General features: G+C 72.0%; 396 protein-coding genes and 14 pseudogenes (2 of these 410 cut by a window edge). 176 read left to right on the top strand and 234 right to left on the bottom strand.

Annotated elements, in window-relative coordinates; translation table 11 throughout:
- Positions 1-155, bottom strand: the beginning of a protein-coding gene (locus ACQP0N_RS18230; protein ID WP_433111967.1) for a hypothetical protein. Its footprint begins 373 nt before the window's first position; 155 of the gene's 528 nt are visible here — the first part of the coding sequence; the start codon lies at positions 153-155; its stop codon lies off the left edge, out of view.
- Positions 156-266: 111 nt separating this feature from the next.
- Here ACQP0N_RS18230 and ACQP0N_RS18235 point away from each other — a divergent pair, with 111 nt between their 5' ends.
- Together ACQP0N_RS18235 and ACQP0N_RS18240 are read left to right on the top strand one after the other, a co-directional pair.
- Positions 267-1,826, top strand: a complete 1,560-nt coding sequence (locus ACQP0N_RS18235; protein WP_433111970.1) for an acetolactate synthase large subunit — start codon at positions 267-269, stop codon at positions 1,824-1,826.
- 109 nt (positions 1,827-1,935) lie between these two features.
- Positions 1,936-2,697, top strand: coding sequence for a hypothetical protein (locus tag ACQP0N_RS18240; RefSeq protein ID WP_433111973.1), 762 nt, complete (start codon positions 1,936-1,938; stop codon positions 2,695-2,697).
- Positions 2,698-2,748: 51 nt separating this feature from the next.
- Here ACQP0N_RS18240 and ACQP0N_RS18245 read toward each other — a convergent pair whose 3' ends face one another.
- From ACQP0N_RS18245 to ACQP0N_RS18290, 10 genes are all read right to left on the bottom strand, one after another.
- A complete protein-coding gene (locus ACQP0N_RS18245; RefSeq protein ID WP_433111976.1) occupies positions 2,749-5,760 on the bottom strand; it encodes a S8 family serine peptidase in 3,012 nt (1,003 codons plus the stop codon).
- A gap of 257 nt (positions 5,761-6,017) precedes the next feature.
- Positions 6,018-6,662, bottom strand: coding sequence for a hypothetical protein (locus tag ACQP0N_RS18250; protein ID WP_433111979.1), 645 nt, complete (start codon positions 6,660-6,662; stop codon positions 6,018-6,020).
- Between the two features lie 4 nt (positions 6,663-6,666).
- Positions 6,667-7,638 carry an acyltransferase domain-containing protein gene (locus ACQP0N_RS18255; protein ID WP_433111982.1) on the bottom strand — a complete coding sequence of 324 codons (972 nt, stop codon included), beginning with the start codon at positions 7,636-7,638 and terminating at the stop codon, positions 6,667-6,669.
- A 47-nt stretch (positions 7,639-7,685) separates the two neighbouring features.
- Positions 7,686-8,525 (bottom strand): sugar phosphate isomerase/epimerase family protein, encoded by an 840-nt coding sequence (locus ACQP0N_RS18260; RefSeq protein WP_433111985.1) that lies wholly within the window; start codon positions 8,523-8,525, stop codon positions 7,686-7,688.
- A 20-nt stretch (positions 8,526-8,545) separates the two neighbouring features.
- The gene (locus tag ACQP0N_RS18265) at positions 8,546-9,700 is read right to left on the bottom strand and encodes a dihydrodipicolinate synthase family protein (RefSeq protein WP_433111988.1); all 1,155 of its coding nucleotides are present in this window, start codon (positions 9,698-9,700) and stop codon (positions 8,546-8,548) included.
- Complete coding sequence (locus ACQP0N_RS18270; protein WP_433111991.1) at positions 9,697-10,848, bottom strand: Gfo/Idh/MocA family protein; 1,152 nt, start codon at positions 10,846-10,848, stop codon at positions 9,697-9,699. The genes ACQP0N_RS18265 and ACQP0N_RS18270 overlap by 4 nt, the downstream gene beginning before the upstream one ends.
- Positions 10,849-10,875: 27 nt before the next feature.
- A complete protein-coding gene (locus tag ACQP0N_RS18275) occupies positions 10,876-11,631 on the bottom strand; it encodes an ABC transporter ATP-binding protein (protein WP_433121694.1) in 756 nt (251 codons plus the stop codon).
- A gap of 43 nt (positions 11,632-11,674) precedes the next feature.
- The gene (locus ACQP0N_RS18280) at positions 11,675-12,679 is read right to left on the bottom strand and encodes an ABC transporter substrate-binding protein (RefSeq protein ID WP_433111994.1); all 1,005 of its coding nucleotides are present in this window, start codon (positions 12,677-12,679) and stop codon (positions 11,675-11,677) included.
- Between the two features lie 23 nt (positions 12,680-12,702).
- Positions 12,703-13,695: an ABC transporter permease gene (locus ACQP0N_RS18285; RefSeq protein ID WP_433111997.1), complete on the bottom strand. Its 993-nt coding sequence runs from the start codon at positions 13,693-13,695 to the stop codon at positions 12,703-12,705.
- Between the two features lie 244 nt (positions 13,696-13,939).
- Entirely contained in the window at positions 13,940-14,656 is a 717-nt protein-coding gene (locus tag ACQP0N_RS18290) for a cupin domain-containing protein (RefSeq protein WP_433112001.1), read from the bottom strand.
- Positions 14,657-14,749: 93 nt separating this feature from the next.
- On the opposite strand from ACQP0N_RS18290, the gene ACQP0N_RS18295 reads away from it, so the two are divergent.
- Together ACQP0N_RS18295 and ACQP0N_RS18300 are read left to right on the top strand one after the other, a co-directional pair.
- A complete protein-coding gene (locus tag ACQP0N_RS18295) occupies positions 14,750-15,817 on the top strand; it encodes a LacI family DNA-binding transcriptional regulator (protein WP_433112004.1) in 1,068 nt (355 codons plus the stop codon).
- 52 nt (positions 15,818-15,869) lie between these two features.
- On the top strand, positions 15,870-16,355 hold the full coding sequence (locus ACQP0N_RS18300) for an N-acetyltransferase family protein (protein WP_433112007.1): 486 nt from the start codon (positions 15,870-15,872) through the stop codon (positions 16,353-16,355).
- Between the two features lie 20 nt (positions 16,356-16,375).
- Here ACQP0N_RS18300 and ACQP0N_RS18305 read toward each other — a convergent pair whose 3' ends face one another.
- Together ACQP0N_RS18305 and ACQP0N_RS18310 are read right to left on the bottom strand one after the other, a co-directional pair.
- Positions 16,376-17,665, bottom strand: a complete 1,290-nt coding sequence (locus ACQP0N_RS18305) for an MFS transporter (protein WP_433112010.1) — start codon at positions 17,663-17,665, stop codon at positions 16,376-16,378.
- A gap of 92 nt (positions 17,666-17,757) precedes the next feature.
- Positions 17,758-18,318: an NADPH-dependent FMN reductase gene (locus tag ACQP0N_RS18310; RefSeq protein ID WP_355049726.1), complete on the bottom strand. Its 561-nt coding sequence runs from the start codon at positions 18,316-18,318 to the stop codon at positions 17,758-17,760.
- Positions 18,319-18,454: 136 nt separating this feature from the next.
- Between ACQP0N_RS18310 and ACQP0N_RS18315 the strand changes: the two genes are divergently transcribed.
- Positions 18,455-18,919, top strand: a complete 465-nt coding sequence (locus ACQP0N_RS18315; protein WP_433112013.1) for a MarR family winged helix-turn-helix transcriptional regulator — start codon at positions 18,455-18,457, stop codon at positions 18,917-18,919.
- Between the two features lie 4 nt (positions 18,920-18,923).
- On the opposite strand, the gene ACQP0N_RS18320 is transcribed toward ACQP0N_RS18315, so the two are convergent.
- The 3 genes from ACQP0N_RS18320 to ACQP0N_RS18330 all read right to left on the bottom strand — a co-directional run bounded on the left by ACQP0N_RS18320 (position 18,924) and on the right by ACQP0N_RS18330 (position 22,462).
- A complete protein-coding gene (locus tag ACQP0N_RS18320) occupies positions 18,924-19,256 on the bottom strand; it encodes a transcriptional regulator (protein ID WP_433112016.1) in 333 nt (110 codons plus the stop codon).
- On the bottom strand, positions 19,253-19,987 hold the full coding sequence (locus tag ACQP0N_RS18325; protein ID WP_433112019.1) for a hypothetical protein: 735 nt from the start codon (positions 19,985-19,987) through the stop codon (positions 19,253-19,255). The genes ACQP0N_RS18320 and ACQP0N_RS18325 overlap by 4 nt, the downstream gene beginning before the upstream one ends.
- Positions 19,988-20,128: 141 nt before the next feature.
- On the bottom strand, positions 20,129-22,462 hold the full coding sequence (locus ACQP0N_RS18330) for a beta-L-arabinofuranosidase domain-containing protein (RefSeq protein ID WP_433112022.1): 2,334 nt from the start codon (positions 22,460-22,462) through the stop codon (positions 20,129-20,131).
- A gap of 321 nt (positions 22,463-22,783) precedes the next feature.
- On the opposite strand from ACQP0N_RS18330, the gene ACQP0N_RS18335 reads away from it, so the two are divergent.
- Positions 22,784-23,833 (top strand): S66 family peptidase, encoded by a 1,050-nt coding sequence (locus ACQP0N_RS18335; RefSeq protein WP_433112025.1) that lies wholly within the window; start codon positions 22,784-22,786, stop codon positions 23,831-23,833.
- A gap of 150 nt (positions 23,834-23,983) precedes the next feature.
- Here the strand turns inward: ACQP0N_RS18335 and ACQP0N_RS18340 are convergent, their stop codons facing one another.
- The 6 genes from ACQP0N_RS18340 to ACQP0N_RS18365 form a co-directional block, all read right to left on the bottom strand.
- Positions 23,984-25,723 carry an IucA/IucC family protein gene (locus ACQP0N_RS18340; RefSeq protein ID WP_433121696.1) on the bottom strand — a complete coding sequence of 580 codons (1,740 nt, stop codon included), beginning with the start codon at positions 25,721-25,723 and terminating at the stop codon, positions 23,984-23,986.
- Between the two features lie 101 nt (positions 25,724-25,824).
- Positions 25,825-26,418 carry a GNAT family N-acetyltransferase gene (locus ACQP0N_RS18345; protein WP_433112028.1) on the bottom strand — a complete coding sequence of 198 codons (594 nt, stop codon included), beginning with the start codon at positions 26,416-26,418 and terminating at the stop codon, positions 25,825-25,827.
- Positions 26,415-27,692: a lysine N(6)-hydroxylase/L-ornithine N(5)-oxygenase family protein gene (locus tag ACQP0N_RS18350; protein ID WP_433112031.1), complete on the bottom strand. Its 1,278-nt coding sequence runs from the start codon at positions 27,690-27,692 to the stop codon at positions 26,415-26,417. Before ACQP0N_RS18350 ends, ACQP0N_RS18345 begins: the two co-directional genes overlap by 4 nt.
- 26 nt (positions 27,693-27,718) lie before the next feature.
- Positions 27,719-29,281 carry a pyridoxal phosphate-dependent decarboxylase family protein gene (locus ACQP0N_RS18355; RefSeq protein WP_433112034.1) on the bottom strand — a complete coding sequence of 521 codons (1,563 nt, stop codon included), beginning with the start codon at positions 29,279-29,281 and terminating at the stop codon, positions 27,719-27,721.
- A gap of 95 nt (positions 29,282-29,376) precedes the next feature.
- Positions 29,377-30,234: a siderophore-interacting protein gene (locus ACQP0N_RS18360; RefSeq protein ID WP_433112037.1), complete on the bottom strand. Its 858-nt coding sequence runs from the start codon at positions 30,232-30,234 to the stop codon at positions 29,377-29,379.
- A 4-nt stretch (positions 30,235-30,238) separates the two neighbouring features.
- Positions 30,239-31,273, bottom strand: coding sequence for an ABC transporter substrate-binding protein (locus ACQP0N_RS18365; RefSeq protein ID WP_433112040.1), 1,035 nt, complete (start codon positions 31,271-31,273; stop codon positions 30,239-30,241).
- 117 nt (positions 31,274-31,390) lie between these two features.
- On the opposite strand from ACQP0N_RS18365, the gene ACQP0N_RS18370 reads away from it, so the two are divergent.
- Genes ACQP0N_RS18370 through ACQP0N_RS18390 form a run of 5 tightly spaced genes read left to right on the top strand, consistent with a single transcriptional unit; the run spans position 31,391 to position 36,938 of the window.
- Positions 31,391-32,452, top strand: coding sequence for a FecCD family ABC transporter permease (locus ACQP0N_RS18370; protein ID WP_433121698.1), 1,062 nt, complete (start codon positions 31,391-31,393; stop codon positions 32,450-32,452).
- Positions 32,449-33,480, top strand: coding sequence for a FecCD family ABC transporter permease (locus tag ACQP0N_RS18375; RefSeq protein ID WP_433112043.1), 1,032 nt, complete (start codon positions 32,449-32,451; stop codon positions 33,478-33,480). The genes ACQP0N_RS18370 and ACQP0N_RS18375 overlap by 4 nt, the downstream gene beginning before the upstream one ends.
- Before the next feature lie 23 nt (positions 33,481-33,503).
- Entirely contained in the window at positions 33,504-34,307 is an 804-nt protein-coding gene (locus tag ACQP0N_RS18380; protein WP_357117854.1) for an ABC transporter ATP-binding protein, read from the top strand.
- On the top strand, positions 34,304-36,358 hold the full coding sequence (locus tag ACQP0N_RS18385; protein WP_433112046.1) for a penicillin acylase family protein: 2,055 nt from the start codon (positions 34,304-34,306) through the stop codon (positions 36,356-36,358). The genes ACQP0N_RS18380 and ACQP0N_RS18385 overlap by 4 nt, the downstream gene beginning before the upstream one ends.
- On the top strand, positions 36,348-36,938 hold the full coding sequence (locus ACQP0N_RS18390) for a GNAT family N-acetyltransferase (protein ID WP_433112049.1): 591 nt from the start codon (positions 36,348-36,350) through the stop codon (positions 36,936-36,938). The genes ACQP0N_RS18385 and ACQP0N_RS18390 overlap by 11 nt, the downstream gene beginning before the upstream one ends.
- 64 nt (positions 36,939-37,002) lie before the next feature.
- On the opposite strand, the gene ACQP0N_RS18395 is transcribed toward ACQP0N_RS18390, so the two are convergent.
- The 5 genes from ACQP0N_RS18395 to ACQP0N_RS18415 all read right to left on the bottom strand — a co-directional run bounded on the left by ACQP0N_RS18395 (position 37,003) and on the right by ACQP0N_RS18415 (position 44,296).
- Positions 37,003-40,719: a S8 family serine peptidase gene (locus ACQP0N_RS18395; RefSeq protein ID WP_433112052.1), complete on the bottom strand. Its 3,717-nt coding sequence runs from the start codon at positions 40,717-40,719 to the stop codon at positions 37,003-37,005.
- Between the two features lie 265 nt (positions 40,720-40,984).
- Positions 40,985-41,590 carry a bifunctional 4-hydroxy-2-oxoglutarate aldolase/2-dehydro-3-deoxy-phosphogluconate aldolase gene (locus ACQP0N_RS18400; RefSeq protein ID WP_433112055.1) on the bottom strand — a complete coding sequence of 202 codons (606 nt, stop codon included), beginning with the start codon at positions 41,588-41,590 and terminating at the stop codon, positions 40,985-40,987.
- A complete protein-coding gene (locus ACQP0N_RS18405; protein ID WP_433112058.1) occupies positions 41,587-42,330 on the bottom strand; it encodes an IclR family transcriptional regulator in 744 nt (247 codons plus the stop codon). Before ACQP0N_RS18405 ends, ACQP0N_RS18400 begins: the two co-directional genes overlap by 4 nt.
- 3 nt (positions 42,331-42,333) lie before the next feature.
- Positions 42,334-43,350 (bottom strand): sugar kinase, encoded by a 1,017-nt coding sequence (locus ACQP0N_RS18410; protein ID WP_433112061.1) that lies wholly within the window; start codon positions 43,348-43,350, stop codon positions 42,334-42,336.
- Between the two features lie 94 nt (positions 43,351-43,444).
- Positions 43,445-44,296 (bottom strand): S1 family peptidase, encoded by an 852-nt coding sequence (locus tag ACQP0N_RS18415; RefSeq protein WP_433112064.1) that lies wholly within the window; start codon positions 44,294-44,296, stop codon positions 43,445-43,447.
- Positions 44,297-44,466: 170 nt separating this feature from the next.
- Here ACQP0N_RS18415 and ACQP0N_RS18420 point away from each other — a divergent pair, with 170 nt between their 5' ends.
- Positions 44,467-45,654: a low temperature requirement protein A gene (locus ACQP0N_RS18420; protein ID WP_433112067.1), complete on the top strand. Its 1,188-nt coding sequence runs from the start codon at positions 44,467-44,469 to the stop codon at positions 45,652-45,654.
- Between the two features lie 80 nt (positions 45,655-45,734).
- On the opposite strand, the pseudogene ACQP0N_RS18425 reads toward ACQP0N_RS18420, so the two are convergent.
- Positions 45,735-46,376, bottom strand: a pseudogene (locus tag ACQP0N_RS18425) (nucleosidase); the annotation flags it as partial.
- Positions 46,307-49,057, bottom strand: a complete 2,751-nt coding sequence (locus ACQP0N_RS18430) for an Hsp70 family protein (protein WP_433112070.1) — start codon at positions 49,055-49,057, stop codon at positions 46,307-46,309. The pseudogene ACQP0N_RS18425 and the gene ACQP0N_RS18430, both read right to left, overlap by 70 nt.
- A 203-nt stretch (positions 49,058-49,260) precedes the next feature.
- On the opposite strand from ACQP0N_RS18430, the gene ACQP0N_RS18435 reads away from it, so the two are divergent.
- Entirely contained in the window at positions 49,261-49,953 is a 693-nt protein-coding gene (locus tag ACQP0N_RS18435) for a response regulator transcription factor (protein ID WP_355049748.1), read from the top strand.
- Positions 49,946-50,959, top strand: a complete 1,014-nt coding sequence (locus ACQP0N_RS18440) for a sensor histidine kinase (protein WP_355049749.1) — start codon at positions 49,946-49,948, stop codon at positions 50,957-50,959. The genes ACQP0N_RS18435 and ACQP0N_RS18440 overlap by 8 nt, the downstream gene beginning before the upstream one ends.
- Before the next feature lie 11 nt (positions 50,960-50,970).
- Here the strand turns inward: ACQP0N_RS18440 and ACQP0N_RS18445 are convergent, their stop codons facing one another.
- From ACQP0N_RS18445 to ACQP0N_RS18455, 3 genes are read right to left on the bottom strand one after another with little or no spacing between them, the layout of a single operon-like run.
- A complete protein-coding gene (locus ACQP0N_RS18445) occupies positions 50,971-51,705 on the bottom strand; it encodes a class I SAM-dependent methyltransferase (RefSeq protein WP_433112075.1) in 735 nt (244 codons plus the stop codon).
- Positions 51,702-52,382, bottom strand: a complete 681-nt coding sequence (locus ACQP0N_RS18450) for a TIGR04282 family arsenosugar biosynthesis glycosyltransferase (protein ID WP_433112078.1) — start codon at positions 52,380-52,382, stop codon at positions 51,702-51,704. The genes ACQP0N_RS18445 and ACQP0N_RS18450 overlap by 4 nt, the downstream gene beginning before the upstream one ends.
- Positions 52,379-53,053, bottom strand: coding sequence for a glycosyltransferase family 2 protein (locus tag ACQP0N_RS18455; protein WP_355049751.1), 675 nt, complete (start codon positions 53,051-53,053; stop codon positions 52,379-52,381). Before ACQP0N_RS18455 ends, ACQP0N_RS18450 begins: the two co-directional genes overlap by 4 nt.
- Positions 53,054-53,198: 145 nt before the next feature.
- Here ACQP0N_RS18455 and ACQP0N_RS18460 point away from each other — a divergent pair, with 145 nt between their 5' ends.
- Positions 53,199-54,587 carry a hypothetical protein gene (locus ACQP0N_RS18460; RefSeq protein WP_433112081.1) on the top strand — a complete coding sequence of 463 codons (1,389 nt, stop codon included), beginning with the start codon at positions 53,199-53,201 and terminating at the stop codon, positions 54,585-54,587.
- A gap of 142 nt (positions 54,588-54,729) precedes the next feature.
- Here ACQP0N_RS18460 and ACQP0N_RS18465 read toward each other — a convergent pair whose 3' ends face one another.
- Positions 54,730-55,794, bottom strand: a complete 1,065-nt coding sequence (locus ACQP0N_RS18465; protein WP_433112084.1) for an NAD-dependent epimerase/dehydratase family protein — start codon at positions 55,792-55,794, stop codon at positions 54,730-54,732.
- A 226-nt stretch (positions 55,795-56,020) separates the two neighbouring features.
- Between ACQP0N_RS18465 and ACQP0N_RS18470 the strand changes: the two genes are divergently transcribed.
- Together ACQP0N_RS18470 and ACQP0N_RS18475 are read left to right on the top strand one after the other, a co-directional pair.
- Positions 56,021-57,388: a molybdopterin-dependent oxidoreductase gene (locus ACQP0N_RS18470; protein WP_433112087.1), complete on the top strand. Its 1,368-nt coding sequence runs from the start codon at positions 56,021-56,023 to the stop codon at positions 57,386-57,388.
- On the top strand, positions 57,381-57,884 hold the full coding sequence (locus ACQP0N_RS18475; RefSeq protein ID WP_433112090.1) for a hypothetical protein: 504 nt from the start codon (positions 57,381-57,383) through the stop codon (positions 57,882-57,884). The genes ACQP0N_RS18470 and ACQP0N_RS18475 overlap by 8 nt, the downstream gene beginning before the upstream one ends.
- On the opposite strand, the gene ACQP0N_RS18480 is transcribed toward ACQP0N_RS18475, so the two are convergent.
- From ACQP0N_RS18480 to ACQP0N_RS18510, 7 genes and pseudogenes are all read right to left on the bottom strand, one after another.
- Positions 57,851-58,558 (bottom strand): RibD family protein, encoded by a 708-nt coding sequence (locus ACQP0N_RS18480; protein ID WP_433112093.1) that lies wholly within the window; start codon positions 58,556-58,558, stop codon positions 57,851-57,853. The two genes, ACQP0N_RS18475 and ACQP0N_RS18480, sit on opposite strands and share 34 nt — an antisense overlap.
- On the bottom strand, positions 58,555-59,280 hold the full coding sequence (locus ACQP0N_RS18485; protein ID WP_433112096.1) for a GTP cyclohydrolase II: 726 nt from the start codon (positions 59,278-59,280) through the stop codon (positions 58,555-58,557). Before ACQP0N_RS18485 ends, ACQP0N_RS18480 begins: the two co-directional genes overlap by 4 nt.
- Positions 59,281-59,338: 58 nt before the next feature.
- On the bottom strand, positions 59,339-60,277 hold the full coding sequence (locus ACQP0N_RS18490) for a lysylphosphatidylglycerol synthase transmembrane domain-containing protein (RefSeq protein WP_433121700.1): 939 nt from the start codon (positions 60,275-60,277) through the stop codon (positions 59,339-59,341).
- Positions 60,278-60,340: 63 nt separating this feature from the next.
- A complete protein-coding gene (locus ACQP0N_RS18495; RefSeq protein ID WP_433112099.1) occupies positions 60,341-61,165 on the bottom strand; it encodes a class I SAM-dependent methyltransferase in 825 nt (274 codons plus the stop codon).
- A pseudogene (locus ACQP0N_RS18500) lies at positions 61,162-62,249 on the bottom strand (glycosyltransferase family 4 protein). The gene ACQP0N_RS18495 and the pseudogene ACQP0N_RS18500 overlap by 4 nt, the downstream one beginning before the upstream one ends.
- Positions 62,246-62,644 carry a 6-pyruvoyl trahydropterin synthase family protein gene (locus tag ACQP0N_RS18505; RefSeq protein WP_355049759.1) on the bottom strand — a complete coding sequence of 133 codons (399 nt, stop codon included), beginning with the start codon at positions 62,642-62,644 and terminating at the stop codon, positions 62,246-62,248. The pseudogene ACQP0N_RS18500 and the gene ACQP0N_RS18505 overlap by 4 nt, the downstream one beginning before the upstream one ends.
- 2 nt (positions 62,645-62,646) lie before the next feature.
- Positions 62,647-63,630, bottom strand: a complete 984-nt coding sequence (locus ACQP0N_RS18510) for a zinc-dependent alcohol dehydrogenase (protein ID WP_433112102.1) — start codon at positions 63,628-63,630, stop codon at positions 62,647-62,649.
- Positions 63,631-63,723: 93 nt separating this feature from the next.
- On the opposite strand from ACQP0N_RS18510, the pseudogene ACQP0N_RS18515 reads away from it, so the two are divergent.
- A pseudogene (locus ACQP0N_RS18515) lies at positions 63,724-66,264 on the top strand (CDP-alcohol phosphatidyltransferase family protein).
- A 92-nt stretch (positions 66,265-66,356) separates the two neighbouring features.
- Here the strand turns inward: ACQP0N_RS18515 and ACQP0N_RS18520 are convergent.
- Positions 66,357-66,950 (bottom strand): helix-turn-helix domain-containing protein, encoded by a 594-nt coding sequence (locus ACQP0N_RS18520; RefSeq protein WP_433112105.1) that lies wholly within the window; start codon positions 66,948-66,950, stop codon positions 66,357-66,359.
- A 74-nt stretch (positions 66,951-67,024) separates the two neighbouring features.
- Between ACQP0N_RS18520 and ACQP0N_RS18525 the strand changes: the two genes are divergently transcribed.
- From ACQP0N_RS18525 to ACQP0N_RS18540, 4 genes are all read left to right on the top strand, one after another.
- Complete coding sequence (locus tag ACQP0N_RS18525; protein ID WP_433112108.1) at positions 67,025-68,587, top strand: FAD-dependent oxidoreductase; 1,563 nt, start codon at positions 67,025-67,027, stop codon at positions 68,585-68,587.
- 207 nt (positions 68,588-68,794) lie between these two features.
- Positions 68,795-70,492 (top strand): hypothetical protein, encoded by a 1,698-nt coding sequence (locus ACQP0N_RS18530; protein WP_433112111.1) that lies wholly within the window; start codon positions 68,795-68,797, stop codon positions 70,490-70,492.
- 123 nt (positions 70,493-70,615) lie between these two features.
- Complete coding sequence (locus ACQP0N_RS18535; RefSeq protein WP_433112114.1) at positions 70,616-71,377, top strand: methyltransferase domain-containing protein; 762 nt, start codon at positions 70,616-70,618, stop codon at positions 71,375-71,377.
- Between the two features lie 162 nt (positions 71,378-71,539).
- Positions 71,540-72,934 (top strand): dihydrolipoyl dehydrogenase family protein, encoded by a 1,395-nt coding sequence (locus tag ACQP0N_RS18540; RefSeq protein WP_433112117.1) that lies wholly within the window; start codon positions 71,540-71,542, stop codon positions 72,932-72,934.
- 8 nt (positions 72,935-72,942) lie between these two features.
- On the opposite strand, the gene ACQP0N_RS18545 is transcribed toward ACQP0N_RS18540, so the two are convergent.
- The 3 genes from ACQP0N_RS18545 to ACQP0N_RS18555 form a co-directional block, all read right to left on the bottom strand.
- On the bottom strand, positions 72,943-73,710 hold the full coding sequence (locus tag ACQP0N_RS18545) for a nucleotidyltransferase domain-containing protein (RefSeq protein ID WP_433112120.1): 768 nt from the start codon (positions 73,708-73,710) through the stop codon (positions 72,943-72,945).
- Between the two features lie 301 nt (positions 73,711-74,011).
- Positions 74,012-75,367 (bottom strand): hypothetical protein, encoded by a 1,356-nt coding sequence (locus ACQP0N_RS18550; protein WP_433112123.1) that lies wholly within the window; start codon positions 75,365-75,367, stop codon positions 74,012-74,014.
- Positions 75,368-75,373: 6 nt separating this feature from the next.
- Positions 75,374-75,868 carry a hypothetical protein gene (locus ACQP0N_RS18555; protein ID WP_433112126.1) on the bottom strand — a complete coding sequence of 165 codons (495 nt, stop codon included), beginning with the start codon at positions 75,866-75,868 and terminating at the stop codon, positions 75,374-75,376.
- A gap of 103 nt (positions 75,869-75,971) precedes the next feature.
- Here ACQP0N_RS18555 and ACQP0N_RS18560 point away from each other — a divergent pair, with 103 nt between their 5' ends.
- Together ACQP0N_RS18560 and ACQP0N_RS18565 are read left to right on the top strand one after the other, a co-directional pair.
- Positions 75,972-76,808 carry a copper resistance protein CopC gene (locus tag ACQP0N_RS18560; protein WP_433112129.1) on the top strand — a complete coding sequence of 279 codons (837 nt, stop codon included), beginning with the start codon at positions 75,972-75,974 and terminating at the stop codon, positions 76,806-76,808.
- Between the two features lie 261 nt (positions 76,809-77,069).
- The gene (locus ACQP0N_RS18565; RefSeq protein ID WP_433112132.1) at positions 77,070-79,475 is read left to right on the top strand and encodes an RICIN domain-containing protein; all 2,406 of its coding nucleotides are present in this window, start codon (positions 77,070-77,072) and stop codon (positions 79,473-79,475) included.
- 75 nt (positions 79,476-79,550) lie between these two features.
- On the opposite strand, the gene ACQP0N_RS18570 is transcribed toward ACQP0N_RS18565, so the two are convergent.
- On the bottom strand, positions 79,551-80,516 hold the full coding sequence (locus tag ACQP0N_RS18570; protein WP_433121702.1) for a hypothetical protein: 966 nt from the start codon (positions 80,514-80,516) through the stop codon (positions 79,551-79,553).
- A gap of 160 nt (positions 80,517-80,676) precedes the next feature.
- Positions 80,677-81,063, bottom strand: a complete 387-nt coding sequence (locus ACQP0N_RS18575; RefSeq protein ID WP_433112135.1) for a DUF2267 domain-containing protein — start codon at positions 81,061-81,063, stop codon at positions 80,677-80,679.
- A gap of 185 nt (positions 81,064-81,248) precedes the next feature.
- Between ACQP0N_RS18575 and ACQP0N_RS18580 the strand changes: the two genes are divergently transcribed.
- The 3 genes from ACQP0N_RS18580 (at position 81,249) to ACQP0N_RS18590 (ending at position 82,519) form a co-directional block, all read left to right on the top strand.
- Positions 81,249-81,581: a nuclear transport factor 2 family protein gene (locus ACQP0N_RS18580; RefSeq protein WP_433112138.1), complete on the top strand. Its 333-nt coding sequence runs from the start codon at positions 81,249-81,251 to the stop codon at positions 81,579-81,581.
- 180 nt (positions 81,582-81,761) lie between these two features.
- A complete protein-coding gene (locus ACQP0N_RS18585) occupies positions 81,762-82,094 on the top strand; it encodes an STAS domain-containing protein (RefSeq protein WP_355049776.1) in 333 nt (110 codons plus the stop codon).
- Positions 82,094-82,519, top strand: a complete 426-nt coding sequence (locus ACQP0N_RS18590) for an ATP-binding protein (protein ID WP_433112142.1) — start codon at positions 82,094-82,096, stop codon at positions 82,517-82,519. Before ACQP0N_RS18585 ends, ACQP0N_RS18590 begins: the two co-directional genes overlap by 1 nt.
- Before the next feature lie 12 nt (positions 82,520-82,531).
- Here the strand turns inward: ACQP0N_RS18590 and ACQP0N_RS18595 are convergent, their stop codons facing one another.
- Together ACQP0N_RS18595 and ACQP0N_RS18600 are read right to left on the bottom strand one after the other, a co-directional pair.
- Complete coding sequence (locus ACQP0N_RS18595; RefSeq protein WP_433112145.1) at positions 82,532-84,076, bottom strand: PP2C family protein-serine/threonine phosphatase; 1,545 nt, start codon at positions 84,074-84,076, stop codon at positions 82,532-82,534.
- 32 nt (positions 84,077-84,108) lie between these two features.
- Positions 84,109-84,855: an alpha/beta hydrolase gene (locus tag ACQP0N_RS18600; RefSeq protein ID WP_433112148.1), complete on the bottom strand. Its 747-nt coding sequence runs from the start codon at positions 84,853-84,855 to the stop codon at positions 84,109-84,111.
- 181 nt (positions 84,856-85,036) lie between these two features.
- Here ACQP0N_RS18600 and ACQP0N_RS18605 point away from each other — a divergent pair, with 181 nt between their 5' ends.
- Positions 85,037-85,414: a nuclear transport factor 2 family protein gene (locus tag ACQP0N_RS18605; protein ID WP_433112151.1), complete on the top strand. Its 378-nt coding sequence runs from the start codon at positions 85,037-85,039 to the stop codon at positions 85,412-85,414.
- A 7-nt stretch (positions 85,415-85,421) separates the two neighbouring features.
- Here ACQP0N_RS18605 and ACQP0N_RS18610 read toward each other — a convergent pair whose 3' ends face one another.
- The 7 genes from ACQP0N_RS18610 to ACQP0N_RS18640 all read right to left on the bottom strand — a co-directional run bounded on the left by ACQP0N_RS18610 (position 85,422) and on the right by ACQP0N_RS18640 (position 92,298).
- Positions 85,422-85,892 (bottom strand): molybdenum cofactor biosysynthesis protein, encoded by a 471-nt coding sequence (locus ACQP0N_RS18610; protein ID WP_433112154.1) that lies wholly within the window; start codon positions 85,890-85,892, stop codon positions 85,422-85,424.
- 57 nt (positions 85,893-85,949) lie between these two features.
- Positions 85,950-86,645 (bottom strand): urea ABC transporter ATP-binding subunit UrtE, encoded by a 696-nt coding sequence (gene urtE / locus ACQP0N_RS18615; protein ID WP_433112157.1) that lies wholly within the window; start codon positions 86,643-86,645, stop codon positions 85,950-85,952.
- Positions 86,642-87,418: an urea ABC transporter ATP-binding protein UrtD gene (gene urtD, locus ACQP0N_RS18620; protein WP_433112160.1), complete on the bottom strand. Its 777-nt coding sequence runs from the start codon at positions 87,416-87,418 to the stop codon at positions 86,642-86,644. The genes urtE and urtD overlap by 4 nt, the downstream gene beginning before the upstream one ends.
- On the bottom strand, positions 87,415-88,602 hold the full coding sequence (gene urtC, locus ACQP0N_RS18625) for an urea ABC transporter permease subunit UrtC (RefSeq protein ID WP_433112163.1): 1,188 nt from the start codon (positions 88,600-88,602) through the stop codon (positions 87,415-87,417). The genes urtD and urtC overlap by 4 nt, the downstream gene beginning before the upstream one ends.
- Positions 88,599-89,486 carry an urea ABC transporter permease subunit UrtB gene (gene urtB / locus ACQP0N_RS18630; RefSeq protein WP_433112166.1) on the bottom strand — a complete coding sequence of 296 codons (888 nt, stop codon included), beginning with the start codon at positions 89,484-89,486 and terminating at the stop codon, positions 88,599-88,601. The genes urtC and urtB overlap by 4 nt, the downstream gene beginning before the upstream one ends.
- A gap of 76 nt (positions 89,487-89,562) precedes the next feature.
- Positions 89,563-90,807, bottom strand: a complete 1,245-nt coding sequence (gene urtA / locus ACQP0N_RS18635) for an urea ABC transporter substrate-binding protein (protein WP_355049786.1) — start codon at positions 90,805-90,807, stop codon at positions 89,563-89,565.
- A 408-nt stretch (positions 90,808-91,215) separates the two neighbouring features.
- The gene (locus tag ACQP0N_RS18640) at positions 91,216-92,298 is read right to left on the bottom strand and encodes a substrate-binding domain-containing protein (RefSeq protein ID WP_355049787.1); all 1,083 of its coding nucleotides are present in this window, start codon (positions 92,296-92,298) and stop codon (positions 91,216-91,218) included.
- Between the two features lie 96 nt (positions 92,299-92,394).
- On the opposite strand from ACQP0N_RS18640, the gene ACQP0N_RS18645 reads away from it, so the two are divergent.
- Complete coding sequence (locus ACQP0N_RS18645; RefSeq protein WP_355049788.1) at positions 92,395-92,859, top strand: MarR family winged helix-turn-helix transcriptional regulator; 465 nt, start codon at positions 92,395-92,397, stop codon at positions 92,857-92,859.
- A gap of 8 nt (positions 92,860-92,867) precedes the next feature.
- Here the strand turns inward: ACQP0N_RS18645 and ACQP0N_RS18650 are convergent, their stop codons facing one another.
- The 3 genes from ACQP0N_RS18650 to ureG all read right to left on the bottom strand — a co-directional run bounded on the left by ACQP0N_RS18650 (position 92,868) and on the right by ureG (position 94,758).
- The gene (locus ACQP0N_RS18650; protein WP_425731264.1) at positions 92,868-93,242 is read right to left on the bottom strand and encodes a cupin domain-containing protein; all 375 of its coding nucleotides are present in this window, start codon (positions 93,240-93,242) and stop codon (positions 92,868-92,870) included.
- A 104-nt stretch (positions 93,243-93,346) separates the two neighbouring features.
- Positions 93,347-94,087: an urease accessory protein UreD gene (locus tag ACQP0N_RS18655; RefSeq protein ID WP_433112172.1), complete on the bottom strand. Its 741-nt coding sequence runs from the start codon at positions 94,085-94,087 to the stop codon at positions 93,347-93,349.
- Positions 94,087-94,758, bottom strand: a complete 672-nt coding sequence (gene ureG, locus ACQP0N_RS18660; RefSeq protein WP_433112175.1) for an urease accessory protein UreG — start codon at positions 94,756-94,758, stop codon at positions 94,087-94,089. The genes ACQP0N_RS18655 and ureG overlap by 1 nt, the downstream gene beginning before the upstream one ends.
- 108 nt (positions 94,759-94,866) lie before the next feature.
- Between ureG and ACQP0N_RS18665 the strand changes: the two genes are divergently transcribed.
- The gene (locus ACQP0N_RS18665) at positions 94,867-95,064 is read left to right on the top strand and encodes a hypothetical protein (protein ID WP_433112178.1); all 198 of its coding nucleotides are present in this window, start codon (positions 94,867-94,869) and stop codon (positions 95,062-95,064) included.
- Here ACQP0N_RS18665 and ACQP0N_RS18670 read toward each other — a convergent pair.
- The 4 genes and pseudogenes from ACQP0N_RS18670 to ACQP0N_RS18685 form a co-directional block, all read right to left on the bottom strand.
- A pseudogene (locus tag ACQP0N_RS18670) lies at positions 95,037-95,210 on the bottom strand (urease accessory UreF family protein); the annotation flags it as partial. The gene ACQP0N_RS18665 and the pseudogene ACQP0N_RS18670 sit on opposite strands and share 28 nt — an antisense overlap.
- A 439-nt stretch (positions 95,211-95,649) precedes the next feature.
- Positions 95,650-97,353 (bottom strand): urease subunit alpha, encoded by a 1,704-nt coding sequence (locus tag ACQP0N_RS18675; RefSeq protein WP_433112181.1) that lies wholly within the window; start codon positions 97,351-97,353, stop codon positions 95,650-95,652.
- Complete coding sequence (locus tag ACQP0N_RS18680; protein ID WP_433112184.1) at positions 97,350-97,715, bottom strand: urease subunit beta; 366 nt, start codon at positions 97,713-97,715, stop codon at positions 97,350-97,352. The genes ACQP0N_RS18675 and ACQP0N_RS18680 overlap by 4 nt, the downstream gene beginning before the upstream one ends.
- Entirely contained in the window at positions 97,712-98,014 is a 303-nt protein-coding gene (locus ACQP0N_RS18685; protein WP_222957358.1) for an urease subunit gamma, read from the bottom strand. Before ACQP0N_RS18685 ends, ACQP0N_RS18680 begins: the two co-directional genes overlap by 4 nt.
- A 390-nt stretch (positions 98,015-98,404) precedes the next feature.
- Here ACQP0N_RS18685 and ACQP0N_RS18690 point away from each other — a divergent pair, with 390 nt between their 5' ends.
- Both ACQP0N_RS18690 and ACQP0N_RS18695 read left to right on the top strand, forming a co-directional pair.
- The gene (locus ACQP0N_RS18690) at positions 98,405-99,223 is read left to right on the top strand and encodes a hypothetical protein (RefSeq protein ID WP_433112187.1); all 819 of its coding nucleotides are present in this window, start codon (positions 98,405-98,407) and stop codon (positions 99,221-99,223) included.
- A gap of 36 nt (positions 99,224-99,259) precedes the next feature.
- On the top strand, positions 99,260-99,673 hold the full coding sequence (locus ACQP0N_RS18695; RefSeq protein WP_433112190.1) for a VOC family protein: 414 nt from the start codon (positions 99,260-99,262) through the stop codon (positions 99,671-99,673).
- A 48-nt stretch (positions 99,674-99,721) separates the two neighbouring features.
- Here ACQP0N_RS18695 and ACQP0N_RS18700 read toward each other — a convergent pair whose 3' ends face one another.
- Positions 99,722-100,441, bottom strand: a complete 720-nt coding sequence (locus ACQP0N_RS18700) for a VOC family protein (RefSeq protein WP_433112192.1) — start codon at positions 100,439-100,441, stop codon at positions 99,722-99,724.
- A 237-nt stretch (positions 100,442-100,678) separates the two neighbouring features.
- On the opposite strand from ACQP0N_RS18700, the gene ACQP0N_RS18705 reads away from it, so the two are divergent.
- On the top strand, positions 100,679-101,956 hold the full coding sequence (locus tag ACQP0N_RS18705) for a barstar family protein (protein WP_433112194.1): 1,278 nt from the start codon (positions 100,679-100,681) through the stop codon (positions 101,954-101,956).
- 77 nt (positions 101,957-102,033) lie between these two features.
- Here the strand turns inward: ACQP0N_RS18705 and ACQP0N_RS18710 are convergent, their stop codons facing one another.
- Together ACQP0N_RS18710 and ACQP0N_RS18715 are read right to left on the bottom strand one after the other, a co-directional pair.
- Positions 102,034-102,681 carry a hypothetical protein gene (locus tag ACQP0N_RS18710; protein ID WP_433112197.1) on the bottom strand — a complete coding sequence of 216 codons (648 nt, stop codon included), beginning with the start codon at positions 102,679-102,681 and terminating at the stop codon, positions 102,034-102,036.
- 169 nt (positions 102,682-102,850) lie between these two features.
- Positions 102,851-104,035, bottom strand: coding sequence for an LLM class flavin-dependent oxidoreductase (locus tag ACQP0N_RS18715; protein ID WP_433112199.1), 1,185 nt, complete (start codon positions 104,033-104,035; stop codon positions 102,851-102,853).
- A gap of 156 nt (positions 104,036-104,191) precedes the next feature.
- Between ACQP0N_RS18715 and ACQP0N_RS18720 the strand changes: the two genes are divergently transcribed.
- Genes ACQP0N_RS18720 through ACQP0N_RS18740 form a run of 5 tightly spaced genes read left to right on the top strand, consistent with a single transcriptional unit; the run spans position 104,192 to position 108,764 of the window.
- The gene (locus ACQP0N_RS18720; protein ID WP_433112202.1) at positions 104,192-105,160 is read left to right on the top strand and encodes an aliphatic sulfonate ABC transporter substrate-binding protein; all 969 of its coding nucleotides are present in this window, start codon (positions 104,192-104,194) and stop codon (positions 105,158-105,160) included.
- Entirely contained in the window at positions 105,157-105,987 is an 831-nt protein-coding gene (locus ACQP0N_RS18725) for an ABC transporter permease (protein WP_433112205.1), read from the top strand. Before ACQP0N_RS18720 ends, ACQP0N_RS18725 begins: the two co-directional genes overlap by 4 nt.
- Positions 105,960-106,691, top strand: a complete 732-nt coding sequence (locus ACQP0N_RS18730; protein ID WP_433112208.1) for an ABC transporter ATP-binding protein — start codon at positions 105,960-105,962, stop codon at positions 106,689-106,691. The genes ACQP0N_RS18725 and ACQP0N_RS18730 overlap by 28 nt, the downstream gene beginning before the upstream one ends.
- Positions 106,692-106,731: 40 nt before the next feature.
- Complete coding sequence (locus ACQP0N_RS18735) at positions 106,732-108,138, top strand: selenium-binding family protein (protein ID WP_433112211.1); 1,407 nt, start codon at positions 106,732-106,734, stop codon at positions 108,136-108,138.
- Positions 108,135-108,764 (top strand): hypothetical protein, encoded by a 630-nt coding sequence (locus ACQP0N_RS18740; RefSeq protein ID WP_433112214.1) that lies wholly within the window; start codon positions 108,135-108,137, stop codon positions 108,762-108,764. Before ACQP0N_RS18735 ends, ACQP0N_RS18740 begins: the two co-directional genes overlap by 4 nt.
- 92 nt (positions 108,765-108,856) lie before the next feature.
- On the opposite strand, the gene ACQP0N_RS18745 is transcribed toward ACQP0N_RS18740, so the two are convergent.
- A complete protein-coding gene (locus ACQP0N_RS18745; RefSeq protein WP_433112217.1) occupies positions 108,857-109,708 on the bottom strand; it encodes an alpha/beta fold hydrolase in 852 nt (283 codons plus the stop codon).
- Positions 109,709-109,877: 169 nt separating this feature from the next.
- Here ACQP0N_RS18745 and ACQP0N_RS18750 point away from each other — a divergent pair, with 169 nt between their 5' ends.
- The 3 genes from ACQP0N_RS18750 to ACQP0N_RS18760 all read left to right on the top strand — a co-directional run bounded on the left by ACQP0N_RS18750 (position 109,878) and on the right by ACQP0N_RS18760 (position 111,398).
- The gene (locus tag ACQP0N_RS18750) at positions 109,878-110,189 is read left to right on the top strand and encodes a hypothetical protein (protein ID WP_433112220.1); all 312 of its coding nucleotides are present in this window, start codon (positions 109,878-109,880) and stop codon (positions 110,187-110,189) included.
- Positions 110,183-110,461, top strand: a complete 279-nt coding sequence (locus ACQP0N_RS18755) for a hypothetical protein (RefSeq protein ID WP_433112223.1) — start codon at positions 110,183-110,185, stop codon at positions 110,459-110,461. The genes ACQP0N_RS18750 and ACQP0N_RS18755 overlap by 7 nt, the downstream gene beginning before the upstream one ends.
- A 70-nt stretch (positions 110,462-110,531) precedes the next feature.
- Positions 110,532-111,398: a metallophosphoesterase family protein gene (locus ACQP0N_RS18760; protein ID WP_433112226.1), complete on the top strand. Its 867-nt coding sequence runs from the start codon at positions 110,532-110,534 to the stop codon at positions 111,396-111,398.
- Between the two features lie 147 nt (positions 111,399-111,545).
- Here the strand turns inward: ACQP0N_RS18760 and ACQP0N_RS18765 are convergent, their stop codons facing one another.
- A complete protein-coding gene (locus ACQP0N_RS18765) occupies positions 111,546-112,034 on the bottom strand; it encodes a MarR family transcriptional regulator (protein WP_433112229.1) in 489 nt (162 codons plus the stop codon).
- A gap of 63 nt (positions 112,035-112,097) precedes the next feature.
- Between ACQP0N_RS18765 and ACQP0N_RS18770 the strand changes: the two genes are divergently transcribed.
- A complete protein-coding gene (locus ACQP0N_RS18770; RefSeq protein ID WP_433112232.1) occupies positions 112,098-112,484 on the top strand; it encodes a MerR family transcriptional regulator in 387 nt (128 codons plus the stop codon).
- Positions 112,485-112,569: 85 nt separating this feature from the next.
- On the opposite strand, the gene ACQP0N_RS18775 is transcribed toward ACQP0N_RS18770, so the two are convergent.
- Entirely contained in the window at positions 112,570-113,199 is a 630-nt protein-coding gene (locus ACQP0N_RS18775) for a hypothetical protein (RefSeq protein ID WP_433112235.1), read from the bottom strand.
- Positions 113,200-113,431: 232 nt separating this feature from the next.
- Entirely contained in the window at positions 113,432-114,040 is a 609-nt protein-coding gene (locus tag ACQP0N_RS18780) for a hypothetical protein (RefSeq protein WP_433112238.1), read from the bottom strand.
- A 127-nt stretch (positions 114,041-114,167) separates the two neighbouring features.
- On the opposite strand from ACQP0N_RS18780, the gene ACQP0N_RS18785 reads away from it, so the two are divergent.
- Positions 114,168-114,557, top strand: a complete 390-nt coding sequence (locus tag ACQP0N_RS18785; protein WP_433112241.1) for a hypothetical protein — start codon at positions 114,168-114,170, stop codon at positions 114,555-114,557.
- Between the two features lie 37 nt (positions 114,558-114,594).
- On the opposite strand, the gene ACQP0N_RS18790 is transcribed toward ACQP0N_RS18785, so the two are convergent.
- Positions 114,595-115,839, bottom strand: coding sequence for a helix-turn-helix domain-containing protein (locus ACQP0N_RS18790; protein ID WP_433112244.1), 1,245 nt, complete (start codon positions 115,837-115,839; stop codon positions 114,595-114,597).
- Positions 115,826-115,987: a hypothetical protein gene (locus tag ACQP0N_RS18795; RefSeq protein WP_433112247.1), complete on the bottom strand. Its 162-nt coding sequence runs from the start codon at positions 115,985-115,987 to the stop codon at positions 115,826-115,828. Before ACQP0N_RS18795 ends, ACQP0N_RS18790 begins: the two co-directional genes overlap by 14 nt.
- A gap of 194 nt (positions 115,988-116,181) precedes the next feature.
- On the opposite strand from ACQP0N_RS18795, the gene ACQP0N_RS18800 reads away from it, so the two are divergent.
- Positions 116,182-116,931 (top strand): helix-turn-helix domain-containing protein, encoded by a 750-nt coding sequence (locus ACQP0N_RS18800; RefSeq protein ID WP_433112250.1) that lies wholly within the window; start codon positions 116,182-116,184, stop codon positions 116,929-116,931.
- A 12-nt stretch (positions 116,932-116,943) separates the two neighbouring features.
- Complete coding sequence (locus ACQP0N_RS18805) at positions 116,944-117,414, top strand: NUDIX domain-containing protein (RefSeq protein ID WP_433112253.1); 471 nt, start codon at positions 116,944-116,946, stop codon at positions 117,412-117,414.
- Here the strand turns inward: ACQP0N_RS18805 and ACQP0N_RS18810 are convergent.
- Both ACQP0N_RS18810 and ACQP0N_RS18815 read right to left on the bottom strand, forming a co-directional pair.
- Complete coding sequence (locus ACQP0N_RS18810) at positions 117,402-117,959, bottom strand: HD domain-containing protein (RefSeq protein WP_433112255.1); 558 nt, start codon at positions 117,957-117,959, stop codon at positions 117,402-117,404. The two genes, ACQP0N_RS18805 and ACQP0N_RS18810, sit on opposite strands and share 13 nt — an antisense overlap.
- Before the next feature lie 223 nt (positions 117,960-118,182).
- The gene (locus ACQP0N_RS18815) at positions 118,183-119,268 is read right to left on the bottom strand and encodes a GTP pyrophosphokinase (RefSeq protein WP_433112258.1); all 1,086 of its coding nucleotides are present in this window, start codon (positions 119,266-119,268) and stop codon (positions 118,183-118,185) included.
- A gap of 155 nt (positions 119,269-119,423) precedes the next feature.
- Between ACQP0N_RS18815 and ACQP0N_RS18820 the strand changes: the two genes are divergently transcribed.
- Positions 119,424-120,206: a GIY-YIG nuclease family protein gene (locus tag ACQP0N_RS18820; RefSeq protein WP_433112261.1), complete on the top strand. Its 783-nt coding sequence runs from the start codon at positions 119,424-119,426 to the stop codon at positions 120,204-120,206.
- Between the two features lie 249 nt (positions 120,207-120,455).
- Here ACQP0N_RS18820 and ACQP0N_RS18825 read toward each other — a convergent pair whose 3' ends face one another.
- A complete protein-coding gene (locus ACQP0N_RS18825; RefSeq protein ID WP_433112264.1) occupies positions 120,456-122,834 on the bottom strand; it encodes a galactose-binding domain-containing protein in 2,379 nt (792 codons plus the stop codon).
- Between the two features lie 151 nt (positions 122,835-122,985).
- Positions 122,986-123,573, bottom strand: a complete 588-nt coding sequence (locus ACQP0N_RS18830) for a TetR/AcrR family transcriptional regulator (RefSeq protein ID WP_433112267.1) — start codon at positions 123,571-123,573, stop codon at positions 122,986-122,988.
- 117 nt (positions 123,574-123,690) lie between these two features.
- Between ACQP0N_RS18830 and ACQP0N_RS18835 the strand changes: the two genes are divergently transcribed.
- Positions 123,691-124,890 (top strand): FAD-dependent monooxygenase, encoded by a 1,200-nt coding sequence (locus ACQP0N_RS18835; RefSeq protein ID WP_433112270.1) that lies wholly within the window; start codon positions 123,691-123,693, stop codon positions 124,888-124,890.
- 72 nt (positions 124,891-124,962) lie between these two features.
- On the opposite strand, the gene ACQP0N_RS18840 is transcribed toward ACQP0N_RS18835, so the two are convergent.
- From ACQP0N_RS18840 to ACQP0N_RS18850, 3 genes are all read right to left on the bottom strand, one after another.
- Positions 124,963-126,816 carry an adenylyl cyclase gene (locus tag ACQP0N_RS18840; RefSeq protein ID WP_433112273.1) on the bottom strand — a complete coding sequence of 618 codons (1,854 nt, stop codon included), beginning with the start codon at positions 126,814-126,816 and terminating at the stop codon, positions 124,963-124,965.
- 216 nt (positions 126,817-127,032) lie between these two features.
- The gene (locus ACQP0N_RS18845) at positions 127,033-127,719 is read right to left on the bottom strand and encodes a maleylpyruvate isomerase N-terminal domain-containing protein (RefSeq protein WP_433112276.1); all 687 of its coding nucleotides are present in this window, start codon (positions 127,717-127,719) and stop codon (positions 127,033-127,035) included.
- Between the two features lie 74 nt (positions 127,720-127,793).
- Positions 127,794-128,597, bottom strand: coding sequence for an alpha/beta fold hydrolase (locus ACQP0N_RS18850; RefSeq protein WP_433112279.1), 804 nt, complete (start codon positions 128,595-128,597; stop codon positions 127,794-127,796).
- 110 nt (positions 128,598-128,707) lie between these two features.
- On the opposite strand from ACQP0N_RS18850, the gene ACQP0N_RS18855 reads away from it, so the two are divergent.
- Entirely contained in the window at positions 128,708-131,749 is a 3,042-nt protein-coding gene (locus ACQP0N_RS18855; RefSeq protein WP_433112282.1) for a BTAD domain-containing putative transcriptional regulator, read from the top strand.
- A 19-nt stretch (positions 131,750-131,768) separates the two neighbouring features.
- Here the strand turns inward: ACQP0N_RS18855 and ACQP0N_RS18860 are convergent, their stop codons facing one another.
- The 11 genes and pseudogenes from ACQP0N_RS18860 to ACQP0N_RS18910 all read right to left on the bottom strand — a co-directional run bounded on the left by ACQP0N_RS18860 (position 131,769) and on the right by ACQP0N_RS18910 (position 145,929).
- Positions 131,769-132,323, bottom strand: coding sequence for a dihydrofolate reductase family protein (locus ACQP0N_RS18860; protein WP_433112285.1), 555 nt, complete (start codon positions 132,321-132,323; stop codon positions 131,769-131,771).
- 73 nt (positions 132,324-132,396) lie between these two features.
- A complete protein-coding gene (locus ACQP0N_RS18865) occupies positions 132,397-132,975 on the bottom strand; it encodes a hypothetical protein (RefSeq protein ID WP_433112288.1) in 579 nt (192 codons plus the stop codon).
- Between the two features lie 17 nt (positions 132,976-132,992).
- On the bottom strand, positions 132,993-134,828 hold the full coding sequence (locus ACQP0N_RS18870) for a S9 family peptidase (protein ID WP_433112291.1): 1,836 nt from the start codon (positions 134,826-134,828) through the stop codon (positions 132,993-132,995).
- Positions 134,829-136,607, bottom strand: a complete 1,779-nt coding sequence (locus ACQP0N_RS18875) for an N-acetylglutaminylglutamine amidotransferase (RefSeq protein WP_433112294.1) — start codon at positions 136,605-136,607, stop codon at positions 134,829-134,831. It abuts the gene before it with no gap.
- A 98-nt stretch (positions 136,608-136,705) separates the two neighbouring features.
- A complete protein-coding gene (locus ACQP0N_RS18880) occupies positions 136,706-137,974 on the bottom strand; it encodes a circularly permuted type 2 ATP-grasp protein (RefSeq protein WP_433112297.1) in 1,269 nt (422 codons plus the stop codon).
- Positions 137,971-139,371, bottom strand: a complete 1,401-nt coding sequence (locus ACQP0N_RS18885) for a carboxylate-amine ligase (protein ID WP_433121704.1) — start codon at positions 139,369-139,371, stop codon at positions 137,971-137,973. The genes ACQP0N_RS18880 and ACQP0N_RS18885 overlap by 4 nt, the downstream gene beginning before the upstream one ends.
- Before the next feature lie 225 nt (positions 139,372-139,596).
- Positions 139,597-140,982, bottom strand: a complete 1,386-nt coding sequence (locus tag ACQP0N_RS18890; RefSeq protein WP_433112299.1) for a cellulase family glycosylhydrolase — start codon at positions 140,980-140,982, stop codon at positions 139,597-139,599.
- A 102-nt stretch (positions 140,983-141,084) separates the two neighbouring features.
- The gene (locus tag ACQP0N_RS18895; RefSeq protein WP_433112302.1) at positions 141,085-141,948 is read right to left on the bottom strand and encodes a hypothetical protein; all 864 of its coding nucleotides are present in this window, start codon (positions 141,946-141,948) and stop codon (positions 141,085-141,087) included.
- A gap of 65 nt (positions 141,949-142,013) precedes the next feature.
- On the bottom strand, positions 142,014-143,270 hold the full coding sequence (locus ACQP0N_RS18900; protein ID WP_433112305.1) for a vWA domain-containing protein: 1,257 nt from the start codon (positions 143,268-143,270) through the stop codon (positions 142,014-142,016).
- Positions 143,267-144,484 carry an AAA family ATPase gene (locus ACQP0N_RS18905; protein WP_433112308.1) on the bottom strand — a complete coding sequence of 406 codons (1,218 nt, stop codon included), beginning with the start codon at positions 144,482-144,484 and terminating at the stop codon, positions 143,267-143,269. Before ACQP0N_RS18905 ends, ACQP0N_RS18900 begins: the two co-directional genes overlap by 4 nt.
- A 69-nt stretch (positions 144,485-144,553) precedes the next feature.
- Positions 144,554-145,929, bottom strand: a pseudogene (locus ACQP0N_RS18910) (hypothetical protein).
- 158 nt (positions 145,930-146,087) lie between these two features.
- Here ACQP0N_RS18910 and ACQP0N_RS18915 point away from each other — a divergent pair.
- A complete protein-coding gene (locus tag ACQP0N_RS18915) occupies positions 146,088-147,065 on the top strand; it encodes an aldo/keto reductase (RefSeq protein ID WP_433112311.1) in 978 nt (325 codons plus the stop codon).
- Positions 147,066-147,092: 27 nt separating this feature from the next.
- Here the strand turns inward: ACQP0N_RS18915 and ACQP0N_RS18920 are convergent, their stop codons facing one another.
- The gene (locus ACQP0N_RS18920) at positions 147,093-147,836 is read right to left on the bottom strand and encodes a YqjF family protein (RefSeq protein WP_433112314.1); all 744 of its coding nucleotides are present in this window, start codon (positions 147,834-147,836) and stop codon (positions 147,093-147,095) included.
- A gap of 177 nt (positions 147,837-148,013) precedes the next feature.
- Here ACQP0N_RS18920 and ACQP0N_RS18925 point away from each other — a divergent pair, with 177 nt between their 5' ends.
- The 3 genes from ACQP0N_RS18925 (at position 148,014) to ACQP0N_RS18935 (ending at position 150,499) form a co-directional block, all read left to right on the top strand.
- On the top strand, positions 148,014-148,937 hold the full coding sequence (locus tag ACQP0N_RS18925; protein ID WP_433112317.1) for an RNA polymerase sigma factor: 924 nt from the start codon (positions 148,014-148,016) through the stop codon (positions 148,935-148,937).
- Between the two features lie 112 nt (positions 148,938-149,049).
- The gene (locus ACQP0N_RS18930) at positions 149,050-149,934 is read left to right on the top strand and encodes an alpha/beta fold hydrolase (RefSeq protein ID WP_433112320.1); all 885 of its coding nucleotides are present in this window, start codon (positions 149,050-149,052) and stop codon (positions 149,932-149,934) included.
- 112 nt (positions 149,935-150,046) lie between these two features.
- Entirely contained in the window at positions 150,047-150,499 is a 453-nt protein-coding gene (locus ACQP0N_RS18935; protein ID WP_433112323.1) for a DUF5709 domain-containing protein, read from the top strand.
- 60 nt (positions 150,500-150,559) lie between these two features.
- On the opposite strand, the gene ACQP0N_RS18940 is transcribed toward ACQP0N_RS18935, so the two are convergent.
- Entirely contained in the window at positions 150,560-152,152 is a 1,593-nt protein-coding gene (locus ACQP0N_RS18940) for a DHA2 family efflux MFS transporter permease subunit (protein ID WP_433112326.1), read from the bottom strand.
- 313 nt (positions 152,153-152,465) lie between these two features.
- On the opposite strand from ACQP0N_RS18940, the gene ACQP0N_RS18945 reads away from it, so the two are divergent.
- Together ACQP0N_RS18945 and ACQP0N_RS18950 are read left to right on the top strand one after the other, a co-directional pair.
- A complete protein-coding gene (locus tag ACQP0N_RS18945) occupies positions 152,466-153,299 on the top strand; it encodes a helix-turn-helix transcriptional regulator (RefSeq protein ID WP_357117528.1) in 834 nt (277 codons plus the stop codon).
- A 114-nt stretch (positions 153,300-153,413) separates the two neighbouring features.
- Positions 153,414-155,018, top strand: a complete 1,605-nt coding sequence (locus tag ACQP0N_RS18950; RefSeq protein ID WP_433112330.1) for a ricin-type beta-trefoil lectin domain protein — start codon at positions 153,414-153,416, stop codon at positions 155,016-155,018.
- A gap of 48 nt (positions 155,019-155,066) precedes the next feature.
- Here ACQP0N_RS18950 and ACQP0N_RS18955 read toward each other — a convergent pair whose 3' ends face one another.
- Entirely contained in the window at positions 155,067-157,598 is a 2,532-nt protein-coding gene (locus ACQP0N_RS18955) for an FtsX-like permease family protein (protein ID WP_433112333.1), read from the bottom strand.
- Positions 157,595-158,353 (bottom strand): ABC transporter ATP-binding protein, encoded by a 759-nt coding sequence (locus ACQP0N_RS18960; protein WP_433112336.1) that lies wholly within the window; start codon positions 158,351-158,353, stop codon positions 157,595-157,597. Before ACQP0N_RS18960 ends, ACQP0N_RS18955 begins: the two co-directional genes overlap by 4 nt.
- A 148-nt stretch (positions 158,354-158,501) precedes the next feature.
- On the opposite strand from ACQP0N_RS18960, the gene ACQP0N_RS18965 reads away from it, so the two are divergent.
- The 4 genes from ACQP0N_RS18965 (at position 158,502) to sthA (ending at position 162,974) form a co-directional block, all read left to right on the top strand.
- Positions 158,502-159,704: a sensor histidine kinase gene (locus tag ACQP0N_RS18965; RefSeq protein ID WP_433112339.1), complete on the top strand. Its 1,203-nt coding sequence runs from the start codon at positions 158,502-158,504 to the stop codon at positions 159,702-159,704.
- Positions 159,701-160,339 carry a response regulator transcription factor gene (locus tag ACQP0N_RS18970; protein ID WP_355049864.1) on the top strand — a complete coding sequence of 213 codons (639 nt, stop codon included), beginning with the start codon at positions 159,701-159,703 and terminating at the stop codon, positions 160,337-160,339. The genes ACQP0N_RS18965 and ACQP0N_RS18970 overlap by 4 nt, the downstream gene beginning before the upstream one ends.
- A gap of 155 nt (positions 160,340-160,494) precedes the next feature.
- Positions 160,495-161,517 carry a fibronectin type III domain-containing protein gene (locus ACQP0N_RS18975; protein WP_433112342.1) on the top strand — a complete coding sequence of 341 codons (1,023 nt, stop codon included), beginning with the start codon at positions 160,495-160,497 and terminating at the stop codon, positions 161,515-161,517.
- Between the two features lie 53 nt (positions 161,518-161,570).
- Entirely contained in the window at positions 161,571-162,974 is a 1,404-nt protein-coding gene (sthA, locus tag ACQP0N_RS18980) for a Si-specific NAD(P)(+) transhydrogenase (protein WP_433112345.1), read from the top strand.
- 159 nt (positions 162,975-163,133) lie between these two features.
- Here the strand turns inward: sthA and ACQP0N_RS18985 are convergent, their stop codons facing one another.
- Both ACQP0N_RS18985 and ACQP0N_RS18990 read right to left on the bottom strand, forming a co-directional pair.
- Positions 163,134-164,528: an endo-1,4-beta-xylanase gene (locus ACQP0N_RS18985; RefSeq protein ID WP_433112348.1), complete on the bottom strand. Its 1,395-nt coding sequence runs from the start codon at positions 164,526-164,528 to the stop codon at positions 163,134-163,136.
- 28 nt (positions 164,529-164,556) lie between these two features.
- A complete protein-coding gene (locus ACQP0N_RS18990) occupies positions 164,557-165,945 on the bottom strand; it encodes an extracellular catalytic domain type 1 short-chain-length polyhydroxyalkanoate depolymerase (RefSeq protein ID WP_433112351.1) in 1,389 nt (462 codons plus the stop codon).
- 308 nt (positions 165,946-166,253) lie between these two features.
- Between ACQP0N_RS18990 and manD the strand changes: the two genes are divergently transcribed.
- Positions 166,254-167,462 carry a D-mannonate dehydratase ManD gene (gene manD, locus ACQP0N_RS18995; RefSeq protein WP_433112354.1) on the top strand — a complete coding sequence of 403 codons (1,209 nt, stop codon included), beginning with the start codon at positions 166,254-166,256 and terminating at the stop codon, positions 167,460-167,462.
- A 46-nt stretch (positions 167,463-167,508) separates the two neighbouring features.
- Here manD and ACQP0N_RS19000 read toward each other — a convergent pair whose 3' ends face one another.
- The 6 genes from ACQP0N_RS19000 to ACQP0N_RS19025 form a co-directional block, all read right to left on the bottom strand.
- On the bottom strand, positions 167,509-169,629 hold the full coding sequence (locus ACQP0N_RS19000) for an alpha-glucuronidase (RefSeq protein WP_433112357.1): 2,121 nt from the start codon (positions 169,627-169,629) through the stop codon (positions 167,509-167,511).
- Between the two features lie 43 nt (positions 169,630-169,672).
- Entirely contained in the window at positions 169,673-170,362 is a 690-nt protein-coding gene (locus ACQP0N_RS19005) for a hypothetical protein (RefSeq protein ID WP_355049870.1), read from the bottom strand.
- 90 nt (positions 170,363-170,452) lie between these two features.
- A complete protein-coding gene (locus ACQP0N_RS19010; protein WP_433112360.1) occupies positions 170,453-172,093 on the bottom strand; it encodes an ABC transporter substrate-binding protein in 1,641 nt (546 codons plus the stop codon).
- 44 nt (positions 172,094-172,137) lie between these two features.
- Positions 172,138-173,076, bottom strand: coding sequence for a carbohydrate ABC transporter permease (locus ACQP0N_RS19015; RefSeq protein WP_357134647.1), 939 nt, complete (start codon positions 173,074-173,076; stop codon positions 172,138-172,140).
- Positions 173,073-174,065, bottom strand: a complete 993-nt coding sequence (locus ACQP0N_RS19020; protein ID WP_396798741.1) for an ABC transporter permease — start codon at positions 174,063-174,065, stop codon at positions 173,073-173,075. The genes ACQP0N_RS19015 and ACQP0N_RS19020 overlap by 4 nt, the downstream gene beginning before the upstream one ends.
- A 9-nt stretch (positions 174,066-174,074) precedes the next feature.
- Positions 174,075-176,456, bottom strand: a complete 2,382-nt coding sequence (locus ACQP0N_RS19025) for a glycoside hydrolase family 3 N-terminal domain-containing protein (RefSeq protein WP_433112365.1) — start codon at positions 176,454-176,456, stop codon at positions 174,075-174,077.
- Positions 176,457-176,704: 248 nt separating this feature from the next.
- On the opposite strand from ACQP0N_RS19025, the gene ACQP0N_RS19030 reads away from it, so the two are divergent.
- From ACQP0N_RS19030 to ACQP0N_RS19045, 4 genes are all read left to right on the top strand, one after another.
- A complete protein-coding gene (locus ACQP0N_RS19030; protein WP_433112368.1) occupies positions 176,705-177,745 on the top strand; it encodes a LacI family DNA-binding transcriptional regulator in 1,041 nt (346 codons plus the stop codon).
- 14 nt (positions 177,746-177,759) lie between these two features.
- Positions 177,760-178,749 (top strand): acetylxylan esterase, encoded by a 990-nt coding sequence (locus ACQP0N_RS19035; RefSeq protein ID WP_433112371.1) that lies wholly within the window; start codon positions 177,760-177,762, stop codon positions 178,747-178,749.
- Positions 178,750-178,880: 131 nt separating this feature from the next.
- The gene (locus ACQP0N_RS19040; protein WP_433112374.1) at positions 178,881-180,077 is read left to right on the top strand and encodes a cellulose binding domain-containing protein; all 1,197 of its coding nucleotides are present in this window, start codon (positions 178,881-178,883) and stop codon (positions 180,075-180,077) included.
- Positions 180,078-180,223: 146 nt separating this feature from the next.
- Complete coding sequence (locus tag ACQP0N_RS19045) at positions 180,224-180,760, top strand: hypothetical protein (protein ID WP_433112377.1); 537 nt, start codon at positions 180,224-180,226, stop codon at positions 180,758-180,760.
- Between the two features lie 295 nt (positions 180,761-181,055).
- Here ACQP0N_RS19045 and ACQP0N_RS19050 read toward each other — a convergent pair whose 3' ends face one another.
- The 9 genes from ACQP0N_RS19050 to ACQP0N_RS19090 form a co-directional block, all read right to left on the bottom strand.
- Positions 181,056-181,520 (bottom strand): MaoC family dehydratase, encoded by a 465-nt coding sequence (locus tag ACQP0N_RS19050; protein ID WP_433112380.1) that lies wholly within the window; start codon positions 181,518-181,520, stop codon positions 181,056-181,058.
- A gap of 81 nt (positions 181,521-181,601) precedes the next feature.
- Positions 181,602-184,370, bottom strand: a complete 2,769-nt coding sequence (locus ACQP0N_RS19055; protein ID WP_433112383.1) for an AAA family ATPase — start codon at positions 184,368-184,370, stop codon at positions 181,602-181,604.
- Between the two features lie 69 nt (positions 184,371-184,439).
- Complete coding sequence (locus tag ACQP0N_RS19060) at positions 184,440-185,051, bottom strand: TetR/AcrR family transcriptional regulator (protein WP_355049880.1); 612 nt, start codon at positions 185,049-185,051, stop codon at positions 184,440-184,442.
- 250 nt (positions 185,052-185,301) lie between these two features.
- Entirely contained in the window at positions 185,302-186,585 is a 1,284-nt protein-coding gene (locus ACQP0N_RS19065) for an ABC transporter substrate-binding protein (RefSeq protein ID WP_355049881.1), read from the bottom strand.
- A gap of 85 nt (positions 186,586-186,670) precedes the next feature.
- On the bottom strand, positions 186,671-187,783 hold the full coding sequence (locus ACQP0N_RS19070; RefSeq protein WP_433112388.1) for a branched-chain amino acid ABC transporter permease: 1,113 nt from the start codon (positions 187,781-187,783) through the stop codon (positions 186,671-186,673).
- Positions 187,780-188,658 carry a branched-chain amino acid ABC transporter permease gene (locus tag ACQP0N_RS19075; RefSeq protein WP_357392894.1) on the bottom strand — a complete coding sequence of 293 codons (879 nt, stop codon included), beginning with the start codon at positions 188,656-188,658 and terminating at the stop codon, positions 187,780-187,782. Before ACQP0N_RS19075 ends, ACQP0N_RS19070 begins: the two co-directional genes overlap by 4 nt.
- A 31-nt stretch (positions 188,659-188,689) precedes the next feature.
- Complete coding sequence (locus ACQP0N_RS19080; RefSeq protein ID WP_357134663.1) at positions 188,690-189,412, bottom strand: ABC transporter ATP-binding protein; 723 nt, start codon at positions 189,410-189,412, stop codon at positions 188,690-188,692.
- A complete protein-coding gene (locus tag ACQP0N_RS19085) occupies positions 189,409-190,194 on the bottom strand; it encodes an ABC transporter ATP-binding protein (RefSeq protein ID WP_433112392.1) in 786 nt (261 codons plus the stop codon). The genes ACQP0N_RS19080 and ACQP0N_RS19085 overlap by 4 nt, the downstream gene beginning before the upstream one ends.
- 134 nt (positions 190,195-190,328) lie before the next feature.
- Positions 190,329-191,228 carry an alpha/beta hydrolase family protein gene (locus ACQP0N_RS19090; protein ID WP_396832931.1) on the bottom strand — a complete coding sequence of 300 codons (900 nt, stop codon included), beginning with the start codon at positions 191,226-191,228 and terminating at the stop codon, positions 190,329-190,331.
- Positions 191,229-191,399: 171 nt separating this feature from the next.
- Between ACQP0N_RS19090 and ACQP0N_RS19095 the strand changes: the two genes are divergently transcribed.
- Positions 191,400-193,661, top strand: a complete 2,262-nt coding sequence (locus ACQP0N_RS19095; RefSeq protein ID WP_433112395.1) for a catalase — start codon at positions 191,400-191,402, stop codon at positions 193,659-193,661.
- Positions 193,662-193,804: 143 nt separating this feature from the next.
- On the opposite strand, the gene ACQP0N_RS19100 is transcribed toward ACQP0N_RS19095, so the two are convergent.
- On the bottom strand, positions 193,805-194,674 hold the full coding sequence (locus ACQP0N_RS19100) for an LLM class F420-dependent oxidoreductase (RefSeq protein WP_433112397.1): 870 nt from the start codon (positions 194,672-194,674) through the stop codon (positions 193,805-193,807).
- A gap of 160 nt (positions 194,675-194,834) precedes the next feature.
- Between ACQP0N_RS19100 and ACQP0N_RS19105 the strand changes: the two genes are divergently transcribed.
- The 3 genes from ACQP0N_RS19105 to ACQP0N_RS19115 are packed head-to-tail and all read left to right on the top strand — an operon-like array spanning position 194,835 to position 198,120.
- Positions 194,835-195,968 carry an acyltransferase family protein gene (locus ACQP0N_RS19105; RefSeq protein WP_433112400.1) on the top strand — a complete coding sequence of 378 codons (1,134 nt, stop codon included), beginning with the start codon at positions 194,835-194,837 and terminating at the stop codon, positions 195,966-195,968.
- Positions 195,965-197,107 carry an alanine racemase gene (alr, locus tag ACQP0N_RS19110; RefSeq protein WP_433112403.1) on the top strand — a complete coding sequence of 381 codons (1,143 nt, stop codon included), beginning with the start codon at positions 195,965-195,967 and terminating at the stop codon, positions 197,105-197,107. Before ACQP0N_RS19105 ends, alr begins: the two co-directional genes overlap by 4 nt.
- Positions 197,101-198,120 carry a D-alanine--D-alanine ligase family protein gene (locus ACQP0N_RS19115; RefSeq protein WP_433112406.1) on the top strand — a complete coding sequence of 340 codons (1,020 nt, stop codon included), beginning with the start codon at positions 197,101-197,103 and terminating at the stop codon, positions 198,118-198,120. Before alr ends, ACQP0N_RS19115 begins: the two co-directional genes overlap by 7 nt.
- A 15-nt stretch (positions 198,121-198,135) precedes the next feature.
- Here ACQP0N_RS19115 and ACQP0N_RS19120 read toward each other — a convergent pair whose 3' ends face one another.
- From ACQP0N_RS19120 to ACQP0N_RS19135, 4 genes are read right to left on the bottom strand one after another with little or no spacing between them, the layout of a single operon-like run.
- Positions 198,136-198,627: a hypothetical protein gene (locus ACQP0N_RS19120; RefSeq protein WP_433112409.1), complete on the bottom strand. Its 492-nt coding sequence runs from the start codon at positions 198,625-198,627 to the stop codon at positions 198,136-198,138.
- On the bottom strand, positions 198,624-200,117 hold the full coding sequence (locus ACQP0N_RS19125) for an ATP-binding protein (protein ID WP_433112412.1): 1,494 nt from the start codon (positions 200,115-200,117) through the stop codon (positions 198,624-198,626). Before ACQP0N_RS19125 ends, ACQP0N_RS19120 begins: the two co-directional genes overlap by 4 nt.
- Positions 200,114-200,809, bottom strand: coding sequence for a response regulator transcription factor (locus ACQP0N_RS19130; RefSeq protein ID WP_355049892.1), 696 nt, complete (start codon positions 200,807-200,809; stop codon positions 200,114-200,116). The genes ACQP0N_RS19125 and ACQP0N_RS19130 overlap by 4 nt, the downstream gene beginning before the upstream one ends.
- A 16-nt stretch (positions 200,810-200,825) precedes the next feature.
- Complete coding sequence (locus ACQP0N_RS19135; protein WP_433112415.1) at positions 200,826-201,809, bottom strand: phosphatase PAP2 family protein; 984 nt, start codon at positions 201,807-201,809, stop codon at positions 200,826-200,828.
- A 275-nt stretch (positions 201,810-202,084) separates the two neighbouring features.
- On the opposite strand from ACQP0N_RS19135, the gene ACQP0N_RS19140 reads away from it, so the two are divergent.
- Positions 202,085-202,588 (top strand): winged helix-turn-helix domain-containing protein, encoded by a 504-nt coding sequence (locus ACQP0N_RS19140; RefSeq protein WP_433112418.1) that lies wholly within the window; start codon positions 202,085-202,087, stop codon positions 202,586-202,588.
- Between the two features lie 265 nt (positions 202,589-202,853).
- On the opposite strand, the gene ACQP0N_RS19145 is transcribed toward ACQP0N_RS19140, so the two are convergent.
- Complete coding sequence (locus ACQP0N_RS19145; RefSeq protein WP_433112421.1) at positions 202,854-207,218, bottom strand: S8 family serine peptidase; 4,365 nt, start codon at positions 207,216-207,218, stop codon at positions 202,854-202,856.
- A 332-nt stretch (positions 207,219-207,550) separates the two neighbouring features.
- On the opposite strand from ACQP0N_RS19145, the gene ACQP0N_RS19150 reads away from it, so the two are divergent.
- Positions 207,551-208,105: a winged helix-turn-helix domain-containing protein gene (locus ACQP0N_RS19150; protein WP_433112423.1), complete on the top strand. Its 555-nt coding sequence runs from the start codon at positions 207,551-207,553 to the stop codon at positions 208,103-208,105.
- Between the two features lie 177 nt (positions 208,106-208,282).
- Positions 208,283-209,839 (top strand): OFA family MFS transporter, encoded by a 1,557-nt coding sequence (locus ACQP0N_RS19155; RefSeq protein ID WP_433112426.1) that lies wholly within the window; start codon positions 208,283-208,285, stop codon positions 209,837-209,839.
- Positions 209,840-209,851: 12 nt separating this feature from the next.
- Here the strand turns inward: ACQP0N_RS19155 and ACQP0N_RS19160 are convergent, their stop codons facing one another.
- The 5 genes from ACQP0N_RS19160 to ACQP0N_RS19180 all read right to left on the bottom strand — a co-directional run bounded on the left by ACQP0N_RS19160 (position 209,852) and on the right by ACQP0N_RS19180 (position 216,086).
- Complete coding sequence (locus ACQP0N_RS19160) at positions 209,852-210,076, bottom strand: hypothetical protein (RefSeq protein WP_433112429.1); 225 nt, start codon at positions 210,074-210,076, stop codon at positions 209,852-209,854.
- Positions 210,073-210,828 carry an NrfD/PsrC family molybdoenzyme membrane anchor subunit gene (nrfD, locus tag ACQP0N_RS19165; protein ID WP_433112432.1) on the bottom strand — a complete coding sequence of 252 codons (756 nt, stop codon included), beginning with the start codon at positions 210,826-210,828 and terminating at the stop codon, positions 210,073-210,075. Before nrfD ends, ACQP0N_RS19160 begins: the two co-directional genes overlap by 4 nt.
- On the bottom strand, positions 210,825-211,868 hold the full coding sequence (locus tag ACQP0N_RS19170; protein WP_433112435.1) for a 4Fe-4S dicluster domain-containing protein: 1,044 nt from the start codon (positions 211,866-211,868) through the stop codon (positions 210,825-210,827). The genes nrfD and ACQP0N_RS19170 overlap by 4 nt, the downstream gene beginning before the upstream one ends.
- Positions 211,869-211,871: 3 nt before the next feature.
- On the bottom strand, positions 211,872-215,147 hold the full coding sequence (fdh, locus tag ACQP0N_RS19175) for a formate dehydrogenase (RefSeq protein ID WP_433112438.1): 3,276 nt from the start codon (positions 215,145-215,147) through the stop codon (positions 211,872-211,874).
- Positions 215,148-215,294: 147 nt separating this feature from the next.
- Complete coding sequence (locus ACQP0N_RS19180) at positions 215,295-216,086, bottom strand: PrsW family intramembrane metalloprotease (protein ID WP_433112441.1); 792 nt, start codon at positions 216,084-216,086, stop codon at positions 215,295-215,297.
- A gap of 59 nt (positions 216,087-216,145) precedes the next feature.
- Here ACQP0N_RS19180 and ACQP0N_RS19185 point away from each other — a divergent pair, with 59 nt between their 5' ends.
- Together ACQP0N_RS19185 and ACQP0N_RS19190 are read left to right on the top strand one after the other, a co-directional pair.
- Positions 216,146-217,342: a low temperature requirement protein A gene (locus ACQP0N_RS19185; protein ID WP_433112444.1), complete on the top strand. Its 1,197-nt coding sequence runs from the start codon at positions 216,146-216,148 to the stop codon at positions 217,340-217,342.
- A 76-nt stretch (positions 217,343-217,418) separates the two neighbouring features.
- Positions 217,419-218,015, top strand: coding sequence for a phosphoribosyltransferase family protein (locus tag ACQP0N_RS19190; RefSeq protein ID WP_433112447.1), 597 nt, complete (start codon positions 217,419-217,421; stop codon positions 218,013-218,015).
- Positions 218,016-218,216: 201 nt separating this feature from the next.
- Here ACQP0N_RS19190 and ACQP0N_RS19195 read toward each other — a convergent pair whose 3' ends face one another.
- Positions 218,217-218,777, bottom strand: coding sequence for a dihydrofolate reductase family protein (locus ACQP0N_RS19195; RefSeq protein WP_433112450.1), 561 nt, complete (start codon positions 218,775-218,777; stop codon positions 218,217-218,219).
- 125 nt (positions 218,778-218,902) lie between these two features.
- Here ACQP0N_RS19195 and ACQP0N_RS19200 point away from each other — a divergent pair, with 125 nt between their 5' ends.
- From ACQP0N_RS19200 to ACQP0N_RS19210, 3 genes are all read left to right on the top strand, one after another.
- On the top strand, positions 218,903-219,922 hold the full coding sequence (locus ACQP0N_RS19200) for an RNA polymerase subunit sigma-70 (RefSeq protein ID WP_433112453.1): 1,020 nt from the start codon (positions 218,903-218,905) through the stop codon (positions 219,920-219,922).
- 18 nt (positions 219,923-219,940) lie between these two features.
- Complete coding sequence (locus ACQP0N_RS19205; RefSeq protein ID WP_433112456.1) at positions 219,941-220,654, top strand: permease-like cell division protein FtsX; 714 nt, start codon at positions 219,941-219,943, stop codon at positions 220,652-220,654.
- 686 nt (positions 220,655-221,340) lie between these two features.
- On the top strand, positions 221,341-222,870 hold the full coding sequence (locus ACQP0N_RS19210) for a TROVE domain-containing protein (protein WP_433112459.1): 1,530 nt from the start codon (positions 221,341-221,343) through the stop codon (positions 222,868-222,870).
- Positions 222,871-222,906: 36 nt separating this feature from the next.
- On the opposite strand, the gene ACQP0N_RS19215 is transcribed toward ACQP0N_RS19210, so the two are convergent.
- Positions 222,907-223,791 carry a LysR family transcriptional regulator gene (locus ACQP0N_RS19215; RefSeq protein ID WP_433112462.1) on the bottom strand — a complete coding sequence of 295 codons (885 nt, stop codon included), beginning with the start codon at positions 223,789-223,791 and terminating at the stop codon, positions 222,907-222,909.
- Between the two features lie 82 nt (positions 223,792-223,873).
- Between ACQP0N_RS19215 and ACQP0N_RS19220 the strand changes: the two genes are divergently transcribed.
- Positions 223,874-225,121, top strand: a complete 1,248-nt coding sequence (locus ACQP0N_RS19220) for an MFS transporter (RefSeq protein WP_433112465.1) — start codon at positions 223,874-223,876, stop codon at positions 225,119-225,121.
- Positions 225,122-225,162: 41 nt separating this feature from the next.
- Here the strand turns inward: ACQP0N_RS19220 and ACQP0N_RS19225 are convergent, their stop codons facing one another.
- The gene (locus ACQP0N_RS19225; RefSeq protein WP_433112468.1) at positions 225,163-225,912 is read right to left on the bottom strand and encodes a glyoxalase; all 750 of its coding nucleotides are present in this window, start codon (positions 225,910-225,912) and stop codon (positions 225,163-225,165) included.
- A 163-nt stretch (positions 225,913-226,075) separates the two neighbouring features.
- Here ACQP0N_RS19225 and ACQP0N_RS19230 point away from each other — a divergent pair, with 163 nt between their 5' ends.
- The 4 genes and pseudogenes from ACQP0N_RS19230 (at position 226,076) to ACQP0N_RS19245 (ending at position 229,317) form a co-directional block, all read left to right on the top strand.
- Positions 226,076-226,999, top strand: coding sequence for a hypothetical protein (locus ACQP0N_RS19230; RefSeq protein ID WP_433112471.1), 924 nt, complete (start codon positions 226,076-226,078; stop codon positions 226,997-226,999).
- Entirely contained in the window at positions 226,996-227,448 is a 453-nt protein-coding gene (locus tag ACQP0N_RS19235; protein ID WP_433112474.1) for an ABA4-like family protein, read from the top strand. Before ACQP0N_RS19230 ends, ACQP0N_RS19235 begins: the two co-directional genes overlap by 4 nt.
- Positions 227,449-227,501: 53 nt before the next feature.
- A pseudogene (locus tag ACQP0N_RS19240) lies at positions 227,502-228,694 on the top strand (sensor histidine kinase).
- Positions 228,691-229,317, top strand: a complete 627-nt coding sequence (locus tag ACQP0N_RS19245) for a response regulator transcription factor (RefSeq protein ID WP_355048217.1) — start codon at positions 228,691-228,693, stop codon at positions 229,315-229,317. The pseudogene ACQP0N_RS19240 and the gene ACQP0N_RS19245 overlap by 4 nt, the downstream one beginning before the upstream one ends.
- On the opposite strand, the pseudogene ACQP0N_RS19250 reads toward ACQP0N_RS19245, so the two are convergent.
- The 5 genes and pseudogenes from ACQP0N_RS19250 to nhaA all read right to left on the bottom strand — a co-directional run bounded on the left by ACQP0N_RS19250 (position 229,318) and on the right by nhaA (position 240,243).
- A pseudogene (locus tag ACQP0N_RS19250) lies at positions 229,318-231,107 on the bottom strand (gamma-glutamyltransferase family protein).
- A gap of 71 nt (positions 231,108-231,178) precedes the next feature.
- On the bottom strand, positions 231,179-235,216 hold the full coding sequence (locus tag ACQP0N_RS19255; protein ID WP_433112478.1) for a discoidin domain-containing protein: 4,038 nt from the start codon (positions 235,214-235,216) through the stop codon (positions 231,179-231,181).
- A 148-nt stretch (positions 235,217-235,364) separates the two neighbouring features.
- On the bottom strand, positions 235,365-237,149 hold the full coding sequence (locus ACQP0N_RS19260; RefSeq protein ID WP_433112481.1) for an alpha/beta hydrolase: 1,785 nt from the start codon (positions 237,147-237,149) through the stop codon (positions 235,365-235,367).
- 112 nt (positions 237,150-237,261) lie between these two features.
- Positions 237,262-238,248, bottom strand: coding sequence for a LuxR C-terminal-related transcriptional regulator (locus ACQP0N_RS19265; RefSeq protein ID WP_433112484.1), 987 nt, complete (start codon positions 238,246-238,248; stop codon positions 237,262-237,264).
- Positions 238,249-238,311: 63 nt separating this feature from the next.
- Complete coding sequence (nhaA, locus tag ACQP0N_RS19270) at positions 238,312-240,243, bottom strand: Na+/H+ antiporter NhaA (protein ID WP_433112487.1); 1,932 nt, start codon at positions 240,241-240,243, stop codon at positions 238,312-238,314.
- Between the two features lie 58 nt (positions 240,244-240,301).
- Here nhaA and ACQP0N_RS19275 point away from each other — a divergent pair, with 58 nt between their 5' ends.
- From ACQP0N_RS19275 to ACQP0N_RS19290, 4 genes are read left to right on the top strand one after another with little or no spacing between them, the layout of a single operon-like run.
- Positions 240,302-240,781 (top strand): YbaB/EbfC family DNA-binding protein, encoded by a 480-nt coding sequence (locus tag ACQP0N_RS19275; protein ID WP_433112490.1) that lies wholly within the window; start codon positions 240,302-240,304, stop codon positions 240,779-240,781.
- Positions 240,768-241,088, top strand: a complete 321-nt coding sequence (locus ACQP0N_RS19280; protein WP_433112493.1) for a type VII secretion target — start codon at positions 240,768-240,770, stop codon at positions 241,086-241,088. The genes ACQP0N_RS19275 and ACQP0N_RS19280 overlap by 14 nt, the downstream gene beginning before the upstream one ends.
- Entirely contained in the window at positions 241,085-242,245 is a 1,161-nt protein-coding gene (locus ACQP0N_RS19285) for a WXG100 family type VII secretion target (protein ID WP_433112496.1), read from the top strand. Before ACQP0N_RS19280 ends, ACQP0N_RS19285 begins: the two co-directional genes overlap by 4 nt.
- Before the next feature lies 1 nt (position 242,246).
- Positions 242,247-242,444: a DUF4926 domain-containing protein gene (locus ACQP0N_RS19290; protein WP_433112498.1), complete on the top strand. Its 198-nt coding sequence runs from the start codon at positions 242,247-242,249 to the stop codon at positions 242,442-242,444.
- A 70-nt stretch (positions 242,445-242,514) separates the two neighbouring features.
- Here the strand turns inward: ACQP0N_RS19290 and ACQP0N_RS19295 are convergent, their stop codons facing one another.
- Together ACQP0N_RS19295 and ACQP0N_RS19300 are read right to left on the bottom strand one after the other, a co-directional pair.
- Complete coding sequence (locus ACQP0N_RS19295) at positions 242,515-242,907, bottom strand: DUF2267 domain-containing protein (protein WP_433112501.1); 393 nt, start codon at positions 242,905-242,907, stop codon at positions 242,515-242,517.
- Between the two features lie 49 nt (positions 242,908-242,956).
- Positions 242,957-243,373, bottom strand: coding sequence for a DUF2267 domain-containing protein (locus ACQP0N_RS19300; protein ID WP_433112504.1), 417 nt, complete (start codon positions 243,371-243,373; stop codon positions 242,957-242,959).
- A gap of 426 nt (positions 243,374-243,799) precedes the next feature.
- Here ACQP0N_RS19300 and ACQP0N_RS19305 point away from each other — a divergent pair, with 426 nt between their 5' ends.
- On the top strand, positions 243,800-244,057 hold the full coding sequence (locus ACQP0N_RS19305; protein ID WP_433112507.1) for a hypothetical protein: 258 nt from the start codon (positions 243,800-243,802) through the stop codon (positions 244,055-244,057).
- Between the two features lie 45 nt (positions 244,058-244,102).
- On the opposite strand, the gene ACQP0N_RS19310 is transcribed toward ACQP0N_RS19305, so the two are convergent.
- Complete coding sequence (locus tag ACQP0N_RS19310; protein ID WP_433112510.1) at positions 244,103-244,354, bottom strand: hypothetical protein; 252 nt, start codon at positions 244,352-244,354, stop codon at positions 244,103-244,105.
- Entirely contained in the window at positions 244,351-244,653 is a 303-nt protein-coding gene (locus ACQP0N_RS19315) for a DivIVA domain-containing protein (protein ID WP_433112513.1), read from the bottom strand. Before ACQP0N_RS19315 ends, ACQP0N_RS19310 begins: the two co-directional genes overlap by 4 nt.
- Positions 244,654-244,883: 230 nt before the next feature.
- Between ACQP0N_RS19315 and ACQP0N_RS19320 the strand changes: the two genes are divergently transcribed.
- From ACQP0N_RS19320 to ACQP0N_RS19350, 7 genes are all read left to right on the top strand, one after another.
- Positions 244,884-245,771 carry a helix-turn-helix domain-containing protein gene (locus ACQP0N_RS19320; protein ID WP_433112516.1) on the top strand — a complete coding sequence of 296 codons (888 nt, stop codon included), beginning with the start codon at positions 244,884-244,886 and terminating at the stop codon, positions 245,769-245,771.
- Positions 245,764-245,967, top strand: a complete 204-nt coding sequence (locus tag ACQP0N_RS19325) for a DUF397 domain-containing protein (RefSeq protein WP_433112519.1) — start codon at positions 245,764-245,766, stop codon at positions 245,965-245,967. The genes ACQP0N_RS19320 and ACQP0N_RS19325 overlap by 8 nt, the downstream gene beginning before the upstream one ends.
- Before the next feature lie 107 nt (positions 245,968-246,074).
- Positions 246,075-246,506 (top strand): hypothetical protein, encoded by a 432-nt coding sequence (locus ACQP0N_RS19330; RefSeq protein ID WP_433112522.1) that lies wholly within the window; start codon positions 246,075-246,077, stop codon positions 246,504-246,506.
- Between the two features lie 468 nt (positions 246,507-246,974).
- Positions 246,975-247,478 (top strand): hypothetical protein, encoded by a 504-nt coding sequence (locus ACQP0N_RS19335; RefSeq protein WP_433112525.1) that lies wholly within the window; start codon positions 246,975-246,977, stop codon positions 247,476-247,478.
- A gap of 68 nt (positions 247,479-247,546) precedes the next feature.
- Positions 247,547-247,882: a nucleotide pyrophosphohydrolase gene (locus tag ACQP0N_RS19340; RefSeq protein ID WP_433112528.1), complete on the top strand. Its 336-nt coding sequence runs from the start codon at positions 247,547-247,549 to the stop codon at positions 247,880-247,882.
- Between the two features lie 140 nt (positions 247,883-248,022).
- Positions 248,023-249,930, top strand: a complete 1,908-nt coding sequence (locus tag ACQP0N_RS19345) for a DNA/RNA helicase domain-containing protein (RefSeq protein ID WP_433112531.1) — start codon at positions 248,023-248,025, stop codon at positions 249,928-249,930.
- A gap of 254 nt (positions 249,931-250,184) precedes the next feature.
- Positions 250,185-250,358 carry a hypothetical protein gene (locus tag ACQP0N_RS19350; protein WP_433112534.1) on the top strand — a complete coding sequence of 58 codons (174 nt, stop codon included), beginning with the start codon at positions 250,185-250,187 and terminating at the stop codon, positions 250,356-250,358.
- 27 nt (positions 250,359-250,385) lie between these two features.
- On the opposite strand, the gene ACQP0N_RS19355 is transcribed toward ACQP0N_RS19350, so the two are convergent.
- On the bottom strand, positions 250,386-251,111 hold the full coding sequence (locus tag ACQP0N_RS19355; protein ID WP_433112537.1) for a hypothetical protein: 726 nt from the start codon (positions 251,109-251,111) through the stop codon (positions 250,386-250,388).
- Positions 251,112-251,139: 28 nt separating this feature from the next.
- A complete protein-coding gene (locus ACQP0N_RS19360) occupies positions 251,140-251,658 on the bottom strand; it encodes an RNA polymerase sigma factor (protein WP_433112540.1) in 519 nt (172 codons plus the stop codon).
- Positions 251,659-251,917: 259 nt separating this feature from the next.
- Between ACQP0N_RS19360 and ACQP0N_RS19365 the strand changes: the two genes are divergently transcribed.
- The 8 genes from ACQP0N_RS19365 (at position 251,918) to ACQP0N_RS19400 (ending at position 258,435) form a co-directional block, all read left to right on the top strand.
- A complete protein-coding gene (locus ACQP0N_RS19365) occupies positions 251,918-252,394 on the top strand; it encodes a hypothetical protein (RefSeq protein ID WP_396804440.1) in 477 nt (158 codons plus the stop codon).
- 27 nt (positions 252,395-252,421) lie between these two features.
- Positions 252,422-254,224 (top strand): glycoside hydrolase family 15 protein, encoded by a 1,803-nt coding sequence (locus ACQP0N_RS19370; RefSeq protein WP_433112543.1) that lies wholly within the window; start codon positions 252,422-252,424, stop codon positions 254,222-254,224.
- Positions 254,225-254,270: 46 nt separating this feature from the next.
- Entirely contained in the window at positions 254,271-255,008 is a 738-nt protein-coding gene (locus ACQP0N_RS19375) for a response regulator transcription factor (RefSeq protein ID WP_433112546.1), read from the top strand.
- Complete coding sequence (locus ACQP0N_RS19380; protein WP_433112549.1) at positions 254,989-255,393, top strand: hypothetical protein; 405 nt, start codon at positions 254,989-254,991, stop codon at positions 255,391-255,393. Before ACQP0N_RS19375 ends, ACQP0N_RS19380 begins: the two co-directional genes overlap by 20 nt.
- An 18-nt stretch (positions 255,394-255,411) precedes the next feature.
- Positions 255,412-256,020 carry a sensor histidine kinase gene (locus ACQP0N_RS19385; protein ID WP_433112552.1) on the top strand — a complete coding sequence of 203 codons (609 nt, stop codon included), beginning with the start codon at positions 255,412-255,414 and terminating at the stop codon, positions 256,018-256,020.
- Positions 256,021-256,112: 92 nt separating this feature from the next.
- Positions 256,113-256,250 carry a DUF2231 domain-containing protein gene (locus ACQP0N_RS19390; protein WP_433112554.1) on the top strand — a complete coding sequence of 46 codons (138 nt, stop codon included), beginning with the start codon at positions 256,113-256,115 and terminating at the stop codon, positions 256,248-256,250.
- Between the two features lie 66 nt (positions 256,251-256,316).
- Positions 256,317-257,153, top strand: a complete 837-nt coding sequence (locus ACQP0N_RS19395; RefSeq protein ID WP_433112556.1) for an aldo/keto reductase — start codon at positions 256,317-256,319, stop codon at positions 257,151-257,153.
- A gap of 46 nt (positions 257,154-257,199) precedes the next feature.
- Positions 257,200-258,435, top strand: a complete 1,236-nt coding sequence (locus tag ACQP0N_RS19400) for a hypothetical protein (RefSeq protein ID WP_433112559.1) — start codon at positions 257,200-257,202, stop codon at positions 258,433-258,435.
- Positions 258,436-258,791: 356 nt separating this feature from the next.
- Here the strand turns inward: ACQP0N_RS19400 and ACQP0N_RS19405 are convergent, their stop codons facing one another.
- Entirely contained in the window at positions 258,792-260,861 is a 2,070-nt protein-coding gene (locus ACQP0N_RS19405; protein ID WP_433112562.1) for a phosphocholine-specific phospholipase C, read from the bottom strand.
- Between the two features lie 117 nt (positions 260,862-260,978).
- Between ACQP0N_RS19405 and ACQP0N_RS19410 the strand changes: the two genes are divergently transcribed.
- From ACQP0N_RS19410 to ACQP0N_RS19420, 3 genes are all read left to right on the top strand, one after another.
- On the top strand, positions 260,979-261,266 hold the full coding sequence (locus ACQP0N_RS19410) for a hypothetical protein (protein ID WP_433112565.1): 288 nt from the start codon (positions 260,979-260,981) through the stop codon (positions 261,264-261,266).
- Positions 261,239-261,991, top strand: coding sequence for an SEC-C domain-containing protein (locus ACQP0N_RS19415; protein WP_433112568.1), 753 nt, complete (start codon positions 261,239-261,241; stop codon positions 261,989-261,991). Before ACQP0N_RS19410 ends, ACQP0N_RS19415 begins: the two co-directional genes overlap by 28 nt.
- Before the next feature lie 100 nt (positions 261,992-262,091).
- Complete coding sequence (locus ACQP0N_RS19420) at positions 262,092-262,577, top strand: DUF2231 domain-containing protein (RefSeq protein ID WP_433112571.1); 486 nt, start codon at positions 262,092-262,094, stop codon at positions 262,575-262,577.
- Positions 262,578-262,626: 49 nt separating this feature from the next.
- Here ACQP0N_RS19420 and ACQP0N_RS19425 read toward each other — a convergent pair whose 3' ends face one another.
- Positions 262,627-265,971, bottom strand: coding sequence for a S8 family peptidase (locus tag ACQP0N_RS19425; protein ID WP_433112574.1), 3,345 nt, complete (start codon positions 265,969-265,971; stop codon positions 262,627-262,629).
- A gap of 321 nt (positions 265,972-266,292) precedes the next feature.
- Between ACQP0N_RS19425 and ACQP0N_RS19430 the strand changes: the two genes are divergently transcribed.
- Positions 266,293-268,176: a Xaa-Pro dipeptidyl-peptidase gene (locus ACQP0N_RS19430; protein WP_433112577.1), complete on the top strand. Its 1,884-nt coding sequence runs from the start codon at positions 266,293-266,295 to the stop codon at positions 268,174-268,176.
- Positions 268,177-268,185: 9 nt separating this feature from the next.
- Here the strand turns inward: ACQP0N_RS19430 and ACQP0N_RS19435 are convergent, their stop codons facing one another.
- Positions 268,186-269,070 (bottom strand): helix-turn-helix transcriptional regulator, encoded by an 885-nt coding sequence (locus ACQP0N_RS19435; protein ID WP_433112579.1) that lies wholly within the window; start codon positions 269,068-269,070, stop codon positions 268,186-268,188.
- Between the two features lie 144 nt (positions 269,071-269,214).
- On the opposite strand from ACQP0N_RS19435, the gene ACQP0N_RS19440 reads away from it, so the two are divergent.
- The 3 genes from ACQP0N_RS19440 (at position 269,215) to ACQP0N_RS19450 (ending at position 271,823) form a co-directional block, all read left to right on the top strand.
- Positions 269,215-269,976: an SDR family oxidoreductase gene (locus ACQP0N_RS19440; protein ID WP_433112582.1), complete on the top strand. Its 762-nt coding sequence runs from the start codon at positions 269,215-269,217 to the stop codon at positions 269,974-269,976.
- A gap of 291 nt (positions 269,977-270,267) precedes the next feature.
- Positions 270,268-271,155, top strand: coding sequence for a DUF1996 domain-containing protein (locus tag ACQP0N_RS19445; RefSeq protein WP_433112585.1), 888 nt, complete (start codon positions 270,268-270,270; stop codon positions 271,153-271,155).
- 74 nt (positions 271,156-271,229) lie between these two features.
- Positions 271,230-271,823, top strand: coding sequence for a DUF305 domain-containing protein (locus tag ACQP0N_RS19450; RefSeq protein WP_433112588.1), 594 nt, complete (start codon positions 271,230-271,232; stop codon positions 271,821-271,823).
- A 22-nt stretch (positions 271,824-271,845) separates the two neighbouring features.
- Here the strand turns inward: ACQP0N_RS19450 and ACQP0N_RS19455 are convergent, their stop codons facing one another.
- Complete coding sequence (locus tag ACQP0N_RS19455; RefSeq protein WP_433112591.1) at positions 271,846-272,580, bottom strand: alpha/beta fold hydrolase; 735 nt, start codon at positions 272,578-272,580, stop codon at positions 271,846-271,848.
- Positions 272,577-273,206 (bottom strand): TetR/AcrR family transcriptional regulator, encoded by a 630-nt coding sequence (locus ACQP0N_RS19460; RefSeq protein ID WP_433112594.1) that lies wholly within the window; start codon positions 273,204-273,206, stop codon positions 272,577-272,579. The genes ACQP0N_RS19455 and ACQP0N_RS19460 overlap by 4 nt, the downstream gene beginning before the upstream one ends.
- A 109-nt stretch (positions 273,207-273,315) precedes the next feature.
- Here ACQP0N_RS19460 and ACQP0N_RS19465 point away from each other — a divergent pair, with 109 nt between their 5' ends.
- Positions 273,316-274,419 carry an aldo/keto reductase gene (locus tag ACQP0N_RS19465; protein WP_433112597.1) on the top strand — a complete coding sequence of 368 codons (1,104 nt, stop codon included), beginning with the start codon at positions 273,316-273,318 and terminating at the stop codon, positions 274,417-274,419.
- 61 nt (positions 274,420-274,480) lie between these two features.
- On the opposite strand, the gene ACQP0N_RS19470 is transcribed toward ACQP0N_RS19465, so the two are convergent.
- From ACQP0N_RS19470 to ACQP0N_RS19485, 4 genes are all read right to left on the bottom strand, one after another.
- On the bottom strand, positions 274,481-275,470 hold the full coding sequence (locus tag ACQP0N_RS19470; protein ID WP_433112600.1) for an alpha/beta hydrolase: 990 nt from the start codon (positions 275,468-275,470) through the stop codon (positions 274,481-274,483).
- Positions 275,471-275,547: 77 nt separating this feature from the next.
- On the bottom strand, positions 275,548-276,204 hold the full coding sequence (locus ACQP0N_RS19475; protein ID WP_433112603.1) for an acetyltransferase: 657 nt from the start codon (positions 276,202-276,204) through the stop codon (positions 275,548-275,550).
- 404 nt (positions 276,205-276,608) lie between these two features.
- A complete protein-coding gene (locus ACQP0N_RS19480) occupies positions 276,609-277,808 on the bottom strand; it encodes a low temperature requirement protein A (RefSeq protein ID WP_433112605.1) in 1,200 nt (399 codons plus the stop codon).
- A gap of 53 nt (positions 277,809-277,861) precedes the next feature.
- Positions 277,862-278,770, bottom strand: coding sequence for an NAD-dependent epimerase/dehydratase family protein (locus ACQP0N_RS19485; RefSeq protein ID WP_433112608.1), 909 nt, complete (start codon positions 278,768-278,770; stop codon positions 277,862-277,864).
- 119 nt (positions 278,771-278,889) lie between these two features.
- On the opposite strand from ACQP0N_RS19485, the gene ACQP0N_RS19490 reads away from it, so the two are divergent.
- The 3 genes from ACQP0N_RS19490 (at position 278,890) to ACQP0N_RS19500 (ending at position 281,268) form a co-directional block, all read left to right on the top strand.
- Positions 278,890-279,300, top strand: coding sequence for a VOC family protein (locus tag ACQP0N_RS19490; RefSeq protein WP_355048144.1), 411 nt, complete (start codon positions 278,890-278,892; stop codon positions 279,298-279,300).
- A 104-nt stretch (positions 279,301-279,404) separates the two neighbouring features.
- Positions 279,405-279,824: a PPOX class F420-dependent oxidoreductase gene (locus tag ACQP0N_RS19495; RefSeq protein ID WP_433112611.1), complete on the top strand. Its 420-nt coding sequence runs from the start codon at positions 279,405-279,407 to the stop codon at positions 279,822-279,824.
- Between the two features lie 118 nt (positions 279,825-279,942).
- Complete coding sequence (locus ACQP0N_RS19500; RefSeq protein WP_433112614.1) at positions 279,943-281,268, top strand: glycoside hydrolase family 18 protein; 1,326 nt, start codon at positions 279,943-279,945, stop codon at positions 281,266-281,268.
- A 95-nt stretch (positions 281,269-281,363) separates the two neighbouring features.
- On the opposite strand, the gene ACQP0N_RS19505 is transcribed toward ACQP0N_RS19500, so the two are convergent.
- Positions 281,364-281,726: an effector-associated constant component EACC1 gene (locus ACQP0N_RS19505; RefSeq protein WP_433112617.1), complete on the bottom strand. Its 363-nt coding sequence runs from the start codon at positions 281,724-281,726 to the stop codon at positions 281,364-281,366.
- Between the two features lie 168 nt (positions 281,727-281,894).
- On the opposite strand from ACQP0N_RS19505, the gene ACQP0N_RS19510 reads away from it, so the two are divergent.
- Both ACQP0N_RS19510 and ACQP0N_RS19515 read left to right on the top strand, forming a co-directional pair.
- Complete coding sequence (locus ACQP0N_RS19510; protein WP_433112620.1) at positions 281,895-284,696, top strand: M14 family zinc carboxypeptidase; 2,802 nt, start codon at positions 281,895-281,897, stop codon at positions 284,694-284,696.
- Between the two features lie 536 nt (positions 284,697-285,232).
- A complete protein-coding gene (locus ACQP0N_RS19515) occupies positions 285,233-286,243 on the top strand; it encodes an endonuclease domain-containing protein (RefSeq protein WP_433112623.1) in 1,011 nt (336 codons plus the stop codon).
- Here ACQP0N_RS19515 and ACQP0N_RS19520 read toward each other — a convergent pair.
- Entirely contained in the window at positions 286,216-287,016 is an 801-nt protein-coding gene (locus ACQP0N_RS19520; RefSeq protein WP_433112626.1) for an SAM-dependent methyltransferase, read from the bottom strand. The genes ACQP0N_RS19515 and ACQP0N_RS19520 overlap by 28 nt on opposite strands.
- Before the next feature lie 90 nt (positions 287,017-287,106).
- Positions 287,107-287,538: a MarR family winged helix-turn-helix transcriptional regulator gene (locus ACQP0N_RS19525; RefSeq protein WP_433112629.1), complete on the bottom strand. Its 432-nt coding sequence runs from the start codon at positions 287,536-287,538 to the stop codon at positions 287,107-287,109.
- A 55-nt stretch (positions 287,539-287,593) separates the two neighbouring features.
- Here ACQP0N_RS19525 and ACQP0N_RS19530 point away from each other — a divergent pair, with 55 nt between their 5' ends.
- The 6 genes and pseudogenes from ACQP0N_RS19530 to ACQP0N_RS19555 all read left to right on the top strand — a co-directional run bounded on the left by ACQP0N_RS19530 (position 287,594) and on the right by ACQP0N_RS19555 (position 291,877).
- Entirely contained in the window at positions 287,594-288,325 is a 732-nt protein-coding gene (locus ACQP0N_RS19530) for an SDR family NAD(P)-dependent oxidoreductase (protein ID WP_433112632.1), read from the top strand.
- Positions 288,326-288,421: 96 nt separating this feature from the next.
- Positions 288,422-288,836, top strand: a pseudogene (locus ACQP0N_RS19535) (ATP-binding cassette domain-containing protein); the annotation flags it as partial.
- A gap of 207 nt (positions 288,837-289,043) precedes the next feature.
- Positions 289,044-289,379: a hypothetical protein gene (locus ACQP0N_RS19540; RefSeq protein WP_433121908.1), complete on the top strand. Its 336-nt coding sequence runs from the start codon at positions 289,044-289,046 to the stop codon at positions 289,377-289,379.
- Position 289,380: 1 nt separating this feature from the next.
- Positions 289,381-290,112 carry an ABC transporter permease gene (locus ACQP0N_RS19545; RefSeq protein WP_433112635.1) on the top strand — a complete coding sequence of 244 codons (732 nt, stop codon included), beginning with the start codon at positions 289,381-289,383 and terminating at the stop codon, positions 290,110-290,112.
- Positions 290,109-291,275, top strand: coding sequence for a histidine kinase (locus ACQP0N_RS19550; protein WP_433112638.1), 1,167 nt, complete (start codon positions 290,109-290,111; stop codon positions 291,273-291,275). The genes ACQP0N_RS19545 and ACQP0N_RS19550 overlap by 4 nt, the downstream gene beginning before the upstream one ends.
- The gene (locus ACQP0N_RS19555; RefSeq protein ID WP_433112641.1) at positions 291,272-291,877 is read left to right on the top strand and encodes a response regulator transcription factor; all 606 of its coding nucleotides are present in this window, start codon (positions 291,272-291,274) and stop codon (positions 291,875-291,877) included. Before ACQP0N_RS19550 ends, ACQP0N_RS19555 begins: the two co-directional genes overlap by 4 nt.
- 19 nt (positions 291,878-291,896) lie before the next feature.
- Here ACQP0N_RS19555 and ACQP0N_RS19560 read toward each other — a convergent pair whose 3' ends face one another.
- The 4 genes from ACQP0N_RS19560 to ACQP0N_RS19575 all read right to left on the bottom strand — a co-directional run bounded on the left by ACQP0N_RS19560 (position 291,897) and on the right by ACQP0N_RS19575 (position 296,150).
- On the bottom strand, positions 291,897-292,877 hold the full coding sequence (locus ACQP0N_RS19560) for a LacI family DNA-binding transcriptional regulator (RefSeq protein ID WP_433121706.1): 981 nt from the start codon (positions 292,875-292,877) through the stop codon (positions 291,897-291,899).
- Between the two features lie 90 nt (positions 292,878-292,967).
- Positions 292,968-293,807 carry a carbohydrate ABC transporter permease gene (locus ACQP0N_RS19565; protein ID WP_355048125.1) on the bottom strand — a complete coding sequence of 280 codons (840 nt, stop codon included), beginning with the start codon at positions 293,805-293,807 and terminating at the stop codon, positions 292,968-292,970.
- Positions 293,804-294,802, bottom strand: coding sequence for a carbohydrate ABC transporter permease (locus ACQP0N_RS19570; protein ID WP_355048124.1), 999 nt, complete (start codon positions 294,800-294,802; stop codon positions 293,804-293,806). Before ACQP0N_RS19570 ends, ACQP0N_RS19565 begins: the two co-directional genes overlap by 4 nt.
- Before the next feature lie 52 nt (positions 294,803-294,854).
- On the bottom strand, positions 294,855-296,150 hold the full coding sequence (locus tag ACQP0N_RS19575) for an extracellular solute-binding protein (RefSeq protein WP_433112646.1): 1,296 nt from the start codon (positions 296,148-296,150) through the stop codon (positions 294,855-294,857).
- Positions 296,151-296,404: 254 nt separating this feature from the next.
- Here ACQP0N_RS19575 and ACQP0N_RS19580 point away from each other — a divergent pair, with 254 nt between their 5' ends.
- On the top strand, positions 296,405-298,030 hold the full coding sequence (locus ACQP0N_RS19580) for a glycoside hydrolase family 43 protein (protein ID WP_433112649.1): 1,626 nt from the start codon (positions 296,405-296,407) through the stop codon (positions 298,028-298,030).
- Positions 298,031-298,043: 13 nt separating this feature from the next.
- Here ACQP0N_RS19580 and ACQP0N_RS19585 read toward each other — a convergent pair whose 3' ends face one another.
- Both ACQP0N_RS19585 and ACQP0N_RS19590 read right to left on the bottom strand, forming a co-directional pair.
- On the bottom strand, positions 298,044-298,658 hold the full coding sequence (locus ACQP0N_RS19585; RefSeq protein WP_433112652.1) for a hypothetical protein: 615 nt from the start codon (positions 298,656-298,658) through the stop codon (positions 298,044-298,046).
- A gap of 184 nt (positions 298,659-298,842) precedes the next feature.
- On the bottom strand, positions 298,843-299,721 hold the full coding sequence (locus ACQP0N_RS19590; RefSeq protein WP_433112655.1) for a dihydrodipicolinate synthase family protein: 879 nt from the start codon (positions 299,719-299,721) through the stop codon (positions 298,843-298,845).
- Between the two features lie 71 nt (positions 299,722-299,792).
- Here ACQP0N_RS19590 and ACQP0N_RS19595 point away from each other — a divergent pair, with 71 nt between their 5' ends.
- The 4 genes from ACQP0N_RS19595 to ACQP0N_RS19610 all read left to right on the top strand — a co-directional run bounded on the left by ACQP0N_RS19595 (position 299,793) and on the right by ACQP0N_RS19610 (position 303,787).
- Positions 299,793-300,710, top strand: a complete 918-nt coding sequence (locus ACQP0N_RS19595) for a LysR family transcriptional regulator (protein WP_433112658.1) — start codon at positions 299,793-299,795, stop codon at positions 300,708-300,710.
- A 118-nt stretch (positions 300,711-300,828) separates the two neighbouring features.
- Positions 300,829-302,046 (top strand): chitosanase, encoded by a 1,218-nt coding sequence (locus ACQP0N_RS19600; RefSeq protein WP_433112661.1) that lies wholly within the window; start codon positions 300,829-300,831, stop codon positions 302,044-302,046.
- Between the two features lie 101 nt (positions 302,047-302,147).
- The gene (locus tag ACQP0N_RS19605; protein ID WP_433112664.1) at positions 302,148-302,402 is read left to right on the top strand and encodes a hypothetical protein; all 255 of its coding nucleotides are present in this window, start codon (positions 302,148-302,150) and stop codon (positions 302,400-302,402) included.
- Between the two features lie 131 nt (positions 302,403-302,533).
- Entirely contained in the window at positions 302,534-303,787 is a 1,254-nt protein-coding gene (locus ACQP0N_RS19610; protein ID WP_433112667.1) for a DUF222 domain-containing protein, read from the top strand.
- Between the two features lie 273 nt (positions 303,788-304,060).
- On the opposite strand, the gene ACQP0N_RS19615 is transcribed toward ACQP0N_RS19610, so the two are convergent.
- The gene (locus ACQP0N_RS19615) at positions 304,061-304,939 is read right to left on the bottom strand and encodes an aldo/keto reductase (protein ID WP_433112670.1); all 879 of its coding nucleotides are present in this window, start codon (positions 304,937-304,939) and stop codon (positions 304,061-304,063) included.
- A gap of 86 nt (positions 304,940-305,025) precedes the next feature.
- Here ACQP0N_RS19615 and ACQP0N_RS19620 point away from each other — a divergent pair, with 86 nt between their 5' ends.
- Complete coding sequence (locus ACQP0N_RS19620) at positions 305,026-305,727, top strand: TetR/AcrR family transcriptional regulator (protein WP_433112673.1); 702 nt, start codon at positions 305,026-305,028, stop codon at positions 305,725-305,727.
- 189 nt (positions 305,728-305,916) lie between these two features.
- Here the strand turns inward: ACQP0N_RS19620 and ACQP0N_RS19625 are convergent, their stop codons facing one another.
- Positions 305,917-306,453: a pyridoxamine 5'-phosphate oxidase family protein gene (locus ACQP0N_RS19625; protein ID WP_433112676.1), complete on the bottom strand. Its 537-nt coding sequence runs from the start codon at positions 306,451-306,453 to the stop codon at positions 305,917-305,919.
- Between the two features lie 101 nt (positions 306,454-306,554).
- Complete coding sequence (locus ACQP0N_RS19630) at positions 306,555-307,118, bottom strand: hypothetical protein (protein ID WP_433112679.1); 564 nt, start codon at positions 307,116-307,118, stop codon at positions 306,555-306,557.
- A gap of 131 nt (positions 307,119-307,249) precedes the next feature.
- Between ACQP0N_RS19630 and ACQP0N_RS19635 the strand changes: the two genes are divergently transcribed.
- A complete protein-coding gene (locus ACQP0N_RS19635; RefSeq protein ID WP_433112682.1) occupies positions 307,250-309,142 on the top strand; it encodes an ABC transporter ATP-binding protein in 1,893 nt (630 codons plus the stop codon).
- A gap of 125 nt (positions 309,143-309,267) precedes the next feature.
- On the opposite strand, the gene ACQP0N_RS19640 is transcribed toward ACQP0N_RS19635, so the two are convergent.
- Together ACQP0N_RS19640 and ACQP0N_RS19645 are read right to left on the bottom strand one after the other, a co-directional pair.
- Positions 309,268-309,792, bottom strand: coding sequence for a PepSY domain-containing protein (locus ACQP0N_RS19640; protein ID WP_433112685.1), 525 nt, complete (start codon positions 309,790-309,792; stop codon positions 309,268-309,270).
- A 94-nt stretch (positions 309,793-309,886) separates the two neighbouring features.
- Positions 309,887-310,366, bottom strand: a complete 480-nt coding sequence (locus tag ACQP0N_RS19645; RefSeq protein ID WP_433112688.1) for a GNAT family N-acetyltransferase — start codon at positions 310,364-310,366, stop codon at positions 309,887-309,889.
- A 71-nt stretch (positions 310,367-310,437) separates the two neighbouring features.
- Between ACQP0N_RS19645 and ACQP0N_RS19650 the strand changes: the two genes are divergently transcribed.
- Positions 310,438-311,346 (top strand): LysR substrate-binding domain-containing protein, encoded by a 909-nt coding sequence (locus ACQP0N_RS19650; protein WP_433112691.1) that lies wholly within the window; start codon positions 310,438-310,440, stop codon positions 311,344-311,346.
- On the opposite strand, the gene ACQP0N_RS19655 is transcribed toward ACQP0N_RS19650, so the two are convergent.
- Genes ACQP0N_RS19655 through ACQP0N_RS19670 form a run of 4 tightly spaced genes read right to left on the bottom strand, consistent with a single transcriptional unit; the run spans position 311,330 to position 313,891 of the window.
- Positions 311,330-311,884, bottom strand: coding sequence for a DUF5872 domain-containing protein (locus ACQP0N_RS19655; RefSeq protein ID WP_433112694.1), 555 nt, complete (start codon positions 311,882-311,884; stop codon positions 311,330-311,332). The genes ACQP0N_RS19650 and ACQP0N_RS19655 overlap by 17 nt on opposite strands.
- A 9-nt stretch (positions 311,885-311,893) precedes the next feature.
- Complete coding sequence (locus tag ACQP0N_RS19660; RefSeq protein WP_433112697.1) at positions 311,894-312,979, bottom strand: HAMP domain-containing sensor histidine kinase; 1,086 nt, start codon at positions 312,977-312,979, stop codon at positions 311,894-311,896.
- Positions 312,882-313,199, bottom strand: coding sequence for a hypothetical protein (locus ACQP0N_RS19665; protein WP_433112700.1), 318 nt, complete (start codon positions 313,197-313,199; stop codon positions 312,882-312,884). The genes ACQP0N_RS19660 and ACQP0N_RS19665 overlap by 98 nt, the downstream gene beginning before the upstream one ends.
- Positions 313,196-313,891, bottom strand: coding sequence for a response regulator transcription factor (locus ACQP0N_RS19670; protein WP_433112703.1), 696 nt, complete (start codon positions 313,889-313,891; stop codon positions 313,196-313,198). The genes ACQP0N_RS19665 and ACQP0N_RS19670 overlap by 4 nt, the downstream gene beginning before the upstream one ends.
- A gap of 103 nt (positions 313,892-313,994) precedes the next feature.
- On the opposite strand from ACQP0N_RS19670, the gene ACQP0N_RS19675 reads away from it, so the two are divergent.
- Both ACQP0N_RS19675 and ACQP0N_RS19680 read left to right on the top strand, forming a co-directional pair.
- Positions 313,995-314,453, top strand: a complete 459-nt coding sequence (locus ACQP0N_RS19675) for a septum formation initiator (protein ID WP_433112706.1) — start codon at positions 313,995-313,997, stop codon at positions 314,451-314,453.
- Between the two features lie 40 nt (positions 314,454-314,493).
- Positions 314,494-314,901 carry a hypothetical protein gene (locus tag ACQP0N_RS19680; protein WP_433112709.1) on the top strand — a complete coding sequence of 136 codons (408 nt, stop codon included), beginning with the start codon at positions 314,494-314,496 and terminating at the stop codon, positions 314,899-314,901.
- 61 nt (positions 314,902-314,962) lie between these two features.
- Here the strand turns inward: ACQP0N_RS19680 and ACQP0N_RS19685 are convergent, their stop codons facing one another.
- Complete coding sequence (locus ACQP0N_RS19685) at positions 314,963-318,898, bottom strand: ThuA domain-containing protein (RefSeq protein WP_433112712.1); 3,936 nt, start codon at positions 318,896-318,898, stop codon at positions 314,963-314,965.
- 150 nt (positions 318,899-319,048) lie between these two features.
- Positions 319,049-319,642 (bottom strand): hypothetical protein, encoded by a 594-nt coding sequence (locus ACQP0N_RS19690; RefSeq protein ID WP_433112715.1) that lies wholly within the window; start codon positions 319,640-319,642, stop codon positions 319,049-319,051.
- Between the two features lie 249 nt (positions 319,643-319,891).
- Between ACQP0N_RS19690 and ACQP0N_RS19695 the strand changes: the two genes are divergently transcribed.
- Entirely contained in the window at positions 319,892-320,500 is a 609-nt protein-coding gene (locus ACQP0N_RS19695) for a class I SAM-dependent DNA methyltransferase (protein WP_433112718.1), read from the top strand.
- Positions 320,501-320,612: 112 nt separating this feature from the next.
- Here the strand turns inward: ACQP0N_RS19695 and ACQP0N_RS19700 are convergent, their stop codons facing one another.
- Positions 320,613-321,224: a TetR/AcrR family transcriptional regulator gene (locus tag ACQP0N_RS19700; protein ID WP_433121708.1), complete on the bottom strand. Its 612-nt coding sequence runs from the start codon at positions 321,222-321,224 to the stop codon at positions 320,613-320,615.
- A 66-nt stretch (positions 321,225-321,290) separates the two neighbouring features.
- Between ACQP0N_RS19700 and ACQP0N_RS19705 the strand changes: the two genes are divergently transcribed.
- The 13 genes from ACQP0N_RS19705 to ACQP0N_RS19765 all read left to right on the top strand — a co-directional run bounded on the left by ACQP0N_RS19705 (position 321,291) and on the right by ACQP0N_RS19765 (position 339,842).
- The gene (locus ACQP0N_RS19705; RefSeq protein WP_433112721.1) at positions 321,291-322,232 is read left to right on the top strand and encodes an NmrA family NAD(P)-binding protein; all 942 of its coding nucleotides are present in this window, start codon (positions 321,291-321,293) and stop codon (positions 322,230-322,232) included.
- 419 nt (positions 322,233-322,651) lie between these two features.
- Positions 322,652-323,455: a thioesterase II family protein gene (locus tag ACQP0N_RS19710; protein ID WP_433112723.1), complete on the top strand. Its 804-nt coding sequence runs from the start codon at positions 322,652-322,654 to the stop codon at positions 323,453-323,455.
- Entirely contained in the window at positions 323,452-325,656 is a 2,205-nt protein-coding gene (locus ACQP0N_RS19715; RefSeq protein ID WP_433112726.1) for a condensation domain-containing protein, read from the top strand. Before ACQP0N_RS19710 ends, ACQP0N_RS19715 begins: the two co-directional genes overlap by 4 nt.
- Positions 325,569-330,053 (top strand): condensation domain-containing protein, encoded by a 4,485-nt coding sequence (locus ACQP0N_RS19720; RefSeq protein WP_433121710.1) that lies wholly within the window; start codon positions 325,569-325,571, stop codon positions 330,051-330,053. The genes ACQP0N_RS19715 and ACQP0N_RS19720 overlap by 88 nt, the downstream gene beginning before the upstream one ends.
- A gap of 11 nt (positions 330,054-330,064) precedes the next feature.
- A complete protein-coding gene (locus ACQP0N_RS19725; RefSeq protein WP_433112729.1) occupies positions 330,065-331,453 on the top strand; it encodes an MFS transporter in 1,389 nt (462 codons plus the stop codon).
- Positions 331,450-331,680 carry an acyl carrier protein gene (locus tag ACQP0N_RS19730; protein WP_355048096.1) on the top strand — a complete coding sequence of 77 codons (231 nt, stop codon included), beginning with the start codon at positions 331,450-331,452 and terminating at the stop codon, positions 331,678-331,680. Before ACQP0N_RS19725 ends, ACQP0N_RS19730 begins: the two co-directional genes overlap by 4 nt.
- Positions 331,677-333,524, top strand: coding sequence for a hypothetical protein (locus ACQP0N_RS19735; protein WP_433112732.1), 1,848 nt, complete (start codon positions 331,677-331,679; stop codon positions 333,522-333,524). Before ACQP0N_RS19730 ends, ACQP0N_RS19735 begins: the two co-directional genes overlap by 4 nt.
- Positions 333,521-334,549: a 3-oxoacyl-ACP synthase III family protein gene (locus tag ACQP0N_RS19740; protein WP_433112735.1), complete on the top strand. Its 1,029-nt coding sequence runs from the start codon at positions 333,521-333,523 to the stop codon at positions 334,547-334,549. Before ACQP0N_RS19735 ends, ACQP0N_RS19740 begins: the two co-directional genes overlap by 4 nt.
- Before the next feature lie 38 nt (positions 334,550-334,587).
- Positions 334,588-336,471: an HAD-IIIC family phosphatase gene (locus ACQP0N_RS19745; RefSeq protein ID WP_433112738.1), complete on the top strand. Its 1,884-nt coding sequence runs from the start codon at positions 334,588-334,590 to the stop codon at positions 336,469-336,471.
- Positions 336,464-336,712, top strand: coding sequence for an acyl carrier protein (locus ACQP0N_RS19750; RefSeq protein ID WP_433112741.1), 249 nt, complete (start codon positions 336,464-336,466; stop codon positions 336,710-336,712). The genes ACQP0N_RS19745 and ACQP0N_RS19750 overlap by 8 nt, the downstream gene beginning before the upstream one ends.
- Positions 336,709-337,647 (top strand): thiamine pyrophosphate-dependent dehydrogenase E1 component subunit alpha, encoded by a 939-nt coding sequence (locus tag ACQP0N_RS19755; protein WP_433112744.1) that lies wholly within the window; start codon positions 336,709-336,711, stop codon positions 337,645-337,647. The genes ACQP0N_RS19750 and ACQP0N_RS19755 overlap by 4 nt, the downstream gene beginning before the upstream one ends.
- A complete protein-coding gene (locus ACQP0N_RS19760) occupies positions 337,640-338,653 on the top strand; it encodes an alpha-ketoacid dehydrogenase subunit beta (RefSeq protein WP_433112747.1) in 1,014 nt (337 codons plus the stop codon). Before ACQP0N_RS19755 ends, ACQP0N_RS19760 begins: the two co-directional genes overlap by 8 nt.
- Positions 338,646-339,842, top strand: coding sequence for a 2-oxo acid dehydrogenase subunit E2 (locus tag ACQP0N_RS19765; protein ID WP_433112750.1), 1,197 nt, complete (start codon positions 338,646-338,648; stop codon positions 339,840-339,842). The genes ACQP0N_RS19760 and ACQP0N_RS19765 overlap by 8 nt, the downstream gene beginning before the upstream one ends.
- Before the next feature lie 8 nt (positions 339,843-339,850).
- On the opposite strand, the gene ACQP0N_RS19770 is transcribed toward ACQP0N_RS19765, so the two are convergent.
- The 8 genes and pseudogenes from ACQP0N_RS19770 to ACQP0N_RS19805 form a co-directional block, all read right to left on the bottom strand.
- Positions 339,851-340,321: an Rv0361 family membrane protein gene (locus ACQP0N_RS19770; RefSeq protein ID WP_433112753.1), complete on the bottom strand. Its 471-nt coding sequence runs from the start codon at positions 340,319-340,321 to the stop codon at positions 339,851-339,853.
- Between the two features lie 82 nt (positions 340,322-340,403).
- Positions 340,404-341,630, bottom strand: a complete 1,227-nt coding sequence (locus tag ACQP0N_RS19775; RefSeq protein ID WP_433112756.1) for an MFS transporter — start codon at positions 341,628-341,630, stop codon at positions 340,404-340,406.
- 76 nt (positions 341,631-341,706) lie between these two features.
- Positions 341,707-342,186 (bottom strand): hypothetical protein, encoded by a 480-nt coding sequence (locus tag ACQP0N_RS19780; protein WP_433112759.1) that lies wholly within the window; start codon positions 342,184-342,186, stop codon positions 341,707-341,709.
- A gap of 320 nt (positions 342,187-342,506) precedes the next feature.
- Positions 342,507-342,701: an MbtH family protein gene (locus tag ACQP0N_RS19785; RefSeq protein ID WP_433112762.1), complete on the bottom strand. Its 195-nt coding sequence runs from the start codon at positions 342,699-342,701 to the stop codon at positions 342,507-342,509.
- Complete coding sequence (locus ACQP0N_RS19790) at positions 342,698-343,024, bottom strand: phosphopantetheine-binding protein (RefSeq protein ID WP_433121712.1); 327 nt, start codon at positions 343,022-343,024, stop codon at positions 342,698-342,700. Before ACQP0N_RS19790 ends, ACQP0N_RS19785 begins: the two co-directional genes overlap by 4 nt.
- 353 nt (positions 343,025-343,377) lie before the next feature.
- Positions 343,378-345,723, bottom strand: a pseudogene (locus ACQP0N_RS19795) (type I polyketide synthase); the annotation flags it as partial.
- Between the two features lie 38 nt (positions 345,724-345,761).
- Positions 345,762-348,938, bottom strand: coding sequence for a non-ribosomal peptide synthetase (locus ACQP0N_RS19800; RefSeq protein WP_433121714.1), 3,177 nt, complete (start codon positions 348,936-348,938; stop codon positions 345,762-345,764).
- On the bottom strand, positions 348,865-351,567 hold the full coding sequence (locus ACQP0N_RS19805; protein WP_433112765.1) for a non-ribosomal peptide synthetase: 2,703 nt from the start codon (positions 351,565-351,567) through the stop codon (positions 348,865-348,867). The genes ACQP0N_RS19800 and ACQP0N_RS19805 overlap by 74 nt, the downstream gene beginning before the upstream one ends.
- Positions 351,568-351,865: 298 nt before the next feature.
- Between ACQP0N_RS19805 and ACQP0N_RS19810 the strand changes: the two genes are divergently transcribed.
- The gene (locus ACQP0N_RS19810; protein ID WP_433112768.1) at positions 351,866-354,163 is read left to right on the top strand and encodes a BTAD domain-containing putative transcriptional regulator; all 2,298 of its coding nucleotides are present in this window, start codon (positions 351,866-351,868) and stop codon (positions 354,161-354,163) included.
- A gap of 27 nt (positions 354,164-354,190) precedes the next feature.
- Here the strand turns inward: ACQP0N_RS19810 and ACQP0N_RS19815 are convergent, their stop codons facing one another.
- Positions 354,191-354,736 carry an RNA polymerase sigma factor gene (locus ACQP0N_RS19815; protein WP_433112771.1) on the bottom strand — a complete coding sequence of 182 codons (546 nt, stop codon included), beginning with the start codon at positions 354,734-354,736 and terminating at the stop codon, positions 354,191-354,193.
- A 46-nt stretch (positions 354,737-354,782) separates the two neighbouring features.
- Here ACQP0N_RS19815 and ACQP0N_RS19820 point away from each other — a divergent pair, with 46 nt between their 5' ends.
- Positions 354,783-356,147 (top strand): serine/threonine-protein kinase, encoded by a 1,365-nt coding sequence (locus ACQP0N_RS19820; protein ID WP_433112774.1) that lies wholly within the window; start codon positions 354,783-354,785, stop codon positions 356,145-356,147.
- Positions 356,148-356,222: 75 nt separating this feature from the next.
- On the opposite strand, the gene ACQP0N_RS19825 is transcribed toward ACQP0N_RS19820, so the two are convergent.
- Positions 356,223-356,582 carry a hypothetical protein gene (locus ACQP0N_RS19825; protein WP_433112777.1) on the bottom strand — a complete coding sequence of 120 codons (360 nt, stop codon included), beginning with the start codon at positions 356,580-356,582 and terminating at the stop codon, positions 356,223-356,225.
- A gap of 70 nt (positions 356,583-356,652) precedes the next feature.
- Between ACQP0N_RS19825 and ACQP0N_RS19830 the strand changes: the two genes are divergently transcribed.
- Entirely contained in the window at positions 356,653-356,931 is a 279-nt protein-coding gene (locus tag ACQP0N_RS19830) for a hypothetical protein (protein ID WP_433112780.1), read from the top strand.
- Between the two features lie 90 nt (positions 356,932-357,021).
- Here the strand turns inward: ACQP0N_RS19830 and ACQP0N_RS19835 are convergent, their stop codons facing one another.
- Complete coding sequence (locus ACQP0N_RS19835) at positions 357,022-358,095, bottom strand: glycerophosphodiester phosphodiesterase family protein (protein WP_433112783.1); 1,074 nt, start codon at positions 358,093-358,095, stop codon at positions 357,022-357,024.
- A 174-nt stretch (positions 358,096-358,269) separates the two neighbouring features.
- Complete coding sequence (locus tag ACQP0N_RS19840) at positions 358,270-360,336, bottom strand: PQQ-dependent sugar dehydrogenase (protein WP_433112786.1); 2,067 nt, start codon at positions 360,334-360,336, stop codon at positions 358,270-358,272.
- 983 nt (positions 360,337-361,319) lie between these two features.
- Between ACQP0N_RS19840 and ACQP0N_RS19845 the strand changes: the two genes are divergently transcribed.
- Both ACQP0N_RS19845 and ACQP0N_RS19850 read left to right on the top strand, forming a co-directional pair.
- Positions 361,320-362,366 (top strand): polysaccharide deacetylase family protein, encoded by a 1,047-nt coding sequence (locus tag ACQP0N_RS19845; RefSeq protein WP_433112789.1) that lies wholly within the window; start codon positions 361,320-361,322, stop codon positions 362,364-362,366.
- A gap of 141 nt (positions 362,367-362,507) precedes the next feature.
- Positions 362,508-363,971 carry a PepSY-associated TM helix domain-containing protein gene (locus ACQP0N_RS19850; RefSeq protein WP_433112792.1) on the top strand — a complete coding sequence of 488 codons (1,464 nt, stop codon included), beginning with the start codon at positions 362,508-362,510 and terminating at the stop codon, positions 363,969-363,971.
- Between the two features lie 47 nt (positions 363,972-364,018).
- Here the strand turns inward: ACQP0N_RS19850 and ACQP0N_RS19855 are convergent, their stop codons facing one another.
- Positions 364,019-364,486 carry a MarR family winged helix-turn-helix transcriptional regulator gene (locus ACQP0N_RS19855; RefSeq protein ID WP_433112795.1) on the bottom strand — a complete coding sequence of 156 codons (468 nt, stop codon included), beginning with the start codon at positions 364,484-364,486 and terminating at the stop codon, positions 364,019-364,021.
- 98 nt (positions 364,487-364,584) lie between these two features.
- Between ACQP0N_RS19855 and ACQP0N_RS19860 the strand changes: the two genes are divergently transcribed.
- On the top strand, positions 364,585-365,430 hold the full coding sequence (locus ACQP0N_RS19860) for an SDR family oxidoreductase (RefSeq protein ID WP_433112798.1): 846 nt from the start codon (positions 364,585-364,587) through the stop codon (positions 365,428-365,430).
- Between the two features lie 189 nt (positions 365,431-365,619).
- Positions 365,620-365,991: an ArsR/SmtB family transcription factor gene (locus tag ACQP0N_RS19865; protein WP_396803249.1), complete on the top strand. Its 372-nt coding sequence runs from the start codon at positions 365,620-365,622 to the stop codon at positions 365,989-365,991.
- 34 nt (positions 365,992-366,025) lie between these two features.
- On the opposite strand, the gene ACQP0N_RS19870 is transcribed toward ACQP0N_RS19865, so the two are convergent.
- Both ACQP0N_RS19870 and ACQP0N_RS19875 read right to left on the bottom strand, forming a co-directional pair.
- On the bottom strand, positions 366,026-366,844 hold the full coding sequence (locus tag ACQP0N_RS19870; RefSeq protein ID WP_433112802.1) for an SAM-dependent methyltransferase: 819 nt from the start codon (positions 366,842-366,844) through the stop codon (positions 366,026-366,028).
- A 76-nt stretch (positions 366,845-366,920) separates the two neighbouring features.
- Positions 366,921-367,913, bottom strand: a complete 993-nt coding sequence (locus ACQP0N_RS19875) for a PaaX family transcriptional regulator (RefSeq protein WP_433112805.1) — start codon at positions 367,911-367,913, stop codon at positions 366,921-366,923.
- 276 nt (positions 367,914-368,189) lie between these two features.
- On the opposite strand from ACQP0N_RS19875, the gene ACQP0N_RS19880 reads away from it, so the two are divergent.
- A complete protein-coding gene (locus tag ACQP0N_RS19880) occupies positions 368,190-369,578 on the top strand; it encodes an extracellular catalytic domain type 1 short-chain-length polyhydroxyalkanoate depolymerase (protein WP_433112808.1) in 1,389 nt (462 codons plus the stop codon).
- A gap of 67 nt (positions 369,579-369,645) precedes the next feature.
- Here ACQP0N_RS19880 and ACQP0N_RS19885 read toward each other — a convergent pair whose 3' ends face one another.
- From ACQP0N_RS19885 to ACQP0N_RS19895, 3 genes are all read right to left on the bottom strand, one after another.
- Positions 369,646-370,260: a dihydrofolate reductase family protein gene (locus ACQP0N_RS19885; protein WP_433112811.1), complete on the bottom strand. Its 615-nt coding sequence runs from the start codon at positions 370,258-370,260 to the stop codon at positions 369,646-369,648.
- Between the two features lie 139 nt (positions 370,261-370,399).
- Positions 370,400-372,676 (bottom strand): catalase/peroxidase HPI, encoded by a 2,277-nt coding sequence (gene katG / locus ACQP0N_RS19890; RefSeq protein WP_433112814.1) that lies wholly within the window; start codon positions 372,674-372,676, stop codon positions 370,400-370,402.
- Positions 372,673-373,125: a Fur family transcriptional regulator gene (locus ACQP0N_RS19895; protein ID WP_433112817.1), complete on the bottom strand. Its 453-nt coding sequence runs from the start codon at positions 373,123-373,125 to the stop codon at positions 372,673-372,675. Before ACQP0N_RS19895 ends, katG begins: the two co-directional genes overlap by 4 nt.
- A 518-nt stretch (positions 373,126-373,643) precedes the next feature.
- On the opposite strand from ACQP0N_RS19895, the gene ACQP0N_RS19900 reads away from it, so the two are divergent.
- A complete protein-coding gene (locus ACQP0N_RS19900; RefSeq protein ID WP_433112820.1) occupies positions 373,644-374,690 on the top strand; it encodes a glycoside hydrolase family 11 protein in 1,047 nt (348 codons plus the stop codon).
- 66 nt (positions 374,691-374,756) lie between these two features.
- On the opposite strand, the gene ACQP0N_RS19905 is transcribed toward ACQP0N_RS19900, so the two are convergent.
- Complete coding sequence (locus ACQP0N_RS19905; protein WP_433112823.1) at positions 374,757-376,484, bottom strand: multicopper oxidase family protein; 1,728 nt, start codon at positions 376,482-376,484, stop codon at positions 374,757-374,759.
- Between ACQP0N_RS19905 and ACQP0N_RS19910 the strand changes: the two genes are divergently transcribed.
- A complete protein-coding gene (locus tag ACQP0N_RS19910) occupies positions 376,483-376,692 on the top strand; it encodes a hypothetical protein (protein WP_433112826.1) in 210 nt (69 codons plus the stop codon). The two genes, ACQP0N_RS19905 and ACQP0N_RS19910, sit on opposite strands and share 2 nt — an antisense overlap.
- Positions 376,693-376,734: 42 nt before the next feature.
- Here ACQP0N_RS19910 and ACQP0N_RS19915 read toward each other — a convergent pair.
- Positions 376,735-376,932 (bottom strand): annotated as a pseudogene (locus ACQP0N_RS19915) (DUF6220 domain-containing protein); the annotation flags it as partial.
- Positions 376,933-376,941: 9 nt separating this feature from the next.
- On the bottom strand, positions 376,942-377,931 hold the full coding sequence (locus ACQP0N_RS19920) for a carboxymuconolactone decarboxylase family protein (protein ID WP_433112829.1): 990 nt from the start codon (positions 377,929-377,931) through the stop codon (positions 376,942-376,944).
- A gap of 144 nt (positions 377,932-378,075) precedes the next feature.
- On the opposite strand from ACQP0N_RS19920, the gene ACQP0N_RS19925 reads away from it, so the two are divergent.
- On the top strand, positions 378,076-379,203 hold the full coding sequence (locus ACQP0N_RS19925) for a sensor histidine kinase (RefSeq protein ID WP_433112832.1): 1,128 nt from the start codon (positions 378,076-378,078) through the stop codon (positions 379,201-379,203).
- Between the two features lie 16 nt (positions 379,204-379,219).
- On the top strand, positions 379,220-379,882 hold the full coding sequence (locus ACQP0N_RS19930; protein ID WP_433112835.1) for a response regulator: 663 nt from the start codon (positions 379,220-379,222) through the stop codon (positions 379,880-379,882).
- Between the two features lie 36 nt (positions 379,883-379,918).
- Here ACQP0N_RS19930 and ACQP0N_RS19935 read toward each other — a convergent pair whose 3' ends face one another.
- The 4 genes from ACQP0N_RS19935 to ACQP0N_RS19950 form a co-directional block, all read right to left on the bottom strand.
- Positions 379,919-382,918 carry a glycoside hydrolase family 95 protein gene (locus ACQP0N_RS19935; RefSeq protein ID WP_433112838.1) on the bottom strand — a complete coding sequence of 1,000 codons (3,000 nt, stop codon included), beginning with the start codon at positions 382,916-382,918 and terminating at the stop codon, positions 379,919-379,921.
- 426 nt (positions 382,919-383,344) lie between these two features.
- Positions 383,345-383,536 (bottom strand): hypothetical protein, encoded by a 192-nt coding sequence (locus ACQP0N_RS19940; RefSeq protein ID WP_433112841.1) that lies wholly within the window; start codon positions 383,534-383,536, stop codon positions 383,345-383,347.
- An 80-nt stretch (positions 383,537-383,616) separates the two neighbouring features.
- Positions 383,617-384,807: an MFS transporter gene (locus ACQP0N_RS19945; RefSeq protein ID WP_433112844.1), complete on the bottom strand. Its 1,191-nt coding sequence runs from the start codon at positions 384,805-384,807 to the stop codon at positions 383,617-383,619.
- Between the two features lie 83 nt (positions 384,808-384,890).
- On the bottom strand, positions 384,891-385,382 hold the full coding sequence (locus tag ACQP0N_RS19950; protein WP_433112847.1) for a MarR family winged helix-turn-helix transcriptional regulator: 492 nt from the start codon (positions 385,380-385,382) through the stop codon (positions 384,891-384,893).
- 109 nt (positions 385,383-385,491) lie between these two features.
- Between ACQP0N_RS19950 and ACQP0N_RS19955 the strand changes: the two genes are divergently transcribed.
- The 3 genes from ACQP0N_RS19955 to ACQP0N_RS19965 are packed head-to-tail and all read left to right on the top strand — an operon-like array spanning position 385,492 to position 388,292.
- A complete protein-coding gene (locus ACQP0N_RS19955) occupies positions 385,492-386,541 on the top strand; it encodes an LLM class flavin-dependent oxidoreductase (RefSeq protein WP_433112850.1) in 1,050 nt (349 codons plus the stop codon).
- Positions 386,534-387,565 carry an LLM class flavin-dependent oxidoreductase gene (locus ACQP0N_RS19960; RefSeq protein ID WP_433112853.1) on the top strand — a complete coding sequence of 344 codons (1,032 nt, stop codon included), beginning with the start codon at positions 386,534-386,536 and terminating at the stop codon, positions 387,563-387,565. The genes ACQP0N_RS19955 and ACQP0N_RS19960 overlap by 8 nt, the downstream gene beginning before the upstream one ends.
- Positions 387,566-387,593: 28 nt before the next feature.
- The gene (locus ACQP0N_RS19965) at positions 387,594-388,292 is read left to right on the top strand and encodes an NADPH-dependent F420 reductase (protein ID WP_355048056.1); all 699 of its coding nucleotides are present in this window, start codon (positions 387,594-387,596) and stop codon (positions 388,290-388,292) included.
- 10 nt (positions 388,293-388,302) lie between these two features.
- Here the strand turns inward: ACQP0N_RS19965 and ACQP0N_RS19970 are convergent, their stop codons facing one another.
- From ACQP0N_RS19970 to ACQP0N_RS19985, 4 genes are all read right to left on the bottom strand, one after another.
- Entirely contained in the window at positions 388,303-389,028 is a 726-nt protein-coding gene (locus ACQP0N_RS19970) for a tetratricopeptide repeat protein (protein WP_433112856.1), read from the bottom strand.
- 48 nt (positions 389,029-389,076) lie between these two features.
- Positions 389,077-389,835: a GNAT family N-acetyltransferase gene (locus tag ACQP0N_RS19975; RefSeq protein ID WP_433112859.1), complete on the bottom strand. Its 759-nt coding sequence runs from the start codon at positions 389,833-389,835 to the stop codon at positions 389,077-389,079.
- Positions 389,836-389,919: 84 nt separating this feature from the next.
- Positions 389,920-390,609, bottom strand: coding sequence for a TMEM175 family protein (locus tag ACQP0N_RS19980; protein WP_433112862.1), 690 nt, complete (start codon positions 390,607-390,609; stop codon positions 389,920-389,922).
- Positions 390,610-390,820: 211 nt separating this feature from the next.
- The gene (locus tag ACQP0N_RS19985; protein ID WP_433112865.1) at positions 390,821-392,356 is read right to left on the bottom strand and encodes a pectate lyase family protein; all 1,536 of its coding nucleotides are present in this window, start codon (positions 392,354-392,356) and stop codon (positions 390,821-390,823) included.
- An 856-nt stretch (positions 392,357-393,212) separates the two neighbouring features.
- Between ACQP0N_RS19985 and ACQP0N_RS19990 the strand changes: the two genes are divergently transcribed.
- Together ACQP0N_RS19990 and ACQP0N_RS19995 are read left to right on the top strand one after the other, a co-directional pair.
- Complete coding sequence (locus ACQP0N_RS19990) at positions 393,213-394,961, top strand: cellulose binding domain-containing protein (RefSeq protein ID WP_433112868.1); 1,749 nt, start codon at positions 393,213-393,215, stop codon at positions 394,959-394,961.
- A gap of 102 nt (positions 394,962-395,063) precedes the next feature.
- Positions 395,064-395,999, top strand: a complete 936-nt coding sequence (locus ACQP0N_RS19995; RefSeq protein ID WP_433112871.1) for a hypothetical protein — start codon at positions 395,064-395,066, stop codon at positions 395,997-395,999.
- Positions 396,000-396,015: 16 nt separating this feature from the next.
- Here the strand turns inward: ACQP0N_RS19995 and ACQP0N_RS20000 are convergent, their stop codons facing one another.
- From ACQP0N_RS20000 to ACQP0N_RS20010, 3 genes are all read right to left on the bottom strand, one after another.
- The gene (locus tag ACQP0N_RS20000) at positions 396,016-397,089 is read right to left on the bottom strand and encodes a glycosyltransferase family 2 protein (RefSeq protein WP_433112874.1); all 1,074 of its coding nucleotides are present in this window, start codon (positions 397,087-397,089) and stop codon (positions 396,016-396,018) included.
- A gap of 39 nt (positions 397,090-397,128) precedes the next feature.
- Positions 397,129-398,913 (bottom strand): hypothetical protein, encoded by a 1,785-nt coding sequence (locus ACQP0N_RS20005; RefSeq protein ID WP_433112877.1) that lies wholly within the window; start codon positions 398,911-398,913, stop codon positions 397,129-397,131.
- Positions 398,914-399,084: 171 nt separating this feature from the next.
- Positions 399,085-400,548 carry an endo-1,4-beta-xylanase gene (locus tag ACQP0N_RS20010; protein WP_355048046.1) on the bottom strand — a complete coding sequence of 488 codons (1,464 nt, stop codon included), beginning with the start codon at positions 400,546-400,548 and terminating at the stop codon, positions 399,085-399,087.
- Positions 400,549-401,031: 483 nt separating this feature from the next.
- Between ACQP0N_RS20010 and ACQP0N_RS20015 the strand changes: the two genes are divergently transcribed.
- On the top strand, positions 401,032-401,940 hold the full coding sequence (locus ACQP0N_RS20015; protein WP_433112880.1) for a hypothetical protein: 909 nt from the start codon (positions 401,032-401,034) through the stop codon (positions 401,938-401,940).
- A 12-nt stretch (positions 401,941-401,952) separates the two neighbouring features.
- A complete protein-coding gene (locus ACQP0N_RS20020; protein WP_433112883.1) occupies positions 401,953-402,234 on the top strand; it encodes a hypothetical protein in 282 nt (93 codons plus the stop codon).
- A 109-nt stretch (positions 402,235-402,343) separates the two neighbouring features.
- Here the strand turns inward: ACQP0N_RS20020 and ACQP0N_RS20025 are convergent, their stop codons facing one another.
- The 15 genes from ACQP0N_RS20025 to ACQP0N_RS20095 all read right to left on the bottom strand — a co-directional run bounded on the left by ACQP0N_RS20025 (position 402,344) and on the right by ACQP0N_RS20095 (position 415,981).
- Complete coding sequence (locus ACQP0N_RS20025) at positions 402,344-402,730, bottom strand: AtzH-like domain-containing protein (RefSeq protein ID WP_433112886.1); 387 nt, start codon at positions 402,728-402,730, stop codon at positions 402,344-402,346.
- A gap of 40 nt (positions 402,731-402,770) precedes the next feature.
- Positions 402,771-404,390, bottom strand: coding sequence for a regulator (locus ACQP0N_RS20030; RefSeq protein ID WP_433112889.1), 1,620 nt, complete (start codon positions 404,388-404,390; stop codon positions 402,771-402,773).
- Positions 404,391-404,402: 12 nt separating this feature from the next.
- Complete coding sequence (locus ACQP0N_RS20035; RefSeq protein WP_355048041.1) at positions 404,403-405,095, bottom strand: cysteine hydrolase family protein; 693 nt, start codon at positions 405,093-405,095, stop codon at positions 404,403-404,405.
- Positions 405,096-405,103: 8 nt separating this feature from the next.
- Positions 405,104-405,793: a biuret amidohydrolase gene (gene biuH, locus ACQP0N_RS20040; RefSeq protein ID WP_355048040.1), complete on the bottom strand. Its 690-nt coding sequence runs from the start codon at positions 405,791-405,793 to the stop codon at positions 405,104-405,106.
- Between the two features lie 38 nt (positions 405,794-405,831).
- Entirely contained in the window at positions 405,832-407,637 is a 1,806-nt protein-coding gene (gene atzF / locus ACQP0N_RS20045; RefSeq protein ID WP_433112894.1) for an allophanate hydrolase, read from the bottom strand.
- Between the two features lie 222 nt (positions 407,638-407,859).
- Positions 407,860-408,648 carry an Ig domain-containing protein gene (locus ACQP0N_RS20050; RefSeq protein WP_433112897.1) on the bottom strand — a complete coding sequence of 263 codons (789 nt, stop codon included), beginning with the start codon at positions 408,646-408,648 and terminating at the stop codon, positions 407,860-407,862.
- 48 nt (positions 408,649-408,696) lie between these two features.
- Complete coding sequence (locus tag ACQP0N_RS20055; protein ID WP_433121716.1) at positions 408,697-409,353, bottom strand: GntR family transcriptional regulator; 657 nt, start codon at positions 409,351-409,353, stop codon at positions 408,697-408,699.
- Between the two features lie 145 nt (positions 409,354-409,498).
- Positions 409,499-410,422: a peptidase inhibitor family I36 protein gene (locus tag ACQP0N_RS20060; RefSeq protein WP_433112900.1), complete on the bottom strand. Its 924-nt coding sequence runs from the start codon at positions 410,420-410,422 to the stop codon at positions 409,499-409,501.
- Between the two features lie 6 nt (positions 410,423-410,428).
- Entirely contained in the window at positions 410,429-411,313 is an 885-nt protein-coding gene (locus ACQP0N_RS20065) for a peptidase inhibitor family I36 protein (protein WP_433112903.1), read from the bottom strand.
- Between the two features lie 34 nt (positions 411,314-411,347).
- The gene (locus ACQP0N_RS20070) at positions 411,348-412,205 is read right to left on the bottom strand and encodes a peptidoglycan-binding domain-containing protein (RefSeq protein WP_433112906.1); all 858 of its coding nucleotides are present in this window, start codon (positions 412,203-412,205) and stop codon (positions 411,348-411,350) included.
- Positions 412,206-412,380: 175 nt separating this feature from the next.
- Positions 412,381-413,304: an NBR1-Ig-like domain-containing protein gene (locus ACQP0N_RS20075; protein ID WP_433112909.1), complete on the bottom strand. Its 924-nt coding sequence runs from the start codon at positions 413,302-413,304 to the stop codon at positions 412,381-412,383.
- 77 nt (positions 413,305-413,381) lie between these two features.
- A complete protein-coding gene (locus tag ACQP0N_RS20080; RefSeq protein WP_433112912.1) occupies positions 413,382-413,960 on the bottom strand; it encodes a dihydrofolate reductase family protein in 579 nt (192 codons plus the stop codon).
- Positions 413,957-415,156 carry an RNA polymerase sigma factor gene (locus tag ACQP0N_RS20085; RefSeq protein WP_433112915.1) on the bottom strand — a complete coding sequence of 400 codons (1,200 nt, stop codon included), beginning with the start codon at positions 415,154-415,156 and terminating at the stop codon, positions 413,957-413,959. The genes ACQP0N_RS20080 and ACQP0N_RS20085 overlap by 4 nt, the downstream gene beginning before the upstream one ends.
- Positions 415,157-415,176: 20 nt before the next feature.
- Positions 415,177-415,530, bottom strand: a complete 354-nt coding sequence (locus ACQP0N_RS20090) for a YciI family protein (RefSeq protein WP_433112918.1) — start codon at positions 415,528-415,530, stop codon at positions 415,177-415,179.
- Positions 415,531-415,570: 40 nt separating this feature from the next.
- On the bottom strand, positions 415,571-415,981 hold the full coding sequence (locus ACQP0N_RS20095; RefSeq protein WP_433112921.1) for a DUF6069 family protein: 411 nt from the start codon (positions 415,979-415,981) through the stop codon (positions 415,571-415,573).
- A gap of 313 nt (positions 415,982-416,294) precedes the next feature.
- On the opposite strand from ACQP0N_RS20095, the gene ACQP0N_RS20100 reads away from it, so the two are divergent.
- A complete protein-coding gene (locus ACQP0N_RS20100) occupies positions 416,295-417,809 on the top strand; it encodes a DUF1996 domain-containing protein (RefSeq protein ID WP_433112924.1) in 1,515 nt (504 codons plus the stop codon).
- Between the two features lie 155 nt (positions 417,810-417,964).
- A complete protein-coding gene (locus tag ACQP0N_RS20105) occupies positions 417,965-419,050 on the top strand; it encodes a hypothetical protein (protein WP_433112927.1) in 1,086 nt (361 codons plus the stop codon).
- 72 nt (positions 419,051-419,122) lie between these two features.
- On the opposite strand, the gene ACQP0N_RS20110 is transcribed toward ACQP0N_RS20105, so the two are convergent.
- The 3 genes from ACQP0N_RS20110 to ACQP0N_RS20120 all read right to left on the bottom strand — a co-directional run bounded on the left by ACQP0N_RS20110 (position 419,123) and on the right by ACQP0N_RS20120 (position 423,312).
- Positions 419,123-420,730, bottom strand: coding sequence for a hypothetical protein (locus ACQP0N_RS20110; protein ID WP_433112930.1), 1,608 nt, complete (start codon positions 420,728-420,730; stop codon positions 419,123-419,125).
- A 497-nt stretch (positions 420,731-421,227) separates the two neighbouring features.
- A complete protein-coding gene (locus tag ACQP0N_RS20115) occupies positions 421,228-422,625 on the bottom strand; it encodes an acyl-CoA synthetase (RefSeq protein ID WP_433112933.1) in 1,398 nt (465 codons plus the stop codon).
- Positions 422,626-422,760: 135 nt separating this feature from the next.
- Complete coding sequence (locus ACQP0N_RS20120; protein ID WP_433112936.1) at positions 422,761-423,312, bottom strand: glutaredoxin domain-containing protein; 552 nt, start codon at positions 423,310-423,312, stop codon at positions 422,761-422,763.
- A 68-nt stretch (positions 423,313-423,380) separates the two neighbouring features.
- On the opposite strand from ACQP0N_RS20120, the gene ACQP0N_RS20125 reads away from it, so the two are divergent.
- The 3 genes from ACQP0N_RS20125 to ACQP0N_RS20135 all read left to right on the top strand — a co-directional run bounded on the left by ACQP0N_RS20125 (position 423,381) and on the right by ACQP0N_RS20135 (position 426,054).
- Positions 423,381-424,445, top strand: a complete 1,065-nt coding sequence (locus tag ACQP0N_RS20125; protein ID WP_433112939.1) for a hypothetical protein — start codon at positions 423,381-423,383, stop codon at positions 424,443-424,445.
- Positions 424,446-424,753: 308 nt separating this feature from the next.
- Positions 424,754-425,359, top strand: coding sequence for a response regulator transcription factor (locus ACQP0N_RS20130; protein WP_433112942.1), 606 nt, complete (start codon positions 424,754-424,756; stop codon positions 425,357-425,359).
- 110 nt (positions 425,360-425,469) lie between these two features.
- Positions 425,470-426,054, top strand: coding sequence for a response regulator transcription factor (locus tag ACQP0N_RS20135; protein ID WP_433112945.1), 585 nt, complete (start codon positions 425,470-425,472; stop codon positions 426,052-426,054).
- An 11-nt stretch (positions 426,055-426,065) separates the two neighbouring features.
- On the opposite strand, the gene ACQP0N_RS20140 is transcribed toward ACQP0N_RS20135, so the two are convergent.
- From ACQP0N_RS20140 to ACQP0N_RS20170, 7 genes are all read right to left on the bottom strand, one after another.
- Entirely contained in the window at positions 426,066-426,293 is a 228-nt protein-coding gene (locus tag ACQP0N_RS20140; protein WP_433112948.1) for a hypothetical protein, read from the bottom strand.
- Between the two features lie 88 nt (positions 426,294-426,381).
- Positions 426,382-427,821: an ATP-binding cassette domain-containing protein gene (locus ACQP0N_RS20145; protein ID WP_433112951.1), complete on the bottom strand. Its 1,440-nt coding sequence runs from the start codon at positions 427,819-427,821 to the stop codon at positions 426,382-426,384.
- On the bottom strand, positions 427,818-429,545 hold the full coding sequence (locus ACQP0N_RS20150; protein WP_433112954.1) for an ATP-binding cassette domain-containing protein: 1,728 nt from the start codon (positions 429,543-429,545) through the stop codon (positions 427,818-427,820). Before ACQP0N_RS20150 ends, ACQP0N_RS20145 begins: the two co-directional genes overlap by 4 nt.
- A 76-nt stretch (positions 429,546-429,621) precedes the next feature.
- Positions 429,622-429,741 carry a SapB/AmfS family lanthipeptide gene (locus tag ACQP0N_RS20155; protein ID WP_013734295.1) on the bottom strand — a complete coding sequence of 40 codons (120 nt, stop codon included), beginning with the start codon at positions 429,739-429,741 and terminating at the stop codon, positions 429,622-429,624.
- Positions 429,742-429,746: 5 nt separating this feature from the next.
- The gene (gene lanKC, locus ACQP0N_RS20160; RefSeq protein WP_433112956.1) at positions 429,747-432,323 is read right to left on the bottom strand and encodes a class III lanthionine synthetase LanKC; all 2,577 of its coding nucleotides are present in this window, start codon (positions 432,321-432,323) and stop codon (positions 429,747-429,749) included.
- 215 nt (positions 432,324-432,538) lie between these two features.
- Complete coding sequence (locus ACQP0N_RS20165; RefSeq protein WP_433112958.1) at positions 432,539-433,993, bottom strand: alkaline phosphatase PhoX; 1,455 nt, start codon at positions 433,991-433,993, stop codon at positions 432,539-432,541.
- Positions 433,994-434,105: 112 nt separating this feature from the next.
- Positions 434,106-434,822 carry a TetR/AcrR family transcriptional regulator gene (locus ACQP0N_RS20170; RefSeq protein ID WP_433112961.1) on the bottom strand — a complete coding sequence of 239 codons (717 nt, stop codon included), beginning with the start codon at positions 434,820-434,822 and terminating at the stop codon, positions 434,106-434,108.
- A gap of 103 nt (positions 434,823-434,925) precedes the next feature.
- Here ACQP0N_RS20170 and ACQP0N_RS20175 point away from each other — a divergent pair.
- Positions 434,926-435,908 (top strand): annotated as a pseudogene (locus tag ACQP0N_RS20175) (NAD(P)-dependent alcohol dehydrogenase).
- A 111-nt stretch (positions 435,909-436,019) separates the two neighbouring features.
- Here the strand turns inward: ACQP0N_RS20175 and ACQP0N_RS20180 are convergent.
- The 3 genes and pseudogenes from ACQP0N_RS20180 to ACQP0N_RS20190 all read right to left on the bottom strand — a co-directional run.
- Positions 436,020-436,478, bottom strand: a pseudogene (locus tag ACQP0N_RS20180) (VanZ family protein); the annotation flags it as partial.
- Between the two features lie 2 nt (positions 436,479-436,480).
- A complete protein-coding gene (locus ACQP0N_RS20185) occupies positions 436,481-437,587 on the bottom strand; it encodes a Gfo/Idh/MocA family protein (RefSeq protein ID WP_433112964.1) in 1,107 nt (368 codons plus the stop codon).
- Positions 437,557-438,267, bottom strand: a complete 711-nt coding sequence (locus ACQP0N_RS20190) for a ThuA domain-containing protein (protein ID WP_433112967.1) — start codon at positions 438,265-438,267, stop codon at positions 437,557-437,559. The genes ACQP0N_RS20185 and ACQP0N_RS20190 overlap by 31 nt, the downstream gene beginning before the upstream one ends.
- 170 nt (positions 438,268-438,437) lie before the next feature.
- Between ACQP0N_RS20190 and ACQP0N_RS20195 the strand changes: the two genes are divergently transcribed.
- Positions 438,438-440,675, top strand: a complete 2,238-nt coding sequence (locus ACQP0N_RS20195) for an ATP-binding protein (protein ID WP_433112970.1) — start codon at positions 438,438-438,440, stop codon at positions 440,673-440,675.
- Positions 440,676-440,716: 41 nt separating this feature from the next.
- On the opposite strand, the gene ACQP0N_RS20200 is transcribed toward ACQP0N_RS20195, so the two are convergent.
- Together ACQP0N_RS20200 and ACQP0N_RS20205 are read right to left on the bottom strand one after the other, a co-directional pair.
- The gene (locus tag ACQP0N_RS20200; protein WP_433112973.1) at positions 440,717-441,670 is read right to left on the bottom strand and encodes a cyclase family protein; all 954 of its coding nucleotides are present in this window, start codon (positions 441,668-441,670) and stop codon (positions 440,717-440,719) included.
- A 55-nt stretch (positions 441,671-441,725) separates the two neighbouring features.
- On the bottom strand, positions 441,726-442,601 hold the full coding sequence (locus ACQP0N_RS20205; protein ID WP_433112976.1) for an endonuclease/exonuclease/phosphatase family protein: 876 nt from the start codon (positions 442,599-442,601) through the stop codon (positions 441,726-441,728).
- Between the two features lie 172 nt (positions 442,602-442,773).
- Here ACQP0N_RS20205 and ACQP0N_RS20210 point away from each other — a divergent pair.
- The 3 genes and pseudogenes from ACQP0N_RS20210 to ACQP0N_RS20220 all read left to right on the top strand — a co-directional run.
- Positions 442,774-442,890 (top strand): annotated as a pseudogene (locus tag ACQP0N_RS20210) (TetR family transcriptional regulator); the annotation flags it as partial.
- Between the two features lie 218 nt (positions 442,891-443,108).
- Entirely contained in the window at positions 443,109-443,393 is a 285-nt protein-coding gene (locus ACQP0N_RS20215; protein WP_433112978.1) for a hypothetical protein, read from the top strand.
- A gap of 122 nt (positions 443,394-443,515) precedes the next feature.
- Positions 443,516-445,015, top strand: coding sequence for an FAD-dependent monooxygenase (locus ACQP0N_RS20220; protein ID WP_433112981.1), 1,500 nt, complete (start codon positions 443,516-443,518; stop codon positions 445,013-445,015).
- Between the two features lie 58 nt (positions 445,016-445,073).
- Here ACQP0N_RS20220 and ACQP0N_RS20225 read toward each other — a convergent pair whose 3' ends face one another.
- The 5 genes from ACQP0N_RS20225 to ACQP0N_RS20245 form a co-directional block, all read right to left on the bottom strand.
- Positions 445,074-445,220 carry a hypothetical protein gene (locus ACQP0N_RS20225; protein ID WP_355048005.1) on the bottom strand — a complete coding sequence of 49 codons (147 nt, stop codon included), beginning with the start codon at positions 445,218-445,220 and terminating at the stop codon, positions 445,074-445,076.
- A gap of 35 nt (positions 445,221-445,255) precedes the next feature.
- Positions 445,256-445,639, bottom strand: coding sequence for a hypothetical protein (locus tag ACQP0N_RS20230; RefSeq protein WP_433112984.1), 384 nt, complete (start codon positions 445,637-445,639; stop codon positions 445,256-445,258).
- Between the two features lie 103 nt (positions 445,640-445,742).
- Positions 445,743-446,312, bottom strand: a complete 570-nt coding sequence (locus ACQP0N_RS20235) for a GerMN domain-containing protein (RefSeq protein ID WP_433112987.1) — start codon at positions 446,310-446,312, stop codon at positions 445,743-445,745.
- A complete protein-coding gene (locus tag ACQP0N_RS20240) occupies positions 446,309-447,664 on the bottom strand; it encodes a sensor histidine kinase (RefSeq protein WP_433112990.1) in 1,356 nt (451 codons plus the stop codon). The genes ACQP0N_RS20235 and ACQP0N_RS20240 overlap by 4 nt, the downstream gene beginning before the upstream one ends.
- The gene (locus tag ACQP0N_RS20245; RefSeq protein ID WP_433112993.1) at positions 447,661-448,338 is read right to left on the bottom strand and encodes a response regulator transcription factor; all 678 of its coding nucleotides are present in this window, start codon (positions 448,336-448,338) and stop codon (positions 447,661-447,663) included. The genes ACQP0N_RS20240 and ACQP0N_RS20245 overlap by 4 nt, the downstream gene beginning before the upstream one ends.
- Positions 448,339-448,488: 150 nt before the next feature.
- Here ACQP0N_RS20245 and ACQP0N_RS20250 point away from each other — a divergent pair, with 150 nt between their 5' ends.
- On the top strand, positions 448,489-448,902 hold the full coding sequence (locus ACQP0N_RS20250) for an STAS domain-containing protein (protein ID WP_433112995.1): 414 nt from the start codon (positions 448,489-448,491) through the stop codon (positions 448,900-448,902).
- Complete coding sequence (locus ACQP0N_RS20255; protein ID WP_433112998.1) at positions 448,899-449,501, top strand: STAS domain-containing protein; 603 nt, start codon at positions 448,899-448,901, stop codon at positions 449,499-449,501. Before ACQP0N_RS20250 ends, ACQP0N_RS20255 begins: the two co-directional genes overlap by 4 nt.
- Before the next feature lie 72 nt (positions 449,502-449,573).
- Here ACQP0N_RS20255 and ACQP0N_RS20260 read toward each other — a convergent pair whose 3' ends face one another.
- Complete coding sequence (locus ACQP0N_RS20260) at positions 449,574-450,890, bottom strand: ricin-type beta-trefoil lectin domain protein (RefSeq protein WP_433113001.1); 1,317 nt, start codon at positions 450,888-450,890, stop codon at positions 449,574-449,576.
- Between the two features lie 182 nt (positions 450,891-451,072).
- Here ACQP0N_RS20260 and ACQP0N_RS20265 point away from each other — a divergent pair, with 182 nt between their 5' ends.
- Both ACQP0N_RS20265 and mycP read left to right on the top strand, forming a co-directional pair.
- Complete coding sequence (locus ACQP0N_RS20265) at positions 451,073-453,469, top strand: hypothetical protein (RefSeq protein ID WP_433113004.1); 2,397 nt, start codon at positions 451,073-451,075, stop codon at positions 453,467-453,469.
- Between the two features lie 157 nt (positions 453,470-453,626).
- Positions 453,627-454,714 (top strand): annotated as a pseudogene (gene mycP / locus ACQP0N_RS20270) (type VII secretion-associated serine protease mycosin).
- A 34-nt stretch (positions 454,715-454,748) separates the two neighbouring features.
- On the opposite strand, the gene eccCa reads toward mycP, so the two are convergent.
- Positions 454,749-457,881 carry the 3' portion of a type VII secretion protein EccCa gene (gene eccCa / locus ACQP0N_RS20275; protein WP_433113007.1) on the bottom strand. It continues 809 nt past the right edge of the window, so 3,133 of the gene's 3,942 nt are visible here — the last part of the coding sequence; the start codon falls outside the window, past its right edge; it ends in the stop codon at positions 454,749-454,751.

The following is a 457,881-nucleotide window of genomic DNA, read 5'->3' on the forward strand; positions in this document are numbered from 1 at the left end:
CAGGGGGCGTCGCGGGCAACCAGGGCGTCGAACGCCGCGGCGTCGTAGGGCGGGACGGCCTGCTCGTACTGCCGCCGGAACTCCTCGAACGGTCGATCGACACCGATGTCCAGGCGTCGGGCCTGGTAGGCGCGTTCGGCGCACCCCTGCTTCATCCCGCGGTCCCCGATCCCCGTCGAGCTATTTCACGAGCGTCACCACTTTAGTCCGAAATGCGCCCTTAGGATCGGATCATCGTTGGTCCAGCCGTCGGTGAGGTGATGTGTGTGAACGGCGCGGAAGCACTGCTGCGGACGCTGGCCGACGGCGGGGTGGAGGTGCTCTTCACGAACCCCGGAACCACCGAGCTGCACCTGGTCGGGGCGCTGGAGTCGGTTCCCGAACTGCGCGGAGTGCTCGCACTCTTCGAGGGCGTCGTCACCGGCGCGGCCGACGGCTACGCCCGTATCGCGGGCAAGCCGGCGGCGACCCTGCTGCATCTCGGGCCCGGGTTCGCGTACGGGCTCACGAATCTGCACAACAGCCGACGCGCCAACTCGCCGGTGGTCAACATCGTCGGGGACCACGCGACGTTCCACACCGCCTTCGATCCCCCGTTGAACTCGGACATCGCCGCGCTGGGCGGATGGCTGCGTGGCCCGGTCCGTCGACCCGAGGACGCGGCCGGGGCCGGGACCGACGGCGCGGCCACGCTCGCCGCCGTACTGGAGCCGCCCGGTCAGATCGCCACCGTCATCATGCCGGCGGACGTGTCGTGGTCGGACGGCGGCGCGGCCGCACCGCCGATCGGACCCCGCTCGGCGCCAACCGTCAGCGAGGAGGTGCTCGCGCAGATCGCGGAGGTCCTTCGTGCCGGGGAGGCCACCGCCCTGATCATCGGCGGGACCGCGCTGCGCGAGTCGGGTCTGTTGGCCGCCGGCCGTATCGCGGCGTCGACGGGCGCGCGGGTGCTCCAGGAGCTGTACTCCAACCGGGTCGAGCGTGGCGCCGGCCTGCCCATGTTCCCCCGGCTCGGCTTCTATCCGGATCAGGTGCTCGACCAACTGCACGGGATACGGCACGTCATCGTCGCGGGCACCAAGGCGCCCGTCTCCTTCTTCGCCTACTCCGATCAACCGAGCCTGCTCGTACCCGAGGGAGCGCAGACGCACGTCCTGGCCGAGGTTGGCCAGGACGCCGTCGCCGCGCTCGACCGACTCGCCGACCTGGTGGCACCGGGAACGACCGCCCCGGTGACCGAACCGCGTCGGCCGGCGCTGCCGAAGGGGAACCTCACCCTCCAGAACTGGACGGACGTCGTCGCGGCGTTGCTGCCGGAACGCGCCATCGTCATCGACGAGAGTGTCAGCTCCGGCACCGCCCTGGCTGCCGCCACCGCCGGCGCGCCGCGCCACGACGTGCTCATGCAGACCGGCGGAGCGATGGGTGACGGTCTGCCCCTCGCCGTCGGTGCCGCCGTCGCGGCACCCGACCGGCCGGTACTGGCGCTGGTGGCCGACGGCTGCGTCATGTACACCGTCACCGCGCTGTGGACCCAGGTCCGCGAACAGTTGAACATCACCAACGTGATCCTCAACAACCGCGCGTACGCGATTCTGCGCCAGGAGTGGGAGTACTTCAGTAACCGTCCGGGTCACACCGACCCGGACGGAAACCCGCTGTTCGACCTGGCCAACCCTCAGATCGACTTCGTGGGTCTGGCGAACGCCTTCGGCATGCCGGCCAGTCGTGCCACCACCGCCGAGCAACTCGCGGAACAGCTCTCCCGAGCGCTGGCCCACGACGGCCCGCACCTCATCGAGGCCGTCCTCCCGGCGGCCGCGTAGACGCATCCGGTCCCGCGACACGACCACCCGACCCCGGTCGGCACGGCGACATTGATCGTTTCCGGTCGCCGCTGGCGGGGAACTTCCCAGGTCGAGGTGAGGGGGAACCATGAGCCGATACGCACTGCCGCCGACCGTCCGAGCGCCTCGGATGCTCGGGCTGATCCTGCCGTTGGTGGGCACCGTCGCACTGAGCACCGCCTGCACGGCTGCCGAGGAAGGATCCGACGCGACACCGTCGAGCGCGGCGACGACGTCGGCCCCGGCGAGTCCGACCGACCAGCCGTCCGGGAGCGCCAGCGCCCCGACGACCATCCCGACGTCCGCCTTCGTGGAGCTGCCGTCCGAGCTGCGCAGGTCTCCCCGCCGTCCGACGGATGTCAGCGAGGCCCTGCCGAAGCTCTGCGCCAACGAGTTCGGCACCGGGGGCCGACAGGTCACCGCGAGCGCGGCCATGACGGTGACGTACAAGAAGGCCGGCGAGCCCGACACCAACACGCCGCAGGGCATGATCCACCAGACCATCTTCACCTTCGACGGGGACGGCGCTGCGGACTACCTGCGCCGCCTCGGCGACGCGGTCCGGGCGTGCCCGTCCTTCGACCAGGACGGCAACAAGGTCACGGTCGAGAGCAAGGCGGTGACCGGTGTCGGTGACGGGGCGTTGCTCGTGACCCATACGCGGCCCGCCACCAGTCTGGGCGGCGAGCGCACCGGCGGCGAGACCTCCAGCCAGATCGCCGTGGCTCGGGTCGACAACGTGGTGACGGTGTTCAACGACCAGGGCTGGGAGGGCAGCAGCGGCAATCCCGCCATCCTGGACCGGACCATGCGCGACGGTGTGCGCGCCATCGACGCCTGGCAGCGCTAGAAAGGGCAGTGGGGCGGCGCACGACGGCGCCGCCCCACTGTTTTCGTACGGCTACTCCTCCCAGGAACTCTGCTGGGTGTTCACGAGGTTGCCGGGAACCACCGTGCCGTTGGTGCGGTACTCGGTGTACGCCCAGAAGTCGCCCTGGGGCAGCGGCCGGTTGGGCTTCAACGTGAAGTTGAGGCTCATGCCGCGCTCGGTCGTCGACGGCAACGTCAGCGTCGCCGGCGAGTAGGTGGCGTTGCGGCCGATGATGGCGTGGCTCAACTGGAAGTCCACGACCGGGCCACCGGGCACCTGCGCGAACACGTAGGCCGTGTAGCGCCCCGGCTCGGGCAGGAACTTGTACGCCTGCTCCGCGCTGGTCCAGTACCTGTCACTGCTGTAGACCAGCTTGTCGCCCTTGTACAGGTACAGGTCGAGGTTCGTGTTCGGATCCTCGGTGTTGGCCTCGACGATGATGCCGGCGGTGTTCGCCGGCACCGTGAAGTCGACCTTCTTCACGCCGGACGCGCTCGGGTCGAACACGCCGCCGTACACGCCGGCCGGCATCGAGTACGACTCCCGGAGCATCGGCGTGTAGCCGGTGCTGCGACCGGTGAGCGGCCCGGTGAAGCCCGGCTGGGCGTAGCCGAACGAGCCGCTGGTCATCCGGCCGAACTCCTCGCCGTCGTCGGCGTACGGCCGGGGGGTGATGCCCCACGGGCGGGCGGCGACGGGGATGCGGGCACTGTGGACCTTGCCCCGCCAGGTGATCGACCCGGTGACGTACCGGTCCCAGGGGGCGCTGCCGCGACGCAGCGTGATGGTCACCGTCGCGGACTTGCCGGGCGCGAGCGTCACCGACGCGGGCGACACCGTGACCGTCATGCCGGGCAGGCCGGACACCGACGACCGGTAGGTCTCGCGCGTCGTACCCACGTTGGTCAGGGTGCGCTTGATGGTCACCGGGTGGGTGCCGTCGTACTCGCGCAGCGAGATGGCCGGCAGGTTGAGTTCCTTGCCGTCGGGCTGGGCCGTCTCGCTGAACTCGACCAGGTCGGCCGCGGTCGGCTCGATGACCAGGCCCGGGTCCTTGGCGCCGGTCAGGTTGATGAAACCGCTGCCCTGGTCCAGCGGGTTGCTGGTGCCCCGGGTGTCGGTGGCGGTGGTCCGCAGGGCCGACGCGACGGTCCCCGGCGACCAGGTGGGGTGCGTGGCGCGCAGGATCGCCGCCGCGCCGGCGACGTACGGCGAGGCCATCGAGGTTCCGGAGTACGCGTCGTAGCTCCGCCCGAAGTTACCCGCCGGTGAGACTGCGGCGATGATGTCCGTCCCCGGTGCTACCAGGTCCGGCTTGAAGACGCCGAGGGTCACTTTGTCCGGGCCGGTGGAGGAGAAGTCCGCCACGCTCGGGATCCCCGGGACGCTGGAGCCGTCGCCACCGGTGCGCAGCGACACCTTGGCGTCGGTGGGGTGGCGCATCAGGTAGTTGAACAGCGTGCCGGCCTGCTTCTCGGTGTTCAGGTAGACCACCGGAAAGTTGTAGACGGAGTTGACCCGGTAGTTGCCTTCCGGGACGAACACGACCATCGCCGCCCCGCCCTTCTCCTTCACCTCGATGGCGGAGTCGAAGGGGGTCGACAGCGCGCAGGCGACCACCTTGCCCTTGATCTTGGCCGGGTCCAGGCTGCCCGGTTCGCAGTACGCCGAACCCTGCTCCAGCGAGCCGGCCTGGTCGCCGAAGACCATCGGCCGCGCGGCGTCGCCGGGCAGCGCGTCCAGCGAGCCGCCGACCAGCTTGGTGCCGTCACCCAGCTTGACCGTCGCCTCGTTGGCGTTGGTCACCGCCGCGCCCACCGTGGTGACCCAGGGTGCCGCGTTGCTGATGGCCCCGCTCACGATGCCGGTGTTGCCCGCCGACGCCGCGACGAAGACGCCGGACAGCGTGGCGTTGAGGAAGGCGACGCCGATGGGGGTGTTGGCCTCCCAGTCGCCGAGGTCGCTGCCGATGGAGAAGTTCAGCACCTGCACGCCGTCGGAGACGGCCGCGTCGATGCCGGCGATGATGTCGGCGTCGTAGCCCATCCCGCCCCACAGCACCTTGTAGACGGCGATCTGGGCGTCCGGCGCGACGCCGGAGACGGCACCGAAGGAGCGGCCGTCGATGGTGACGTCCCGCACCGGCAGACCGGCTGCCGTGGACGCGGTGTGGGTGCCGTGCCCGGCCGCGTCGCGGGGCGACAGGAACTCACCCTCGGGTACGGACCCGCCGCCGGCGAGCCACGTGTCGGCGAAGTACCGGGCACCGACGATCTTGCCGTTGCAGTGCTCGGCCACGAAGGCCACACCGGTCTGGCAGGTGCCGTGCCACGTCTTAGGCGCCGGCATCTTCTTGGCGAACGACGCGCTCTCCGGCCAGATGCCGGTGTCCAGGACGCCGACGACCATGCCGGCTCCGGTGGCGGGGCCGGGCTTGACCGGCTTGACCGGCTTCGCGGCGGCGTCCGTCGTGGACGCGGCGGCCGCGGAGGAGGTCGGCGTACCGGCGGCGGGGGCGCTCGGGGCGGCCGCGAGTGGCATCGCCGATCGGGTGCCCAGCGCCCGCGCGGCGGTGACGGCGCGGACGCGCTTGTCGGCCCGCAGCGCGGTCGCCTGCTTGGCGGTCAGCGTCGCCGAGAACCCGTTGAAGGCGGCGGTGTAAGCGGCCTTGACCTGGACGCCGGCCGCGCCCGCGACGGCGGATCGCTGCGCGTCGAGGTGCCGGCGGTACGCCTGCGACGGCGCCGACGTCACGTCCAGGCGGGCGCCCGGCGTGGGGCGGGTCCGCGCGAGCCCGGACGTCCCGCCGACGTACGTGGTCAGCGGCGCCTCGGCCAGCTCGACGACGTAGACGCCCGAGCCGTTGGCGTCCACGGCGGTCTTCGGGCTGGTCCCGTCGGCGTCGGCGCGACGATCGGCGCCGTCGGTCAGGGTGGTGCGTCGGTCCGATCCCTTGGTGAAGTAGCCGGCGCCGCCGCTGGCCGACCGGTCGCCCGGCGCTGCCGACGCTGATCCCGCGACGCCGGTTGTGCCGGCGAGCATCGCTGCGACCAGCGTCGGTATCGCCAGTCTTCGCAGATTTCTTCCGCTCGTGCGTGTGGACACGAGACTCCCTTCGATTGCTCCTGTGTGGAGCTTCTTCAGTGACCGCGACCCGCATGGGAGCGCTCCCCCACCTAAGCCCCCGACGGTTAATCGAGGATTCGAGCGGTGTTACGGATCATGATGCAGATAAGATCATGATGTTTCACCCGTGCCTAGATCATGTTTTTTCGCCGCAGCTGAGGGACAATCACCGGCTACGGCCAGAGCCGCACCACGGCGAAGACGGCGGCGATGACGATCGCGGGAAGCACCACGTAGATCACCAGGAGCACCCATGGCAACAGCCGGAACGCCCTGCCCAGAGTGCTCTCCGGCGGGGTGTAGCGGACCGGCGACCCCAGACCCGTCCGCTGCCACACCAGCCCGGCCGCGTCGGTGAAGCGGATCCTCGCCTGCCCCAGGTACGCGGCAGCGCCGGTCAACTCGAAGCGCACCGCCTCGGACTTCTCCACCACGGCGAAGCGTCTGCCCCCGTTCGCGATCACGGTGCCCTGCATCTCTCGGCGACGTCCGGGCCAGCGGAACGACTCCTGCCAGGCGACGTCGACATGGACATCAAAGATGGGCGCGGCGCTGTGGTTGACGAGGGTCACCGTCGCCTCGGTCGGGTCGCGCCGGACCACGACGCCGTCGCTCTCGTCGTCATCGCGGGTCAGTACCGGGATGACCAGGCGCGCCTGCGCCGCCTCGCGGCTCTCCTGCTCCTCCCGGCGGACCTGGGTCTCGTGACGGAACAGCAGACCGGTGAAGACGACGGCGAAGGTCGACATGACCAACCCGGCCAGGCTCCCCCACGCCTGCATCCAGTCCGTGATCTTCGGGGCTTCGGCGGCTAGCACCGGATCAGGGTAGGTACGGCCGGTGGGTCGCGTCGATCGGGAAGCGGCCCTGACGCCACTGCCAGTGCCGACCGGCCGCCAGGTGGTCGACGATCGCGCGTTGCAGAGCGGTGCGGCGCGGCAACTGGTCCAGCGGCGTGCTCAGCGTACGGAACACGAACCGCAGCACCTCGACGTCCGCGTCCAGCCCCTCCGGCTCCTCGTAGGGCTCCAGCTCGAACCGTCGCTGGAACCGGATGATGTTCGAGTCCTCGGGCAGGTACTCCCGCAACTGGGGATCGAGCAGCCAGGAGCCGCAGGAGAACGCCGCGTAGCTCTCGTCGGGGAAGTGACGCGGGAAGAAGGCGCGGCCCTCGTCGAGCGACGCCGAGACCGCCTCCGGCGTCAACGGCCCCGCGTCGGGGATGTGCAGGCCGATGGCGCCGTCGCCGCGGTGGTGCTGCAACCGGCCCAACTCGTAGACGGCGCCGCGGACGTGCAGCGTCAACCAGCTCTGCATGACCGGCCAGCCCTCGCCGCGCATCCGCCGGTCGACGGCGAGGTTACGGCCCAGGTCGGCGAGCGTCGCCCAGGAGACGGCGTCGGGAACGCCGTGGTCACGGTGGTAGCCCCGGACGACCTCAACCAGCGCGAGGTACGCGTACACGTAGAGATGCCGCCAGGCGAGGCCCCGGTCGCGCGGCAGCTCCGGCCCGGGCACCAGCCAGCCGTACCCGCCGAGATCCGCGCGGACCAGCGCGATCGAACGGTCGAGCAACCAGCGCAGCTCCGGCGTCCACAGTGGTGAGTTGCGGTCCGGCCACCCCGCCATGATCTCGACGGCGTCGTCCGGCGGCACCGCGAGCCGGTCGAGGATCGCGGGTGCGTCGGCCTTGGCGGGCAGGGGGGCCGAGGGCCGGTCGCCGGCCAGCCGGTGCACCCGTTCGACGGCCTCGACGGGCACCCCGAGCAGGGCTGCGGTCTCCTCCAGATCCACGCCGACGACCCTACCGCCGTCCGGCGTACCCCTGCGCCCCGCGCCGCTCAGACGACGTGGCGCAGATAGCCGGCGATCGCCGCGTCCAGCACCTGCGCGCCCGGCCGCGCCCACACCTCGGCGGAGAAGACCTCCACCTCGATCGGGCCCCGGTAGCCGGTGGCGTCCACCGCCTCGCGCAGCCGTCGCAGCTCGATGCACCCGTCGCCGGGCAGCGCCCGGCCGAGCAGCACACCCTCCGGCAGCGGTGTCACCCAGTCGCAGACCTGGAACGCGGCGATCCGCGTGCCGGCCCGGGCGATCTGCGCATACACGGTGTCGTCCCACCACACGTGGTACGCGTCGACGACCACCCCGACCACCGCCGGATCGAACCGCTCGGCGATGTCGAGCGCCTGGCCGAGGGTGACGATCACACAGCGGTCGGCCGCGAACATCGGGTGCAGCGGTTCGATCGCCAGCCGGACGCCGGCCGCCGCCGCGTGCGGTGCCAGCTCGCCGATCGCGTCGGCGACCCGCCGCCGGGCACCGTCGACGTCGCGACTGCCCGCCGGCAGTCCGCCGGAGACGAGCACCAACTCCGGTGCGCCCAGCGCGGCGGCCTCCTCGATGGCCCGCAGGTTCTCCGCGCGCCAGTCGTCGGCGGCGAAGAAACCGCCCCGGCACAGCGACGTGACGGTGAGGCCCGCGTCGCGGACCAGCTTCGCCGAGCGGCCCAACCCGTACTCGGCCACCGGCTCCCGCCACAGCCCGATGCCCGGCACGCCGGCCGCCACACAGCCGGCGACCACGTCGGGCAGCGCCCAGCGCTGCGCGGTGGCCTGGTTGAACGAGAGCCGAGCGAGGCTCGGTGGGCTGGTCTCCGTTCGCGACTGCGGGGCTCGCAAACCCGGCTCACTCCTCGCGCTCACTGGACCACCCCCGCGACGGTGAAGAACGCCCGTGCGCGGGCGGCGGCCCGCTCCGCGTCGGGCAGCAGCCCGGCGGAGTCGGCGAGGGTGAGCAGCGTCGCCAGGTGCGCCGGGGACCGGCCGGACTGCGCGCCGCCGACCATCGTGAAGTGGTCCTGGTGCCCGGCCAGCCACGCCAGGAACACGATGCCCGTCTTGTAGTGCCAGGTCGGCGCCGCGAACAGGTGCCGGGCCAGCGGCACGGTCGGAGCGAAGATCTCGTCGTACGACGTCAGGTCGCCCCGGTCGAGAGCATCCAGCGCGGCGGCGGCGGCCGGCGCGATGGCCGCGAACACGCCGAGCAGCGCGTCGGAGTGGCCCACCTCGTCGCCCCGGATCAGCTCCGGGTAGTGGAAGTCGTCGCCGGTGTAGAGGCGTACCCCGGCCGGCAGTCGACGCCGTAACGCCACCTCCCGGTCGGCGTCGAGCAACGACACCTTGATGCCGTCCACCGTCGACTGGTGGGCCTTGACCAGCTCGACCACCGTGTCGGCGGCCAGGTCCAGGTCGACCGACCCCCAGTAGCCGGTCAGCGCCGGGTCGAACATCGGACCCAGCCAGTGCAGCACGACCGGCTCGCCGGCGGCGGTCAGCAGCTCGTCGTACACCCGTAGGTAGTCCTCGGCGTCGCGGGCGGTGGCGGCCAGGTGCCGGCTGCACATCAGCACCGGCCGCGCGCCGGCGGCGCGGACGTCGTCGAGCTGTTCGCGGTACGCGGCGGTGACCTCGGCCAGGGTGGCCGGGCCGGCCGGAAGCTGGTCGGTGCCGACACCGGCGACGATCCGCCCGCCCACGGCGCGGGCCTCGGCGGCGCTGCGCCGGACCAGCTCCCGGGTCGCCGGATAGTCCAGCCCCATCCCCCGCTGGGCGGTGTCCATCGCCTCGGCGACACCCAGCCCGTACGACCACAGGTGCCGCCGGAACGCGAGGGTGGCGTCCCAGTCCACCGTCGCCGGGGCGCCCGGTACGTTCTCCGCGCCCGGATCGGCGACCACGTGCGCGGCGGCGTACGCGATCCGGCTGGTCGCCGGCGCGGCCGGGCGGGCGAATCCGCCGGCCCCGGTGAGCCGGTGACGTCGCCCGCCCGGCAGCGCCACTTCGACGGCACTCACGGGTGCAGCTCCGGAACCTCGACGCGGACGCCCTCGCGGGCGGCGCGCAGCCCCAGCTCGGCGAGCTGCACGCCGCGCGCGCCGGCCAGGAAGTCCCATTGGAACGGCTCGCCAGCCACGACGTGCCGCAGGAACGCCTCCCACTGCACCTTGAAGCCGTTGTCGAACTCCTCGTTGTCGGGCACCTCGGTCCACTGGGCGCGGAAGTCCTCGGTGGCCGGCAGGTCCGGGTTCCACACCGGTTTCGGGGTGACCGCCCGGTGCTGCACCCGGCAGTGCCGCAGCCCGGCGACGGCGCTGCCCTCGGTGCCGTCGACCTGGAACTCCACCAGCTCGTCGCGGTACACCCGCACACCCCACGACGAGTTGATCTGCGCGATCACGCCGCCGTCGAGTTCGAAGATGGCGTACGCGGCGTCATCGGCGGTGGCCGCGTAGGCGCGGCCGTCCTCGTCGAACCGCTCGGGCACGTGGGTGGCGGTCACACAAGTGACCGCGGTGACCCGGCCGAACAGCTCCTGGAGCACGTAGTGCCAGTGCGGGAACATGTCGGAGGTGATGCCGCCGCCGGCCTCGGCGCGGTAGTTCCACGAGGGACGCTGGGCCGGCTGCCAGTCGCCCTCGAAGACCCAGTAGCCGAACTCGCCGCGCACCGAGAGGATCCGGCCGAAGAAGCCGCCGTCGACGAGCCGCTTGAGTTTGCGCAGCCCGGGCAGGAACAGCTTGTCCTGTACGACGCCGGTGCGGACACCGCCCGCGTCGGCGGCGCGGGCCAGGTCGAGTGCGGCGGCGGTGTCCTCGGCGAGCGGCTTCTCCGTGTAGATGTGCTTGCCGGCCTCGATCGCCTGGCGGATCGCCTTCTCCCGCTGCTGGGTGACCAGGGCGTCGAAGTAGATCTCGACGTCGTCGCGGGCCAGCGCGGCGGTCAGGTCGGTGGTCCAGTCAGTGAGGCCGTGCCGCCCGGCGAGTTCGCGGAGCTTGGTCTCGTTGCGCCCCACCAGGACCGGTTCCGGCCAGATGGTCGTGCCGTCGGCCAACGTCACGCCGCCGGACTCGCGGATGGCCAGCAGGGACCGGACGAGGTGCTGGCGGTAGCCCATCCGTCCGGTCACGCCGTTGACGATGATGCCGATCGACCTGCGGGTCATGGTGGTCCCCTTCGTCGTGCTGGTCGTTCAGTGGTTGGCGGCCGCGCTGCCGAGCAGTCCGCGCAGTTCGGTGGCGAGCCGGTCGAAGCGGGAGTCCGACATCACCTGCGCGTAGTCGCGGTGCGCCGGCAGCTCGACGTCGAAGGCGCGGATGATCCGGCCGGGCCGGGCGCTCATCACCACGACCCGGGTGCCGAGGAAGACCGCCTCGGCGATGGAGTGGGTGACCAGCACCACCGTGGTGCCGGTCTCCCGCCAGATGCGGTGCAGCTCGGCGTTCATCTGCTCGCGGGTCAGCGCGTCCAGGGCGCCGAACGGTTCGTCCATGAGCAGCACCGGTGGGGCGTGCAGCAACGCGCGGCAGAGCGCCACCCGCTGCTGCATCCCGCCGGACAGCTCGTGCGGCAGCGCCTTCTCGAAGCCGGTCAGCCCGGTCATCTCGATCAGCTCGTCCGCCCGGCGGGCCGCCCGCGCCCGGTCCATGCCGCGCATCTCCGCCTGGAGCAGGATGTTGGCCCGCGCGCCACGCCACTGGAGCAGCGCGGCCTTCTGGAAGACGAAGCCGATCTCCTTCTGCGGGCCGCGCACCGGCTGTCGCAGCAACGAGACCTCGCCGCTGGTGGGCTTCACCAGTCCGGCGACGATCTTCAGCAGGGTGGACTTGCCGCAGCCGGACGGGCCGACGATGGTGACGAACTCCCCCGGCTCGATGTGCAGGGACACGTCGTCGAGAGCGGTGGTCCGCGAACGTCGGGTGGTGAACCGGACGGTCACCCCGGACATCCCGATGGCGGTGCCGGTGGTCGCCGGCGCGGCGCTCACCCCGTCACCCCTTGGCCGCGTACGACGAGTCCCAGTACGCGTTCGGCGCGCCCGGGTCCTTCAGCTCCGCGTAGCGGGCCATCAGGTCGATGGTCTCGGACCACTGGGCTTCGGTGTTCACCCCGGCCGGACCGTCGCCGCCGAGCAGCGGCAGGTTGAGGGTGAGCTGCTTGGTGAGCACCTCGGGGGCGGGCTCGTTCTCGGCCAGGGCGACCATGGCGCTCACCGCGCCGGCCGGGTCGCGCGCCGCGTCGGCCCAGGACTTCTGGGTGGCCCGCACGAACCTGCGGGCCAGCTCCGGGTCCTTCTGCAGGGTCTGGGTGTTGGCGATCAGGCCGGTGCCGAGGAGGTTCATTCCGTAGTCGGCGAAGAGCAGCACGTCGACCTTCTTGCCGGTCTTGCTCTCGATGGTGGGCGCCTGGTCGTGGAAGAAGCCCATGATGGCGTCGACCTTGCCCTCGGCCAGGGCGGCGATCTTGCCGGCCGCGTCCACGTTGACCACCTTGACGTCGTCCTTCTTGAGGCCGTTCTTCTCCAACCAGGCCGGGAAGGTCGCGTAGAGGGCGTCGCCGGGCGTGCCGCCGACGGTCTTGCCCTTCAGGTCCGCCGGGGTCTTGATGTTCTTCTCGGTGAAGAACTCCACCGAGGAGGGACCCTTCTCCAGGTACGCGCCGAGGCTGCGCACCGGCATCCCGCTGGCCACCGACTTGAGCAGGACGGGACTGTCGGCCCATCCGAAGTCGGTCTGCTTCTGGGCGACCTGCTTGACCGTGTTGCCGGACCCGTTGCCGGGCAGGATCTTCAGGTCGATGCCCTCGGCGGAGTAGTAACCCTTCTGTAGGCCGTAGTAGAAGGGGGCGTGCTCGCCGTACGGCACCCAGTTGAGGGTCAGGGTGACCTGCTTCTTCCCGTCGGCGCCGGTCCTGCCGGCGGAGTCGCTGTCGCCGCAGCCGGTGGCGGCGAGCAGCAGGGCGGCGGTGGCCAGGATGGTGGTGGCGGTGCGTTTCATCGGTGCCTCCGTGATGGGGTCGGTCAGGAGGTGGTGAGGGACACGCCGGCGCGGCGGCTGGCGTGCCACGGGATGAGCAGCGCCTCGGCGATCTCGACCAGGACGAACAGGACGATGCCGATGGCGGACATCAGGATCAGGTCGGCGAACAGCAGCGGGGCGTCGAGGTTGCCGTTGGCCAGCAACAGGACGTAGCCGAGCCCTTCGCTGGCGCCGACGAACTCGCCGACCACGGCGCCGACCACCGCGAGGGTGACCGCCACCTTCAGGCCGGCCATGAGGTGCGGTAACGCATTGGGGAAGCGGATCTTGCGGAAGGTCCGCCAGGGCCCGGCGCCCATCGTGGCGGAGAGGTCGAGCAGTTCCGGGTCGGTCGAGCGCAGGCCGGCGACGCCGGAGATGACCACCGGGAAGAACGCGATGAGCACCGCCAGGATGATCTTCGGAGTGAGGCCGAGGCCGAACCAGACGACCAGCAGCGGCGCGATGGCGATCTTCGGAATGACCTGCGCGAACAGGACGATCGGGTAGAGCGCCTTGTCCAGGGTGCGCGAGTAGGCGATGGCGACCGCGGTGGCCAGTCCCAGCGCGGCGGCCAGAACGAAGCCGAGCACGGTCTCGTAGAGGGTGACCAGCGTGTGTCGGGCCAACTCGGACCACTGGTCGGTCATGGTGGTCCAGACCTGACCCGGGGCGGGCACGAGGTAGTTCGGCACGTACTCCCGGGCGGCGACGAACCACCAGGCGAGGAAGAAGGCGGCCAGCACGAGCGCCGGCCGCCAGAGCGAGTCGGCGACCGCCGCCGCGCGGCGGCCGAGCGTGGATCGGGCTGGGCGGCCTGCGCCGTCGGACGGTCGACCGACCACCGTGGATTCTGGCCCGCGGTCGGTACGAACCGGAGCTTCGGTCGAGCGGGGTGACGGCTCGGCCGTGGCGGCTGAATCCGTTTCCCGCTCACCGCTCGCCTGGTCGGCGGCGGTGTGCCGGCCTGCCGTGTCCAAAGAGTTCTCGGTCACGCGAACCTCCTCGGGGCCCGGCGCGGCACCAGGGGCCGGGCCGGTCGGCGGGTCAGGCAAACGCTTTCCTGGGAGCGTATGCGGCCTCCAGACGGCGGGCAAGGCCTTTCCTCGATCTATTCGACGCCAGCCGGGTCACCAGGTGAAGGCGGCTTACCGGGAACCGGGGCTTCCCTGCCCCTCGGACACCGCGACGTCCCTGAACCCGAGTGGATCATGAGCCTCGCGGGCCGGACTCGCGGCGTCAGCCGGCGGCCGGATAGGTGTCGAGGAGGCCGCACATCCCCAGTCGACCGCGCTCGACCGGCGCGTCCACCGCGTACACGCCGGCCCCGCCCAGATACCGCCAGTCGCCCCGCTCCAGGGCGTCCAACTGGATGCCGGTGCCGGCGGCGGCCGCACCCGCTCCGTCCGCCCACCGCCGCCGCCAGGCCGTCAGCAGCGGCCGACGCAGCGCGGCCGCCGCCGCGTGGAAGGCGGCCAGCGCCGCCGGACCGCCGGCCCGCAGCGCCGCGAAGCCGGTAACGGCAAGGTCCCGTCGACGGTACGCGCTCCGCACGTCCGCCCCCGGCGCTCCCCCGTCCGGCAGCGCCGCGGCCTCGGCGTACGCCTCGGGGTCGGCCAGCACCTCGGGCGGGAAGGTCAGGACCGCGTCGCCGGCCTCGGGCAGGCCGCTGTTCTGCATGAGCACCACGATGGACAGACCGCCGCCGTTCACCAGGCGGTGCACGGTGCCCGGCTCGAACCAGACCACCGTGCCCGCCCGCAGCGGGGTCTCCCGGAAGCCCTCGCCGCCGAGGGTCTGCACCGCGCCCTCGCCGCCGGTCACCACGTACCCCTCGGTGCAGCACAGGTGCACGTGCGGGGTGCCGCCGACCACGCCGTCCGGTGCCGCCGTGTCGTAGACGCGCAGCCGGGACACTCCGATACCGCCGGGCAGTGCCGCGAAGCGTTCCGACATGGCCGGGCCTCCCTGCGGGAAAGGGCTTTCTCTGCGGTACGGTGACGCTAGCCGGCGCGGCGAAACGCCGTCAACAGACCGAGGGGGCGGGCCATGGCGACCCTGTCCGACGTGGCCCGGCGCGCGGGCGTCTCACCCGCCACGGCCTCGCGCGTCATCAACGGCAGCAGCAAACCGGTCACCGACGAGCTGCGCGAACGGGTGCTCGCGGCCGTCGCCGAGTTACAGTACGTGCCGAACGCGCACGCCCAACTGCTGGCCCGCTCGCACCGCAGCGCGGTCGGCGTGATCGTGCACGACGTCTCCGACCCGTACTTCGCCGAGATCACCCGCGGCCTGCAACGCGTCGCCACCGATCAGGGCCGGCTGCTGATGATCTGCAACAGCTACCGGGACCCGGACCGCGAGCTGGAGTACGTGGAGCTGCTGCGCGGCCACCAGGTGGCGGCGCTGATCCTGGCCGGGTCCGGCTACCACGACGAGGCCTTCACCCGGCAGCTCAACGAGAAGCTCGCCGCGTACGAGGCGACCGGGGGGCGGGTCGCGGTCATCGGCCGCCACGAGCACTCCGGCGACGCCGTCATGCCGGACAACCGGGCCGGCGGTCACCTCGCCGGCCGTGAACTCTGCGCGCTGGGCCACCGGGCGATCGGCGTGGTCGCCGGCCCGCGCATCCTCACCACCACCACCGACCGGCTGGCGGGGCTCCGACAGGCCCTGGCCGAGCACGACCTCGACCTGCCCGAGCGGCGCATCCGGTACGCCGAGTTCGACCGGGACGGCGGCGCGGAGGCCACCGCCCGGCTGCTCGACTCCGATCCGGAGCTGACCGCCGTCGTGGCGCTCAACGACTCGATGGCCATCGGCGCACTCGCCACCCTGCGGGCCCGCTCGCTCGCCGTACCGGGACGGATCTCCGTCGTCGGCTTCGACGACATGCCGATCGCCCGCGACGTCACACCCGCGTTGACCACGGTGCGGCTCCCCCTCGTCGACATGGGGGTCCGGGCCATGTCGCTGGTGCTCGGCGCGGCGGCGCCGACCCCCCGGGTCGAGGTGCTGCCGGCCGAGCTGATCCGGCGGGACACCGCCGGGCCGGTGCCGGGTCCACCACGCGCCACGACGACACCTCGCTCCCGGCGGGCCAACGCCGCCTCGTGAGGAGCCCGCAAACCCGTTGTCCCCGCCAGCGTGTCCTGCGTAGCCTGCGCCCGTGTTGATCCGTACGTTCGCCGACCGGGACTGGTCGCAGGTGTGGCCGATCATCGAGGACGTGGTCCGGGCGCAGGAGACCTTCACCTACGACCCAGCGATGACCGCGCAGGAGGCGTACGCCCTCTGGGTGGAGGCCCCGCCCGGGCGGACCATCGTCGCGACCGACGGTGATCGGGTGCTGGGCAGCGCGAAGATGGGGGCCAACCGCCCCGGACCGGGCGCGCACGTCAGCACCGCCAGCTTCCTGGTGGCCGCCGACGCCCGCGGCCGGGGCGTCGGCACCGCGCTGTGCCGCGATGCTCTGGCCTGGGCCCGCCTCGCGGGGTACGCCGGGATGCAGTTCAACGCCGTGGTGGAGACGAACCGGACGGCCGTCGAGCTGTACCGGCGGGAGGGCTTCGAGGTGGTCGGCACCGTGCCCGGCGCGTTCCGCCACCGGACCCTCGGGCGGGTCGGCCTGCACGTCATGTACCGGGAGTTCTGACTCCCCCGCCGTACGCTGCCTCAGCCGCCGGTCGCGCCCACGGCCGGGGCCGGTCCGAGTCCCGGTGCGGTGGACGCCGGCTCGGCGCCCGCGCGGCGGATCGGGGTGAACAGCCCGCCGACCGCGACCAGCAGGCAGCCGACGCCGGCCACGAGGGCCACCGTCGGTACGCCGTACCGGCCGGCGGCCCAGGTCAGGATGGCCGCGCCGGCCGGGCCGAGGGCGTAGTGCGTGCTCCAGAACGCCGAGGTGACCCGGCCGAGCAGGTGGTCGGGGGTGATCTCCTGGCGCAGTGACATCGAGCAGATCCCGCCGACGCTGAGGCAGCACAGGTAGACGGCGGTCAGGGCGGTGACCGTCGGCACGGTCGTCGCGACGCCGACGCCCGCCACCGCGAACCCGCAGATCGCGTGCGCGCCGATCCAGGTAGCGCCGAAGCCGCGTCGCCGACGCAGCGGAGCCACCAGCAGCGCCCCGGCGACTGTGCCCAGGGCCGCCAGGCCGAGGACGGTGCCGACCGTCCCCTCGGTGCCGCCGAGGTCGTGGGTCACGTGGTAGATCAGTACGTCGGTGAAGCCGTAGGTCAGGAAGATGAACACCGACAGCAGGGCGGTCAGCGCGCGGAGCACGGGCTGGCGCCACAGGAAACGCGCGCCGGCCAGGAACTCGACCAGCGGGCGTTCCCGGGCCATCGGCGTGGTGTCGGCGGGCTGGGCGGTGCGCAAGCGGATCAGCCGCAGACCAACGGCCGAGAGGGCGAAGCTGACGGCGTTGACGGCGATGGCGACCGCCGGGCCGAAGCGGGCCGACACCACACCGGCGAGCAGCGGCCCGAGGACGGCGGTCGCCGCGAACGTCGCCTGGAGCCGGCCGTTGGCCTCGGTGATCCGGTCGGCGTCGACGAGGTTGCGGACGGCGGTCACCGCGGCGACCTGGAACAGCATGCCGGCCGCCGCGCAGATCGGCAGCACGACGAAGAGCAGCCAGACCTGTGGGCTGACGAGCCAGACGAGCGGCACGAGACCAAAGAGGACCAACCGGACCAGGTCCGCGACGATCATCAGCCGACGCCGGTCGTACCTGTCGACCAGCACCCCGCCGAAGATGCCGGCGGCCACGGACGCCGCGCCCGCGACGGCGGTGAGCAGGCCCATCTGCGCCACCGACCCGGTCGCTTCGAGGACCAGCAGCGGCACCGCCAGGTAGGCGAACGCGTTGCCGGCCGCGGAGAGCGTCTGGGCGATGCAGTACGTGCCGAAGGCGCGGTCGCGCCACAGTGGGGCCCGGCCGCCACGGGGCTCTGTGCTCATCCCGCCGAGGCTATCGTGCTGGACCACGGCGGTGGGTACGCGGACGGCCGCAGGAGCGAGTCCCGCGGCCGTCTCGAGGCGTACCGGTAAGGTCAGCCCTGGCGCAGCGGCGCGAGCGCGGTGCTCCAGGCCACGACCTGGTCGAGGGTGGTGGTCAGCGCCGACAGGTGCTGGTCGCCGGGCTTGAAGGTGCTGAAGTTCTCGAAGTCGGTGTAGAGCGAGAGCGCGACCTGCGAGCGCACGTCGGCCATCTGCAGCTCACCGGCGATCAGGCGCAGGTGCTCGACGGCGCGGGCGCCGCCGAGGGAGCCGTAGCTGACGAACCCGACGGCCTTGTTGTTCCACTCGTTGTAGAGGAAGTCGATGGCGTTCTTCAGGGCGCCGGAGGTCGAGTGGTTGTACTCGGGCGTCACCATCACGAAGCCGTCGAACGACGCGATGGTCTCGGCCCAGCGCAGCGTGTGCGGCTGGCTGTACTGGCCCATCGCCGGCGGCATCGCCTCGTCGAGGTGCGGCAGCTTGTAGTCGAGCAGGTCGATCAGCTCGAACTGCGCGTCGGTGCGCTGCTGGGCGATCTCGTGGACCCAGCGGGCGACGGCTTCGCCGTTGCGCCCCGGGCGGGTGCTTCCGAGGATGATCCCGATCCTGGTCATGGCTGCGCCTTTCAGTAGTCCGAACCTGACCGCCGGAACGCTAGCCGCTCCTTGCTTCGTCAAGCAAATGACCGTGGTATGAGCACCCTCACACCCACCGTAAGCAATTGCTCAATCAAGCAACTATGCTGGAGAGATGGCCGATCCCCGCCCGGAGGCGCAGCGACCCCTCGACCCCGACGAGGAGGCGCTGGTCCGCGCCCTGGGCCAGGTGATGTACGTGGTGCCACGCACGATCGACGCCGACATGGTCGGCGATCGGCAACTGCCGCTGACCGAGTACACCGCCCTGATGAACCTCTCCGAGGCGCCGGAGCGGCGGATGCGGATGCACGAACTCGCTAACGCCTGTTACCTCTCGTTGAGCGGCATGACCCGGACGATCATCCGGCTGGAGAGCCAGGGACTGGTCAAGCGGGAACGGTGCGAGGAGGACGCCCGCGGCTGGAACGCGGTGCTCACCGACGCGGGCTTCGCCCGCCTCCAGGAGTCCTGGCCCAGCCATCTGGCCGCCGTACGCCGGCGGTTCCTGCGCCACTTCGAGGGTCTGGACCTGGCCGAGCTGGCCCGCGCGTTCCGGCGAGCGGGAGCAGCCGACTAGCCGGTCACCGGTCCGCGGTCGGGCCGGCCTCCGTCTGTTCGACCTGCTGGATGAGTTGCTTGAGGTGGGTGATCTCCTCGCGCAGGGCGGCCTGACCGGCAGCGGTGAGAGTCACCCAGGTGCGGGGGCGCTTGCCCTCGTAGCCCTTCTCGATCCGGATCAGCTCGGCCTTCTCCAGGACGGTCAGGTGCTGCCCGAGGTTGCCCGCGGTCAACTGCAGGGTGGTGCGCAGGAAGCCGAACTCGACCTGGCGAGCCTGGTGCGCGACGGCCAGGATGCCCAGGCGGACGCGCTGGTGGACCACGTCGTCGAGGCCGTTGGTGGGATGGTCGGTCATCGCCCCGGAACCTCGGCGCGCGACTGGAACAGGGCGAAGGCGGCACTGCCGATCAGCAGCAGCGCCGCCGAGAGGAGCAGGTGCGGCAGGAAGAACCACGGCGAGGTCGAGTGGATGACCTGCCCGCCCTGCACCATCACGATCACCAGGTAGACGAGGCTGTACGCCAGCAGTGCCCAGTTGCGTTCGACCCACGCCAGCACCAGCAGCGCCAGTGCGATGACCGCGACGGGACTGGCCAATCCGTTGACGAGCCACGCCGCCGGCCCGACCTCGATCTCGACCGGGTCGGTCGAGAAGGGGTCGGCGGGGACGGGGATGAGTGGGTGGAACGTCAGCCAGATCGACACGGCGGCCATCAGCACGGCCAACGCGACGCCGACGAGGACGTAGGGGCGGATCGGGGTGCCCACGCCACGGCGTCGGGACTGCCGTACGTAGAAGCCGGCGATCGCCACGTACGCGAGCACCAGCGCGACGGTCCAGTACCCGAGCTCCGCCGGATTGGGCGTCATGCAGACCGTGTGCCCCGGGCGGGATCGGCAGGTGTCGAACAAATCGAGGTAGGGGGCGTACCGGTAGACCGGTATCGCGGCCAGCGTGACCACGGCGAAGACCAGCAGCGGAAACCAGGTGCCGCGCTGGGCGACCTGGACCTGGCGGGTCAGGTCGCGCACGGCCGCCAACAGCTCGCGGGGGCCGTCCGCCTGCGGAGCGGATTCGTGTGTCATGAAGTTAGCTTTGCATTACAGACCTATCCGCGCAAGAGAGTTCGCGGACCGCGTCCAGACAGCAACGGGGGCGCGTGTCGACATCCTCGGCTCGAGATGTCGACACGCGCCCCGGTCGGGACGAGCCCGTGCGGTGACTGCCTAGGCGTTGGCCACCAGCCGCCAGCGGTTGTCCGCGCTGCCGTTGTCCGAATCCTGTACCGCCTGCGCGCCCCGGGCGGTGGAGTTGTTCAGGATGCCGAGCAGCTTGCCGCTGTTGACGTTGCGGATCTTGTAGGTGCCGTCGCCGTTGTCGACCAGGGTCCACCGGTGGTCGGCGGTGCCGTTGTCCGACCACTGCAGGACGCGGGCGTTGTCGGCGGTGGACATGTTCTCCACACCGAGGACCTTGCCGCTGTTGACGTTGCGGAACCGGACGGCGTTGCCGTCGGTGATCATGACCCAGTTGTGGTCGGCGGTGCCGCTGTCGTCCCACTGTAGGGCCAGCCCACCGTCGGCGGTGGACATGTTCTGGATGCCGAGGACCATCCCGCTGCCCACGTTGACCAGCCGGTAACTGCCGCCGCCGCTGCTGCCGCTGGTGTTCCAGTAGACCGTGTAGTTGAAGCCGTGGGCGTCCTGGAACGGCCCGAGGTTGACCGTGGACCCGTTTGCGGTAGCCGTGAACGCGAGCGAGCTGGTGCTGGTCCGGGCGACCGACGAGACCACGAGCGACGGCAGCGAGTTGAGCGTGGTGTTGCCGTAGTTGCCGCAGAGCACGCTCGGGCCGTACGTGACGGCGGCGACGCTGGGATTGTCGTTGGCCGCCCGCATGACGACCCGCATGGGCAGTCGTACGGTGATGGTGTCGCCGGCGGCCCAGGTGCGGGTGACGGTGGCGTAGCTGCCCGGCGTCGTGGTGACCGACTCGGCCACCCCGTTGACGCTGATGGTCGCGCCGCTCGTCCACGCCGGGATGCGCACCCGGATGCTCCACGAGCCGCTCATCGTGCCGGAGAGCGTGAGGGTGCTGGTGTCGCTCACCGGGTACGTGGTGTTCTGGGTGACCGTGATCCCCCGCTGCGACCAGTTCAGCTCGGACGGCACGAAGAGGTTCACCGTGAGCGTCGTGCCACTGTAGAAGTAGACGGAGTCCATCAACTTCGTGTTGATCTCCAGGCCGGTGCCCTGGCAGCACCAGAACGAGTTGTAGTCGGTGCTCCAGGTGCCACCGCCCCACGCCGGGCCCACACCCCGTCGCCCACCGGGCTTGAGCGGGGTGAAGTAGGTGATGTGACCACGGCTGTCGGCCGGGTTCTGCCCGCCGATCAGGTGGTTGATCATGGCGCGCTCGTAGAAGTCGAAGTAGTCGGTCCGGTTCGGGTCGAGCAGCCACAGCTCCCGCGTCAGCTTGAGCATGTTGTAGGTGTTGCACTGCTCGCAGGTGTCGTTGCTCAGGTAACCGGCGATCGCGTTCGGCGCCCGGAAGTGCTCGGCCTGGCTGTTGCCGCCGATGACGTAGGAGTGCGCGCCCACGGTGATGTTCCACGCGTTGCTGGCGATGTCCCGGTAGCGGGTGGTCCCGGTGGCCTTGAACTCGCGGGCCGCGCCGATCCACTTGGGCACCTGCGTGTTGGCGTGCAGGCCGTTGAGCTGGTCCTGGTTGTTGGCCAGGGGGTTGAACACCGCAGCGTGGTCGAACCGCTGGGCGGTCGTGAGCCACCGGCTGTCGCCGGTCATCTGGTAGATGTCCGTCAGCACGTCGTTCATGCCGCCGAACTCGGTGCCCAGCATCGACTGCATCTGGCTGGAGCTGAGCCGGGACGTGCGGGTGTCGACCCAGCCGGCGAGGGCCAGCAGCACCGTACGGGCCTGGGTGTTGCCGGTGTAGCGCCAGACGTCGAGCAGGCCGGCGAGCGTCTTGTGGATGCAGTAGTACGGCACGTTGCCGTTGGACAGGGTCCGCGCCTCGAGCGCGGAGAAGTCCGACTCCGGAAAGCCGGAGAGGTAGCCCGCGCCGAACCCGGCCGCGCCGTTGTTCGCCTGGCACTTGGCCATCTCGGCGACCATGTAGTTCGCCTTGTCGCGGCAGGTGGTGTCGCCCAGCACCGCGTAGGCATGGGCCCACGCGGTCAGGAAGTGCCCCTGCATGTGCGTACGGAACGGGAAGTTCGGCGCGTCCCACCCACCGTTGGTGGCGGCGCCGTTGGTGGACAGCCGGTGGTTGGCGCGGAAGTTGTAGAGCATCCGGTCGACGTCGACGTAGCGCAGGTAGTTCAGGGTGCGGTTCTGGTTGTCCAGCCAACGGCCACTGGTCAGTCGTACCTGACCGGGGTCGAAGGCGTAGGCCGCGACGCCGATGTCCGCGCGCGCTGGCGGGACCACCGCGGCGGCGGCGGGGCCGGCGCCCAGCGTCGCGGCGCCGGTCGCGGAGACCACGGCGGTGGCGCCGGCGGCCTGCAGAACGCGGCGTCGGCTGAGGGGCAGGGACGACATGGGACCTCCAAATGAGCGCTACCGGCGATGGGACGGCAACCGGGCGGGACGGGCTCGGCAGGATGCAGGGGTCCGAACGTTAGCGTTCACATCCGTGTTCGGCATGTTACGGCCGGACTACGCACAAATTCAAGGTTCTAACTATTACGGCTCCCTGTGCACCACGCCTGAGCTGGCAGATCAGGCGTGGCGACACCGGTGCGGTAGGGGTCTTCACCTCGTGTTATCGATAACACCGGTGGATCTCCGCAGGGTGCGGCCACCGTCGGCGCGCACCGAAACGGGATGCGCGCCGACCGCCGCCACTGGTGGAATCTGGGGATGAAGCACGATCTTGTACGTCCACCGAAGGCACGCCCCGGCGACCGGATCGCGGTCCTGTCGCCGTCCTTCGCCGCCGCCGGCGCCTTTCCCGAAATCCACGAGCAGGCCATGCGCCGGCTCGCCGACGTGACCGGCCTCGTCCCGGTCGAGTACCCCACCACCCGCACGGTCGGCGCGAGCGCGCAGGCCCGCGCGGAGGACATCAACGCCGCCTTCGCCGATCCCCGGGTACGCGCGATCCTGGCCGTCGTCGGCGGCGACGACCAGATCACCGTCGTCCCCCACCTGGACGCCGACCTGGCCCGCGCCGACCCGAAGCCTTTCCTGGGCACCAGCGACAACACCAACCTGCACCAGTGGCTCTGGGGGCTCGGCATCGCGAGCTTCTACGGCGGGTCGTCCCAGGTGCACCTCGGCCCCGGTCCCGCCGTGGACGACATCCACGCCCGCTCGCTGCGCGCCGCGCTGCTCACCGGCGAGCGGTTGGAGATCACCGACCCGGGCGAGTCCGAGGACATCGGGGTCCCCTGGGACGATCCGCGGGCGTTGCAGTCGTTCGGGGAACGCGAGCCGACCGAGCCGTGGAGCTGGTACGGGCCGCGCCGCACGGTCACCGGACCCACCTGGGGTGGCTGCCTGGAGGTCCTCCAGTGGCTCCTCACGGCGGGGCGCTTCCCGTTCGGACCGGAGGTGCTGCGCGGCGGCGTGCTGATCATCGAGACGTCGGAGGAGCTCCTGCCCGCCCGGAAGGTCGGTTGGATCGTCCGCTCGCTTGGTGAACGCGGTCTCCTGGCCGCCGCCGACGCCGTCCTGGTCGCCCGTCCCCCGGTCTCCGACTTCGACCGCCGGCCCGACGCGAAGGAGCGGGCGCGGCTGCGCGAGCGGCAGCGCGACACGGTCGTGGACCAGATACACCGCTACAACCCCGAGGCGGTCGTCTGCGTCGGCGTGCCGTTCGGCCACACCAGACCGCAGTGGATCCTCCCGCACGGCGGCCCGGTCACCGTCGACGGTGCGCAACGCCGGATTTTCGCCGACTACCGGTAGGCGAAGGGTCAGCCGATCCGGAGACCGTCACGTACGGGTACGACGCGTGGTTGCCGTGCCCGGCAGGGAATGATCACTTGATGCTGACCAGTTCCAGGAGGGGCCGGACAACTGGTCAGCATCAAGTGATCGCGATGAAGACGGAGGGCGTCAGCGGGCCGGGGCGTGGGCCGCCAGCGGATTGGTGAGGGTGCCGACGAACTGCAGGGCGGCCGACGGATCGGCCAGGTCGATCATCTGCTGGTTGTCGCGCAGCTGAAGGCGGTTGAGGCAGGACAGCGCGAACTCGGGAGCGAACAGGTCGTAGTGGCGTACGCGCTCGGCCAGGTGCGGCACCCGCGCGAAGTAGTCGGCGGCACGGTCCGCGACCGTGCCCCAGAACGCGTCCTCGGTGAGCACCCCGGCCTCGACGAGGACGGCGTTGAGGTGACGCAGGAAGCAGTCGACCACGTCAGTGAAGATGGTCAGCAGCTTGGTGTCGTCGGGCACCTCGACCCGGATGCGCTCCACCTCGGCCGGCAGCTCGACGTCGGCGCTCAACACCGCGATCTCCTCGGCGATGTCCTTGAAGATCACCCGCTGGACGGTGTCGTGCTCGTCGAGGACCAGGATCACGTTCTCGCCGTGCGGCATGAAGGCCAGGTCGTGGGCGTAGAAGCTGTGCAGCAGCGGGGTCAGGTAGGCATCCAGGTAGCGGCGCAGCCACACCTCGGGCGCGAGGCCGGACCGGTCGATCAGCGCCGCCGCCAGCGAGCCGCCGTCATCGTCGACGTGCAGTAGCGCGGCCATCGTGGACAGTCGCTCCCCCGGAGCCAGACCCGGCACCGGGCTCTCCCGCCACAGGGCGGCGAGCATCTTGCGGTACGGGGAGGTCCGCTCGGTGGCCGCCTCGTACTGCCGGTGGCGGTAGCCGACCGCGGCCCGCTCCCGGATGACCGTCAGGCCCGTGCCGGTCAACACCTCGTCGTTGGCGATCAGATCGGCCAGCCAGTCGTTGATGGCCGGCGTGGCGGCCATGTACGCGGCCGACAACCCCCGCATGAAGCCCATGTTCAGCACCGACAGCGCGGTCTTGACGTAGTGCCGGCCCGGCTCGCTGACGTTGAAGAAGGTACGGATGGACTGCTGCGCCAGGTACGAGTCGGGGCCGGGGCCGAGGTGCACGAGCCGGCGTTCGGCCAGCTCCCCCGCGAACGTCACGGCCAGCTTGTTCCACCACTGCCAGGGGTGCGCCGGGATGAGGTGGTAGTCGGCGAGGTCGAGCCCGAGGTCGGCCATCGTGGCGGCGAACCGGGCCCGGGTCGAGGCGTCCAACTCGCTCTCGATGAGCGCGTCGTAGTCGAGGTCGGCGGCGCTGCTGAACGTCGAGTGGTCCCGGTGCGCGGCCAGCCACTCCAGGCGTACCGGCGTGGCGGCCTCCGGGGCGTAGCGGTGGTACTCGTCGACGCCGAAGCCGAGGCGGCCGTTGTTGGCCACGAAGCAGGGGTGGCCCTCGGTCATGGACGTCTCGATGGTCTGGAAGTCCGCGTCGGCCAGCTCGGTGGCGCTCGGCGCGGACTGGGCCAGCTTGTACGCCGTACCCGCGAGGGTGGAGGTGATCTCCTCCAGGTAGACGGGGAGCACCCGAGCGGAGAGCCCGAGAGTGCCGCGCAGCTCGACGATCAGGTCCACCGCGTCGGGCGGCAGCGCGACGCCGTCCCGGTGCCGGGTGATGCTGTCGGCGTCGACCTGCCAGTGGGCCAGGGCGAGCACCCGGGCGGCGAACCGGTAGGTGACGGATTCATCGTCGCTGCGGACCTCGTACCACTGCCGGTCGTCGGGGCCCGGCACGGGCGCCGGGGTGAGCAGCCGCTCGTGGGTGAACTCGGCGAGCGCCTTGCGGACCAGCATCCGGTTGGCCCGCGCCCAGCGCTGCGGGGTGAGGTGCGCGACCGGGTCGCCCGGGGCGGCCGGGCCGGCGACGGTCGGCGAGGTGGGGACGGCGGTGGTGGTCACGCCGGGTCTCCTTCTGCTGCGGTGGCGGCGGCCGGCTCGGTGGCGGCCTGGAACTGGGCGCGGGTGCAGACGCTGAGCAGCGCCTCCTTCTCCGGTTTGGTGATCGGACCGACGACCTCGAACCCGACGGCGGCGTTCAGCGCGTGCACGGCCGTGTTGCGCACGTCCGGCTCGACCACCACGCGCGCCGTCGCCGGGTCGGCGAAGATCCAGGCCATCACGGTACGGATCACCGCGCGGGTGAAGCCGTGCACCGGCGTGCCGGCGGGCGCGCACAGGAAGTGCATGCCCACGTCGCCGGGTTGGTGGTCGTAGAGGCCGACCAGCTCCACGTGGGCCGGGTCGTAGCGCTCGGCCAGGAACGCCGGACTCCCCCGCCACAGGCCCAGGTACGCGTCGTGGTGCGGGTGCGCGGCGATGCGCCGGTACTCCTCGACGACCTGGGCCTCGTCGGTGTCCTGCATCAACCAGAACGCCGACTTCGGGTGGGTCACCCAGCCGTGCAGCACCAGGGCGTCGCCCTCGGGATCGAGGGTCCGCAGGGCGAACTCCCCGAGCCGGTCGTCGGCGCGGGTGAAGACCACGTTCACGACACCACCCCGAACTCCTGGAAGGTGATGCTCTTCTCGATCGGGTAGTGCTCGCGGCCGAGCAGCTCGCGGATGATCCAGGAGTTGCGGTACGCGCCCATGCCCAGGTCGGGTGAGGTGATGCTGTGCGTGTGGGTGCCCGCGTTCTGTAGGAAGATGCCCCGCCCGTCGTGGTCGATGCTGTAGTTGCGGGCCACGTCGAAGCGACCGTGCGCGTCCCAGCGGATGCGCTCGCGCACCGGTTCGAGGAACGTCGGCACCCGGTAGTGGTAGCCGGTCGCCAGGACCAGACCCTCGGTCCGCAGGGTGAAGTCCCGCTCCTGCTCCACCTGCCGCAACCCGAGCGTGTACTCCCCGTCGTGGTGGGTGGCGTCGACCAGCTCGGTGTTGGTGATCAGCCGGGTGTTCACCGGACCGTCGACGCTGTGGGCGTAGAGCAGGTCGAAGATGTCGTTGATCAGATCGGCGTTGATTCCCTTGAACAGCCCCTTCTGCTCGGACTCCAGCCGGTAGCGGGTCTCCTCGGGCAGCGCGTGGAAGTAGTCCACGTAGTCCGGTGAGGTCATCTCCAACGTCAGCTTGGTGTACTCGAGGGGGAAGAACCGCGGCGAGCGGGTGACCCAGTTGAGCTGGTAGCCGTACCGGCCGATGTCGCCGAGCAGGTCGTGGTAGATCTCGGCGGCGCTCTGCCCGCTGCCCACCACGGTGATGCTGCGCCTGGTCCGCAGCGCGTCCCGGTGCTCCAGGTAGCGCGAATTGTGCACGGCGTCCCCGGCGAGCCCGGCGACGGCGGCCGGCAGGTGCGGCGGCGTGCCGGTGCCGAGCACCAGGTGCCGCGCCCGGTACTCGACGCTCTCGGACCCGCCGGTGGTCGCCCGCACCACGTACCGCCCGTCGGCGCTGTCGTACTCCACCGTGGTCACCGTCTGGCCGAAGCGCAGGTTCGGCAGCTTCGCCGCCGCCCACCGGCAGTACGCGTCGTACTCGCCGCGCAGCGGGTAGAAGCTCTCCCGGATGTAGAACGGGTAGAGCCGGCCGATCTCCTTGAGGTAGTTGAGGAACGAGTACGGCGAGGTCGGATCGGCGAGGCTGACCAGGTCGGCGATGAACGGGGTCTGCAACCGGGCCGACTCCAGCAGCATGCCGGGGTGCCAGGCGAGGCTGGGTCGAGCCTCCAGGAACACCCCGTCCAGCTCGTCGATCGGCGCGGTGAGACAGGCCAGGCCCAGGTTGTACGGGCCGAGCCCGATGGCGACGAAGTCGTGGGTGGACATCTTCTACTCCAGGCGGGGGTTCGGGGTCAGCCGACGGGGCAGGTCAGGTCGGCGGCGACGGTGTCGCGCACGTACCGCCCGGCGTGGCCGGCGATCAGTTCGAGCACGTGGCCGACGTCGTCGACGGTGGTGGCCGGATTCAGCAGCGTGAACTTGAGGAAGTGCCGGCCGTCCACCCGGGTGCCGGCGACCACGGCGAGGCCGGAGGCGGCCAGCGCCTCCCGGGCGTACAGGTTCGCGGCGTCGGCCAGCTCACGGCCCGGACCGGTGGGCAGGTAACGGAAGACCACGGTGCTCAACTGCGAGCGGGTCACCACCTCGAAGCGGGGGTCCTCGCTGACGAGCTGCCAGGCGTCGGCCGCGGCGTCGACCACCTCGTCGAAGAGTTCGCCGAGCGCGTCCGGGCCCATCACCCGCAGGGTCAGCCACAGCTTCAGCGCGTCGAAGCGGCGGGTGGTCTGCAGGCTCTTGTCGACCTGGTTCGGAATCCGCTGCTCCACCATCCGCGCCGGGTTGAGGTAGTCCGCGTGGTAGGTGGCGTGCCCCAGCGTCCGCCGGTCCTGGACCAGCAGCGCGCTGGAGCTGACCGGCTGGAAGAACGACTTGTGGTAGTCGACGGTCACCGAGTCGGCGCGTTCGATGCCGTCGAGCAGGTGCCGGCGCGTCGGCGAGACGAGCAGACCGCAGCCGTACGCGGCGTCGACGTGCAGCCAGACGCCGGTCTCCGCGCAGACCTCGGCCAGGTCCGCGAGCGGGTCGATGGAGCCGAAGTCGGTGGTGCCGGCGGTCCCGACGACGGCCATCGGGACCAGTCCGGCCGCCCGGCACCGGGCGATCTCCTCGCGGACGGCGACGGGCTGGACGCGTCGCCGCGCGTCGGTGGGCACCGCGATCACCGCGTCCGGGGCGAGGCCGAGGAGTTTGGCGGACTTCTGGACGCTGAAGTGCCCGGCGACGGAGGTGAGCACACGCAGGCGGGGCAGCAGGTCCAGGCGTGCCGCCGGGGTGGTCGCGGCGAGGCACGCCTCCTCCCGGGCCAGCAGCAGCGCCTGGAGGTTGGACTGGCTGCCTCCGCTGGTGAACACGCCGTCGGCGTCCGGACCGAGGCCGATCCGGGCGGCGGTCCAGTCGATCAACCGACGCTCGATGAGCGTCGCGCCGGCACTCTGGTCCCAGGTGTCCAGGGAGGAGTTGACCGCGCTGAGCACCGCCTCGCCGAGCAGCGCCGGGATGACCACGGGGCAGTTGAGGTGGGCCAGGTAGCGGGGGTGGTGGAACCACACGGCGTCGCGCAGGTAGACGCCCTCCAGTTCGTCCAACGCCGCGCCGGCGTCGCCCAGGGGCCGGTCCAGGTCGACACTGTCGACGAGGGGCGCCAGCTCGGCCGGAGCGATTCCGGTGGTGGGCCGGTCCACCGTGGCGACCCGCCGGGCGACCCGGTCGACGCCGTCGGCGATCGCGCGCCGGTACTGCTCGACCGACCCGTCGTGCAACAGGTGGGCGCGGGCCCCGGCGGGCGCTGTGGCCGGTGGTAGAGCGGCCGGTGCGCTGCGCGGGTCGCTCTCGTCGGGGTACGTCGGCACGCTCACGGGATGTCCTTCCACGTTCTGACGATGGGCAGCCGGAACCCTCCCCGGCGCGTGGGCGCGCCGGGGGCCGTGCTGCGTTCTGGTGGGACTGCGGGTCAGGCGGTGGCGCCGGCCAGCGCCTCGGCGCGCAGGTCCTCCTCGGAGAGGCCGCACCGCCAGTAGCCGGCGAAGGTCACCCGTCGACGGTCGAAACCGCGCTCGCCGACCAGGTGCCGGCGCAGCGCCCGTACCACGCCGGACTCGCCGGCGATCCAGGCGTACGGCGCGACGGCCGGAAGTCGGGCGGCGCGCAGCGCGCTGACCAGCAGGTTGCTCCCGGGCGCGGTGCTGCCGCGCACGATCCAGCGGATCTCGACGTCGGCGTCGGTGGGCAGCTCGGTGATGTCCGCCGCGTCCGGGACCTCGATCCAGGCGCGGACGCGAGTGCCGGCGGGCAGCCAGGCCAGGATCCCGGCGGTGGCCGGCAGCGCGGTCTCGTCGGCGGCCAGCACCACGAGGTCGGTGTCGTCCGGTGGCCGGAAACAGACGCTGCGGTTGTCGTAGACCGCCGGACCGAGCAGCAGCACCCGGTCACCGGACACCGCCAGGCTGGCCCACCGCGAGGCGGGACCGGTGCCGCCGTGGCCGACGAAGTCGATGTCCACCTCGCCGGCCGCCGGGCGGTGCTCCCGGATGGTGTACGAGCGCATGACCGCGCGGACGTCCGGCGGGAGGGCCCGCCACGCGCCGAACCAGTCCTCGCCGCGCTCGACCGGGACGACCGGGGCGTCCTGACCCGGGTGCGGCAGGAACAGCGAGACGCTCTGGTCCCGGCCGCCGCCGGCGAAGTCGACCAGCTCCGCACCGCCGAAGGTGACCCGGATCAGCGAGGCCCCCACCTGACGGGCCCGCACCACGTGCGCGGCGAAGAAGCGGTACTGCAGGGCGACGGGTTCGACGGTGCTCGTACTCATGGCGTCAGCCGACCTTCTTCGCGTTCCGGATGGCGGTGGCGAGGTTCTCCAGCAGCGGCGCGGCGCCGGCGTACGAGAAGCGGGGCACCGCGTCCCACGGCGTCACCTGGTTGGCCCGCACGGCGGGAAGCTGCGTCCAGGTCGGCTTGGCGGCGAGGTCCTTGGGCTGCAAGGCGGTGCTGCGGTTGTCGAGCAGGATCAGGTCGGCGGGGAACTTGCCGGCGTTCTCCCAGCTCAGGGCCTCGAAGTAGTCGCCGGCTTCGAGCTTGGTCGGCACCACGATGTCGACACCCAGCTCGGCGAAGTACATGAGGTCGGTGCTGACCTTGGGGTTGGAGACGTAGAACAGGTCGGGGCTGCCCGAGCAGGCCATCACCCGGATGCCCGGGTTGGCCTTGACCGCCTGCCGGACGGCGTCGGCGGCGGCGTCGAAGCGGGCCTTCGCGTCGGTGACCTTCTTGGCGGACAGGTCGGCGCCGAGCGACTGCGCGAGCGCGGCGTACCGCTCGATCGGCTTGGTCATCGGCACCCGCGCGGTGGTGATCGCCACGCTGGGCGCGAGCGGCAGGATCTTGTCCTTGCTCTCGTCCGGCACGTACCAGAGGGCGTCGGGGTCGTACATGTGCGTGACCAGCAGCTCGGGGCGCAGGGCGGCGTACTTCTCCAGGCTGAACTCGCCCCACACATTGCCGAGGATCTCGACTGCCTCGACGTTCAGGTCGCCGGCCTGCGGGTCCTTCGTGCCGTCGGCGCGCTTGGTCTCACCGAACACGCCGACGAGCTGCTTGTCGAGACCGAAATCGACCAGTGCCGCCGCCACGCCGGTGAACGCCACCACGCGCGCCGGGCGAGCCGCCGCCTCGACCTTCTTGGTGCGGTCGTCGGTGAACGACCAGGGGCCGGCGGTGTTGTCGCTGCCCGTGGGTTTGGCGGAATCGTCCTTGCCGCAGCCGGCGAGCAGCGCGGCCAGCGTGGCGGCGCCGCCAGCGGCCAGCAGGCCACGACGGGAGAGGCGACGGGCGGACAGTGCATCGGGCATGGTGTCGTCTTTCGATCAAAGGATGGCCGGGGTCGACCGGGACAGCGGGGTTAGGTTAGCCTAACCTCGCTCGTTGTCAACAGCGGTTCGCCGTGTCGCCACACCCCGGAGCCCACACTGGACGCCACACCCACCGTCACCAGTCCGACACCATCAGTGCCGGACGTGTCGACGGCCCCCGCACCCAAGCGACGCCGGGCGACCCGCGCCGCCGGCCTGCTCGCCGCCGTGGCGCTGCTCGGCGTGATCCTGGTGCTCAGCATCGCGGTCGGCGCGAAGTCGCTGCCGCTCGCCGACGTCTGGTCCGGGCTGCTGCACCGCGACGCCACCGAGTACGCCGTGGTGCACCGGATGCGCCTGCCCCGCACCCTGCTCGGGCTGCTCGCCGGTACGGCGCTCGGCGTGGCCGGCGCCGTGATGCAGGCGCTCACCCGCAATCCCCTCGCCGACCCCGGGCTCCTCGGCATCAACGCCGGAGCGTCCGCCGCCGTGGCCACCGCCGCCGCCTTCCTGGGCGTCACGGCCATCGGCGGGTACGTCTGGTTCGCGCTGCTCGGCGCGGCCCTGGTCACCGCGCTGGTCTACGCCGTCGGCGGTGGGCGCGGCGCCACCCCGGCCCGGCTCGCGCTGGCCGGCGCGGCGCTCAACGCCACCCTCTACTCGTTCGTCAGCGCGGTCATGCTGCTGGACACCGCCTCGCTGGACCGGCTGCGGTTCTGGACGGTCGGCTCGCTGGCCAGCGCGGACGCGGCGACGGTGGCCCGCGTGACGCCGTTCATCCTGGTCGGCCTGCTGGTCGCCCTCGGCGCCGCCCGTCCGCTGAACGCCCTCGCGCTCGGCGACGACGCGGCCCGGGCGCTGGGCGCCCGACCGGCCGTGATCCGGGCCGCCGTGATCGTCGCGGTCACCCTGCTCTGCGGCGCGGCGACCGCCGCCTGCGGTCCCATCGTCTTCGTCGGCCTGCTCGTGCCGCACCTGGTACGCGCGCTCACCGGGCCCGACCTGCGCTGGCTGCTGCCGTACTGCGCGGTGCTCGCGCCGGTCCTGCTGCTCGGCGCCGACGTGCTGGGCCGGGTGCTCGGCCGCCCGGGTGAACTCCAGGTCGGCATGGTCACCGCCGTGCTGGGCGGCCCGCTGTTTCTCTGGCTGGTCAGCCGCTCACGGGTGGCTGCCCCGTGAGCGCGGTCATCCGTACCCCCGGTGGGTTGTCGGTGCGGTTCCGCCCCCGGGCCCTGGCCGTCGGTCTCGGCGCGACGCTGCTCGCCGCCGGGCTCTCGCTGGTCGCGATGGGCAGCGGCGACTACCCGATGGGCCCGACCGACGTGCTGCGCGCCCTGACCGGCGGCGGCAGCGTGGCGGAGCAGTTCATCGTGACCGAGCTGCGGCTGCCCCGGTTGGTCACGGCCCTGCTGGTCGGCGCCGCGTTGGCGCTGGGTGGCACGCTGTTCCAGTCGCTGGTCCGCAACCCGCTGGGCAGCCCGGACATCCTGGGCTTCACCCAGGGCGCGTCGACCGGCGCGCTGGTGGTGGTCGTCGTGGGCGGCGGCAGCCTGGCCCTGGCCGGCGCGGCGGTCGTCGGTGGGCTCGCCACCGGCCTGCTGATCTACGCGCTCGCGTGGCGGCGGGGCGTGCACGGCTACCGCCTCGTCCTGGTCGGCATCGGCGTCGCGGCGATCCTCACCGGCGTCAACGGCTACCTGCTGACCCGCGCCCCGCTGATGGACGCCGCCCGCGCGGTGCTGTGGCTCACCGGCAGCCTGGACGGACGGGGTTGGGCCAACGCCGGGCCGCTGTTGGCCGTCACCGCCGTGCTCACGCCGCTGGTGCTCGTCGGTTGCGCGCCGGCGCTGCGGATGATGGAACTGGGCGACGACACGGCCAGCGCGCTCGGCGTGCCGGTACGCCGGATGCGCCTGACGCTGCTCACCGCGGCGGTGCTGCTCGTGTCGTTCGCGGCGGCGGCGGCCGGCCCGGTGTCGTTCGTGGCGCTCGTCGCGCCGCACGTCGCCAAGCGGCTGACCCGCGCGCCCGGGCCGAACCTGCTGCCCTCGATGGCGGTCGGCGCGGCCCTGCTGGTCGGCGCCGACCTGGTGGCCCAGCGCGCGTTCGCCGGGCATCAGCTTCCGGTCGGCGTCGTCACCGGCGTGCTCGGCGGCGGCTACCTGGTCTGGCTGCTGGCCGTCGAACGCCGGGCGGGCCGGCTGTGACCACCCCTGGACAAGGAGCACCCATGACGTCCCGCCTTGGCGGCAGCGCGCTGACCCTCGCCTACGACCGGCGCACCATCTCCGAGAACCTCACCGTGGCGGTGCCCGACGGGTCGTTCACGGTGATCATCGGACCGAACGCGTGCGGCAAGTCGACGCTGCTGCGCGCGCTGTCGCGGATGCTGCGCCCGAGCGCGGGCACGGTGCTGCTGGACGGTCGGGACATCCACGACCAGCCCGCCCGCAAGGTCGCCCGGACCCTCGGCCTGCTGCCACAGACGTCGATCGCGCCGGACGGGATCGGCGTCGCCGAGCTGGTCGCCCGGGGTCGCTACCCGCACCAGGGACTGCTGCGGCAGTGGTCGCGCGAGGACGAGCGGATCGTCGACGAGTCGATGGCCGCGACCGGGGTCGCCGACCTCGCCGACCGGCCGGTGGACGAGCTGTCCGGCGGCCAACGGCAGCGCGTGTGGATCGCGATGGCGCTGGCGCAGCAGACGCCACTGCTGCTCCTCGACGAGCCGACGACCTACCTCGACATCGCCCACCAGATCGACATCCTGGACCTGTGTGCCCGGCTGCACGAGGAGCAGGGCCGTACGCTGGTCGCGGTGCTGCACGACCTCAACCACGCCGCCCGGTACGCCACCCACCTCATCGCCATGCGCGACGGTCGGGTGGTGGCCGCCGGCGACCCGCGCGAGGTGGTGACCGCCGACCTGGTGGCCGAGGTGTTCGGGCTGCCCTGCCGGGTGATCGACGACCCGGAGACCGGCACCCCGTTGGTCGTACCGGCCGCCCGCCGACGCACGGCCGAACCGGCATGACGGCACGACTGTTCCGCGACCCGTGGGGCGTGCCGCACGTCCGCGCCGACGACCCGCTCGCCCTCGCGGCAGCGCAGGGTCGGGTGACCGCGTACGACCGGGCGTGGCAGATCGAGGTCGAGCGGCACCGGTCGCAGGGCACCAGCGCCGCCTTCCTCGGCGTCGACGCGCTCGGCTGGGACCGTTTCGCCCGGCAGGTACGACTCGACGACACCGCCCGCCGCGCTCACGCCAACCTGGACGCGTCGACCGCCGAGTGGGTGGGCGCGTACGTGACCGGGGTGAACGCCGGCCTCGCCGCCGGGGCAGCCCGCGCGCCGGAGTTCGCCGCCGTCGGGCTCGCCCCGGGCCGGTGGGAGCCGTGGACGCCGCTCGCGGTGTGGCTGGGGCATCACATCCTGTTCGCGGGGTTCCCGGGCAAGCTCTGGCGCGAGCACGTCGCGCGGTGTCTCGGCCCGGCGGCGGCCGAGGCGTTCGCCACCGACGGGCCGGCCGTCGCCGGCAGCAACGGATGGTTGCTCGCCGGTTCCCGCACGGCCAGCGGCGCGGCGCTGCTGGCCGGCGACCCGCACCGGATCCTCGAGGACCCGGGCGTCTACCAGCAGATCCGGCTGGCCTGCCCGGAGTACGACGTGGTCGGCCTGGCCGTGCCCGGCGTGCCGGGCATCGCACACTTCGGCCACGCCGGCCCGGTGGCGTGGGCGATCACCAACGCGATGGCCGACTACCAGGACGTCTACGTCGAACGGCTGCGCCGGCACGACACGGGGGTACGGGCGCTCGGCACGGACGGCTGGCGGGAGGCGTCCGTCCACGTCGAGACGATCGAGGTGGCCGGAGCCGACCCGGTCGAGGTGGAGGTGGTGGAGACCGACCGGGGCCCGGTGATCGCCGGCGGGCCGGACGACGAGACGGCGCTGAGCCTGCGCTATCCGCCCCGGGTCACCGGCGAGCTGGGCTTCGCGGCGATACCGGAGCTGCTGCGGGCCCGTAGGGTGTCCGACGTGGACAACGCCCTGCGGCACTGGGTGGAGCCCGTCAACGTCGTGCAGGCGGCCGACTCCGCCGGTGGTCTGCTGCACCGGGTCGCGGGGATGGTGCCCGTACGGCACCCGGACAACGGCCGACGGCCGGTTCCGGCGTGGGAAGCCGCGTACGCCTGGCGGGGATGGTACGCGCCGATGCCCCGGGCCGAGGTGACCGACCGGGCGGTGATGGCCAACGAACGCGGGCTGTCCGCGCCGCTCGGCGTCGAGTTCGCCCCACCGCACCGCGCGCGCCGGATCGCCGACCTGCTCGACGTCGGCCGCGACTTTACCGCCGTAGACATGACGGCGATCCACACCGACACGTACCTCGGTTCCGCCGGGGCGCTGCTGGGTGTCCTCGACGCGGTGACCGGGCTCGGTCCGGCCGCCGTCGCCCTGCGCGACCGGCTGCTGCGGTGGGACCGGCGGATGCACGCCGACAGCGTCGACGCCGCCGACTTCGCTCTCCTGCGCGCCGCCGTCGTACGCCGGATCGCCGACCACCCGGCCCTGGCCGCGCTGGCCGAGCCGCCCGCGTACCCCGAGGTGTTCGCGCCCTGGTTGGCGCTGACGCCGCGGGTCGGTTACGCGCTGGAGCACCTGCTCGGCGCGGTCCCGCTGCCCGGCCTCGACGTCGCGGCGGTGGTGCGGGCGGCGGCCGAGGAGGTCGCCGCCGCGACGGACGGCACGGTGAGCTGGGGTGACCTGCACCGGCTGACGACCTGGCGGGCGCTGCCCGACCCGGACGCCGCGCCCGGCCCCCGCCTCGACGGCGACCACGACTGCGTGCTGGCCACGTCGAGCGTGCCCGGGGTCACCCACGGATGCTTCCGGGGGCCGGCCGCACGGTACGTCTGGGACCTGGCCCGGCGGGAGGACAGCCGATGGGTGGTCCCGTCCGGCGCCAGCGGGGTGCCGGGCGACGAGCACCACGACGACCAGCGGTCCGCGTGGCTGGCCGGTGAGCTGCTGCCGGTGACGACCGACTGGGACCGCCTCACCGAGGAGCCGGATGAGTACTGACCGACAGCACTACCGACGCGACGTCCCGGGATTCGGTGTGGTCACCATCCGGCCGGTGCGCCCCGACGACGACGCCGACCTGCTGCACGGTTGGGTCACGACCGACCGGGCCCGGTTCTGGGGGATGCGCGACGCCAGCCGCGAGCGGGTGCGCGAGATCTACGCGTACCTGGATTCGCTGACCACCCACCACGCGTACCTGGTGCACCGCGACGGTGTGCCGGCGGCGCTGGCGCAGACGTACGAGCCCGGGGCCGACCCGGTCGGCGACTGCTACGAGGTACGTCCCGGCGACGTGGGCGTCCACCTGCTCATCGGGCCCCCGCTGAGCGCCGAGCCCGGTTTCACCGGCGCGCTGTTCGGGACGATCCTGAACTTCGTCTTCGCCGACCCGGGGCGGCTGCGGGTCGTCATGGAGCCCGACGTGCGCAACGACCGGATGCTCCGGCGGCTGCGGCGCAGCGGGTTCCGCGCCGGCCCGGTGATCGAGCTGCCGGAGAAGCAGGCGCGGCTGCACTTCCTCGACCGGCCCGAGCGCGTCGGCCTCGCCGACGGCCGAGCCCACGACGACGCCGGCTGAGCCCACCACGGCGACGGCCGCCGGTCGGGATGCGTGCGCACCCCAACCGGCGGCCGGTCCGGCACTACCGCAGGCCGAACGCCCTCGTGATGCTCTGGCTCACGGTGTTGCCGGCCGTGTCCCGCGCGGTCGTCCGCAGGCTCACGAAACTGGCCTTCGCCGGCGCGTCCAGCGCCGTACGCCAGCCGTCACCGTGCCGGGTGAGCCGTGGCTTCTGCCACGTCCTGCCGTCGTCGTAGGACACCTCGACGGTGACCGGACCCACCGTGGCCGAGACGCCGGCCAGGTGGGAGGCGACCACGGTGAGCGGCGCCCGCCGGGACGCCGTGCCGTCGCGGTCGATGGCCACCTCGTAGTCGAGCTGGATCATCGGCAGCACCTCGGCCGACTCCGCGCCGGTGGCCGCCGAGCTGAAGCCCCACTCGGTGCGGGTCTGCCGGGAGTACGGGTTGGTCCAGGCCGCCCGGTCGTTCTCCACCAACAGGCGGTACGGCAGCCGCTGCGCGGACAGGCCGCCCACCTGGAGGTACTCGGCGTTACCCCAGTTCAGCTCCTTGTCCCCCTGGTAGAGGGTGGTCCGGTTGACCATGTCGAAGTTGGCGTACGCCTCACCGACGTGCCCGCCGCCGTCGCCCCACCCCGGCGCGGGCAGGTAGACGGTGTCCAGGTAGCGCACGGGAACGTAGCTCCCACCCATGCGGGGGCGCTGGATGGGCCCGAACCAGGTGACCGTGCTCGGCTTGTTCGCCGCGTAGGTTTCCACCGCCATCGGGTGCTGCCCGGTCTCCCCGGGGATGAAGGCGTCGTCGAGCCAGCGCTGGTCGGCGCTCACCCAGTCGGTGCGCCGGCCCTGCGCCGGTGCGATCTCCTGGTTGCCGGACGCGAAGCCCTTCCAGATGTCGGTGCGGAACTCCAGCGCCCGGCCCTGCCGGTAGTTGCGGAACTCCACGTCCACCCGGGCCAGTTGCCGCTTCGTGAACCGGTAGGTCGGGTCGACCGGCACCGCGCCGCTCCAGTGGTGGACCACGTCGTACAGGTAGGTCGTCTCCGGGTGCGACTCGACGGTCAGCCGCACCGGGCCTCGCTCCAACGCCGCGACGAGCTGGTCACCCTCGTCGGCGCTGAGGCTCGCCACGGTCAGCGGAGGGGCCGGGCTCTCCGGGCCCCACATCGCCTCGTCCCACGGCTGGAGCCGGCCGACGCCGTCGTTGACCACCAGCAGCAGCTTCGCCCCGGCCGCCGCGGCGGCCTGCGCCTGGGTGGCGACGTCCACGGTGTCACTGCGCCGGACCACCACCGCCCGGTCCCGGACCGGCCGCTTCGCCAGCTCCTTCGCGGACGCGTCGGCGACGTAGACCGCGTCGAGCTGGCGACGACCCTCCGGCAACGCCGGGGTCGAGCGCTTCACCCGCAGATCGTCGTACGACCGGCCGCCGGCCGCCACGGTCAGCGCCGGCTGTTCCAGCCGCCACCGCGCGCCGAACTCGAACTCGCCGTCGGTGACCGCACGGCCCGTCGGCAGCGCCCACATGCTGTCGTACGAGTCGTCGGGCAGCACCTGGCTCTCGGTGAGACTGTCGCCGGTGGAGCGGTGGATGTCCATCCGCAGCGAGGTGGCGGTGGCCTCCTGCGGCACCTCGGCGCGTACCTGCCGGGCCTTGCGCGCGTCGAGGACGACGGTGCGGTCGGCGCTCAGGTCGACGTCGACGAAGCTGAGCATCGCCATGCCCTTGGAGCGCGGCCCGTGCGCACCGCGCACGTCGGCGGTGATCCAACCGGACCAGCTCGCCACCGGCAGCCGCAGCGTCGCGGTGCCGCTCTCGGGCAGGTCGACGGCGCTGAACAGGCCGTCGGTGGTGAGCAGGACCTTGCCGGCGAGCGGCTTGCCGTCCCGGTCCTTCGCGACCAGCGTCAGGTTCTGCCGCTGACCCTCCCGGCTCGCCCCGATCAGGGTGCGACCGCGGACCGTACCGGCGGCGTCGGTGGCGATGATCATGCCGCTGACCTGCTTTTCGACCGGAAGCTTGTCGTACGCGGCGGTCAGGGTGACGGTGGCCGTGCCGTTCGCGGGCACGGTCACCGTGTCGGCGGAGAGCGCGAAGAGACCGGCCGGGGCGCTCGGCGCGTCGAGGGCGAGCTTCAGGGTGACCGGCGCGCTGCCGACGTTGGTGTAGGTGACCGTCCGGTCGACCGTCGTACCCGGCTGCTGCGGCCAGCCCTGGAAGCCGGAGTAGGCGCTCGGGGTGGCGAAGACGGTGGCGTGCACGGCGGCGACCGCGTCCACCCGCCCGGCACCGGCCTGGTACGGGGTGTAGTCCGGGGTGGCCTTGACGGTGCTGACCAGCGCCTCCTTGATGCGCTGCCCGGTCCAGTCGGGGTGCGCGGCGGCGACCAGCGCGGCCGTGCCGGCCACGTGCGGAGTCGCCATCGAGGTGCCGCTCATCAGCGTGTAGTCCCCGGAGCCGCCGCGCACCAGGTGCGAACGCGCGGCCAGGATGTCCACGCCGGGTGCGGTGATCTCGGGTTTGAGGCCACCGTCGCCCGCGCGCGGGCCCTGGCTGGAGAAGTCGGCGAGGTGGTCGGTCGAGTCGACGGCGCCCACGGTGAGCGCGGAGTTCGCCGCGCCGGGGCTGCCGATGGTCGCCGGGCCGCTGTTGCCGGCGGCGACCACGAAGAGCGCGCCGGTCTCGGCGCTGAGCCGGTCGACGGCCTGGCTCAGCGGGTCGCTGCCGTCGGTGGACTCACCACCCAGGCTCATGCTGATGATCCGGGCCTTCTGCTCCCGGGCCGCCCACTCCATGCCGGCGATGATCCACGAGTCCTGCCCGCCGCCCTCGCTGTTGAGCACCTTGCCGACGTGCAGCCGCGCGCCGGGGGCGACACCCCGCTCGACGCCCCCGGACGCGGCACCGGTGCCGGCGATCGTCGAGGCGGTGTGCGTGCCGTGCCCCTGGTAGTCGAGGATGTCGGGCTCGTCCGGCACGAAGCTGCTGGACGCGGCGATCTGGTCGGCGAGGTCCGGGTGCTCGGCGTCCGCACCCGTGTCGAGGACGGCGACGTCCACACCAGCGGCGGTGTTGCCCTCGGCCCACACCTTCGGCGCGCCGATCTGCGCGGTCGACTCGGCGAGGTCTGCCCGGACCCGGCCATCCAGCCAGACCTTGGCGATACCGCTCGCGAGCGTCGGCGTGTCGCCGGTCCGGCGGGCCGTGCCGGCGGTCAGCGCGCCCCAGAACTTCTCGGCGCTCTCGCGCGGGCGGTTCAGTGCCGCGCCCCGCACGCTGTCCAGGGGCCGCACCAGCTCGGAGCCGTCCACAGTGGGGCGGGTACGGGCGCGGGCCGCGGCGTCGGTCAGGGTGACGATCAGCGGCAGCGCGTTCGTGTGCGCGTCGTCGTACCCGTCGGCGATCAGGTCGGTGACGTTGAACAGCCTCTTGTCGACCAGGTCGCTCGTGACGTACGGCAGCGCGGCGTCCGGGTAGACGTAGGTGTCGCCGTCGAGCACGGTGCGGTGGAAGGTCGGCGTGCTGCCGTCGGGCCGGCGAACGGCCGTGACGGTGCTGCCGTCGGCCGCCGTGGTGACCGTGACGAGGTCCCCGGTGATCAGGGTGACGGTGGACGCCCGGCCCGGGGCCGCGGGCGGCTGGCCGGTCGGGCGGGTGGGATTGCCGGGCGGGGCGGCGGACGCCCCCGTGCCGGGTGGGGTGAACCCGGCGGTCAGAGCGAGGGCGGTACCGAGGGCGATCAGCCCGGATCGGCGACGCCTGGGAGACAGAGCCACGATGACCTCTTTGTGTCGAGGAGCGGTACGCAGCACAGCATCAAGGCAACGCCCCGCTGTCCCACCCCGCCGACCCCCGGCGCGTTCACGCCATGGCACAAACCCGCCACCCCCGACCCGCCCCCCCGACCCGCCCCCCGTCCCCGCCCCTCCCCCGCGCCGATCTTGCACTTACTGTCGCCGATGCGCCCCGATTCACGGCTTTCGTCGGGACAGAAACTGCAAGATCGCCGCGTGGAGGGGGCGCGGGGGCGGGGGCGGGGGGTCAGGCTTGGGTGGTTAGTTTGGCTAGCTCGTCTAGTTGGGTGGGGTCGGTCAGGGCTGAGCCGACGGCTACCACGCGCACGCCGGCGTCCAGGAACGCGGCGGCGTTCGTGGCGTCCAGGCCGCCTGTCGCGACGAAGCGGAGCTGCGGAAAGGGGCCGGCGATGGCCTTGAACCAGGCCGGCCCGAGGGAGATCGCGGGAAACGCCTTGAGCCAGGTGAGGCCGTGCCGCAGCGCCGCCTGCGCCTCGGTGGGGGTGGCGACGCCGGGCAGGTGCGGCAGACCGCGCGCGGCGGCGGCGTCGGCCACCGCGAGGTCCAGGCCGGGCGCGACGGTGAACGCGGCGCCCGCGTCGGCGGCCGCCGCGACCGTCTCGTCGTCGAGCACCGTGCCGGCGCCGACGATCCGGCCCCGTGCCGCGCCCGCCTCGACGGCGGCGCGCAGGGCGGGCACCGCGTCGGCGGTGGCGACCGGCACCTCCACCACCTCGATGCCGAGGTCCCAGGCGCGCTCGGCGAGCCGGACCGTCTCGGCGACCGGCAGGCCGCGCAGGATCGCCATCACCCGGGCGCCGCCGAAGAGGTGCGCGAAGTCCGTTGTGGTCATGGTCCACTCCATCCGAGGTCGCGGGAGATCTGCTGGGTGGTGGCCAGCAGTCGGGGTAGTAGGGCGCGCAGGTCGGCGAGGGTGGCCACGACCGTCGGCGCGGTCACCGACACCGCGGCCGTGACCGCGCCGTCGGCCTGTCGGACCGGCGCGGCCACACAGTTGATCAGCGGCTCGAACTCGCCGTCGTCGGCGGCCCAGCCCCGCGCGGCGACGGCCGCCAGCTCCGTGCGCAGCGCCGCCGGGTCGCAGATGGTGACCGGGGTGTACGCCGGCAGCGTGCCGCCGTCGGCCAGCTGGGACACCCGGGACGCCGGACCGTACGCCAGCACCACCTTGCCCACCCCGCTGGCGTGCAGCGGCGCGGTGCGGCCGATCCGGGAGTACATGCGGACCTGGCCCCGGGCCTCGATCTTGTCGACGTAGACGAGGTCGTCGTCGACCACCTGCGCGAGGTGGATGGTGTGCCCGCAGTCGCGGCCCAGCGCCGCCAGGTGGGGGCGGGCCACCGCGCGGACGTCCAGCGAGTCCAGGGCCTGCTGGGCGAGGTCGATCAGCCGCAGACCCACCGTCCAGCCGCCGTTGGCGCGGCGCGCGAAGCCACCCGCCTCGAGCGTCTGCAGCAGCCGCAGCGCGGTGGACTTGTGCACGCCCAGGTGGGTGGCCACGCCGCCGAGCTGCGCCGGCTCGCGGGCCAGGAGTTCGAGCACGCGCATCGCCCGGTCGACGCCCTCGGACACCGCTCAGCCCCCTGCTCGGGCGGCGGTCAGGTCGGGTGGCGACCAGGGACCGTCGATCAGCCGCTCGAACCACGACCACGGCGGCAGCGGCGCGTCGTCACCGGTGCTTCCCAGCGCCTGCGCGGCGACGAGGTGACCGAGGCGCAGCCGTCGCGTCGGGTCGAGGTCGCGCAGCAGTCCGGCCAGGTAGCCGGCGGCGAAGGCGTCACCCGCGCCCACCGGCTCCACCACCGACACGCGGGGGGCCGGGACGACGACCGGCTCGGCGTCACGGAACAGGACGGTGGCACAGACCGCGCCGTCCTTCACGACCACCGCCTGGGGGCGGGGCAGCAGTCGGCGTACGGCGGCCGGATCGCTCGTGCCCCAGAGGGTGTACGCCTCGTCCTGCCCGACGAAGACCAGGTCGCTGCGGTCGGCGAGGTCGCGCAGCACGGGCGCGGCCCGTTCGGCGGGCCAGAGCCGGGCCCGGTGGTTGACGTCGAAGCTGACCAGCGCGCCCGGTAGTGGCCGGTCGGTCACCGCGCGCTCGACCAGCGCCCGGCAGGAGGCGGAGAGCGCCGGGGTGATCCCGGACAGGTGCAGCACCCGTGCGCCGGCCAGCCGTGGGTCGGCCAGCGTGTCGCCGTCCATTCGGGACGCGGCCGAGCCGGCCCGGTAGTAGTGCACGGAGGTGGCCGTGGGGCCGGGGTCCTTGGCGTAGAGGCCGGTGGGCGCGGCCGGGTCCACCGCCACCAGGTCGACGTCGACGCCGGTATCGGCGACGTGCCGTACGACGAGCCGGCCGAAGGGGTCGTCGCCGACCCGGCCCACCCAGGTCGCCCGGTGGCCGAGCCGGGCCAGGTAGCCGGCCACGTTGGACTCCGCGCCGCCGACCGAGACCGTGACGCGTTCGGCGTGCTCCAGCGGCTCACCCGCGGGCGGGCACAGCATCACCATGGTCTCGCCCACCGTGACCACCTCGGGCGGCGGCGGGCCGACCGAGGTGGCCGTGCGGTCGGGTCGGGGCTCGCTCGGCATGGCGGCGCACGTCCTCGGGGAGGGGTCCGGGGTCCCGCCGAGCCTAGGCGCGTTGTGCCACGTGAGCAACCCGTTGCGCTGAGCGCAACAGCGATCAGGGCAGGGTCAGTCCGTACGCCGCCAGCACCTCCGCGATGGGCTGGTAGTAGGTCGTTCCACCGGACGTGCAGTTCCCGCTGCCCCCGGACAGGATGCCGATGATGGTGCCGGTGGACGCCACGTACAGCGGCCCGCCGCTGTCCCCCGGCTCGGCGCAGATGTTGGTGCGGATCAGGCCGTAGACCACGCCGGTGGCGTAGTTGACGGTCTGGTTGAGCGCGGTGACCGTGCCGCAGCGCACGCCGGTGGTGACGCCGCTGCGGCACACCGCCTGACCCACGTACGCGGTGCCGGGTCCGTTGATGGTCAGCAGCCCGGGATAGGTGTAGACGGCGCTCGGATGCGCGATCCGGCCCGTGTAGCGGATCAGCCCGTAGTCGTTGCCCGGATAGCTGGTGCCGGTCCGGGTGCCCAGGACGGTGGTCTGCGCGCTGTCGGCGTACCAGGTGCTGACGGTCGCGGTGCAGTGCCCGGCGGTGACCACGTAGTAGGTGCTGCCGCTGCGCACGTTCGCGCCCAGCGAGCAGCGGCTGCCACCGCCGTAGATGCCCTGGCCGGCGGCGATCAGGGGGCGCAGCGTGCCGGGCTCCCGGCGCAGCAGCGCGCCGGCGCGGTCGGCCACCGCCCGCAACCTCGCCAGGTCGGCGGACGCCACGGTGTCGTCGACGGTGACGGTCATCCGGCCGCTGGCCGGGTCGAGCCCCCAGGCGGTGCCCGGCGTGCGTACCCCGGACAGGTCGCCGGCCGCGTCGGGCGCGGCACGGTCGGGCGGGGCGGCCTGTGCCGCGCCCGGCGCGGCGAGGAGCAGGGCGGTCAGGACGAGGGCGACGAACGGGGAACGGCGCATCCGAACCTCCGGCGGAGATCGAGATCGATGGATGTCGACAAGCGTCGCTCCGACCCGGCGCCGTGGCAACCTCCGGTCGCCCTCTTCCCCGCTCAGCGGGAATCGCCGATCCGGGGACGCGCCGCGCCCCCGCCGCCGATAATCCTCGAAGAAACGGCGGGAGGCCGGGCATGACCACCGGAGGCACCGCGGCGCTGGTACGCCGGCCGGACGGGTCGACCCGGGCGACGCTTCTCGAACTGCTCTTCGACGTGGTCTTCGTGGCCGCGCTCGCGCAGACCTCGAAGCTGCTCGCCGACCAGCGGTCCTGGGCCGAGAGCGCGTCGGTCGCGCTGATGTTGACCGCGATCTGGTGGACGTGGTCGGTCACCACCACCACGACCGAGTTCTACGACCCGCAGCAGCGCCCGATCCAGCTCATCCTCATGGTGGCCATGGTCGGGTCGGTCGGGATGGCGGCGTCGCTGCCGATGATCACCAGAGGGCAGGCCACGCTCTTCGCGCTCGCCTACGTCGGTACCCACGTGGTGCGCGGCATCGTCCTGGTCAGCACCTTGTACCGGCAGCGGCACCCGGCGGCCATGGCGCGCGCCACCCGGTTCCTCTTCTGGTTCCTGGTGTCCGGGGTCCTCTGGATCGTGGGGACACTCTTCGACGACGATCGATGGTGGATCTGGACCACCGCGATCGCCATCGACCTGCTCTCGGCGGGGGCGCGCTACCCGACACCGTGGCTCGGCCGGGTGCCCCTCGACCAGTACGACCGGACCACCGCGCACCTCGGCGAGCGGTACCAGCAGTTCACCATCCTGGCCCTCGGCGACATCATCCTGGTGCCCACCCTGGAACTCAGCCGCAGCGAGTTCGACCGCACCAGGATCATCGCGCTGCTCTGTGCGTTCGCCATCATGCTGCTGCTCTGGCAGGTGTACGTCTTTCGGGCCGGCGAGTTGCTCGAGACGGCGGAGTCCAGGGTGCCCGGCCGGTCCACCCGGATCGCTCCGTACACCCATGTGGTGCTGCTGGCCGGCGTGGCCGTCACGGCGGCCTCCTTCGACCTGGTCGTCGACCGCCCGACCGGAACGACCCCGACGCGGTGGCTGATGCTGATCATCGGCGGGCCGCTGGTGTTCGTACTCGGTCGGGCACTCTTCGCCTACCTGCTGTTCGCCCGCGTGCCGTGGCGACGGGTGGCGTCACAACTGCTGCCCCTACTGGTACTGCCCTGGGCCGGTGGCTGGTCGCCGGTGACGGTCACCGCGATCGTGGCCCTCGCGCTCGCCGCGCACGTCCTGGCACCCAGGGCCGGCGGCCGGGAGACCACCCGAGGGCTCCGCCCGCGAGGGCTGACCGGCTGACCCCTCCACCGGTCAGGCGAGTGTCGACCGACCCATTCGGCGAGATCCCGGGCACAGGCGTCGACCGACTCCTGCCAGGTCCGGGCCGCGCCCTCCCCCGCCTCGTCACTGACCTGCTTGACCAGCCGACACGGCACCCCGGCCTGCGCGGCGGCCCAGGCCACCGCGTACCCCTCCATGTCCACCAGGTCGGCGCGCTGCGCCAGACGGTCCCGCGCGTCGTCGTCAGCGACGAAGGTGTCGCCGGTGGCCAGCACCGCGCCCTCGGCGGCCAGCGCGAGCGGCGCGCCGTAGGTCTGACCCGTGAGGGTACGCAAGAAAGCGGTGTCCAAGTCGTGCTGGAGCACGGTGGCGACCTCGTGGATACCCGTCCAGCCGGGGCGCAGCGCGCCGGCCGTACCCAGATTGAGCAGCAGGCTGGGACGCGGCCCGGCGGCCAGCACCGCCGCGACCGCGCTGGCGGCGTTGACCTTGCCCATGCCGGTGAGCAGCACCGGCAGCTCGTCCGGCAGGTAGCGGGCCTCCTCCCCCACGGCGAGCACCACCAGCGGACGATCGGCGCGCACGACACCCCGAAGATTCACCGGAGCATCGTACGGGCCGCCGTCCACGGATCCGTCGCGCACTCCACCGGCATCTGCCCGGCCGGCGGTCAGTCGTCGGCGAACCGGTACAGCACGAAGTCCTTGTCCGCGCCGCACGCGATCACCCGCGTGTTCCACGAGCAGGACGCGCTGCGCACGTCGACGAGTTGGCCCAACTCGTCGACGTCGCCCGACTCGGCCCACACGCCGGCCACGCTCCGGTTGTCCGCCACCGTGCTGGTCGGCTCGGCGAAGACGAGCAGGTTGCCGGCGTCCAGTCGGGCCGCCACGCCGGGGCGGTCGGTCAGTACCGCCTTGCCGGCCGTGTCGAAGAGGGTGACCGTCGCCTTCGGGTACTCCCGTTGGGTGAGCACCTGCTCGCCGACCGGCACCAGGTCGGTCGTGCCCGGCGCCGACCAGGAGATCGCCGCCTTCCCCTCGGTCGCCGCCACCACCTCGGTGTGCTCGGCGTCGCTGTTACGTACCTGCACCAGACAGGCCCGCCGCTCGCCGCAGGCCACCAGCGCCTTCGGCCGGTACTCCGCGTTCGCGGCCCGGTAGACGACCACCGGCGCCGCGTCGGAACCCAGGTCGTACGCCAGCACCTGGTACCCGCCGTCGGTGGGGGCCACGAAGAGGCGGTCCTCGTGCGCCACCACCAGGTCGTCGAGGTCGGCCACGTTGCCCCACTCGCGCAGCACCGATCCGGAGGACATGTCGAGCAGTCGCGCCGAGCGGTCCGCCCCGATCTGCACGAGTCGTCGCCCCTTGCCCGTCCACGGGTCGCGGGCAGCGCCGTCGAGGTACGCCGGCCCACCCGCCGCCTCGTCGGTGCCCACCGGCCGCACGACGGTCCGTGCGCCGCCGTACTGGTCGCGCGGGTTGGGCTTGCTCCACTCGGCGGTGCCGTCGCCCAGCTTCAGGCCGACCAACCGCCCGGCGGCTCGGTCCACCAGCACTGCGGTGTCGTCGGAGAAGTAGACGTCGTCGTCGCCGCGGACCGCCCGGTGCCAGCGCTGGGCCCCGGAGCGGCCGTCCAGCACGGCCAGTTCACGCGGTGTGCTGTCGCCCGGCGCGTCGGCGAGGACCGCGACCGCCCCCGGTACGGCGACCAGGCCGGCCCAGTCGTCGGCGGTGACGCCTGTCTGTCGGCGCCACAGCTCGTCGCCGGTGCTGGTGTCGACGGCGACCACCTCCAGCCGGTCGTCCGGCAGCGGGTACCCGAGGTAGGCACGGTCGTCGAGCACCGCGGTCCACATGCCGCTCGGCCGCTCGGCACCGGCCGGCAGCCTCGACAGCTCGCGCAGCGATCCGAACTCCAGGTCCGGGTAGCGGTCCCGCAGCAGGTAGAGCGTCGCCGCGGTGGCCATCCCGGCCAGGGCGAGTACCGCCCCGAGCACCACCCACCGGGCCCGCCGCCAGGTCGTACCGCCGCTCGGGATGGGCGGGGTGGGCGTCGGGGTGGCGCCCGCCCGGCTCGGCCTGGCCGACGCCGGCCCGGGTTGCGACGGCACGGTCGGCGCGTTCTCCGCCGCAGCCGGCACTGCCGGCGGACCGGCCGGGGCCGGCACTGCCGGCGGACCGGCCGGGGCCGGCACGGGCGACGCCTCAGCCGGCGCGGACGGGCCAGCCGGCGAGGCCTGCGCTGCGGCCTGCGGTCCCGCGTACGCCGGCAGGGCCCGGCGCAGCGGCAGGTCCGTCAGCGCGCCCTCGGCCACCGGCAGCTCGGGCTGGTCCAGCACCGTCGGCGCCACTCCCAGCTCGGCGTGCAGCATTCGTGCCACGAGCGGAATCCGCGAGGAGCCGCCCACCAGGAACAGCCCGGCGAGCTGGTCGGGGCGCAGGCCGGCCGTGGCGATCACCTCCCGGGCCCGCTCCACGCCACGACGCAACAGCGGCGCCGCCACCCGCTCGACGTCGTCACGCGTCAACCGCACCGCCTCGGCCACCCCGGGCACCGCGACCGGGGCCACTGCCGAGCGCGACAGGGTCTCCTTCGCGCCGCGTACCTCGTCCCACAGTCGGACCTGGTCGCGGCGCTGCGCCGGGTCCGACGGGCGGACCAGGCGCGCCCACCGCCGGGCGTGCCGCTCGCCCAGCAGCTCGCCGACCCGCTGCACCAGCGCCGCGTCCAGGTCGAGGCCGCCCAGGTCGGGCAGACCGCCGTCAGCGACCACCCGGAAACCGGAGTCACCCCACGGGTCGGCCCCCTCGTTGCGCAACACCGCGACGTCGAGCGTCCCGCCACCGAAGTCGAACACCGCGATCGCGCCACCGACCGGCACCGGCCGGTGCAGGACCTGGGTGTAGTAGCGGGCAGCGGCCACCGGCTCACGCAGCAGACGCGTGCCCGGTGGCGTCGGCCCCGCGAGCGTGTGCTCGGCCGCCTGCGGCCATCCGGCCCGCAACAGCGCGTCGGCGAGCACCTGCCGCCGTGACTCGTCCCAGGCCGCCGGGCAGGTGAGCACGGCCGGAGGCAGGAAGCCGACCGCACCCACCGCGGCCCGGGCGACCGCCGCCAGCACCGCGGCGAGCAGTTCCGCCGGCGGGTACGACCGGTCACCGAGCAGCACGGTCGGCTCGTCCACCCGACGCTTCGGGTTCGCCTCGAACCGGGCCGGATCGGCCTGCGCCAGCCGCCGGGCGTCCCAGCCGACGTGCAGCGTGCCGTCCGGGTCGGCGTACACGGCTGACGGGCTGACCGGCTGACCGTCCATCAGCACCGGACGGGTCCGACCGTCCGGCCAGCGCAGCACGGCTACCGTGTTGGACGTGCCGAGGTCGACGCCGAGGGCGAAACCCTCGTGCTGGCCTGCCATCTGCCCGATACCTCCGCCGTGACGAGGGAACTCAGCCCCGCATCGTACGCAGCCCCCTCCGCCCCACAGGCCTCGCCGTCACCAGGCGGACCGGCCAGTCGGTGCGTCGAGGCGACTGGGGTACGGGACGTAAGGAGACCACAAGGTCTGCGAAATCGCCGGCCGCATCGGTGCTGGCTAGGCTGGCCGCGGGGAGGTGACCGGTGGCGCAGCGGGTGCTCGTGGTCGACGACGACCGGACGGTCAGCGACGTGGTCTGCCGCTACCTGGAACACGCCGGGTACGAGGTGAGCCACGTCGCGGACGGACTGGCCGCCCTGGAGGCCGTCCAGGACCGGCCGCCGCACCTGGTCGTGCTGGACCTGATGCTCCCCGGACTGGACGGGTTGCAGGTGTGCCGGCGACTGCGGGAGCGGCCGGACGGCGTACCCATCATCATGCTGACGGCGCGCGGCGACGAGGCCGACCGGGTGCTCGGGCTGCAACTCGGCGCCGACGACTACCTGAGTAAGCCCTTCTCGCCGCGCGAGCTGGTGCTGCGGGTCGGTTCGGTGCTCCGCCGTGCCGGTGAGCCGGCCGCGCCGGCGGCCGAACTGCTGTCCGACGCGGGGCTGGAGGTGGCCACCGGGCCACGGATCGCCCGCCTGCACGGCCGCGAGCTGGCCCTGACGTTGCGCGAGTTCGACCTCCTGGCGCACCTGATGCGGCACCCGACCCGGGCGTTCAAGCGCACCGAGCTGCTGGAACGCGTGTGGGGGTGGAACTTCGGCGACCAGTCCACCGTCACCGTGCACGTCCGCCGGTTGCGGGAGAAGATCGAGGACGACCCGGCCGAGCCACGACGCATCGTCACGGTCTGGGGCGTCGGCTACCGGTACGAGCCGGCCGATGCGTGACCTGGCGCTGATCTTCGGGGCGGCGCTCGCGGCCGCGCTCGGCGTGGGCCTGCTCGGCGCGCTGACCCTGCGGCTGCTTCGGCACCGGTCGATCACCGTGCACGTGTGCGTCCTGCTCACCGTCACCGTGGTCGCCGTGGTGGCCGGGGTGGTGGTGGTCGCCCAGGCGATGTTCCTGTCCCCGCACGACCTCCAGGTCGTCCTGCTCACGGTCGCCGCGGCGGCGGTGGTGAGCCTCGGCGTGGGCTGGTACTTCGGGCGTCGACTGGCCGTGGCGGCGGTCTGGGCGGCCCAGGCCCGGGAGCGGGAACGGCGGGTCGAGAAGGGTCGTCGGGACCTGGTCGCCTGGGTGTCGCACGACCTGCGGACGCCGCTGGCCGGCCTGCGGGCGATGGCCGAGGCGCTGGAGGACCGGGTGGTCGACGACCCGGCGACGGTCGCCGAGTACCACCGGCGGATCCGCGTGCAGACCGATCGGATGACCCGACTCGTCGACGACCTGTTCGAGCTGTCCCGGATCAACGCCGGCGCGCTGCGCCTGACCCTGTCGGCGGTACCGCTGGGTGAGGTCGTCTCCGACGCCCTCGCCGGCACCGCGCCCCTGGCCAAGGCCCGGCGCATCCGGCTGGAGGCCGCCGAGTCGGGCTGGCCCACCGTGCTGGCCAGCGAACCCGAGCTGGCCCGGGTGGTGGGCAACCTGCTGCTCAACGCGGTGCACTACACGCCGAGCGACGGCACGGTGCGGGTGGACGCCGGATCCGAACGCGACGCCGCCTGGCTGGCGATCGCCGACACCTGCGGCGGCATCCCCGAGGACGACCTGCCCCGACTGTTCGACGTCGCGTTCCGGGGCGAGCCGGCCCGTACGCCCCGCCCCGGTGGCGAGGGTTCCGGCGGGCTGGGGCTGGCGATCGTACGCGGACTGGTCGAGGCGCACGGCGGTCGGGTGGACGTGCAGAACGTCAGCGGTGGGTGCCGGTTCGTGGTGCGCCTGCCGGCGGCCTGACGCCTGCCCTCTCAGCGGTTCGCCCGCAGCTCACCGAACCAGCGCCGCCCCTGCCGGAACACGTCCTGGACCGCCAGGCCGGCGGCGTCGGCGACCGCGGGCACCGCACGCGCGTCAACCCGGGCCCAGCGGAACACCGGGCCGAGCAGCACCCGGCCGGCCCGCTGCTCGGCGGCCACCCGGGCCTGGCCCTGCCACGACCCCGTGCCGGGCGGCTCCAGCTCGACCAGGACGGTGCCACCCGGCGCGAGCAGGTCCCGGCAGCGGCGCAGCAGCGCCACCGGCTCGCCGCCGATGCCGATGTTCCCGTCGATCAGCACCGCGTGCGCCCACCGACCCTCGGCGGGCAGCGGCCCGAACAGGTCGCCGTGCACCGCGACCGCGCCACGGGCGCGGGTGAGCCGCACCGCCGTCGGCGAGACGTCCACGCCGACCGCGCTCAGGCCGGCCCGGGTCAGCGCCACGGTGAGCCGGCCCGGCCCGCATCCGAGGTCGAGCGTCGGGCCGCCGCAGCGGGCGACGAGGCCGGTGACCGCCGACTCGGCCGTGCCGTGCCAGCGGTCCACCGGGAGCCGGCTACGGACACCGTCGCCGTGCACCAGCCACCGCCGCAGGGCCACCCGGTCGGCGGTGAGCGCGGCGGCGAAGGGGTCGCCGGATCCGTCGTACCCCCGGCGCGACGTCGGGCCGGACGGTGACCGTACCGGTGACGCGGCCTCGACCGGGGCGGTGTCGACGGGGTTCACCGCCGGCTCTCCGGCAGCAGGGTGAGGCGGACCGCCGCGACCTGGCGGGCGAAGCGTCCACCGGGAACCTCGACGGCCACCGCGAGGGCGTCGGACCACTTGTCGACGTCCCGCAGGACCGGCAGTGGCGCGGTCCGCAGGCCACGCCCGGTCAGGGCCGCCCAGGTGTCGCGACCGGTGTCGGGCGTCGACATGGGCACGTCCCGCAACACCCGGGCGTGCCGTGGGTCGCGCAGCCCCAACGACCACCAACCGCCGTCGTGCGCCCGACCGAGCACCGCGTCGGAGGCGCGCAGCCCCGCCACCGCCGCGGCCAGCCGGCCCGGCGTCACCTGCGGGGTGTCCATCCCGATCTGCACCACCGGCCGCCCGGGGTACGCGGCAGCGACCTCGGCGTACGCGTTGGCGAGCCGCTCGCCGAGCCCGGTGCCGCGCTGCTCCAGCACCGACCAGCCGTCCAGCGCGGCGGTCAACGCGTCGGCGTCCTCCGCCTCGGCCAGCCGACCCGACCAGGCCAGCACGGGAGTGACACCGGGGGTGGCGCGGACGGCGTCGAGGGTGTCGCGCAGTGCGGCGGCGGCGATCCGGGCCGCCTGGGCCGGCGTGACCGGTGGGCAGAGCCGTGTCTTCACCGCCCCGACGACCGGTGCCTTGGCGACCACCAGCAGGACGGTCACCGGGAGCCGTCCACGGTCCGCAACACACCGGCGAAGTCGCGGGTGGCACGCAGGGTGCCCCGCACCGAACCGGAGACCTTGGACCGGGTGCCGGCGGCGCGGGGCGCGTAGGTGACGTCCGTCTCGTGGATGCGCCAGCCGGCGGCGGCGGCCCGGATCAGCAGTTCGAGGGGGTAGCCGAAGGCCCGGTCGGTGACACCGAGGTCGAGCAGCGCCTGGCGGCGGGCCACCCGGATCGGGCTGAGGTCCCGCAGCGGTACGCCCCGACGGCGCAGCAACGCGGCGACCAGCGCCGTGCCGGCACGGGCGTGCCACGGCCACACGCCCGCCCCGACCGGCCGACGCCGACCCACGCTGAGGTCGGCCGTACCGTCGGACACGGGTGCCACCAGGGCCGGCAGCTCGGCGGGGTCGAACGACCCGTCCGCGTCGAGGACGCACACCAGCTCGGCGTCGGCGGCCTCCAGGCCGGCGTGCACCGCCGCGCCGTAGCCGCGTCGGGGTTCGTGCACCACCCGGGCGCCATACCGGACGGCCACCTCGGGCGAGCCGTCCCGGGAGCCGTTGTCCACCACGATGGCCCGGTAGCCGGGCGGCAGCGCGGTGAGCACACCCGGCAGGGCGGCTGCCTCGTCCAGGCAGGGCAGCACCACGTCGATCTCAGTCGCCATACCGCCGACGCTAAGGGGACGTCCGCGTGGCGGAGGTCGGAATGTGCTTACCGAACCCTTACCGCCCGGGCATTTCTTACCGTCCGGTGACGGGCCGCCGATTGGCGAGCGCGAGGGTGGGCTGTCGCCGTACCGTCCGGTGGTCATGGCCTCGACCACCGTTCACGCCGCCGCCCCCGGGCGGACCCCGCCTCGCCGCCACGCCGGGGACCTGCTCGTGCTGGGCCTGGAAGCGGCGCTGCTCGGCGTCGCCGTGCTGGTGGGGGCCCTGCTCAACGCACGCGGCGGCGGCCTGCACGCGGACGCCGCTCCGCTGTACGCGACGTGGCGGCCACACGTCGGCTGGGGCAGCCCGGCCGCGCTGGTGGTGGCGGTCGCGGTGGTGGGCTGGGGCGCCCGGTGGGCCCGCACCGCCCGGTGGGGTCGCCTGCTGGCCGCCGCGTGGCTGACGGCGGTGGCCTGGACGATGTCGTTGGCCCTGGTCGACGGCTGGTCGGCGGGGCTGACCCGACGGCTCACCCCGCAGGCCGAGTACCTGCACGAGGTTCCCGGCGTGACCGACATCCCGGCGATGCTGGCCGGATTCACCAGCCGGATCGTGGACTTCCAACCCGACTCCTGGTCCACCCACACCGCCGGCCACCCGCCGGGCGCGCTGCTCATCTTCGTCTGGCTGGACCGCGTCGGCCTCGGCGGAGGCACGGCCGCCGCGCTGGCCTGCGTCCTGCTCGGCGCCACGATCGCGGTGTCGGTGCCGGTGACGCTGCGCGCGCTCGGCGCGCCCGACGCGGCGCGCGCGGTGGTGCCCTTCCTGGTGCTGCTGCCGGGGGCCGTCTGGGTGGGCACCTCGGCCGACGGCATCTTCGCCGCCGTGGTCGCGGCCGGTCTGGCGCTGCTGGTGGTCCGGGGACGCGTGGCCGCCCTGGCCGGTGGGGCGGTGCTCGGCTTCGCGCTGCACCTCTCGTACGGGTTCCTCCTCGTGGGTGTGCTCGCGCTGGCCGTGGTCGCGCTGCGCCGTACCCACCGACTGGGCGCGCTGCTCGCCGCCGCCGTCGGCGTCGCGGCCGTGACGGCGGTGTTCGTCGCGGCGGGTTTCCACTGGTGGGACGGTTACCACCTGGTCGTCCAGCGGTACTACCAGGGCTGGGCCGCCGACCGCCCGTACGCCTACTGGGTGTGGGCCAACCTGGCCGCGCTGCTGCTCAGCGCCGGTCCGGTCCTGGGGCCGGCCCTGCGCCGCGCGCTGACGGCCGCGCCCGGCTGGCGGGTCGCCGGGCGGTTGGCCCTGCCTACGGCAGCAGGAGTACGCGCAGCCGGCCCCACGGTGCTGCTACCGCTGGCCGCCCTGGTGGCGGTCCTCGGCGCGGACCTGTCCGGGCTGAGCAAGGCCGAGGTGGAGCGGATCTGGCTGCCGTTCGTCGGCTGGCTGCTGGTCGCGACCGCCCACCTGCCGGCGACCTCGCGGCGCTGGTGGCTGGCCGCGCAGGCGCTCACCGCCCTGGCCGTCAACCACCTGCTCTGGACGGTCTCCTGACCCTCCCCCGGCCGCGCAGCCCCCTTGACGCGTCGATCTTGCGGTTTCGGTTGTCGATATGGACTATGTGCCCACATCTGTCACAGCAGAAAGTGCAAGATCGGCGCAGGGCGGGGGCGGGGGCGGGGGGCGGGGCGGGGGGTCAGCTTGCTAGGGCGGCTGGTTCGCGTAGTGGGTCGGTGGCGAAGCCGGCGACGCCGTCGGCGAAGCCGACCCGGGCGGTGTAGCCGAGCAGTTCCGCGGCCCGGCGTGGATCGGCGACCACATGCCGCACGTCGGCCGCGCGAGCCCCGCCCACGACCTGTGGCGCCGGTCCGCCCATCGCCTCGGCCAGGGCGACCGCCAGCTCCCCGACGGTGTGCGGCTCGCCCGAGCACACGTTCACCGGCATCAGGGTGGCCGGTGGCAGGTCGCTGTCGAGCGCCAGCAGGTTGGCCCGCGCCACGTCGGTGACGTGCACGAAGTCCCGCCGTTGCCGGCCGTCCTCCAGCACGCGGGGGGCCATCCCGGCCGCCAGCGCCGACCGGAAGATGGACGCCACGCCGGCGTACGGGGTGTCGCGGGGCATCCGCGGGCCGTAGACGTTGTGGTAGCGCAGCGCCCAGACGGTCCCACCGGTCTGCCGGGCCCAGGCGGCGGCCAGGTGTTCCTGCGCGAGCTTGCTGGCGGCGTACGTGCTGCGCGGCTCCAGCGGCGCGTCCTCGGGCACGAGCACCGGGTCGAGTCCCCGACCACACTGGGGGCACGTCGGGTCGTACCGGCCGGCCGCCACGTCCTCGGGTCGCCGGGGCGCGGGGCGCACCGTGGCGTGCTCGGGGCAGGCGTAGCGCCCCTCGCCGTACACCACCATCGAGCTGGCCAGCACCAGCCGGCCGAGTCCCGCCCGGTGCAGGGCGGCCAGCAGCACGGCCGTGCCGTAGTCGTTGTGCGTGACGTAGTCGGGGCCGTCCGACGGGTCCAGGCCGTGGCCGACCATCGCCGCCTGGTGACAGACCGCGTCCACACCGGGCAGCAGGCGATCCAGCAGGGCGCCGTCCCGGACGTCGCCGCGCACCACCTGGTGCTCACGTGACCAGGCAGGCAACTCCCCGCCGTGCGCCTGCGGCAGCAGCGCGTCCAGCGCCACCACCTCGTGGCCCTGCTCGACGAGCAGGTCGACGACCTGCGACCCGATGAACCCGGCCGCGCCGGTGACCAGTACGCGCATGTCGGACACGGTAGGGCCGGTCGGGCGTCCGACGGGCCGGTTCGGCGTAGCCGTAAGGACTTCGCAACAGCTCGGCCGGCCGCGGTGGCCCGGTAAGCGTTCGGTAATGCGGTAAACCCCGTGGCGCCGTACCCCTGCGGTCTAACCTGCCGGCAGTGCCCGCCACCGGCGCTCGCGCCCGGCGGGCCGACGACGGCGGGGTGTGACGACGAGGAGGGAACAGCGAGTGCCAGGAGGCAGGCCCGACCTGGGCGACAGCGGGGCCCCGGCGTCGGATGCGGACGGCTACGGCGCACCGCGCGGGCTCTGGCGGGGGTTGGCCCGGCATCGTCCGCCGGGTGTGGACGCGACCGAACGCGCCTGGCGCAGTCCGTTGCGCGGGCCCTGGCTCACCGCCGTCTACGGGTCGGCGCTGCTGGTGGCGCTGCCACTGGTGATCATCACGGGACTGCTCGACTACGCCGCCTACGGCCCCCGTTTCGACCAGGCGTTCCCGCAGGACGTCGGCTGGCTGCGGCTGCCCGTCTTCGACTGGCCCACGCGGCCGTCCTGGCTGTTCCGGGTCACCCAGGGCCTGCACGTGACGCTCGGGATCGTGCTCGTCCCGGTGGTGCTGGGCAAGCTGTGGTCGGTGCTGCCGAAGCTGTTCACCTGGCCGCCGGCCCGCTCGGTGGCGCAGGTGCTGGAACGGCTCACGCTGCTGCTGCTGGTCGGCGGGATCCTGTTCCAGATCGCCACCGGCCTGCTCAACATCCAGTACTCGTACGTGTTCGGCTTCGACTTCTACACCGCCCACTACTTCGGCGCGTGGATCTTCACGGCGGCCTTCGTGGCCCACGTGATCATCAAGTTCCCCCGGTTGGTGACCGCGCTGCGGTCCCGCCCGCCGGGCATGGAGCTACGGACGACGCGCGCCGACACGCGGCCCGAGCCGCCCGACCCGGACGGCCTGGTCGCGACCGAACCGGGCCCGGCGACGGTCAGCCGGCGTGGGGCGGTGGCCCTGGTGGGCGGCGGCGCGCTGCTGCTGGCCGTACTGACCATCGGGGAGAGCCTGGACGGTCCGCTGCGGCGTACCGCGCTGCTGCTGCCCCGGGGGCGACAGCCCGGCACCGGACCGAACGGCTTCCCGGTCAACCGCACCGTCGCCGCCGCCGGTGTGCGTCCCGAGCAGACCGACGCGAGCTGGCGACTGACGCTGCGCGGCGGTGGGCGAACGGTGACCCTGGACCGGCCCGGCCTGCTGGCCCTGACCCAGCACACGGCCGCGCTGCCCATCGCCTGCGTCGAGGGCTGGTCGACCCGGCAGAGGTGGACCGGCGTACGACTTCGTGACCTGGCCGCGCTCGCCGGCGTCCCCGACCCGGCCTCGGCACGGGTGTCGTCGCTGGAGCAGGCCGGTCTGTTCCGCACGGCGGTGCTCGCGGCCAACCAGGTCCTCGATCCCGACTCGCTGCTGGCGTTGCGGGTCAACGACGTCGACCTCTCCCCCGACCACGGCTATCCGGCCCGGGTCATCGTGCCCGCCCTGCCCGGGGTGCACTGCACCAAGTGGGTCGCCGAGATCGACTTCCGGGAGCGGACCGATGACTGAGCGGACCGGGCCGACGCAGGGACCGGCTGGCCGGACCGCCCGGCTGCGGGCGGCCTACGGCGCGGCACCCTGGCATCTCGCCCTGGTGACGGCGGTGATCGTGCTCGCCGGCTGGGTGGCGCTACGCCTCGCCGACGAGGCGACGTTCGGCCGGATGCTGCTCTGGTTCGTCGGCGCGGTCGTCGCCCACGACCTGGTGCTGTTCCCGGTGTACGCGAGCGTCGACCGCGTGCTGCGGGCGGCGACACGTGGTCGCGTCGCGTTGCTCAACCACCTGCGGGTACCGGCGCTCGGCACGGCGCTGCTGTTCCTGGTCTACTCCCCCGGCATCCTGCGCTGGGGCGAGACGACCCACGAGGCGGCCACCGGCCAGACGCAGCGGCCGTACCTGCTGCGCTGGCTGGCGCTCAGCGGGGCGCTCTTCCTGCTCAGCGCGCTCGCGTACGTGCTACGGCGTCGCCGTCAGTCGTCGGGGCAGCGGTCCGAGAGCGCGTAGCGCAGCAACACCACGTCGCCGATCTGGCGCGTCTCGGCCAGCCGGGCCCGGCGGCCCGGATGCCAGGGGAAGCGGCCCTCGTCGACGAAGCGCGGCGCCCGACGGTCGCCGACGAAGAACGGGGCGACGACCAGGTGCAGCTCGTCGGCGAGGCCGGCGGTGAGGAACTGGGCGTGGACCGTCCCGCCACCCTCGACCATCAGACGGCGCACCCCCCGCGCCGCCAGGTCGGCCAGGACCCATCCGAGGTCGACCGGCTCTCCCCCGTCGATGATGGTGGCCAGCCCGCCGACCCGCTCCCGGGTCTTGTCCAGGACGCCGCTGGCGCAGTAGACCAGCCGGGTGGAGTCGCCCGCGGTGAAGAACCGGGCGGTCGGGTCGAGGTCCCCGCGCGCGGTCAGCGTCACCTTGACCGGCGAGGCGGGCTGGCCGCACGCCACCCGTTCGGTCCGCCGCGCCGCCGATCGCACCAGCAGGCGGGGGTCGTCACGGCGGACGGTGGCGGCACCGACCAGGATCGCGTCACAGCCGGCCCGGACCGCGTCGACGCGGTCGAGGTCGTCCTCGTTGGACAGCAACAGACGCTGGTCGGAGGCGTCGTCGATGTACCCGTCGATGGAGGTGGCGCAGCTCAGCAGCACATAGGGCCGTGGCGACGCCGGCCGGCAGCTCACCGGTAGACGGGCCGGTCAGGGGTGCGGCCCGCCCGCTCCTCGGCCGCCTCCGCGTCTGCCTCCGCCGCCTCGGCCTCGGCCACCTCCGTCTCTGCCTCGGCCGCCTTGGCGGCCTTCGCCGCCAGGTAGTCGGCGTTGGCCGGGGAGAGGAAGACGCTGGTGGGGACGCGTTCCACGACGTCGACGCCCAGCCGGGTCAACTGTTCGGCCTTGTCGGGGTTGCTGCTGAGCAGACGTACGCGCGGCACGTCGAGCGTGGCCAGCATCTGCGCGGCGGCGGTGTAGTCGCGCTCGTCCTCGCCCCGGCCCAGCGCCACGTTGGCCTGGTAGGTGTCCAGGCCGGCGTCCTGGAGGGCGTACGCGTCGAGCTTCGCGTACAGGCCGATGCCCCGGCCCTCCTGACGCAGGTAGAGCAGGAACCCGCCGCTCTCGGCGATCCGCTGCACCGCCTCACGCAGCTGGGGCCCGCAGTCGCAGCGCTGGCTGCCGAACACGTCCCCGGTCAGGCACTCGCTGTGCGGACGGACCAGCGGCGGCTCCCCACCGGCGGCGAGCCGGTCCAGCGCGCCGGCCCAGTCGCCCAGGCCGAGGGCGAGGTGTTCGCGACCGTCCACCAGACCTTTGAACGTGAACACCCGAACGGTGGTGGTGTAGCCGTCGGGGAACGCCAACGGCACCGTGACCTGCGTACGGACCGTGGCGATCGGCAGTGCTTCGGGCATGGGACTCCTTCGTCCGGCGCCGCGGGACGGCGGCGACGCGTACCGTTTCACCACTGAATCAACAGCCGCCGGGCGAGGCGGCTTCCCGAACGGTGGTGGGTTCGCGGGCCCGCCGGGCGAGTAGCACGGCCGCGCCGGGCAGGCTGGCCACCAGCACGAGCGCGCCGTAGACGGTGGCGGTGGCGACACCCTCGGAGGCGCTGAGGCCGGCCGCGCCGAACACCCAGGCGGCCACCCCCTCGCGGGGGCCGAAGCCCGCGACGTTCAACGGCAGGCCCATGGCCAGCAGGGCGAGCAGGGTCAGGGGCAGCAACCTCGTCAGCGGCGCGTCGGATCCGGCGGTCCGGGCCGCCACCAGGAAGGTGGCCAGGTGACCGGCGACCATCACGGCGGAGGCGACCAGCACGCCGAGCCAGGTCCGCCGGCCCAGCAGTCCGGTCCGCACGTCGGCGACGGCGGTGCGCACGCCACGCGCCCACCGGGACCGCCCGGTCCCGGGTGACAACCGAGCCAGGAGTACGACGGCCAGCCCGAGCGCCACGAGCAGCGCGGCGGCGGCCGGCAGGTACGGACGCACCGGGGACGGGAACGCCGCGAGCACGACCAGGGCGACGCCCACCAGAACCACCTGACCGGCGGTACGTTCCCAGACCACCGCGCGGATGCCCCGGCTGACGTCGCCGGCGTCGCGGCCGTGGCGCACCGCCCGGTGCACGTCCCCGAGCATCCCGCCGGGCAGCGTGGCGTTGAGGAACACGGCCCGGTAGCAGTGCGCCACCGCGGTCGCCAGTGGCAGCCGCACGCCCAGACCACCGGCGACGAGACTCCACCGCCACGCGGCGCAGACCGTGGTGAGCGCGCCGATGAGCAGGGCCGCGGCCAGCGCCGGGGCGTCGATCAGCCGTACGCCGGCGAGGAACGCGCCGCCGCCCACCTGCCACAGCAGGACGGCGAGCAGGCCCACCCCGCCGACCACTCGTGCCCAGGCCCACACCATCGACGCCGGTCCTCCCTGAAGATCGTCCACTCTCTTAGTGCACGTACCCAGGGTGTGGATGGTTCATCCACCGGCCAGCAGGTCCTGGTGCTCGACCACCACGCCCAGCCGGCCGGCCGCCGCCTCGGCCAGCCGACGCCGGGCGTACGCCTCGGCCGGGCCGGCCAGGTCGGGCCGCTGCTCGCAGGCTGCGCCCAGCCAGCCCCGGAACCACTCGGCGGCCAGGTCGGCCTGCTGGGGGCCGAGCCGCCACGGGCTGGGCCGCTCGGCCACGGGCACGCCCCGCCGGGCGAACGCGGCGGCGGTGACGGCGGCGGCGTCCGGGCCGAGCAACCGGCGGCCGTCGACGGTACGCCGCTGGTGCGCGTTGAACGCCTCCTCGACGACGGCGTCGAGCGGGTCCTCGGGGGTGAGCCGGACCCGTCCGGTCACCGAGACCGCGAACAGGGCGGGACGGCCGGCGTCCACACAGGCCGTGACCACCCGCTCGACCTCCTCGGCGGTCAGCATGTCCAGCAACGCGGACGCGGTGACCAGCGCGCCGTCGGACAGGTCGGCCGCGCTGAGCCGGGTCAGGTCGCCGCAGCGGGTGTGGACGGTGACCGGCGCTCCGTCGGCGGCGGTCACCCCGGCCATGCTGTCGGCGGCCCGGGCCAGCAGGTCGGCGTCCCGGTCGTGCAGCACCCACCGTTGCGGTCCGCTCAGCCGGGCGGCGAGCCAGCGGCTCATCGAGCCGGTGCCGCTGCCCAGGTCGTGGATCACGATCGGATCGTGGCCGGCCAGCCGGGGTCGGACGACGTCCACCAGGTCGTCGGCGCGGGCCGCCGCGTCGGCCGGCTCCCGCAGACGCAGCCAGTCGGCGAACGGCAGGGTCTCCTCGACGGTCACCCCGTCACCTCCTCCAGCACGGTGGCCAGGCGCGCGGTCGTCACCGGCCAGTCGGTCAGGGTGTCGCGGCGGGCGAGCGCGGCGCGCCGCAGCCGGGACCGCAGCTCCTCGTCGCCCAGCCACCGGCTCAGCGCCCCGGCCAGGGCGGCCGGGTCGTCCGGCGGGACCAGCAGACCGGGCACGACGCCGTCGAGGGCGCGACCCAGCGCCTCGGGAAGGCCCCCACGTCGGTGCCCAGCACCGGCACGCCGCGCGCGAGGGCCTCGGTGACGACCATGCCGTACGTCTCGCCCCGCGAGGGCAGGACCAGCAGGTCGGCGGCGGCGTACGCGGCGTCGAGCGCCGGGCCGGTCAGCGGGCCGGCCAGTCGGACCCGGTGCGCCAGGCCGGCACCGGCGAGCCGGTCGCGCAGCCGGCCCACCAGCTCGGGTTCCCGGGTCAGCGTGCCGGCGCAGACCAGCGTCCAGGGCGTCGCGGCCAGCACGCACAGGGCGTCGACCAGCACGTCGTGGCCCTTGTGACGGGTGACCGCGGCGACGCAGAGCAACCGGTCACCGGCGGCGTTGTCACCAGGCGTCACCGGCGCGGGCGTCACCCCGGGAGGCGCGACGTGGACGCGCTCGGCGGGCAACGCGTGGCGGGCCAGCAGCCGGCGGCGGGTCCATTCGCTGGTGGTGACGACGGCTCGGGCGGTGGCCAGCGCACGGCCCTCGGCCTCGTCGTCGAGCGGCATGTGCACCAGCGCGACGAGGCGCAGCCGGGTCGCGTGCGGGGCGAGCAGGTCCGGCACCGTCGAGGCGATCAGGCCGTCGACGAGCACCACGGCGTCGTCCGCCGTGGTGGCGAGCAGCCGGGCCAGCGCTGCCCGGTCGGCCGGATCGGGTTCCGGCCACGCGCCGGGTACCGGGTGCTCGTGCACCGCCCAGCCACGCTCGGCGAGCCCGGCGCAGACCCGCCGGTCGTACGTGTTGCCACCGCTGGGCGTGCCCGGGTCGTCGATGTCCCCCGGCAGGACGACGTGCACCGTACGTCGGCGCGGAGCGTCGGGGGCGTGGGCCGGCGGCGGCCGGCCCGCGTCGGTCACAGCGACCGCTCGTAGCTGGCCCAGGCGACGTGTGACTCGTGCAGGGTGACGGTGATGCCGGCCAGCTCCCGGGCACCGGCCCCCAGGTCGCCGGCGTGCACCCGCTCGGCCAGTCGGTCGGCGACGGTACGGGCGAGCACCTCCGTGGTGGTGTTCACGCCGGCGAACGCCGGCTCGTCGTCGAGGTTGCGGTAGGACAGCTCCCCCACCACGGCCCGGAGCTGCTCGGTGGCGAGGCCGATGTCCACGACGATGCCGTCGGCGTCCAGGTCAGGCCGGCGGAACGTCGCGTCCACCACGAACGTCGCACCGTGCAGGCGCTGGGCCGGGCCGAACACCTCGCCCCGGAAACTGTGGGCGATCATCATGTGATCCCGAACGGTCACGCTGAACACGGTCACTCCCCGTCGTCGTAGGTGATGAGGTGGCAGAGCGCGGGCAGGTCGCCCGAACTCAGTCGGGCGAGTACGTCGGGCAGCTCCGTGAACCGGGACGCGCCGGTGATCAGCGCGTCGAACGCCGGGTCGTCGAGCAGGTCCAGGGCCAGCGCCAACCGGTCGGTGTAGCTGCGGCGACCGCGCCGCGCGGGCGCGACCATGCCGACCTGGCTGCTGCGTACGGTGAGCCGTCCGGAGTGGAACGCCCCACCGAGGGACACCTGCACCTGGCGGTCGCCGTACCAGCTCAGCTCGATCACCGTGCCCTCGGGCGCGAGCAGGTCCAGCGCCTGTTGCAGGCCGGCGGACGTGGCGCTGGCGTGCACGACCAGGTCCCGGTCGCCGGTCGCGTCGGCGGGTCGGGCGAACCGGACGCCGAGCGCCCCGGCCACCCCGGCCCGGCGGGCGTCGGTGTCGACCAGCTCGACGTCCACCCCGGGGAACCGCGCCACCAGCGCCGCGACGCAGCAGCCCACCATGCCCGCGCCGATCACGCTGACCCGGTCGCCGAGCAGGGGCGCGGCGTCCCACAGGGCGTTCACGGCGGTCTCCACCGTGCCGGCGAGCACGGCGCGGGCAGGCGGCACGTCGTCCGGCACCGGCACCACGGCGGTCGCCGGGACGACGTACGCGCTCTGGTGCGGGTGCAGGCAGAACACCGTACGCCCGAGCAGTTCCGGCGGGCCCTGTTCGACCACGCCGACGCTGAGGTAGCCGTACTTGACCGGGCCCGGGAAGTCGCCCTCCTGGAAGGGGGCGCGCATCGCCGCGTACTGGTCGGTGGGCACCCGACCGGCGAACACCAGGGTCTCGGTGCCCCGGCTGACCCCGGAGTAGCGCGCGCGGACCAGCACGTCGTCGGGGCCCGGGGTGGGCAGCGACACCGGCCGGATCTCCGCCGCGCCGGGCTCGCGCACCCAGCAGGCGTACGCCTCGCGGTTCACCCTCGTACACCTCACCTTTTGTCCCGGTCGAACCGAACGGCCCTGATTTCCGTGTTCTCTGTCGGGGTCGTCGATCATAAACACGGAGGTACGGTGCCCACAGTTCGAAGCGGTCCGGTGATCGGGCTCACCGCACAACTGGTCGTGCTGGCGACGCTGGCCGCCACCGTGGGTCTGGACGCGGCGGGTTGGCTGGCCGGCGTCGGCTACGCGGCGGTCACCTGCCTCGCGTTGAGCCGGGGCCTGCACCTGTCCGGCGCGTCCCGCCTGGGCCCCGCCGACCGGGTGACGTTGGCCCGGGGCGTCCTGGTCGGCGCGGTCACGGCGCTGGTCGTGGACTCGTTCGACCGCCCGACGCCGGTGGGGCTGCTGGTCGCGTTGAGCGCGGTGGCCCTGCTCCTGGACGCCGTGGACGGCCAGGTCGCCCGGCGCACCGGCACCGCCAGCGCCCTGGGGGCCCGCTTCGACATGGAGGTCGACGCGTTCCTCATCCTGGTCCTGAGCGTCTACGTCGCCCCGACGGCCGGAAGTTGGGTGCTGGCGATCGGCGCGATGCGGTACGCCTTCGTCGCGGCGAGCGCGGTCCTGCCCTGGCTGCGGGGCACGTTGCCGCCGCGCTTCTGGCGCAAGGTGGTGGCCGCCGCCCAGGGAGTGCTGTTGACGGTGGCCGCCGCGCGGCGCTGCCGGAACCCTGGACCACGCTGGTCCTGGTGGCGGCGTTGGCGCTGCTGGTCGAGTCGTTCGGCCGGGACGTGGCCTGGCTGTGGCGTCGCCGCCCGGCACCCCGGCCGGCTCGCTCCCGGCTGCCGGTGCCCGCGTCTGCGCTGCCGGTGCCCACGCCCGCGCTGGCGGCGCGCTCGGGCGGTACGGTCCACTCCGACTGGAGGCCCCGATGACCCTCGTACCTCGGCGACGCCGGCTGGCCGACCGGCTGCGCGGGCGCTCCGCGTCGACCGGCGACGCCGCTGGTCGTACTCCCGTGGTGTCGCCCGTGTCGCGCGGCCCGGCGCGGCGGGCGCTGCGGGGGCGGGCACGGCGCTGGCGGTCCTGCTGGTGTACGCGGTCCTGGTCGGACCGGACCGCCTCGGTGAGCTGACCCCCGGCGCGTTCGTGCGGATCCCGCTGGAGGGTCTGCTGGTGGCCGCGCTGCTGCTGGCGCTGCCGGCGCGACCACGACGGACGGTGGTGGCCGTGCTCGGGCCGCTGCTCGGCCTACTGGCCATCGTGAAACTCGCCGACCTGGGGTTCCGCACGGCCCTCGACCGGCCGTTCGACCTGGTGCTCGACTGGCTGTTGCTGGACGACGCGTTCGGCTTCGTCCGGGACTCGGCGGGGCGGGCCGGCGCGCTCGGCGCGGTGGTCGGCGTCGTGCTGCTGATCGGAGCGCTGCTGGTCGTGGTGACCGTGGCACTGCGGCGGCTGGCGTCGCTGCTGGTGGACCACGAACGGACGGCGACGCGGGCGGTGGCCGCGCTGACGGTCGTCTGGGTGGTCTGCGCCGTCGCCGGGGCGCGGATCGTCCCTGGTGTGCCGGTGGCCGACGCCGGGACCACCGCGCTGGTGGGCGCGCACGCCGAGCAGGTGGACGCGCGGCTGCACGACCGGAGCCGGTTCACCGCCCAGATCGACGCCGACCCGTTCCAGGACGCCCCGGGCGAGCAGTTGCTGACCGGGCTGCGCGGCAAGGACGTCGTCCTCGCCTTCGTGGAGAGCTACGGGCGCGACGCCGTCGAGGACCCGGAGTTGGCGCCGCAGGTCAACGGGGTGCTGGACGCCGGGACCGCGAGCCTGCGCGCTGCCGGGTACGGCTCACGCAGCGGCTTTCTCACCTCCCCCACGTTCGGCGGCGGTAGTTGGTTGGCGCACGACACCCTGCTGTCGGGTCTGTGGACGGACAACGAGCAGCGGCACCGCAGTCTGCTGGCCAGCGACCGGCTCACCCTCAACGGCGCCTTCCGCCGGGCCGGCTGGCAGACCGTCGGGGTGCTGCCGGCGGCGACCCAGCCCTGGCCGGAGAAGGACTTCTTCTCGTACGACCGCTACTACGACACCGAGGCGCTCGGCTACCGGGGTCCGAAGTTCGCCTACGCGCCGATGCCCGACCAGTACACGCTGTCCTTCTTCCAGCGGCACGTGCGCGCCGACGCGGGCCGTCCGATCATGGCGGAGATCCCGCTGATCTCCAGCCACTCGCCGTGGACGGCGGTGCCCCGCATGATCGGCTGGGACACGGTGGGCGACGGCTCGGTCTACCACGGCGACGCCGGGGCGAAGGAGAGCGGTAAGGACGACCGGGACACCGGCCGGGTACGGGCCGGCTACCGGCAGGCGATCGCCTACTCGCTCCAGTCGCTGATCTCCTACGTGCAGACCTACGGCGACGACGATCTGGTGCTGGTCTTTCTGGGCGACCACCAGCCCGCACCGGTCGTGACCGGCGAGGGCGCGAGCCGCGATGTGCCGATCACGATCGTCGCCCGGGATCCGAAGGTGCTGGACCGGGTCGCGGGGTGGGGCTGGCAGGACGGCCTGCGGCCCGGTCCACAGGCGCCGGTGTGGCCGATGGACTCCTTCCGCGACCGGTTCCTGACCGCCTTCGGGCCGTCGACGCCACCGTTGGCGGCACCCCGCTGAGCTGTTCGGACCTACGGATGATCGACACGAGGTCGCCGATGTCGGGGTGACCCGGCGGCTGGGATACCGCGACATCGCCGATGTCGTGATGATCATCGTTCATCGGACGTGGCGGGGCGGGCGCGTACGTGCAGCCGCTCCCCCTGCGGCCCGAAGAGGCTGAGCGCCTCGGCCGTGCCCGGACCGGGGTTCATGATCAGGTGCGGGATGCGTGTGTCGAACTCGGCCACCTCCCCGTGCGTCAGGATCAGGTCGCGGTCACCGAGCACCAGGCGCAGTCGACCCGAGAGCACGTACAGCCACTCGTACCCCTCGTGAACCTGCGGGGTTCGTCCCCCGGCGGTCGGATCCGGCGGGAAGATCTGCTTGAACGCCTGAAGGCCGCCCGGGCGGCGGGTCAGCGGCAGGTGCGTCACGCCGTGGATCACGATCGGCTTGGGGCGTACGCGGGGGTCGCCGGTGGCCGGGGCGTCCACCAGCTCGTCCAGGGCGACCTGGTAGGCGCGGGCCAACGGAAGCAGTAGCTCCAGGGTGGGTTTGCGGCTGCCGGACTCCAGCCGGGACAGGGTGCTCACCGAGATGCCGGTCAGGTCGGCGAGCTGGGTCAGCGTGGTGCCGCGCTGGTGGCGCAGAGCCCGCAACCGGGGGCCGACGGCGGCCAGCGCGGCGTTGTCGTCGTTTGCCATAACGGCAACGATACTTGCCATCCCGGCGACGGCGACGGATGGTGGGCTCAGCCGACGAAGAAGGAGACAATCCGGTGGACGAGACGTACGACGTGGTGGTGGTGGGCGGTGGCGCGGCCGGGCTCAGCGGCGCTCTGGCGCTGAGCCGTGCACGACGGTCGGTGCTGGTGATCGACTCGGGCGAGCCGCGTAACGCGCCCGCCGACCACGTGCACAACTACCTGGGCCGGGAGGGGACGCCGCCGGCCGAGCTGATCGCCGCCGGACGCGGCGAGGTGGCCGGGTACGGCGGGCAGTTCCGCGACGGCCGGGTCCGTGCCGTGACAAGGGAGGACGACGGCTTCCGGCTCGCCCTCGACGACGGCGACGCGGTGCGGGCGCGCCGCCTCCTGGTGGCGACCGGGCTCACCGACGAGCTGCCCGACGTGCCCGGGGTGGCGCAGCGGTGGGGTCGCGACGTGCTGCACTGCCCGTACTGCCACGGCTGGGAGGTCCGGGACCGGCGGATCGGCATCCTGGCGACCGGGCCGATGGCCACGCACCAGGCCGAGATGTGGCGGCAGTGGTCATCCGACGTGCTGCTCCTGCTGCACGACGCGCCGACCCCGGACGAGGAGACGGCCGAACGGCTCGCCGCCCGGAGCATCCCGGTGGTACCCGGCCCGATCGCCGCGCTCGATGTGACCGGGGACGCGATCAGCGGTGTCCGGCTCGCCGACGGCCGCGTCGTGGCGCTCGACGTCGTCGTGGTCGCCACCCGCACGTCGCCCCGCGCCGACCTGCTCGTGGGGCTGGGTATCGCCCCGGAGGAGGTGACGATGGGCGGGCACGTCGTGGGCACCCAGATCCCCGCCGACGCCACCGGCGCGACGACCGTGCCGGGCGTCTGGGTCGCCGGCAACGTGGCCGACCTGCGTGGTCAGGTCATCACGTCCGCCGCCGCCGGGCTGATGGCCGGTGCGGCGATCAACGCCGACCTCATCGCCGAGGAGACCCGGGACGCGGTGACCGCGTACCGGCAGTTGGTCGCCACGACCTTCGAGGAGCCGGCGTGGGAGGAGCGGTACCTGTCGAAGCCGGCGGTGTGGAGTGGCCGCCCGAACCCGCAGCTGGTCGCCGAGACGGCCGACCTCAGCCCCGGGCGGGCGCTGGACGTGGGCAGCGGTGAGGGCGCCGACGCGGTGTGGCTGGCCGAGCGGGGCTGGCAGGTGACCGCGGTGGACATCTCGACCACCGCCCTGGGTCGGGCCGCCGAGCACGCCGACGCCGCCGGGGTCGGTCACCGGATCGAGTTCACCCACGCCGACCTGCGCGACAAGCCGCCCGCCGAGCAGGCCTACGACCTGGTGACGGCGCAGTACATGCACCTGCCCCCGACGCAGCGGCGGGAGTTGTTCGCCCACCTCGCCGCCGCGGTGGCCCCGGGTGGCGTGCTGCTGATCGTGGGCCACCACCCGATGGACCTGTGGACGTCGACCCACCGGATGCACATGCCGGACATGATGTACACCGCCGAGGACGTCGCCGCCGAGCTGAACCCAACCCACTGGGACGTCCAGACCACCGACACCCGCCCGAGCCCCGGCCCCCACGACGTCGTCCACCACGACGCGGTCCTGCTGGCCCGCCGCCGCTGAGCCGCCGCCGCTGAGCCGCACCGTCGATCATGGAGTCGTGGTGGGTGACAAGAGCCGCCAATCAGGGCCTTCCGGGCACCACGACTCCATGATCGGCGAATGATGGGTGCGTGCCTTCGCACGGGGGTGGGCTCGGCGGTAGCGTTGCGCCACACTCACGGCCCGCAGGGCGGTTGACCTTGCGCCCGACCGTACGGAGGATGGTGCATGTCCATCGGCGCTGAGCCGCTCGCAACACGCGACGATGCGGCCTCGCGGCCGAGCTTCGAGCTCGCCCTGCGCGGCTACGACAAACGCCAGGTGGACCGGCACCTGGAGCAGCTCGACGGGCAGATCGCCATGCTCAGCGGCGAGCACGGGCGGTCGGCGGTACGGGTGCGCGAGCTGACCGCCGAGGTGCAGCGGCTGCGAGCCGAGCTGGCCGAGATGCACGAGCAGCCGGTCCAGGTGGACCGCGCCTCGTTCCAGGACCTGGGCCCGATGGTGGGCGAGATACTGACCCTCGCCGAGAAGCAGGCCGCCCTCATCACCGAGTCGGCCGCCGACCGCGCCAACGAGCTGCGCAGCGAGGCAGAGCGGATCCTCGCCGACACCCGGGAGCGGGCCGCGCAGGCACGACAGGACCTGTCCGAGGAGGTGGCCGCGCGGCGCAGCGAGCAGGAGCAGGCGTACGAGGAGCGCCGCGCCGTGGCCGAGGCCGAGTTGACGGCGATCCGGGAACGCGCCGAGCAGTTGCGCGCCGACGGTGAGGCCGCGCACGAACGCGCCCAGCACGAGGCGAAGCGCATCACCGAGCAGAGCGCGCAGCAGCTCAACCAGACCCGGGTGGCTGCCGACGCGCTGATGAAGTCGGCGCGTACGCAGATCCAGCAGGAGGTCCAGGCCGCCCGCGCCAAGAACCAGCAGGAGATGGCGCAGTGGCAGGCCGGCGTGGAGCGCGAGGTCGCCGAGCGGCGCAGCGCCGCCGAGCAGGAGATCGCCGAGTTGCAGGCGGCCTCGCAGGAGGAGCTGGCCGAGCAGCGCAGCTCCACCGAGCAGCAGATCGCCGCGCTGCTCGCCGAGGCGCAGCAGCACGTGACCGAGCTGCGGAACCGGGCCGACGAGCAGGCCGCCAGCCACCAGGAGCAGTTGACCGCGCTCCAGCAGGAGATCGAGGAGCGCCGGGAGGAGTCGGCCCAGCTGCACGCCGAGTTGGAGACCGCCCAGCAGCAGCTCGCCGAGGTCCGCCACGAGGGTGAGACCCTGGAGAACGAGCTGTCCCGGATGCAGCAACGGCTGAGCGAGGTGCGCCGCGACCTGACCGCCGAGGCGACCCGGCTCGACGAGGCCCGGCGGGCCGGCGACTCCGCCGAGCGGCACGCCAAGGAGGTGCGCGCCCGGGTGCAGCGGGAGGCGAAGCGGGTGGCCGACCTGGCCGCCGCCGCCGTGATGGCCGCCGCTGCCGGTGGTACGGATACGGCCGAGTATCCGATGGTCGGTCCACGGTCGGCACCGTCCCGCGCCAGTGTGGAGCTGCTCTCCGTCGATCCGCCGGCGAGTGACCGCACCGATGTCGCCGAGCGTGCCGGCGGCGACGGGGACGACGCCGAGCAGTCCCGCGCCGACCGGGTCGACGCGGACCGGCTCGGTGACGACGAGGTCGGTCCCCACGAGGCGGCCGCTCACGACGGGACCCGAGCCGACGAGACCTCCGCCGATGCGGAGCACGCCGATGGTGACCGGACCGATGACGAGCGCTCGGAGGGGACGCCCGTGCGCTATCCGATAGCGCTTCCCGACCGGTCGGCCACCTCGGGGACGCCCGGTCCGCAACCCGAGCCGATCTTCGCTCGCCCCGATCCGACGCCCGTACCCTTCCTGGCCTTCGGGCAGCCGGTCAACGACAACGGCACCTCCCGGCACTGACCGCTGGACCGGGCCCGGGGCGCGTGCGCTCTCCGGGCCCGGCACGACCAGGGGTCGGCGATCTTCACCGAACCCACGCACCGGCTGCACCGCACGCCCACGAGTCGATGGTGGGATGGGCCGATGAGCCAGCTCACGAGTGCGGACCGGATCGCGTACCTGGACACGGCCGCAGCCACCCCGGTCGGGCAGGACTACAAGAGGCGTGCCCTCGACGCTCTCGATCTGCGGCCGGGGCAGACCGTGGTGGACGTCGGCTGTGGGCCGGGCACCGACCTGGGGCGGTTGGCCGATGCGGTCCGGGCCGACGGCCTGGTGGTCGGCGTCGACCGTGACCCGGGGATGCTCGCGGAGGCGGGTCGGCGACTGGCCGACCGGCCGTGGATCGACCTGCGCGTGGGCGACGCCCACGCGCTCCCGTTGGACGACATCAGCATGGACCGGGCCCGGATCGATCGCGTCCTGATGCACGTGGAGGATCCCGCGGCGGCGTTGGCGGAGGTTCGCCGGGTGCTGCGCCCCACCGGTGTGCTCGTGGTGACCGAGCCGGACTGGGACACGCTGGCCGTCGCCGACGAGGACGTGGCCACGAGCCGCCGCTTCGCCCGGTTCGTGGCGGGGCAGGTGCGCAATCCGACCATCGGTCGGGAGCTGGTCCGGTTGTCGGCGCGGGTTGGCCTGCGGGTGCGATCGGTCGAGGCGATCCCCGTCGTCTTCGAGGACTTCGGCACGGCCGATCGGATCCTGGGGCTGCGGCGCAACTCCGCCCGCGCGGTGGCGGCTGGCGAGATGATCGACCGGGAGGTCCGGCCGTGGCTTCGCCGCCTCAGCGCCGGTCCGCTGCTGGCGAGCTTCACCCTCTACCTGGTCACGGCCGAGGCCTGACGACCAACGGCCACCCCTCGCCGCCCTGGTACGCCACCTGCTTTCGCCGGGAACGGCCCCGGACGTCCCGTCGGAGCTGGCAGGCTGGGCTGGCCGACACGCACCGACGACCGTCGGCCCGGGTGGCGTCGACGAGCACCTCGTGGCCGCGAAGGAGCGCCCGTGACCGACCAAGCGGAGGACTTCGACCTGCTCGTCGTGGGCGGCGGCAAGGCCGGGAAGACGCTGAGCATGGACGTGGCCCGCTCCGGACGCCGGGTGGCGATGGTGGAGCGCGGCATGATCGGCGGGAGCTGCATCAACGTCGCGTGCATCCCCACCAAGGCGCTGGTGACGAGCGCACGGGCGGCCCACCAGCTACGGCACGCCGCCGCGCTCGGCCTCGCCGTCGAGGGTGGCCGGGTCGACGTCGACCTGCTGCGGGCGCACAAGCAGGACGTCGTCGACGGGATGGTCGCCGCCAACCGGCAGCAGTTCCTCGACTCGGGTCTGCACCTGGTGATCGGTGCGGCCCGGTTCGTCGCCGCGCGGACCGTTCGGGTGCAGCTGGCCGACGGGGGTGAACGACTGCTGCGGGGCGCCGACGTGGTCATCAACACGGGCACCCGCCCGCATCTGCCGTCCGTACCCGGGATGGCCGAGGCCGGAGTGCTGACCAGCAACGACCTTCTCCGACTGGATCGGCTGCCGGCACGGCTGGTGGTGCTCGGCGGCGGGACCGTCGGGGTCGAGTTCGCGCAGATGTTCGCCTCGTTCGGCAGCGCGGTGACGGTGATCGAGGGCGGCCCGCAACTACTCAGCCGCGAGGACCCCGACGTCGCCGACGCGCTGATGCGCGTCTTCCTCGCGGACGGCATCGACGTCCGCGTCGGCGTGGCCGTCGCCCGGGTCGACCGTGACCCCGACGGGACGCTCCGGGTCACCCTCGACGACGGCAGCGTGGTGACCGGTGACGAGGTCCTGGTGGCGGCCGGCCGGGCGCCGGTCACCGACGGGCTCGGGCTGGACGCGGCCGGTGTCCGGCTCGACGAGCGTGGCTTCGTGCTGGTCGACGAGTATCTGCGCACCAGCGCCGAGCGGACGTGGGCGGCCGGGGACGTCGCGGGCAGCCCGCAGTTCACGCACGTGTCGCTCGACGACTACCGGATCATCCGGGCGAACCTGGCCGGCGAGCGGCGCAGTACGGCCGGGCGGCTCGTCCCGTACACCGTCTTCACCACTCCGGAGCTGGCGCGGGTCGGTCTCAGCGAGAACGAGGCGCGCCGCGCCGGATACGACGTCGAGGTGGCCCACCTGCCGGTCGCCGCGATCCCCCGCGCCCGCACCCTGCGCGAGACCCGGGGAATGTGGAAGGCGGTGATCGACACCCGCACCGACCTGATCCTGGGTGCGGCGCTGTTGGGCCCGGAGTCGGGTGAGGTGATCACCTCGGTGCAGTTGGCCATGCTCGCACGGATGCCGTGGACCGCGCTGCGGGACGCGATCATCACGCATCCGACCATGGCCGAGGGCCTCAACCTCCTCTTCGCCTCGTTGCAGAGCCGACCGGTGCGCTGAGGCCCAGGTCAGCCGGCGATCTCGGCGCGTACCCGTTGCTGGAAGGCGCGGGCCTCGGCGCCGGTGGGCGGTGGACCGCCGTGCCGGGCGGCGATCGCCCGACGGATCACCTCGGCGGGCCCGACGGTGTCGACGAGTCGCCGGCCGGCGTCCACCTTGGACAGCCACACGCCGTCGCGATGCCGCACGAGCGAGCGGCAGGCGCCGAGCACGGCGTCCTCGGTGCCGGGCGCGGGTCGGTCGTCCGGCGGCGTCGGCAGGGCCAGCCACCAGCTCAACGCGTCGACCAACAGGCGACGCAGGTCGGCCGGGGCGAGGTCGGCGAAGACCTCGGCCGCCGGCGGACCGAGCAACGCCAGTCCGCTCTGGCGCAGGATGCTGCGGTCCAGCCCGTACCAGAACCGGCCGTCGGCGCTCGGGCGGTCGGCCGGGTCGAGGGTGCGGCGGAACGGCATGGCGCGCCCGGTATTCAGCTCGACCTCGAAGCCGGGTTCGGGGCTGCCGGCCGCCGCCACCGCCCGCCGGTAGACGACCAGTTCCAGCCCGCGCGCCGGACAGGGCAGGGCCTCGTGTCGCAGTCGCGCCACCAGCGTCCGCTTGACGGTGCCGGTGAGCGGGCCTTCACAGACCAGCGCCACGTCCACGTCGCTGCGGCCCGCCTGGTACGCGCCGAGCCCCACCGAACCGGCCGCGTACGCGCCCACGAGGTCGTCGCCGAGCACCTCCCGGGCGGTGGCCACGAGATCGTCGAGGTAGCGCGTCAGAGCGGAGTCCACGCGCCCATCCTCGTCTGCGGGCGCGGACGCGCCCAGGCCGGGTGGTCAAGGTCCTCGGTCGAGCCGAGGCGGAGTCCAGGCGGCAGACCGGCGGCAGACGGCGCGGACGGCCGACGGCGGACACCACATTGAGTGTGATGCCGGTGAGTCATCAAGATGACTCACCGGCATCACGCTCATTGGAGCGGGTGGCTCCGATCCGGCCGGACCACGGGCCCGCGAGCGGCGGGCCACCAGCGGCCGAAGCGGCCGGTCGCCGCCTGGGGGGTCGGCGGGCCGGCCAGGAGCTTTGACACTCGGCCTAACCGGCGTAGAGCAGCAGCAGGCCGGCGACGGTGTAGGCGACCATCAGCGCGAGCAGCGGAAGCTGACCGGCGACCGCCCGGGCCCGGGGGAACAGGTACAGGGCGCGATCGTGGGCGAGCAGTGTGCCGAGCAGGTGCCCGACGACGATGACGGTGATCTGGAGGTTGGCCACCCCGGACGGGGTCACCAGCGCGGTGTGCGGTTCCCACCCGGCGGTGCCGAAGACGTCCGCGCCGGTGTGGCGGGGGTCGGACAGCAGGGCGAGGGTGCGTTGACCCTCCAGGATCAGCAGCGAGTAGTAGTGCGCCACCACGTAACCCACCGCGATGGGCACGATCGAGTGCGCGATCTCGCCCGGCACGCGCCGCGCCCCGACCGCGCCGGCGTCCGTGTGCTCGGTGCGGCCGACGCGGGCCGCGACGCCCGTGGCGGCGAGGTACGCCACGGCCACCGCCCCGATCACCAGGACCAGTCCCGCGCTGCCGGTGACCACCGGGGGCAGCCCGTTCTCCTGGGCGAAGCGCAGCCAGACCGGCGCGTTGGAGAGGCTGTCGAACATCGTCGAGCCGAGCAGTACGACGACCATGGCGACCAGCCCGGGGCGGGGCCGCAGCCCGGCGATCCCGTCGAGCGGGTTGCGCCACACCAGCACACCGTCGGCGGCCCGGCCGATCGGAGCGAGCTGGCCGACGAGCGCGCTGTAGACCTCGAACGGGTCGGCCCGGTCGAACCAGGCCGCGCCGAACACCACGGCGCCGGCCAGCATCACCACGGCGTACCCGGCCAGCCACGCGGTGATGACCGGCAGCGTGGCCCGGTCCGGCGCGACCAGTTCGAGCCAGACGAACCCGAAGAGGGTGAGCGCGGCGGGCCAGAGGCCCAGACCGGCCGGCAGTTCACGGACGCCGCGCGCCGGGTCGCGCCGGGCCGCCAGCGCGCCGAGCAGATGCACGGTACGCAGTGGGTTGACCGCCCGCCACACCGGGCCGAACAGCAGCGAGACGGGCACCAGGCCGACCCAGAGGAGCACGTAGAGCACTCCGGCCGTCGGGTTCTCCGGGGTGTCCGGCCCGGCGAGCAGGCCCACGCAGAACCAGCCGGCGGCGAGCAGGCCCAGTGCGCGCAGCGCCCACCGGAACGCGGGGGCGTCGACGAGGCGGGCCAGCCGGTCCGGCACCGGCAGACCACCTGAGGCGTCCCGGTCCAGGCGCGGCTCGCGCCAGAGCACGCCCAGCGCGACGAACGTGACGACGAGCGTCAGGGCGGCGGCCACGACGAGCTCGGGCAGCGTGATCGGGAGGTCCTGACGGCCGCCGACGCCGTGCGCCAGCAGCGTGGGTGCGGCGGACATCGGAGATCAGCGGACGACGAGCTGGAACAGCACCAGCTCGGTCTCGTGCGTCTCGACCTCGAACAGCCCGGTCTTGTCGGCCCGGAACTCCACCGAGCCCGGTGTGCCGGCCGGGAGGCGGGCGCCCAGGTCGTAGCCGTGCACGTGCAGCTCGTCGGCGACGTCCGAGGTGACCGTGATCCGGACCGACTGGCCCTTGGTCACGGTTACCCGGCCGGTCGGCGGGGTGACCTTTCGCTTGGCGATGGTCACGGTGATCTCCCGGTCGACGGCGGCGGGGGTGCTGGCCGCGGGGGTGGGAGTGGGGCTGCCCGCCATGGTCGGCGCGGCGGAGGGGGTCGGCACGGCGGCGGAGGTCGGGGCCGTCGAGGGGGCGGCCACGGACGGGTCGTCGTCCTGCCCGCAGCCCGTGGCGAGCACGGCGGTGAGCAGACCGGTGACCAGCAGGGCGGCAGAGCGGGTGGTGGGGCGGGCGGTGGGGCGCGAACCGGGGACGGGCACGGGTGTACTCCGAACGACGCGAGGGGGACGGGGTGTCGAGGTGATCGTCGGAGGGTGAACTCTACGTCTTGTTCGGCGGCGGGGAAATGACCATGATGAACGAATGCGATCGAGGCTGGTCACTGTCGGTAATGTCGTACGTCGCGCCCTGGCGGTGCTGACCGTGCTCGTGGTCGCGTCGCTGGCGCTGCCCGCCGCCCCGGCGTCCGCGCACGGCCAGTTGGCGACCTCCACTCCGCTGACCGGGACCGTGGTGCGCCAGCCCCTCGAGAGGGTCGGGCTGTACTTCACGGAGAAGCCGGCCGCAAACGCGCACTTCACCCTCACCGGCCCGAACGGGTCACGGGTGGACAGCGGCTGGTCGTACGGCGAGCCGAAGCGGTTGGACAAGCCGGTCCAGGAGTACTTCATGGTCAACGGCACCTTCGAGCCGCGGCTGTACCACACCGGCTTTCCCGCGATGGTGACCGTCGCGCACTGGCCGGCGAAGGGCCGCTACACCGCCAGTTACCTCACGGTCGCGTCCGACGGTGAGGCCGTAAAGGGCACCGTCACCTTCGACTACCAGGGGCCGAGCACTGCGGTCCCGGCCGGTTGGACGGCGCCGACGAACGGCCCCGATCCCGCCCTGCTGGCCCAGGCCGAGGGCACCGCGTCGGCGTCCGCCGTGCCGGCCGCGACACTCGACCCGGCCGTCACCGGCGCCGCCGCGCCGCCGTCTTCCTCGAAGGAACGCGGGCTTCCGTCCTGGGTGATCCCCGTCGTCATCGTCGCCGTCGTGGGCACGCTCATCGTCGTGGCGGCCCGTCGTCGCCCGGCGGCACGGCCGGCCGGCGGAGCGGCCCGCCCGCGCGGCGGCACCGCACGTCCACACGGCGGCGGCGCCCCGCGTCAGCGCGGCGGAACCAACCGCCGGCCGGCTCGTCGCGGCCGCCGCTGAGGCCCGGATAGCCGGTCACATCCCCGGACATTCCGGGAACAGTGCCGCGAGCTTTCGCAGAGACATCGGGAACTTTTGATGTATCGATGCAAAGGCATGGACACCTCAATCGAAACCCCTTAATGTCTCGACCCATCAACCCGGTGTTTCCGGATCGTCACTCGTCGGCGTCGAGGACGTTACGGACCGGGGCCGGCGGCCACCGCCTCACCATCGCTGCACGCCGGCCGTCGGTCACTCCTCATCCTCGTTGGAGGAACGATGGGTACACGGCTGCCTCGCCGATTCCGCAGTCCCGTCCTGGGCGCGCTCGCGCTCGTCCTCACCGTCGGCTTCTGGGCCGATCCGGCCGACGCCGCCGCCGAGCAGGAACCGGGTGTCACCCTGCGCGTCTACGACGTCCAGGTGCCGCTCTCGGAGCTCTGTACGCTCAAGCCGGCACAGACCCCCAACGTGGACAAGCTCATGTCCACGATCAACTGGACGTCGGCGGCCGACTTCGGCTTCGACGACAACTTCGTCTCGCAGGTGCTCGGCAACATCACCGTCACCCAGGCCGGTAGCTACACCTTCCGGCTCAGCAGCGACGACGGGTCCAGGCTCACCATCGACAACACGGTCGTCGTCAACCACGACGGCCTGCACGGCGCCACCCCGCCCAAGGAGGGCACGGTCACCCTCGCCGCCGGGCTGCACCCGCTGCGCATCGACCACTTCGAGCGCGGTGGTGACCAGCAGATCACGCTGGAGTGGCGGACGCCCGGCTCGTCGTCCTTCGTGCTCGTACCGAACTCGGCGTTGAGCACCGACGCCGGGGTCGTCCGGGTCACCGCGCCGGGACGCAAGGAGTGCGAGGGTGTCAGCGACACCCCCGGCGACGGCCTGCCGCTGACCGGCGTGCACCCCGGTTACACGCTCACGAACCTGCGGCCCAGCGGCTTCCAGCCGAAGGTCACCGGGATGGACTGGCTGCCCGACGGGCGGCTCGTCATCAGCACCTGGGGTGGCAGCGACCAGTCCGGCACCTCCCAGGACGGCGAGGTGTACATCATGGGCGGCACCGGCGGCGCGACGAGTCCCGGGGCGGTGACCACCAAGAAGATCGCGGGCGGGCTCAAGGAGCCGATGGGGCTCAAGGTCGTCGACGGGGTGGTGTACGTGTCGGAGAAGCAGCGGTTGACCCGGCTCGTGGACACGACCGGCGACGAGGTGGCCGACCGTCTCGATACCGTCGCGACCTGGCCGTACGGCGGCAAGTTCCACGAGTTCGCCTTCGGTCTGCTCTACCAGGACGGGTTCTTCTACGTGAACCTGTCGGTGTCGATCGACTATGGCGGCGCGACCACCGTGCCGCAGCCCGCCGCCAACCGGGGCACCACCATCAAGGTCAGCAAGGACACCGGCGCGGTCAGCTACGTCGCGGGCGGCCTGCGCACCCCGCACGGCATCGGGTGGGGCCCGGAGGGCGGCATCTTCGTCACCGACAACCAGGGCGGCTGGCTGCCGTCGTCGAAGCTGGTGCACATCAAGCAGGGCCGTTTCTTCAACCACTACACGACCCCGGTCGGCCCGTTCGACGCCAAGCTGGTCACCCCGCCGGTGCTGTGGATGCCGCAGAACGAGATCGCCAACTCCCCCAGCACGCCGCTCTACCTCACCAGCGGGCGGTACGCCGGCCAGTTCGTCATCGGTGACGTCACCTACGGCGGTCTCCAGCGCGCGAACGTGGAGAAGGTCAACGGCGAGTACCAGGGTGCGCTGTTCCGGCTCACCCAGGGGCTGGAGGCGGGCGTCTCCGAGGTCAACCTCGGCCCGGACGGCGCGATCTACGTCGGTGGGCTCGGCGCGGGCGGCAACTGGGGACAGACCGGCAAGCTGACGTACGGGTTGCAGAAGCTCACCCCGAACAGCGTCAGCACCTTCGAGATGCTGGCCATGCGCGCCACCACCGCCGGTTTCGAGGTGGAGTACACCCAGCCGGTCTCGGCGGAGACCGCCGCCAACCTCGCGTCCCACTACAGGATCAAGCAGTGGCGGTACGTGGCGACGTCGGCCTACGGCGGGCCGAAGGTCGACGAGGAGACGTTGACCGTCACCTCGGCCACCCTGTCGGCGGACGGGAAGAAGGTCAGCCTCGTGGTGGCGGGTCGTAAGGCCGGTCGGGTGGTGTACCTGCGCTCGCCGCGACCGTTCACCTCCACCAGCGGCCAGTCACTGTGGAGCACCGAGGCGTGGTACACGCTCAACTCCATCCCGGGCAGCCCGCCGCCGCCGATCGGCGGCACCATCACCGGCGTCGGCGGCAAGTGCCTGGACGTCGACAACTCCGGTTTCGCCGACGGCACGAAGATCCAGCTCTGGAACTGCAACGGCACCGCCGCCCAGTCCTGGACCCGGGTCGGTGACACGTACCGGGTGCTGGGCAAGTGCCTGGACGTGGACAACGCGGGCACCGCGAACGGCACGAAGATCCAGCTCTGGACCTGCAACGGCACCGGCGCGCAGGTCTGGCAGCCGCAGAGCGACGGGTCGATCCGCAACCCGCAGTCCGGCAAGATCATGGAGGCCGCCGGCGGTAACACCGGCGACGGCACCCAGATCCAGCTCGGCACGTACGCGGGCGGCGCCCACCAGAAGTGGGTGGTCAGTAGCGGGGTAACCGGCTGACCTCGGACGAAGGGGCGTGGTCTGACCGGCGGGTCAGGCCACGCCCCGTCTCGTGAGCCGGGTGGGAACCGACGTTCAGCGGAACAGCACCGGCCGGTTCCCCCGGGCGCCGACGAGCTGGCCCCGGATGTTGATGTCCTCGATCCAGTCGGTCTCCCTCACGCCCCGGGTGGTCAGGTCGGTCATCGACCCGTTGCGCCAGAGGAACGGGCGCCACGCGGTGGTGGTGGTGGTGGCGCTCTGGCCCACCACGTCACCCCGGTCGTTGATCGCGGTGGCGCGGCTCCAGTCGCCACCGAGCGTGCCGAGGTCGGTCAGTGTCCCGTTCTGCCAGCGGAACGCCCGGCCGTTCGCCGCGCCGACCACCTGGCCCCGGTTGTTGACCCCGAGGGCCTCGCTGCCGATCTGGGTGAACACCCCGTCGCGCAGCCGGCCACCGACGCAGGTGCACGGGTAGTCCTGCGGCGGCACGTTGAACCCGCCCACCACGTCGCCCGCGTTGTTGAAGTCGGCGGTGAACTCGTAGAAGTACTCCCGACCCAGGTCGGTGAAGACGCCGTCGCGCCACAGGAAGCGGTGCGGCATGTCACCGGCCGGTTCGCTGGTGCCGAGCACCTGCCGCCGGTCGTTGACGCCGATCGCCACACTGTTCTCCCCGCCCAGGGTGCCCAGGTCACGGAGGTGGCCGTCGCGCCACAGCACGGCGCGGGTCAGGTAGTCCGAGCCGAACGAGGTGATCGCCACGTCACCGAACTCGTTGACGTCCACGGCGCTGGAATCGGTGTCACCCGGTAGCACGCCCAGGTCGGTGATGACACCGTGGCGCCACAGCACGGCGTGCCGGGCGCCGCCGGCGACCGTGCTCCAGCCGACGATGTCGCCGCGATCGTTCATCGCCGTGGCAGCGCCGTCACCCCCGCTCAGGGTGCCGAGGTCGACGACCCGATAGGTGTGCGGGGACGCCACGGCGGGAGCGGGAGCGAGGGTGATCATCGCGACGACTGTCGTCGCTGCGGTCAGCAGGGGACGCGGGGACACCATGGACGCCAAGGCGACGCTCCTCGGATCGGAGCGGCGACGACCCGGCGGACGGGCGCGGGACAACCGCCACTGCGCGTTCGATCGGTTACGCACAGTAGATCCGGTGTCGTGGCGGCACGCCAGGGACCGAACGGTCACCGACGCATCGGGCGCGCGTCGGTCAGGGGCCGTGCGGCAGCGGCTGCGCCAGTGCCCGCAGGTCCGCCGGGAGTTGGGCCAGGGCATCGGAGAACTCGCGGTGCCCGACCACCCGGTGCATCGTCTCCAGGACCGCCCGTACGCCGCGCTCGGCCCCGGCCCGGTCCGTGCCGGCACGATCGGCGACGCGGCGCAGGAACTCGTCGTACCCGAATGTCTCGGGCGGTTCGGCGGCCTTGACCAGCAGCGGACCCAGCTCGTCGGCCACGTGCGGAGCGAGGGCGGAGGCCTCTCCCCCGCTGAGACGCTCGGTGAGCGTCCGCAGCACGGCCTCGGTCAGCGGGCGTGCCTCGGCCGGCGGAATACCCGCCCGTGCCGCCACCTTGTCGACGAACGCCAGTTCGGCCATGGACCCGCCCCTTCCGTCGCCGGAACGCGTGGCTACCCGGGCCGGACGGCGACAAACCCCGGGAGGCGCCGGCCCGGCGGTTCTGCCGGTTGCGCCGCGCCCCACCTGCCGCGTCTCGTACCGTGGGGTCGGACCGGGACCACGGTGGCCGCCCCGACGGGCGGCCCGGGCCGCAGGAGGAGCAGATGGCGGTCGACCTGCCCGACGTGATCGACCGGTACTTCCGGGCCGTCGGCGAACGGGACGTGGACGCCTTCGTCGCCTGCTTCGCGGACACGGCGAGCGTGGCCGACGAGGACCGGCTGTACGACGGCCGTCCGTCCATCCGCTCCTGGCGGGAGCGCTCGATGGCGGAGTACTCGTACACCGCCGAGCCGGTGCGGGTCACGCCCCAGGCGGGCGACTCCTACCTGGTTCTCACACGGCTGACGGGCGACTTCCCGGGCAGCCCGGTCGAGCTGCGGTACCGGTTCACCCTGCGCGACGGCCTGATCGGCGCACTGGACATCCGCCCATAGCGGGACGCGCGGTGACGCGAGCGAGTCCGTCGCGGACGATTCGGGTCCTGACCCGTCCGCCGTCGCACAGTGGCCGCACCTTCTTGATCAACCGCCGAACGGAGGACACGGCGGACCGGCCATCGGATGACATGATGTCCCGACAACGGCCGACGCGACGAGAAAGGGTGCTGCTGTCCGATGGCGCACTTCGAGGCCCGCACGTCCACGGCACCCGGGCGGATCGTGGTCACGCTGACCGGCGAGTGCGACCTGGCGGCCCAGCCCGAGCTGACGACCGTGCTGTCCGCGGCGGTACGGGCCGCCGCGGTGGTGGTGGTCGACGTCGGCGGACTGCGGTTCCTCGACTCCACGGGCCTGCACGGCCTGGTGACCGCCCACCAGGCGGCGCGCGCCGACGGCCGGCACCTGTACGCGGTCAACGCCTCCGGCCCGGTCGCGACGGTCCTCGACATCACCGGCGTGGGCAACCTGCTGCGTCCGCCCACCGACGACCCGCGGCTGGGGGGCTGATGGCGGCCGACCGACCCAACGCGCACACCGTGGCCGAGGAGCCGCCGTCCGCCCCGCGCACCGACGCGATGGCGTACGAGGTGGCGGCCGACCTGCGGGCGCTGCGCACGTTCATCTGCCAGGGCGCCACGGCGCGGGGCCTGTCGGACGAGCGGGTGGAGTTGCTGGCGCTCGCGGTCAGCGAGCTGGCGACCAACACGTTGCAGCACACCAGCGGCGGCGGCCGGGTCCGGCTCTGGGCCGAGGGTGACCAGGTGTTCTGCGACGTCGTCGACCAGGGCCCGGCGCGCACGCTCGGCCGGGAGATGCCCGCCGCCAACGCGGTACGCGGTCGCGGGTTGGCCATCGTCGAGCAGATCTGCGACGAGGTACGGGTGTTCACCGCCGGTGAGGGCACGGTGGTGCGGATCCGGCTGTCGCGGTGAGCCGGGCGCGGATCAGGGCAGCACGCGGACGGCCAGGGTGCACGTGTCGTCGTCCGGGCTGGGATGGTGCAGCAGATTCCGCAGCCGGGCGAGGGTCTGCTCCCCCGGCGTCGCGCTGAGCGCGGACAGGGTGGCGCGTACCTGACCGAGCCGGTCCTGCTCGGGCTCCCGGCGCTCCACCAGGCCGTCGGTGTAGAACAGCACGAGGTCGTCGGGGCGCAGTCGCGCGGTGAGCACCGGGTACGTCGAGTCGACCATGGCGCCCAGCAGCAGTCCCGGAGGGCTTTCGAGCGGGTCGGTCCGACCGGCGCGGGACAGCAGCGGCGCCATGTGCCCGGCCCGGCCCCAGCAGAGCGACCGGGTGGCCGGGTCGTACACGGCGACCACCGCGGTGCCGGTGATCGAGAGTTGACCGCAGAGTCGGTTGAGGTGCCCGAGCAGCACCGACGGGTCCCCGATGCCGATCGACAGCCAGGACACCAGGGCGAAGCGCAGGTGCGCCATTCCGTTCGCCGCCTCCAGGCCGTGACCGGCGACGTCGCCGACGGCGAGCACGACCGTGCCGTCCGGCAGGGCCTGCGCGTGGTACCAGTCACCGCCGACCTGCGCCGTGTGCTCGGCCGGCAGGTAGTTGACCACCGCCTCGATGCCGGGCAGGGCGAACGTCTCGCGGGGCACGGGCTGGATGAGGTTCTGCAACTGCCCGGCGAGCCGGTGCTCGGCCAGCGCGGTCAGCTCCCGCGTCCGCAACTGGTCGTTGAGCCGTTCGATGGCGGTACGCGAGTCGACCCGGGCGGTCACGTCCTGCACCACGGCGTGGATCTTCAGCGGTACGCCGTCCGCGTCCCGCGACACGTCGGAGAGGATGCGCAGATGCCGCACTCCGCCGGTCGTCTGGAACCGGACCGTCACGTCGGAGGACTCCCCGCCGTCAAGCGTCTGCCACGCCGCCTCGCGCAGCAGGTAGTCGTCGGGTAGCAGGGCGGCGGCCTGCTCGGCGCGCGACAGCGGCCCGAGCGCGGGATCCCGCTCGAAGACGCGGTACATCCCGGGCGACCACTGACTGATCCCGCTGGCCAGGTCGTACTCGGCCCAGCCGAGGCTGCCCAGCAGCTCGGTGCGGTCCAGGCGACGACGGTCCTCGTCGAGCCGCTGCCAGGACACCAGCAGGCCACCGAGGACGCGGTGCACCTCGACGTCGAACAGCGAGTCGGCGACGACCCCGGTACGCCTCTCCACGTACCGGAAGTCGGCCAGGCGGCCGGACGACCCGGTGCTGAACACCCGTTCGTAGAGCTGCCAGAGCGGCCCGCCGACCATGCTGGGGTACAGCTCGCTGAGGCAGGCGCCGACGCGGTCGACGCCCCGACCGTAGATGTCCTGGCCCTGCCCACTGGTCGCAGCGATCCGCCAATCGGCGACGGCCCGGTGGTCGTCGGGCACCGGCACCAGCCAGGTACACCCGGCCGGGACCACCGCGAGGATCTCCCGGACGACCGTCTCGACCGGTCGCGCCGCTCCGGTGGCGTGCGCGCCCGGACCGTCCTGGTCCGCCATGGCACGAAGCCTAGTACGCACCGCCGTCCGAGCTACCCCATGGTGGCGCGGGCAGCGGTGTCGATGAAGTCGGCGACCGGGCCCGGTTGCGAGACCGCCACCGCGTGCGACCCCTCGACCTCGACCACGGTGGACCCGGCCCGCTGGGCCAGGAAGCGTTGCAGGTCCGGCGGGATGCCCTGGTCCTGGGTGCTGATCAGGGTCCAAGACGGGATGGTCTTCCAGGCCGCCTTGGTCACGGACCCGGTCTGCGCCATCGCGGAGGCCGGTCGCTGGGTGACCGCCATCAGCTCGGCGACCTCGGGGTCGACGTCGCCGGCGAACACCTCCCGGAACACGTCCTGCTTGATGTACTGGTCCATGGCCGTGCCACCGTCGGGCAGGGGGTAGGGAACCATCTCGATGGACGTGACGAGCTGACTGCCGGGGTACTTCATCACGAGGTCGACCACGCTCTCGCCGACGTCCGGACTGACGCTGGCGACGTACACCAGGGCCTTCACGTTGGCCGCGCCGTCCGCTGCCTCGGTCATCACCACTCCGCCGTACGAGTGCGCGACCATCACGACCGGACCGTCGACGCTGTCCACGACGGAGCGGGCGTACGCCGCGTCCCCCTGCACATCGCGCAGCGGGTTGGCGACGGCGATGGCCGGATAGCCCCGGCGCTTGAGGTTCGCGATCACCCCGTTCCAGCTCGACGAGTCGGCGAAGGCCCCGTGCACGAGCACGATGGTGGGCAGCCCCGCCTGCTGGCCGGACGTGTCAGAGGCACTCATGCGACATCACCTTCCGTGGCATAGAGCCAGTATTCGGGATCAATCAGACTCGTGCCGGCGATTTCCCGAGACGCGCGGGCGCGCCGCCGCCCCGATGCGCCCACGTCCGGGCGGTGTGGCCTGCCACAATGCGGTCAGTCCGGACGGTGACGCCGGAAGCAGAGACCGGGAGGACGGCGCCATGCCGGACAGCGCACGCGAGGCCGAGCTGCTCGACGCCGAACGCACCCTGCAGGCCGTGCAGCGGGCCGGGGACGCCGCCGCCCTCGACCAGTTGCTTGTCGACCAACTGATCGCGATCGGCCCCGACGGCCGAAAGCACACCAAGGCCGAGGACCTCGCCGCCCACCGGGACCGGACCTCGGTCGTCGAGGAGCTGACCGAGGAGGAGTTGGACCTGCTCGTCGTCGGGTCGACCGGTGTGACGTTCTGCCTGGCCCGGGTCGCCGGGATGTTCGACGGCGAGCCGTTCAGCGCGCGCCTGCGCTACACCCGCACCTGGGTGCACGACGACCTCCACGGGTGGCGGGTGCTCGCCGCGCACATCAGCCAGGTCTGAGCGCCGGTCAGCTCACGGTGGCGGTGACCGGGCCGACGCGCAGCACGCCGTCGTGCAGGGGCGTGCAGCGGACGCCGCCCGTGGTGCGCAGCGCCTTCCACGCGCCCGGGCCGACCGTGACGTCCATCCAGGCGCAGGGGCGCGCGGCGCGGTTCACCCGCAGGCCGACCGGGCCGTCGCCGGAGTCGAGGACCAGCACCCGGCCGATCAGCTCGTCCACGGCGAGGCCGGTGGTGAGGATGTTGCGGCGCACCTGCGCCAGCCCGATGCCGGCCGGCAGCGACTCCTGGGCGATCACCGTGACGCTGGCGTCGCGGTGTGCCGGTTTGCCGAAGTAGCGGTCGCCGACGATGCCGAGGCCGGCCCGGATCTGGACGGCGTCGACCAGCTCGCCGGGGGGCGCGGGCGCCGGGCCGTCGCTCGGCCGGCCCAGGAAGCGGTGCACGGGCGAGGCCAGCAACTCGACGATCTGCGCCATGGCAGGGATTCTACGAACCGGAAGGTGCCGCCGGGGCACGCTCCGGCCCGACCCGGCTCAGACCGCCAGGGCCGCGCGTACCTCCCGCTCCGCCGTGACTCCCCCGTCGCCGTGCGAGGTGACCCGGCCGGATTCGAGGACGTGGTAACGGTTCGCCACCCGCAGCGCGAAGCCGAGGTGCTGCTCGACGAGCAGCACGCTGAACCCGGACTGCCGGGTCAGCTCGACGATCCGCTCCTGGATCTCGGCGACCACCGACGGCTGGATGCCCTCGGTCGGCTCGTCGAGCATGAGCAGCCGCGGCCGGGTGATCAACGCGCGGGCGATGGCGAGCTGCTGACGCTGACCGCCGGAGAGCAGCCCGGCCCGCCGCCGCAGCAGCGGGCGCAGCGCTGGGAACAGGTCCAGCACCTCCGCCGTGGCCACCGCGCCGTCGCGCCGGCCGTCGGCCACCAGGCGCAGGTTCTCCGCCGCCGTGAGGTGCGGGAAGCACTGCTGGCCCTGCGGCACGTACGCCATCCCGCGCGCCACCCGGTCGTGCGGCGCGAGCCGGGTGACGTCCTCACCGTCCAGCTCGACCGTGCCGGCGGTCGGGCGCAGCAGGCCCGCCGCGACCCGCAGCAGGGTGCTCTTGCCGGCGCCGTTGTGCCCGAGGACCGCGGCCACCCCGTCCGGCGGGACGGCGAGGTCCACCCCGTGCAGCACCCGGGAACGTCCGTAACCGGCGTGCACCCCACGCAGGGTCAGCATCATGCCTCCGAAGGACTGGGGACCGACCCGGCGTCGACCGAGTGGCCAAGGTAGACCTCCTGCACGCGCGGGTCCGCCTGGACCTGCGCCACCGTGCCCTCACTGAGCACCTTGCCCGCGTGCAGCACGGTCACGCTGCGCGCGAAGCGCCGCAGGAAGTCCATGTCGTGCTCGATCACCACGACCGTGCGGTCGCGGCTCACCGTCTCCAACAGGGCGCCGGTGGCGTCGCGCTCCTCGTGGCTCATCCCGGCGACCGGCTCGTCGAGCAGCAGCAGCCGGGCGTCCTGCACCAGCAGCATGCCGATCTCCAACCACTGCTTCTGGCCGTGCGCGAGCGTGCCGGCGAGCTGGTCGGCCCGGCCGGTCAGCCCGATGGTGTCCAGCGCGGCGGCCACCTCGTCGGGGATGCCCCGCCGTCGCCGGGCCAGGGTGGCCCAGCTCCGGCGCGCGCCGGCCGCGATGTCGAGGTTCTGCACGACCGACAGCTCCTCGAAGATCGTCGACGTCTGGAACGTCCGTCCGATGCCGAGGCGGCTGATCCGGTGCACGGGCCGACCCAGCAGCTCCGCATCGCCGAAGCACACCGAGCCGGTGGCCCGCACCAGGCCGGTGATCGCGTCCACGAGGGTGGTCTTGCCCGCCCCGTTCGGTCCGATCAGGAACCGGATGTCCCCGGCGGGCACCTCCAGCGAGACGCCGTCGACCGCGGTGAACCCGTCGAAGCTGACCCGCACGTCACGGACGGACAACCCGTCCAATCGGTCGTCGCTCATTGGGCCGCCACCTCCGTACGGTCGGCGCGTCGCTTGGTAAGCGCCGACCATCCGCGCCGGCTCGACGCGGGGTCCGCGTCGCGGCGGCGGGCCAGCGCCCACAGCGACGCCAGGCCGCCGGGGAGGAACGCCACCACCACCACGAAGAGCAGACCCTGGAGGTACGTCCAGGTGCCCGGGAACCGTTCGGAGAGGGCGGTACGCGCCCAGGCCACCGCGACCGCGCCGAGCACCGGCCCGAGCAGCGTGGCCCGACCGCCCACCGCGACCCCGATGACGAACTCGATCGACGGGACGATGCCGATCAGGGCGGGCGAGATGATGCCCACCGCCGGCACGAACAGCGCGCCGGCGAGGCCCGCCATCCCCGCCGCCACAACGTAGGCGACGAGTTTGACCGACGCCGGGTCGTAGCCGAGGAACCGGACCCGCTCCTCGCCGTCGCGCACCGCCACCAGCAGCTCGCCGTAGCGGCTGTGCATGAGCTGGCGGGCCAGGGCGAGCAGCGCCAACAGGATGCCGGCGATGATGAAGTAGACCATCCGCTGGTTGACCGGGTCGTCCAGGTCGTAACCGAAGAAGCCCTGGATGTCGGTGAGCCCGTTGGTGCCGCCCGTGGTCCCCTGCTGACCGATCAGCAGGATCACCATGGCGGCGGCGAGGGCCTGACTGAGGATGGCGAAGTACGCGCCCCGCACGCGGCGGCGGAACACCAGCGAGCCGAGCCCGAACGCGACGGCCATCGGCAGCAGCACCGTGGCGGGCAGCGCGAACCACGGGCTGGCGAATGGCCGCCACCACACGGGCAGTTCGTCGAGCTGCCCGTACAGCTGCATGAAGTCCGGCATCCCACCGGGACCCGCGTCGGCGAGCTTGAGGTGCATGGCCATCGCGTAGCCGCCGAGGCCGAAGAAGACGCCCTGGCCGAGGGTGAGCATGCCGCCCCGACCCCAGGCGATGCCGATGCCGACGGCCATCATGGCGACGCAGAGGTACTTGGCGAGCAGGGCCAGCCGGAAGTCCGACAGCGCCAGCGGCGCGACGGCGAACAGCAGCGCCGCGCCGAACGCGAACCCGGCCAGCGTGCGCAGCCGCGACCGACCACCGGGCCGTCTCGGTGGCACGGCGTCGGCCGGGGTCGGTGTGCCGACGGTGCTCGGCGGCGCGGGTGTCACGGCGGTCATGCGAGGCTCCTGGTCCGCAGGGTGAACAGGCCCTGTGGCCGCCACTGGAGGAACGCGACGATCGCCACGAAGACGATCACCTTGGCGACGCTGAGGGTGGTGAGGTACTCCCCGGTGGCCTGGAGCACGCCGAGGGCGAAGGCGACGATCACACTGCCCTTGAGCTGGCCGATCCCGCCGACCACGACGACCAGGAAGGCGTCGATGATCAGGTTGGTGCCCATGGTCGGGCCGATCGGGCCGAGGAGGGTGAGCGCCACCCCGGCGAGCCCGGCCAGGCCGGAACCGATGAAGAACGTCGTCCGGTCGACCCGGGCGGTGGGGATACCGGACACCGCGGCGAGGTCGCGGTTCTGCACCACCGCGCGGATCCGACGCCCCAACGGGGTGAGCCGCAGCGCCAGGGTGAGCGCGGCGACGGCGGCCAGCGCCAGGGCCAGGATGAACAGCCGGTTGTTGGCGACGGTAAGGCCGCCGGGCAACGCCACGTTGCCGGTGAGCAGGTCCGGCGCGCGGGTCTGCACGTTCGGGCTGCCGAAGACGTCCCGCGCGAGCTGTTGCAGCATCAGGGACACGCCCCAGGTGACCAGCAGGGTGTCCAGCGGGCGGGCGTAGAGCCGACGGATCAGCAGGATCTCCAGCAGCACACCCATCGTGCCGGCGACCACGAACGCCACCGGCAACGCCACCAGCAGGGACACACCGGCCCCGGTGATGCTCTGTTGCAGCACGTACGTGGTGTAGGCGCCGGCCATGATGAACTCGCCGTGGGCCATGTTGATGACGTTCATCTGGCCGAAGGTCAGCGCCAGCCCGAGCGCGATGAGCAGCAGCACCGCGCCGATGCTGATGCCGGTGAAGAGTTGACCGAAGAGGACTGTCACGGTGGGTACTCCGTACTGCTGGTCGGGGGGCCCGGGCGGGGACGCGTCGTCGCGCCACCCGCCCGGGCCGGCGTCGTCAGCTCAGGCCGCTCGCCCACGGGTAGGTCTTGAGGTACGGATCCGGCGCGACCGGCTTGCCGGAGTTCCACACCTCGGTGATCAGACCGTCCGCGCCGATCTTGCCGATGCGGGCGGTCTTGGCGATGTGCTGGGTCTTGCCGTCGACGGTGACCAGGCCCTCCGGCGCGTCGAAGGTGATCCCGTCGGACGCGCCGCGGACCTTCTCGACGTCGAACGCGCCGGCCTTCTCGACCATCGCCTTCCACAGGTAGACGCTGACGTAGGCGGCTTCCATCGGGTCGCTCGTCGGCTTGTCCGCGCCGTACTTCGCCTTGTACGCGGCCACGAACTTGCTGTTCGCCGCGCCGGGCGTGGTCTGGTAGTAGTTCCAGGCGGTCAGCTGACCCTCCAGGTACTGGGTGCCGATGCCCTTGACCTCCTCCTCGGCGATGGACACCGACACCACCGGCATGGCGGCGGCGGTCAGCCCGGCCGACTTGTACTCCTTGAAGAAGGCCACGTTGCTGTCACCGTTGAGGGTGTTGAACACCGCCTTCGCGCCGGACGACTTGACCTTGTTGACGATCGTGCCGAATTCGGTGGACCCGAGCGGCGCGTAATCCTCGCCGACCACGGTCATCCCGTTCGCTGCCGCGTACGCCTTGATAATTTTGTTGGCCGTTCGGGGGAACACGTAGTCGCTGCCGACCAGGTAGACCGACTTCGTTCCCTGGGACTTGAGGTAGTCGAGCCCGGGGACGATCTGCTGGTTGGTCGTCGCGCCCGTGTAGAAGATGTAGGGCGACTGTTCCAGGCCCTCGTACTGCACCGGATAGAACAGCAGCGCCTTGTTCTTCTCGAACACCGGCTTGACCGCCTTGCGGCTGGCCGACGTCCAGCAGCCGAAGACGGCGGCGACCCGGTCCTCGGAGATGAGCTTCTCGGCCTTCTCGGCGAAGGTGGGCCAGTCCGACGCGCCGTCCTCGCCGACCGGCTGGATCTTCTTGCCGAGGACCCCACCGGCCGCGTTGATCTCCTCGACGGCGAGCATGATCGAGTCGCGGACGGTGACCTCGCTGATCGCCATGGTGCCGGAGAGTGAGTTGAGCAGGCCCACCTTGACGGTGTCGCCGGAGACGTCGGCGGTGACGCCGGCCGTGCCGCCCTCGTCATTGGTCTTGCTGCCGCACGCGGTCATGGCTGCCGCGGCGACGAGGGTCATGGCACCCGCCAGGATGCGGCGGCTCCAAAGAAGTGACATCTAATCTCCCTGCGGTGCACTCAAGTAGCGAAAGGACGGTCGGTGCGGTCCGGTGGAGCTAACGTTGGCGATGCCGAGGTCGACGGGTGGACGTCGCCGGTGGTCATCGCATCGGGTACGGGCACGCAAAGCGTCGACCGACATGATTGCGTGAGTGTTTCCCAGTCCTTAATTGACTGTTTCCCCGAAACCTGGAGAGGGCGCACGCCACAATGGCCGACATCGCGTTCGCACGACGATGCCGGCAGTGATTAATTCGGGTGAGGAAAGGGCCACCACAATGGTCGGCGGACAGATTTCCGCCGACGGTGGACACAATCGCGGTATCCGGCCCCCGAGCCAGATACTTCACGCAGGAAGTATCTTAGGGCCGAGCCGGGTGGACCTGTCAAGCGTCCGGACGGGCGGTCAGAGCTGGGCGAGCACGGTGAAGTCCAGACCGTCGGCCTCGGCGAGGTAGATCCGCTGGCGCACGTGCCGTCGACGCAGCCGCAGCCGACCGCGCGGCCCGTGGTACGCCACCGAGTCGGCAGCCGTCTCGATCGCCCGTACGTCGAGGGTGCGGGCCTGCGCGATCAGGGCGGCGAGCAGCATCACACCCTCGTAGCAGGACTCCCCCAGACTGCCCAGCGGCGGCGCCTCCACCCCGAACCGGCGGGCGAACTCGCCGTGGAAGTCCAGGTTCTCCTGCGTCACGAGACCGGCGAAGAAACCCGCCGTGCTGTAGAGCCGCCGCGTCGCGCCCACACCGCTGGCCAGCAGCATGTTCTCGTCCATCAGGGTGCTCAGCCGCAGGCAGCGCTGGTCCATCCCGGCCCGCCCGAACGCCCGGTTGAACCGCACCGCGTCCGCGCCGACGAGCAGCATCACCACCGCGTCGGCCTCGCTGCGCTCGATCTGGCGCAGCACCTCGTCGAAGTCGTGCGTCTCCAACGGCAGGAACGCCTGCCCCACCACCCGACCACCGCCGCGCAGCGCGTACCGCTGGGCCGCCCGCGCGGTGCGCCGGGGCCACACGTAGTCGTTGCCGACCACGAACCAACGGCGCACGCCCTGCTCGCCCGCGAGCAGCCGCATGGCGGGCCACAACTGGGCGTCCGGCGTCTCGCTGGTCAGATAGACCCCCTCGGTACGCTCACCGCCCTCGTACAGGGCGGTGTAGACGTACGGCACGCGGTGGGCGACCCGGGGCGCGAGCGCCTGCCGCACCGAGGAGATGTGCCACCCGGTCACGCCCTGCACGGCACCCACCGACACCAGCGCCTCGACCTCGGCGGCCACCTCGGCGGGCGGGGCGCCACCGTCGACCGGCACCAGCCGTACCTCCCGGCCCAGCACCCCGCCGCAGGCGTTGATCTCCTCGACCGCGAGCTGGGCGCAGAGTTCGCAGGTCGGGCCGAACATTCCCGCCGGACCGCGCATCGGGTACACCAGCGCGATGCTGACCACGGCCCGATCGACGGTGAGCCACGGCGGTGCCGGCGCGGACATGAGCACATGATTGCCCGGACAACGACGCAAAACCAGACCTCACCACGGACCGGGACGACTCGCTACGATGACAGGGCCACCGGCCCAGGGAGTTCCATGTCAGACGTGCCCGGGGCGCCAGCCGACCTGCTGCGCTCGCTCACCCGCGCCGAACGGCTGCTCTCCCGCCGGTTGGCCGCCGTCCTGGCCGACGACGAGCTGACCACCGAGGCGTGGCGGGTGCTCTGCCTGCTCGCCGACGGTCAGGGCCACCCGATGAGCGAGGTGTCCGCCGAGGCCTCGCTGCCGCCGGGCACCCTCACCAAGCTGGTCGATCAACTCGTCGACCGTAACCTCGTGTTCCGCCGGATCGACGTGCTGGACCGCCGACGGATCCGGGCCTACCTGACTGCCCGGGGCCGACGCGAGCACGCCCGCATCGACGAGCGGGTCCGGGCCAGCCTCGCCGAGGTGGGCGTACCGGCCGACACCGCCCTGCTCGACGACCTCGCCGAGCTGATCGCCCGCCTCGACCCGGCCGGTCGCCGCGACCACGCCGAGGCGGCCGGGCCGCGCCGCTGATGTCGGGCTCACTCCACCTTGGTGAGCAGCGGCTTGCCCTTCTCGACGACGTACGTGGCCAACTCGACGGCCACCCCGTCGCCGACGTTGCGGGCCTGGTGGTGGACCCCGTACGGCACGGTCAGGGCGTCACCCACGTTGCACACCACCGGCGGCTGACCGTCGAGGGTGTACTCCAGTGACCCCTGGAGCACGCAGATGATCTCCTCACCGGGGTGGAAGTGCTTGAACGGCGGCGAGTCCGGCGTGAACTCGACCCGACTCTGCACCACCTCCCGGCCCTCGATGCTGAGATCGTGCCGCTGAAGATCGACGCGCCACAGCCCGGGAGCGCCCTCCACGGCTGTCGGACTGATGCCCTCGGGTCGAGCCTTGCCACTCATCAAGGCCTCCTGTGAGCCCTCCGGCGACCGACGATCGCATGCTTTTCGAGGATAGGAGCGAAGCGAGCGCGGGGGGCCGAGATGCCGCACAACGGCGTACCGGATCAGGCGGTGACCTCGGCGAGGGCCGCGTCGCCGAGGTGGGCGCGCAGCGTGTGCGCGTCGGGCGCGGTGGCGCTCCACAGCGTCGCCGGACCACCGGACAGGGGTAGCCGCGCGAGCGTGCCCTCGACCAACGCGGGCTCGGCGGGGCGCGACGGGTCCACCACCAGCAGCGAGCCGGTGGCCGACGCGCCGCCGAGCACCGCCGGGCCGGCCCAGCCGGGCGCTCCCGGCCCCACCGCCAGCGACTGGCGCAGCAGCGGCCGGCCGTCGTAGTCGACCCGGGTGTGCACGACGGCGGCGCCCGGCATCTCGCCGTACCGGCCGCAGATCACCTCGTCCCGCCAGGTCAGCCGTGCGCCGGCGGCCAGCTCGAGGTGGGACTCGGCGAGGTGCGCGCAGCCGGCCGCCGCGACCAGTTGCTCGGGCAGCCAGTGCAGTGCGCCACCGTCGTGCACCACGGCGCGTACCGCCATCCTCGACACGGCACCGGGTCGGCCGGGCAGGGCGACCGAGGCGGCGACGCTGTGCACCCGCACCGCCGCCCCCGGCCCCACGTCGATCTCCAGCCGCAGGTCGTCGCCGGCGAGCGGGCCGGCCGCCCCGCCCACCACGTACACGGTCACGACGTGACCGTCCCCGGGCGTCTGCCGCAGCAGCAGCGGCGTCTCGCCGCGCAGCTCCGTCAGGGTGGTGCCGCCCCGGCCGTCGGCGCGGGCCACCACCCGGGCGAACGCGCGCATCAGGCCGGGCCGGCCGGCGCGGCGATCGGGTGCAGGGCCGCGTGGTGGGCCAGCTCGTGGCGGATCCAGTCGGCGACCCGACCCGCCGTCGGGTCCCCGACGATCGACAGGAACACGGTCGGCAGGTCGCCGCGCCGGGCCCGCGCGTCCCGGTCCATGACGGCCAGGTCCGCGCCGACCATGGGTGCCAGGTCGGTCTTGTTGATCACGAGCAGGTCGGCGGACGTGACTCCGGGGCCGCCCTTGCGGGGCACCTTGTCCCCGCCGGCCACGTCGACCACGAAGATCTGCCGGTCCACCAGGCCCCGGCTGAACGTGGCGGTCAGGTTGTCCCCGCCGCTCTCGACCAGCACCAGGTCCAACGGACCGACCGCCTCGGCCAGCTCGTCCACGGCGTCGAGATTGGCCCCGATGTCGTCGCGGATGGCGGTGTGCGGGCAGCACCCGGTCTCCACCGCGCGGATCCGGGTCGGGTCCAGCACACCGGCCCGCTTGAGGAAGTCGGCGTCCTCGGTCGTGTAGATGTCGTTGGTGACCACGCCGAGTCGCAGTTCCTCGGCGAACGCCCGGCACAGCGCCGCAACCAGGGCGGTCTTGCCGGACCCGACCGGCCCGCCGATGCCGACGCGCAGCGCCCGGCCGGCCCGCGCGAGCGGCGGATGCGGGTCCACCCCGGCTCGGGGTGGGTGTGCGGAACGGTCTCGTCGTGCGGTTCGGCAGTGGGCGCAGCGATCGGCGAAACGGTGTCAGGACGCAAAGAGACGCACCTCCCAGGTGGCATGAGCTTCGGCGTAGATGTCGGCAAGGGCGCGGCGGCCGCGGGCAGCCGCTCGGGTGGATCGTCGGCGGCCCGCGCCGCGTCGGCGGCGGTGCCGTCGCAGAGGTCGGTGAGACCGACCAGCAGGGCCTGCACCTGGTACGGGTCGAGGCCGAGCAGGCGTACGCCGGCACTGGCCGCGCCGGTCACCGTCCCGTAGGCGGCGACCGTGGCGGTCTCGGCGCGACTCAGGCCGGCGGCGGCGCAGAGCAGCCCGAGCACCAACGGCTGGTGCGCTCCCTGCGATGTCGCGGGCAGATCGTCGAACGGGCCGTCCGGCCAGATAGCCCGCCCGGCGCGCAGCAGGGCCCGACCCTGGCGGCGGGAGACCCCCGCAGCGCCGGTGACGCGGTCCGGGCGTCCAACTCCGCGTCGAGCCGCGCCAGCGCGTTCCGGCGCGGGCTGGCGTCGGCCGGCGCTTTCTCTCGTACGGCGGAATCAGCCGCCACCGCCCCGCCTAGGTGGGGATCGGTCGGCGTGGTCGCCCGCCGCGCGGGATGGCCGAGGCCGACCGGGCGCGCGCCGGGGCCGACGCCGGCCGGCGTCACCGTCCGGTGCGCCGCCGCCGCGAACGCCGCGCCGACCAGCCCGGCGGTGGCCAGCCGGCCGACGAGGAACGCCTCCAACGAGTCCAGGTCGGTGACCCGGCCGGCGGCGACGGCCGCCTCCAGGCCGCCGGAGTGCGCGTGCGCGCCGGCCGGGAAGCGACCGTCGGCGAGCAGCAGGAGCAGACTCGACGTCGCCATCAGAACAGGAAGTACCGCTGGGCCATCGGCAGGCGTTGCACCGGGTCCGGCTCCACCACGACGCCGTCGATCCGGACGGTGAAGGTGTCCGGGTCCACCTCGATCCGGGGCATCGCGTCGTTCTCCGGCAGGTCGGCCTTGCCCCGCGAGCGCACGTCGGCGACGGGCACCACCCGTCGCCGCACGTCCAGGCGCAGCCCGGCGTCGAGGGCGGCCGGCGCGACGAACGCCAGGCTGGTGGCCGCCGCCGCGACGCCGTACGCCCCGAACATCGGTCGCGGCAGCATCGGCTGCGGCGTCGGGATGGACGCGTTGGCGTCACCCATCTGGGCGTACGCGATCATGCCGCCCTTGATCACCAGGTGTGGTCGTACGCCGAAGAACGCCGGGTCCCACAGCACCAGGTCGGCGAGCTTGCCCGGCTCGACCGAGCCGATCTCGCCGTCCAGCCCGTTCGCCATCGCGGCGCAGATGGTGTACTTCGCCACGTACCGCCGGGCCCGGTGGTTGTCGGCGGCCCCGTCGCCGGGCAGCGCGCCCACCCGCTCCTTCATGACGTGCGCGCTCTGCCAGGTGCGCAGGATCACCTCGCCCACCCGGCCCATCGCCTGCGCGTCGGAGCCGATGATGGAGATCGCGCCGAGGTCGTGCAGCAGGTCCTCGGCGGCCATCGTGGACGGTCGGATGCGGCTCTCGGCGAAGGCCAGGTCCTCCGGCACGGACGGGTTGAGATGGTGGCAGACCATCAGCATGTCCAGGTGCTCGGCGAGGGTGTTGGCGGTGTACGGCCGGGTCGGGTTGGTCGACGACGGCAGCACGTTGGGCTCGCTGGCCACCGTGATGATGTCCGGTGCGTGCCCGCCTCCCGCGCCCTCGGTGTGGTACGAGTGGATGGCCCGACCGCCGATCGCCCGCAGCGTGTCGGCCACGAACCCGGCCTCGTTGAGGGTGTCGGTGTGGATCGACACCTGCACGCCGGAGGCGTCCGCCACCCGCAGGCAGGCGTCGATCGCCGCCGGGGTGGTGCCCCAGTCCTCGTGCAGCTTGAAACCGCCCGCGCCGGCGCGCAACTGCTCCCACAGCGCCTCTTGCGAGACGGTGTTGCCCTTGCCGAGCAGCAGCACGTTGACCGGCAGCGTGTCCAGCGCCTCGTGCATGCGGGCCAGGTGCCAGGCGTTCGGGGTGACGGTGGTGGCCCGGGTGCCCTCGGCGGGGCCGGTGCCGCCGCCGACGAGCGTGGTGACGCCGCTGGCGAGCGCCTCGGTGACGATCTCCGGGCAGATGAAGTGCACGTGGGTGTCGACGGCGCCGGCGGTGAGGATCCGGCCGTTGCCGGCGATCACCTCGGTGGCCGGGCCGATGACCAGGTCGGGGTGGACGCCGGGCATGGTGTCCGGGTTGCCGGCCCGACCGAGGGCGACGATCCGCCCGTCCCGCAGGCCCACATCGGCCTTGACGATCCCCCAGTGGTCGAGCACCACCGCGCCGGTGATGACGGTGTCGAGGGCGCCCTCGGCGCGGGTCGCCCGCGACTGGCCCATCGACTCGCGGATCACCTTGCCGCCGCCGAAGACCGCCTCGTCGCCGCCGACGCAGTGGTCGGTCTCGACCTCGATCAGCAGGCTCGTGTCGGCCAGCCGGATGCGGTCGCCGGTCGTGGGCCCGTACAGGTCGATGTAGCGGTCCCGCCGCACGGCGCTCACCGCGCCGGCCCGTCGGTCGTCGGCGCGTCGGTGGTCGGCGCGGGCTGGGACGAACCGTCCAGCGGCCCGGCGCACTCGCCCCGCAGGCCGGGTACGACGCGCGCGCCGCCGAGCGGGACCAGGTCGACGCTGCGGCTCACGCCCGGTTCGAACCGGACCGAGGTACCCGCCGGGACGGCGAGCCGCTGCCCCCAGGCGACGTCGCGGTCGAAGGCCAGGGCCGGGTTGGCCTCGGCGAAGTGATAGTGCGAGCCCACCTGCACCGGACGGTCGGCGGTGTTGACCACGACCAGCGTGGTGACCGGCCGACCCACGTTGATCTCCACCGGGCTGTCCGCCGGCAGGATCTCCCCGGGGATCACGGGATCGGGTGGTGCACCGTCACGAGCTTGGTGCCGTCCGGGAACGTGGCCTCCACCTGCACCTCCCTCAGCAGCTCGGGGATGCCGTCCTGGACGTCGTCGCGACCGAGGACGGTCCGGCCGGCCGACATGAGGTCGACCACCGACCGCCCGTCCCGGGCCCCTTCGAGCAGGAAGGCGGTGATGATCGCGACGGCTTCGGGATAGTTGAGTCGCAGGCCGCGCTCGCGGCGGCGGCGGGCGACATCGGCCGCGACGTGGACGAGCAGGCGGTCCTGCTCGTGCGGGCTGAGAAACACAGGATTCTCCGGTGGGGATCGGCGTGGTCGGCTCGCGGTCGGCTCCGCGCGGAACCGCTCCGGGCAGCAGCACCCGGAGGACGAGCTGGGATCACACGACCGCCGTGACGACCGTCGACGGGGTGGCCCGGGACTCCACCATCCCGGCCCGCACGACGGACACCCGGCGGTGTCGGTCGGATGCGGACCGCACCGCCCACCGCTTGAGCCGACCGTAGAGGATCGTTCCCGGCGGGGGCAACAGTGTGCCCGCGATGAGAGATCACGCGGAAACGTCGGACAGTTGACCCGACCCGCGCCGCAAGGCGGCCCGCCGACGAGCGCGCCGATGAAATCATGACGGGGGCGGTACAGTCCGCATCGCACGCGACTCCACAGTGGAGGTAACCGTTGGGTGAGTCCCCGCCCCCCGCACCGGCCGACGGCAACGGCGACGACCGCCGGATCAGGACCCTCGCCGTGATCGGCGTGGCGGCGAACGTCCTCGGCGTGGTGACCGCGGTCGAGAGCTGGCTCAAACGGGACGTGCTGTTGTTCGCGCTCACCCTGACGGCGGTCCTGGTGCTCGGTGCGTTCTGGCTCTGGCGGCGGCGGACCCGCGTCGCGATCGCCCTGCTGGCACTCGGCTGCCTGCTGCTCGGCGGTGTCCTGGCGACCCAGCTCCGCGACCCGTCGACGCCGCCACCCACGGCCGGCGCACCGTCGACGGCACCGCCCGCCGCAGGGCCGACGGAGGCCGCGACGCCGAGCGCCAGCCCGGCCGCGCCGCCCACCGGCCAGACCACCCCGACCCCCGGGGGTACGACGGACCCCGACGCGCCCCGCACCCTCGTCGAGCGGACCGTGGTGCTGCCCCGGGAGGCCGCCGTCGACGTCGACAAGCGGGATCAGCCGGTCGTGCCGCACCACTCCGACGGGGCCACGGACGGGCTCGACCTCTACCACGACTGGGGCGATCTGCGTTCGGACAACATCCAGGTCGCCAACACGCCGAGCGTGTACCAGTACTCCGGCGGCAACTCCGACCAGGCGTACGCGGGTTGCGTCGCGTCCGCCACCGGCTCGGCGCGGGCCTTGTTCACGCCCGGCGCCGACTGGTGCTTCCGTACCTCGGAGGGACGCCTCGGGTTCGCCACCATCACCAACGACAGCCGCGCGGACAAGGCGTTCGTCGTGCGCGTCGTGGTGTGGGACGCCACGGGCGGCTGACGCTGCGCCGGCTCGCCTCGCGGAGCCGCTTCCGAGATGAGTGCGCACCAGTGGAGAGGGCTGCACATCGTCGCTATGGTCGGTGTCGTGGAGACACTTGGCCGCCTTGCCGGAGTCACGGTCGACTGCCGGAATCCGCAGCGACTGGCCGACTTCTGGTCCGAGGTGCTCGGCGGACGCGTGACGGAGTCCCTTCCCGGCTGGCGGCGCGTCACTGTCGCCGGGGGCGGCCCGGTGCTGACCTTCCAGCCGGTCCCAGAGCCCAAGGCCGGCAAGACGCGACTACACCTCGACATCGCCGTTACCGACGTCGAGGAAGCGGTCGATCGGATCGGCATGTTGGGCGGGCGGTGGACAGGTGAACGCCATGACTACCAAGAGGGCGCAGTCCTCGTCATGACCGACCCGGAGGACAACGAGTTCTGCGTCGTCCAGCACTACCAGGTGTGATCTGGTCAGGCCTCTCGACCGAGCATCCGAGACGTGCTGAATGGTGAGTCACCGCAGTGCTGCTGCGAGTTCGGCGGCGTTGTCGAACGCGGGTGCCGCCCTTTCGGACTCGTCTTCCGTGAGCATGACGGACTGGGCGCGGGCCAGCGTGTCGGCCGCAGTCTTCGGATCGTGCAGCACCATCGCGAGTTCGGCGCGGTAGACCAGGACCTCTACCTGCTCGACCGGGTCGTCGTCGGCTTGCGGGCGGGCCAACGCGCTGTCGAGGATCCGAACGGCCTGTTCGACGCTTCCCCTGGAATCGGCCTGCACCACAGCATTCGCTAGGGCCTTGGCCAGCCGCCCGGCAGGCGTGGCGGCCGGCATGGGTGCGGTGGCGGCGTCCCGAAAGACGCGGATCCAGTTGCCGCCCGGGTCGATGACGCTGAACCCGCCCAACCCGTCGGCGTTCTTCCGCGCCCTGGGCCGGGTCATCCGCGGCGTTCCGGACACCAGTACCTTGCCGTACGCGGCGCGCATGCCGTCTGCGAATGCTCGGTGTAGTCCCTCGATGTCCGCGGTGAGTACGAGACAGGACCCATAGGACTGCTCCGGGTCAAATCCGGGGATCTCGAAGAACTGCAGGTGCAGGTCTTCCCGCTGAACCCCCACACACGCGTTGGGCTTGCGTTGCTTGTACGTGGTGTGGAAACCGAGAACTCGGTAGAAGGTTTCGATGTCGTCGACGGAGGCGCACGGCAGCAGGGGAACGGTCCGCTCGTTGGTCATGCCTCCTTCCTAAGCGTCGCCGGGTGCCCGTCGCACATGGAAATAGCCGACCATCGCCTTCGGTCATCCGATCGGCCGATGATCCGGAACGGAACGCTGCCCAGCCGAGGCATGAGCGGTACCTTCCTGCCTGCCATATGTCTGCCGAGATCAGACACCCGGATCTGCCGCTGGTCGCGCGTTAGGCAGCCCAACCTGCTCTCCGCCGTAGCAATTTCCGGTTGGTAGGGTCGCGGCGTGACGACGAGCGCGGGCCTTGATGCTGGCGGTCCGCCGGAGCTGCGGCGGTGGACGTGGGAGCATCCGGTCAGCCCGCGCTGGCTACTCCTCGGCGACGCCGGCTTCGAGGACTCTTACGAGATCGACATCCCGCTGGCGCTGTGCGCGGAGATCGAAGGAGTGTTCGTCGATCTGCCGCCCCGGCCGCGGGAGCGGTTCACGCTCGTCGGCTGCGCCCCGGCCGGCGCGCTCGCCGATCTGCTCGACCGGCTGCCCGCCGAGGCACTCGGAACCGAAAGAGCCTGGCTGGGGAACCTCTCCGTAACGGCACCTCCCCCACCACCAGGCACGCCGCCGTCCTGGTGGGGCGAGGACCTCGCCGACGTCGTCGTCCTCGCGCAACGGCCAAGCGCGACGATGCCGGAAACCGTGGACATCGACCTCGACGGGTTCGTCCACGTCTACGACCGCACGGACGCCGTCGAACGTCCTAGCGACGACGTCACCGAATTCGTCCTCCTGGACCCGGACGATGCACCCTACGGTACCTGTCGGGATGTCATCGGGGTGTTCCGCGAGCAAGCCGCACCGCCGGTGCCGCAGGTCCGGCTGCTCGGCTGCCGACCGGAACCACTGTTGCTGAATGCGCTGGGCGCGGTCGGGCAGTCGACCAAGGGCGGCCTGCGCCGCCGCCGGATCCGCGCCGAGGTCTACATGGTCGCCGCCGACGGTTCGATCAGCCCGGTCATCGCCGCCGTGGTGTCCGGAACCGTCCAGGCCGGCGAGCCGTCGCGCCTCGGTCCCGGACTCCTCGACGTGACCATCGACAGCGACCCGCAGGAACCGATGCCGACCGGCGTCCTCGGCGTCCTCAGGCACTGGTGGACCGGACGGCCCGTGGAGAAGAACCTGTGGGCCGGCTACGACCGGGAGCTGCGCCAACGCTGGGCAGGAGCAGCACTCGCCCACCAATCCGGTGCGCCGGACCAGCCGGCCGGCAGCACGTACGAACTCGACGGCCGGTTCGTCACCGACGTTGAAGGGTTCTACTGCGCGATCGGCGAGGCGATCAACGGCCCGGGCGGATACTTCGGTTGGAACCTCGACGCCCTCGAGGACTGCCTCGCCGGAGGGTTCGGCGCGCGTACACCATTTCGGCTGGTGTGGCACAACTCCGCCATCGCTCGCGAACACCTCGTCGCCGGCTACGACCGGCATTTGCTGCGTCCGGCGACCACGTTGGACTATCTGCTGGGCATGCTCGCGGAGCACCAGGTCGAGATCGAATTGCGCTGAGCCGTGGGCCGACGGAATCGCCGATCGCCGACCTGCTACGCCAGATGCCTCGGCGCTGATCAAGCCCCCCGCTCGTCTCAGGACGGCCCGGCGGTCCAGGGCGCGTCCGGCCCGGTGCGGTGGGCGCTCTCGCCAGGGCCGAGGTCGAGAACGTCGAGCAGCGTGAGGTCGTGTTCCACGGCGTGGTGAAGGTGGCTGAGCTTGCCCGTCGCGGGGTCGGCGTCGCTCGCGCCGATGAGTTGCCAGAGTCCGTCGTCGGCGTCGTGGCTGACGTACAGGATCGGCTCTTTCTGGTCGAAGACCTCGCGGGTCTGGATGCTGTTGGTCTCCAGCAGCCAGTGTTTCATCCACCGCGCGCGCCGGTCACGCTCCATGACGAGGTCCACCACCCACCAGATGAACGGCAGATCCTCGTGGGCGCGGGCCTCCGTCGCGGTGAGGTCCGGCCCGCCCTCGGGGACTCGCTCGAACGGCTCGTCGACGAGCGAGCAGGCATAGCTGCTCTCCCTTTCGAAGATGACCGCGTGGAAGCTGCCGCCGCCGGGGTTTCCGGCCCCGATCCCCACCGTGAGCCGAGCGACGTGGTCCTCGGAGTTTGTCGTCCAGCCGAACGCGTACGACGCGAGCTCACCGCGGGACCCGACGAACTCACCGAAAACGCGCCGTTCCACACCCGAGCCGGCCTGCGTCTGGGTCAACCGGCCCTCGATCACCTTCGGATTCACGCGGCGAGACTACCGGCACGGCCGGAACGGGCAGCTAGGCGGCGGCGCGTCGCCGGGTGCTGGTGCCGCCTACCGGATCGTCCGCGCCATGGGCCTGATCAACGGCACGGGCGGGTGACCCGATGATCGTTGGCGGCGCAGCGGCGAACCGCACGGCGTGTCGTGGCGCTCAACGACCAACGATCGCGGGCTCCGGCGTCGGGCGGGGTGTTGTCGTGCCGGCGAAGGGGATATCCGGTAGGTCCACGGGCTGGGCGTCGGGGTGTTGCCACAGGCCGCGCTCGCGCAGGATCGGTAGCACCCCCTCGCCGAACCAGTACGCCTCCTCCAGGTGGGGGTAGCCGGAGAGGATGAACTCGTCGATGCCGAGCGCGTGGTACTCGGCGATCCGGTCGGCGATCTCGCGGTGGCTGCCCACGAGGGCGGTGCCGGCGCCACCCCGTACCAGGCCGACGCCGGCCCACAGGTTGGGTGCGACCTCGAGGCTGTCGCGGGAGCCGCCGTGCAGGTCGAGCATCCGGCGCTGCCCCTCCGACTCGCTGCGACGCAGCCCCTCCTGCACCGCCTTGATGTCGGCCTCGGCGATGCCGTTGAGCAGCCGGCGAGCCTGTGCCCACGCCTCGTCGGCGGTGTCGCGGGCGATGACGTGCAGCCGGATGCCGAAGCGCAGCTTCCGGCCGGCGTCGGCGGCCAGGGCCCGTACCCGGTCAATCTTCTCGGCGACCTGGGCCGGTGGCTCGCCCCAGGTGAGGTAGACGTCGCTGTGCCGCACGGCCACGGGCAGGGCGGCTGCGGACGAGCCACCGAAGTAGACCGGCGGTGTGGGGTCGGGCAGGCGGTGCAGTCGCGCCTGCTCGACGCGCAGGTGTTCGCCCGCGTGGTCGACGGTCTCGCCCCGCCACAGCGCGCGGACGACGTGCAGGAACTCGTCCGTGCGCGCGTACCGGGCGTCCTTGTCCAGGAAGTCGCCGTACGCCCGCTGCTCGGTCGACTCGCCGCCGGTGACCACGTTGAGCAGCAGTCGGCCCCGGGACAGCCGTTGGAAGGTGGAGGCCATCTGCGCGGCGAGGGTGGGTGAGGTCAGGCCGGGCCGGAACGCCACCAGGAACTTGAGACGTTCGGTGACCTCGGTGAGCATCGCGGTGCTGAGCCAGGCGTCCTCGCACCACGCGCCGGTCGGGGTGAGCGCGCCGACGAAGCCGAGTTGCTCGGCAGTGCGGGCGATCTGACCCAGGTAGGCCACGCTCGGCGGGCGGGCGCCCCCGGCCGTACCGGTCGGTACGCCGTGTCCACCGCCGACGACGTCCCGGCTGTCGCCGTTGGTGGGCAGGAACCAGTGGAAGGTGAGGGTCATCGGGACTCTTTCCGTGTGTGCGCGCGGCGCTCCTGAGGGGTGGGACGAACCCGCCGACAGCCTACCCATAAAACCTATCGGGTTAGTAGGCTACCGCCCACGCCATCCCACGCCGGTCGACGCGGCCCGGCCCACCCGCTCGCCCAAGGAGCCGTCATGCGTCATCCCCCGCGCCGCCGCCTGTTCACGGCCGCGATCACCGCCCTCGTCCTCGTCGCCGCGGCCGGCGTGAGCGCCTGCGGCGGACCGGCCGACGCCGGCGGCGACGGTGGCAAGGGCAAGTTGCGGATCGGCTACCAGCGCTTCGGCGGGCTGAGCCTGGTCAAGGCGCGCGACGCCGCCCCGGACGTCGAGTGGTCGCTGTTCGAGAGCGGGCCGGCGCTGACCGAGGCGCTCAAGGCCGGATCGATCGACATCGGACAGGTGGGCGAGGCCCCGCCGGTCTTCGCCGCCGCCGGCAAGATCCCGTTCTCCATCATCGGCACCTCCGCGCCGATCCCGCAGGGTGAGGCCGTACTCGTCAAGGCGGACAGCGGCTACCGCAGCTTCGCCGACCTCAAGGGCAGAACGGTCGCCCTGAACAAGGGCTCCAACGTGCACTGGCTGCTGGTCCGGCTGCTGGAGGCCAACAAGATGACGCTGCGCGACATCAACGTCAAGTACCTCAAGCCGGCCGAGGGGCGGCCCGCCTTCGACAGCGGGCAGGTCGACGCGTGGGTGATCTGGGACCCGTACTTCGCCCTGGCCGAGCAGCCGGGCGTACGGGTGCTCGCCGACGCGACCGGCCTGGCCAGCAACCGCGAGTACGTGCTGGCCGCCCCCGACGCGGTCACCAAGCGCACGGACGACGTCCGGGCGTTCCTTGCGAAGTACCGCGAGGTGACCGACTGGGGCATCGCCAACCCGCAGGAGCGGGCCCGCGTCCTCGCCCCGGAGTTGAAGATTCCGGAGGACGTCACCAGCCGCGCCCTGGCCCGCAGCGCCAAGCCGCTCGCCCCGGTCAGCCCGGCCATCGGCGACGAACTCCAGGCGATCACCGACAGCTTCATCGCGCTGGACCTCATCCCGGGACCGGTCGACATCAGGAGCCGGGTGGACGATCGGTTCAGCGCGGTGTTCCAGTGAGTCGTACCCCTCTGCTCGACACGCCGCCGGAGGTGGCGGCCGAAGCGACGCCGCAAGCGGGCCCACGGCGGACCCGGCGGTGGCGGCGGATCGTCAGTCCGGTCGCGCTGGTGCTGGGCTGGGAGCTGGCGGCCCGGACCGGCGTGCTGGCGCCGGAGAAGCTGCCCGCGCCCAGCGACGTCCTCGCGACCGGCTGGCGGCTGTCCCGCGACGGCACGCTCGCCGTGCACCTGGTGGACTCGCTCACCCGGGCCGGCGCGGGGCTGCTCATCGGGGGCGTGCTGGCGCTCGTGCTGGGCACGGTGGCCGGGCTGTTGCGCCTCGGCGACGACCTGGTCGACCCTCCGGTGCAGATGGCCCGCATGTTGCCGCACCTGGGCCTGGTGCCCCTGCTGATCATCTGGGTCGGCATCGGTGAGTCGCTGAAGATCAGCCTGGTGGCGCTCGGCGCGTTCTTCCCGGTCTACTTCAACACGTACGCCGGCATTCGGGACATCGACGAGCGGCTGGTGGAGGCCGCCCGGGCCTGCGGGCTCGGGCCGGCCGCCCGGCTGCGTCACGTGGTGCTGCCCGGGGCGCTGCCGTCGCTCTTTCTCGGCCTGCGCCTCGCGATCGGCGCGGCCTGGCTCAGCCTCGTGGTCGGCGAACAGGTCAACGCCCAGACCGGCATCGGCTTCCTGATGATGGAGGCCCGCGAGTTCAGCCAGACCGACGTGGTGGTCCTCGGCCTGCTCGTCTACGCGCTGCTCGGGCTGATATCCGACCTTGCCCTACGCGTGGCGGAGAGGAGGATGTTGACATGGCGACGCGGACTGCGAGCCACCTGATCGGCGCGACCCCGGTGCTGACCGCGACTGCGATCCGCCGGTCCTTCGGGCCGACGGTCGTGCTGGCCGGGGTCGACCTGCGCATCGCCCGGGGTGAGGTCGTGGCCCTGCTCGGCGGCAGCGGTTCGGGCAAGAGCACCCTCCTGCGCATCCTCGCCGGCCTGGACGGTGAGGCGACCGGCGAGACCGTCGTGCACGGCACCGCCGCCGTGGTCTTCCAGGAGCACCGGCTCCTGCCCTGGAAGCGGGTGGCGGCCAACGTCGGGCTCGGCCTGACCGGCGCGGACACCGCCGGTCGGATCGAGCGGGCGTTGATCGAGGTCGGGTTGGCCGAGCGGCACCGGGCCTGGCCGGCCGAGCTGTCCGGTGGGCAGGCACAGCGGGTGGCCGTCGCCCGGGCGCTGGTCCGCGAACCGGACCTGCTGCTGCTCGACGAGCCGTTCGGCGCCCTCGACGCGCTCACCCGGCTGCGGATGCAGGTGCTGCTGCGCCGGTTACGCGCCGAACACGGCTTCGCCGCCCTGCTCGTCACCCACGACGTGGAGGAGGCGCTGCTGCTCGCCGATCGGATCCTGCTCCTCGACGACTGCCGCATCGCCGCGGACCTGCCCGTCGACCTGGCACCCACCCGCACGCCGGACGACCCGGGCTTCGGCGCGTTGCGCCGCCTCCTGCTCGACCGACTCGGCGTTCCCACCACCTGAGGCCCACCACCTGACCACCACCTGACGAAGCGGAGACGCGATGACCCGCTGGACGCCCGACCCCACCTTCTACCCGTCACCCCGCGAGGCGGCCACCGCGCCGGCCGAGAAGCTCGCCTACGTGGCGGCCTTCGACCGTACGGCCAGTCGCCCGGACGCCATCGTGGTGCTCGACACCGACCCGGACTCCCCCGACTACGGCCGGGTCGTCGGCTGGACCGACCTGCCGCACCTCGGCGACGAGCTGCACCACTTCGGCTGGAACGCGTGCAGCAGCGCGCTCTGCCCGACCGCCCCGCACCCGCACGTGGAGCGGCGCTACCTGATCGTGCCGGGCCTGCGCTCCTCGCGTATCCACGTGATCGACACCCAGCCCGACCCGCGCCAGCCGCAGGTGGTCAAGGTGATCGGCCCGGAGGAGCTGGCGAAACGGGCCGGCTACTCCCGGCCGCACACCGTGCACTGTGGTCCGGACGGCATCTACCTGTCCGCGCTCGGCGGCGCGGACGGCGAGGAGGGCCCGGGTGGCGTCGCGATCCTCGACCACACCACCTTCGAGGTACGCGGGGCGTGGGAGGCCGACCGGGGGCCGCAGTTCCTCGCGTACGACGTGTGGTGGCACCTCAACCAGGACGTGCTGGTCACCAGCGAGTGGGGCACCCCGTCGATGATCGAGGACGGCATCATCGGGGAGTTGCTGCTGGGCCGGCGCTACGGTCACGCCATCCACTTCTGGGATCTCGCGAAGCGCCGGCACGTGCAGCGCGTCGACCTGGGCGATCAGTACCAGATGCCGCTGGAGCTGCGGCCGGCGCACGATCCGACGAAGTCGTACGGGTTCGTCGGGGTGGTGATCAGCGTCGAGGACCTGTCCGCCTCGGTGTGGCTGTGGCACCGCGACGGGGACGCCTGGGCGGTCACCAAGGTGATCGACATCCCGGCCGAGCCGGCCGATCCGGCGGACCTGCCCGACCTGCTCAAGCCGTTCGGCGCGGTGCCGCCACTGGTGACCGACATCGACCTGTCCGTCGACGACCGCTTCCTCTACGTGTCGTGCTGGGGCACCGGCGAGCTGCGCCAGTACGACGTCAGCGACCCGCTGCACCCGGTGCAGACCGGCTCGGTGCACCTCGGCGGCATCGTCCGTCGTACCGCCCACCCGTCCGCCCCGGACGAGGCCCTCGCGGGCGGCCCGCAGATGGTGGAGGTGAGCCGGGACGGCCGGCGGGTCTACGTCAGCAACTCCCTCTACGGCGCGTGGGACGACCAGTTCTATCCCGACGGGGTGGGCGCGTGGCTCGCCAAGCTCGACGTGGACGTCGAAGCCGGCGGGCTCACCCCCGACGCGCGGTTCTTCCCGCACGGCGACGAGTTCCGGGGGCTGCGCGTGCACCAGACGCGCCTACAGGGTGGGGATGCGTCCTCCGACTCGTACTGCTTCCCGTGACCCTCGGGACCCTGGCCACGCTCGCCGCGCTCGGCGCGTTCCATGGTCTGAACCCGGCGATGGGCTGGCTGTTCGCGGTGGCCCGGGGCCTTCAGGAGCGCAGCCGGTCGGCGCTGCTGCGGGCCCTGCCACCGATCGCGGCGGGGCACCTGGCCTCGGTGGCGATCGTCGCCGCCCTGGTCACGGCGACCCGCTCGGTGACGGCGAGCACGGCCCTGGCGGTGGTCGGCGGGGTGCTGCTGGTCTGCTTCGGACTGTGGCGGCTGCTCTCCGAGCGGCACTTCCGCTGGGCCGGCATGCGCCTGTCGGCGGCACAGCTCGCCGGCTGGTCGTTCCTCATGTCGTCGGCGCACGGCGCGGGGCTGATGCTGCTGCCGGTGCTGGTGGCCGAGCCGGTCTCCGGGGGCCATTCGGGGCACCTGGCGGCAGCGCCGGTGGGTGCGCTGCCCGGGTTGGCCGCCGCGGGTGTGCACACCGTGGCGATGTTCGGCACCGCCCTGGTCGTGGCGGTGCTGGTCTACGAGGTGCTCGGGGTGGGGGTGCTCCGCAAGGCGTGGTTCAACGTCGACCGGCTCTGGGCCGGCGTGCTGGTGGCGGCGGGGCTGGTGACGCTGATCCGGGCGTGAACGACGCCGACACCCGGCCCCGGTGCGAAACCCTGGGGCCGGGTGCCGCAGCGCCGTTACGGCGCTGGCGTCCGATCGGCTACCGATACGGGTCAGGCGCGTGCCTTCGCAGGCTGCTTCATGAAGTCCATGATCGCCTTGTTGACCTCGTCGGCGTGCGTCCACGGGATACCGTGCGGCGCGCCCTTGAGCGTGACGAGCGTGCCGGTGGGCATCATCGGGCCGAGCCGCTGGCCGGTCACCGGGTACGGCAGCACCCGGTCCTGGTCACCCTGCACGATCAACACCGGAATGTCGATCTTCGGCAGGTCCTGGCGGAAGTCCTCCTGCCAGGAGTCCACGCTGTCGTGGGTGGCCTTGCCGGAGGCCATCGCACCGATCTGCCAGTGCGCCCGGTACGCCTCTTCGCTGACCCGCTTGCCCATGTTCTGGTCCGGGTTGAAGAACGCGTCGCAGAAGGACGTCAGGTAGGCGAACCGGTCCTTGATGATGGCGTCCTGGAAGCCCTTGAAGAGGTTCCGGTCGACACCCTCGGGGTTGTCGTCCGCCTTGGCCAACATCGGCTGCAACGGGCTCAGCACCACTGCCCGGCTGACCCGCTGGGAACCGTAGTTGCCCAGGTAGCGAATCACCTCGCCGGTGCCCATCGAGTGACCCACCAGGGTCACGTCGCTGAGGTCCAGCTCGGTCATCAACACGTCCAGGTCGGCCGCGAACGTGTTGTAGTCGTACCCGAACGCCGGCTGCGCCGAGTTTCCGTAGCCGCGCCGATCGTAGGTGATCGTCCGGTATCCGGCGTTCAGCAGCGCCCTGGTCTCCTTCTCCCAGGTCGCACCATTGAACGGGAAGCCGTGGATCAGCACCACCGGCTTACCGGACCCGTGGTCCTCGTAGTACAAGTCGATGGGCGCGGAGTTTTCCGTACCCACGGTGATGAAAGGCATGTTCGTCTCCTGCTCCGGTCTCGGGCTCTCGGACGCCCCGCGCTTTCCCGCCGGGTCAGCGGATATGCCGGCCGGCCGGCACGTCCCGTGGTAGCACCGGACCATCGACATTTATCGACGCTGTCGATACGCTCGCCGGTAGGAAAGTTTCGGCACACCGGAGGTGGGCATGCGTCGAGGAGTACCCGCAGCGCTGGCCGTCGGAGCGGCAGTTGCCGCCCTGGCCGGCACGCCGGCCCAGGCCGATCCGGTGGTGCCCCGGCACGCCATCGTGGTCTGCCAGAGCGCCAGCTTCTACGCCAACTACGACTCCGCCGGCGGCCCCACCGGCCTGAAGCGCACCCTCGCGTACGGCAACAAGATTGGTCACACCCCCGGCGCACACCCGGTCTACAACGGGTGGGCCGCCTCGTTCGACTTCGGCCCGAACGACTGGGGCTACCTGCGCGCCGAGTGCATCGGCGGGTACGACTCATGGTGAGACGACGAGTGATCGCCGCGCTGGTGGCCGTGGCCGCCACCGTGACCCTCGCCGCGCCGGCGCAGGCCGCCAACGGCACGATCGGCCAGCGCGAGACGGTGTGCGCGAGTGACCTGTTCGTCCGCACGCAGCCCGTCGGCGCCTGGATGGGCACCCTCTACCAGGGGCAGACGTTCCTGGTGGAGGGCCCCCGCAGCGGCGGCTACGTCTACGGCTTCGCCTACGGGTACATCAACCGGCGCGGCTGGGTGCAGGACGGCTGGTTCTGCTGACCGACCCGCCGGTACGGACACGACCGGATCGGAGTGTGCCGATCGGGCCAGCGCCGCCTAGCCTCAAGGCGTGAGCGCTTCCCCCCGGCTGCGGGCCGTCAGCGACCTGCACATCAGCTACGCGGAGAACCGTGCCTTCGTCGAAGAGCTGCGCCCGGAGCACCCCGGCGACTGGCTGCTCGTGGCCGGCGACGTGGCCGACCGGTTCACCGACATCGAGTGGGCGCTCGAGCTGCTGAGCAGCCGCTTCGCGAAGGTCGTCTGGGCACCGGGCAACCACGAGCTGTGGACGCCGCCCGGCGACCCCCAGCATCTGCGCGGCGAGACCCGCTACCGCGAGCTGGTGGCGATGTGCCAACGCCTGGGCGTCGTCACGCCCGAGGACCCGTACCCGGTCTGGGACGGCGAGGGCGGCCCGGCCACCATCGCCCCGCTCTTCGTGCTCTACGACTACACGTTCCGGGTGCCCCAGGCGAGCACCAAACAGGAGTCCCTCGACATCGCGTACGCGGCCGGCGTGGTCTGCACGGACGAGGCGATGCTGCACCCCGACCCGTACCCGAGCCGCGAGGCCTGGTGCGACGCTCGCGTCACCGAGACCGAGCGCCGCCTCGCCGAGCGCGACCCGGACCTGCCGACCGTGCTGGTCAACCACTACCCGCTGGTGCGCGAACCCACCGACATCCTGTGGTTCCCGGAGTTCGCCCAGTGGTGCGGCACCGTCCGCACCCGCGACTGGCACCTGCGCTTCGGCGCGTCCACGATGGTCTACGGCCACCTGCACATCCCCCGCACGACCTTCTACGACGGCGTCCGCTTCGAGGAGGTGTCGCTCGGCTACCCCCGCGAGTGGCGGCGACGCGGCCCGACACCGAACCCCGTCCGCACCATCAACCCCGCCGACGACGTGCGCCGCCGCGAGTCCGTCACCGGGTAAGCCCGACGAGCGTCGCCGGCCGCGCCACGCCGGCCGGCGCCGGCTTGGCCCGGGCAAGATCGGCGATGAGAGTACGCGCCAGAGGCCGCCCCCGAGCCTCACCCGGCGCGACGGCCAGGGCAGGCCCGGGCGCTTCCCACGCAAGCCTCAGGCTTCCGTCTCTGGCACCGGGGTGGTGTTGGCGATGAGCTTGTGCAGCACTGTCAGCGCCGCGACGTAGTCCGCGTCATCGATACCTCGATGGATCAGCGACCGAATCTCGGGAGCTGACTGCCCCATCTGGAGGCGAGCCGCCTCGCCGGCGTCGGTGAGTCGTAGGTTGCCGTCGTCATCCGCGTGGATCCATCCTCGGCTGAGGAGCACCTCGACCTCGCTCGCGAGGTCGTCCTCGGGGCGGATGTACTCGGTCATGGCGTGCTCAAGCTGGGGAATGGTCCTGGCTGCGCCGTCACGAGGCCCGAGGTCGTGCGGAGACAGGTGGCGCAGGATCCAGAACTGCGGCTGCGTGAAGCCGCGCTTGGCCTGCTCGTCGCGGGTGAACCGGACGATGGATTCGTACGCCAACCGCGTCCAGTACGCGGCCACCTGGTTGGCCTCGGCCTGCATCGGGGCACCACTGCTTACCGGGATCTGCATACGACTGATGCTGGGCGTTCAAGGAAGGTTGAAGTCAAGAGCGTGTTGCAGCATGTTGCGGACATGACCGTCAGCCCGCAGGCCCCGACATCTTTTGTGTTCACCGTCAAAGACGTTGCGCACGCGAGCCACGTCGCTCCGTCCGCGGTGCGCTTCTACGAAGAACAAGGTCTGATCCAAGCGCGCCGAACCACTGGGAACCAGCGCCGGTTCGACGAGAACGCGGCCTGTCGCATCCGGTTCGCCCGACTCGGTCAGCGGGTCGGGCTGACAGTTCGGGAGATCGCCACCATCTTCCAGGCCTTACCCGAGAAGCCGTCGGCGCAGGACTGGGCGCGGGTCTCCGACTCGCTGGTTGCTGAGGCCGAAGCCCGCGTGGCGCACCTGCGCCACGACCTCGACGCCCTCCAGACCGTCACCACCAGGTGCACTGCCGGAGTCCTACGGTGAGGAACGGGGCGGTCCTCCTGCTACCGGCAGCGGCACGCCGATCGATCAACAACAATCAAGCACACCCTTGGACAGAATGCCAGGCTCAACTGCCCTCGCCGCAGTCCCCGGCCGGCTGCCGGGTACCCGGCACCTCCCACGCTTCGAGGAGGCTCATCCCGTCACGAGACACCATGCGCATGTCCATCTCGTCGACCCTCAGTCGTTCCGGACCCCCGAGCACCCCCGGGGTCCAGAAGTTGCGTTGAAACTCCCACCACTGCACCGTGTCGGCGAACCGTAGGGCAGTCACGACGGGCGAGAAGTTCGGCTCGTAGTCCCGGTACCGATCAGCGTTGACCTGCATCCGAAGTCGGAACGTCAGAATTGAGCACGGTGGCGCGATCGCGTTCGCCGGGTACTCAACCCACTCGCTCCGAGGAGGTGACGCACCGGCCGCCACATCGCGGTAGTACGCGAGGATCGATATGCGGTTGACCGGCACCGGCGACCTGTTCTGCACCTTCACCACGGCGAATTCCTCGCCACCCAACTTCATCCGCTCATCCCAGTAGCTGACCCGCGCGGCGTATCGCTCCTCGTAGCGGCGCTGCTCCAACCGGGTCGACTCAAGTTGCGCACGCGTCACCCGCACCTGGTCCCGATACGTGTTGAGACCGATCCACAGTGCCGGTGCAGCGACGATCACAGCTAGCAGCGCGGCGACCGCCTGCACCCAGTCAGTCGGCTTGATGCGGTCGCCGCGCCCCGTCGGGTCGTCCCGTCGGCCCCCACCACTAGGAGAGACGCGCAGGCGCGTTGGGGTACGGACCGTCAAGCGGCCAGGCAGGCGACGAGGCATTGTTCACTCCCTCTGACGGCCGGGACCACCCATGGTGACTGGCCCCGGCAACCGGTCCGTCTGCCTCACTCGTCGAGAGTCCGCGTACCGGTGACCAAGTGTGAGTTCAGAGGTAATCGAAGAATCGGGTAGACCAGGTCGCGTCGTCCGTCGGACCGAACACCCAGCCATTTGGGCCGTCGTACGGCGCGGCGAGGATGTGCTCCGGGACGAGGAGGTAGCCGAGCCCGATGAGCGCCTCCTCCACCCGTGCGCGGTCGTCCGGGTGCAGGTGAGATTTGTGGCCCCACGGAGTCGAAGCTCCGTAGGTGGCGAGGCCCCCGAAGTTGCTCACGCTCACACCCAGCGACAGCGGGATCCGGGTACGTTTCGTGCGGCTGCGACTGGCCTCGGCGGGAATCTCGATGCTGCCGAAGCATGCGGAATCCTGCGGCCGCACCGCGACGCACTGGCAACCGAAGGCCTCGCTCAATCGTTCCGCGAGCCGGTCGAACCGACCCTGGGTCGCCGCGAGGTCGAATTGCCGTGGCATCTCCAGACCATCACCTGCGCCGGACTCCGCCCGCTCGTTCCATGCGGTCAGCACCGACTGCGGAACGGTGCCGTCCACCATGGCCCGCAGGATCGACTCCGGGCTGAGGCCGTGTTCCACCCGTGGGACCGGCTCGTCCAACTCCCGCAGCAGCGACCACCAGTCCGCGTCTGACATCGTCACGCGAGGCACGGTAGCCAGGGAGCGCCAGAGCCGACAAACAGTTTGGGCCGGCTTGGGCCGCGCACCTAGCATCGTGGCCAGTCGGGGCGGCGGATCGATGAGCCGCGCTTCGAAGCTTGGCGGGAGTGTGCGATTGAGCCTGGATATCGCGGTGTGGATACCCGACGACGACTCCTACGCGGGCCGGCAGGTCGTCGAAGACCCGCCGGACGCGAGCACGGCAGTGGGAGCTGAAGCCTTCCGTCATTCGCTGTGGGGTTCCGCGGCCACTCGTGAGCTGGGCGCGACATTCCTGCCGCAACTCGCCGACGTCACGGTCGAGAACCGGGGTCACCTCCAGGTCTCCCCCGGCCAGCTCGACGCCTTCGCGCAGGAGTGCGCCCTCCTGACGGAGAACGTCGAGCTGCTGTCCGCCGCGACCGGCTACGACACCGAACGCATCCTCCGCTACCTGACCAATGTGCGAGAGGCCGTGCAGCGCGCCAGGGCGGTACAGGGCGGCATCATCATCTGGTAGCCGGCGCACCGGTGGATGGCCCGCCGACGCTCATCGGTCACCGGGTAAGCCCGACCAGCGTCGCCAGTCGCGCCACGCCGGCCGCCGCCGGCTTGGCACGCGCAAGATCAGCGATGAGGGTACGCGCCAGAGGCCGCCCCCGAACCTCATCCGGCGCGACACTGTCCGCGTCGACCAACGCCCGCGCCGCCCCGCGCACGTCGCCGGAGTGCAGGTAGATCCGCGCGGCGTCGAGCAGGTAGGCGCCCCGATACTCGGCCGGCAGTCGCCGCCACACCTCCCGGCGAACGACGCTCACGTGCCGTGCCAGTGCGCCGTCGACGTCACCCCGCTGCGCCGCGAGGAGCACCCGCGCCATCTCGACGGTGACCGTCCCGAAGCTGGTGGAGTGCACGTCGTCGTACCCCCGGAGGTTCGCGGCGACGCCCGCGGCCCGGTCGATCAGCTCGGTGGCCCGGCGGTGCTCGCCGCACCCGGCGGCGGCCAGCGCGGCCTGCACGAGCAGCGTCCCACCCACCGCCCATCCACGACGGTCGCCCGGCCCTGCATGCTCGCCCTGTCCCCGGTGATCAAGAGGCTTGCGTCGACTTTGATCTCCAAAGGTGCCGTAAACCTCTTGATCACCTTCGTCGGCTGACGATGGGAGGACACGGCGTGCAGCGGTGAGGGTCGCCGACAGGGCCAGACGGTCACGGCCCGACGCACGTAGCGCCTGGGCCACCGCGATGGCCGCTGTCGCCGCGAGGACTGGATCGTCTTGGGCAGCGCCCATGGCCCGGTCGGCGGCCAGCCAGGCGAGGTCGGCCTCGCCGAGCTTGACCAGCAGCAGCGCGGTGACCCGGTACGCCGGCACCAGCACCTCCGGCGACCGCGCGCCCTGGGCGGCGTCGAGCAGGCTCGGCACCGCGCGCACCAACTGCGGGTAGTGCGCGTGCTGGTAGGTCAACCAGGCGTGCCCGACCTGCCGCCGCAGCTCGTGCGCGTGTGGTGGGGTCGGCGGGGTGTCGTAGCGGGCGAGGGCGGCCCGGATGTCGTCCACTCCGGGCGGGGTGCTCGTCGGGGTGCTGGGCGGTTGGCCGAGCAGCACCTCCGGGTCGACCCGCAGGACGCGGGACAGCTCCTGGATGACCGAGTACCGGTCCAGGGGGCGGACGCCGCGCTCGATCTTGTCCACCCAGCTCTTCGACCTACGCAGGCGATCGGCCAGCATCTGCTGCGTCATCGAGCGCCGTACCCGCCAGCCGGCCACGCGTCGGCCGATGGGGAGGTCATCGCTGCTCACGCCGCCACCGCCGGTCCGGGACCGCGCGGGTCGTGTCGTCCACGGGTACGCGTTCCGCCTCGGCCTGAGCCAGGATGCGCTGCTTGGCAGCCTCCTGCTCGGCCGCCTCAGCCTGTTCACCCTTGCTCGCCGTATCGTCGCCGCGCATAGCCACCTCCATCAGGCCATCGGCGCGGCGATCCCGTGTCTCGTCGCGTCCTATCTGGATGGCACCGTGTTGTGAATTCAGGCTCTGCGAATTCGTGATGACGACTTCACCGCGAGTCACGGACGAATGGGGACGTCCTTGCTAGGGTTAGTCGTCCCCGATGCCGTCCCCAAGCCCATTGAGCAGGAGACGCGATGCCGAACGATCGTCTTCGCAACGGGATGCTCAACAAGGGCCTGACCACATCGGCGCTGGCCGAGCGGGTCGGTGTCGACCCGAAGACCGTCGAGCGGTGGGTGACCCAGGCTCGCATCCCGTACCCGCGCTATCGCCACTCCATCGCCGAGCTACTGGACGAGCGAGAGTCGTACCTCTGGCCGGACGCGCTACCCACCCAGCGAGCTGTGCAGATCAGCCAATCGGAACTGGTCCACATCTTTCCGCGTCGCGGAGCCGTTCCTACCGACCTCTGGCAGCGACTCCTGGAGCAGGCAACTCGGCAGGTTGGTGTACTGGTCTACGGAGGACTGTTCTTGCCCGAGTTCAACCACCGGTGGATCGCGACCCTCCGCGAGAAGGCGTTGACAGGCGCGCAGGTGGAGCTACTGTTCGGCGACCCGGAGGGAGTGCACATCGCCGAACGTGGAGACGCCGAGGGCATCGGGGCAGCCATGTCCAACAAGATCCTGAACGCGTTGGCCTTCTACAAAGAGCTTCGGGATCTGGACAACGTCGGGATCTACTTCCACGACACCATCCTCTACAACTCGATCTACCGCTTCGATGACGAGATGCTGGTGAACACTCATCTTTACGGCACGCCGGCCGCGTACTCGCCGGTGCTACACCTGCGGCGCCTCGGCGGAGGGGACCTCTTCGACAGCTACGTAGCGAGCTTCAACCGAGTGCTCGGGCAGAAGCGGGCTGTGTGGCCTGAACACTGACAGGCTGAAGGCATGGCGCGGATCGAGCACTTCAACAACCCGAACGCTCCGAAGCCGAACAAGATCGTCGTAGCGGTGACTGTCTTTGTTCAGGACCGCCAGGGCCGAGTGCTGCTCATCCAGCGGACCGACAACGGCCTCTGGGCACTGCCGGGCGGTGCTCAGGACTTCGGCGAATCCATTGCCGAGACCGCCGTGCGGGAGACGCGCGAGGAGACCGGCATCGAGGTTGAGGTGACCGAGATCGTCGGAATCTACTCCGACCCCAGGCACGTGGTGGAGTACAGCGATGGCGAGGTACGGCAGCAGTTCTCGATCTGCTTCCGTGCCCACTACCTCTCCGGTGAGCCGATGACCAGCGATGAGTCCTCGTCTGTGGTGTGGGTGGCCCGTGGCCAACTGGACCGGCTGCCGATGCACACTTCGATGCGGCTCAGGGTCGACCACGGATTCGAGCGGCGTCCTGTCCCCTACATCGGCTGAGCTGACAGGCGACGTTGGGTCCTGTCCACGACCTCCCGAAGCATCGGCTCAGCCTTCTGCCAGAACCGCGTCACCACGTCGTCTGGCCCGTAGCGCTGTCGAATCTCCGCCAGCCGCTCGTCCACGGTGAGCTCCTGGCCGTCCGGGCCAGTCGTCATGTCCGCGTACCAGAGAGCGTCCGAGATCGCTGTCTCCTCGCGCGGGAACTCATCGGCCAGAGCCTGTCCCAGACCACGCTCGTCTGCCTCGTAGAGAGCGCACGAGTGGTGGGCGACCAGAGCAGCGACACGGTCACCAAACCCATGACGCTGGACCCAGCGTGCACCGTCGAGCGCATGGAAGCCCGTATCAACGATCCTAGGGGCGTAGCCGACATCGTGAAGCCAAGCAGCGGCGACTACCAGATCCTGATCCTCGGGGAGGGTTAGGCGCTTCAACCGACGTGCCTTCGCCGCTACAGCGCGGACGTGTCTCCACCTACGCGGCAACACGACCGCCAGTTGTCGTTCTGCTACCTCCGCCGCGTGGTAGGCCCGAGTCCGCACCTCGCGAGCCTACGTCCGTCGCTGCCCGCGGACCACACGCTGACGGCCCTGCGTGGCATCTCGAAGTGGGCTGCCCGATGCGCTCAAATTCTTCTCAGTTCGGCTGAACCATCGCAAGCGTCGGACCCGATGCACGTCAAAATGGCGATCGACCACGTAGCCGAACATCTACACAAGAACCCGCGCTGTCGCACGAGTCCTACACCTGCTAGGCACCTACTATTCAAGCCGTCTCGGCCTGGGCCGCCTCCGCCCTAGCTCGGGCCTTCTCATATGACAACGTGGACGTTATCTGACTCAGAAGCTGCCGGCCCTCCTCTTCCGGACGTAGCGCTGCCTCTAACATAAGATAGAAGAGAAGACACCCGCCCATCGGAACGGTTTCCCGCTTCTGAGACGCCTTGTACTGAGCCAAGAAAGCGACGAAGAGCGATTCGCGATCGCGCAAGGAATTTTCGATGTGCCCGATGCTCTGAAATCCAAATTCTTGCAGGAGAACGGCCAACCTAGAGGCGTACTTCCGACTTGGCTTACTCGCAATTTTAGCGTCACAGTATATTTCTGCAACGAGCCTGACGTCAAAACTACGGATAAGATCCGATTTAGATATAAAAGCGGAGATCGAATCGCGATTGACGGGAACATCGCCTGGTTCGTCACGTACGGCAACACCTACCGAGGCTTGATAGCTTTCGAGATCACCCCGGATTTGCTGAAACTCGGTGTCGGCGAGTTCCAAGAGTCCTGCGAGACGCGAGAAGCGCCGGCGAACGCTAGAGGGCAACTCTTCTTTAGATTTATAACCGAGATCGTGCTCGATCTCGGCCCATGCATGTTGCAAGATAGTTCGAATCTGGATTTCGAATTTAAAGTTCTGATACTTCTTGAAATCGCGGAGAGAGCATTGCTCACGTCGCACTCGAACAACATAATGAGCCGACAAGTAGCCGAACCGATCAGGATCCAACAAGGCGCGCTTGTCGACCGAGTTGTCCCGATCAACGTCAAACTCCTGTTCGATCAAGGAAGCTACGACGTCAACTTCGTCGGGAAAGAAAGTAATAACACGAACGCCCAAAACGTCCGTCATGTCCCCTAGCGAATAGTCGCTCTTTACCTTATTGACAATCTTTTGCTCCGCATGCGAGCGACTCTTGGTTCTCTTTTCAACCGAGTGCAGATGGAGGCCTGCATCGCCAGCCAACTCCAAGATCCATTCACGCACCTTCGGGCCTAGCGACCCGGCGAGTTCGGCCACCTGCCGCCACTCATCGTCGTCAACCACGGCACTGCCCACGTTCTCGCCCATGCCTAGATCTTTACAAGCGAGGCTAGAGCTTTCAAGATCCCGCAGCTACGTGCCCAGCACTTCCCAGGTTTCCGGCGTCCGGCGTTGCGCCTCCCGAGCGAAGCAAGATCAGCGTAGGCTAAGCGGTCAACCACCCCCAACGCTCGGAGGCATGCATGCCCCACGATCCCTGGATCGATCTCTCAACGACATCGCTCCCGCGGGAAGTGCAAGCCATCCGGCACGCCATCGCACTCGCACTGAAGGCAATGGACCCACAGCGTCCTGGTCAGACAATTGGACAAGCAAGAGCAGGGGTATACGCCTTCTACGACTTCGACGGCGAGCCGCTTTACGTCGGCCAAACCGCTGAAGGATTCGGTATGAGGATTGGCCGGCACCTTACAGGACAGCGATCGGACGCAGTTGCGAGACACGTTCTAGACCCTTTTGAGGTGCAGACAGTTTCCATGTGGTCATTGCCTGAAATTGGCGCACTACCCTTCAGGGAACGAAAGGCCGCGCTAGATCCATACGGCTTCACCGTGTACCACAAATTGCTCGCTCAAAGTTCTTTCGGTGCAATCCTAAACGAAGGCGACATTCACCCCGGGCCGCTTCAGGAACTTCCCGAACCCGTTGTAAGGATTATCGTTCCCAGTGATATATTCCCTGACCGCAGTCACCCCGATGTGAGAATCGCTCGACAGGCACGCACCCTCTCGCTGCTCGCTAATAGCATCACCGAGCGAAGGGTCTCCAGTGGCTTGCGCAGGACACTTGTGACGCAGACCGCCCGCTTGAACTCCTTGACTCAACGCAGGCTCGAAGCGCTTGAACGAGATCTTCAGGCAGTCGACGAAATGGACGTGCCTATTCCCGAAGATTCCCTTGCTGAACCTGACTACTTTTCAGAATTTGACGAATCCGACGATTCGACGGGTAATTTACCGGACTAAGCCACGAGAAACCTACCCGCCAGGTCCGGCAAACGGGTCCTGAGGTGCCGACGCAAGTTCATCCGGGTGCCGCCCTGCAAGGCATCCCTCAGTAGAGGCTCCAGCGGAGCGCTGATGCTCTATCCACCACGACAGCCCGGTCAGCGAAAGCAGTTCGATCTGCGGCCCAAATGTGGGCCTCAATCGAGATGAGCCGCGCTGGGTGCGAAGCGGCCGCCGGTCGGCGTCCGGCGGCCGCCCCACGTCCGGTCAGCTCGCGTACACCTCAAGTGCCGCCAGTTGCCCGGCCGGCCAGCCGGTGTTACCGGTAACCGTGATCCGCACATACCGAGCCTGCGCGGCGCTGAACGTCAGCGACACCGAGTTGCCCGTAGACGGATCGAACGTCCGCCCCGCCGCCCCAACCAGCGTCCCGAAGCTCGAACCGTCCGTGCTGCCGGCAACGGCGACGGTCTGCGTCCGAGCACCCCAGGCCGACGACGGCGGCAGCTTGAGCACCACCCGCCCGACCGTGCGCGCAGCGCCCAGGTCGACCTGCACCCACTGCGGGAAGGCGTTGTTGGCGCTCTCCCAGTAGCTGTTGGCGTCGCCGTCGACCACGTTGCCCGAGCCGTAGCTCTGGACGTGGCTGCTCTCGCTGGTGGTCCGGCCGCGGGCCAGGTCGGAGTTGGCGGGGGCATCGGTGGTCACGGTGACCGCGTTCGACGCGCTTGAGGTGTTGCCGCCCGCGTCACGCGCCACGACCGTAAAGGTGTACGAGGTCGACGCGCTGAGCCCACTCACGGTCGCCGTGGTGCCCGTGACCGTGGCGACGACCGTGCCGCCCTGGCGTACCTGGTAACCGGTCACCCCCTTGTCGTCGGTCGACGCCGTCCAGGCCAGGGAGACGCTGCTCGACGTCTTGGCGGTCACCGCGAGATTGCTCGGGGCGGTCGGTGGGTTGTCCGTGGTGGCGCTGGATCCGTACACCTCGACCTTGGCGAGCTGGCCCGCCGGCCAGCCGGTGTTTCCGGCGATGCTCAGCCGGACGTAGCGGGCCGTGGTGGTCGTCAGCGTGCGGCTGACGGTGTTGCCGGTCGCCGGGTCGAAGGCGAACGCCGAGGCCCCGGCGATGGTGGAGAAGGAGCTGCCGTCGACGCTGCCCTGCACGGTGATGGTCTGAGTCCGCGCGCCCCAGCCGGCGGGGAGCCGCACCACGAGGCGACTGACCTGCTGGCTGGCGCCCAGGTCGACCTGCCACCAGTGCGGGAACGCGCCGCCGCCGCTCTCCCAGTAGCTGCCGGCGTCGGAGTCCACCGCGTTCGGGGCGACGAAGGAGCCGTTCTGGCTGCTGGCCGAGGTGGACCGGCCGGCCGCAAGGTCGCCGCTGGTCGGGGGTGGGGTGCCGACCATGGGCGGGGTGGGGCGGGTCGCGGTGAGGGCGAGTTGTCCCTTGAGCATGCGGCCGCCGTCGGCGGTGATCCGCAGGTAGTAGTCGGAGGAGCAGGCGACGCCGTCCTCGTCCAGGGCGCGGATGTTCGCGCCGGCCGGCGTGGTCGCCTGCGTCTCGGAGGTCTTGGCGATCTGGTTGCCCTCGTTGTACTCGTCGAACATGGACACGTAGAGGCCCTGGGAGCCGAGCCGGACCATGTTGTAGATGTGCCGCCAGTAGAAGTCGCCGTGGCGGCGGTGCCCACCGGCCAGGTCGCCGGGCATCACGCAGGGCAGGTAGTCGATACCGCGCGCCGCGCAGTCGGCCATGTCGCCGATGTTGACGTTGTTGTAGTACGAGTCGAGGCCTTCGAGGGTGTCGGTCCGGTAGACCATCCACGGCGAGATCGCGTTGAAGGCGTGGTAGACGTCGAGGAAGCCGGCGCGGGAATCCTCCCGACCCTCCCGCCACCAGGTGGGTACGCCGCCGATGACGTAGCAGCCTTGCGCCTTGAACCAGTTGATGACCTCCAGGCAGGGCCCGGGGGTGAAGGGGCGGCTGGATTCGCTGAAGCCGAAACCCCAGATGCAGACGACGGGCTTGCCGTTCTGGCGGGCGTACGCGCTGGACGCGGTGTGCGTCGACATCTTGTTCAGCCAGTCGGTCTTGATGTCCGACTGCATCGTGAGCCAGTCGGTGACGTCGTACATGATGTAGAACTTGCGGTTGTAGCGCTCGGCCGCCGCGCGGACCTTGAGCGTCATGGCGTCGCGGGTCGGCCCCTCGTCGCCCGTCGGGTTGAAGCGTTGCAGGGCGGCGGTGTCGCAGCCGTACTCCTGCATCCAGCGGAAGTGGGTGTCCACGGTCTGCTGGTCGTAGGAGGAGAAGAGGGTGGCCGGCGATCCGTTGCCGAGGTTCGGGTACGCGGTGGGGTAGCTGCGCGTGTACTCGCGCATGTCCGGCCAGGACACGATCGTGGTGTTGCTGGGCGACGGCGGCTGGAAGCGGTCACGGCTCCAGTGCCACCAGCCGCCGATCGGCGCGGAGTCGCCGGGGGCGCTGAACCAGCCCTGGTAGCCGACGGTGACCTTGCCGACCACGTCGCCGGGAGGACTGGCGGCCTGGGCGGGGCTGGCGAGGAGCTTCGTGGTGGAGGCGGCGGCGAGGGCGGAACCCGCCAACACGGACGTGACGAACCTGCGGCGGGTTACCGCCATGACGACCACTCCTTCGGGACGGAAGGCATTGACGGCCATCGTGGCAGCATCGAATGCCACCCCGCAAGAGTACGACTGATCAATGAAATTTTGAGTCAGACCGGCGGAAGGGTCGGAGGTCGCGCGACGGCGCGGCCACCCGGAGCCGGGTTCAGGGCTGCCTCGGCTGCGGTCGGAGCCCGTCCAGGATCACCGCGAGATAGGCCTCGGAGAGACTTCGCGAGGCGGACGCCGACCGCGCGATCGCGTAGGTCAACTCGTTGATCAGCACGGCGACGACAGCCACGTCGAGGTCCGTACGGATCACCCCCTCGTCGCGGGCCCTGGTGATCAGATCGAGTCCGACCCTGTCGAGGGCCGCCCGCTGCGCGGCGGTTGCGGGCAACTCCATCACCCCGAGCCGCTCGCCCATGACCCAGTGAGCGGACTGGAACGCCATCGCCTCGACCAGGAACCCACGAAGAGCCTGCTCGGCGTCCGGCTCGGACAGCGCGGCCCGACCTCGTCGGATGAGCGGTTCGAGCAGGTCGGCCACGGCGGCGTCGACGAGCGCCTCCTTGCTGCCGAAGGTACGGACGACGGTGGCGGCACCGACGCCCGCCCGCTGCGAGATCACGGCGACGGTGATGGCCGCGCCGCCCTCGGCGAGGAGCGCCTTGGTCGCCTCCAGCACGAGGTGGCGGTTGCGGACGGCGTCCGTCCTACGTCGAGGCACACCGCCCTCGGAAGGGGTTGACATCTGAAACGTCCATTCCATATCGTTAAGTGGAACGAGCATTTCACTTAGCCTACGAGACCCGCCCGGACGGCGCAAACCCGTCCGCGTACCCCTCGACAGCCCAGAGAGCAGGAGCCGATGAACCGGCGGATTCTCATCTCCGGAGCCAGTATCGCCGGGCCGGCCCTCGCGTTCTGGTTGGCCCGGTTCGGGTTCTCTCCCACCGTGGTCGAGCGTGCGCCCCGGCTGCGCGAGGGCGGCAACGGCGTCGACGTACGCGGGCAGGCCGTACACGTCGCCGAGCGGATGGGCATCCTGCCGCTGGTCCGCGCGGCGGCGGCGGACGTCGTCGGCCTGTCGTTCGTGGACGGGGCCAACCGGAGTGTGGCGCGCCTCGACCTGCGGGCCATCCAACGTCGAGCCGGCGACGCCGATGTCGAGATCATGCGGGGCGACCTTGCCGCGATCCTCCACGAGGCGACGAGGAACGACGTCGAGTACGTCTTCGACGACTCCATCCGGCGGATGGACCAGGACGACGACGGAGTCACGGTCACCTTCGAGCGCGGGCCGACCCGACGCTTCGACCTGGTGGTGGGCGCCGACGGCACCCACTCCACCGTGCGGCGTCTGGCCTTCGGCCCGGAGGCGCGATTCCTCACCTACCTGGGCCACCACTTCGCATTCGCCGAGGCCGACCCCGGGCTGGGCGAGAAGCGGTGGGTGACGCTCTACAACCTGCCGGGCCGGGCCGTCTCGATCTACCGCTCCGGCAACCATCCCGGCGCGAAGGTCCACTTCATGTTCCGCAGCAGGCCCCTGACGTACGACCATCGGGACGTCGAGCAGCAGAAGCGGTTGCTCACCGAGGCGTTCACGGATGTGCCGTGGCTCGTACCGGAGTTGCTGACGGGAGCACTCGCCGATCCCGACTTCTACTTCGATTCGCTGAGCCAGGTGCGGATGCCGTCGTGGTCGTCGGGGCGGGTGGTGCTCGCCGGCGACGCCGCCCACTGCGCCTCACCGGCGGCGGGTGCCGGAGCGACGCTGTCGCTCGTCGGCGCCTACCGCCTCGCCGGAGAGCTCTCGTCGGCTGCCGGGGATCATCGGGTCGCGTTTCACCGGTACGAGCAGGGCTATCGCAAGACGGTGGAGCGACATCAGTCGAACCTGTTTCTCGGCCTGCTCGCCCCGAAGAGCCGCCCCGGCATCTGGGCGCGCAACACGATGGCCCGGCTGCCGATCCTTGGTGCCCTGGCGGGGGTGGAAGGTCGCCTACAGCCCCGGACGCCGCCGCTGCCGGGCTACGGGCCGGCTGCGGGCTCCTCCCGGACCTGACAACGACCCCCGGCCCGCCGCGACGGACCGACGGGGGCCGGAAGCGCCTCGGCTCCGACCCCCGTCGGGACGCTACGAAGCCGGGTACTGCGCCAGGTAGACCGGCACGCCGACCTTCGTCATGTCGGCCGCGTCGCCGACGCCGTTGACGACGTGGTCGATCGTGCCGGCGCTCAGGTTGACGGTCATGATGTGGTGCAGCCGCACACCCGGCCGGTTCGGCACCTCGAACCCGTCTTCGGTGTGGATCGACGGGTTGTTCTGGTTGAACACGTACACCCCGCCGCCGTAGAGGTCGTGGTGGCGTACCCGGTCGCCGACCTTGTAGCCGGCGTACCCCTCGACCGGGCCGTTCATCCAGTCGGCCTGCGTCGGCGGGTCGTACGGCAGCTCGTTCTGGTAGAGGACCGTGGTGCCGTGCTCGCCGTTCCAGACAGTGTTGTAGCGCTGGAAGTGCTCGACGAAGAGGCCGGTGGCGGTCACGTGGTCGCCGTTGATGACCGCGCCGTACCGACCGGTGTTGGTGCGCCAGCGGTCGGTGTCACCGTTGACGCCCTCGGTGAAGCCCTCGACGCCGTGGTCGCCGCGCCACACCCAGGTGTGGTCGATCAGGACGTTGTCGCTGTTGACCTCCAGGGCGGTGTTCGTCCGACCGATGTGCGGGCCGCCGACCCGGAAGTACACGTCGGACAGCGTGGTGGGGTTGGCCGCGCTGCTGGCGTCGTGCCCGTGCTGCCGGCCCACCCGCAGCAGCACCGGCGACTCGACCGTACCGGCGTCGATCGTGACGCCCGCGACGATGACACCGGGCACTCCGGCGACGTCCAGCGGGACGGCGCCGTTCACGGCCGTGAGGGTGGCGTGGCCGATGCCGAGCACCACCGTGTTGGCCCGCCGGATCTCGATGCTACGGGCGATGTCGTAGACGCCGGGGGTGAGCAGCAGGTGCTTGCCGCGCGCGAGCTGCGCGTTGATCACGCGCACCGGGTCGGACGGCTTCGCGATGAAGAAGTCGTCGATGCCGATGGTCCGTCCGGGGGTCATGCCGTTCGCCCACGAGACGCCCCGGCTGTCGCGCTGCGCGGCCGGCACCCGCACGTTGTAGTGGCCCTTGGCGTCCACGAACAGGTACGGCTTCTCCCGGCTCACCGGGGTCGTGTCGAGGGTGGTGTACGGCGGGTCGGGGAACGTGGCGTCGTCCGGAGCGCCCTCGACGCCCGCGAACACCTGGTTCCACACCGCGTTGGACCACCCGGCGACCTCGCTGTTGCGGGTGAGCCACTGCTGCTGGGAGCCGTTGGTGGTGGCGGGCAGCCGGGAGTCGGCGATGAAGCCGCCGCTGGCGTACTGCGGGCCGGCCGTGCAGTAGTCCATCAGGGACAACCCGCCGCCGGTGATGTTGAGCCGGCGCATCGAGACCGCCTGGGACACCGCCCAGAAGTTCGCCGTCGAGCGGCAGCCGTCCTGGCCGGCGGCGTTGACGGTGAGCGAGAGGTTCGACAGGGTGCGCCAGAAGTTGACAAGCGCGAGGCAGTTGCCGGTGCCGCCGTCGGCGAGGCAACGGTTGTAGACCTCGATCTTGCCGTTCACGGCGACGTCGGTGGGGGACGCGCCGAGGCCGGCGACCTCGGTGTAGTAGCCGACCTTCGCCTGCAACGGCTGCTCGGCCGTGCCGTAGCTGCCCGGCTTGAAGAGGTACGCGTGCCGCTCGGTGCCCATCTCGTTGTCGACCTGGCGGGCGTGCGCGGCGTCGAGGGTCTGCTGGATCTCCCCGACCGACATGGACGGGTCGAAGATGGTCACGTTCGGCCCGAAATCGGGTGCGCTGTGCGTCGGGCGGTCGGCGCTGGCCGCGGTGCCGCTCACGGTGACGGCGGCGGCCACCAGCAGGGCAAGGGTGAAGGTACGTCGGGACGGGCTCGTCATGTGGTTCGTCCTATCGACTGGGCGGACCATGGGCGCACTCAACGGTGAGAGCGCTCTCTGACCCGTTTCTACCCGCTCGACGCCCCGTACGCCATCGCCCCCGTCCCCTCCCCCCACCACCCGCCCCCGCGATCTTGCACTTTGTGCTGACGATTCGTGCCCTTGGATGGGTTATGTCGCCGCAGAAAGTGCAAGATCGCGCAAAGGGGCGCGGGGTCAGCCCAGGGTCAGGGGGCGTAGGCCCAGGTGGTCGAGGGCATCGCGGTCGTTGGCGGTGGTAGGCGCGCGGCCGGTTGCCTTGCGGAGGAGGGTGGTCGGGTCTCCGGTGGCGTCGACCGCGACCCGCCACTGCGGGCCGAAGAGCAGGCGCAGCAGGTGTTCGGTGGCGGCCGGGGTGAGCCACGGCTCGCGGGGCACCGCGTCGGCGACGTCGAGCCCGTGCAGGACCACCTCGACCAGGCGGGTCGTCAGGAAGTCCGACAACAGCATGGCGTCGCCGTGTCGGGTCCGGACCACCCGGCCGGCAGGCTCGCCGCGGCACACCTCGACGACGGTCCGCCCGGTGTCCGCGAGATCCCGCACGAGTGTCGCCGCGTCCGGGTCGGCCGCGCGACGCTGCGCCGTGCGTACCCGCTCGTCGTTCGTGTCGTCGCTGAACCGCCCGTCCGCGCGGTAGTACTCCGCCGCCGTGGTCCCGGCCCGCCCGGGAGCGGGCGCCGCCACCATGTCCGGCACCCGCGAGAGTACGACGATCACGTGCCCCACCACGTCACGTACCCGCCACGGGTCGCAGCGCGTCGGCCGCTCCCACCCCGCCCCCGACACCTGAGCCAGCGCACCGACAAACGCGTCGATCTCTGAACCCAGCATGGACAGAACAGCCCCACCATCGTCGACCTTCACGGCCCCATCCTGCCCCACCCACCCACCTCCCCGCGATCTTGCACTTTGTGTCGACGTTCTGCGGCATTTACGCCCTATGCCGCGACAGAAAGTGCAAGATCGCGGGGAGGAACGGGGGCGGGGGTGGGGTCGTCGAGGAACTCGTCGATCATGGGGACCAGCCAGTCGGCGCGGTGCGGGATCGTGGTGTGGGTGGTGCCGGGCAGGATGGCCAGGCGACAGGCGGGTAGGCCGGTCAGGTCGCCAGGCACCGCGCCGCCGAGCAGCCGGAACATCCGTACCGCGTGTTCGGGCTGGACGATGTCCGCGTCGGCCAGCACGAGCATGGTCGGTACGGCCAGGGCCGCGATCTGCTCGGGCGTCCAGCGGGGCAGGTTCGCGTCCAGCACCTTCATCTTGGTGACCAGGTTGGCCCAGCCGGCCGGGTCCGGTGCGGTCCGCAGGTACTCGTCGTGGAACTCCGACCCGTGCAGGTGCTCCGGTCGCAGGTCCTGGATGCCGTCGAGCAGCCCGGGGTGCAGGCCCGCGTCGTCGAAGCTCACCGAGGCGAGCACCAGCCGCCTCACCCGGTCGGCGTGGTCGGTGCCCAGGCGCAGCGCCACCGCCGCGCCCATGCTCCACCCGTACACGTCGGCCTGGTCGACGCCGAGGCGGTCGAGCAGCTCGACCACGTCGGCGGCGAAGTGCTCGACGGTCAGTGGACGGTCGACGTCCGGGGTGTGGCCGTGCGCCTGCAACTCCACGGCGATCACCCGCCGGGACCGGGCGAGCAGCGGCAGGATCGTGCCGAACGAGGTGCCGATGCCGGAGAGCGCGCCGTGGATGAGCAGCAGCGGCCGGCCCTCGCCGGCGCCGTGGGTCTCGTGGTAGATGTCCATGCCCACACGGTGCGCCGGCCCGCTTACGGTCCGCTTCAGGTCGGCTTACCGGCGTTCGGAACTGTGCCGAACCGTCCGGTCCGACCGAGAACGTCGATACAGACCATAGGATGACCGCCGTGCAGTTCGGGGTGCTCGGGCCGCTCGCCGTCACCACGGACGCCGGCGAGCCGGTGGTGGTGCCCGGCGCCAAGGTCCGCGTCCTCCTGGCCGACCTGCTCACCAACCGCAACCAGGTCGTCTCCGCCGACCGGCTCATCGACGACCTGTGGGGTGACGACTCCCCCGCCAACCCCACCGGGGCGCTCCAGGTGCGGGTGTCGCAGCTGCGCAAGGCGCTCAACGACGCCGAGCCGGGTGCCCGCGACCTCGTCGAGTCCCGCGCTCCCGGCTACCTGTTGCGGGCCGGGACGGTCGACGCCGACCGGTTCGCCGAGCTGGCCCGGCACACCGACGTCGGCCCGCTGACCGAGGCGTTGGCGCTGTGGCGGGGCGAGGCGTACGCCGACGTGGCCGACGCCGAGTTCGTCCGCGCCGAGGCGACCCGCCTCGCCGAGCAGCGTCTCGCCGTGCACGAGCGGCTGGCCGAGGCGCGGGTGGCCCGGGGCGAGCACGACCTGGCCGCCGCCGACCTGGCCGAGCTGGTGGCCCGCAATCCCCTGCACGAAGGGCTGCGGGCGGTGCAGCTCCGCGCGCTGTACGCGGCCGGTCGCCAGTCCGAGGCGCTGGACAGCTACGCCGACCTGCGGGACCGGCTCGCCGACGAGCTGGGCCTCGACCCGAGCCCCGAACTGGTCGCCCTGCACCGCCGCATCCTCGAACAGGACGCCGGTCTGAGCGCGCCGCCGAAGGCCGCGATCATCCGCAACAGCCTGCCGGCGCAGCTCGACGAGCTGGTCGGCCGGGCCGAGGCGTTGACCGAGCTGCGAGCCCTGCTGCCCGGGCAGCGCCTCGTCACGCTGGTCGGGCCGGGTGGTGTCGGCAAGACCCGGCTGGCCACCGAGGCCGCCCGTACCCAGTCTCCGCCGGACGGCGTCCTGCTGGTCGAGCTGGCGCCGCTGCCGGCCGGCGACCCGGGCGTCGCCGAGCAGGTGCTCGGCGCGCTTGACGTTCGCGAGGCCGCCGGTGCCAGCCTGTCCCCCACCGACCGGCTCGTCACGGCGCTGCGCCAACGGCATCTGCTGCTGGTCCTGGACAACTGCGAACACGTCGTCGAGCCGGTCGCCGCGCTGGTCGCCCGGCTGCTGCGCGACGCGCCCGGGGTGCACGTGCTCGCCACCAGCCGGGAGCCCCTCGGTCTGACGGGCGAACTGCTCTGGGACGTACCCCCGTTGTCGTTGCCGCCGTCGGACGGTGACCCGGACGCGGTCCGGCGCTCGGCGGCGGCCCGGTTGTTCGCCGCCCGCGCCGCCGCCCAGCAGCGCGGTTTCCGCCTCGACGAGCGCACCGCGCCGGCCGTCGCCCAGCTCTGCCGTCGCCTGGACGGTCTGCCGCTGGCCCTGGAGCTGGCCGCGACCCGGGTGCGCGCCCTGGGCGTGCAGGGCGTGGTGGAACGCCTCGACGACCGATTCCGGCTGCTCAGCACCCCGCAACGCGACGTGCCACCACGCCAGCGGACACTGACCGCGGTGATCGGTTGGAGTTGGGACCTGCTCGACGAGACCGACCGGCAGGTGCTCGCCCGGCTCGCGGTGTTCCGCGACGGCTGCACGCCGGAGGCCGCCGAGCTGGTGTGCCGCACCGACCTGGACGCCCTCGCCCGGCTGGTGGACCGGTCGCTGGTGGTGTTGGACGACGCACCGGACGGGCCGCGGTACCGGCTGCTCGAATCGGTCGCCGCGTTCTGCCTGGACCGCCTCGACGACGCCGACGAGGTCCGGACGCGGCACGCCGGCTACTACACCGAACTGGCCGAGCGCGCCGACCCGGAGTTGCGCGGGCCCGAGCAGCGGCGGTGGCTGGCGCTGCTGGACGCCGAGACGGCGAACCTGCGCGCGGCGCTGGCCCACGGGGGCGGGTTGCGACTGGCGGTCGCGCTGAGCTGGTACTGGTATCTGCGCGGCCGGCCCACCGAGGCGTGTCGGGCCCTGGCCGTAACCGGCGACCCGGAGCAGGAGCGGAGAGCGGCGCCCTGGCGGGTCGGGTTCGCGCTGCTGCGGGGCGCGGCGGTCGCACCGGCCGATGTCCGGGCGGCGGTCGCCGGCGACCCGGGCGGCCGGGGCGCGTGGTTCGCGGCGAACGCGCTGATCGAGCAGAGTGACCTGGCACTGGCCATGGAGCTGATGCCGGCAGACGTCGACTCGTGGACCGAGGCGGCCGTGCTCGCCTCGCAGGCCAAGATCGCGCACGTCGCGGGTGACCAGGCGACCCTGGAGCGGACGGCGACCCGCAGCGCGGCGCTCTTCGCCGAGATCGGCGACCGGTGGGGCCGGCTCCAGGCCACCGAGTGGGTGGGCGGGCTCGCGGAGATGCGCGGCGAGCACGAACGCGCCGCCGCCCTGCACACCGAGGGGCTGCGCTGGGCGCAGGAGTTACGGCTGTGGCCGCAGGTGTGCACCGAACTTTCCTGGCTGGCCTGGTTGGCGGTGCAGACCCGGGACTATTCGCAGGCCCGGGAGCTGGCCGAACGCGCGTACCACCTGGCGGTGCAGCAGGACGCCCCGGGCGCGCTGGTCTTCGCGGAGCTGAGCCTCGGTTTGGCCGCCCGCCGCGACGGCAAGCTCGACCTGGCCGTCACCCACCTCGGCAACCTCGCCGAACGGGGGCGCGCGGAGGCGCGGACCGCGCTGTACCTGCCGCCGGTCCTGGTCGAGCTGGGGCACGCGATCGAGCAGGGTGGCGACCCGGACGCCGCGCTGGCCCTGCACGTCGAGGCGTTCGAGGCCGCCGAGGCGATGGCCGCGCCCCGGGACGCGATCTTCGCGCTGGAGGGGATGGCGTCGGCGGTACGCGTGCCGGAGGTCGCGGCCCGACTGCTCGGCGCGGCAACGGCCGCCCGGCTGGACACCCAGGCGCCGTGCGCTCCGGCCGAACGCGACGAGGTCGACCGGGTGACCGCGCGGGTCCGGGCCGCCCTCGGGCCGGACCGCTTCGACGCGCTCCTAGCCGAGGGCACGAAGCTGAGCCCGGGCGAGGCCCGGGCCCAGCTCTGAGGCGACCGTCGGGGGACGGTCAGGCGGCGCTCTTCGGCCGGTACGTCGCGACGATCACGCCGCTCTTGTGCACCCGCGTGTCGACCAGGTCGAACGACGCCGTGAAGTCGTTCAGCGGCGTCGTCACGCTGGACGCGCCCTGCAAAACGGGGTGGATCCAGAAGCGGACCTCGTCCACCAGGCCCGCGTCGACGAGCTGGGCGGTGACCGAGCCGAAGCCGTACTGGATGATGTTCCTGCCGTCCTGGGCCTTGAGCTTGCGGACCGCCTCGACCAGCTCGCCCTGGAGCACCTCCGTGTTGTTCCAGGTGGGGTCGGTGAGGGTGGTCGAGGCGACGTACTTCTTGACGTTGTTGAAGTAGGCCGCGCCGGTGGTCGGGTCGCTCTCGTCCTGCTGCGGCCAGGCGACGGACATGCCGTCGTAGGTGGCCCGGCCCATCAGCATCGCGTCGGCGGCGTCGGTCAGCTCGCCGGCGAGGCCCATGGCCTCCTCGTCGAAGTACGGCGCGGTCCACATCGGGTTCTCGATGACGCCGTCGAGGGTGATGTAGGTCGAGTTGACGAGCTTGCGCATCGGTATCTCCTGGGTGTCGGTCGTGTTCTCCGGTGACACCCAGGACACTGCCCGGCCCCGCTTACGATTCGCTTCAGGTGCCCTTGCCAGGGTCCGAAAGCGGGTCCGGAAGCGGGTCGGCGAGCGGCTCTACCAGCGGGATCGGCAGCGCCTGCGTGGCCGCCGTGCCGCCGCCGGCGGAGTGTGCCGGCGCGGGCCGGTCGTCGACGCGGCTGTGCAGGCGTCCGCGCCCGGCCGGCCCGGGGCGTCGGGTGACCTCGACGGTCACCATCGCCACCGGTGGTGGTGGGGCGGTGAACCGGCCGACGCCCCAGCGCACCCAGATGGGGATCCGCCCGGCGTCCGCCTCCGCGGTCAGCTTCTGGACCGTACGGGCCCGGTCGGTGTGGTCGACCTCCACCACCACCGGCGGCCCGTCCGGGCGGGCGCACGCCACGTCGAGGACCGAGTGCCGCTGCTGCATCGGCGGCGGCAACGGCAGCACGCTGGGCGCCCGCCGATAGACCCGCCAGCCCTGCGCCAGGGCCCACCGCGCCACCGCGTCGATCACCAGCGCCGTGACCTCGTCCGTGTCCAGGTCGACGAAGGTCAGCTCGGCGAGGGACCGGCCCAGGTCGGCGGCCAGCCGCGCACCATGCGCCGTGACGTCCACCGGCGCAGGATAACGCCTCAGCCGAGGGTGATCACCGTCGTGGCGAGGTGCCGGGTCAGCCAGGAGGTGGTGGCCGTACGCGCCGCCTCGGCGTTGTCGCGGGCCAGGAAGTCGTGCCCCTCACCGGCGAGCACGAGGTGCCCGTGCGGCACGTCCCGGGCGGCGAGCGCCTGCGCCACCTGCGCCGACTCCCCGGCCGGCACGTTGGTGTCGTTCGCGCCGTGGATGAGCATCACCGGCACGTCGAGCTGGTCGATACGGGTCATCGGCGACAGGTCGCGCAGCAGCTCCGCGTCGCGTACCGGGTCGCCGTACTTGCTGACGGCGGCGGCGGCGATCCACGGCTCGGTGCCGCCGTAGAAGGTGCGGAAGTCGGAGATGCCGCACTCGGCCACGCCGGCGGCGAACAGGCCGGGGAAGTTCACCAGCACCGCGAGCACCAGGTAGCCGCCGTAGGAGCGGCCCAGGCAGCCCAGGTGGCCCGGGATCGCGACGCCGCTGTCGACGAGGTGCTCGGCGCACGCCGCCACGTCGGCGATCGCGCCGTACCGGCCGGCGAGGTTGTCGGCGGTGACGAAGGAGCGGCCGAAGCCGGACGAACCGCGCACGTTCGGCGCGAACACGGCGATGCCCTGCGCCACGAGGGCCTGGAACAGCGGGTTGTAGCCGGGGCGTTCCTGCGCCTCCGGGCCGCCGTGCAGGCTGATCGCCGTCGGCCAGGGGCCCGGGCCGGCCGGGCGGTAGAGCCAACCGGACAGCGGCAACCCGTCGTGGGCACGCAGGTCGACCAGCTGCGGCGCGACACCCGGGCCACCCGTACGCGCGGCGTCGGTGTCCGGCCGCAGCGGGCGCGGATCGCCGGTCGCCAGGTCGACCAGCCACACCTCCCGGGGCTGCATCGGCCCCTGCGCGGTGAGGCAGAGCAGGTCACCGCCGTCGGCGAAGACGGCGTCCCCGAGCACCTCGCCGGGGGCCGTCACCGCCCGCTGGACGCCGCTGGTCAGGTCGAACAGGCTCAGCTCGCTGCGCCCGCCGTAGGTGTTCCACAGCAGCGCGGCCCGCTCCCGCCGGGTGTCGAGCGCGACGTGCTCCAGCTCCGCGTCCGGCCGCGCCGCGACGCGCGTCGGGGCCGACGTCGGTCGCGCGAGGTCGACGCGCACCAGCGCCGCCAGCTCCGAGAACGCGTCGGTACGCGCCAGCACGCTCGTCCCGTCGGGGCCGAACCAGCCCTGGTCGGTGCTGCCCCGGCCGGTGTCCGGCAGCAGGCGTACCCGGTCGCCGGTGGTCACGTCGAGCAGTTCCAGCCAGCGGGCGTTACGGGGGCCACGCCGCAGCAGGGCGGACCCGCCGTCGTCGGTGACGTCCAGCAGGGTGAGCAGATCGTCCTCGGCGAGCACCCGCCGGTGCCCGGTCTCGGCGTCGATGAGTACGGCGGCGCTCCGCTCGGCGCTCTCGGTGACCGCCATCAGCGCGCCGCCGGGCAGCCACCGGGACAGGCTCGCGCTGCGGCGGCCGAAGCCGGCGACCTGGCGGAGTCCCGTACCGTCCGGGCGCAGCACCCACAGCTCGGTGCGGGGCGCGCCGCCGGGCGCGACGACGCAGGCCAGCCACTGCCCGTCCGAGGACCAGCTCACCGAGAGGACCGGCTCGTCCCCGCCGGGCAGCGCGACGGCCTCGACGGCGTCCACGTCCCGGAGCCAGACGGCCGGGGCGCCCGCCCGGTCGGACACGTACGCCACCCGCCGGCCGTCCGGCGACGGCGCGGGCGCGAAGTCCTCGCCGGGGGGCGGGGTCACCGCCGGCCGGTGCCGCGCGGGGCGGGTCCGGCGCGGTACCTCGGTCCGTACGCTCATCTATACCCCGATCCGCTGCAACCAGAGCTCGAGCAGCCCGAGCTGCCAGAGCGCGTTGGAACCCAACGTGGTCCGCTGGGCGTTCGGCGTGTCCAGCAACTCCTCCAGGTAGTCCTTGCGGAACAGGCCACGCTCGCGCGCCGGGCGCGCGGTCAGCGCGTCCCGGACGTCGTCCAGCAGCGGGCCGGAGAGGTGCCGGATCGCCGGCACCGGGAAGTAGCCCTTGGGCCGGTCGATCACCTCGTCGGGGACGATGCCCCGGCTCGCGGCCTTCAGCACGCCCTTGCCGCCCAGGGCCAGCTTGAGCGCCGGTGGGCAGGCGGCGGCCAGCTCGACGACCTCGTGGTCGAGGAACGGCACCCGGGCCTCCAGCCCCCACGCCATCGTCATGTTGTCGACCCGCTTGACCGGGTCGTCGACGAGCATCACCAGGCTGTCCTGGCGCAGCGCCGCGTCGAGCGCGGTGTCCGCGCCCGGCGCGCCGAAGTGGGCGGTGACGAACTCCAGGCTCGCGTCGTGGTCGAGCATCCACTCGGGCGCCAGGTGGTTGGCCAGCGCGTCGTGGCGACGATCGAAGAACACCCGGGCGTACGCCTCGACGGCGTCCTCGCGGGCGACGTTGGCCATCGGCGGGTACCAGTCGTAGCCGGCGAAGATCTCGTCCGCGCCCTGGCCCGACTGGACGACGGTGATCCGCTTCGAGACCTCCTCGGAGAGCAGGTGGAACGCCACGCAGTCGTGGCTGACCATCGGCTCGCTCATCGCCGCGATGGCGTCGTGCACGGCCGGCACGAAGCGGGCGGCGTCGATGCGGATCTGCTGGTGGTCGGTGTCGAAGTGGCGGGCGATCAGGTCGGAGTAGTGGAACTCGTCGCCGGTCTCCCCCGCCGCCGCCTCGAACCCGATGCTGAAGGTGGCCAGCCCGGTCTGGCCCTGTTCGGCGAGCAGGGCCACGATCAGGCTGGAGTCGAGGCCCCCGGAGAGCAGCACCCCGACCGGCACGTCGGCGACCATCCGCCGTCGTACGGCGGTCCGCAGCGCCGCCATGATCCGTTCCTGCCACTCCTCGGCGGACATGGCCGGCGCGGCGGCGCGGTTGAACTCGGGCCGCCAGTAGACGGTGTCGGTGCTGCGGCCGTCGGCGGTGATCACCCGCACGGTGGCGGGCGGGAGTTTGCGGACGCCGGCCAGGATGGTGCGCGGCGGCGGCACCACCGAGTGGAAGCTCATGTAGTGGTGCAGCGCCACCGGGTCCAGGTCGGTGTCCACGTCACCGGCGGCGAGCAGCGCCGGCAGCGTCGACGCGAAGCGGATGCGGCCCGGCGTCTCGGCCAGGTAGAGGGGTTTGATGCCGAGCCGGTCGCGGGCCAGCACGAGGGTGTGCGTGGCCAGCTCGACCAGGGCGAACGCGAACATCCCGAACAGCCGCTCGACGCACGCCGTCCCCCACCGGTGGTACGCCTTGAGGATCACCTCGGTGTCCGACGTGGACCGGAAGGAGTAGCCGGCGGCGGTCAGCTCGTCGCGCAGCTCCCGGTAGTTGTAGATGCAGCCGTTGAAGACCAGGGCGAGGCCCAGCTCAGCATCGACCATCGGCTGGGCGCCGGTGTCGGACAGGTCGATGATGCGCAGCCGGCGGTGCACCAGCGCCGCCGGGCCGTGCTGCCACCGCCCCTCACCGTCCGGGCCGCGGGAGGACAGGACGGGGAGCATCCGCTCCAGGGCCGCCAGGTCCGGTGACGCCCCGTCGAGGCGGAACTCGCCTCCGATACCGCACATGGCACACACCTCTCATCGGCTCGGTCCGCTCGGGCCGCTGACCGGTCCAGGCTTGGTGGACCCGGTTGCGTCCCGATGACATCCGCATCAAGCGTGGGTTACACCGAGGGCTCTCCGGCTCCGCCGAGCAGCCAGGTGTCCTTCGACCCACCTCCCCGCGACGAGTTGACGATCATGCTGCCGGCCGGCGCGACCCGGGTCAGGGCCACCGGCGCCACCTCCGCAGTCTCGCCGAGGAACACGAAGGCCCGCAGGTCAACGTGGCGAGGCGCGAGAGCCGTACCGTCGAAGACCGGGTGGGTGGTGAGCGTGACCATCTCCTGGGCGATCCACCGGTGTGGGGCGGCGAGGATCTGCTCCCGGACGGCGTCCAGCTCCTCCGACTCGGCGCGCGGGCCGATCACCACGCGGTCGCCGCCGTACCCGTCGACCGGCTTGAGCACCAGCTCGCCGAGCCGGCCCAGCACCTCGGCGCGCTGCTCGGGCACCCCGCACAGGTACGTCGGCACGTCGCCGAGCAGCGCCTTCTCCCCGAGGTAGTACTCGATCAGTCGGGGCACGTACGCGTACAGCGCCTTGTCGTCCCCGACGCCGTTGCCGAGCGCGTTGGCCAGCGTGAGCCGCCCGGCGTGCACCGCCGCGAGCAGCGGCCAGCCCAGCGGCACACCGTCCGCGCCCGGGGCGTGCAGCAGGGCCTCCTCGTCCATCCGCAGGTAGATCACGTCCACCGGGCTGCGGTGCCCCTCGGTGACCATGTGCACCCGGCCGTCCTGCACCAGCAGGTCACCGCTCTCGGTCAGCGGCACACCCATCTCGTCGGCGAGCAGCCGGTGTTCGAACCAGGCCGGGTCACCCGGACCGCTGCTGAGCACCACCACGGCGGGGTCGTCGGCGGCGGCCGGCGCGGCGGCGACCAGCGCCCGGCGCAGCATCGCCGGCGTCTCGTCGGCGGGCAGCAGGTCGTCGGGCACCGGCAGCTCAGGCAGCACCGCCCGGGTGAGCCGGCGGTTCTGCACGGCATAACCGATGCCCGAGGGCACCCGCAGGTTGTCCTCCAGCACGTACCAACCGCCGTCGGGGTCGCGCACGAGATCGGTTCCGGACACCTGGGCACGCGTGCCGTGTCGGCCCATGAGCGCGCCGGTCGGGCGCAGCCCCGGCGAGGACTCCACCACCCAGGCCGGTACGACACCGTCGGCCACCACCGCCCGGTCGGCATAGACGTCGCGCAGGAACGCGTCGAGCGCGCGGGCGCGCTGTACCAGGCCGGCACGCAGCGTCCGCCAGTCGTCGGCGGGCACCACCCGGGGCACCAGGTCCACCGGGAAGAGGCGGGTGCTGGCCTCGCCGGCCACGCTGAAGGTCACGCCCCGGGCGCGTTGCTCCTCGTCCCGGTCGTGCTCGCGGTGGCGCAGGCCGACGGCCCCGAGGGCACGCAGGGCGGTGAGCAGCGGACGGTACGCGGGTGTCGGCCCGGCCGGGCCGAAGACCTCGTCGCCGGCGTCGGCGTACGTGGACAGCGCGGGCGGGGGCGTGGCCCCGGGCAGGGGGCGCGCACCCGACCCCGGGTCTCGTCGAGCAGCAGGTCGACCACGTCGGCCAGTCGGCCCCGTCGCTCGTACGCCCGTCGCTGTCGGGCGGCCGAACTGCCCCGGTCGAGGGCGTACCGGGTCAGCTCGCGGACCTGCTCCCAGTCGCCGGTCGCCTCCAACTGGGGGCGCAGGTCGGCCACGAGGCGCCGGACCGCCTCGGCGGCCGGCACCGGCCGCGCCGAGCGGGGCAGGTCGAGCAGGTCACCTTCGAGCCCGGAGCGGGCGGCCCGCCACACGGCGGCGCGCAGCACCGGCGGCCGGACGGCGGTGCGCTCGACACCGGCGCGCAGGGCGGCCACCTCCCGCCGTACGAGCGCCCGGAACAGGCCGGTGAGCAGGACGATCGTCTCGACGTCGGCGTTGGCGTCGGTGATCCGCAGCTCGACGGTGGGCACGTGCGCCGACGGCCGGACGTCGAAGTAGATCATGGCGGGGTCGGTGATGGTCTCGGACGAGATCAGCTCGGCGACCAGGGCCTCGTGGTCGGCCGCGCTGGTCACCTCGCCCGGGTCGCCGGCCGTGGGCCAGCGCTGCCAGACCAGCGAGCGGACGCTGGCGTAGCCGCTGTCCTGGCCCATCCAGTACGGCGAGCTGGTGGAGAGGGCGAGCAGCACCGGCAGCCACGGCTGGACGCGACGGGTGACGGCCACCGCCAGGTCCCGGTCGGAGACGCCCACGTGCACCTGCGCGCCGCAGATCAACTGCTCGCGGGCGAGCAACTGGTACTCGTCGACCATCCGCCGGTACCGCGAGGTGGGGGTGACGCTCGGGTCGCCGTCGGCGCGCAGCGGCACCGTGCCGGCCGCCACGATGCCCAGTCCGGCCCGGTCCGCGACCTGGATCGCCGACTGCCGCAGCCGGGTCAGCTCCCCGCGGATCTCGTCCAGCGTGCGGCAGACGGCGGTGTTGGTCTCCACCACGCTGCGGTGCAGTTCGGCGGTGAACGACGTGGCCGGTAGCCGGTCGAGCAGTTCGCCGGCCCGGGGCACCAGCTCCCGGGTATGCAGGTCGACGACGTGGAACTCCTCCTCCACGCCGAGGGTGGCGAGGTCCGCCGGGTCGTCGTGACCCGGCGGGGCCGGAGCCGGACGGGACGCGGGTACGCCTCGTCCGTTGCCGGACCGGCCCACCGGCCCGTCGAACGTCGCCGCGTTCGTGGTGTTGTCGACCATGGTCACCCCGGTTCGCGTGTCGGTGGTCTCGACTGTCCGACGAGCGTTCCCAGGCTTGGTACCGAGGGTGTTTCCGGCACGTTAAGGTGACGCGCTGTTCCGCCTCGTGGTCACCGGCGCCTCTGATCACCTTCGGACAGCGACGAGCGGCATGCCGCCCGGTCATCGTTCTGACCGCGCGGCACACCGCTCGTCCTTCGTGCGCGCCCTCCCGGGGCGACCGGGTCAGCGCATGTTGGCCACCACGAACGGCGCGTGACCGTGCAGGTAGTTGTTCCATCCGCCGGTCACCGGCGCGCCGGGGCTGAGCAGGTTGGTGGTGTCGGTGCCGACGTCGAGCTTCCAGGCGGTCCAGGAGATGCCGTTCGCCCTCATCCAGTCGATCCAGGACTGCGCCTCCGGCAGGCAGGCCCGGCCGTCGAGGCCACCGTCGGCGTTGCTGGCGCCCCACTCGGTGACGAACAGGGCCAGGCCGGCCCGGATCGCCGCGTCGCCCTTGGCACGCAGCGACGCGCCGTGGGTGCAGGAGTAGAAGTGCAATGTGTACATGAGGTTGGTGCCGGAGAGCGGGCTGGCCGCCGCCGCGTCCACGTCCTGCGACCACGTCGGCGTTCCGAGCACCACGATGTTGTCCGGGTCGGCGGCGCGGATCGCGGAGACGACCGCCTGGTGGTACGGCTTGATGACGCCGGTCCAGCTGAACTGCAACGGCTCGTTCCACGTCTCCCAGATGACGTTGGGCAGGTGACCGTAACGGCGTGCCAGGTCACCGAAGAACGCCGCCGCCTGGGACTGGTTGTTCTGCGCTTCATGGGCGTGCCAGTCGACGATCACGTAGACCCCGGCGCTGACGGCGTTGTTGATGATGGTCTCCACCTGCGCCCGCGCCCTGCCCGGATCGCTCAGGTACGCCCCGGACGGCTCGACGCCCATCGCCGCGCGGATCACCTGGAGGTTCCAGTTGTCCCGCATCCACCGCAGCGCGGACAGGTTCTCGGCGTAGGGAGCGGTCTCCCAGTTGAGCCACATGCTGCTGACGCCGCGCAGTTGCACCCGGGCGCCGGACCTGTCGCACATCGTCGTGCCGCAGACCCGGAGCTGCCCGTACCGCTCGACGGGCGTACCGGTGGTCGGCGGCGGGGTGGTCGGTGGCGGGGTCGTCGGCGGCGGCGTGGTGGGGGGTGGGGTCGTGGGGGGTGGGGTCGTCGGGGGCGTGCCGCCGGAGCAGGACACGCTGTTGCCGTTGACGGTGCAGTTCACCGGCGTGCCCGAGCCGTCGACGAGGAAGCCGAACGACGTCGACGCGCCGGCCGCGAGGGCGCCGTTCCACGACACGTTGCTGAAGGTGTAGTGGCTGCCGGCGGTCGTCTGCTGGGCGTTCCAGGACTGGCTGATGCGCGACCCGGCCGGGAGGTCGAACTCCACCCGCCAGCCGTTGATCGGCACGGAGGTGTCGTTGGTGACCGTGACCTGGCCCTGATAGCCACTGCCCCAGCTGTTGGTCACGGAGAACGCGGCGGTCGCCGCGCTGGCCGGCGTGGCGATCGTCGCCACCGCGCCGGCGAGCAGGCCGGCGACGGCCAGCGACGTGACAAGTCTCAGTGTGCGCATGCGGAACCCGCTTCGGATCGACGGTGGTGGTCTGCGGCGGGGCGGCGCCTTCGCGGACAGTATCGATCCTTGACGATGTCCATGCAAGCCGGGCCGGACGGCTCAGCGCCGCCATCCCCAGCGACGCGAACCGGCCGCGCCCCGCGACCCACCCTGCTCCCGGGCCAGCATCTCGGCCGCGACCCGCAACTTCTGGGCCGGCTCGGCGGCGGCCGGACCCAGCGTCTCGACGAACCGGTTGCCCATCGACAGCACCATGGCCGCCCGGTCGAGGTCACCGATCAGGACCAGGCACTGGGCGTACACCCCGTAGGTGTTGGCCATCTCCCAGAACGACAGCGGACGTGCCATGTCCAGCAGACCCTGCCGCAGCTCACAGGCCCGCGACGCCGCCAGCGCCGCCTCCTGGGCGCCCTCGGTCGGCGACGGCCGGGTGAGGTGCCGGTGCAGCAGCGCGACCGCCTGGTTGTGGTAGGCCGTCCCCATCGCCTCCCGGGTCCGCGGCCCGGCGGACGGGGGCGACCCGGCGGAGGTCAGGCCCACCGTCACGGCACGCTCCAACAGGTCCCGTCGGGTGGCGGGCTGACCGGCGGCGAACGAGACCTCGGCCAGATCTACCAGCGCGGTGATCAGTTCGGCCAGGGCCTCGTCCCGGGGCGTGGCGAGCACGCTCGCAAACTCGGCCGCCACGGCGTCGTACACCCGCTCGAAGACGACGATTGCCTCACCGCCGGGCGCCATCGCGTCGGCGGCCAAGCCCCGCGCGGACATCAGCATGCTGTGCCGCCACAGTGCCCGGGCCAACTGCTGCTGATCCTCCCGCGCCGCCCGGCCCGGCTCCCGCACGGCCTCCCGGTACGCCTCGACCACCCGGGTCCAGAGCTGGTCGGCCTCCGCCCACGTCCGCTGTCGCGTCGAGCGCTCCCGCGCCAGCTCGAACAACCGTCGCCGCTCGTCCGGTCCCATGCTGCCTACCGCCCTTCGCGCCAGCCCCCAGCCCACACCGACAAAAGCAGTGAGCATTGTCGATTCTAGGTCGAGCCGATGGTCACCACCCGGGCCCACGCCGGGGGTGCGGGCGGCACCCAGTCCATCTCCTGGACCCAGGCCGGCCGGTGTCGGGGAAACAGGCCCACCACCGTCGGTGCCGCCGGGCGGGTGGACGGCCAGGGCGTCTGCCCGTCGGTCAACGCCACGACGACGTCCGGTCGGGGCCGCACCCGCTGCGCCCGGGCGAATCCGGCACGCAGGTCCGTCCCACCACCACCGATCAGCGGGATCTCCTCCGCGCGGCACAGCGGGTGCACGACCCGGGCCGCCGCGTCGCACGGCAACACGCTGACCAGGTCCCGTCGACCGCAGACGGCGCGGGAAATCGCTGCCACCTCGAGCAGCACGCTGCCCAACTCGGCGTCGCTGACCGATCCCGACGTGTCCACGATGACGCACACCGACGGCGGGCGACGGCGCAGGCTGGGCAAAACCACACCGGGTACGCCGACGGACCGCCGGGACGGCCGCCCGTAGGCGTGGTCCGACCCGACCCCGACGGCCACCGCCGCCGAGCGGACGGCCGCGCCCAGGAGGTCCCGCCACGGCTGCGGCGGGTGGAAGGCCTGCTCCGCCCAACGCCGCCAGCCCCGGGGAATTGAACCGGGGTGCCCGGTGATGCCCTCCGCCACCCGGTGCCGCACCAGGTCCCGCTCCTGCTCGCTGAGACTGTGCGCGCCCTCGGGCCCGAGGTCCCACTCCCGTGCCAGTCCGTCCGCGCCGCTGCCACAGTCCAGCCAGACCAGATCCTGGGTACGCGGTCCCAACCCGAACTGGCGCAGATAGTCCTCCATCAGCTCGCCGGGAGCGAGCCCGAGCGACGCCGGCTGGACGGCGCCCGCCGGCATCGCCAGCCCGTCACCGAACACGTCGTCGTTGATCTCGCAGTCCGCCGCGATGTTCATCCGCAGCCGCTCCCCAGGGCCGGTCAGGCCTCGGGCCCGGGCCACCCGGTCACTCCGGCCGTGGTGGTCACGCAGGAGGTGCGACACCTCGTGCACCCAGACGCCGGCAAGCTCCTCCAGCGGAGTACGGGTGACGAAGGCGGGCGAGACGTAGCAGCGCCAGTACCGATCCACGGCCATCGTCGGCACCTGCCGGGACGCCACCGACCGCAGGGCGAACAGCGCCGTGGCCAGGTAGGGGCGCACGCGGGCGGCGTGCAGTCGGGCGGCGTACAGCTTGTCGACGTCCAGCGCGGTCGAATCCGCTGCCGTCGTCGTACCTCCGCCGCTCATCGGGCGCCCTTCGCGGCGGCCGCGATACGCACCGCCACCCCGTCGACACGGCGGGAGAGCGACACCGCCCCCGAGAGGCGTTCGATGGTGGCGGGCACCTCCCAGTCCGGGCGGCGCAGGGTGGCCAGGGTGGTCGCGGGAACCACCACCAGATCGGGCGCTCCGGTCTCGACGGCTCGGGCCAGCAACGCCCACGCCGCGTCCCACCGCGAGCGTTCGGGGCGATTGCGGACCGCTGCCACCACGGCGTCCAACACGGCCTGCCGCAGATCACCGCGTTCGGGCAGTACGGCCGTAGCAGGGTCGGCCAACAACTCCTCCGGGTCGGGCAGGTCCATCCGGTCCATACTGGCCAGCAGTTCCAGACCCGGACCGTCGCCGACCGTGCCCCGCACCAGCATCGACAGCACCTCACGCGAGACGCCCGCGGCGGTCGCGAAGGCGGTCAGCCGTAGCGCCATCTCCCAACTGCGCGGCGACGGCCACGCTCCACCGCGTGCCACCTCCGTGCTGGGCAGGCGGTGCACGAGATCCGGCCGTACGGTGAGCAGGCCGCACACCGCGCGCCGGGCGAAGGCGACGGCCTCCGGGAGCAGGGTCGGGTCGAGTCGGGGCAGCGTCGCGAGCGGCCAGGTCCCGCCGAGGCCACGGACGACGACCTCGTGGTCGTGAGCCCACTGGAGGTGGACGAAGCGGTTCGCCAGCGGCGGGCTCAGCTCCCAGCCGTCGGCCGCGGTCGATCGTGGATTGGCGGCGGCGACGATGCGTACGCCGGGCGGCAGCCGCAGCGCGCCGACGCGCCGCTCCAGCACGAGGCGTAGCAGGGCGGCCTGGACGGCGGGTGGCGCGGTGGACAACTCGTCGAGGAACAGCAGGCCCCGGCCGGCCTGGACCAGGCGTACCGCCCAGTCCGGTGGGGCCATCGGGACGCCCTGGGTGGCCGGGTCGTCGCCCACGATGGGCAGTCCTGAGAAATCGGACGGTTCGTGGACGCTGGCGACGACGGTCGTCAGGGGTAGGTCCAGTGTGGTCGCGAGGTGGGAAAGGGCGGCCGTCTTGCCGATGCCGGGCTCCCCCCAGAGCAGTACGGGCAGGTCGGCGGCAACGGCCAGGGTCAGGGCCGCCAGCTGGTTGTCCGCACGGGGTTCGGTGGTGGTCGCGCCGAGCAGCGCGACCAGTTCGTCGGCGATGTCGAGCTGGGCAGATACGAGCATGTGTCATCACCTTGTGTGGGTTGGGGGCGGGCGGGAGCAGCCGCCATATTGGAAAAAGAGAGTTGTGGGTCAGCGCGCCGTGGCGTGGCGCGAACGCCGGCGTCGCTCGCCGTGGCGTCGAGGTCCCTCGGCGGTCGGGCCCCGCTCGGCCCCGATCAGGCCAGCCCGGAACAGGCCATGGGTGATCCGCCGTTGCTCGGCGGTCTCGAGTTCGTCCCGCAGCGGGCCGTCCCGCAGGAGCGCGGCGGGGCCGAGTAGCGCCTCGACGGTGTCCAGCGCCCCGGCGGTGTCACCGTGGTCCAGCCGGGCCCGCACGTCGGGCAGGCACTCCGGATGTCGGTGCGCCTCATCGATCGCCCGCAGGCAGGGCAGCGGAGTTCCGGTGAGCGCGGCCAGCAACTCCTCCCGGCGGATCTCGTCCGGGTCGTGGTCCAGTGCGGCGAGCACCCCGTCGACGAGGTCGATGCGGTGGCGGGCGCCCCGGCAGGACACCAGGCGCGGCAGCACGGGCCGGACCGCCACCGTCGCGCCGGTGGCCACCGGATGCTCCGGTACGAGCGCCGACGCGACCAGGGGTGCAGCCGGTCGGCCTGGATGAGCCCCGCGCGCAGCAGCGCCAGGTCGGGCAGCACCCAGGTCGCCGCGTCGGGCAGCACCGGCGCACCCCCACCGCCCACGGACGGATCGAGGTACGCGGTGGCCGGCGGGGCGGTGTCCCCACCGACCGCCCCCACGTCGACGTGCAGGACGATCCGACGTCGGACGCCGAGCCGCACCACGACGGGGCCGCTGGGTCGACCTTCGGCCTGAAGCAGGAGCGCCGCCTCGGCCGTCCACCGGTCGATCGCGTAGCCGGCTGTCCGCGCCTCCGTCGCGAGGACGTCGGCGACACCCTCGGGTGGGACGTCGGCGGCGCACCGTCGCGCGCCGGATCGGGTCCCCAGCTCAGCGGATCGCCGCGCGTCCCACAGGTGGCGGTGCAGGTCGAGCCGGAACCGCTGGTCGGGATGCGGATCCGAGTCGGAGGGGTCCCACAACCCGAGGCTGATCCGCTGCCCGGCGTCGGCCCAGGCGGGCGGGGTCCGGACCACCAATGCCGGGGCCGCGCCGCCGGGCCGCCCCGGGTCGTACCGGGCCAACGCCATGGCCGTGCCCGGACGCAGCAGGCCATCGGGAGCGACCCTCGGCAGATGCCATCGCAGCAGGTCGGGCGCCAGGTGTTGGAGATCGGCGCGGAGCCGTGCCGTCACCTCACGACCGTGACGATTGGCGACCGTACGCAGGTTCACGTCGACGGCGACACGCGCGGCGGCGCATGCCCCGGCCCAGTCCCCGACCTGGCGACGAGCGGTGGCACGTTCGATCATGGACGGCGGCACGGCGAACTCGCGCACGCGACGCCAGAGGGAGAGTCGAGAATCCGCATTCGCGGCCCGGGAGCGCATCAGCACTCACCGTTCGCGGATGGGTCCTCCAATCTACGACGAGAGGAAGTGATCATCGCGGCGGAGCATACCGCCCGGAACACCGAACCCGCCAGAGCAGTCGTCCGTCGGGCCGATGCCGGCCGGCGAGTGGCGGGCAACGGTCGTAGCGTGGGGGCATGCGAACCACCACGCTGGGCAGTGCGGGGCCCGAGGTCGGCGTCATCGGTCTCGGGTGCATGGGCATGAGCCACGGATACGACATCACCGGCCCTCGCGACGACGACACCTCGATCTCCGTGATCCGGCAGGCGCTGGACCTGGGCGCCACGCTGATCGACACGTCCGATGTGTACGGGCCGTACACCAACGAGGAGCTGGTCGGGCGGGCGCTGGCCGGCGGCCACCGCGAGCGGGCCGTCCTGGCGACGAAGGTCGGGCTGGTCGCGACATCCCCGACCGGCGGCACCGGCAACTCACTGAAGCTCGGCAACAATGGCCGGCCGGAGCACATCCGCGCGGCGATCGACGACAGTCTGCGCCGCCTCGGCACCGACCACGTCGACCTCTACCAACTGCACCGCGTCGACCCCGAGGTGCCCATCGAGGAGTCCTGGGGCGCGATGGCGGAGGTCGTCGCGGCTGGCAAGGCGCGACAGATCGGCCTGTCCGAGGTGACGGTGGCCCAGATCGTACGGGCCCAGGCGGTGCATCCGGTGGCGTCGGTGCAGTCCGAGCTGTCGCTGTGGACCCGGGACCCGCTGACCGAGGTGCTGCCGTACTGCGCCGCGCAGGGCATCGCCTTCCTGCCGTTCTCCCCGCTGGGTCGAGGTTTCCTCACCGGACGGTTCGCGTCGGTCGACGACCTGCCGGCCGACGACTTCCGACGTGGCCTGCCGCGCTTCCAGCAGGACGCGCTGCGCGCCAACCTCGCCATCGTCGGCCGGGTCCGGGAGATCGCCGACCGGGCCGGCGTCAGCCCCGCGCAGGTCGCCCTGGCGTGGGTCGTCGTACAGGGGGACCGGATCATTCCGATCCCCGGTACGAAGACCCCGAAGTATCTGGTGGACAACTGCGCGGCGGGCGACGTGCGGCTCGACGCCGCGGAGCTGGCCGACCTGGACGCCCTGCCCGCCCCCGAGGGCGACCGCTACTGAGCGACCGGCGGCCCGGCGTCGCGTCGCTCAGCCGGGCCGCCGTGCCGCGACGGGCGGCCCGAACCGCACCCCGACGCCGGGCGAGTAGAGCACGCTGGCCGGCGGTCCGACCGGTGCCGGCAGTCCGGCGGCGGCGACCAGTTCGTCGTCCAGGCGCAGCAGCTCCGCCCGGTACAACGGCCAGCGGGGATGCCAGTTCGGCAGGTGCAGCGTGCGCCCGTACGCCCGGGTGTGCAGGCCCCAGCGGGCGGTGAGGAAATGGTCGACCGGGGTCGGGTCGGCGATGCGCTCCCCCACCCGGACCTCCATCCGGCTCGTCGTACCCGCCGGCCCGGGCCAGCGTCGCCGGCACCGGTAGGTGAGTCGGTCACCGTCGCGGTCCAGCCGCATCGAGGACCAGAGGTACGGCAGCCCCAGCGTCGCCCGCGCGACGAGCACCGGCACCAGGCGGGAGGCGTCGAGCGACCGGAACACGACCGCCCGCCGCCCGGTGTCGTCCACCGAGTAGAGCCGGACGTTCGTCTCGGCGAAGGTGCCGAGATACGGCACGCCCGGGCCGCGGCCGAAGCCCAGCCCGACCATCCGGAAGCCGATCAGCCCGACGTAGCTGACCCCGCCGACGGTGTCCGGCCGGGTGCCGGCGGGCAGCAGGGGCGCGACAAGCTCCGGCGCGACGGCCCAGTGCAGGAAGGTGAGGTCCTCCCAGCGCTGACGCAGGAGCGCCCAGCGGAACGCCTGCCGGGGCGCGCCGTCGACCGGTTCGATGTCCACGCTCCCATCCTGGCCCAGGCGTGCGCACCGCTACACCGTGTGCCGGCCGCAGATCGGCGACCCCAGAACACGCGGGGCCGCCGGCCGCCGACGACGGCCGCACCGTCCTCGCGCCGGTCCGCCGTACGCTTGAAGAGCAGACATGTTCAGAACGGGCGGTTCGGGGAGGAACTGGGCATGACGGTGAGTGACGCCGAACTGGTGACGCTCGCGCAGGCGGGCGACGCGGGGGCGCTCGGCGTGCTGCTGACCCGCCACGAGGCGGGCATGCGGGCCGTCGCGGTGAGCCTGCTCGGCTACGGACCGGATGCCGAGGACGCCGTGCAGGACGCGATGGTGACGGCGCTGCGGCGCGTCGGCGAGATCCGCGACTCGGCTGCCGTCGGGCCGTGGCTGCGCACGGTCGTCCGCAACAACGCCCGGATGACACTGCGCGCGCCGCGTCCGACGCCGGTCGCCGATCCGGAGTGGTTCGCCCGCCCCGCCACCGAACCCACCCCGGAGGAGTCCCTGGACTCCGGCGCGCTGCGCGACTGGGTGTGGCACGCCATCGGGGAGTTGTCCGAGCCCGACCGCCTGGTCACCATGCTGCGCTACTTCAGCGATGCCTCGTCGTACGACCAGATCGCGGCCCTGTGCGGCGTGCCGGTCGGCACCGTCCGCAGCCGCCTCAGCCACGCCCGGCGGGCCCTCGCCGGCGGCCTGCGCGCGGCGGCGACCTCGACCCACGCCGACGTCCGCGCGGCCGGCGACGCGCGGTGGCGCGAGGGCGTCGACATGATCGCCACGGCGATGCGGGGCGACTTCGACCAGGTGGTCCACGACACCTGGTGGCCGGACGCTCAGATGGTCGTTCCCGGTGGTCCACGCGGTGGCCGCGAACTGGCGCTGCGTGGCATGACCAGCGACCTGAACGCCGGGGTACGACAACGGCTGCGCACCGTCGTGGCCAGCGGCGACGTGCTCATCTGGGAGACCGACCTGCTCAGCCCACCGGACAACCCGGACCACTGCCCACCGGCGGCGCTGTGGTTGCAGGTGCTTCGCGAGGGGCGGGTACGTCAGCTCACGCTGTTCCACCCCGTTCCGGCGCGGCTCTGAGAAAACCTCCCCCGCCGAGCGAACTTTCCCGACGACCCGCGCATCTGGTCGGTATCCAGCCAGTTGCCGTCGCGGCACACGCCGCACGGGTCAGGAAATCGGGAGACAGTTCATGGGTTCCACCCACCACGACGTCGGCGCGCTCGCGCCCGGCGCCCACTCGTTCACCGTCGACGGGGTGCGGCAGGTCTACCACGTCGCCGGCACCGGCCCGGTTTGTGTGGCGCACTCGGGCGGACCCGGTATCGAGTGGTCCTACCTGCGGACGCCGAGCCTCGAAGAGCACTACACGATGGTGTACGTCGAGCCGGTCGGCACCGGCGCGTCGGGACGACTCGACAGTGCCGACGACTACCGGATGGACACCTATGTCCGTTTCCTGGACGCGGTCGTCGCGCACCTCGGGGAGCCCCGGGTATACCTGCTCGGGCACTCGTACGGCGGTTTCGTCATCCAGCGCTACGCCCTGGAGCACCCGGACCGGGTGGCCGGGCTCATCCTGTACGACACCTCACCGCTCACCGGCGCCGACTTCTGGGCCGAGGCGATGACAAACCTCGCCGCCTACCCGCAGCGGCACCCGGACCGGCCGGAGGCGGCGGAGATCCCGGCCGCCCTCCACCGGGCCCTCACCGCCACCGACGACGAGACGCTGAGCGCCGGTCTGGGCGCCGCGCTACCGGTCTACTTCGCGGACTTCTGGGCTCGGCAGGCCGAGTTCGCACCGTTGCAGGCGGGTCTGCGGGCCTGGGCGGCGCCGGCCGGCGCGCAGGACCCGGTTCCCTTCGACGTACGCGACCGGCTCGGTGAGATCACCGCTCCGGCCGTGGTGATCGTCGGGGCGTACGACTTCATCTGCGGTCCGCGTTACGCCGAGGAACTGCATGCCGGCCTGAAGGACTCGCGGCTGATCCTTCTGGATCAGAGCGGTCATTTCGGTCACATCGAGCAGCCGGAGGAGTTCACCGAGGCCGTGGTGGAGTTGCTGAAGCGGTGATACCCGCCGCCTCCCGAGGCCGGTTCGTCACAGCGGGCAGGCCTCGGGGGCCGGCCGTGTTGCACGGTCATAGGCTTGGCACTTCGCTGCGCCGTGACGAAGGAGAGATGCCGTGAGCCAGACGGATTCCGTCGACGAGTGGAACGTGGCCGAGGACGACGGGGTGCTGGACGCCTCCGACACCCTGGACGACGATCGGGTCGGCGACCCCCTCGACACCGGCATCGTCGCCGCGGACCACTGGACGGCGGCGAACCGGTTCGGCACCACCCCCGCCGAGGAGCGGGCGGGCGAGTCGTTGGACCAGTACCTCGCCCAGGAGGAGCCGGACGTCGACCCGTACGCCGAGGGGGGCGACGACGAGGACGAGCTGACCCGCCGGGGGTACGAGACCGAGGCGCGCGCGGGCCGTCTCGTCGAGTACGACGAGGGCGTCCGCGAGGACGACGAGGCCGACTCGGTGGCGTGGGACGCCGGGATCGACGCGGGTGGCGCGAGCGCCGAGGAGGCCGCGGTGCACGTGGTCGACGACCCGAACGGGTCGGGCGACGGTCCGCTGCGCTGACCCCGTACACACCGCCGCGCTCGACACCGCAACGGGCGTCGAGCGCGGCGGGCGCGTCGGTCAGTGGATGACGACGGGCGTCTTCGGCAGGTCGGTCTGCTCGTCACCGAGCGGCTGCGCGGGCGTACGCCGACGCGGCAGCAGGGCGGCCGGGATGAAGGTGGCCAGCACGAGCGCGAACCCCACCCAGAACGTGTGGGCGAACGACCTCGCGGCGAAGTCGAGACCGCGCTCGATGATCGACGGGTCCACCGGCACCGGCAGCTGCTGGAGCACCTCCGGATGCTGCTGGGCGCCGATGGCCAGCCCGGCCTCGGTGACCGGCTTGCCGCTGCTCTGGTCGACCAGGCCGGGGATCGGCCGGGAGCCGTTCAGCTCGTTGGTGAGGATCACCGACATCACGGCGGCGCCGACCGAGCCGCCGATCTGCTGCAGGATGTTGACGAGCGTCGAGCCGCGCGCGACCTCCTGCGCCTGCAACGTGCGCAGCGCCGACGTCATGATCGGCATCATCGTGCCGCCCATGCCCAGGCCCATCACGAACAGCGACCCACCGAGCAGCCAGTACGACGTCTGCGGGTCGACCTGGGTGAAGCCGAAGAAGCCGGCGACGATCAGGGCGAGCGCGAACGGGACGGTACGGCCGATGGGCACCCGGTCGGCGAGCGTTCCGGCGATCGGCATGGTGATCATCGCGCCGATGCCCTGCGGAGCCATCAGCAGGCCGGCGGCCAGCGTGGACTCACCGCGCACCTGTAGGAAGTAGCTCGGGAACAGCAGGCCGGCGCCCATGAACGCGATGATGAACACGAACAGCGTGGCCGCCGCGATGGTCAGGTTGCGGTTGCGGAACAGCCGCAGGTCGAGCAGCGGGTGCCGGGGCTTGAAGGAGTAGAGCACGAAGGCCACCACCAGCGCGCCGCCGACCAGCATCGGGGCCCACACCTTGGTCGCGCTGAACGTGCCCGCCTCCGGCAGCGACGAGACGCCGTAGAGGAAGAGCGCGAGACCCGGGGAGAGCATCAGCATGCCGAGGAAGTCGAAGGACTCCGACGGCTCGGGGGCGTCCTTCGGGAGCGCCATCTGCGCGTAGATCAGGGCGATGACACCGATCGGCAGGTTGATCAGGAAGATCCAGTGCCAGCTCGCCGTGTCGATCAGCCAGCCACCGAGGATCGGGCCACCGATCGGGCCGAGGAGCATCGGGATGCCGAGGACGGCCATCAGCCGGCCGATCCGGTGCGGCCCGGCCGCCCGCGTCATGATCGTCATGCCGAGCGGCATGAGCATGCCGCCGCCGAGGCCCTGCAGGACACGGAAGCCGATCAACTGGCCGATCGAGTCGGCGGTGGCGCAGAGCCCCGACCCGATCGTGAACAGGGTGAGCGCCACCATGTAGAGCCGCTTCGTGCCGAACCGGTCGGCCGCCCACCCGCTGAGCGGGATCACCGTGGCCAGGGCCAGCGTGTAGCCCGTCATCGTCCAGGCCACCCGGGCGTAGGAGACGTCGAACTCGGTCTGGAACGTGGGCAGCGCGACGCTGACCACCGTCACGTCGAGGATCGACATGATCGCGCCAAGGACGACGACACCCGCCACCTTGAGCACCGCGGCGTCGAGCTTGTCCGATGTCGCGACGGATTGCTGTGTCACTAACTCTCCTGAGGTCGGTTGGTCCGGCGGATGGTGGGCGGTGGCGGCGATCGCCGCGCCGACCAGGCGCGGGACGGGACGTGCCGGGGCGACGACGCGCGGAGGCAGACTATCCGGGGACTGTGACGCTCTGCCGCCGGATTTCGTGACGGTCGTGTGGCGTAAACCGATCAGCTGTCCGATTGCAGCCAATCGGCGGAGTGGCCCGCAGCGTCGAGCAGCAAGCGCCTGGCGCGGAACATCCTGCGCCGGCCCGTCTGTTGCACCCACCGTGCTGGTCCACCCGCCGGCGCCCACCCCGATCGGAGTCACCGTGAACCGCGCCCACCTCGCCAGCTTCCTGCGCACCCGACGCGAGGCGCTGCGCCCCGAGGACGTGGGGTTGCCGCGCGGCCCGCGCCGACGCACCGGTGGGCTGCGGCGCGAGGAAGTCGCCGCGTTGAGCGGTATGTCCACCGACTACTACACGCGGTTGGAGCAGCAGCGCGGACCGCACCCCTCCGAGCAGATGCTCGCCGCCCTGGCCCGCGGCCTGCGCCTGTCCCTGGCCGAACGGGACCACCTGTTCCAACTCGCCGGGCACGCCGTGCCCCACCGCGCGGTCCGCGCCGACCACGTCAACCCCGGGATGATGCGCATCCTCGACCGGCTGCACGACACCCCGGCCCAGGTGGTGAACCACCTCGGCGAGACCCTCGCGCAGACCGCGCCGGCCGTCGCCCTGCTCGGCGACGAGACCCGGCACACCGGGCTGGCCCGCAGCGCGCACCACCGCTGGTTCACCGACCCAACGGCGCGGGAGCGGCATCCGGCGCAGGATCACCCGGTGCTGAGCCGACTGTTCGTGGCGCACCTGCACGCGGCGTACACCCGTGATGGCGGTGGCTCGCGAGCCGCGGCGATCGTCGACGATCTGCTGGCCGCGAGCGGGGAGTTCGCGCAGTTGTGGCGGGAGCATCCGGTGCCGGGCGGTCCCTGCCCACCGAAGCGCCTCCTGCACCCGGAGGTCGGCGCGTTGGAGTTGCACTGCCAGACGCTGGTGGACCCGGACCAGTCCCAGACCCTGCTGGTCCTCACGGCCGCGCCCGGCTCCGAGAGCGACGACAGGTTGCGCCTCCTCTCCGTCGTCGGCGGTCCGCTCGGCTGAGGGTCGACGCCGGTGGCGGCGGGCAATTGTGGCGAAGACATTGATATCGATGCCTGCGGCTGTAATGATTAACACACTTTACAGTTGTTTCCGCCGCCCCGGAAGGACCCCGCCATGGCGCGACGAACGGTCGGGCACCCGCCCCGCCGCACCAGGTTGGCCGCCGCGTTCGCCGCGGCCCTGCTCGCCGTACCGACCGGCCTGTTCGTCGGCGCCTCCCCGGCGGCCGCCGCCGCCACGGGCGCCATCACCGGGTACGGCGGCAAATGCGTCGACGTGGCCGCCGCCAACCCAGCCAACTCCACCCCGGTGCAGCTCTACGCCTGCAACGGCTCCGCCGCGCAGCAGTGGACCGTGGCCGACGACGGCACGATCAGAGCCCTGGGCAAGTGCCTCGACATCGCGGCCGCCAGCACCGCCAACGGCGCCCGGGTGCAGATCTACGACTGCAACGGCACCGGGGCGCAGCAGTGGTCGTACAGCGCGGGGCAGGTGGTCAACCCGGCCTCGGGCAAGTGCCTCGACGCCACCGGCACCAGCTCCGCCGACGGCACGCCGCTACAGATCTGGAGCTGCACCGGCGCCGCCAACCAGCTCTGGACGCTGCCCACCGGCGGCACCACCCCACCGCCGTCGAGCGGCTTCACCCACCCCGGAGTGCTGGTCAGCAGGGGTCAGCTCGACTTCGTACGGGGGCGGGTGCAGGCAGGCGCGCAGCCCTGGGCGGCGGCCTACAACCAGATGATGTCCAGCCGGTACGCCTCGCTGTCCCGCACCCCGGCGCCGCGCGCGGTTGTCGAGTGCGGCTCCTACTCCAACCCCAACAACGGCTGCACCGAAGAGCGCGAGGACGCGATCGCCGCGTACACCGACGCGCTCGCCTGGTACCTCACCGGCGACGCCCGGTACGCCCAGAAGGCGATCCAGATCATGGACGCCTGGTCGGCGACGATCACCTCCCACACCGGCAGCAACGCGCCCCTGCAGACCGGCTGGGCGGCCTCGACCTGGCCCCGGGCCGCCGAGATCATCAAGTACACGTACAGCAGCTGGCCCAACGCCAACCGGTTCGCCACCATGCTGCGCACCGTCTACCTGCCGGTGGTCCGCAACGGCTCGAACAGCAACGGCAACTGGGAACTGACCATGATGGAGGCCGCCATCGGGATCGCCGTCCACCTGGACGACCGGACGGCCTACGACGCGGCGGTGACCCGCTTCCTCAACCGCGCCCGCGCCTTCATCTACCTGCCCAGTGACGGCGCGCTCCCGTACACCGTGCCCGGCAGCGGCCTGGACACCAGCGGCGAGATCATCGGCTACTGGCAGGGCCAGTCCACCTTCGTCGCCGGCCTCGCGCAGGAGACCTGCCGGGACTTCGTCCACACCGGATACGGCATCTCCGCCATCTCACACGTCGCGGAGACCTCCCGGATCCAGGAGCGCGACCTGTACCCGCAGGTCGGTGAGCGGCTGCGGCAGGCCCTCGGCTTCCACTCGCGCTACCAACTCGGCGAGGCGGCGCCCTCCTGGCTCTGCGGCGGCACCCTCACCCGGGGCCTCGGCCCGATCACCGAGGTCGGTTTCAACGCGATGAGCAACCGGCTGGGCAACGTCATGACCAATACGCAGACCCTCACGCTGCAACAGCGTCCCGCCGGCAGCAACAACCTCTTCGTCGCCTGGGAGACGCTGACCCACGCCAGCAACCCCAACTGACCGCGCGGCGGGCCGGCGCCCACCCTGAACGCCGGCCCGCCCCCGCACCTATCCCTCGACGCCCAGCGCCGCCACCGGGCTGACCCGCGAGGCCCGCCGCGCCGGCAGCACCCCGGCCAACGCGGTCAGCGCGACGAGCGCCACGAAGAGCCCGACCAGGGGCAGCACCGGCAGCGTCAGCGGCGCGTTGAGCCCCAGCGCCCGCACCGCCAACCAGGCGTACGGGACGCCGAGCAGCAGACCGAAGGTCGCCCCGATCACCCCGTAGAGGCCGGACTCGACGGTCAGCATCGTGCGCAGCCCGGCCCGGGACAGGCCGACGGCGCGCAGCAGCCCGGACTCGCGTACCCGCTCCACGACCGACAGGGCGGTCGTCGACCCCACCCCGACCACGGCGATCAGCACGGTGAGACTGACCAGGCCGGCGGTGATCCAGACCAGCGCGGTCAGCACCGCGTCGTTGCGGTCCCGATCGTCGGCGAGCACGCTGATATACAGCCCGGGGGCGTTCCCGACCGCCTGCCGCAGCGCACGCGCCCCGGCGGTGCGGCCGTCCTCACCCGCGCGGGCGGCGTCGGCCAGCAGGCCGCTGTACGCCGTCGGCCCACCGATCCGGTCCAGGTCGGCACGGTCGGCGAGGATCCCCGCGTACAGGGGGCCACGGTCGGGCAGGACGGCCGCCACCCGCACGTCGACCGTCGAGGCGGCGCGGCCGAGGGTGACCGTGTCGCCGGCCCGCAGCCCGGTGACGCTGGCGACCCCTTGACCGAGCACGATCCGGCCGGGTCCCCGGTCGGCGAGGCTGCCCTGCGCCACGGGCAGGTCGGCGAGGGTCGGCAGAGCCGACAGGTCCAGGTCGGTCGTCGAGTACCCGGCCTCGGTGTCGCCGAGGCGCGCACCGCCCCGCGACAGCGTGACGTCGTGGACCATCCGGTACGGCACGACCCGGGTCAGCGCTGCGCTGGCCGCCCGCGCCCGCCCCAGGACGGCGACCGGCAGGGCCGTACCCTCGGCGGAGGCCACCTCGAAGTCGGCCGGCGCGGAGAGGGCCATGTCGCGATCGGCGACCACCCGCATGGACGCGCCGCCGATGACCACGCCGGAGATCAGCGTCACGCCGAGCGCCACCACCACGGATACGGCCGCGGCGCGGCGCGGCGTTCCACCGATCCCGCCGACCGCCAACCGTCCGAGGGCGCCGAGCTGGCGCAGCGGCCAGCCCACGACCGCCAGCACCGGACGCACCAGCAGCGGCCCGAGGGCCACCAGCGCGAAGAACGCCAACGCGCCCGAGGCGACCAGCAGGAGCAGGCCGAGCGTCGGGTCGTACGACTCCGCGCCCGGGGTCGGCATGCGGCGCACCGCCGCGACGCCGGCCAGCAACGCGCCGAGGGCCAGCAGCGCCCCGGACACCAGGCGGGCCGCTCCGATGCCACGCCGGCCGGCGGTGACGCTGGCCGCGCGCAACGCCTCCAGCGGCGAGACCCGAGCGGCGGAGAACGCCGGGGCGAGGACCGCCAGCACGGTGATCACGACCGCCCCGACCACCACCGCGACCGCCGCCGTCAGCGGCAGCCCCGGCGACGACACCACCGTGCCGAAGGCGCGCAGGACCGGCGGAAGCGCCTGCCCGACGGCCAGCGCGGCGGCCACCCCGACGACACCGGCGACCAACCCGGTCAGGGCACCCTCGGCGGTGAGCGCGCCCACCAACGCTCCCCGACCCGCGCCGACCGCCCGCAGCAGCGCGAGGTGCTGCATCCGCTGGGCGAAGACGATGCGGAACGTGGAGGTGACCACCAGGGCCGCGGCGGCCACCGCGATCCCGACGAACATCCCGACCAGCGCGAACAGCCTGCCGACCTGCTCGGCCGCCGCGTCGGCCTCGGCGTCGCGTACCTCGGCGCCCGAGCGGATCGGCTGCTCGGCGGGGACCACCGCAGCCAGGCGCTGGTGGACCGCCTGCGTCGCGCCCGGGGCCGCCCGCAGGTCGATGCGCTCCACGAGGCTCAGGTGACCCCACGCGGCCACGACCTCGTCCGGCGCGTAGGCGTTGGCCCCGTCGTCGACGGGGGTGTCGACCACTCCCGTGACGGTGAGCGGCGACTCGGCCGTGCGGTCGCCGCCCGTCCCGGTGGTCACCGTGCCGACCGTCAGCCCCAGCCGCTCGACGGTACGCGGGCTCACCGCGATCTCGCCGGGCTGGTCGGGATAGCTGCCCTGGACCAGGCGGACCGTGGCCAGCGGGCCCCGGCCCGGATCCGCCTGGAGGTTGACGTATCCCCCGCCGACCGAGACACCGATGGTCACCCGACCCACCGCCTCCACGACACCGGGTACGGCGCGGACGTCCCGCAACTCCGTCAGGGCGGGCGGCCGCTCGGGGTCACCGACCGCCAGGTCGGTGGCCGCCGGCGTGCCGCTGAGGGTGTCCCGGGCGGTCCGTTCGGTGATGTCCCGCGCCAGCACGGTGCCGAAGACCACGAACGACGCGACGAGGATCGCCAGGCCGGTCAGGACCAGCCGGCCCGGCCGTCGGGCCGCGGCGATCACCTGGGTACGCAGCACGGCCGCCCTCACGCCGCCACCGCCAGGGCGCGCAGCGCGTCGCTTATCGAGCCCTGGTCCGGCTCGTGGATCTCGCCGGCGATCCGACCGTCGGCGAGCAGCACCACCCGGTCGGCGTACGCGGCGGCGATCGGGTCGTGGGTGACCATGACCACCGTCTGGCCCAGGTCGCGTACCGAGTCGCGCAGGATGGCGAGCACCTCCGCGCCGGAGCGGGAGTCGAGGTTGCCGGTCGGCTCGTCGGCGAAGACGACCTCGGGCCGCGACACCAGGGCCCGGGCCAGCGCCACCCGCTGCTGCTGGCCGCCCGAGAGCTCGCTGGGCCGGTGCCCGAGCCGCTGGCCGAGACCCAGCACGTCGACGAGGTGCGCGAACAGGTCCCGGTCGGCGTCCCGGCCGGCAAGGTCCAGCGGCAGGGTGATGTTCTGCGCGGCGGTGAGCTGCGGCAGCAGGTTGAACGACTGGAACACGAAGCCGATCCGGTCGCGGCGAGCCCGGGTCAGCGTACGGTCGGACCGACCGGTCAGCTCCGTGCCGCCGAGCAGGACCCGCCCGGACGTGGGGGTGTCCAGCCCGGCCAGGCAGTGCATCAGCGTCGACTTGCCGGACCCGGACGAGCCCATGATCGCGGTGAACCCGGCCCGGCCGAAGGCGACCGAGACGTTGTCCAGGGCGCGGACGGCGGTGTCGCCGCTGCCGTACACCTTGACGAGGTCGACGGCCGCGACGGCCGCCTGCCCGGTCTGCCGTGGGGCGTGGGTTGTCATGGGTTCCTCCAGTGGTTGCGATGTGACCGCCGGAAGCCTCGCCCCCGCCGGGCGGCGGCCGCATCGGTCCCCGGTCGGGGAACGCGGCCGAGGGGTCTGTCTTTCGGCCGATCTGGGCCGGCCCTCCGCGTGGCTACGCTGGGTCACGATGAACGCGCCGATCTCCTCGACCTGGTGGGTACGCCTGGGTCAGCTCGCCGGTCTGACGGCGCTGGCCCTGCTCTGTGCCTTCGACCTGCGGTACGGCCTCGCCAGCGGGATGGGGGTGGTCGACGCGCTGCGGGCCCTGCTCCAGGTGGGGTTGGCGGCGGCGACGGCGGTGGTCTGGCTGCCCGTGCACCGACCGGAATCCCGGGCGCTGCCGATCGCGGCGCTCGCGCTCGGTGCCGTCTCACTCACCGTCACCGTGGGCTTTCTGCTGCTCGGCACGAGCGGGGCCTATCTGCTGGGTGGCACCTGGGGGCTGGCCGAGTCCGCCGGGATGATCGCGGTGGTGTTCGTGGTGACCCGCTTTGGCGCGGCCCGGTTCGCCCCCGGGGCGGCGGTGGTCGCCGCGCTCGCCGCCGCCGCGCTTCCGCTGCGCGCCGGCGCCGACCTGGTCTACGTGATCTTCGGGCTGCTCCAGGCGCTCGGCGCGGTCGGCGCCGCCGCCGCCGGGATCTACCTGCGAGTCGTCGCCAGCGGCCGGGAGCGGGCCATCGCGCTGGTACGCGCCGAGCAGCGCGCCGAGTTCGCCCGCGACCTGCACGACTTCATCGCCCATCACGTGACCGGCATCGTGGTGCAGGCGCAGGGCGCCCGGTTCGTCGCGGAACAGGACCCGCAACGGGTGATCGTCGCCCTGGAGCAGATCGAACGGGCCGGGGCCGAGACGATGGCCTCGATGCGGCGGATGGTCGGCGTGCTGCGCAATCCGGATGCCCCGCCGGACGCGCCGCTGGCCCCGCTGGCCGGTGTGGCCGATCTCGCGCCGCTGCTGGAGGGCCACAACGGCACGACCAACGCGCCGGCCCGGCTGTACGTCGACGGTCCGCTCGACGGACTGCCGGTGGAGGTCTCCACCTCGGCGTACCGGGTGGTGATGGAGGGGCTGACCAACGCTCGCCAACACGCGTCGGACGCCCGGTCGGTGGCGGTCTCCGTGCGCCGTACCCCGGACTGGCTGCTGGTCCGGGTCGCCAACGACGGCGCGGGCCCCCGCACGACGCCGGCCCGGGGGCACGGCTTCGGCCTGGTCGGCCTCACCGAGCGGGTACGCGCCCTGGACGGCACGGTCACCGCCGGACCGGGCATCTCCGGCGGCTGGGTGCTCGACGCCGCGTTTCCCCTGCGCGCGGCGGTGACCCGATGATCCGGGTGCTGATCGCCGACGACCAGGCGATGGTCCGCACCGGTTTCGGCATGATCATCGGGGCGCAGCCGGACATGGCGGTGGTCGGTGAGGCCGCCGACGGGATCGCGGCCGTCGAGATGACCCGTCGGCTCCGCCCCGACGTGGTGCTGCTGGACATCCGGATGCCCCGCCTCGACGGCCTGGAGGCGCTCCGGCTGCTCGCCGGGCCGGGCGTCGCGGACCCGGTGCGGGTGGTCGTGGTGACGACCTTCGACCTCGACGAGTACGTGCACACCGCGCTGTCCCACGGCGCGTGCGGCTTCCTGCTCAAGGACTCCGGGCCAACGCTGCTCGTCGAGGCGGTCCGCGCCGCCGTCTCCGGTGACGCGCTGATCAGCCCGTCCATCACCGTACGACTGCTGGAGCACCTCAGCTCGCCCACCGCGCCGCGCGACGACGCGGGCCTGTCCCCACGGGAACTCGACGTCGTGAAGCTCGTCGCCCGGGGCCTGACCAACGCCGAGATCGCCGGCCAACTCTTCATCGCCGTCGGCACGGTCAAGACACACCTGGCGAGCGTGCAGGCGAAGCTCCCGGCCCGCAACCGCGTCGAGATCGCCGCCTGGGCCTGGGAACGCCGCCTGGTCAGCTAGGGCCTTTTCATAAGGGCTGGCCGCCTGCGGCGGGCCCGGGCTCGACCGCCCTTATGAAAAAGGCCCTAGGGGCATCCTCGCGCCGCCCACTGCCCTAAAATCGACGGCAGTGAATCGCCGGCCCGCTGCGGACAACCGGAGGCGAGGGATTCATCGTGCACCCAATCCGAACACGGCCCCGATCACGGGCCACCACCCTGGCCGTCGCCGCGTTGGTGGCCGCAGCGGTCGTGCTGGGCCCGAGTCCGGCGTACGCCGCCGACGACACCGAGCGTCCCACCGCCCCCGGCCCGATCACGGTCACCGCCGTCGACACCACCTGGGTGGAGCTGAACTGGACCGCGTCGACCGACAACGTGGGTGTGGTCGGCTACGCGGTCTCGGCGCTGTTCGAGGACACCGGCCGGGCGTACTCGACCGACACCACCACCATCCGCCTCACCGACCTGCGCCCGTCCCGGACGTACACCCTCAGCGTCGCGGGGCTGGACGCGGCGGGCAACCGGTCGGTGTCCAACCCGACGCTGCGGTTGACCATGCCACCCGGTGACACCCAGCCGCCGAGCGCGCCGGGCCAGCCGGTCGCGTACGACGTCGCGGCGACCCTGGTGTGGCTGCGGTGGACCCCGTCGACCGACAACGTCGTGCTCGACCGGTACGAGGTGTACCGGGTCGACGCAAACGGTCAGCTGACCCTGGTCCGGGAGCTGTACCAGTTCCCGCCGAGTCCCACCATGACCCAGGTCAGCGGGTTGACGCCGAACACGACGTACACCTTCGTGGTGCGCGCCCGCGACGAGGCCGGCAATTGGTCGGCGCTGTCGCCGCCGGTCGTCGTGACCACCCTGCCGCCCCCGCCGAGCTGCGCGGTCCGCACGGTCGTCCGGCAGGGGCGGGACGGCTTCGTGGCGTACCTCGCCGTCGAGAACACCGGCACGACGGCGGTGAACGGCTGGACGATGACGTGGCGGTTCTGGGCCAGCCAGCAGGTGCGGGCCCTCTGGGGCGCGCAGGTCGTCGACCGGCCGAACAACAGCTATCTGCGGGTCCGCAACACCAGCCACAACGCGCTGATCAGGCCCGGCGGCACGGTGTCGCTGGGCGTCGTCGCCACCGGCACCCAACTGCCGGAGGAGGTCACGCTCAACGGTGGCGTCTGTGTGGTGGCAGACGAGTAACGCTCGCGTCCGGGGTCTGGTGTCGACGGCGACATCTTGCGACGCTAACGCTCGTGTATGACTACGACCTGTTGGTGCTGGGCTCCGGACCCAGCGGTCAGAAGGCCGCGATCGCCGCCGCCAAGCTCGGCCGGCGGGTTGCCATCGTGGACCGCCGCGACATGCTCGGTGGGGTGTGCATCAACACCGGCACCGTCCCGTCCAAGACGCTGCGCGAGGCCGTGCTCTACCTGACCGGCCTGAGCCAGCGCGACCTGTACGGCAGCAGCTACCGGGTCAAGGAGGAGATCACGGTCAGCGACCTGGCCGCCCGCACCCAGCACGTCATCACCCGGCAGACCGACGTCATCCGCAACCAACTCGCCCGCAACCGGGTCGCGATGATCACCGGTACCGGCCGCTTCGCGGACGCCCACTCCATCTGGGTCGACGCGGGCTCCGGGCGCGAGTCGAAGGTGACCTTCGACAAGGCCGTCATCGCGGCCGGCACCCGCCCGGCCCGGCCGGACAGCGTCGACTTCGACGAGCGCACCATCGTGGACTCCGATGGCGTCATCAACCTCCAGGCCGTACCGCGCAGCATGGTCGTGGTCGGCGCCGGCGTGATCGGCATGGAGTACGCGTCGATGTTCGCCGCCCTCGGCACCAAGGTGACGGTCGTCGAACGCCGCGAGCAGATGCTCGACTTCTGCGACGAGGAGATCGTCGAGTCGCTCAAGTACCACCTGCGGGACCTGTCGGTGGCGTTCCGCTTCGGCGAGGAGGTCGCCGCGGTGGAGAAGCACCAGACGGCGGCGCTGTGCATCCTCAAGAGCGGCAAGAAGATCGTCGCGGACACCGTCATGTACTCGGCGGGTCGGCAGGGCCAGACCGACGACCTGGCGTTGGAGGCGGCCGGGCTGACGGCGGACCGACGCGGCCGGATCGCCGTCGACGCCAACTACCGCACCTCGGTCGACCACATCTACGCGGTGGGTGACGTGATCGGCTTCCCGGCGCTGGCCTCCACCTCCATGGAGCAGGGTCGACTGGCCGCCCAGCACGCCTGCGGCGAACCGATCCGGGAGATGCACGGCCTGCAACCCATCGGCATCTACACCATCCCGGAGATCAGTTTCGTCGGCCAGACCGAGGCCGAGCTGACCGACGCGTCGACGCCGTTCGAGGTGGGCGTCGCCCGCTACCGGGAGCTGGCCCGGGGCCAGATCGTCGGCGACTCGTACGGGATGTTGAAGCTGCTCGTCTCCCCCGAGGATGGCCGCCTGCTCGGGGTGCACGTGTTCGGCACCGCCGCCACCGAGATCGTCCACATCGGTCAGGCGGTGATGGGCTGCGGCGGCACGATCGACTATCTGATTGACGCGGTGTTCAACTACCCGACCCTGGCCGAGGCGTACAAGGTAGCCGCGCTGGACGCGTCCAACAAAATCCGCAACATAACCCGAATAGACGGCTAACCCCCCACCCCACCCACCCCCCCCAGGCCTCCCCACGACCCCGGTGATCAAGAGGTTTGCGTCACGACACGCCGGGGCGGGTGACGCAAACCTCTTGATCACGAGGTAGAGCGGGGGGTGGGACCCGGGGGGGGTGGGGGTGGGGGGTGGGGTTTGGGGTTAGGTTGTTGCGCAGGTGGGGCTTAGGGTGCCGGCGGTTCCGGTGCCCTGGAAGCCGAACTCGGTGGACTGTCCGGCGGCGACCTGGCCGTTGTAGGAGACGTTCCTCCAGGTCGTCGTGCCGGTGCTACCGCTGTTGGTGGCGCTCCAGGCGTTGGTGACGGTCGCCCCGGACGGCAGGTCGATCGTCACGGTCCACCCGTTGAGGGCAGACGAGCCGGCCGTCACCCGTACGTTCGCCACGAAGCCACCGTTCCACTGGTTCACCGTCACGGAGGCGGAGCAATCACCCTGTCCCGGCGGCGGAGTGGTGGGTGGTGGAGTCGTGGGTGGTGGAGTCGTCGGCGGAGGTGTCGTCGGCGGTGGGGTCGTCGGGGTGGTGCCGCTGTTCAGCGCGGCGAGCACGGCGTCGTACGCGGGCTTCTTCTGGCCGCTGTTGTTGAACAGCAGCGGCGACTGGTAGGACCGCCACGAGTCGCTGTCCCGGATGCCCCACACGGTGATGCCGTTGCAGCGGGCCACCGCGAGGCAGTCCTCGACGACGCTGCGGTACGTGTTGGCGGGAGCGCCCTCGATGTCCAGCTCGGTGATCTGCACGTCCACGCCCAGCGCCGCGAAGCTCGACAGCGTGGTGCGGTAGTTGCTGACGTACGGGGAGTCGCTGTTGAAGTGCGACTGGAAGCCGACGCAGTCGATCGGCACGCCACGGGACTTGAAGTCGCGGACCATGTTGTAGACGCCCTGGGTCTTGGCCCAGGTCCAGTTGTCGATGTTGTAGTCGTTGTAGCAGAGCTTCGCGCCCGGGTCCGCGGCCCGCGCGGCGCGGAACGCCGCCTCGATCCAGTCGTTGCCGGTGCGCTGGAGGTTCGAGTCGCGCCGACCGCCGGAGTTGCCGTCGGCGAACGCCTCGTTCACCACGTCCCAGGAGTAGAGCTGCCCCCGGAAGTGCGTGGCCACCTGCGTCACGTGGTTCAGGATCGCCTGCCGCAGGGCGCTTCCGCTCATGCCCTGCATCCAACTCGGCTGCTGGGCGTGCCAGGCCAGGGTGTGACCGCGTACCTGCATGCCACGGCTGCGGGCGTGGTTGACGATCTGCTCGGCCGAGCCGTAGCTGAACCGATTCTGCTGCGGCTCGGTGGCGTCGATCTTCATCTCGTTCTCGGCCGTCACCATGTTGAACTCACGGTTCAGGATGGTGGTGTACGTGCTGTCCGAGAGCTTGAAACCGGCCACCGCCGTACCGAAGTAGCGGCCCTTCTCGGCGGCGGACGCGCCGAGCGTGGTCCCGGCGGCGGCGGGCGCCGTCAGGACCAGCGTCATGCCGGCGGCGAGCGCGCCCGCCCCGGCCAACGCGACGGCGGCTCTCGACGCCGCCCTCCATCTCGCGTTTCCCATTCGTGCAGCTCCTTCTACTGAAAGGGAGTCAGGCGATCGAGCAGGTGGCCCCGTTGAGGGCGAAGGCCGTGGGCTTGCCGGCGTCGCCGGTGTGGGTGGCCTGGAAGCCGATCTCGACCGACGTGTTCGGGGCGATGGTGCCGTTGTAGGAGACGTTGCGAGCCGTCACCGCGCCGCTGGTCGGCGAGTAGGCGGCGTTCCAGCCACCGGTGATGGTCTGGCCGCCGGGCAGCGTGAAGGTCAGCGCCCACCCGTTCACGGCCGTGGTACCGGTGTTGGTGATCCGCACGCTCGCGGTGAGCCCGTTGTTCCAGGCGTTGACCGTGTAGGTGACCCCGCAGGCGCCCGCGCTGGGCGGCGGCGTGGTCGTCGGCGGCGGGGTCGTCGGCGGCGGCGTGGTCGGCGGCGGCGTCGTCGGGGGCGGCGTGGTCGGCGGCGGCGTGGTCGGCGGAGGCGTCGTCGGCGGAGGAGTCGTCGGCGGAGGAGTCGTCGGCGGGGCGGTGCCGTCGAGGCCGAAGAAGCGGATCACCTGCGCGGCGTCGACGGGGATGTTGTGCGTGACGCCCTGCATGCTGATCGCCTCGACCGGGGCCATCGGACCGCTGCTGCCGTACCGGGTGCGGGTGTAACCCGACTGCGGGGAGTCGGTGTACGTCGGGGTCTGGCTCAGCCCGTGCACGTTGGTCCACTGCTTGACCTGCTCACCGAAGTTCGGGTAGCGCAGGGTGTCGTCGCTCGTGCCGTGCCAGATCTGCATCCGCGGCCGCCGGCCGCTGTACCCGGGGTACGCCCCGCGGACCAGGTCCCCCCACTGCTGGGCGGTCTTGATGGACTGCCCGTTCGCGCACTGGCTGTTCCATTCCGAGCTGCCCCCGGTGGCGAAACAGGCGAACGGCACCCCGGCGAAGGACGCGCCGGCCGCGAACACGTCCGGGTAGTCACCGAGCATGACGTTGGTCATCATCGCGCCCGACGAGGTGCCGGTGGCGAAGACGCGGTCCGGGTCGGCGGAGTACCGCTGCTTAACGTAGTCGATCATCGAGACGAGTCCGACCGGATCGCTGCCCCCGCCCCGGCGCAACGCCTGCGGCGAGGCCACGTCCCAGCACTTGCTGCTGCGGGTCGCCGACGGGTAGATGACGATGAAGCCGTACCGGTCGGCGAGGGAGGCGTACTGCGTGCCGGAGTAGAAGGCGGGGCCGGTGCCGGTGCAGTAGTGCAGGGCGAGCAGGATCCCCGGGCGGGATGCCACCCGGTCCGGGACGTACAGATGCATCTGGAGGTTTGTGGGGTTGTTGCCGAAGCCGGTCACCTGCGTGAGCGTCGCGGCCGACGCGGGCGTGGCGAACGCCAGCGCGGCGGCGGCGACCGTCGCGACCGCGGTGAGGACGCCGAGCAGCCTTGTCTTCAGTGTCATGGTTCGCGATTCCTCGGGAGAATGGCGCATGGAAGGGGGTTAGTCGAGGACTGCCCTTCGCCCGACCGTGACCGCGGCTCGCGTGACCGATGTCAGCTTCGATCGAGGTCGCTCGATTGTCAAGGATTCCGGAAACCTTTCGGCGCAAGGGATTGCGCGGTCACCTGCGCACGTGCCAGGGGCCGCGGGTCCGTTCGTCACCTGCCGATGGCGGGCTATTATCGGCAGGTTCCCGATAACCAGACCGTCCTCGCGTGCACCCCCTGCGAGCGTCCTCACGCGACTCCCGCGGGCACGAAGGAGATCGAGTGAAGATCGTCGACGCCCGGGTCATCGTGACCTGTCCGGGCCGCAACTTCGTCACCCTCAAGATCGTCACCGACGAGGGCGTCACCGGAGTCGGGGACGCCACCCTCAACGGTCGGGAGCTGGCCGTCGCGTCGTACCTGCGCGACCACGTGGCGCCGCTGCTGATCGGCCGGGACCCGGCCCGGATCGAGGACACCTGGCAGTACCTGTACCAGGGCGCGTACTGGCGGCGCGGCCCGGTCACCATGAGCGCGATCGCCGCGGTGGACACCGCCCTGTGGGACATCAAGGGCAAGGTGGCGGGCCTGCCGGTCTACCAGCTGCTCGGCGGCCGTTCCCGCGAGGACGTCACCGTGTACGGCCACGCCAACGGCGAGACCGTCGAGGAGGTGCTGGTCGAGGTCGCCCGCTACGTCGACCTCGGCTACCGGGCGGTACGGGTGCAGTGCGGTGTGCCGGGCCTGCCCAAGACGTACGGGGTCAGCGCCGACAAGCTCTTCTACGAACCGGCCGACGCGGCCCTGCCCAGCGAGGCGACCTGGTCGACACAGCGCTACCTGTCACACGTGCCGGGCGTGTTCGCGCGGGTCCGCGACGAGTTCGGCCCCGACCTGCGGCTGCTGCACGACGTGCACCACCGGCTCACCCCGATCGAGGCGGCCCGGCTCGGCCGCAGCCTGGAGCCGTACGCGCTGACCTGGATGGAGGATCCGGTCCCGGCCGACCTTCAGGAGGGCTTCCGGCTGATCCGGCAGCACACCACCACGCCGATCGCCGTGGGCGAGGTCTTCAACAGCGTCTTCGACGCGGCGCAGCTCATCCGCGAGCAGCTCATCGACTACATCCGGGCCACGGTGGTGCACGCCGGAGGGATCACCCACCTGCGGCGCATCTTCGACCTCGCGGCGCTGCACCACGTCCGCAGCGGCTCGCACGGCGCCACCGACCTGTCGCCCGTCTGCATGGCCGCCGCGCTGCAGCTCGACATCTCGATCCCCAACTTCGGGCTTCAGGAGTACATGCGGCACACCGCGCAGACCGACGAGGTGTTCCCGCACGGGTACCACTTCGCCGACGGCTACCTGCACCCCGCCGAGACGCCCGGGTTGGGCGTCGACATCGACGAGGAGGCGGCGGCCCGCTACCCGTACGCGCCCGCGTACCTGCCGGTCAACCGGCTGGAGGACGGGACCGTACACCCCTGGTGAGCACGCCGGCGCCGGTGCTCCGGCCGGCCCGATCGGGCCGGCCGGGTCAGTGGATGCGCCGCCCCCGCGCGTCGGGCACCCCGGACTTGCGGAAGAAGTACGTGTTGATCTGATCCCGCCACTCGGTGGCGCTGCGCACCTGCTCGTCGAGGCGCTCGGCCACCCGCTCGTAGACGGCCGGGTCGATCATCCCGTTCAGGGTCTGCCACCGGCGTCGCATCACCGTCACCTCCTCGACGCCCGCGAAGTGGGTGTCGTAGATGTGTTGGATGACCGTCGACCCACTGTGCAGGACGTGGTCGTACGGCACGTGGTGGAAGAACAACAGCAGCTCGTCCGGGCAGGTCGCCGGCGACTCGTACACGTCGGCCCAGTACGGCGGGTACTGGCCGGCGAAGCCGGTGCCCGAGGCGCGAGTGCGGTCCACGCCCACGCCGTCGCGGTCGGCGAAGTGGTAGGTGCCCCACCGCGAGTACTCGTACCCGTCGACGTCGGGGCCGTAGTGGTCGCCGGGATGGACCATGAAGCCGACGCCCAGCGGGGCGGTGTACCGCTCGTAGGTACGCCACGAGTCGTCCATGATCTCGTGCAGCGTCCGCCGGACCAGCTCCGGGTCGGCGGTCGCCGACGGTGGGAACGTCAGCGTCATCCACTCGTCGAGGACCGCCGTCGGGTCGAGCCGCGGGTCCCAGGCGAGCCGGCCGACCGTGTAGAGGTTGGCCTGTGCCAGGGGATGCCCGGTCCAGAAGGGGTCGTCGCCGGTGTTGGCGACGGCGACCAGGCCGCCGCCCTTGCCGGCCTCGCCGGTGACCACGTCGGCGATGGTGCGCCCACCGGGGCCCCACGGCGCGAAGCTCAGCACCTCGCCCCAGCACGGGCCGAGGTGGCAGACGTGCCGCTGCTGGCCCGTGTACTCCTGGGTGACCTGCACCTCCACCGCGACCCGGGTGGCCGGCATGGCGGCGAGCACCGGCGAGACCGGCTCGCGCGTCTGGAAGTCCACCGGACCGAACTTCACCTGGAGGACCACGTTGGTACGGAACCGTCCGTCGAGTGGGGCGAAGTGGTCGTACGCGGCCCGCGCGCGGTCGGTGGACCGGTCCCGCCAGTCCTGGTGGTGGTTGTAGACGAACGCCCGCCAGTGCACCACTCCCCCGTACGGGGCGAGGGCCTCGGCGAGCAGGTTCGCCCCGTCGGCGTGGTCCCGCCCGTAGCTGAACGGGCCGGGCTGCCCCTCGGAGTCGGCCTTCACCAGGTAGCCGCCGAAGTCGTCGATGCGCTCGTACACGCGCCGGGTGGTGGCCGCCCACCAGGCGCGTACCTCCTCGTCGAACGGGTCGGCGGTGGGCAGTCCGCCGAGGAGCAGCGGCGCGGCGAAGGTGACCGACAGGTGCACCCGGATGCCGTACGGGCGCAGCGCGTCCGCGATCTGGGCCACGTCACCGAGCCGATCGGTGAGCAGCAGCGCCTCGGCACGACCCACGTTGACGTTGTTCACCGAGATGGCGTTGATCCCGCTGGCCGCCAGCAGCCGCCCGTACTCCCGGATCCGGGCCAGGTCCCCGCGCGGACGGCCACCGGCCCAGAAGATCGAGCCGCCCGCGTACCCCCGTTCGACCTGGCCCATCACCGGGTGCACGGCCACGTTGTCCCAGTGGTTGAGCATGCGGCGGCGCAGCGCGGGCCGGTGCAGCTCGGGTGGGCGGGCCGGGTCGAAGGCCGCCGCGCAGAGCCGTACGACGTGGAACAGCCCGTAGAGGAGACCGGCGGGCGCGTCGGCCAGCACCACTGTCGTCGCACCGCTGCGGGTCAGTAGGAAACCCTCGTCGCCGAGCGTCTCGCCGAGGTCGGCGAGCGCCGCCTCCCCCGCCGCTCGGGCCGCCCGCACCGCCGAGCTGGGCAGCTCGGGCGCCCCGCGCAGGGTGAGCACCAGGTCGACGTCGACGTCCCAGGACGGGGAGTGCCAGACCCGTCCGCCGTAGCGCGTGCAGGCGCGCGTCACCTCGTCGAGAACCGTGTCGACGAGCAGCCCGTCGCCGTGCACGAGGACGCGTCGCGCGCCGAGGGCCCGGAACGCCTCCGGTGGCAGCCAGGCGGGGTGTACGCGGGGATCCTCGACGTCGTGCGGCTCCGCCACGAACACCGGATCCTCCAGGTCGGCGTTCACGCGACCCCCCGCGTGACGATCACCTCGGCGGTCGTGGAGCGGCTCATGCGGTGAACTCCTTCCGGATCAGGTGGACCATCGGGTCGGCGACACGGAGAACTCCGAGGGCCAGGACCGAGGCGAGCAGCACCGGCACCGCCTCGGAGAAGACCGCGGTGATCCCGGCCGCCGCCGCCAGCAGCAGGGCGTTGCCGGCGGTGACACCGGGGGTACGGACGAGGAAGTGCACGGCTAGGCGCAGGACGTCACGGGTGCGGAACTCGAACAGCGAGGTGATCACCAGCGCGTTGAGCGCGCAGAGGGTGACCCCGACCGCGACCGCGATCAGCGGGACCACCCACCAGCTCGGTAGGCCGATCGCGTCGCGGTAGGCGAGGTTCAGCGCGAGCACCGTCAACCACAGCAGCGTCGGCGTCCAGACCCGCAGCGCGCCCCCGACGTTGCCGCGGTAGCCCCGCCAGAACAGCGCGGCGGGCCGCAGGTCGGTCAGGTCGGGTCGCTGGTGGCGCAGGGCGTACAGGGCGGCGGACGCCGCCGGTCCGACCGGCGTCAGCAGCAGCGCGACCAGCGGCAGGTTGCTCGGGTCACGGTCGAGCAGCAGCAGCGGGAGCAGGGCGGGCACCGTGGTGAGAAGGAGCAGCGCCTCGACCACGAGCAGGATGTAGACGCGGGACGCGATCCGGGACAGGGGTCCGTCGCCGATCTGCCGCCCGGCCTGCGCCGCGTCGTTCACTGTCCTTCTCCTCCCAGGTCCGGCGGTCGGTCGCACGCGGGGGTGCCGAGGTCGGCCGGTCCGGGGCGCGTCCCCGGACCGGCCGACACCTCAGCGATGGTCCTTCTGGTAGCGGTCGTACGCCTTGTTGACCATGTCCAGGTAAGCGTCCATGTTCTTGCCCTTCAGCTCGGCCAGGTAGGCGTCCCACTGGGCGAGGTCCCGCTGGCCCAGCGCGAACTGCAGGGTCGCCTGGTAGACGGCGTCCTTCAGCGGCGTCTCCCACAGGGACGCCTGTTCCCGCTCCTCGTCGGTCAACGGGTGCGGCGGGGGCACGACGACCGGCGTCCGGGCGTTCATGACCTTCTGGAACTCCTGCTCCTCCGGGGCGAAGAAGCCCTGCACCAGTTCCGGCTTGCCGCCGTACGCGAAGACGCCGTTGTAGAAGCCGAAGTCCTTCTGGAGGTGCTTCGGGGCCGTGGGGTTGAGCCCGATGACGTTGACGTCGGGCGCGAGCTTGGGCATGCCGGCGCCGTCCCGGACGAAGGTCTTGCCCTCGACGCCCCACTTGGCGAACTCCTGGCCGGCGTCGGAGTACCAGAGCCAGTCGATGAACTGCATCATCGCCACGAAGTTCTTGCTCTCGCGGGCCTTCGAGGAGATCATCACGCCGTTCTCCAGCCGGTTGGCCGGGTTGACCTCACCGGCCGGCCCGATCGGCAGCGGAATCTTGGCGATCCTGGCCTTCGGGTTGGTCTTGGCCAGGTCCGGCCGGTAGTCGTTCACCACGGCCTGGGCGTTGGCGCTGATCACGAAGGACTTGCCGTTGGCGAGCTTCTGCCGGGCCTGGTCGTCGGTCTGGGTAAAGCTCTCCGGGTCGAGCAGCTTCTCCTTCACCAGCTTGTTGAGGTACTGGAGCATCTGCTTGTACTTGTCGCTCGCGCCGGTGTAGACGAACTTCTTGCTGTCGGCGTCCCAGCTCGTGTGCTGGAAGTTCCAGCCCGCGCCCTGGAGTCCGTACGACACGGCCAGGATGTTGAGCAGGTTGCCGGCCGGGTTGGGCTTGCTCCACCGGTCCGAGAACGGGTAGACGTCCGGGTACTTCGCCTTCATCGCCTTGAGCACCGTGTACAGCTCGTCCCAGGTCTTCGGGGGGCTGAGCTTCAGCTCGTCGAGGATGTCGGTGCGGATCGCCACCGAGTAGTCCTGCCAGGGCTTCTCGTGCAGGCCGGGCAGCAGGTAGAACTTGCCGTCCTCCTGACGCCGGGTGTCGATCTCGGGCTTCAGGTTCCACTTCGAGATCTTGTCCTGCAGGTTCGGCATCAGGTCCAGGTAGTCGCTGACCGGCAGGACCGCGCCCGAGGACACGTAGGCGTCCTCCTGCCCCGGGTACGTCTTCGGGATGATCATCGGGGCGTCACCGGCGCCGATCAGCAGGCTGCGCTTCTGCTCGTAGTCGCTCAGCGGAACGGCGACCGGGGTGAGGGTGACGTTGGCCCGGGACTTCAGCTCCGACCAGAAGAGCCAGTCCTCGCGCAGCGGGTAGTTCGGGTGGTTGTTGTACAGGATCGAGAAGGAGACCGGCTCACTCGCCTTGAACTGCTTGCCGATGCCGTAGTCGGCCATCGCACCGGCTTTGTTCTCCGACAGGTCCTTGGCGTCGGACGGGTCATCACTGCAGGCGGCGATGCTGGTCGCCGTGAGCAGCACGGCTACCGCTGTCGCGACGCGGCGCCACGATCGGTGGAGCATGGCGGTCCTTTCGGGTTCGGTGGAGGAAAGGGTGGACGTGCTGGCTAGCCCTTCACGGCGCCGAGCATCACGCCGCGAACGAAGTACCGCTGGACGAAGGGGTAGACCAGGAGGATGGGCAGGGTCGTGAGCACGATCGTCACGGACTTGAGGGTCGCCTCGGCCTGCACCTCGTCGGCCTCGGCGATCGCGCCGACGTTCTCCGCGCCGGTGGCCCCGGCGATCAGGTTGCGCAGGTAGACGGTCACCGGCCACAACTCCTGCTGGTCCATGTAGAGGAAGGCGGCGAACCAGGAGTTCCAGAAGGCCACGGCGTAGAACAGCACCATCGTGGCGACGATCGCCTTCGACAGGGGCAGCACGATGCGCAGCAGGATGCCGTACGTGTTGAGCCCGTCGACGGCGGCGGCCTCCTCCAGGTCGGTGGGTAGCGACTCGAAGAACGCCTTCATCACCAGCAGGTTGAACACGTTGATCGCGTTGGGCACCGCGATGGCCCACACGGTGTTCTTCATGCCCAGGCTGGTGACGAGCACGTAGTTGGGAATCAGGCCGCCGGTGAAGAACATGGTGAAGACCGCGATGCCGATCAGCGCCGTGCGGCCCCGGAGGTGTTTCTTGGACAGCACGTAGGCGTAGCAGGTGGTCAGCACGATCGAGATGGTCGTGGCGACGACGGTGTAGAAGACGGTGTTGCGGTAGTTCGTCCAGAACAGCGAGTCGTTCAGCACGAGCCGGTAGGTGTCCAGGTTGAACCCGCGCGGCACGAGGTTGACCTGCCCGGCGATGATGTACCCCTCGTCGCTGAGCGAGCGGGCCAGGACGTTGATGAACGGAAACAGGGTCACCACCACCACGATGGTGAGCACAACCGCGTTGCACGCCTGGAACACGCGGTAGCCCCGGGTGGGCCGGATACCGCGGGGTCCGACGCGGGCGGGCAGGTCGCTCACCTGGGCCGGGTCGGTGGCGTCGACGGTCACCACAGGCTCGTCCCCACCGTGCGCCGGGCGATCAGGTTCGCCGTCAGGACCAGCGTGAGCCCGATGACCGCCTCGAACAGCCCGATGGCGGCGGCGTAGCTGAAGTTGCTGGACCCGAAGCCCATCCGGAACAGGTACGTCGAGAGCACGTCGGCGGTCGGGTAGGTCAGCGGGTTGTAGAGCAGCAGGATCTTCTCGAACCCGACCGCCATGAAGGTGCCGATGTTGAGGATCAGCAACGTGACCATGGTGGGTCGGATGCCCGGGAGCGTCACGTGCCAGGTCTGCCGCCAACGGTTGGCCCCGTCGATCCGGGCGGCCTCGTACAGGTCGTCGTCGACGGTGGTGAGCGCGGCGAGGTAGAGGATGGTGCCCCAGCCGACCGTCTGCCAGACCTCGGACGACACGTAGATCGTCCGGAACCACTCGGCGCGTTGCAGGAACGGCACCGCCTCGCCGCCGGTGGCCTGCACGATCTGGTTCACGGTCCCGTCGACGGAGGTCAGCTGCATGACCATCGCCGCGACGATCACGATCGACAGGAAGTGCGGCAGGTAGGACACGGACTGCACGAACCGCCGCAGCCGCCGGGCGCGTACCTCGTTGAGCAGCAGCGCGAGGACGATCGGCAACGGGAAGCAGAACAGCAGGGTCAGCGCCCCGAGCACCAGCGTGTTGGTGAAGACGTCCCAGAACGTCGGGTCGGCGAGGAACATCCGGAAGTACCGCAGCCCGACCCAGTACTCACCGAAGATGCTCCCGCCCGGCTTGAACCGGCGGAACGCGATGATGTTCCCGATCATCGGGAGGTACCGGAAGACCAGGAAGAAGAGCAGCGGCAGGACGGCCAGCGAGTAGAGCTGCCAGTCCCGGCGCAGCGCCTGTCGCCAGGTGCGACGCCGACGGGGTGCGCGCGGGGCGGGGACGGTGGCCTCCACCACGTCGCCGGGTGGCGCCGGCGGCGGGGGCCGTAACGTCTCGGATGTCATCCTCGCCTCCTATGCGGAGTGCGGAACGGCCACGAGCGGCTCGATCCGCACCGACGTGAGTAGGTCCCGCTGGTGCCCGACCTCGCGCTCGGCACCGGTGAGCCGCAGCGCCAGGGCGTCCTCGATCTCCGCGCTGGAGCGCCCGAACCGCAGCTCGACCGCGCCGGGCTCGACCACCCGCCGGCCGGACCGACCGGTGAACGACGTGACGTCGGCCGGTACGCCGAAGGTGACGTGCGCCCGCGCTCCGGGCTCCAGCGGCACCCGGGCGAAGCCGACCAGCCGGTGCACCGGGCGGGTGGTCTGCGCCACCGGGTCGTGCAGGTAGAGCTGCACCACCTCGGTGCCGGCCCGGTCACCGGTGTTCCCGACGGTGATCCGCACCTCGACCTCGCCGTCCACCGGCCAGGCGGTCGGGTCGTCGTGAACCCCGCCCACGACCGTGGCGTCGGACCACTCGAAGGTGGTGTAGCTCAGGCCGTGGCCGAACGGGTACGCCGGGGTCGGGTCGATCGAGGACACCTTGTTGCGACGCCCGAGCGGCGGCGACAGGTAGGTGGCCGGCAGTCCACCCGCGTCGCGGGGCACGCTGACCGGCAGCCGCCCGGACGGGTTCACGGCGCCGGTGAGCACCTCCGCGAGCGCCTGCCCGCCGAGTTGGCCGGGGAAGAACGCCTGCACCACGGCCGCCGCCGTGTCGAACTCCGGGCCGAGCGCGTACGGGCGACCGGTCAGCAGCACCAGCACCACCGGGGTGCCGGTGGCGAGAACGGCCCGGACCAGGTCCGCCTGCACGCCGGGCAGCCGCAGGTCGGCGGCGTCGCAGCCCTCGCCGGAGGTGCCGCGGCCGAACATCCCCGCCCGGTCCCCGACGGCGAGCACGCACACGTCCGCGTTGGCCGCCGCGGTGACCGCCGCCGGGATGCCGGACGCGTCCTCGCCGGTGACGGCGCAGCCCCGCTCGTGGACCAGCAGCGGGACGCGGCGGGCCAGCTCCTCGCGCAGCGTGGGGATCTCCACCCCGAGGCCGTGGTCGGGGTGGTTGACGCCGACGTGGTTGGGGAAGGTGTAGCAGCCGAGCATCGCCATCGGGTCGTCGGCGAGCGGACCCACCAGGGCGACCCGGGTCGCGACGGGCAGCGGCAGCACGCCGGTGTTGCGCACCAGCACGACGGATTCCCGGGCCAGGCGTACGGCGACGTCCCGGCTGGCCTCGTCGTCGAGGCGCAGGGCCGCGACGTCGTCGGGCAGGGCCAGCCAGTCCTCGTCGAGCAGGCCGATGTCGATCTTCTGGATGAGCACCCGGCGCACCGCCCGGTCGATCAGCGCCGCGTCGACCTCGCCGGCGTGCACCGCCTGGACCAGCGCGTCGCCGAAGGCGTCCACGGTGGGCAGTTCCACGTCGATGCCGGCGCGCAGGGCGAGGCGGGCGGCGTCGACGGCGTCAGCGGCGACGCCGTGCAGGGTCTCCAGGAACCGTACGGCGAAGTAGTCGGCGACCACGATGCCGGTGAAGCCCCACTCGTCGCGCAGCAGCCCGGTCAGCAGGTGTTCGTCGGCGGCGGCGGGCATGCCGTCGATCTCGGCGTAGGAGTTCATCACCGAGCGGGCGCCACCGAGTCGCAGGGCCATCTCGAACGGCGGCAGGATGTGGTCGGCCAGCTCGCGGCGGCCCATCGACACCGGGGCGAGGTTGCGTCCGCCCCGCGAGGCGGAGTAGCCGGCGAAGTGCTTGAGGGTGGCCACGATGCCGGCGTTCTCCAGGCCCCGCACGTACGCCGCGCCGGTCGTTCCGACCAAGTACGGGTCCTCCCCGATCGTCTCCTCGGTGCGGCCCCAGCGGTAGTCGCGGGTGACGTCGAGGACGGGCGAGAGTCCCTGGTGTACGCCGGCGGCCCGCATCGACGCGCCGATCCGTCCGGCCATCTCCTCGACCAGCTCGGGGTGGAACGAGGCGCCCCAGCCCAGCGGGGTCGGGTAGACGGTGGCCTTCCAGGCGGCGAACCCGGTCAGGCACTCCTCGTGCACCTGGGCCGGGATGCCGAACCGGCTGGCAGCCACGATCTGGTCCTGGGAGGCGGCCAACGAGCGCGCGCCGAGCACCGGGTCGACCGGCGCGGTGCCGAACGGGCGGGTGAGCTGACCCAGCCCGTACCGGATGATCGTGTCCCACGACGGGGTGTTGGCGACCATGTCGGACTGGTGCGGCGCGACGCCCTGGCCGGACGCGTCGGCGCCGACCCAGACCCCGAAGAGCTGGGCGACCTTCTCCTCGACGGACATCACCGCGAGCAGCGCCTCGGCCCGGTCGGCCGGCGACAGCCGGGTGTCGCGCCACGGTGCGGCGTCGAGCGACGCCGATTCGCCGTCGACGGGCTGCTGACTTCTCATGCCGAGACCCCTTAGCTCCGGCCACGAACTGCGCCGTCGTGGGACCGGTTGGTGGTGCGCGGTTCCACAATCCGAAACTTTCCGGAAACCAGAGCAACCTTTTCGGCAACCTAAGTCCGCCGCCTGGACCTGTCAAGAGTTTCAATGCGTCATGGGATGCCTACCAGCGCGCTCAGCTGCATCGACGGGAGTCGTCGGCTGATCGTGTTAGTGTCCTCCGAAACTTTCGGATGCGGTATGAGGCTGCGATGACAGAGCACCACCCGCTCGGCCCACCCGGCTCCACCACCACCATCGCGACGATCGCCCACGACGTCGGCGTGTCGGTCGCGACGGTCTCCAAGGTCCTCAATGGTCGCGAGGACGTCTCCCCCGGCACCAGAGCCCGGGTCGAGGCCAGTCTCGACCGCCACCAGTACCAGCGCCGAACTCGGCGCTCCTCGTCCGCCACACGTCGGATCGACCTCGTCTTCCACGAGTTCGACACCGGTTGGGCGATGGAGGTGATGCGCGGGGTCGAGGCGGTGACGAGCGTCGCCGGGATCAGTCTCGCCGTATCCCAGCTCGGCGGCGCGCACCGTCCGGCGTCGCGCTGGCTCGACACCCTGCTCGGTCAGCGTCCGCTGGGCGTGCTGTTCGTCCTCTGTCACCTCAGCGACGCGCAACAGCAGCTCCTGCGGCGTCAGGGCGTACCGTTCGTCGTGATCGACACCGACAGCGCGACCTCGGCGTCCGTACCGACGGTCGGCTCGAACAACTTCAACGGCGGCCTGCTCGCCGCCCGGCACCTGATCGAGCTGGGGCACCAGCGGATCGCGGTCATCTCCGGACCACCCGACATGTTGTGCAGCCGGGCCCGGGCCGCCGGGTTCCAGTCCGCGCACGACGAGGCGGGGTTGACCCTCGACCGCGAGCTGGTCCGCTTCGGCAGCTTCTCCGCCGGCACCGGGCACACCCACGGCCTCCAACTGCTGCAACGACCGGACCGACCCACGGCGATCTTCGCCGGTTCGGACATCCAGGCGATGGGGGTGCTCCGGGCCGCACGCCGGTGCGGCCTGCGCGTCCCCGAGGACCTTTCGGTGATCGGGTACGACAACCTGCCGCTCGCCACCTGGACGGACCCGCCCCTCACGACGATCAACCAGCCGCTGCGCGACATGGCCGGCATAGCCACCCAGATGCTGCTCGACCTGTCCGCCGGCACCGAGCCGGCGACCAGCCGGATCGACCTGGTGACCGAACTGGTCGTCCGGGAGAGCACCGCGCCCCCCGCCCCACCCCGCTGACCCTGCGAGGACCCGTGCCCGACGCCGCTGTCCGCCTCGACGAGCTCGAGCGATACTCCCCCACCGTCACCGAGCCGGAGGACTTCGACCGGTTCTGGAGTGACACCCTCGCCGCGGCCGCCGCCCGGCCGGTACTCGTCGACGTCCGTCCCGAGCCCACCGACCTGCGCGTGCTCGACACCTGGGACGTCACGTTCGCCGGCTTCGACGGCGACGAGGTACGGGCCTGGTTCACCCGCCCGGCGGGCGTATCCGGACCGCTGCCCGCCGTGGTGGAGTACGCCGGCTACGGGCGCGGCCGTGGTCTGCCGCACGAGCGGCTGGTCTGGCCGGTGGCCGGGTACGCGCACCTGTTGATGGACAACCGGGGCCAGTCCGGGCTGTACGCCGCCGGGGACACCGCCGACCGGCACGGCGCGCCCGGCGGGCCGTGGCCGGCGACCTGGGGAATCCTCGACCCGCACGACTACCACTACCGCCGTCTGATCACGGACGCCGTCCGGGCCGTCGAGGCGGTGCGCGCCCTGCCCGGAGTGGACGCGGGTCAGGTCGCCCTGCTCGGCAACAGCCAGGGCGGGGGCGTGGCCCTGGCCGTCGCCGGCCTGGTTGACGATCTCGCGGCGGCGCTGATCACCGCGCCGTTCCTCTGCGACGTCCAGCACGCCATCGAGCTCAGCGACGCCTCGCCGTACGGCGAGATCGCCCGGTACCTGGCGGTGCACCGGGAGGCCGAGGCCGCGGTCCGGCGCACGCTGTCCTACGTCGACGGGGTGACCTTCGCCCGGCGGGCCACCGCGCCGGCGCACTTCGGCATCGGCCTGCGCGACACCGTGTGCCCGCCGAGCACCGGCTTCGCGGCCTACAACCAGTACGGCGCCGCGACCGGACGACCCGACGCGCCCCGGCGGGAGATGCACGTGTACCCGTTCAACGGTCACGAGAGTGGCGAGGCCCTGCACGTCCGGCGGCAACTGCGTTGGCTCGCCGCGACGCTCGCGGGCTGACCGTACCCATGGTCGACGATCGATGCGTTGCCGGTGTTAGCGATAACAAGCTATGGTGCGTCCGGGCGGGGTGAAGGGCACATCCCGACGTCCGGGTTCCTGGTCGTCGCTCCACCACCCGAGGAAGCCCCATGAGCACTGTGACCCTTGGTAAACCCGTCCCCCCGACACCCGCCAGGCCCGCGAAGACCCCGAGGCCCCGCCGGGCCCGGCTGTGGTGGGCCGCGCTGGCCGCCGTCGCGGCCATGACCGCCGCCGTACCGGTGGCGACCGCGCCCGCGAGCGCCGAATCCAACGGCGGGGTACGCGTCATGCCCCTCGGCGACTCGATCACCGACGGCTTCAACGTCGCGGGTGGCTACCGGATCGAACTCTGGCAACGGTTCGCGTCCGGCGGCTACCGGATCGACTTCGTCGGCTCGATGTTCAACGGCCCGTCCAGCCTCGGTGACCACGACCACGAGGGCCACTCCGGATGGACCATCGCGCAGATCGACGCGAACATCGTGAACTGGCTGCGCGCGACCAACCCGCGCACCGTGCTGCTGCACATCGGCACGAACGACATGTACGGCGACACCTCCGGAGCGCCCGGCCGACTGGCCACCCTGGTCGACCGCATCACCAACACCGCACCGAACGCGGACGTGTTCGTGGCGACGATCATCCCGAAATCCGGCGCGGACAACGTGGTCCGGGGCTACAACGCGGCGATCCCGGGGATCGTGCAGACGCGGGCCGCGGCCGGTAAGCGCGTCCACCTGGTCGACATGTACCGCGCGCTGACGCTCAGCGACCTGGCCGACGGCGTGCACCCCAACGCCACGGGCTACCGCAAGATGGCCGTCGCCTGGTACGACGCCCTGCGCACGGTTCCCGGCAGCATCGGCGGGGACACGCCGACCACCCCGCCGCCCACGACTCCCCCACCGACCACGCCGCCGCCGACCACGCCCCCGCCGACGACCCCGCCGCCGACCACTCCCCCGCCCACCACTCCCCCGCCAGCGGCGGGCTGCCGGGTGACGTACACGGTCAACGCCTGGAACAACGGGCTCACCGCGGCCGTCTCGGTCACCAACACGAGCAGCGGCGCGATAAACGGCTGGGCCTTGGCGTTCACGCTGCCGAGTGGCCAGACCATCACCGGCGGCTGGAACGCGGACTACTCGCCGACCAGCGGCGCGGTGACCGCGCGCAACGTCTCCTACAACGGCACCATCGCCCCGAACACCTCGGTCGACATCGGCTTCCAGGCCACCCACACCGGCAACGCCGGCAAGCCGACCGCCTTCACGCTCAACGGCACCACCTGCACGGTCGCCTGACGCACCCCTGAACACCTGACGCGGGGGCGGCGAGGAGCTCTTCTCGCCGCCCCCGCAGGTAAACGTGGCTCAGGGCGCGGCCGGAGCCAGATCGCCGAGCGAGGTTCGGGTCGGTAGGAGACGCATGCGGCTGGTTGGATACAAGCGTGACAGGATGGTGGGTCGTCGCGGGAACGCTTGGCGGTGTTCTGGTGACTGCTGCGGCGGGACTCGTCACGGCCATGCTGACTCATCGCTGGCAACAGGAGCGGCTGCACCTTGAGCAGCGATTCGTGTCCGAGCGAGAACTCCGAACCGCTCGCCGGGACACTTATGCGCGGTACCTTATGACCGCTCAGCGGTTGTTCGATGCGGCGAATGATCTGTATCGGCAGCGCAGCGCCACGCCGGTCGAGGTGGCGGATGCCTTGGCGAAGCCGCCAGCCGGATTGAGCGCTCTTCTGGCCGACAATGAGGCTGCACGTGTCGAGGCCATGCTGCTCGCCTCTACTCCCGTGCACGAGGCTCTCGACGTCTATGACCGGGCGCTCTGGAACTTGTGGCCGCGAATGGCGTCCGGTACCGACCGCACCGGACAACCGGAGGCAACGCGGCTTTATCACCAGGTTGTTCAGGCGATGCATCGTGAAATCCACGGTGAACGGCACGATGAGACCGCGCACAAGCGCCTGAAGGCGCACTGACCTGCCGCCACCATCTGGTGTCCGCCCCCGTCGACGGCTCCGCCGCCCACCGCGCCCGGCCCGCAACGTCTCCTACAACGGCACCATCGCCCTGCGCCCGCAGCGACCGGCCCGCCTGCGCACGACCATCCGCTGTGGCCGATCGCCATGTCGATGTGCTGTTGAGCGTGATGCCACAGGGGCATCAAGATGACTCTGTGGCATCACGCTCAAGGAGGCATCCGCCCCTACCGAGGTGACCGAGGGTCACCGCCGGCCGCCGGCTGCCTGTTCGATACGACCGTCGGACGACCGCTCAGCGGGTTGCCGCGCGGTAGAGGCGGCTCACCGTCTCGGCGACGCAGACGGGCTTGTCACCGCCGTCGCTGTTGACCGTCACCGCCGTGACCATCTGCACCCCACCGCTGACCGGCGACACCTCGGCGATCACCGCGCTGGCGCGTACGGCGGCGCCGACCCGCAGCGGCGCGGGAAAGCGCACCCGGTTCAGCCCGTAGTTGACGCCCATCGCGACGCCCTCGACGCGGTAGAGCTGGCCGGCCAGGGCCGGCACCAGCGACAGGGTGAGGAAGCCGTGCGCGATCGTGGCGCCGAAGGGCCCGGCCGCAGCCCGTTCCGGGTCGATATGGATCCACTGGTGATCGTCGGTCGCGTCGGCGAACAGGTTCACGCGGTCCTGGTCGATGGGCTGCCAGGGGCCGGGGCCGAGGGTCTCGCCGACCGCGGCGGTCAGCTCGTCGACGGAGGTGAAGACGCGCATACGGGTGTCCTTAGTGCTGAAGGGTGCCTGACGCACAAACTAGCGGTGATAGTTAACGCCGTCCAGAGCGGCCGGCGGCGCTCAGCGTTCGGAGGCGAGGCCGGCGTGCTGTTCGGCGGCGAACGCGCGGGCCAGCTCGGTGCGGGAACGGATGCCCAGCCGGTGGAAGACGTTGCGCAGGTGGTGGTCGACCGTCCGGGTGGACAGGAACATCCGGGCGGCGATCTCCCGGTTGGTGGCACCCTCGGCGACGAGTCGGGCGATCCGCAGTTGCTGACCGGTCAGCAGTCGGGCCGCCGGCAGATCCGGCGGCCCGACGGACTCCCCGGCGGCGCGCAGCTCGGCCGTGGCCAGCTCGGCCCAGCGAGCGACCCCGAGCAGAGTGAACGTCTCCCGGGCACGGTGCAGGTGCTCCCGGGCGTCCCGTGGTCGCCGGCTGCGCCGCAGGTCCTGACCGAAGAGCAGCTCGGTCCGGGCCCGTTCGAACGCGCCGGCCTCCGTCGGGTGCAACCGCAGCGCCGTCCGGAACTCGCGCTCGGACTCGACGCCGCCCCGGGTCGCCAGCAGCGCGTGGCACCGGGCCGACAGCGCCCGGCGCAGCGGGCTCGCGGTACTGCTCGCCCACCTGTCGAAGGCCGCGAGCGCCGCGGTCGCCGCCGGGCGGTGCGGCAGGTGCGCGGCGGCCTCCACCAGGTACGGGGTGGCCATCACCTGGACGAGCACCTGGCCCCGACCGGTGCCGAGCCGGGCCAGGGACGCCAGTCGGGTCGCCGCCTCGGCGTGCCGGCCGTCGACGAGGTCCAGTACGGCCAGCGCCCATCCGGCGAGCGCGTGCGGTCGGCTGCCCGGCGTGGACGTCGTACCGATCTCCCGGATCCGCCGCAGGCTGCTCTCGCGGTCGGCGCGTACGGCGGCCAGCACGGCGAGCATCCCCAGGTGGACGTCGGCGCAGTTGAACTGCCCGGTGGCACGCGCCACCCGCAGCCCCTCGCGGGAGGTCTCGGCCGCCGTCTCGTGCCGGCCCAGCCAGTACTCGGCGACCGCCCGCAGCTCCAACGCGCGGGACAGCATGGACAGCTCGCCGTGCTCGCGCGCCAACCCGACGGCGCGCTCGGCGAGGCGGTGCGCGGCGCCGTCCACGGCCACCACCAGCCCGGCCGCCGCCGCACAGGCGAGCGCGGTCGGGGTCAGCTCCGGCCCGGCGAGGCGGCCACCCAGCACGACGGCCCGCCGCAGCGCGGGACCGGCCCGCTCGTGGTCGCCGCGCAGCGTGGCCGCCACCCCGGTGACGAGGCATCCGGTCAACTCCACGGCCGGCGGGTCGTCACGCTGGCGGAGCGCGTCGGCACGCCGGCCCACCTCCGCGTACCGGTACTGGTCACCGGCGAAGCAGACGGCCTCACCGGCGCGTGCCAGCCCCTGGATGGCTCTGGCCCGGTCGACGGCGGCCACCGTCCGCGCGGCGGACAGCAGGGTGGCCGCCGCGCCGGTGGCGTCCTCGCAGCGCAGGTCGATCTCGCCGCGCAACAGCCCGGCCTGACCCTCGACGAGCGAGTCCATGCGGGTCGCGCGGAGGCGGTCGAGCAGCAGGCGGGCCTGGCCGGGTTGCCCGCCGACCCAGGCGTAGCGGGCGGCGGCGAGCAGGCGGGCGGCGGCGTCATAGGGGTGGTCGCTGAGCGCGGCGGCCCGGCACAGCGCCGCCGACGCCACGGCCCAGCCGCTGCGTCCACCGGCCGCCGCCCGCTCCAGCTCGGCGGCGAGGACCGGATCGGCGCCCGCGGTGGCGTCGGCGAGGTGCATCGCCCGGCGTAGCCGCTGGTCCAGCGGATCGAGTACGCCCGCGAGCAGCCGGTGCGCGGCCCGCCGCTGCGCGAGCGGAGCGGCGGCCGCCACCATCGCGCGGGCCAGGGGCTGCGCGAAGGTGACGCCTCCCGACTCGACGCGGACCAGCCCGGCGGCCTCGGCCGGGGCGAGCGCCTCGATGGCCATGCCGGCGGCGTCGGCCGCGCGGACCAGGGTCGCCGCGTCGTCCGACTCGTCGAGCGCGGCGAGCAGCAGCATCCGGCACGTGTCCGGCGGCAGCCGGTCGAGACGGGCCCGGTAGGAGCGCCCCAGCGCGCCGTCGGCCGGCGGAGCGGCCGGAAGCGCTTCCTCCCCGCGCCACTGCGCCGGGGTGAGTACGTCGGCGAGGTCCACGAGCGCCTGCGGGTTGCCGCCGCCGACCTCGGCGAGCGTGACGGCGACCGGAGCGGCGGGCCGCTCGGACAGTCGGTCGGTGAGGACGGCGATGCTGTCCCGCTCGTTGAGCGGGGCCAGCCGGTGGGTCACGAGTCCGTCGACGGTGGCGGTGGCGTCCGCGGTGAGCAGGACGGCGACCGGCAGCCGTCGCAGCCGGCGGGCCACGACCGCGAGCACCTGTGTGGTCTGCGGGTCTCCCCGGTCCACGTCGTCCATCGTGGCGAGCAGGGGACGCTCCCGGGCGGTCGCGGCGAGCAGCCCGAGGACGGCCACCGACAGGGCCAGTCGGCGCTCGGGCGGGCAGCCCTCCCCGTCCATGACCCGGTACAGCAGGCGGCGACGCTCCTCCGGCAGGGCGGTCGCGCGGTCGCGCACCGGGTCGAGCAGGCGTTGCAGACCGGCGTACGGCAGCATCGCCTCTTCCGGCAGCCCGGTCGCGGCCAGGACGGCGTAGTCCTTCGCGTACCGGTGGGCGAAGGAGATCAGCGCGCTCCGACCCGACCCCGGCTCGCCGTGCAGCAGCAGAGCGCCGCCACCGTCGGTGACGCCGTCCAGCAGGCTCCGGACGGCCGCGCACTGGTCATCCCGGCCGCGTAGCACAGTTATTTGCACTCGTGATGCAGTAACCATGCGACCCAGTGTCACTCATCCACAAGCGGATGGAAAGAGGACAGGCCGGGATCAGTCGGCCGCGACCTCGGCCAACAGCGCGCCCACCGTCCGGGTCATCACCGCGCGGGCCGCGTCCACCCCCAGACCGAGGCCGTAGCGCAGCATCGACCAGGCCGGCCACATGCTCGCCGCCACCACCGCGTTGAGCAGCTGACCGCGCTCGCGCCCGGCGCGCGCCAACTCGGCGGCGAACAGCTGCTCGACCTCGTCGCGGACCCGGTCCACGTGCTTGACGCGGTTGCGGCGTAACTGCTCGGAGACCGGCTCGCGCATCTGCGCGGCCCGCGCCGACGGCGCGATGAGCTGGAGCAGACGTGCCCGCTGCCGGCAGTACGCGTCGACCCGCTTGGCCAGCGGCAACGTGGTCACGATCGGTCGGTAGGCGGCGTCCTGCTGCCGCAGCACCTCCGCGCCACTGGCCTCGAAGAGCGTCTCCATGTCCTTGAAGTTGGTCCAGAGCGTCCGCAGTGAGATGCCGGCCCGTTCGGCGATGCGCTCGCCGGTGGGCCGCAGGTCGCCCTCGGTGATGAGCGCCAGGTGCGCCTCGACGATGGCCGCCCGGGTGCGTTCGGCGCGGGCCGTCCGTCCGTCGACCCGCGCCGGCGTCTCGACCCTGTTCATCCGCCCCCGCCCCCTCACCGCCACGGTGTCGTCCGGCTCTGCGACGAGTCTAGACAGGCGATGATCGGGACACTGCGCGTACGCGTGGGCGGCGTCATCCGGGCCGGCCGGATTGCATTCACGGTGCAAATAGTATGAGAGCTGTTCGGTATCGGTCAACGTCCGCCAACGCCGACGGCCGCGCACCCCCACGCATGGTCGTACGGCCCGGACGTGGTCACCCCCGGGCCGTACGACCACATGGCGCGGGTCAGGAGGCGGTCGGCACCCCGTTCGCGGGCGGCGCGACCGGCGCGGCCGTGTACTCCTTGACCGGCCCGTCGCGCTCGTCGGTCTCGTAGGTGGGCCCGAAGTAGCTCTGGACTCCCCCGCTCACCCGGCTCAACCGCTGCCCGCCGTACCCGGAGTGGTCGTCGGCGGCGAAGCGCAACGGCGCGAGGCCGGGCCCCTGGAAGCCACCCTTCTCGACCGCGTCGACGACCTTCTCGCGGGTGACGTCCTTGCCGGCGGCGAGCAGCACCTGCACGAACAGGTAGCCGACAGACATGCCGTAGACGGTGTTGCCGTCGAACGGCGCGTCCCCGTTGTGCGATTTGTTGATCTTCATGAAGAGCTGGATCCACGGGTTCGCCGTGTCGTTCTGCATCGGCAGGTAGTTGGTGCCGACCATGCCCTCCAACAGCGGCGCGGCCGCACCGAGCTGCTTGGCCAGGGTCGGCTGGTCGGCGCCGACGTTGGACACCAGCCACTGCGGCTTGAAGCCCAGCCGCGCGGCGGTGCCGATGGACAGCGCGGTGAAGCCGGGCACGGTCGCCAGCACGACGACCTGACACCCGCCGGCCTTGAACGCGCCGATCTGCGGCGCGACGTTGGTGTTGCTGGTGACGTACGTCTGCTTGACCGCCACCGCCTGAGCGCCGAGGACCTTCTCCACGCCGGCCAGGCTGTCGCGGCCGAAGTCGTCGTCCTGACCGAGGAAGCAGACCTTCTGGCCGGCCAGGTTCCGCTTCGCGTAGTCGGCGAGGATCTTGCCCTCGACGGTGTAGTCCGGGTTGAAGCCGAACGTGCCGGGATAGGTGTCGGGCTGGTCCCAGCTCCGGCTGCCGGAGGCGACGAAGAGGTCCGGCACCCGGTTGCTCTTGAGGAAGTCGAGCACACCGCTGTGGGTCGGCGTGCCGAGGCCGTTGAGGATGGCGAAGACCTTGTCCTGCAACACGAGCTGGCGTACCACCTGTTGGGTGTTCGCCGGGTTGTAGCCGTCGTCCATGACCTTGTAGGTGATCTTCCGGCCGTGCACGCCGCCGTTGGCGTTGACGTAGTCGAAGTACGCCTTCGTCGCCGGCGCGATCTTGGAGTAGCCGGCCGAGGCCGGCCCGGTGAGCGGCATGTGGGTGCCGACGACGATCTCGGTGTCGGTGACCCCCGGCACCGACCTCCCGCCGGAGGCGGGACCGTCGTCGCCACAGCCAGCGGCGGCGATGAGCAGAACGATGGAGCTGGCGATCGCGAGACCGCGTCGCGCCATAGGGTGCATGGGAGACACCGACCTTTCTCGGTCCGGTTGGGTGGGAGCGGTGTGGTGGGTGGAGCGCCCGGCGAAGGCCGGGCCGGAAAACAGCTCAGGAACGTCGCGCCGGCCACCGGGCCAGCAGCGCCCGACCGAGGCGGGCCAGCAGGCCCTGCACGCCGCCGGGCGCGGCGATCATCACGACGATCAACGTGATGCCGAAGATCGCCAGCGGAAGGTTGCCCTCCAGTCGCTGCGCCACCGCCGGCGAGAGGGTGAGCAGCTCGGTCACGGAATGGGTGAGATCGGGCAGGGCGACCAGCAGCACGGCCCCCCAGAGCGCGCCGGCGAGGCGACCGAGACCGCCGATCACCACGGCCATCAGCAGGAACAGCGACAGCGTCAGCGAGAACGCCCCGGGCGACACGCTCTGCGCCAGCACCGCGAGCAGGCCACCGCCGAGCCCCGCGGTCGCGGCGCTGACCACGAACGCGAGAACCTGGGTACGGGCCACGTGGATGCCCGCGAGTCGGGCCGCCACCTCGTCGTCGCGGACGGCCCGGAAGGTCCGCCCGTACCGGCTGCGGACCAGGTTCGCCAGCAGCAGCAGCGCCAGCAGCGTGGCGGCGCCGGAGACCCAGAGCTGCCACCGCTCGTACGGGAAGTAGGGGCCGAGCGCCAGCGGCGGCGGCTCCACCGGCACCAAGAGCCCCTGCTCGCCGCCCAGGACGCCGTCGAAGGTGACGGCCAGCGCCGGCACGACGACGGCCACGGCGAGCGTCACCCCGGCCAGGTAGGGACCGCGTAGCCGGGCCGCCGCCACACCGACCACCGCGCCGACCACGACCGTGCCCAGCACCGCCGTGAGCAGCGACAGCGCCAACAACCAGCCGCCGGTCCACCCCCGGTCCAGGAACGCGTTCTGGCACAGCGCCACCGCGTACGCCCCGGTCGCCATCAACGCCCCGTGCCCCAACGAGAGCTGCCCGTTGAGCCCGGTGAGGACGGTCAACCCGGCGGTGGCGCAGAGGTACGCCGCGATCGTGGCGAGCTGGAAGTTGCGGAACGGCTCGACGGCGTAGCTGACCGCCACCAGCAGCGCCCCCACGGCGAGCACCACGGCCAGGTGCCGCAGCAGCGTGGAACCCCGTCTCGGCTCGGGCGGGCGGTCACCCGTGTCGGCCGGCCGGTGCTTCGGCGGCAGGGCCGCCCGGGTCGCGCTCACACCCGCCTCGCCGCGACCGGGGCGAACAGCCCGCCGGGCCGCACCAGCAGCACCGCCAGCAGCAGGACGAGTACCGCCAGCGGGGTGAGGTCGCTGCCGGCGTACCCGCTCACGTAGGAGAGCAGCAGCCCCACTGCGAGGCCGCCGACGACCGCCCCCGGTGGACTGTCCAGCCCACCCACCACCGCCGCGGTGAACGCCGAGACGAACACCAGGTCCATGGCGTGCGGGTGCAGGCCCAGCTCGGTGGGGATGACCAGCATCGCGGCGAGCGCGCCCACGCCCGAGGCCAACGCCCAGCCGAGCGTCAACATGCCGCCGACGTTCACCCCGAGCAGTCGGGAGACCTCCGGCGCGAACGCCGCCGCGCGCATCCGCAACCCGATCGAGGTACGGGCGAACATCCAGCCCAGTCCGCTGACCACCACCGCGATCGTGGCGAAGACGAACAGGTCGTACGGCGACAGCACGGCGATCCCGCCGACGGTGAGGGCGGACCGGCTGAACGGGACCTCGGCGGGGCGGAACTCGTTGCCGTACACCATGCCGAGCACCGCCTGGATCAGCAGCACCAGACCGAGCGCGACGATGACCGGGTTGAGCGGTGACGCGTGGTCCACGTGCCGCATCACGACCCGGTCCACCAGCGCGCCGAGCAGCAGGCCGGCGACGATCGCGACGACGAAGCCGAGCCAGTAGACGCCCGTCGCGGCGGACACCGAGTACGCGACGTACGCGGCGGCGACGGCCATCGCGCCCTGGGCGAAGTTCACGACCCGCGCGGCCCGCCAGATGAGCACCAGCGCGAGCGCGAACGCGGCGTACACCGCGCCCCGGGACAGACCGTCGACGGTGAGGAAGACGAAGCGGTCCAACTGTTCTCCCTCCAGGGACATCCGGTGCTGGTCAGAAACCGAGGTACGCGTGGCGCAGGTCGACGTCGTCCCGCAGGGTCGCCGCCGGGGCGGCGATCACCACCTGGCCGAGGGACATCACGACGCCCTGGTCGGCGACGGCGAGTGCGCTGCGCACGTTCTGCTCGACCAGCAGCACGGTCAGGCCGGTCCGGTCGCGCAACTGGCGCAGCAGGGCCATGATCCGGGCGACCACCCGGGGCGCGAGGCCCAGCGACGGCTCGTCCAGCAGCAGCAGGCGCGGCCGTCCGACCAGCGCCCGGCCGAGCGCGAGCATCTGCCGTTCGCCTCCGGAGAGCTGGTGGCCGAGGTGACGACGACGCCGCGCGAGGGGCTCGAACAGCTCGTAGACCTCGTCGAGGGCGCGGCCGGCGTCCGCGCGGTCGCGTCGCCACAGCCCACCGAGCCGCAGGTTCTCATCGACCGTCAGCTCGCCGATCACGCCCCGACCCTCCGGGACGTGCGCCATTCCGCGCCGTACGAGCTGTTCCACCGGCGTACCCCGCAGGTCTTCCCCGGCGAGGACGACCTGGCCGGCGGCCGGCCGGATCATGCCGGAGAGCGCCCGCAGCAGCGTCGTCTTGCCGGCGCCGTTGGCGCCGACGACGGCGGCGATGGTGCCGGCCGGCACGGTGAGGTCGACGGCCCGCAGCACCGGCGCGGCCCCGTAACCGGCCACCAGCCCCCGGACCACGAGCAGATCCGGCGCGCTCACGGTGCGGGCTCCTCGACGAGGGCCCCGAGGTAGGCGTCGGTGACGGCCGTGTCGTCGCGGATCTCGTCCGGTGGCCCGGTGGCGATCACCCGACCGAAGTCGAGGACCACGATCTCGTCGCAGACGTCCATCACCAGGTCCATGTGGTGCTCGACGAGCAGTACCGCGCACGGGTCGACGTCCCGCCGGGGCAGCCGCCGGATCAGGTCCGCCAGCTCGGCGATGTCGTCGGCGCCGAGGCCACCGGCGGGTTCGTCGAGCAGCAGCAGCCGGGGTCGCGCGGCGAGCGCGCGGGCCAGGGCGACCCGCTGGCGTACGGCGAAGGGAAGCGTGCCCGGCGCGGCCTCGGCGTGCTCGACGATGCCCAGGTCGTCGAGGACGTCCAGGGCGTGTCGGCGCAGCCGGCGCTCGTCGCGGTCGCTGCGGGGCAACCCGAACAGCGCCGCCGCGAAACCCGCACGGGCGGTGTGGGATGCGCCGGTCATCACGTTCTCCACCACGCTGAGCCCCGCGAAGAGCCCGGTCCCCTGGAGGGTCCGGGCGATGCCGAGCCGGGTCAGCCGGTGGGGTTGCGGGCGCAGCGGTCGACCGTCGAGGGTGAGTGAACCAGTCTGCGGTGTGACGAAGCCGCAGACCACGTTGAACAGGGTGGTCTTGCCGGCGCCGTTGGGCCCGATCACGCCGACCACCCGGGAGGGTGGCACCCGGAGCGAGACGTGGTCGAGGGCGGTGAGGCCGCCGAAACGGACGCCGATGTCGTGCAGTTCGAGGCCGCGCTCCATGCACCCATCCCTCTGCCGTGGCGGGTGTTATTTACACTCGCAGTGTACGTTTCTCGGTGATCGCGTCAAGACCCCTCGATACGCCCGAACGGCCGGGACGGCCGCCGTGGGGCGACCGTCCCGGAGGTGCGCGCTCAGGCGCTCGGGCAGGTGTTGCGGTACTCCTCGATCTGCGACCCGCTGGGGCCCGGGCAGAGGAACTGCTCGTAGCGGGTGTCGTCGTCGACGAACCGCTTGAGCCAGGCCACCATCTGCCGCGCCGTCGGCGTGTTGACCGTCTGCGGGAAGAAGTGGCTCGCCCCGTTCAACTCCAGGTAGGCCTTCTCGGCCGACGACGGGATGCTGTTGTAGAACGGCACCGAGTGCGTGGCGACCGGCGCGACGGTGTCGCTCTCGCCGCCGATGATCAGCGTCGGCACGCGCAGCTCGGACCAGCTCTTGTCCGTGTTCCAGGGCGCGAGGGGGACCGCGGCCTGCAATGACGGCCGGGACGAGGCCGCCTCCAGGCTGCCCCCGCCGCCCATCGAGTGGCCGGCCACGGCGAGCCGACTGCTGTCGATCCGGCTCCGCACCGAGCTGCGCTGGGTGAGGTAGTCCAGCGCCGCGAGCAACTGCCGGCCCCGGCTGTCCGGCTGGTCGAGCCGGGTGTTGGTCTCGATGCCGATCACCACGAAGCCGTGCGAGGCGATCCGTGGGCCGAGCCAGCTGATGCTGGACCAGGCGGCGGTGTAGCCGGGCGAGATGGCGACGGCGCCGAAGGTGCCCTCGCTGGTGCTGGTCGGGTAGTAGATGACCCCGCCGCCGAAGCCGGTGACGCTCAGCGACGACACGCTCTGCGAGGCGGTGGCGAAGGGGCCGCGGCTGGCCTCCAGGATCGCGGTGGTCGGGTCGGGACCCCGGTCGTACGGGCCGGCCGCCTGGGCGGCACCCGTCGGTCCGACGAGGACACCGGCGACGAGCAGGGTGGCGGCCAGCGCGAGCCGGGCGGCTCGGGCGGGCAGGGAACGGGGACGGGTGGTGGTTGGTGACGACACGTCGGGCACTCCCTAGAGTCGAGCAATATCGACGTTCGTCAGTGTTATTCGCCCGGGTCGGCCGGCGCATCGGTGAAATCACCAGTCCCGGATTTATCGTGCGTTTCGACCCTCAAGGCAGGGGTAGGGGTGCAGGGGCCTGCCCAAACGCTCCAGCGAGAGGTTCGCCCAGTGGATTCCAGCAAGCCCGCCGAGGCGGTCAGGAACGTCGTGAAGACCGCCTCCGAGAAGATCGCCGACGCCCTCACGCCGGACGTACCGGGCGCACCCGGCAGCGCACCGCCCACCGTCGAGGAGCCGACCGCGCCGCACGACCCGCTGCCGCCCAGGACCGAACAGGGCGCGCCGCAGACGCGTACGCCCACCGGCGCCGAGACCGGCGCGCCGACGAGCGCGAACGGCCAGCAGGGCGCGTACCTGACGACGGCGAACGGGGCCCGGCTGCGCGACACCGACCACTCGCTCAAGGCCGGCCCCCGGGGGCCGGTCCTGCTCCAGGACCACCACCTACGCGAGAAGATCACGCACTTCGACCACGAGCGCATCCCGGAGCGCGTGGTGCACGCGCGGGGCGCGGGCGCGCACGGGGTGTTCACCGCGTACGGCACCGCCGAGGCGGTCACGAGGGCCGGCTTCCTCAAGAAGGGTCGGGAGACGGAGGTCTTCGTCCGGTTCTCCACCGTCCTCGGATCGCGCGGCTCGGCCGACACCGTCCGGGACACCCGGGGCTTCGCCACCAAGTTCTACACCGACGAGGGCACCTTCGACCTGGTCGGCAACAACATGCCGGTCTTCTTCATCCAGGACGCCATCAAGTTCCCCGACATCATCCACGCCGCCAAGCCGCACCCGGACCGGGAGATCCCCCAGGCGCAGAGCGCGCACGACACGTTCTGGGACTTCGTCTCCCTGCACACGGAGGCGCAGCACCACACCATCTGGAACATGTCCGACCGGGGCATCCCGCGCTCGTACCGGACCATGGAGGGCTTCGGCGTACACACCTTCCGCCTCGTGAACGAGGCCGGGGCGACGGTGCTGGTCAAGTTCCACTGGAAGCCGAAGCTCGGCGTGCACTCCCTGACCTGGGAGGAGGCGCAGATGCTCGGCGGCATGGACCCCGACTTCCACCGCCGGGACCTCTACGACGCGATCGAGGCAGGCGCGTTCCCCGAGTGGGAACTCGGCATCCAGGTCTTCCCGGACACGCCCGAGGAGACCTTCGCCGGCATCGACCTGCTGGACGCCACGAAGATCGTCCCGGAGGAGTTGGCGGAGGTGCAGCCGGTCGGCCGGCTGGTCCTCAACCGGACGCCGACGAACTTCTTCGCCGAGACCGAGCAGGTCGCCTTCCACCTCGGCCACCTGCCGCCGGGTATCGACGTCACGAACGATCCGCTGCTACAGGGACGACTCTTCTCGTACGTCGACACGCAGCTCACCCGTCTCGGCGGGCCGAACTTCACGCAGATCCCGATCAACCGTCCGCACGCGGCCGTCAACGACATGCTGCGCGACGGCTTCCACCAGCACGCCGTGCACGCCGGAGTGGCGCCATACCGGCCGAACTCCCTCGACGGCGGCAACCCCTTCGAGGCCGGCGACGCCGAGCACGCCTTCGTCGACGTGCCGGTGACGGTGGCGCAGGCGCCCAAGGTCCGCGCGAACCCCGCGTCCTTCGACGACCACTACAGCCAGGTACGACTGTTCTGGCTGAGCATGTCGCCGGTCGAGCGGGAGCACATCATCCGGGCGTACACCTTCGAGCTGGGCAAGTGCTACCACCAGGCGATCAAGGAACGCCAGCTGCGGTGCCTCGCCAACATCGACGCGGTGCTGTGCGAGCAGGTGGCCACCGGTCTGGGGCTGCCCGCGCCGCAGCCCACGGTGACGCCCGTCGACGTCACGCCGAGCCCGGCCCTGTCGCAGGTCGGCGGGGAGTGGCCGGCCGACGGCCGCACTGTCGGGATCGTCGTCGACCCCGACGGTGACCTGGACGACGTCGACGAGGTCCGCCGGGCCGTATTCGACGCCGGCATGGTGCCGCTGCTGATCGCCCCCCACGGTGGACTGGTGGGCGACCTGACGGTCCAGCGGACCTTCGCCACCGGCCGGTCGGTCGAGTTCGACGCGCTCCTGCTGGCCGGGGCGCCGGTGCCCGCGCCCGACGCGCTGCCCGCCCGCGACGCCAAGGCGGGCCGGCCGGACGCGGCGACCGTCGACCCGCGCGTGCTGCTCCTGGTCGAGGAGTGCTGGCGGCACGCCAAGGCGATCGGCGCGTGGGGCGCCGGTGTCAGCGTGCTGGAGCAGGCCGGAGTGGCCGGTACCCCCGGCATCGTGGCCGCCGGCTCCGGCGCCGAGGCGCTGACCGGGGTGCAGCGGTTGATGGCCGCGCACCGGGTCTGGGAGAGGTTCCCCGCCTCGGTCGGCTGACCTGTCACCGACGAGGGCCGTCCCCCGCTGCGGCGGGCGGGCGGCCCTCGTCGTCGTGGACGGGGCTTGATCGACACGACATCGCCGATGTGGCGGTCACCGGGCCCGACTTCGCTGACCTGGTGTCGACGACCGCGCCCGACTCAGCCGATGTCGGCCAGCCGCGGCAGCACCTCGTCGCCGAGCCGCCGGGCGAACTCCACGGGGTGCCGGTCCGGCGTGACCTGCACCTCGCTGACGCCGAGCGCGGCATAGTCGGACACCTCGGCGAGGAACGCGTCGAGATCCTCCAGCGGCGGCTTGGAGGCCAACACGGTCTTGGTGATGCTGTCGTAGTCGCGGCCCTCGGCGGCGCAGTGCGCGCGCAGCACGTCCAGCTTGTGCGCGATCCCCTCGGCGCCCGTACCGAACAGGTTGCAGGCGTCGGCGTACCGGGCGACCAGCAGCAGTGTCTTCTTCTCGCCGCTGCCGCCGATCATGATGGGCGGATGCGGACGACTCAACGGCTGGGGCGAGTTGATCGTCTCCGTGAGCTGGTAGTGCCGCCCGTCGAACGGCCCGTCGTCGTCACTCCACATCTGCTTGCAGATCCGCAGCGTCTCCTCCAGTCGCTCGAACCGCTCGGCGACCGGCACCACGGGCACGCCGAGTCCCCGCTGCTCCCGCTCGTACCAGGACGCCCCGATGCCGAGCCGGGCCCGGCCGCCGGAGAGCACGTCGAGGGTCGTCACGGTCTTGGCCAGCAGCCCCGGATAGCGGTACATCACACCCGTGACCAGTACACCCAGCGTCATCCGCCGGGTCTGCGCCGCGACGTAACCCAACGTGGTGTACGCCTCCAGCATCGGCTCCTCGGCCGGCGCCAGCGCCTCCATCTGGAAGAAGTGGTCCATGACCGTGAACGAGGCCACTCCGGCCTGTTCGGCGATGGTCGCCGCCTCGCTGAGGGTCGGCGCGATGGCCGCCGGATCGGCCGGAGTCGAAAAGTTCCAGTAGTGCAGACCGAGCTTCATGTTCGGCACCTCCGCGATCGAGCCTAGTAGCGCTCCCCGGTTTCCCAACGCGTCGTCGGCACGATGGTGGTGGTCCCGGTCCGACGCGCTGCGGAGTCCATTACCGGATCATGACAATTCGAGGATCAGGCGCGGATATCCCGCTGGCACCTTCTGCTGAGTGATCCAAGAGCTGTCTCGCACCGAGCCACGACCGGACGGGTACGACCCCGACGCGCGCGTCCGGTTCCGCCACCGCCGGCAGGCCGACACCGGCGGACCGCGGCGTGTGCAGTGGGCCGACGCCGCGAAGGGCGTATGCATCGTCCTCGTCGTCGGATGGCACGTCGTCGTCAAGGACTACCTGCGGATCGACTGGCACGTGGGCGTACCCGTGCCGGGCCTGTGGGGCACGCTGGGTGAGCAGTTGCTGCCGCTGCGCATGCCGCTCTTCTTCACCATCAGCGGCCTCTTCGCGGCCAACGCCGTACAGCGGCCCTGGCGCGCCGTCGCCCGGGGCCGCATCGCGGGGTTCCTCTACCTGTACGCCCTCTGGCTGCTCATTCACACGGCGGTCCTGGCCGTGGCACCGGACTTCCCGACCGACCGCGCCACGTCCGCCCTCGCTCTGCTGGCACAGCTCACCGTCACGCCCTCCAACCTCTGGTACCTGTACGCCCTGGCGCTCTACTTCACGCTCGCCAAGGCGACCCGACGGCTGCCCCGGTCGCTGGTCGTCGTACCCGCCGCCGTGCTGTCCGCCGTCACCGCCGCCGGCCTGCTGGCCATGCCGGGCAACCGGGCCGGCCTCTACCAGAACCTGATCTTCTTCCTGGCCGGCCTGTACCTGCGGCCCCACATCCAGCGGTGGGCCGCCACCGCCACCCGGCGTCGACTGGCGCTGACCGGCGGGGCGTACGCCCTCGCGCTCGCCGCGATGGCGGCGGCCGGCGCGCAGCGGTGGTTCGGCGTCTGGCCGGCGGTCTCCGTCGTCGCGGTGGCCTTCGGCGTCACCGCCGCCGCCCGGCTGGTCCGGTGGCCCGCTCTCGGCGACCGACTGGCCGCGCTCGGGCGTATCACGTTGCCCATCTACGTCATCCACATGCCGCTGCTGGCCCTGCTGCACCGCCTGCTGGCCGGCCCGGTCTCCGAGCTGGACGCGGGCGCTCAGGGCCTGATCGTGCTGGGCTACCCGATCCTGCTGACCGCGCTCGTCGCCGGGCTGAGCCTGGCCGTGCACCGTGCGCTGCTGGCGGTGCACGCCCGGTGGCTGTTCGCGCTCCCCGGGACGCGTCGCGAGGCGGTCGCCGGATGAGCGCGTTGGCCGAGGCGGTGGTCGACCTCGGGGCGATCGCCGACAACGTACGCAGGATCGCCGCCGTCACCGGCACGGAGCTGATGGCGGTGGTGAAGGCCGACGGGTTCGGGCACGGCGCGGCGCCGGTCGCCCGGGCCGCGCTGCGCGGCGGCGCCACCTGGCTGGGCGTGACCTCGGCGGCCGAGGCGCTGGCCCTGCGCGCCGCGGGCATCACGGCCCCCACGTTGAGCTGGCTGCACCGCCCGGACGACGACTTCAGCGGGTTGATCCTCGCGGGCGTCGACGTGGGCGTCTCGACGATCACCCACCTGCACGCGCTGGCCGACGCGGCCCTGCGGGTCGGCGTGCCCGCGACGGCGCAGCTCAAGGCCGACACGGGCCTCACCCGCAACGGCGCCGGCCGCGACGACTGGCCCGACCTGGTGGCCTGGGCCCGCAAGTACGAGGTCGAGGGCACGGTCCGGGTACGCGGCGTGTGGTCCCACCTCGCCGACGCGGACGTACCGGGCGCGCCCGCGCTGGCCGGTCAGGTGCGGACGTTCGCCGAGGCGCTGCGCGTCGCCCGGACCGCCGGCCTCGACCCCGACCTCGTCCACCTGGCCAACTCGGCGGCGGCGCTGTCCGCGCCCCGGACCCGCTTCGACCTCTGCCGGATCGGGTTGGCCCTCTACGGCGTCGACCCGTTCGGCGCGGTCGGTCCCGGGGCGTTCGGGCTGCACGCCGCCCTGACGCTGCGCACGACCGTGGTGAACGTGAAGCGGGTGCCGGCCGGCACCGGCGTGTCGTACGGGCCGGAGCACGTGACCGCCGCCCCGACGACGCTGGCGCTGTTGCCGCTCGGCTACGCCGACGGGCTGCCCCGCGCCACCGAGGGCCGGGCCGAGGTCTGGCTCGGCGGCCGGCGCTGCCCGGTGGTCGGGCGGATCGCCATGGACCAGTGCGTGGTCGATGTGGGTGACCTGGCGGTGCGGATCGGCGACCCGGTCGTCGTGATCGGCACGGGACGCGACGACGACGCCCCGACCGTCACCGAGTGGGCGCGCTGGGCCGGCACCAACCCGCACGAGATCTTGACCGGAATCGGGGCGCGGGTGGGCCGCGTCCATCTCCACGAAAGGGCGGACATCGCATGTTGACGCGACTGGCAGTGCTGTACGGCGGGCGGAGCGGCGAACACGAGGTGTCGCGGCGCTCGGGGGCCGCCATCCTCGCCGGTCTGGACCGGGAGCGGTACCAGGTGACCGAGGTGCTCATCGACACCGACGGCGGCTGGCACGTCGACGGTCGCCCGATGGGCCTGCCGCAGGCGTTGCGGGTGCTGCGCGCCCAGGACGTGGTGTTCCCGGCCCTGCACGGCCCGTACGGCGAGGACGGCACGGTCGCGTCGCTGCTGGAATGGCTCGGCGTGCCGTACGTCGGCAACGGGGTGTTCGCCAGCGCGGCGGGCATGGACAAGGGCGTCACCAAGCGGCTGCTCGCCGCGGAGGGCCTGCGGGTCAGCCCGGGTGTGACCCTGCGCCCCGGGGAGACCCTGTCGCCGGCCGACCAGCAGCGGCTGGGTCTGCCGGTCTTCGTGAAGCCGGCGCGGGCGGGGTCCAGCCTGGGCGTCGTCCGGGTGACGGAGTGGTCGGCGCTGCCCGCCGCGCTCGCGCAGGCCCGGGAGGTCGACCCGAAGGTGCTCGTCGAACAGGGCGCGCAGGGCCGGGAGATCGACATCGCCGTCCTGCAGCACCCCGACGGACGGGTGCAGGCCGGTCCGCCGCTGGAGATCCGGGTCAGTGGCGCGGGCTTCTTCGACTACGACGCGAAGTACGACGGCGGGGCGGTCTTCCAGATCCCGGCCCAGCTCGACCCGGCCACCACCGAGGTGCTCCAGGACCGGGCCGTCCGCGCCTTCGAGGCCCTCGACTGCCGAGGGCTGCTGCGGGTCGACTTCTTCCTCCCCCACGAGGGCGCCGAGCCCATCGTCAACGAGGTCAACACGTTCCCCGGCTTCACCGCCGAGTCGCAGTTCCCGCAGATCTGGCAGCGGGCGGGCATCGAGTTCCCCGCCCTGCTCGACATTCTGGTGGCCGGCACGCTCACCGACCGGAGTCGGGTCCTCTCCCCGGGGCTGCTTCGACCGGAACGGGCGGTCGACCTGGTGTGAGCGGCGTCGCCCCGGTCACTCGATGGGGCAGGACCAGGGCGGCCGGGTGCCGTCCGAGCCGACGAGAGTGACCGGGGCGGAAGTGGGCTGCTGGCCGGCGAGCGCCACGGTGCAGATGATCTGGTTGGCCGCGACGGTGGACAGCGGCAGCACGGCGCCCTTGAACCGCACCGTGATGCCGGGCTCGTCGGTGCTCGGTGTCATGCTCACCGGCCCGGCGTCGGCCGGCACCTCGCTGGTGAGCCCCGCGCTCCGCTCGGCCTCGGTGGGACCGGACACGAGCAGCACGAGTGTCTCCAGCGGTGGCCCGGGCACGTTCTTCACCGGCCGGACGACAAGCGCCAGTTCGCCGTCCGCGATCAGGTAGAGGCCCCTACCGGCGAACGGGCCGCTCACCGCGGAGCGGCCCGTGATGACGTCGCTGGGCCGTACTCCACAGCCCGCCGTGAGCAGCGCGACCAGGAGCGCGACCGCGAGCAGCGCCCGGGTTCCGCGACGGCGGCTCACCGTACGCCTCCGGCGTCCGCGGCTGTCCGTACGCCTCCGGTGTGCACGGTCTCGGACGCCAACCGGGGCAGGCGGAGCGTGAACACCGCTCCGCCCCGTGGGTGGTTGCCCGCCACCAGGCTCCCCGACTGCCCGGCGTGCCGGTGCAGGCGCGCGTTCTCCCACGCGATGGCGAGTCCGAGGCCGCTGCCCTCCGAGCGGGTCCGGGCGGTGTCCGCCTTGTAGAGGCGGTCGAACACGTGCGGCAGCACCTCCGGGTCCAACCCCGGTCCCTGGTCGGTGACCTCGATCGTGAACCAGTCGGGTTCGGCGACAAGACGGACGGACACCGGCTCCGTGCCGTGCCGGAAGGCGTTGCCGACCAGGTTGGCGACGATGACGTCGAGCCGCCGGGGGTCGAGCCGGGCGACGACACCGGACGGCAGGTCCGCCCGTACCCGGTCGGCCCACCCCCGTAGCCGCAGCGTCGCGGTGACCGCCGCGGCGACGTCGACGTCGTCGAGGGCGAGCCGGGCGGTGCCGGAGTCGAACCGGCTGACCTCGATGAGGTCGTTGACGAGCTGGGTGAGGCTCTGCGTCTCCTGACTGACCAGCCGGGCGGCGCGGCCGGCGTCTCCCGGCAGCCGGTCCGCCTCCTCGTCGAGCACGTCGGTGACCGCCGTCATGGCGGCCAGCGGTGTACGGAGTTCGTGGGACACGTCGGCCACGAAGCGCCGCGCGTCGGCCTCCATCCGCCGCAGCTCACCGACCTGACGCTCGATGGTCGCGGCGGTGTCGTTGAAGGTGCGCGTGACGTCGGCCAGCTCGTCGACGCCCCGGACGGTCAGCCGGGCGGACAGGTCTCCCTCGCCGAGCCGGCGGGCCGCGCGACCCAGCTCGCGTACCGGCCGCAGCACCCCCTGGGCGGCCAGCAGGGCCAGCAGGACCGCGAGGATCAGGGAGAGCCCGCCGGTCACCCACGCGAGGGTGGCGAGCCGGTCGATGCTCTGCTGCTCGGAGGCGAGGCTGCGCACCGAGTAGACCTCCACTCCGGACGCCACGCTCGTGCCGTCGGACCCGTCGAGCCGGAGCTGTGTGCCGATGAGCAGCACCGGATGTCCGCCACGGTCGACGCGTTGCCAGGCGATCTGACCGCGCGCCACCTCCTGCCGCAGCTGAGGGGTGAGCTGTTCGGCGCCCTCGCCGCCCGACGACCACTGCCCCCGGTAGTGCACGACGGCGTAGCTGTCCCGGTCGGAGAGCCTCCCCGCCAACAGGTCCATCTCCTCCTGGCCGGGCGGCAGGCTCAGCACCGGGTACACCTTCGAGAGCTGGTCGGTCAGTGAGGCCACCGCCGCGTCCTGCGCCTGCTGGAGGATGACGGTGCGCGCCTGGAAGTAGCTACCGCTGGCCACCACCGCCGTGGTGGTCACGCCCAGCAGGGCGAACGCCAGGAGCAGCCGGGTGCGCAGGCCCAACGCCATGGCGCGGGCCCGGTGCCAGGGGGTCACAGCGGCCCGAACCGGTATCCGAAGCCGCGTACCGTCTGGATGTAGACCGGCGTCGAGGGCTCGTCCTCGATCTTGGCGCGGAGCCGCTGGACGCAGGCGTCCACCAACCGCGAGTCGCCGAGGTAGCCGTGCTCCCAGACGGCCTCCAGCAGTTGCTGGCGGCTGAGCACCTGGCCCGGCGTGTGCGAGAGTTCGAGCAGCAGACGCAGCTCGGTCGGGGCCAGGCCGACCGGCACGCCGTCCTTGGTGACCACCAGCGCGGCACGGTCGATGGTCAGGGCGCCGTGCCGGTGCAGCCCGGGCCGCTCGCTGCCGGGGCGTCGTGAGTCGCCGCCGGTGCGTCGCAGCACCGCGCGGATCCGCGCCTCGAGCACCCGGGCCTGTACCGGCTTGACCACGTAGTCGTCGGCGCCCGCCTCCAGGCCCGCCACCACGTCCATGTCGTCGTTGCGCGCGGTGAGCATGATGATGGGCAGGTCACCGTCCTGCCGAATACGACGGCAGACCTCGAACCCGTCCATGCCGGGCAGCATGATGTCGAGGACCACCACGTCGGAGGCGCTCGTGCGCAGCCGCTCCAGACCCTGTTCACCGGTCGCCACGGCGACCACGGTGTGGCCCTGCCGAGTGAGCGCCAACTGCAGTCCGTCGCGGACCGTCTGGTGATCTTCGATCAGCAGGACCTGGGGCATGCCGTCAAGTATCCCATCACGGAGTTTGTTCATATTTGTCGATGCCTCGCGCCCGTCCGACGAACTCCACCGACCGGATCAGGAACGCCGCCACGCCCACCGCCAGCATCGACGACGCGGTCGCCAGCAGGACGGCCAGGAACGGTCCCCACCGCAGTTCGGCGGCCAGACCGGGAACCAGCACCCGAACCGCCCAGACCAGTACGACCAGCCCCACCGCGCCCTCGACGAGAGCACGCCGGACCCGCCCGGAGGTCGGCCCGGCGGGCGGACGGAGCGCGTCACCGCCGGACCGGGCCGCCAACGCGGCCGCCGCCAGGCAGAACAGCGCCATACTCAGCAGGACGCCCCCGAGCACGTCGCTGAACCGGTGCCAGCCCGCGATCATGGTGGCCGCGCCGATCACCGAGACACCCGCCGCGCCGGGTACCACCAGCCACCGCCTGGCCGCGCCCGGCGCCGCCAGCAGGAACGCCAGCGCCAGGGCCGTCGCCACCGCGACGTGACCACTGGGAAAGCTGTTGTGGGTGGTCGAATTGGGAACGGCGAGGTCCGGGCGGGGCAGCGCCGACTTCGCCACGCCGGCCGCCAGCACGGCGGTGAGCACCATGCCGACGCCCACGACGCCGGGCAGCAGCCGACGGCCGAGCACGCCCACCACCAGCACGGCGGTGAGCAGGACGGCCAGCGGCGCCGGCTGACCGAAGTGCCGCAGCACGACCGTGGCCGGACCGAACAGGCCGCCGGCCTGCTCGTAACCCCCACCCCGCTCGGCGCGCGGCAGGAGCAGCCCGTCGACCCACTGACCGGGCTGGGTCCACACGAAGACCACGCCGACCAGACACAGCGCGAGCAGGCAGCAGACGCCCGCCGCGAGCAGCCGGAGAGCCGGTGGCGCAGCGGGCCGGCCGGGGGCCAGCGCGCGCGCCGGGCCGGGCGACAGCGCCGGTGGCGGCGGCACCGACGAGCGACCGATGGAGTACGACGATCCGTGGGACATGCGACCATGCTCGGCCCGCCAGATCCGGGGGCTGTCCGTGAATTGTCTTGGTTCTGTCACAACCGACGCTCGTACCGGAGAAAACCGGGCGATCCTCCCCCGCGAACGTCCTGCCGCCCGCGCCGCCCAGACGTGAACCTTCATTCACATGCTTACATGCAACTATGTTTTACCTGGCCGAGACGAGCCGTCACTAAGATCAAGACGCCGATCGATGATTCTCGGCGGTGCGAAACCATCCGGAGTGTTCGTGGGGAACCGGAAGGGGTTGGGCAATGCACGGGGTTTCGGTCGCTCCACTCGTCATCGGCATCGCGTCGTCACCGGCCGAGCGCCGGCAGTTGGCACGCCTGCTCGGCGGCAGCGACGCCTTCCTGATCGTCTCCAACGTCGAGCAGGCTCGGGAGTTCCTCGGGGTGGGCGACCTGCCCCCCGTCGTACCTCCCCCGACCCCGCCCGCACGGGCGGAGGTGGCGCGGCGCCCGCAGCCGCCGCCCGACCTGAGCGTCGACTCCGACCGCCGCGTGCTGCGCTGGCGCGACCAGGAGATCGACCTGACCCGCCTGGAGCACGACGTGCTGATCTGCCTCGTCGACGCTCCCGGGCAGGTCTGGACGTACGAGCGGCTGCACCTCGAGGTCTGGGGCAACCGGCACCTGGGCCGCGGGTCCGACATGCACTCGGTCGTGCGTCGGGTACGCCGCAAGCTCGCCCGGCTCGACGCCGCCGCGACGATCCACGCGGTCCGTGGGGTCGGCTTCCGGCTCGCACCGATCTAGGCAGCGGTGATGGTGGCCGCGACCAGCGCGGTCGGGGCCGGAGTGCTGAGCGGCGGCGGTAATGCCGATGAGCGTGATGCCGGTGAGTCATCTAGATGACTCACCGGCATCACGCTCATCAGGGTGGTGTCGCCGTCGGTCGCCTGGCGTGGGCGGTCGCTCCAGGATCCTTTGAAGACACGGCCCAAGGCCTGCTTCCTGAGAACGGGCCGGCCCGCCTGGTCGAGGACCAGGCGGGCCGGATCACTGCGTCAGCGCTCCGGTGTCAGCACCGGATCGGCGCCAACCCGAAGTTCTCCACCGTGGGAGTGGTGGTGTTGATCTTCGTCTGACGGGTCTGGGGCTTCCAGCCGTCCTTGGCGACGATCAACGTGAGCGGGTTGTTCCGGCGGTCCATCCAGTAGGCGTAGTTACCGGCGGCGTCGGTCGCGAAGGTGAACGACATCGCCCACGAATCGACCTGCACCACCGCACCGGCGATCGGCGCGGTCGCGCCCGCGCAGCTCGTCCCGGTCACCGTACCCATCAGCTTGCCCCAGGTCTTCGGGGGCGTCACGATCATGGTCACCGTCACCGGCGGCACCGAGTACGGCGTGTTCTCCCGGATCGTGACCGCGGCCGAGTAGGTGCCCGGCTGGTCCACGTTCGCGGTCAACCCGACGGTGACCGTGACCTTCTCCCCCGGCGCGAGGGTGGCCGTGGTCTTGTCGATCGTCATCCAGCTGACGTCGGCCGCCGCCTCGGCGCACCCCTCGAAGCCCGGCAGCGCCTCGCTGTCCGGTGCCGCGTCGAAGCTGCCGGACGAGCCACCGATCTTGTAGAAGCCACACGCCGCGCCACCCCGGTACCGGGCGGTGTTGGCGTTCGGCAGGTTCGACCACGAGCTGGTGGCCGGGTCGAAGGCGAAACCGGCGTTGGTGATGGCGCCGCCCTGCGAACCGCCCACGACCAGCAGCTTGCCGCTGGCCACCGCGTACGAGCTGGCCCAGTTGTCGGTCGGCGCGTCCGCGATCGCGGTCCAGGTGTCGGCGCCCGGGTCGTAGGCGTAGCTGGCCTTCTGCGCCGCGGTGCCGTCGTTGCCACCGGTGCAGTAGAGGACGCCGTCGATCCCGCCGCAGGAGGCGAAGGCCACCGACTTCGGGTAGTTGGCCACCGTCTCCCAGGTGTCGGTGCCGGGGGTGTAGCGGACCACGGTGTTCGACATCGGCACGCAGGCCGCGGTCGTGCAGCCGCCCACCGCGTAGAGCTTGCCGTCGACGACCGCCTGCCCGGCCGCGGCCCGTGGCGCGGGGTTGTCGGCCAGCTCGGTCCAGGTGTTGGCCGCCGGGTCGTACGACCAGGTGGCGGCGTCCGGACCGGAGTCGCCCCAACCGCCCGTTGCGATGATCTTTCCGCCGACCACGCCGACGGTCAGCGCGTTGCGGGCGCCGGGAAGATCGGCGGCAGCCGTCCAGGCCTGCGCGACCGGGTCGTAGGCGTAGGTCTTCGCGGTGGAGGCGGTTCCGTCACCACCACCGATCGAGTACACCTTGCCGTCCAGGGTGACCACCCGGTTGTCCATGATGTTGCCCGGGTAGTCGGCGATGTCGGTCCACGGCGCGGCCTGCGGACCGGCCGCCGCGGCCGTCGCCGTCGCCGCCTTGCCGGACGACCTGGCCGCGACCGACGTCGGTACCGTCAGCCGTTGCTCGGCCGCGCCGGCCGCGCCGAGCGCCTGCTGCCGGGTCACCCGCGAGCCGTCGGCCCGCAGCAGCTCGAAGCCGTCGTCCCGCTCACCGAAGGCGACCTCGACGGGGGCGCCGCCGGTGTTGGTCACGGTGAACGTCCTGGTCGCCTTGCCGCTGGGCATCTGGAGCGTCGCGCTCAGCGCGGCGGGTGTCACCGACAGGCGGCCGGCCGCGAGGACGAAGTTCGCGGTCGTCGCCCAGTCCGGCTCGACGTCGACCTGCTTGGTCTGGCTGACGTAGCTGCCGGCCGTCGCGGTGAACTTGTGGGTACCGGTGAGCGTCGAGTAGATCCAGTAGAAACCGTCCGGCAGCCCCGGGTCGTCCGGGGTCGCCACGGTCACCGCCTTCTCGGCGGGCCGGTCGTTGCTGGTGACGGTGGCGCCGTTGAGGTAGCTGTCGTCGTTCTTGTCGCGGACGTTGCCCACGACCAGACCGCCGTCGACCGGCACGCAGGTGACCTGGCTGCCGATCAGGACGTTGTCGACCTCCCACCACCAGTCGTACTTGGCGTCGTAGTAGTGGAACCGCACCTGGACCTGCGACTTGCCGGCCGCCTGCGGGATCGGGATCTCGCTGAGCTTCGGTCCCCGGACGTCGGTCTCCTGCCGCAGGACGTTCGTCCAGGTGGCTCCCCCGTCGATGCTCAGGTCGACATCGGCGGTGTCATCGTTGAGCTGGTTGAAGTCCTGGTTGAACCGGATGACCGGGGCGCTGACGGCGGTCAGGTCGACGACCGGGCTGACCAGGGAGCTGTCCTGGGTCTTGCCCGCGCCGTAGTCGTCACTGTCGATCATCGCGAAGTTGCCGGTGCCACCGGTCAGGTTGCCCCGGCCACCGTCGTCGGTGAACTTCCAGACCTGCCCGCCGCCGACGTTGTCCACCACCGACCAACCGGCCGGGGTGGTCGTGGCGTCGAAGGTCTCGTACTCGCCGTCGGAGCCGAACGTGTAGCCCGGGGCCGTCGTGCACCTGGTGGTGTCCACCGGCACCGCGACGTTGGCCGTCACGTTGCGGGTGCCGACCACGACCTCCTTGGTGACCTTCTGGTAGCCCGGGTACTGCACCTCGTACGTCAGGGTGTACGTCTGCCCGGCCGGCAACGTGATGCTGTAGCGGCCGTTCGACGGGGTCGTGTAGTCGTACACGCCCGCCGGGCCGCTCACGGTCACCTTGGCGTACAGCGGCCAGCCGTGGCCGGAGCCGTCGGTGACCGAGCCGGTGACGTTGACGCGCGGCACCGCCGTCAGGGCGACATCGAGCGTCGTGGTCGTGCGGTTGGTGACCGTCGCCGTCTTCGTGGCGCTGCCGTATCCGAACGCGGACACGACGACCTGGTAGTCACCGGTCGGGAGGAGGGTCGAGTACGTGCCGTCGGCGCCGGTGGTGATCTCGCGCGACGTCGGGCCGGTGAGCGTCAGGGTCGCGCCGGCGATCGGGGCGCCGGTGGCCGCGTCGGTGACCGTGCCGGCCAGGGTGCCGACGTCGCCGGTGGGGGCGGCGTTGAGCAGCGCGAGGGCGTCCAGCCGGCCCTCACCCCAGACGTTGTTGTCCGCGGCGGTGCCACCGCACTGGTCGTCGGCCTTGTCGATCGCGGTGCCGTTGAGCAGCGCGCGCGTCGCGTCGACGTCACCGACCAGCGTGGGTGCCGCCGAGTACAGCAGGGCGATCGCGCCCACCAGGTGCGGTGCGGCCATCGACGTGCCGCTGGCGGTGCCGTACCCGTTGCCGGGAACGCTCGACCGCACGTTCACGCCGGGCGCGGAGATGTTGGGCTTGATCTCGCCGTTCTGCCCGACGCCGCGCGCCGAGAAGCTGGCGATGTTGTTGTTGACGTCGTACGCGCCCGCCGAGTAGTTGCTGGCCAGGCTTCCCGGCGAACCGCTGGTCTGGCACGCCGGTCCGCTGTTGCCGTTGGAGAACACCCCGAAGATGCCCGAGGCGGCCCAGGCCAGGGTCACGTCCTCCATGAACGGCTCGTTGGACGGCAGTCGGGTGCCCCACGAGTTGTTGATGATGTTGGGGCGCTTGCTCGCGTCCGGGTTCTGGCCGTTCGAGTCGGTCGGCTCGAGCATCCACTGACCGGATTCGATCAGCGCCTCGTCGGTGGGGCAGCAGCCGTTCGCCGCGATCCACTTGACGCCGGGCGCGACACCGATCTGGTTCGCGCCGGCGGAGCCGGCCATGGTGCCCATGGTGTGCGTACCGTGGCCGTCGTCGTCGCAGGGCGCGCCGTCGCACGTCCCGGCGGCGTCGAACCAGTTGTAGTCGTGGTCGAACGTGCCGTCGCCGTTGTTGCCACGGTAGGAGTTCACCAGGGCCGGGTGGTCGTACTGCACACCGCTGTCGATGCTCGCGATGGTGACGCCCTCGCCGGTGACGCCGTACTGGGACCAGACGTCGTCGGCGTTGATGTTGGCGACGCCCCACTCGACCGCGTTGACGGTCTTCTCGTCGGTGCCCTTGGTCAGTTTCGGCAGCTCGTAGGCGACCGGGGCGTAGAGGCCCTCGACCTCACTGTGGGCGGCGAACTGCTGGGCCATCGCCAGGGAGCCGCTGTTCACCTTGATGGCGTTGGTGGCCCAGAAGCTCTGGTACTTCGTACCCGAGCTGTCGAGTTCGGCGCGGACCTTGCTCTGGCTCCCGGCGGCGCTCGCCCGCAGCGCCTGCGCCACGGCCGCGCCCCGCTTGGTCCAGTCCTTGATGGCGCTGGCCTTGCTCAGGTCCGCGCGGTCCTTGAACCGAATCCAGAAGTCCCCTGCGCTCTTGGCCTCGAACTGCTTGGCGAGTTCCGGCCGGATCTTGTCCCCGACGGCGGTACCCGTCGAGCCGGGCGCGGCCTGCGCCCCGGAGCTGAAGCTGGCCAGGCAGGTGGCGGCGAGGACCAGCGCCACGCCGGCGCTCACCGCCGATCTGGCCGTTCGTCTCCATTGTGGACGTCTGAACATCGGTGCCGCCTTCCTCAGAACGACCCAGGGGTGTACGTGGGCCATGGTGGGAAGTGCGCGAGATCCACTCGACGGAACCGAGCGAACGGACCCCTTCATGCCTCCCCCATGCACCGCGCGGGTCACGCCGGTTGCCCGAGTGGACACTATGATCGAGAGGAAAGGACGATCAAGAACTTGCTGTGAGCATCTTGTCGCTACCGGTTGCCCTGCTGGTGACGCGCTTGCCAAACACTGTCAGGACCATGACGATGGGTGGGCAGGGATGCCCATCGATTCCAGGCGGTGCGGTGGCGGAGACCGACGACGCGGCGTTGGACGGGGGCGACCCGGCCGACGAGGAGTTTCCGCTGCTGATCGCGGTGACGCCGTCACCGCGCGAGCGCATCCGACTCGCGGAGCGGCTCGACGGGGTCGCGCCGCTGCTGCTGGTGGCCGACCTCGACGAACTGCGCCGGCTGATCGGGGTGCCGCAGCAGCGGCCCGGGCCGCCGGGCGAGCCGTCGCCGGGTCGTACGCCCACGGCCGAGCCCCGCCCCACCCTGATCGTCGACTCGGCCCGCTCCACCGCCCGGTACGGAGCGCGCGAGGTCGGCCTGACCCGGTTGGAACACGACCTGCTGATCTGCCTCACCACCGAGCCGGTCCGGGTGTGGAGCTACGCCGAGCTGCACCGGTCGGTGTGGCACGACGAGGCACGCGCGCACCGGGCGGACGTCCAGTCGCTGGTGAAGCGGCTGCGACGCAAGCTGGTGGTCCTCGGCACCGTCGCCACGATCGAAGTGGTGCGTGGCGTCGGGCTGCGGCTCACGGACCGGCAGGACCCGCGGATCGGGCGTGCCTGACTGCTGCCTGATTCAGGCAGTTCGTCAGCACGGGCCGACCGCCACGGCCCGGGTCAGCGCGTTTTCCCATATCCGGGAGGAGCGCCGTACGGGCACGTAACGTGAGCTACAGCCGATCAACGGCGAACGCCGGACGCGCCCGCCGCCTGCCCGCTCAGCCGCAGGAGGTGAGAGCCCATGCTGTCGATATTCGATCCCCGGCACACCGTCGCTCCCCCGGGATACAGCCGTTGGCTCATCCCGACCGCAGCGCTGGCCGTGCACGTGTGCATCGGTCAGGTCTACGCGACGAGCGTCTACAAGAACTCGCTCATCGCGCACTTCGACGCGAGCCAGACGGCGATCGGGGCGATCTTCAGCATCGCCATCGTCATGCTGGGATCGTCGGCGGCGGTGGGCGGCCGGTGGGTGGAGCGCAACGGCCCGCGCCGGGCGATGTTCGTCTCCGCCTGCTTCTGGGCCACCGGCTTCCTGGTCGGCGCGCTCGGGATCGCGACCCAGCAACTCTGGCTGCTCTACCTCGGCTATGGCGTCATCGGCGGCATCGGACTGGGCATCGGCTACATCTCGCCCGTCTCCACGCTGATCAAGTGGTTCCCGGACCGGCCGGGGCTCGCCACCGGCCTGGCGATCATGGGGTTCGGCGGTGGCGCCCTGGTCGCCGGTCCGCTCGCCCGCCAACTGCTGTCGCTCTACGACGCCGACTACAACCCGGCCAACCCGGCGGCGGTGGCGTCCGGGTCCGCCCTCGTGGGACTGTTCGTCACGTTCGGCATCGGCTACTTCGTGATCATGATGTTCGGTCCGTTCAACGTGCGGGTGCCGCCGCCCGACTGGCGGCCCGCCGGGTTCGACCCCGATCGGGTCGCGGCCCGACCGCTGGTGACGAGGGCGAGCGTCTCCGCGTCCAACGCCGTACGCACCCGCTCGTTCTGGCTGCTGTGGATCGTGCTGTTCTGCAACGTCACGGCGGGCATCGGCATCCTGGAGCAGGCCAGCCCGATGATCCAGGACTTCTTCCGGGACAACGGGTCCACCGCCGTGTCGGTGTCGGCGGCGGCCGGCTTCGTGGGTGTGCTGTCGCTGTTCAACATGGCCGGCCGGTTCGTCTGGTCGACGACGTCCGACCTGATCGGCCGCAAGCCGATCTACCTGGTCTACCTCGGTGTCGGCATGGTGCTCTACGCGCTGCTCGCGGTGGCCGGGCACGCGGCGACGGCGCTCTTCGTCCTGATCGCCGCTCTGATCATCTCCTTCTACGGCGGCGGCTTCGCCACCATGCCCGCGTACCTGCGGGATCTGTTCGGCACCTTCCAGGTCGGCGCCATCCACGGGCGGTTGCTGACCGCCTGGTCGGCGGCGGGCATCGCCGGCCCGCTGATCGTCAACCGGATCCTCGACGCCCAGGGCAAGCCCGGGACGCTCACCGCGTCGGCGTACCGGCCCGCGCTGTTCACCATGGTCGGCGTGCTCGCCATCGGCTTCGTCGCCAACCTGCTGGTCCGTGCCGTCCCCGACCGGTTCCACGAGCCGGACCGGGGGTCGGCCTCGCCCGTGGCCCGGGCCAGCGTCACCGAGCCGGTCGCCCTCGGCCCACGCAGCAGCCCACCGGTGCCCGAACACGTCGGCGATCAGACCGGGCGGCTCTGGCTGTCGTGGCTGCTCGTCGCGGTGCTGCTCGGCTACGGCATCGTCGAGACCGTCAGCACGGCCGCGAAGCTGTTCACGGGCTGAGGCGACCGGCGCTCACCGCGCGGGGCGGTCAGCGTCGGCCGACGCCGGGCCGCCGTCGGCGAGGCGGTCCCGCTGGGGTACGACCGTGTACCTCGGATCGCGCGCGGACACTGAGCCGGCCTCGAAGATCCCGAACCGGGTGGCCACCGACGAGGCCACCAGGGCCGCGCCGGAGAGCACCGACAGCAGCCGGCTGCGTCGGGAGAGCAGCGCGGCGACCGCGCCGACGCTGATCAACCCGTTGCCCGCCCGGACCAGGCGACCACTGTGACCGCTGCGGTAGGGCTCGCCCGTGACCGGCAGACGCTCCATCCGGTGACCGCCGACCAGCTTGAGGGCCGCGCCGGCGACGGCGAGCCGTCGCAGCGGGGCGGTCTCGGCGGGGGCGCCACGATGAGGCCGACCCCGGCCGCCGCGACGAGCGCGCTGCCGCCGAAGACGAACGGCAGATCGGGGTACGCGTCGTGCCAGGCCGGTACGGCGGTGTCGGCGAGCAGGACCCCGGTGTACGTGGCCAGCGCCGGCGCGGTGGCCGCCGCGGCGAGACCGGCGATGTCACCGACGCCGGGCGCCAGCCGACGGGCGAGGCCCAGCACACCGTGCCGCGGCAGCCGTGGCGCGAGTTCGGCGACCGCGGCCACCCCGGCGGCCGGGCCGAACGCGGTGAGGATCCAGGTGCCCATCGACATGGGCGAGGTCGGTTTGGCGACCCGGAGCATGTGGTGGAACCGCGCCGGCCGACCGAGGTCGTGCACCAGCAGGTACGCGCTGGCGAGGATGCCACCGAAGGCCGTCCAGCGGCCCACCTGGCGCAGCTCGGGACGGCCGGTCAGTTGGGCGCCCGCGCCGATCAGGGCGCCGCCGGCGGCGAGGCCCCCGGTGAACAGGTATCCGGCGATGTCGCGCTTCCACACCGGCGCCTTGAGGATCGGCCGGCCATAGTAGGAGCTGAAGTCGGCCGGCGGCACGGTCACCTGCTCGCGGGTCATGGCCGCCTGCCGAGGAACGCGCCCACCGTGACGGCGGCCATCGTCAGGGCGGCGATGCCGGCGCGTTTCCACATCGCCGGCAGGTCCCGGGTCGTCACCACCGGGTCCGGTGGCAGCCCGTACACCTCCGGCTCGTCGAGCAGCAGGAAGAACGCCCCGTCACCACCCACACCATCGTCCGGATCATGCCCGTACAAGCGGGCCTCGGGAACACCCCGCCCGTGCAACGTCGCCACCCGCGCCGCCGCCCGCTCCCGCAACTCCTCCAGCGGCCCGTACTGAATCGACTCGGTCGGACACGCCTGCGCACACGCCGGCGTCATCCCCGCACCCAGACGGTCGTAACACAGCGTGCACTTCCACGCCCGACCATCACCCTTACGCTGATCGATCACCCCGTACGGACACGCCGAAATGCAGTACCCACACCCATTACAGATGTCCTCCTGCACCACCACCGTCCCGAACTCCGTCCGGAACAACGACCCCGTCGGACACACATCCAAACAAGCCGCATGCGTGCAGTGCTTACACACATCCGACATCATCAACCACCGAAAATCCGACCGACCCTCCACGCCGCTGTCCCGCCCCGGCGGCCGCGCACCCGGCATACCCAGGAACTCCGGCCCGCCCGACATGCGGGTCGCCGCGCCGGGCTCGCCAGCTGGCAGACCCGGGTCCGTGCCGGTGTCGGCGACGGTCCGCGCCCCGACGGCCGCCGTCGCCGGGCTGACCGCCGGCCCGTCCGGGTACCCGGCGAACGCCGGGGAGGTCCCACCGAGCGGGCGCGGCTGCTCCACGAACGCCACATGCCGCCACGAGTTCGCCGTCAACGCACCCGTGTTGTCGTACGACATCCCCAACAGATCCAGACCACTTTCCGGAACGTCGTTCCACTCCTTGCACGCCACCTCACACGCCTTACACCCGATACACACACTCGTATCGGTGAAGAACCCCATCCGCTGCGGCGCGTCCACATAACCCGCGTCCGGCGCCGGATCGAGCGGCCCGTACAGGGCGTTGGCATGCGGCATCGCTCAGTCCTCCTGGTCGCTGCTGCTGTCGGCGACGTCCGTCGTGACCAGCGGCGGATAGCGGTGGCTCAGGTTGCCCGACCGTCGCCGGTAGTCCAGGACGAGATCCAGCAGGTCCTGGCCCCTCGGTCGCCGGCCGGGCCGTACGTCGCACGTGCCGACCTTGCTCTCCTGGATGAGGACGTTGGGGTCGAGGGTGATGCCGAACAGGTCGTTGGCCGAATCGCCGGTCACCAGACCCTCGAACCCGAAGTGGTACGGCAGCCACACCTGGTGCAGGATCCGACCGTCCACCCGCAGGGGCGTCACGCGGTCGGTCACCAGGACCCGTGCCTCGATGGCCGCGCGGGTGGTGACCAGGTGCGCCCAACCCAGGTGAGTCAGTCCCCGGTGCACGGCCAACTCGGGCGACACCTCGACGAACATCTCCGGTTGCAGCTCGGCGAGGTGCGGCACGGTCCGGCTCATGCCTCCGGCGGTGTGGTGCTCGGTGAGCCGGCTGACCGTGAAGACGTACGGGAAGACGTCGCTGTGCTGCTCCGGTGGGCTCGGGTTGAGGTTGTTGATCGGATGGATGTAGACCTTGCGGGTCGGGTTGGCCTGCTGGCGGTAGAGCGGGTTGCGCACCGGCGACTCGACCGGCTCGTAGTGGGTGGGCAGCGGGCCGTCCAGGACGCCGCTGGGCGCGTACAGCCAGCCCTTGCCGTCGCCCTGGAGGATGAACGGGTCGTCGCCCGCGATGCCCGCGACGCCCGAGGTGTTCGGCGGGGGCCGGTACGAGGGCGCCTTGGTCTTCTCGAAGTCCGGCACGTCGTAGCCGGTCCACTCGGATTTGTCCGCGTCCCACCAGACGTACTTCTTGCGTTCGCTCCACGGGCGGCCGTCCGGGTCGGCGGAGGCACGGTTGTAGAGGATGCGCCGGTTGGACGGCCAGGCCCAACCCCATTCGGGTGCCACCAGGGACTGTTCCGCACCGGGCTTGCGGCGGGCGGCCTGGTTGACGCCGTCGGCGTACACCCCGGTGTAGATCCAGCAGCCACCCGCCGTGGAGCCGTCGTCCTTCATCTCCGTGTAGCTCGCCAACGGCCGGCCGGTCGTCACGTCGTACCCGTTGATCTCGCGCAGCACCGACTCGGCGCTGGGCTCCGCGTGCGGACCGTGCGTGGGGTAGTCCCAGGTGAGGTCGAGCAGCGCCCGGTCGCGCGGTCGGGTCGAGCGCGCGAGGCGTTCCCGGATGATGCGACCGAGGTGGTAGAAGAACCACAGCTCGGAGCGGGCGTCGCCCGGCGGCTCAACGGCCTTCTCCCGCCACTGCAACAGCCGCTGGGTCTGCGTGAAGGTGCCCTCCTTCTCCACATGCGACGCGGCCGGCAGGAAGAACACCTCGGTCCGGCACTCCCGCGGCACGATCTCGCCCGTCTCGATCTCCGGACCGTTCTTCCAGAAGGTCGCGCTCTCGATCATGAACAGGTCCCGCACGACCAGCCAGTCGAGGTTCGCCATGCCGAGGCGCTGCGCCCGGCCGTGCGCCGAACCGATCGCCGGGTTCTGCCCGAGCAGGAAGTACCCCTTGATCTTCCCGTCGATCATGTTCAGCACCTGCTGGTACGTGCCGTGGTCGCCGGTCATCCGGGGCAGGTGGCCGTAGCAGTAGTCGTTGTCGGGGGTGGCCGCGTCACCCCAGTACGCCTTGAGCAGGTTCACCCCGTAGGCGCGCGCGTTGCCCCAGAAGCCCTTCTGCTCGGGATGGGCGATGCTGCCGATCCACTCGTCGAGGGTCGGGTGGTCGGCGTGATGCGGCATGGGCAGGTAGCCGGGCAGCAGGTTGAACAGGGTCGGGATGTCCGTCGAGCCCTGGATGCTCGCGTGCCCCCGCAGAGCCATGACCCCGCCACCCGGGCGGCCCATGTTGCCCAGCAGGAGTTGGATGATGGCCCCGGCGCGGATGTACTGAACACCCACGCTGTGCTGCGTCCACCCCACCGAGTAGACCAGCATCCCGGTACGCTCCCGGCCCGAGTTCGCCGTCCACTCCCGCGCCAACTCCAGGAACTTGTCCTGCGGGATGCCGCAGACCCGCTCCACCATCTCCGGCGTGTACCGGGCGTAGTGCCGCTTGAGGATCTGATAGACGCAGCGCGGGTGCTGCAACGTCTCGTCCCGCTGGGTCTGCCCACCCACCGGCGCACCGTGCGACTCGTGCTCCAGCCCGGCCGCCGTCTCCCGCTGCGTCTCGGTGTCCCGGGTGGAGATGTTCTCCGGGGCGCCCTCGTACTGCCAACTGCTCTGGTCGTAGCTGGCGTTGGCCTCCACGAAGCCGGAGAAGAGCCCGTGCAGATCCTCGGTGTCCTGGAAGTCGTCGGTCACAATGGTGGCGGCGTTGGTGTAGGCGAGGACGTACTCACGGAAGTCCAGCTCGTTGTCGAGGATGTAGCGGATCACCCCACCCAGCAGCGCGATGTCCGTCCCCGCCCGGATCGGCAGGTACGCGTCGGCCAGCGCGCTCGTGCGCGTGAAGCGCGGGTCGACGTGGAACACCTTCGCGCCCCGACGCTTGGCCTCCATCACCCACTGGAACCCGACCGGGTGCGCCTCGGCCATGTTCGAACCCTGAATGATGATCACGTCGGAGTTCGACAGGTCCTGCTGGTACTGGGTGGCGCCGCCGCGACCGAAGCTGGTCCCCAGACCGGGGACGGTGGCGGAGTGTCAAATACGCGCCTGGTTCTCGATCTGCAACGCCCCCATCGCCGTGAACAACTTCTTGATGAGGTAGTTCTCCTCGTTGTCCAGCGTCGCCCCACCCAGGCTGGAGATACCCAGCGTCCGGTGCAACGGCCGACCCTGCTCGTCCACGTCCTCCCAGGTCTCGTCCCGGGCGGCCAGGACCCGGTCGGCGATCATGTTCATCGCCGTGTCGAGGTCGAGGTCCTCCCACTCGGTGCCGTACGGCCGGCGGTAGCGGACCGTGGTCTGGCGCAGCGGGCTGGTCACCAGGCTCTTGCTCGCCGAGCCCTTGGGACACAACCGGCCCCGCGAGATCGGACTGTCCGGGTCACCCTCGATCTGCGTGACCTGCCCGTCCGCCACGAACACCCGCTGACCGCACCCCACCGCGCAGTACGGACACACCGACCGCGCCACACTCTCGGCGGTCTCGGTGCGGGCGGTCAGCGAGAGGGATCGGGCCGACTTGGCGGCGGCGCCGCGACCGAGCGGGTCGGTGCCGCTGAGCTGGCGATAGAGCGGCCAGCTCTCGATCCAGCGGCGCACCCCCATCGCTGCACCTTCCCGACGAAAGACCCAAAATATGAATACTCCGACAGTAGATGAGCGGACGGGCCCGCCGCAGCGGGATCAGCAGAGCAATGCCTCCCCCGGCCGGGTCACGGCGGCCGAGGGAGGCATGGTGAACGGGGGCGTCGGCTACGGATGCCCGACGGCCAGATGGTCACCGAAGGTCCGGTAGCGGCGCAGCTCCCAGAGCAGCCAGCCGATGCTGACGATCGCCACGGCGACGAAGACGAACGAACCGGTGAAGGTGTCCCAGAGCGTGTGCAGGGCGACGACGCCCACGAAGGTGCCCAGGAAGCCGAACAGGCGGCGGACGCTCGGGGTGGCCAGCAGCGCCCACAGCGCGCCGGCGGTCAACCCGGTCCAGGCGGTGTGCCCGGCGGGCGCGGTCAGCCCCCGGATGAACAGGGTCTGCTCCACCGCGCCGATGTTGCCCTTCGAGCTGAGCAGCGCGGTGAAGGCGTACCCCATCGTCTCCAATGCGGCGAAGCCCATGCCGGCGGCCACGCCGATGACCAGACCGTCGGACGGCACCCGGCGGCGGTGCTGGGCCAGGGCCGTGAACAACAGCACCACGGGGACGATCAGCTTGGCCGACTCCTCGATCAACGCCACGAACACCATGGGCAGGGTGCCGAGGCCGCGCAGGGTGTCGTACTCCAGGGTGCCGGCCACCACCGTGCCGATCACGCCACCGAAGAACGCCGACGTCACCAGCACCGACGCCGGCACCTGCCACCGCCCGGTACGGGCCTGGGCGAACGTCAGGAACGTCAGGGGCGCCAGGGTCGCGCCGAGCAGGATCAGCGCCGGCACGAAGTTCGGATTCTGGGTGCTGACCAGGGTCCGCAGCACCGCTATGTAGAGGATCAGCCCGACAAGGAGCACACCGACCCACGCCCACCGGCGAGAACGATCACGCATACCGGGGAGTCTGGCGGATCCAGGTTACGAAGACCAGCGTGGGTGCTGAGATAACTGCGATGACTCGCCACGCATCGCTGCGGCCGCTGCTGCGCGACCGGACGGCTCCGAAGCAGCCCGCGTTCATCGAGCTCTTCTTCGACCTGGTGTACGTCTTCGCCCTGACCCAGCTCACTCACCTGTTGGTCAACGACCTCACCCTCAAGGGTGGGTTCGAGGCGCTCGTGCTGCTGCTGGCGCTGTGGTGGGTCTGGATCCTGACGGCGTGGATGACCGACCAGTTCGATCCGCAGCACGCGTCGGTCCAGTGGTACGTCGTGCTGGTCATGTTCGGCGTCTTCCTGATGGCCATCCAGGTGCCCGAGGGATTCCACGGCAACGGCTCGTTCTTCGCCGCCACCTTCGCCCTCATCAATTTCGGGCGCTTCCTGTTCGTCGTACGGGCGGCCCGCAAGACGCCCGTCCTGAACCACGTGCTGCGGGCCCGGTTCTGGTCCCTGATCTCGACGCTGCTGTGGATCCCCGGAGCATTCGTCGACGGTTGGGCCCGCGGCATCCTGTGGCTGGGGGCGCTGACCGTGGACTACGTCGCGGCGGCACTGCGCTGGCCCACCCCGAGCCGGCTCGGTCACGAGCGGGGAGCGGCCCTGGAGATCACCGCCACCCACATCGCCGAGCGTTACCGGCAGGTCTTCATCATCGCGCTCGGCGAGATCGTCCTGGCCATGGGCATGACCTTCACCGACACCAGTTCCTACGGGTTCACGCCCCGTCGTACCGTGGCGCTCGTCCTCGCCTTCGCCAGCGCCGCGCTCATGTGGCGGCTCTACATCTACCAGGCGGGGAACCAGCTCGGGCCAGCCATCAACGCCGCCCGCGATCCCCACCGGCTCAGCCAGTGGTCGGCGTACGCCCACATGACCATGGTCGCCGGGACCCTCCTCGCGGCGGTCGGTTTCACGCTGGCCATGGACCGACCAGCCGCGCACACGCCAGCGCCCTGGATCGCCGGCATCATCGGCGGTCCCGCCCTGTTCCTGCTGGGCCGCGTCGGTTTCGAATACGTGATCTTCGGCCGGGTGACCGTACCCCGGTTGATCGCCATCCTCGTCCTGGCCGCCCTGTCCCCCGTTGCGGTCCACCTGCCGCCGGAGGTCCCGTTGGCCTTCACGACGCTCGTCCTCGCGGCGCTCGCCGCCGAGGACACGGCGCGCGGCCGGCGCAACCCTCCGAACCAGGCGATGCCACCCGCCTGACAGCGGCCCATCGTCCACCGCGAGCCCTGCCGGTCACGGTCTCGCAGTGCTGACGTCCGCGCCCTACGCTGGCGGCATGGATCGGTGGCTGGGAATCGGTGGGTTCGTCACCGGCATCGTCGGTCTCGTGCTCACCGTCTACTACGCGCGCGAAGCCAAGCAGCTCAACCAGATGCGGAAGCGGCTCGAGTGGCCCGACCTACAGGCTGCCGCGAACGACCTCGGCCGAAAGATCAAGTCGGAGTTCCCGCCCACCGCGATCGTCACTCCCGGCCTTCCCGGTGCCACCTTCGCCAACCTGCTCGCGGCCGAGTTCGACAACCAACCGCCCGTCTTCGTCGGAACACGGACCTGGCGGGATGACCCGCACGGTCCGGTGGAGTCGAGTGGGTCCTTCCTCTTCGAGACGACGAAGTGGCTCGTGACGATCCCCGAGGCCGTCCTGGCCTACCGGAGCGGCAACATCCTGATCGTCGACGACTTCGTGATGTCCGGCGACTTCCTCGCGGGACTGCGGGCACGCCTCGTCGACGAGGGCGTGGCCGCCGACCGCATCCGGGCGGCGTCGGTCGCCGTCACCCGGGTGGCCCGCAAGAACCACAAATCCCCCGACTACTACTGGTGGCTCGCCGACAGCGACGACTTCTTCTTCCCCTGGGGCAGAGCCAGGTAGCGGGCGGCCGGCGGTGACCCTCGGTTACCTCAGTTCGGGCGGATGCGGCGGTGAGCGGTATACCTCAGAGTCATATTCATACCTCTGAGGCATACCGCTCAACAGCACATCGCCACGTCGAGCCACGAAGCGGATGACCAGCGTGACAGGAGCCGGGCAGATTGGAATGGTCTCGCCATGCCCGAGGCTCTGAAACGGTGCTCAGCGGTCGCGGCGCAGCACGGTGAACGCGCCCGCCTCGACGGCTTCCACCTCCTTGAAGCGAAAGTCGGCCCGCGCCCCGGGCGCGAACAGACGCTCGCCCGCACCGGCGATCGTCGGGAACGTGATCAGCCGGTACTCGTCGATCACGTCCGCGACGGCCAGCGCCCGGACCAGGCTGAGGCTGCCGATCACCACCACGTCGCGCCGGGTGCGCTCGTCGCGGGCCCAGGCCACCGGGTCACCGTCGATCGGGGCCGAGTTCGACCAGGCCGCCGCGTCGATGCCCGTGGTGGTCGCCACCCGCTTGGGCACGGCGTTCATCAGTGAGGCGTAGCCTCCATCGCGCTTCGGCCACAGCTGGGCGAAGTGCTCCCAGGTGCGCCGGCCGTAGAGCTGGACGCCCTGCTCCATCCGGGCACCGAGGCGGAACTTGTCGCCGCTGACCGGCCCTTGCCCGTACCGGAACGCCCACCCGCCGTGGCCGGTGCCCCAGCGCCCGTCCGGGTCGGAGACCACGCCGTCCAGCGTGGAGAACTGAATGACGATGATGTCGCCCATGCGAATTCCTTCCGCCGTGGCGGTCCAGCGCGGCCCGCTCCTACCACCACCTACCGACGCCACGCGCCGGACTCATCGGTCCAGGCTGAGAAATCTCGACCGTCTCTCGGCGTACGCTCTGCGCCGTGGTCGAGGCGACGGCGCAGGACCGGGACGGGCGGTACGAGGCGTACCGCGCTGACCTGCTGGCGCACTGCTACCGGATGCTCGGCTCCGTCGACGAGGCCGAGGACCTGGTGCAGGAGACGCTGCTGCGCGCCTGGCGGTCGACTGACCGGTACGACCCGCAGCTGTCGTCGCCGCGTACCTGGTTGCACCGCATCGCGACCAACGCCTGTCTCACGGCTCTGGCGGGACGGGCTCGGCGGCCGCTGCCGAGCGGGTTGGACCCGGCCGGCGACCCGGATGCGCCGCTCGTCCCCCGCTTCGACATCCCCTGGTTGCAGCCGTTCCCGGACGCGCGGCTCGGTGACCCGGCCGACGCTGTCCAACAGCGGGCAGGGCTGCGGCTCGCTCTGGTCGCGGCGCTGCAGCTACTGCCCGCTCGGCAGCGTGCGGTGCTGGTGCTGCGGGAGGTGCTGCAACTGTCGGCCGTCGAGGTGACGCAGATCCTCGGCGGCAGTGTGGCCTCGGTGAACAGCGGTCTACAACGGGCCCGGGCGACACTGCGGGCCGCTGGTCCGACGCTGGAGGAGTTTCGCGAGCCGGCCGACCCCGCCGAGCGCGCCGTGATCGAGCGTTATCTGGCGGCGTTCGAGGCCGCCGATGTGCCCGGTCTGGCCCGCCTACTCGCCGACGATGTGGCGTTGGAAATGCCTCCGGTGGCGCTCTGGCTCGCCGGCAGATCGCACTACAAGCGTTTCCTGGAACGCGTCTTCGGCATGCGGGGGGCGGGCTGGCATCTCGTGCCGGTGGCGGCGAACGGCTCCACGGCCCTGGCGGCCTACGCGCCCGACCCGGACACCGGTCGCGTCCGGGCGCACTCGCTCCAGCTCTTCAGCGTGACGGATGGCCTGATCCGGCGGTGCGTGACGTTCGTCGACCCGGCGCTGTTCGGCCTCTTCGGACTCCCGCCGAGCCTGCCCTGCCGCGCACCGGTGCGGCAGGGGCTTCGGCCGACGACGGACAGCGGCGCCCGCGATTGATCGTTACGATCTCCGCCCATGCGTCGCCTCGCCCCACCCCTGGCACTGGTCCTCCTGCTCGGCGTGTCCGCCTGCACCTCGAAGCCCTCGAAGCCCGCGGAGTTCACGAAGGTCGCCCTGACCGTCTTCCTGGAACACGACATCACGGCGGACCGGAAGACCGCCGTGGAACAGCGGCTGAGGTCGATGCCCAGCGTCGAACAGGTGACGTTCGAGAACCGCGAGCAGGCGTACGCGCGAGAGAAGGAGGCGCTGAAGGACAGCCCCGACCTGTTGGCGGAGATCAAACCGGAGTACGTGCCGGAACTGTTCCACGCCACGGTCACCGACGCGCCGATCGCCGAGGCGGTCGAGGTGGTGATGGCCGACGTCGCGGGCGTCACGGATGTCGTCCTCAAGGTCGCGGACGTCGATCCCCTGCCGTCGCGGATCGGGATCGTCGTCCGGCTGAAGCCGTCCACGACCGACGGGCAGCGGGCCGCACTGGAGCAGGCGGTACGGGCGCTGCCGACCGCCCGGTCGGTCGCCTTCGAGGACCGGGCCGCCGCGTACGAACGTCTGCGTGAGCGCTGCCAGGGCAAGGGCGACCTGACCACGCAGCTCGATCCGCAGATGGGACACGAGTCCTGGCGGTTCGAGATGCCCTTGGACAAGAAGGGCGCGGGAGTGTCCGAGCTGAGGAAACTCGACGGTGTCGACACCGTGCAGCTCGCTCCGCTGGCGATGCTGTAGCCACGTGCGTCCCTCGGCGTGGCTGCGAAATGGGGTTGTCGGCATGGCGACGCGGGCCTACCGTCGTGGGGCACCTCCCGGTGCGCAGGCAACGGCTACTTCCGCTTCAAACGGGGAGACGTAGGTTCAAATCCTACCGCCACTTCGGGTGGCGTCGACCAGCGGCCGAGGTCACCTTGGCCCGCAAGGGCCGGTCGCCGTCGCCGCTTCGATCTCGGGAGGTGCGCTCGCCGCACGTCCGGTGCGACGGATACGGCTACTTCTGGTAACGCCCGGCAAGGGCCTGCGGTTCGAACCCGCTAACGCCGTGTCCACTTCTGATCTCGGGCGTGCGGCGCGTACGCAGGGCGCTCGTAACGTGATCACAAACTCCGTTGCCCGCCCGGCGCCGCCGCCGCTACGGTCGTGACCGCACTTCCCGGTGCGTAGGCGACGGATACATCTGGAGGGGTTCCGGCCCCGGTGAAGGACTTCCGTCGCCGACCTCGATCTCGGGAAGCGCGACCACACGCACACCCGGTGCGCAGGCAACGGTTACTTCGGGATCCGCAGATGGGGGTTCGAATCCCCCGACACCTTCGGGTGGGTAGTTCAACGGACAGAACGGCGGACTAGTCCGTGGCCGACTTCGATCTCGGGTGTGCGTGGTGGTGGCGCCTTCTCGGCCGACCGACGTGGGGGACGTCATGGCCAAGTTCAACCTCAAGCCGCGCACGAGCCGGCAGCGGCCGGTGACCGCCGAGGGCGCGCCCGGTTTCGTCCGTGAGCCGCGCCTCGAACTGTTCCTTCTCGGTGTCTCGAACATGGTTGGCGAGGCCACCTTCTACGAGGGCTCCACCGATCGGGACGCCCGTTTCCGGGACCTGGTCGCCGCCGTCGCCGTCACGGACCCCGACTGGTTCGGCCGGTTCGTGTCGTGGCTCCGGACCGGCGCGATGATGCGCTCGGCGTCCGTGGTGGCGGCCCTTGAGGGTGCCCGCGCCCAGGTGGCAGCCGGCATACCGGGTTCGCGCGCGGTCGTCGACGCGGCGTTGCAGCGTGCCGACGAGCCGGGCGAGGCGCTCGCGTACTGGCTGGCTCGTCACGGCCGGGCACTGCCCAAGCCGGTGAAGCGGGGCATCGCGGACGCGGCGGTCCGGCTCTACACCGAGCGGAGCCTGCTCAAGTACGACTCCGTCGGCCGTCAGGTGCGCTTCGGTGACGTCATCGACCTGACCCACCCCGCCGCGAGGGACGAGCGACAGGGTGACCTGTTCCGGCACGCGCTGGATCGGCGGCACCATCGGGACAACCCGGTCCCGGAGTCCCTGCGGATGCTGAGGGCGCGGGACGCGCTCATGGCGATGCCGGTCGAGCAGCGCGGGGAGGTCTCCGACCGGGCCGTGCTGGACGAGGCGGGTATGACGTGGGAGTCCCTGGCCGGCTGGCGACAGCGGGCGATGGACGCGGCCGCGTGGGAGTCCGTCATCCCGACGATGGGCTACCTGGCGCTGCTGCGTAACCTGCGCAACTTCGACCGGGCCGGGGTCGGCGACGCCGTCGCGGAGACGGTGGCGGCCAAGCTCTCCGACCCGGCGCAGGTGGCGACTTCGCGGGTACTGCCGATGCGCTTCCTGTCGGCGTACAACGCGGCGCCGAACCTGCGCTGGGGGTACCCGCTGGAGAAGGCCTTGCAGCACGCCCTCGCGAACGTTCCCGCGCTGAACGGACGGACGCTGATCCTCATCGACACGTCCGGCTCGATGCAGAGCGCGTTCAGCAAGGACGGCACGCTGCGCTGCTGGGACGCCGCCACGGTGTTCGGTCTCGCGGTGGCCGCCCGCGCGCAGGCGGCCACCGTGGTGTCGTTCTCCGATCACAGCCGGGTGTTGCCCTCGGTGGCGGGCGAGTCGGTCCTCGCGGCGGTGCGGCGGTTCAAGGAGGACGGCTACTTCATCGGCCGGGGAACCGACACCGGGAAGGCGGTCCGGAAGCACTTCGGCGCACACGACCGGCTGATCATCCTCACCGACGAGCAGGCGCACTGGCACGGGTCGGCGGATGTGGCCGCGTCGGTGCCGGCGGAGGTGCCCGTGTACACCTGGAACCTGGCCGGATACCGGGTCGGGCACACGTCGACGGCGACCAGGCGACACACGTTCGGCGGGCTGTCCGACGCGGCGTTCGCGATGATCCCGCTAATCGAGGCCGGCTCCGACGAGCGGTGGCCCTTCTGATTCGCGCCGCGGGGTCCGCCGGCCCCGCGGCGCGATTCAGGGCAGGAACTCGCCGGTCAGGGCGATGAGGGCGCGGGCGGCGGCGCCGAGCGGGCGGTCCACGGGCGTGGCCAGCGACGCGGTCCAGTCCAGGTCGGCGTCGGTGACGGTCAGGGTGCGGACTCCGGGAGCGTCGGCGACGACGAAGCGGGGCAGCAGGGCGATACCGAGACCGTGCCGGACGTGGTCGGCGCCGGTGGCGATGTCCGGGATCTCGATGGTGACGCGCCGGGACAGGCCGGCGGTGGCGAACGCCCGGTCGGTGACGGCCCGGTTGCCGTAGCCGATCGGGGAGTCGATGAAGTCGAGACCGGCGAGGTCGCGCAGCGACACCGCCTCGTTCGCGGCGAGCGGGTGACCGTCCGGCACGACGAGGTCGATCACCGACCGGGCCAGCTCGGTGAGGTGGATCTCCGCCGGTGGCGTGCCGGGCAGCGAGACGAACGCGAGGTCGAGTCGGCGTTCGGTGAGCGCGTCGATGAGCCCCTGGGAGCCGGATGGCGCGACGCTGGTGTGCAGCAGCACCCCGGGGTGCCGACGGTGGAACTCGCCGAGCAGGGCCGGCAGGTGCAGGAGCCGGATCGAGGTCATCGTGCCGATGCGCAGGGTGCCCCGAAGGCCGCCGTGCACCTCGGCGACCGCGTCGCGGGCGTCGCGGGCCGCGTCGAGGGCGATGCGGGCGCGGGGTAGCAGCGCGACGCCGGCGTCGGTCAGGAGTACGCGTTTGGAGTTGCGGTCCAGCAACGGTGCGCCCAGTTCGCGTTCGAGCGTCTTCACGGCCGCCGAGACGGCGGACTGGACGACGTGCAGGCGGGCGGCGGCGCGGGTGAAGTTCTGCTCCTCGGCCACCGCGACGAAGTACTCGAGTTGACGCAGTTCCACGCCCCCAAGTATCACTCGCAGCGATGGTGACTAGCGTCAACTTTCGTTGGACGTGATGATCGGGTGGGGTGACAGTGGGCTCATGTCGTCAACGACCCTGCCCTCCCGCCGGCCCGTCGCCCCGGCTGGCCCTGACGAAGGATCGTCCCGCCACGGCCGTGGCTTCTGGGCGATCGCCCTGGCGTTCCTCACCGCGATGGCGTTCTGTACCGTTCCGTCCCCGCTGTACCCGCTCTACATGGCGCGGGACGGCTTCTCCACGTTCACGGTCACGATCGTGTTCGCGGCGTACGCGGTGGGTGTGGTGATCAGCCTGCTGCTCGCCGGGCACGTGTCGGACTGGGTCGGCCGCAAGAAGATCCTGATCCCGGCGCTGGCCCTGGAACTGGTGGCCGCCGCGCTGTTCCTGGGCGACACGTCCCTGCCGGTGCTGCTGGTCGCCCGCCTGGTGAGTGGGCTGGGCGTCGGCATGATCACCGCGACCGCGACCGCGTACCTCCAGGAGTTGCACACCGCGCACCGCCCCGGCGCGTCCCGGCAGCGGTTCGAGGTGGTCTCCACCGCCGCGAACATCGGCGGCCTCGGCGTGGGCGCGCTGGTCGCGGGCGTCCTCGCCCAGTACGTCGACGCGCCGCTGCGCACCCCGTACCTGGTGTTCGCCGTGCTGCTGGCCGTCAGCCTCGTGGCGGTCGCGGCGACACCGGAGACCGTGTTGGAGCGGCCGGTCCGGCCCACCTACCGGCCGCAGCGGATCAGCGCCGACCACGGCGACCCCGCCGGGTACGTGGCGGCGACCGCCGCCGGCTTCGCGTCGTTCGCCGTGTTCGGCCTGTTCACCTCCGTGGCGCCGGGCTTCGTCGCCGGCGCCCTGCACCTGCCGTCGCGGGCGCTGGCCGGCGCGGTCGTGTTCGCCGTGTTCGGTGGCGCGGCCGTGGCGCAGAGCCTCACCACCCGGCTGCCCGCCCCGGCGAAGGTACGGCTCGGGTTGCTGGCGCAGGCCGTCGGCGTGCCCGTCGTGCTGGTGGGGATGCACACCGCGAGCCTGACCGCGTTCCTGCTCGGTGGCGTGCTCGCCGGCGTCGGCGCGGGTGTGCTGTTCAAGGCCTCCGTCGGCACGGTCGCGGCGATGGCCGCGCCGGCCCGGCGCGGTGAGGCCCTGGCCGGGCTGTTCCTCATCGCCTACCTCGGGATGAGCCTGCCGGCCCTCGGCATCGGGATCGCCACCCGCACGGTCAGCACGATCACGGCCATGAACTGGTTCACCGGCCTGCTCCTCGTCCTGCTGGCCGGCGTGACGGCGCTGTTCCGCCGCAGCTCCGCGAACCGCTGACCGGGCCGGGGCCGGGGCCGTGCCCGGCCCCGGTCGCCGCGTCACCGTGGATCGGACCAGAACGGTTCCAGCAGGACCGGGTCCGCGACATAGGCCGCCACCTGGGTACGCTCCGACTCCGTCAACGTGAGCGCGCGCAGCCGGGCCCCCCACTCGGGCACCCGGTCGGTCTTGCCCAGCGCCACCGACAACTCGACGAGCGCGGCCAGCGCCATCGCCTGCTCGACCACCGGGGCGTCCTCGGCACGGCGGCGCATCCCCGAGTCGAGCGCCCGGTAGGCGGCCCGGTCGTCGGTCTTGAACTCGCGCAGGATCCGCGCGTTGTCCAGCACCCGGGCCAGCCCCTGCAGCTCGGACGACCCGCCGTACTCCACGTCCTTCGGCTCGTCGCGGCGGATGAAGACGATGGTGTTGCCCGACGGGTCGACGATGCTGAACCGCGACGCTCCCGCCCGGAAGCGGGTCATCCGGGGCAGGCCCTTGACGAGCACCTTGCCGTACGCGCCGCGCATCGCCTCGGTAAACGCCGCGTGGTACGGCGCGACCGCGTCGACCATGACCAGGGCGCCGCCGGACTGCTCCCGGGCCGGGTCGAGGTCCTTCGGCGCGGGGCCGTAGTGCAGGTCGAACCCGCTGAACCGGAACGCCAGATAGACGTACGGTCGCAGTTGCTCGTAGGTCACCTCGAAACCGAGGGCCCGCCAGAACGCCAGGGTCTCCTCGGGCGCCGGGCAGGGCAGCAGCGGCACGGTGGTCTCGTTCGGCTGGACACGGTCCTCGCTGGTCGTCACGGTCACTCCCCCGGTCGGCAGGCCGGCCATTGTGCCAGCATCGGCGGCGGATCGCGCCCGATCTCACCTCCTACCCAGGGAGGAGGCGGGCTCCGACCCGGGGCCGCGACCGGGGCCCGAGGTCGGACGCGTACGGCACGGGCGGCCACGAGCATCTACAGGCATGACTACCGTTCTGCGCCGGGCGGCGCGCTGGAACCGCCCGCTGACCCTCTTCGTGGCCGCGTCGGCGGTGCTCGCCGTCGTCACCGCCGTCGGCATCCTCGTCGACCCCCGCGTCCTCACCGGGGCGCCGATCTGGCTCAAGCCGTTCAAGTTCGCGGTCTCCTTCGTCCTGTACGGCGCGACGCTCGCGTGGATGCTGTCGCTGCTGCCGCGTCGCAGCCGGGTCGCCGAGTGGGCGGCGGCGAGCATCGTCGCGCTGGCGCTGGTGGAGATGGTGGTGATCGTCGCTCAGGTGATCCGGGGTACGACGAGCCACTTCAACGACACCACCCCGCTGAACGCGATCCTCTTCGCGGTGATGGGCGCGTCGATCATGGTGCTGTTCGTCGCGCACCTCGTCCTCGCGGTCGTCCTGCTGATCCGGCGGATTCCCGACCGGGTCGCCGCGACCGCCGTCGGGTGGGGGCTCGGCCTGTCCCTGCTCGGTATGCTCGCGGCCGTGCCGATGGTGCTTCCGACGCAGGACCCGGGCATCGAGGGCGTCTCCGGGGCGCACAGCGTGGGCGTGGCCGACGGCGGGCCGGGGCTGCCCGTGGTCGGTTGGAGCACCACGGGCGGTGACCTGCGGATCGGGCACTTCGTGGGACTGCACGCCCTGCAGGCCCTGCCGCTCCTGGCGATCCTGCTGACCCGGTACGCGTCCCGGCTGGACGCGCGTACCCGCGTCCGGCTGCTGGTCGTCGCGGGCACGGCGTACGGCGTACTCACTCTGGTGTTGACCTGGCAGGCCCTGCGCGGGCAGCCGCTGCTGCGCCCGGACGCCCTCACCCTGGCCGTCGTCGCGGCCCTGGCGGTCGCGACGGCGACCGCCACCGCCCTGGTGCTCGCGCGCCGCCGCCCGGAGCTGGCGCTCGCGGCATGACCGGGGCGCTGTTCTCGCTGACGTTCGCGCTGGCCGCGCCGTTCTGGGCGCTGATGATCCTGCTGCCGCGCTGGTCGTGGACGGCCCGGATCGTCGGCTCGCCGCTGATCGTGCTGCCGGTCGTGGTGATCTACGCGCTGCTGGTGGTGCCGGCGTTCGGCACGGTGCTGCCCGCCGTCGCGTCGCCGACCCTCGACGGGGTGCGGGGGCTGCTCGGCACGCCCGACGGCGCGGCGGCGGGCTGGGCGCACATGATCGCGTTCGACCTGTTCGTGGGCCGCTGGGCGTGGTTGGACAGCCGGGAACGGGGGGTACCGGCGCTGGTCATGGCCCCGGTGCTGCTGCTGACCATCCTGCTCGGGCCGCTCGGCCTGGCCGCCTACCTGGGCGTACGGGCCAGGTGGCGGCGGCCGGCGGTCGCAGCCGTCGACACCGAGCACCTAGGCTGACGATCGTGGGGTGGTGGGGGCGGCTGTTCGACGCGCGGGACGCGCGGGTGCGGATGGTGCTGCTCGACCTCAGCGGGTTGTGTTACCTGCTCTTCGTGCCCCACTCCGCGTCCCTGCCGACACCGACACAGTGGACCCTCGCGGTGGCCGCGTTCGCCGTGGCGCTCGTGGCGTACCGCCGGCCGGTGGTCAACCTGGTGGCGCAGACGGCGTTGCTGGCGGTCGCGATCTGCCTCGTCGACGACATCACCATCAACCAGGTGGGCGCGAGTTGGGCCCTGCTCGAAGTCACCATGCTCGCGGGCCGGGCCCGCACGATCTGGCTGGCGGCCGGGCTGCTGACCGTTGTCGATCTGACCAACAGCATCGGTGACCCGCTGCGCCAGGTCGGCTCCGGCGTCGTCGGTCTGGGCCTGGAGGTCGGCGTCCCGGTGCTGCTCGGCCTGGTCATCCGGGCCAACCGGGAGTTGGGCCGGCAGGCGTTGGAGCGGGCGCTGGCCGAGCAGCGACGCCGCGAGTCGGAGGGCCGTGCGGCGCGCGCCGACGAGCGCGCGGCCATCGCCCGCGAGCTGCACGACGTCGTCGCCCACCACGTGGCGTCGATGGTGCTGCGCGTCGGTGTGGCCCGGCACGTTCTGACCGACCTCGATCCGCGGGTGGGCGAGGTGTTCGACGACGTGCACGGCACGGGCACCGCGGCCCTGTCGGAGCTGCGCCGGCTGGTCGCGGTGCTGCGCGACCCCGACGGGGTACGCGGTGACGCCGCGCTGACGGCGATCGAGCCCGCGGCGCTCCCTCGGCGCTCGGCGCCGCCGTCGACCGGGCCCGCCAGTCCGGCATCACCGTGGAGGCCGACGTCGACGCGGCGATCGGCTCGCTCGACGCGGTACGCGGACTGGCGGTGCTGCGGCTGACCCAGGAGGCGTTGACCAATGTGGCCCGCCACGCGGGGACGTCCGCGCGGGCACGCCTGGTGGTGGCGGTCCGGGACGGGGCCGTGAACTGGGAGGTCACCGACGACGGGGGTGGTGTCGACGGCGACCGCACGTCGACGGCGGTGCCGGCCGGCGGTGGTCACGGCGTCACCGGGATGACCGAACGCGTCGAGGTCCTCGGCGGCCGGCTGGAGGCGGGTCCGACCGGTACGGGCTGGCGGGTGCGTACCGTCCTGCCGAACACCCTGCCCACGCCGGCTCCCCGGGCCCGCGCGGCCCCGCCCGGAACACCCACCCGGAGGCCGGCGTGATCCGTGTCCTGCTCGTCGACGACCAGCACCTCATCCGCGCGGGCCTGCGCATGCTGTGCGACGCGCAGACCGACATCGAGGTCGTCGGCGAGGCCGACAACGGCCGCGAGGCGGTCACCCTCGCGGCGCGGCTCGTCCCCGACGTCGTCGTCATGGACCTGCGCATGCCCGGCGTCGACGGGATCACCGCGACCGGCCGCATCCTCGCCGAACGTCCCGCGACCCGGGTGCTGGTGCTGACCACGTTCGGCGACGACGACCACCTCTATCCGGCCCTGAGCGCCGGCGCGTGCGGTTTCCTGCTCAAGGACGCGCCGCCGGCCGAGCTGTTGGACGGCATTCGGCGGGCCGCCGCGGGCGACAGCCCGTTCAGCCCGGAGGTGCTGCACCGCCTCGTCCAGCGCGCGGTGCGGGCCCGCGTCGCGCCGCCCCGGCAGTATGACGGGCTCACCGCCCGCGAGCAGGACGTGCTGACCCTGGTCGCCGAGGGCCTGTCCAACACCGAGATCGCCGAGCGGCTCCACATCGGGGTCACCACCGTGAAGACCCACATCACGAGCCTCATGACCAAGACCGACAGCCCCAACCGGGTACGTCTCGCGCTGTTCGCGCGCGGCGCCTGACTAACGCCCACACGCGTAGCCCTGCATGCCCCTCGGGTTCGCGCCCGCGGCGAGCACTCCGGTGGCCGGGTCCCGGGACACGGCGCAGAGCCGACCGAGGCTCCACGCGTCGGCGAGCCGCACCTCGTGCCCGTACGCCCGCAGGGCCGTCACCACGGCGGCGTCGAGCCGGTCCTCCACCAGCAGCACGCCGGGCTCGCGGTCGCGGGGGTAGAACGACGACGGCACGCCGAGGCTGTGCCAGGCGGGCGCGTCGATGGCCTGCTGGAGGTGCTGGCCGCCGACGAGGTGACGCAGCAGGAAGGGCAGTTGCCACTGGTCCTGCTGGTCGCCGCCGGGCGTGCCGCACGCCAGGATCGGCTGCCCGTCGCGGAGCACCAGGGTCGGGCTGAGCGTGGTCCGGGGCCGGCGGCCCGGGACGAGCGACGCGGGCAGTCCCTCCTGGAGCCAGCACATCTGCAACCGGCTGCCCAGCGGGAACCCGAGCTCGGGGATCGTGGGTGAACTCTGCAACCAGCCACCGCTCGGCGTCGCGGAGATCATGTTGCCCCACCTGTCGACGACGTCGACGTGGCAGGTGTCGCCCCGGGTGACCCCGTCGGACCGTACCGTCGGCTCGCCCGTGGTGGGGTCCGGCACGTCGGCCCGGTGGGTGACGCCCGACCGCAGGTGGTCCGGCAGGCGCGGCTGCGCACCGCCGGGACTTCCGGGTCGCAGCTCGCCCGACGCGCGGTCCCCGATCAGGGCCGCCCGGTCCCGCGCGTACGCCGGGTCCAGCAGTGCCGGGGCGGGTACGTCGGCGCTGTCGCCGTACCACGCCTCGCGGTCGGCGAACGCGAGCGCCAACGCCTCGGCCTGGGCGTGGATGCCGGCGGCGCTCGCCGTGTCGTACGCGCCGTCGTCGTCGAGCGCGTCGAGCACCGCGAGGGTTTGGAGCAGCACCGGACCCTGGCCCCAGAAGCCGGTCTTGGCCACCGTGTAGCCCCGCCAGTCGAGGGTGGTCGGCGTTTCCCAGGTCGCCGAGTACGCGGCCAGGTCGTTGCCGGTGACCAGCCCGGCGTGTGCGCGTCCGCTGGAGTCGCGGAACGGCCGCCGGCTGAACGCGTCGATCGCCTCGGCCACGAAGCCCGTACCCCAGGCTCGGCGGGCCGCCTCGATCTGCGCCTCCCGGTCCCCGCCGGCCGCCCGCCCCGCCTCGACGAGTCGGCCCAGCGTGCGCGCGTACACCGGGTTGGCGAACCGCTCCCCGCGACCGGCGGCCGGCCGCCGCGCAGCCAGAGCTGGGCGGACGTGGGCCAGTGCTCCTCGAACAGCGACCGCACGGCCGCCACCGTCGCACCGACCGCGCCCACCAGCGGGTGGCCGGCGGCGGCGTAGCCGATCGCCGGCTCCAGGACGTCGGCGAGGGAGAGCGTGCCGTGGTCGCGCAGCAGCAGGAGCCACGCGTCCACCGCGCCGGGCACGGCCGCCGCGAGCGGGCCGGCGCCCGGGACGAGGTCCAGGCCGAGCGACCGGAAGTGGGCGATGGTCGCGCCGGCCGGCGCGGGCCCCTGCCCGCACAGCACCCTCGGACGCGGCTCGTGGGCGGTGGCGACGATCGCCGGCACCTCACCGCCCGGGCCGTTGAGGTGGGGTTCGACGACGTGCAGGACGAAGCCGGCGGTCACCGCGGCGTCGAAGGCGTTGCCGCCGCGTTCGAGGATTCCCATCGCCGACTGGCTGGCGAGCCAGTGCGTCGACGACACCATGCCGAAGGTGCCCTGCAGGGTCGGTCGGGTGGTGAACGACATGACAACACCTCACTGGGGGCCGGTGACACGGGGAGGCGACCCCTCGCGGAGCCGCCTTCCCGCGCCACATGCTAGGCCGCGTTGTACGCCTGGGCGGTCACGGTGGCCTTGCGGGCGAGGCCCGGCCGAGCCGGCCAGGAGATCCGCACCTCACGCGTCTCCCCGGGCAGCAGCCAGAGATAGTTGTCGTCGTAGCGGGCCGGAAGGATCCGCTTCCCGTGCTCGTCGCGCACGGCGAGCCGGACCATGGCGGCGACCGTACGGCCCTGGTTGCGGACCGTCGTGGTGACGGTGTTCCGGCCGTCCACGACGCGTACGCCGCTCGTCGACGTCGACAGGCGCGCGCCTGCCAGGGTGGTGAGCGCCCGCATCTGCTCGGCCTTGTCGTAGCGCCAGTAGGTGTTCTCCGCGAGCAACCGATCCCGGTCGTCGCGCAGCTCCAAGCGGACCAGGTGCAGCCCACCGCCGTCCGCCGCGGCGACGGTGAACACGGGCGTCGTCGACGAGAGCGCCACGTCGACCCGCTGACGCTGGGCGGCGCCCAGCGACCGACCGTTGAGGTCGTACCGGCGGGCGGTGACCGTCACGCCGGTGAGCGCGGCCGTGGTGTGGTTGACCACCCGGGCCTGCCAGGTCCCCGGGTCGGCCTGGACGTGCACCGGCTCGCACCCCTTGCGGGCGCCGTAGTACGCGCCGTTGACGTCCAGGTCGTAGTCGTACGTCTGCCAGACCGTGCTGTGCCACGCCGGGTGCGACATCCACAGCAGCAGGCCGGTGGCGTCCTGCCACAGGTTGGCGTTCCACGCCTCGAACATGGCCCGGTGGCTCTCGTAGTTGACGAGCTGCGCCCGGGCGGCGAACTCGTCGAGCGAGCCGGACGCGCCGAGCCGCGTGTCGATCGCGTCCTGGTACGTGCCGACGCGCTGGTTACCGATGGTCGACCAGTCGTGGTAGTTCCACACCTCGCCGATCGGCCACTCGGGAGCGTCGCCGACCAGGTTGCGCATGCTTTCGGCCACCGACACGACGGGCATGCCGATCTCGGTGTGGAAGCCGAACGAGTCGGCCTCGTAGATCGTCTTGTCGGTGTAGGTGGTCGGGTCGACCCAGCCGTACGGTCCGCGTCCGCTCACGATGCCGCTGGCGGAGTTGGGGATGTACAGGATCTCCGGGTGCTCGGTGGCGACGGCCTGCTTGAGGCCGGCGTCGACGATCGGCGGTGGGTCGCCCTCGTTCGCGCCGCACCAGACGACGATGCTCGGGTGGTGCCGGAACCGCCGGATCGTGTCGGCGGCGATGTCGACGTAGCCGGGCGGGTTGGGCAGGAAGCCGCCGGCCTGCCAGAAGTCGTTCCAGACCAGGATGCCCTGCTCGTCGCAGGCCCGGTACAGCTCCTCGCGGTTGCTGCTGCCCAGCCAGTTGCGGATCATGGTGAAGTTCATGTCGCGGTGCATCTCGACCGTGTCGGCCAGCCGGTCGGGCAGCACCCGGCGCAGCAGTTCGTCCCAGCCCCAGTTGCCACCCCGGGCGAACACCGGCACGCCGTTGACGCTGATCTTCAGCTCGGTGATCTTGTTGCTGACCGCCTTGACGTCGGTCCACGACTGCCCGTCGTCGGACACCTGGATGACGAAGTCGCGGGCGTACGCCTGCTCCCAGACGATCGTCACCTGGTCGAAGGTGGCCGGAGCACCGAGGTCGACGGCGATCCACTGGTTGTCCTCGAACGCCGAGGACCACCGGGTACGCGGGTTGCCGTCGACGGCCCGGTCCGGCCCGTTGGAGTCGCCGTCGGACGACGACGCGGTCGCCGTCCGGTGCAGCGCCAGGTCGACGTTCGGCTCGGCCTGCCGCTGCACCGACAGCCCCCACATCGAGACGCCCCACGAGGTGACCCGTGCGCCGGTCCGGATGCGCAGGTGGCGGGCGGTGCGGCTGGCGAAGGTCTCGACCTGGGTGGCGCGGCTGCCCAGCGGGGTGTCGTTGCTGACCGACGTGACGTCCGTCCACTCCTTTCCGTCGGCGGAGACCTGGACGCGGTAGTCGAGGGCGTACGCCTGCTCCCAGACGATGGTGACCCGGTCGAAGTCGACGGCGGCGCCGAGATCGACCTGGATCCACTGGTCGTCCTCGGCCTGCGAGGCCCAGCGGGTCGACACGTCACCATCGACCGCCTTGGCGGGCACGTTGGTGTCGTTCTCCGCCGACGAGGCGGTCGCGTCGCGGCGCAGCGCGAGGTCCGGGCCCGAGCCGTCGGCCACCGACAGGGCGTACATCGAGATGCCCCAGCCGGTGGCGCGCTGGCCCGCCTGGATACGCACGTGCCGGGCGTGCTGGCGGTCGAACGTGACGGTCTGCGTGGCGGCCCCGTCGACGAAGTCCAGCGGAGGCTGGCCGGGCGGGGAGATCACGACCGGCTGGTGCCAGTCGTAGCCGAACTGGCGGACACCGAAGCGCACCTCACGCCGGTCGCTGACCGCGCGCTTGACGGTGGCGGTGAGCGTCAGGTCGTACAGGTGCGGCTCGCCGTAGCCGTTGGGCCACCAGAGGCGGGGCTTGGCGAGCCGCAGGGCCCCGAAGCGCTCCGGCGCGAAGGTGACCGTCGTGGAGGCGTGGGCGGGGATGGTCACCGTCGACTCGACGCGTACCTTGTCGAACTCCGCGCGCACGGTGACGGTGGCCGCGGTCGCCGTGGCGTTGCGCACGGGCACCCGGATGGTCACCTCGGCCGTGCCGGTGTCGGGCAGTTTCGGCAACGTGGTCTCGACGTGCGGGTCACCGACGACCACGGCACCGGTGCTGCGCAGCCGCACGTGGTCCCACAGCCCGGTGACGCGGTCGCGGACGGCGGGCATCCAGTCCCAGCCGGACACCGCCAGGTAGGTCGGCGCGTCGAGGTAGTGGTGGGCCGACTGGAGGAAGGTGCGCCCGTCCGGGCCCTTGTCCCCGGGGGTGCCGACGTGCGGCATCGGGGTGACCCGTACCGCCAGGACGTGGTCGCGGCGGCCCGCGAGGGCGTCGGTGATGTCGAAGGCGGCCCGCGCGAACGGGTGCTGCACGCCGCCGACCTGCACGCCGTTGACCCAGACGGTGGCCTCGTGGTTGATGCCGTCGAACTCCAGCCAGATCCGGCGGCCGGCCGAGGTGTCCAGGCCGCGCGGCAACCGCAGCGCCCGCCGGTACCACCAGGTGTGCCGCGACAGCGCCTCCGGGATGCGCAGGTTGTTGAAGCCGGCGACCGGGTCGGGCAGGTGCCCCTGCTCGACGAGGGTGCCCAGCACGGTGCCGGGCACGGTGGCCGGCAGCCACGAGCCGACGTCGACACCGGCCCGGGACAGCTCGGCCCCGTCGGTGGTGCCCGCGAAGTCGTCCATGGTCAGCGACCAGCCGGATTCCAGCGCGACCGTGCCGTCCGGTGCCACCGTCGGCTCGGGCGCCCGGCCGGTGTTGCCGCCCTCCCAGCTCGTCCAGCCCTCCGCCTTCGGGCGAGGTGCCAGGGCGACGCCGTAGACCTGGAAGCCGTTCAGGCCGACCGGATTGGTGTTCGACCGCCCGGTGACCGTCATCCGGACCCAGCGCGCGGTGACCGGCTGTGGGAGGTTGATGGCCTGTACGCCGCCCTGACCGTCGGTGGTCTCGTACACCGACCGCCAGTCGCGGCCGTCGGTGGAGACCTCGATGCGGTACGCCGTCGCGGCGCTGGAGAGGATCTCGTCGCCGTCGGTGTCGGTGTAGTTGCCGTCGAACGGCCCGTCGGCGAGGGTCGCCTCGAAGACCAGTGTGACGGCCTCGACGCGGCACTGCGCCTGGAGGTCCACCGAGATCCACTGCGGATCACCGTTCGCGGCCCGCCATCCGCTGCCCCGTACGCCGACCTGGGGCAGACCATCCACGGCGAACGTGGCGGGCGTCGGCGCGTAGTCGGTCGAGGAGACCGCCACCGGGCGGTATCTGGCCAGGTCGGTGGTGGTCGACGGGCCGCCGGCCGGCGGCGCGGCGGCGGCAGCAGCGACCGCGTCCGGCAGGACGGCGGTCACCCCGACCGACGCCAGCAGCGTCGCTCCGGCGGAGAGGAAGGTACGCCGCGAAACGGGCGATGGCTCGGACATTGCGCCTCCAGGGTGGCAACGTTGTCAGGTGATCGGGGGTGGTTGACAACGTTGTCAGATGGTGGCCCGATGTTTCCCGGGAGTCAAGAGGCCGCGTCCTATCCACTGGGGAGCGGGCGGCAGGTCGCCGCCCGCTCCCCGATCGGCGTCACTCCGGGTACGACGGTCCCGGCTCGCTGCGCAGCATCCGCTTGAGCATGCGGTTCGCGGCCCGCATGTCGTCGGTGATCAGACGGGTCCGCACCGTCCCCTTGCCGGTCAGCTTGCCGCCCACCTCGAACACCGCGCTCTCGCCCGGCAACGGCACCGCCTGGCAGCCCGTGTACGTCTCGGCGGGCAGCCGACCGTCCAGCAGGTAGGCGTAGACCGGGTCGTCCACGCACGGGGTGTAGTACGGGAAGACGCCGTGGCTGCCCTCGTTGTCGACGCTGATCATCGACGCGCCGGGGAGCTTCTTCGAGGCTGCCAGCGCGCCCTCGTACGCGGTCGCCACGTCGAGTTCGTCCTGGAGCATCAGGACCTTCGGGAAGGTCTTACGGTCGAACTTCGGCATCCGGTTGCTGGTCGGCCAGTACGCGCACGCCGGCGGGTTCTGCAGGTACGGGGCGACCAGCGGCGCATCCCGGGTGAGGCGTCGACTGAACGCGTTCCAGTGCGCGATGCTGTCGTTCCACTGCCCGTCCTGGCAGCGGATCACCTCGAAGACGTAGTCGATGTCGTACGTGTACTCGTCCGTGCCCTGGGTCAGCAGGGACCGGTCATGCTGGGTCTTCAGCGTCGCCTGGGCGGCGACGCGGGACTGCTCGATGTACGCCCGGTCGTCGACCGTGATGCCCGGCGCGGCGAGCAGCTTCGCGGTCGCGGCGCTGAGGATCTGCTCGGGCGTCCAGCCGTTCCACTCCTCGTAGTACTGGATGACGGTGTTCACCGCCGCCGCAGCCGTCGGATAGTTCTGGGTGTCGTAGAGCGCGCCGAGGATGAACCAGCCGAACATGAACGGCCCCATGCCGACGCGGGTGCCGCCGGCCCGCTCGAACATCTCCCGGATCTTCATCGGGTCGCTGCCCCGGCCGTACAGGTCGTCGTGGCGGGCCATGTACGGCAGCAACTGCTCCTGGAACGCCCGGTCCCGGGTGAACGGTTGCAGGTCCCAGGTCTCCTGGAGCGTCGGCGAGCCGACCGCCGCCACCGAGTCGAGCACCATCCGGCCGGTCCGGCTGCCGAACGTCGCCGCGTACCAGGTGCCCAACCACGTGCCGTACGAGTAGCCGAGGTAGTTGAGCTTGCGCTCGCCCAGCAGCACCCGGATGAAGTCCATGTCGTACGTGGTCTGCTCGGTGGTGATGTACTTCGTCAGCTCGGTGCTGCGGCACCCGCGCACGTTGGCCTGGGTGATCAGGTCGTTGGTGTTGTCGGTGTCGCGGTAGGTCACCGTGCAGAGCAGCGGGGTGCTCTGCCCCACCCCGCGCGGGTCGAAGCCGATCACGTCGTACCGCTCGGCGAGGGCGGGCGCGGACCGCGCGACGTACGGGGCCAGCGACAGGCCGCTTCCGCCGGGGCCACCCGGGTTGACCAGCAGGATGCCCGCACGGTCGCGGCCGGACGCGGCGGTGCGACTGATCCGGACCTGGATCGTCTTTCCGTCGCGCGGGTGGTGCCAGTCGCGCGGCACGGTGACCGTCGCGCAGGTCAGGCGCAGCTGCGCCTCGTCCTCGGGGCTGACCTCGGTCAGCCCGCACGGCTCCCAGCTGAGCCGCTGGGTGGCCAGGGTCGCGGCCAGGGCGGCGGTGTCCGGCTCGCTGGCCGTGGCCGCGCTGGCGGCGGTGCCGGCCGCGCCGCTGGTCAGGGCCGCCGCGACCAGGGTCACGGCGAGCAGGGCGGCCGGCCGGCGCACGCGGCGTGGGTGGCGCGACCCGGTCGTGGGATGGGGCATCGTCCCGTCCTCTCAGACAGCGATTGATCGAACGGCCTTCACCCTGGCCCAGGAGTGTTTCGCCGCCGCCGTCCCGCCGTGACGAAGACCGGTCATGGCAGGATCCGGCCAGTTACAACCAGCCGCGGCGGGTGGCCTGCACGCCGAGTTGGAACCGGCTGCGCGCGCCCAGCAACTCCTGGAGGCGGCTGACCCGACGGTGCACCGTGCGGTTGCTGACGCCCAGGTCACGGGCGATCGCCTCGTCGGTCAGGCCGGCGGTGAGCAGCGCGAGCAGCCGCTGGGTGGCCACTGTCGGCTCGGCGTCCGGTTCGGCGGTGTCGGCGGTGGCGTGGATCGGCGCTCCGAGTCGCCAGAACACCTCGAACAGCTCGGACAGCCCCTCCAACAACCGGGAGCGGTGCACCAGCACCGCGTCGGCCTCGTCACCGCTGGCCCGGGGCAGGACGACCAGACCACGGTCGACGTCGGCGAGCATCATCTTCAGCGGCAGCTCGGGAAACACGCGCGCCTGCTCACCGGCGGCGACCGTGGCGCGCACGGCCGCCAACATCGCCTCGTCGTGCAACAGCTCGCCCTCGTACACGCAGCGGTACCGCCGCCCGCGCCGCAGCGCGTCGTACTGCACCTCCTCCGGCACGCGGGTGGTGTCGCGCAGGTACGGCCCGCGCTCCAGACCGCGTACCTCGGCGCGGGCGCCGGCCTGCAACTGGCGGAACAGCTCGCGGACGGCGTCCTTGCCCTCGATGACCTCGACGAACGCGGCGCCGGCGCCGTGCACGGCGGTGTAGAGCCCGGACAGCGTCTCGGCGGCGGCGCGCGCCCGGACGGCCTCCATCTCCCGCAGCGCGGCCCAGTTCTCCAGGGCGGTGCGCGGTGGCCGGACGTGCAGCACGCCGGCGTCGTCGCGGTGCACGGCGCCGCTGCTCAGCAGGCCGGCGAGCGCGCGCGTGGCCCGTGGCGAGGCGGTAGTCAGAAACGTTCGCTGCGCCACCGGCGCCACCCGCAGCAGAGTTTGATAGACGTCCACGGCGTCCGCCGTGAGCGGGAGCGATTCCACGTCCAGGGCGGGCGTCACGGCGGGGGGACCGATCCGCATGCCGGCGATCGTAGAGCGCATCGGCGTCGACGGTTCACGCAGGTCGGAGCGCATTTATTGCGATCATTCCGCAGCCGTGTCCCCACCCTGGCCGGGCTCGCGACGGTACTCGGGTTGCAGCCGTGCGCTCGTGAAAGCCGACTTCACCGCCGCCGTGAGCGCGGCGATGTCGTACGCCCCGTGGTGGCGCTGGCCGTTGACGAAGAAGGTCGGCGTGCCGGTGACGCCGCTGAGGTCGGCCGACTCGACGTCCTCGGCGATCCGGTCGACGCCCATCCGCTTGACCATGTGCTCCCGGAACTCATCGAGATCCAGGCCGAGCTGCTCGGCGTACCGCAGCAGGTCGGCGGGGTTGAGCGCGTCCTGGTGGGCGAGCAGCAGGTCGTGCATCTCCCAGAACGCGCCCTGTTCGCCCGCCGCCTCGGCTGCCTCGGCGGCGAGCTGCGCGTGCGGGTGGACGTCGGTGAGCGGCAGGTGCCGCCAGACGTACCGGACGTTGGCGAAGTCGGCCAGCAACTCCCGGACCGCCGGCTCGGCCTGCCCGCAGTAGGGACATTCGAAATCGCCGTACTCCACCACCGTCACCGGCGCGTCGAGCGACCCGCGCAGGTGGTCGCGCTCCGGATCCACCGGAAGTTTCAGGTCGACGATCCCCATGGCCATGCCGAGCAGCGCACGCGCGCGCCGCGTGGGCGAGAGCCGGGCGACGATCCGGAACAGCAGCCAGGTGAGGACGGACGCGCCCACCGTCGCCACGAGGATGCCGAGCTTCGCCTCGTCCAGCGCCGGGCCGTGCAGGGCGTGGTTGGCGATCAGGAGCGCCACGGTGAACCCGATACCGGAGACCGTGCCGACCCCCAGGACGGCGACCCAGCCGACGGGCGGCCGGAACCGCTCGCCACTGAGCCGGGTCACCAACCACGAGGTGATCACGATGCCGACCGGCTTGCCGACGACGTACGCCGCCACCACGCCGAGCGTGACCGGAGACGTCACGGCCCGGCCCAGCAGCTCACCGTCGATGACGATCCCGGCGTTCGCCAGCGCGAACAGCGGCACGATCACGTAGCTCGCCCACGGGTGGTAGAGGCTCTGTAGTCGTTCGTTCGGTGACAGCGCGGCGGTCAGCCCGGCCTGGGCCATCCGGGCGAGCTTGGGGGTGGGCTGCTCCCGGAAGAGGCGGAACTGGTCGCTCGCCCACTGCAGGTCCTTGCGGCCCGGGTCGTACGCGTAGGTCAGCAGCCCCATCAGCAGGCCCACCACGACCGGGTCGACGCCGGACTCCGACACCGCGAGCCAGGCCGCCACCCCGAGCAGCGTGTAGAACCAGCCGTGCCGGATCTTCCAGACCCGCAGGAGGAGCACGACGGCGAAGATCAGAGCCGCGACGAGCAGCGCCCTCGGCGAAGAGTGCGACGGGTAGGCGACCGCCAGCACCGCGATCGCCACCAGGTCGTCGACGACCGCTACCGTCAGCAGGAAGGCCCGCAGCCGGTCCGAGAAACGCGGCCCGAAGACGGCCAGCGCGCCGAGCGCGAGGGCCGTGTCCGTGGCCATCACCGCACCCCAGCCCACGGCGGTGGACCGCCCGGCGTTGATCGCCAGGTAGATCCCGATCGGCAACAGCATGCCGCCGAACCCGGCCAGCATCGGCAACCACAGCCGACGCCGCTCACGCAGCTCACCGATGTCGAACTCGCGGCGCAGCTCCAGCCCAGCGACCAGGAAGAAGAACGTCATGAGGCCGCTGTTGACCCAGGTACGCAGGTCGTGCGAGACGGGCCAGTCGCCGAGCCGGACCGACAGGGTGGTGCGCCACACCGACTCGTACGACGACGGGTGCAGGTTGGCCCAGGCCAGGGCCACCACGGCGGCGACCAGCACCACCCGCGCGCCGCCCGTCTCGGTACGCAGGAACGCGCGCAGCGGGGCGTTGATCCGCCCCTGCCAGGCCGTCCGGGCGGACCAGCCTCGGAGCGGATTGTTGCTCGTCACGGAGGCAATCTTCCTCGGCCGGACCGTCGCCCGGCGCGGATTCGCGATCGTCTCGGGCATGCACGGAATGCGACTGGTTGGTAGCGTACCGGTGATCTCGCTGGTGGCGGCCGGCGGTGGTCCCCTGGGGAGGGTCAGCATGTGGGCGGACGACGCCGCGCTCGACGCGGCAGAGCGCCGGCTCGACGAGTGGGAGTCGTCGCTCGCCGAGCGGGCGGAACGCGCGAAGACGCTGTCGGGGCGGATGCGGGAGCTGACCGGCACCGCCCACACCCCCGATCGGACGGTCCTGGTCACCGTCGACTCGGCTGGCCTACTGATCGACCTGCGGCTCGACGAGCGCACCCGGCACCAACCCGCAGCGCGCACCGCCGAACAGATCCTGGACACCACGAGAGCCGCGCGCTCAGACCTGCTGCGGCAGGTCGCCGAAGTAACCGCGGAGACCCTCGGCGACGATCCGAGCGCCCAGGCCATCGTCGACTCCTACCGCAGTCGGCTGAGCCATAATCCGGGGCCGAACGATGCCCAGCGGTGACGGCATCCAGGTCGACCCCGACGACCTGACCGCCCACGCCGCACGCCTCGACCGCTGCGCCGGCAGCCTCGACACCGCCCGACAGGCAGGCCAGCACGTCCGGTTGGGCACCGAGGCCTACGGTCAGCTCTGCGCACTGATGCCGACACTGCTCGACGGCCTCCAGCGGACCCTGGTCGACGGCATCGGCACCGCCGCAGGCTCGGTGCGGGACACCGCCGCAAAGCTGCGGACCAGCGCCGACCGCTACCGACACTCCGACGCCCAGGCCAAGCACCTCCTCGACGGGGTACGGCAGCGCCCGTGACGTCCAACCCGCTCGTCGCCGCCGCGGCGGACACCCCGCCCAGCGCCTGGGCGGGTGTGTGGATCTGCGAGGACATCGAACTCATCGCGCAGGGCATCCGCAGCGGCAGTTGGATCGACGGCAGCCTCGGCGTCGTGAGTGCCGGCCTCGACGCCCTCGCGTTCGTCTCCGACCCGGTCGGCGCACTGCTCCAGTACGGAATCGCCTGGCTCATCGAACACGTCAAGCCGCTCAGCGAGGCGCTCGACTGGCTCGCCGGCGACCCGGCGCAGATCACCGCACACGCCCAGACCTGGCGCAACGTCGCTGTCTCGCTCCGCGAGGAAGCAGCCGAGCTGACCCGCGCCGTCCGCGACGACGTCGCCGGCTGGGGCGGCAGCGCCGGCCCCGCCTACCGCGCCTGGGCCGCTGAACAACACCAGGCCATCACCGGCCTCGCCCAGGGCGCCGACACCATGGCCGCCATCACCGAAGGCGCCGCCGGCCTGGTGGCCGCCGTCCGGCTCCTGGTCCGCGACGCCATCGCCACCTGCGTCTCCCGCCTCATCACGTACGCGGGCGAACTCGTCTTCACCGGCGGACTCGCCACACCGCTGGTCGTGGAACAGGTCACGACGCTGGTCGCGTCGTGGGGAGCGCGGATCGCACGGTTGCTTCGTGCCCTGCTGGCCAGCCTGCGACGGCTGATCCCGGAGGTACGCCGGCTCGGCGATCTCATCGAAAAGCTCAAGCAGGCGCTCGGGCGGCTTCAGAAGCTGTCGCCCGGCTCGCCGAGGCCCGACAAGCCCGAGCCGACCAGAATTCCGGGTGATCCCAGCCGACCGGACTTCAGTAAGGCCGAGATCGACTCACGGAAGATCACCGCCTATGCCATGAACCCGGAGCACCCGGTCGGCAAGAACAAGTATCGCGTCATCAACTCGGCCACCGGCCTCGGTCCGGACGACGCCGACGTCATCATGCAGCAGATCCGCGAAGGCGTACTCGCCGGCAAGCCTCTCCAAGGCAAGGCAGACGATTTCGGCCAGCGGTGGTCGGTGGACCTTCCTCTGACCGGGCCGGATGGCACGATCACCGTCCGCACGGCCTGGATACTGGAGAACGGGGCATCCACGCCTCGGATGGTGACCATCTCGTTCCCGCCGAAGGAAGGCTGACATGTTGGAGCTGTACGACGTGGTTGAGCTCCGAGAAGCCATTCCGGGGGAAGAACTGCCCGCCGGAACAGTGGGGACGATCGTCCACATTTTCAGCGGTCCCCCGGCTGCGTACGAGGTCGAGTTCGCCGATGCCGATGGCCGTACCGTTGCCATGGTCACGCTCCGAGCCGACCAGCTAGTTCACCGAGGCGCGTAGACGATCAGCCTGGCGTATCGAAACCCCGCCCCGCGCACCGTACCCGGATCGGGCCAGGACACGACTCGGTTCAGGCCCCGACGCTGCGGTCCACCGGACGGAACAGCCGCCGGAAGTCGCTTGGCAGTTCCGATTCCAGGTTCTCGCTGTCTTCCGCGCTCACCACCTCGCGCAGGGTAGTCAACACGGCGCGGGCGCCCTCAGCGGTTCGCTCGCCATTCGTTCCCGCGCGGACCCCTACCTCGTTGAGAAACTCCACGAGGTCGATCCGTTCGGCGAAGTCCACGTCCTTGTACAGGTACCCCCGCAACTCCTCGGGGACCTGGGTGGCAAGGTGCCGCGCCTCTCCACCACCGATCCCTTCCGCCAAGGCCGTCAGCGTGGCTCCGACGACGTTCGCCGCCTCCGGCGCCGGCATTCGCGCCCGCTTCCCCACGGTTTCGAGAAATTCGGCGTAGTTCACCAGGTTCTCCTTCCGGACCGGTTGGGGTGCGTCGCGGAATCCGTGCGGGCTATCCGGAACGGTGCCGGCTATCGGCCCCCACCGGTTCGATCACCTGCCGGAACTCCTTCGGAAGCTGGGCCATCGCGTCCTCGAACTCGTCACGGGAAACAGCCTCGCGCAACGTGGTGAGCACCGCGCGGACCCCGGGATCCGCGAGCCGACGGTCGATCGCCGGGTGGTCCGCCACCCGCCGCACGAACTCGTCGAGCCCGAACGGCTGGGCATTTTCCTGCCTTCGATGCGGTGGCGGCTTGCGCAGGTGATCGTCGAGCCCGTCGGGAAGCTGATAGGCGAGATCCTCAGCCTGGCCGGCGCTGATCCGATCCGCCAACGTCTCCAACGTCGCTCGGCTGACCGTCGCCGCTTGATCGGTCGACATCTTCGCCCGTGTGGCCACCAGGTTGACAAAATCCTCGTATTCCACCTGATTCTCCTCTCCGGCCCGATCACCGTCGAACCGCCGGTTGGTGCGCCCCTGCCCCGATGCGCCCCGTATCGGTTCGGTGCTCCTCGCTCACGCGTAAGGGGTCAACGTGGTCTAACTGGCTGGCCCCTGGGTTCCCGGCGACGGCGGAAGGATTCCCTGGCGTTCCCGCTCCCTGAGCTCGCCCGTGATCCCCAACTGGTCGGCGCGCACCCTCGCACCTCGACAACCTGCCGGAACCGGAGGTGAGCGCGCCTCATCCCAATCGGGCGAATCAGAGTGGTGGTTTCACCACCACCCGCCACCCATTCGGCCCGTTCTATTCAGGCCGCGTCGGTGGTTAGCCTTACACTCACCAACTTCGATGTCCCGGTCTCGACTCGGTGCGGAGCGCGTGCACTGTGGACGCCGACGAAAGGAGACTCCATGCGCGGACGCAGATGGGCGACGCTGGCGGTGGCGGCGACACTCACAGTCGGTGGGCTGGTCGGGACCGGCGCCGCCTCGGCGGCAGCCGACCCGCAGGGCGGCACGCTCCGCGGCGTCTACTACGACGGCCAGTTCTGCAACAGCTACGGCAGCGAGGGTGTGCAGACCGGCCAGTGGAGCTGGTACTACTGCGAGTACCGCCAGTACGGTCCCAACGCCCCCGGGTTCTACTTCCTCTGGAGCTTCACGTACTGAGCGTCGGTTCCGCCGCCGGCCCCGCTCGGCCGGCGGCGGCTCCCCTCATCGGCGTAGGCGGCGGGAGCATTCGCCGTCGTGACCGTCGCGCAGGAGGCAGCGCCGGCCGCCGGGCAGCCGTAGGTCGCAGAAGACCCGGTGGCGCAGGAACTGCTGGTCCTCCTCGGAGACGGTGGTCTCCCCCGGGTCCACCATCGGCAGCACCAGCATCCAGCGGCCGATGACCCGGGCCAGACGTTGCGCGGCGGGCAGATCGGCGGCGACGACGGGCAGGTGGACGACGTAGCGCTGGCTCATTGGACCTCGTCCCGCTCGTTGCAGGCGCGGGCCTGATCAGTCTGCCAGCGGCGCAGCCCGGCCGTGATCCGGACGGTCTCGCGGCGACTTTCGGCGAGGGCGGCGTAGACGGCGGCCATGTCGACGGCGACCCGGTCGAGGAAGGCGTACACGTCGTCCGGGTTCAGGCCGCGACGCCCGAGCCCGACGGGCGGGAAGCGGCGCTCACGCACCTGCCACGGCAACAGACTGGTGTACGCGCCGGAGCGGTAGGTCGCAGCACCGCGCGGCGGGTCCGGTCGCTGGTTTCTGGCGTTCATGTCTGCCTGCCTTCCTGACGCGGAGGGGCGAGGGTGTTCGGGGAGCACGGCGGCCGTTCGGGCGGACCGGCCGGCCGCCGTGCTGTGATCAGCCTGCGACACTCTGCATCGGAAACGCAACGTTCAATACTGCGATTTCCCCGTTGTGCATTGACTTTCTTTGCTGAAACCCGTAGGAGTTGCAGGAGTAGGTCACGCAGTGTTGCGCCATGGAACCAGGGAGTGTGCGGATGCCCGACGACATTGGATCGACCGTCCCGCGCCGGCAACTCGGCCGGCTGCTGCGGCAGTTCCGCAACGAGGCAGGGGTGACGCTCGACGCCGCCGCCGAAGCCCTCGAATACAGCCGGCAGAAGATCTGGCGCCTCGAATGCGGCCAGGGCTCGGTCCGGGTGCTCGACGTCAAGGCGATGTGCGAGCTGTACGGGGTGTCGCCCGAGATGACCGAGGCGATGCGCGGGCTGGCCGTGGAAACGAAGTCGAAGGGCTGGTGGCACGCGTACGGCGACGCCGTGCCCAACTGGTTCGAGCTGTACGTCGGCCTGGAATCCGCCGCTTCGCGGCTCAGAGGATTCGACGAATCTCTGATCCCTGGCATCCTGCAGACCAAGGGCTATGCCGACGCATTGTTCCGGCGCGGCAGGATCCTCAGCGACGAAGAGAGGGAGCGCGCCGTTCAAGTGCGGCTTCAGCGACAGGCGCTCCTCTTGCGGCGGCTCCCGCCAGCGCCGCGGCTGGAGTCGGTGTTGTCAGAGGCAGTGCTTCGACGCGCCGTCGGCGACCCCAGCGTCATGACCGCGCAACTCGACCTCCTCCTCAAGGTCTCGGAGCTACCGAATGTGTCCATCCGGGTGCTGCCGCTGGCTGTGGGACCGCAGCCTGGCGCTGTCGCTGGCACCTTCATGCTTCTCGACTTCCCGCCCACCAAGGGCGGCAGAGCAGCCCCAGAACCCTCGGTCGTGTACAGCGAGTCGCTGACCGGGGCGCTGTACCTCGACAAGCCTGACGAGTTAGCCGCGTACGAACGCGTCTGGGAAGGGCTGGATGCGATGGCGCTAGACGAGGCAGAATCAAAAGACATGATCAAGAGGATCTCCGGGGAGATGCGGCATGACTGACCTGACCGGCGCCCTCTGGCGCAAGAGCACCCGCAGCGGCGACAACGGCGGCGCCTGCGTCGAGGTCGCCACCAATCTCCCCGGTGTCGTCGCTGTACGCGACTCCAAGGATCAGGCCGGACCAGCTCTCACCTTCCACCCAACCGCTTGGTCCGCCTTCCTCGGCAGCGCCCGCGACAACGCGCTGATCCACTGAAGTCGTATACCCGGTAGCCACACGGCCGCGGGGACGGCCCTTGAAGTCCTATGCACGGGACCAAACGGCGGGTGACTCGCAGACTATCCGAACGCGAGACTCGTACAGTGACTCATCCCGATCCCTATCAGCAGTGGCAGCCCGCACCGACCGAGCAGCTACCGGTACCTGTTACTCAGCAATATCACGTTCCGATCCCCACACAGTCGGTCTACGTCGGACCCCAAGCGGTGCTCATTCCACAGAAATCCGCCGGTGCTGCCGTCGCCCTCGAGCTGATCCTGGGCCTGTTCGGCATCTTCGGTGTGGGCAACCTGTATGCCGGTCGCACGTCAACCGGAGTGATCCTGATGCTGTCCTTCTGGGGGCTCTTCTGGATTAACTTCCTTCTTATATTCGCTGTCGTCGGTATCGTGACGATGCCGCTGACGTGGATCGCATACCTGGTCCTAGGCCCTCTACTCGCAGCCCGTGGCGTCGAGCGACACAATGCGGATGTCGTAGCTGGTACTCACACAGCAATCACGCGCTCGTACTGAGTCCGCGCCGAACCAGTCCGTGCGTCCGGGCAGCTCTCGTCGTCATCCTCGCTGGCGGAAGGCAGTGATCAACTGACGGGCGGGTCCGCACCGCTGATCTGACCGACGCGAGACCGCTCGCCGTGGGTCACGGATGCCGCCTACGAGCTGGTGCGGGCCCGCCGCGGCCCCCACGAGGAGGCAGAAGCGGTACGGCACCGCTTCGCAATGCTTACGGAAGCGCAGGTCAAGGCCACGGAGGGCGGGCCCCGCACGTCGCCTTCGGGCTCCGACCGTATGCAAATTTCTCTTGTAGGAATTGTGGATCAACTACGGAGCCTGATGAACTCCGGCCACAGTGTTCAACCGATAGTTGTCTGACATGCGACCACGCCAATTCGGGCCGGATAGACGACAGCGCGCTTCTTCGCCCATCGGGCTAACCTCCTTTCGTCCGCCAATAAGGCAGCGATCCCGGAGGTGCCTGTCATGTTCATCGTGGCGACCCAGGACCCGAATACCCGCCGTCAATCCGAGGGGGCCGAATCGGGCGCGGCCGCGTGGGGCGCTCTCCTGCCCATCGACGCCGGACTCACGCAGGCGGAGGCGGATCGGCAGTTGGCCACCTACCTGGCGGGGGTGCAGGCGGGCGAGCCACTGTGCATCCGTGCGCACGGCAACGACGAGGAGATCGGTGACGCCGAGGCAGGTGCCAAGGACTGGGGTTGGACCTACAAGAAGCTGGCCCGGATGCTGGCCACCCACCTGACCGCCACTCCGAGCGTGGTCCTGATCCGCTCGTGCGCCGAGAAGGTGACCAACTTCCCCACTCGGATGGCGGTCCGCCTGGAGTCGGACTGGCCGGGCGCGAACCACCTCGACGGAGTCTCCATCTACGGTTACAACCTGTCTGTCAATATCAGCACACCGGTCCCCTCGCCTCAGCAGCTGACCAAGAACGTCCAGGTCCAACCGGTCGTCGTCTCGTTGTGACCGGCGAGCATCGCGCCACTGGTGTCGGCGTCGCATACCAACCCGGGACTTCTGCGATGCTCCCCACCATGAAAGACCTGACGAGTCACGTACGAGCGTTCGCCGAAGAGCGCGACTGGCAGCAGTTCCACACGCCGAAGAACCTAGCGATGGCACTCGCCGGTGAGGTCGGCGAATTGATCGCCGAATTTCAGTGGCTCACGCCTGAGCAGGCCGCTGCCGTCATGACCGACCAAGAGGCTGGCGCGCGGGTCAAAGCCGAGATTGGCGACGTCATGATCTATCTGACCCGGCTCGCCGACGTCCTCGGCATCGACTTGGTCGAGGCGGCTTCGCGCAAACTCGAGGAAGTGGCTCGTCGCTACCCGATCGACCAGGCTCGCGGGTCGGCGGCGAAGCGGTAACCGCAGGCAGCACCACCATGGCGCTGAGTTGATCTCTTCGCTACAGTCCATCACGTAGGAGCGCGTCACGACGGGCTTCCGGCGGCTGCCGGATACGCCCCCCATGCGCACGATCACTTCGTGCTGCCCGGGGGCAAGTGTTGTCAGCGTTCCGCACGTCCGCCGATGGTCTGCTGCGTCTGGTCGGCAGCGGCACACTCGCAGACCGGATCGTCGAGCAGATCGGCCGCAACGTGAGCCCGGCGGAACGCCGTTCCTGGTCGCGGAGCCTTGAGGTGCTGGGTCAGGATTTGGCCGACGCAGGGCTGGGCCAAGTCGAGATGCTTGTCGAGTACCAGCTACCGCTGACCAGCAAGCGGGTCGACGTGGTGCTCGCCGGTGTGGACCCGAGGACGTCCGACGACTCCTACGTGGTCGTTGAGCTGAAGCAATGGTCCTACGCCGAGTCCTACGAGGGTTCCGACACCCTCGTGGCGATCGAACACGCGCGTGGCCCGCGGCTGCATCCCGGCGTTCAGGTCGAGCAGTACTGCGAATACCTCACGGATTTCCTCGGTGTCCTCGCCGGACATCCCCACCCGGTGCACGGGGTCGCGTACCTACACAACGCGGTCGACCGCGACATCAGTGACCTGTTCGGCCGCCCGGCGACCGAGCAGAGCCGAATCTTCACGAAGCAGCGGCGTGGCCAGTTCCTCGACTACCTACGCACTCATCTGGCTCCGGCATCAGGCGCAGGCGCCGCCGACCGCTTCCTGACCAGCTCTGTACGGCCCAGCCGCCAACTCCTCAGGTACGCCGCACAGGAGCTGAAGGACCGCTCGCACTTCACCCTGCTGGATGAGCAGCGTGTCGCGTACGAGTTGGTCTTACACGCCGTTGAGCGGGCACGATCGGCGGACCGCAAGTCGGTAGTGGTCGTTGCCGGTGGACCGGGCAGCGGCAAGAGCGTGATCGCGCTGTCGGTGCTCGGTGAGTTGGCGCGCCAGAACCGCTCCGTCATGCACGCGACGGGCTCGCGGTCGTTCACCCAGACCTTGCGCCGGTACGCCGGCAAGGGGTCGACCCGGCTGAAAAACCTTTTCGGCTACTTCAACAGCTTCATGTCCGCCGAACGCAACGGGCTGGACGTGCTGATCTGCGACGAGGCGCACCGCATCCGCGAGACCTCTGTCAACAGGTTCACGCCGAAGGCCAAGCGGGAGAAGTCTCGTCCACAGATCGACGAACTGATCGCCGCCGCCCGGGTGCCGGTGTTCCTGCTCGACGAGCACCAGGTCGTGAAGCCGGGTGAGCTGGGCAATGTCGAGGTCATCTCGTCCCACGCGAGGCAGCTCGACCTGGAAATCGAGGTCGTGTCGCTCCACAGCCAGTTCCGCTGCGGGGGCAGCGAGACGTACGAGCAATGGGTTGTCGACCTGCTCGGCCTCGACGGCGATGAGCCGTCGGTCTGGACCGGCGACGGGAGGGTCGACCTGCGTCTCGCCGAGTCGCCGGAGGAGATGGAAGCCTTCCTCGCCCGCAAACAGGCGTCCGGGATCACTGCCCGGATGTCCGCCGGCTACTGCTGGCCGTGGAGCGATCCGCGTCCGGACGACAGCCTGGTGTCCGACGTCGAGATCGGCGCGTGGTCGCGGCCGTGGAATGTCAAGAGCGACCGCAGCGTCGGAGACGCGCCGGGCAGCGCGTTCTGGGCCACCGACCCGAACGGGTTCGGCCAGGTGGGTTGCGTGTACACGGCGCAGGGCTTCGAGTACGACTGGTCCGGTGTCATCATCGGGCCGGACCTGGTAGCCAGGGACGGCCAGCTGGTGACCCGACGCGAGGAGTCGAAGGATCCAGCGTTCCGCAGTCGCATGTCGGTCAGCGACACCGAAGCGGACCTGCTGATTCGCAACACCTACAAAGTCCTCCTCACCCGTGGGATGAAGGGCACGATCGTCTACTCGACCGATCACGAGACCCGGGAGTACCTCGCCTCGATGGTCAAGGTGGTCCGGCCAGTCGAGACTGTCTACGAGACGGCAATCGGAGATGACCTCGGCTGAGCTGACCACGGGCGGACCCCGCAGGGCTTCCCGCCGCGACGAATCCGGACGCCCGTGCTGGGGCGGTGTCTTTGTCGAGCAGCCCGTCCGTTTGCTGATGGCTGAGAATCTGGTGCTCAGGCTGCGCCGACAGTGCGCCTTGCCTCCGTTGCCGCGAGCCTCAGCTCGTCGGCACTGCCGATCTCTGCTCGACCGATCGCGAGCTAGCACAGCGGACGATATGACGTTCGCCCAAGCCCAGTTAGGTTGGGTGGATGCTGACGGCGGGAATCGATCTGGCGGCGGAGGCCACCAACACCGCCGTGGCCTGGATCCGGTGGGCGGCGACCGGAGCGGTGGTGGAGGACCTGGTTGTCGGTGCCGACGATGATTTGGTATGTCGCTCGCACCCTGATCTCCGGCATCGACACTTCCCCGCGTGGCCTTGAAGTCGGGCTGCGCGGGAAAGGCTTCTCTCAGCCCGGCAACGATGCCTTCATCACCAGCGAGGCCGCCGAGGGCGGGAGCGGAACATTGAGGACAAGTTCATCCCCGCGATCTTCGACCGGGCCGATCACCACCGCGACCTCGTAACGATCGGGCGTGGCCCAGATGTCGGGCCAGGTCAGGGATGGGCACAGCATCTCTCGCGGACCCAGCTGCAGTTTGTGAGGTTTGCCGGGTGCGAGATCAAACCCACTTCGGATCGTATCGATGCCCTGGGGACTGGGATCGCCCGGGTTGTTGACCATCGGCCCTCCGCCGACGATGACACCGTCCTTCAGATAGAGCACCTGAAGAAGCGATGGCGGACTGGAAGCCACATGGACCGCCCGCGTGGCGGCGAATGTGACCGTCACCGCTGGACCGGAGTCGTTCTTCACCTTGACCACCGAGGACACCTCTGCGGCGAGGGGGCCGCCCGGAGTGGGGATCGGCTGGTCGTAGCGGTCGCCGCAGACGTACACCCCAGGCTCCTCGGCAGTGGCGGTTGGCCCGGTGGGAGTCGACGGACCTGGACTCGCGCCGGTGCCGGTGGTCGGATCACCGCCGCCGACGATCCCGGCCACGGCGACCGTCACGAGCGACATCACCATGATCGAAGCAACGCCGGTTCCGGCGGCCAGCAGCCCTCGCCGTCGCCGGACACGTGCGCGCACGCGATCGGTGGCGAACGACGGCGGATCGGCCTCGTCTGCCACGCTTGCCAGACGGTCCCGCCAAAGACGATCATCGGACGGCACGATCGTCCTCCCCTATGTCGTCGTGCAGCAGCCCGGCCAGGCGACGCCTACCGTCGTACAGGTGGCGTTTCACCGTGCCGGCGCCGCACCCGAGTTGTGCGGCGATCTCTGGAATGGGCAGATCGACGTGGTAGTAGAGGACAACGCACGCACGTTGCTGTGGGGTGAGCTCCAGGAGCGCCGCCCGAAGGTCATGTCGGGCATCCGCGGCACGTGAACCGTCCTCGACCCGGTCCGGCGCCAGCGCCAGCGCGAATGGCATCACGCGCCGCCACACGTCCCGCCGCCGGATCCGGTCGAGGTAGAGGTTGACGACGGTCTTGCGCACGTACTGCTCAGAGTTCTCGACCTCGTCGCGCCGTGGCCGGGTGAATGCCCGCACCAACGCGTCCTGTACCAGGTCTTCGGCGTCGCTGTCGTTGCCGCAGAGCAGGTAGGCGTAGCGCTTCAGCGCCGCGCCTCTGGCGTTGACGAGATCCGCCAGCGCCTGTTCCCAACCTGCCACGACAGAGTCCCCTCGGTGTTGTCCTCACTATCTTGGACGAACGAGGGGCCGGTCCGGTTGGGGCACAACCATCAGGCAGTTGCGGCGGTCGAACTGGTCGAGAGAGGTCTGGGCGAGCGGGCCAGCGCGACAGCTCCAGTGGCTTATGGTGATAAACCGGACGCCCGGTGGGTGAGCGTCCGGGCCGTGGATCGCGCGCCGTTTCAGCCGAAGGGTGGACCGATGACTGAGCACGCCCGCGGCGTCGACGACTGCTGAGATGGACTGGGCCGGATGGGCGTTGTTCGGGTTGGTCGCCACCGCGGCGCTCACCGCTGCGATGATCACCGCTCAACTGGCCGGCCTCACCCGGCTCGATCTTCCTCTGGTGCTCGGGACCTTCGTCACCGCCGATCCCGACCGGGCCCGGGTCGTCGGGTTCTTCCTGCACCTGTGCGCCGGTCAGGGTTTCGCCCTCGGGTACGCGGGCACGTTCGCGCTGTTGTACCGCGCCACCTGGTGGATCGGAGCGCTGCTCGGGATCGTGCACGTCGGGATCGCCCTGACGGTGCTGCTGCCGCTGCTTCCCGGTGTCCACCCCCGCATGGCGTCGCAGCGGGCGGGACCGGCCAGCACGGCGGTGTTGGAGCCGCCCGGGCTGTTCGCCCTCAACTACGGCGTCCAGACGCCCCTGGTCACGGCTGTCGTCCACGTCGTCTACGGGGTCGCTCTCGGGATACTCCTGCAGGCCCGGTGACCCGGCGCTCGTCGAGGAGCACACGCCGTGACCGGTGAGCGACCGATCAGCGACTACGGGCTGCTCGGCGACACGCGTACCGCCGCCCTGGTCGCCAGTGACGGCGCGATGGACTGGCTCTGCGTGCCGCGCTTCGACGGCGAGCCCCTGTTCGGCAGGCTCGTCGGGGGCCCGGAAGCCGGGACGTTCCGGGTCGGCCCGGCCCGGCCGGCCACGGTCCTCGAACGCCGGTACCGGCAGCACACCGCCACCCTGGAGACCACCTGGGCGGTGGGCGACGGCCGGCTCCGCCTCACCGAGGCGATGGTGGCCGAGGTCAGCGGTCGCCTGCTGCCCACGACGCTGGTCGTGCGCCGGCTGTCGGCCGAGGGGGCGGCGGTCGACACGGTGGTGGAGTTCGATCCCCGCCTGGGCGTCCGGCACCGCCGGCCCCGCGTCCAGCACCGGCGTCAGACCCTGGTGTGTGAGTGGGGGGCGCTGGCGGTCGCGCTGGACAGCACGCCCTCGTTCCGGATCGAACCGGGCCGACCCACTCCGCTCACGGTCCGGCCGGGTCGTCCGGTCACCCTCGTGCTGGCCGTGGCCCACCGTGAGCCGATCGTCCACGTCGAGCCGACGGCCGCCTGGGACCTGCTCGTCGCCGACGAGGCCCGCTGGCGCGCCTGGACCGCGGAGATCGACGAGCGGGTGCCCTTCCGGGAGCACGTCGTACGAAGTCTGCTCACGATGCGGCTGCTCACCTACTCGCCCTCGGGCGCGCCGGTGGCCGCGCCCACCACGTCCCTGCCCGAGGATCCGGGTGGGGTACGCAACTGGGACTACCGCTACGTCTGGCCCCGGGACGCCAGCATCGGTGTCAGCGCCTTCCTCAGCGTCGGCAAGGCCGACGAGGCACAGGGCTTCCTCGCCTGGCTGTTGCACGCCAGCCGGCTGCAACGGCCACGCCTGCCGGCGCTGCTCACCCTGCACGGCCGGCGCGTGCCAGCGGAACGGGAACTCCCCTCATGGCCCGGCTACCGCGACAGCAGGCCGGTACGCGTGGGCAACGCCGCCGCCGGTCAGCACCAGCTCGACGGCTACGGCTGGGTGATCGACGCGGCCTGGGCGTTCGCTCAGGCCGGACACCGCCTCCATGCCGAGACGTGGCGGGCGGTACGCGGTTTCGCCGACGTGGTCAGCCAATGTTGGCCGGAGCCCGATGCCGGTATCTGGGAGGTACGCGAGCCCGCCCAACACGTCCATTCCAAGCTCATGGGCTGGCTCGCCCTGGACCGTGCCCTGGCCATCGCCGACACCCACGCCCTGTCGGACCGGCAACGTCGACGCTGGCAGCGATCCCGGGACGCAATTGCCGCCGAGGTCCGGACGCGTGGCTTCGACCCGGCGACGGGCAGCTACGTTCGCACGTACGGCTCCCGGGACCTCGACGCGGCTCTGCTCGTCCTGCCGCTGCTCGGTATCGACCGGACCGGCTCACCCCGGATACGCGGCACCATCGACGCGATCGGGGACCGGCTGTCGGCCGGCGGTCCACTGCTCTACCGCTACCCGCCCGGGCGGGACGGCCTTCCCGGCACCGAGGGCGCGTTCCTGCCCTGCTCGTTCTGGCTCGTGCAGGCCCTGGCCCGCACCGGGCGTCGGCGCGAGGCCGTCGAGCTGTTCGAGGCCATGGTCGACCACGCGAGCCCCCTCGGCCTGTACGCCGAAGAGATGGACCCGGCGACGGCCGCCCACCTCGGCAACTACCCCCAGACGCTGACCCACGCCGCACTCGTCCAGGCCGCGCTCGCCATCCGCGACGCCCCCGTCGGCGATCCCGGGCCGGTCTGAGGGGAGTTGCACGGCCAGCGCCCCCGCACCTCGTGATACTGGGCCGGTGGAGAGTGCCCGCCCCCGCCTGCTGCTGGTCGAGGACGACCGTGCGCTGACCGCGCTGCTCGCCGACCTGCTCACCGACGAGGGGTACGAGGTCGACCTGGCCGCCGACGGGCAGAGCGGCCTGCACCAGGCGTTGGCCCGCGACTACCAGCTCATGGTCATCGACCGGGGGTTGCCGGTGCTGGATGGCCTGGGCCTGGTCACCGCGCTGCGCGGACGCGGTGTGATCGCCCCGGTGCTGATGCTCACCGCCCGCGGCGCCCTCGACGACCGGGTGGAAGGGCTCGACGCCGGCGCGGAGGACTACCTGGTCAAACCCTTTGAGGTACCGGAGCTGCTGGCCCGGCTGCGCGCGCTGCGCCGCCGCCATCAAGACGCGGCGAGCCGACTGCCCCTGGGTCCACGGCGCTGGTTGGACGTGGGTAACCGGCGGGTGTTCGACGACGGTCAGGAGATTCCGTTGTCCGCCCGCGAGTTCGCCGTGCTGCGGGCACTCGCCGGCCGACCCCTGAAGGTCTTCACCCGGGCGGAGCTGCTGAGCACGGCCTTCACCCATGCCGAACGAGGCCCGGCTGACCCGTGCGCGTCGACGCAGCGTGGCCCAGACCGCAGGGGCGATCGGCGTCGTGCTGCTGCTGGTCGGCGCGTTGATGTTCGTCCTCACCAGCCGCCAGGAGTCGCGGGCGCTGGATTCCGGGCTGGGTCAGGTACTCGCCATGGCCGAGGACGTGGATGACCCACCGCCCGGCCAGTTCCTCGCCCAACGGACAGCCGGGACCGACGCCGTCGAGGTGACCCCGAGCGCGTCGCCGGAACTGGTGCGCGTTCTCGACGACGCGCTGCGGCGGCAGCCGGGGCGGTTCGACACCGACGCGGGCGACGACCACCCGGTCCGGGTACTGGTCGCTCATCGGCCCGACGGCAGCCGCTGGGCGGTCGCCGCCGACCTCGCGCCCCTGCGCGAGCGGCAGGAGCAGCTCGGCGTCGCGCTGCTCGTCGCCGAACTGGCCGGTCTGGCCGGAGCGTTGGCGGCTGCCGCTCTGCTCGCCCGCCGAGCCGTCGCTCCCCTGGCCACCGCGCTGACCCTGCAACGCCGCTCCGTCGCCGACGCCTCGCATTAGCTGCGCACCCCGCTCACCGTGCTGCACACCCGGGCGCAGATGATCGCCCGCCGGGCCCGGGCCCAACCGGTGGAGCAGCTCACCGAGCAGCTCGACCAGCTTGTCGCGGACACCCGGGCGCTCGGTGAGGTCGTCGACGATCTGCTGGTGTCGGCTGCGGCCGAGCAGAAGCCGCCCCCGGACACCGTCGTCGACATGGCCGAGGTGGCCCGCGAGGTGGTGGCGAGCATGTCGGCGTACGCGCGGGAGCGGGACGTCGAGCTGCGCGTCGAGGGCGAGGCGACGGCGCCGGTGCGGGGCGCCCACGTGGCCCTGCGGCGGGCGCTGACCGCTCTGGTGGACAACGCTCTGGGCCACGTGAGCGCGGGCGGGCACGTGCGGGTGCGGGTGCGTCACCGACCGGGGTGCGTCGCCGCCGAGGTCGTCGATGACGGGGTCGGCCTGGACCCGGCCGAGGCGGATCGACTCTTCGAACGCTTCGCGCATGGCACCGCCGGGACGGGTCGCCGGTTCGGGTTGGGCCTCGCGCTGGCGCAGCAGGTGGCGCAGGCGCACCGGGGCTCGCTCGAGGTGACCGGCGCCCACGGCCGGGGCGCCACGTTCACGCTGCTGCTACCCATGGCCTGACCCGTCGGGTGGGAACTCGACGCCGCAAGGACTTCGCAAGAATTCGGCTATAACGTCCCGCGCAGTGACATCCCGAGCGCCGAGGAGATCCTGTGCCTGACACCGTCAATGGCCTGCCGCTGCACCCGCTCGTGGTGCACGTCGTGGTGGTCCTGCTGCCGCTGGCCGCGATCGGCGTCGCCGCGCTGGCCGTCAAACCGTCGTGGCGCGGCCGCTACGGCGACGACTGAGATTCGCCGGCGCCTGGGCTACCCAGCCCACGGTGACGCGCCACCCGTGCGAGTAGGGTCCCGATCATGACGATTCCGCACCTGAGCGCCGCCGACGGCACGACCCTGCCCGCGATCGGGCTCGGCACGTACCAGTTGAACGGCTCGACGGGCGTCGACGCGATCGGGCACGCGATCCGGGCGGGTTACCGGCTGCTCGACTCGGCGGTCAACTACGAGAACGAGGGCGCGGTCGGTCGGGCCGTGCGGGACGCGGGCGACGTCCGCGACGAGCTGATCGTCACCTCGAAGCTGCCGGGGCGGCACCACGACCACGACGAGGCGCTGACCACCATCGAGGAGAGCGTGTTCCGCACCGGCCTCGACCGGATCGACCTGTACCTGATCCACTGGCCGAACCCCAAGGTCGACAGGTACGTGCAGGCGTGGCGGGCGCTGATCGAGGCGCGTGAGCGGGGTCTGGTGCGGCACATCGGGCTCTCCAACTTCCTGCCGGAGCACATCGACCGGCTGGTGGCCGAGACCGGCGTCGCGCCCGTGGTCAACCAGATCGAGGTGCACCCGTACTTTCCGCAGCAGGAGGCGCTCGACTACCACCGGGAGCACGGCATCCTGGTGCAGGGGTGGAGTCCGCTGGGCCACGGCAACGACCTGCGACAGCACCCGGTGATCGCCGAGATCGCGGCCGCGCACGGCGTCAGCACCGCGCAGACGATCCTGGCCTGGCACGTGGCCCGTCAGGTGATCCCGCTGCCCAAGGCCGCGTCGCCGCAGCGGCAGGTCGAGAACCTGGACGTCTTCGACGTCACGCTCACCGACGACCAGGTCGAGGCCATCACCGCGCTGGGCCGCCCGGATGGGCGGCTGTCAGATCAGGACCCCGCGGTGTACGAGGAGTTCTGACCGACCCACCACGCCGGATCGTCAGGACCTCGGGAGAGCATGGGGGGTGCTCGACGGACTTGACGACATCGACTGGGCGCGGCTGGGCCACGCCTACGGGGTGGCCGACGACGTGCCCGGCCAACTGCGCGCTCTGCTCTCCCCCGATGCGACCACCCGGGACGAGGCCCTGGGTGAGCTCTACGGCAACGTGTTCCACCAGGGCAACCGGTTCGAGGCGAGCGCCTACGCGGTGCCGTTCCTGCTGGAGATGCTCACCGATCCGGCCACCCCGGACCCGGCGTCGGTACTCGGGCTGCTCAGCGCCCTGGCTGTCGGGTACGACGAGGGTGTCCTACCGGACGGCTTCCCGGTGGCCGAGTACCGCCGGGCCGCCGAGGGCGGGCGCGCGCTGCTCGCGGCCAAGCCGCCGCCGTGGGCCGGCAGCGACGAGACCCAGAAGGAGTACGTCGAGTACCTCTACGTCGAGTCGCTGTCGAGGGCGGATCAGGGCCGACTGTGGGCGTACGTCGCGCTGGCGACCTACGACGCGGTGCGCGTCGGCGTTCCCGTGTTCCGCGCCCTGCTGGGTCACTCCGATGCGGATGTGCGCCTGGTCGCGACGTACCTTCTCGCCTGGTTTCCCGAGGAGGCCGAGGGCAGCGTGTCCGCGCTGGCCCGCGCGCTCGACGCCGCCTCGGGGGTCGCGGCGACGCCCGGCGAGGTGGCCACCATGCTGGTGTCCTCGGGGCTGCTCGGCGCCGCGCCGGACGTCGGGTGGCTGACCGACGCGCGCCCGCTGGTCCGCTGGGCCGCCGCGATCGGTCGGGCCCGGGTCCTGGGCGCGGCGGCCGACCCGGCGACCGTCTCGGAGCTGGTGGGCTGGGCCTCGGCGGCTTCCGGCGAGGCTCCGGCCGAGCCGCCCGAGGGTGAGTGGGTGCCGTTCCTCGGTGGCGATCTCGGCGGCTACGCGGCGCTCGCCCTGCGCCAGCTCGGTCCGCGGCACGCCGACCGCGCGTTCGACGCGCTGCTCGACCGGTTGCCGACCGTCAGCGGCGAACGGTCGTTGACGGCGTTGGGTGTGGCGCTGCCGCTCGCGTTCCCGGACGGCCCGGCGACGGCAGGAACGGCCGCGGATGCCCTCACGCCCCGGCAACGTCGGCTCGCCGAGGAATTGAGCCGGTCGACCGGCCCCTGGCTGATCGACGGTGAGCAGTTCGGCAACGTCACCGAGCTGGTCGGCGGCTACGGCCTCCCAGGAACGCGGGAGGAGATGCGCGCCTACCTCGCCCGCACCCCGTAGCAGGGCGTCAAGGTCACCCGATTGATCGCCACCGTGGGGGACCTCGGTGAGGGCGGGCGCCCGGCCGAGCGTGATGACTGTGTGGCATCAAGATGCCGCTGAGGCATCACGCTCGCCGGGGCATCCGGCCGCACAACCGGGGCATCCGGGCCCCACCGTCCTGGCATCCGGGCCCAACGCGGGCATCCGCGCCTAACGCGGGCATCCGGGCCCAACGCGGGCATCCGCGCCTCACCGCCGGGCACTAGCCGCCCACCGCGCCGACGCTGTCGGCCACCGCGCCCAGGTCGCCCACCGCCGGCTGCGGCGTGCGCGCCACCCGGGCCGAGAACGACCCGGGTGGACGCCGGCACCAGCTAGACGAGCCCGCCGAGGGCCGGGTCGCTGATGCTGTCCTTGCCGTTCTCGACGTGGCCCGCGCAGCGGTACGCGAAACCGGGGTCACCCGCGACGGCGACCGTCAGGTCGTACCAGCCGTGGGTGCGGGCCAGCGGCCAGGTGGCGCGCTCGGTGTGACCGGGGCGCAGTGACAGCGTGACCGGCCGGGAGTGGTAGCCGTCCCGGACGGTCACCTCGACCCGCTTCGGCCCCCGGTTGGTGAGCGTCAGCTCGATCTTGTCGCCCCGCCCGTCGAAGGCGGGAGTGATGTCGAGATCCGAGCGGCCGGCGGCGAACCGGCGGAAGAAGCCGTTCGGTCCGTGCACCGACAGGTCGTACCCGGAGGAGACCTGCCAGGTGTCGGCCAGGCGCTTGCCCGGCTCGACCGTGTAGCTGCGCGGCGCGGCCGTGCTGCCGGCCTGACGGACCTGGAAGACCGCTCCCGCGCCGCCGGTGTTGCGGAACTCGATCTGGAAGTCGCCGTCGCCCCGACGTCCGTCGGCGTGCAGGGCGTACGGGATCGCCCGCGCCGGGCGCACACCGCGCTCCTGCTTGGGCAGCCGCCCCTCGGCCGGCGGCACCGGCACCTCGTCGGGGTGCCGGACCAGGTCGTCCGGCTTGAAGTCGTCGGTGTGCGGCAGCTTCACGTCGCGCGAGCGGTTCGGGTGTCGGAAGTCGAAGGCCGTGGTCAGGTCACCGACGACGGCACGCCGCCACGGGGTGATGTTCTTCTCGACCAGGTCCGGCCGGCCGTGCCCGAACCGCGTCTCCAGGAACTTGATCAGCGAGGTGTGGTCGAAGACCTGGGAGTTGACGTAGCCGCCCCGCGTCCACGGCGACACGATGATCATGGGTACGCGGATGCCGAGGCCGTACGGGCCCGCCGGGTGGTCGGCGTCGCCGGGGAAGATCTCGTTGGTGGTCGCCACGGTCGACTGTCCGTGCTCGCGCGTCTGCGGGGGCGTCGGCGGGACCACGTGGTCGAAGAAGCCGCCCTCCTCGTCGTACGTGATGAAGAGCGCCATCTTGCTCCACACCTCGGGGTGCGACGCGAGGATGTCGATGACCTGCGAGACGTACCAGGAGCCGTAGGCCGGTTCCCAGTTCGGGTGCTCGGTGTACGCCTCGGGCGCGGTGATCCAGGAGACCTGCGGCAGGCGTCCCGCCTCGACGTCGGCCCGGAAGTCGGCCAGCAGCGCCTCGGGGTCGCGGCCCTGGGTACGGATCTCGGTGCCGGTCTTCGCGCGGTCCGCCAGCGGCGTGCCGGGCTGCGCGTTCTGGTACTGGTGGAAGTAGAGCAGTGAGTTGTCGCCGTAGTTGCCGATGTACGGGTCGTTCGTCCAACCCCACGAGCCGGCGGCGTTGAGTCCGGTTCCGACGTCCTGGTAGATCTTCCAGGAGATGCCGTTGCGCTCCAGCCGCTCCGGGTACGTCGACCAGTCGTAGCCGGCCTCGGCGTTGGTGATGACCGGGCCGCCGCCCTTGCCGTCGTTGCCGACCCAGCCGCTCCACATGTGGTAGCGGTTCGGGTCGGTCGGCCCGATCAGCGAGCAGTGGTAGCTGTCGCAGACGGTGAACGCGTCCGCGAGCGCGTAGTGGTAGGGCAGGTCCTGCCGGGTGTGGTACGTCATCGACGTGACGCCCTTGTTCGGCACCCACCCGTCGAACCGGCCGTCGTTCCAGGCGGCGTGTCCGTCGTTCCAGCCGTGCGGCGGGTCCGGCAGGAAGGTCTGGCCGAGGTTCTTCACCTCGGGGCGGAACGGCAGCAGCTCGTCGGCGCCGTCGGGCTGGTGCCACACGTCCTTGCCCGACGGCAGGGTCACCGGATGCGGGTCGGCGAAGCCGCGTACGCCGCGCATGGTGCCGAAGTAGTGGTCGAAGGACCGGTTCTCCTGCATCAGGATGATCACGTGCTCGACGTCCTCGATCGAGCCGGTCCGGTCGTTCGCCGGGATGGCGAGCGCCTTGCTGAGATCCAGCGGGAGGGCCGCGCCGATCGCGGGAACTCCCATCGCCTTGAGGAACGTACGCCGATCCACCGTGCCCATAACTCCGCCTTTGTGTGCTCTGGTCGAGAAACTGGCGACCGGACGCTATCGAGGGCGGGTTGACGGCAGATGACCATAATTGGACCGGACGGGAGCCCTCCGACGTACCGTGAGATCGTGCCGACGAGAGACGTACTCACCAAGGCTGACCTCGCCGAACTGCGCCGCTCGGCGCTCGGTGCGGCCGACCCGCTCGGTGTCGCGGCCGACCTCGCCGAGGCGGTCGAGCAGGGCCGGTTGGAGGATCCGGACGATGCCGGGGACGCCCTGACGCTCGCCGCCGAGATCGCCCGGATCCGGGCCCGGACCGACGCGGCCCTGCGGTACGCGGATCAGGCGCTGGCGGCGTACCCCTCGGTGGACGACCCCGGGCGGGCGTGGCCCGCGCGCTGCGGGCCCGGGTGATGTTCCAGGCCGGCGGCCGGGACGACGAGGCGATGGCCGAGCTGACGGCGCTGCGTCCGTTGCTGCTCACGCAGCCCGACGTGCCGGCCTACCTGAGCGCGGCGCTGGACGCGGCCGGTCGGTCGTCGACCGCCGAGACGTGGCTGAGCGAGGCGGTCGGCACGCTGCTCGCCGAGCACGACACGACGGCAGACCCGGAGGTCGGTCCGCCGGACGCCCCCGGTGTGCTGTTCCTGCTGCTGCAACAGCGCCACCGGGTACGCCGCAACCTCAACCTGCCGCACGACCGGCAGGACGATCTGGCCGACCGGCTGGAGAACCAGCTCGTCCGTCAGGTCTCGGAGCGTCAGGGCGGCGCGTCGGATCTGCTGCTCTGGCCCCGGGACGAGTTCGACAAGCTGCTCGCCGCCCGCCCCGAGCTGACCGACGTGTACGGGCCGGACTGGGACGCGCACCGGGCGCGGCTGGAGAAGGAGCTGGTACGGCTGACCGGCGCCGGCCGGACCGGGCTGGGCGTGTACCGGGCGACGGTGGCCGGCCTGGACGCGTTCGCCCGTGGACGCGACGGCGACCCGACCGACGCGGCGGTCCGGGCCGGCTACGCGGCCGAGGTGTCGGCCCGGCCCGCCGCCCGGGTGCCCTGGCCACCCGAGCGCAACGACGCGTGCTGGTGCGGATCGGGCCTGAAGTACAAGAAGGACTGCCTGCCGCGCTCACGGAGCTGAGCGGCGACTCCGCGTACACGACTCTGGGCACGCCCGATCGGTACCGATAACCTCCATGCCGCGGATCATCGAGATCCGCCATGGCCGGAGGAGTCGCCGAATGTTCGAAGAGTTCCAGGGCATCCCCGCCCATCCGCTCGTGCTGCACGCCGCGGTCGTGTTCGTGCCGCTCCTGGCGCTCCTGGCGATCGCCTACGCGCTCGTCGCGCCGATCCGGCCGCACACGCGCTGGGTGCTGGCGCTGCTCGCGGTGGGCGCGCCCATCTGCGCGCTGCTGGCGAAGCTCACCGGGGACGCCTTCTTCGAGCGGTTGCGCTCGGCGAACCGGGTGACGCCGGAGTTCGTCCCGAAGCTGGAGGCGCACCAGGATTTCGGCAACCTGACCCTGTACGCCTCGATCGCGCTGGGAATCGTGGCGCTGGCCCTGGTGCGCTTCGTCCCGCCGCGCGCCGCCGAGGGCGTACCCGCCAATCGGGCGGTGACCGTGACGTTGCAGGTGCTGTCGGTGGTGGCCGCCGCCGTCGCCGTGTACTACGTGGTCCGTACCGGGGACTCCGGCGCGAAGGCGGTCTGGGAGGGTCAGTGACGGCGGTGGTGTCGGCCCGGCGGTAGCCGAGCCGACACCACGTCACCCGTCAGCCGGCGTGGTACGCCCGGATGACGGTCTGCTCGATGCCGCTACCGCCGTTGCCGGCGGCCTTCACCCGCAGCGAGACGGCCTGCCCGGAGACGACCTTCGGCAGGTCGAACCGGTAGTTGTCACCGCTTCCGGTGACCCGGGCCGACGTCCAGGTGACGCCGTCGTCGGTCGACGTCCACACCTGCATCGACGTCACCTTCTGCGCCTTGACGCCGTGCGCCTGCCGGACGGTCAGTTCCGCCGGACCGCCGACGGGGTGGTTGTCGTGGTCCATCGGCAGCGCGTAGTCGACCGCGAGCAGCGGCAACGGCACGCGGCCGGTCCCGTCCGGCCCGGCGGACCGGAACGCCCAGGACGTGCTGACCTTGGTGGAGATCGGCAGGATGAGGCTGGTGTCGACGTCGAAGGTCAGCCGGTAGTCGGCCATCGCCTGCGGCACCGTGAAGTCGCCGATCGGACCCTGCTTCTGCTCGACCAGCTTGCCGTTGCGGTACAGCGACAGCGTGCGCTTCACACCGATCGCCTCACCCTGGAGGCAGTCGGCGCGCTGGTGCTGGTCGGTCAGCGTCACCATGTCCAGGTGCAGGTTGCCCTGGGTCCGCGACGGCGGGCTGGCGCAGCTCCAGCCGTCACCGGCCGGGTCGTCGTACCAGTCGGAGTGCAGCGGCTGCCGCGCCCAGACCTTGGACTGCTGGCTGCCCGGCCGGTACTGGCGCGGCGCCTCCATGGCCCCCAGTCCGCCGTAGACACCCTGGTCGGCCCAGACGATCTCCGGTGAGAGGTACGACGTCCGGTTCGGCGGCATGACGCCCTCGAAGGTCTGGGTCACCGGCACCCCGTCGAGAGTCTCACCGAAGCGGACGAACGTGGTGTACATCTCCGGTGAGTCGGTCTGGTGGAACCGCTCGTCGATGCGGGCCAGCCGGGCCTGCTCCGCCCTGGTCACCCGGAACGACGGGTCGGCCGGCACGCCGTTGGTGTACTCGTGCACGATGTTGTAGCGGTACGGCTTCGCGGTACCGGCCGGCGAGTCCATGTTGACGGCCGCCCAGGTGCGCCGCGATCCGATGGTGGGCTTCGGGACCGCCACGCTGCGGATCGCCGACGCCACACCGAACCCGCTGATCTGGTGCCACCACGGCAGGCCGTTCACCGCGGTCTGGAAGGTGGTGAGGTCGGTCCGGGTGGTCCTGGTGGCCGCCCCGTCGACGGTCGCCGTGACCGGCCGGGCCTGCGCCGGGTCGAGGGTCACGCTCCGGTCGGCGTGCACGTCCAGGTCACCCGCCGCGGTGAGGGTGCTCTCCTGCACGTCGCTGTCGACGTAGTAGGCGATCGACGCGCCGAGCACCGAGTACCGTCCGGCCGGCACCCGCAGGGTGAACGTGTCCCCCTGAGTGCCACCGGCTCCGCCGTAGAACAGCAGCGGGTCGGTGAGGTTGGCGACCATGAGGTTGATCCAGGCGTCCCCGCCCTCCCGCAGGCCGGGCATCGGCTTGGTGTGGATCGTCAGGTCGTAGCTGGGCTGCTCGACGTAGAAGCTCACCGGAGTCGTGGCGACCACGTTGTGGCCGGTGCGGGCGGTGACGGTGGCAAAGTAGAGGCCCGGCCGGCTGGCCAGCGCCTTGCGGTTGATCCGCAGGGTCGCCGCCCCGGTGGCGCCCCGCTTGAGGGTCACCCGGCTCGTCGACAGCGACGCCGCGCCGCGCGGCACGCTCTGGCCGTCGTGGTTGACGATCGACACGTCGAGGTCGAGGACCGTCGTGGACGGGCTGGACCCACCGGTCCAGCTCAGCTTCGTCTCGCTGGTCCCGGACTGCGGGTACGCGAACGTGCCGAGGTTGACCACCGGCTGGTCGCTGGTCGGGCCGCCGAGGGCACGGGCCGCGTTGAGGCGGCCGGCACCGATGGCGTACGGGTCGATGCCGGTCAGCGGGTCGGCCGCGCCGACCAGGGCGGCCTTGATCTTCGCGCCGGTCCAGTCGGGGTGCCGCTGGGCGAGCAGCGCGGCGGCGCCGGCGACATGCGGCGTGGCCATCGAGGTGCCGCTGAGCGACTCGTAGTACCTGTCGATCGGGTCCTGGAGGTTGGTGCCGGCGGCACGGGCCGCGACGATGTCGACGCCCGGCGCGACCAGCTCCGGCTTGGCCGCGTGGTTGTTGATCAGCGGTCCTCGGCTGGAGAAGTCGGCGAGCTTGTCGTCGCGGTCGACGGCCCCGACGGTGAGCGCGGTGGCGGCCGACCCGGGCGAGGAGATCTGCGCGCCGCTGTTGCCGGCCGCGATGACGAACAGCGTCCCGGTCTGCTCGCTCAGGGCGTCGACGGCGAGCGAGAGCGGGTCGCTGCCGTCGTCGGCCTGGCTGCCGCCGAGGCTCATGTTGATGACGTCGGCCCGGGTGGCCGCCCACTCCATGCCGAGGATGATGCCCGAGTCCTCGCCGGAGCCGTGATCGTCGAGCACCTTGCCGATCACCAGCTTGGCGTCCGGCGCGACGCCACGACGCTGACCGGCAGAGGCCGCGCCGGTGCCGGCGATGGTCGAGGCGACGTGCGTACCGTGGCCGTTGTGGTCGACGGCGTCACCGCCCTCGGCGGTGAAGTCGGCCCGCTCGGCGACCCGCCCGGCGAGGTCCGGGTGGCTGAAGTCGGCGCCCGTGTCGAGCACCGCGACGCGGGCGCCCTTGCCGGTGTAGCCGGCCTTCCAGGCGTCGGGCGCGTCGATCTGGGTCAGGTTACGGTCCAGGCCGGCGGGCTTCGCGGCGGCGGGCAGGGCGGTGGCACGGACCTTGCGGTCCAACCAGACCTTCTTCGCCCCGGCCAGCAGCGAGTTGGTCGCGAGCTTCGCGGTGGCCGGGCTCTTCTTGGGTACGTGGCCGGCCACCGCGCCGATGCTGGACAGCGTCTGCACGTCGGCCAGCGCGGCCACCCGGGCCGAGGCGGTGGCGGGCTGCACGATGACCGGCAGCTGGCTGGTGCTCTCGTCGTCGTACCCGTCGGCGATCAGCGCGGTGACGTCGAACAGGTCGGGGTCGAGGACCGAGCCGATCTGGGAAGCGACACGGGCGGGGACGACGTGCAGGTGCCCGTCGGGGCCGCAGCTCTGGTCGATCACCGCGTTCTCGTCGACCGGCCGGATCGTGACCTGCGGGCAGCCCGAGCCGGTGCTGTGGACGGTCACCACGTCGCCGGTCAGCAGGGTGACGGTGTGCGTCGTGCCGTCGGTCGAGGCGGCGGGTGCGCCGGACCGTTCGATGCCGCCGGCTGTGGCCGAACCGCCCGGTAGGGCGGTCAGCGTCGTGGCTGTGACGGCGACCGCCATCAGCAACCGGGTTCTCCTGAGCATTTTGCTCCTCGTCTAATGTGGACGAAAGCGCCTCTTCGGACGACTTCCCGCAAGATCATAGGTCTGCGCGACGGATCTTCGGGAGGTCGCGAAGACGGTTTTTTCGTCCACCGAGACAACGTTGCCTGTCATGTGTCGACGGCCTACCTGATTCGATGTCGATTCGATTACCGTCGCAATCCCGATCGGGAGAACGGCCGGAGGTGACCACCCGAAGGGATCGACGCCGACGTCCACCCGCACCTAGCATGGCGACGAATGGATCTTCGCGACTGGCCCCTGCCGAGACCCGGCAACCAGCCCGACCGAAGGGAGACGCGCGTGCGTCGACCCCGTCATCTGGCACTTCTGAGCGTCGGCGTGTCCGGCGCACTGGTCCTGAGCGCGACACCGACACCCGCGGCCGCCCGCCCCACGGCGTCCGCGCCCACCGGCATCGTCGTGGCCGACGGCATGACCCAACCGGTGTTCTCGCTCGCCGACGCCATCGAGGAGCGGGTGTACGTCCAGACCCCGGTGGACACCGATCACGACGGTCGTTCCGACCGGGTGGCGATCGACATCTCCCGGCCCCGGGAGACCGCCACCGAGGGCTTCAAGGTGCCGGTCATCTTCGAGCACAGCCCGTACCGCAAGGGCACCTGGGGCGACGTGCCGTACCCGAGCGTGCTGGTCGACGACCTGCCGCAGAACGGACTGACCGACCACTCCGGCCGGCGGGCGCTCGACGCCGGCACGCAGCGCGCCCAGGCCAAGGCCAACCTGCCCGGCTCGCTGGACGACTACTACGTGCCGCGCGGGTACGCGGTGGTGCTCGGCCAGAGCGTCGGCACCGGCGACTCGGACGGCTGCCCGACCAGCGGTGACCAGGCCGAGACGCTCGGCACCAAGGCCGTCATCGACTGGCTCAACGGGCGGGCCAAGGGGTACGACGCCAACGGCGCCCCGGTCACCGCCGGCTGGACCACCGGCGCGGTCGGCATGACCGGCGTCTCCTACAACGGGACGTTGCCCAACCAGGTGGCCACCACCGGGGTCGAGGGCCTGAAGACCATCGTGCCGGTCTCGGCGATCAGCAGCTGGTACGACTACTACCGGGCCAACGGTCTGGTGGTCGCGCCCGGCACGTTCCAGGGCGAGGACCTCGACATCCTGGCCCAGTACACGGCCGGGCAGGCACGCGCCGAGGGGCAGTGCGCCGACGAGCTCGCGCAGATCACCAAGGAGCAGGACCGGGTCACCGGTGACTACTCGCCGTTCTGGCGCGACCGCGACTACCTCGACGCCCGCAACGTCCAGGCCAGCGTCTTCGTCGTGCACGGCCTCAACGACTGGAACGTCAAGACCGAGCACTTCGCCGGCTGGTGGGACGAGCTGGCCAAGCGCCACGTGCCGCGCAAGATCTGGCTGCACCAGGGCGGGCACGGCGGGCCGGGCAGCAGCGCCTCGGTGACCCTGCCCAGCGGGCAGACCTGGACGTACAAGCAGACCGAGAACCGGTGGTTCGACTACTGGCTGTGGAACGTGCGCAACGGCATCATGGACGAGCCGACGGCGGTTCTCCAGCGCGAGGACCGGGCGTACACCACGTACGCCAACTGGCCCGACCCGGCCGCTCGCGAGGTCGGACTGCGGCTCGCCGCCACCGACGCCACCGCCCCGGGCACGCTCACCACGGGCAAGCCGCCGAAGGCCCGCGTCGAGCAGCGCTTCGTCGACGAGGGACGGACGATCCACCCGGACACCCTGGTCGCCGACCCGGACACGGCCAGCGCCAACCGGCTCGCCTACCGCTCCCCCGCGCTCGCCCAGAGCGTCCGCATCTCCGGCCGCCCCGAGATGCGGCTCCGGATGGCGATCGACAACAAGCCCGACGCCAACCTCACCGCGTACCTGGTCGACTACGGGCCGGCCGGATCGACCGCCACGCCCGTCGTGGTGACGCGCGGCTGGATGGACCCGCAGAACCGCGTCAGCGCCGCGCGCACCGCGCCGGTGAAGCAGGGCAAGCTGTACGACTACCGGTGGACCATGGAGCCGAAGGACTACGTCTTCCCGGCGGGTCACCGGATCGGCGTGGTCGTCTTCTCCTCCGACCAGGAGTACACCCTGTTGCCGTTGGGCGGCACCGAGCTGCGGGTCGCCCCCAATGACAGCGAGCTGCGACTGCCCGTGGTGGGCGGGCGGGGCGTACTCGGCTTCTGATCGATTCCGTCAACGGGTGGGGCGGTCCGACGACGCGTCGGGCCGCCCCACCCGCGTCTGGTCGTCGGCGCTACCGGTCTGTGTGAGTGCGGCGAGGAGCCGCAGCTTCTCGTCGCTGTCGCTGTCCTTGTCCGGGTAGTAGACGACGAGGATGACGTCTTCGATGGGGAGCTTGTCGCGGTGCAGGTGTAGGTCACCGACGACGGGGTGGTGCACCGTCGTCGTGCCTCCCTCGAGAATGCGGACGTCGTGGCGGGCCCACAGGGTGCGGAACCGCTGACTGGACAGCGCGAGTTCGCCCACCAGCTCGACGAACCGGGGGTTGTCGATGTCGTCCCCGATGGTGGTGCGCAGGGTGGCGATGAAGTTCGCGGTGGCCTTCGTCCAGTCCTGGTGGAAGGCTCGTTCCTCGGGATCGAGCAGGAGCGACCGCAGCCGGTTCTGACCGGGCCGCAGGCGCGGGGAGAACGCCACGGCCATCGGGTTGGAGGCCAGCACGTCGAAGGCGCGTCCTTCGACGAACGCGGGAATCTGAAGGTGGGCGAGCAGCTCGTACACCCGCGCTGGTACGTGCTCGGTGCGCTTGCGGCGCGGCGTCCTGGGGCGCGCCGCCGCGAGGTCGAGCAGGTACATCCGCTCGATGTCGTCGAGCTGCAGGACGCGCGCGAGCGATTCGAGGACCTGCGGTGAGGGGTTCTTGTCCCGGCCCCGTTCCAGCCGCAGGTAGTAGTCGGGGCTGATCCCGGCGAGCAGGGCGACTTCCTCGCGTCGCAGGCCGGGCACGCGGCGCCGGCCGCCGGCCGGGAGCCCTACCTGCGACGGTGAGACCAGTTCGCGGCGGGCCCGCAGGTAGCTGCCCAGCCGGTGGCCGCCGCCCGACTCCTCTTCCCCCATGGTCACCACGGTAGTGCGGCGCGCGTGCCGCAGAGGGGGCCCTGCTGGGACCTGGGAAAACCGGGGCCCTGCCACCTCCGCCGGGCTCGGTCGAGACTTGCGATCGCCCTGTTCGGGCGCTCTCTGGATCGAAGGGAAGATCTCGTGGATCTCTCCAACCGCACAGTTCTCATCGTCGGCGGCACCTCGGGTATCGGGCGGGAGTTGGCCCGGCGGTTCGCCGCGGCGGGCAGCACCGTGGCCGTTGGCGGTCGCAACCCCGAGGCCCTCGGGCAACTCGCCGCGGAAGGTTTCGGCACGTTCGGCATCGACGTCACCGACGGCGCCTCTGTCGCATCTGCCCGGGACGCCGTGCTCGCCCGTTACCCCGAGCTGGACACGGTGGTGACGATGTCGGGTGCCATGCTCCTGGAAGACCTTCGCGACCCCGCGCACTTCGCGGCGGCACAGACGACGATCGACACCAACCTGGTCGGCACCATCCGGGTCATCGACGCCTTCACGCCGCATCTGGTCGGTCGGGGTGCGGGCACCTTCATCACCGTCACCTCCGGCATCGCCTTCCTGCCGTTCCCGCCCATGCCCAGCTACGCCGCCTCGAAGGCCGGGGTGCACGCCTACTCCGAGGCGCTGCGCGCGCAACTCGACGGCACCGGTGTCGACGTCGTCGAACTCGTCCCCCCGGCCGTCGCGACAGCCGGTCAGGAGACGGTGAACCCGCGCGCGCTGCCACTCGACGACTTCGCCACCGAGGTCATGCAGCTGCTCTCGGCGAACCCCACCCCGAGCGAGATCCTCGTGAAGGGCGTACACATGCACCGTTGGGCCGAGCGCGACGGCACCTACGCGGACCTCGTCGCGCAGCGCTCGAAGGCCCTGGCGATGCTTCCCGGTCGCGAACGCTGACGCCGTTCGGGGTGGCGCTCACACCCTCTAGAGCATCCTAGGAAGATAGCTCACCGCGGCAGCCGGCCGGGTCCCATCACGGGGCCCGGCCGGTGTGCTGTCGTCGTCATTTTTCCAGCAACTGCGGGACGTATTGACAACTTTCGACATCGGGGTGAGGCTTGGACTGCTGAGAGCGCTCTCTCGCACCGGCCCACCGGGCCACCACCAGTCTGGCCAGGGCACACTCCGCTGTCTTCGGCGGCGGCATCGGAGTTGCCCCTGACCCGTCCCCCCGACAGGAGTTACCAGATGGACAGGGCCGCACCCCACGTCCCCCGCCGGCTACGCCTCACCGTGGCGATCGGCGCCCTGCTGACCCTCCTCGGCACGTACCTGGTCTCGACCACCGACCGGGCCGACGCCGCCCCGGTCGCCAACGTCATCCGGGTCGCCGAGTTCCCCGCCGATTGCACCTACAGTCACCGGCTGCCGGACGACCCGATCGTCTTCCCCGGACTGCCGGGGGCCTCACACATGCACAGCTTCTTCGGCAGCACGGCGACGAACGCCACCACCACCCTGCCCGACCTGGTGAAGTCCACCACCACCTGCAACCCGGCGGTGGACGTCTCGTCGTACTGGGTGCCGACCCTCTACCGCGACAACGTCGCGGTAGAACCGGCCATCGCCACGTTCTACTACCTCGGTGAGGGCGTACGCGCCGACGTCGTCGCCAACACCCAACCGATCCCACAGGGCCTGCGGCTCGTCGCCGGCAACGCGAAGGCCACCGGCCCGAACGACAGCATCGCCCGCTGGTCCTGCCTGCACGCCGGTCAGGTGCCACCGTCCAAGGACTTCGTCAACTGCCCGGCCGGCACGATGCTGGAGTCGTACCTGGACTTCCCGCAGTGCTGGAACGGCCGCGACCTGGACTCCGCGGACCACAAGAGCCACCTGGCGTACCCGGTGAACCAGGCCTGCCCGAGCACCCACCCGGTGCACGTGCCGAAGCTGCGGCAGGTGCTGCGGTACCCGGTCAACGGCGACCCGTCGCACTTCCGGCTCGCCTCCGGGCCGGGCTACACGATGCACGGCGACTTCTTCAACGCCTGGCCGACCGCGGAGATGGCCCGCCGGGTCCAGGACTGCATCCGTCCGGTCATCAAGTGTGGACACGACGGCCGACCGATCTGAGTCGTCGGAGGGGGCGGCCCGGTCCTGCCGGGCCGCCCCTTTACACGCCGAGGCCGCGCCGGAAGGAGGAGGGCATGCGCGTCCACGTCGCGTTGCTCATGACAGCGGTGCTCGCCGCCGGCTGTGCCGGCGGACCGTCGAGCAGCACGGACGAGTCGACGCCACCGCTCTCCACACCGGCCGCCGCCACCCCGTCGACCGGCGCGTTCAGCCCCACCGACATCGCCTGGCTACAGCTCACGGCGGCGATGACGCAACGGCTGCTCCCGGTGCTGGAACTCGTGCCCACCCACACCACCGACCCGACCTGGCGCGGGCTGGCCGCGCGGGTCCAGGCGAGCACCCGGACCGACCTGACCCGCTCCCGTGACCTGCTCGGCGAGGCCGGAGCGCCGACGACCAACCCGCACGAGGGTCACGACATGCCCGGCATGATCACCGCCGACGAGCTGGCCGCGCTGCGGTCGACCACCGGGACGGCGTTCCAGCGGCTGCTCGCCACGCATCTACGGGCGCATCTCGCGCAGGCGGTCAAGATCGCCGCCGCCGAGCAGCGGGCCGGCGTCCACCCGGACACCACCGCGCTGGCCGCAGCCGTGATCCGAGCCGGTGACGGCGAATTGGCCCGTCTCGACCAGCTCGACCGACCAACGCCCCGGCCGATCTGACGGTCCGGGCCCGACGCCGCGCTCAGCTCACCAGCAGCCGGGCGATCGTCGCCGGTTCCGCGAGGTGCGGGAAGTGGCTGCCGGGCAGCACGGTGACCTCGACCTCCGGCAGAGCTCCCGTCAGCCAGGCCAGGTAACGAGCCGGCGGCTCGGACGAGGTCACCCAGCGGTAGGGGACCCCCCGCTCGGCGATCGACCGCAGGTCACCGGACCGCGCGGCGGCGATGCCCTCGTCGGAGGAGTGCAGGATCTCGCCCCAGTACCCCAGCAGCAGATCCGGCCGGGGGTCGGTCGCGGTGGTGACGATCGCCCGCGCCTCGGTCGGCAACGACTCGATGCCCATACCGGCCAGCATGCGGTCCCACACCTGCCGCCACTGCGGGCCGCGCAGCGTCGGCTCGGCCTCGCGTACGGCGGCGCCGAACGGGCCGGGCAGCAGGATCTGGTCCAGGTTGACCACGCCCCGCACCGGATAGCGCGCCGCGTAGGTCGTGGCGACCACCGCGCCCACCGAGTGCCCCACCACGACCGGCGTGCCGAGACCCGCCTCGGTCACCTGGCGGTGCACGGCCTCGGCGACCTCGGTCATCCGGTAGGAGTCCCGCCGGGGCGTGTCGCCGTGGCCGGGCAGGTCGAGGGCGAGGATCCGCCGGCCCGGGTCGATCGTCGCCATCTCGCGCCGCACCGGGTCCCACTGCCGCCGGTCGTAGGTCAGGCCGTGGATCAGGACCAACGGCGGTCGGTTGTCGTCGGTCACTGCCGCGCCTCTTCCAGGTTCGGGTTGCCGCCGCGGCCGGCCCGCAGCGAGTCGAGCGTGAGGTCCAGGGCGGCCTCCAGGTGGTCGGCCTCTCCGGTGTTGATCAGCAGCAGGACGCCGCCCTGGATGCCGGCCAGCAGCGCCGCCGCCGTTCGCTGGGCGTCCACCTCGGGAGCGATGTCTCCGGTCGCCTGCATGTGCCGGATGCCCTCGGCGATCTTGTCCTGCCAGCGCCACATGAGCCCGGTCACGATCGCCTGCGCGCCCGGCGCGCGCCGACCCGTCTGGCCGAGCAGGCCGTTGAGCGGGCACTTCACGCCCTGCGCGCGGTAGCGCTCGACGAGCCGGTCCCGCCACGCCTGCCAGGCCGGCCAGGAGGTCAGGTTGCTGAGCATCGGCTCCTGGTCGGTGAGCACCTGGTCGGCCTCGTGCTGGGCCACCGCGAGCAGCAACTCCTCCTTGCCGTCCGGGAAGTAGTGGAAGAGCTGGCCCTTGCTGGTGCCGGTGTGCGCCATCACGTCTTCCAGGCGTACCTCGTCGACGCCGCGCTCACGGATCTCGGCGGCGGCGCCGGCGACGATCCGCGCCCGGGTCGCCTCGCCCTTGCGGGTTAACGCGCGAGTCATGGCCTCACCCTAGCTCGGATTTTGGACTTGCAGGTCCATTTCTGGCGAGCCAAGGTCGTGAACGCGCGGCCCGCTCCGAGGCCCGCACAGCGACCAGGAGGGCGCGACGATGAACCAGTACTACCTGCTCGGACGCTCCGGCCTGCGGGTGAGCCGACTCGCGCTGGGCACGATGAACTTCGGTGTCGACGGCTTCCACGCCGCGTACGGCAAGACCGAGGAGGAGTCCGAACCGATCTTCCGGCAGTATCTCGAATCGGGCGGGAACTTCGTCGACACGGCGGACTTCTACACCGCCGGGGAAAGCGAGAAGATCCTCGGCCGCCTGATCGACCGGGCCGGTGTCCGCGAGCGACTCGTACTCACCAGCAAGTTCACCAACACCGTCGACCCGGGCGACCCGAACGCCAGCGGCAACGGCCGCAAGCACATCATGCGGGCGGTCGAGGCGTCACTGGGCCGACTCGGCACCGACTACATCGACCTGTACCTGCTGCACACCTGGGACCGGATCACCCCGGTCGAGGAGGTCGTGCACACCCTCGACGACCTGGTGCGCTCCGGCAAGATCCGGTACGCCGGCCTCTCCGACGTACCGGCCTGGTACGCGGCCCGCGCGCAGAGCTACGCCGAGGCGCACGGCCTGGCCCCGATGATCAACCTGCAACTCCCGTACTCCCTTGTCATGCGGGACATCGAGGCGGAGTACGTGGCGATGGCCCAGACCCTGGGCCTGGGCATCACCGCGTTCAGCCCGATCGGCGGTGGCCTACTCAGCGGCAAGTACCGACGCACCAGCGAGGGCCTGAGCGGGACCGGCCGGTTGACCACCCCAAACGCCGCGGGTCGGGAGATCGGCCCCAACGACTGGACGGTCATCGACGCGCTGGAGAGCGTAGCCGCCGACCTGGGACGCAGCATGGCGCAGGTCGCGATCAACTGGGTGGTCACCCAGCCCGCCGTCGGCTCGGTGATCATCGGGGCGAGCAGCGCCGAGCAGGTCGGCGGCAACTTCGAGGCGCTCGACTTCGAGATCCCGGCCGACGCCCGTCGCCGGCTCGACGAGGCCAGCGCCCCGAACCTCGGGCTGCCGTACGGAATGTTCACCCCGCAGTACCAGTCCTGGGTGGTGAGCCCGGGTCTCTCCATCGGCGACAAGCCGGCCGGCTACGCCCCGCAGGTCGTCAACGCCGCTGCCGACACCGCGCGGTAGTCACGCGTCGAGGCGGTGTGCCGCTGCTTGCTCGCGGCGCACCGCCGCACCCCGGCGGGTGTCACCGCCCCTGGCCGCCGGTGGCGGCGTTGTCGGCGGCCGAGGACAGGGACGCCGGGGAGCCCTCGTACAGGTCGACGTAGCGCCGCAACACATCGGCGGCCCGGTCGTCGAGCGCGGTCAGGTCGAGGGTGTTGTGGCGGACGCCCAGCGACTCGGGCAGGGCGTACACGCTCAGGTCGATGCCGTTCGCCCGCGCGATCCGGCGGGGCACCCGCACCGCCGCGGCGGGGTCCACCACCGTGTCGAGCGGGCTGATCGCCACGGCCGCGCCCACGAGGCCGGTCCGTCGGAAACGACGCGGCAACGAGCGCACGATCGTCAGGTACCGCGTGACCGCCACGAGCGAGTAGCCGCGCGCGGTGACCCGGTCCCGCAGGACGCGCCGCCCGTACAGCGTGATGAGGGGCCGGACCGCGAACGCCGGGGCCTGCCGGGGGCCGAAGAACGGCGACAGCACCAACAGCCGCCGTACGACGTCCCCCCGGGTCTGGGCCAGCCAGGTGGCCAGCACCGCGCCACCGGAGATGCCGACGACACCCACCTCGTCCCCCAAGCCCGCCGCGACGGTCACGGCCTGCTGGGCGTACGCCGTCAGCTCGCCGGCCTCGACCCGGTGGTGGGCCCGCCGGTCGACGGTGCCGTGCTGCGGGGCCCGCGGTATCCACACGTTGTAGCCCCGGGCGAAGAACACCTCGGCCAGCGCGTCGTACTGCTCCGGCGCCATGGTGTAGCCGTGCAGCAGCAGGACGGCCCGGGCGGTACGCGCCCCGTGGCTCAGCAGACGGCTGCGCGACTCCGGCCGTACCTCCGGATCGGCGGCCTCCGCCGCCGTGATGCTCGCGGCGGCCTCGATGGCGGCCTCGAAGTCGAGCGGTGACGCCGGCGCGAGCCGCAGCTTCCGGTGCCCCAGCGGCCAGAGGTAGAGCCCGGCGACCGCCGCCGCAACCAGCGCCGTCGCGCCGACGACGAGGGTGAGGAACTCCGGCATGGGCAGATCCTGACAGGAGGTGACGTCGGCACGGCTGCGGGGGCGCGCCCCGGTGACCCGGGGCGCACCCGACGCGACTACGCCGTCTCGGTCGGCGGGGCAGGCGGTTCGAACAGCACCCGGGCGCGGAGCTGCCGGAATCCGGTGCGTTCCAGCTCGGCGAGCACCGCCACGCGGTGAGCGTCCACGTCGGCGATCACCTCCCGCGCGCCACCGGCGGCGAGCACCCGGACCGCCTCGGCCAGCAGTTCTCCCCGCGCCGCGTCGTCGAGCAGGCCGAGGTACGCCAGGAGCGGATAGCAGGCGTCACCGGCCGTGCCGACCAGGCCCACCGGCCGCCCGTCCGCCACGCCGACCCGCCAGTCGTCCGGCGACTCCCCCAGCCAGGCCACCGGATCGGTGGCCAGGTCGACGCCGCTGACGGCACTCGCGATCTCCATGCCGGTGAGGACGTCGGGCTCGGCGACCCGGGCGACCAGGGCGTTGATCTCTGCCACGTCGACGGGTGGCCGGAAGGTGTAGCGGCCGGAAGTCGCCGGCAGCGGCGTGCCCGTCCACGAGCAGCGCAGCCGCTCACCCACCTCGACCAGGCCGGCGAGCCGGGCCGCCTCCATCGGCGCGGTGACCACGGCCAGCACCTCGGGTCGACGCCGCCAGTGCGCCGGCAGCGCCGCGTAGTAGCTACCGGGACCTCCCAGCGCCTCGTGGGCGGCGCGCAGCAGCGCGGCCCCCACCTCCGGCTCGGCGGCCAGGTCGAACCGCTCCAGCCAGGGGCGCCGACGGCCCCGGGCGGGAGGAGCCAGGCGGCCCGGCCGACGACCCGGCCGCCGCGCAGGGCGATCCAGGTGGTCTCGGGTCGGTAGCCGCCGCCGGCGATGCCGTCGGCGTACGGGATCTGCCGCAGTTGGGGCAGCGGATCGGTCATGGAGTCGAACAGGTTTTCCTCGCCCGCGACGAGCGGGCGGATGACCAGACTGGTCATGGCGGACCTCCGGAAAGCGAACGCCCCGGGTCAGATCCGCGCGGACGCCGGTGCGCGGAGGGGGCGCAGAACATCGGACATTGTTCTGACCTCCTTCCGGCTCGACGGCGTGCCGCCACCATACGGCAGGCGTCCTCGGCGTTCAACGCCCCACGGTCACAGCGTCGGATTGGTCTGCGCGCCGCGCCGGTGGGCGTGCCCGTCGGCGACGGCGATCCCGGCCAGGATCAGCGCCGCCAGGGCGGTCACGGCGACCGGCGGGAGCAGGACGCTGGGCAGGGCCGCCACCGCCAGCACCGCAGCGCCGAAAAACAACATCTGGCAGCGCGGCGCGGACTGGTACCGGCGCTCCAGGAAGCTGCGGCCGATCAGGAACAGCACCGGACCACCGAAGATGATGACCACCAGCGCCCAGTCGATGGGCGGGTGCGGATCCTCGATGACCTGCCCGAAACCGACGGCGGTGCAGATGATGCCACCGACGATGAGCAGCAGGCTGTAGCTCGCCAGTCGGGACAGCTGGAGCCCTTCCCCGCTGGCGCTGCCGTTGGCCTGCTTGCCCGGCCCCACGTGGTAGAAGTAGATCCGCCAGAACGAGACCGTGGCGACGAACGCGGACACGAGGACGATGGTCCGCCCGGTCGAGAAACCCGGGAAGCTGACGGCGGCGCCGGCTTCGAGCACCACCTCGGCCAGCGCGATCATGAAGAACTGGTTGTACCGCTCCGCGAGGTGCACCTCGGACACCGAGACCAGGCTGGCGATCGGCGCGCGGCCGATACGCGGCACGGGCCAGTTGAAAGCCGCACCGACCAGCTCGATGCCGAGCGCGAGCGTCCAGAAGACACCGCGACCGAGGCCGCCGTCGAGGCCGCCACCGATCCAGAGCACGCCGGAGACCGAGTGCCAGGTCAGCACCCGGTACGAGAACATCTGCGCCGGGTGACCCCGGAGGGCGAACACCAGGTAGATCGGCCTGCCGAGCTGGATGACGACGTACGTGCAGGCGAAGATCATGCCCCGCTGTCCGAACGCCTGCGGCAGCGAGACCGCCAGCACCAGCGTGCCGAACATGGTGGCGAGAAGGAGGACCTGGAGGTCCACCCGGCGCGGGTCGTAGGTGCTGGCCACCAGCGCGTTCAGCGACCAGATCATCCACATGGCCGTGAAGAACAGCAGCGTCTGCCCCGCCTCGGACAGCAGGGTGTGCCGGACGATGGTCAGGTCGTCCGCGACCCGCCCGGCGAGGCGGGCGAGCGCGAAGACGTAGACGATGTCGAACAGCAGCTCCAGGACGGTCGCCGAACGCGGGCTCGTGCTGTCGGCCAGCCCGCGCATCCAGGTGCGCGTCAGCATGGCCGCACCCCCTCGTACCGGTTTAGAGAACTTTATCCCGGTACGCCCGCTCGTCAGGCCGGATCGCCCGCAGCGGGCCCGACGTGGTCGCGCCACGAGTGCCGAGGCTCGTAGCCCAGGACCCGCCGCGCCTTGTCGATGCTGAGCAGGGTCTCGTGCTCGCCCAGCTCCTTACGGATCTCGACACCCGGGTAGACCTCGGCCAGCAGGCTGGCGCTGGAGCGGGTCATGACGGTGTCGGCGTTGGCGATGATGAAGACATCCGCGCCCGGCCGGTCGTACGCGAGGGCCCGTTCCACCGCCTGGGCGCCGTCACGGGAGTCGATGTAGCCCCACAGGTTCCACCGCCGCGCCCGCGGGTCGGCGTCGAACGACGGGAATGGCGCGTAGTCCTCGACGTCCATCACGTTGGAGAAGCGCAGACCCACCATGACCAGCTCCGGGTCCCACCGGCAGAAGTGCCGCGCCATCTCCTCCTCGAGGGCCTTGTTCAGCGAGTACGTCGACTCCGGCCGGGGCGCGTACTCCTCGTCGACCGGCGCGTACGGCGGTGGGGTGTCGAACGGCAGCCCGAGCACCGTCTCGCTGGACGCCCACACCACCCGCCTGATGCCGGCCGCCCGGGCGGCGGCGAAGACGTTGTACGTCGCGGCGGAGTTGTTAGCGAACGTGACCGCGTTCGACATCAGCCCGGGCGCCGGGACGGCGGCCAGGTGCACGACCGCCTCGATGCCGCCGGCGTGCTCGTCCGCGCCTCCGGTGAACGCCTCGACGACCTGCCCGTAGTCGGTCAGGTCGACCAGGAGGAACTCGCCGTCGACGTCGCGGGGGTCGCGCCCGCCCGCCCGGTCCACCGCGAGCACGTCGACGCCGACGCCGCGCAGGTGGGCGACCACGGCGCGGCCGAGCTTGCCGGTGGCACCGGTGACGACGACACGTGCGGGGAGTACGGGATCGCTCATGGACCCATCCTCGCCGGCCCGTTCCGGTGGCCCGCACGCGGGTGCGTACCGGCGGCCACCCGCCGCATCGATCAGGAATCGAGAAGTCACCGCCGGTGGCCCTCCCTAGCATGACCAGCATGGACATCACCATTCACACGACCGTTCTCCCGCACGTCGACCCGGACGCCTCGGTGGCCTTCTACCGCGACGCCCTCGGCTTCGAGGTTCGCAGCGACGTCGGAAAGGGCACGATGCGGTGGATCACCGTCGGCCCCGTCGGGCAGCCCGGCACGTCCATCCTGTTGGCGCCCCCGGCCGCCGATCCGGGGATCACCGAGGACGAGCGGCGCACCATCGCGGAGATGATGGCCAAGGGCACGTACGGGTGGATCCTGCTGGCGACCCGGGACCTGGACGGCACCTTCGAGAAGGTGCAGTCCGGTGACGTGGAGGTCGTCCAGGAGCCGACGGAGCAGCCGTACGGCGTGCGCGACTGCGCGTTCCGCGATCCCGCCGGCAACATGGTCCGCATCCAGGAACTGCGCTGAGCCCTCGCGTCCCCCGGCGCGCCGAACTGATCGGCATGTCGCCCGACCACCGCCGGTCGGTGCGTACGGTGCAGGGGTAACTGTTCCACGCGAGGAGGAGACACATGTCCAAGCCACCGCTTCCCGAGGCCGCGGTCGAGATGCTCAAGAAGCCGAACCCGGCTGTCATGACCACGCTTCGCAATGGTGGTCAGCCGGTGTCCGCCGCGACCTGGTACCTGTGGGAGGACGGCCGGATCCTGGTGAACATGGACGAGAGCCGCCGCCGCCTGGAGCACGTCCGCAACGATCCCCGGGTCTCCCTCACCGTGCTGGACGAGGCCGGGTGGTACACCCACGTGAGCATCGTCGGGCACGTCGCCGAGCTGCGCGTGGACGAGGATCTGGCCGACATCGACCGGCTGTCGCGGCACTACACGGGCAATGCCTACCCGCGTCGGGAACGTGGTCGGGTCAGCGCCCTGATCGAGATCGACCGCTGGCACGGCTGGGGGTCGATGAAGGACAACAGCCAGGTCGGTTGACCAACCCGGGGCGGTGGTGGCGGACGGACGGCTCTTGACCGCAGAGCGTGATCGGCTTAACTTCATCAATCAGATAAGTGTCTTTACTAATTCTGTTTGATCCCTCGTGGGAGTGCCGATGCGTCCATTGCGCCACCGCCGCCTCACCGCCGTCGTCGCCCTGGCGACCCTGTTGATCACCGCCGCCCCGCCGGCCGCCGCGAATGCCAGCGCCAAGCCCGACCGCCAGCCCGGCTACCACCGGGTCGGCTACTTCACCCAGTGGGGCATCTACGGTCGGGCGTTCCCGGTCAAGAAGCTCGACACGTCCGGGGCGGCGAGCCGCCTCACCCACGTCAACTACGCGTTCGGCAACATCAGCGAGGACGGCCGCTGCTATGTGGACGGCGGGCCGGGCGAGGGCGACGCCTGGGCCGACTACCAGCGACCGGTGCCCGCCGAGGAGAGCGTCGACGGCGTCGCCGACGCCCCCGGCCAGGCGCTCAACGGCAACTTCCACCAGCTCGCCAAGCTGAAGGCCAAGCACCCCCAGCTCAAGGTGCTGATCTCGCTGGGCGGGTGGAGCTGGTCGACGTACTTCTCCAACGCCGCCCGCACGGACGCCTCCCGTAAGGCGTTCGTCACCTCCTGCATCGACCTCTACCTCAAGGGCAATCTCCCGGGCGCGCCAGGCGCCGGGGCGGGCGTCTTCGACGGCGTCGACCTCGACTGGGAGTGGCCCAACTGGGACGGTGAGCCCGGAAACGTCATCCGCCCCGAGGACCGGGAGAACTTCACCAAGCTGCTCGCCGAGTTCCGCCGCCAGCTCGACGCGTACGGTCGCACCACCCGCTCGCACCACCCGCTGACGGCCTTCCTGCCGGCCAACCCGGCCGCGATGGACGCCGGCTACGAGGGCCGCAAGATCTTCACGTACCTGGACTTCGCCACCGTGCAGGGGTACGACTTCCACGGCGGCTGGGAGGCCCGCGCCAACCAGCAGTCGGCGCTGCGCGTACCGGCGGGCTCGCCCGACAACCCGGACTTCTCCGTCGAGGTGGCCGTCGACGGGTGGATCGCCCGGGGCGCGCCACGGCACAAGCTGGTCCTCGGCATCCCCTACTACGGTCGCGGCTGGACCGGCGTCACCGGCGGCGGCAACGGGCTCTTCCAGCCGGCCACCGGGCCCGCGCCGGCCGCCTTCGAGGCCGGCTACGAGGACTACAAGAACCTCAAGACCCTGCCCGGCAAGGGCTACGCCGTGCACCGCGACCTGCGCGCCGGGCACGCCTGGCTGTTCGACGGTACGACCCTCTGGACGTACGACGACCCGGCCGTCGTGTTGCAGAAGACGCTCTACATCCGACGGACCGGCCTGGGCGGGGCGATGGTCTGGTCGCTCGACGGCGACGACGACAACGCCACCCTCACCAGGACGATCGGCCTCGGCCTAACCACCTGGTAGGTGCCCGCCGCGCGGCCCCCTTGATCACTTGATGACCAGCAGTTGCCAGTACCGGTTCCCGAACTGCTGCTCATCAAGTGATCAGGGGGTCGGCCCTATTCCGGGGCCACCGCGCGCACCGCGGCCTCGATGAGCGCCGTCACCTGGTCCATGTCCCGCGCCCGGCGGACGTCCAACTCGGCCGACGATCCACCGGGTAGGACGAGGTGCACTGTCACGTCCTCGCGGCGGTGGGTCAACCAGCTGGCGACCGCCTGGACCAGCACCATGACAGTGCCGGCGTCGCCGATCGCCACCCGCAGCACGTCCGTGCCGTCCGTTGACGTCTCATCGGTCGGCGGCGTCGTGGTCACCCCGTGACGCAGCCGGTCGTCCGCGCGCAGCCAGGACGCCAGCGAGCGCTGGACATCGGCAGACGGAAGATCTGGACGAACCGCGATGGTGATCGCCTCCGGCACGTTCTGCTCCCTCCAGGACGACGCTGAGTCACACCACCATCCTGCCAGCCGGTCCCCGACCCGGCATCCCTCGCACTCACCGAAGTCGATCAGGCCTTGACCGTCGTGTCGGCCGATTCATAGGCTCCGGCCACTGCGAGGCTTTCCCCCAAGAAGGGAACCCGAGACATGACCCCATCGTCGCGTCCGTTCTGGACGGTCCCTCCGAGGCGGTTGGCGGGTGCCGCCGCCGTAGCGCTCCTGCTCGGCACGACTCCCCTGCTCGGCGGCACCGCACCGGCGAGCGCCGCCCCACCGTCGACGTGCAGCAGTGACCCGACCGCACGGCTGGGTACCGTCCCGACCCCGGAGGCGACGCTCGGCTTCCCCCTCGGTGTCGGCCAGGAACGGGTCGTCACCAACGACGAGGTCCGTACCTACCTGGGGGCCGTCGACCGCGCCTCCGAGCGGGTCGTCACCGGAGTGCTGGCGTCCAGCGTCCTCGGGCAACCCCTGCCGTACGCGGTGGTGTCAAACGAGCGCAACGTGCGGCCGTCCGCGCTGCGCAAGATCGCCGAGGACGTGCGCGACCTGCGTGATCCCCGCCGGACGAGCGCGCGGACGGCCGCGCGTACGGCGAAGGACAGCCCGGCCATCGTCTGGATCACCGCGAACGTGCACGGCGGCGAGAAGAGCGGCACCGACGCGGCCCTCAAGACCCTGTACGAGCTGGCCGCCGGCCTGTCCTGCGAGGTCGCCCGGCGCAACGACAACCTGGTCACCGTCATCGTGCCGACGCAGAACCCGGACGGCCGCGACGCGACCCGGCGGCAGAACGAGTTCGGCTTCGACCTGAACCGGGACTGGTTCTCCCGCACCCAGCAGGAGACCGACGGCAAGCTCGAACTGCTGCGCCGCTACCCACCGCAGGTATACGTGGACGCGCACGAGATGGGCGGCCGGCAGTACTTCTTCCCGCCCAACGCCGACCCGATCCACCACGAGATCGCCGGTGAGTCCGTGGACTGGATCAACCGGATCGGCGAGGCCAACAAGGCCGGCTTCGGTTACAACGGCGCCTGCGACGACACCGTCACCACCGAGTGCTACTTCAACTACGACACGTACGACATGTTCTTCATGGGCTACGGCGACACCGTGCCGACCACCGGTTTCGGGGCGGCCGGCATGACGTACGAGAAGGGCAGCGCCTCGGCCGTCGCCGACCGGGTGCAGCAGCAGTTCCACACCCAGTGGTCGACGCTCGGCTGGGCCGCCGCCAACAAGCGCGAGGTGTTGGACGGCTACTTCGACATCTGGACCGACGCGCTCGCCCAGGGCCGGGCGGGCACCCTGGAGCCGAACGAGGTGGTGCAGCCCACCAACGAGGTCCAGTTCCCGGTGCCCGACGTGACGATCCGCTCGTACTTCCTGCTGCCCGACCGGCAGCTCGCCGACGTCCGCCGGCTCGTCGAGCGGCTGCGCCGCATGGACGTCGAGGTGTACGAGGTGCAGAAGCCCACCCGGGTGCCCACCGCCCGCGTCTTCGGGGGCCGCAGCGCCACAAACGTCACGGTCCCCAAGGGCGCGTACTGGATCCCGATGGATCAGCCGCAGAAGCACTGGATCCAGGCGATCATGGGCGAGGACCCGTACGTGCCGTTCCCGTACTTCTACGACGTGTCGTCCTGGAGCAACCCGCTGCTGATGGGTGTCTCCACCATCTACACGGGCGACAACGTCCGGCCGAAGGCCCAGTTGGTGCGGGCAATCACCGGCGGCCGGAGCGGGCTGGCCTGGCCGTGGGGCTCCTACACGTACCCGCTGGACTCCGCCGCCGCCGCCGAACTCACCTTCACCCTGCTCGGCCGGGGCGTGCCGCTCGTGCGTGACCTCGACACCGGCCGCGTCGCGATCCCGGCACGCAGCCTGAGCCGTACGATCGACGACCTGGCTCGGTCAGTCGGCGTGACCCTGACCCCGGGTGGACGGGTCACCGGCACCCCACTCGCCAGGCCCGACGTCGGACTGTTCCAGGGCACCGGCATCTCCACCACGTCCGGCTCGCACGGCGAGGCCCGCTACGTGCTCGGCAAGCGGTGGGGCCTCGACCTGAAGCCGGTCACCACGGCCGACATCAACGACAACACCGAGGCGTTCACCGGACGTACCGTACTGCTGGTCCCCGACGGCAGCAGCCCCACCGGCGGCCTGACCGCCGCCGGGCAGGCCAACCTGCGCGACTGGATCGCCCAGGGCCACACCTACCTCGGGCTGCGCAACGAGGGCACCCGGCTGGCCCGCGCCGCCGGCCTCACCTCCACCACCGAGAAGACCAAACCGGCCGACTACCTGGTGATCGGCTCACACCTGCGGGTCGACGTCGACACCGACAACCCGGTCGCCCTGGGCCGCCCCGCCGAGGACTTCGAGTTCAACAACAGCGACCCGATCCTCAACCCGAGCAGCACCGGGACGAACGTGCTCAGCTACCCGAGCGGAGACACGTTCTGGGCCAACGGCTACACCGTCGGCGCGGACACGCTCAAGGGAACGGCCGCCGTCGTCGACGAACCCACCGGCGCCGGTCGGGCGGTGCTGTTCGCGTTCAACCCGCTCTTTCGGGCGTACAACGAAAATGGTCTGCACCTGGTGGCGAACGCGCTGCTCTACCCGCCGGGCGCGCCGGACGCCCGACGCACGCCGGGCGTAGACGCGGCGCGCGCCAGCGCCGCCGCCGCGCCGGTCGCGGCGGACCTGGGCGGCGGCTGGCGGCCCATCACCATCGAGGTCGCGGCGGCCGACCTGCCCCGCGCGCGGGCCGTCGTCGAACGCTTCACCACCGACGCGCGCACGACCGCGAAGGACACCTCGGCGTACGTCGTGATCCCCAACCCGCAGGGCCTCCAGGCCGACGAACACCCCTTCACGAACGATCTGGTACGCGCGCTGCGCGCCGCCGGAGTGCCACTGCGGTCGGTGGTCGCCTGACCGCTCCCCCGCACAGCGAAAGCGCCCGTCCCTCTCGTTCGGAGGGACGGGCGCTTGACGTTCTGGGCCGCTGGTTACGACCTGCGGCTTCGGAGGCTGCCGCTCACCTCACGGCACTCAATCCCGACAATCCGCCCGTCAACCTGACCGACCGCTTCATCACCTGGGCCTCTCCCCGCCAGCAGACCGTCCACCCGCGCGAATCCGCGCAGATCTTGGACAATTTCCGTTAGCTGCTAACGGAAATTGTCCAAGATCTGCGCGGTGTGCGCCGTCAGGCGAGGCGCGGAGGCCGCGCGCGGAGACGCGCAGACGCGCAGACGCCGAGACACCGACGCCGCGCCCACGAAGACCCGGGAACACCGACGCCGCGCCCACGAAGACCCGGGAACACCGACGCCGCGCGCAAAGACGCGCCGAGGCCGCGCGCACGGAGACCCGGGCGGCCGGCGCCAGCGGCCAGCGGCCAGCGGCCAGCGGCCAAAGTGTCCAAGATCTGGCGGCGCGGCACCAACCAAGCGGCAAGGCTCGACGGGATGTTGCCTCCCGATGACGCCGACGCATTCGACTGGCTCGCCTTCGAGCAGGCGGGTGTGCTGACGACCGCGCAGTTCTCCGGGCTCCTCAGCGAGGGGGCGGTCCGGGGCCGGATCCGCTCCGGACGCTGGCGGTCGATCTGCCACGGCATCGTGCTCACTGGCAACGGTCGACTCACCCGCGACCAGCAGCTGTGGGTGGCGGTCCTGGCGGCCGGGCCGGGGGCGGTCCTGGCCGGGGCGACAGCAGCCGCCGAGGCCGGCGTACGGGGACTGCGGCGAGAACCCTTGCACGTGCTGGTGCCGGCCGACCGTCGTGCCGGTCGGGCGAGCCTGCGTCGACTGCCCATCGACATGCCCGCGGTGCTGGTCCATCGCACGTCGGTGCTGCCCGACGCGCATGTTCAGCTCGCCCGTCCGCCGCGTACGACGACGGCCCGCGCCCTGGTGGACGCGGCCGGATGGGCGGGCGGTGTGGACGAGGCGCAGGGGTTGTTGGCGGCCGGATGCCAGCAGCGTCGCGTGCTACCCGAGGAGTTGGACGCCGTGCTCGACGTCCTGCCCCGGGCACCCCGCCGACGGCTGATTCGGCAGGCTGTCGCCGACATCGCCGGCGGCGCGGAGGCGCTCTCCGAGATTGATTTTGTACGGTTGTGTCGGCGGCACCGGCTGCCCCCACCGGACCTGCAACGACACCGGGTCGACGCGGCGGGCCGTAACCGCTGGTTGGACGCGTACTGGCACGAGCGGCGGGTGCAGGTCGAGATCGACGGCGCGCATCACATGGACGCGCGGCAGTGGGCGGCGGACATGCGTCGACAGAATGACGTCTGGACCAGCGGCGACCGTATCCTTCGCTTCCCCGCCTGGCTGGTCCGTGCCCGCCCCGACGAGGTCGCCGACACCGTACGGCGGGCGCTGATCGCGGCCGGCTGGATCCCGACCGATGCGGCGCGACGGTCGCCGGAACGAGCCGATGACGCCTACGGTTTGCGGGCGACGCCGCTGTAGCCGGTGCGCGCCACCTCGGCGTCGACGGTGGCCGGCGGCTCCGGGTACGGCCACATGTTGACCAGGCCGGGTGACTCGAGGACGAAGTCGCCGAAGAACCCGGTGACGTCCGCGTGGCCGCGCGGCACGAACGGGCTGTTCGCGCGGGCGTAGATCGCGGAGATGCGGGCCATCAGGTCGGGGTGCACGTCGGTGCTGGCGTGGGACAGCGCGAGGTAGCTGCCGGGGGCGAGCGCGTCGCGGTAGGTCGCCACGATGCGCTGCGGGGCCTGCTCGTCGGGCACCAGGTGCAGCACGAACATCATGAGGACCGCGACCGGGCTGTCGAAGTCGATGGCGGCGGCGACCTCCGGGTGACCGAGCACCTCGGCGGGTCGGCACAGGTCGGCCCGCACCACCGACACCGTCGCCGCGTCGGCGAGCAACGCACGCCCGTGGGCGCAGACCACCGGGTCGTTGTCGACGTAGACGACGCGTACGGTCGGGTCGATGCGGTGGGCGATCTCGTGCACGTTGTCGCGCGTCGGCAGCCCGGAGCCGAGATCCAGGATCTGCCGGACGCCCTTCTCCTCGACGAGGTGGCGCACCGTACGGGCGATCAGGTCGCGGCCCTGCCGGGCGGCCTCGGGCATCCACGGCGCGACCTGCAACACCATCTCGGCGGCGGCCCGATCGGCGGCGAAGTTGTCCTTGCCGCCGAGGTAGTAGTCGAACATCCGCGCCGCGTTCGGCCGGTCGGTCTGAAGGTTCACCCCGGGCTCGGACTGCGTCATGGCCGACCACCTCTCCCCCTGCCGAGCCAGCAGCATAGCGTCCACGATGGCCGGTCATCTCGCCCCGGGTAGGACGTATCCGACCCGCCGTCAACCCTCTGCCAACGACTCGAGGATCGAGAGGAACGCGGCCCGGCGCGTATCCGGGACGCGGGAGATCAGGTAGGTGCGTACCGCATCGGCGTGCACGGGTCGCGCAGCGGCCACCAGCTGGGCACCACGGTCCGTGATGCTCACCATCATGCCCCCGGGAACTCCGGACCGCGTCACCAGGCCGCGCTGTTCCATGCGCGTCAGTTGGTGCGACAGGCGGCTGCGGTGCCATCTGATCGAGGCGGCCAGCTCGTTCTGCCGTAGTTGCCCGTCGCCGAGGTCGACCAGCCGCGTGAGCACGCCGAAGTCCGGATCCGAGAGGCCGGTGGCGTTGTCGACCTGTTCGGCGACGTGTGCTCGCACCCTGTCGGACGCGGCCTTCCAGGCGTGCCAGACCCGCATCTCGTCCGCGCTCAGGAGCTCGCCCACGGTCGCATCCTACCCTCGTGTTGATACGACAACACCGCCGTGGCATGCTGTTGTCATGACAACAGTTACCAAGCCGGTGGCTCTCGTGACCGGCGGCAACAAGGGCATCGGTGTCGCCATCGTCCGCGGACTCGCCAGCGAGGGCTTCACCGTGCTGCTCGGCGCTCGCCGCCTCGACGCCGGCCGGGCCGCCGCCGCCAGCATCGACGGGGACGTACGTCCCGTGCTCCTGGATGTGACCGACCAGCGGCAGATCGACGCCCTGGCCGATGAGGTGGACCAGGAGTTCGGGCGCCTGGACGTACTGGTCAACAACGCTGGCGTCAACACCCTCACGTTCCGCGACCTCGACCACCTGCCCACGCCGAGCGAGGAGACCGCCGAGGACTTCAAGAACGTCTACGAGGTGAACGTCTTCGGCGTCGTACGCATGATGCGGGCCTTCCTACCTCTGCTGACCAGGGCCGAGGCTCCTCGGGTCGTCAACGTGACCAGCAAGCGCGGCTCGATCGGCGAGGCGGGCGCGTGGGTCGGTCAGCCGTCGATGGTCTACTCCAGCTCGAAGACCGCCCTGAACGCGCTCACGGTCCACTACGCGCGCGAGTTCGCCGGCACCGCACTCAAGGTGAACGGTGCGGCTCCGGGCCACGTCGCCACCGACTTCAACGACTTCCGTGGCACCCGGACACCTGACGAGGGCGCGGCCGTCGCGATCCGCCTGGCCACTCTCGCGGCGGATGGCCCGACCGGCGTCGTGTTCGAGGACGAGGTCCGGCTGGCCTGGTGATGACCGTGCCCCGGTTCGCGCCCGGGACAAATGTCCTGGCCGACCGCGTACCGGTGACTCTGCCCGCGCCCCGCGCGCCTGCCTAGCGTGACGGGCATGGATGATACAGCCGTACGCCTCCGCGGCCTCACCCGGCGGTTCGGTCCGGTCCGCGCCGTCGACGGGCTCGACCTGACCATCGCCCGGGGCAGCACGGTCGCCCTGCTCGGGCCCAACGGCGCCGGCAAGTCCACCACGATCTCGATCATGCTGGGGCTGGACCGACCGGACAGCGGCACCGCCACCGTGTTCGGTCGGCCGCCGGCCGAGGCGGTCCGGGCGGGACAGGTGGGCGCGATGCTCCAGGACGCCGGCTGGGCGTCCAGCGCGACCGTCCGCGAGGTCGTCGACCTGGCCCGGGCGCTCTACCCGCGAGCGATGCCCTCCGACCAGGTGCTGGCGCTGGCCGGGCTGACCGAGCGCGCCGGCCGCCGCCTCGACGAGACTCTCCGGCGGCGAGGCGCAGCGCGCACGGTTCGCGTTCGCGCTGGCCGGCGACCCGGACCTGCTGGTCCTCGACGAACCCACCGCCGCGCTGGACGTCGCCGCCCGGCAGGCGTTCTGGGCGGCCATCGACCGGTACACCGCCGACGGGCACACCGTCCTGTTCAGCACCCACCACCTGCACGAGGCGGACGAGTTCGCCGATCGGGTCGTGGTGCTCGCCGCGGGACGGGTCGTGGCCGACGGGCCGCCCGCTGAGATCCGCGCGCTGGCCGGCGGCCGTACCGTCTCCTTCGACCTCGCCGGCGGTCCGGCCGACGGCCTCGACGCGCTCCCCGGGGTCCGGTCGGTGCAGGTCCGGGGCGGCCGGGTCGCGCTCACGACCGACGACGCCGACGCCACCGTCCTCGCCCTGGCCGGCACGCGTGGCTTCCAGAACCTGGAGGTCACCACCGCCGCCCTGGACGCCGCCTTCCTCGCCCTCACCACGACAGCGATGACCCGCACCACGACACCGACGACCCGCACCGCGGCACCGACGACCCGCACCACGACACCCACGGAGCACTGACATGCGCGCGTACCTGCGATTCGAACTACGCCGACTGGCCCGCGACCCACGGCTGCTGCTGTTCACGGTCCTCGCGCCGGTGGTCACGTACCTCATCTTCTCGGGGGTTGGTCCGGACGGCGACCGGGTGGAGGGCGTCGACGCGGCGGTGGCCCTCATGGTCGGCCTGGCCGGCTACGGCGCGGTGGCGGGCGTGCTCTCGGTAGGGTCCGCGGTCTCGCAGGAGCGGGCGTCGGGCTGGCTGCGCCAGCTCCGCGTCACCCCACTGCCCGCCGGGCGGGCGGTGACCGCGAAGGCCCTCGTCTGCACGCTCAGCGGGGTGCCGTCGGTGATCGCCGTCGGCTGCGCCGGACGCCTCGCGCACCACGTCGAGCTGGGGGCCGCGCGGTGGGTCGCGCTGCTGCTGCTGATGTGGGTCGGCACGGTGCCGTTCGCCCTGCTCGGGCTCGCCATCGGGTACGGCCTCAGCCCGCAGCTCGCCCAGCCGGTCAACTTCCTCGCCTTCCTCGGCCTGTCGGTGCTGGGCGGCCTGCTGGTGCCCGTCGCCTACTTCCCCGCCGCGCTGCGTCACCTGGCACACGCCCTGCCGACGTACCGGTTCGCGGAACTCGGCTGGCGCTCGGCTGCCGGGCTGACGCCCAGCCCGTCGGGACTCGCGGTGCTCATCGGGTGGACGGTGGCATTCACGGCCCTGGCGGCGTGGGCGTACCGGCGGTCCACCGTTCACCGGTGACCCCCGATACGGTGTCCACCATGTCGTCCGGTGCGACCGGTCCCCGCCGGACCCGACAGGGGTTCGTGCTCGTCGCCGCGCACACCCTCTGGCTCTGGCTGCTGCTGACGCCGGCCGCCGCGATCGCACGCGGGCAGGTGCACCCCGCACCACCGGCGGCGGTGGGGCTCGTCGTCTTCGCGCTGTTCTACCTGGCCCTGGTGGCCGTACCCGTGGCCGACCTGCCGGTCCGTCCGGCCGTGCACCACGCGGGGCTCGTCGCCTTCGCGCTGCTCGGGGTCGGGCTCGCGGTGGCGTACGCCGGTGGGCCGGAGGGCTGGCTGGTCGTCTTCGTGTACGTCACCGCGGCCGGCGCGGTCGCCTTCGTACGCGTGGCCTGGGGGTTCGGTTGGGTCGGCGGCTCGGCGGCGGCCGTCCTGGTGATCGGTGTGGCGCACCGGCTGCCGGCCACCGAGACCGCCCAGATGGCGCTGATCACCGTGCTCGCGGGCGCGCTGACGTTGGCGTTCGCCCGCACGGCCCGGCTGGTGGAGGAGCTGCGGCGTACCCAGCGGGAGCTGGCCCGCACGGCGGTCGAGCAGGAGCGGCTGCGTTTCGCGCGGGACCTGCACGACCTGCTGGGTCATACGCTGTCGCTGGTGGTGGTAAAGGCGGAGGTGGTGCGCCGGCTCGCCCCGACGGATCCGCAGCGGGTCGTCGCCGAGGCGACGGACATCGAGCGGATCGGTCGTACGGCGCTCGCCGAGGTGCGCGAAGCGGTCACCGGCTATCGGGAACGCAGCTTCGCCCGGGAACTCGACGGCGTCCGTACGGCCCTGGCCGACGTCGGGATAGCCGTCAGCGTCCGGGGCGTCGACCGTCCGCTCGGGGTCGAGGCCGACGACGCGTTCGGCTGGGTCCTGCGGGAGGGAGTGACGAACGTGGTCCGGCACAGCCGGGCGTCGCGGTGCGACATCGAGGTCACCGCCGACACCGACGAGGCGGTGCTGACCATCCGCGACGACGGGGTGGGTGGCCGGCCGCGGTACGGCAACGGTCTGCGCGGCCTCACCGAGCGGTTGGCGCAGGCCGGCGGGACGCTGCACGTCGCCCCGGCGCGCGACGGCGGCCTGCTGCTCACCGCCCGACTCCCCCACGCCCCCACCGGACGGTGGGCGTCGTGATCCGGCTCCTGCTCGCCGAGGACCAGGGCATGATGCGCGGCGCGCTGGCCCTGCTGTTGAACCTCGAACCCGACATCGAGGTCGTGGCCGAGGCCGCGACGGGGGCGCAGGCCACGCGCGAGGCTCTTCGGGTACGCCCCGACGTGGCGCTGCTGGACATCGAGATGCCTGACGGCAGCGGCCTCGACACGGCCGCCGAACTGCGCGACAAGTTACCGTTCTGCCGGGTGCTGATCCTGACCACCTTCGGCCGCCCCGGCTACCTGCGCCGGGCCATGGAGGCCGGCGCCCACGGCTTCCTGGTCAAGGACGGGCCGGTGCAGGAGCTGGCGGTGGCCGTCCGACGGGTGCTGGCCGGCGAGCGGGTGATCGACCCGACGCTGGCCGCCGCCGCCCTCGCGGCCGGCCCGAACCCGCTCACCGACCGGGAGCGCGAGGTGCTGGTCGCCGCCGTGGACGGCGCCACCGTCGCCGACATGGCCGCCGCGCTGCACCTGTCCGAGAGCACCGTGCGCAACTACCTGTCCGCCGCCATCGGCAAGACCGCCACCCGCAACCGCATCGAGGCGGCCCGCACCGCCCGCGCCAACGGGTGGCTCTGAGGCGGGACGGACCGTGCGGTCAGCGCGGTGGTCGGGCGCTGTCGCGGACGACGAGTTCGGTGGCGAGTTCGATGCGGGGGCTCTCGGTCTTCTCGCCCCCGGCGAGCCGCAGTACCGTCCGGGCGGCCAGCATGCCCATCTCCGCGAGGGGTTGACGGACGGTGGTCAGCGGTGGGGAGCACCAGCGGACCTCGGGCAGGTCGTCGAAGCCGATCACGCTGACGTCGTCGGGCACCCGCAGGCCACGTTTGCGGACGGCCTCGTAGACGCCGAGGGCCATCTGGTCGCTGGAGGCGAAGATGGCGGTGGGTGGGTCGGGCAGGGCCAGGAGCTGCGTACCCGAGGTGAAGCCGGACTCGTGGTAGAAGTTGCCGGGCCGGATGAGGGCGTCGTCGACGGCGATGCCGGCGTCCCCCAGAGCCGCGCGGTAGCCGTCCATCCGGGCTCGGCTGCACATCAGGTGCGGCGGCCCGGCGATGAAGCCGATACGCCGGTGACCGAGGCCGATCAGGTACTGGTTGGCGCTCAGGCTGCCCGCCCAGTTGGTCGCGCCGATGGTGGGTGACTCCTGCGGGTCGACGCCGGCGGGGTCGATGATGACAACGGGCAGGTGCAGTCGGCGCAGCTCCGCCTGTAGTGGAGGGTTCACCATCGAGGTCACGAAGATGACGCCCTCGGTGGATCGCGTCCGCATGTTGTCGAGCCACTGCTTGGCCGAGGAGATGCGCCAGTGGATGGCGGAGACGACGGTGCCGACGCCGCTGGCGCGGGCGACGTCCTCCACCCCGCGGATGATCTCCACCGCCCACGGGCTGTCCAGGTCGTTGAAGACCAGGTCGATCAGCGCGGCCTCGGTACGCCGGGCCTGGGTCCGTCGGCGGTAGCCGTGATGGTTGAGCAGGGCCTCGACGCGCTCCCGGGTCTCGGGAGCGACGTCGGTGCGACCGTTGATGACCCGCGAGACCGTGGGCACGGAGACACCGGCCAGTCGCGCGATCATCGCGATGGTGACGTTTCGGCCGTTGTCGGAGCCCACGGTCCGCTCCTTTGTGTGGCGGGGCGTTTCAGGTCGGTCGGTGATCCGGTGTCGTCACCCCTTGACGCTGCCGGTGAGGCCGCCGATCAGTTGACGTTCGGCCACGGCGTAGAAGCCCAGCGCGGGAAGCATGGACAGGACGACGTAGGCGAGCACCCGGGCGGTGTCGTCGGCGTACTGCCCCTGGAACGCCTGGACCCCGACGGGCAGGGTCCACCAGCTCTGATCGCTGAAGACGACCAGCGGGAGCATGAAGTTGTTCCAGCTGGTGACGACGGCCAGGACCGAGACGGTGGCCAACGCGGGGCGGGCCATCGGCAGCAGGACCCGCCAGAAGAACCCGAAGGAGCTGCAACCGTCCAGGACGGCGGCCTCCTCCACCTCTGCCGGGATGGTCCGGAAGAACTGACGCAGGATGATGATGGTGATCGGCAGCCCGAAGGCGGCCTGCGGCAGGATGACGCCGAGCGGATTGTCCAGCAGGCCGATGGAGCGCAGCAGGACGAACAGCGGCAGGATCGCCACCGCGAACGGGAACATCAGGCCGATCGCGAACAGGGTCACCAGGAACTCGCGGCCCCGGAAGGCGTACCGGGCGAAAACGAACGCGGCCATCGCCGCCGCGGCGACCACGATGAACGTGCTGGTGACGGCGATGAGCAGGCTGTTGCCGAGCTGCCGCCAGAACACGCCGGAGGCGAACAGATCGGTGTAGTTCGACGGCACCCAGGGGTCGGGCAGGCCCAGCGGGTTGGTCGACAGCTGGCCGTTGTCCTTGAAGCCACCGATCACACCGAACCAGACCGGCACGACGATGAGCGCGCCGACGCCGATGCAGACGAGGTGCAGCACGATGCTGCGGGTCCGCTGGGCGCTACTGGTCTTGGCGGTCATCGCTGGCCTCCCTGGTTGGTGATCGCGCCCGCGGTGTCCCGACGCAGGACGACGCGCTGGTAGAACAGGGCGAAGACGAGGCTCAGCAGGAACATGACCATGCTGATCGCGCTGGCGTAGCCGACCTCGAACCGGCGGAAACCGAACTGGTACATGGTGACGGCCATCGTCTCCGAGGAGTGGATCGGACCGCCGCCGGTGAGCACCCAGACCATGTCGAACAGTTGGATGGTGCCGATGACCGACAGGAAGATGCTGATCCGGATCGTCGGCCCGAGCAGCGGCAGGGTGACGTGGCGGAAGGCCTGCCACGCGGTGGCGCCGTCGGTGACCGCGGCCTCGGACAGCTCCTTCGGGATGCCCTGTCGGGCCGCCAGGAAGAGCATCATGTAGAGGCCGAAGTACTTCCAGGACACCACCAGGAAGACGGCGTACAGCACGGTGGACGGGTCGGCGAAGACCGCGCCCGCCTCCGCGCCGAGAAACTTCGAGACCGACTCGCCCAGACCCCGGTTGGGTGAGAACACCAGGGTGAACAGGACCGCCGTGGTGACCTCGGAGAGCACGTACGGCGCGAAGAAGATCAGCCGGTAGGCGGCTCGGCCGCGCAGCGGCTGGTTGAGCAGCATCGCCAGGGCCAGCGCGGCGGGTAGCTGCACGGTCAGCGACAGCAGCACCAGCACGAGGCCGCGCCACAGGTCGCCGCGGAAGGTCGGGTCACCGAAGGCGCGGGTGTAGTTGTCCAGCCCGATGAAGTTCTCCGGAAGCCCGAAGCCGTTCCACTTGTAGAGACTGGCGTAGGCGGCCACCAGGATGGGCGTGATGACCAGCAGCAGGAACAGGGTCAGGGCGGGCGTCAGAAAGACGGCGAGGACGCCACCCCGCCCCGGCCGGGGCTGGCGGCCGCGCCGTCGCGCGGTGCCCGGCCCCGGTGCCGGCGGATCTGTCGCCGTGTCGCCGCGCCCTGTGTACGACACGGTCGATGGCCTGGTCATGCCTGCTCCACTCGGTTTCTATCGCCGGCTACGGATGGGTACGGGGTCACGATCAGACGGTCTTCGCCACCTGCGTGATGTCCTTGAGGATCGCGGCGGGCGCCTTCTTGCCCGCGATGATCTCGGCGACGCTGTCGTTGATCTGCTGCCCGAGCGCGGGCGCGTACGCCTGGTCGAGGTAGAGCTGGAAGCCGGTGTTCTTGGCCAGCGTCTCCGCGACGACCTTGTTGTTCGGGTCGCTGATGGCGTCGGTGGCGTCCTTCACCGTGGGCAGGACCGCGCCGGTCTTGGCGGACCGGCGCTGGTTGTCGACGCTGAGCAGGAACTTCAGGAAGTCGATCGTGGCGGGCGGTGCGTCCTTGCCGACGGCGAAGCCGTTGCCGCCGCCGAACACCTCGGTGGCGGTGCCCTTGCCACCGTCGACGGCGGGGAACGGGAAGAAGCCGAGCTTGTCGCCGATGCCCTTCTTGCTGGTCGAGCTGGAGGCCTGTACCGCCGGCGCCCACTGACCCATCAGCTCCATGGCCGCGCCGCCGTTGCCCATGGTGGCGGCCTGCCCGTCCGGGGAGCCGTACTCGGCGCCGAGGAAGCCCTTCTGGAAGGGTTGCAGGTCGACGAGCTCCTTGAGCCGCTCGCCCGCGGCGGCCAGGTCGGGGGTGTCGAAGTTCTTGTCGTCGACGGCCTTCTGCAGCGCGCCGACGCCGCCGATGCGCATCGCCAGGTACGACCAGTAGAAGTGGGCCGGCCACTTGTCCTTGCCGGCGATGGCGACCGGGGTGATGCCGGCGGTCTTGAGCTTGCGGACCGTGTCGAGCAGGGCGGCCCAGGTGGTGGGGGGTTCGGTGATGCCGGCGCGGGTGAAGAGGTCCTTGTTGTACCAGAACCCGACCATGCCGATGTCGAACGGGATGCCGTAGATCTTCCCGTCGATCGTGTACGGCCCCATGGCGGCCGGCAGGATGCCGCTGACCAGGTCCTTCACGTCGTCGGTGAGGTCCTTGACCAGACCGGCGTCGACCTGCTGCTTGAGCACGCCGCCGCCCCAGGACTGGAAGAGGTCCGGCGGGTCGCCGGCCTGCGTGGCGGTGGTGAGCTTGGCCTTGAACGCCTCGTTCTCCAGCGGCTGGATGGTGAACGTGACGTTGCTGTGCGCGGTCTTGTACTCGTTGGCCATCGCGGCCCAGACCGGCAGCATCGGCTCGGTGTTCTGGATGTGCCACCAGTTGATCGTCTGCGCCGCGTTCGGGTCGCTTGACTTGTCGTCGCCGCTACAGGCGCTGAGCAGGTAGGCGCCGGCGCCGGCGCCGGCGATGCCGAGCAGCGATCGGCGGGAAAGGTGCGCTGTCATGATCCATCCCTTCGGGGACTCACGGTGTGCTCGGACGCCGGCCGAGCCGGCAAGGGTTCGAACCTGGATCTCCGGAACTTTCATTGCTTCGTCGGTATTACCGATCGATGGCCGGGACGCTACGAGCAGTTCCCCCAGCGGTCAAGACCCCTGTCCTATCGCGATAAGACCGGCTACCGTACGAGGGGCTTCCAGTGATCTGGTCCCCGCAAGTTTCCGGAAGTTTCACAGCCGCACCGCACAGAGGAGCCCCCGTGTCGACCGACACCGCTGACGTGGCGACCGCTGCCTGGTCGATCCGCAACCCCGTCCTCGCCGGGTTCCACCCGGATCCGTCGATCCTGCGCGTCGGCGATGACTTCTACCTGGCCACCTCGACCTTCGAGTGGTATCCGGGGGTACGCGTGCACCACTCGCGCGACCTCGTGAACTGGCGCCCACTGGGTGGGATCATCACCGACCGCCGCCTGCTGGATCTGCGCGGCTGCGGCGACTCCAACGGCGTGTGGGCGCCCGACCTGACGTACCACGACGGGCAGTTCCACCTCGTCTACAGCGACGTGGCCAGCTTCGCCAGCGGTTACTGGGACCCGCAGAACTTCCTGATCACCGCGCCCGACATCGCCGGGCCCTGGTCCGATCCGGTGAAGCTGCACGGGCGTGGCTTCGACGCCGCCCTGTTCCACGACGACGACGGCACCAGTTGGCTGCTGAGCATGAGCGCGGACTGGCGTCCGGGCCGGGACCGCTTCGGCGGCATCGAGATCCAGCAGTACGACCGGGCGGCGCGGCGTCTCGTCGGTCGACCCCGCATCCTCTTCACCGGCACGCCGGTCGGGGTGACCGAGGGGCCGCACCTGTACCGCCACGACGGCTGGTACTGGCTGATCACCGCCGAGGGCGGCACGAGCTGGGAACACCAGGTCACCGTGGCGCGCTCGCGGGAGTTGTTCGGCCCGTACGAGGTGGACCCGGACGGGCCGCTGCTCACCTCGGTGGGCCGCCCCGACCTGCGCCTGCAGAAGGCGGGGCACGGCAGTCTGGTCCAGACCCCCGACGGTGGGTGGTACCTGGCCCACCTGGTCGGTCGCCCCTACTCACCGCTGGGCAACTGTGTGCTCGGGCGGGAGACCGCGATCCAGCGGGTCGAGTGGCCGGACGGTGGTTGGCCCCGCATCCCCGGCGGGGTCCCGGCCGAGGAGGTCGTCGCTCCGGACCTGTCGCCGCACCCGTGGCCCGAGGAGCCCGCCACCGACGACTTCGACGCCGCCGAACTGGAATCCTGCTGGTCGACGCTGCGCCGGCCGGCCACCCCGGACTGGGTCGATCTGCGCTCCCGGCCCTCGCACCTACGCGTGCACGGTGGACAGTCGCCGGTGGGTCGCCAGGCGCCGAGCCTGGTCGCGCGACGGGTCGGCGCGACGCACTGCTCGCTGGAGACGGTCGTCGAGTTCGACCCGATCGACCACCGGCAGCTCGCCGGGATCACCGCGTACTACAACACCCTGAACTGGCACCACCTCTACCTGACCCGCGCCGACGACGGCCGTACGGTGTTGGAGCTGCTCAGCTCCGACAACGGCCGGCGCACCCCGTACCCGGAGCTGACCGTCGACGCCAGCGGTGTCACCCGGGTCGGTCTGCGGGCGGTGTTCGACGGGCCGGTGGTCCGCTTCGACTACGACCTCGGAGCCGGGTGGCAGCGCCTGCCCGTCGACCTGGACGCGACCATCCTGTCCGACGAGCACGCCGCGTTGATCATCGACGGGGAGCCGGCGGCGTGGGGCTTCACCGGCGCCTTCGTCGGGTTGTGGGTGCAGGATCTCGGTGGTGACGGGGTGTACGCCGACTTCGACCACGCCACCTACCGGGAGCACTGACCACGCGAGCGCCTCACGGCCGCTGGGCGACCGCGCGCAACTCGCCGAGGGTGGTGCGAAAGCCGTTGCCCGACGCCGTCGCGTCCTCGGCGCGCAGGCCGGTGACGGCCATGGCCTGCGAGCGGGTGGCCGCGACGGCGTCGTCGCCGGATCCGGTGACGTCGAAGATGCCGAAGTCGCCGCTGAGCGTCCGGTACGTCGGCGTCGCGGTCCCCGTGTCCTGGGACAGGTAGAGGACCACGTTCTGACCCACGTCGAGGGTCGACATGTGGGCCATGTCGGCCACCCCGGCGTCGAGGCTGGCGAGCGTGATCGACGCTCCGGGGCGTACCCCGGAATCGGTCCTGGCCCGCAACACCTCGTCGACGCGGAAGCCGGCGGACGCGACCTGGCCGCGTACGACCAGGTCCGCGGCCTCGGTGAGCTGCCGCACCGTGCCGTACCCGCGCAGCTTTCCCCGTGCCGGCGCGGCCGGCGCGCTCGCCGTCGGTGCGACCGCGCCGCTGGTGGTGGGCGCGGCGGCCGGCGCGGCGCCGTCGGCGCTGCCGCAGGCCGACAGCGCCGCGACGGCGAGCACGGCGGTCGCGGCGGCCCACCAGGGCAGGGTACGGCGGAGATCGACTGCCATGGAACGCTCCTCGCGATCGGTGGCGCTGCTGACGCACACGGGTTTGTGCGCTCGCAGGCACCGTCGGGGCCCGCGCGCGGGCTGACGATAGCGACCGACGCGCACGGCCGCGCAACGGCCGGATGAACAAATGATCTTCGTCTCCGACGTGTCACGGCGCGGCGTCACGACCCGGCCGGGCCGGTCACGCCGGCTCGCTCGCCAACCCGTCCAGGTGACGCAGCGCCCGTCTGGTCGCGTCCTGGTCGGCGGGTAGCAGCGGCAGTCGGACCGCCGGGGTCGGGATGCGTCCCCGCGCGTGCAGCACCGCCTTGATGACGGTCGGATTGGGGCCGGCGAACAGCGCGGTCGACAGGCCCGCGAGTCGATGACCGAGCGACCGCCCACGGACGACGTCGCCCGCCTGCCAGTGGCTGACCAACCGGACGAACTCCGCCGCCGCGACCTGGGCCGAGGCCGCGATGGCACCGTGCGCGCCGAGGGCCAGCAGCGGCGAGAGGAGCGGATCTTCACCACCGAGTACGGCGAAGCCGGTCGGGAGGTCGGCGAGGAGGTCGACCGTGTCCGCGTCGATCCCACCCGTGGCGTACTTGACGCCGACGACACCGGGCACCTCGGCGAGCCGGCGGAGGTCGTCGGCGTCGAGTTGCTGCCCGGTCCGGTACGGGACGTGGTAGACGACCAGCGGCACCGGGCTCTCCTCGGCGAGGTGGGCGAAGTGGGCGAGCACTCCCGCCGAGCCCGGACGGAGAAACGGGGGTACGAGGCTCAGGGCCGCCGTCACCTCGGGCCGCTCCCCCAGGGCGCGGACCGCCGCGACGCTGTTGGCGCCGACGAGCAGGCGCGCGCCGCGTTCCCGGCACACCTCGGCCAGGACGTCGAGGACCACGCTCCGCTCCTCGTCGCTGAGGGCGGCCGGCTCGCCGGTTGTTCCCAGCGCGACCACACCGGCCGCGCCGACGTCCAGGGCGTCGAAGGCCAGGGTGGTCAGCGCGTCGACGGCGACGGCTCCGGACCCGTCGAACGGGGTGATCAGGGGCACGTACAGGCCGGTCAGGGTCATGCCCTCACTCTCGACGGACCGAACCGGGTAGGTCCAGTTCCGATTACTCACGCAATACCTAAGCTGAGCTGATGCTTGACGTCCGTCGCCTCGTTCTGCTGCGGGACCTGGCCCGTCTCGGCACCATCGCCTCGGTCGCCCAGGCACACGCGTACACGCCGTCCGCCGTGTCGCAGCAACTGGCCGCCCTGCAACGGGAGGCCGGCACCCGGCTGCTGGAGCGCACCGGCCGCCGGGTCACCCTCACGCCGACGGCGACCGCACTCGTCCGGCACACCGAGGTCATCCTGGCCGCGTTGGAAGCCGCCGACGCGACCCTCGCGAGCGCACGCACGGGACTGCGCGGGAGCGTACGCATCGGCGCCTTCCCCAGCGCCGTCCGCACCCTGCTCCCGGCGGCGCTGGTCACCCTGGCCCGCGACCATCCGGCGCTCGACCTGATGATCACCGAGTTGGATCCGGTCGACATGCCGGCCGCCCTGCGGGGCCGGCAGCTCGACGTCGCGCTGCTGCACGACTACGACATCACGCCGGTCGCGCCCGATCCGGCGCTGGACTCGATCGCGCTGCTGGAGGAGACCGTCTACCTCGCCGTACCCCCTGGGGTCGTGCCGGACGGCGGCGGCGCCGATCCGGTCGGCGGGGCGCGCGACGCACAGTGGATCGTCGGTAGCACCGGGACGCTCTGCCACTCGGTCGCGCTGCACGTCTGCCAGCTGGCCGGCTTCGTTCCGGCGGTGCGGCACCACGTGGACGACTTCACCGCCATGCTCGCCCTGGTCGCTGCGGGCGAGGGGGTCGGGCTCGTGCCACAGCTCGCCATCACGCGGCCCTCGCCGCCGGTTCGCCTCCTCCCGCTGGCCCTGCGCCGTCGCACGAGAGTCGCCTACCGCAGGGGTGCCGGTGAGCACCCCGCGGTGCTGGCATGCGTCTCCGCGCTACGCAGAGCCACCACCGCCCTGCCCGGTTCAGCCGCGATTGACAGTTGATCGACATACTGCTATCTGTTAATACAGTTTCCTGATATTCGCGGTGCCCCGGCGCCCTCCCCCACGCCGGGCACCCGACCGGTCGGCGGCCTGCCGCCCCTTTCCCCCGAGGAACACCATGGTGCGCAAGAGAACAGCCGCCTACGCCGTGGGCACCCTGCTGATCGGCGTCGCGGCGGTCGGCTACGGCCTGCCGTCGGCCAGCGCCGCGACCGCCGGCCCGATCACCGGCCTGGCCGGCAAGTGCGTCGACGTGGCCGGCGCCAACTCGGCCAACGGCACAGCGGTGCAGCTCTACGACTGCAACGGCAGCGCGGCCCAGACGTGGACGGTGGGCAACAGCGACAGCTCCATCCGCGCGCTCGGCAAGTGCCTCGACGTCACCGCCGCGTCGACCACCAACGGCGCCAAGATCCAGCTGTACGACTGCAACAACACCGGCGCCCAGAAGTGGACCGCCGGCAGCGGTGGCGCCCTCGTCAACACCGCCTCGGGCAAGTGCCTCGACGTGACCGACCGGAGCACCGCGAACGGCGCCCGACTCCAGATCTGGACCTGCGGCGGCACCACCAACCAGCAGTGGACCCTCCCCGGCGGCGGGACTTCCACCCCCACGCCGACCGCCAGCGGCTCCACCGGCACCAACCTGGACGACCCGGCGAAGAAGGACGTCGCCATGCAGCTCGTGTCGGCGGCGGAGAACTCCTCGCTCGACTGGCGCGCCCAGTTCTCCTACATCGAGGACATCGGCGACGGCCGCGGCTACACCGCCGGCATCATCGGCTTCTGCTCCGGCACCGGCGACATGCTCGAACTCGTCCAGGCGTACACGAACACCAAGCCCGGCAACGTGCTCGCCGGCTACCTGCCGGCGCTGCGCGCCGTCAACGGCACCGCGTCGCACTCGGGCCTCGACCCGAACTTCACCCGCGACTGGCGCACCGCCGCCAACGACTCGGTGTTCCGGGCCGCGCAGGAGGCCGAACGGGACCGGGTCTACTTCAACCCGTCGGTCCGCGACGGCAAGAACGACGGGGTACGCGCACTCGGCCAGTTCGCCTACTACGACGCGGCGGTCATGCACGGGTACGAGGGCATGCGCCAGATCCGCAGCCGCGCCCTCACCCGGGCCAAGCCCCCGGCCCAGGGTGGCGACGAGCGGACCTGGCTCAACGCGTTCCTCGACGAGCGGGTCATCGAGATGAAGAAGGAGGAGGCCCACTCGGACACCTCCCGCGTGGACACCGCCCAGCGGGTGTTCCTCAACAACGGCAACTTCAACCTGAACACGCCGTTGGCCTTCGCCGTCTACGGCCAGCAGTTCCGCATCGGCTGACCCGCCGGCGGCGCATCGCGCGGTGACGACATCGATCGCGCCGCCACCCCTGCCCGGGCGGGCACGGATGGCGGCGTGATCACCATCTGACCGTCGGTCCCATGCAGCGCTACGGTGCCCCGGTGGTGGTCAACACGGTGGAGAAGTTCGGCGCGGACGATCTCCTCGAACGCGCATGGGATCTGCCGACAGCGGTCAGCGAATCGCTTCGTCCGCTCGTTCAGATGACGCCTGAGGGCTGGGTCGTGGACGCGTGGCCCATGACTGCGCGGCTTGCCGCGATCGTGCAACCGTGGGTGGACGAACCTCTCGATGTGGAGTCAGGTTGCTGGTTCGTCAGCTCCGCGCGGCATTGACGGTGCCGGCAGCGACCACTTGGCCCTCGATCGAACCGTCCGTCTCGCCGGCCGCCGAGGATCGGCACCGTCCGGACATCCAATCGATCATGATTACTGAAAGTGTCGTACGCCTGTTCTAATGTCAGGCCGTGGTCGAGGAGCTGGCGCAGGCAGACGCGGCGGTCGCCGCCTGCCTGGACGCGTCCGCCTGGAGCCTCGCCGAGCACGAACTCGTCGCTGCGCTCGACGCCACACACCGCCTCACGCAACGCCTCGCCGCGCTCGAGCTGGCCCTCGTTCGCGAGGTCGACGGCCGGGGCATGGCCCGCGCCCACGGCGCGTCCAGCACCACAGTCTGGTTGCGCGAGCGCCTGCGCCTCACCGTTCCCACCGCGCGTCGGCTCGTCGACCTCGCCGCCGCCCTCGACAACGGACACAACGGCGGAGTCCGGCAGGCGTTGGCGGACGGGAACATCACCGCCGAGCAGGCCCGCGTCATCACCGACACCGTCACCACGGTGCACGACACCGCCGGCACCGCGGCCGCCGACAAGGCCGTCGGTGTCCTCGTCGAATGGGCCGGGCAGTTCGACCCGACCCTGCTGCGCAGGTTGAGCACGCGCATCCTCGACCACGTCGCCCCCGACGTCGCCGAGGCCGCCGCGAAGGCCGCGCTCGACGCCGACGCCCGCCGAGCCGACCGCGATCGGCACCTGACGGTGTCCGAGCAGACCGACGGGAGGCTGCGACTCGCCGGCACCCTCGACGCCGAGACCGCCGGGCTGCTCCGCGCCGCCATCGACCCGCTCAGCGGCCCCACCGACCCGGACGACTCCCGTACGCCGGGCCAACGCCGCCACGACGCCCTCGCCGACGTCTGCCGACTCGCCCTCCGCACCGGCGACCTACCGGCGAACGGCGGCGAGCCCGCCCAGATCGTCGTCACCACCGGCTACGACGCCCTGAGTCAGCAGCTCGGCGCCGGCACGCTCGACACCGGGCTCTCCCTGACCCCACAGACGGTACGTCGGCTCGCCTGCGATGCCGCCATCCTCCCCGCCGTGCTGGGCGGCAATGGCCAACCACTCGATGTCGGCCGGCAACGCCGCCTCATCACCGGTCCCCTGCGGCGCGCCCTCGTGCTTCGCGACCGTGGCTGCGCCTTCCCGGGCTGCGACCGACCACCCCGCTGGTGCGACGCCCACCACATCCGGCACTGGGCCGACGGCGGCGACACCACTCTCACCAACGCCGTCCTGCTCTGCGGCCACCACCATCGCCACGTACACAAGGGAGAATGGACGGTCCGGCTTGGCAGCGACAACCGACCGATGTTCGTTCCACCAGCCTGGCTGGACCCCGACCAGATACCCCGCCGCAACCACTACCACCGACGCAACTAGGCCGTGTCCGAGCAATGATCACTTTGCTGGTTGGCGAAGCGCCAGAGCAGCGTCCCACGACGTCGCCTGCTGGTCCGCCTCTGCGTCGGGGGCGAGAGGCCGGTCCCCCGCGCGGGAGCCCTGGCGACGCCGGTTGGCCTGCTGGCCCCGCCGCGCGGCCGTCGACGGCCAGGTGGACCCTGGTCGTCGACAGGCGAAATGGCCGCCGTCTCAGAGCCCCGAAGATCATTCGTCAGATGTGGCCGGGGCCGACAGCGACATCGCGAAGCCCTCTCAGCGGTGGCCGTCAGCCGGGGGCGTGGGCTGGCTGAGGACCGCTTGCGACTCGTCGACGAGTCCGGTCAGGCGTGCGACCTCGGTGTCGGTCAACTGTTCGGCAACCTCGGAAGCGGCGATGTTGGACCGCAGGTGATCGGAACTGCTCGTGCCCGGGATGACGACCATGGAGGGCGAACGACGCAGCAGCCAGGCCAGTGCGATCTGGGCCGGTGTGGCACCCAGGCGCTCTGCCGGGCCGGTCAGCTCTGGGTGGCCGCTGAGCCGCCCGGCGGCCAGCGGGAAGTACGGGATGAAGAGGATGCCCTGGGTCTCGCAATCGGCGAGGACCTGGACGCCGCTGCGGTCAAGCAGGTTGAAGCGGTTCTGCACCGCCGCGATGGGGGTCATCTGCTGGGCGCGGGCCAGCACCTGCGGGGACGCGCCGGACAGGCCGATGCGGCGGATCAGCCCCTGGTCTCGCAGCTGGACGAGTGCGCCGAGCGACTCCTCCAGCGGTACGTCCTGGTGCGCGCCGGGGGTGTCGCCGACGAGTCGGAGGTAGGTCAGCTCACTCGCGTCCGTACCCAGGTCGGTAAGGGCCTCGTGAACCTGCCGCCGGACCGTCTCCGGGCGACCGTCGACGACCCAGGACTTGTCCGGGCCGCGCTCTGCGCCGACCTTGTTGCCCACGATCACGCCCTCGGGGATCGGTCCCAGCGCCTGCCCGATCAGCTGGTTCACCGTTCGTGGCCCGTAGGCGTTCGCGGTGTCGAAGAAGGTGACGCCCAGCTCGACAGCCAGGCGCAACACCCGCCGCGCCGCCTCCGGGTCGTCCGGGAATCCCCAGACCTCAGGGCCCGCGAGCTGCATGGCGCCATATCCCACACGATTCATCGATCTCTCCTGCCGTATCACTGCTACGGGATTTCCCGCATCGCTGACCGAACCAGTGATACGCCTTATGGCGTAGCATTGCAACCGTGGATGATGCGAAGACCCGCAGTCGCCGGCAGATCCTGGAAGTCGCAGCCGAGCTCCTGGAACGCAAGGGTGCCCAGGCGCTCTCCACCCGCGTTGTCGCAGCGGCGGCAGGCATCCGTGCCGCCTCCTTGTACCAGCTCTTCGGCGACAAGGACGGGCTCCTTTCGGCGCTGGCCATCCACGCCTTCGACCTCTACGTGGCGCAGAAGCACACCTTGTCGTCGAGCGGCGACCCGGTCGACGACATGCGCCGCGGATGGGACATGCATGTCGACTTCGGCCTGAAACACCCCGCCCTATACCTGCTGATGTACGGCACCGACCGCCCCGGCCGACGCCCACCTGCCGCGCGGGAGGCTCAGGAACTCCTCTTGACGTTCCTCGACCGCGCCGCCTCCAACGGCCGCCTACGGGTGCCGCCCGCCCTTGCCGCCCACCTCACGCTGGCAGCGGTAACCGGCACCACGCTCTCCCTGATCGGCATCCCGGAGAGCGAACGCGACCCGGAGGTCTCACCGCGCATGCGGGAAGCGCTCATCGACGCTCTGACCACCGACACGAGCCCAGTCCCGGACTCCACCCTCGCCGCTCGCGCCCTCGCACTCGATGCCACCCTCGGCGGGACGGATCCAGCGGTCGTCCCGCTCCGCCCCGTCGAGACCGCACTCCTGCGGGACTGGCTTCAGCATCTCGCCCACTAGGACGACCGTCTCAACCGACGGCACGACCCGCAACGTTCCTAGCCGGACTTCCCATCCGCCAGTATCACCGACCTGCGGCACGCCGACTTTCCACAAGAGTGGTCGCTCATCGACGCCGGATGAGTGTCAGTGCCGTTCAGCTTGGGCCGGATGACAGCGGCGCCGAGGATCAGGCCGGGCCGTCAGGCTTCAGGAAGGGTTCGGCCGATCAGGTGACGTGCGGCGCCAGACCTGGCGGGGCGCGAACCCTTCACGTCGCAGCCAGTGCTCGGTGTAGACAATCCGCTCGGGCTCAACGACCACAAGGGTGTCCTCGGGCGGCTCGGACAGCGGACGACCCCGCTCAGCGTGCTCGTTCTCCCACCGGAACGCCTCCCAGTAGTGCGCACGGTCCGGATGCGCCGGGTCAAGCACCCGGGCGGTACCGAACACCTGAGCCCCACGGCTGCTGGCCAGCCCGACCAGCGGCGCGAAGATCCCGACGGACACTCGCGGATCGGCGGCGATGTTGCGCATCTTGGGCGAACGCGGCGAGGCCGTGAACAGCACCGTGAAGTCGAGCGGGTAGTACCGCACCGGAGTGGCCAACGGGCCGTCCGGACCCGTGGTCGCGAGTACGCACATGTTCTGCGACGACAGCAGGTGGAGAATGCGCTCTTCGAGCCGTTCGCGGTCGAGCCGCCCAACCGGCGTGGGCCCGGCCAGCCATGGATTCGTCAACGACACGCGGGATTCCTGATCATGACGAGCACCCTACTCACACACCGACCGGAGCCGTCACCAAGATCGGGCAGGACACGCGCCGGAAGCGGCCACACTGCAGCGCTTCAGGCCCGTGCAGGGTCAACCATCCCGTCGTGTCCCGAGGGGCTGCCTGCTTCGTCGGGCTGCCAGTGGGTGGGACGGCCACTGGCCCCGCCCAACCACACCGACAGAGGTCGTTGCTGTCGTCCCATTGAGCGGCGCATCGCGTTGACCAGGTCCAGCTGTGCGTGGGCCGGCGCCACCATCGCCTGCTCGAATTCAGCCTGGGACAGTGGCGTCGTCGTCGTGTCCACTCCCGCGGCGGCATCCAGGAGTCCGCGCACCGCCTGGCCGAACTTGTCGATCTCGTTGGCGACGGCGCTCGGCGCGACGAGGCTGGCCGACATCAACGCCGTACTCCAGGCGCCCCAGTCGTAGTCCCAGGGTTTGCGTCCCAGGTGGGCGCGCCGCAGGATCATCGAGAAGGTGGCGTACTCGCGCAGCAGGTCCTGGTAGGCCGCGACCTGACGATCCCGTAACCAGTGCCGATCCTGCGCGCGTCGGGTGAGCATTCCGCCGACGACGACGCCGACGGTTGCCGATAGCGCGCCGCCCACGGTCGTGACGACGATGTCGAGCAACCTCATGACTCCTCCCGTGGCCGCTGGGCACGAGCATCGGCGATCGCCACCCTGATCGTCAACGACACGCCCGGCCGCGACCGACGGCTTGACCTAAAGCGCGGATGAGGTCCTAGCCTCCGGTACCGGAGGTACGCATGAGCATGGAAGTTACCGCGTGGACGTCCCTGCGCCACGCGATGAACGCGCGGGACGAGCGACCGCTGTCCCGCGCCACCCTGAAGCGGATCGCGCGGTTCGCCCGGCCGCACCGCGCACTGATCGTCAGATTCCTGCTGTTGAGTGTGGTGACGGCAGTCCTCACGGTGGCGTCGCCGATCCTCGCCGGTCGGGTGGTCGACGCGATCGTCGACGGCGCCGACGGCGGCGTCGTGGTCCGGTTGGCCGTACTGATCGCGGTGATCGCCCTCGCCGAGGCCGGCCTCGGGCTGGTGACGCGATATCTCTCCGCCAGCATCGGCGAAGGGCTGATCGTCCAACTGCGGACGGCCGTCTTCGATCACGTGCAACGTATGCCGGTCGCGTTCTTCACGCGGACCCGGACGGGCGCACTGGTCAGCCGCTTGAACAACGACGTGATCGGCGCCCAGCGGGCCTTCAGCGACACCCTGTCCAGTGTGGTCGGCAACGCGGTCACGCTGATGCTGACGTTGGCCGTGATGCTCAGCTTCTCGTGGCAGATCACGCTGTTGGCGCTCGTCCTGCTGCCGATCTTCGTGCTACCGGCCCGCCGCATGGGCTCACGGCTCGCCCGCCTGCAACGTGAGGCGGCCGAGCACAACGCGGCCATGAGCACCCGCATGACGGAACGGTTCTCCGCGCCCGGCGCCACCCTGGTCAAGCTGTACGGGCGACCGGCCGAGGAGTCCGCCGAGTTCGCCGCCCGGGCACGGCGGGTACGGGACATCGGCGTCCGTACGGCGATGCTCCAGTGGGTCTTCATCACCGCGCTCACCGTGGTCGGCTCGCTGGCGCTGGCCCTGGTCTACGGGCTGGGCGGCCTGTACGCCCTGCGGGGCAGCCTCGACGCCGGGACGGTGGTCGCCCTCGCGCTGCTCCTGTCACGCCTCTACGCACCGCTGACATCGCTGGCCAGCGCCCGGGTCGAGGTGATGAGCGCGCTGGTGAGCTTCGAGCGGGTCTTCGAGGTCCTCGACCTCAGGCCGCTGATCCTCGACAAGCCCGACGCCCGGCCCCTTCCCGACGGGCCGGTCGCGGTCGAGTTCGACGGGGTACGGTTCGGCTACCCGGCCGCCGACCGGGTGTCCCTCGCATCCCTCGAGGACGTGGTGAAGCTCGACACGCGTGGCGGCGAGGACGTGCTGCACGGGGTGTCGTTCCGCGCCGAGGCGGGCCAGATGGTCGCGCTCGTGGGCTCCTCCGGGGCGGGCAAGTCGACGATCGCGCAGTTGGTGCCCCGCCTGTACGACGTCGATGACGGGACCGTGAAGCTCGGCGACGTCGACGTGCGCGACCTGTCCGCCGAGTCGATCCGGACGGCGCTGGGCGTGGTCACCCAGGACGGGCACCTCTTCCACGAGAGCATCCGCGCCAACCTGGCGTTCGCCCGGCCCGACGCCGGTGAGGACGAGATGTGGGACGTGCTGCGGCGGGCCCGACTCGACGAGCTGATCCGTACGCTTCCCGACGGTCTCGACACCATCGTCGGCGAACGCGGCTACCGCCTGTCCGGCGGCGAGCGGCAACGGTTGACCATCGCACGACTGTTGCTGGCCCGGCCGCGCGTGGTCATCCTCGACGAGGCCACCGCGCACCTCGACTCCACCTCGGAGGCGGCGGTCCAGGACGCCCTCGCCGAGGCCCTGACCGGCCGCACGAGCGTGGTCATCGCGCACCGGCTCTCCACCATCCGCGCGGCCGACCAGATCCTCGTCGTGGAGGCCGGCCGGATCGTCGAACGCGGACGACACGGCGACCTGCTCGCGGCGGGCGGTCGCTACCACGAGCTGTACCGCACCCAGTTCGCCCAGGACCAACCGACGATCCAGGAACAACGCGTGCCGATCTAGCCAGCGTCCCCACCGAAGACCGCGCCCAGCAACGCCCCGGACGGCACCAGCGCCAAGGGCCGCGCGACCGGCACGGTCGCCGCCCGCCTCGGGTTGACCCCGGGGCGGGCGGCGAGATTCGACGATCAGTCGTCGTCGCCGTCGTCGTCGTCCGCGTCGTCGTTCTTGTCGTCGGCGTCGTCGTCGGCGTCGACCGGTTCCTGCTCGGCCTTGACCACCGAGCCGTTCTCACGGTCGACGTCCACCTCGTGCTCGGTGTCGCCGACGACGACCTCGACGCTCCAGACCGCACGGCCGTGCTCCTGCTCGGCCTCGATCTCGACGATCCGACCGCCGCCAGCCTTGGCGAGCGCGATCTCCCCGGCTCGCTTCTCGTCGACAGCGGCACCGGCCGGCGCCCCGCCCGCAGACGGGGCGTCACTTGACGACGGGGCACCGCTCGTCGGCGTACCCGACGCAGTGCCGGTCGACGACGGACCGCCGGTCGCCGGCGCGGCGGTGGTGCTGTCGACCGTCGGCGCGGCGGTCGCGGCGGCGAGCGTCGTGTCGGTGCGCGAGTCCCTCGCGGCGGTGACGCCGAGCGCGGCCCCGGCCACCGCCAGCACCGCCGCCCCGCCGGCCGACGCCAGGAGCAGATTGGTCCGCTTCATCGTGGTGTCCACCTTTCCTCGGTTGTCGACTCCGAGGATCGGCGCAAGCGGGATAGCGGCGCGCTGTCCCAACGCTAAGGCCGGGTTAAGCCGGTCAGAGCGCCATGCGCATGAAGACGTCGGCACGGGCGTACGGTGCCAGCGGGATCTGTTCCGCGTCCACGTGCTGGAAGCCGGCCGTCTCGTAGAGGTGCACGGCGTTCGGGAGCTTGGTGCTGCTGCCGAGGAACAGGGTGGCCGCGCCGAGTTCGCGGGCGCGCGCGATCGCGGCCTCGATGAGTTGCCGGCCCAGGCCCCTGCCGCGCAGCGCCGGAGTCACCGCCATCTTCGACAGCTCGAAGACGTCCGCCGAGCTGCGTACCAGGGCGACACAACCGACGATCTCCCCGCCGTCGCGCAGGACGAGCACGTCGCCGCCCGGTTCGACGATGGCAGCGAACGGGTCGCCGAGCGTCTTACGGTCCGACTCCTCGATGGTGAAGCGGTGGGAGATCCACTCTTCGTTCAGCGTCCGGAAGGCCTCGGCCTCCTCGGGGGTCGTCATGGACGTGACGGTCAGCGTGCTCGGATTCATGACCCCGATTCTCCGGTCACCCTTATTCGAACGTCCAATATCTTGTTGGGACTGATTCGTATCCTCGACGTATGGATCCCGAGTTGCGCCACCTGCGGTACTTCGTCGCGGTCGCCGAGGAGCTGCACTTCGGTCGGGCCGCGGTGCGACTGCGGATGGCCCAGCCGCCGCTGTCGCAGCAGATCCGACAGCTCGAGGCGATGATCGGTACGCCGCTGTTCGTCCGCACCTCCCGGTCGGTGGCGCTGACGCCCGCCGGTGAGGCGTATCTCGTCCGGTGCCGGCGCGTGCTGGCCGCCGTGTCCGACGACGTGCACGAGGCGAGCCGCATCGGACGCGGGGAGCAGGGACGCTTCGACATCGGCTTCGTCAGTTCGGCGATCCAACTCGGCCTGGCCGGTCCGATCCGTCGTTTCCGGGAGCGCCATCCGGCCGTCCACCTACGTCTGCACGAGGCGTACACGGCGCAGATCGTCGACCGGCTGTTGAACGGCGAGGTCGATCTCGGCGTGGTTCGGGACGCCGACGACCACGACGACCTGGTCGGCGTCACCTTCGCCACCGAGTCCTTCGTCGCCGTCCTGCCGGCCGACCACCCGCACGCCCGAGGCCGCGCGATCGACGCGGCGGTGCTGCGGAACGACCCGTTCGTCTTCATCCCGCGGGTGGCCGGCGAGCGGGCCTACCAGCGCAACCTCCGGCCGTGCCTGGAAGCCGGCTACACGCCGAGCATCGTCCAGGAAGCCGGCAATTGGACCACGGTGGTGCACCTGGTCGCGGCCGGCCTCGGAGTGACGATCGCACCGGCGAGCATCACCGCCGTGGCGCCGCCCCCGGTCGCGGTGCTGCCGTTGACGGGCACCGAGGCCACCACCGAGGTACGGATCCTGCGTCGCCGGGATGACGACCGGGTCACCTCGACCGGCTTCGGGACCGCAGGCCGATCTCCGGACCTGCTCGCGGCTAGCCACGCCGGTTGAGTTCCGCCTCCAGCCGCTGGACGAGGGTCTTGCGGTCCTTGCCGGCGTGCTCGTTGCGCAGCGCGGTCCGGAGCTGTCGCGTGTCGAGGCCACGGACGAGTCTGCTGGCCTCGGCCACCGACATCTCCGACATCCGGCCGGCGGTGGTGGCGTCGCGTCGTGCCTTCTTGGCCGGGCCGGTGTTGGCGACGTACTGCCGGCCGGTCCGGGACGCCTCCCGCTTCTTGGTGTCGGTCGCGCGCTTCTGGCTCTCGGACATCTCGTCCCAGGCCTTCTTGGGCAGGTAACGGCTCGTCGTGCCGTCCTTGCGGGCCCGGGCGTCGCCCTCCTTCGTCTGCCACTTCTCGTTGCCCCAGCGCTGCAACGCCTTCTGCCGCTCGTCCTTTTCGCCCAGGAATCCACCGCCGCGCCGCTTGTACTCCTGCGTCACCAGCTGTGACTTGCGCGCCGACCACTGACCGGGCTTCCCGCCCTTGTCGGACGCCTTGATCTCTTCCTTGATCTGCTCTCTGAGCTCGGGTTTCGTATACCGCGCCATGGGTGGCAGCTACCCGGCAGCGCAGCGGCTATGCCTGGCGCTGCGGCGGCGGGCCGAGCCGCAGCAGCACCTGCGCCCCGCCTTTCGGGCCCGGGCGCAGCTCCAGCCGGCCGCCGCCGGACTGGGCGGCGCGGCGGGCGATGTCCAGGCCGAGCCCCGTCGAGCCGGCCGCGCTGGCGCCCCGCTGGACGGCGCCCGGCGGCAGCCGGGGCCCTCGTCGGCGACGGTGAGCAGCACCTCCCCGTCGTCCCGCGCGAGCCGGACGGTGAACGGTGTGCCGTCGGGGGTGTGCGCGAAGACGTTGCCGAGCAGGGCGTCCACGGCGGCCGTCAGGTCGTCGGCGGCCACCCCGACGGTCAGCGGGCCGGGGGCCAGGTCGAGGTGGACGGCCCGGCCGGTGTCCTCGGCGAGCACCGACCAGAACGCGACCCGGTCGGCGACGATCGCCTCGGCGTCGGACGCGACCGCGCCCGGCACCGGAGCGCGACGCCAGCGGGCCTGCTGGATCAGCCCGGTGACCGCCCGTTCGAGCCCGTCGGCGGCGGCCGTGATCCGGGCCGCGTCGTCCGGGTCGCGCAGTGACTCCGCCTCCAACCGCAGCGCCGTCAGCGGTGTCCGCAGCCGGTGGGACAGGTCCGCGACCTGCTCGCGCTCCTGGAGCAGGAGGACCTGGATCCGGCCGGCGAGGTGGTTGAGCGCCCCGGCGACCTCGCGCAGCTCGGCCGGGCCGGCGGGTACGACCCGGGCGTCCAGTTCGGCGTTCGCCAGGCGGTGCGACACGGCGGACAGGTCGCTGATCGGCCGCACCAGCGTGCGCGCCAGCCGGTCGGCGACCGCCAACCCGATCAGCACCAGCACCACACCGAGCAGCGCCAGCACCAGCCAGGCCCGGGTCACCCCGGCGGTCAGCTCCTGCCGGGGCACCACGATCCGGATCACGCCCGTGCCGTCCGCCCGGCCCTGCACGGCGATGACCACCTCGCGGCCGGCAGCCGACTCACCGGTGAGGCTCTGCCCGCGTGCGGCCAGGGCCACCGCGGGCGTACGGGGCGCCTGGGCGCCGAGCACCGTGCCGTCGGGCAGGAAGACACTCACCGGTCGGCCGGACTCCGCGGCGAGCTCGCTCGACGGTGAGCCGGATGGTGGGCGCGTCGGCCGTACCGACCACCGGCACGAGGCTCTGCGCGTCGGCGGTGGCCCGCACGGTCGCCCGGTCCTGGGCGACGGTGCGCACGAGCAGGGCCAGCGGCACCAGGAACGCGACGAGCGTGAGGACGCTGACCGCCGCGACCAGCAGCGCCAGACGCGCCCTCACGGGCGGGCCATGGGCGCTTCGAGGCGTACGCCGACGCCCCGCACGGTGTACAGGTAGCGGGGTTGCTGGGCGGTCTCCCCCAGCTTGCGGCGCAGCCAGGACAGGTGCACGTCGACGGTCTTGTCGGCCCCGCCGTACGGGATCTGCCAGACCTCGGTGAGCAGCTCGCGTTTGGTGACCACCTGACCGGGCCGCCCGGCCAGGTGGTGCAGCAGGTCGAACTCGCGCGGCGTCAGCTCCACCAGCGTGCCGTCCAGGGTGACCTGTCGGGACCGGGGATCGACGCGCAGGCCGCCCACCACGAGGGACGGATCCTGCGCGTCGACGCTGGCGGGACCTCGTCGCAGGACCGCGCGGACGCGCGCGTCGAGCTGCGCGGCGGTGAACGGCTTGACCACGTAGTCGTCGGCGCCCGCGTCGAGGACCCGGACGATCTCCGCCTCGTCGTCGCGGGCGGTCGCCACGATGACCGGCACGGAGCTGACCGCGCGCAACATCCGCAGCAGTTCGCGTCCGTCCAGGTCGGGCAGTCCCAGGTCGAGCACCACCAGATCGGGCCGGTCGTCGAGGGCGTCGCGCAGCCCCGCCATCGCCGTCGAGGCCGCGGCGACCGCGTGGCCGCGTTCGCGCAGCCCGCGCAGCAGCGGGGTACGGATGGTCAGGTCGTCCTCGATGAGCAGCAGGCGGGCCACAGCAGGCAGGCTAACCGCTGTCACTGCCGGCGCGGCGCACGTTAACCGTGCCTTAGCCTCCGGATATGCCTGGAACAACCGTGGATCGGGGATAGTCGGTGGCATGAGCCGTCGTTCGGTCCTCGTCGCCGCCGGTTGGGTGGCCACCGTCGCCGTGGCGACCCTGATCGGGTTGGGCGCGATCCGGCTGGTGGGTGAGAGCATCACCGGCACGCCGGGCGGGGTGCGCAGCGAGGCGGAGATCGAACGGGCGCTCGCCTCGCCCGAGCCCGCGCAGAGTGGCACCGTCGGCGCGACAGCGGGCGGACCGACGACGCCCGCGCCGTCGGCCAGCGCCGGGGTCCGCCGGAGTTTCGCCACCGGCGGCGGCACGGCCGTGGCAGAGTGCGGCGCCGACGGGGTACGCCTGGTGTCGTGGGCGCCCGCGCAGGGCTACCGGGTGCACGAGGTGGACCGGGGTCCGGACGACGACGTCGAGGTCACGTTCGAGGGCTCGGCCGGCCGGCATGAGTTGAAGGTCCGCTGCATCGGCACCGAACCGGTGGCGGTCGCCGACGACTAACCCGCTCGTGGTGCTGCGGCAAGATCGCTAGTCTGCTGCGGTGATCCGTACCCTCGTCGTCGCCTCCCTCCTGCTGGCGGGCTGCTCGCCCGCCGATACGCCCGACCCCGCTCCCCGCTCCACCGCGCCCTCGGACAGGTCCGCGGCCTCCGCGTGCAGTCGCGTGGCCTTGAGCATCGAGAAGAACAACCCACCCGTCGAGGACGTGAGCACCGCGATGCTCGCCGTCGAGTCGACCGACCCCGGTGTCCGCGAGGCCGGGAAGAAGCTGGGACCGGCCGCCAAGGAAGCCGGCGACCTGTGGGTGGCGGACGACCCAGCCGTCGACAAGGGGCCGGCCAACCAGCGCGTGGCCGACGCCCGGCAGGGTCTGCTCACGGCGTGCACCGACCTGTTCGGGGCGTACCCGTGGCCCTTCGTCAGGGGCGTGTCACCGACGCCCCGGTAGCTGGACGACGGGGCGTGGCCGGCACGGAGAACCGTGCCGGCCACGTCGTGGTGGTGGTGGTTCAGCTCGTGTAGGCCTCCACCTCCCAGAGGGAATGGCCGTAGCCGGTCCCCCGGGCCGTGCCGTAGATGCGCAGGTAGCGGCCGTTCGCGCCGAGGCCGCTGTGCTCGTCCACGCCACCGTCGGCACCGGTCACCGTCTTCACGGTGGTCCACGTGGTGCCGTCGTTGGAGGTCTGGATCTGGTACGCGCTGCTGTACGCCGCCTCCCAGGCGAGCTTGACCCGTCCGATCGCGGTCGGGCTGCCCAGGTCGACGCGGATCCACTGCGGGTCGGAGAACGTGCTCGACCAGCGGGTGGCGAGGTTGCCGTCGACGGCCTGGGCGCCGGTCACGTCGGCCCCCTCGGTGCTGGACGTCGTCGTCGGCTTGTTCAGCAGCAGGTTGCCGCCGGTCGGGGTGCCGGTGCCGCCGTACACCTCGAACTCGTAGAGCGAGTAGCCCCACGCCGTGCCGCGGCCGGTGCCGAGGAGCCGGACGTACCGGCCGGAGCCGGTGAGCCCGGTCAGGTCGTCCACCCCGCCGTCGCCGCCGGTCACCGTGCGGATCGCGGTGAAGGTGACGCCGTCGGTCGAGGTCTGGATCTGGTACGCGCTGCCGTACGCGGCCTCCCAGGTCAGCTTGACCCGGCTGAGGGCGTACGTCGCGCCGAGGTCCACGTCGATCCACTGTGGGTCGCCGAAGGCGCTGCCCCAACGGGTGCCGGCGACACCGTCGAACGCGTTGGCCGCGACGAACGCGCCCTCGTAGCTGGATGCCCGAGCCGGCTTGCCCTTGGCCAGGTTGGTGCCCGTGCCGGGATCCGGGTCCGGGTCCGGGCCGGGCCCGCCGGGGCTGGTGGAGAGGGTGAACTCGTCGATGTCGAACCACGGCCCGGCGCCCTTGAAGACCAGGTACAGCGTGCGGGTGCCGGTCGGCGCGGTGACTCCACCGGTGACCGTGGCGAAGTTGGCGTACCCGCCGGTGGAGGTGACGGTCGCCGAGCCGACCAACTGCCCGGTGGGTGAGTCGACGCGCAGCTCCAACGTCCCGCCGCCGCCGGCCGGCGCGCCGACGCGGGCGCTGAACGACTGGATGCCGGTCAGGTTGTAGGGGCGGAACGAGATCCAGTCGTTGTTGTCGATGTAGCCGACCGCCGCCCCGCCGTGCCCGGCCGCCCCGGCGACGATCTGCACGCCGGACGAGTCACCGAAGTGCTCGGCCTGGCGGATGCGGGGTTGCAGCACCGCCTGGGTGTGCGTGGTCAGCGCCGGCTGGCCACCCCCGCCCAGATCGGTGTACTCGGCGTCGATGATGCCGAAGATGTTCGCCGCGCTGTCGTGCTCGCCGTCGGCCGAGGTCTGGATTACCCCGGTGCAGCCCTGCGTGCTGGCGAGCTGGTGACCGTGCGAGTCGTGGCCGAGGACGTAGTTCACCTTGACCCGGGCGCAGTTGATGGTGCCGTCCTGGGCGTCGGTGACCGTGACGGAGAACGGGATCGCGTCCCCGAAGGTGAAGGTCTGCCCGTTCAACGGGGTGTTCACGGTGACCACCGGGGCGCTGTTGCCGACGGTGACGACCACGCTCGCGGTGGCGGTCTTGCCGGTGGTGTCCCGCACGGTCAGCGTCGGGCTGCGGGTGCCGTTTGTGGTGTACGTGAAGCTCGGGTTCGCGGCGGTCGAGTCGGTGGTGCCGTTGTTGTCGAAGTCCCAGGCGTAGGTGAACGGGTCACCGTCCGGGTCGAGGGTGCCGGCCGAGGAGAAGGCCACGGTCAGCGGCGCGGTGCCGCTGGTGGGGGTGGCGGTGACCTTCGGTACGGGCGCGCGGCCGCCGCGGGCGTACTCGATGCGGTAGAGCGCCGAGTTGGCGTCGCCGTTGAACCAGCCGGTGCCGTAGTCGAGCACGTAGAGCGCGCCGTCCGGGCCGAACTCCATGTCCATGACCTGGGTGCCGGTCCACGGGAACGGGTTGATCTTCAGTGGCTGACCGGTGGAGTCGAGCTTGACGTTCTTGATCCAGCGGCGGCCGAACTCGCCCGCGAAGAAGGTGCCGTCGTAGTACTGCGGGAACGCCACGGGCGAGGTGTTGTTCGGGTCGTACCGGTAGACCGGGCCGGCCATCGGCGACAGGCCACCGCCGGTGAACTCGGGCGGCGAGCCGGAACCGCCGTACGGCAGCCAGGCCGGGATCGCCGGCGGGAGCTGGGTGATGCCGGTGTTGTTGGGCGAGTCGTTGACGGGCCCGCCGGCGCAGTTGAACTTCGCCCCGGACGGCCCGGACGGGAAGGTGTAGTCGTTGTAGGCGTCGTTGCGGGCGGTGCAGTACGGCCAGCCGTAGAAGCCGGGCCGATCGATCCGGGCGAACTCGACGTTGCCCGCCGGACCCCGGTTCGGGTCCGCGGTGCCCGCGTCGGGTCCGTAGTCACCGAGGTAGACGATCCCGGTGGCCTTGTCCACGCTCATCCGGAACGGGTTGCGGAAGCCCATCGCGTAGATCTCCGGGCGGGTCCGGGCCGTGCCCGGCGCGAACATGTTCCCGGCCGGGATGGTGTAGCCGCCCGCCGCGCTCGGCTTGATGCGCAGCACCTTGCCGCGCAGGTCGTTGCTGTTCGCCGAGGTGCGCTGCGCGTCGAAGGCCGGGTTGCGGCCGGCCCGCTCGTCGATGGGGGTGAAACCGGCCGAGTCGAACGGGTTGGTGTCGTCGCCGGTGGACAGGTAGAGGTTGCCGGCCGCGTCGAAGTCCATGTCGCCGCCGACGTGGCAGCACATGCCCCGGCTGGTGGGCACGTTGAGGATCAGGGTCTCGCTGGCCAGGTTGATCGTGTTGTCGGCGTTCACGGTGAAGCGGGACAACCGGTTGACCCCGTCCCAGACGGCGAAGTCGGCCGGCGTGCCGGTGGCCGGCGCCCCGCCGCCGGGTGTGCTCAACGGGGGCGCGTAGTACGCGTACACCCAGCGGTTGGTGGCGAAGTTGGGGTCGGCCTTGATGCCCTGGAGGCCCTCCTCGTCGCCGGTGTAGACGGCGAGGGTGCCGGCCACCTTGGTGTTGCCGGCGGCGTCGGTGTGCCGGATCACGCCGTCGCGGGCGGTGTGCAGCACACCCCGGTCGGGCAGGACGGTCAGGCTCATCGGCTCGCCGGTCTCGGCCGCGCCCTTGGCCAGCGCCACCTGCTGGAAGTTCGTGGTGACCGTCGGGCCGCAGTCGGCGGTGACCGCCCCGGCCGCGGTCTGGATGCCGCCGAGCAGGTGCTGCCGGAAGGCCGCGTCGGTGTACGAGGCGTCGGTGTGGCCGAGGCCGGTGTACCAGGCCCGGCCGCCGGAGTAGTTCTGGCACCAGGAGATCGGGTGGTCGTACCCCATGCTGCCGCCGGTGTAGGTGCTCTCGTCGAGAGTGGCCAGCACGTGCACGCTGCCCCGGGGGTTGGCGCGGTAGTTGTACAGCTCGTCGAAGCGGCTCCACCGCTGCGGCAGCCCCTTGGTGGACGGGTGCACCTGGTCGGCGACCGTCACGGTGGCGGTCTGCTCGGCCGGATGCGAGGCGAAGTACGCGCCGACGAGCCCGCCGTACCAGGGCCAGTCGTACTCGGTGTCGGAGGCCGAGTGCACGCCCACGTACCCGCCACCGGCGGTGATGTAGCGCTCGAAGGCCGCCTGTTGGGTGGCGTTGAGGACGTCGCCGGTGGTGGACAGCCAGATCACCGCCGCGAACCGGGCCAGGTTGGCGTCGGTGAACTGGCCGGCGTCCTCGGTGGCCTCGACGGTGAAGCCGTTGGCCGCGCCGAGTTGCTGGATCGCCGTGATGCCGGGGGTGATCGAGCCGTGCCGGAATCCGGCGGTCTTGCTGAAGACCAGGACGGTGAACGGGGCGGCGCTGGCCGCGGGTGGCGTGGCGACGACGCCGCCCAAGACGAGGATCGCGCTCAACACAGCGCCGAGCCATGCTCTCGGGGATCTGCGCACGGATTGGTCCTTTCGCGGGACGACGTGCGCCGATCACGCCGGTGGTGGTGTGCATGCATCGTTACGGGTCGATTACCACCTCGTCAAGGACTTCCGCACTATCCGAGAGAGCGTTATCTCGGCAGGTCAGGGCGACTGCGGCAAGAAAGATCAGATTACGGTTTCCGCGCGGTCCCGCGCGTCGTCCCGGCGCAGGGCCGGCAGCGTCGGCGCGAGCGCCACCGCCATACACAGGCCGCCGAGCGGCAGCAGGTCGAGCGTGACGGCCGGTAGGACGATGCCGACGAGCAGCAGGGCGACGCTCCACCAGGGCAGCCGCCGGTGCGCCGCGAGCATGCCCGCGAGGACGAGCAGACCGAGGAAGAACAACTGCGGTACGACGTCGTAGAACAGCACCTCGACGCCGGGCACGTTCTTGAAGTCCCGGCCGAGAGCCGACATCTCCGCCCGGTCGGCGGCCAGCAGACCCTCGACGATGTCGGCGCCGAACTGCACCATCGTGGCGGCGAGCCCGACCAGCGTGACGGCCACGACCGACGTACGCCACGGGCCGGGGCGCAGCAGGCCGGCCAGCGCCAGCACCGCCGGCACGAACGCCACCATGCCGGCGAGGCCGACCAGGTGCGCGGCCTGCCAGTCGAACCCGGGGCCGTACGTCCCGTCGGACCTACCCCAGAGTCGGACGAGCCCGTAGCCCACGATGCAGGCCGGCCCGGCGATCACGAAGAATGCGGCGCGTCTCATGGCAGCCATCGTCCGGTGGGTGACGCACGGCCGGCCTCCGGGCGTAGCCCCGGTACGGCCCCGGTTTCCGCCTCAGGTCTTCCACCGAGCAACCCTGATCCCCGTCAGGCGGGTGACGGCGGATCACCGGCAGCAGCCGTCCCGTCCACGCGTGCGATATCCCGGGCACCCCTCGGGCATCAACGATCTTTGGGACCGGGGGTTGCGTGCGGTGGGCCGGCCCCGGCGCGGCGCTCCTATAGTCGGGCGGTGGGCACGGAACAGGTACGGCAGGCGTACGCCTCGGTCGCGGATCTCTACATCGAACTGTTCGGCACGCGTGAGCAGGTCGACCCCGACGACCTCGCCCTCATCGGCCGACACCTGGGGGGCCGACCTGGTCCGGTGCTCGACCTGGGCTGCGGCCCGGGTCACCTCACCGACCACCTTCGTTCGCTGGGCGTCGACGCCACGGGGGTCGACGTGGTCCCCGAGTTCATCGCCCACGCGCGGGCGACCCACCCCGGCGGCAACTACCGCCTCGGGTCGCTGGACGACCTCGACGTCGCCGACCACTCCGTCGCCGGCATCCTGGCCTGGTACTCACTGATCCACCTGCCGCCGCAGCGCCTCGACGGCGTGCTCACCACGTTCCGGCGTGCCCTGGCCCCGTCCGGGAGGTTGGTGCTGGGCCTCTTCGCCGGCGACGAGGTCGACGCCTTCGACCACAAGGTCATGACCGCCTACCGGTGGCCCGTCGACGAGATCGCCGCGCGGCTGGCGCGCGCCGGCTTCACCGAGGTCGAGCGTCTGGAACGCCCCGACGGTGGCGCTCATCGGCCGCACTTCGCCATCGCGGCGGTGACCGTCGACGGGTGAGCGTAGGGCGCCTCCTCAGCCGTGTCGGGAAATGCGACGAGGCGACCGGACGCCGGTCGGCCAGCCGCCTGGACGCATTGCGGGGCTGTTCTGTGTGCCGCTGCGCGGCGGGTTAGGAGACGCCCGTTCCATGGCGCAGTTGGGCGAAGGCTCGGTCTGCGTCGACGATCGCCTCGGGTTGCACGTCGTGTGCGGTTCGCCCATCGGCGATCCTCTGCCAGTTGGTCCGGGCTAGGACGCGGTGAACCGCGATCACCTGGGCGGCCTGGAGTCGGGCGTCGATGCCCGGGCCGAGGACCGCAGCCAGTGCCTCCTCATCGTCGAGCATGTACTGCGTGAGCCGTCCCGCCAGGCTCGGGGTGGTGAACACCAGCCGATGAAACGCCACCACCTCGGGATGATCATTGAGGCCGGTGACCGGCTCGAAGCGATCGAGACCGGCTCGGAAATGCCGGTGCAGGGCTGTCATCGGCGCGATGTCGGGCCGACGGTCGCGCACCACACGTGCGGCCTCGCCGTTGTGGTCCGCGAAACGGTGCAGGACCAGGTCTTCCTTGGTGGCGAAGTAGCGAAAGAGGGTCGGTTTCGACACCTCGGCCGTGACGGCGATGTCGGAGACCGATACCTGCTCGAACCCGCGCGCCAGAAACAGCGAGATCGCCGCATCGGCGATCGCGTCCCGCGTACGCAGCTTCTTGCGGGCGCGTAGCCCGACAGGCTCCATCACCGTGCCAGACTAACATTCGTTACCTGGTTGCTTTTTTAACTCAGTAACGGTTTCATGGAAGCCATGGAACAGGTAGACACCCCGATGCACTCCGTCAACCATGGCGAGGTCGCCACGACACCCATAGGAGGACCTCCGGTACTTGTCACCGGGGCGACCGGCCGCATCGGGCGCAGCGTCGTCGATCTGCTGACCGATGCGGGTGTGCCGGTCCGTGCCCTCGTGCGCCGCTCCGAGACGGCGGCGACACTGCCCGCCAACGTCGAGATCGTCACCGGCGATCTCACCGTGCCCGAATCGCTCGACGACGCACTGCGCGCCGTCAGCACGGTCTTCCTGGTCTGGACCGCTCCGGCGCAGACCGCGGCGGCGGTCGTGGAGCGGCTGGCCGCCCAGGCGCAGCGAGTCGTCTACCTGTCCGCACCACACCAGACCCGGCACCCGTTCTTCCAGCAACCGAACCCGATGGCGGCGTTGCACGCGGAGATCGAGCGGCTCATCTCGGCCGCCGGGCTCGACTCGACGATCATCCGACCAGGGATGTTCGCGTCGAACGCCCTCCCCTGGTGGGCCGCCGCCATCCGTGGCAACGGCGTGGTCCGGTGGCCGTACGGCGCGGCCGAGACAGCCCCCGTTGACGACCGAGATGTGGCCGAGGTCGTCGCGCGCACCCTGTACGAGGACGGGCACGCTGGCGGTGACTACGTCCTGACCGGCCCCGAATCACTCAGTCAAGCTCAACAGGTAAGCATCATCGGTGACACGCTGGGGCGCCCGATCGCGTTCGAGGAACTGTCGCCCGACGACTTCCGGCGCGAGACTCCGGAAGCCGCGCGCGCGGCAGTGGACATGCTCCTCGCCGCGTGGGACGCCACGATGGGACACCCGGCATACATCACGTCCACGATATTCGACATCCTCGGAACACCACCGCGAACGTTCCGCCAGTGGGTCACGGACCACGCCACCGCCTTCACCGAGCATCCCCACCCACGGAACCCCTGACCACCCTCGACGTCAGCTGACCAGTACCGAACGGCGGATTTCTCGTTCCACTGGCGGCTCGGCGCAAGGGGCGAAGCGGCTCGACCATCTCTCGTCCGGCATCCCATCGAGGGCCAACAGCTCGAACCCCCTGCCGTCGTGGCTGACCAGCAGCCCGTCGCCGAACGTGTAGCGCTCTGGGGACTCCCGGTCACGCGTTGGCGCGGCTCTTGCCGGGCTCTTGGATCGGGGTGGTTGTTGCGGTCGGCGCAGTTGACGACCAGGCCGCGAGCGAGGTTCTGAAGCCCTGCCCGCTTCTCGTTGCCGCCGTATTCGTCGACGTTCGAATCCACCTCACGCGCCGCGCGCAGCGGACACCGCGACGAACCCTCAGCCGACGCTAAGACCGCTGTCACGGCCCGTTCCTAGCGTGTGCGGGCATGGCGACACCACCCGCATCACCGCCGACGACCACCGACGTCACCTCCTGGTTGAGCTGCGCCGCGCCCCGCCCGGCCGCCCGACTGCGGCTCGTGTGCCTGCCGTACGCCGGGGCCGGCGGCGGCGCGTACCGGCCGTGGGCCGCTCTGCTGGGCGACGACGTGGAGGTGTGGGCCGCGCAGTTGCCCGGCCGTGAGCGTCGGCTGGCCGACCCGCCGCTGAGCACGATGGACGACCTCGTACCGCCGCTTGTCGACGCGATCGCCGCGCGGGTGCCGACGCCGTTCGCGATCTTCGGGCACAGCATGGGTGGCCTGATCGGGTACGAGGTGGCGGCCCGCCTGGTCGCCCGGGGCGGCCCGGTACCGCAGCGGCTGGTGGTCTCGGCGGCCCGTCCGCCGCGCGACGCAGCGCCGCTCGGCACGGCGCACCGCCTCGACGACGCGGCGCTGACCCGCTGGCTGCACGACCTCGGCGGGATACCGGACGAGGTGCTCGCCGATTCCGGCCTGCTGGAGCTGATCCTGCCCACCGTGCGAGCCGACCTGAGCGTGGTCGCGTCCTACCGGCCGACGACCGTGCCGCCGCTGCCGCTGCCCGTGGACGCGGTGGCCGCCGCCGACGATCCCCTGGTCAGCCCGGACGACGTGGCCGGCTGGGCGGCCTGCACCGCAGCCGGTTTCTCGCTGACCGTCGTCCCCGGGGGCCACCTCTACCTGCATGACACCCCTCCCCCGCTGTCCCGCCTGCTCGACGGCGGGCCGGCCGCCGACCGCGCGCACGTCGAAGGGGCCACCCGATGACCCAGGACCTGCACCCCGACCTCGCCGACCTCACCCCCGAGCAGCGGGAGCTGCTGGCCCTGCGGCTACGCCAGAGCCGCGCCGGCCAGAGCCAAGCCGGCCGCGCCGATCCGACACCCACGCCCGCGACGGCGGCCTTCCCGCTCTCCTTCACCCAGGAGCAGCTCTGGTTCCTCGACCGGCTGGAGCCCGGCACGCCCGTCTACAACGTGCCCTTCGCCGAGCGGATCACCGGTCCGCTCGACGTCGCGGCGCTGCACCGGGCGGTCAACGCGGTGGTGGCCCGGCACGACGCGCTGCGGGTCGTCTTCGCGACCGTCGACGGCGTCGTCACCCAGCGGGTGTCGGACGCGCTGGAGGTGCCGCTGCCGCTGCTCGACCTGACCGGGCTCCCCGCGTCGGAGCGGGAGGCGGCGGCCGAGCGGGAGATCGCGGCGCACGCGGCGGTCCGCTTCGACCTGACCAGCGGGCCTCTGCTCGCGGCCCGGCTGGTCGCCCTCGCCGACGACGAGCACCTGCTGCTGGTGACCGCGCACCACATCGTCTTCGACGCCTGGTCGGCCGGTGTGTTCGTCGAGGAGCTGGTGCGCTGGTACGGCGAGTTCGCCGGGGACGCCCCGGCCGGCCTGCCCGCGCTGCCCACCCGGTTCGTCGCGCACGTCGCCGCCCGCCGCCGGCCGGAGGCCGAGCGGGAGCTGGCCGGTCACCTGGCGCACTGGCGGGAACGACTCGCCTCGGCGCCGGCCCGGTCCACGCTGCCGCCGGACCGGCCCCGGCCGCCGGTGCAGACCCACCGGGGCCGGAGCCTGCCGTTCACCGTCGACGCCGAGCTGACCGACGCCCTCGGCGGGTTGGCCCGCCGCGCCGGGGCCACCGTCAACGCGGTGGTCCTCGCCGGGCTGACCGCCCTGCTGCGCCAGGCCACCGGCCAGGACGACCTGCTGCTCGGGATGCCCGCCGCCGGCCGGGCGAGCACCGATCTGGAGCCGCTGATCGGCTGCTTCGCCACCATGCTGGTGCTGCGCGTGGACACCACCGGTGACCCGAGCGTCCGCGACCTCGTCCGCCGGGTGCACCGGACGGTCAGCGAGGCGTACGCCCACCAGGAGGCCCCGTACGCGCGGGTGGTGGAGGAGGTCCGTCCGGTCCGCGACCCCAGCGTGAACCCGCTCTTCCAGGTGTTGGCGACCATGACCGACGGCGGCGTACGGCAGCGGCAGGCGGCGGGTGCGACGTTCCGTCCGGTGCCGGCGGAGAGCGGGCTCACCGACTTCGACCTGTTCGTCAGCCTGACCGTCGAGGGTGACCGGATCGACGGCGCGGTCGACTTCAACGCCGACCTGTACCTCGACGAGACGATCTCCGCGACCGTGGGCCGGCTGCCGGAGCTGCTGCGCGCGATGGTGGACGACCCGGACCGCCCGCTGTCGCAGGTGCCCGGGCTGCGCCGGCACCGGATCGCCCTGGCGGCCACCTTCACCGTGGACCCGCTGCGCGACCCGGTGGAGTTCTGGCTGCGCTTCCTGCGCGTACCCGCGTCGGTGGAGCTGGTCGGGTACGGCCAGCTGCTGGCCCACCTGCTGGCCGGGCCGACGGTCGACGCCACGGTGTGCCTGCTGCGCTTCGAGGATTGGCTGCGCCGGCAGGAGAACACCGCCGGGGCCCTCGACGCGGCGATGGACGACCTCGACGCGGCGGTGGCGGCGTACCGGCGGCGGACCGACGCGCCGCTGCTGCTGGTGGTCTGCCCCGCCTCGCCGCGCGCCGCCGACCAGGAGTACGGCCGGCTCGACGACCGGCTGGCGGCGGTGGCGGCGCGTACCCCGGGGTCCATGCGGTCTGGGCCGCCGACCACGCCGACGCCTACCCGGTCGCCGAGGTGGACGACGAGCGCGCGGACGAGTTGGGCCACGTGCCGTACACCGGGGAGTACTTCGCGGCGTTGGGCACGATCGCGCTGCGCGAGCTGCGGCGGCTCGCCGGTCAGCCACGCCGCCTCGTGCTCGTCGACGGCGAGCGGTTGCCGGTCGACCGGCTCGCCGACGCGCTGCCCGGTCACGAGGTGCGGGCATACACGGCGGACGCGCTCGCCGCCGCCGACCCGGCCACCACGATGGTCCTCGACACCGACCCGCAGGCCGTGGCGGCGCTGCGCGGCGCGTACCCGGGCGTGCTGGCGTTGGCCGTGCCCACCGGCGTAGCGGACCTGCGCCGGCAGCTCGCCCACGTCTGGGCGCTGGACCCGCCGCTGGCGGAGGCCGGCCCGAGTGAGCTGTGCACGACGATCGGGTCGGAGCGGGCCGGGTACGTCGTCGAGGAGCTGAGCACCGCCGCGGCGGTCGCCGAGCGTAGCCGGCCGGCCCCCGTCCGGACCGCCGGAGACGAGGAGGTCGTCGCGCCGCGCACCCCCACCGAGGAACGGCTCGCCGGTCTCTGGGCCGCCGCGCTCGGCGTCGAACAGGTCGGCGTGACGAGCGACTTCTTCGGACTCGGTGGACACTCGCTGCTCGCCACCGGTCTGCTGTCGCAGGTGCAGGCGGAGTTCGGCCGGGAGGTGTCGCTCTACACCCTGTTCACCAACCCGACCGTGGCCGGCCTCGCCGCCGTGCTGGACGCCAACCCGGACGCCGCCGCGCTCGCCCCGCTCACCCCCGCCCCGGCGGGCATGCCGGCCGTGGCGTCCTCGGCGCAGGAACGGCTCTGGGCGCTCGACCAGCTCGGCGACGACGTGGTCCGGCACAACACCACGGCCGCCGTCGAGCTGCGCGGCGACCTCGACACGACCTCGCTGCGCCGGGCGTTCGACGACGTGCTGGCCCGGCACGAGGTGCTGCGGACCACCTTCCGGGGCCGTGACGGCGAGCCCGAACCTGTCGTGCACCCGCACGTCGACCCGTGGCTGGAGACGCTGGACCTGACCGCGCTACCGGCGGCGAAGCACGCCCGCGCGCTGCGCCGGGCGGCCGCCGAGCTGGCCGCGCACCGGTACGACCTGGCCGCCGGGCCGCTGGTGCGGGCCCGCCTGCTGCGGCTGCCCGACCAGCGCTGGCACCTGCTGCTCGGCATGCACCACATCGTCTGCGACAACACCTCGTGGAGCATCCTGCTCGACGAACTCGCCGCCCGGTACGCCCACCACGCCACCGGCGTCGACCGGCCACTGCCGCCGCTGCCGGTGCAGTTCACCGACTACGCCCGACACCAGCGCGACTGGCTGGCATCGGCCGCCGTCGAGCCGCACCTGACGTACTGGCGCAAGCGACTGGCCGACGCGCCACCGCTGCTGGACCTGCCCACCGACCAGCCCCGTCCCGACGAGCGCTCGGACGTCGCCGGGTATCAGGCCCAGCGGCTGGGCGCCGGGCTCGGCGCGGCGGTGCGGGGGCTGGCCCGGGCGGAGGGCGTCACGCCGTTCGCCGTCCTGCTGGCCGGCTTCGCCGCACTGCTGCACGCCGAGAGCGGGCAACCGGACCTGGTGCTCGGCACGCCCACCGCCGGCCGGGAACGCGCCGAGCTCGCCCCGCTGATCGGGTGCTTCGCGGACCTGCTGCCGTTGCGGATGGACGTGGCGGGACGGCCCACGTTCCGGCAGCTCGTGACCCGGGCCCATCGCACGTCCCGGGAGGCGTACCGGCACCAGGGGTTGCCGTTCGCGACCATCGTGGAGGCGCTGCGGCTGCCCCGGCAGGCCGCGTACCACCCGCTGTTCCAGTGCGTTCTCAACGTCCTCGACGGCGCCGACGAGCTGCCGGAGTTCGCCGGACTGACCGCCACGCCGGTCGAGGTGCCGAGCGTCGGTGTCGACTTCGACCTCTTCCTCAGCGTCACCTGGCAGGGCGACGACCTGCACGCCGACCTGGCGTACCGGGCCGACCTGTTCACCCCGGAGCGGATGGTCCGGCTGTTGACCGGGCTGGCGAAGGTGCTCGACGACGGGGTGCGTCGACCGGACGCGCCGATCGGCGCGGGTCGCCGTGCGCCCGTCTCCCGGCGGCCGACGCCGCCCGCGCCCCGGTTGGTGGTCGGCGGCACCGTCGAGGTTCCGCGGCTCGCCGAGACCGTCCGCTTCTGGGCCGGGCTGCTCAACCTGCCGCACACCCTCGACCAGCTCGCGCCCGGCGCGCTGCTGCGGCTGCTGTGCGACCCGGCCGCCGGCCTGGCGACCGGCCGACGCGACCGCAACGCGCTGGTCCTGCGCTGGGAGGACCGCCTCGCACCCGGTCCGCTCGCGGCGGGCATCGTCGGGCTGCGCGACTTCTTCGCCGAGCTGCTGTCGGCGCTGGACGTGCACCGGGCGCACAGCGCGGCGGCGCTGACGATCGCCGTCTGCCCGCCGTCGCCGTCGTACCGGACGTCGCCGTACACCGCCGTCTTCGCGGAGCTGACCGCGCGGCTGGCCCAGGCCCGGCCGGACGTCGAGGTCGTCTCCGTGGCGGCGTGGGCGCGGCGCTACCGGGTGCCGGAGCCGCCCGGCGACGCCTGGTCGCCGGAGCTGGCGGCGGTCACCGCGACGCTGCTGGCGCGGCGGGCGGTGCGGCACCCCGCGCTGCGCCGGCTGGTCGTGCCGGCCGGGCCGGCGCACCGGCAGGCGGAGCTGGCACGGCTGCTCGCCGCCCAGGCCCGCGCCGGGCGCGAGGTGCTGCTCACCACGACGCCGCAGCGCGCGGAGCTGTCCGCGCTGGTCACCGCCGGGATCATCGGGTACGCCCCGACGCCCGCCACCGACGCGGCCACCCTGCTCCTGCATCCGGCCACCACACCCGCGCCGCCCGACGTCCCGGCGCTGCCCGTCGACGAGCGGGTCGGGCCGGTGGAGCTGTTGCGGGGTCTCTGGTCGCTCGACGCCGGCACCACCGTGGACGGCGACGCGCCCGTCGACCGGATCCCCGTCGGCCTGCTGGCCGAGGTGGCCACCGAGTTGGGTGACGCGGCGGCGGTGCGCGGCGCCGTCACCGACGGGTACCGGCGCTCGGCCGACCGGGCCGCCGCCGCGCCGCGCACCGACCGGGAACGTCAGCTCGTGGCGATCTGGTCGGAGCTGCTGCGGACCAACCAGCTCGGCATCACCGACGACTTCTTCGCCTCCGGCGGTGACTCGCTGCTCGCCATGCAGCTCGTGGCCCGCTGCGCGGCCGCCGACATCCACCTCACCCCCCGGCAGCTCGTCCGCCATCCCACGGTGGCCGAGCTGGCCGCGAGCCTCGGGGAGGCGACGGCGACGCCGAACGCCGAGCAGGGCGAGGTGCGCGGCGACGCCCCGCTGACCGGCGCGCAGCGCTGGTTCACCGACGTCATCGCCCCCACCATGGGTCGGCCCGCCCTGTTCAACCACCCGTACTACCTTGAGTTGGCCCGGCCGCTCCCGGCCGACCTGGTCCGCGAGGCGGTACGTCGGCTGGTGGCCCAGCACGACGCGCTGCGGCTGCGCCTGACCCGGCAGCCGGACGGGAGCTGGCGTCAGCACCACGGCGACCCGGCCGACGCCGTGCCGTTCGTCAGCCACGACCTGACCGGGCTCGCCGTCGACGAGCGGACGGCGGCGGTCGAGGCCCACTGCGCCGAGGCGCAGACCGGCCTGGACCTCGAAGCCGGCCCGCTGGCCCGGGTGGCGCACTTCCGGCTCGGCCCGGAGCTGCCCGACCGGCTGCTGCTCGTCAACCACCATCTCGTCGTCGACGCGGTCTCCCGGGGCGTCCTGCTGGCCGATCTGGAGACGCTCTGCGACCAGCTCGAACGCGGTGTCGAACCGACGCTGCCCGCCAAGACCACGTCGTACCGGGACTGGGCGCGGCGACTGGCCGGGTACGCGGGTTCGCCGGACCTACGCGCGCAGGTGCCGTTCTGGCTGGCGCAGGCCGACGAGGGGGTGCTGTCCCGGTTGGCCGACGAGCCGTCCGCCACGCCGTTCCGCCTCGGTGACCTGGGCCTGGCCACCGTGACCCTGGACGAGGCCGCGACCCGGGGACTGCACGCCGCCGCCCGTCGGCTGCGCGCCAGCGTGCGGGACCTGCTCGTGTGGGCGGTGGTGGACACCGTCGCGAGGCGTACCGGGGGCGCGGTCACCGTCGCCACGACCGGTCACGGCCGGGAACCGCTCTTCGACGACGTCGACGTCAGCCGTACGACGGGTTGGTTCCAGGTGCTCTACCCGCTGCGCCTGGAGCTGCCCCCGACCGCCGACGCGACCCGCTCGGTCCGCTCGGTGATCCGCCAGCTCGGCCGGGTGCCGGACAACGGCATCGGCTACGCGCTGCTGCGTCACCTCTGCCCGGACGACGACGTGCGCGCCCGGCTGGCGGCCACCGCCGCGCCGATGGTGGCGGTCAACTACATGGGCGGGTACGGCTTCGACGACGTCGCCCCGGCCAACCACCTCCTCGACGTCTGCGCGGCGCCGTTCGGACCGACCGAGGACCCCGACGGGCACTGGCCCTTCCCCTTCGACGTGACGGGGTCGCTCACCGGCCCCGAGCTGCGCGTCGATCTGAGCTACGCCACTCCGGCCTTCCGGCCGGAGACCGCCCAGAACCTGCTCGACGGCATCCGGCGAGGCCTGTTGCGCCTGGCCGGACGCCCCGGGCAACCGCCACGGCAGTAGGAGGAGACCCCATGGCGTTCCGACGCCCGTCCCGGTTCGCCGGGTTCACCACGATCTGGTTCGGCCAGCTGCTGTCGGCGCTCGGCACCCGGATGACGAACTTCGCCCTGAGCATCTGGGTGTGGGACGCCACCGGCCGGGCCTTCGACCTGACCATGCTGATGGCGTTCGCGTTCGGCGCGACAGTCATCTTCAGCCCGATCGCCGGCGCGCTCGTCGACCGGTGGGGACGCCGACTGACCATCGTGCTCAGTGACATCGGCTCGGCGCTCACCACCGCCGTCGTGCTGCTGTTGTTCCTCAGCGGCTCGGTCGAGGTGTGGCACCTCTACCTGGTCAACCTGGTGACCGGCGCGTTCCTCGCGTTCCAGCTCCCCGCGTACCAGGCGACCATCACGGTGATGATGGAGAAGGGCCAGTACCCGAGGGCCAACGCGATGATGTTCGCGGTCCGCACCATCCCGGTGATCTTCGCCCCCGGGTTCGCCGCCGCGCTGCTCGGCCTCATGGACATCAAGGTCATCCTGCTCGTCGACGCGCTGTCCTACGTGGTGGCGATCGGCGCGGTGCTGCTGGTGCAGCTCCCACCCCGGCCCCGCTCGACCCAGCCGGACGAGGGCGGCTTCTGGTACGACACGATCTACGGCTTCCGCTACATCCTGGCCAGCCGGGCGTTCACCGGGCTGGAGGCGATCATGTTCGCCATCAACGTGCTCGCCGCCGTCGGTTTCGCCCTGCTGGTGCCGCAGATCCTGGCCCGCACCGACAGCAGCACCAACGCGGTCGGCCTGGTGCAGACCATCGGCGCGGTGGGCGGCGTGGCCGGCGCGCTCCTGCTCGGGCTGCTGCCCAACACCCGTCACAAGATCCGCCGGATGCTCGTCGCCATCCTGATCTTCAGCGTCCTCGGCCGGATCGTCTACGGCGTCGGGGACAGCATCATCGTCTGGTCGGTCGCCCTGCTCTTCCTGCACCTGTCCATCCCCTTCATCGACGGGTACGCCCAGTCGGTGTGGCAGGAGAAGGTCGAGCCGTCCCACCAGGGCCGGGTCTTCGCCGCCCGGCAGTTCATCGAGGACCTGGCGTACCCCGGGGGCACCGCCCTGGCCGGCATCGCCGCGGACCGCTGGTTCGAGCCGATGATGCGCGAGGGCGGCCCCGGCGTGCCGTACTTCGGGTGGCTGGTCGGCAGCGGACCCGGCGCCGGGATGGGCCTGATCTTCGTGATCGTCGGTGTGTTCGGCATCGGCGTGGCGGCGGCCGGGTTCGCCTCGCCGAGCGTCCGCCGGATGGAGACCGACCTGCCCGACTACGACGAGCCGACCGACCCGCCGGCCCCGCTGCCGTCGCCGACCGGCACCGAGGAGCTGACCGACGACCGCGCGGTGGTGGCGAAGTGACGCTGACCGAGGTGGTGGCCGGGGTCCTGGAGGTCGACCCGGCCGAGGTGACCGACGAGTCCGGGCCGGAGACCATCGGCACCTGGACCAGCCTGCGCCACCTGCAACTGGTGGTGACCCTGGAGGAGGTCTACGGGCTCTCCTTCGCCTTCGACGAGATCCGCGACGTGCGCAGCGTCGGCGAGCTGCGGACCGTGCTGCGCGCCAAGGGCACGGAGACGCGATGAGCACCGTCCTGTTCACCCGACGCGCCCGCTGGCAGGCGCTCACCCGCCAGCGGCCGGCCCCGACGCTGCGCGTCGCCCTGCTGGCCAGCTACACGGCGGACCCGCTGGTGCCGTACCTGGGCCTGGACCTGCACGAGCGCGGTCTTTCCGCCACGCTCACCGTCGGCCCGTTCCAGCAGGTCGTGCAGCAGTGCCTGGCCACCGACGGCTTCCTCGCCGACGTCCGGCCGGACGTGCTGGTGGTGGCGCAACGCCTCGAGGAAGCGGGCGAACCCGGCGCGGCCGGCGACGCCTGGGCGACGGAGCTGGTGGCCGGGGCCGAGGCGGCCGTCACCGCCGCGCGTCGGCACGGCGCCCTACTGGTGTACGTGCTGCCGGCGATCCCCACCGCCCGCCCGTCCGGGCCGGCGGACGCGATGCACGCCGACGGGCTGGTCGCCAGCGCCACCGTCGTACGGCAACGCCTGCGCGACCGGCTGGCCGGCGAGCCGTGGGTGCTGCTCGTCGACGCCGACGAGGCGGTACGCGCCGTCGGCGACGAGCGGGCGCACCACCCGGTGCTGTTCCGCCTCGCCAAGGTGCCGTACACCGAGGAGGTCTTCGCCCGGCTCGGGGCGAGCGCCGCCACGCTGGTGGCGTCCTGGTTCGGCGCGGGCTGCCGGGCGCTGGTCGTCGACGGCGACGGGCTGACCGGCGCGGCGCACCTGCTGCCGGCGCTGCGCGAACTGCGCGCCGCCGGCGTACGGGTGGCGCTGCGGGCCACCGGCGACGGCTGCTGGTCGGACGGCGACGCCGTCGACCTGCTGAGCGTGCTCGACGGTTGGGTCACCGACGACCGGCCGATCGGCGAACAGCTCGCGGACATCGCCGCCGAGCTGGACGTCGCCCCGGCCCAGATCGTGCTGGCCGGCGTCGACGCGGCCCAGCTCAGGCCGTCCGGTGAAGGGCCGACCGGCGAAGGGCCGCGCAGTGAAGGGCCGACCGGCGCGGGACCGACCGGCGAAAGACCGACCGGCGCGGGACCGACCGGCGAAAGACCGACCGGCGCGGGACCGACCGGCGAAAGGCCGACCGGCGAAGGGCCGGCGGTCGAGGGGCCGCCGCGGCGCGTGCTGCTCGGGGCCGACCCGGCGGCCTGGTCGGACGAGCTGCGGGCGGCCGGGCTGACCGACCGGCTGCCGGAGCGGCGGTGGAGCGGCGGACCGGCCCGGTCGGCCGCCGCGCCGCACGCCGCGCTGGCCCTGGACGACTTCGTGGCCGGCCTGGACGTCCAGGTCGACTATCTGCCCGTCGTCGCGGACGGCGTCGCCGAGGTCGCCGAGGTGGTGGCCCGGGCGCACGACTTCGCGCTGACCTCGGCCCCACCGGCCGCCGCGCTGGCCGCGCGGGCCGACGACCTCCTGGCCATCCGGGTCCGCGACCGGCTGGGCGACTACGGCACCTCGGGCCTCGTCGCGCTGGATCGAGGTGCCGACCGGTGGACCGTCGACGTCTTCTCGCTCTCCTGTCCCGTGCTGGGCAAGGGCGTCGAGGCGGCCGTGCTGCGGGAGCTGACCCGCCGGGCCGGCGCGGCCGGCGCGGACGAGGTGGTCGTCCGGTGGACCGACACGGGCCGCAACGGCACCGCCCGGCGCTTCCTGTCCGAGGTGGACGGTCTGGCGCCCGCCGATCCCCGGGTCCGGCTACGCGCCGCGCGCGCCTCGGTGGACCCGACGACGGGGTCCGGGACAGCCGACGCCGCGACGCCCGACGCCTCGACAGCCGACGCCGGGACAGCCGACGCCGCGACAGCCGACGCCGGGACGGCCGACGCGGCGACGGCCGCGACGGCGGTACGGCGATGAGCGCGCCGCCGGTCGGCGTCGGGGTGGCCGCCCTGGCCCACGTCCTCGGCGAGCCGGTCGACGTGGCGGCGGCCGCGGCCGCGTACACCAAGGATCTTGATCGTCTTCGGTCCTGGGAGTACCGGACCTTCCACCGGGCCGGTCCCGGTGTCGGGGTGACCGACCTGGCGGTGGTGGCCGGCGGCACGGCCCTGGACCGGGCCGGGTTGTCCGCCGCCGACGTGGACCTCGTGGTGCTCGCCATCCCCGACCTGGCCGAATACCTCTACTGGGACCCCGCCGCGCACACCCAGGCCCGCCTCGGCGCGCACCGGGCCGAGGCGGTGCTGCTCAACCAGGCGTGCGGCGGCGGGGTGGCCGCGTTCGACACGGTGGCCGGGCGGTTCGCCACCCACCCCGGCTACCGCACGGCGCTGGTGATCGGCGCGAACCGGGTGTGCGAGCCCTACTGGAACCGGATGGAGGTGAACACCAGCGTCTTCTCCGACGGCGCGGCGGCGGCCGTGCTGGTCCGCGACCACGACCGGTGCCGGTGGCTGGCCACCGAGACCATCACCGACGGCCGGTACGCGGGCTTCATGCGGATGCCCGTCGGTGGCGCCGCCCAGCCGTTCACCCCGGACGTCGGCACCCCCCGCGTCGGTGACCCGGCGGACCGGCTCAACGAGTTCTTCGCCGGGGACGTACGGCGGATGTTCCGGTTCGTCGCGACCATCCGCGAACGCAACCGGCAGGTGGTGCAGACGACCTGCGACCGGGCCGGCGTCACGCTCGCCGACGTCCGACGGTTCGTGCACTTCCACGACAACGCGCGGCAGTTCGCCGAGCTGGCGAAGGACCTCGGCGTGGACCTGGAACGCACGAACGTCGAGCTGGCCCTCGCGCACGGTCACATCGGCTGCGCCGACCAGCTCATCAGCCTGGAGCGCCACCTCGACAGCGGCGAGGTGACCACCGGCGACCTGGTCGCCCTGACCAGCACCGGCAGCGGCATGCACTGGGTCTGCACCCTGCTGCGGGTCTGACCGGCCGCCGCACCCACCCACGGGAAGGAACACCGAACATGAGAGTCGAGGAGGTCCTGCACCGGATCCGCCGGCTGCGCCGACCAGGCGCGGCCGCCGACCCGGAGCTGACACCCGGCCTGGTCCACCTGGACGACGCGGCGGTCACCACCGTCGCGTCCGCCGGTCGGCTGCTCGCCGGCGTACCCGTCGAGAAGCTGGCCAGCACCGACTTCCCGCTGCGTCCGCTGCGGGTCGCGGTCACCGGCACGTTCACGCCCGGCACGCTGGAACCGCTGCTGCGGGTGGCGCTGCTGCGGATCGGCATCGCCGCCGAGATCCACGTCTCCGGCTTCGACCAGCTCGTGCTCGACCTCAGCGACCCCGGCTCGGCACTCGCCGAGTTCCGGCCGGACGTCACGCTCTGCCTGCTGCACGACGGCTGGTTCCTGCCCGCCGAGTGGGACCCCGCCGACCTGGCCGGCCTCGCCGACGTACTGCGCGAGCGGGCCGGCGTACTCAGCGCCGCGCTGCGCGGGTACACCGCCCGCACCGACGGCGCGGTGCTGCTGCACACCGTGCCGCTGTCCCCGTTGGAGCACCGCAGTCTGGTCAGCTTCCGGGGGCGGGCCGAGCTGGGCCTCCTCTGGCGGGAGCTGAACGCCCAGCTCCTGGAGCTGGGCGGACGGGACACGACGTACACCCTGGACCTGGAGGCGCTGCTGGTCGACCACGACGGCCCGGTGCGCGACGAGCGCCTGTACCGGTTCGCCAGCATGGCGTGGACACCCACGGTGGAGCGCCGGTACGCCCACGAGGCGGCCACGTTCTGCCGGGCGGTCCTCGGCCGGACGGCCAAGGTGCTCGCGCTGGACCTGGACAACACGCTCTGGGCGGGCGTGCTCGGCGACGACGGGCTCACCGGCATCCAACTCGGCGCCGACTACCCGGGCAACTGCCACCGGGACGTGCAACGTCGCGCCCTGGCGCTGCGCCGGCAGGGCGTGCTGCTCGCGGTGTGCAGCAAGAACGACCCGGACCTGGTGACCGAGGCGTTCGCGCAGCATCCGGACCTGCTGCTGCGCGCCGACGACTTCGTCGCGCAGGCGGTCAACTGGGGGCGCAAGGACGAGAACCTGCGCCAGCTCGCCACCGGCCTCAACCTGGGCCTGGACGCCGTCGTGTTCGCCGACGACAGCCCGTTCGAGTGCGAGCTGGTACGCCACGAGCTGCCGAGCGTACGGGTGGTGGAGCTGGCCGGCGACCCGGCCGGTTTCTCCACGCGGCTGCTCACCGAGGGGCACTTCACCGTGCTCGCCACCGGCGTCACCGACCGGGAACGCACCGAGCTGTACCGGGCCCGGGCCGGACGGGAACGCTTCGCCGCCACGTTCGACTCGGCGGCCGACTACCTGCACGAGCTGAAGTTGCGGGTCACCGTCCGGGACGTCGACGCGCACAGCCTGCCCCGGGTCGCGCAGCTCGGGCTGCGCACCAACCAGTTCACGATGGCCGAACGGGCGCACACCGAGGCGCAGACCCGGTCCCGCGCCGACTCCCCCGACCACCTGGTGCTCACCGTCGAGGTGGCCGACCGGTTCGGCGCGGAGGGGCTGGTCGGCGGCCTGTGGCTCGACCGGACCGATCCGGACGCCTGGGTGATCGAGAACTTCGTGCTGAGCTGCCGGGTGTTCTCCCGGGGAGTCGAGCAGGCGGCCCTGCACCGGGTGACGGAGCTGGCCCGCTCGGCCGGTGCGACCCGCCTGGAGGCGCTGTTCCGGCCCACCGCCCGCAACAAGCCCGGCGGGGCCGTCTGGCCGTCCGCCGGCTTCACCGTGGCCTCCGTCGAGGACGGCACCACCCGACACGTGTTGCCACTGCACCCCCCGCCCCGGCTGCTGCCGGCGTGGATCGCCCTGGAGGAGGGAGACATCCGTGCCTGACCTGTTCACCACCGTCGCGGGCCTCATCGAGCAGGTCGCGGACGTACCGGCCGACGAGCTGTCGCCCGACGTCCGGTTCGCGTCGTTGGCCCACTGGACCAGCCTGGAGGCGCTGCGACTGCTCTCCGCGCTGGAGGACGACCTCGGCGTACGGCTGGACCTGCGTGCGTACCTGGCGGTCACCGCCGTCGGCGAGCTGGTCGACCTCATCGCCGCCGAGCGGGACGGGGTCGTCCGGTGACCGCCACCCGCACCGAGGCGGCGCCCACCGCGCCGACCCGGCTCACCGACACCGACCTGGACCTGCTGCTGCTGATCCGGCACTTCGAGCTGGCGCTGCTGGACATGTTCGGGCGGGGCGAGCTGCACGGCACCACGCACACCTGTCTGGGCCAGGAGTACGTGCCGGTGGCGCTGCGCCCACTGCTGGACGACGGCGACTTCGTGTTCAGCAACCACCGGGGCCACGGGCACTACCTGGCCCGGTTCGACGACCCGCACGGCCTGCTCGCCGAGGTGATGGGCCGCGAGGGCGCGGTGTGCCACGGCGTCGGCGGCAGCCAGCACATCCTGCGCGACCGCTACCTGTCGACCGGGGTGCAGGGCGAGAGCGCGCCGGTGGCCGCCGGGGTCGCACTGCACCTCAAGCGCACCGAACCCGGCCGGTTGGCGCTCGTCTACCTGGGCGACGGCACGTGGGGCGAGGGCGCCGTCTACGAGGCGCTGAACATGGCCGCGCTGTGGGGCCTGCCGCTGGTGCTGGTCGTGGAGAACAACGGCATCGCCCAGTCCACGCCGACCACCGCGCAGCTCGCCGGCAGCATCGGCGGCCGGGCCCGGGCCTTCGGGGTGGACCACCTCCGGATCACCTCCACCGACACCGAGGTCGTCCGCGCCGCGCTGACGCCGGTGCTGCGCCGGGTCCGCGAGCGGTCCACGCCGTACGTGGTGGAGTTGCTCACCCACCGGGTGGGGCCGCACAGCAAGGGGGACGACAGCCGTCGCCCCGAGGAGATCGCGCACGCGCGGGCGCACGACTGGTACGCGCGTTACGCGCGGGCGTACCCGGAGCAGTTCGAGGCGCACGACGAGCGGCAACGGGCGTACGTGGCGCAGGTGGTCGCCGACGTCGCCGGCCGCGCGGCGAGCCGCTGGACGGAGGAGAACCGTGGCTGAGCGGGTGGTGGAGAACCTCAACCAGGCCCTGCACGCGCTGCTGGCCGACGACCCCACGCTGAGCGTGCTCGGCGAGGACCTCGTCGACCCGTACGGCGGGGCGTTCAAGGTGACCCGGGGACTGTCGGCGCGCTGGCCGGATCGGGTGCTGTCCACCCCGCTGAGCGAGGGCGGGATCGTCGGCGTGGCCGGCGGGCTGGCCCTGGCCGGGCAGAGCGCAATCGTCGAGATCATGTTCAGTGACTTCGTGGCGCTGGCGTTCGACCAGATCCTCAATTTCGCCAGCAAGTCCACCGCCATGTACGGCCGGCGGGTGCCGATGCGGCTCGTGGTGCGCTGCCCCAGCGGTGGCAACCGCGGGTACGGCCCGACGCACAGCCAGAGCCCGCTGAAGCACTTCATCGGCATCCCCGGCCTGAGCGTGCACGAGGTGTCGCCGTTCCACGACAACCGGGCCGTGCTCGCCGGCATGCTCGCCACCGGCCGGCCGGGACTGCTCTTCGAGGACAAGGTCCTCTACACCACCCGCATGTACGCCGACGGTGTGGTGGACGAGCTGTTCCGCTACGACCTGATCGGCCCGGACGCCGACGTCGCCCGGGTCCGGGTGGACGAGGAGGAGCAGGCCGACTGCGTGCTCGTCGTACCCGGCGGGTTGGCCGCCCGGGCCGTGTCGGTGGCCCGGGAGTTGCTGCTGCGCGACGACATCGTCTGCCAGGTGCTGGTGCCGTCGCGGCTCTGGCCGCTGGACACCGACGCCCTGCTGCCGCCGATCGCGCGGGCCGGACGGGTCGTGGTGGCCGAGGAGAGCACCGCCGGCGGCACCTGGGGCGCGGAGCTGGCGCAGGTCGTGCACCGGCGGCTCTGGGGATCGCTGCGCGCGCCCGTACGCCTCGTGCACTCCGCGGACAGCGTCATCCCGACCGCCGCGCATCTCGAACGCACCGTGCTGGTGCAGGACGCCGACATCCACCAGGCCGTGAAGGAGGTCGTCAGTGGTGACTGACCTGGTCGTCCCCAAGCTCAACAACAACGACACGACGTACGTCCTGCTCGACTGGCTGGCCGAGGACGGCGAGCGGATCCGCGCCGGCGAGCCGATCGCCGAGGTGGAGACGTCCAAGGCGGCCGAGGAGCTGCTCAGCGACGGCGACGGCGTACTGCACCGGCTCGTCGAGGTCAACCAGGAGTGCGCCCCGGGGGACGTCATCGGGCACGTCTTCGACGACGAGGACGCGCGGCAGCGGTTCCTCGCGGTCACCCCGGCCGCCCCGACGCCCGAGGCGCGACCGGGTGGGCCCGTACTCACCGACTCGGCCCGGGAACTCGCGGCCGCGCACGGTCTCGGCGACCACGAGCTGCGCGAGATCGGCAAGGCGGTCGTGCGTCGTACCGACGTGGAACGCCTACTGGCCGACCGGTCGGCGGCGCCCACGGCCGCGACCGAGCCGGTGGTGGTGGCCGCGGCCGCCGCGCTGGCGGCCGGCGACGGCCCGGAGCCGGACGACCCGCGCCCGGTGCACACGCTCTCCCGCGCCCAACGCGCGGTGGCCGCCGTGGTCACCGAGTCGCACCGCGAGGTGCCGGCGGCGCTCGCGGTGATCAAGGTACGCGCCGACGCCGCCCTCGCGGTCGCCCGGCAGCTCACCCGCGCCACCCGCACCCTGGTCGGCCTGCCGGAACTGCTGGTCAAGGTGATCGGCGGGTTGCGCGAGGACCACCCGTTGCTGTTCGCCTCCCCCGGCGACGGCAGCAGCGTACGGCTGGCCGAGGCGGCCCACGTCGGCGTCACCATCGACGTCGGCACGGGCCTGTTCATCCCGGTGGTCCGCGACGTCGAGGAGCTGACCTGCGCGGAGATCGCCGAGACGCTGATGGACTTCCGCAGCCGGGCCGGCGGCGAGGGCTTCCGGGCCGGCGAGCTGGCCGGCGGGACCATCGTCGTGTCCCTGCACACCGATCCCGACGTGGTGCTCGCCGGGCCGATCGTCTTTCCCGGTCAGACCTGCGTGGTGGCGATCGGTGGCACCCAGGACGAGCTGGCGCTGGACGCGGACGGTCAGGTGGTGACCCGCCGGTTCGTCAACCTGAGCGCCGTCTACGACCATCGGGTGGTCAACGGACGGGAGGCCGTCGCCTTCCTCCAGGCGGTGAAGGCCGCCCTGGAGTCCCCCGATTACCTCGCCGAGGAGTGACGCGCCGGTCAGCCGAAGAGCTTCTCGTCGCACACCTGCCAGCCGACCTCCGACTCCAGCCGCAGGTCGAGCCGCAAGGTCTGACCGTTCCGGCCGGTCAGTTCGACGGTCACCGAGGCGCTGTTGCCGGCCTCGTTGGTGAAGGCGGCCCGGCCCATGGTGTGCGACACGGGCCGTCCGATGCGTTCCACCGCCGCGGTGAACGCCGCCAGGTCGATCCGCGCCCGGATCTGCTGGCACAGGGACTCGTGGGCGGCGGCGTCGTGGTTGCGCTCCAGTCGACCGACGAACTGGTCGGCCGCCGCGCGGGGCTCGTCCACGTCCGGTCCGGCGTACATCCACAGGAGAAAGCCGCCGACCGGCAGGGCGAGCGCCGCCAGGCATCCGAAGATGACGGCGCCCGCGACGATCCAACCCGTGCGCGAGGCCCTGGGCGGTGGGTCAACCGACGGACGGTGCGGTGACAGGGCTGGGGGCATAGCGGGAACGCTAACGACGCCCGGCACCTGACCAACGACGGTAGGGCCACGAATCGATCTCGATGCCCGTGTAGCCCGCTCGTCAGCCGGTCGCGCAGGTCTGCCGGTCGTGATCGTTGGCTGGTGAGCGGTGGTGTCGCCGGTGTGTCGTGTTGCTGGGCAGCCAACGATCGCGAGCCGAGGCGGCCGCGGCGGCCAGGCAGAGCGCGGTGGCGGCGAGGACCGGTGGGCGGCCGCCCAGGTGAACGGCGACGGAACCGAGCGGGATCGCCAGGACGAGCGGCCCGAACATCGCGGTGTTGGCCGTCGCGGCGACCCGGCCGAGCAGCGCCGCGGGGGTGTGCGTCTGCACGGCGGTGACCGCCGCGACAAGGGTCCAGGGCAGCCCGACGCCGGCGACGAGCGCACCCGCCACCGTCGCCTGCCACCAGGGCAGACACCGGGCAAGACAGCTCACGGCGAACAGCACCGTTCCGGCGAGCCCGACGGGAACCGGACCCCATCGGCTCAGGAGCCGGCCCACCATGATTCCACCCAGGATGGAACCGGCGCCCTGGGCACTGGCCAGCACCCCCAGAAAGGTTGTCGGCAGGCGTAGGTCCGTGCTGACGATCGTGTAGAGGGCGGCGGTCACGAAGCCGGACATGGCGATCGACACGCCGGCGAGCAGGACCGGCACGCGGATGGACCGCTGTCCGGCCAGGACTGACAGTCCGGCACGGAGCCCACGGTCCGGCTTCGTCAGTCGCTCGGGTGCCGTCCGGTTCAGGCGGACCGCCAGGTAGAGGACGGCGACCAGGATCGGCATCGCCGCGCTCAGCACAGCGACCGCGTGGCCGCCCTGCCAGGCGTAGAGACCCGTGCCGGCGAGCGGCGCGACGAGCTTCATGCCCTCCTGGGCGCTGGAACGCCACCCGTTGACGGCACCGAGTTCCGCCACCGACAGCGCCGACGGCAGCAGCGCGGTCTCCCCCGCGTCGATGAGCACGTAGCTGACGCCGTAGGCGCCGGACACGACGAAGATGACCCACGTCTGCCCGGGGCCACGCACGGCGAGGAGCGCCAGCAACGCGCCCGCCAGCATGAGGTTGACGGCGATCACCAGTGGCCGTCGCGACGCCCGGTCGAGCAGGCCACCCAGCCACGGGCCGGCGAGCACCGGGGCATACACGCAGAGCCCAGCGAGGGCGGCCAGTCCGGCGGAGCCACTGAGGTCCAGGATCCAGATGCCGGACACGAGGGCCATGGCGCCGCCGCCGAAGCCGGACAGCATCGAGATCGCCACGAACAGACTCGCGTTACGCCGCATGAGCCCTCCCAGGTTGAGTCAGGTTGACTCATATCCTGATTCTTGAGCCAGGCTCAGACAATGCCGCGAGGAGACGTCAATCCCGCGTTGACAAGGCGGTCGACATCGTCGCCGCCAGCGTCCGCACCGACGGCGGCAGCCGATCGTCCGCATCGTCGAGGTCCGTACGCAGGTGCAGGACCAGGGCGTAGAGCGAGCCCGGGTCGGCGTCCAGGGCGGCGTCCACGGTGCTCCGCACGAGTGTCGCCCGACGGAAGCGGGAGTCCCACCGTCGGTCCGTCGCGATCCACCGCCCCAGTTCGGCCACCGCGGCCCGCAACGCGGCGATCTGCCGCGGGTAGACCCGGTCCAGGTCCTGCCGCCGCGCACGTCGCGCCGCCGCCAGACGCTGACGGCGTTGCTCGGCGGCCTGCCGCGTGCCGAGGCCCAGTGCCGCCGCGATCTGCGCCCAGGTCGCGCCGTCATGGCGGGCCCGGTCGATCAGCTCGGCCTCCCGCTCGTCCAGGTGCGCACGAGCGGCACGCACCTCGGCCAGGCCGGCCAACGGCGTCGTCATCGTGTCAACGATACATTGACAACTCGACGCCGCGAGTGCCCGGGCGGACCGCAGTGCCACGCGGGCCGGGTGTCCCTACCAATGCAGTGACGCTGTCGAGCTGCCCCACTTCTGGGGCAGGACTCGGTCCTGTCGGGCTGCGCCACCTCAAGGGCGGGACCCGACCGCCCCAGAAATGGGGCAGCTCGACAGGCAGCACACGGCATCTGCCTCCCGCCAGCGGACCGCCACCTGCCGGGCCGCCACCTGCCGGGCCGCCACCTGCCGGTCTGCCACCTGCTGGGCCGCCGGCTTCTTCCGGCGGGGTGCTGACCGGTCGGTCAGCTGGCGGCGAGGTGTTCGCGGACGCTGCGGGGGCGCATGTCGGTCCAGGTGCGCGTGACGAAGTCCAGGCACTCCTGGCGGCTCCCGGCGCAGCCCGCGTCCCGCCACCCGTCCGGCGCCTCCCGGTGCCGGGGCCACAGGGCGTACTGCTCCTCGTCGTTGACCACCACGCGGTGTTCGTCAGCCATCATGGGTTGCCTTCCTCGTGTCGGGCCAGGTGCAGCTCGCGGGCGAGACTCTCAGGCGAGAGCGCCCGGATCTCCGCGAGCAGGTCGGTGAGGTCCCCGTCCGGTACGGCGGGAGCCGGCCGGGCCAGGTCGGCGACGGTACGCGCCAACGCGGCGGGGGTGGGTGATTCGAAGATCGCGGCGGGCGGCAGGTCGACGCCGAACGCGTCGCGCAACCGCGCCACCACCCGGGTGCCGAGCAGCGAGTGGCCGCCCAGCTCGAAGAAGTCGTCGTCGGGGCCGATCTCGTCCACCCCGAGCAGGTCCACCCAGATCCGCCGCACCACCTCGTACGGCTCGTCGGCCGGCGCGACGGCAGTGTCCGGGGTGGTCGGTGGTGGGGCGGCGGTGACCGGCGCGCTCTCGTCGAGCGTGACCGGGCCGGGCCGGTACGCGTCGACCCAGTGCCGCTCGCGGGCGAACGGGTAGGTGGGCAGGGTACCCGCCGTCGTCCGCTGGGCCAGTCGACGGGCGCCCCGGCGAGCCAGAGCCGTCCGACGGCCAGCGCGACCGCGTCATCCTCCCCGGTCGGGGTGCGGTCGGCGGGCAGGCTGGTCAGCACCGTCGCACCGCGGGCCGCCCCGTGCTGACGGACGAGGGTGGCCAGGGTGCGGCCCGGGCCGGCCTCCAGCAGCGCGTACCGCTCGCCCAGCAGCAGGTCGGCGGTGGCGGTGAAGTTGACCGGGCGACGGAGCTGCCGCACCCAGTAGTCGGGGTCGGTGGCCTCGTCGTCGGTGAGCCAGCGTCCGGTCACGTTCGAGACGATCGGCACGGCGGGCGGGCTGAGCGGGACCTCGCGCAGGTGCGCGGCGAAGCCGGCCAGGGCGGGCTCCATCATGGCCGAGTGGAACGCGTGCGAGGTGCGTACCTCGCGGCAGGCCACCCCGCGCCCCCGCAGGTCGGCGGCGAACGCGGCGACGGCGGCCGTCGGGCCGGAGACGGTGACGAGGCGCGGCGCGTTGGCGGCGGCCACCTCCACGCCGTCGGGCAGCAGCGCCGTGACCTCGTCGACGCCGAGCGCCACCGACAGCATCGAGCCGGGGGCCTGCGCCTGCATGAGCCGGCCGCGTACGGCGACGGTGGCGAGCGCGTCGGGCAGCGTGAAAACGCCGGCCAGGCAGGCGGCCACGTACTCGCCGAGGCTGTGTCCCGCCAGCGCGACGGGACGTACGCCATGGTGCCGCAGCAGCTCGGCGAGGGCGTACTCGACGGCGAACAGCGCCGGCTGGGTGAGTCGGGTCTCGTCCAGCTCCGGTACGGCTGGGACCGGTTCGCCGGGTGGGCAGAGCAGCGTGCGCAGGTCCACGTCGAGGTGCGGGCGCAGCAGTTCGGCACAGCGGTCGAAGGCCGCCCGGTAGACCGGCTCCGCGTGGTACAGGGTGCGGCCCATCCCTGCGTACTGCGCGCCCTGGCCGGGAAAGAGCAGCGCCACACCGGCCGGCGTACCGGTGACGACGCCGGTGCGGACCACCGATGAGTCGCGGTCGGCGAGCCGGGCGGCGGCGGTGCGGACGTCCGGGGCGACGGCGACCAGGCGGTGGCCGAACGCCCGTCGCGTGTGGGCCAGGGTGTACGCGACGTCGGCCAGCGGCACGTCCGGGTTCGCCTCCAGGTGGGTGGCGAGCTGGGTACGGGCCTCATCGAGCCCGTCGGCGTCCCGGGCGGAGAGCACCAGCACGTACGCGGACCGCTCGTCGTCGGGGAGCTGGCGCGCCGGTTTGGCGGCCTGGAGGACGACGTGGGCGTTGGTGCCCCCGATGCCGAAGGAGCTGACCGCCGCGCGGGGCGGCCCGCCCAGGTCGGGCCAGGGCTGCGGCGCGGTGGGCACCCGGAACGGGCCGCCGGCCAGCTCGGGGTGCGGCTCGGTGCAGTACGGGCTGGGTGGCACCACCCGGTGGTGCAGCGCCAACGCGGCCTTGATCAGCCCGGTGACGCCGGCGGCGACGTCGAGGTGACCGACGATCGACTTGACCGAGCCGAGCGCACACCGACCGCCACCAGCGTCCCCACCCCCGGCCGCGCCCTGGAACGCCTCGGTCAGGGCGCGTAGCTCGATCTGGTCGCCCAGCTCGGTGCCGGTGCCGTGCGCCTCGACGTAGCCGATGGTGGCGGGGTCGACCTCGGCCACCTCCTGGGCGGCCCGGATCGCGGCCACCTGACCGTCCACCCCGGGCGCGGTGAACCCGACCTTCACCCGGCCGTCGTTGTTGATGGCGGAGCCCCGGATGACGGCGTACACCGTGTCGCCGTCGTCGCGGGCGTCCGCCAGCCGGCGCAGGACGACCACGGCGGCGCCGTCGCCTCCCACGGTTCCGGTGGCGCGTACGTCGAAGGGCCGGCAGTGCCCGTCGCGGGACATGATGCCGCCAACCTCGTGGCGATAGCCGGTGCCGGTGGGCAGCAGGATGTGCGCCGCGCCGGCGAGCGCGACGTCGCACTCGCGGGCGAGCAGCGCCTGCGCGGCGAGGTGTACGGCGACCAGCGACGACGAGCACGCCGTCTGCACGGCCACGGCGGGTCCCCGCAGATCCAGGTGGTACGCCACCCGGGTGGGCAGCGAGTCCTTGTCGTTGGCGAGCATCAGCTCGTACTCGGAGACCGAGTCGAGCCGTGGATTGCGGAACAGGTGGTGCAGGAGGTAGCCGCTGGCCGCCGCGGCGGCGTACACGCCGACCAGCCGGTCGGGGTCCCCGGCGAGGTGACCGGCGCGTTCCAGGGCGGTCCAGGCCGTTTGGAGGAAGAGCCGCTGTTGCGGGTCGAGCAGCCGTGCGTCGCGGGGCGAGTAGCCGAAGAAGCCGGCGTCGAAGCGGTCGATGTCCGGCAGCGCGCCGTGCGCCGGCACGTGGTCGGGGTGCCGCCGCTCCTGTTCGCTCAGCCCGTTGGCGGCCAACTCCGCGTCCGTGAAACGGGTGATGGCCTCCTGTCCGGCGAGGACCCGGCGCCACAGTTCGTCGACGTCGGCCGCCCCCGGAAAGCGGCCGGCCATCCCGACGATGGCGATCTCCAGTCCGGTCTCCTGGTCGCTCACGCTCGCCCCTCCCCCGCCGGCACCGGGCGGGCCCGGCGGGCCCGATCGGCCAGCGCCTGCTTGCGTTCGTCTCGTCGGCGGCCACCGGTCGGCGTCGCCGTGGGCGCGGACCCGCCGTCGAGGAAGCGGGCCAACTGCGCGACGGTCGGGTAGCGGAACAGCTCCACCGCGGGAACCGGTCGGCCCAGCCGGTCGGCGAGTCGGGTCTGCACCCGTGCCAGCAGCAGGGACGTGCCCCCGAGGTCGAAGAAGTTGTCGTCCGCACCGACGTCGTCCAGCCCGAGCACCGCTCGCCAGGTGTCGGCGATGGCCCGTTCGACGGCCCCGTCGGGCGCCACGTACGCGGCGCCGAGATCGGCGCGGGCCACGGCGGGTGCCGGCAGGCGGGACGCGTCGAGTTTGCCGCTGGACGTGAACGGCAGGTCGGGCACCACCACGAAGGCGCTCGGCACGAGGTAGCGGGGCAGCCGCCGGAGCAGGCTCTGGCGTAGCTCGTCCACCGCCAACCCGTCGCCCACGAGGTAGCCGACGAGTCGTCTCCCGCCGGGCGAGTCGGTCCGCACCACGGCGGCGGCCCGGCGTACGCCCGGGTGCTGCCGCAGGTGCGCCTCCACCTCACCCAGCTCGATCCGGAAACCGTTGATCTTGACTTGGTTGTCCGCCCGGCCGAGGAAGACGAGTTGTCCGTCGGCACGCCAGCGGACCAGGTCACCGGTGGCGTACATCCGTGCCCCCGGCGTCGGCGCGTACGGGTCGGGCACGAAGCGTCCGGCCGTGAGCGCGGCGTCGCCGTGGTAGCCACGGGCCACGCCGAGGCCGCCGAGATACAGCTCGCCGGGCACCCCGGGCGGCACCGGCCGCAGCTCGGTGTCGAGGACGTAGGCGCGCACCCCGGTCAGCGGCCGGCCGATCGGCAGCTCGCTGTCGGTGGGCGCGCAGTGGGCGGCCGTGGCGGTGACGGTGGCTTCGGTGGGGCCGTACCCGTTGATCAGGAGCCGGCCGCGCGACCAGGCGGCGGCGACGTCCGGCGCGCAGGGTTCCCCACCCACGGTGAGTACCCGCAGGTCGGGCAGTGCGGTGGGGTCCAACGCGTCGAGGACCACCGGTGGAAGGTCGGCGACCGTGACGCGGTGCCGGACGAGCGCGGCGGCCAGGTCGGGGCCGGGCGTGCGCTCGTCCGGGCCGAGCAGGCGCAGGGTCGCGCCGACGGTGAGCGTGGTGACCACGTCGGACAGCGCGACGTCGAACCCGATCGAGTGGAACTGCAGGACCTGGTCGCCGGCCCGGACGCCGACCAGCCGGGCCTGCGCCTCGGCGAGGTTGGCCAGCCCCCGGTGGGTGCCGATGACGCCCTTGGGCAGCCCGGTCGAGCCGGACGTGTAGATCAGGTAGGCGGCGGCGTCCGGGTGGACGGCCGCCAGCGGCGCGGCGGCGGCGTCCGGGGCTGCGTCGTCCGGGGCGGCGTCGTTCCCAGCAGCGGCGCCGAGGTGCAGCAGCGGCAGGTCGGTGGCGGGGAGCGCGAGCTGCGCGTCGGCGGTGGTGACCACCAGCGCGGCGGCCGAGTCGGCGAGCAGGTGCGCCAGCCGGGCCGCCGGTAGCTGCGGGTCCAGGGGCAGATAGACCCCACCCGATCGGAGTACGGCGAGGAAGGTGACCACCCAGTCGGGGCCGGCGGGCAGGCAGACGCCGACGGTCGTCTCGGCCCGCACACCCCGGGCGGTGAGGGCCCGGGCCAGCCGGTCGGCCCGGGCGTCCAGGTCCCGGTAGGTGACAGCCTGATCGCGGTACGCCACCGCCACGGCGTCCGGGTTCGTCCTCGCCTGGCGGGCGACCAGCTCGCCCAGGGTCGGCTGCTCGGGGGACGCGGGCGCGGTGGCGGCCCAGCGGTCCACCAGGTCCCGACCGGCGGCCGGGTCGAGCAGCGGCAGCCGGTCCACCGGTGTGTCCGGGGCGGCGAGCGCGGCCATGAGCAGGGTGTCGAGCTGGTCGGCGAGCGCGCGGGCGGTCGACTCGTCGAAGAGCCGGGTCCGGTACTCGATCCGCCCGTCGATGCGGCCCTCCTGCGCGACGACGGTCAGCGTCAGGTCGAACATGGACGTGCCGGTGTGCGTCTCGCCGCTGGCCAGCACGGTCACCCCGGGCAACGTCAGCCGCTGTTCCCAGCCGTCCTCGACGGCGAACATGACCTGAGCGAGGGGATGACGACCGGGATCGCGGACCGGGCGCAGTTCCTGCACCAGGGCGTCGAAGGGCACCGGATCGGTCAGCGCGGTCAGCGCCGAGTCGCGGAGCCGGTCCAGCAGCGCGGCGAACGTCAGCGCACCGTCGACCCGACTGCGCAGCACCAGGGTGTTGACGAAGAAACCCACGGCGGTTTCGCTGTCCAGTGTCTGCCGATTCGCCACCGGAGTGGCGATGAGCAGGTCCGGTTGCTGGCTGCGCCGGTGCAGCAGCGCCGCCCAGGCCGCCGCGAAGATCATGTACGGGGTCGCGCCAATGCGTCGCTGCGCCTCGGCGACCCGGTCGGCCAACGCGGGAGGCCAGGAGAATTCGATCTCGTGGCCGGCGTCCTCCAGTTCCACCGGACGGGGCCGGTCGGTGGGCAGGTCGAGGCCGGGCGGCGCGCCGGCCAGCGCGTCACGCCACCAGTCGAGCCGCCGGGCCAGCTCGGTCGGGCCGAGCAACCGGTCCTGGGCCAGCGCCGTCGGCACGTCCCGGGGAACCGTCGGCAACGCCACGGCACGGCCCTCCCGCAGAGCCGCGTACGCCGCCGACAACTCCTCGAAGAGCAGACCCATGCTCCAGCCGTCGCAGACCACGTGGTGCAGGCTGAGCAGCAGCGAGAAGTCATCCGGGCCGGTGCGGCACAGGGTGGCGCGCGCCAGTGGGCCCCGGGCCAGGTCGAACGGGCGTACCGCCTCGGCGGCGGCGTACCCGTCGATCCGCTCCGGCGCGACGTCCACCACCGTGAGCGGCAGACCGGTCGGAGGCAGGACCATCTGGTACGACTCGCCGTCCAGTGGCACGAACACCGTGCGCAGCGCCTCGTGCCGCGCCACGATCTCGTCGAGCGCGCCGCGCAACGCGGCCACGTCCAGGTCACCGCGCAGGTCCACCCGGTACGGCACGTGGTAGGCGGGGCTGTCCGGTCTGAGCTGGGCCAGCAGGAGCATCCACTCCTGGGCGGCGGTGAGCGGGTGGATGCCGTACCGGTCGCCGTCCGCGCGGATCGCCGCGAGGAACGTCCGCCGCCGCTCGGGTGGCAGGGCCTCCACACGCTGGCGCAACTGCGCGGGGGTGAGCGCGCCGATCATCGGGCGGCACCCTGTTCGAGCTGGTCGAGCAGGCCCGCGAGATCGGCGGGGGCGGCCCGTCCAGCACGACCGGCGCGACCGGTTCGGCGGACCCGGCGGGTGTGCCGCCGATCTCGTCAAGCGCGGCGGCCAGCCCGGCGACCGTCGGGTGGTCGAAGATCAGCCGCAACGGCACCTCCGCGCCGATCGCGGCGGCGAGCCGGGAGCGGACCCGGGTCGCCTTCAGGGACCGTCCACCCAGGTCGAAGAAGTCGTCGGCACGTCGGCGCACCGGCACGCCGAGGACGTCCTGCCAGATCTCGGTCACCGCCCGCTCGGTGGGCGTACGGGGAGCGTCGTCGTCGGCTGCCGCAGTGGCGTCGGGCGCGGGCAGCGCCGCGACGTCCACCTTGCCGTTGCGGTTGAGCGGTAGCCGGGGCAGCAGCACGAACACGGCCGGCACCAGGTGGTCGGGCAGTTGCTCGCGGGCCCGCTCCCGGATCGCCTCGACGCCCACTCCCTCGTCGGGCACGACGTACGCGACCAGCCGAGCGTCACCGGCGGCGTCGCGATCGGCGCGCACGATCGCGTCGCGGACCAGCCCGCCGCGGCGCAGCGCCTCGGTCACCTCCCCCGGCTCGACCCGGTACCCCCGGATCTTCACCTGGTGGTCGGACCGGCCGACGAACTCGATCAACCCGTCCGGGCGCTGCCGGACCACGTCCCCGGTGCGGTAGAGCCGGCCGCCGGCGCGGGGCCCGAACGGATCGGGCACGAACGCCTCGGCCGTCGCGTCGGGGCGGCCGAGGTAGCCCCGGGCGACGCCGTCCCCGCCGATGAACAGCTCGCCCAGCACGCCGGGCGGCACCGGTCGCAGGAGCCGGTCCAGCACGTACACCCGGGTGTTGGCGACCGGGCCGCCGATCGGCACGACCGGGTCCGCAGCGGTGAGCCGGGCGCAGTCGTACGTGGTGCTGTAGGTGGTCGCCTCGGTCGGGCCGTACCCGTTGACGAGCGTCGTGTCCGGGCACGCGGCCCGCAGCCGCTCCACGGCGGTCCGGTCGGCCTGTTCGCCACCGAAGGTCAGGTAGCGCAGCGCGGCCAGGGCGTCCGGCGCCTCGGTCGCCACCTGCCGGGCCACGGAGGTGGCCAGGAACATCATCGTCACGCCGGTGTCTCGCAGCCGGGCGCGGAGCCGTTCCGGCACGATCACGTCGTTGATGTCCAGGTCCGCGAGGCAGGCGCCGTTGAGCAGCGCGCCCCAGACCTCCAGCGTGGCCGCGTCGAACGACATCGTGGCGGCCTGCCCCATCACGTCGTCGGGGCGTACGTCGATGAAGGTGGTGTCGCGGACCAGCCGGACGATGTTGCGGTGGCTGACGCCGGTGCCCTTGGGGCGGCCGGTCGACCCCGACGTGTACATGACGTACGCGAGTTGGTCGGGGTGGACGGTGACCGCCGGGGGCTGGGCCGGGCCGTCGTCGGCCGGCAGCCGGTCCAGGACGAGCCGGGGCGTGCCGTCGTCGGGAAGCCGGTCGGCCAGCGCGGCGGCGTGCAGGATGACGCCCGGCGCGGCGTCCTGACACATCAGCGCGAGCCGCTCCGGCGGATAACCCGGGTCCAGCGGGAGGTACGCGGCGCCCACCTTGAGTGTCGCCAGGGCGGCGACCACCCAGGTCGTGGTGTCGGCGAGGCAGATCCCGACGATCGTCTCCGCGCCGATGCCGAGCCGGAGCAGACGCCCGGCCAGGTGGTTCGCGCGCCGGTCCACCTCGCGGTAGCCGAGCCTCTGGTGGTCGTCGCGCAGGGCGGGCGCGTCCGGGGTCCGCCGGGCCCACTCGGCGAACAGCGCGGGCACCGACGACTCGCGTGGATAGGCGGTGTCGGTGGCGTTCCAGTCAAGGACCACCCGCCGTTCCGTCGCCGGGTCGAGCAGCGGCAGGTCGGACAGCCGCGCCCCGGGGCGTTCCCGCGCCCGGTCGAGCAGGACGGCAAGAGCCGCCGCGATCGACGCGACGTGCGGGTGCCCGCCCACCGTGGCCGTCGCCCGTTCGTCGGCGTCGTCGATCAGCAGCCGCAACACACCACGATTACCGGGCGGCAGCTCATCGGAGCCGATCGATACCACCGGCCGATAGTCGAGAGGATTTTCGGGCAATTCCGTGTCATGCGCCCGGGCTTCCCGTAGCGCCGTTCGGACCAGGTCCCGCAGCTCGGTCCAGGTGGGATCCTCGGGCAGCCGAACCCGGACCGGCAGCCAGCGTCCAGCGTCGGTCGGGGTGGCCGGCGTCGCGGCGAGCAGATCCCGAGCACCGACCCAGCGGTGCAGCAGCGCGAACAGGCCGGCCAACACGCTGACCTGCGGATCGACCTCCTCGCGCAGGTCAACTCGGGCGTCGCCGGGCGGGTCTGCCGTCGGCGTGAAGGGCAGGTCCGGCGGGTCCGGGAGGGCGGCGAGCTGCTGCTCCCAGAAGCCGGAAAGGGCAGGAAGAATTGTCTGTTCGGTCATCGGATCTCAGCTCCGATCGGCGGGCGACACGCAATGACCGAGAGCATGGCCCGCGCCCGTGCCAGTTGCTTGTACGGACCGTTCGGGTGCCGTTGCGGCGACCTGAGGGAAACCTGAGCGCGGCTTTATGCCGATAGCGCATTGCAGTCAGTAAGTACACCGACTCTTTTGGTTATGGCGATGCCGCTCGATGAAGGCAATGATCGTGCCGGGGGGAAGCCACGCCGGGTGACGACTCGCAGGGCCCGGTTGTCTCTTCGCTCGCCTGATCCTCCACGAGAGCACACAGGAGCGGTGAATGTCCGGAGACCTTGTCAACCATGCCTGGCGCGCGTCGCCGCCGGCTCGCAGCGAAGGTGGAGGCGACGCGTCGACAGCAGAACGACGACCCACGAGCGGTGATCCGGGGCGGGCGCTGCGGCACCTCGCCGCCGCCGGTGACCGCAGGGCCGCGCACCTGTGGCTCGCCACCCAGACCGACCTGCTCGCCGCGAGCCCCGACGAGGCCGACGGCGCGGTCGCCCAGATCTGGCGCACGGCGCTGCGGCACCACCTCGCCGGGGAACCACACCTGGCGACGGCTCTCCTGGCGACCGCGCCGATCGGCGCGACCGGGCCGCACGCCGTGCAGACGTACTGCCACGCCGCGGTGCACCACCTGCTCGACGACAACATCGAGCGGGCCAGCGCCGACGTCGAGGAGGCGGCCCGCGCCGCCCACGCGTGCGCCGTACCGACCGCCCACCAGGCGTACGCCCGGGTGGTCGTGCTGCTCGCCGCCGCCACCGGCGACCCGACGGCGACCCTCGCGCGGGCAGAGGCGACCGACGGGCTGCGCCGTGCCGACGCCAACCTGTTCCGGCTGATGGTCCACCTGGACCTGGCCGGCCACCTGCTGCGGGCCGGCGAAGCCGCCGACGCGCTGCGGCAGGCCGAGGCGGCCGTACGACTGACCGAGGTGGCGGGCGACTCCGCCTACGAGCCGTACGCGCTGACCCTGGCCGCCGTGGCGAAGTGCCAGCTCGGACGGTTGGAGGAGGCGCTCGCCGACGGCGCCGCCGGGCTTCGCCTGCGGGAACTGGCGGGCGTCACCGCCGACGAGGTGTTCTCGCTGGCCGCCCTCGGCATGGTGCACCGCCGGCGGCGCGAGCCACGCCAGGCCCGGCAGGCGTTGGAGGGCGCCCTGAGCGCCATGGCCACGTCTTCCGCACGCCCCGCCTCGCCGGCCTGGGTGCTCGCCGAGCTGGCGCGGATCCGCGCCGCCGACGACCTGGCCGCCGCGCAGGACCTCGCCGAACGGGCGGTCACCGTGGCCCGGGAGCTCGAACGGCCGTACGCCCTGCTGGCGCGCGGCTGGGTGGCGCTGCTGCGCGGCGACACCGCCGCCGCCCACTTCGACGCCGCCGAGGCTCGCACCGGGGCCACCGTCGGGCGGCGACGCGCCACCCTCATCGAGGCGCTTCAGCTCACCGTGCTCGCGGCGGACGATCCGCGCGCGTCCGCCGGGCTGCTCGACGACGCGGCGGCGCTCTGCCGGGAGCTGGGCGATCCGGCCGAGGAGGCCACCGTCCGGCTGATCGCCGCACGCCTGCAGGGTCGGCAGGCCCGTCGCGGCGCCGAAGGCGCCGAGCAGAAACTGCGCCGATGCGGGGTACGCCTCGACCCGGGCGTCGCCGACGGGCTCAGCGCGATCACGCTGCGCGTACCGGCGGTGGTCATCCACACCCTCGGCGACTTCCGGGTGTTCCGGGCCGGCGCCGTCGTCCCGTACGGCGAGTGGCAGTCCAAGAAGGCCCGGGACCTGCTGAAGATCCTCGTCGCGCACCGGGGCCGCGCCGTACCCCGCGCCCGGCTGATGGAGCTGCTCTGGCCGGACGAGTCACCGTCGCGCACCGCGAATCGGCTGTCGGTGCTGCTGTCCACGCTGCGTCGGGTGCTCAGCACCGGGCGCCGCACCAGCGGTCGGGGGGCGGTGCTGGCCGACCGGGGTTCGGTGGCGATCGACCTCGACGTGATCGACGTGGACGTCGAGACGTTCCTCACCGCGGCCGAGGAGGCACAGGCCGCCCTGCGGGCCGGGCACCCCGACACGTCCCGCGCGCTGGTGCGCGCCGACGAGTTGTACGGCGGGGACTTCCTCTCCGACGACCCGTACGAGGACTGGGCCCAGCCGCTTCGGGAGGAGGCGCAGGCCGCTCACACCAGTGTGCTGCGCGCCCTGGCCCAGCACACCTCGGACACCGACCAGAAGGTCGTCTACCTGATGCGACTGGTGCACCGCGACCCGTACGACGAGGACGCCCACCTGGAGTTGGTGCAGGTGCTGCGCTCGGCCGGGCGGCACGGCGAGGCGCAACGCCGCTACCGCACGTACGTCGAGCGGATGCGGGAGCTGGGCATCGCCCCGGCGGGCGGCCCGACGGCCGGCGTCGACGCCGGGCAGCACGCGGATTCGGCGGCTGCGCCGGAGACGCGGGTCGCCCGGTGGCGGACTCCCGACGCGCAGCCCCCGTGGACGGCGGAGGTGGACGCGGGCCGTCCGGCCGGTGTTCCGGCGCAGCGGACGTCGAGGAGGCTCATCGAGCATCCAGCCTGACCGGCGCTCGTGGGTGACCGTGCGGGCTCACCGCTCCCGCAACGACTCCCGTACGTGTCTGCGGGCGTGGTGGATCCGCGACTTGACCGTCCCGACCGGGATGCCCAGCTGATCGGCGATCTGCGGATAGTCCAGCTCGCAGAGATCGCGGAGCACGAGCGCCGTCACGAGTTCCGGCCGGTGCGCCTCCAACCTGTCCAGCGCGTCGAGCAGGTCCAGGCGGGTTCCGGCGATGACGCTCGTCGTGCGCGGGTCGACGACCTCGGCGGGCAGCAGGTCGCTGGGGTGCTCGGCGGCGCGTCGCCGCAACGAGCGGTACGTCTGCCGGGCGGAGTTGGCGACCACCGTGTGCAGCCAGGTCGAGAACAACGACCTGCCTTCGAACCGCTCGATGTGCCTGGCGACCTGCAGGAGCGCGTCCTGGGCCGCCTCCTCGGCGTCCTGCCGGCACGGCAGGAACCGACCACACTGCTCGAGCACCCGCGGTCCGATCGCGGACAGCAGGTGGTCGAGCGCCGCCGCCTCCCCGGCCGCGGCCCGGCGGGCCAGTTCCTCGGTAGCCAAACCGTCCACTGTCGACGCCCCCCGGTCGTCCGCGTTGTCGCCGCATAATACGGCCGTGTCCATTCCGTCGCAGATCGGCAGGTACCGCGTCGCGCGCTCCGTCGGGGCCGGCGCGTTCGCCACCGTGTGGCTGGCGTACGACGACGAGCTACGGTCGCCGGTCGCCGTCAAGGTGCTCGCCGACAACTGGTCACAGCGGGCCGACATCCGGGCCCGGTTCCGCCAGGAGGCCCGGTTCATGCGCCAGGTCGACTCCGACCACCTGGTCCGGGTGCTGGACGTCGGCGAACTGCCTGACGGCCGGCCGTACCTGGTGATGACGTACGCCGACGGCGGTTCGCTCGCCGACCGGCTGGCCGGCGGTCCGCTCCCGGTCCGCGAGGCCCTGCGCATCTCCGTCGACGTCGCCCGCGCGGTGGCGGTCCTGCACGACAACGGGGTGCTGCACCGGGACCTCAAGCCCTCCAACGTCCTCTTCGACACCGCCCGGCCGGAGAGCCGCGTGCTGGTCGCCGACCTGGGGCTGGCGAAGACGCTCGCGCACGCCTCCGGCCTCACACTGGTCGCCGGAACGCCCGGCTACATGGCACCCGAACAGCTCGCGAACGGTGGACTGGACGAACGGGCCGACGTCTACTCGATCGGCGCCCTGACCCACCACATGCTGACCGGAGGCCCGCCTGGACAGTCCCCGGGGACCGCCCGCCGCGTACCCTCCGCCGTCGAGCGTGTCGTGCGCCGGGCCCTGCACCGCGATCGGGACCGCCGATGGCCGACCGCCGGCGCGTACGCCTCGGCTCTGGAGGAGGTGCTCGCCACGCCGCCGGTTCCGGCCCGCCCGGCGCTGCGGCGTGTCCTGCGGTCCGTGGCCGCCGTCGGCGTCGCGGCGGTGACGCTTGTGGTGGCGGGATCGACCCCGACTCCGCTCGCACCGCACGGCTGGACGCGGGTGAGCGACGTGACCGGGGCGCTGTCGATCGCCGTACCCGACGGCTGGGCCCGGCAGTTGCGCGACCGCGGCTGGAACCCGGCCGTGGTCGGTCTGACCGCCGGCCGGGCCCCGGGCCTGCTCGTCGGCCCGGATCTCGCCGCCTGGCCCGATGTGGGCAACGTGACGTCGGGGGTCTTCGCCGGGGCGAGCCCGTCCCTCGCCGGCCGGACGGGCCGGCCGGCCCTGCCGGACCACGGTGGGTGCACCCGCGCGGCCGACCGCCCCGTGACGGTCGGCGCCCTGAGCGGAAGCGTCGGACGATGGTCGGGATGCCGCGGCACCACGATGTCCTTCAGCGAGGTCACCCTGGTCGCGCCCGGGGGCGACTTCGGCGTCTACGTGCAGGTCAGACAGACCGGAGGGGGCGACCGCACCGACGAGGTCCTCGACACCCTGCGGGTGCACGGGCCGGCGGTCGTGCACGGCTAGGCCGTGTGTCGAAGTCCTCGGTCGAGCCGAGGCGGAGTCCAGACGGCGGTCCGGCAAGGGACTTCGGCACACGGCCTAAAACCGCTCCCAGTCGCCGGCGAAGTTGACCTTGCGCCAACGCCGGGTCTCGCTGCCACCATCGAGGCGACGGACCGTGGCCTCCACATGCTCGTCCACCACCCGGTACGAGGTGAACGTCATGACCTGCCCACCACTCGCACTGGGCGCGTCCCCCTGGATGACCGGCCGCGCGTTGAGCCCTCGGCCGTCCTCGGCGAGCTGAACCGGCACCAGCGCCTGCCGGCGCGCGGCATCGGGATTACCCAGTTCCACCAACACGAGCGCGTCCTCCGTCGACGGCGCGTTCGCCGGCTCCTCGACCACGAACTCGGCGTACACGGGACGGGCGCCGCCGGGCAGTATCTTGCACGGCACGTCGAAACCGTTCGTGCCGTCGCGGAATCGGACGCTGTCGTCCGACTCGCCGCAGAAGCTCAGGTTGCGGATGACGGCGTTGGACCAGTTGGTCCGCCGGATTCCGCTCGGCTGTGCGCCCGACCCCGAGGTGGGTGTGGCCGAGGCGGTCGACCCGGAGGTGCGGCTGGCGGACCCGCTCGGCCGGGGACTGCCGGTCGCGGCAGCGCTCGACGCCGAGGGCGGCGCCGCGCTGGCGCTCGGCGAGGCTGAGCCGGCGGGCGCCGCGTCGCCGTCGAGCCGTTCCGTCTCCGGCGTGCAGCCGGTGACAATGGTGAGGCTCAGTGCCATCGAGGTGAGCGTCCCGTAGCGCATGGGGGTCCCTTCTCCGTGATTTTCACCTGTCACGAAGTTGGATGCCCCGATCCGGGTAACGGTTCACGGATCGGGGCAGACCCGATCAGTGGCGGGGTTGGTAGCTCTTCGGCAGGCGCATGCCGCGCTCGGCCATGATCGCCCGCACCCGGTTGGGGTAGTTGCTGATGATCCCGTCGACACCCATGTCCATCAGCGCCGACACAGTCGCCGGGTCGTCGCAGGTCCACGGGATGACCTTCAGGCCGCGGGCGTGCGCCTCGGCGATCATGGTGGCGTCGGGATAGAAGCGGAAGTTCGGGTCGGCGATGGTGCCGTTCTGCGGGAAACCGTAGTTCGGCGACAGGGCGGTGACGCCGGGGATGGCGGCGGCCGCCTTGACGAAGTCACCGTCGTAGTCGTCGGCGTCGATCCCACCGAGCCAGGGGGACGCGCCGGGCTTGCCGACCTGGAGGAAGTCGTAGTTCGTCAGGGCCACCAGCGGCCACTTCGGCGCGAGCCGGTGCATCTCCTTCAGCGCGCCCCAGTCGAACGACTGGATGGTGACCTGCTTCTCGAGGCCGGAGGCGTGGATCTCCTCGAAGACGCGCCGGACGAACAGCTCGCGGGGCGCGGTCTGCTCGGGCGCTCCCGCCTCGACCTTCGTCTCGATGTTGAGGGTGACCTGCTTCGCCCGGTAGCTCTTGACGAGGTCGAGGACGTCCTTCAACTCGACCATCCGGAAGCCCTTGACCTGCTCCTGCTCGGGAAAACCCGGGAGCTGCTGGTAGCCGCAGTCCATGGTCTTGACCTGGGCGAGGGTGAGGTCCTTGAGGTACTTGCCGACGTACGGGTACATCGGGTCACCGGCCGTGACCGGCGCGGTGTCGGCGCACTTCTGCGCGCTGACCTGGCGGTCGTGGTTGACGACGACCTTCTGGTCCTTGGTGATCTGGGTGTCCATCTCCAGGGTGGTGACACCGAGGCGCAGGGCCTTGGCGAAGCCCTCAAGCGACTCCTCGGTGGTCATTCCGATGCCACCGCGGTGCGCTTGGAGGTCGAAGTGGGTCTTCTGCGGGAGCAGCGCGTTGGCACTGTCGGCGGTCGACGCGTGCGCGGCCACCGGAACGGCGAGCGCGGGCAGGACGACGAGGCCCGCCAGAATGTGACGCAGGGACATGGTGCGAGAACCTCAGCTCTTCAGGTGCAGATGCCCTGGCCACGCTAGGTGGGAGTCGGTCGGCCCCGATGACCTCGCCGCGAGCGGGACGTGAACGCTCGCCGAACCTCAGGAGCACCTGCCGTCCGCCGACGGTCACCCTGTCGATGCGGTGACCGTCGGCGGACGCCCCGGCTAACCGCCGAGGGTGACGTGCAGGACGCGCTCGTTGCTGTTGTTCGGGATGCTGTCCTTGTCGCCGGTGGTCGTGGTCGTGAGCCACAGCCCGCCGTCGGGCGCCGGCTCGACCGTGCGCAGCCGGCCGTACGTGCCGCTGAAGTACGTCTGCACGTTCGTCAGGCTGCTGCCGCTGATCACGGCCCGGTACATCCGCGCGCCGCGAGCGCAGGCGACGTAGAGGGCGTCGCGCACGATCGTGATGCCGGAGCAGGAGCCCTCGGCGGTCGGGTAGGTGCGCGCCGGCGCGAGGTAACCGGCGGTGCCGCAGGTGCCGCTGGTGCCCTCGCAGGCCGGCCAGCCGTAGTTCCCGCCCTTGGTGATCAGGTTCGTCTCGTCCATGATCGAGTTGCCGAACTCCTGCTCCCACAGACGGCCCTGCGAGTCGAACGCGAGCCCCTGCGGGTTGCGGTGCCCGTAGCTCCACACGTAGTTGCCGAACGGGTTGTCACTCGGGACGCTGCCGTCCGGGTTGAGTCGCAGGATCTTGCCCTCCAGAGCGGCACGATCCTGGGCGTACGCGCCGTTCTGCGCGTCGCCCGTGCTCGCGTAGAGCTTGCCGTCCGGGCCGAACCGCAACCGACCGCCGTTGTGGTACTTGTTACGCCGAATCCCGCTCAGCAGGACCTGTTCACCGGCCGTGGTGAGCCGACCGTTCTCCAACTTGATCCGCACGATCCGGTTGTCGGTCGGCGAGGTGTGCATGATGTAGAGCCACCGGTCGCTGGCGAAGCTCGACGAGATGGCCAGGCCCATCAGGCCACCCTCACCGTCGGTGCTCTGCACGTTCGGCACGGTGCCCACGGTGGTCTTCGCCCCCGTGGCGGGGTTGAGCTGGATGATGTCGTGCGCGTCGCGGCGGTTGTAGAGGACGCTCCCGTCCGGCAGCGTCACCAGCCCCCACGGGACGTCGGTGTCGGTGGCGACCTGGCGCACGGTGCACACCGGATTGGCGCAGGTGGCACCGGTGCTCACCGCGACGGAGGCGCTGCGCGAAGAGACGTTGTCCTGCCCGTCGCGGGCCGCCACCTGGTACTGGTAGGTGGTGCTCGCCGCCAGGCCGCTGTCGGTGAAGGTGGTCACCGGCGGTGCGCCCGTCACGGCGCCGATCTTCACGCCACCCCGGTAGATGTCGTACGCCCGGACCCCGACGTTGTCGCTGGACGCGGTCCAGCGCAGGGTGACGGTGGTGCCCGAGGCGCTGCCCGTGAGCTGCGTCGGCGTGCTCGGCGGCACGGTGTCGGCCTGGCACTGCGGCGGGGTGATCGTCACGGTGGAGCTGGCCTGCGACACGTTGCCGGCGGCATCCCGCGCGTTGACGTAGAGGCCCCAGGTCGCGCCGGGCACGACGGTGAGGTTGGCGGACAGGGTGCTTCCGCTCACCGACGTCATCAGCTGGCCGTCGTGGTAAATGTCGTAGTACGCCACCGCCACGTTGTCCGTCGAGGCGTTCCAGGCGAACGTCACCGAGTTGCAGGTCAGACCGCTGACCCGGGCGTTGCCGGGCGGCGTGGGTGATTGGCTGTCGGCGCTGCCGAACGACGACGTCCAGCGCTGGTTGGCCTGCCCGTTGCAGGTCCAGAGGCCCACCGTCGTGCTGTTGGCGGTGCCGCCACCCGTCACGTCCAGGCAGAGTCCCGACTGGACGCCGACGATGGTCCCGTTGGTGTTGATCTGCCAGCGCTGGTTCGCCCCACCGGTGCAGCCGTAGATCTGGACGGCGGCCGGCGCGCTGGTGTCCTGCCCGACGACGTCCAGGCACATCGTCGCGTCGTACACCCGCAACTCGCCGGCCGCGGTGAGGGTCCACGCCTGGTTGGCCTGTCCGCCGCAGTCATAGATGTTGATCCCGGTACCGGCGGTCCGACCGCCACCCACCACGTCCAGGCATCGGCCGGACGCCGCGCCGACGATCGTCGACGGACCGGCCGCCGACGCCGGCACGCCGAGCGTCACGGCCACCAGCACTGCCACGGCGATCGGCGGCAGGAGCCGTCGTGGTCTGAGCCGCGCGAAAACGCTCATCCGTCCTCCAAGATCGGGGCATCGACCGGCCCGACCCCACGCCGGGCGACCCAGCGCCCGACCAGACCGACGAGAAGACAACATCGACCATCCAAGATGGATTGCGGGCACATGTCAACGATCTCGTTCGATCAAGGACAAACCACGTCAACAAAGCCGGCTCTCCACGGATCGGCCTTGATGTGGCGTAATGGTGTAGCGACACAGCGTGGCGGGGACTGCGCGGCGGGCGCGACGTGGCGCGGCGGCCCAGCAACCGCCGCGCCACCAGCGCCTGTCGGCGCCGAGCCGGACCGCCCGGTCCGCCGCTCCGGGCGGCCCCGCAGCGCAGTCTCCACCCGACCGGGCGGGCCTCCCGGCGGATGGATTCCTGCGCGCACCGACGTCGTGCGACGCGATGGCGTCGGCCGGCCCGCCCCGCCATCGGCGGCCGGCGTTCGGGTCGTCGTGGACGACCCTGATCGACGCGCATCGAGGTCCGTCGGTGGCGAAAGTATTGGTACGGCAGAACTGCGATGTCAACGTTTCTCGGAAACTTTGCGAAAGGTCAGACGGCACAGGCGGGCCAACCATTAGTCGTCTTCGCTGGCCCTGACGCTGGCCAGGAGATTGAACTCGCAACCGGCGTCGAAGAACCTCGTCAGGCGATCTGATTGATGCCGATAGTTCCGATGAATTTCCGGATCACCGCGATCGACGCGCGACCCTCGGCGGCCGACGCGCCTGCGGTCGGCGCGTCGTCGCAGGTGGATCGCCACTGCTCCGCACCCGGATGACCGCGCTGCGACGACCTCGCAGCACTCTCGGAGGACTTCCGGAACTTATTGACGGCCTCAAATTTGCGCTGCGATACTCCGATCCACCGTGATCGATGCACCCGATATCCGTGAGGTCGCGTCGATCTCCCCACCCACCACCCACCACGTCCGGACCGTGCTCTCCTTCCACACCGGGACGGGACCGGGCCGGTAGAAGGGGCACAGATGAGCACTGTCTCCGCTGGCACGCTCGTACGGTCCAGGCCACTACGGGCGGCGCTGTCCATCCTCGTCACCGCGGCCGCGGCATGCGCCGTCGTCGTCGCGGCCACCGCCACCCCGTCGAACGCCGCCACCTGCAACGGCTACGTCGGTCTCACCTTCGACGACGGCCCGACCGACAGCACCAGCGCCCTGCTGAACGTGCTGCGGGCCAACGGCGTACGGGCCACCATGTTCAACGTCGGGCAGAACGTGCAGAACAACCGGTCGGCGGCGCAGGCGCAGGTGTCCGCCGGCATGTGGGTCGGTAACCACAGCTGGAACCACGCCCACATGACGTCGATGAGTCAGTCCCAGATGCAGTCCGACCTGTCCCAGACGAGTTCGGCCATCCAGTCGGCGACCGGCGTCCGACCCCAGTTGTTCCGGCCCCCGTACGGGGAGACCAACTCCACCCTCCAGTCGGTCGCCTCCTCGCTCGGGATGCGGCAGGTGATCTGGGACGTCGACTCCCAGGACTGGAACGGCGCCAGCGTCAGCCAGATCGTGTCGAACGCCAGTCGCCTCCAGGCCGGTCAGGTCATCCTCATGCACGACGGCATCCAGAACACCCGGGACGCCATCGGGCAGATCATGGCCAACCTGACCAGCCGTAACCTCTGCCCGGGCATGATCTCGCCGTCCACCGGCCGGGCGGTCGCGCCCGACGGGGCCACCCCGCCGCCGAGCGGCACCACGCCGCCCCCCGGCGCGACGACCCCACCGCCCAGCGGCGGATCCTGCACCGCCACCGCGTCGACCACCAACGTGTGGGGCGACCGGTACAACACCTCGGTCACGGTCAGCGGCAGCAGCACCTGGACCGTGGTCGTGGCCCTCACCTCGCCGCAGCGGGTCTCCAGCGTCTGGAACGGCAACGCCAGCTGGGACAGCAGCGGCACGGTGATGACCGTACGGTCCAACGGCAGCGGCAACACCTTCGGCTTCACCACGATGTTCAACGGCAACAGCAGCGCCCGGCCACAGATCCGCTCCTGTGGCGCCGGCTGACACCTCGGACGCGTCCCGCGTGGCGGCCACGGCAACGCCACGCGGGACACGTCCCCTGACCGCGGCCCACGCCGCCGCCACGACCCCGATCTGATCCGGAAGTGGCGGGAACCACACCGGCCGATGTCGCGACTACCAGACATGTCACTGACCGAGCTGTCCGGCACGCCGACGCCGGAGGAGTCCACCCCGGCGGAACTCCCGACCCAGCCGACCCGGCGCACCTCGCCGTTCGGCGCGCTGCTGGTCCGGCTGCACTTCTACGCCGGCATCCTCGTCGCGCCGTTCCTCGTGGTCGCCGCGCTGACCGGGCTGGCCTACACGGTCGCGCCGCAACTGGACGGTGCGCTCTACGGCGACCAGTTGACCGTGGCCGCGCGCGGTGACCGTCCACTCCCCCTCGCCGGCCAGATCGCCGCCGCCCGCGCCGCGCACCCCACGGGCGACATCGCCACCGTCCAGCCCGGGGACGGCGACCGGACCACCCGGGTGGCGTTCTCCCTGCCCGAACTCGGCGAGAAGGTGCACACCGTCTACGTCGACCCGTACACCGCCGAGGTCCGAGGTCAGCTCACCACCTGGTTCGGCTCCACGCCGGCCACCACCTGGCTGGACGACCTGCACCGCAACCTGCACCTCGGCGTGGTGGGCCGGCACTACTCGGAGCTGGCGGCGAGTTGGCTCTGGGTGCTGGCCCTCGGCGGCCTGCTCCTGTGGTGGCGGCGACGGCGGGCCTCCCGGTCCGCCGCCCGGCACCTGTTCGTGCCGAACCTGTCCACCGGCAGGGGTGTCCGCCGTACCCGGGGGTGGCACGCCACGACCGGCGTCTGGCTGGTCGTCGGTCTGCTGTTCCTCTCGGTGACCGGCCTGACCTGGTCCCGCTACGCCGGAGCCACCTTCGGCGCCGGCCTCGACGCCCTCGACGCGCGCTCCCCCGAGATCTCCACCAGCCTCTCGGCCGGCCCGGCCGAGAGCGGCGGCGGCCACCACCACGGGGACGCCCCGACGAAAGGGGTCGTCGACCCGGCGGCCTTCGACCGGGTCCTGGCGGCTGCTCGTACGGCCGACCTCTCCGGTCCGGTCGAGGTGACCCCGGCAGAGCCGGGCACCGCGTGGACCGTCACGCAGATCGACAACACCTGGCCGGTCGCGAAGGACCGGGTCGCCGTCGACCCCACCAGCGCGACGATCACCGCCCGCAGCGACTTCGCCGACTGGCCTCTCCTGGCGAAACTGAGCGGCCTCGGCACCCAGGCCCACATGGGTGTGCTCTTCGGCCCGGTCAACCAGATCCTGCTCGCCGCGCTCGCCCTCGGGCTGCTCTGCGTCGTCGTCTGGGGTTACCGCATGTGGTGGCAGCGCCGGCCGACCCGCGCCGACCGTCGCGCGCTCGTCGGCGTACCGCCGGCCCGTGGAGGCGTACGTCGGCTGCCCCGGTGGGCGGCGCTGCTCGGCGCGGCGGCGACCGTGGCGGTGGGTTGGGCCCTACCCCTGTTCGGCCTCAGCCTGCTCGCCTTCGGAGCCGTCGACGTCGTCGCGGGCATGGTGTCCCGGCGTCGGCGTCCCGGCACCATGCCCGTCTCCCCGGCGCCGGCCGGGAGCTGACCCGTCGGACCCGAGCGGCGCGGGCCGGCCGCGGCATCCGGAGGGCTTCAGCCCTCGGTGTCGTGGCCACCGTGCGGAAGGGCCGCCAGGCTGCCGCGCAACGCGGTCCGGAAGTCCGCGTACCGGTCGGGGCCGAGCGCGTCGGAGAGCTGCCGTTCGATTGCCGCCACGAAGTCGTCGGACGCCTCCATGAGCCGAAGTCCCCGCTCGGTCGGCACGATCAGTCTCGCCCGGCGGTCGGCCGGGTCTGGCGCACGCCGCACGTAGCCGAGCCGCTCCAGCTCGTCGAGGATCGCGCCCATCGTCTGCTTGTTCCGCCCGGCCAGTCGCGCCAGCTCGCCGGGGCGCGTCCCCTCCGGATCCAGGTAGGCCAGGACGGCGCCGTGGCGGGGTCGCACGTCGTCGAAACCGTCCTCGGCGGCGCGCGTGAAGATCTCCCGCTGGACACGCCCGGAGAGCTGCACGGCCAGGATGCCCAGGTCGGGATCCTGCTCCTTACGTGTGCTGCGCTTCATATTTTGGTCCAATCATTGGACGGTACAAGTTTTGGACTATAACGTCTCACCGGTGACCAGCGGGCCCGTCGGGGTCCGCGCGAATCCGGAGGACGACCATGACCATTCTGATCACCGGAGCGACCGGCACGGTCTCGCGGGAGGTGCTGCGCGAACTCGCCGGCAGCGAGCAGGTACGGGCGCTCGTGCGGGACCCGTCGCGAGCGCCCGCGCTCGACGGCGTCGAGTACGTCGTCGGCGACCTGGACCGCCCCGCGACGCTGACGCCGGCGTTCGAGGGCGTACGCACCCTGTGGCTGCTCACTCCGATGGGTCCGATCGCGCCCAGTCAGAGTATGAACGCGGTCTGGGCCGCGCGGCAGGCCGGCGTGCGGCACATCGTCCGGCTCTCCGCGATCGGCGCCGCGCACGACGCCCCCACCCGCAACGGCCGCCTGCACGCGCTGTCCGACGCCGAGGTACAGGCGTCCGGCATCCCCTGGACGATCCTGCGACCGAGTTACTTCATGCAGAACCTGCTCGGGTCGCTGGCCGGCGAGCAGCTCTACGGACTCTTCGGCGCGGCGCGGGTCGGCCTCGTGGACGCGCGGGATATCGCCGCCGTCGGAGCCGCGATCCTCGCCGCGCCACGGCCGCACGAGGGCATGATCTACACGCCCACCGGCCCGGAGAGCATCACGCTCGACCAGGCGGCGCAGGACATCGGCCGGACGATCGACCGCCCGGTGCGGTACGTCCCGCAGAGCCCCGAGCAGACGCGGGACGGGCTCCTCGCGGCCGGTCTGGACGAGTGGTCGGCGGAGGTCCTCGCCGAGTACCGGGTCGCCTACGGCAGCGGGTGGGGCGACTTCGCCAACGACCACGTGGCCCGGGTGACCGGCCGACCGCCACGAACCTTCGCCGAGTTCGCGCACGACCACCGCGAGCGGTTCGCGGCGGCCTGAGCCGTCGCACCCCCGCGCGGCGGGCAGCACGGCTCCGCGACGCGGACGCCCCGGCGGGGCGATGCGCTCTCCGGTGAGCGCGCCGGAGAGCGCATCGGTGTCGGCCAGCGCGTCGGTGTCGCGCGAAGCACATCATCGGTCCGGCGATTTGTCCGGTTCAGCCACTCGAACCGTCAATTTGGTGGAACGATGACTGTCGTGGGAACTGCCAATACCGCCATGCCTGCCATCTCGCCCCTCGCCGGTGAGCCGATCAAGCGCGCCGACGCCGAACGGCTCGCGGGGGTGCTGAAGGCGTTCGCCGATCCGGCCCGACTGCGCCTGCTCAGCCTGATCCAGGCCGCCCCGGACGGCGAGGCCTCGGTCACCGACCTCACCGCGCCGCTCAATCTCTCTCAGCCGACCGTGAGCCATCACCTGCGGATTCTCACCGAGGCCGGGCTCATCGAGCGGGAGAAGCGCGGGGTCTGGGCCTACTACCGCATCGTGCCCTCGGCGATCGCGGCGATAGCCGACCTGCTGACGCCGCCGCGCAAGAGGCCGACCAAGAAGACCCGCTGAGCGGTCGATTCGTCGGCGACGGTGACGCCGGTCGTCAGCGGACGCGGGCGACCGCGCCGTTGAACGACACGTCCTGCACGGACGGGCGCGGCCGCGGCGCGTCGTCGGCGTGCCAGCGCGCCACCGAGACGATGCCCGGCTCGACGAGTTCCAGCCCGTCCAACAGGGCCGCGAACTGCTCGGTGCTGCGCGCCTGAAAGCGCCCGTCGCGGTTGTTGGCGGCCAACCCGGCGGTGACCGCAGGTGGCAGATGTTCCCAGGTCACATGCGAGGCGACCACGTAGCTGCCGGACGGCAACGCGGCGACGAGCCGATCGAGGATGCCCCTGGGGTCCTCGTCGTCCCGGACGAAGTGCAGGATGGCCACCAGCATCAACGCGACGGGCTGGGTCAGGTCCAACGTCGCGCGTAGGTCGGGATGGGCGAGGATCTCGGCCGGCGCGCGCAGGTCGGCGTCGAGGTACGTCGTCCGCCCCTCGGGCGTGCTGGACAACAGCGCGCGGGCGTGGGCGAGGACGATCGGGTCGTTGTCGACGTAGACGACACGGGCCGACGGGTCGACGGCCTGCGCGACCTCGTGGGTGTTGTCGGCGGTCGGGATGCCGGTCCCGATGTCCAGGAACTGCCGGACACCGCGCTGGGCCAGGAAGCGCACCGCGCGTTGCAGGAACATCCGATTCTCGATCGCGGCGAGCCGGATGGTGGGCATCGCCGCCGCGAGGGCGTCACCGGACGCCCGGTCGGCAGCGAAGTTGTCCTTGCCGCCCAGCAGGTAGTTGTACCTGCGCGCCGGGTGCGCGACCGAGGTGTCGATCCGGTCGGTCGCTGCCGGGTGTCCGCCGTGCGACGTCATCCGGCCTCCCCCTCGCTGCGCGTCCTCCACAAGGTACACACGTCGACGGCGAGGCGGGTGCCCGCCGACGCCGCGCTCAGGAGGCGCAACCCTCGCCCGCCTCGGCCGTCTCGACGTCGCGTACCCCGGCGAGGATGTCGGCGGCGGTGTGCGCCCGGATGCCGGACTGCGCCTCCTCGGCGAACCGGGCGACGACCGCTCGGACGTGCCGCTCGGCGGGCGCGGCGAGGCCGTCGTAGATGGCCTCGAAGAGTTCCCGCGCCGGCCGCCGGAGCCATCCGGCCGGCAGGAGGTCCAGGGGCAGCCGCGGGTCGAGGGTCGGAAAGCGGCGGAAGGTGTCCATGACCTCGGTGCGCGTGCGCACGGCTGCCGCGCCGTCGACGCGCTCCGACCGCGCCTGCGGCGCCAGGGGCGTCCACCGCCGAAGGAACTCCTCGTAGTGCCGCCCGATCGCCTCGATGTCCCAGGCGTCGATCGGTGAGCGCTGGGCGATGGCGTCGAGGTCGGCCTGCCGTCCCCGGAACACCGTGACGGCGCCCCGGGTGAACCGGGCGATCTGGGCTCTGCCCGGTGCGCTCAGCTCGTACGGCGAGATCCACAGCCCGTCGTACAGGGGCGCGTACCCGAGCCAGCGGAGTTGGCCGCGCAGGGCCCGCCGCTGCGCGCCACGGTCCTGCGGCAGCGAGAAGGCGACGATGGTCCAACAGCCGTCCCACTCGACCACCTCGGTGGTCGCGGCCAGGATCCAACTCCCGCCGCTGGACAGGTTCGCGGCGGCGGCCCGGCTGAGCCGGTAGGAGCTGCGTCGACCCTCCCGGCTGCCCTCCAGCACGCCGCGCCGGGCCAACCGGCTGATCGCGGCACGCGCGCCGGCCGTGCTCACGCCGGACTCGGCGAGCAGCGCGACGAGGGCCGCGGACGGGACCCGCGCACGGGTCCGCAGCGTGTAGTCGGCCAGCAGGGTCACCGCGAGGTCCTGCGGGGAGCTGCCGGCCTGCCGCCGGGGCAGTCGCGGCGGCTCGTCCCCGTCGTCGGGATAGATCTCCTCGATCGGGAAGGGGTTTGCCACAGGCGCTCCCGGCTCGACTCAGGGACGGTGCACCGACTGTAGACGGACCGCCCGGGCGGCGGCGTCGGCACCAACGCCTTCTGATCGAGATGCATCGATTGACACTTCAGCGACCGCGAGGAACACTATCTGCTACGCGACGCCGTACGCAGCCGGGCACAGGGCGAGCACACGTAGTGGGCGAGGCGCGATCACCACGGGAGTCGGGCGCACCCGTGACCGCACAGCGCGCGACCCCACACCCACCCCGCACAGGTGATCGAAGGAGCCATCCCCGTGAAAATCCGAAGAAAACTGCTGCTCGGCCTGGTCACGTCACTGGTGGCGGCCGGCCTGGTGGCCCCCGCGCTCCAACCCGCGTACGCCGCCTCGCTCACCGAGGTGACCACGTTCGGCGACAACCCGGGCCGGATGCGCATGCACGTCTACGTGCCGGACACCCGCCCGACCAGGCCGGCGATCGTCGTGGCCATGCACGGCTGCGGCGGGTCCGGTCCCGGGTTCTACTCCGGCAGCGAGTTCGCCGCCCAGGCCGACCGGTACGGGTTCATCGTGATCTACCCGACGGCGACCCAGCAGGCCGGCTTCGGCAACTGCTTCGACACCTGGTCGGACGCCGCCAAGCGCCGTGGCGGCGGCAGCGACCCCGTGTCGATCATCTCGATGATCCGCTACGCGCAGCAGCAGTACGGCGGTGACCCCGACCGGGTGTACGCCACCGGCAGCTCGTCCGGCGGCATGATGACCAACCACATGCTGGCCCTCTACCCCGACGTCTTCAAGGCCGGCGCGGCGTTCATGGGTGTCCCCTACAACTGCTTCGCCAACGCGGCCGACTACCCGCCGGGCAGCAGCCAGTGCACCGGCGGGAACATGAACCGGACCCCGCAGCAGTGGGGTGACGCGGTGCGCGGGGCGTACCCCGGCTACACCGGTCCCCGTCCACGGGTGCAGTTGTGGCACGGCACCAGCGACACGCTCGTTCCGTTCTCGCTCTTGCAGGAGACGATCGAGCAGTGGACCAACGTGTTCGGGCTCAGCCAGACACCCACCTCCACCGACACGCCGCAGACCAACTGGAACCGCCGCCGGTACGCCGACGCGAGCGGAACCGTCCAGGTCGAGGCGTACAGCATCCAGGGTGCGGGGCACAGCCTGCCGGCCGGTGGCATGGCCGCTGCCGCCGTCGCTTTCTTCGGCCTGAACGCCCCGCCGAACCCGACGACCCCGCCGCCGAACCCCACGACGCCGCCGCCGAACCCGACCACGCCGCCGCCCAACCCCACGACGCCGCCGCCCAACCCGACGACCCCGCCGCCGAACCCGACGACGCCGCCGCCGAGTTCGGGCGCGTGCCGGGTGGGCGTCGCGATCAACGCCTGGAACAACGGGCTGACCGAGAACATCACCATCACCAACACCGGAACCAGCGCCGTCAACGGCTGGTCGCTCGTCTTCACCCTGCCCGGCGGTCAGAGCATCACCTCGGGCTGGAACGCGACCTACTCGCCCACGTCCGGCCAGGTGACAGCCCGCAACGCCGCCTACAACGCCAGCATCCCGCCGAACGGATCGGTGACCATCGGCTTCCAGGCCACGCACACCGGCAACACCGCCCGGCCAGGTGCGTTCACCCTCAACGGCGCGACCTGCGCGATCGCCTGACCGACAGCGAGCCGTTCCGACCAGTTCGAGCCGGCCCCGTCGCCCACGGCGACGGGGCCGGCCCGACTCAGTTGCCGGACGGCACCTGGTCGACGACCTCGTCGTAGCCGACCGCGCCGGGCGCCGCCGTCGGCGCGTAGATCACGCGGAGCACGCCGGTCGGGAACGTCTCGGTCGCGGTGACCCGCAGGTGGTACGGCGTGTCGCCGTCATCGAAGAGCCGACGACCCTTGCGGGCCGCCACCGGGTGTACCAGCAGACGCAGCTCGTCGACCAGCCCGGCGGCGAGGAGCTGCTGGACGACCGAGATCGACCCGGGGATGAGGATGCCCTTGATCCCGGGGTCGGCCTTGAGCGCGGCGACGGCCTCGGCGAGGTCGCCGGCGACGAGCTCCGAGTTGCGCCAGGAGAAGTCCAACGGCTGGCGGGAGACGACGACCTTACGGACGTCACCGAGCTGCTTGGCGAACCCGGCGTCCTCGCCACCCGCGGCCTCGCGGTCGGGCCAGGCCCCGGCGAAGCTGTCGTAGGTCACCCGGCCGATCAGCAGCACGTCGGACGTGTCGTAGTCCTCGGTGACCGCGCGGCCCATGTTCTCGTCGAAGTACGGGAAGTGCCAGTCCGGGTCGATCTCGGCCACGCCGTCGGCCGAGATGAACAGCGTGGAGATGACCTTCGCCATCGCGGTGCTCCTTCACGTGAGGTGCTGTCGGGCTCATAGACGGGCACAGCATCGCAAACTCGTACGACGGTTACCGCCCTCCGCGCCGAACGCGGACGAGCCCCGGCCAATCGGCCGGGGCTCGTCGGGTGATGCGGGATCAGGCGATGTCGAACCGGTCGAGCTCCATGACCTTCGTCCAGGCGGCCACGAAGTCACGCACGAACTTCTCGCGCGCGTCCTCGCTGGCGTAGACCTCGGCGAGAGCGCGCAGCTGGGAGTTGGAGCCGAAGATGAGGTCGACCGCGGTGGCGGTCCACTTCACCTCGTCCGTGGCCAGGTCGCGGATCTCGTACACGTGCTCGTCGGTCTCCGACGCCTTCCACCGGGTGCCCGGGGAGAGCAGGTTGGCGAAGAAGTCACCGGTGAGCACGCCCGGCCGGTCGGTGAGGACGCCGTGCGACGCGCCCCCGACGTTGTTCCCGAGGGCGCGCAGGCCGCCGACGAGGACGGTCATCTCCGGCGCGCTCAGGTTCAGCATGTAGGCACGGTCGATGAGCAGCACCTCCGGCTGGGTCTTCTCGCCGGCGCGCAGGTAGTTACGGAAACCGTCCGCGCGCGGCTCGAGGACCCGGAAGGAGTCGACGTCGGTCTGCTCCTGGGTGGCGTCGGTGCGGCCCGGCCGGAACGGCACGGTCACCTCGACGCCCCCGTCGCGCGCCGCCTTCTCGACGGCGGCCGAGCCGGCCAGCACGATCAGGTCGGCGAGCGAGATCTTCGCCCCACCGGCGGCGTTGAACTCCTGCTGGATGCCCTCCAGCGCGCCCAGCACCGTCGCGAGCTGCTCGGGCTGGTTGACCTCCCAGTTGCGCTGCGGCTCCAGCCGGATGCGCGCGCCGTTGGCGCCACCGCGCTTGTCGGTGTGGCGGAAGCTCGCGGCGGAGGCCCAGGCGGTGGAGACCAACTGCTCGACCGTGAGGCCCGAGTCGAGGACCTTCGCCTTGAGGGCGGCGATGTCGGCGTCGCCCACCAGCTCGTGGTCGACGGCCGGCACCGGGTCCTGCCACAGCTGCGGCTCGGCGACCCACGGTCCGAGGAAGCGCTCGATCGGACCCATGTCGCGGTGCAGCAGCTTGTACCAGGCCTTGGCGAAGGCCAGCGCGAACTGGTCGGGGTTCTCCAGGAAACGGCGCGAGATCTTCTCGTACGCCGGGTCGACGCGCAGCGACAGGTCGGTCGTGAGCATCGTCGGCTTGTACTTCTTCGACGGGTCGAACGGGTCCGGGATGATCTCCTCGGCGTCCTTCGCGACCCACTGCTTCGCGCCACCCGGGCTGGTGGTCAGCTCCCACTCGTAGCCGAACAGGATCTCGAAGAAGCGGTTGCTCCACTGCGTCGGCACGTCGGTCCAGGTCACCTCGAGACCGCTGGTGATCGTGTCACCGCCCTTGCCGCTGCCGTGGGTGCTCAGCCAGCCGAGGCCCTGGGCCTCGATCGGGGCGCCCTCGGGCTCCGGGCCCACGTGGTTGTCCGCGACACCGGCGCCGTGGGTCTTGCCGAAGGTGTGGCCACCGGCGATGAGGGCGACGGTCTCCTCGTCGTTCATCGCCATCCGGCCGAAGGTCTCCCGGATGAAGTGCGCCGCCGCGGCCGGGTCCGCGTTGCCGCGGGGGCCCTCCGGGTTGACGTAGATGAGGCCCATCTCGGTCGAACCGACGCCGGCCGCCATCTCCTTCTCGGAGGCGTACCGCTCGTCGCCCAGCCAGGTGTCCTCCGGACCCCAGAAGATCTCCTCGGGCTCCCACACGTCCTCGCGACCGAAGCCGAAGCCGAAGGTCTTGAACCCCATCGACTCCAGGGCCACGTTACCGGCGAGCACCAGCAGGTCGGCCCAGGAGATCTGCTGGCCGTACTTCTGCTTGACCGGCCACAGCAGGCGGCGGGCCTTGTCCAGGTTGGCGTTGTCCGGCCAGCTGTTGAGCGGGGCGAACCGCTGACCACCGTCACCGGCGCCGCCACGGCCGTCCTCGATGCGGTAGGTGCCCGCGGCGTGCCAGCTCATCCGGATCATCAGACCGCCGTAGTGACCGAAGTCGGCCGGCCACCAGTCCTGCGAGGTGGTGAGGACCTCGGTGATGTCCCGCTTGAGGGCCTCGACGTCGAGCTTGGCGAACTCCTTGGCGTAGCTGAAGTCCGGCCCGAGCGGGTTGCCCTTGGACGAGTGGGCGTGCAGCACCGAGAGGTCGAGCTGGTTGGGCCACCAGTCCCGGTTGGTGCGCGGGCGACCACCGGTCTTCGGGGTCGGCGAGTCGATCGCCGGGTTCTCGCTCTCGCTGCCCTGGGCGGTCACCGAGTCGTGCGCGACCGGGCAACCGGCCGCAGCCTTCTGGTCCACGCCCTGCGCGCTGGTGGGGACGTTGTCCTGGGTGTCGCTCATGTACTTCCTTCCGAACTGGCGGATCGCTGGGAGATGCGGTCGGCCGCGCAACCGGGGCAGGTGCCCCAGTAGACGACCTCCGCCTCGTCGACCACGAAGCCGTGGTCGTTCGGGGCGGTGAGACAGGGTGCGTGGCCGACGGCGCACTCGACGTCGGCGATGGCGCCGCAGGAGCGGCACACGACGTGGTGATGGTTGTCCCCCACCCGCGACTCGTAGCGGGCGGTCGCGCGGGCCGGCTGGATGCGCCGCACCAGACCCGCGTCGGTGAGCGCGCGCAGCACGTCGTACACCGCCTGGTGGGAGATGGTGGGGTGGTCCGCCCGGACCAGCGCGATCACCGTGTCGGTGTCGACGTGGGGGTGATCCCGCAGCACCGCGAGCACGGCCAGCCGGGGTCGCGTCACTCGCAACGAGACCCCTCTCAGCTGCGCTTCGAGGTCGGACATCACGCGCTGCACACTAGCTCACTTTTTTGGAACGGATCAAGTTTTCGGCCACCGGCGCGTCGGTGTGGCGCACCTTTCACCCCCGGTTCACCCGGCAGGATGTGCGCGGACGCCGCCACGGGCCCGATGCCGCCCCGCCTACGCTCCGGAAAGTCTCCGGAAGTTCCGAGCGATATTCGTCTGATGATGTTCGGGGAGCGACCCCGCCACCCCCTCGCTCCCGCTACCCCTGATCGAGTACTGACCTCGTCAGATGTCGCCATACCCGAGCAGGACGGCGGGGCCGTGACCGCCGTGCCGCTTCCGGAAAATGTTGACAAGTGGACGACCGGCTCAATACCGTCCCCATCGACGACACTCAATTGCCGTCACCACCCGCGCCGCGACTGCCGCCTCCGGTCGTCGTGCGGGACAACCGGTCTACCACCACCACGCGGTACGACTCCGTGGCCGACAGTCCGCCGGGTCGCACCGCACCGCTGGCTACGCGCCAGCCGTGACGAGGAGGAAACACCTACATGATCGACACCGACCACACTCCCACCGCAGCACCGCGGCGCGGCCGGATACGGCTGCTCCTCGGCGCCGCCTGTGCGGTCGTCCTGGCCGTCACAGGCACGGTCGCGGTCACGGCCACCAGCGCGTACGCCGAGGCCGACCGGACGCTCACCTCGAGCCTGACCGGCACGCACAACGGCTACTACTTCTCCTTCTGGAAGGACGGCGGCAACGCCAGCATGACGCTGCGCGAGAACGGCCGGTACTCCAGCAGTTGGGACCGGAGCACCAACAACTGGGTCGGCGGCAAGGGCTGGGCCACCGGCTCGCGGCGGACGGTCAGCTACTCGGCCAACTACAACCCGGGGAACAACAACACGTACCTCGCCCTGTACGGCTGGACGCGCAACCCGCTCATCGAGTACTACGTGGTGGAGAACTTCGGCAGCTACAACCCGAGCAACGGCGCCCAGCGGCTGGGCACGGTCACCACCGACGGCGGCACCTACGACATCCTGCGCAGCCAGCGGGTCAACGCCCCGTCGATCGACGGCAACCAGACGTTCTACCAGTACTGGAGCGTCCGTCAGAACAAGCGCTCGAGTGGCACCATCACCACCGCCAACCACTTCGACGCCTGGGCCCGCGCCGGCCTGAACCTCGGCACCAACCACGCGTACCAGATCATGGCGACCGAGGGCTACCAGAGCGCCGGCAGCTCCGACGTCACCGTGTCCGAGGGCAGCGGCGGCAACCCGACCTCGGGGCCGACCTCCGGGCCCACCACCGGCAACCCGGGTGGCGGCAACTGCAGCGCGACGCTGTCGGCCGGCCAGCAGTGGGGTGACCGGTTCAACCTGAACGTCGCGGTCAGCGGCACCAACAACTGGATCGTCAGCCTCAACCTCAACGGCGGTCAGTCCATCCAGAACAGTTGGAACGCGTCCGTCAGCGGCACCAGCGGGACGGTGACCGCCCGACCGAACGGCAACGGCAACAACTTCGGAATCACGATCATGGCCAACGGCAACTGGACCTGGCCGACGATCAGCTGTCGCACGAGCTGACCCGCACCACCGCACCACGTACCGGCCCCCGTCGCCACGCGACGGGGGCCGGGCGCCGCCCGGTGCTCACGAGTACACGAGGTGCAGCATCATCCCGGCGTCGGCGTGCCCCAGGTTGTGGCAGTGGTTGGCCCACATTCCCGGGTTGTCGGCCCGGAACGCCACCTCCCACACCTCACCGGGCCGGACGTCGAACGAGTCCAACCAGAGTGGGCTTCCGGTGGCCGGTCTCCGGTCGCGGGACAGCACGAGCACGTGATGGCCGTGCAGATGCCACGGGTGCACGGTCTGCGACCGGTTGACGATCGTGAACCGGACGACGTCGCCGGAGCGGACGACCTGTGGCGGGATGTCCGGATCGGCCGCGCCGTTGACGGTGTGGGCGTAGCGCGGAAGCAGTCCACGCAGGTCGAGACCGCGATCGAGGACGAGCGTGAACGTCCGGTCGAACCGGGACCAGGGCGTCGGGGCCGGCCGGCCGTAGGTGAGCGGGTCCAGTACGGGCCACCCGTCGGTCGCCGTCGACTGCGCGCCGGTCGAGTAGACCCGACGTCCGTCGACGTACAGCGCCACCGGTGTGGCCGGGGCACTGAACACCAGGTCGTAGCGACCTCCGGCCGGGATCAGCACGGCGGTGTCCCGCAGCGGCGTCGGCCCGCCCAGCTCGTAGCCGTCGATCGCGGCGACCCGGAAGTCGGTGCCGGCCAGCGCGTAACGGTGCGTGGTGCTGTCCGTGTTGATCAGACGCAGCCGGACCGGAACGCCGGCCTCGACCTGCTCCATTCGCGCGTCCGGCAGCGGACGACCCCCGAGGGTGTGCACCGGCACCGTCACGTCGAGGCCGCTCGTCGGCCCGGGACGCACCACGAGGACGCCGTAGAGGCCCATCCGCACACCGACGTCGGACACCGAGTGGGTGTGGTACCAGTACGTGCCGGCCTGGTCGGCCCGGAACCGGTAGACGAACTCCTGGCCCGGCAGCACCGCCGACTGCGTCACCCCGGGCACTCCGTCCTGACTGTTCGGCACGTCGTACCCGTGCCAGTGCAGGGTGACGCCCCGCCCGATGTCCCGGTTGCGCAGCGTCACCTGCACGACGTCGCCGACGGTGGCGGTCAACTCCGGCCCGGGTACCTGCCCGTCGAACGCCCACGCCGCGACGTCGTGGCCGCCGACGCGCACCGTGGCGGTACCGGCCGTCAGGGTGAACCGCCGGGTGGGTTCGTCGGAGATCCGGGCCTTCGGGTATCCATGCTCGTGCGGTGCGGCGGGCGCCGGGCCCGGGGTGACGGCCAATCCGGTGCCGGCCAGCAGCGCCGCCACCGCCACCGCGACCGCCGCCCGGGACGGGCGCGCGTCGAGCAGACGCCACGAGAGGGCCGTCGCCGCGACGACCCCGGCGACCGCGAGCAGCCCCACCGACGCCGACACCGGGTAGCCGTGCAGGACCGTGACGAGCAGGGCGGCGCTCAGGGCGTACCCCGCGAAGAGGAGCGGCAGCGCGACGGACCGGATGTCGCCCGCGGCCCGCAGCAGCCGCGGCCCGGCGACGGCGACCGCCGCGAGCGACAGCGGCGCGGCGACGACGACCTTCTCCGCGGCGAACCACCAGCCGACGCGCGCGAGCGCGAGCACGGTCGTCGCGCGGGCGAGCGTGGCGAGCAGCGCGACGGTGGCCAGCGCGAGCGCCAACGGCCGACGACGGGCGGCCGCCGCGGCCCCGCCACCCAGCCAGCCGGCGGCGGCCAGGACCGCGAGCAGGAGGTCCGCCGCGAGCAGCGAGGCGGTCGTCATGCCGGCTCCCCTGGGGTACGACGACAGGCGCGTCGCCCGTCGGCGTCCCGGCGGCCAGCCGGCGCGCGCCCCGCATGACGCCGACCACGACGTGCACCGCGACGATGCCGTTGACCGCGTGCAGCCCGCCGATGACCAGGCCGAACGGCGTGCTGACGCCGACGGCGTCGGTGCCGGCGTTGGCGAGCATGGCGAGCAACGCCTGTAGGACGACCAGGCCCAGCGGCAGAACCGCCAGCCCGACCAGCCGACCGGGCGCCCTGGCCAGCGCCGCGAACAGGACGGTGAGCAGGGTGAGGACGGGGATGACCGCCATGCCGTTGACGCTGTGCAGGGCGTACGCGCCGTCCCCGGCGGGCTTGGTGAACCCACCGACGGCGGCGAAGACGAACTGGAGGGCGAACGCGGTGAGCAGCACCCCGCTACTGATGACGAATGCCTTGCGCATGCTGGGCTCCTAGAGTTGCGCCGAGGTCAACGCCTGGGCGACGTGGTCGGTGGCGGTGATCGCGCCGTACGCGACGATCCGGACGAGGTCGGCGTCGGCGGGGTGCGACAGCCTCCACAGGGCGACGTCGCCCGGGCTGACCGCGCTGGGCGTGAACGCCGTCAGCAACGCGATCCGGGTTCCGACCCGGTCCCGGCCGGGCACGTCCCGGACCAGGTCGACGGCCCAGTCCGCGGGCCGGGTCGGGAACCGCCCGTCCTCCCAGCGCACGGTGGCCGTCACGGTCTGGCGGGCGACGTCACCCAGCAGCTCGCCGCCCCGGTTGGCGGCGTCCCGCAACGACGCGTACGCGACCCCGACCGGACTGTCCCCCGCCCAGGCCGGCGGCGGGGTCGTCCCGGTGGGCAGGAGCCCGAGGCTGCGTCCGGGCTCCTTCGGTTCCCGGGCGGATCTGGCGTACAGCCGGCCACCGACCGACCGCACCAGCGGGGCGCGTTGCAGGCCGCCGGGGAGCAGGTCGGGGTCGAGCAGCGCCGAGACCACCCGGTTGACGAAGTGGAACGCGAGCAGGGTGCCGGTGAGCTCGGGGCCGTACGGGCTGGTCCAGTCGCCGGTGCGGGGGCTGCGACTGGCCCGGGCCCAGCGGTCGAGTTCGGCGTGCCTCGGGTCGGCGGGTGTCCCGCCCCGGGCGACGACCTCGGCCAACCCGTGCTCGCCCAGGGCGTGCAGCAGCAGCACGTGGGCGTCGAGGCAGAACTGACAGCCGTTGGCCCGGGACACCACCGCCGCGACGAGTTCGCGGTCGACCCGGGACGTGTCGCCGGCGAGCAGGGCCTCGCGCATCAGCGACCAGGTCGCGGCCAGCACCTCGGGCACGGCCGAGAGCGCCTGGAAGGTGGGCAGCGGTCCGAGGAAGTCCTCGCGTAGCTGCTGGTAGACCTCCGCGGTGCGGCCGGTGGCCGCCCTCGTGGGTACGGGGGTGAAGAAGCGGTATGTCATGCGGTCGATGCTCGTGGCGACGGCGGCGGAAGACGTCGTGCCGGCGCAGACACTTCGCGCCGCCGGGATACCACGACCGTGGTACGCCTGATCTACCGCGCGCGCGGGATGCTCCACCAACGACGGCCGTTCTACAGTGCGACCATGCGCCGCGACCTGCCGTACGTCCTCAGCGGCCTCGCCCTCGGCGGTCTCCTGCTCGGCAACGCCGCGCTCGCACCGGACGCCGCGACGGTCGGGGCGCTCGACGTCGCTCTGGTCCTCGTCATGGCCGCGGCGCTCGGGGTGTGCCGGCGGCATCCGGTGCTCGCGCTGGGCGTGGTGACCGTCGCCATGCTGGCCCTGCACATCCGGGTGCACTCGGGGGTGTCGGCCGCCTTCCCCGTCCTCGGCGTGGTCTACGTGACCGCCTGGCGGGGGCGCCGGATCGCCGCCGTCGTGGCCAGCGTCGCCTTCCTCGGTGGCTTTCTGGCCCGCGACGTCTCGGTGGCCCCGGTCGACCGTCCCAACCAGTTGATCGCCGAGCGGACGGCTCTGCTGCTGGGATGGTTCGTGGCGGCGAACGTCGCCGGGCTGATCGGCCGGCAACGCCGCGCCTACCTGGAGCAGGTCGAGCAGCGGGCCGTCGAGGCCGAACGCACCCGCGAGGAGATGGCGTTGCGGCGGGCCGGCGAGGAGCGGCTACGCATCGCCCGCGACCTGCACGACTCCCTGACGCACAGCATCTCGGTGATCAAGGTGCAGGCCGGGATCGCCGTACACCTGGCCCGCAAGCAGGGCGACGAGCCCTCGGCCACGCTACTGGCGATCCAGGAGGCCAGCGCCGCCGCGATGCGCGAACTCCGCACCACCCTCGACGTCCTGCGCGCGCCCGACGACGACGGCGTCGGGTTGGCCCGCGTCGACGAACTCGCCGAACGGACCCGTGCGGTCGGCGTGCCGGTCCAGGTGACCGTCACCGGTCGGCCACGGCGTCTGCCGGACGAGGTCGACCAGGCCGGTTACCGGGTCGTCCAGGAGGCCCTGACCAACGTGGCCCGCCACGCCGGTGCCGCGACCGCACGCGTGCACGTCGAGTACGCGCCGGCCGGGCTGACCGTCGCGGTGAGCGACGACGGGCGGGCGTCGCCGGCCCGTCCCCCGACGCCGGGGGTGGGACTGCGCGGTATGCGTGAGCGGGTCACCGGACTGGGCGGCACCTTGCTGGCCACCGCGAACGACGACCACGGGTTCACGGTGCGGGCCACGTTCCCGCTGGACGAGCCGGCATGAACCGACGGTCGCACCGATGATCCGGGTCCTGCTCGCCGACGACCAGGCGCTGATGCGGGCCGGCTTCCGGGCCCTGCTGGCCGCCGAGGACGACCTGGAGGTCGTGGGCGAGGCCACCGACGGCGCGTCGGCCGTGCAGCTCGCCCGACGTCTCCGCCCGGACGTCGTGTTGATGGACGTGCAGATGCCCGGCCTCGACGGGATCGAGGCGACCCGGCGCATCGCCGCCGATCCCGACCTCGCCGCCACCCGCGTCCTCATCCTCACCAACTACGGGCTCGACTCGTACGTCTTCGCCGCCCTGCGCGCGGGCGCGAGCGGTTTCCTCCTCAAGGACGCCGACCCCGCCGACCTGTTGCAGGCCGTCGCCGTCGTGGCCGGTGGCGACGCGCTGCTCGCGCCGGCCGTGACCCGCACGCTGATCAGCGAGTTCGTGGCCGGGCCACCGCCGGCCGTGCCGACGGCCGGTCGGGACGTGCTGACCGCCCGGGAGCAGGAGATCGTCGAGCTGGTGGCGCGGGGGCTGACCAACGACGAGATCGCCCAGCGCATGGTGATCAGCCCGTTGACCGCCAAGACGCACGTCAACCGGGCCATGACGAAGCTGCACTGCCGGGACCGCGCCCAGTTGGTCGTGTGGGCGTACGAGTCGGGACTGATCACGCCGCGCCGCCGGTGACCGTGCCGTCACCGGCGGCGCGACGCGAGCTGAGTGTCAGGACCCGATCGCGATGGCGAAGACGTGCATCGTCGGCACGTTGGCCGCCGCCCGTGCGCTGATGTTGGGCAGCACGACCTGGGTCACCGCCTTGTTCTGTAGGGCGACGCCCACGTAGTAGATGCACGCGGCCGTGGCCTGTCGACCGTTGTTGGGCCGGTTCTGGTACGCGGACACGATGGCGGCGGTCGCGCCGGACACCGGGCCGCCGTACCAGTCGGGCGTGCTCAGGGTGAACGTCTGGCGGGTCCCGTCCGCGTACACCACCGTGCCGGTACCCGACACGGCCCCGTACGTGCCGGTCACGAGGAAGCCGAGCGTGCTGCCGGTGCCGCTGATGCCGAGGGTCTGGCCCGAGGCGATGGCGTTGTCGGCCGTGCCGGGACTGACGTTGGGCCAGCGGAAGTTCACCCCGTTGCGGCTCACCGTGCTGCCCGGGCTCGCGCCGGCCTGCGCCAGGGCCTGCGCCGACAGGGTGGCACCGTTGCCGTCGAAGTTGCCGACGTTGGTGTTGCTGTCGTTGGTGATGCCCGCGTTGGTGAAGCTCTGCTCCAACGTCGGTGTGGTGGCCCCCGTGCTCGTGACCCGGTAGGTGCGTCCCGCCTGCACGGTGACCTCGACCAGGTCGGACTCGACCCGGGTGACCTGGCGGGACGTACCGTCGGTGGTGTCGACGACGCTGACGGTGCCGGTCAGGAACCGTGACCGCAGGCGGACGGTGCCGGCGCGGTCGGGTCGCACCAGCACCTCGGTGGCGGCGCCGCTCGCCCAGGTGATGCTGACCGTGTGCCCACCCCGACCCCGTAGGCCGGTCACCCGGCCGCTGGGCCAGGCCGGCGGCAGCGCGGGCAGGATGTGCAGCTCACCGATGTGGCTCTGGAGCAGCATCTCGGCGATGCCGGCGGTGGCGCCGAAGTTGCCGTCGATCTGGAAGGGCGGGTGCAGGTCGAACATGTTCGGGGCGAGCCGGGCGGTGGTGGCGAGGTAGCGGATCAGATCGTGGGCCCGCTTGCCCTCCTCCATCCGCGCCCAGAAGTTGATTTTCCAGGCCAGCGACCAGCCGGTGCCGTCGTCGCCGCGCAGCGCCAGCGTACGGCGGGCGGCCTCGAACAACTGCGGGGTGCCACGCTTGGTGATCTGGTTGCTGGGCGCGAGCCCGTACAGGTGCGAGATGTGCCGGTGGTTGGGCTCGGTCTCCACCCAGTCGTAGAGCCACTCCATGATGTTGCCGCGCGAGCCGACCTTCATCGGGGGGAGGCGGTCCCGGGTGGCCCGTACCTGCGCCCGGAAGGTGCTGTCCACGTCGAGGATCTCACTGGCCCGGGCGACGCCGTCGAAGAGGTCCCGCAGGATCTGGTTGTCCATCGTCGGCCCGGCGCAGACGCTGGCGTTCGAGTGGTGGCTCAGCTCCGGCGAGTTGGACGGGTTGGTCACCAGGTAGCCGAGGGTCGGCTCGGTCACGAGGGTGTTGAGGAAGAACTGCGCGGCGCCCTTCATGGCCGGGTAGTTCGTCCGCAGGAACTCGATGTCGCCGTTGAACAGGTAGTGGTCCCAGATCAACGTGGACAGCCAGGCGCCGCCGGTCTGCCACATGCCCCAGAACGCGCCGTCGACGACGGCGGTGGCCCGCCACGCGTCGGTGTTGTGGTGGGTGACCCAGCCGCTCGCGGAGCCGTACTGCACCTGGGCGGTCCGCGCCCCGGCGACGGCGAGCTCCCGGACCATGTCGAAGACCGGGTTGTGGCACTCGGCCAGGTTGGTCGTGTTGGCCGGCCAGTAGTTCATCGGCAGGTTGGCGTTGATCGTGTACTTCGAGTCCCAGGAGGGGGTCAGCGAGTCGTTCCAGATGCCCTGGAGGTTCGCCGGCTGGGTGCCGGGCCGCGACGACGAGATCAGCAGGTACCGCCCGAACTGGAACAGCAGCGCGGAGAACTGCGGGTCGTTGACGCTGTTGTGCTGGGCGATGCGCACGTCGGTCGTCTGGTCGGCGGCGGAGGTGCGGCCCAGGTCGAGGGTCACCCGTTCGAACAGCGCCTGGTAGTCGGCGACGTGCCGGGTGCGCAACTGGTCGTAGCTGTAGGCGCGGGCCGCGCTGAGGCGCTGCCGGGCGATGCCGCCGTAGTCGCCACCGACGTTGCGGTAGTTGACGTAGCTGGAGCCGATCGAGATCAGCAGGACGACGCTGGTGGCGTTGGTGACCCGCAGGGTGCCGCCCGAGCTGGACACGCTGCCGCCGGTGACGGTGGCGTTGGCCAGGGCGAGGAAGCGGACCTGCCCGGTGACGCCCTCCTGGTTGCCGGACACACCGTCGAGGCCGATCGTCGTGCCGTCCGGGCTGGACACCGTCGTCCGCTGCGGGCTGTCGAAGGTGGCGGTGAAGCTGATCGAGGTGGCGCGGTCGGCGGTCAGCCGCATCGCGATGACCTGGTCCGGCGCGCTGGCGAAGACCTCACGCTGGTAGCGGATGCCGTTCAGGACGTACGAGGTCGTGGCCGTCGCGGTGGTGAGGTCGAGCGTGCGGTTGTGCTGGGACGCTCCGCTGGCCGACCCGAAGGCGAGTCGGAGGTTGCCGACGGTCTGGTACGCCAACTGCCCGCCGGGGTTGCCCATCATCGTCTGGTTGATGAGGTCCTGGGCCTGGGTCCACTGGTTCGCGTTGACCAGCCGCCGGATCTCCGGCAGGGCCGCCGCGCCCCGGGTGTTGCTGGGGTCGTGCGGGCCGCCGGCCCACACGGTGTCCTCGTTGAGCTGAAGTCGCTCGGTGTCGACGTTGCCGAACACCATGGCGCCGAGCCGGCCGTTGCCGATCGGCAGGGCCCGCAGCCAGTCCGTGCCGGCGCCCTCGTCGTACCAGAGGGCGAGGTCGTTGGCCGCCAGCACCTGCGGCGGCGCGACGGAGTCGGCGTTGGCGGTCGCCGTCCACGGCAGCGGCAGCAGGGCGCCACCCGCGCCGGCCGCACCGATCTTGAGGGCCTGCCGCCGGGTCAGGTCTGACATCGATCCTCCAAACGGTGACCGATGCGGCCACCCAAGCGCGACAACGACGACCCCCGATGGTGGGTCCGCGCGGTGACACCGGCCCCGCTGCGCAGGCCGTTTGGCAGACCCTCGGACGCGAAACGTCCGATGTGTTTCGGGAAGATTACTCCGGTGTCACGCAATAGGCAACGGTCGATCGCTTGCCGATCATCGCTGCCGCCCTGCGCACCGACCATGATCGACACCGGTGCAGTGATGTGGGGGCATCCCGCCGACCGGTCAGCCCCACATCAGCGATGTCGTGTCGATCGCCGGCGCTCGCGGCGCGGATCGGCGCGCATGACGACGGCGCGGGTCAGGCCACCCGCCGCGCATACATCGGATGATTGCAGCAGCCGCGCCCGCGCCGGCCCGGTGGACCGGGCCGGCGCGGCTGGGCGTCGCTCACTCGGGCAGCGTCGCCCCGGACTGCTCGGCCACCAGGTACCTCGCGTACCAGTCGGGCCAGTTGTCGTCCCGCTGGCCGGTGCGCTTCTCGTGCTCGTCGTGGGCCGCCGCCGCGCGCCGCAGCGCGTCCGCCAGGTCGGTCGCCGACCGGTACGACGTCAGATCGCCCTCACCGGCGTTCGGACTCATCGCGACCTCCTGGGTTTCTCGCCCCACCGTCGACGACCACGCTACGTCCTGCGCACCGGTGAGGTGCGGCCTTCGGGGCATCAGCCCGGCGCCGCCCTCGTCGCCCGGCGCAGCCCGAACAGGGCGACAAGCGCGAGCAGGATGACGGCGACGGAGTACTCGTCGGCGGTCCGCGGGAGGCCCCCGGCGTACACCACGAGGAAGCCGGCGATCACGGTGGGAAGGCCGAAACCGACGTAGCAGACCACGTAGAGCAGCGACAGCACGCTGGCGCGTTCGTGTGCCTCGACCAGCGGCATGATCGTCTTGAGGCTGCCCTGGAACCCTCCGCCGAAGCCGACGCCGCCGAGCGCGAGACCGACGAAGAACCCGGGTACGGACTCGGCCATGACCGCGACCACCGTGACGACCATGCCGAGGATGAGGGCGACGACCCCGGTCAGGATGACCGTCCGGGCGGCGGTGTCGCGCAACAGCAGGACGGCGACCGACCCGAAGAGCGCGAAGACGAAGAGCACCAGACCGGCGACCACGATCGACGTGTCCATGAGACTGCGTACGAGCGCCGGGCCGAGCGCGCCGAAGAAGCCGGCCAGCGCCCAGACCGCGAACAGCACGGGAGCGACGACCAGCACCGGCCCGCGCACCGGGCGCGGCAGCCTGATCTCCGGTCGCAGGCTGCGCCGCGCACCCGGCATCCGGGTGACGGTCTCCGGCATCAAGGCGACCCCGACGGCCTGGATCAGCAGGACCACGACGAGGACGACGTACACCAGGCGGGTCGGCGCGGGCAGGTAGCGGATGAACAGCGCCGAGAGGAGCGCCCCGCTGCCGGTGCCGAGGCCGGGCGCGATCGAGTTGGCGAGCGTCCCGCGAGCGCGGTCGATGTCCAGCAGGGCCGCGCCGACGGCGCCCGTCGCCGCGCCCGCCGCGAGCCCCTGCACGAGGCGGGCGACCAGCAGCGCGGGTACGCCGTTGGCGAGGATGAACACCAGCAGCGACAGGATCTGTACGGCGATCGCGGCGGCCAGGACCGGACGCCGGCCGACGTGGTCGGAGAGCTTGCCGAAGGTGAGCAGCGACGCCAGCACCGCGAGCGCGTAGACCGCGAACACCACGGTGGTCGTGACCGGCGAGAAGTGCCAGCGCTCCTGGTAGGTCCCGTAGAGCGGGGTCGGGGCCGCGGAGGCGGCCAGGAACGACACGAGGATCGACGCCAGCAGCACCAGGGAGACGTTCGGCGCGAGTCGCACCCGCCCCGCGATCGACATGTCGGTGCTCCTCGGGCTGCGCGGCGCTCGTCGGACTCGACGGCCGCAGGCGCGTACCCGATGTGCCGTCCTCCATGCGCCGACTACTCGTCGGCGCGCGGCCCCAGGTGCTCGCGCAGCGCCCGCGCGATGTCGCCGGCCGCGCGGAGCTGGTCCGGTGTGAGAGCGTCGACGAACAGCTCCCGGATGGTGCGCAGGTGCGGGTAGGTCGCCCGCTGGAACGCCTCGGCCCCGGCCGGGGTGAGGAGCACCTCCGCCCCGCGCGGGACGGTCGCACACTCCTCGCGACGGATCAGCCCGCGTCGTTCCATCCGACCCAGGTGGTGCGAGAGTCGACTCCGCTCCCACCCGATCTGTGCGGCCAGGGCGGAGGAGCGCATCCGCCGATCCTGTGCCTCGCTGAGGGCGAGCAGGACGGCGTAGTCACCCGGCGAGAGGGAAGAGTCGACCTGGAGACGCGACCCGACCCGGGAGGTGAGCGCCTCTGTCGTCTCGACGAAGTCCCGCCAGATCCGCAGCTCCTCCGCCGTCGGCAACTGCCGGCCCCCGCGCCGTTCGGGTGTGGTGTCGACCATCGAACCCTCCCGGGAATTGACGTGTCAATTCGCAGGTTAGCATCATTGACACGTCAACCGGGAAGGCCACTTCCCGCGTGTCGACGGCGAAGAACGCCGAGGAGGAGACATGTCCGCCGCACCCTTCGAACTGGGGCTCAACTCGTTCGGCGAGGTGGCCACGGACGGCGACCGGATCCTGAGTGACGCCGAGACCGTCCGGCTGCTGGTGGACGAGGCCCGGCTCGCCGAGTCGGTCGGGCTCGACGTGTTCAGCCTGGGCGAGCACTACCGGGAGGGGCACAACGACTCGGCCACCCCCGTCCTGCTCGCGGCCATGGCCACGGCGACCGACCGGATCAAGCTCGGCACCTCGGTCACCGTCCTGAGCACGAACGACCCGGTACGGCTCTACCACGAGTTCGCCACCCTGGACGCGGTCAGCGACGGCCGGGCCCAACTGGTCCTCGGACGGGCATCCGCGACGGAGTCGTTCCCCCTGTTCGGCTACGACCTGGCGGACTACGAGCGGTTGTTCGAGGAGAAGCTGGACCTCTTCCTCCAGCTCCAACGCGACGAAACGGTCACCTGGTCGGGAACCGTACGCACTCCCCTGGTCGCGCAACGGCTCCATCCGCGCATGCGCCCGGGTGGAATCCCCACCTGGATCGGCGTCGGAGGAAGCCCCAACTCGGTTATCCGCGCCGCCCGGCACGGGCTCCCGCTCCTGCTGGCGATCATCGGTGGACGCCCGCAGCGGTTCGCCGGCCACGTCGACCTCTACCATCGGGCGCTCGAACAGTTCGGGCAGGCCGCGCAACCCGTCGGGCAACACTCGCTCGGCCTCGTCGCGGACACCGACGAGGAGGCCGTCGAGACGTGGTGGCGGTACTGGCAGCCCACGGTGGCGCGGCTCGCCAAGGAGCGCGGCTTCTACAAGCCGGACCGCGCGCGCTACGAGGCCGAGATCGACCACGGCGCGCTGTTCGTGGGGTCACCGGAGACGGTGGCCCGCAAGATCGCAACCATGGCCCGCGACCTGCGGCTGAGTCGGTTCGACCTGAAGTACGACATCATGCACCTGCCTCGCGAGGCGCGGGCGCGCACCATCGAGCTGCTCGGCAGCGAGGTCGCGCCACGGGTCCGGGAGCTGTTGGCGAAGGAGCCCACCAATGTCTGATCTCGTGTTCGGCCTCGACACCTTCGGTGACGTACCGGAGGACGACTCCGGCAAGCCCGTCTCCCACGCCGCCGCCATCCGGCAGGTCGTCGACGAGGCGGTGCTGGCCGACGACCTCGGCGTCGACGTCATCGCCCTGGGCGAGCACCACCGACCCGAGTACTCGGTGTCGACGCCGGAGACGGTGCTGGCGGGCATCGCCACCCGTACCTCGCGGATCCGGCTCTCCTCCGGCGTCACCGTACTGAGCTCGGACGACCCGGTCCGCGTCTTCCAGCGTTTCGCCACGGTCGACGCGCTGTCGAACGGTCGGGCCGAGGTCATCCTCGGCCGGGGCTCGTTCACCGAGTCCTTCCCGCTGTTCGGCTACGACCTGGCCGACTACGACGTGCTGTTCGAGGAGCGGATCGAGCTGTTCGCGAAGCTGCTCGACGAACAGCCGGTCACCTGGAGCGGCACCACCCGCGCCCCGCTCACCGACGCCGACGTTTTTCCCAAGACGGAGTCGGGACGCCTCACCACCTGGGTGGGCGTCGGCGGCTCGCCGCAGTCGGTGGTGCGGACCGCCCGGTACGGCCTGCCGCTCATGCTCGCCATCATCGGCGGCGCTCCGGAGCGCTTCGCACCCTACATCGACCTCTACCGCCGGGCCGCCGACCAGCTCGGCACCACCGCGCACCCGGTCGGGATGCACTCGCCCGGCTTCGTCGCCGACACCGACGAGGAGGCGAAGGAGCTGTTCTGGCCGTACTACCGGGTCATGCGCGACCGGATCGGCGCGCTGCGCGGCTGGCCACCGATCCGCCGCCAGGAGTTCGACTCGGAGGTGGAGCACGGCTCGCTCTACATCGGCTCGCCGGAGACGGTCGCCCGCCGGATGGCCGCCGCCATCAAGGGTCTCGGTGTCGGCCGTTTCGACCTCATCTACACCGCCGGGGCGCAACCCGTGAGCGCCCGGATGCGCGCCGTGGAGCTGTACGGCTCGCGGGTGATCCCCATGGTCCGCGACATCCTGGCCGGCTGACCACCGGCCGATCATCGGAGAGGAAGACATGAACGACAGCGGTACCGACCGACCACGGACCCTCGCCATCCTCGGCGCCGGCAAGGTGGGCACGGTCCTCGCCCGGCTCGCGCTCGCCGCCGGCTACCGGGTGCTCGTCGCCGGCTCCGGCGATCCGGCGAAGATCGCCCTGACCGTCGAGGTGCTGACGCCCGGAGCGGTGGCGACCACCGCCGTCGACGCCGTGGCGGACGCCGACATCGTCGTCCTCGCCCTGCCGCTGGGCAAGTACCGCGCGCTGCCCGCCGAGGCGCTGCGGGGCAAGCTCGTCGTCGACGCGATGAACTACTGGTGGGAGGTCGACGGCATCCGCGACGACCTGACCGATCCGCGCACCTCGTCCAGTGAGATCGTCCAGGCGTTCCTGGCCGGGTCGCGGGTCGTCAAGGCGTTCAACCACATGGGCTACCACGATCTCGAGGACGGCGCCCGTCCGGCGGGCACGGCCGGCCGCAAGGCCATCGCGATCGCCGGCGACGACGAGGCCGACCTCGCTCCGGTGGCCTCGCTGGTGGACGCCCTCGGCTTCGATCCGGTCGTCGCCGGCCCGCTCGCCGAGGGCGTACGCCTCGAACCGGGCAGCGAGTTGTTCGGCGCCAACGTCAGCGCCGACGAGGTGCGGGCCATGCTCCGGCGCTTCCCCGAATCGGAGCGCGGCCAGGCCGTCGCCGCCGCCCGGTCGGCCTGACCGCCCCTTCTCAGTGCTCGTCGTCGAACGCCGTCCGAGGATCGAGCTGCCGGCCCCGCTCCTGCGCGGCGGCGTAGGCGGCGGGGCCGAGCGCCCCGACCGCGGCGTCGCGCACGGCGGCGAGGTCGGCCGCGTCGTCCGGGTCCGGCACCTGGCCGATCGCCGCGAACGCCGCGTCCGCGAGGCCGACCATGAGCGCCGCCCGCGAATGGTCACCCTCGGCGGACGCGAGTGCCGCACCCGCCACGCAGACGTACGGCACGAAGTCGTCCCAGCCGTGCTGGAACACCCGGGTACGGCTGAGGGCGAACAGCCTCCGCGCCTCGGCGAGGTTACCGAGACCCAGCTCGCAGGAGGCCAGGTTGTGCGTCTCGGAATTCACCGTCTCCGGTCGGCCCAGCGACTCGTTCAGCGCGATGCTCTCGCGATACAGGTCCCGCGCCCGGTCCAGGTCGCCGGACATCCGCGCCACCGCCGCCAGCACGTGCCTCGGCCGCTCCTGGAGCGCGCGGTCACCCGAGCGCACCGCGACGTCGAGGGCCTCGCGCGCCCGCGTCTCCCCGAGCGCCAGGTCGCCGCCGCGAATCGCCACCCGGGCCAGGCTGTAGCGGGCCTCCACCTCACCCGCCGCGTCGCCGACGGCCCGAGCACGCTCAATCTCCGCCGTACTCATCCGTACCACCGCGTCGCTCTCCCCCCGCCGGAAGGCCGAGCGGACGTCGTCACTGAAGCTCACGGTTACTCTCCCCCTCGTGCGTCGCGGCTCTCCGGGCCTGAGGGCTGCTCAGGCATGGAAGGCGATCCAGTTCTCCTGGAAACGGAAGCCCATCGACTCGTACAGCGGCCGGCCGAGCGCGCTGGACTGCAGGTACGCCGCGTCCGCGCCGGCCGCGATCCCGTCGCGTACCACCTTCTCGGTGATCGCGCGGCCCAGGCCGCGACCACGCGCGTCCGGGACGACGGCGATGTTGAACACGCCGACCACACCGTGGGTGCGCATCCCGAGACCGGTGCCGAGAGCCTGGCCGGCCTCCTCGTACAGGTAGCCGTCGATCCGCTCGGCGTCGAGCACCGCGCCCCCCATCAGCGACCCGAACAGACCGTCCGGCGCCTCGAAGCCCCTGGTCAGCACGTCCGTGTACCGATCGCTGTCCGCCGCGCCGACGCGCAGTACGCGCTCGCGCTGCGCCTCGTCCGCCCGGAAGACCAGCTCGTCCACCGTGCACGCCAGCAGGGGCAGCTCGCTGCGCGCGGCGAGCCCGTGCCGGGCGGCGAGATCGGCCACCGCGCCGTCGACCTCGCTCCGGACCATGATCGACCAGGCCTCGACCTGCCCGGACACCTCCGTGGCCAGTTCGTGCAGGGCTTCGAGATCCGGCTCCCGCGACAGGTCGTACGCCACGTTGAGCGTCGCCGCTCCCGCGTGGGTCACCGCCGCACGGGCGGTGCCCCGCCGCGCGTAGTAGCCCTTCGGTGTCGCTCCGCACAGATCTTCGATGGCGTCGTCGTACGCCGCCGCCATCCGATCGCCGATGATGTTCATGCCGTTGTCCCCCCTGACGCTCCCCCGAGCGTGCGCAAACATAGCCGCAACGCCGCGACCTGCGCGAACCGAGGTGCGCTGGGGTCAGCGTCGGCGGGTGTCGCGCCCCGGCCACCACCGCCCGGAGCGGAGCCCCTGACTGGTGGCGCCGTGGAAAATGATCATCACGACCACGCCGATCAGGCCGAGGAACGGGTTCACCAGCCAGCCGAGCAGACCGGTCAGGCCGTAGAGGACCAGGCCGACGATCGGGCGGAGCTCCTGCACCCGTACCTGGTCCTGGCCGACGGTGTCGGCCCGCAGCGCCGGGTGGCGGCGGACGTAGGAGAAAAGCACCCACCAGGGCGCCGACATCAGCGAGGCGGCGAACGCGTACAGGACGACGGCCACCCGCAGGTCGTCGGCGTTGCCGTCGGCCAACGCCGACGCCAGGACCGCGGTGGGAAAGGGAATGATCACCACGCCGAAGAGAATGCCGAGGTTGATCGCGCTGAACGCCGGGGTGGTGCCCCGCACCAACTGGAGCACGGCGTGATGGTTCAGCCAGAGAACCCCGACGTAGATGAACGACACGACGAAGGCCAGGTACGACGGCCCCTCACCGAGAAGCCCCTCGGCCAGCTCGCCCTCGTGGAAGTCCGGCACCCGCAGGTCGAGCACCAGCAGGGTGATGACGATGGCGAACACGCCGTCGCTGAACGCCGCCAAGCGCCCCGCGTCGGTCACCGCGGGATCGCCGTCGCCTGCCTGGATTCCCCGTTGACCTGCGGACATGGCCGCATGCTAACAGTGACGCCGCGACAACCGAACGTGATTGCGGATCGGGGCACCGGCCCGCGCCGGTCATCGCTCTTCAGCACGGCCACGGGCCGTTGCCGGGCCCGCCATGGCGACGGGTTGAAGAGCGGCATTCCTCAGGGTCATATTCATACCTCTGCGGAATGCCGCTCCTCACCGCGTGCCCGACGCGCCCGCCACCGGATGGTCAGCTGGCGTACGTCTCGAACTCGCCGACCCGGGGCGTACCGCTGGAGCTGTTGATCTTAAAAGTGATCTTGCTCAGCGTCGTCGCGGCGAACGTGATCGCACCGGCACCCGCACCGGAGGCCAGGACGGCGCCGGTGTCGTGGTTGACGAGCTGCCAGGATCCGATGGAGCCCTGGGCGCCGGAGGGCTCCCGGATGATCACGCGGGACACCCGTGTGGCGGATCCCCACTTGATCGAGATCGAACCGGTCGAGCCGGCCGGCGACCAGTAGGTGGCGATGTCGCCGTCGCGCACGTTGCCGTAACTGGTCCCGCTGGCCTTGCTGGAACCGTCCGCGCCGGCGCCCAGGCTGAGATTCGTCCCGCTGGGTGGCGTCGTGGTCGGCGGCGGCGTGGTGGGCGCTGGCGTGGTGGGCGCCGGCGTCTGCGGCGAGCAGCTTCCGTCGGACACCCGCAGGCCCGTGTTGGCGCCCGCCGTCTGGCCGACGACGTTCGGCACGCAGCTCGCGCCGTCCAGCCGGTAGGCGTACGGAATGCTGACGGTGGTGGTGGACGTCGGATCGGGGCCGGCGGGGTAGTTGTCGCTGCCCGGGGTGGACCAGGTGACGTTGTCGAAGATGTTGCCGCTGACCTGCCAGTAGCCGCGCTCGTCGGTGTAGAAGGTGCCCAGGACGTCCTTCGAGTCGCGGAAGTGGTTGTTCTCGACCTTGGCGCGGGCACCGGCCCGGGAGTTGATACCGGACTCGTTCAGGCTCACGTAGCTGTTGTTGTAGATGTGGGCGACGCCGCCGCGCAGCAACGGCGTACGGGAATCGATGTTCTGGTACAGGTTGTGGTGGAACGTGACGAAGCCGTTCGACAGGTCGCTCTCACTGGAACCGATGAGACCGCCGCGCCCCGAGTTGCGCAGGATGCTGTACGACAGGGTCACGTACTGGGTGTCGTTCTTCATGTCGAAGAGGCCGTCGTACCCCTCCGACTCCCCGCCGGACGCCTCCAGCGTGACGTGGTCGACCCAGACGTTGCGGACGGCGCTCTCCATGCCGATGGCATCCCCGCCGTTGGAGGTCGGCGAACCCGACTTCTTGACGTTCCGGACCGTGACGTTCTGGATGATGATGTTGCGGGAGTCGCGGATGTGGATGCCCACCTGGTCGAAGACAGCTCCACTGCCGACCCCGATGATGGTGACGTTGCTGATCTGCTTCAGCTCGATCACGCCGTCCGCCGTGCTGCAGCTCGATCCCGACACCTTGCTGGTGTTGCCGTGGTTGATCGTCCCGGTGACCTCGATGGTGAGTGGGGTGCTGCTGCTGGCCCGTCCGCACAGGGCCGCGTGGATCGCGGTGCCCGTACTGGCGCGCACCGTCTGTCCTCCCGCGCCACCGGTGGTCCCGCCGTTCTGGGTGGCGTAACCGGTGGCAGTGCCCACCGCCACCGCCGGCCGGGGACCCAGGAGAGTCACGCCGGCCGCGACCCCGACGGCCACCGTCACGAGTGCCGCCGGAAGACGGCGTACGAGTGTTCGTCTCATCTCGCCTCACTTTCGAAGAATCGAGTGACGCGTCGATGTCGGAGGGCGTCAGACGACGGCCGTCACCCGACCCGGAATAGGCGACAATCAATTACGCATCGATCGTCGGCAATACCGCCACCCTGACGTCCGAGGCGGAGCCGCTGGCCAAGCGGCACGCGACCGGCAGCACCCCGAGGCACACCCAATCGATCCGGGGACGAAACATCGACGTGACACGATCGTAGGAAAGCGTTTTCCGTGAAGCAACACCTACCGCTTGCAGGTTTGTTGCAGCACACCCCCCAGGCTCCGGTGATCATGAAGTTACCGCCATGACACGCCGACAACCACGACAACAACTTCATGATCACCGGGGTGAAGGCGGGGAGGGAGAGGGCCGGGGGCGGGTGGTGTGGCGTTGACACGGGGGCATCGAACGAAATAAATTCCTGGTTACGAGAAACTGTTTCGCGCGCTTGCTGTGCGGCACTCACCCGTGAGCCGCGAATGAGCAGAGCGGCCGCCCCACGAGCCGGTCGACAAAGGAGGGTGCCGCAGCCCCGCCGGACCCGCCCGTCGCATCGTCACTCGTCGCGCCCCGCAGCACCGCCGGCGCGCGGGCCGATCCGGCGTCGACTCCCCGGCCGCCGCACCGGCGTTCCCCCGGTGACCCCCTCCGCGAATCGTCGCGGCGTCGGGCTCGGCGACCGGCAGGTCGAGGGTGACCGGCCCGGCTGATCTGGACAGCAGATCCGACAGCCCCGCCTCGCGTGCTTGGGAGCGCTCCCGGGGACGCCTGACGTACCGCCCGACGTTCTCCGGACCGACCAGCCCGGACGCGTCGGCCGCCACCACCCACCTCGGGAGAAGTCTGATGAGAAAACGAAGGGTCACCAACGCCGCCCTGGTGTCGGCGGGCGCTGTCCTGCTGGCGTCGACGGCGGTCGCACTGGCCGCGCCCGCCGGCGCCGCAGCCGCCGGCTGTGCCGTGAACTACACCGTGCCATCGCAGTGGCAGGGCGGCTTCGGCGCGAACGTCGACATCACCAATCTCGGCGACCCGGTCAGCAGTTGGACGCTGACCTGGTCCTACAGCGCCGGACAGACCGTCACGCAGGCCTGGAACACGACACTGACCCAGAGCGGCGCCGCGGTCACCGCCAGGAACGTCAGCTACAACGGCGCCATCGCGACCAACGGCACCGTGTCGTTCGGCTTCAACGGCTCGTGGACGGGCAGCAACCCCGCTCCGTCCAGCTTCGCGCTCAACGGCGTGACGTGCACCGGCGGGACGACGCCGACGACACCGGCCCCGACCACGCCGGCCCCGACGACACCGCCGCCGACCACGCCGCCGCCGACCACGCCGCCACCGACCACACCACCGCCCACCGGCCCGGCCGACATCACGGTGAACAGCAACACCAGGTACCAGACCGTCGACGGGTTCGGGGCCGCCCAGTCCATCTGGGGTAGCGCCTGGTCGACCACCGACACCCAGACGCTGGTCGGGCTGGGCGCCAACCAGCTCGGCCTGTCCATCGTGCGTACCGGCCTCTCGCCGGAGTCCAGCGAATGGGCGACCCACGTCAACTCGTTGAAGACGGCGAAGGCGTACGGGTCGAACGTGAAGATCCTCGCCTCGCCGTGGACCGCGCCCGCCGCGTGGAAGACCAACAACAGCAGGGTCAACGGCGGCAAGCTGAAGACCGACTACTACGACGACTACGCGAACCATCTGAACAGCTATGTGCAGTACATGCGGGGTCAGGGGGTGACCATCGACGTCACGTCCGTGCAGAACGAGCCGGACTGGCACCCCGACTACGACTCGATGGACTGGAGTGGCACCGAGCTGCGCACCTTCGTCCGCGACCAGGGTTCGAAGGTGCAGAACAGCAAGCTGATGGTCGCCGAGGCGGTCAACCTGAACTACGGCTACACCGACCCCACCCTGAACGACGCGACCGCGCGCAACAACATCGGTTACATCGGCGGGCACCTGTACGGCACCGAGTCCGCAGGACGGCTGGCGCCGTACAACCTGGCCGCCCAGTACAACAAGCCGGTGTGGATGACCGAGTGGAACCTGCACGCGGCGGACGGTGGCGGGTCGAACATCTGGGGCAACCCCAGCAACCTGGCCGTCTGGAACGAGACGCTCGACGACATCATGCGGACGGTGCACCGGTCGATGGAGGCCAACTGGAGCGCCTACATCTGGTGGTACGGCAAGCGCTACTACTCCTTCATCGGTGACGGCGAGGCGGCCTACGGCACCACGGCCGGCGCCCCGCTCAAGCGCGGGTACGCGTTCTCCCAGTACGCCAAGTACGTCCGGCCGGGCTACCAGCGGGTGGCCCTGACCAAGAGTTCCAAGGCGTCCCCGCTGGAGGTGACGGCCTACCAGGGGGACGGCAAGATCACGCTGGTCATCCTCAACCGGTCGAACAGCGCGGTCAACAACGCCGTGATCCAGGCCCCGCAGAACGTCAGCAAGGCGGAGTACTACCTGACCTCGCAGAACGCCAACGCGGCGAGCCAGCCGACAAGCGTGAACGGGGGCCAGGCCACCATCAACGTCGGCGCACGGAGCATCTCGACCCTCGTGTTCACGCTCTGACCGCCGGGAGGCGGCGAGCGTGAGCCAGGTCCCTCCGGTCGGGGAGCGCCTTCCCCGGCCGGAGGGAAGCCCGGCGGCGGGGACGCCGCGAGGATCACAGGCATGACGACGACGGCACCCCGCACCCGTGGCAGCGGCCACAGCCTGACGTACGCCCTGCTCGGCTGGGCCGTGGCCTACGGCGGCCTACGCCTGGTGTGGACGGTCGGTGAGGCGCCGGAGTTCCCACCGTTCGGGTTGGACCTGCTGGGTTTCACCGGCTGGTGGTCGGTGGCGTTGTGCCTGGCCGCAGGTGCGGTGGCGGTCGCCCTGGACCGTGCGACGACCTGGCGACCGGCGCTCGCGGGACTGGCCTGGACGGTTGCCGGCGCGTTGGTCGCGGCGGCGGCGATCCTGCTGCCGGAACTGGTGAGCCTGCTGCTGCTCGCGCCCGGCCCGTCCTTCAACCCGCTGGCGTTCGCCAGTCGGCTCGCCTGTGCCACCGGCGCGGCGCTTCTCGGCCTGGCCGTCTTCGGTTATCAGCGCCGGACCCGCGGCGACTGTCCCGACTGCTGCCGGACGATCCGACCCGGTCGGCGGCGCACGACGCCCGCGCCGTGGGCGCGCTGGGGAGCGTACGTGGCGGTGGCCGGGCTCGTGACCCGCTTCGCGGCGCAGGCCGTGGTGGGCTTCGACAACGTGGCGCAGGACGCCTCCATCATCGGGTTGGAGGTCGGCCTGGTGCTGGCCGGGGTGCTGTTGCCGCTGGCGCTGGTGCACCACTGGGGCGAGGTGTGGCCGGGCTGGGTGCCCCTGCTCGCCGGTCGGCGGATTCCCCGCCGGCTGTTGCTGGTGCCGGGATTCGGGCTCGGGGCAGCCATCGTCGCGTACTTCGGGATGGGGATGGCGCAGGTGGCGTCGGGTTCGGAGAGCGAATTCTCCGACGCGTTCCTCTGGGTGGCCATGTCGGCGTACTGCCTTCTGGGACTCGGCCTCCTCGTCGCGTCCAGCGACTACCACCTACGTACCCGCACAGCGTGCCGGGCCTGCGGGCGCTGACCGCCCGCAGGCCCGCTCAGCTCAGCTCGCGGTCGTCCGGCCGACGGGACGCCGGCCGGGAGAGCGGATTCTCCCGGGCCAACGTCACCCGCTGGCCCCGTACCGCAGAGCGCGGCGCGGGCGGCACCGGCCGCCGCGACGCCTCGCCGGTCTCCGCCAGGAGGTACTCGGTCTCCTGCACCAGGTAGTGCGGTCGACGTTTGGTCTCGTAGTAGATCCGGCCGATGTACTCGCCGATCACGCCGAGGATGGTCATCTGGATACCGCCGAGCCCGATCACGCTGACGATGATCGTCGTGTAGCCGGGGACGTCGATGCCCTTCTCGACGGCGTCGGCGACGACCCACGCCATGTAGGCCAGCGCGATGAGGGTGAGGAACAGGCCGCCGTAGATGGCCAGGCGCAGGGGGCGGTTGTTGAACGACAACAGGCCGTCGAACGCGTAGTTGAAGAGCTTGCTGAGCGTCCACCTGCTCCGCCCGGCCTGCCGGGTCTCGTTGGGGTGGGCGACCACGGCCGTACGGAAGCCGATCCAGGAGAACAGGCCCTTGGAGAAGCGGTTGTACTCGGGCATCGCCAGTATCGCGTCCACCGCGAGCCGGGACAGCAGGCGGAAGTCGCCCGCGCCGTCCTGAAGGCGCACGTCGATCCACCAGTTGATCAGGCGGTAGAAGGACCGGGAGGCGATCATGCGGACGAACCGGTCGCCGCGCCGGTCCCGCCGGGCGATCACCTGGTCGAAGCCCTGCTGGTACAGCGTCACCATCTCCGGCAGCAGCCGGGGTGGATGCTGCAGGTCGGCGTCCATGATGACGACCGCGTCACCGGTGGCGCGCTGCAACCCGGCGAGCATCGCCGCCTCCTTGCCGAAGTTGCGGCTCAGCGACGTGTAGCAGACGGTCGGATCGGCGGCGGCGAGCCGGCGCAGCGCCTCGAGAGTGCCGTCCTCGCTGCCGTCGTCGACGTACACCACCTCGACCTCGACGTCGGGCAGCTCGGCGAGGGCGGCGCACACGGTCTCGTGCAGCCGCTCGACCGACGCCTCCTCGTTGAAGCAGGGCACCACGACGGACAGTCGCATGCTCGTCACCTCACCCCGCCCGTACCCGGGCATCCGCCGCCCACGCGGTCAGAGGTGGTAGACCAGCGTGCCATCGAGATCCTCCCGGGTGATGCCCAACCCGTCGATGGGTCGGGTCGCGATGCTCTCCCACGGCGTTCCCACGGCCCGGCTCGGCACGACGACCACCGACCGCACGCCGATCCCCCGTAGGTGCGCGACGCTTACCGGATCGGGGAACGACGCCACCGCCGTACGGGTCTGCGCCTGACTGACCGGCTCGAAGCCGGCGAGACCGTTCGTCACGCGGGGGAAACCGTCGGTCGTCCACAACATGTACGTCAGGTCGCCCACTCCCCCGGCCGGCAGCACGAGGATCGGGTCCTGCACCGTCCGCATCGCGGCCGGCGGCTGCGGCACGGTCGGGTGGGGCGTGGAGTTGACGCCCTCCAGGGTGACCACCGTCAGGGGAATCAGCAGGACCAGCGGCGTGAGGGTACGCGCCCACTGGCGGGGCGTGGACTGCCGCAGCGACTCGGCCAGGGCGGTCACCGCGCCGGCGGCCAGCACCGCGAGCAGCAGGCTCGTCCAGTGCATCATCCGGCCGGGCGTCCGCAGCGCGTCCCAGCCCGGCAGGAGCGTGGACAGGGTCAGATAGCCCGGGTCCCCGTCACCGCCGAGGGTGGCGCCCAGACCCAGCAGCACGGTGCCGACCACGCCGAGCCCCAACGCGACCCGGTGCCGCATCGGGTACGCCGAGAGGAACAGACCCGCCGCCGCCAGCCCGATCACCATCATCCCCGGCAGCAGCGCCATCTCCGGGGGCCAGGACAACTGCTCGCGCGCGCCGGCGTGCCGCTCACCCCACAACCACGAGTCGGCGGGCGCGGTGACGAACCCGATCAGCGGGGGCGAGAACATCTTCGTCCAGTCCAGCGTCCGCTCGGCCTGCGGGTTGAGGTCGACGACGCGCAGGTAGACCATGCCCAGCAGCAGCGTCACCAGCCCGAACACCCCGCCGCCGACGAGATCCGCGATCAGCAGACGCCGGCCGAACGGAGGTCGTTCCCGCTTGCGCCACCAGGACCAGCCGTAGCAGCCGGCCGCCACCAGGACCGTGGCCAGCAGGAAGTAGACGAGCGGCAGGCCGATGCCGAACCCGAGGCTGATCTGCCAGGCGGCGACGAGCCACCCGGCCACCGCCCAGCCCGGCTTGCGCAGCTCGGGCCGGTACCCGTGGCGCAGCGACCAGCCGTGACCACGGGCCAACATGGCCAGCGACAGCGCGATCGCCCCGCTGGACAGGATGTTCAGGTGCCCCGAGTGCGCCAGCCGCCAGGGCGCGTACGCCCAGGCGACGGCGGCGACCGCGCCGCCCCACCGGTTCGAGCCGAGCTGCCGTACCAGGGCGTACGCCCCGAACGACGCCAGCGCGTGCAGCAGCACGTACAGCAGGTTGTAGTGGATCACGGCGGCCGTGAAGCCGGAGCCGAGCATCCCCATCGGGGCGTACCCGAGCAGGGTGTCGCTGTAGGCGTACGTGTACGTCTCGGGGTAGAACGTGTTCGAGTTCCAGAGGTCGGTCGGGCTGGTCAGCAGGGCGTGCCCCGACCAGGCGACCTGCCACGCCTGCAACAGCGGATCACCCAGGTCGCCGGGGATCGTGGTCGCCGGGTGGCGCAGGGTCGGCCAGGTCAGCACCACCGCCAGTAGCAGGCTCGCCGCCACCGCCACGGTCCATTCGGAACGCGCCCAGTTCCAACGACCCCAGTCGGCCGGCGGCCGATCCTCGGGGATCTCCTCGGGGGGCACGTCTTCCGAGGTTGGTGGTGGGGTGGCGGACCGGATAATCATGAAATCGATGCTCTCCAATAGTTCCGGGCTTGTCCATCTGCTGTCCGAAGCGTGGCGTGTTCTCGCGCACGACGCAACGGCCACGTACCCATAGACGTTTCCAGGAGCGGAGACGGTGGCACGGACGACGAACATCCGCGCCACCGCACCGCCGAATCGACCGACGGATGATCAGCCGATCTTGATCAACTGCCACTGCTGGTTGTTGCCGCCCCAGTCCGCGTACTGCACGACGTTGCCGCCGTCGGCGGTGGACGCGCCCTGCACCTCGACGGCCTTGCCGCTGTTGCGGTTGATGAGGCGCACGTAGCCCCCGGAGTCGGCCAGCCGGAACTGCTGGTTGGTGCCGTTGCCGTCGGTCCACTGCACGACCGCCGCGGAGTCGGCGGTCGAGCGGTTGTAGACGTCCAGCACCTTGCCGGAGTTACGGGACTTCAGTCGGTAGTAGCCGCTACCCGAGTCGACGAATTGCCACTGCTGCCACGCGCCGTCGTTGCGGGTCCACTGGTCGATCCGGGCGCCGTCGGTGGTCGACCGCTCGTACACGTCCAGGGCCTTGCCGCTGTTGCGGTTGATCAGGACGTACCAGGCGGTGGTGTCGACCCCGGAGCCCGGCGGCGGGGTGGTCGGGGTGCCGCTGCCCGCGTTGAGGGCGTTCAGGACGGAGGTGTACGCCGCCTTCTTGTTGCCCGACCGGTCGAACAGTAGGGCGTTGTCGGAGCCGCGCCAGGAGTCGCTGTCCCGCACGCCCCAGGTGGTGATGCCGGTGCAGCGCGCGACGGCGAGGCAGGCCCGGGTCACGGAGGCGTAGATGTTGGCCTGGTTGGAGCCGGTCATCACGTCCAGCTCGGTGATCTGCACGTCCACGCCGAGGTCGGCGAAGCGCTGCAGGTTGGCCTGGTAGTCGCTCGCCAGCGTGGTGCCGAGGTGGGACTGGAAGCCGACGCAGTCGATCGGCACGCCGCGGGACTTGAAGTCGCGGACCATGTTGTAGATGCCGGTGGACTTGGCGTTGATGCCGTCGGTGTTGTAGTCGTTGTAGCAGAGCTTGGCGCCCGGGTCGGCGGCGCGGGCGGCGCGGAACGCCGCTTCGATCCAGTCGTTGCCGGTGCGCTGCAGGTTCGAGTCACGTCGCCCGCCGCTGCCGCCGTCGGCGAACGCCTCGTTCACCACGTCCCACGCGTAGATCTTGCCCCGGAAGTGGGTGGCGACCTGGGTGACGTGGTTGATCGCGGCGTTGCGCAGCGCGGTGCCGGACATGCCCTGCGCCCAACCCGGCTGCTGGGCGTGCCACAGCAGCGCGTGTCCGCGCACGCTCATGCCGTTGGCCTGGGCATGGCTGACGAGACGGTCACCACCCGTGTAGCTGAACCGACCCTGCTGGGGCTCGGTGGCGTCCCACTTCATCTCGTTCTCGGGGGTGACGCTGTTGAACTCGCCGTTCAGGATGCTGACGTACTGGCTGTCGGAGAGCTTGCCCGTCGCGACGGCGGCACCGAAGTAGCGGCCCTTCTCGGCCGCCGACGCCTTCAACGTCGTTCCGGCGCTGGCCATGGGTGCCAGCGCGACCGTCATACCCGCGGTCAGCGCGACCGCGAGGGTCGCCGTCGCCAGCAGAGCTTTTCTAGGTCTCATGTCGATCCTTCTCAGTGGGTGCATCGGCGGTGGTGAGGTGCCACTTCGCTCAGGACGACCTGTTCCCGGCGGCGCGCGCCGGCTGGGCCGAGGAATCCGGGACGGTCATCCTGGGCCACCTCGCACCGGCACACGCGGAATCGGCCGGCGTTCGCCGGGAACCGCACGAGTCCTGAGCCGGCGTCCGTTGCCCGGAGGGACGCCGCGCGTCGAGGCGCGACCACGGGACTCGCCCGGTGAGCCACCGACGCCGCCGACCTCTGCATCGAGAGTGAGCGATAACATGCTGTTCGTCAAGATGTAACGAGCCGGACATACGCCGCGGTGGCCGCATTGACTCACGACGATGCTGCTACGGGGTCACGGCCGCCGGACCGTGCGGCGGTACCGATGGAAGCGATCCTTGTTATCGCTCACAGGGCCAGCCCACCCCGCCCCTTCACCGCGCGCGACGTCGATCGGCCGACGACAGGTGTAGCCCGAGTGCCCGAGGGGCAACACTCCGCGCATGGGTGGGACACCGCGGGTCGACGAGCGACGGCTCCGGCCGGGGCGTCGACCTGCCGGGGCCGATCCGACCCGGCGGCCGGCGGCATCCACGTGACGCCGCCGAAGCACCGCCCGCCCCCGGTGGCCCTCGGCGCGGTGGCACTCGGCGCGGCCGCGCTCGCGGCCGCCCTGGGCGCCGAGCCCGCCTCCGCCGAGCCGACCCCGACGCCGACCGGACAGGTGGAGACCGCCACCGCTGGCGGCATCGTCGGATCGCTGGCGCGGGACCTGCTCGACACTCCACCGCACATCGACCTGCCCCTGCCGACGGCGCTCCCCCTGCCCCTGCCGACGACTGTCCCGGTGCCGACGGCAGTCCCTCTGCCGACCGCCAGTTCGCTGCCGCTGCCGATCCTCACCGCGCCACCGATTTCGACGGGCGAACCGACGGCTCCCACGCCCACCCGGGCACCCCTTACCCGGCGATCGTCCCCGCCACCCGACGCGGGGACGCCGGTCACGTCCTCGACCACGCGCGCCACCTTGCCGTCGTCGGCACCGCTGACGGTGCGGGCATCCCGCGCCGACGCCGCCGACCGTCGCGTGCCGGTGCGCAGGCGGGCGGCGATGACGGCCGAACCGTCACCACCGCCGATCCCAACCCCCCGTCCACTACCGGCGCAACCCGCGCTGGCACTGGCATTCGTGTCCGCGCCCACCAGCACCGGTGCCGGGGGCGCCGACCTGACCGCGTCGGCGACCGACGCGCCGCCGTCCGTCGAGCCGCTGCGCCGAGGGCATGCCGTCGGTCCCGTCGACAGTCGGGCCACGAGTCGACCCGTCCAGCGGGGTCCCCCGCCACCCCGGCAGCTCCTGATCACCCATCCACGTCCACGACGTTGATCAGGAGAGATCATGGAGCTAGCCATCATCTGGGTACCCGCCGACATCGAGCCGTCGGAACACGCCATCGCGACGTGTCTGACCCACCTGCGCCGACATGACTACCGGCTGAACGGGATCATCCGCGCACCGTGGGAGACCGTCGAGCAGAAGATGGTCGACGGCGAGGTGGACGTGGTCGTCATCGCCGACCCCGCCCACCTGCCGCCGGACCGGTCACCCCGGATCGAGGTGGCCGCGCCGCTGCCCCGTGGCGACGAGGACCGTCCGACGCCCGGCACGCCGTCCGGCTGACGCCACGAAGCGCCCCGTCCACCGCGGACGGGGCGCTTCGTCGTGCGGTCGATCGTCGGGCCGCGCTGGGGCTGCGACCACGTCCGGCCGGTGCCGGCTCGTCGACCGGTCAGTCGAGGTTCGGCGCGGGCTCGGAGACGTGGGCGGTGACGATCCGCCAACCGTCGGGCAGGCGTACCCAGGTCTGGGTCTGCCGTCCCATGGCGGAGCTGTCGGCGTACCCGAATCGGGTCGTCACGACCGCGAGGTCCGCGCCGAACGTGCTGACCCTCGTCTCGACCAGCCGGCGGCCGGCCGGCAGCGGTGGCTGCGCGGCCCGCCACTTGCGCTGCTCTTCCAGCCCGTACTGATGGTCGGCGAGGCCGAACCGCACCGTCCGGTCGGAGTCCCAGAAGTACCCGCAGATCGCCTCGGCGTCACCGTCGACGAGCGCCCGTTCGTATCCGGCGAAGGCCGCCGCCACCTCGGCGACCACGTCCCCGCGATCGATCTCCATCCGGTCCGTCCTCTCCATCCGGTCGGGTCGGCCCGGCGGCTCAACCACGCGCCGCCGCGGTCTGCTGCTCGTCGGCCGCCCGATCGTCGGCCGGCACGGACGCCTCGTCCAACTCCGCCTCCTCCGGGTCCGGTTCGCGTGGCGTGGGACGACCGAGCGCGAAGACCGCGCAGATCACCGCGACGAAGAGGTAGCCGAGCGCCACCTGGCCGTTGGCGTTCCACTCGACCCGCTCGCCGTGGATCAGCCCGACGAACGACAGCACCGCGCCCGAGCCGGCGAAGATCGCGGCGCGGACGAACCGCTTGTCGATGACGAAGACCACCACCGCGCCGAGCACCAGGCCGGCGAGGATGGCGCCCTGCCCCAGCACCAGCAGCCCGTCGTACACCACACCGGCGCCGTTGAGCGCGTCGTCGCCCACCGCGGCGGCGCTGGTGCCGGCCGCCGCCAGCGCGTTGTCGATCTGCCCGGTCGCCCAGGCCGCGATGTTCGGCACCAGTGCGGCGACCACGGCCGCGGCGTGCGCCCGCGGCGTCGCCTGGAACGCCTGCGCCCCGATCAGCAGACCGATGTAGAGCAGGATCGGCACGATGGCCGCCGTCGGGAAGATCGCCGCGAGCAGTCCGAACATGCCGAGGAAGCAGAGCACGGCGATCACCACGCCGGTCGCCATCGAGTAACCGCTGCGGCCACCCGCGGCCTTCCAGCCCGGGTGGCCGACGTAGACGGCGGGCGGGAACGGCGAGCCGAGCGCCGCGCCGACCACCGCGCCCGCGCCGTCGGCGAGCAGCACGCTGCGCAGGTTGTAGTTGTCCCCGGCGGTCGCCGCGCTCTCCACGTTCGTCATGCCCTCGGTGAAGTTGTAGACACCGAGGGGGATGGCCGTCGCCAGCAACGGCGCCATGTCGGACAGCCCGGTGAACAACAGGTCCAACTTGAACGAGGGTACGGCGACCGCGATGTCCCGGGCGGCTGCCGTCACGTCCGGCACCGACATCGCTCCGCCGGCCCAGCCGATCGCGGTGCCCACCAGCAGGGCCGCGAGCCCGATCGGGAAGTTGAACGGCAGCTTCACGTCGGTGAGCAGGCCGATCAGCAGCAGGGCGAAGACCGGCAGGGCGACCCAGGCCATCCGCCACATCTGCCCGGCCGGGTTCATCGAGATGAAGGTGATCGAGATCCCGGCGAGCGTGCCGAGCAGCGCCGCCCGGGGCGCGTACCGGCGGATGTACGGCCCGACGAACGCGCCGATCAGCACGATCACGCCGATGATGAAGGCCCAGGCCAACCCGGCCTCCCAGGCGCGCAGCGGGTCCTGGGTGCGCAGGTAGATCGGGAGCATGATGACGAAGATGACGATGAACATGTGCGGCACGCTCGGCCCGTACGGCAGGGCCGTCACGTCGGTGCGGTTCTCCCGACGGGCCAGGCGGCGGGCCAGGTAGGTGTAGTAGACGTTGCCGGCGACCAGGGCGATGCCGAGCGCCGGCAGGATGGTGCCGAACACCTCCCCCTCGGGCAGCTTCACCACCCCGATGCAGAGCCCGGTCAGGGTGAGCACGTTGACCAGGACGTTGACGCCGAAACCGAAGAACGCGTTGGTGTCACCGCGCACCCAGAACGGGAGCGGGACGACGGTGGGCTTCGTGGAGACCATGGCTGCTCCCGGTCAGGAGGAGGGTTGCAACGCGGACGTGGTGGGCAGCACGGCGCGGACCTGCGTCGAGTCGGCGACCCACCCGAAGATCCCGCCCTGGGCGGCGATCATGTCGAGCCCGACCCGGTGGAACTCGGGAAAGTAGGACCCGACGCAGTCGGCGAGTACGAGGCACTCGTACCCCCGGTCGTTGGCCTCGCGGACGGTGGTGTGCACGCACACCTCGGTGGTGACCCCGGCGACCAGGAGGCTGCGGATGCCCCGCTCGGCGAGCAGGACGTCCAGGTCGGTGGCGTGGAACGCGCCCTTGCCGGGCTTGTCGACGACCGGTTCGCCCGGCAGTGGCGCGAGTTCGTCGATGATGTCGTGGCCGTACTCGCCACGGACCAGGATCCGGCCGGTGGGCCCGGGATCGCCGATCCGCTTGCTCGGGGCGCCCCGGTTCAGCTTGGCGGGCGGGCAGTCGGACAGGTCGGGCAGGTGTCCCTCGCGGGTGTGCACGACGGCCAGGCCGACGGCGCGGGCGTCGGCCAGCAGGGCCGCGAGCGGCGCGATGGTACGGCGGAGCTGGCTCACGTCGTTGCCGAGGCTCTCACCGAATCCGCCGGGCTCCAGGAAGTCCCGCTGCATGTCGATGACGAGCAGCGCGGTGGTCGGGATGTCGAAGGAGTAGGGGCCGGGTCGCGCGGCGGCGATGGTCGGCATGTCTCACCTCACTTCGCCGTGGCGGCGATGACGTCGTCGGATGTGGCGACACAGCCGAAGACGCCGCCCTGCATGGTGACCATGTGCAGGGCGGCCTCGTGGTTGGCCTTGTCGGTGGCGCCGGTGCAGTCGGCCAGGATCAGGCACTCGTACCCCCGGTCGTTCGCCTCGCGCATCGTCGTGTGCACGCAGACGTCGGTGGTGATGCCGGTGAGGATCAGGTGGGTGATGCCCCGGGTCCGGAGCACGAGGTCGAGGTTGGTGGCGTAGAAGGCGCCCTTGCCGGGCTTGTCGATGATCACCTCGCCGGGCAGCGCGGCGACCTCGGGCACGATCTCCCACCCCGGCTCGCCCCGGACCAGGATCCGGCCGGCCGGACCGGCCCCGCCGATCTCCGCGCCGATGCGGGCCGAGCGCCAGCGCTTGTTCGCCGGCAGGTCGGACAGGTCGGGGTCGTGTCCCTCGCGGGTGTGCACGATCAGCATCCCGAGCGACCGGGCGTGCTCCAGCAGCCGAGCGGTGGCCGGCAGGCCGGCCCTGGTGAGGCCGATGTCGTAGCCCATCGCGTCGACGTATCCGCCCGGCCCGCAGAAATCGGTCTGCCAGTCGATGCAGAGCAGCGCGGTACGCGCGGTGTCGGCCACACCGTCGTACGGCCACGGGTAGGGGTTGGCCGGTACCGGCCCGATGTTTCCCATCCTCTCGCCTCCTGTCGTGATCGCTGGTGCGGCCCGCTTCACCGCCGGGTGGCGGCGGAGCGGCGGTAGGCCCGCCACCCACCACTCGCGCTGATGTCCTCGGCGGGCGGGCTGACGGCGTACGCCTCGCAGAGGAAGCCGAGCACGTCCCGCCCGTCGTGCAGCCGGACCCAACCGAGCGAGAGGGGTGCCGGCACGCCGGCCAGCAGCCCACCGAGCGCGGCGCTGGGCAGCCGCCACAGCTCGACCTCGATCGGGTGACCGGCCGAGGTGTCCGGAGTGACCCGGACCAGCCCTGGCAGCCCCTCGCCGTCGGCGGTGTCCATTCGGTAGAGCCGGTAGAGCGGCGCGGTACGGGCGGCTCCCGCGAAAGCTCCGCCGTATCCGAGCAGTTCGCCGTTGCGGGACTCGCCCCTCAGGTGCCGGCCGACCACGGCGATCAGCACGTCCGTCGGCCGTTGAGCCGGCGGCGGGACGGGTTCGACGTCCGGGTTGGCCGCGCCGCCCGTGCTGAGGTCGGCGGCCAGCCGGGCCAGGGTGGTGTCGCTGAACGCCGGACCGAGCAGGGTGAGGCTCGCCGGCCGGCCGGCGGCGGTGAAGCCGTTCGGCACGGTCACCGCGGCCAGGTCGAGCAGGTTCGCGAACTGGGTGTAGCGGCCCAGCATCGCGTTACGCCCGATCGGGTCCTCGGCGATCTCGTCGAGCGTGAACGTGGTGCCGACGGTGGGCACGACGAGCACGTCGACGTCCTGCCAGAGCTTGTCGACCTGGGCGCGCAGCTCACGCAGGCGGTGGTGCCCCCGGAAGGCGTCGACGGCGTCGTAGCGCCCGCCGGTCTCCAGCACGGCCCGGGTGACCGCCAACACCGACTCCGGGCGCGACCGCAGGAAGTCGCCCAGACCGACGAGCCGCTCGGCCACCCAGGGCCCCTGGTAGAGCAGGTCACCCGCCGCGAAGAAGGCGCCGAGCGGCACCGACCGCAGAGATCCGACGAGGGTACGCAGCAGTTGCACTCCGGCGGCGAAGCGGGCCTCCTGCCCGGTGTCACCGAAGAACTCGAGGTCTTCTGCCCACGGCACCCCGAGGCGTAGCGTGCCCGGCATGCGGGCGACCACCCGCTCCGCCGGTAACGGACGGCCCCACGGGTCGGCCGTGGTGACGCCACGGGCGGCGTGCAGCACGTCGACGGCGCCCGCCACGTCGGGAGCGAAGACCGACACGCAGTCGAGCGAGCGGCAGGCGGGCACCACACCGGCCGTGCTGAGCAGACCACGGGTGGGCTTGAGGCCGACGATCCCGTTGAGCGCCGCCGGCACCCGGCCGGAGCCCGCGGTGTCCGTACCGAGGGCGAAGCTGACCTGGCCGGCCGCCACCGCGACCGCGGAGCCGGAGCTGGAGCCGCCGGAGATGAGGCCGCCGCCGAAGACGCTCTCGCACCTGCCGTACGGCGAGCGGGAGCCGGTCAGGCCGGTGGCGAACTGGTCCAGGTTGGTCTTGCCGACGAGCAGCGCGCCGGCGTCGAGCAGTCGGCGCACGACCGGCGCGTCCTCGGCGGCCTCGTATCCGAAGTCGGGGCAGCCCGCCGTGGTGACCATGCCGGCCACGTCGATGTTGTCCTTGACCGCGAACGGGATTCCGTACAGCGGGGACGTGGGGTCACCGTGGCGGGTCAGCGACTCGGCACGGGCGCGCAGGTCGTCGGCCGGCACAGTGCTGATCCAGACCGGCCCGTCGGCGCTCCCGGCCAGCCCGTCGAGGACGCGTTCGACCTGGTCCGCCGGGGTCAGGCGGCCCTCACGGTACGCCGTCCGCAGGTCCGAGATGGATCCGACTGGCTCTGGCATACAGTCGATTGTCGACCGTTCTGTTACAGCGGTCGACGCGTTCTGTAACGGGGACATGACGGCTTGTCTGCCCGGCCGGCCGCCGGCTGGGCCTGTTTCATAAGGGCGGCCGAGCCGAGGCGAAGCCCGGGCGGCGATCCGGCAAGGCGCGGTGGCGCGGCCAGGCGGCGTCCGTCCGGGCCGGACGGACGCCGCCAGGCCGGACAGGCGCCGCCGCGTTGATCAGCAGCGCGTGCAGGGAGAGTCCTTGCGGACGCTCCAGGTGAAGGTGGTGCTGCCCAGGCTGCCGAATCCGTCGTCGGCGGTGACCGTGACGTTGTAGGAGCCGATGTGGGTGAGCGTGCCGCTGATCCGGCCGGTCCCGGGGTCGATGGTCAGCCCGGGCGGTAGGTTGACCGCCGTCCAGGTGTACGAGTAACTGCCGCCGGTGGCCTGCATCTGCAGCCCCCCATTGTCCCCCTTGAGCGAGCTCTGGGTGCCCGGGTTGGTGACCGTCACCGTGCTGGGATTCGGGCCGGTGGGCGGAATCTCCGGAAACGAGCAGGTCAGCGATACCTGCTGCGACGCGATCGATCTGGTGATGTACTCCGGCTCGCCCGAGCGGTACTGGACGGTGGCGGTCGCTCGACCCGAGTAGAAGCCTGAGTCGCAGAGCGTGTTCGGGGTGGTGACGCCGAGCGCGACCACGGGGATCGAGGTGCCGTCGGTCCACAGCGTCGTCCGGCCGTTCACGGTCGTGCCGGCGCCGCCGCTCGTCCCGTGGTACAGCAACTCCACCGTGAGGTCGACGCGCCGCACCGCGCCGTCGCACGTGACCGTCGCGGTGTAGTTGACGATGTTGTTGGCCGCCTTCCACGGCACGCTGTCCGGCAGGACGTACCAGCAGTAGTGGCCGTCGGGGGTCGCGGCGACGGCCGGCGTGCCGAGGCCCAGGGACGCGATGGACATGGCCGCTGCGGCCACGGTCAGCAACAGGCGGGACCTGTTGCGACGCAAGAGCTTCACACTCATCGATGGATGTTCGCACGGACGAGTCGGGAGCGGCAATGGCTCGTACAGCTAGTCCAGGTAGGAGCGCGCGCCGTGCCCGGACAGCACGGCGAGGACCTCCTCGGGGTCTCCCCCGGCGACCGCCTCGAACAACCGCTCGTGCCGGTGGACCCCGTCCAGGGGCTGCGCCACCTCCGCCTCACGCCGCAGGTTGATCGCCATGTAGAGCTGCAACTTCACCAGGATCGAGCCGTACACGTCGGACAGTTGGCGGTTGCCGGCGAGCGCGACGAGCGCGACGTGGAACGCCCGGTGCGACTCGGCGACCGCCATCCGGTCGCCGGCCCGGGTCGCCTCCCGCATCTCGTCGAGCGTCGCCCGCAACGCCGCCAGGTCGCCCTCGCGACCGACCGGGATCCCCGCCCGCACCGCGAATCGTTCGAGGACGTCCCGCAGCTCGTACAGCTCCCGCACGTCACGGTCGGAGAGGGTGGCCACCCGTACGCCGCGCCGGGGCACGTGCTCGACCAGCCCCTGCTGGGCCAGCAACCGCAGCGCCTCCCGCAGCGGCGCCCGGCTGATCCCGAGCCGACGGGTGAGCTGCTCCTCGACGAGGCGTTCCCCCGGATCGCTCCTGCCGCTGAGGAGCTCCCGGGTCAACCGGGCGACGGCGAGGTCCACCAGACTGACGCTCTCCAGCTCACCGTCCATCGTCGGTGCGGCCATGTCGTTCACTCCGCCGAGTCTGCCACCTGTCGCCGTCGGAGCGGCGTCGGCGCGTCCCGGCGGCCCGGCGACCCGTCCGGGCCGCCCACGAGCGTGCCGCCCGCCGCGCGGGGTGCGCGGCGGGCGGCACGGTTGACGCGGGACGTCAGGAGATGACCACGTCGCGGTAGTAGTGGCGCAGGATCGCCTGGTAGCCGCTGCCCGAGTTGGCGAGGTCACGCGAGCCGTACTGCGACATCCAGTCGCCGTCCACCCAGGCACCGCACGCGGTGGTGGTCGCGCAGTAGTGCGCCTGCATGATGTTGCCGCTGCGGGTCATCCGGGTCGACCAGGTCCGGTCCACCGCCGCCGACGTCGAGGTCTGCGCCGACGACGGCCGGTAGACCTGATCGCCCGTGTCGTCCCGGACGTCGTAGCACTGGCCGCCGGGCGTCTTGCGGGTCGAGTGCAGCGCCCAGTACCAGCCGTAGCTCTTCACGGCCATCGCGCCGCTGTCCAGCGAGGCCGCCGGCCAGCTCGTGATCCACTCGTTCGGGAGGACGTTCTTGACGTACGTCTTGAAGTCGACCCGGTCGACCCGCCCGAGACCGACCCGGTAGACGAGGATCGTGCTCGGCAGCTTGCTGTTGGTGCCGTCGGTGCTACAGCCCGTCGGCCCGCTCAGCAGTTCGTGCGAGGCGTTGTTGTTCTTCAACGTGGCGTTGAGGTTGCCCTTCGACCCGGCCGCGAAGTCCTGCGTCGCGCCGGCGAAGTTGCTGTTGAAGTAGACCCGCACGGTCTTGCCGGTCCGGTTCCACACCGACGCCGCGTTGTTCTTCACGCACAGGCCCTTGCCGGCGCCCGCGCCCTTGAAGTCGTAGCAGGTCGGTTGGGTCGTGCCGTAGTCGTCAAGCGAGTCGGTGAAGTCGGAGAGCGAGCCGGCCTGGTTGCTGTTGTAGTAGTAGCAGAACTCGCCGCTGTCGCAGGTTCCGTCCCGTTCGGCCGCCGCTGCCGGCGAGGCGACGCTCAGGATGGAGGTGGACATGGCGAGGACGGCGCCGACGACGGCGAGGCCCTTACGGATGTTCACAGCGGCCTACTTCTCGTTGTAGCCCTGGGAGTTCCAGAACGCGGTCGGATCGGCGTTGTCCAGGGTGGGGTCGCCGACACTGACGGCCGCGTGGGTCTGCCGACCGGCCCGGACCTCGACGTGGGTGTGCGCGCCCGAACTGGAGGACACTCCGTGCCACGACTCGTCGGCGATGACCTGGCCCTTGCTGATGGCGTCGCCCACGCTCACCCCGGACCTCGGCGCGGTGTGCAGGTAGATCACGGTCTTGTTGGACGAGGAGTTGTAGACCGAGATCGTGGACAGGCCGCCGCTGCCGGTGCTGCCCTGCGCGACGTAGGTGACCGTTCCGGATACCAGGGCGCGCACGTCGGAACCGACGCTGCGGGCGATGTCGATGCCCTCGTGCCGGCCGGGCGTGGTGGTGTAACCGTCGAAGCCGCACGTGACACTGCCGCCGCTGGCCTGGTAGAGGGCGTACGACAGGTTCGTACGCGTCGACGGCGAGAACTGGTGCGAGGCGTTGTTGTTCTTCAGCGTGGCGTTGAGGTTGGTCTTCGCACCGGCCGCGAAGTCCTGGTACGAACCGGCGTAGCCGCTGTTGTAGTAGACGCGTACCGTCTTGGTGCTGCGGTTCCAGACCGAGGCGGCCTCGTTCTTGATGCACAGGCCCTTGCCGGCGCCCGCGCCCTTGAAGTCGTAGCACGAGGGCTGCTCGGTGCCGTAGTCGTCGAGCGACCCCGTGAAGTCCGAGATCGATCCCGCGTTGTCGCTGTTGTAGTAGTAGCAGAACTCGCCGCTGTCGCAGACCCCGTCCCGCGCCGCCGCCGAGGCGGGCGATGCGACGCTGAGGATCGAGGTGGTCGCGGCCAGCGCGACGCCGACGGCGGCCAGGCTCTTCCGGACGTTCATGGGTGTCCTTTCGGGGGTGGTGAGGGGGTGCGGGTCACTGCCCGCGCTGGTACTGCTCCCAGGTCTTGATCGGGATCTGGGGTCCGTCGTCCGGGCCCTGGTTGGCCAGACCGTTCATGCCGAGGTAGTAGTCGCCGACCTGGTGCTGCGCCGGACTGGACAGGTCCGTGTCGCTGATCGCCACGGCGTGGATGTGCCACGGCCAGTCGCCCTGGTTCGGGTTGCGGACCCAGGCGGCGAAGCCCACCTGGCGCAGGGCCCGGGCGACGGCGGTGCGCCGGGTCGCGGTCATGCCGGTGACCGCGATGTCGACCACACCCCCGCCGTCGTGTGTGCCGGCCGAGGTGGGGTCACCCCCGGGGTTGTACGAGCCCTGCTCGAGCACCAGGGTCTGGCCCAGCAGGCGCTGTGCCTCGGCCAGCATCGCCTGGGTACGGGCGTTGACCACGTACCCGTCGCGCGGGACCTTCGCGCCCGGTCCGATCGTGTTGGCGACCGTGTAGCGGTTCTGCCCGAGCCTGGTCAGCGACGTCGTGCCGGGGAGCCCGTTCGCGGCGAGCCCGGTGTAGCCGAGCGAGCGTTGGTACGCCGCGTACGCCGAGACGGTGACCGTGCCGAAGTAGCCGTCGACCCACTGCGCGTTCAGCAGGCCCTGCGCCTGCAATGCCTGCTCCACGGCGAGCACGGAGCTCTTCGCACCCGGGGTCAGTGTGTTGTCCGCCCGACGGGGGTCGATCTGGGCGGCCAGGACGGTGGCCTCCATGTCCACGATCGGCCGCGCGGCCGCGGTGGCGGTCCGCTGCGTCGTGGCACCGGATGCCGCCGCGTGGGCCGGGGCGCCGACGGCCACGCAGAGCGCGGCGAGTCCGACGGTCAACCAGGGACGTCGCAAGATGGGTCCTCCTCGAAGCCGGTGAGTCGTTCTCGGTTCGACATCACCCTGCGAGAAGCGCCCTGCTGTTCGGTACCCCCGGCGGCCTGTCAGATCCGTCAGACCGTCACCGACCTCGATTAATGCGGTGTTGTCAGCTTGGCTCGACGCCCGGGTCTGACATCGCGACCGAACCTCAGGCGGTCACGGTGACCATGAAGTACACCGGCCGCCGGGTCGGGAAGTACTCCCGGCCAGCCTCGTCGACCATCTTCCAACTGACCCAACACTTGCCAGGACGGCTCGGCGCGGTGACCCGAACACGGATCATCACCTGCTCGCCGGGCGGCGTGTCACCGATCGGCACCCGGTCCGGTGTCCGGCAGCCGTCACCGTCGGCGGTGGGCTCCATCCGCGCCAGGTACCGGTTGTGCCACTCGACATCTCCCACGTTCGCGAGAGCCCACACCTTGTCGAACTGGGCGTTGACCTTCACCTGGGTGCCGTCGGGGATGGTGACGTCGGCGACGAACCTGCTCGAGTCTCCGGGAATCAGGGAGTCCGAGAACCCTGTCGCGGACGGTGACGCGGTGGGTGAGGGTGACGCGGTCGGTGCTCTGGAGCCGTCGGCGCCCGACCGGCCACGAACGGTCGCGCCCAGGGCAGCGGCCACCGCCACCACCAGCACCACCGCCGCGATGTTCAGCCACGGCAGACGGCGTCGCCGCGTCGTCACGACGCGATCCTCGGCCCCCGGATGCTCCACGACCCGCACCGCGCCCTGTTCTGCCGGCGCGGACGCGGTGACGACCGGCGCGGGGTCACCGTCCCCGCTGAACCGGGCGGCCGTCACCGGGCGCTGCGCCTCCTCCCATCGACGCCGCCACAGGGCCTCGTCCGCCTCGCAGGCTCGGACGAACTCCCGCGTGGTCTCCCACGAGGGAAACCGGGTGCCGGCGGCAGCCTCGTGCAGGGTCGTGTGCGAGATCCGCCCTGATCGCCCCGCCATCTTGCGGAACGAGGGGTCGCCCGCGGCGCTGCGGAGTGCCCGCAACTGCTCGGCGAACCTCTGCGCGGGCCGTCCGTCCTGACTCGACTCCCCGGCACGCTGGTCCTTCATCAGTCCCCCATGTCAGACGACTTTGTCAGACGTTGTCAGAGCGTGTCAGAGGCTACCGAACGAGCCGCGGGGAGGGCTCAGGTGTGCGGGGTGGGTCGGTAGATGAGCTCCTGGGTCCGGCCGTCGAGCGTGCGGCACTCGACCAGCTCCAGGTCGAAGTCGGCCGCGCCGTGGAAGATCGGCTCGGTCCCGGTCTGACCGGTGACCACCGGGAAGAGCGTCACCTGGATGAAGTCGACCAGCCCGGCGGCCAGCAGTGCCCGGTTCATCGACAGGCTGCCGTGCGACCGCAGCGGCACCTCGGACTCCTCCTTGAGCCGGGCGACGACGTCGACGGCGTCACCGCGGACCAGGGTGGCGTCCGGCCAGTCGAGCGGTTCCTCGATGGTGTTCGACACAACGGTGGCCGGAAGGTTGATCATGCGGGTGACCCAGGCGTCCCGAACGTCGGACTCCTCGGTGCTGTCGGCGAGCATCTGCTCGAACAGCTCAATCGTGCGCCGGCCGAAGACCATGCGGTGGTCATCCGTGTACGTGCCGAGGCGGCGCTGGAGCAACTCGGGGCCCTGCTTGCCCCAGTAGCCTCCCCAGTCGCCGGTGGTGCTGCCGAAGCCGTCGAGGCTGGTGAAGACGTCGAAGGTGTACGTCGCGGTCACGCCGGTCTCCTCGGGTGGGTGAGTTCGCTACGACGCGCCTCGAGGAAGGCGCGCTCGGTCTCGTTGCCGGTCAGCGCGATGGCCTCGTCGTAGGCGGCGCGGGCCTGCGTGTCACGTCCGAGCCGGGCCAGCAGCTCGGCCCGGGTGGCGGGCAGCCGGTGGTAGCCGGGGAGGTCGACCGTCTCCAGCGCGGCGAGAGCCGCCTCGGGGCCGTGCGCCTCGGCCACCGCGACCGCGCGGTTGAGCGCCACGACGGGGTTCGGCGCGAGCGCGAGGAGCTGGTCGTACAGCGCCAGGACCTGCGTCCAGTCGGTGGCCGCGCCGTCGGTGTGCACCGCGTTGATCGCGGCCTGGATCTGGTACGGGCCGGGCCGGTTGCGTCGCAGACACCGTCGGACCAGATCGTGCCCCTCGGTGATGAGCGTGGTGTTCCACAGTGACCGGTCCTGATCGGCCAGGAGCACCAGTTCACCGTTCGGGCCGAGCCGGGCCGGACGACGCGCCTCGATCAGCAGCAGCAGGGCGAGCAGACCGAGGACCTCGGGCTCGTCCGGCATCAGCGCCGCCAGCTCGCGGGCGAGCCGGATCGCCTCGGCGCACAGGTCCGTCCTGATCAAGGGTCCGGCGGTGGACGTGTAGCCCTCGTTGAACATCAGGTAGAGCACGGTGAGCACGGGCGGCAGCCGGTCCGGCAGCTCGTGGTCGGCCGGTACCCGGTAGGGAATGGCGGCTTCCCGGATCTTCTTCTTCGCGCGCACGATCCGCTGGGCGATGGTCGTCTCCCGGACCAGGTAGGCCCGGGCGATCTCGGGGACCTCGAGGCCACCGAGCAGGCGCAGCGTGAGGGCGGTCCGCGCCTGGAGGGCGAGCGCCGGGTGGCAGCAGGTGAAGATGAGTCGTAACTGGTCGTCCCGCACGGGTCCCACCTCCTGGGGCGCGTCCTGGTGCTGGAGCAGGAGGGCCTGGGCGTGCCGGGCCTCGCGGGTCGACTCGCGGCGGAGCCGGTCGATCGCCCGGTTGCGGGCGGTCGTCACGATCCAGCCACCCGGGTTGGGTGGCGGCGTCCGCCACTTCTCGAGCGCCGTGGCGAAGGCGTCCTGGACCGCCTCCTCGGCGAGGTTGATGTCTCCGAGGAGACGGGCCAGGGTGGCGACGCAGCGGCCGTACTCCGCGCGGTAGATGCTCGCCAGATCCATCTCGGCCGGCCGGCTCCGGGTCAGGCCTGGGACAGGTCGTCGAAGGGGCGGACCTCGATCGGTCCGCAGGCCGCCGCGCACTTCTCGGCCCAGGCGAGCGCCTGGTCCAGGTCGGCGCACTTGAGGACCCAGAAACCGGCGAGGTGCTCCTTCGTCTCGGCGAAGGGTCCGTCGCTCATGGTGGTGGACCCGTTCTCGATCCGCACGACGGTGGCGCTCTCCGACGAGACGAGCCCGCCGCCGAAGACCCAGACGCCCGCGGCCCGCATCTCGTCGTTGATGCGGCCGGTCTCGGCGAACACGACCTCGGTCTCCTCGTCGGACATGGCGGGCTCGCCCTCGACGACGTGTACGGACAACAGGTACTGCTTCATGACGATCCTCTCGACAACTCGACGGTCCGATGGTGACAGCTCAGGCGGCCAGGCGGCGTGCGACAGCCGGGATGACGATCGCGGCGGCCACCAGGTGGGTGAGCATCAGCAGCGCCTTGGTGGCCGTGTCGGCGTCGGCGATGACATCCGGCACCACCGACAGGACCGTCAGCGCCACCGTGGTACGGACGAACGCCCGACGCGGTCGCCGGGCGAACCGGGACAGCAGCGCCGCGAGGACGACGCCGATCAGCGAGAAGACGGCGGTCAGGACACCGAATCCCGCCACCGGTATCGGAGCGCCGCTCACCTCGAGGCTCACGCCCGCCGCCCGGCCGACGGCGGCGACGATCATGGTGGCCGCACTCGCGGCGACCGTGGCGACGACACCGGTCCGGACCAGCGTGCCAAGGGTCGACGTGGCGCGGGTGGCGTGCGTGGTCGTGGTCATTGTGCCCTCCAGCGGATGGGTGGCCCGGCTCGATGCCGGGCTCTCACCAGGGCTACGAACGGAACCCGCCCCGATCGACAGGCTCGTCCCGATCTGTCTCCGAGCCGGCACTCCAACGGCCACCGCCGACCGATTTAATGGAAACTTAAGGGTACGAGGGCAAAAAATTGTTATCCGAAGCCCGCTCAACGGCTACCAGGACAGTTACTCGGCACCCTCCTTAATTCTTTTTCCGCAGATTGCCGCAAGTCTCCGACGTGCACATACTTCATCCGACAGAGCGTTATCGTCGACTCGAAGGAAATCACTGGTAATGCGGACTCCTCCCCCCGCGCACGTCGCACCGCCGGACCGGGCGCGCAAGCGCCGCCGCATCGCTCGCATCACGCTCGCCTCGGGGGTCGCCGCCGCCCTGGTGGGCAGTGGCATCTACATCGCCGGCGCCCAGGCCGAAGAGGTCGCCGTGGCGGGCCGGATCCAGGCGGAGGCCTTCGCGGCCCAGTCCGGCGCGCAGACCGAGAGCACCGGCGACGCCGACGGCGGCCGGAACGTCGGCTGGCTCGGCAACGGAGACTGGCTGCGGTACGACGGCGTCACGATCGCCGGCGCCGACCTGAAGGCCCGGGTCGCGGCGAACAACACCGACGGAGGCGCCGTCGAGCTGCGCCTCGGTACGCAGACCGGCGCCCTGCTGGCCAACTTCCCGATCGCCCACACCGGCGGCTGGCAGAAGTGGACGACGGTGACCGCCACGGCGGCCAGCGTGCCGGCCGGCCCGCAGACCGTCTTCGCCGTCATGAAGAGCAGCTCCCGGTCGGACTTCGTGAACCTGAACTGGTTCACGTTCGGCTCCGCGACGGGTACGACGCCGAGCGCCTCGCCCTCGCCGAGCGCCAGCCCGGCGACGCCGACGACCCCGGGCACCACCCCGACCACCCCGGGCACCACCCCGACCACGCCGGGCACCGCGCCCGCGGCCGGCTGGGTACCTGTCGACCAGGCCAGGTGGGACCGGGAACTGGCTGCCTTCAACGCGATCACGCCGAAGCCGGTGACGCCGGGAACGACCCGCGTTCCCGAGTTCCACACGGACTGCGAGCTGGCGAACTCGGCGCCGGACGACCCGATCGTCGTCCCCGGCCTGCCGGGCGCGTCGCACATGCACACCTTCTTCGGCCCGAAGATCGACGCGTTCACCACGACCGACAAGCTGCTCTCCTCGACGACCACCTGCAACGCCCCCGGTGACCTGAGCGCCTACTGGACCCCGGAGCTGCGCAAGGACGGCAAGCCCGTACCGATGAAGAGTTTCCGGGTCTACTACGGCTCACGGGTGAAGGACCCGTCGACCGTCAAGCCCTTCCCGCCGGGCCTGCGGATGGTCGAGGGCGACGCCAAGAAGCAGGTGGACACCCCGAAGAACGCCGGTAGCAACCAGTTCTGGTGCGCCGGCAGCGCCGAGACCGGCCGCAGCTCGGACGGCAACTGGCCGGTCTGCGCCTCCGGTGGCAACCTCATCTTCCAGCTCGTCTTCAAGGACTGCTGGGACGGCAAGAACATCGACTCGCCCGACCACAAGTCGCACATGGGCGACCCGGTCAACGGCGTCTGCACCGGCAAGTACCCGGTGGCGGTGCCGAACCTGTCCTTCATGGTCAACTACCAGTCGCTGGGCGGCAACGGCCTGACTCTCTCCTCCGGCAAGCCGTCCTCCATGCACGGTGACTTCATGAACGCCTGGGACCCGGCCCACATCGGACCCCTGGTGAAGTCCTGCCTGAACCAGAAGGCCAAGTGCGGCACCGAGGTGACCTTCGCCGGCGGCTGACCCCACACGTAACCCCAGAGGCGGCCCCACGCACAGGCGTGGGGCCGCCTCTCGTTGGCCGACACCCGACACCGAAGCGTGCAGTAGCCGACTGTGACCATGCCATCACCGAAAGCACACTCCTCCCCGACACGTCCCTGTCGAGTGGAGGAACCATGCGTCTCCGAACGATCGTCACCGCCGCGCTGGCCGCCGTCCTGGCCGCCAGCGCGCTCGCACCACCGGCGCCGGCCGCCGCCGCCACCGCCGACCGCTGGGGCTTCGCGTACGTCAAGGACCCCACCGTGGCGGTCTGGACCGTGCTGGACACCAGCCGGCAGTGGGGTAGCTGGAAGACGGCTTTCCCGGCCGCCTGGGCCGACGGCGTCAAGCTCGCGCCCGGCCGCTTCCAGGTGCGCTTCCCGCAGGTGGGCGCGGGCGCGCGGGGCGTGCCACACGTGACGCCGGTAAACCGGACCGGGCACTACTGCGAGGTGGTCCGCTGGTTCCAGTCCGGCACCGACGAGATCGTCGACGTGCAGTGCCACCGGCCCGGCGGCACCCGCGAGGACACCCCGTTCACCGTGCTCTGGACGACCAGCTCGGGCGTCGTGGCGGCTGGCACCTCCCACGCGTACGTGCAGTGGACCAGCGGCGTGGTGGCGCAGTCGTACAACTCGACGGGCGCGGTGAACACCGCCGGGCCGGTGGGCATCGGGCAGTACCTGGTGCGGCTGCCCGCCGTCGGACTGGCCGGCGTGCTCGCCGGTGACGTGCAGGTCACCGCGGTGCAGCCGAACGCCGGACCCCGCCGGTGCAAGGTCTACTCGTGGGCGCCCGTCGGCACCGAGGTGCAGGTCTACGTCTTCTGTTACGACCAGGCCGGGATCGCCGTCAACACCGACTTCGTCCTCTCGTACCACCGTCGCCGACCGGTGATCGGCTCCCTCGGCCCGCCGTCGTACTTCGGTTACCTGGGTACCGCCGTCGGCGGGCCCACCAACGACAACTCGGTGCTCGGCGTCGGCGCGAACACCGTCGCGGCGATCGCGCCCGCCGGCCGCTACCTCGCGACGTTCCCGCAGATCGGTCTCAAGGAGACGCACGCGCAGGTGGTGGCGCAGGGCGCCGGCAACAACTACTGCCACCTGACCCAACCGTGGACGTACACCACCAACGCCGACGTCGACGTCATCTGCTTCGACAATGCCGGCACGGTCACCCCGCACCGCTTCCTGGCCACCTTCACCTCCCGACTCTGACCGCACACGGCCGGCCCCGCCCACGGTCCGATCTGGTGATCGGAGCGTGGGCGGGACCGGATGCCGCGGTGGTCAGCCGAAACAGTTGGGTACGGGTGGCGCGCTGGGCGTGCAGTTGGTGGGTCGGTTGCCGCTGATGGCCGACTTGTCGTCCACCGCCACCTGGCCACCGTCGTTGAACACCCCACCCGGCGCCACGACGGAGACGTTCTCCGTCACCTTGGTCTGGGTGAGGGTGAGGGTGGCGTTGTTGTAGATTCCGCCGCCGCGCGAGTTCGTGCCGAAGGCCTTGTTGCGGGCCACGACGGTGCGACGCAGGACGACCACGCCGCTGCCGTTGTAGACGCCGCCGCCGTTCTCGATGGTGCTTCTCGTGCTGGCGGCGTTCTCACTGATCTGGCTGTCCTCGGCCACGAACTGGCCGATCTGGTTGAACACACCGCCGCCGCGTTGGCCGGCGTCGTTACGAACGATCTTGCCGTGCTGAAGCTGGAAGGTGCCGTCGGTGAAGATTCCGCCGCCCTCGCTACCGGCCGTGTTCTCGGTGACCTCGATGTTCCTGGCCGTGGTGGTGCCGTTGATCCCGGTGCGGATGCCACCACCGCGGAAGCCGGCGCTGTTGTGGTGCACGCGGACGTCGTCGAGCACGGCGGTGCTGGAGTTCGACAGGCCGCCGCCCGCGCCGCCGATCGGCAGGATGACGACGGTCCCGATCGTGCTGTTGTCGCTGAGCCTGGTGTTCCGCACCGTGAGGTTGCCGTTGTTGTAGACACCACCGCCGTCGAACAACGCGCCGTTGTCGCTGATCCGGCTCTCGTCGTCGCCGTACCGCTCCCGGTCCTTGCCGTCCTTGCCGTCCTTGCCGTGGTTGCCGTCCTTGCCGTCCTTGTCCTTGTCCTTGCCGCCGTGGTCGCTGCGGCCGAGGATCCTGGTGTCGCCGAAGTTGGCGATCCCACCGCCGGTGCCGTTGGAGTGGTTGAAGACGACGTCGATGTTCTCCAGGGTGGCCCGACCGCCGACGTCGACGCGGATGCCACCACCGCCACCGCCGATCCCGCTGGTGTCGTCACCGCCCTTGATGGTGGCGTCGCGCAGCTTCAGGTCACCGCCGGCCCCCACCTCGAGGATCCGGAACGGCGTGGCGGAGGCCGCCCGGACGATTGTGGAACCGTTGCCGTCGATCGTGATCGGCTGGGTGACGATGGGCAGGCCGACGGGGCCGTGGGGCACGGGCGGCTGGGGCGCGGACGCGGTGAGCGTGTAGGTGCACCCCTTGGCGAGCCGGAGCTTCGCCCCGTTGCCGGCGTTCGCGCGGACGATCGCCGCGATCAGCTCGTTGGCGCCGCACGGCACGTCCCAGGCGTCCCGGCCGCCACCGCTCCAGTCGTCGTCCCCGCGCTCCTTGTCGCCCCCGTGCTCCTTGTCGCGACCGCCCGGATCGTGCTTGCCGCGGTCGTCGTCCGCCGCCCGGCTGCTGCCGGCGAGGACCTGTTTCCCGAGCAGTCCTCCGCCCGCTCCGAGCGCTCCGGTCAGGCCTCCGGGCACGCCGACGGCCGCCAGACCGGCGACCCCGGTCAGTCCGGCCACCCCGGCGACGAGCCAGCGGGCCCTGCGCCTCTTCGGCGGACGTGGCTGGTCTGCCGCCGCATCGCTGACGTTCGGGTGTCGATGGTTGGACATGTCTGGCCCTTCTCCGTACCCCGTGTCTCTGCACGCCACAGTCGGCGCAGAAAGCGACAAATCGGTTGTCGCCCCCACGGGGAACGTAGCCGAGTCGAACTCACATCAACGGGACTTATGCGAAAAAGTCCTACGTTCGACGCAGGACACGCGTAACGCGCATGCCGCTGTGGTGACCGAGTGCCCCGTGGCCGGGGAATCGTTGGCGCGTCCGGCCGCCGTGACCCCGGACGATCGCAGGAGCACAGGTCACCGCCCGCCGCCCGTCAGGTCGGGCCCCATCACCGCGCGTCCTTTGCTCTGCTTCAGCCCAGGAGACACCCAGCGTCCGATTATCGGACGGCAGATGTTTCCTCGGTTGAAGCAGAGCAAAGGCGGGTCACCCCCCGGGGCCCCGGGAATGGCCCCGAGCCACCGCTCGTTACATGCGCAGCGCGTAGCCCTGCCCGGCACGGGTGACAGCCGGCGCCGAACCCGAGCCTCCGATGTGCTGGTCGTCAGTCGGCGAGCAGGTGCTTCTGCACCTTGCCCATCGCATTGCGGGGCAGCGTGTCGAGAAACCTGATCCGGCGCGGCCGTTTGTGGACGGACAGCGTCCGCGCCACGAAGTCGACGAGCTCGGCCGCGCTCACCTGGTCCGCGACGACGAAGGCGGTGACCTCCTGGCCGAGGTCGTCGTTCGGCGTGCCGACGACCGCGGCCTCGCGAACACCCGGGTGGGCCAACAGCGCATCCTCAACCTCGCCGGCGCCGATCCGGTAACCACCGCTCTTGATCAGGTCGGTCGACCGACGGCCGACCAGTCGGTGCACACCATCGGGTGACACGCTCGCGATGTCTCCGGTGCGGAACCACCCGTCCCCGTCGAGCAGCCGGGCGGTCACGTCGGGCTTGACCAGGTAGCCGTCGAAGAGCATCGGTCCGCGAACCCACAGCTCCCCGATGGCCGTCCCGTCGGCGGGTACCGGCCGCCCGTCGTCGTCGAGCACCCGTGTCTCCGCGCCCGGCACCGGCGTGCCGACCATGCCGGGCCGACGGTGCGGGTCGTCGGCGCGATTGCTCAACGTGATCAACGTTTCGGTCATGCCGTAACGCTCGACCGGCCGGTGACCGGTGAGCTGGCGCATCCGCTCGAACGACGGCGCGGGCAGGGCAGCGCTGCCGGAGACCAGCAGCCGCGCCGAGCTGAGGCGCGCGGCGGCCGTCGGCTGGGCGCAGATCCGCGACCAGACCGTCGGTACCGCGAAGTAGAGGGTGCCGCCTGCCTCGGCGTACGCCTCGGGGGTCGCCCGTCCGGTGTGGTGCAGCCGGCAGCCCACCCGCAGCGCGCCGAGCACGCCAAGCACGAGACCGTGGACGTGGAACAGGGGCAGACCGTGCACCAGAAGGTCGTCGGGGGTCCAGGCCCAGGCGTCGGCGAGCGCGTCGATGCCGGCCTCGACGGCACGGTGCGACAGGACCGCTCCCTTGGGCGCTCCCGTGGTGCCGCTCGTGTACATGATCAGAGCAGTGCGTTCGGGGGCCGGCGCCGGGTGCCGGGTGTCCGAGGTACGGCCCAGGTCGACCCGACGGACACCGATCCGCGTCGGTTCGTCCCCGGTGCCGCCGAGCAGCAGCGTCGCGCCGGAATCGCGCAGGATGTGCGCCCTCTCCCGAGGCCCGGAGTCGGGTGGCACGGGGACGACGGCGGCTCCACCGAGCAACGCGCCGACCACCCCCACCACGGTCTCGGCGGTGGCGCTGGCGTGCACGGCGACGACCGGTTCGCCGCGCAGGTCGTCTGCCACCGCGGCGGCGCATCCCCGCAGGCGCTCGGCGGACATGGCCACCGGCCCGAGGCGGATCAGGTCATCGACGGTCGGGCTGGAGCGGTCGAGACCGTCGAGCAGACGCATGGACCGAGGCTACGCCGGATGTCACGCGTACCTGACCATCAGTATCTCCGGGCCCACCCGACGAACGCGACGCACCGGGCCGACGTCGGTCGCGGCGGTGCGAGCAGTCCGCCCCGGACCGGCGGCGGAAGGGTCTCAGAGCCGGCGGAGCCGCTCGCGGAGCCAGCCGCGGTCGGGGTTCACCACGGCCTGCGCGTCGAACACGACCGTGGGCACCGTCTCGTTGCCGCCGGTGATCGCACGAACGGCCGCGGCACCCTCCGGGTCGTGCCATATGTCGACCCAGTGTGCCTGCCGAGCGAGCCGACCAAGCGAGAAGCGGAGCTGGAGGCAGTAGCGGCAGCCGGGGCGCCAGTACACGATCGGCAGCCCGTCCGCCGCGCTGGCCCGCTGCGCTTCGGCGGCTCCCATCGAGCGGGGGAAAGCCCACGGCGACACCCCGAACGCCACCGCCAGAAAGATCAGAAACTCGACACCGCCAACCACTGGCGACCCGGCGGCCAGTTGGGTAGCCAGGACCACCACGCCGAAGGTCGCCGTCAACACCGTCAGGGCCCACCGCCGCGCCACGCTGGGAACACTACCGTCGACGAGCGGCTGCGCCCGCGCCGCCCCACGGCAGACCGATCCGGCGCCCAGCGTCCATCGCACCCGCCAGGGGCGCGTCCCGCCGTCGACGGATTCCATCGGCGGATGCGAATAGGTAAGCGCATCGCTACTATGGGTCAGTCTCGAGGCAAGGGGGTAGTGCCCGCGTGCGAAGTCCCGTCAACGGAACCGCGCCGACGTCCGCGCCCGGTCGACCCGCGCCCGTCGTGGCCGACCGACCGCGTGGGCTCGTCCGGCGTCTGGTGCTGTTGGCGGTGGCGGTCGGGGGCGGCTTCGTCCTGGCCCTCCTGTTCCAGGGGCCGGCCAGCGCCGACGGCACACGCGGCGGTTCCGGCGACGAACTTCATCGGCAGCTCGGCGCTCTGGTGGAGCCGGTCCGGCGGGTCACCATCACCGAACGTTCCGATCCCGACCCCCGCAGCCGCGAACCCGCCGACGACCGCCGCCATGGCGGACGCCACGCTCCGCTGGCCGGCGCGATAGCCGGTGTCGTCGGCGCACGCGACGTGCCGTCCCCGACCGCGTCCCGCCGCCCGACGGACGCCGCGCGGACCTCCGTGCCGCCGTCCCGGACGGCCACCTCCGTCCGGTCCGACGCCACACGGCACGAACGGCTGCGCTCCTCGACCGCGGCCCGCGCGACTCATCGTCCCGCCCACCGCCCCCGCCCACCTCGATCGGCGGCAGATTCCGCACGGCGGCCGGCGAGCGCCGCGCCCGATCACCGAGAGCTGCCCGAAGCGCTCCTCCCGCCCGCCGTGGCGGGCCCGCTCACCCCGGTCCTGCGTCCCGCCGTCGACGTCGTGCGCGCCCTGCCGATCGCGCCCCTCGTCGCGGCGCTGCTGCGCGTCGTCGACGCCGTCCTGCCGCCCGCTCTCGGCGCGGTGGTCGTACCCGCGCCGCGCTCGCCGGTCGCTCCCCGGCCCGCGAACCGACCGCCGCGTCGCCCGGCGCGGCACCCACGCCGGCCCCGCCAACCCCGCCGCCGGCTCCGGCGCTGCCACCCGTACGCGCCGCGGCGACGCCAACACCGGCGGCACCACCGCCGACACCCGTGGCCGCGTACCCACCTGCCATGGCCCCACCGGGCCACCTCGCCGCGCGCCCGGCGCCGCCGGCCGTTGCGGCCCACCCTCCGGGTCAGCCCGTCACCCCGGTCGACCAGGACGCCGCCGGCACCGACGAGGGCTCGGCGCCCACGCCGGGCCTGATCCGGCCGGCTCACCGGCAGTCACACCCCGGCATCGCCGCGCTCTGCCACCTCGTGCCGCTCTTCGTCGAGAGCCGAACTCCGACTGGGATCGCCCGCCCGGGCTGAGGCCGGCCGCCGACCCCCGGGCTGCTCGCCCGCGCGGTCGGTCCCACCCCGCTGGCCTGGTCAATGGTGCCCGTGCCCGCGCCCTGACGGCGTGGTGGGCCCATGGCCGCCCGACTTCTCGCGTACGACGATCGCGGCCGACCCGTGGACACACCGGGTTCGGTGACCGTCGTGACGTGCACCTGAGATCGGAGAAACACGGTGATCCACGTTGTTGTCGCCGAGGACATGGGCTTGCTGCGCGGAGCGCTCTGCGCCGCGCTCTCCCGTGAGGAGGACATGGAGGTGGTCGCCGACGTCGAGGGCGTCGGCGAATTGTTGACGGCGGTCCGCCGGTGCCGGCCGCAGGTGGTGGTGCTGGCGCTGACGCCGGAGCTGCCCGACCCGGTGGAGGTGGTCGCCCGGATCAGCGCCGAGGCACCGCACGCCGCCGTGTTGGCGATGAGCCCCCGGTGGAGCCCGGCGCTCGTGGAGGCGGCGCTGGCGGCCGGCGCCCGCGGCCTGGTCGGCAAGGACAGCCCGCTGGTGGAGTTGGTGCGGTCGATCCGCGCGCTCGCGGCCGGAGAGCGCGCGATCGACCCGGCGGCCGCGGTGGCGGTGCTCAGTCCGTCGGAGGTGCCGTTGACGCCCCGGGAGTTGGACGTGCTGCGGATGGCCGCCGAGGGTCTGCCACTCAAGGAGATCGCCGGTCGCCTCTTCCTGGCCCACGGGACGGTGCGTAACCACCTGTCGGCGATCCTGCGCAAGATCGGGGCCCGCAACCGGTTGGAAGCGGTGTGGCACGCCCGGCGCAACGGCTGGTTGTAGCCATCGGGGCGGGTCCGTCGCGGGCCCGCCCCGTCGCCGTGCGGCCCCGACGGATGCGTGTTTGAATATTGACGTTGAGTGATCGCCATGCAAGCGCGGGAAGGTTCGTCGTGATCCGTACCCTGCTCGCTCTGGACGGGGCCCTGGTGTTGGGGGCGCTGTCGTTCGTCCTCGCCGCCGAGGACGACATCCGTGTCGTGGCGGAGGTGGATCGCGGCGACGCGGTCCCCGCGGCCGTCCGTGCCCAACGCCCGGACGTGGTGGTGGCCGACCTCGATCTGGTCGAGGAGGAGGTGCCCGGTCGCCTGGGCCTGTGCCCCATCCTGATGCTGGTCCACCCGCACCGGGCCTGGCGACTGCGGGGGATGCTCAGTCCGTCCCGGACCGTCGGCATCCTGCGCAACGACGCCGCGCCTCAGCGGGTCGTCGACGGGATCCGCCGGCTCGCCCGCCGGGAGCCCGTCCTCGACGCCGACCTCGTCGTCGCGGCCCTGCACTCGGACGACCCGCTGACCGAGCGGGAGCGGGAGGTGTTGACGCTGACGGCGGCGGGCGCACCGGTCGTCGAGGTCGCGGCGTCGCTCGGGCTCAGCCGTGGCACCGTCCGCAACCACCTCGCTCGGATCGCCCGCAAGGTGGGTGCGCGCACCCGGGTGGAGGCGGTGCGGTTGGCGGGCGAGGCGGGCTGGATCTGACCGGCGGAGGGTCAGCCCGGCCGGGTGGCCGGGGACGGCGGCACCGGCTCCTCCCAGCAGCCGACGAGCGCCCGGTAGGTGGCCGAGCGGGTCAGCAACTGCCCGTGCGTCCCCACGGTGGGCGTGTCGCCGTCGAGGACCAGCACCCGATCGGCGCGCAGGGCGGAGCTGATCCGGTGGGCGATCACGACGAGGCTGCCGGGCCGCCGAGCGAACGCGGCCTCGACGGTCGCCTCCAACGCCGGGTCGAGATGGCAGGTCGCCTCGTCCAGGACCGCCAGCGGGGCGGGCGCGAGCCAGGCCCGGACCGCCGCGACGAGCTGCCGCTCACCGGCGGAGAGCCGGGCCGGTACGACCGGCGCGTCCAGGCCCCCAGGCGGGTCGCCAGGGGCGTGCGCCCAGCTCGTCGAGGGCGACCGCCAGGGTGTCGTCGTCGGCGTCGGGCCGGAGGTAGCGGAGGTTGTCGGCCAGCGTGCCGGTGAAGACGTACGCCTGCTGGGGCAGCAGCACCCGCATCCGGGCCAGGACGGCCGGGGCGGCGTCGGCGACCGGAGCACCGGCGAGGTGGACCGTGCCCTCCTGCGGCGGCACGAGCCCGGCCAGCAGGGCGGCCAGCGTGGACTTGCCCGCGCCGCTGGGTCCCACCACGGCCAGGTGATCGCCGTTGGCGAGCGTCAGCGAGAAGTTCCGCAGGATCGGCTCGGCGCTCGGGCCGTACCGGAAGGTCAGTCCCCGGACCTCGACGGCCGGTGAGCCGCCGGCCGGCCTGGTCGACGGGCGCGGGCCCGGAGTCTCCGCCGTGGACGCCGGCCGGTGGGGATAGACGCGCAGCAGGTTCTCCAGGGTCACCGCGTAGCGCAGCCCGCCGCCACCGAGGCCCTGCACGAGGGTGTGCAGGGCGGGTTGCAGCCCGGTGGACACGTAGATCAGCGCCCCCAGCACCTCGCCCGCCGTCATTCCGCGCTCGACCAGCCACGGAGTGGCGACGAGCAGCACCACCAGCGGCGACCAACCGCCGATGCCGAGGCTGAGGCTGCGGATCACCGCCATCCGGGCGAGGGTGCGCTCGGCGGCGGCCTGCGCGGACACGTGCTGCTCCACCTCGGACGCCACGCGCGCCTGGGCGCCACAGGCCAGCACGTCGCGGTGACCGGCCAGCGCCGTCGCCGCCGACTGGCCCAACCGCTCGCCCGCGCGGACGTACGCCCGCTGGTGCGCGACCATGGCCGGCAGCGCGGCGAGGAACACGGCCAGGCCGGCGACCAGCGGCGCGGCGGCCAGCGCCGCCGCCACCGGCGCGAGGGCGAGGAGGCCGAGCAGGGCAGCGCCGGCGGAGAAGAGGAAACCACGCGTGACCATCAGCAGGCCGGCGAAGGTGTCGCGGACGATCTCCATCTGGTGGGTCAGCCGGGTCATCGCCGCGCTGTCCGGGCGACCACCCGCGCGGGTGGCGTCCCGGAGCGCGCCCCGCACCACCTGAGCGGCCACCTCGTCGCGGAACGGCTCGACCACCGCGCCGAGGCTCCGGTACGTCCGGCCGGTCGCCGCCGCGCCGACCAGCACGGCCACGGCGAGGACCCCCAACCACGCCAGCCCGTCGACGAGACGCCCGGCCAGGAAGCCGTCGTCCACCGCACGGGCGACCAGCAGGCCGGCGAGCAGCGCCGGCAACGCCTCGACGAGCGACCACCCGCAGAGACGGGCCAGGTCGGCTCGGCGGGCCCGCAGCGCCCGCCAGGTCACCCGGCGTACGGTCAGCGGGGTCACGATCCACCGCCGGCCGGCTCGAACACGGCCCGGTAGTCCGGCTCGGCCCAGAGCCGCCGGTGCGGCGCCAGCGCGCGTAGCCGACCACCGTCCAGCCAGGCGACCAGGTCGGCGCGGGCGGCCGCCGCCGCCCGGTGGGTGACCACCAGTCGGGTCCGCTCGCCCGGGCGCCCGACGACCGCTTCGGTGATCCGGTGTTCGGTCGCCGTGTCCAGGCTGGACGTGGCGTCGTCCAGGATGAGCAGCCGCTCGGCGGCGAACGACCGGGCCAGGCCGAGGCGTTGGGTCTCACCACCGGAAAACGGCGCGTCCACCAGCGGTGTGCGGTACCCCTCGGGCAGCCGGTCGATCACGTCGGCGACCGCCGCCAGGCGGGCCGCCCGCAGAACCGCCGGCGTGGCCGGGCGCGCGTCCGCCGGTGGCATCGCGACGGCACCCGGCAACGCCAGGCCGACCGCGTCGTGGACCGTCGCGCCGATCAGCACCGGCTGATCGAAGGCGTAGCCGACGGCTCGGCGCAGCGCCGACGCGTCGAGGTCCCGCAGCGGTACGCCGTCCAGGAGCGCCGTACCGTGATCCGGGTCGTGCAGCCGTCCCGCCACGGCCGCGAGGGTCGACTTGCCGGCGCCGGACGCGCCGACGACGGCCACGGTCGCGCCGGCCGGCACGTCCAGGTCGATGCCGTCCAGGATGGGCCGGCCGTCGTCGCCGTACACGCGCACGTCCCGCAGTCGCAGCGCGCCACCACCGGGCGGTAGGGGCCGGTCGCCGCTCGTCATGGCGGGCTGTCGCAGCGGTTCGGCGACCCGGTGCGCCCCGGCGCGGCTGCGCACCAGGTGGTTGAGCGTGGCGAGGACCGCACCGAGCCCGGCGCCCATGGCCGCGTACCGGACGGCGGCGACCAGTTCACCGGGCGTGAGCCAACCGGCCGTCAGGGCGTACCCGCCGACCGCGACGACGCTCAGGTGCAGCAGCGGCGCCACGGCGGCGGTACGCGCGCTCGCCCGGGCCAGCAGGTCCCACGTACGTCGGCCGTGCCGGCCCAGCTCCGGCAGGGCCGCCAGCACACGGGCCTCCTCGCGGCGGACCGTGGCGGCGGCGGCGATACTCCGGGCGCCGGTCAGCGACTCCAGCAGTCGGCCGGCGATGACGCCGAGCACCCGTTGGTAGCCGGCCGTCGCGGCGGAGGCGTCGGCCACGAAGGCGCGCATGAGGACGGCGAGCAGGCCGAGGCCGGCGAGCAGGGTGATCCCCAGGATCGGTTCCAGGAGGGCGAGCGCGACGACGCTGCCGAGGGGCGGCAGCACCGCCACGGCGGCCAGGACCACGGCGTTGCCGGCCTGTCCCGCGTCGGCGGACTGGCCGACCAGGCGACCGACGAGATCGCCCACCGGGTATCGGCGGGTGGCACGGACGTCCAGCGCGAACAGGTGGCCCAGCAGGTGGCGGCGCAGTCCGGCGGTGGCGCGGGCGGCGCCGAATCCGCTGGCCAGGTCGGTCAGGGCGTCGACGCAGACGAGGGCGGCGACCAGGCCGCAGGCGGCCACCGCCCACCAGAGCGAGCCTCCGGACAGGGCGGCGTCGACGGCGCGGCCCAGGGCGGCGGGAAGCAACAGTTCGGCGGCCGCGCCCAGGAGCGCGATCGCCGCGAGCCCGGCGGTCCAGCCGCCGCCCGCCAGGACCGTTCGCCGCAGCAACCGGTCCCCCGCGTCGAACGTCGACATCGCGCCTCCCGGTGCCACGCGGTCGCCCTGGGTGGGCACGTCTACCCACCCAGGGCGATCACGTTCGTGCGACGGATCAGTTGCAGGTCGTGACGGAGAGCGAGCTGTCGCCGCAGAGCAGCAGGCTCGCCCGGCTACCGCCACCCGTGCGGTCGGCCGGAGCCATCTCCAGGCCCTGGAGGTCCAGAAGCGCCATGTCGTTCACCTCCCTTCCATTCCTTTGTCGATCCGGTCGCCCCCGCTGTCGCGGGGGAGTCTCTGCGCGCCCGGCAGGGGCGCGAGGAAGGGCAGCACCGGCGGGTCGTCCTGCCGCGCGCAGGTCAGCGCGTACAGCACGCCGGCGGTGCCGGTGCCGAAGTCCATGGAGAGCCGGAGGAGCTGCTCACCGGGGAAGGCGGTCCCCTCCCGGTACGGCAGCGCATGCCAGGCCAGCCGGTCCACCTGCGCGTCGAGTTCCCGGCGGTCGCCGTCGTGGACCGAGGCGGCGAGGTAGGCGATGATGCCGGCCCGGCCGGCGAAGAGCCCGGTCTGCGCGTAGAACGGTGACCGTGCCGCGCGGCGGATCCCCGCGCTGGCCTCTGCGAACCCGTCGTCGTCGCGATGGCGCAGGTACTGATCGAGGACCAGTCCGATGCCGACGCTGCCGTGTGCCAGGTACGGCATGGTCCGCCAGCCCTCGTTGACCTCCAGGGCGCCGTCCGGGCGCAGCACGCACCGGCGCAGATCCTGGCGCAACGCCGTGGCGGCGTGCCCCAACAGGTCCTCGTCGCCGCTGAGCTCGTAGAGCCGCAGCAGCAGCAACGCCGGTCCGGTCCGGCCGCGTAGCAGCCCGGCGTACGGGTGGCGTCCGCCGCTGATGTCCGGGCCGGGATCGTCGGGCAGTTGCCCGATCACCCGCTCGGCGGCTCGCCACGCGGCGTCGCGCAACGACACCTCCCCGGTACGGGCCGCCAGCTCGGCCAGGTTGAGCGCGATCCCGGACAGTCCGCTCGCCAGGCTGTGGTCGAGTCCGTCCAGCGGCTCGCGCAGGCAGATGTCGAGCACGTCCAGCGCGTCCTGCCGGCGGCCGAGGCTCTCGAGGGCGTGGGCGACACCGTGCAGGCCGTCGTAGAAGCCGCAGCGGGTGCCGGACGGGGGCGCGGTCGCCCGTCGTACCAGCCAGTCCTCGTGCTCGGGCCACCGTCCGACGCCGCTGGTGTGCAGCGCGTACAGCACTCCCGCCGCCCCGTGGGCGAGGTTGAGGCCGCCGCTGCGGAACTGCTCGATGTCGCCGGGGAAGAGCCGGTCGTCGCGGGTCGGGGTGGCGCTGGCCAGGATGGCGGTCGCCAGCCTGTCCTGGGTGACGGGCGCGTCGTGCGCGGCCGTCACCTGCGGACCGCCGGTGATCTCCTCGACCGCCGGGTCGAGGAAGGACCTCGGCACTGGGAAGTTGGCGGCGATGACGTCGGCCAGGTGCGCCGCCTTCGCCGGAGCGAGCCGGACGAGCTGGGTCAGGGGCAGGAACAGCGCCAACCGCAGGCACGCCAGGGCGTACGTGTCGACCGCCGGCCCGGTCCGGTCGCGGGGCGCCGCGAAGCCCTGGTTGCGCAGCCCCGGCCGACGGTGCCCGTCGATCGGCGCGGCCACCTCGAAGTCGACGAGGGCGACCCGGTCGTCCGGACGGATCATGATGTTGAACAGGTGCAGGTCGCCGTAGACCAGGCCGCGTTCGTGGATCGCCGCGATGAGGGACTCGACCTGCTCGTGGACGTGCCGGGCCCAGCGGGCGTACGCCGCCCGGTCCTCGTCCGTCGCGTCGGCGTCGATCAGCGGATACCTGTCGACCAGCACCTTGTTCAACGGTCGACCCTCGATGAACTCCAGCGCGAGGAACCGGTGCTCGCCCAGGTCGAACTCGTCGTGCACCCGGGGCACCTGAGGCAGGTCGGCGAGTTGCCGCAGGGCGTCGGCCTCGCGGGCCAGCCGGGCTACGGCGTCGACGCCGTCGGCGTCCAGGCCGGCGTGCGGCCGGGCCTCCTTCAGCACGACCTCGGTGTCGGTGCGCAGGTCGCGGCCCACGTACAGGCCACCGCCGTTGGAGAAGTGGATCACCCGTTCGATCCGGTACGGCACCTGGTCGGTGCTGGTGCCGCCGCGGGCCGCGAGGTGCGGGCCGAGGAAGTCGGGCAGGGTGACCCAGGACGGCACGTGGAAGACGGGATCGCGGCGGTCCGGCACCAGCGTGCCGGAGTCGTCCTCGATCGCCGGCACCACCTGACCGTCGGGCGAGTGGCAGTAGCGGGCGGCGAAGCCGCCGTAGCGCACGTGGATCGGGCCGGCGCCGTAGCGCAGGTCGCTGAGGATGTACGGCCCGGACTCGCCGGTGAGCAGCTCGTCGAGCTCCTTGCAGACCAGCTCCAGCTCGGCGTCGTCGCGCGGGTAGACGGTGACGAACTTGCCGCTGGCGGCCCGGGAGGCGTACTTGGAGTTGCGCAGCAGCAGCGTGCGGGGCCCCCGGAGGAACTTGAAGGACAGGCCCCGGGGTACGCAGTAGTCCCAGACGGCGTCCAACACGCGCTCGGCGTTCGACAGACCCGCCGATACGTGGATCTTCCAGCCCTGCTGCGGCAGCGAACCGCCGTCCGGGGCGTAGATCAGCCAGTCGTCGAGCGGCTCACGACGCCAGCCGGTCGGGATCTCCCGCTCGGCGGCCGGAAAGACGGGCTGCGCGACGGCGCTGCCGAGCGAGTCGTAGAACAGGCGATCCGCGGCGCAGTAGCTGTCGTAGCGTTCGTCCACTGTCCCGCCGCCTCTCGATTCCGGCCGGTTGCTGTCGTCCGGCGTTGCATCGAGTCTCATCGACGGGGCCCGGTGGGCTCCAGTGCGCTAAGTCACCGACCGTGATGCGAGGTGCACACGAACTCGTGACAATAGTCAGGCACTGCCGAGGTTTGAAAAGACGGCAGGTGGGCACCGGGCCGCCGCCCGATCCCCACCTGCCGTCGCGCACGTCGTCAGCCCAGGTACTTCTCCCACGGGCCGGTGATCGCCAGGGTCAGGCCCGGGTCCTGCATGTTGACGAACAGCACCTTGCCGTCGGCGCTGAAGGTCGGGCCGCAGAACTCCGAGTCGTTGAGCTGGTTACGGGCGATCGCGTACGTCGGCCCGCCCGGGATGGTGCTGAGCACGTGCGAGGCGCCCTTGCCGTCCTCGGCGAGCACCAGGCTCCCCCACGGGGTGACCGTCACGTTGTCCGGGCCGTCGAAGGTGATGTCGGTGTACCTGACCGGCGTCCCCTCCTCGGCGGCGGCCTGGTGCGGGAAGTACGTCACGAGCTGGATGGTCTGGTCCTTGAAGCTGTAGAACCAGACCATGCCGTCGTGCGGCGCCGCGTCGGCCGGCAGGTCGCCCTCGTCCCACGCGTAGGAGTTGACGACATACACGCCCTCGTCGGTGCTCCAGACGCCCTCGAACTTGCGACCACGGGTGACCTGACCGTCGGCGAACTGCTCGCGTACGGAGGTGTGCCGCGCGTCGCGGTCCGGCACCTCGATCCACCGGACCGGGAACGGGCGGCCGAGCTGGGCGGAGGTCAGGTAGGCGACGTCCGGCAGCACGGAACCGTCGTCCATGATGATCTGCATCGCGGCGAGGACACCGGCGTCCGGCGCGAGGCGGGTCAGCACACCGGGCCCCAGCTTCACGCCGCGCGGCGCGGACCAGCGGTAGAAGAGGCCGTTGGGCTCGTCGGCGTCCTCGGAGAGGTAGACGTGGGTGCGGTCCCGGTCGATCGCCAGCGCCTCGTGGGAGTAGCGACCCAGACACTTGATCGGCCGCGGGTCGGCGCTGCCGTCGGCCCAGACCTCGAAGACGTACCCGTGGTCCTTGGCGTAGACGCCGGAGCGGTCGCCCTCCTCCCACCTGTCGCCGGCGCGGTCCTCGGTCTCCTCGCAGGTCAGCCAGGTGCCCCACGGGGTCGGGCCGCCCGCGCAGTTGGAGATGGTGCCGGAGAGGGCGACGAACTCGCCGAGGTTGCGGCCCGCGACGTCGGTCGTGATCACCGTGCAGCCACCGGCGTCGACGGCGCCCGGGTCGTAGACGGTGCCCTTGACGTGCGGTACGCCGAACTCGGCGCCCGGGTCGATCTCGTGATTCTGGATCAGCGTGTAACGGCCGCGTCCGGCGTCGTAGACGGCCATGCCGTCGTGGTCCGCCGGGGTCACGCCCTGACCACGGTCGAGGCGGGTGACGCCGGTCCGGGTGACGATCGTGTAGCGGAAGCCCTTGGGCAGGGCCAGGATCCCCTTGGGGTCGTCCACCAGCGGCGGGAAGGGAACGCGACCGCCCGGGGCCGGCGAGTGCGGTCGGGCGGGGCTGGCCTGCGCCAGGGACGGCAGGCCACCGGCGACGGCGAGGCCCACACCGGCGGCGGCGCCGCCGGCGAGGAAGGTACGACGGGAGGAAGGCACGCGGATCAGCTCCTGATCAAGACAGTGCGACGGCCGACAGCCAACCCGCACCGACGAACACCGAAGCGTCAGCCGTGGGGTCCACCGGTGACATCGGGGTGAAGAAACGGCGTCACCGGGGTCGTCGCGGTGACGCCCAGCCCTGCTCGTGCAGCCGTTCGATGCCGTCCAGCAACAGGTCGAGCGCGAACTCGAACTCGAACTGGTCATCGCAGCCCTGCCCCACGACCGACTCGTCGTCGTGGGATGCGGCGGTGGCGATCTCCGCCAGGTGCGGGAACCGGGCGGCGAACTCCGGCGGCATCGCCGCGGCGGGTTCGGGGCTGGCTGCTCCGGACCGACCGGCGCGGCGGGAGTCGTCGAACAGCTCCTGGCTGAAGCCCAGAACCCGGCTGCCCATCGTGTGCATGACGTGGTGTGCGAGGTTCGCGGAGAACCCACCGGCCCGGAGGGTGCCGACCACCGAGTCGAGGTAGGCCAGGACGGCCGGCGTCGCCATCGTCCGCGACTCGATCGCCAGCGGCGCCCAGGGGTGCCGGCGCAGCACCGCCCGCGCCGAGAGGATGCGCCGGCGGATGGCGTCCTTCCAGGTGGTGTCGCGCTCGGGCGGGTCGATCTGGCCGACGATCACGTCGATCATGCCGTCGAGCAGTTCGTCCTTGTTGGCCACGTGCTTGTAGAGAGCCATCGGCACGACGCCCAGGTCCTGGGCGAGATTGCGCATGCTGAGCGATTCGATGCCGGTCCCGTCGGCGAGCGCGACGGCCGCCCGCAGAATGCGGTCCCTGCTCAGCGGCGCGCGGCGCAGCGTCTCAGCCTGCTCGACCATCTCGTCCTCGTCCTGTCCGGCGGTTGTTGAACGATAACCACCATTGACAGGTATACGGCGTACACCTACCGTTGGTGTACACCGTACACTTCAGGGAGGACCCATGAAGGCGATCGTGCAGGACCGGTACGGCGGCCCGGAAACCCTCGTCCTCGGCGACGTCGCCACGCCGACGCCCGCCCCGAACGACGTGCTCGTCCGGGTCGCGGCCGCCTCGCTCAACGCGTACGACTGGCACGCCATGCGCGGCGATCCCCGGATGGCGCGGTTGGCGATGGGCCTGTCGCGGCCCCGCGCACGCATCCGCGGTCGGGACATCGCCGGCCGCGTCGAGGCCGTCGGGGCCGACGTGCGCGACCTCCGGGTGGGTGACGCGGTCTTCGGCGACCTCGGCGACGCCAACGGCGCGTTCGCCGAGTACGCGTGCGTGCCCCAGACGCAGGTCGCGCCCATGCCGACGAACCTGACCCCCAGCAGGCGGCGGCCCTGCCGCTGGCCGGCATCACGGCGCTCCGGGGACTGTGCGACGTCGGGCGGGTCGAGCCCGGTCAGCGCCTGCTCGTGAACGGGGCCTCGGGCGGCGTCGGCACCCTCGCGGTGCAACTGGGCAAGGCGCTCGGCGCGACCGTGACCGGGGTGTGCAGCACCCGCAACGTCGACCTGGTCCGCTCGCTCGGCGCCGACGACGTCGTCGACTACCGCCGGGACGACTTCGCCGACGGCTCACGCCGACACGACGTCGTGCTCGACCTGGTCGGCAACCGCTCCCTCACCGACCTGCGGCGCGCGCTGACACCGACCGGGACGCTGGTGCTCTCCGGCGGGGGCGTGTACGGCGGCGGCAGCCTCGTCGGGCCGGTGTGGCTGATCGCGCGCGGACGACTACTCGCGCCGCTGGTCCGGCAGCGCGTCGTCACGCTCACCACGACGCCGAGCCGGCAGCACCTCGACACGCTCCGCGCCCACGTCGAGGCCGGCCGGCTCACACCGGTCGTCGACCGGACGTACCCGCTGCACGAGGTGCCCGACGCCATCCGGTACGTCGAGGGCGAACACGCGCGGGCCAAGGTCGTCATCACCATCTGACGGCCGCCGCGCGACCGCGTCCGCCGGTACGGACGTCCACCAGCGTCGCGACGCCAGCGCGGCCAGACCCGCACCGGCGGCGTTGAGCAGCACGTCGTCCACCGAGGACACCCGGTCGAGCCGCAGGACGTACTGCGCGGCCTCCACCAGGACCGAGCAGCCCGCCCCGAGCAGCAGAACCCGGCGCACCGACGTCAACGCCGCGAACCGCAGCGGGCCGAAGAACCCCAGCGCCGCGAACACCAGCAGATTGCCGACGATCTGGCCCGTCGCCCTCGACGGGCCACCATCGACGACGATCGTGATCAGATCGCGTAGCGGCACGAGGTTCACCCGACCGGCGACGACGCCGGCCGCCGACCCCGGCAGGAGGATCATCCAGACCCACGGCACCGTCCCGTAGACGATGCCGACCTCCGCCACCGACTTGCGCCACGCGTGCGGGTCACCGGCGGCACGCCGACGACGCGCCAGGGCCCACACCGCCAGCGCGGCCAGCGGCAGGACGACCACCGTGACGAGGGCGACGCCGGTGAAGGTGCCGAACCAGCCGTGCCAGCCCCGGAGCATGGCTATCCGACGCCCTTCCACTGCGTCGCCGGGGTAAGCGGCACGGGCACGGGCCGTCGCGGCGTCGTCGTCAGCTCGATCCGGCGGCCCTGCGCCGCCGACTCCAGCAGCGCGGTCATCGTCTCGAGGACGTGCAGGGCGACGTCGCCACCGGCGCGGGGCGCACGCTGGTCATCGGCCAGGACGAAGTCGAGCAGGCCGATCCCCCGGCCGCTCCCGGCGTACCCGGCGCGCGCCTGGAGGGCACGCCACTCGTCGCCGCCGAGCGCGAAGTGGCGGACCTCGCCGTCGAAGTAGTTCGGGTCCGGTACGGCGAGCGTGCCGGTCTCCCCGTGGACCTCGATGGGCGCGGCGGTCGTCGCGATGCCGTCGAAGCTCGTGGTGATGGTGGAGAGCGCGCCGTCGACGTGTTCGAGGACGCCGGTGACGTGGGTGTCCACCCGCACCGGGATGTGTTCGCCGGCGCGTGGGCCCGAACCGATGACGCGCTCGGATCGCAGGCGGCTGGCGGCCCCGACCACCGCGCGGACCGGCCCGAGCAGGTGCACGAGCGCCGAGATGTAGTACGGCCCCATGTCGAACAGGGGGCCACCGCCGGGGGTGTAGTAGAAGTCCGGGTGTGGGTGCCAGCGCTCGTGACCGGCCGTGACCATGACGGCCGTCGCCGACATCGGGCGGCCGATCAGGCCGTCGTCGATCGCCGCACGCGCCGTCTGCGTGCCCGTGCCCAGGACGGTGTCCGGCGCGCATCCGATGTGGACGCCCGCCGAGGCGGCGCGTTCGACGATCGAGCGGCCGTCCGGGAACGTCACGGCGAGCGGCTTCTCGACGTACACGTTCTTGCCGGCGTCGATCGCGGCGCGGGAGACCTCGGCGTGCGCCGCGGGGATCGTCAGGTTGAGCACCGTGTCCACGTCCGGGTGGGCGAGCAGGCGCTCGACGCTCATCGCCGCGCTGCCGGGGACCGTGGCCGCCGCCGCGGCCGACCGGGACGCGTCGAGGTCGGCCAGCGCGGCGATCCGCACCGCGGGGTGGTGCGCGAGGGTGTCCAGGTACGCGCGGGAGATGACCCCGAGACCTACGATGCCGACGCCGTGCGGGTCGCCCACACCATCCCCCTCTCGATGACGGTACGTACGGACGGGTGCTCCAGCACGTCGAGGTTGTGGCCCGGAGTCGTCACGACGACGCGGCCCGCGCCCCAGCGGCGGGTCCAGATCGCCGGCGAGGTGACCGGCCGGTGCCACGGATGCCACTCCCGCGTGGGGTGGGTGGTGACGGCCAGGACGTCGATGAGGTCGTCGTGCAGCACCCAGTACTGCTCGCTGACCAGGTCGAAGTCCTCGATGCCGGCGGTGATGGGGTGCTCCCGGCCGAGGTCGGTGACGCGCACGGTGTGCGGCAGGAAGTTGTCCTCCTCCCCACCGTGGCGCTCGCACGGCTCCTTGCCCGGATGGGTGGCGAACTGGCCGCCCACCAGGTGCAGGTACTCCGCCGAGGCGCGGAACGCGTCCACGATGCCGCCGTGCCAGCCGGTGAAGCCCGTGCCGGCGACGACCGCCGCGGCGAGCCCGGCCACCTGGGCCGAGGTGATCTCCGACATCGTCATGCACTGCACGATCAGGTCGGTGCCGGCCAGCTCGTCGGCATCGGCGTAGATCTCCGTCGACTCCTCGACCCGTACCGCGTAGCCGTTGCGTTCGAGGAAGGGGATGAACAGCTCGGTGGCCTTGACCGGCTGGTGCCCCTCCCATCCGCCTCGGACCACGAGTGCTCTCGGCTGCGTCACCGTCGCTCCCTCCACCGTCCGTCGCCGCCGGGCCGGCCGCTGCCGCCCCGGCGTTTGTCGGGCATCGAAACCGTACCCGTGCGGTCGTGCCACGGCACGGCGCGGGGCGTGCCGGATCGTACGTCGGATGGCCGATTGTCCACGCTCAGCACCGTCGATACGGTGATCGCGTGTTCGGGGAGGCCGTGCAGGAGCTTCGGCGCAGCAGCGCGTTGACCCAGGAGGATCTGGCCGCGAAGACCGGGCTGTCGGTCCGTCACCTTCGGGACCTGGAGGCGGGGCGGATCGCCCGACCGCGTCCCGCGACGATGCTGTTGCTCGCCGACGCCTTCGGCCTACAGGGGTCGAGGCGGGACCGTTTCCTCGCCGGGGCGCCCACCCCGCCCCCGTCGAGTGGCGTTCCGGCGCAGTTGCCGGCGGACGGTTTCGGCTTTGTCGGCCGCGAGGGCGCGCTGGCCCGCCTCGACGAGATCCTGGCCCGGTCGGTGGACCAGCCGACCGCGATGGGGCTCGCGATCGTCTCCGGCACCGCCGGGGTGGGCAAGACCGCGCTCGCGGCGCACTGGGCGCACCGCGTCGCCACGCACTTCCCCGACGGCCAGCTCTACGTCAACCTGCGTGGCTTCGACCCGGGCGGCGTCCCGCTCAGTCCGAGCACGGCGCTCGCCGGGTTCGTCAACGCTCTCGCGGGACCGGCGGCCCGCCCGTCGACCGGGCTGGACGAGCAGGTCGCCCGGTACCGGAGCCTGCTGGCCGGCCGACGGGTGCTCGTCGTGCTGGACAATGCCGGCGAAGCCGACCAGGTACGCCCGCTGCTGCCGGGAGCGCCGGGCTGCTTCGTCCTCGTCACCAGCCGCCACCAGTTCCTGGGCCTGGTCAGCGTGAACGGCGCCCATCCGGTCACCCTGGACGTCATGTCCGGGGCCGAGTCCCGCGAGCTGCTGACCCGACGCCTCGGCGCACAACGGGTGGCCGCCGAGCCCGAGGCCGTCGACGCCATCGTCGGCGCGTCCGCCGGGCTGCCGCTGGCGCTGTCGGTCGTGGCCGCCCGCGCGGCGATCCACAGTGGGTTCCGGTTGATGGACCTGGCGGCGCACCTGCGCCCGGAGGCCGATCGCCTCGACGCCTTCGACGGCGGTGAACCCGTCACCGACCTGCGGCTGGTCATGTCCTGGTCGTACCGGACGCTCGACCCGGCCACCGCCGGGCTGTTCCGGCTGCTGAGCGTGCATCCGGGCCCGGACTTCGCCGTCGCGGCGGCGGCCAGCCTCGCCGGGATCACGCCCGCGCGGGCCCACCGCCACCTGACCGAGCTGACCCGGGCCCACCTGCTCAGCGAGCACCGGCCCGGCCGGTTCACGTACCACGACCTGCTGCGCGCGTACGCCGCCGAGCTGACGGCGGCCGAGGACGGCGAGGCGGACCGTCACGCCGCCCGTACCCGGCTGCTCGACCACTACCTCGGCGTCGCGTACGCCGCCGACGAACTGCTCTATTCGCAGCGGGACCGACTGCCGATCGACCCGCCGGGGCCGGGGGTCGCGCCGGTGCCGCTGGCCGACCGCGACGCGGCACTGGCGTGGTTCACCGACGAGCACCCGGTGCTGCTCTCGGCGCTGCGGCTGGCCGCCGACCACGGTTTCGACCGGCACACCTGCCACCTCGCCTGGGCGATCACCACCTATCTCAACCAGCGCGGCTACTGGGAAGACTGGACCGGCAGCCTGCGGGCGGCGTTGTCGGCGGCCGTCCGGCTGGCCGACGACCGGGCCGAGGCGTACGCCCACGGGGTGCTCGGCTTCGCCGGCATCGCGCTGCACCGGTACGCGGACGCCCAGCGCCACCTGGAGCTGGCGTACGACCGGTACCGGCGGCTGGACGACCTCGCCGGGCAGGCCCGCGTCGAGCTGAACCTCGGCTGGATCCGCGACCAGACGGGCGAGCCCGAGTTGGCCCTCGGCCACGCCCGTGAGGCGCTGCGGCTGCACCGGCAGGCCGGCCACGTCACCGGCCAGGCCTTCGCGCTGAACGCGGTGGGCTGGTCCCAGGGCCAGCTCGGCGACCACCACGCCGCGATCGAGAGCTGCCAGCAGGCGCTGGCCCTGTTCACGTCGGCGGAGAACGTGCTCGGGCAGGCGATCACCTGGGGCAGCCTCGGGCAGTCGCACCTTCAGCTCGACGCGTTCACCGACGCGGTCACCTGCTACGGGCACGCCGTCCGCCTGCGCCGCGAGATCGGTCACCGCCGGTTGGAGGCGGACGCCCTGGTGAGTCTCGGCGACGCTCACCTGGCCGCCGGCGACGCCCCGTCGGCCCGCCTGGCGTGGCAGCGGGCGCGGGACATCCTCACCTCGCTCGGCGAGGCCGACACCGGAGCGCTCGACGCCAAACTCGCGCAGCCGCAATGAGCGCCGCAGGTGCCGGCCGATCTCCGGTCCCCGCGTACCGGTCAGAACGTGGCGATCGGGTTGACCGGGCTACCGGACGTGCCGGCGAGGCGGACCGGTGCGACGGCGAGCTGGAAGTCCCACTGGCCGAGTTCGGCGGCGGTCGTCGCGCACGCCTCCAGGTCGCAGTTGTCGAGCAGCCAGAGACCCATCGCGACGAGGCCGACGGCGTGCACGGGCATCAGCACGTCGTCGTACCCCGAGGGCTGGACGTCCTGCGGGGAGTCGGCGCCGATCAGCGCGACGCCGCGCTCATGGAGCCACGGCAGACAGGACGCGTGCCAACCGGTCTGCGCGAATCCGTTGGCCGCGCGACCCTCGCGCCGGAACCGCCCGTGACCGGTACGCAGGAGCACCGCGTCGCCGACGCCGACCCGTACGCCCTGGCGGCGCTCGGCCTCTTCGAGGTCGTCGGGGAACACCCCCTGGCCCGGTTCCCACCAGGGGACGTCGCGGACCCGGGCGACGTCCAGCAGGACGCCGCGGGTGACGATGCCGTCCGCCGCCGCCGTGACGGCCGCCCACGCCGAGCCCGTCGCCTCGTCGACGAACGAGTGCGACCGCCCGTTGTACATCGCGCCGTCCCAGAAGATGTGGCACGGCGAATCGAGGTGGGTGATGGTGTTGCCGTGGAACGTGATGCCCAGCCGCTCGGACGAGAAGCCCCACCGCCGGTCGGCGTGGAAGGCGGCCGGCATGTTCTCGGCGCCCGGCATCTCCACCGCGTACGGGCACGTCGTCGTCGACCGCTCCATCTCCCCCGGTACGGCGACCTCCCACGCACAGGACACACTCCTGCCGTGGCGTACGGCCCGCGCCGCCGCCAGCCGGACGTCGTCGGTGATGTGGTTCAGCGTGCCGCGCTCGTCGTCGTCGCCCCACCGGCCCCAGTTCGACAGCCTGTCGAAGTACCCGAGCACGTCCTCCTGGGTCGGCAACGCCCGCCCTGCCGTCATCGCGGCACCTCCTGTCCGGCCTTCCTGCACCGCAGGCAGGGTATCCCCCGGCGGGTCAGGTCTGGATGGTGAACGTGGCGACGACGCCGTTGTGGTCGGACGCGGTGCCGCCGACGATGTCGTAGCCGGTCATCCACATGAGCTGGTACTCGGGCAGCCGCTTCCAGAAGTAGATGTAGTCGATGTGCCGGTTGCCGTGCGTACCGGTGCCCTTCTCGCCGTACAGGTTGTAGTTGGAGCGCAGGTTGGGCAGCTCGTTGGCCTCGAAGACCCGCCACGGGAACTTCGCGTACCCGAAGGCGCGGTCGGCGCTGAAGTCGACGTTGAGGTCACCGCTCACGATGACCTGGCCTCCGCCCTGCTTGTCGACCGCCAGGTCCTTGAGGCCCTGGAACTGCGCCTCGGCGCACCGGGTGCGCGGCAGGTCCTCCGGCCGGCCGACGTCCTCGATGCCGGCCACCGCGTGGGCGTTGATGTGTGTCACGGTCCGGCCGCTGGCCTTGTGGCGGTACGTGACCCAGTTGTTGTACCGCGCGGGCGGCACCTCACCCGGGCCGTTGGTGTCACATACGAAGATCGAGCCCTTGTCCCGTACGTCGAACATGCTCTTGCGGGCGATCAGCGCCTCGCCGGCCTGGTTGGTGCCGCCCGGCGCGTACAACCACCATCCGTTGTCGGCGGCCCAGTTCTCCAGGAAGTCCTTGCGGTTGCCGACCTCGTTGAGACCGACGAGGTCGGCCCGGGACGCGATCAGGTTCAGGTCGTGCGCGAAGTCGGCCTGGCTCAACCCGGTGTAGATGTTCAGCGTCGCCGCCCGCAACGCCGTGGTCGCGGCGGCCGCCGGTGTGGCCGGCAGCAGGGCCGCCACCAGCGCGATCGCGGCCGCGAGAGCACCGAGGGCGCGGACTGGGCGGCGTGTTGTCGTCGACATCGACTCCCCTTCGCACACATGAGAACCGCCGTCGGTGGCGGTCGGCGCACTCTATCGATCTCAGTCGACCTGATGCCGAACATCGGGGTACGCGGAGGCGACAAATCGGCTCGGCAGTTAGTTGCGTGGCACGCATCTTTGCGTGCCACGCAAGAAGTGCTAGGGTGGTGGCATGACGGGGCTGCGGGAGCGCAAGAAGGCCGAGACGCGGGCGGCGCTCGGCTGGGCCGCCATCCACCTCACCGCCGAGCGCGGCTACGACAACGTCCGCGTCGAGGACATCGCCGAGGCGGCCGGCGTCTCCCCGCGCACCTTCAACAACTACTTCTCCAGCAAGGCCGAGGCCATCGCCTCCCGCCACCTCGACCGCAGCCTGCGCACCGCCGCCGCGCTGCGCGAACGTCCCGCCGACGAGCCGCTGTGGGAGGCGCTCACCCAGGCCGCGCTGGCACAGTTCACGCGCGGCCCCGAGGTCGAGGCGATGCCCTCCCCGCACACGCCCAGTGGGTGGCCGGCGTCCGCACCATGCTCGCCGAGCCCGCCCTCCAGGGCGAGCGCCTGCGCGCCGTCGCGACCGCCGAGGCCGAGTTGGCCAACGCGGTCGCCGAACGCACCGGGACCGACCTCGCCACCGACATGTACCCGAGGCTCGTCGCGGCCGCCGCCAGCGCGGCCGTCGCCGTCGCCATGCGGCACTACCTCGACAGCGCCGACCCGCCCACCCCGATCGAGCACCTCATCACCGACGCCTTCACCCAGGTCGCCGCCGGCCTCCCCGCGCCGCCCCGCTGACGCGCCGGCCCGCACCCGGGCACCCCTCACCCACCATCCTCAGCCGCGTCACACCCCGCGGCGGGCCGGTCGTACACCGCGCCCGCCGTGGCGACGACGCACGCCCCGAAGGGATCACGACCGTGATCGACGTCCTCATCGTCGGCGCCGGCCCGAACGGCCTGATGCTCGCCTGCGAACTGGCCCTCGCCGGTGTCCACCCCGTCGTCCTCGAACGCCATCCGACGCCCGGCGGCGAACCCCGCGCCAACGGCCTCGTCGGCCAGGTCGTCCGCCTCCTCGACCGGCGCGGCCTGTACGCGCGCCTCAGCGGCGACAGCAACCCGCCGTCCCCGCAACCCGCCTTCACCTTCGGCGCGTTCCCGCTGGACCTCACGATGCTCACGGACAACCCGCACTACGTGCTCGGCGTGCCGCAGGCCCAGCTCGAAGCCGCCCTCGCCGCCCGCGCCGCCGAACTCGGCGTCGACCTGCGCCGCGGCCACGAGGTCGTCGACCTGCGCCAACGGCCCGACGCGGTCGAGGTCGACCTCGCCGACGGTACGCGGCTGACCTCCCGCTTCGTCGTCGGCGCGGACGGCGGCCGCAGCCGGGTACGCCGTACCGCCGGCATCGACTTCCCCGGCGTCACCAACGACCGGTCGGTCTCCCGTACCGCGACGGTGACCGTCCCCGCGTCGTCCCTCGACCCCGAGACGGGCGGCCTCCTCGCCCCCGGCTACGGGATCGTGCCGCCGTTCCTGCACACCCGTACGCCGCGCGGCCTGATCGCCTGGGCCCCGTTCCCCGGCCGGCCGGCGCTGGTCAGCACCACGGAGTGGCCCGACGCGCCGACGAGCGACGAGACCCCGATGAGCCTGGCCGAGCTGCGCGCCAGCGTCACCCGGGTGCTCGGCGTCGACGTCCCTCTCGGTCCACCCGACGGCCCCGGCCTGCTCCGCCGGCTGACCGGTCGCAACACCCGGATCGCCGCCCGCTACCGCGCCGGCCGGGTGCTGCTGGTCGGCGACGCCGCGCACGTGCACCCCGCGATCGGTGGCCCCGGCCTCAACCTGGGCCTTCAGGACGCCGTGAACCTGGGGTGGAAGCTCGCCGCCACGGTGCGCGGCTGGGCGCCGGAGGACCTGCTCGACACGTACGAGACCGAACGTCGCCCGGTCGCCGAGCGGGTCGTCATGTCCACCGAGGCGCAGTCGGCGCTGATCGGTCCCGGCGAGGAGATCACCGGGCTGCGGGAACTCTTCGCCGAACTACTGCGGATACCGGAGGTGACCGGGCACATCGCGGCGCTGATGTCCGGCGCGGACATCCGCTACCCCGCCGATCCCGCCGACCCGATGGCCGGCCGGTCCGCCCCCGACGTGGTCGTCCACGACGACCGGGGCGTCGTACGCCTCGCCGAGCTGACCCGCGGCGCCCGGCCGCTGTTGCTGGACTCAACGGGCGCCTGGGCCGAGGTCGCGGCACCCTGGCGGGACCGGGTGGACGTGGTCACCGGCCACCTGGAGGGCACGACCGCGACCGGGCTGCTCGTCCGCCCCGACTGCTTCGTCGCCTGGTCGGCCGGGGACGCCGACACCCTGCGTGCCGCGCTCACCCGCCACTTCGGCCGGCCGCTCTGACCACCGGTGGCCGGGAACGCCTCGCGCTCCCGGCCACCGGCTGTCCACCACGCGGGGGTCAGTTGGTGATCACCGGCCAGGCGTAGGCGAGCAGCGCGCAGGCGGCGCCGAGCAGCGCGAACGAGATGCCCCGGGTGGGCAGGGGCAGGGCCGCGAGCACGATCAGGATGACGGCGATGATGTAGAGAAATGCCTGGGCGGACATGGAGGTCTCCTCAGTAAGGGGTGTAGGGAAAACGATCAGCCGTCCGGGGTGAACAACCCCTGGATGCCGACGACGATCGCGATCAGGCCGAAGATCGCGAGCAACAGGCGGACTCCGGTCGCGCCGTCCGACTGCTCGACGCCCGACGTCGGACGACCGGTCAGGCGGCCCCACAACAGGGCCAGGCCGACACCGATCCCGACCACCTCGAAGTGGAACACCCGGGGGCCGGACACCAGGTGGACGATCAGGTAGTAGCCGCCGGTCACCAGCGCCACGAGCCCGACCACCCACGCGATCGGCGCCACCCGACCGGCGAGGCGGCCCAGGTCGTCACCGACGCGCGGCAGCAACCGCAGCACGGCGATGGCGAGCAGGAAGCCGCCGACGATGTTGGCGAGGTCGAGCAGCAAAGCCATGATCACGAGGGTCTCCGTCGATCGGACGATCAGCCGGCGGGCAGATACCCACGGACCTGTCCGGTTGAAACGACATTCGGCGATCGATCTCGACGGGGAGCGCTCACTGTGGAGCGATGAGGGGGGCGTAGTCGACCCGGCTGAGCGGCTGCGCCGACAGCAACCCGTCGGCGCGCGGCACTCCCAGCGGCCGTTCGTCGCGCAGGAACCGCACGGTGCTGACCTCGTGGCGGCTGGTGAGCGTGCAGACGATCTGCCCGAAGGCGAGCACCTCGTCGCTGCGACCGGCATCGTCACCAGGTTCGTCGACCATGACCCGGGCCTGGCTGGCGCTCAGCGTCACGCCGACCGCGTTGACCGCCCCCGGCAGGGCGCTGGTGAGGTCGGTGTCGCGCTCGGCCGTGGTGGGGCCCGCGAACAGGTGCCGCAGGTGCTCCTCGATGGTGGGTGGACGGTCGACGCTCCGCAGCACCGGAACGATCCGGTTGTCGCGTACCAGGCAGAGGGTCTCGGTGGCCGGACCGGCCGGCGCGGTGTCGGCGGATGGGGTGTCGGCGGTGGTCGGGAACGGTCCGCGCGGCGGTGGCACCGGGCGGGGCGCGTCGTCGGCGGGGATGCCGCAGCCAGCCAGCAGCGCGACGAGGGCCAGACCGAGCAGGCGTCGGGGACTCATGCCAGGCTCTCCGGCAGGGTGACGCGGAACCGAGCGCCGCCGCCGGGGTGGTCGGTGACGGTGACGGTCCCACCGTGCGCGCTCGCGTGCTGGGCGACCAGGGCGAGACCGAGCCCGGTGCCGTCGCCCGCGCCACGTGTGTGGGCGGCACGTCCACGCACGAAGCGGTCGAAGATGGCCTCCCGGTCCTCGACCGGTACGCCCGGGCCATCGTCCTCGACCTCGATCACGGCGGCGCCGCCGTCGCGGTCGAGCAGAACGGACGTCGGACCGCCCCCGTAGGTGACGGCGTTGTCCAGCAGGTTCGCCAGGATCTGCGCGACGCGCCGACGCTCGACCCGCCACGTCGCGGGCACCCCGGGCGCGAGCCGCACGATCGACGTCGGCAGGTCCAGGGCCTCGCAGGCGGCGCGGGCCAGCGCCACCGGGTCCACCGGCGCGCGGTGCGCGGGCTGGTCGCTGCGGGCCAGGTCGATCAGGTCGTTGACGAGTCGCTGAAAGCGGTCGATCTCGTCGGCGACCAACCCCGCCGCGATCGCCGTCCGCTCGTCCTGGTGTTCCCGGCGACGGGCCAGCACGCTCGCCGCGGCGGCGAGGGTCTGCAACGGCGACCGCAGCTCGTGGCTGACGTCGGCGGCGAAGCGGCGGTCGCGCTCGATGCGGTGGGCGAGCCGGTCGACCATCTGGTTGAACGAGGAGGACAACCGGGTCAGGTCGGGGTCGGTGGCCGGGTCCAGGCGGGCCGTGAAGTCGCCGGCCGCGATCTTCTCCGCCGCGTCGGCGACCGCCGTCAACGGGCGCAGCCCGTGCCGGGTGGCGTGCCACCCCAGCGCGGCGCCGGACCCGGCGATCATGATGGCCACGGTGGTCAGCGCGAGCGCCAGGACCTGGAACGTCTGCTCCAACTCGCGCAGGGAATTGACCTCGAAGTACGTCGCCGTCGCGGACAGGGGCACGCCGACCACGAGAACCGACTGGCCGTCCACCCGTACCCGCTGCACCGCTGGCTGCCCGGACGCCACGACGCGGCGCAGGTCCTGGGGGATGGCGGTGGTGGGGCCGGGGTCGGCCGTGCGGGCGTACCACTCGCCGTTGAGGTGCAGGACCGGGCGACGTCCGCCGCCGGTGTCCAGCGACCGCAGCACCTCCACGACATCGGGGGTGTCGGTGTCGATCCCGGCGCGCACGACCGTCGCGTCGAAGTACGCGGCGCGCAGGGCGGTGCGTTCCCGCTCCCCGAGCAGGGATCGGCGGGTCAGCTCGTAGGAGACCAGGGCCATCGAGGCGGCGAGCAGGAGCGCGCCGACGGCGAACGCGGCGGTGACCCGGGTACGCAGTCCGAGGCGTCTCATCGCTGCAACTTGTAACCCATACCCCGCAGGGTGACCAGGTGCCGAGGGGTCGCCGGATCGGGCTCGATCTTCTGCCGCAACCGGCCGACGTGCACGTCGACGAGCCGCTCGTCGCCGATGTCGTAGCCCCAGACCCGTTGCAGCAACTGCTGACGTGACAGCACCCGGCCCGCGTGCTCGGCCAGCTCGCACAGCAACCGGAACTCGGTACGGGTCACCGCCACCGGCCGGCCGCCACGACGCACCTCGCCCGCGTCGGGACTGATCTCCAACTCGCCGAACGCCAACACGGGCACCGGCCCCCCGACCACGGCACGGGCACGGCGACGCAGCGCCCGCAGCCGCGCGGTCAGTTCCTTGATCGCGACCGGCTTGACCAGGTAGTCGTCCGCGCCGGCCTCCAGGGCGGCGACGATGTCATGGGTGTCGTCCCGGGCGCTGACCACCACGATCGGCACGTCGTCGTCGCGACGGAGCTGCCGGATGCACTCGAAGCCGTCGAGGCCGGGAAGCATCAGGTCGACGAGCACGTAGTCCGCCGGATCACGGCGCTGCGCGCGCAGCCCCTCCTCGGCGGTGGCCGCGCCCACCGCGTCGTACCCCTCGTCCTGGAGGGCGAGCAGCAGCGCCAGTCGGATCCGGTCGTCGTCCTCGATCACCAGTACGGCCGTCATAACCGCATCATCCCCAGGCCACGACGACACGGCCAATCGCGTCCGCCGGCCCACGGATTTGTCACCCAACTGTCATAGATCCGCGCGACGCCCGCCACGCCGGACCGGCACGGTGACAGGCGACCAGAGCCACGAGAAAGGGGTACGACAGTGACGGGACCACTCAAACCTCCGTCGTACGCGCTGCCGCTGGTGGAGGTCAGCATCACCCAACTGGACCTGAGCTGCCTGGCCGAGAGCGGCGCCGTGTTCGACCGGCTGCTGGCACTGAGCCCCGGGCAGATCGTCGTCGACCTGTCGGAGTGCCGTTACCTCGACGCCGCCGCCATCGGGCTGCTGCTGGACATCCACCGCCGGCTGGCCCGTGTCGACGGCACCCTCGTCGTACGCAACCCCAACCGGCGTATCCAGCGCATCCTGCACCACGCCCGTCTGGACCAGGTCCTGCCGATCGTCACCGAACCGCCGTCGGCGTCGCCCGGCGATCCGGCGACGCGGGACGAGTCGCGGCCGGTCGAGCCGGCGCTCGCCGCTCGCGGCGGACAGAAAGGATCAGCGGTATGACCGTCGTCCCGGACGACAACCTGATGACACTCATCTGTGACACCTGCGGCGACAGTCTCACCGCCACGGCCTGCGTGCTGCCCGACGCCGAGGTCGTCTGGACGCTCGTGTCCGAGCACGGCTGGAGCGGCTCGCCGTTCGCCACCGGCCCGCACCGCTGCCCCCACTGCAGCCTGCTCCCGCCCGCGAACCCCCGGCAGGCCTCGAGCGAGGGCCACGGTCCCGGCGGGATCCTCGGCATCGACCACCTCGACGAGGCCACCATCGTCACCGCCAGCGGTGACATCGACGTCGCCACGGGCGACGCGCTGCGTGCGGCGCTGCGGCAGGCGGCGGAGGCGGGCGCGCCCGTGCTGGTCGACCTGAGTCGCGTACGCGCCATCGACTCCACCGGCCTCGGCCTGCTGGTGCGGGCCCACCTCGACGCCCGCGAGCGGGGATTGACGCTCTGCCTCGCCGCGCCGTCGCGGTTCATCCGGACCGTCCTGCACACGATGCGCCTGGACGGCGTCTTCCCGATCTTCGACAGTCGCGAGGACGCCCTGGACCGGATGGCCCGGCCGGCGCTGTCCGTGGCCGCGCCCACGGCCGAGACGTAACGCCGACGGCCGCGGCAGCAGCTCAGACGCCAGTCGCGACCCTCGCCGACACGAACCCGTGGTACGCGACGGTCACCAGCGGCAGCGACGGCGACACGGGTATCCCCCGCCGCCAGGACCGCCCGGACCGTAGCGGGTGGGCGCCGTCGTCACGGCCGGCGGCGGGGCCGCCGTGGTCGCGGGCGCCTGCGCCGTCGTGGCCGCCGGGCGGGCCGGGCTCGGGGCGGCTCGGGTGGCGGGCGGCGCGGACTTCGTCGGGGCCGACGCCCGGACCGACGGCGACGCGGAGGTCGGCGAGGAGGACGAGGACGGCGACGGGGACGGCAGTGGCGCGGACGGCGGTGCCAGCCGGGTGTCGAGCCGGTAGTAGTCGGTGTACGCGGCGACGGTCGCGAGGTGTGCCCGCGTCATCGCGTCCGGGACACCGCCGGCCCGGCGCACCGTGTCGACGCCCGCGTGCCACGCCGCGACGGCCAGCAGGTAGGGATCTCCCGGGAGCGCGGACAGCTCGCGGACCAGACGGCACAGCACGTCGCCCATCACCGGCACGGCCACCTGCGGATCCCACACGGACGCGCCCTTGGGCGCGTTGTCCTGCCACAGATCCTCGGAGAAGCCCGCGATCCCCAGCTCACCGGACGCCCCGCGCTGCTCCGCGTTGAAGCTGGACAGGGCCATCAACTGCCCGGCGACCGCCGGCGGGCTAACCTCGGGGCAGCGGCTGCCCGCCGCGACCACGGCCGGGACCAGCTCGTCCGGCAACGGCACCGCCGCGGGCGCCGACCCGGCGGCCAGAGACTGGGTCGACCCGGCGGACGCGAACTGCGGCAGGGTCTCGTAGTAGGCCGCGTACTTGCCCGTCCGGTCGACGTAGTCGCTCGCCTTGCCGGGCACCCGGCCCGCCTTGCGGACCTCCGGGAGCCCGGACCGGAACGCGGCGAGCGCCAGCCGCCACGCGTCCCCGTCGACACCGCTGGTACGAAGCTCGCCGACGAGGTTGCACATCAGATGCGCCAACGCGAGCAGGGCCGCCTCGGTGTCCTCGCGCTGCGCGCCGGACCATGGCGCCCACCGACGCCACTGCTCGTCGGTGAGCCCGGCGATGCCGCGTCCACCCGACTCCGTACGCGCCGCCGCCGGATCCAGTTCGGACTCCGCCATGAGTTGGCCGGCGAGGCGGGCGGAGGTCACGGCCGGGCAGGCGTGACCCGCCCTGGACAGCGCGGTGAGCTGGTCCCCGGTGAGCGCGCGGCCGGTGAGGCTGTCCTTCCCCGCGTACGCGAAGCTCCAACCCAGGCCGATCACCAGCACCAGCACGATCACCGCCGCCACGCCCGCGAACAGTCCACGGCCTGTTCCGGTGATCCTCTGTAGCCCGAAGCCCCGCACCGTGTTCCACCCTCTCCCGGTAGCAGCCACGTATTAGCAACGTGGACGGGATCGCGCTCGTTCACTTCGACGGCAATCGACATCGAAGATTCTGCCCGGACGCCCCCGGCGTGAACCGGCCGGGGTGCCGGGCCCGTTGCAAGGGCGTGACTGCGATCGGGTGGAGAAGGCGCCGACGGGACGTGCCCCTGCACGTCGAGTGGCACGGCGCGACCGCCGTCCTCTCGCACGTCGAGGATCAACCGCTGGAACTGTGGCGGCTGTTGCGCGCCGGGGCACCGCCCGACGTGCTGGTCGTGCCGTCGGACCGGGCGCTGCGCGAGCCGGACTGCGCCGCATTGCTGCGAACCGTCGTGCAGGAGGCCGCGGACATCGGCGGGGTGCGGCGTGTGTGGGTGGCGGCGGATCGCGTCGGCCGCCCCGACGAGGCGTACGCCCCCTGGTTGACCGATCTCGCGGCGCGCACCGGGGTGGAGCTGCTCGCGCCCGACGGGCCGGTCGTCGTCGTGCCGAACGGCACCTGGTACGCCGCCGGCGGCACCGGCGCCTGGGGTTGGCGCTCGTTCTCCGGCGGCGGTGACTGCCCGGTCAGCGCCAACCGGTGCCCCACCCCGGCCTGGGAGCCCTGCCTGCCCGACCGGCCGATGAACCTCGGGCGGCTGGTCGCCGACCCGGTCCCGGCCGGCCTGCTGCTGCGGTTGGCCACCTCCGCGCCGGCCGCCGCCGGGGATCCGGCGTACCGCGTCCCGGTCGATTCCCGCGGACCGACGCTCGTGCTGCGCCACGTCGGCCGGCCGGCGGCCGACGCCGCGGACGTGGCGTCGCTCTTCGCCGGACTGCCGGCACACTTTCCGGTACGGGTGGAGGCGGCGCTGCTGGACACCTCGGAGGTCGTGCCCGAGCCGGCGTGGCTGGACACGCTGGCCGCCCTGCTCGGCGATGCCCGGCCGCCGGAGCCGGCCCCCACCGAACCGATGCGACACGCGGCACCGGCGATCATGGAAGGTTGGCGTCGCACCGGGGACCGGCTCTACCGGCACCGGACGGTGGAGCGGCTGCTCGCCGAGGTCGTGCCGATGGGGGTGCTGCTGCGCCGCGACGGCGGGTACGCCTCGACGGACCTGGCGTTCGTCGACCCGGTCGAGGGGCGCCTCGTGCTGGCGTGCGAGACGTCCCCCGCCCTACGGGAGGCGGTACGCCGGGTATGGGACGGACCAGGCGGTCCCACACCGGCGGCCGACCCGGCACCCGAACCGACGGCCGCACCGGCGGCCGCACCGGCGACCGAACCGGTGGTGCCCGCGCGGCGCCCGCGCCCCGCCTGGGCGAACTCGGCGACGCTCACGCTGCCCCTGCCGCTGCGCCCGGTGGCCCCGGCAGCGGCGGAAGTGACGGCGTCCACCACCGAACCGGTCGCGCCGACCGTGGTCGTGCCGCCGCCGGTCGCCCTGACCACGGCCGTTGCGTCGGCCGCGCCGCCGCCCCCGCCGCCACCCGCCGTAACGGCGCCGAAGCCCGCCGACGTACCTCCCGTCGTCCCAGCCGCCTCGCCGCCGCGGGTCGCCGCCCTGCCGGTGCGGGTCATCGCCCCGCCGGTGCAGCCGGTGTCGGTGCCGCCCGATCCCTCGCCGGTGCCGTCGCCCGCCGAGCGGCCCGCGCACGGCACCTCCGTACCGCCGCTGAGCGTCGCCGGCCTCGGGCCGATCCCGGCCATGCGCACCATCTCCGGCCCGGACGTCACCGAGGCGCCCCCGGTCGAGGAGGTCCCGCGCTGGATCCCGGCGTCCGGCACGGCGGTGGTCGACCGGCCCAGCACCGCCGAGGAGCAGACCGCGCTGGCCGCCGCCCTGGGCGTCGCCTACCACGACTCGATCACCCTGGTGAACGCGGCGCTCGCCGCCTCGCCGGCGCTGCGTCAGGAGATCGCGCCCGCCGAGAAGTCGGACCTGGTCGCGGTCCGGGCGTACCTGCGCACCTCGGCCGCCACGGTCAACGCCGCGCTGCGGACGGGACAGGACATCGACACCCCGGGCTTTCTGCCCTGCCTGGTCTCCGGGCTGCGGCGACTGCCGCCGTACCGCCGGGCCGTGGTCGGCCAGGGGCGGTTGGGCGTACCCGCCCGGCGGCTCTACCCGGAGGGCAGGACGCTCGTCGAGCCGGCGTTCCGCACCGTCAGCGCGTCCATGGACGTGTGTGCCGACGGCGCGGACGTCGACTTCGTGGTGTTGTCGCGGACCGCCCGGCAGATCGGGCTCCTCGGCGAGCACGGCGACCTGGACGAGGCGGTGTTCCTGGCCGGTACCCGGTTCAAGGTCCTGGCGGTCGACGACGAGCCGGGCGGCGACCGGGGTGCGCTGCCCGGCACCGCCGTGCTGCTGCGGGAGCTGCTTCCCGGCGACACCGGCAGCGGGCGCGGGCTCGACGACGACGACCGGGCAGCGCTGCGCCGGCTGCAACGGGCGCTGGACCGGCGGCGGTCCGCCACCCCCCGGATGGTCACCGACGAGGGCACCGCCGACCGCCTCGCCGGGCCACCGCTGGGCTTCGTCGAGCGGACCCTGACCGCGAACGTCTCCTGAGAAGGACAGAAGGTGACAACGGATGCGTCTCAGACGGCTCGCCCACGCCGCGACGGCGGGACTCGCGACCGCCCTGCTCGGCGTCGGACCGGTGTGGGCGGCGCCCGTCCTCCCGCCGCTGCGGACCGGGCAGTGCCTGCCCGCGCCGGCCGGGTCGATGCCGGACATCCCCTGGCCGCAGCGGCACCTGACACCCGAGCGGGCGTGGACGCTGACCGAGGGCTCCGGAGTCGTCGTCGCCGTCCTCGACTCCGGGGTGGACGCTCGTAGCCCGCAGCTCGCCCGGCGCGTACTGCCGGGGGTCGACCTGACCCGGACCGGCGGGCGGCGGGCCGATACCGACTGCCTGGGGCACGGCACGTTCGTGGCGGGCATCATCGCGGCCGCGCCGGCGTCGGGCACGGGGTTCACCGGCCTCGCGCCGGGAGTACGGATCCTGCCGATCCGGATCACCGACCAGCCCGCCGGCGCGCCGGACGCGATCGCGACCGGCATCCGCACGGCCGTGGACCGGGGCGCGGACGTGGTCAACGTCTCGGCCGGCACCACGGTACGCAATCCGGCGATGGAGGCGGCCGTCCGCTACGCCGAGCAGCGCAACGTCGTGGTCGTCGCGGCGGTCGGCAACCGGGACGCCGGGACGGGTGTGCGCACCTACCCGGCGGCGCTACCCGGCGTCCTCGCCGTCGGGGCGATGGACAGCAGCGGGCGGCGGTCGGACTCGGCGTCGCCGAGCGCGGGGTGGCGCTGGTCGCGCCCGGCGAGGACGTCGTCAGCATCGGTCCACGGGGCGCCGGCCACTGGCAGGGCAGCGGGACCAGCTACGCCGCGCCGTTCGTGGCCGGGACCGCCGCGTTGGTGCGCGCCTATCGTCCCGGGCTCAGCGCGGCGCAGATCCGTCACCGCCTCCAGGCGACCGCGGATCTGCCCGCCGCGGCGTTGCCGGACGCGCAGTTCGGCTGGGGCGTGGTCAACCCGATGGCGGCGCTGGCGACGGTGCTGCCCGAGGAGGGTACGGCGGGTTCGACCGTGGTCGGGGCACGACGGGCGACGGCACCGGCCCTGACCGGTCCCGCGCGGGTGGGACCGCTCCTGGCGACCGGCGTGGCCCTGGTGCTGCTGGTCGCCGCCGGGGGCGCGGTGCTGGCCGTCCTCGGGCCCGCCGGTCACCGTCGCCGCTGGCGGCCGGCGCGGACGGCCGAGGTGTCCGAGCCGGACCCCGAGGTCGCCCCGCCGGTGCGGTGACCCCGCTCGGCGGGGCGACCCGGACGCCTGCGTCTCACTCGATGACCGGCGCCTGTACGAGCCGTACGTTGCGGCGGCGGTCGATGTACTGGGCCCGGCCGACGGGTAGCACGCGGGGCCGGACCGTGCCGAGGAAGGCGCCCTCCTCGCGCGGGCAGGAGAAGAGCATGGCCGAGGTGCCCAGCTCCCAGGCCCGCCGGACGACCTGGTCCATCATGGCCCGGGACGCGCCGGCGGTCCGCCGGGCCACGATCAGGTGCAGGCCGATGTCCGCGCCGTGTGGGAGCAGGGGCAGCAGGTGTTGCAGGGGCTTCTCGGCCTCGGCCAGCTCGTAGTCGTCGACCAGGATGAAGATCCGGCCACCCGTCCACCAGTCCCGGGACGGCAGCCGGCTCGGGATGATGTCCGGGCCGGGCACCCGCTCCTTGAGCAGGCCGACTGCCTCCTGCAGGGCCGAGGCGAGCGAGCCCGCGCTGACCGAGTAGCCGATCTGGTGTTCCTGCGGCACGGCGTCGTACAGCTCGCGGCCGAAGTCGCCGAAGATGATCCGCGCCTCGTCGGCGGGGTGGTGCGTGGCGATCGAGCGGGCCAGATGGCGCAGCAGCGTGGTCTTGCCGGTCTCGGCGTCGCCGAAGATCAACAGGTGCGGGCTGGCGTCGAAGTCGTGCCACAGCGGTTCCAGTTTGACGTCGTCGAGCCCCAGGGCGACCTGCACGTCCGCGCTGGGGCGGGCGGCGGTGGGCGCGGGCAGCGCGGTGTCGGGCAGTCTTCCCGGCAGGAGTCGGACCTCCGGCGCGCGCGGCAGCGATCCGGCAGCCACCGCGTCGACCAGGTCGGCGACCGCGTCGGCCAGGTCCTCGGTGCCGCTGTCCCCGTCCACGCGGGGTAGCGCGCCGAGGAAGTGCAGGCGCTCCGGCACGATGCCGCGCCCGGGAATGGACGGCACGGTGGCGGCGAACTTGCTGTTGATCTCGGAGTCGATCGGGTCGCCGAGCCGCAGCTCGAAGCGGGTGCCGAGGGCGTCCCGCAGCCAGGGCCGCATCTCCGCCCAGCGCCGGGCGGCGACGACGAGGTGGACGCCGAAGCCCAGACCGCGGGCGGCGATGTCGGTGAGGCGGGGTTCCAACTCCTCGAAGTCCTGCCGGACGGAGAACCACCCGTCGATGACGAGGAACACGTCGCCGTACGGGTCCTGGTCGCGCAGCGAACCGGTGGCGCGGATCCGGCGGTAGCTCGCCATCGAGTCGATGTTGTAGCTGCTGAACAGGTTCTCCCGCAGGACCAGCAGGTTGGACAGCTCCAGGACGGTGCGGGTGACCCGGTCGCGGTCCAGCCGGTTCGCCACCGATCCGACGTGCGGCAGGCCGCCGAGGGAGGCGAGGCTGCCACCGCCGAAGTCGAGGCAGTAGACCTGCACGTCCTGCGGACCGTGGGTGAGCGCGAGCGCGCAGATCAGCGTCCGCAGCAGGGTGCTCTTGCCGCTCTGCGGCCCGCCCACCACACCGATGTTGCCGCGTCCGCCGGACAGGTCGGCGAGGAGGAGTTCGCGGCGTTGCTGCGCGGGCAGGTCGAGCAGCCCGACCGGCACGGTGAGGGGCTGGTAGCCGCCGATCGGGCACAGGCCACGTTCCGGGTCGTCGGTGAGCGGTGGCAGCAGCCGGTCCAGGCTGGCCGGCTCCCGCAGCGGCGGCAGCCACACCTGGTGCGCGGCGGGCCCGCGCCCCTGAAGGCGTTGCAGCAGCACCTCGGCGAGCATGGGCGGCTTCTCGCCGTCGGCGTCGTCGGGGCTCTGCGGCGGTGCCGCGACCGGTTCGACGTGCGCCACGCCGAAGGTGACCACACTGGTCCGCGCCGCGCCCCGCTGGGTACGCCCGTTCCGCCGGTACGGACCGGACGAGTAGGCGGCCTTGAACCGGGTCAGGGTCTGGATGTCCGAGCGCAGGAACCCGTTGCCCGGCACGTTTGGCAGCTCGTACGCGTCCGGGACGCCGAGCACGCTGCGACTCTCCATGGCGGAGAAGGTCCGCAGACCGATCCGGTACGACAGGTGTGACTCGATCTGGTGGATGCGCCCCTCGTCGAGCCGTTGGCTGGCCAGCAGCAGGTGTACGCCGAGGGAGCGCCCGAGCCGGCCGATCATCGCGAAGACCTCGATGAACTGCGGCTTGCCGGTCAGCAGCTCGCTGAACTCGTCGACCACGATCAGCAGGGCCGGCATCGGTTCCAGCGGCGCGCCCTCCACACGCGCCCGCTCGTAGTCCCGCCGGGAGGCGTAGTTGCCGGTGGCCCGCAGGTGCTCCTGCCGGCGGACCAGCTCACCGGTGAGCGCGTCGCGCATCCGGTCGACCAGTTCGAGTTCGTCGGCCAGGTTGGTGATCACCGCGGCGGTGTGGGGCAGCCGGTCGAAGCCGAGGAAGGCCGCGCCGCCCTTGAAGTCGACGAGGACGAGGTTGAGTTCGGCCGACGTGTGTCGGGTGGCGAGGGCGAGCACGAGCGTGCGCAGCAGTTCGCTCTTGCCCGAGCCGGTGGCGCCGATGAGGACGCCGTGCGGGCCCATGCCGTTCTCGGCGGACTCCTTGAGGTCCAACTCGATCGGGGCACCCGTGGTGGAGATGCCGATCGGCACGCGCAGCCGTTGCGCGGCCGGGCGGTTGGCCCGGTAGGCGTCCGGGTCGAAGGTGCGCAGGTCGGCGATGCCGAGCAGGCCGGCCAGGTCGTAGTCGGTGGCCAGTGGTTCCTCGGTGTCGACGGCCTGGCCGATGCGCAGGCGGGAGATCCGGCGGGCGAGGGCGTCGACGGACGGCAGGCCGATGGTGTCGGGCCGGCACAGCCGGCTGCGCGACGGCTTGCCGAGGTGGTCGAACGTGACGAGGTGCAGGTCGTCGGCGGTCACCTCGGCGAACAGGGTCTGCGGGCGGGACTGCCAGTCGAGCGCCCCGGCGGTGTCCACGACGACCGCGTTGCGGTAGCCCTCGACGGCGAGCCGGTGCTCGCCCTGGATCGCCGCCCCGTCGAGCACGACCACGACGAACGGTTCGGAGGCCGTGATCGGGGTGTCCGGCTCGAAGGCCGGACGGTCGGCGACCCCGAGCCCGGCGAGCAGCGCGTCGAGCGCCGGCAGGTCGGCGACCACCAGGCGGCCCGCGCCGGCGCCGTCGGGGTCCTCG

Origin of the sequence: Micromonospora sp. CA-246542 (assembly GCF_050942905.1) — a bacterium.
Taxonomy (GTDB): Bacteria; Actinomycetota; Actinomycetes; order Mycobacteriales; family Micromonosporaceae; genus Micromonospora.

What these genes read in the sequence shown, in the direction of transcription:
- ACQP0N_RS18240 (WP_433111973.1), top strand. Translation starts at nt 1,936, where the DNA reads ATGAGCCGATACGCACTGCCGCCGACCGTCCGAGCGCCTCGGATGCTC.
- ACQP0N_RS18245 (WP_433111976.1), bottom strand. Translation starts at nt 5,760, where the DNA reads ATGCTCGCCGGCACAACCGGCGTCGCGGGATCAGCGTCGGCAGCGCCG.
- ACQP0N_RS18270 (WP_433111991.1), bottom strand. Translation starts at nt 10,848, where the DNA reads ATGACCCGCAGGTCGATCGGCATCATCGTCAACGGCGTGACCGGACGG.
- ACQP0N_RS18275 (WP_433121694.1), bottom strand. Translation starts at nt 11,631, where the DNA reads ATGTCCGGGGTGACCGTCCGGTTCACCACCCGACGTTCGCGGACCACC.
- ACQP0N_RS18280 (WP_433111994.1), bottom strand. Translation starts at nt 12,679, where the DNA reads ATGAAACGCACCGCCACCACCATCCTGGCCACCGCCGCCCTGCTGCTC.
- ACQP0N_RS18290 (WP_433112001.1), bottom strand. Translation starts at nt 14,656, where the DNA reads ATGTCGGAACGCTTCGCGGCACTGCCCGGCGGTATCGGAGTGTCCCGG.
- ACQP0N_RS18295 (WP_433112004.1), top strand. Translation starts at nt 14,750, where the DNA reads ATGGCGACCCTGTCCGACGTGGCCCGGCGCGCGGGCGTCTCACCCGCC.
- ACQP0N_RS18305 (WP_433112010.1), bottom strand. Translation starts at nt 17,665, where the DNA reads ATGAGCACAGAGCCCCGTGGCGGCCGGGCCCCACTGTGGCGCGACCGC.
- ACQP0N_RS18310 (WP_355049726.1), bottom strand. Translation starts at nt 18,318, where the DNA reads ATGACCAGGATCGGGATCATCCTCGGAAGCACCCGCCCGGGGCGCAAC.
- ACQP0N_RS18315 (WP_433112013.1), top strand. Translation starts at nt 18,455, where the DNA reads ATGGCCGATCCCCGCCCGGAGGCGCAGCGACCCCTCGACCCCGACGAG.
- ACQP0N_RS18320 (WP_433112016.1), bottom strand. Translation starts at nt 19,256, where the DNA reads ATGACCGACCATCCCACCAACGGCCTCGACGACGTGGTCCACCAGCGC.
- ACQP0N_RS18325 (WP_433112019.1), bottom strand. Translation starts at nt 19,987, where the DNA reads ATGACACACGAATCCGCTCCGCAGGCGGACGGCCCCCGCGAGCTGTTG.
- ACQP0N_RS18330 (WP_433112022.1), bottom strand. Translation starts at nt 22,462, where the DNA reads ATGTCGTCCCTGCCCCTCAGCCGACGCCGCGTTCTGCAGGCCGCCGGC.
- ACQP0N_RS18335 (WP_433112025.1), top strand. Translation starts at nt 22,784, where the DNA reads ATGAAGCACGATCTTGTACGTCCACCGAAGGCACGCCCCGGCGACCGG.
- ACQP0N_RS18340 (WP_433121696.1), bottom strand. Translation starts at nt 25,723, where the DNA reads ATGCTGGTCCGCAAGGCGCTCGCCGAGTTCACCCACGAGCGGCTGCTC.
- ACQP0N_RS18350 (WP_433112031.1), bottom strand. Translation starts at nt 27,692, where the DNA reads ATGTCCACCCACGACTTCGTCGCCATCGGGCTCGGCCCGTACAACCTG.
- ACQP0N_RS18360 (WP_433112037.1), bottom strand. Translation starts at nt 30,234, where the DNA reads ATGAGTACGAGCACCGTCGAACCCGTCGCCCTGCAGTACCGCTTCTTC.
- ACQP0N_RS18365 (WP_433112040.1), bottom strand. Translation starts at nt 31,273, where the DNA reads ATGCCCGATGCACTGTCCGCCCGTCGCCTCTCCCGTCGTGGCCTGCTG.
- ACQP0N_RS18380 (WP_357117854.1), top strand. Translation starts at nt 33,504, where the DNA reads ATGACGTCCCGCCTTGGCGGCAGCGCGCTGACCCTCGCCTACGACCGG.
- ACQP0N_RS18385 (WP_433112046.1), top strand. Translation starts at nt 34,304, where the DNA reads ATGACGGCACGACTGTTCCGCGACCCGTGGGGCGTGCCGCACGTCCGC.
- ACQP0N_RS18390 (WP_433112049.1), top strand. Translation starts at nt 36,348, where the DNA reads ATGAGTACTGACCGACAGCACTACCGACGCGACGTCCCGGGATTCGGT.
- ACQP0N_RS18400 (WP_433112055.1), bottom strand. Translation starts at nt 41,590, where the DNA reads ATGACCACAACGGACTTCGCGCACCTCTTCGGCGGCGCCCGGGTGATG.
- ACQP0N_RS18410 (WP_433112061.1), bottom strand. Translation starts at nt 43,350, where the DNA reads ATGCCGAGCGAGCCCCGACCCGACCGCACGGCCACCTCGGTCGGCCCG.
- ACQP0N_RS18415 (WP_433112064.1), bottom strand. Translation starts at nt 44,296, where the DNA reads ATGCGCCGTTCCCCGTTCGTCGCCCTCGTCCTGACCGCCCTGCTCCTC.
- ACQP0N_RS18420 (WP_433112067.1), top strand. Translation starts at nt 44,467, where the DNA reads ATGACCACCGGAGGCACCGCGGCGCTGGTACGCCGGCCGGACGGGTCG.
- ACQP0N_RS18430 (WP_433112070.1), bottom strand. Translation starts at nt 49,057, where the DNA reads ATGGCAGGCCAGCACGAGGGTTTCGCCCTCGGCGTCGACCTCGGCACG.
- ACQP0N_RS18440 (WP_355049749.1), top strand. Translation starts at nt 49,946, where the DNA reads ATGCGTGACCTGGCGCTGATCTTCGGGGCGGCGCTCGCGGCCGCGCTC.
- ACQP0N_RS18455 (WP_355049751.1), bottom strand. Translation starts at nt 53,053, where the DNA reads ATGGCGACTGAGATCGACGTGGTGCTGCCCTGCCTGGACGAGGCAGCC.
- ACQP0N_RS18460 (WP_433112081.1), top strand. Translation starts at nt 53,199, where the DNA reads ATGGCCTCGACCACCGTTCACGCCGCCGCCCCCGGGCGGACCCCGCCT.
- ACQP0N_RS18465 (WP_433112084.1), bottom strand. Translation starts at nt 55,794, where the DNA reads ATGCGCGTACTGGTCACCGGCGCGGCCGGGTTCATCGGGTCGCAGGTC.
- ACQP0N_RS18475 (WP_433112090.1), top strand. Translation starts at nt 57,381, where the DNA reads ATGACTGAGCGGACCGGGCCGACGCAGGGACCGGCTGGCCGGACCGCC.
- ACQP0N_RS18485 (WP_433112096.1), bottom strand. Translation starts at nt 59,280, where the DNA reads ATGCCCGAAGCACTGCCGATCGCCACGGTCCGTACGCAGGTCACGGTG.
- ACQP0N_RS18490 (WP_433121700.1), bottom strand. Translation starts at nt 60,277, where the DNA reads ATGGTGTGGGCCTGGGCACGAGTGGTCGGCGGGGTGGGCCTGCTCGCC.
- ACQP0N_RS18520 (WP_433112105.1), bottom strand. Translation starts at nt 66,950, where the DNA reads ATGGCAAACGACGACAACGCCGCGCTGGCCGCCGTCGGCCCCCGGTTG.
- ACQP0N_RS18530 (WP_433112111.1), top strand. Translation starts at nt 68,795, where the DNA reads ATGTCCATCGGCGCTGAGCCGCTCGCAACACGCGACGATGCGGCCTCG.
- ACQP0N_RS18535 (WP_433112114.1), top strand. Translation starts at nt 70,616, where the DNA reads ATGAGCCAGCTCACGAGTGCGGACCGGATCGCGTACCTGGACACGGCC.
- ACQP0N_RS18550 (WP_433112123.1), bottom strand. Translation starts at nt 75,367, where the DNA reads ATGTCCGCCGCACCCACGCTGCTGGCGCACGGCGTCGGCGGCCGTCAG.
- ACQP0N_RS18560 (WP_433112129.1), top strand. Translation starts at nt 75,972, where the DNA reads ATGCGATCGAGGCTGGTCACTGTCGGTAATGTCGTACGTCGCGCCCTG.
- ACQP0N_RS18565 (WP_433112132.1), top strand. Translation starts at nt 77,070, where the DNA reads ATGGGTACACGGCTGCCTCGCCGATTCCGCAGTCCCGTCCTGGGCGCG.
- ACQP0N_RS18570 (WP_433121702.1), bottom strand. Translation starts at nt 80,516, where the DNA reads ATGGTGTCCCCGCGTCCCCTGCTGACCGCAGCGACGACAGTCGTCGCG.
- ACQP0N_RS18575 (WP_433112135.1), bottom strand. Translation starts at nt 81,063, where the DNA reads ATGGCCGAACTGGCGTTCGTCGACAAGGTGGCGGCACGGGCGGGTATT.
- ACQP0N_RS18580 (WP_433112138.1), top strand. Translation starts at nt 81,249, where the DNA reads ATGGCGGTCGACCTGCCCGACGTGATCGACCGGTACTTCCGGGCCGTC.
- ACQP0N_RS18585 (WP_355049776.1), top strand. Translation starts at nt 81,762, where the DNA reads ATGGCGCACTTCGAGGCCCGCACGTCCACGGCACCCGGGCGGATCGTG.
- ACQP0N_RS18590 (WP_433112142.1), top strand. Translation starts at nt 82,094, where the DNA reads ATGGCGGCCGACCGACCCAACGCGCACACCGTGGCCGAGGAGCCGCCG.
- ACQP0N_RS18595 (WP_433112145.1), bottom strand. Translation starts at nt 84,076, where the DNA reads ATGGCGGACCAGGACGGTCCGGGCGCGCACGCCACCGGAGCGGCGCGA.
- ACQP0N_RS18600 (WP_433112148.1), bottom strand. Translation starts at nt 84,855, where the DNA reads ATGAGTGCCTCTGACACGTCCGGCCAGCAGGCGGGGCTGCCCACCATC.
- ACQP0N_RS18605 (WP_433112151.1), top strand. Translation starts at nt 85,037, where the DNA reads ATGCCGGACAGCGCACGCGAGGCCGAGCTGCTCGACGCCGAACGCACC.
- ACQP0N_RS18610 (WP_433112154.1), bottom strand. Translation starts at nt 85,892, where the DNA reads ATGGCGCAGATCGTCGAGTTGCTGGCCTCGCCCGTGCACCGCTTCCTG.
- urtE (WP_433112157.1), bottom strand. Translation starts at nt 86,645, where the DNA reads ATGATGCTGACCCTGCGTGGGGTGCACGCCGGTTACGGACGTTCCCGG.
- urtD (WP_433112160.1), bottom strand. Translation starts at nt 87,418, where the DNA reads ATGAGCGACGACCGATTGGACGGGTTGTCCGTCCGTGACGTGCGGGTC.
- urtC (WP_433112163.1), bottom strand. Translation starts at nt 88,602, where the DNA reads ATGACCGCCGTGACACCCGCGCCGCCGAGCACCGTCGGCACACCGACC.
- urtA (WP_355049786.1), bottom strand. Translation starts at nt 90,807, where the DNA reads ATGTCACTTCTTTGGAGCCGCCGCATCCTGGCGGGTGCCATGACCCTC.
- ACQP0N_RS18640 (WP_355049787.1), bottom strand. Translation starts at nt 92,298, where the DNA reads ATGTCCGCGCCGGCACCGCCGTGGCTCACCGTCGATCGGGCCGTGGTC.
- ACQP0N_RS18645 (WP_355049788.1), top strand. Translation starts at nt 92,395, where the DNA reads ATGTCAGACGTGCCCGGGGCGCCAGCCGACCTGCTGCGCTCGCTCACC.
- ACQP0N_RS18650 (WP_425731264.1), bottom strand. Translation starts at nt 93,242, where the DNA reads ATGAGTGGCAAGGCTCGACCCGAGGGCATCAGTCCGACAGCCGTGGAG.
- ACQP0N_RS18655 (WP_433112172.1), bottom strand. Translation starts at nt 94,087, where the DNA reads ATGCGCGCGTTCGCCCGGGTGGTGGCCCGCGCCGACGGCCGGGGCGGC.
- ACQP0N_RS18665 (WP_433112178.1), top strand. Translation starts at nt 94,867, where the DNA reads ATGAGCTTCGGCGTAGATGTCGGCAAGGGCGCGGCGGCCGCGGGCAGC.
- ACQP0N_RS18695 (WP_433112190.1), top strand. Translation starts at nt 99,260, where the DNA reads ATGAGTGCGCACCAGTGGAGAGGGCTGCACATCGTCGCTATGGTCGGT.
- ACQP0N_RS18700 (WP_433112192.1), bottom strand. Translation starts at nt 100,441, where the DNA reads ATGACCAACGAGCGGACCGTTCCCCTGCTGCCGTGCGCCTCCGTCGAC.
- ACQP0N_RS18715 (WP_433112199.1), bottom strand. Translation starts at nt 104,035, where the DNA reads ATGACCCTCACCTTCCACTGGTTCCTGCCCACCAACGGCGACAGCCGG.
- ACQP0N_RS18720 (WP_433112202.1), top strand. Translation starts at nt 104,192, where the DNA reads ATGCGTCATCCCCCGCGCCGCCGCCTGTTCACGGCCGCGATCACCGCC.
- ACQP0N_RS18730 (WP_433112208.1), top strand. Translation starts at nt 105,960, where the DNA reads ATGGCGACGCGGACTGCGAGCCACCTGATCGGCGCGACCCCGGTGCTG.
- ACQP0N_RS18735 (WP_433112211.1), top strand. Translation starts at nt 106,732, where the DNA reads ATGACCCGCTGGACGCCCGACCCCACCTTCTACCCGTCACCCCGCGAG.
- ACQP0N_RS18745 (WP_433112217.1), bottom strand. Translation starts at nt 109,708, where the DNA reads ATGCCTTTCATCACCGTGGGTACGGAAAACTCCGCGCCCATCGACTTG.
- ACQP0N_RS18750 (WP_433112220.1), top strand. Translation starts at nt 109,878, where the DNA reads ATGCGTCGAGGAGTACCCGCAGCGCTGGCCGTCGGAGCGGCAGTTGCC.
- ACQP0N_RS18755 (WP_433112223.1), top strand. Translation starts at nt 110,183, where the DNA reads ATGGTGAGACGACGAGTGATCGCCGCGCTGGTGGCCGTGGCCGCCACC.
- ACQP0N_RS18765 (WP_433112229.1), bottom strand. Translation starts at nt 112,034, where the DNA reads ATGCAGATCCCGGTAAGCAGTGGTGCCCCGATGCAGGCCGAGGCCAAC.
- ACQP0N_RS18770 (WP_433112232.1), top strand. Translation starts at nt 112,098, where the DNA reads ATGACCGTCAGCCCGCAGGCCCCGACATCTTTTGTGTTCACCGTCAAA.
- ACQP0N_RS18795 (WP_433112247.1), bottom strand. Translation starts at nt 115,987, where the DNA reads ATGCGCGGCGACGATACGGCGAGCAAGGGTGAACAGGCTGAGGCGGCC.
- ACQP0N_RS18800 (WP_433112250.1), top strand. Translation starts at nt 116,182, where the DNA reads ATGCCGAACGATCGTCTTCGCAACGGGATGCTCAACAAGGGCCTGACC.
- ACQP0N_RS18805 (WP_433112253.1), top strand. Translation starts at nt 116,944, where the DNA reads ATGGCGCGGATCGAGCACTTCAACAACCCGAACGCTCCGAAGCCGAAC.
- ACQP0N_RS18815 (WP_433112258.1), bottom strand. Translation starts at nt 119,268, where the DNA reads ATGGGCGAGAACGTGGGCAGTGCCGTGGTTGACGACGATGAGTGGCGG.
- ACQP0N_RS18820 (WP_433112261.1), top strand. Translation starts at nt 119,424, where the DNA reads ATGCCCCACGATCCCTGGATCGATCTCTCAACGACATCGCTCCCGCGG.
- ACQP0N_RS18825 (WP_433112264.1), bottom strand. Translation starts at nt 122,834, where the DNA reads ATGGCGGTAACCCGCCGCAGGTTCGTCACGTCCGTGTTGGCGGGTTCC.
- ACQP0N_RS18830 (WP_433112267.1), bottom strand. Translation starts at nt 123,573, where the DNA reads ATGTCAACCCCTTCCGAGGGCGGTGTGCCTCGACGTAGGACGGACGCC.
- ACQP0N_RS18835 (WP_433112270.1), top strand. Translation starts at nt 123,691, where the DNA reads ATGAACCGGCGGATTCTCATCTCCGGAGCCAGTATCGCCGGGCCGGCC.
- ACQP0N_RS18840 (WP_433112273.1), bottom strand. Translation starts at nt 126,816, where the DNA reads ATGACGAGCCCGTCCCGACGTACCTTCACCCTTGCCCTGCTGGTGGCC.
- ACQP0N_RS18850 (WP_433112279.1), bottom strand. Translation starts at nt 128,597, where the DNA reads ATGGACATCTACCACGAGACCCACGGCGCCGGCGAGGGCCGGCCGCTG.
- ACQP0N_RS18855 (WP_433112282.1), top strand. Translation starts at nt 128,708, where the DNA reads ATGACCGCCGTGCAGTTCGGGGTGCTCGGGCCGCTCGCCGTCACCACG.
- ACQP0N_RS18860 (WP_433112285.1), bottom strand. Translation starts at nt 132,323, where the DNA reads ATGCGCAAGCTCGTCAACTCGACCTACATCACCCTCGACGGCGTCATC.
- ACQP0N_RS18870 (WP_433112291.1), bottom strand. Translation starts at nt 134,828, where the DNA reads ATGAGCGTACGGACCGAGGTACCGCGCCGGACCCGCCCCGCGCGGCAC.
- ACQP0N_RS18875 (WP_433112294.1), bottom strand. Translation starts at nt 136,607, where the DNA reads ATGTGCGGTATCGGAGGCGAGTTCCGCCTCGACGGGGCGTCACCGGAC.
- ACQP0N_RS18885 (WP_433121704.1), bottom strand. Translation starts at nt 139,371, where the DNA reads ATGGTCGACAACACCACGAACGCGGCGACGTTCGACGGGCCGGTGGGC.
- ACQP0N_RS18890 (WP_433112299.1), bottom strand. Translation starts at nt 140,982, where the DNA reads ATGCGCACACTGAGACTTGTCACGTCGCTGGCCGTCGCCGGCCTGCTC.
- ACQP0N_RS18895 (WP_433112302.1), bottom strand. Translation starts at nt 141,948, where the DNA reads ATGGGACCGGACGAGCGGCGACGGTTGTTCGAGCTGGCGCGGGAGCGC.
- ACQP0N_RS18900 (WP_433112305.1), bottom strand. Translation starts at nt 143,270, where the DNA reads ATGAGCGGCGGAGGTACGACGACGGCAGCGGATTCGACCGCGCTGGAC.
- ACQP0N_RS18905 (WP_433112308.1), bottom strand. Translation starts at nt 144,484, where the DNA reads ATGCTCGTATCTGCCCAGCTCGACATCGCCGACGAACTGGTCGCGCTG.
- ACQP0N_RS18915 (WP_433112311.1), top strand. Translation starts at nt 146,088, where the DNA reads ATGCGAACCACCACGCTGGGCAGTGCGGGGCCCGAGGTCGGCGTCATC.
- ACQP0N_RS18925 (WP_433112317.1), top strand. Translation starts at nt 148,014, where the DNA reads ATGACGGTGAGTGACGCCGAACTGGTGACGCTCGCGCAGGCGGGCGAC.
- ACQP0N_RS18930 (WP_433112320.1), top strand. Translation starts at nt 149,050, where the DNA reads ATGGGTTCCACCCACCACGACGTCGGCGCGCTCGCGCCCGGCGCCCAC.
- ACQP0N_RS18950 (WP_433112330.1), top strand. Translation starts at nt 153,414, where the DNA reads ATGGCGCGACGAACGGTCGGGCACCCGCCCCGCCGCACCAGGTTGGCC.
- ACQP0N_RS18960 (WP_433112336.1), bottom strand. Translation starts at nt 158,353, where the DNA reads ATGACAACCCACGCCCCACGGCAGACCGGGCAGGCGGCCGTCGCGGCC.
- ACQP0N_RS18965 (WP_433112339.1), top strand. Translation starts at nt 158,502, where the DNA reads ATGAACGCGCCGATCTCCTCGACCTGGTGGGTACGCCTGGGTCAGCTC.
- ACQP0N_RS18970 (WP_355049864.1), top strand. Translation starts at nt 159,701, where the DNA reads ATGATCCGGGTGCTGATCGCCGACGACCAGGCGATGGTCCGCACCGGT.
- ACQP0N_RS18985 (WP_433112348.1), bottom strand. Translation starts at nt 164,528, where the DNA reads ATGGGAAACGCGAGATGGAGGGCGGCGTCGAGAGCCGCCGTCGCGTTG.
- ACQP0N_RS18990 (WP_433112351.1), bottom strand. Translation starts at nt 165,945, where the DNA reads ATGACACTGAAGACAAGGCTGCTCGGCGTCCTCACCGCGGTCGCGACG.
- ACQP0N_RS19010 (WP_433112360.1), bottom strand. Translation starts at nt 172,093, where the DNA reads ATGCTCCACCGATCGTGGCGCCGCGTCGCGACAGCGGTAGCCGTGCTG.
- ACQP0N_RS19020 (WP_396798741.1), bottom strand. Translation starts at nt 174,065, where the DNA reads ATGACATCCGAGACGTTACGGCCCCCGCCGCCGGCGCCACCCGGCGAC.
- ACQP0N_RS19025 (WP_433112365.1), bottom strand. Translation starts at nt 176,456, where the DNA reads ATGAGAAGTCAGCAGCCCGTCGACGGCGAATCGGCGTCGCTCGACGCC.
- ACQP0N_RS19030 (WP_433112368.1), top strand. Translation starts at nt 176,705, where the DNA reads ATGACAGAGCACCACCCGCTCGGCCCACCCGGCTCCACCACCACCATC.
- ACQP0N_RS19040 (WP_433112374.1), top strand. Translation starts at nt 178,881, where the DNA reads ATGAGCACTGTGACCCTTGGTAAACCCGTCCCCCCGACACCCGCCAGG.
- ACQP0N_RS19050 (WP_433112380.1), bottom strand. Translation starts at nt 181,520, where the DNA reads ATGCGCGTCTTCACCTCCGTCGACGAGCTGACCGCCGCGGTCGGCGAG.
- ACQP0N_RS19060 (WP_355049880.1), bottom strand. Translation starts at nt 185,051, where the DNA reads ATGAACAGGGTCGAGACGCCGGCGCGGGTCGACGGACGGACGGCCCGC.
- ACQP0N_RS19065 (WP_355049881.1), bottom strand. Translation starts at nt 186,585, where the DNA reads ATGCACCCTATGGCGCGACGCGGTCTCGCGATCGCCAGCTCCATCGTT.
- ACQP0N_RS19085 (WP_433112392.1), bottom strand. Translation starts at nt 190,194, where the DNA reads ATGGAGCGCGGCCTCGAACTGCACGACATCGGCGTCCGTTTCGGCGGC.
- ACQP0N_RS19100 (WP_433112397.1), bottom strand. Translation starts at nt 194,674, where the DNA reads ATGAAGCTCGGTCTGCACTACTGGAACTTTTCGACTCCGGCCGATCCG.
- alr (WP_433112403.1), top strand. Translation starts at nt 195,965, where the DNA reads ATGAGCGCGTTGGCCGAGGCGGTGGTCGACCTCGGGGCGATCGCCGAC.
- ACQP0N_RS19115 (WP_433112406.1), top strand. Translation starts at nt 197,101, where the DNA reads ATGTTGACGCGACTGGCAGTGCTGTACGGCGGGCGGAGCGGCGAACAC.
- ACQP0N_RS19130 (WP_355049892.1), bottom strand. Translation starts at nt 200,809, where the DNA reads ATGCCCCAGGTCCTGCTGATCGAAGATCACCAGACGGTCCGCGACGGA.
- ACQP0N_RS19135 (WP_433112415.1), bottom strand. Translation starts at nt 201,809, where the DNA reads ATGTCCCACGGATCGTCGTACTCCATCGGTCGCTCGTCGGTGCCGCCG.
- ACQP0N_RS19140 (WP_433112418.1), top strand. Translation starts at nt 202,085, where the DNA reads ATGCACGGGGTTTCGGTCGCTCCACTCGTCATCGGCATCGCGTCGTCA.
- ACQP0N_RS19155 (WP_433112426.1), top strand. Translation starts at nt 208,283, where the DNA reads ATGCTGTCGATATTCGATCCCCGGCACACCGTCGCTCCCCCGGGATAC.
- nrfD (WP_433112432.1), bottom strand. Translation starts at nt 210,828, where the DNA reads ATGACCCGCGAGCAGGTGACCGTGCCGCCGGCCGACTTCAGCTCCTAC.
- ACQP0N_RS19170 (WP_433112435.1), bottom strand. Translation starts at nt 211,868, where the DNA reads ATGCCGCATGCCAACGCCCTGTACGGGCCGCTCGATCCGGCGCCGGAC.
- ACQP0N_RS19180 (WP_433112441.1), bottom strand. Translation starts at nt 216,086, where the DNA reads ATGCGTGATCGTTCTCGCCGGTGGGCGTGGGTCGGTGTGCTCCTTGTC.
- ACQP0N_RS19185 (WP_433112444.1), top strand. Translation starts at nt 216,146, where the DNA reads ATGACTCGCCACGCATCGCTGCGGCCGCTGCTGCGCGACCGGACGGCT.
- ACQP0N_RS19190 (WP_433112447.1), top strand. Translation starts at nt 217,419, where the DNA reads ATGGATCGGTGGCTGGGAATCGGTGGGTTCGTCACCGGCATCGTCGGT.
- ACQP0N_RS19195 (WP_433112450.1), bottom strand. Translation starts at nt 218,777, where the DNA reads ATGGGCGACATCATCGTCATTCAGTTCTCCACGCTGGACGGCGTGGTC.
- ACQP0N_RS19205 (WP_433112456.1), top strand. Translation starts at nt 219,941, where the DNA reads ATGCGTCGCCTCGCCCCACCCCTGGCACTGGTCCTCCTGCTCGGCGTG.
- ACQP0N_RS19210 (WP_433112459.1), top strand. Translation starts at nt 221,341, where the DNA reads ATGGCCAAGTTCAACCTCAAGCCGCGCACGAGCCGGCAGCGGCCGGTG.
- ACQP0N_RS19220 (WP_433112465.1), top strand. Translation starts at nt 223,874, where the DNA reads ATGTCGTCAACGACCCTGCCCTCCCGCCGGCCCGTCGCCCCGGCTGGC.
- ACQP0N_RS19230 (WP_433112471.1), top strand. Translation starts at nt 226,076, where the DNA reads ATGACTACCGTTCTGCGCCGGGCGGCGCGCTGGAACCGCCCGCTGACC.
- ACQP0N_RS19235 (WP_433112474.1), top strand. Translation starts at nt 226,996, where the DNA reads ATGACCGGGGCGCTGTTCTCGCTGACGTTCGCGCTGGCCGCGCCGTTC.
- ACQP0N_RS19255 (WP_433112478.1), bottom strand. Translation starts at nt 235,216, where the DNA reads ATGTCCGAGCCATCGCCCGTTTCGCGGCGTACCTTCCTCTCCGCCGGA.
- ACQP0N_RS19260 (WP_433112481.1), bottom strand. Translation starts at nt 237,149, where the DNA reads ATGCCCCATCCCACGACCGGGTCGCGCCACCCACGCCGCGTGCGCCGG.
- ACQP0N_RS19265 (WP_433112484.1), bottom strand. Translation starts at nt 238,248, where the DNA reads ATGCGGATCGGTCCCCCCGCCGTGACGCCCGCCCTGGACGTGGAATCG.
- ACQP0N_RS19275 (WP_433112490.1), top strand. Translation starts at nt 240,302, where the DNA reads ATGCACGGAATGCGACTGGTTGGTAGCGTACCGGTGATCTCGCTGGTG.
- ACQP0N_RS19280 (WP_433112493.1), top strand. Translation starts at nt 240,768, where the DNA reads ATGCCCAGCGGTGACGGCATCCAGGTCGACCCCGACGACCTGACCGCC.
- ACQP0N_RS19290 (WP_433112498.1), top strand. Translation starts at nt 242,247, where the DNA reads ATGTTGGAGCTGTACGACGTGGTTGAGCTCCGAGAAGCCATTCCGGGG.
- ACQP0N_RS19305 (WP_433112507.1), top strand. Translation starts at nt 243,800, where the DNA reads ATGCGCGGACGCAGATGGGCGACGCTGGCGGTGGCGGCGACACTCACA.
- ACQP0N_RS19310 (WP_433112510.1), bottom strand. Translation starts at nt 244,354, where the DNA reads ATGAGCCAGCGCTACGTCGTCCACCTGCCCGTCGTCGCCGCCGATCTG.
- ACQP0N_RS19315 (WP_433112513.1), bottom strand. Translation starts at nt 244,653, where the DNA reads ATGAACGCCAGAAACCAGCGACCGGACCCGCCGCGCGGTGCTGCGACC.
- ACQP0N_RS19320 (WP_433112516.1), top strand. Translation starts at nt 244,884, where the DNA reads ATGCCCGACGACATTGGATCGACCGTCCCGCGCCGGCAACTCGGCCGG.
- ACQP0N_RS19325 (WP_433112519.1), top strand. Translation starts at nt 245,764, where the DNA reads ATGACTGACCTGACCGGCGCCCTCTGGCGCAAGAGCACCCGCAGCGGC.
- ACQP0N_RS19335 (WP_433112525.1), top strand. Translation starts at nt 246,975, where the DNA reads ATGTTCATCGTGGCGACCCAGGACCCGAATACCCGCCGTCAATCCGAG.
- ACQP0N_RS19340 (WP_433112528.1), top strand. Translation starts at nt 247,547, where the DNA reads ATGAAAGACCTGACGAGTCACGTACGAGCGTTCGCCGAAGAGCGCGAC.
- ACQP0N_RS19350 (WP_433112534.1), top strand. Translation starts at nt 250,185, where the DNA reads ATGCTGACGGCGGGAATCGATCTGGCGGCGGAGGCCACCAACACCGCC.
- ACQP0N_RS19365 (WP_396804440.1), top strand. Translation starts at nt 251,918, where the DNA reads ATGGACTGGGCCGGATGGGCGTTGTTCGGGTTGGTCGCCACCGCGGCG.
- ACQP0N_RS19380 (WP_433112549.1), top strand. Translation starts at nt 254,989, where the DNA reads ATGGCCGAGGACGTGGATGACCCACCGCCCGGCCAGTTCCTCGCCCAA.
- ACQP0N_RS19395 (WP_433112556.1), top strand. Translation starts at nt 256,317, where the DNA reads ATGACGATTCCGCACCTGAGCGCCGCCGACGGCACGACCCTGCCCGCG.
- ACQP0N_RS19405 (WP_433112562.1), bottom strand. Translation starts at nt 260,861, where the DNA reads ATGGGCACGGTGGATCGGCGTACGTTCCTCAAGGCGATGGGAGTTCCC.
- ACQP0N_RS19420 (WP_433112571.1), top strand. Translation starts at nt 262,092, where the DNA reads ATGTTCGAAGAGTTCCAGGGCATCCCCGCCCATCCGCTCGTGCTGCAC.
- ACQP0N_RS19425 (WP_433112574.1), bottom strand. Translation starts at nt 265,971, where the DNA reads ATGCTCAGGAGAACCCGGTTGCTGATGGCGGTCGCCGTCACAGCCACG.
- ACQP0N_RS19435 (WP_433112579.1), bottom strand. Translation starts at nt 269,070, where the DNA reads ATGGGGGAAGAGGAGTCGGGCGGCGGCCACCGGCTGGGCAGCTACCTG.
- ACQP0N_RS19445 (WP_433112585.1), top strand. Translation starts at nt 270,268, where the DNA reads ATGGACAGGGCCGCACCCCACGTCCCCCGCCGGCTACGCCTCACCGTG.
- ACQP0N_RS19450 (WP_433112588.1), top strand. Translation starts at nt 271,230, where the DNA reads ATGCGCGTCCACGTCGCGTTGCTCATGACAGCGGTGCTCGCCGCCGGC.
- ACQP0N_RS19460 (WP_433112594.1), bottom strand. Translation starts at nt 273,206, where the DNA reads ATGACTCGCGCGTTAACCCGCAAGGGCGAGGCGACCCGGGCGCGGATC.
- ACQP0N_RS19465 (WP_433112597.1), top strand. Translation starts at nt 273,316, where the DNA reads ATGAACCAGTACTACCTGCTCGGACGCTCCGGCCTGCGGGTGAGCCGA.
- ACQP0N_RS19470 (WP_433112600.1), bottom strand. Translation starts at nt 275,470, where the DNA reads ATGCCGGAGTTCCTCACCCTCGTCGTCGGCGCGACGGCGCTGGTTGCG.
- ACQP0N_RS19480 (WP_433112605.1), bottom strand. Translation starts at nt 277,808, where the DNA reads ATGCTGACGCGCACCTGGATGCGCGGGCTGGCCGACAGCACGAGCCCG.
- ACQP0N_RS19485 (WP_433112608.1), bottom strand. Translation starts at nt 278,770, where the DNA reads ATGAGCGATCCCGTACTCCCCGCACGTGTCGTCGTCACCGGTGCCACC.
- ACQP0N_RS19490 (WP_355048144.1), top strand. Translation starts at nt 278,890, where the DNA reads ATGGACATCACCATTCACACGACCGTTCTCCCGCACGTCGACCCGGAC.
- ACQP0N_RS19495 (WP_433112611.1), top strand. Translation starts at nt 279,405, where the DNA reads ATGTCCAAGCCACCGCTTCCCGAGGCCGCGGTCGAGATGCTCAAGAAG.
- ACQP0N_RS19500 (WP_433112614.1), top strand. Translation starts at nt 279,943, where the DNA reads ATGCGTCCATTGCGCCACCGCCGCCTCACCGCCGTCGTCGCCCTGGCG.
- ACQP0N_RS19510 (WP_433112620.1), top strand. Translation starts at nt 281,895, where the DNA reads ATGACCCCATCGTCGCGTCCGTTCTGGACGGTCCCTCCGAGGCGGTTG.
- ACQP0N_RS19515 (WP_433112623.1), top strand. Translation starts at nt 285,233, where the DNA reads ATGTTGCCTCCCGATGACGCCGACGCATTCGACTGGCTCGCCTTCGAG.
- ACQP0N_RS19520 (WP_433112626.1), bottom strand. Translation starts at nt 287,016, where the DNA reads ATGACGCAGTCCGAGCCCGGGGTGAACCTTCAGACCGACCGGCCGAAC.
- ACQP0N_RS19530 (WP_433112632.1), top strand. Translation starts at nt 287,594, where the DNA reads ATGACAACAGTTACCAAGCCGGTGGCTCTCGTGACCGGCGGCAACAAG.
- ACQP0N_RS19545 (WP_433112635.1), top strand. Translation starts at nt 289,381, where the DNA reads ATGCGCGCGTACCTGCGATTCGAACTACGCCGACTGGCCCGCGACCCA.
- ACQP0N_RS19560 (WP_433121706.1), bottom strand. Translation starts at nt 292,877, where the DNA reads ATGATCGCGCGACTGGCCGGTGTCTCCGTGCCCACGGTCTCGCGGGTC.
- ACQP0N_RS19565 (WP_355048125.1), bottom strand. Translation starts at nt 293,807, where the DNA reads ATGACCGCCAAGACCAGTAGCGCCCAGCGGACCCGCAGCATCGTGCTG.
- ACQP0N_RS19570 (WP_355048124.1), bottom strand. Translation starts at nt 294,802, where the DNA reads ATGACCAGGCCATCGACCGTGTCGTACACAGGGCGCGGCGACACGGCG.
- ACQP0N_RS19575 (WP_433112646.1), bottom strand. Translation starts at nt 296,150, where the DNA reads ATGACAGCGCACCTTTCCCGCCGATCGCTGCTCGGCATCGCCGGCGCC.
- ACQP0N_RS19585 (WP_433112652.1), bottom strand. Translation starts at nt 298,658, where the DNA reads ATGGCAGTCGATCTCCGCCGTACCCTGCCCTGGTGGGCCGCCGCGACC.
- ACQP0N_RS19590 (WP_433112655.1), bottom strand. Translation starts at nt 299,721, where the DNA reads ATGACCCTGACCGGCCTGTACGTGCCCCTGATCACCCCGTTCGACGGG.
- ACQP0N_RS19595 (WP_433112658.1), top strand. Translation starts at nt 299,793, where the DNA reads ATGCTTGACGTCCGTCGCCTCGTTCTGCTGCGGGACCTGGCCCGTCTC.
- ACQP0N_RS19600 (WP_433112661.1), top strand. Translation starts at nt 300,829, where the DNA reads ATGGTGCGCAAGAGAACAGCCGCCTACGCCGTGGGCACCCTGCTGATC.
- ACQP0N_RS19605 (WP_433112664.1), top strand. Translation starts at nt 302,148, where the DNA reads ATGCAGCGCTACGGTGCCCCGGTGGTGGTCAACACGGTGGAGAAGTTC.
- ACQP0N_RS19615 (WP_433112670.1), bottom strand. Translation starts at nt 304,939, where the DNA reads ATGAATCGTGTGGGATATGGCGCCATGCAGCTCGCGGGCCCTGAGGTC.
- ACQP0N_RS19630 (WP_433112679.1), bottom strand. Translation starts at nt 307,118, where the DNA reads ATGAGGTTGCTCGACATCGTCGTCACGACCGTGGGCGGCGCGCTATCG.
- ACQP0N_RS19635 (WP_433112682.1), top strand. Translation starts at nt 307,250, where the DNA reads ATGAGCATGGAAGTTACCGCGTGGACGTCCCTGCGCCACGCGATGAAC.
- ACQP0N_RS19640 (WP_433112685.1), bottom strand. Translation starts at nt 309,792, where the DNA reads ATGAAGCGGACCAATCTGCTCCTGGCGTCGGCCGGCGGGGCGGCGGTG.
- ACQP0N_RS19645 (WP_433112688.1), bottom strand. Translation starts at nt 310,366, where the DNA reads ATGAATCCGAGCACGCTGACCGTCACGTCCATGACGACCCCCGAGGAG.
- ACQP0N_RS19650 (WP_433112691.1), top strand. Translation starts at nt 310,438, where the DNA reads ATGGATCCCGAGTTGCGCCACCTGCGGTACTTCGTCGCGGTCGCCGAG.
- ACQP0N_RS19655 (WP_433112694.1), bottom strand. Translation starts at nt 311,884, where the DNA reads ATGGCGCGGTATACGAAACCCGAGCTCAGAGAGCAGATCAAGGAAGAG.
- ACQP0N_RS19675 (WP_433112706.1), top strand. Translation starts at nt 313,995, where the DNA reads ATGAGCCGTCGTTCGGTCCTCGTCGCCGCCGGTTGGGTGGCCACCGTC.
- ACQP0N_RS19690 (WP_433112715.1), bottom strand. Translation starts at nt 319,642, where the DNA reads ATGAGACGCGCCGCATTCTTCGTGATCGCCGGGCCGGCCTGCATCGTG.
- ACQP0N_RS19700 (WP_433121708.1), bottom strand. Translation starts at nt 321,224, where the DNA reads ATGGAGCCTGTCGGGCTACGCGCCCGCAAGAAGCTGCGTACGCGGGAC.
- ACQP0N_RS19705 (WP_433112721.1), top strand. Translation starts at nt 321,291, where the DNA reads ATGGAACAGGTAGACACCCCGATGCACTCCGTCAACCATGGCGAGGTC.
- ACQP0N_RS19710 (WP_433112723.1), top strand. Translation starts at nt 322,652, where the DNA reads ATGGCGACACCACCCGCATCACCGCCGACGACCACCGACGTCACCTCC.
- ACQP0N_RS19715 (WP_433112726.1), top strand. Translation starts at nt 323,452, where the DNA reads ATGACCCAGGACCTGCACCCCGACCTCGCCGACCTCACCCCCGAGCAG.
- ACQP0N_RS19720 (WP_433121710.1), top strand. Translation starts at nt 325,569, where the DNA reads ATGGTCCTCGACACCGACCCGCAGGCCGTGGCGGCGCTGCGCGGCGCG.
- ACQP0N_RS19725 (WP_433112729.1), top strand. Translation starts at nt 330,065, where the DNA reads ATGGCGTTCCGACGCCCGTCCCGGTTCGCCGGGTTCACCACGATCTGG.
- ACQP0N_RS19735 (WP_433112732.1), top strand. Translation starts at nt 331,677, where the DNA reads ATGAGCACCGTCCTGTTCACCCGACGCGCCCGCTGGCAGGCGCTCACC.
- ACQP0N_RS19740 (WP_433112735.1), top strand. Translation starts at nt 333,521, where the DNA reads ATGAGCGCGCCGCCGGTCGGCGTCGGGGTGGCCGCCCTGGCCCACGTC.
- ACQP0N_RS19745 (WP_433112738.1), top strand. Translation starts at nt 334,588, where the DNA reads ATGAGAGTCGAGGAGGTCCTGCACCGGATCCGCCGGCTGCGCCGACCA.
- ACQP0N_RS19770 (WP_433112753.1), bottom strand. Translation starts at nt 340,321, where the DNA reads ATGCCCCCAGCCCTGTCACCGCACCGTCCGTCGGTTGACCCACCGCCC.
- ACQP0N_RS19775 (WP_433112756.1), bottom strand. Translation starts at nt 341,630, where the DNA reads ATGCGGCGTAACGCGAGTCTGTTCGTGGCGATCTCGATGCTGTCCGGC.
- ACQP0N_RS19780 (WP_433112759.1), bottom strand. Translation starts at nt 342,186, where the DNA reads ATGACGACGCCGTTGGCCGGCCTGGCCGAGGTGCGTGCCGCTCGTGCG.
- ACQP0N_RS19785 (WP_433112762.1), bottom strand. Translation starts at nt 342,701, where the DNA reads ATGATGGCTGACGAACACCGCGTGGTGGTCAACGACGAGGAGCAGTAC.
- ACQP0N_RS19800 (WP_433121714.1), bottom strand. Translation starts at nt 348,938, where the DNA reads ATGCTCCTGCTGGCCCAGCTCAGACCGGACAGCCCCGCCTACCACGTG.
- ACQP0N_RS19805 (WP_433112765.1), bottom strand. Translation starts at nt 351,567, where the DNA reads ATGACCGAACAGACAATTCTTCCTGCCCTTTCCGGCTTCTGGGAGCAG.
- ACQP0N_RS19810 (WP_433112768.1), top strand. Translation starts at nt 351,866, where the DNA reads ATGTCCGGAGACCTTGTCAACCATGCCTGGCGCGCGTCGCCGCCGGCT.
- ACQP0N_RS19830 (WP_433112780.1), top strand. Translation starts at nt 356,653, where the DNA reads ATGACGGCGTTGGACCAGTTGGTCCGCCGGATTCCGCTCGGCTGTGCG.
- ACQP0N_RS19835 (WP_433112783.1), bottom strand. Translation starts at nt 358,095, where the DNA reads ATGTCCCTGCGTCACATTCTGGCGGGCCTCGTCGTCCTGCCCGCGCTC.
- ACQP0N_RS19840 (WP_433112786.1), bottom strand. Translation starts at nt 360,336, where the DNA reads ATGAGCGTTTTCGCGCGGCTCAGACCACGACGGCTCCTGCCGCCGATC.
- ACQP0N_RS19845 (WP_433112789.1), top strand. Translation starts at nt 361,320, where the DNA reads ATGAGCACTGTCTCCGCTGGCACGCTCGTACGGTCCAGGCCACTACGG.
- ACQP0N_RS19850 (WP_433112792.1), top strand. Translation starts at nt 362,508, where the DNA reads ATGTCACTGACCGAGCTGTCCGGCACGCCGACGCCGGAGGAGTCCACC.
- ACQP0N_RS19855 (WP_433112795.1), bottom strand. Translation starts at nt 364,486, where the DNA reads ATGAAGCGCAGCACACGTAAGGAGCAGGATCCCGACCTGGGCATCCTG.
- ACQP0N_RS19860 (WP_433112798.1), top strand. Translation starts at nt 364,585, where the DNA reads ATGACCATTCTGATCACCGGAGCGACCGGCACGGTCTCGCGGGAGGTG.
- ACQP0N_RS19865 (WP_396803249.1), top strand. Translation starts at nt 365,620, where the DNA reads ATGACTGTCGTGGGAACTGCCAATACCGCCATGCCTGCCATCTCGCCC.
- ACQP0N_RS19870 (WP_433112802.1), bottom strand. Translation starts at nt 366,844, where the DNA reads ATGACGTCGCACGGCGGACACCCGGCAGCGACCGACCGGATCGACACC.
- ACQP0N_RS19885 (WP_433112811.1), bottom strand. Translation starts at nt 370,260, where the DNA reads ATGGCGAAGGTCATCTCCACGCTGTTCATCTCGGCCGACGGCGTGGCC.
- katG (WP_433112814.1), bottom strand. Translation starts at nt 372,676, where the DNA reads ATGAGCGACACCCAGGACAACGTCCCCACCAGCGCGCAGGGCGTGGAC.
- ACQP0N_RS19895 (WP_433112817.1), bottom strand. Translation starts at nt 373,125, where the DNA reads ATGTCCGACCTCGAAGCGCAGCTGAGAGGGGTCTCGTTGCGAGTGACG.
- ACQP0N_RS19900 (WP_433112820.1), top strand. Translation starts at nt 373,644, where the DNA reads ATGATCGACACCGACCACACTCCCACCGCAGCACCGCGGCGCGGCCGG.
- ACQP0N_RS19910 (WP_433112826.1), top strand. Translation starts at nt 376,483, where the DNA reads ATGCCGGCTCCCCTGGGGTACGACGACAGGCGCGTCGCCCGTCGGCGT.
- ACQP0N_RS19905 (WP_433112823.1), bottom strand. Translation starts at nt 376,484, where the DNA reads ATGACGACCGCCTCGCTGCTCGCGGCGGACCTCCTGCTCGCGGTCCTG.
- ACQP0N_RS19920 (WP_433112829.1), bottom strand. Translation starts at nt 377,931, where the DNA reads ATGACATACCGCTTCTTCACCCCCGTACCCACGAGGGCGGCCACCGGC.
- ACQP0N_RS19925 (WP_433112832.1), top strand. Translation starts at nt 378,076, where the DNA reads ATGCGCCGCGACCTGCCGTACGTCCTCAGCGGCCTCGCCCTCGGCGGT.
- ACQP0N_RS19930 (WP_433112835.1), top strand. Translation starts at nt 379,220, where the DNA reads ATGATCCGGGTCCTGCTCGCCGACGACCAGGCGCTGATGCGGGCCGGC.
- ACQP0N_RS19935 (WP_433112838.1), bottom strand. Translation starts at nt 382,918, where the DNA reads ATGTCAGACCTGACCCGGCGGCAGGCCCTCAAGATCGGTGCGGCCGGC.
- ACQP0N_RS19940 (WP_433112841.1), bottom strand. Translation starts at nt 383,536, where the DNA reads ATGAGTCCGAACGCCGGTGAGGGCGATCTGACGTCGTACCGGTCGGCG.
- ACQP0N_RS19945 (WP_433112844.1), bottom strand. Translation starts at nt 384,807, where the DNA reads ATGTCGATCGCGGGGCGGGTGCGACTCGCGCCGAACGTCTCCCTGGTG.
- ACQP0N_RS19950 (WP_433112847.1), bottom strand. Translation starts at nt 385,382, where the DNA reads ATGGTCGACACCACACCCGAACGGCGCGGGGGCCGGCAGTTGCCGACG.
- ACQP0N_RS19955 (WP_433112850.1), top strand. Translation starts at nt 385,492, where the DNA reads ATGTCCGCCGCACCCTTCGAACTGGGGCTCAACTCGTTCGGCGAGGTG.
- ACQP0N_RS19960 (WP_433112853.1), top strand. Translation starts at nt 386,534, where the DNA reads ATGTCTGATCTCGTGTTCGGCCTCGACACCTTCGGTGACGTACCGGAG.
- ACQP0N_RS19965 (WP_355048056.1), top strand. Translation starts at nt 387,594, where the DNA reads ATGAACGACAGCGGTACCGACCGACCACGGACCCTCGCCATCCTCGGC.
- ACQP0N_RS19975 (WP_433112859.1), bottom strand. Translation starts at nt 389,835, where the DNA reads ATGAACATCATCGGCGATCGGATGGCGGCGGCGTACGACGACGCCATC.
- ACQP0N_RS19980 (WP_433112862.1), bottom strand. Translation starts at nt 390,609, where the DNA reads ATGTCCGCAGGTCAACGGGGAATCCAGGCAGGCGACGGCGATCCCGCG.
- ACQP0N_RS19985 (WP_433112865.1), bottom strand. Translation starts at nt 392,356, where the DNA reads ATGAGACGAACACTCGTACGCCGTCTTCCGGCGGCACTCGTGACGGTG.
- ACQP0N_RS19990 (WP_433112868.1), top strand. Translation starts at nt 393,213, where the DNA reads ATGAGAAAACGAAGGGTCACCAACGCCGCCCTGGTGTCGGCGGGCGCT.
- ACQP0N_RS19995 (WP_433112871.1), top strand. Translation starts at nt 395,064, where the DNA reads ATGACGACGACGGCACCCCGCACCCGTGGCAGCGGCCACAGCCTGACG.
- ACQP0N_RS20005 (WP_433112877.1), bottom strand. Translation starts at nt 398,913, where the DNA reads ATGATTATCCGGTCCGCCACCCCACCACCAACCTCGGAAGACGTGCCC.
- ACQP0N_RS20010 (WP_355048046.1), bottom strand. Translation starts at nt 400,548, where the DNA reads ATGAGACCTAGAAAAGCTCTGCTGGCGACGGCGACCCTCGCGGTCGCG.
- ACQP0N_RS20020 (WP_433112883.1), top strand. Translation starts at nt 401,953, where the DNA reads ATGGAGCTAGCCATCATCTGGGTACCCGCCGACATCGAGCCGTCGGAA.
- ACQP0N_RS20025 (WP_433112886.1), bottom strand. Translation starts at nt 402,730, where the DNA reads ATGGAGATCGATCGCGGGGACGTGGTCGCCGAGGTGGCGGCGGCCTTC.
- ACQP0N_RS20030 (WP_433112889.1), bottom strand. Translation starts at nt 404,390, where the DNA reads ATGGTCTCCACGAAGCCCACCGTCGTCCCGCTCCCGTTCTGGGTGCGC.
- ACQP0N_RS20035 (WP_355048041.1), bottom strand. Translation starts at nt 405,095, where the DNA reads ATGCCGACCATCGCCGCCGCGCGACCCGGCCCCTACTCCTTCGACATC.
- biuH (WP_355048040.1), bottom strand. Translation starts at nt 405,793, where the DNA reads ATGGGAAACATCGGGCCGGTACCGGCCAACCCCTACCCGTGGCCGTAC.
- atzF (WP_433112894.1), bottom strand. Translation starts at nt 407,637, where the DNA reads ATGCCAGAGCCAGTCGGATCCATCTCGGACCTGCGGACGGCGTACCGT.
- ACQP0N_RS20050 (WP_433112897.1), bottom strand. Translation starts at nt 408,648, where the DNA reads ATGAGTGTGAAGCTCTTGCGTCGCAACAGGTCCCGCCTGTTGCTGACC.
- ACQP0N_RS20055 (WP_433121716.1), bottom strand. Translation starts at nt 409,353, where the DNA reads ATGGCCGCACCGACGATGGACGGTGAGCTGGAGAGCGTCAGTCTGGTG.
- ACQP0N_RS20065 (WP_433112903.1), bottom strand. Translation starts at nt 411,313, where the DNA reads ATGAACGTCCGGAAGAGCCTGGCCGCCGTCGGCGTCGCGCTGGCCGCG.
- ACQP0N_RS20075 (WP_433112909.1), bottom strand. Translation starts at nt 413,304, where the DNA reads ATGAAGGACCAGCGTGCCGGGGAGTCGAGTCAGGACGGACGGCCCGCG.
- ACQP0N_RS20085 (WP_433112915.1), bottom strand. Translation starts at nt 415,156, where the DNA reads ATGGATCTGGCGAGCATCTACCGCGCGGAGTACGGCCGCTGCGTCGCC.
- ACQP0N_RS20090 (WP_433112918.1), bottom strand. Translation starts at nt 415,530, where the DNA reads ATGAAGCAGTACCTGTTGTCCGTACACGTCGTCGAGGGCGAGCCCGCC.
- ACQP0N_RS20095 (WP_433112921.1), bottom strand. Translation starts at nt 415,981, where the DNA reads ATGACCACGACCACGCACGCCACCCGCGCCACGTCGACCCTTGGCACG.
- ACQP0N_RS20100 (WP_433112924.1), top strand. Translation starts at nt 416,295, where the DNA reads ATGCGGACTCCTCCCCCCGCGCACGTCGCACCGCCGGACCGGGCGCGC.
- ACQP0N_RS20105 (WP_433112927.1), top strand. Translation starts at nt 417,965, where the DNA reads ATGCGTCTCCGAACGATCGTCACCGCCGCGCTGGCCGCCGTCCTGGCC.
- ACQP0N_RS20110 (WP_433112930.1), bottom strand. Translation starts at nt 420,730, where the DNA reads ATGTCCAACCATCGACACCCGAACGTCAGCGATGCGGCGGCAGACCAG.
- ACQP0N_RS20115 (WP_433112933.1), bottom strand. Translation starts at nt 422,625, where the DNA reads ATGCGTCTGCTCGACGGTCTCGACCGCTCCAGCCCGACCGTCGATGAC.
- ACQP0N_RS20120 (WP_433112936.1), bottom strand. Translation starts at nt 423,312, where the DNA reads ATGGAATCCGTCGACGGCGGGACGCGCCCCTGGCGGGTGCGATGGACG.
- ACQP0N_RS20150 (WP_433112954.1), bottom strand. Translation starts at nt 429,545, where the DNA reads ATGTCGACGTTCGACGCGGGGGACCGGTTGCTGCGGCGAACGGTCCTG.
- ACQP0N_RS20155 (WP_013734295.1), bottom strand. Translation starts at nt 429,741, where the DNA reads ATGGCGCTTCTGGACCTCCAGGGCCTGGAGATGGCTCCGGCCGACCGC.
- ACQP0N_RS20170 (WP_433112961.1), bottom strand. Translation starts at nt 434,822, where the DNA reads ATGGTCGAGCAGGCTGAGACGCTGCGCCGCGCGCCGCTGAGCAGGGAC.
- ACQP0N_RS20200 (WP_433112973.1), bottom strand. Translation starts at nt 441,670, where the DNA reads ATGACGGCAGGGCGGGCGTTGCCGACCCAGGAGGACGTGCTCGGGTAC.
- ACQP0N_RS20205 (WP_433112976.1), bottom strand. Translation starts at nt 442,601, where the DNA reads ATGTCGACGACAACACGCCGCCCAGTCCGCGCCCTCGGTGCTCTCGCG.
- ACQP0N_RS20225 (WP_355048005.1), bottom strand. Translation starts at nt 445,220, where the DNA reads ATGTCCGCCCAGGCATTTCTCTACATCATCGCCGTCATCCTGATCGTG.
- ACQP0N_RS20230 (WP_433112984.1), bottom strand. Translation starts at nt 445,639, where the DNA reads ATGGCTTTGCTGCTCGACCTCGCCAACATCGTCGGCGGCTTCCTGCTC.
- ACQP0N_RS20235 (WP_433112987.1), bottom strand. Translation starts at nt 446,312, where the DNA reads ATGAGTCCCCGACGCCTGCTCGGTCTGGCCCTCGTCGCGCTGCTGGCT.
- ACQP0N_RS20240 (WP_433112990.1), bottom strand. Translation starts at nt 447,664, where the DNA reads ATGAGACGCCTCGGACTGCGTACCCGGGTCACCGCCGCGTTCGCCGTC.
- ACQP0N_RS20245 (WP_433112993.1), bottom strand. Translation starts at nt 448,338, where the DNA reads ATGACGGCCGTACTGGTGATCGAGGACGACGACCGGATCCGACTGGCG.
- ACQP0N_RS20255 (WP_433112998.1), top strand. Translation starts at nt 448,899, where the DNA reads ATGACCGTCGTCCCGGACGACAACCTGATGACACTCATCTGTGACACC.